At 31.9% G+C, this 394,309-nt stretch carries 339 protein-coding genes and 6 tRNA genes (1 of these 345 running past the window's edge); 151 read left to right on the top strand and 194 right to left on the bottom strand.

The window, feature by feature from the left end; translation table 11 throughout:
* The 8 genes from FHK87_RS15685 to FHK87_RS15650 form a co-directional block, all read left to right on the top strand.
* The coding region (locus FHK87_RS15685; RefSeq protein ID WP_140594698.1) for a DUF7507 domain-containing protein at positions 1-1,257 on the top strand (1,257 nt) is incomplete at its 5' end.
* 52 nt (positions 1,258-1,309) lie between these two features.
* On the top strand, positions 1,310-2,260 hold the full coding sequence (locus tag FHK87_RS15680) for a PorP/SprF family type IX secretion system membrane protein (RefSeq protein WP_140594697.1): 951 nt from the start codon (positions 1,310-1,312) through the stop codon (positions 2,258-2,260).
* A gap of 24 nt (positions 2,261-2,284) precedes the next feature.
* On the top strand, positions 2,285-4,246 hold the full coding sequence (locus FHK87_RS15675; protein WP_140594696.1) for an OmpA family protein: 1,962 nt from the start codon (positions 2,285-2,287) through the stop codon (positions 4,244-4,246).
* Between the two features lie 136 nt (positions 4,247-4,382).
* Positions 4,383-4,904 (top strand): isopentenyl-diphosphate Delta-isomerase, encoded by a 522-nt coding sequence (gene idi, locus FHK87_RS15670; RefSeq protein ID WP_140594695.1) that lies wholly within the window; start codon positions 4,383-4,385, stop codon positions 4,902-4,904.
* Positions 4,901-5,311: a 6-pyruvoyl trahydropterin synthase family protein gene (locus FHK87_RS15665; protein ID WP_140594694.1), complete on the top strand. Its 411-nt coding sequence runs from the start codon at positions 4,901-4,903 to the stop codon at positions 5,309-5,311. Before idi ends, FHK87_RS15665 begins: the two co-directional genes overlap by 4 nt.
* Positions 5,312-5,313: 2 nt before the next feature.
* On the top strand, positions 5,314-5,775 hold the full coding sequence (locus FHK87_RS15660; RefSeq protein WP_140594693.1) for a peroxiredoxin: 462 nt from the start codon (positions 5,314-5,316) through the stop codon (positions 5,773-5,775).
* Between the two features lie 62 nt (positions 5,776-5,837).
* Entirely contained in the window at positions 5,838-6,104 is a 267-nt protein-coding gene (locus tag FHK87_RS15655) for a hypothetical protein (RefSeq protein WP_140594692.1), read from the top strand.
* Positions 6,105-6,161: 57 nt separating this feature from the next.
* Positions 6,162-6,235: transfer RNA gene (locus FHK87_RS15650), tRNA-Thr, on the top strand.
* 148 nt (positions 6,236-6,383) lie between these two features.
* Here FHK87_RS15650 and FHK87_RS15645 read toward each other — a convergent pair.
* From FHK87_RS15645 to FHK87_RS15620, 6 genes are all read right to left on the bottom strand, one after another.
* Positions 6,384-6,599: a hypothetical protein gene (locus FHK87_RS15645; RefSeq protein ID WP_140594691.1), complete on the bottom strand. Its 216-nt coding sequence runs from the start codon at positions 6,597-6,599 to the stop codon at positions 6,384-6,386.
* 110 nt (positions 6,600-6,709) lie between these two features.
* A complete protein-coding gene (locus tag FHK87_RS15640) occupies positions 6,710-7,456 on the bottom strand; it encodes a DUF4369 domain-containing protein (RefSeq protein WP_140594690.1) in 747 nt (248 codons plus the stop codon).
* A 112-nt stretch (positions 7,457-7,568) separates the two neighbouring features.
* A complete protein-coding gene (locus FHK87_RS15635) occupies positions 7,569-8,876 on the bottom strand; it encodes a DUF819 family protein (protein ID WP_140594689.1) in 1,308 nt (435 codons plus the stop codon).
* Between the two features lie 44 nt (positions 8,877-8,920).
* Positions 8,921-10,816, bottom strand: a complete 1,896-nt coding sequence (locus FHK87_RS15630; protein ID WP_140594688.1) for a M61 family metallopeptidase — start codon at positions 10,814-10,816, stop codon at positions 8,921-8,923.
* Positions 10,817-10,821: 5 nt separating this feature from the next.
* Entirely contained in the window at positions 10,822-11,628 is an 807-nt protein-coding gene (locus FHK87_RS15625) for a Cof-type HAD-IIB family hydrolase (protein ID WP_140594687.1), read from the bottom strand.
* 44 nt (positions 11,629-11,672) lie between these two features.
* Positions 11,673-12,686, bottom strand: coding sequence for an alpha/beta hydrolase (locus tag FHK87_RS15620; RefSeq protein WP_140594686.1), 1,014 nt, complete (start codon positions 12,684-12,686; stop codon positions 11,673-11,675).
* Positions 12,687-12,857: 171 nt separating this feature from the next.
* Here FHK87_RS15620 and FHK87_RS15615 point away from each other — a divergent pair, with 171 nt between their 5' ends.
* Positions 12,858-13,640, top strand: a complete 783-nt coding sequence (locus FHK87_RS15615) for a S1/P1 nuclease (RefSeq protein ID WP_140594685.1) — start codon at positions 12,858-12,860, stop codon at positions 13,638-13,640.
* 11 nt (positions 13,641-13,651) lie between these two features.
* Here the strand turns inward: FHK87_RS15615 and FHK87_RS15610 are convergent, their stop codons facing one another.
* The 8 genes from FHK87_RS15610 to htpG form a co-directional block, all read right to left on the bottom strand.
* Positions 13,652-14,515 carry an AraC family transcriptional regulator gene (locus FHK87_RS15610; RefSeq protein WP_226294278.1) on the bottom strand — a complete coding sequence of 288 codons (864 nt, stop codon included), beginning with the start codon at positions 14,513-14,515 and terminating at the stop codon, positions 13,652-13,654.
* 265 nt (positions 14,516-14,780) lie between these two features.
* A complete protein-coding gene (locus FHK87_RS15605; RefSeq protein ID WP_140594683.1) occupies positions 14,781-15,392 on the bottom strand; it encodes an alpha-ketoglutarate-dependent dioxygenase AlkB family protein in 612 nt (203 codons plus the stop codon).
* A gap of 18 nt (positions 15,393-15,410) precedes the next feature.
* The gene (locus FHK87_RS15600) at positions 15,411-15,758 is read right to left on the bottom strand and encodes a DoxX family protein (RefSeq protein ID WP_140594682.1); all 348 of its coding nucleotides are present in this window, start codon (positions 15,756-15,758) and stop codon (positions 15,411-15,413) included.
* On the bottom strand, positions 15,758-16,219 hold the full coding sequence (locus FHK87_RS15595; RefSeq protein WP_226294277.1) for a hypothetical protein: 462 nt from the start codon (positions 16,217-16,219) through the stop codon (positions 15,758-15,760). Before FHK87_RS15595 ends, FHK87_RS15600 begins: the two co-directional genes overlap by 1 nt.
* Positions 16,220-16,319: 100 nt before the next feature.
* The gene (locus tag FHK87_RS15590) at positions 16,320-17,174 is read right to left on the bottom strand and encodes a DUF6503 family protein (RefSeq protein ID WP_226294276.1); all 855 of its coding nucleotides are present in this window, start codon (positions 17,172-17,174) and stop codon (positions 16,320-16,322) included.
* Between the two features lie 98 nt (positions 17,175-17,272).
* Positions 17,273-20,473: a glycosyltransferase family 117 protein gene (locus tag FHK87_RS15585; protein WP_140594681.1), complete on the bottom strand. Its 3,201-nt coding sequence runs from the start codon at positions 20,471-20,473 to the stop codon at positions 17,273-17,275.
* Positions 20,474-20,644: 171 nt separating this feature from the next.
* Entirely contained in the window at positions 20,645-21,643 is a 999-nt protein-coding gene (locus FHK87_RS26580; protein ID WP_140594680.1) for a response regulator transcription factor, read from the bottom strand.
* A 129-nt stretch (positions 21,644-21,772) separates the two neighbouring features.
* Positions 21,773-23,659: a molecular chaperone HtpG gene (gene htpG, locus FHK87_RS15575; protein ID WP_140594679.1), complete on the bottom strand. Its 1,887-nt coding sequence runs from the start codon at positions 23,657-23,659 to the stop codon at positions 21,773-21,775.
* A 244-nt stretch (positions 23,660-23,903) separates the two neighbouring features.
* Here htpG and FHK87_RS15570 point away from each other — a divergent pair, with 244 nt between their 5' ends.
* Both FHK87_RS15570 and FHK87_RS15565 read left to right on the top strand, forming a co-directional pair.
* A complete protein-coding gene (locus FHK87_RS15570; protein WP_140594678.1) occupies positions 23,904-24,563 on the top strand; it encodes a TetR family transcriptional regulator C-terminal domain-containing protein in 660 nt (219 codons plus the stop codon).
* Positions 24,564-24,588: 25 nt separating this feature from the next.
* The gene (locus tag FHK87_RS15565; protein ID WP_140594677.1) at positions 24,589-25,896 is read left to right on the top strand and encodes an ABC1 kinase family protein; all 1,308 of its coding nucleotides are present in this window, start codon (positions 24,589-24,591) and stop codon (positions 25,894-25,896) included.
* Between the two features lie 187 nt (positions 25,897-26,083).
* On the opposite strand, the gene FHK87_RS15560 is transcribed toward FHK87_RS15565, so the two are convergent.
* The gene (locus FHK87_RS15560) at positions 26,084-27,154 is read right to left on the bottom strand and encodes a hypothetical protein (RefSeq protein ID WP_140594676.1); all 1,071 of its coding nucleotides are present in this window, start codon (positions 27,152-27,154) and stop codon (positions 26,084-26,086) included.
* Between the two features lie 520 nt (positions 27,155-27,674).
* Here FHK87_RS15560 and FHK87_RS15555 point away from each other — a divergent pair.
* On the top strand, positions 27,675-28,682 hold the full coding sequence (locus FHK87_RS15555; RefSeq protein WP_140594675.1) for a 3-oxoacyl-ACP synthase III family protein: 1,008 nt from the start codon (positions 27,675-27,677) through the stop codon (positions 28,680-28,682).
* A gap of 344 nt (positions 28,683-29,026) precedes the next feature.
* Here FHK87_RS15555 and FHK87_RS15550 read toward each other — a convergent pair whose 3' ends face one another.
* The 10 genes from FHK87_RS15550 to FHK87_RS15505 all read right to left on the bottom strand — a co-directional run bounded on the left by FHK87_RS15550 (position 29,027) and on the right by FHK87_RS15505 (position 42,853).
* Positions 29,027-29,620 carry a hypothetical protein gene (locus FHK87_RS15550; RefSeq protein WP_226294275.1) on the bottom strand — a complete coding sequence of 198 codons (594 nt, stop codon included), beginning with the start codon at positions 29,618-29,620 and terminating at the stop codon, positions 29,027-29,029.
* Entirely contained in the window at positions 29,592-31,253 is a 1,662-nt protein-coding gene (locus tag FHK87_RS15545; protein WP_140594673.1) for a glycoside hydrolase family 19 protein, read from the bottom strand. The genes FHK87_RS15550 and FHK87_RS15545 overlap by 29 nt, the downstream gene beginning before the upstream one ends.
* Positions 31,254-31,268: 15 nt before the next feature.
* Positions 31,269-31,757: a hypothetical protein gene (locus FHK87_RS15540; RefSeq protein ID WP_140594672.1), complete on the bottom strand. Its 489-nt coding sequence runs from the start codon at positions 31,755-31,757 to the stop codon at positions 31,269-31,271.
* 6 nt (positions 31,758-31,763) lie between these two features.
* On the bottom strand, positions 31,764-33,026 hold the full coding sequence (locus FHK87_RS15535; protein WP_140594671.1) for a DUF3289 family protein: 1,263 nt from the start codon (positions 33,024-33,026) through the stop codon (positions 31,764-31,766).
* A gap of 32 nt (positions 33,027-33,058) precedes the next feature.
* Positions 33,059-34,846: a type VI secretion system Vgr family protein gene (locus FHK87_RS15530; protein ID WP_140594670.1), complete on the bottom strand. Its 1,788-nt coding sequence runs from the start codon at positions 34,844-34,846 to the stop codon at positions 33,059-33,061.
* 428 nt (positions 34,847-35,274) lie between these two features.
* Complete coding sequence (locus FHK87_RS15525; protein ID WP_140594669.1) at positions 35,275-38,571, bottom strand: toxin VasX; 3,297 nt, start codon at positions 38,569-38,571, stop codon at positions 35,275-35,277.
* A gap of 24 nt (positions 38,572-38,595) precedes the next feature.
* Positions 38,596-39,252, bottom strand: coding sequence for a hypothetical protein (locus tag FHK87_RS15520; RefSeq protein ID WP_140594668.1), 657 nt, complete (start codon positions 39,250-39,252; stop codon positions 38,596-38,598).
* A gap of 2 nt (positions 39,253-39,254) precedes the next feature.
* Entirely contained in the window at positions 39,255-40,256 is a 1,002-nt protein-coding gene (locus FHK87_RS15515) for a PAAR-like protein (protein WP_140594667.1), read from the bottom strand.
* A gap of 2 nt (positions 40,257-40,258) precedes the next feature.
* Entirely contained in the window at positions 40,259-41,050 is a 792-nt protein-coding gene (locus FHK87_RS15510; protein ID WP_140594666.1) for a hypothetical protein, read from the bottom strand.
* Between the two features lie 15 nt (positions 41,051-41,065).
* Complete coding sequence (locus FHK87_RS15505; RefSeq protein WP_140594665.1) at positions 41,066-42,853, bottom strand: type VI secretion system Vgr family protein; 1,788 nt, start codon at positions 42,851-42,853, stop codon at positions 41,066-41,068.
* A gap of 485 nt (positions 42,854-43,338) precedes the next feature.
* Here FHK87_RS15505 and FHK87_RS15500 point away from each other — a divergent pair, with 485 nt between their 5' ends.
* On the top strand, positions 43,339-43,701 hold the full coding sequence (locus tag FHK87_RS15500; protein WP_140594664.1) for a CoA-binding protein: 363 nt from the start codon (positions 43,339-43,341) through the stop codon (positions 43,699-43,701).
* On the opposite strand, the gene FHK87_RS15495 is transcribed toward FHK87_RS15500, so the two are convergent.
* Positions 43,678-45,135, bottom strand: a complete 1,458-nt coding sequence (locus FHK87_RS15495) for a sodium:solute symporter (RefSeq protein ID WP_140594663.1) — start codon at positions 45,133-45,135, stop codon at positions 43,678-43,680. The genes FHK87_RS15500 and FHK87_RS15495 overlap by 24 nt on opposite strands.
* Positions 45,136-45,258: 123 nt before the next feature.
* Positions 45,259-45,945: an ABC transporter ATP-binding protein gene (locus FHK87_RS15490; RefSeq protein WP_140594662.1), complete on the bottom strand. Its 687-nt coding sequence runs from the start codon at positions 45,943-45,945 to the stop codon at positions 45,259-45,261.
* A gap of 293 nt (positions 45,946-46,238) precedes the next feature.
* On the opposite strand from FHK87_RS15490, the gene FHK87_RS15485 reads away from it, so the two are divergent.
* The 3 genes from FHK87_RS15485 (at position 46,239) to FHK87_RS15475 (ending at position 48,682) form a co-directional block, all read left to right on the top strand.
* Positions 46,239-46,757 carry a hypothetical protein gene (locus tag FHK87_RS15485; RefSeq protein WP_140594661.1) on the top strand — a complete coding sequence of 173 codons (519 nt, stop codon included), beginning with the start codon at positions 46,239-46,241 and terminating at the stop codon, positions 46,755-46,757.
* 285 nt (positions 46,758-47,042) lie between these two features.
* Positions 47,043-47,639 (top strand): PAS domain-containing protein, encoded by a 597-nt coding sequence (locus FHK87_RS15480; protein WP_140594660.1) that lies wholly within the window; start codon positions 47,043-47,045, stop codon positions 47,637-47,639.
* 446 nt (positions 47,640-48,085) lie between these two features.
* Positions 48,086-48,682, top strand: a complete 597-nt coding sequence (locus FHK87_RS15475; protein ID WP_140594659.1) for a PAS domain-containing protein — start codon at positions 48,086-48,088, stop codon at positions 48,680-48,682.
* Between the two features lie 61 nt (positions 48,683-48,743).
* On the opposite strand, the gene FHK87_RS26295 is transcribed toward FHK87_RS15475, so the two are convergent.
* The 3 genes from FHK87_RS26295 to lnt all read right to left on the bottom strand — a co-directional run bounded on the left by FHK87_RS26295 (position 48,744) and on the right by lnt (position 52,971).
* Entirely contained in the window at positions 48,744-49,325 is a 582-nt protein-coding gene (locus tag FHK87_RS26295) for a hypothetical protein (RefSeq protein ID WP_226294274.1), read from the bottom strand.
* A 37-nt stretch (positions 49,326-49,362) separates the two neighbouring features.
* The gene (locus FHK87_RS15465) at positions 49,363-51,231 is read right to left on the bottom strand and encodes an ABC-F family ATP-binding cassette domain-containing protein (protein ID WP_140594658.1); all 1,869 of its coding nucleotides are present in this window, start codon (positions 51,229-51,231) and stop codon (positions 49,363-49,365) included.
* Between the two features lie 159 nt (positions 51,232-51,390).
* Positions 51,391-52,971 carry an apolipoprotein N-acyltransferase gene (gene lnt, locus FHK87_RS15460; protein ID WP_140594657.1) on the bottom strand — a complete coding sequence of 527 codons (1,581 nt, stop codon included), beginning with the start codon at positions 52,969-52,971 and terminating at the stop codon, positions 51,391-51,393.
* Positions 52,972-53,128: 157 nt separating this feature from the next.
* Here lnt and FHK87_RS15455 point away from each other — a divergent pair, with 157 nt between their 5' ends.
* The gene (locus FHK87_RS15455) at positions 53,129-53,884 is read left to right on the top strand and encodes a CDP-alcohol phosphatidyltransferase family protein (protein ID WP_140594656.1); all 756 of its coding nucleotides are present in this window, start codon (positions 53,129-53,131) and stop codon (positions 53,882-53,884) included.
* 59 nt (positions 53,885-53,943) lie between these two features.
* Here the strand turns inward: FHK87_RS15455 and lptB are convergent, their stop codons facing one another.
* The 4 genes from lptB to FHK87_RS15435 all read right to left on the bottom strand — a co-directional run bounded on the left by lptB (position 53,944) and on the right by FHK87_RS15435 (position 56,921).
* On the bottom strand, positions 53,944-54,687 hold the full coding sequence (gene lptB / locus FHK87_RS15450; RefSeq protein ID WP_140594655.1) for an LPS export ABC transporter ATP-binding protein: 744 nt from the start codon (positions 54,685-54,687) through the stop codon (positions 53,944-53,946).
* A 76-nt stretch (positions 54,688-54,763) separates the two neighbouring features.
* On the bottom strand, positions 54,764-55,123 hold the full coding sequence (locus tag FHK87_RS15445; RefSeq protein WP_140594654.1) for a carboxymuconolactone decarboxylase family protein: 360 nt from the start codon (positions 55,121-55,123) through the stop codon (positions 54,764-54,766).
* Positions 55,120-55,956, bottom strand: coding sequence for a twin-arginine translocase subunit TatC (gene tatC, locus FHK87_RS15440; protein ID WP_140594653.1), 837 nt, complete (start codon positions 55,954-55,956; stop codon positions 55,120-55,122). The genes FHK87_RS15445 and tatC overlap by 4 nt, the downstream gene beginning before the upstream one ends.
* The gene (locus FHK87_RS15435; protein WP_140594652.1) at positions 55,956-56,921 is read right to left on the bottom strand and encodes a KpsF/GutQ family sugar-phosphate isomerase; all 966 of its coding nucleotides are present in this window, start codon (positions 56,919-56,921) and stop codon (positions 55,956-55,958) included. The genes tatC and FHK87_RS15435 overlap by 1 nt, the downstream gene beginning before the upstream one ends.
* Before the next feature lie 237 nt (positions 56,922-57,158).
* Between FHK87_RS15435 and FHK87_RS15430 the strand changes: the two genes are divergently transcribed.
* Entirely contained in the window at positions 57,159-59,363 is a 2,205-nt protein-coding gene (locus FHK87_RS15430; protein ID WP_140594651.1) for a RecQ family ATP-dependent DNA helicase, read from the top strand.
* Positions 59,364-59,430: 67 nt separating this feature from the next.
* Here FHK87_RS15430 and FHK87_RS26290 read toward each other — a convergent pair whose 3' ends face one another.
* Positions 59,431-59,595 (bottom strand): hypothetical protein, encoded by a 165-nt coding sequence (locus tag FHK87_RS26290; RefSeq protein ID WP_226294273.1) that lies wholly within the window; start codon positions 59,593-59,595, stop codon positions 59,431-59,433.
* A 95-nt stretch (positions 59,596-59,690) separates the two neighbouring features.
* Between FHK87_RS26290 and FHK87_RS15425 the strand changes: the two genes are divergently transcribed.
* The 3 genes from FHK87_RS15425 to FHK87_RS15415 all read left to right on the top strand — a co-directional run bounded on the left by FHK87_RS15425 (position 59,691) and on the right by FHK87_RS15415 (position 62,288).
* Entirely contained in the window at positions 59,691-60,623 is a 933-nt protein-coding gene (locus FHK87_RS15425) for a peptidylprolyl isomerase (protein ID WP_140594650.1), read from the top strand.
* Positions 60,624-60,923: 300 nt separating this feature from the next.
* Positions 60,924-61,718 carry a hypothetical protein gene (locus FHK87_RS15420; RefSeq protein WP_140594649.1) on the top strand — a complete coding sequence of 265 codons (795 nt, stop codon included), beginning with the start codon at positions 60,924-60,926 and terminating at the stop codon, positions 61,716-61,718.
* 48 nt (positions 61,719-61,766) lie between these two features.
* Positions 61,767-62,288: a YfiT family bacillithiol transferase gene (locus FHK87_RS15415; protein ID WP_140594648.1), complete on the top strand. Its 522-nt coding sequence runs from the start codon at positions 61,767-61,769 to the stop codon at positions 62,286-62,288.
* On the opposite strand, the gene FHK87_RS15410 is transcribed toward FHK87_RS15415, so the two are convergent.
* Both FHK87_RS15410 and FHK87_RS15405 read right to left on the bottom strand, forming a co-directional pair.
* Positions 62,281-62,808, bottom strand: coding sequence for a GNAT family N-acetyltransferase (locus tag FHK87_RS15410; protein ID WP_226294272.1), 528 nt, complete (start codon positions 62,806-62,808; stop codon positions 62,281-62,283). The genes FHK87_RS15415 and FHK87_RS15410 overlap by 8 nt on opposite strands.
* Positions 62,809-62,813: 5 nt before the next feature.
* Positions 62,814-63,371 carry a thioredoxin family protein gene (locus FHK87_RS15405; protein WP_140594646.1) on the bottom strand — a complete coding sequence of 186 codons (558 nt, stop codon included), beginning with the start codon at positions 63,369-63,371 and terminating at the stop codon, positions 62,814-62,816.
* 109 nt (positions 63,372-63,480) lie between these two features.
* On the opposite strand from FHK87_RS15405, the gene FHK87_RS15400 reads away from it, so the two are divergent.
* Both FHK87_RS15400 and FHK87_RS15395 read left to right on the top strand, forming a co-directional pair.
* Positions 63,481-63,945 (top strand): Mpo1 family 2-hydroxy fatty acid dioxygenase, encoded by a 465-nt coding sequence (locus FHK87_RS15400; protein ID WP_140594645.1) that lies wholly within the window; start codon positions 63,481-63,483, stop codon positions 63,943-63,945.
* 1 nt (position 63,946) lies between these two features.
* Positions 63,947-64,813: an alpha/beta fold hydrolase gene (locus FHK87_RS15395; RefSeq protein ID WP_140594644.1), complete on the top strand. Its 867-nt coding sequence runs from the start codon at positions 63,947-63,949 to the stop codon at positions 64,811-64,813.
* Positions 64,814-64,826: 13 nt separating this feature from the next.
* On the opposite strand, the gene FHK87_RS15390 is transcribed toward FHK87_RS15395, so the two are convergent.
* The 3 genes from FHK87_RS15390 to FHK87_RS15380 form a co-directional block, all read right to left on the bottom strand.
* Entirely contained in the window at positions 64,827-67,340 is a 2,514-nt protein-coding gene (locus FHK87_RS15390) for a M14 metallopeptidase family protein (protein ID WP_140594643.1), read from the bottom strand.
* 162 nt (positions 67,341-67,502) lie between these two features.
* Complete coding sequence (locus FHK87_RS15385; RefSeq protein WP_140594642.1) at positions 67,503-67,895, bottom strand: PUR family DNA/RNA-binding protein; 393 nt, start codon at positions 67,893-67,895, stop codon at positions 67,503-67,505.
* A 78-nt stretch (positions 67,896-67,973) separates the two neighbouring features.
* Positions 67,974-69,731 (bottom strand): ABC transporter ATP-binding protein, encoded by a 1,758-nt coding sequence (locus FHK87_RS15380; RefSeq protein WP_140594641.1) that lies wholly within the window; start codon positions 69,729-69,731, stop codon positions 67,974-67,976.
* Between the two features lie 138 nt (positions 69,732-69,869).
* On the opposite strand from FHK87_RS15380, the gene FHK87_RS15375 reads away from it, so the two are divergent.
* The 4 genes from FHK87_RS15375 to yajC all read left to right on the top strand — a co-directional run bounded on the left by FHK87_RS15375 (position 69,870) and on the right by yajC (position 72,837).
* Complete coding sequence (locus FHK87_RS15375) at positions 69,870-70,973, top strand: Leu/Phe/Val dehydrogenase (protein WP_140594640.1); 1,104 nt, start codon at positions 69,870-69,872, stop codon at positions 70,971-70,973.
* 88 nt (positions 70,974-71,061) lie between these two features.
* Positions 71,062-72,006 (top strand): transcription antitermination factor NusB, encoded by a 945-nt coding sequence (gene nusB / locus FHK87_RS15370; protein ID WP_140594639.1) that lies wholly within the window; start codon positions 71,062-71,064, stop codon positions 72,004-72,006.
* Positions 72,007-72,057: 51 nt separating this feature from the next.
* Positions 72,058-72,537, top strand: a complete 480-nt coding sequence (locus FHK87_RS15365) for a DUF1573 domain-containing protein (RefSeq protein ID WP_140594638.1) — start codon at positions 72,058-72,060, stop codon at positions 72,535-72,537.
* A 6-nt stretch (positions 72,538-72,543) separates the two neighbouring features.
* Positions 72,544-72,837, top strand: coding sequence for a preprotein translocase subunit YajC (gene yajC, locus FHK87_RS15360; RefSeq protein ID WP_140594637.1), 294 nt, complete (start codon positions 72,544-72,546; stop codon positions 72,835-72,837).
* A gap of 74 nt (positions 72,838-72,911) precedes the next feature.
* On the opposite strand, the gene pepT is transcribed toward yajC, so the two are convergent.
* Positions 72,912-74,153: a peptidase T gene (gene pepT, locus FHK87_RS15355; protein WP_140594636.1), complete on the bottom strand. Its 1,242-nt coding sequence runs from the start codon at positions 74,151-74,153 to the stop codon at positions 72,912-72,914.
* Positions 74,154-74,309: 156 nt separating this feature from the next.
* On the opposite strand from pepT, the gene FHK87_RS15350 reads away from it, so the two are divergent.
* The 9 genes from FHK87_RS15350 to FHK87_RS15310 all read left to right on the top strand — a co-directional run bounded on the left by FHK87_RS15350 (position 74,310) and on the right by FHK87_RS15310 (position 83,904).
* On the top strand, positions 74,310-77,213 hold the full coding sequence (locus FHK87_RS15350; protein ID WP_140594635.1) for a TonB-dependent receptor: 2,904 nt from the start codon (positions 74,310-74,312) through the stop codon (positions 77,211-77,213).
* Positions 77,214-77,388: 175 nt separating this feature from the next.
* Positions 77,389-78,411 carry a quinone-dependent dihydroorotate dehydrogenase gene (locus FHK87_RS15345; protein ID WP_140594634.1) on the top strand — a complete coding sequence of 341 codons (1,023 nt, stop codon included), beginning with the start codon at positions 77,389-77,391 and terminating at the stop codon, positions 78,409-78,411.
* 769 nt (positions 78,412-79,180) lie between these two features.
* Positions 79,181-79,579, top strand: a complete 399-nt coding sequence (gene tssD, locus FHK87_RS15340; protein ID WP_140594633.1) for a type VI secretion system tube protein TssD — start codon at positions 79,181-79,183, stop codon at positions 79,577-79,579.
* A gap of 5 nt (positions 79,580-79,584) precedes the next feature.
* Positions 79,585-80,508 (top strand): hypothetical protein, encoded by a 924-nt coding sequence (locus tag FHK87_RS15335; RefSeq protein WP_140594632.1) that lies wholly within the window; start codon positions 79,585-79,587, stop codon positions 80,506-80,508.
* Positions 80,498-81,163, top strand: a complete 666-nt coding sequence (locus FHK87_RS15330; protein WP_140594631.1) for a hypothetical protein — start codon at positions 80,498-80,500, stop codon at positions 81,161-81,163. Before FHK87_RS15335 ends, FHK87_RS15330 begins: the two co-directional genes overlap by 11 nt.
* Before the next feature lie 67 nt (positions 81,164-81,230).
* Positions 81,231-81,857: a hypothetical protein gene (locus FHK87_RS15325; RefSeq protein WP_140594630.1), complete on the top strand. Its 627-nt coding sequence runs from the start codon at positions 81,231-81,233 to the stop codon at positions 81,855-81,857.
* Between the two features lie 76 nt (positions 81,858-81,933).
* Positions 81,934-82,632, top strand: coding sequence for a hypothetical protein (locus FHK87_RS15320; RefSeq protein ID WP_140594629.1), 699 nt, complete (start codon positions 81,934-81,936; stop codon positions 82,630-82,632).
* 33 nt (positions 82,633-82,665) lie between these two features.
* Positions 82,666-83,217 carry a hypothetical protein gene (locus FHK87_RS15315; protein ID WP_140594628.1) on the top strand — a complete coding sequence of 184 codons (552 nt, stop codon included), beginning with the start codon at positions 82,666-82,668 and terminating at the stop codon, positions 83,215-83,217.
* A 60-nt stretch (positions 83,218-83,277) separates the two neighbouring features.
* Positions 83,278-83,904 (top strand): LysE family translocator, encoded by a 627-nt coding sequence (locus tag FHK87_RS15310; protein WP_140594712.1) that lies wholly within the window; start codon positions 83,278-83,280, stop codon positions 83,902-83,904.
* Between the two features lie 91 nt (positions 83,905-83,995).
* Here FHK87_RS15310 and FHK87_RS15305 read toward each other — a convergent pair whose 3' ends face one another.
* The 6 genes from FHK87_RS15305 to FHK87_RS15280 all read right to left on the bottom strand — a co-directional run bounded on the left by FHK87_RS15305 (position 83,996) and on the right by FHK87_RS15280 (position 91,413).
* Positions 83,996-84,589 (bottom strand): collagen-like protein, encoded by a 594-nt coding sequence (locus tag FHK87_RS15305; RefSeq protein WP_140594627.1) that lies wholly within the window; start codon positions 84,587-84,589, stop codon positions 83,996-83,998.
* 19 nt (positions 84,590-84,608) lie between these two features.
* Positions 84,609-85,292, bottom strand: coding sequence for a TapB family protein (locus FHK87_RS15300; protein WP_140594626.1), 684 nt, complete (start codon positions 85,290-85,292; stop codon positions 84,609-84,611).
* Positions 85,293-85,342: 50 nt separating this feature from the next.
* Positions 85,343-86,602 (bottom strand): hypothetical protein, encoded by a 1,260-nt coding sequence (locus FHK87_RS15295; protein WP_140594625.1) that lies wholly within the window; start codon positions 86,600-86,602, stop codon positions 85,343-85,345.
* A gap of 9 nt (positions 86,603-86,611) precedes the next feature.
* The gene (locus tag FHK87_RS15290; protein ID WP_140594624.1) at positions 86,612-87,862 is read right to left on the bottom strand and encodes an OmpA family protein; all 1,251 of its coding nucleotides are present in this window, start codon (positions 87,860-87,862) and stop codon (positions 86,612-86,614) included.
* A 31-nt stretch (positions 87,863-87,893) separates the two neighbouring features.
* Positions 87,894-88,247: a hypothetical protein gene (locus tag FHK87_RS15285; protein WP_140594623.1), complete on the bottom strand. Its 354-nt coding sequence runs from the start codon at positions 88,245-88,247 to the stop codon at positions 87,894-87,896.
* Positions 88,248-88,605: 358 nt separating this feature from the next.
* Entirely contained in the window at positions 88,606-91,413 is a 2,808-nt protein-coding gene (locus FHK87_RS15280) for a response regulator (RefSeq protein ID WP_140594622.1), read from the bottom strand.
* Between the two features lie 245 nt (positions 91,414-91,658).
* Here FHK87_RS15280 and FHK87_RS15275 point away from each other — a divergent pair, with 245 nt between their 5' ends.
* The 23 genes from FHK87_RS15275 (at position 91,659) to FHK87_RS15160 (ending at position 119,249) form a co-directional block, all read left to right on the top strand.
* Positions 91,659-92,525 carry a hydroxymethylglutaryl-CoA lyase gene (locus FHK87_RS15275; protein ID WP_140594621.1) on the top strand — a complete coding sequence of 289 codons (867 nt, stop codon included), beginning with the start codon at positions 91,659-91,661 and terminating at the stop codon, positions 92,523-92,525.
* A 139-nt stretch (positions 92,526-92,664) separates the two neighbouring features.
* Positions 92,665-93,990 (top strand): DUF4856 domain-containing protein, encoded by a 1,326-nt coding sequence (locus tag FHK87_RS15270; protein ID WP_140594620.1) that lies wholly within the window; start codon positions 92,665-92,667, stop codon positions 93,988-93,990.
* 116 nt (positions 93,991-94,106) lie between these two features.
* The gene (locus tag FHK87_RS15265; protein WP_140594619.1) at positions 94,107-95,258 is read left to right on the top strand and encodes an imelysin family protein; all 1,152 of its coding nucleotides are present in this window, start codon (positions 94,107-94,109) and stop codon (positions 95,256-95,258) included.
* A complete protein-coding gene (locus FHK87_RS15260; protein ID WP_140594618.1) occupies positions 95,248-96,612 on the top strand; it encodes an HTTM domain-containing protein in 1,365 nt (454 codons plus the stop codon). The genes FHK87_RS15265 and FHK87_RS15260 overlap by 11 nt, the downstream gene beginning before the upstream one ends.
* Before the next feature lie 19 nt (positions 96,613-96,631).
* Positions 96,632-99,100, top strand: coding sequence for a TonB-dependent receptor (locus FHK87_RS15255; RefSeq protein ID WP_317133549.1), 2,469 nt, complete (start codon positions 96,632-96,634; stop codon positions 99,098-99,100).
* 97 nt (positions 99,101-99,197) lie between these two features.
* Positions 99,198-99,710 (top strand): PAS domain-containing protein, encoded by a 513-nt coding sequence (locus FHK87_RS15250; RefSeq protein ID WP_226294271.1) that lies wholly within the window; start codon positions 99,198-99,200, stop codon positions 99,708-99,710.
* 194 nt (positions 99,711-99,904) lie between these two features.
* Positions 99,905-100,405 (top strand): ferritin, encoded by a 501-nt coding sequence (locus FHK87_RS15245; RefSeq protein ID WP_140594616.1) that lies wholly within the window; start codon positions 99,905-99,907, stop codon positions 100,403-100,405.
* Positions 100,406-100,803: 398 nt separating this feature from the next.
* On the top strand, positions 100,804-101,244 hold the full coding sequence (locus FHK87_RS15235; protein ID WP_140594615.1) for a thioredoxin family protein: 441 nt from the start codon (positions 100,804-100,806) through the stop codon (positions 101,242-101,244).
* A gap of 1 nt (position 101,245) precedes the next feature.
* Positions 101,246-102,232 (top strand): FAD:protein FMN transferase, encoded by a 987-nt coding sequence (locus FHK87_RS15230; RefSeq protein WP_140594614.1) that lies wholly within the window; start codon positions 101,246-101,248, stop codon positions 102,230-102,232.
* A 9-nt stretch (positions 102,233-102,241) separates the two neighbouring features.
* A complete protein-coding gene (locus FHK87_RS15225; protein ID WP_140594613.1) occupies positions 102,242-102,454 on the top strand; it encodes a DUF4266 domain-containing protein in 213 nt (70 codons plus the stop codon).
* 46 nt (positions 102,455-102,500) lie between these two features.
* On the top strand, positions 102,501-103,748 hold the full coding sequence (locus FHK87_RS15220) for a DUF3570 domain-containing protein (RefSeq protein WP_140594612.1): 1,248 nt from the start codon (positions 102,501-102,503) through the stop codon (positions 103,746-103,748).
* Positions 103,749-104,032: 284 nt separating this feature from the next.
* Positions 104,033-104,200 (top strand): Lacal_2735 family protein, encoded by a 168-nt coding sequence (locus FHK87_RS15215; RefSeq protein ID WP_140594609.1) that lies wholly within the window; start codon positions 104,033-104,035, stop codon positions 104,198-104,200.
* Between the two features lie 274 nt (positions 104,201-104,474).
* Entirely contained in the window at positions 104,475-104,819 is a 345-nt protein-coding gene (locus tag FHK87_RS15210) for a YciI family protein (RefSeq protein WP_140594607.1), read from the top strand.
* A 12-nt stretch (positions 104,820-104,831) separates the two neighbouring features.
* Positions 104,832-106,109 (top strand): RNA polymerase sigma factor, encoded by a 1,278-nt coding sequence (locus tag FHK87_RS15205; protein ID WP_140594604.1) that lies wholly within the window; start codon positions 104,832-104,834, stop codon positions 106,107-106,109.
* Between the two features lie 184 nt (positions 106,110-106,293).
* The gene (locus tag FHK87_RS15200; protein WP_140594601.1) at positions 106,294-108,678 is read left to right on the top strand and encodes a DUF2339 domain-containing protein; all 2,385 of its coding nucleotides are present in this window, start codon (positions 106,294-106,296) and stop codon (positions 108,676-108,678) included.
* Complete coding sequence (locus tag FHK87_RS15195; RefSeq protein ID WP_140594598.1) at positions 108,662-109,891, top strand: DUF3999 family protein; 1,230 nt, start codon at positions 108,662-108,664, stop codon at positions 109,889-109,891. Before FHK87_RS15200 ends, FHK87_RS15195 begins: the two co-directional genes overlap by 17 nt.
* Before the next feature lie 190 nt (positions 109,892-110,081).
* The gene (locus FHK87_RS15190; protein WP_226294270.1) at positions 110,082-111,038 is read left to right on the top strand and encodes a Na/Pi cotransporter family protein; all 957 of its coding nucleotides are present in this window, start codon (positions 110,082-110,084) and stop codon (positions 111,036-111,038) included.
* A 216-nt stretch (positions 111,039-111,254) separates the two neighbouring features.
* Positions 111,255-112,076: a class I SAM-dependent methyltransferase gene (locus FHK87_RS15185; protein WP_140594593.1), complete on the top strand. Its 822-nt coding sequence runs from the start codon at positions 111,255-111,257 to the stop codon at positions 112,074-112,076.
* A gap of 222 nt (positions 112,077-112,298) precedes the next feature.
* Positions 112,299-113,948 carry a tetratricopeptide repeat protein gene (locus FHK87_RS15180; RefSeq protein WP_140594590.1) on the top strand — a complete coding sequence of 550 codons (1,650 nt, stop codon included), beginning with the start codon at positions 112,299-112,301 and terminating at the stop codon, positions 113,946-113,948.
* Positions 113,949-114,503: 555 nt separating this feature from the next.
* Complete coding sequence (locus tag FHK87_RS15175) at positions 114,504-115,583, top strand: hypothetical protein (RefSeq protein WP_226294269.1); 1,080 nt, start codon at positions 114,504-114,506, stop codon at positions 115,581-115,583.
* Positions 115,584-115,642: 59 nt separating this feature from the next.
* Positions 115,643-117,289, top strand: a complete 1,647-nt coding sequence (locus tag FHK87_RS15170) for a hypothetical protein (RefSeq protein ID WP_140594585.1) — start codon at positions 115,643-115,645, stop codon at positions 117,287-117,289.
* 47 nt (positions 117,290-117,336) lie between these two features.
* Positions 117,337-118,749, top strand: coding sequence for a leucine-rich repeat domain-containing protein (locus tag FHK87_RS15165; RefSeq protein ID WP_140594582.1), 1,413 nt, complete (start codon positions 117,337-117,339; stop codon positions 118,747-118,749).
* Positions 118,750-118,871: 122 nt separating this feature from the next.
* Entirely contained in the window at positions 118,872-119,249 is a 378-nt protein-coding gene (locus FHK87_RS15160; protein WP_140594580.1) for a VOC family protein, read from the top strand.
* A 184-nt stretch (positions 119,250-119,433) separates the two neighbouring features.
* Here FHK87_RS15160 and FHK87_RS15155 read toward each other — a convergent pair whose 3' ends face one another.
* Both FHK87_RS15155 and FHK87_RS15150 read right to left on the bottom strand, forming a co-directional pair.
* Positions 119,434-120,510: an acyloxyacyl hydrolase gene (locus FHK87_RS15155; RefSeq protein WP_140594577.1), complete on the bottom strand. Its 1,077-nt coding sequence runs from the start codon at positions 120,508-120,510 to the stop codon at positions 119,434-119,436.
* A gap of 342 nt (positions 120,511-120,852) precedes the next feature.
* Positions 120,853-121,188, bottom strand: coding sequence for a hypothetical protein (locus FHK87_RS15150; RefSeq protein WP_140594574.1), 336 nt, complete (start codon positions 121,186-121,188; stop codon positions 120,853-120,855).
* A 402-nt stretch (positions 121,189-121,590) separates the two neighbouring features.
* Between FHK87_RS15150 and guaB the strand changes: the two genes are divergently transcribed.
* Positions 121,591-123,066, top strand: a complete 1,476-nt coding sequence (gene guaB / locus FHK87_RS15145; RefSeq protein WP_140594572.1) for an IMP dehydrogenase — start codon at positions 121,591-121,593, stop codon at positions 123,064-123,066.
* A gap of 86 nt (positions 123,067-123,152) precedes the next feature.
* Here the strand turns inward: guaB and FHK87_RS15140 are convergent, their stop codons facing one another.
* From FHK87_RS15140 to FHK87_RS15130, 3 genes are all read right to left on the bottom strand, one after another.
* Positions 123,153-123,671, bottom strand: coding sequence for an OmpH family outer membrane protein (locus tag FHK87_RS15140; RefSeq protein WP_140594570.1), 519 nt, complete (start codon positions 123,669-123,671; stop codon positions 123,153-123,155).
* An 84-nt stretch (positions 123,672-123,755) separates the two neighbouring features.
* A complete protein-coding gene (locus FHK87_RS15135; RefSeq protein ID WP_140594568.1) occupies positions 123,756-123,995 on the bottom strand; it encodes a hypothetical protein in 240 nt (79 codons plus the stop codon).
* Positions 123,996-124,059: 64 nt separating this feature from the next.
* Complete coding sequence (locus tag FHK87_RS15130) at positions 124,060-124,512, bottom strand: SRPBCC family protein (RefSeq protein WP_140594565.1); 453 nt, start codon at positions 124,510-124,512, stop codon at positions 124,060-124,062.
* A 158-nt stretch (positions 124,513-124,670) separates the two neighbouring features.
* On the opposite strand from FHK87_RS15130, the gene FHK87_RS15125 reads away from it, so the two are divergent.
* The 11 genes from FHK87_RS15125 (at position 124,671) to FHK87_RS15075 (ending at position 139,810) form a co-directional block, all read left to right on the top strand.
* Positions 124,671-126,635: a peptidylprolyl isomerase gene (locus FHK87_RS15125; RefSeq protein WP_140594563.1), complete on the top strand. Its 1,965-nt coding sequence runs from the start codon at positions 124,671-124,673 to the stop codon at positions 126,633-126,635.
* The gene (locus FHK87_RS15120; protein WP_140594561.1) at positions 126,636-127,484 is read left to right on the top strand and encodes a peptidyl-prolyl cis-trans isomerase; all 849 of its coding nucleotides are present in this window, start codon (positions 126,636-126,638) and stop codon (positions 127,482-127,484) included.
* Positions 127,477-129,039, top strand: coding sequence for a peptidylprolyl isomerase (locus FHK87_RS15115; RefSeq protein WP_226294268.1), 1,563 nt, complete (start codon positions 127,477-127,479; stop codon positions 129,037-129,039). Before FHK87_RS15120 ends, FHK87_RS15115 begins: the two co-directional genes overlap by 8 nt.
* A 1-nt stretch (position 129,040) precedes the next feature.
* Complete coding sequence (locus tag FHK87_RS15110; protein ID WP_140594557.1) at positions 129,041-129,997, top strand: AAA family ATPase; 957 nt, start codon at positions 129,041-129,043, stop codon at positions 129,995-129,997.
* Positions 129,998-130,131: 134 nt separating this feature from the next.
* A complete protein-coding gene (locus FHK87_RS15105) occupies positions 130,132-130,539 on the top strand; it encodes a hypothetical protein (protein WP_140594555.1) in 408 nt (135 codons plus the stop codon).
* A gap of 608 nt (positions 130,540-131,147) precedes the next feature.
* Positions 131,148-133,925 (top strand): bifunctional aconitate hydratase 2/2-methylisocitrate dehydratase, encoded by a 2,778-nt coding sequence (locus FHK87_RS15100; protein ID WP_140594553.1) that lies wholly within the window; start codon positions 131,148-131,150, stop codon positions 133,923-133,925.
* Positions 133,926-134,135: 210 nt separating this feature from the next.
* Positions 134,136-136,406, top strand: coding sequence for an aconitate hydratase (locus FHK87_RS15095; protein WP_140594549.1), 2,271 nt, complete (start codon positions 134,136-134,138; stop codon positions 136,404-136,406).
* Between the two features lie 127 nt (positions 136,407-136,533).
* Positions 136,534-137,202 (top strand): Crp/Fnr family transcriptional regulator, encoded by a 669-nt coding sequence (locus FHK87_RS15090; RefSeq protein WP_140594547.1) that lies wholly within the window; start codon positions 136,534-136,536, stop codon positions 137,200-137,202.
* A gap of 75 nt (positions 137,203-137,277) precedes the next feature.
* Positions 137,278-138,363, top strand: coding sequence for a hypothetical protein (locus FHK87_RS15085; RefSeq protein WP_140594545.1), 1,086 nt, complete (start codon positions 137,278-137,280; stop codon positions 138,361-138,363).
* A 257-nt stretch (positions 138,364-138,620) separates the two neighbouring features.
* Positions 138,621-139,094 carry a TlpA family protein disulfide reductase gene (locus FHK87_RS15080; protein ID WP_226294267.1) on the top strand — a complete coding sequence of 158 codons (474 nt, stop codon included), beginning with the start codon at positions 138,621-138,623 and terminating at the stop codon, positions 139,092-139,094.
* Between the two features lie 14 nt (positions 139,095-139,108).
* Positions 139,109-139,810, top strand: coding sequence for a DUF3291 domain-containing protein (locus FHK87_RS15075; protein ID WP_140594540.1), 702 nt, complete (start codon positions 139,109-139,111; stop codon positions 139,808-139,810).
* Between the two features lie 31 nt (positions 139,811-139,841).
* Here FHK87_RS15075 and FHK87_RS15070 read toward each other — a convergent pair whose 3' ends face one another.
* From FHK87_RS15070 to FHK87_RS15055, 4 genes are read right to left on the bottom strand one after another with little or no spacing between them, the layout of a single operon-like run.
* Positions 139,842-140,291 carry a sterol desaturase family protein gene (locus tag FHK87_RS15070; RefSeq protein WP_140594538.1) on the bottom strand — a complete coding sequence of 150 codons (450 nt, stop codon included), beginning with the start codon at positions 140,289-140,291 and terminating at the stop codon, positions 139,842-139,844.
* 33 nt (positions 140,292-140,324) lie between these two features.
* Positions 140,325-141,164, bottom strand: coding sequence for a phytoene/squalene synthase family protein (locus tag FHK87_RS15065; RefSeq protein WP_140594535.1), 840 nt, complete (start codon positions 141,162-141,164; stop codon positions 140,325-140,327).
* Between the two features lie 30 nt (positions 141,165-141,194).
* A complete protein-coding gene (locus FHK87_RS15060) occupies positions 141,195-142,688 on the bottom strand; it encodes a phytoene desaturase family protein (protein WP_140594533.1) in 1,494 nt (497 codons plus the stop codon).
* A gap of 11 nt (positions 142,689-142,699) precedes the next feature.
* The gene (locus tag FHK87_RS15055) at positions 142,700-143,596 is read right to left on the bottom strand and encodes a MerR family transcriptional regulator (protein ID WP_140594530.1); all 897 of its coding nucleotides are present in this window, start codon (positions 143,594-143,596) and stop codon (positions 142,700-142,702) included.
* 515 nt (positions 143,597-144,111) lie between these two features.
* Here FHK87_RS15055 and FHK87_RS26285 point away from each other — a divergent pair.
* From FHK87_RS26285 to FHK87_RS15045, 3 genes are read left to right on the top strand one after another with little or no spacing between them, the layout of a single operon-like run.
* Positions 144,112-144,261: a hypothetical protein gene (locus tag FHK87_RS26285; protein WP_226294266.1), complete on the top strand. Its 150-nt coding sequence runs from the start codon at positions 144,112-144,114 to the stop codon at positions 144,259-144,261.
* A complete protein-coding gene (locus tag FHK87_RS15050; protein WP_226294265.1) occupies positions 144,227-144,712 on the top strand; it encodes a hypothetical protein in 486 nt (161 codons plus the stop codon). Before FHK87_RS26285 ends, FHK87_RS15050 begins: the two co-directional genes overlap by 35 nt.
* Positions 144,684-144,983: a hypothetical protein gene (locus FHK87_RS15045; protein ID WP_140594525.1), complete on the top strand. Its 300-nt coding sequence runs from the start codon at positions 144,684-144,686 to the stop codon at positions 144,981-144,983. Before FHK87_RS15050 ends, FHK87_RS15045 begins: the two co-directional genes overlap by 29 nt.
* 270 nt (positions 144,984-145,253) lie before the next feature.
* Here the strand turns inward: FHK87_RS15045 and FHK87_RS15040 are convergent.
* The 3 genes from FHK87_RS15040 to FHK87_RS15030 all read right to left on the bottom strand — a co-directional run bounded on the left by FHK87_RS15040 (position 145,254) and on the right by FHK87_RS15030 (position 145,579).
* Positions 145,254-145,337 (bottom strand) — tRNA-Leu (locus FHK87_RS15040).
* A gap of 60 nt (positions 145,338-145,397) precedes the next feature.
* A tRNA-Lys gene (locus tag FHK87_RS15035) sits at positions 145,398-145,470 on the bottom strand.
* A 36-nt stretch (positions 145,471-145,506) separates the two neighbouring features.
* Positions 145,507-145,579: transfer RNA gene (locus FHK87_RS15030), tRNA-Lys, on the bottom strand.
* A 132-nt stretch (positions 145,580-145,711) separates the two neighbouring features.
* On the opposite strand from FHK87_RS15030, the gene FHK87_RS15025 reads away from it, so the two are divergent.
* Positions 145,712-146,230, top strand: a complete 519-nt coding sequence (locus tag FHK87_RS15025; RefSeq protein WP_140594522.1) for a shikimate kinase — start codon at positions 145,712-145,714, stop codon at positions 146,228-146,230.
* On the opposite strand, the gene FHK87_RS15020 is transcribed toward FHK87_RS15025, so the two are convergent.
* Positions 146,222-146,722 (bottom strand): phosphoribosyltransferase family protein, encoded by a 501-nt coding sequence (locus FHK87_RS15020; RefSeq protein WP_140594519.1) that lies wholly within the window; start codon positions 146,720-146,722, stop codon positions 146,222-146,224. The genes FHK87_RS15025 and FHK87_RS15020 overlap by 9 nt on opposite strands.
* A gap of 101 nt (positions 146,723-146,823) precedes the next feature.
* Positions 146,824-147,213 (bottom strand): RNA-binding S4 domain-containing protein, encoded by a 390-nt coding sequence (locus FHK87_RS15015; protein ID WP_140594516.1) that lies wholly within the window; start codon positions 147,211-147,213, stop codon positions 146,824-146,826.
* A 92-nt stretch (positions 147,214-147,305) separates the two neighbouring features.
* On the opposite strand from FHK87_RS15015, the gene FHK87_RS15010 reads away from it, so the two are divergent.
* Complete coding sequence (locus FHK87_RS15010; protein ID WP_140594514.1) at positions 147,306-148,262, top strand: FKBP-type peptidyl-prolyl cis-trans isomerase; 957 nt, start codon at positions 147,306-147,308, stop codon at positions 148,260-148,262.
* Positions 148,263-148,304: 42 nt separating this feature from the next.
* Here FHK87_RS15010 and FHK87_RS15005 read toward each other — a convergent pair whose 3' ends face one another.
* The 3 genes from FHK87_RS15005 to FHK87_RS14995 all read right to left on the bottom strand — a co-directional run bounded on the left by FHK87_RS15005 (position 148,305) and on the right by FHK87_RS14995 (position 150,879).
* Positions 148,305-148,892, bottom strand: a complete 588-nt coding sequence (locus FHK87_RS15005; protein WP_140594511.1) for a porin family protein — start codon at positions 148,890-148,892, stop codon at positions 148,305-148,307.
* Positions 148,893-149,059: 167 nt separating this feature from the next.
* A complete protein-coding gene (locus FHK87_RS15000; protein ID WP_140594508.1) occupies positions 149,060-150,013 on the bottom strand; it encodes a transketolase family protein in 954 nt (317 codons plus the stop codon).
* A 20-nt stretch (positions 150,014-150,033) separates the two neighbouring features.
* Positions 150,034-150,879, bottom strand: coding sequence for a transketolase (locus tag FHK87_RS14995; protein WP_140594506.1), 846 nt, complete (start codon positions 150,877-150,879; stop codon positions 150,034-150,036).
* 242 nt (positions 150,880-151,121) lie between these two features.
* On the opposite strand from FHK87_RS14995, the gene tgt reads away from it, so the two are divergent.
* From tgt to FHK87_RS14950, 9 genes are all read left to right on the top strand, one after another.
* Complete coding sequence (gene tgt, locus FHK87_RS14990) at positions 151,122-152,252, top strand: tRNA guanosine(34) transglycosylase Tgt (RefSeq protein WP_140594504.1); 1,131 nt, start codon at positions 151,122-151,124, stop codon at positions 152,250-152,252.
* 80 nt (positions 152,253-152,332) lie between these two features.
* Positions 152,333-153,403, top strand: coding sequence for an LptF/LptG family permease (locus FHK87_RS14985; protein ID WP_140594502.1), 1,071 nt, complete (start codon positions 152,333-152,335; stop codon positions 153,401-153,403).
* Positions 153,390-154,322, top strand: coding sequence for a DMT family transporter (locus FHK87_RS14980; RefSeq protein ID WP_140594500.1), 933 nt, complete (start codon positions 153,390-153,392; stop codon positions 154,320-154,322). The genes FHK87_RS14985 and FHK87_RS14980 overlap by 14 nt, the downstream gene beginning before the upstream one ends.
* A gap of 51 nt (positions 154,323-154,373) precedes the next feature.
* Positions 154,374-155,327 carry an acetyl-CoA carboxylase carboxyltransferase subunit alpha gene (locus FHK87_RS14975; RefSeq protein WP_140594498.1) on the top strand — a complete coding sequence of 318 codons (954 nt, stop codon included), beginning with the start codon at positions 154,374-154,376 and terminating at the stop codon, positions 155,325-155,327.
* 168 nt (positions 155,328-155,495) lie between these two features.
* The gene (gene dnaB / locus FHK87_RS14970) at positions 155,496-157,037 is read left to right on the top strand and encodes a replicative DNA helicase (protein WP_140594496.1); all 1,542 of its coding nucleotides are present in this window, start codon (positions 155,496-155,498) and stop codon (positions 157,035-157,037) included.
* Positions 157,038-157,212: 175 nt separating this feature from the next.
* Positions 157,213-158,397, top strand: coding sequence for an asparagine synthetase B (locus FHK87_RS14965; protein WP_140594709.1), 1,185 nt, complete (start codon positions 157,213-157,215; stop codon positions 158,395-158,397).
* 88 nt (positions 158,398-158,485) lie between these two features.
* Positions 158,486-159,481 carry a DKNYY domain-containing protein gene (locus FHK87_RS14960; RefSeq protein WP_140594494.1) on the top strand — a complete coding sequence of 332 codons (996 nt, stop codon included), beginning with the start codon at positions 158,486-158,488 and terminating at the stop codon, positions 159,479-159,481.
* 75 nt (positions 159,482-159,556) lie between these two features.
* Positions 159,557-160,369, top strand: coding sequence for a DUF6503 family protein (locus FHK87_RS14955; RefSeq protein ID WP_140594491.1), 813 nt, complete (start codon positions 159,557-159,559; stop codon positions 160,367-160,369).
* Positions 160,370-160,623: 254 nt separating this feature from the next.
* On the top strand, positions 160,624-161,748 hold the full coding sequence (locus FHK87_RS14950; RefSeq protein ID WP_140594489.1) for a pyridoxal-phosphate-dependent aminotransferase family protein: 1,125 nt from the start codon (positions 160,624-160,626) through the stop codon (positions 161,746-161,748).
* A gap of 109 nt (positions 161,749-161,857) precedes the next feature.
* Here FHK87_RS14950 and FHK87_RS14945 read toward each other — a convergent pair whose 3' ends face one another.
* From FHK87_RS14945 to FHK87_RS14935, 3 genes are all read right to left on the bottom strand, one after another.
* Positions 161,858-162,271 (bottom strand): hypothetical protein, encoded by a 414-nt coding sequence (locus FHK87_RS14945; RefSeq protein ID WP_140594486.1) that lies wholly within the window; start codon positions 162,269-162,271, stop codon positions 161,858-161,860.
* Positions 162,272-162,371: 100 nt separating this feature from the next.
* Positions 162,372-163,667, bottom strand: coding sequence for an amidohydrolase family protein (locus FHK87_RS14940; protein ID WP_140594483.1), 1,296 nt, complete (start codon positions 163,665-163,667; stop codon positions 162,372-162,374).
* Positions 163,668-163,712: 45 nt separating this feature from the next.
* Positions 163,713-166,697, bottom strand: coding sequence for an amidohydrolase family protein (locus FHK87_RS14935; protein WP_140594481.1), 2,985 nt, complete (start codon positions 166,695-166,697; stop codon positions 163,713-163,715).
* Between the two features lie 151 nt (positions 166,698-166,848).
* Between FHK87_RS14935 and FHK87_RS14930 the strand changes: the two genes are divergently transcribed.
* Positions 166,849-167,544 (top strand): hypothetical protein, encoded by a 696-nt coding sequence (locus FHK87_RS14930; protein WP_140594478.1) that lies wholly within the window; start codon positions 166,849-166,851, stop codon positions 167,542-167,544.
* Between the two features lie 180 nt (positions 167,545-167,724).
* Entirely contained in the window at positions 167,725-168,399 is a 675-nt protein-coding gene (locus FHK87_RS14925; protein WP_140594475.1) for a hypothetical protein, read from the top strand.
* A gap of 99 nt (positions 168,400-168,498) precedes the next feature.
* Here the strand turns inward: FHK87_RS14925 and FHK87_RS14920 are convergent, their stop codons facing one another.
* Both FHK87_RS14920 and FHK87_RS14915 read right to left on the bottom strand, forming a co-directional pair.
* Positions 168,499-169,020: a DUF6985 domain-containing protein gene (locus FHK87_RS14920; protein WP_140594472.1), complete on the bottom strand. Its 522-nt coding sequence runs from the start codon at positions 169,018-169,020 to the stop codon at positions 168,499-168,501.
* A gap of 340 nt (positions 169,021-169,360) precedes the next feature.
* Positions 169,361-170,821, bottom strand: a complete 1,461-nt coding sequence (locus FHK87_RS14915; RefSeq protein WP_140594470.1) for an aminoacyl-histidine dipeptidase — start codon at positions 170,819-170,821, stop codon at positions 169,361-169,363.
* 249 nt (positions 170,822-171,070) lie between these two features.
* On the opposite strand from FHK87_RS14915, the gene FHK87_RS14910 reads away from it, so the two are divergent.
* Positions 171,071-172,147: a DUF3810 domain-containing protein gene (locus FHK87_RS14910; protein WP_140594467.1), complete on the top strand. Its 1,077-nt coding sequence runs from the start codon at positions 171,071-171,073 to the stop codon at positions 172,145-172,147.
* A gap of 119 nt (positions 172,148-172,266) precedes the next feature.
* Here the strand turns inward: FHK87_RS14910 and FHK87_RS14905 are convergent, their stop codons facing one another.
* The 3 genes from FHK87_RS14905 to FHK87_RS14895 are packed head-to-tail and all read right to left on the bottom strand — an operon-like array spanning position 172,267 to position 174,980.
* Positions 172,267-173,403 (bottom strand): peptidylprolyl isomerase, encoded by a 1,137-nt coding sequence (locus FHK87_RS14905; protein ID WP_140594464.1) that lies wholly within the window; start codon positions 173,401-173,403, stop codon positions 172,267-172,269.
* A 12-nt stretch (positions 173,404-173,415) separates the two neighbouring features.
* The gene (gldI, locus tag FHK87_RS14900) at positions 173,416-173,967 is read right to left on the bottom strand and encodes a gliding motility-associated peptidyl-prolyl isomerase GldI (RefSeq protein WP_140594462.1); all 552 of its coding nucleotides are present in this window, start codon (positions 173,965-173,967) and stop codon (positions 173,416-173,418) included.
* Positions 173,964-174,980: a DHH family phosphoesterase gene (locus tag FHK87_RS14895; protein ID WP_140594459.1), complete on the bottom strand. Its 1,017-nt coding sequence runs from the start codon at positions 174,978-174,980 to the stop codon at positions 173,964-173,966. The genes gldI and FHK87_RS14895 overlap by 4 nt, the downstream gene beginning before the upstream one ends.
* 153 nt (positions 174,981-175,133) lie before the next feature.
* On the opposite strand from FHK87_RS14895, the gene FHK87_RS14890 reads away from it, so the two are divergent.
* The 5 genes from FHK87_RS14890 to FHK87_RS14870 all read left to right on the top strand — a co-directional run bounded on the left by FHK87_RS14890 (position 175,134) and on the right by FHK87_RS14870 (position 178,935).
* Positions 175,134-176,150 (top strand): alkaline phosphatase D family protein, encoded by a 1,017-nt coding sequence (locus FHK87_RS14890; protein WP_140594456.1) that lies wholly within the window; start codon positions 175,134-175,136, stop codon positions 176,148-176,150.
* A gap of 150 nt (positions 176,151-176,300) precedes the next feature.
* Entirely contained in the window at positions 176,301-176,720 is a 420-nt protein-coding gene (locus FHK87_RS14885) for a nucleoside-diphosphate kinase (RefSeq protein WP_140594454.1), read from the top strand.
* 167 nt (positions 176,721-176,887) lie between these two features.
* Positions 176,888-177,721, top strand: a complete 834-nt coding sequence (locus tag FHK87_RS14880) for a hypothetical protein (protein ID WP_140594452.1) — start codon at positions 176,888-176,890, stop codon at positions 177,719-177,721.
* A 13-nt stretch (positions 177,722-177,734) separates the two neighbouring features.
* A complete protein-coding gene (locus FHK87_RS14875; RefSeq protein ID WP_140594450.1) occupies positions 177,735-178,244 on the top strand; it encodes a hypothetical protein in 510 nt (169 codons plus the stop codon).
* A 25-nt stretch (positions 178,245-178,269) separates the two neighbouring features.
* Complete coding sequence (locus tag FHK87_RS14870) at positions 178,270-178,935, top strand: hypothetical protein (protein ID WP_140594448.1); 666 nt, start codon at positions 178,270-178,272, stop codon at positions 178,933-178,935.
* 28 nt (positions 178,936-178,963) lie between these two features.
* Here the strand turns inward: FHK87_RS14870 and FHK87_RS14865 are convergent, their stop codons facing one another.
* From FHK87_RS14865 to FHK87_RS14855, 3 genes are all read right to left on the bottom strand, one after another.
* Positions 178,964-181,444: a TonB-dependent receptor domain-containing protein gene (locus FHK87_RS14865; protein ID WP_226294264.1), complete on the bottom strand. Its 2,481-nt coding sequence runs from the start codon at positions 181,442-181,444 to the stop codon at positions 178,964-178,966.
* 76 nt (positions 181,445-181,520) lie between these two features.
* Positions 181,521-182,432, bottom strand: a complete 912-nt coding sequence (locus tag FHK87_RS14860) for a FecR family protein (protein WP_140594443.1) — start codon at positions 182,430-182,432, stop codon at positions 181,521-181,523.
* 93 nt (positions 182,433-182,525) lie between these two features.
* Complete coding sequence (locus FHK87_RS14855) at positions 182,526-183,047, bottom strand: RNA polymerase sigma factor (RefSeq protein ID WP_140594441.1); 522 nt, start codon at positions 183,045-183,047, stop codon at positions 182,526-182,528.
* 174 nt (positions 183,048-183,221) lie between these two features.
* Between FHK87_RS14855 and FHK87_RS14850 the strand changes: the two genes are divergently transcribed.
* From FHK87_RS14850 to FHK87_RS14835, 4 genes are all read left to right on the top strand, one after another.
* Positions 183,222-184,412 carry a hypothetical protein gene (locus FHK87_RS14850; protein WP_140594439.1) on the top strand — a complete coding sequence of 397 codons (1,191 nt, stop codon included), beginning with the start codon at positions 183,222-183,224 and terminating at the stop codon, positions 184,410-184,412.
* 250 nt (positions 184,413-184,662) lie between these two features.
* Positions 184,663-186,138: a hypothetical protein gene (locus FHK87_RS14845; protein ID WP_140594436.1), complete on the top strand. Its 1,476-nt coding sequence runs from the start codon at positions 184,663-184,665 to the stop codon at positions 186,136-186,138.
* Between the two features lie 254 nt (positions 186,139-186,392).
* A complete protein-coding gene (locus FHK87_RS14840) occupies positions 186,393-187,814 on the top strand; it encodes a PKD domain-containing protein (protein ID WP_140594434.1) in 1,422 nt (473 codons plus the stop codon).
* Between the two features lie 135 nt (positions 187,815-187,949).
* Complete coding sequence (locus FHK87_RS14835; protein WP_140594431.1) at positions 187,950-188,342, top strand: acyl-CoA thioesterase; 393 nt, start codon at positions 187,950-187,952, stop codon at positions 188,340-188,342.
* Here the strand turns inward: FHK87_RS14835 and FHK87_RS14830 are convergent.
* From FHK87_RS14830 to recF, 3 genes are read right to left on the bottom strand one after another with little or no spacing between them, the layout of a single operon-like run.
* Positions 188,328-188,624, bottom strand: a complete 297-nt coding sequence (locus FHK87_RS14830; RefSeq protein ID WP_140594429.1) for a DUF721 domain-containing protein — start codon at positions 188,622-188,624, stop codon at positions 188,328-188,330. The two genes, FHK87_RS14835 and FHK87_RS14830, sit on opposite strands and share 15 nt — an antisense overlap.
* A complete protein-coding gene (locus FHK87_RS14825) occupies positions 188,624-189,046 on the bottom strand; it encodes a hypothetical protein (protein WP_140594427.1) in 423 nt (140 codons plus the stop codon). Before FHK87_RS14825 ends, FHK87_RS14830 begins: the two co-directional genes overlap by 1 nt.
* A gap of 46 nt (positions 189,047-189,092) precedes the next feature.
* Complete coding sequence (recF, locus tag FHK87_RS14820; RefSeq protein ID WP_140594425.1) at positions 189,093-190,181, bottom strand: DNA replication/repair protein RecF; 1,089 nt, start codon at positions 190,179-190,181, stop codon at positions 189,093-189,095.
* Positions 190,182-190,317: 136 nt separating this feature from the next.
* Here recF and FHK87_RS14815 point away from each other — a divergent pair, with 136 nt between their 5' ends.
* The 7 genes from FHK87_RS14815 to FHK87_RS14785 all read left to right on the top strand — a co-directional run bounded on the left by FHK87_RS14815 (position 190,318) and on the right by FHK87_RS14785 (position 196,617).
* A complete protein-coding gene (locus tag FHK87_RS14815) occupies positions 190,318-191,088 on the top strand; it encodes a tetratricopeptide repeat protein (protein ID WP_140594423.1) in 771 nt (256 codons plus the stop codon).
* Between the two features lie 54 nt (positions 191,089-191,142).
* Complete coding sequence (ribH, locus tag FHK87_RS14810; protein ID WP_140594421.1) at positions 191,143-191,646, top strand: 6,7-dimethyl-8-ribityllumazine synthase; 504 nt, start codon at positions 191,143-191,145, stop codon at positions 191,644-191,646.
* Positions 191,647-191,776: 130 nt separating this feature from the next.
* On the top strand, positions 191,777-192,070 hold the full coding sequence (locus FHK87_RS14805) for a hypothetical protein (RefSeq protein ID WP_226294263.1): 294 nt from the start codon (positions 191,777-191,779) through the stop codon (positions 192,068-192,070).
* Positions 192,071-193,948, top strand: coding sequence for a DNA mismatch repair endonuclease MutL (gene mutL / locus FHK87_RS14800; RefSeq protein ID WP_140594417.1), 1,878 nt, complete (start codon positions 192,071-192,073; stop codon positions 193,946-193,948).
* Between the two features lie 7 nt (positions 193,949-193,955).
* Positions 193,956-194,708, top strand: a complete 753-nt coding sequence (locus FHK87_RS14795) for a rhomboid family intramembrane serine protease (RefSeq protein ID WP_140594415.1) — start codon at positions 193,956-193,958, stop codon at positions 194,706-194,708.
* A gap of 2 nt (positions 194,709-194,710) precedes the next feature.
* On the top strand, positions 194,711-195,592 hold the full coding sequence (locus FHK87_RS14790) for a rhomboid family protein (protein ID WP_140594413.1): 882 nt from the start codon (positions 194,711-194,713) through the stop codon (positions 195,590-195,592).
* Positions 195,593-195,603: 11 nt separating this feature from the next.
* Entirely contained in the window at positions 195,604-196,617 is a 1,014-nt protein-coding gene (locus FHK87_RS14785; RefSeq protein WP_226294262.1) for an endonuclease/exonuclease/phosphatase family protein, read from the top strand.
* Between the two features lie 234 nt (positions 196,618-196,851).
* Here FHK87_RS14785 and FHK87_RS14780 read toward each other — a convergent pair whose 3' ends face one another.
* The 32 genes from FHK87_RS14780 to FHK87_RS14625 all read right to left on the bottom strand — a co-directional run bounded on the left by FHK87_RS14780 (position 196,852) and on the right by FHK87_RS14625 (position 231,616).
* Positions 196,852-197,622: a M949_RS01915 family surface polysaccharide biosynthesis protein gene (locus tag FHK87_RS14780; RefSeq protein WP_140594411.1), complete on the bottom strand. Its 771-nt coding sequence runs from the start codon at positions 197,620-197,622 to the stop codon at positions 196,852-196,854.
* 78 nt (positions 197,623-197,700) lie between these two features.
* Positions 197,701-198,009, bottom strand: coding sequence for a DUF6122 family protein (locus FHK87_RS14775; RefSeq protein ID WP_140594409.1), 309 nt, complete (start codon positions 198,007-198,009; stop codon positions 197,701-197,703).
* Positions 198,006-198,632, bottom strand: a complete 627-nt coding sequence (locus FHK87_RS14770) for a WbqC family protein (RefSeq protein WP_140594407.1) — start codon at positions 198,630-198,632, stop codon at positions 198,006-198,008. The genes FHK87_RS14775 and FHK87_RS14770 overlap by 4 nt, the downstream gene beginning before the upstream one ends.
* Positions 198,633-198,674: 42 nt before the next feature.
* On the bottom strand, positions 198,675-200,249 hold the full coding sequence (lepB, locus tag FHK87_RS14765) for a signal peptidase I (RefSeq protein WP_140594405.1): 1,575 nt from the start codon (positions 200,247-200,249) through the stop codon (positions 198,675-198,677).
* A 50-nt stretch (positions 200,250-200,299) separates the two neighbouring features.
* Complete coding sequence (gene dapB, locus FHK87_RS14760; RefSeq protein ID WP_140594403.1) at positions 200,300-200,998, bottom strand: 4-hydroxy-tetrahydrodipicolinate reductase; 699 nt, start codon at positions 200,996-200,998, stop codon at positions 200,300-200,302.
* A gap of 43 nt (positions 200,999-201,041) precedes the next feature.
* On the bottom strand, positions 201,042-201,671 hold the full coding sequence (locus FHK87_RS14755; RefSeq protein ID WP_226294261.1) for a DUF5683 domain-containing protein: 630 nt from the start codon (positions 201,669-201,671) through the stop codon (positions 201,042-201,044).
* On the bottom strand, positions 201,661-202,566 hold the full coding sequence (locus tag FHK87_RS14750) for a ParB/RepB/Spo0J family partition protein (RefSeq protein ID WP_140594400.1): 906 nt from the start codon (positions 202,564-202,566) through the stop codon (positions 201,661-201,663). Before FHK87_RS14750 ends, FHK87_RS14755 begins: the two co-directional genes overlap by 11 nt.
* Positions 202,567-202,572: 6 nt before the next feature.
* The gene (locus FHK87_RS14745; protein ID WP_140594398.1) at positions 202,573-203,337 is read right to left on the bottom strand and encodes a ParA family protein; all 765 of its coding nucleotides are present in this window, start codon (positions 203,335-203,337) and stop codon (positions 202,573-202,575) included.
* A 158-nt stretch (positions 203,338-203,495) separates the two neighbouring features.
* Positions 203,496-204,377, bottom strand: coding sequence for an SDR family oxidoreductase (locus FHK87_RS14740; RefSeq protein WP_140594396.1), 882 nt, complete (start codon positions 204,375-204,377; stop codon positions 203,496-203,498).
* A 119-nt stretch (positions 204,378-204,496) separates the two neighbouring features.
* Positions 204,497-206,623, bottom strand: coding sequence for a methylmalonyl-CoA mutase (scpA, locus tag FHK87_RS14735; protein ID WP_140594394.1), 2,127 nt, complete (start codon positions 206,621-206,623; stop codon positions 204,497-204,499).
* A 118-nt stretch (positions 206,624-206,741) separates the two neighbouring features.
* The gene (locus tag FHK87_RS14730; protein WP_140594392.1) at positions 206,742-207,371 is read right to left on the bottom strand and encodes a hypothetical protein; all 630 of its coding nucleotides are present in this window, start codon (positions 207,369-207,371) and stop codon (positions 206,742-206,744) included.
* Positions 207,372-207,449: 78 nt separating this feature from the next.
* Positions 207,450-208,820 carry a methylmalonyl-CoA mutase subunit beta gene (locus tag FHK87_RS14725; RefSeq protein WP_140594389.1) on the bottom strand — a complete coding sequence of 457 codons (1,371 nt, stop codon included), beginning with the start codon at positions 208,818-208,820 and terminating at the stop codon, positions 207,450-207,452.
* Positions 208,813-209,091 carry an FtsB family cell division protein gene (locus FHK87_RS14720; RefSeq protein ID WP_226294260.1) on the bottom strand — a complete coding sequence of 93 codons (279 nt, stop codon included), beginning with the start codon at positions 209,089-209,091 and terminating at the stop codon, positions 208,813-208,815. Before FHK87_RS14720 ends, FHK87_RS14725 begins: the two co-directional genes overlap by 8 nt.
* 116 nt (positions 209,092-209,207) lie before the next feature.
* The gene (udk, locus tag FHK87_RS14715) at positions 209,208-209,816 is read right to left on the bottom strand and encodes a uridine kinase (protein WP_140594387.1); all 609 of its coding nucleotides are present in this window, start codon (positions 209,814-209,816) and stop codon (positions 209,208-209,210) included.
* A 65-nt stretch (positions 209,817-209,881) separates the two neighbouring features.
* A complete protein-coding gene (locus FHK87_RS14710) occupies positions 209,882-210,640 on the bottom strand; it encodes a DJ-1/PfpI family protein (protein WP_140594385.1) in 759 nt (252 codons plus the stop codon).
* Positions 210,641-210,680: 40 nt separating this feature from the next.
* Positions 210,681-211,454, bottom strand: coding sequence for a subclass B1 metallo-beta-lactamase (bla, locus tag FHK87_RS14705; RefSeq protein ID WP_140594383.1), 774 nt, complete (start codon positions 211,452-211,454; stop codon positions 210,681-210,683).
* 113 nt (positions 211,455-211,567) lie between these two features.
* On the bottom strand, positions 211,568-212,467 hold the full coding sequence (locus FHK87_RS14700) for an ATP-grasp domain-containing protein (RefSeq protein WP_226294259.1): 900 nt from the start codon (positions 212,465-212,467) through the stop codon (positions 211,568-211,570).
* Complete coding sequence (locus tag FHK87_RS14695; RefSeq protein ID WP_140594381.1) at positions 212,464-212,937, bottom strand: hypothetical protein; 474 nt, start codon at positions 212,935-212,937, stop codon at positions 212,464-212,466. Before FHK87_RS14695 ends, FHK87_RS14700 begins: the two co-directional genes overlap by 4 nt.
* Positions 212,938-213,024: 87 nt before the next feature.
* A complete protein-coding gene (locus FHK87_RS14690) occupies positions 213,025-213,540 on the bottom strand; it encodes a GNAT family N-acetyltransferase (RefSeq protein WP_140594379.1) in 516 nt (171 codons plus the stop codon).
* 439 nt (positions 213,541-213,979) lie between these two features.
* Positions 213,980-215,062 carry an anhydro-N-acetylmuramic acid kinase gene (locus tag FHK87_RS14685; RefSeq protein ID WP_317133548.1) on the bottom strand — a complete coding sequence of 361 codons (1,083 nt, stop codon included), beginning with the start codon at positions 215,060-215,062 and terminating at the stop codon, positions 213,980-213,982.
* 55 nt (positions 215,063-215,117) lie between these two features.
* Entirely contained in the window at positions 215,118-216,677 is a 1,560-nt protein-coding gene (locus tag FHK87_RS14680; RefSeq protein WP_226294258.1) for a glycoside hydrolase family 3 protein, read from the bottom strand.
* A 5-nt stretch (positions 216,678-216,682) separates the two neighbouring features.
* Positions 216,683-217,960 (bottom strand): MFS transporter, encoded by a 1,278-nt coding sequence (locus tag FHK87_RS14675; protein ID WP_140594375.1) that lies wholly within the window; start codon positions 217,958-217,960, stop codon positions 216,683-216,685.
* 379 nt (positions 217,961-218,339) lie between these two features.
* Positions 218,340-219,113, bottom strand: a complete 774-nt coding sequence (locus tag FHK87_RS14670; RefSeq protein WP_140594372.1) for a hypothetical protein — start codon at positions 219,111-219,113, stop codon at positions 218,340-218,342.
* A 53-nt stretch (positions 219,114-219,166) separates the two neighbouring features.
* Positions 219,167-220,729: a glycoside hydrolase family 10 protein gene (locus FHK87_RS14665; protein WP_140594369.1), complete on the bottom strand. Its 1,563-nt coding sequence runs from the start codon at positions 220,727-220,729 to the stop codon at positions 219,167-219,169.
* 507 nt (positions 220,730-221,236) lie between these two features.
* Positions 221,237-221,986 (bottom strand): hypothetical protein, encoded by a 750-nt coding sequence (locus FHK87_RS14660; RefSeq protein WP_140594366.1) that lies wholly within the window; start codon positions 221,984-221,986, stop codon positions 221,237-221,239.
* Between the two features lie 135 nt (positions 221,987-222,121).
* Positions 222,122-222,586, bottom strand: coding sequence for a c-type cytochrome (locus FHK87_RS14655; protein WP_140594364.1), 465 nt, complete (start codon positions 222,584-222,586; stop codon positions 222,122-222,124).
* A 12-nt stretch (positions 222,587-222,598) separates the two neighbouring features.
* Positions 222,599-223,714: a PQQ-dependent sugar dehydrogenase gene (locus FHK87_RS14650; RefSeq protein ID WP_140594361.1), complete on the bottom strand. Its 1,116-nt coding sequence runs from the start codon at positions 223,712-223,714 to the stop codon at positions 222,599-222,601.
* 39 nt (positions 223,715-223,753) lie between these two features.
* Positions 223,754-226,030, bottom strand: coding sequence for a TonB-dependent receptor domain-containing protein (locus FHK87_RS14645; RefSeq protein ID WP_140594359.1), 2,277 nt, complete (start codon positions 226,028-226,030; stop codon positions 223,754-223,756).
* A 90-nt stretch (positions 226,031-226,120) separates the two neighbouring features.
* On the bottom strand, positions 226,121-227,227 hold the full coding sequence (locus FHK87_RS14640; protein ID WP_140594358.1) for a hypothetical protein: 1,107 nt from the start codon (positions 227,225-227,227) through the stop codon (positions 226,121-226,123).
* A 249-nt stretch (positions 227,228-227,476) separates the two neighbouring features.
* Entirely contained in the window at positions 227,477-228,631 is a 1,155-nt protein-coding gene (locus FHK87_RS14635; protein WP_140594357.1) for a hypothetical protein, read from the bottom strand.
* Positions 228,632-228,776: 145 nt separating this feature from the next.
* The gene (locus tag FHK87_RS14630; RefSeq protein WP_140594356.1) at positions 228,777-230,693 is read right to left on the bottom strand and encodes an alkaline phosphatase family protein; all 1,917 of its coding nucleotides are present in this window, start codon (positions 230,691-230,693) and stop codon (positions 228,777-228,779) included.
* Positions 230,694-230,758: 65 nt separating this feature from the next.
* The gene (locus FHK87_RS14625; protein ID WP_140594355.1) at positions 230,759-231,616 is read right to left on the bottom strand and encodes a helix-turn-helix domain-containing protein; all 858 of its coding nucleotides are present in this window, start codon (positions 231,614-231,616) and stop codon (positions 230,759-230,761) included.
* 394 nt (positions 231,617-232,010) lie between these two features.
* Here FHK87_RS14625 and FHK87_RS14620 point away from each other — a divergent pair, with 394 nt between their 5' ends.
* The 11 genes from FHK87_RS14620 to FHK87_RS14570 all read left to right on the top strand — a co-directional run bounded on the left by FHK87_RS14620 (position 232,011) and on the right by FHK87_RS14570 (position 260,695).
* A complete protein-coding gene (locus tag FHK87_RS14620; RefSeq protein WP_140594354.1) occupies positions 232,011-234,326 on the top strand; it encodes a patatin-like phospholipase family protein in 2,316 nt (771 codons plus the stop codon).
* A gap of 54 nt (positions 234,327-234,380) precedes the next feature.
* Positions 234,381-235,313, top strand: coding sequence for a hypothetical protein (locus FHK87_RS26280; protein ID WP_226294257.1), 933 nt, complete (start codon positions 234,381-234,383; stop codon positions 235,311-235,313).
* Between the two features lie 210 nt (positions 235,314-235,523).
* On the top strand, positions 235,524-235,955 hold the full coding sequence (locus FHK87_RS14610) for a DMP19 family protein (protein WP_140594353.1): 432 nt from the start codon (positions 235,524-235,526) through the stop codon (positions 235,953-235,955).
* A 32-nt stretch (positions 235,956-235,987) separates the two neighbouring features.
* Positions 235,988-236,734, top strand: a complete 747-nt coding sequence (locus FHK87_RS14605; protein ID WP_140594352.1) for a hypothetical protein — start codon at positions 235,988-235,990, stop codon at positions 236,732-236,734.
* A gap of 683 nt (positions 236,735-237,417) precedes the next feature.
* Positions 237,418-239,880, top strand: a complete 2,463-nt coding sequence (locus FHK87_RS14600; RefSeq protein WP_226294256.1) for a hypothetical protein — start codon at positions 237,418-237,420, stop codon at positions 239,878-239,880.
* A gap of 3 nt (positions 239,881-239,883) precedes the next feature.
* Complete coding sequence (locus tag FHK87_RS14595; RefSeq protein WP_140594349.1) at positions 239,884-246,315, top strand: fibronectin type III domain-containing protein; 6,432 nt, start codon at positions 239,884-239,886, stop codon at positions 246,313-246,315.
* 3 nt (positions 246,316-246,318) lie between these two features.
* Positions 246,319-247,488, top strand: a complete 1,170-nt coding sequence (locus FHK87_RS14590) for a hypothetical protein (RefSeq protein WP_140594348.1) — start codon at positions 246,319-246,321, stop codon at positions 247,486-247,488.
* A gap of 293 nt (positions 247,489-247,781) precedes the next feature.
* Positions 247,782-252,392: a hypothetical protein gene (locus FHK87_RS14585; RefSeq protein ID WP_140594347.1), complete on the top strand. Its 4,611-nt coding sequence runs from the start codon at positions 247,782-247,784 to the stop codon at positions 252,390-252,392.
* On the top strand, positions 252,385-254,478 hold the full coding sequence (locus tag FHK87_RS14580; protein ID WP_140594346.1) for a fibronectin type III domain-containing protein: 2,094 nt from the start codon (positions 252,385-252,387) through the stop codon (positions 254,476-254,478). The genes FHK87_RS14585 and FHK87_RS14580 overlap by 8 nt, the downstream gene beginning before the upstream one ends.
* 11 nt (positions 254,479-254,489) lie before the next feature.
* Positions 254,490-255,398 carry a hypothetical protein gene (locus FHK87_RS14575; RefSeq protein ID WP_140594345.1) on the top strand — a complete coding sequence of 303 codons (909 nt, stop codon included), beginning with the start codon at positions 254,490-254,492 and terminating at the stop codon, positions 255,396-255,398.
* Positions 255,399-255,547: 149 nt separating this feature from the next.
* Entirely contained in the window at positions 255,548-260,695 is a 5,148-nt protein-coding gene (locus tag FHK87_RS14570) for a T9SS type A sorting domain-containing protein (protein WP_140594344.1), read from the top strand.
* A gap of 389 nt (positions 260,696-261,084) precedes the next feature.
* On the opposite strand, the gene FHK87_RS14565 is transcribed toward FHK87_RS14570, so the two are convergent.
* Positions 261,085-261,159, bottom strand: a tRNA-Pro gene (locus FHK87_RS14565).
* 108 nt (positions 261,160-261,267) lie between these two features.
* On the opposite strand from FHK87_RS14565, the gene FHK87_RS26590 reads away from it, so the two are divergent.
* The 10 genes from FHK87_RS26590 to FHK87_RS14515 all read left to right on the top strand — a co-directional run bounded on the left by FHK87_RS26590 (position 261,268) and on the right by FHK87_RS14515 (position 275,807).
* A complete protein-coding gene (locus tag FHK87_RS26590; RefSeq protein ID WP_140594343.1) occupies positions 261,268-261,726 on the top strand; it encodes a methyltransferase family protein in 459 nt (152 codons plus the stop codon).
* Positions 261,727-261,885: 159 nt separating this feature from the next.
* Positions 261,886-263,187 carry a cytochrome ubiquinol oxidase subunit I gene (locus FHK87_RS14555; RefSeq protein ID WP_140594703.1) on the top strand — a complete coding sequence of 434 codons (1,302 nt, stop codon included), beginning with the start codon at positions 261,886-261,888 and terminating at the stop codon, positions 263,185-263,187.
* Between the two features lie 3 nt (positions 263,188-263,190).
* The gene (locus FHK87_RS14550) at positions 263,191-264,228 is read left to right on the top strand and encodes a cytochrome d ubiquinol oxidase subunit II (RefSeq protein WP_140594342.1); all 1,038 of its coding nucleotides are present in this window, start codon (positions 263,191-263,193) and stop codon (positions 264,226-264,228) included.
* Positions 264,229-264,262: 34 nt separating this feature from the next.
* A tRNA-Pro gene (locus FHK87_RS14545) sits at positions 264,263-264,337 on the top strand.
* A 502-nt stretch (positions 264,338-264,839) separates the two neighbouring features.
* A complete protein-coding gene (locus FHK87_RS14540; protein ID WP_140594341.1) occupies positions 264,840-266,690 on the top strand; it encodes a T9SS type A sorting domain-containing protein in 1,851 nt (616 codons plus the stop codon).
* Between the two features lie 610 nt (positions 266,691-267,300).
* Positions 267,301-268,470, top strand: coding sequence for a hypothetical protein (locus FHK87_RS14535; RefSeq protein ID WP_140594340.1), 1,170 nt, complete (start codon positions 267,301-267,303; stop codon positions 268,468-268,470).
* A 320-nt stretch (positions 268,471-268,790) separates the two neighbouring features.
* The gene (locus tag FHK87_RS14530; RefSeq protein WP_140594339.1) at positions 268,791-270,158 is read left to right on the top strand and encodes a BspA family leucine-rich repeat surface protein; all 1,368 of its coding nucleotides are present in this window, start codon (positions 268,791-268,793) and stop codon (positions 270,156-270,158) included.
* A gap of 269 nt (positions 270,159-270,427) precedes the next feature.
* A complete protein-coding gene (locus tag FHK87_RS14525) occupies positions 270,428-272,017 on the top strand; it encodes a BspA family leucine-rich repeat surface protein (protein ID WP_226294255.1) in 1,590 nt (529 codons plus the stop codon).
* A 268-nt stretch (positions 272,018-272,285) separates the two neighbouring features.
* Positions 272,286-273,737 (top strand): BspA family leucine-rich repeat surface protein, encoded by a 1,452-nt coding sequence (locus FHK87_RS14520; RefSeq protein ID WP_226294254.1) that lies wholly within the window; start codon positions 272,286-272,288, stop codon positions 273,735-273,737.
* Positions 273,738-273,992: 255 nt separating this feature from the next.
* Positions 273,993-275,807 (top strand): BspA family leucine-rich repeat surface protein, encoded by a 1,815-nt coding sequence (locus tag FHK87_RS14515; protein WP_140594336.1) that lies wholly within the window; start codon positions 273,993-273,995, stop codon positions 275,805-275,807.
* Between the two features lie 129 nt (positions 275,808-275,936).
* Here the strand turns inward: FHK87_RS14515 and FHK87_RS14510 are convergent, their stop codons facing one another.
* The 3 genes from FHK87_RS14510 to FHK87_RS14500 form a co-directional block, all read right to left on the bottom strand.
* Positions 275,937-276,185, bottom strand: coding sequence for a hypothetical protein (locus tag FHK87_RS14510; RefSeq protein ID WP_140594335.1), 249 nt, complete (start codon positions 276,183-276,185; stop codon positions 275,937-275,939).
* A gap of 186 nt (positions 276,186-276,371) precedes the next feature.
* A complete protein-coding gene (locus FHK87_RS14505; RefSeq protein ID WP_140594334.1) occupies positions 276,372-277,421 on the bottom strand; it encodes an NAD(P)-dependent alcohol dehydrogenase in 1,050 nt (349 codons plus the stop codon).
* 279 nt (positions 277,422-277,700) lie between these two features.
* The gene (locus FHK87_RS14500) at positions 277,701-278,912 is read right to left on the bottom strand and encodes a hypothetical protein (protein ID WP_140594304.1); all 1,212 of its coding nucleotides are present in this window, start codon (positions 278,910-278,912) and stop codon (positions 277,701-277,703) included.
* A 445-nt stretch (positions 278,913-279,357) separates the two neighbouring features.
* Here FHK87_RS14500 and FHK87_RS14495 point away from each other — a divergent pair, with 445 nt between their 5' ends.
* From FHK87_RS14495 to FHK87_RS14460, 8 genes are all read left to right on the top strand, one after another.
* Positions 279,358-279,600: a hypothetical protein gene (locus FHK87_RS14495; RefSeq protein ID WP_140594301.1), complete on the top strand. Its 243-nt coding sequence runs from the start codon at positions 279,358-279,360 to the stop codon at positions 279,598-279,600.
* A 4-nt stretch (positions 279,601-279,604) separates the two neighbouring features.
* Positions 279,605-281,932 carry a molybdopterin-dependent oxidoreductase gene (locus FHK87_RS14490; RefSeq protein WP_140594299.1) on the top strand — a complete coding sequence of 776 codons (2,328 nt, stop codon included), beginning with the start codon at positions 279,605-279,607 and terminating at the stop codon, positions 281,930-281,932.
* A 3-nt stretch (positions 281,933-281,935) separates the two neighbouring features.
* Entirely contained in the window at positions 281,936-282,640 is a 705-nt protein-coding gene (locus FHK87_RS14485; protein ID WP_140594297.1) for a nitrate reductase cytochrome c-type subunit, read from the top strand.
* Positions 282,630-283,259, top strand: coding sequence for a cytochrome c3 family protein (locus FHK87_RS14480; protein ID WP_140594295.1), 630 nt, complete (start codon positions 282,630-282,632; stop codon positions 283,257-283,259). The genes FHK87_RS14485 and FHK87_RS14480 overlap by 11 nt, the downstream gene beginning before the upstream one ends.
* 12 nt (positions 283,260-283,271) lie before the next feature.
* Entirely contained in the window at positions 283,272-284,372 is a 1,101-nt protein-coding gene (locus FHK87_RS14475) for a 4Fe-4S dicluster domain-containing protein (RefSeq protein WP_140594293.1), read from the top strand.
* Positions 284,373-284,387: 15 nt separating this feature from the next.
* Positions 284,388-285,605 (top strand): sulfate reduction electron transfer complex DsrMKJOP subunit DsrP, encoded by a 1,218-nt coding sequence (gene dsrP, locus FHK87_RS14470; RefSeq protein WP_140594291.1) that lies wholly within the window; start codon positions 284,388-284,390, stop codon positions 285,603-285,605.
* Positions 285,606-285,752: 147 nt separating this feature from the next.
* Entirely contained in the window at positions 285,753-288,338 is a 2,586-nt protein-coding gene (locus FHK87_RS14465; RefSeq protein WP_226294253.1) for a cation-translocating P-type ATPase, read from the top strand.
* A gap of 232 nt (positions 288,339-288,570) precedes the next feature.
* The gene (locus FHK87_RS14460) at positions 288,571-288,963 is read left to right on the top strand and encodes a GNAT family N-acetyltransferase (RefSeq protein WP_140594289.1); all 393 of its coding nucleotides are present in this window, start codon (positions 288,571-288,573) and stop codon (positions 288,961-288,963) included.
* Between the two features lie 46 nt (positions 288,964-289,009).
* On the opposite strand, the gene FHK87_RS14455 is transcribed toward FHK87_RS14460, so the two are convergent.
* From FHK87_RS14455 to FHK87_RS14400, 12 genes are all read right to left on the bottom strand, one after another.
* On the bottom strand, positions 289,010-290,653 hold the full coding sequence (locus FHK87_RS14455; protein WP_140594287.1) for an SLC13 family permease: 1,644 nt from the start codon (positions 290,651-290,653) through the stop codon (positions 289,010-289,012).
* A 148-nt stretch (positions 290,654-290,801) separates the two neighbouring features.
* Positions 290,802-291,623, bottom strand: a complete 822-nt coding sequence (locus FHK87_RS14450) for an OmpA family protein (protein ID WP_140594285.1) — start codon at positions 291,621-291,623, stop codon at positions 290,802-290,804.
* Positions 291,624-291,709: 86 nt separating this feature from the next.
* Positions 291,710-292,150: a hypothetical protein gene (locus FHK87_RS14445; protein WP_140594282.1), complete on the bottom strand. Its 441-nt coding sequence runs from the start codon at positions 292,148-292,150 to the stop codon at positions 291,710-291,712.
* A gap of 166 nt (positions 292,151-292,316) precedes the next feature.
* Entirely contained in the window at positions 292,317-293,237 is a 921-nt protein-coding gene (locus FHK87_RS14440) for a DJ-1/PfpI family protein (protein WP_140594280.1), read from the bottom strand.
* Positions 293,234-293,974, bottom strand: a complete 741-nt coding sequence (locus FHK87_RS14435; RefSeq protein ID WP_140594278.1) for a PepSY domain-containing protein — start codon at positions 293,972-293,974, stop codon at positions 293,234-293,236. Before FHK87_RS14435 ends, FHK87_RS14440 begins: the two co-directional genes overlap by 4 nt.
* An 18-nt stretch (positions 293,975-293,992) precedes the next feature.
* On the bottom strand, positions 293,993-296,410 hold the full coding sequence (locus tag FHK87_RS26545) for a TonB-dependent receptor (RefSeq protein WP_140594275.1): 2,418 nt from the start codon (positions 296,408-296,410) through the stop codon (positions 293,993-293,995).
* Positions 296,411-296,428: 18 nt separating this feature from the next.
* The gene (locus FHK87_RS14425; protein ID WP_140594273.1) at positions 296,429-297,688 is read right to left on the bottom strand and encodes a PepSY-associated TM helix domain-containing protein; all 1,260 of its coding nucleotides are present in this window, start codon (positions 297,686-297,688) and stop codon (positions 296,429-296,431) included.
* Between the two features lie 51 nt (positions 297,689-297,739).
* On the bottom strand, positions 297,740-300,079 hold the full coding sequence (locus tag FHK87_RS14420; protein WP_140594270.1) for a TonB-dependent receptor domain-containing protein: 2,340 nt from the start codon (positions 300,077-300,079) through the stop codon (positions 297,740-297,742).
* 160 nt (positions 300,080-300,239) lie between these two features.
* On the bottom strand, positions 300,240-301,262 hold the full coding sequence (locus tag FHK87_RS14415) for a transporter (protein ID WP_140594268.1): 1,023 nt from the start codon (positions 301,260-301,262) through the stop codon (positions 300,240-300,242).
* Positions 301,263-301,550: 288 nt separating this feature from the next.
* A complete protein-coding gene (locus FHK87_RS14410; RefSeq protein WP_140594265.1) occupies positions 301,551-301,937 on the bottom strand; it encodes a hypothetical protein in 387 nt (128 codons plus the stop codon).
* A gap of 112 nt (positions 301,938-302,049) precedes the next feature.
* Complete coding sequence (locus FHK87_RS14405; protein ID WP_140594264.1) at positions 302,050-304,323, bottom strand: TonB-dependent receptor domain-containing protein; 2,274 nt, start codon at positions 304,321-304,323, stop codon at positions 302,050-302,052.
* Between the two features lie 162 nt (positions 304,324-304,485).
* A complete protein-coding gene (locus FHK87_RS14400; protein ID WP_140594261.1) occupies positions 304,486-304,863 on the bottom strand; it encodes a hypothetical protein in 378 nt (125 codons plus the stop codon).
* Between the two features lie 203 nt (positions 304,864-305,066).
* Here FHK87_RS14400 and FHK87_RS14395 point away from each other — a divergent pair, with 203 nt between their 5' ends.
* Entirely contained in the window at positions 305,067-305,783 is a 717-nt protein-coding gene (locus FHK87_RS14395) for a TlpA family protein disulfide reductase (RefSeq protein ID WP_140594259.1), read from the top strand.
* A gap of 56 nt (positions 305,784-305,839) precedes the next feature.
* Here the strand turns inward: FHK87_RS14395 and FHK87_RS14390 are convergent, their stop codons facing one another.
* Together FHK87_RS14390 and FHK87_RS14385 are read right to left on the bottom strand one after the other, a co-directional pair.
* Positions 305,840-306,613, bottom strand: coding sequence for an anti-sigma factor (locus tag FHK87_RS14390; protein WP_140594256.1), 774 nt, complete (start codon positions 306,611-306,613; stop codon positions 305,840-305,842).
* Positions 306,606-307,166: an RNA polymerase sigma factor gene (locus FHK87_RS14385; RefSeq protein ID WP_140594254.1), complete on the bottom strand. Its 561-nt coding sequence runs from the start codon at positions 307,164-307,166 to the stop codon at positions 306,606-306,608. The genes FHK87_RS14390 and FHK87_RS14385 overlap by 8 nt, the downstream gene beginning before the upstream one ends.
* Before the next feature lie 121 nt (positions 307,167-307,287).
* Here FHK87_RS14385 and FHK87_RS14380 point away from each other — a divergent pair, with 121 nt between their 5' ends.
* Positions 307,288-307,809, top strand: coding sequence for a fasciclin domain-containing protein (locus FHK87_RS14380; RefSeq protein ID WP_140594252.1), 522 nt, complete (start codon positions 307,288-307,290; stop codon positions 307,807-307,809).
* 120 nt (positions 307,810-307,929) lie between these two features.
* On the opposite strand, the gene FHK87_RS14375 is transcribed toward FHK87_RS14380, so the two are convergent.
* Positions 307,930-308,547: a trimeric intracellular cation channel family protein gene (locus FHK87_RS14375; RefSeq protein WP_140594250.1), complete on the bottom strand. Its 618-nt coding sequence runs from the start codon at positions 308,545-308,547 to the stop codon at positions 307,930-307,932.
* Positions 308,548-308,718: 171 nt separating this feature from the next.
* On the opposite strand from FHK87_RS14375, the gene trxB reads away from it, so the two are divergent.
* On the top strand, positions 308,719-309,687 hold the full coding sequence (gene trxB, locus FHK87_RS14370; protein ID WP_140594247.1) for a thioredoxin-disulfide reductase: 969 nt from the start codon (positions 308,719-308,721) through the stop codon (positions 309,685-309,687).
* 67 nt (positions 309,688-309,754) lie between these two features.
* Here trxB and FHK87_RS14365 read toward each other — a convergent pair whose 3' ends face one another.
* The 5 genes from FHK87_RS14365 to FHK87_RS14345 form a co-directional block, all read right to left on the bottom strand.
* Positions 309,755-310,615 carry a GIN domain-containing protein gene (locus FHK87_RS14365; protein WP_140594245.1) on the bottom strand — a complete coding sequence of 287 codons (861 nt, stop codon included), beginning with the start codon at positions 310,613-310,615 and terminating at the stop codon, positions 309,755-309,757.
* A gap of 222 nt (positions 310,616-310,837) precedes the next feature.
* A complete protein-coding gene (locus FHK87_RS14360) occupies positions 310,838-311,563 on the bottom strand; it encodes a head GIN domain-containing protein (RefSeq protein WP_140594243.1) in 726 nt (241 codons plus the stop codon).
* 91 nt (positions 311,564-311,654) lie between these two features.
* Positions 311,655-313,397: a PspC domain-containing protein gene (locus tag FHK87_RS14355; protein ID WP_140594241.1), complete on the bottom strand. Its 1,743-nt coding sequence runs from the start codon at positions 313,395-313,397 to the stop codon at positions 311,655-311,657.
* A gap of 1 nt (position 313,398) precedes the next feature.
* Positions 313,399-313,734 carry a PadR family transcriptional regulator gene (locus FHK87_RS14350; protein ID WP_140594239.1) on the bottom strand — a complete coding sequence of 112 codons (336 nt, stop codon included), beginning with the start codon at positions 313,732-313,734 and terminating at the stop codon, positions 313,399-313,401.
* A 151-nt stretch (positions 313,735-313,885) separates the two neighbouring features.
* The gene (locus FHK87_RS14345; RefSeq protein WP_140594237.1) at positions 313,886-314,338 is read right to left on the bottom strand and encodes a DUF4870 domain-containing protein; all 453 of its coding nucleotides are present in this window, start codon (positions 314,336-314,338) and stop codon (positions 313,886-313,888) included.
* Between the two features lie 157 nt (positions 314,339-314,495).
* Between FHK87_RS14345 and FHK87_RS14340 the strand changes: the two genes are divergently transcribed.
* From FHK87_RS14340 to FHK87_RS14330, 3 genes are all read left to right on the top strand, one after another.
* Positions 314,496-314,954, top strand: a complete 459-nt coding sequence (locus FHK87_RS14340) for a DUF4442 domain-containing protein (protein WP_140594235.1) — start codon at positions 314,496-314,498, stop codon at positions 314,952-314,954.
* Positions 314,955-315,040: 86 nt separating this feature from the next.
* Positions 315,041-315,841 (top strand): TIGR00266 family protein, encoded by an 801-nt coding sequence (locus FHK87_RS14335; protein WP_140594233.1) that lies wholly within the window; start codon positions 315,041-315,043, stop codon positions 315,839-315,841.
* A gap of 133 nt (positions 315,842-315,974) precedes the next feature.
* Positions 315,975-316,172, top strand: a complete 198-nt coding sequence (locus tag FHK87_RS14330; protein WP_140594231.1) for a hypothetical protein — start codon at positions 315,975-315,977, stop codon at positions 316,170-316,172.
* Between the two features lie 14 nt (positions 316,173-316,186).
* Here the strand turns inward: FHK87_RS14330 and FHK87_RS14325 are convergent, their stop codons facing one another.
* The 12 genes from FHK87_RS14325 to FHK87_RS14270 all read right to left on the bottom strand — a co-directional run bounded on the left by FHK87_RS14325 (position 316,187) and on the right by FHK87_RS14270 (position 326,553).
* Complete coding sequence (locus tag FHK87_RS14325; RefSeq protein ID WP_140594229.1) at positions 316,187-317,137, bottom strand: LysR family transcriptional regulator; 951 nt, start codon at positions 317,135-317,137, stop codon at positions 316,187-316,189.
* Positions 317,138-317,294: 157 nt separating this feature from the next.
* On the bottom strand, positions 317,295-317,717 hold the full coding sequence (locus tag FHK87_RS14320) for a DUF2141 domain-containing protein (protein WP_140594227.1): 423 nt from the start codon (positions 317,715-317,717) through the stop codon (positions 317,295-317,297).
* Positions 317,718-317,868: 151 nt separating this feature from the next.
* Positions 317,869-319,023: a hypothetical protein gene (locus FHK87_RS14315; protein ID WP_140594225.1), complete on the bottom strand. Its 1,155-nt coding sequence runs from the start codon at positions 319,021-319,023 to the stop codon at positions 317,869-317,871.
* A gap of 24 nt (positions 319,024-319,047) precedes the next feature.
* Positions 319,048-319,668, bottom strand: a complete 621-nt coding sequence (locus tag FHK87_RS14310) for a DUF6714 family protein (protein WP_140594223.1) — start codon at positions 319,666-319,668, stop codon at positions 319,048-319,050.
* A gap of 14 nt (positions 319,669-319,682) precedes the next feature.
* Positions 319,683-320,366, bottom strand: a complete 684-nt coding sequence (locus FHK87_RS14305) for a YiiX family permuted papain-like enzyme (RefSeq protein ID WP_140594221.1) — start codon at positions 320,364-320,366, stop codon at positions 319,683-319,685.
* 36 nt (positions 320,367-320,402) lie between these two features.
* Complete coding sequence (locus FHK87_RS14300; RefSeq protein WP_140594218.1) at positions 320,403-321,128, bottom strand: hypothetical protein; 726 nt, start codon at positions 321,126-321,128, stop codon at positions 320,403-320,405.
* 27 nt (positions 321,129-321,155) lie between these two features.
* Positions 321,156-323,048 (bottom strand): DUF4153 domain-containing protein, encoded by a 1,893-nt coding sequence (locus FHK87_RS14295; protein WP_140594216.1) that lies wholly within the window; start codon positions 323,046-323,048, stop codon positions 321,156-321,158.
* A 196-nt stretch (positions 323,049-323,244) separates the two neighbouring features.
* Positions 323,245-324,036 (bottom strand): hypothetical protein, encoded by a 792-nt coding sequence (locus FHK87_RS14290; protein WP_140594214.1) that lies wholly within the window; start codon positions 324,034-324,036, stop codon positions 323,245-323,247.
* A gap of 143 nt (positions 324,037-324,179) precedes the next feature.
* Positions 324,180-324,692, bottom strand: coding sequence for a hypothetical protein (locus FHK87_RS14285; RefSeq protein ID WP_140594211.1), 513 nt, complete (start codon positions 324,690-324,692; stop codon positions 324,180-324,182).
* Between the two features lie 198 nt (positions 324,693-324,890).
* Positions 324,891-325,583, bottom strand: a complete 693-nt coding sequence (locus FHK87_RS14280) for a hypothetical protein (protein ID WP_140594209.1) — start codon at positions 325,581-325,583, stop codon at positions 324,891-324,893.
* 122 nt (positions 325,584-325,705) lie between these two features.
* Entirely contained in the window at positions 325,706-326,104 is a 399-nt protein-coding gene (locus tag FHK87_RS14275) for a hypothetical protein (RefSeq protein WP_140594207.1), read from the bottom strand.
* 104 nt (positions 326,105-326,208) lie between these two features.
* Positions 326,209-326,553: a winged helix-turn-helix transcriptional regulator gene (locus FHK87_RS14270; protein ID WP_140594204.1), complete on the bottom strand. Its 345-nt coding sequence runs from the start codon at positions 326,551-326,553 to the stop codon at positions 326,209-326,211.
* A 101-nt stretch (positions 326,554-326,654) separates the two neighbouring features.
* Between FHK87_RS14270 and FHK87_RS14265 the strand changes: the two genes are divergently transcribed.
* Positions 326,655-327,392: an SDR family oxidoreductase gene (locus tag FHK87_RS14265; RefSeq protein ID WP_140594202.1), complete on the top strand. Its 738-nt coding sequence runs from the start codon at positions 326,655-326,657 to the stop codon at positions 327,390-327,392.
* Between the two features lie 96 nt (positions 327,393-327,488).
* Here FHK87_RS14265 and FHK87_RS14260 read toward each other — a convergent pair whose 3' ends face one another.
* The 20 genes from FHK87_RS14260 to FHK87_RS14165 all read right to left on the bottom strand — a co-directional run bounded on the left by FHK87_RS14260 (position 327,489) and on the right by FHK87_RS14165 (position 344,860).
* Positions 327,489-328,406, bottom strand: a complete 918-nt coding sequence (locus FHK87_RS14260) for a helix-turn-helix domain-containing protein (RefSeq protein ID WP_140594199.1) — start codon at positions 328,404-328,406, stop codon at positions 327,489-327,491.
* Between the two features lie 33 nt (positions 328,407-328,439).
* The gene (locus tag FHK87_RS14255) at positions 328,440-329,198 is read right to left on the bottom strand and encodes an SDR family NAD(P)-dependent oxidoreductase (RefSeq protein WP_140594197.1); all 759 of its coding nucleotides are present in this window, start codon (positions 329,196-329,198) and stop codon (positions 328,440-328,442) included.
* Between the two features lie 128 nt (positions 329,199-329,326).
* Positions 329,327-330,157, bottom strand: a complete 831-nt coding sequence (locus FHK87_RS14250) for a helix-turn-helix domain-containing protein (RefSeq protein WP_140594194.1) — start codon at positions 330,155-330,157, stop codon at positions 329,327-329,329.
* The gene (locus FHK87_RS14245; RefSeq protein WP_140594192.1) at positions 330,157-330,435 is read right to left on the bottom strand and encodes a putative quinol monooxygenase; all 279 of its coding nucleotides are present in this window, start codon (positions 330,433-330,435) and stop codon (positions 330,157-330,159) included. Before FHK87_RS14245 ends, FHK87_RS14250 begins: the two co-directional genes overlap by 1 nt.
* A gap of 122 nt (positions 330,436-330,557) precedes the next feature.
* Positions 330,558-330,857 (bottom strand): hypothetical protein, encoded by a 300-nt coding sequence (locus tag FHK87_RS14240; RefSeq protein ID WP_140594190.1) that lies wholly within the window; start codon positions 330,855-330,857, stop codon positions 330,558-330,560.
* A gap of 103 nt (positions 330,858-330,960) precedes the next feature.
* A complete protein-coding gene (locus FHK87_RS14235; RefSeq protein ID WP_140594187.1) occupies positions 330,961-331,431 on the bottom strand; it encodes a Crp/Fnr family transcriptional regulator in 471 nt (156 codons plus the stop codon).
* 183 nt (positions 331,432-331,614) lie between these two features.
* Entirely contained in the window at positions 331,615-332,148 is a 534-nt protein-coding gene (locus tag FHK87_RS14230; protein ID WP_140594185.1) for a YdeI/OmpD-associated family protein, read from the bottom strand.
* 222 nt (positions 332,149-332,370) lie between these two features.
* Positions 332,371-333,246, bottom strand: a complete 876-nt coding sequence (locus tag FHK87_RS14225; RefSeq protein ID WP_140594183.1) for a VOC family protein — start codon at positions 333,244-333,246, stop codon at positions 332,371-332,373.
* A 29-nt stretch (positions 333,247-333,275) separates the two neighbouring features.
* Complete coding sequence (locus tag FHK87_RS14220; protein WP_140594181.1) at positions 333,276-334,151, bottom strand: Cif family virulence factor; 876 nt, start codon at positions 334,149-334,151, stop codon at positions 333,276-333,278.
* A gap of 41 nt (positions 334,152-334,192) precedes the next feature.
* Complete coding sequence (locus FHK87_RS14215; RefSeq protein WP_226294252.1) at positions 334,193-334,489, bottom strand: putative quinol monooxygenase; 297 nt, start codon at positions 334,487-334,489, stop codon at positions 334,193-334,195.
* A gap of 88 nt (positions 334,490-334,577) precedes the next feature.
* Complete coding sequence (locus FHK87_RS14210) at positions 334,578-335,192, bottom strand: Crp/Fnr family transcriptional regulator (RefSeq protein ID WP_140594178.1); 615 nt, start codon at positions 335,190-335,192, stop codon at positions 334,578-334,580.
* A gap of 403 nt (positions 335,193-335,595) precedes the next feature.
* Positions 335,596-335,916, bottom strand: a complete 321-nt coding sequence (locus tag FHK87_RS14205) for a hypothetical protein (RefSeq protein WP_140594176.1) — start codon at positions 335,914-335,916, stop codon at positions 335,596-335,598.
* Positions 335,917-336,312: 396 nt separating this feature from the next.
* A complete protein-coding gene (locus FHK87_RS14200) occupies positions 336,313-337,026 on the bottom strand; it encodes a DUF6503 family protein (protein ID WP_140594174.1) in 714 nt (237 codons plus the stop codon).
* 76 nt (positions 337,027-337,102) lie between these two features.
* Positions 337,103-338,527 (bottom strand): hypothetical protein, encoded by a 1,425-nt coding sequence (locus FHK87_RS14195; protein WP_226294251.1) that lies wholly within the window; start codon positions 338,525-338,527, stop codon positions 337,103-337,105.
* Between the two features lie 130 nt (positions 338,528-338,657).
* On the bottom strand, positions 338,658-339,989 hold the full coding sequence (locus tag FHK87_RS14190; protein WP_140594701.1) for a DUF58 domain-containing protein: 1,332 nt from the start codon (positions 339,987-339,989) through the stop codon (positions 338,658-338,660).
* A 5-nt stretch (positions 339,990-339,994) separates the two neighbouring features.
* Entirely contained in the window at positions 339,995-341,038 is a 1,044-nt protein-coding gene (locus FHK87_RS14185; RefSeq protein WP_140594172.1) for an AAA family ATPase, read from the bottom strand.
* Entirely contained in the window at positions 341,038-342,270 is a 1,233-nt protein-coding gene (locus FHK87_RS14180; protein ID WP_140594170.1) for a DUF4350 domain-containing protein, read from the bottom strand. The genes FHK87_RS14185 and FHK87_RS14180 overlap by 1 nt, the downstream gene beginning before the upstream one ends.
* 4 nt (positions 342,271-342,274) lie before the next feature.
* Positions 342,275-343,027, bottom strand: a complete 753-nt coding sequence (locus FHK87_RS14175; protein WP_140594168.1) for a DUF4129 domain-containing protein — start codon at positions 343,025-343,027, stop codon at positions 342,275-342,277.
* Positions 343,028-343,029: 2 nt separating this feature from the next.
* Complete coding sequence (locus FHK87_RS14170; protein ID WP_140594166.1) at positions 343,030-343,905, bottom strand: hypothetical protein; 876 nt, start codon at positions 343,903-343,905, stop codon at positions 343,030-343,032.
* Complete coding sequence (locus FHK87_RS14165) at positions 343,895-344,860, bottom strand: stage II sporulation protein M (RefSeq protein WP_140594164.1); 966 nt, start codon at positions 344,858-344,860, stop codon at positions 343,895-343,897. Before FHK87_RS14165 ends, FHK87_RS14170 begins: the two co-directional genes overlap by 11 nt.
* 36 nt (positions 344,861-344,896) lie before the next feature.
* On the opposite strand from FHK87_RS14165, the gene FHK87_RS14160 reads away from it, so the two are divergent.
* A complete protein-coding gene (locus tag FHK87_RS14160; RefSeq protein ID WP_140594162.1) occupies positions 344,897-345,613 on the top strand; it encodes an RDD family protein in 717 nt (238 codons plus the stop codon).
* A gap of 30 nt (positions 345,614-345,643) precedes the next feature.
* Here FHK87_RS14160 and FHK87_RS14155 read toward each other — a convergent pair whose 3' ends face one another.
* Positions 345,644-346,396 (bottom strand): peptidylprolyl isomerase, encoded by a 753-nt coding sequence (locus FHK87_RS14155; RefSeq protein WP_140594160.1) that lies wholly within the window; start codon positions 346,394-346,396, stop codon positions 345,644-345,646.
* Here FHK87_RS14155 and FHK87_RS14150 point away from each other — a divergent pair.
* On the top strand, positions 346,390-347,034 hold the full coding sequence (locus FHK87_RS14150) for an NUDIX hydrolase (RefSeq protein ID WP_140594158.1): 645 nt from the start codon (positions 346,390-346,392) through the stop codon (positions 347,032-347,034). The genes FHK87_RS14155 and FHK87_RS14150 overlap by 7 nt on opposite strands.
* 167 nt (positions 347,035-347,201) lie before the next feature.
* Positions 347,202-348,005 (top strand): lysophospholipid acyltransferase family protein, encoded by an 804-nt coding sequence (locus FHK87_RS14145; RefSeq protein ID WP_140594156.1) that lies wholly within the window; start codon positions 347,202-347,204, stop codon positions 348,003-348,005.
* Positions 348,006-348,024: 19 nt separating this feature from the next.
* On the opposite strand, the gene FHK87_RS14140 is transcribed toward FHK87_RS14145, so the two are convergent.
* The 9 genes from FHK87_RS14140 to FHK87_RS14100 all read right to left on the bottom strand — a co-directional run bounded on the left by FHK87_RS14140 (position 348,025) and on the right by FHK87_RS14100 (position 356,341).
* Entirely contained in the window at positions 348,025-348,783 is a 759-nt protein-coding gene (locus tag FHK87_RS14140; RefSeq protein WP_140594154.1) for a LytR/AlgR family response regulator transcription factor, read from the bottom strand.
* 142 nt (positions 348,784-348,925) lie between these two features.
* Positions 348,926-349,234: a 2TM domain-containing protein gene (locus FHK87_RS14135; RefSeq protein ID WP_140594152.1), complete on the bottom strand. Its 309-nt coding sequence runs from the start codon at positions 349,232-349,234 to the stop codon at positions 348,926-348,928.
* Between the two features lie 24 nt (positions 349,235-349,258).
* A complete protein-coding gene (locus FHK87_RS14130) occupies positions 349,259-349,564 on the bottom strand; it encodes a 2TM domain-containing protein (protein ID WP_226294250.1) in 306 nt (101 codons plus the stop codon).
* Between the two features lie 15 nt (positions 349,565-349,579).
* The gene (locus FHK87_RS14125) at positions 349,580-349,921 is read right to left on the bottom strand and encodes a 2TM domain-containing protein (protein ID WP_140594149.1); all 342 of its coding nucleotides are present in this window, start codon (positions 349,919-349,921) and stop codon (positions 349,580-349,582) included.
* Positions 349,893-351,254, bottom strand: coding sequence for a 2TM domain-containing protein (locus FHK87_RS14120; protein ID WP_140594146.1), 1,362 nt, complete (start codon positions 351,252-351,254; stop codon positions 349,893-349,895). The genes FHK87_RS14125 and FHK87_RS14120 overlap by 29 nt, the downstream gene beginning before the upstream one ends.
* Entirely contained in the window at positions 351,255-351,878 is a 624-nt protein-coding gene (locus FHK87_RS14115) for a hypothetical protein (RefSeq protein WP_140594144.1), read from the bottom strand.
* Between the two features lie 106 nt (positions 351,879-351,984).
* On the bottom strand, positions 351,985-352,404 hold the full coding sequence (locus tag FHK87_RS14110) for a DUF2141 domain-containing protein (RefSeq protein ID WP_140594142.1): 420 nt from the start codon (positions 352,402-352,404) through the stop codon (positions 351,985-351,987).
* A gap of 17 nt (positions 352,405-352,421) precedes the next feature.
* Positions 352,422-354,575: a TonB-dependent receptor gene (locus FHK87_RS14105; protein WP_140594139.1), complete on the bottom strand. Its 2,154-nt coding sequence runs from the start codon at positions 354,573-354,575 to the stop codon at positions 352,422-352,424.
* Between the two features lie 470 nt (positions 354,576-355,045).
* Positions 355,046-356,341, bottom strand: a complete 1,296-nt coding sequence (locus FHK87_RS14100) for an NAD(P)/FAD-dependent oxidoreductase (protein ID WP_140594137.1) — start codon at positions 356,339-356,341, stop codon at positions 355,046-355,048.
* Positions 356,342-356,567: 226 nt separating this feature from the next.
* Between FHK87_RS14100 and FHK87_RS14095 the strand changes: the two genes are divergently transcribed.
* Positions 356,568-357,062 carry an RNA polymerase sigma factor gene (locus tag FHK87_RS14095; protein WP_140594135.1) on the top strand — a complete coding sequence of 165 codons (495 nt, stop codon included), beginning with the start codon at positions 356,568-356,570 and terminating at the stop codon, positions 357,060-357,062.
* A gap of 3 nt (positions 357,063-357,065) precedes the next feature.
* Complete coding sequence (locus tag FHK87_RS14090) at positions 357,066-357,692, top strand: hypothetical protein (protein ID WP_140594133.1); 627 nt, start codon at positions 357,066-357,068, stop codon at positions 357,690-357,692.
* A gap of 10 nt (positions 357,693-357,702) precedes the next feature.
* Here FHK87_RS14090 and FHK87_RS14085 read toward each other — a convergent pair whose 3' ends face one another.
* Positions 357,703-358,890, bottom strand: coding sequence for an LETM1-related biofilm-associated protein (locus tag FHK87_RS14085; protein ID WP_140594130.1), 1,188 nt, complete (start codon positions 358,888-358,890; stop codon positions 357,703-357,705).
* A 209-nt stretch (positions 358,891-359,099) separates the two neighbouring features.
* Here FHK87_RS14085 and FHK87_RS14080 point away from each other — a divergent pair, with 209 nt between their 5' ends.
* Positions 359,100-359,582 (top strand): hypothetical protein, encoded by a 483-nt coding sequence (locus FHK87_RS14080; protein WP_140594128.1) that lies wholly within the window; start codon positions 359,100-359,102, stop codon positions 359,580-359,582.
* 64 nt (positions 359,583-359,646) lie between these two features.
* Here FHK87_RS14080 and FHK87_RS14075 read toward each other — a convergent pair whose 3' ends face one another.
* From FHK87_RS14075 to FHK87_RS14065, 3 genes are all read right to left on the bottom strand, one after another.
* Positions 359,647-360,171 carry a superoxide dismutase family protein gene (locus FHK87_RS14075; RefSeq protein WP_140594126.1) on the bottom strand — a complete coding sequence of 175 codons (525 nt, stop codon included), beginning with the start codon at positions 360,169-360,171 and terminating at the stop codon, positions 359,647-359,649.
* A 124-nt stretch (positions 360,172-360,295) separates the two neighbouring features.
* Positions 360,296-361,045: a superoxide dismutase gene (locus FHK87_RS14070; RefSeq protein WP_317133547.1), complete on the bottom strand. Its 750-nt coding sequence runs from the start codon at positions 361,043-361,045 to the stop codon at positions 360,296-360,298.
* Between the two features lie 112 nt (positions 361,046-361,157).
* Entirely contained in the window at positions 361,158-361,640 is a 483-nt protein-coding gene (locus tag FHK87_RS14065; protein ID WP_140594123.1) for a YdeI/OmpD-associated family protein, read from the bottom strand.
* A 407-nt stretch (positions 361,641-362,047) separates the two neighbouring features.
* Between FHK87_RS14065 and FHK87_RS14060 the strand changes: the two genes are divergently transcribed.
* Positions 362,048-365,281, top strand: coding sequence for a M36 family metallopeptidase (locus tag FHK87_RS14060; RefSeq protein WP_140594121.1), 3,234 nt, complete (start codon positions 362,048-362,050; stop codon positions 365,279-365,281).
* Between the two features lie 792 nt (positions 365,282-366,073).
* Here the strand turns inward: FHK87_RS14060 and FHK87_RS14055 are convergent.
* Positions 366,074-366,964: a DoxX-like family protein gene (locus tag FHK87_RS14055; protein WP_140594119.1), complete on the bottom strand. Its 891-nt coding sequence runs from the start codon at positions 366,962-366,964 to the stop codon at positions 366,074-366,076.
* Positions 366,965-367,130: 166 nt separating this feature from the next.
* On the opposite strand from FHK87_RS14055, the gene FHK87_RS14050 reads away from it, so the two are divergent.
* From FHK87_RS14050 to FHK87_RS14035, 4 genes are all read left to right on the top strand, one after another.
* Positions 367,131-369,521 carry an Ig-like domain-containing protein gene (locus tag FHK87_RS14050; RefSeq protein WP_140594116.1) on the top strand — a complete coding sequence of 797 codons (2,391 nt, stop codon included), beginning with the start codon at positions 367,131-367,133 and terminating at the stop codon, positions 369,519-369,521.
* 249 nt (positions 369,522-369,770) lie between these two features.
* A complete protein-coding gene (locus tag FHK87_RS14045) occupies positions 369,771-372,041 on the top strand; it encodes a purple acid phosphatase family protein (protein ID WP_140594114.1) in 2,271 nt (756 codons plus the stop codon).
* Positions 372,042-372,224: 183 nt separating this feature from the next.
* A complete protein-coding gene (locus FHK87_RS14040) occupies positions 372,225-372,641 on the top strand; it encodes a hypothetical protein (protein WP_140594111.1) in 417 nt (138 codons plus the stop codon).
* Positions 372,642-372,713: 72 nt separating this feature from the next.
* On the top strand, positions 372,714-373,112 hold the full coding sequence (locus tag FHK87_RS14035) for a hypothetical protein (RefSeq protein WP_140594109.1): 399 nt from the start codon (positions 372,714-372,716) through the stop codon (positions 373,110-373,112).
* Between the two features lie 202 nt (positions 373,113-373,314).
* Here the strand turns inward: FHK87_RS14035 and FHK87_RS14030 are convergent, their stop codons facing one another.
* The 13 genes from FHK87_RS14030 to FHK87_RS13970 all read right to left on the bottom strand — a co-directional run.
* Positions 373,315-374,529: a bifunctional alpha/beta hydrolase/OsmC family protein gene (locus FHK87_RS14030; RefSeq protein WP_140594107.1), complete on the bottom strand. Its 1,215-nt coding sequence runs from the start codon at positions 374,527-374,529 to the stop codon at positions 373,315-373,317.
* A gap of 130 nt (positions 374,530-374,659) precedes the next feature.
* On the bottom strand, positions 374,660-375,088 hold the full coding sequence (locus tag FHK87_RS14025; protein ID WP_140594104.1) for a hypothetical protein: 429 nt from the start codon (positions 375,086-375,088) through the stop codon (positions 374,660-374,662).
* A 208-nt stretch (positions 375,089-375,296) separates the two neighbouring features.
* Entirely contained in the window at positions 375,297-376,319 is a 1,023-nt protein-coding gene (locus FHK87_RS14020) for a hypothetical protein (RefSeq protein WP_140594102.1), read from the bottom strand.
* A gap of 228 nt (positions 376,320-376,547) precedes the next feature.
* On the bottom strand, positions 376,548-377,213 hold the full coding sequence (locus FHK87_RS14015) for a hypothetical protein (protein ID WP_226294249.1): 666 nt from the start codon (positions 377,211-377,213) through the stop codon (positions 376,548-376,550).
* 32 nt (positions 377,214-377,245) lie between these two features.
* Positions 377,246-377,458 (bottom strand): hypothetical protein, encoded by a 213-nt coding sequence (locus FHK87_RS14010; RefSeq protein ID WP_140594097.1) that lies wholly within the window; start codon positions 377,456-377,458, stop codon positions 377,246-377,248.
* Positions 377,459-378,176: 718 nt separating this feature from the next.
* Complete coding sequence (locus FHK87_RS14005) at positions 378,177-379,460, bottom strand: KamA family radical SAM protein (protein ID WP_140594094.1); 1,284 nt, start codon at positions 379,458-379,460, stop codon at positions 378,177-378,179.
* 15 nt (positions 379,461-379,475) lie between these two features.
* On the bottom strand, positions 379,476-381,746 hold the full coding sequence (locus FHK87_RS14000; RefSeq protein WP_140594092.1) for a TOMM precursor leader peptide-binding protein: 2,271 nt from the start codon (positions 381,744-381,746) through the stop codon (positions 379,476-379,478).
* Positions 381,747-381,855: 109 nt separating this feature from the next.
* On the bottom strand, positions 381,856-382,443 hold the full coding sequence (locus FHK87_RS13995) for a hypothetical protein (RefSeq protein WP_140594090.1): 588 nt from the start codon (positions 382,441-382,443) through the stop codon (positions 381,856-381,858).
* A 116-nt stretch (positions 382,444-382,559) separates the two neighbouring features.
* Positions 382,560-383,513 carry a hypothetical protein gene (locus tag FHK87_RS13990; RefSeq protein ID WP_140594087.1) on the bottom strand — a complete coding sequence of 318 codons (954 nt, stop codon included), beginning with the start codon at positions 383,511-383,513 and terminating at the stop codon, positions 382,560-382,562.
* A 51-nt stretch (positions 383,514-383,564) separates the two neighbouring features.
* Positions 383,565-387,644: a TOMM system kinase/cyclase fusion protein gene (locus FHK87_RS13985; protein ID WP_226294248.1), complete on the bottom strand. Its 4,080-nt coding sequence runs from the start codon at positions 387,642-387,644 to the stop codon at positions 383,565-383,567.
* A gap of 53 nt (positions 387,645-387,697) precedes the next feature.
* Complete coding sequence (locus FHK87_RS13980) at positions 387,698-388,654, bottom strand: FHA domain-containing protein (RefSeq protein WP_140594083.1); 957 nt, start codon at positions 388,652-388,654, stop codon at positions 387,698-387,700.
* A 770-nt stretch (positions 388,655-389,424) separates the two neighbouring features.
* Positions 389,425-391,374, bottom strand: a complete 1,950-nt coding sequence (locus tag FHK87_RS13975) for a S9 family peptidase (RefSeq protein WP_140594081.1) — start codon at positions 391,372-391,374, stop codon at positions 389,425-389,427.
* A protein-coding gene (locus tag FHK87_RS13970) for a WD40/YVTN/BNR-like repeat-containing protein (protein WP_140594078.1) crosses the window boundary here: on the bottom strand, positions 391,371-394,309 show its 3' portion. It continues 280 nt past the right edge of the window; 2,939 of the gene's 3,219 nt are visible here — the last part of the coding sequence; its start codon lies beyond the right edge, outside the window; its stop codon occupies positions 391,371-391,373. Before FHK87_RS13970 ends, FHK87_RS13975 begins: the two co-directional genes overlap by 4 nt.

Genomic DNA, 394,309 nt, shown 5'->3' with positions numbered 1-394,309 from the left:
ATTCCCAATGGCTCAGACACAGGTACAGTAGCAGTTGATGCAGCTACTGATGGTTTGATAGAAGGAGATGAGACGGCTATTGCAAGTTTAGGCACCTTACCAAGTGGTGTTGTTGCAGGAACCAGTACGAGTGATACCGTTACAATTATAGATGAATCAATTCCAAGATTACGTCTTACCAAAACGGCTTCTACTGATGGCTTTTTTGCTGGCGATGTTATTACATATACTTTTACAGTTCTTAATACAGGTAATACGGTAATAAATAATATAGTTATAGATGACCCATTAACAGAAAGTACTAATTTAAGTATATCACCGTCTTCTTTAAATCCAGGAGAAGAGGGAACAGCGACTGCAACTTATCAAATAACACAAGAAGATATTAATATTGGAGAAGTGATGAATAGTGCAACCGTTATTGGTCAAGATCCAAGTGGAAATGATGTGATTGATATTTCTGATAGTGGAGATGAAACTATAGATGAAGATGGAGATGGAGATGCTACAAATGATCCTACTATAACAAATATAGAACAAACCCCTAACTTGGCATTGACAAAAGTAGGTGAATATGTAGACACTAATAATGACGGAGTATTAAATGCGGGAGATCAGATAAGATATATATTTACTGTCGAAAATACTGGTAACGTTGATATTACCAATATTATTCTTACAGATCCATTAGCAGGAATACAGGTTAATGGTGGCCCTATAGATCTATCAGCTGGAGAAACAAATAGTAATAGTTTTACAGCCATTTATGAGTTAACCGAAGAAGATGTGCTTTTAGGAAGTGTTTCTAATCAGGCAAGTGTAAATGGTCAAGATCCAAATGGGAATGATGTGATTGATCTTTCAGATGACCCAAATAATGATACAGATACTGATATTGATAATGATGGAGATTTTGAAGATGAGACAATCACAACTTTAGATACAGATGAAGAAATTATAATATACACTGGACTTACTCCTAATGGAGATGGTATAAATGATCAATTTAGAATAGTTGGATTGAATAATTTTCCTAACAATACTTTGGAAATATTTAATAGATGGGGTGTTAAAGTATTTGAAGAAGATGGTTATGAACAATCAGGATCAAGGTATTTTGAAGGAAGAAGTAATGGAAGAGCAACTATAAATGAGAAAAATGAATTGCCGGTTGGAACATACTATTACATATTAAAGTATGAAAACGCCAATGGAATTAGTAAATCTAAAGCAGGTTACTTGTATATAAATAGATAGATTTAATGAGAATGTTATATATTTGTTAATCCCCAAATCGAATAAAATACTTATGAATAAACTATTAGTAATATGGATATTAGTGGTATGTAGTTTTACAGTTACTATTAAAGCCCAGCAAGACGCTCAATATACCCAATATATGTATAACACCATAAGTGTAAATCCTGCATATGCAGGTAGTAGAGGAGTGTTGAGTATAATGGGACTTCATCGAAGTCAATGGGTTGGATTAGATGGCGCTCCCAGAACACAGACCCTAACGATTAATACTCCTATTGGAGATAAAGAAAAAGTAGGATTAGGTTTATCTATTGTAAATGATGAAATTGGTCCAACTGACGAGACGTTTTTTGGTGTTGACTTTTCTTATACAATACGTACTTCAGATACGCATAAGTTGAGTTTTGGATTAAAAGCAGGAGGTCATTTATTAAATGTTGATTTCCAACGATTATCTGAATTTACTGAAGGAGATCCATTATTTGAAAATAACATTGATAACAGATTTAGTCCTCAAGTGGGTATTGGTGTATATTACCATACCGATCGCTATTATCTTGGTCTAAGTGCTCCTAATTTATTAGAGACAAATCACTTTGATGAGAGTTCTACTCAGGATAGTGATGCAGTAAGTTTTTTAGCCGAAGAACGGATAAATTATTACTTAATAGCAGGTTATGTATTTGATATTAATCCTGATTTAAAATTCAAACCCGCATTACTTACAAAAGCAGTATCTGGAGCACCCTTACAGGTAGATGTATCTGCAAATTTTTTACTCTATAATCGATTAACTCTTGGTGCAGCCTACAGATGGAGTGCTGCAGTAAGTGGTATGGTAGGGTTTCAGGTGTCTGATGCTATGATGATTGGATTTGCATACGATAGAGAGACTACCCAATTGGGGCAAACACAATTTAATGATGGTAGTTATGAAGTAATGTTACGTTTTGAACTCTTCAAGAAATACAAACGAATGTTAACACCACGTTTCTTTTAATTTAGTTTAAAAATGATTCTCGATATGGTCATAAATTTACAAAAGTCATTATTGACTTTGATATTATTATCCATAATAGGTAATTCTGTTTTTTCGCAAGAAAACAAACTGAAAAGAGCCAATGAACAATATGATAAATATCAATATATTGATGCTCAAAAAACCTATTTACAGATTATAAAAAAAGGTTATAAAGATGCTGATATTCTAAAAAACTTAGGAAATAGCTACTATTTTAACAGCCAATTTGAAGAGGCTAAAAAGTGGTACAAAGAATTATTAGAATCCTATAGCAGTGAGGTTGAACCAGAATATTATTTTAGATATGCTCAAACTTTAAAATCAGCAAAAGAATATGAAGAAGCTGATGTGTATATGCAAAAATTCACAGAATTAACCTCTAATGATGAACGCGTAAAATTATTTCAAAATGAACCAGATTATCTCAAGCGAATTGATTTTCAGTCCGGGAGATATGAAATAGAAAACTCCTCTATAAATTCTTCGTTTTCTGATTTTGGAACAGCTTTTTTTGGAAGGTTTGTCGTGTTTGCTTCCTCAAGGGATACTTTGATTTTTAGTAAGAATATCCATCAATGGAACAATGAGTCATTTTTAGACCTCTATCGAGCTGAATATAACCCAGTAAATGGCGAATTAGCAGAAATCGAGAAGTTTAGTAATACTTTGAACACTAAGTTCCATGAATCTACTCCTGTTTTCACAAAAGATGGTAAAACTGTTTATTTTACTAGAAATAACTATACCGAAAGAAGGTTTGGAAAAGACAAAAAAGGAACAAATAAATTAAAGATATATCGATCTTATAAAAATACGCAAGGGGATTGGACAACACCACAAAGCCTTTCTTTTAACAGTGATGAATATTCTACAGCGCACCCTGCCTTGAGTATAGATGAAAAAACGCTTTATTTTACGTCTGATATGCCCGGAGGAAAAGGACAATCAGACTTGTACGAAATAAGCATCAATACAGATGGTAGTTTTGGCGAACCTCAAAATCTGGGAAGTAGAATTAATACAGAAGGAAAAGAGACCTTTCCTTTTATAAGTGATGATAATGACCTATATTTTTCATCGAATGGGCATAATGGTTTAGGAGGTTTGGATGTATATGTTACTCGTTTAAGTCCTCAAACAAAAGAAGAGAAACTTGTCGTAAATGTTGGTAAGCCAGTTAATAGCCCAAAAGATGACTTTGCATTTATAGTAGATGTAGCATCAAAAAGAGGATACTTTTCGTCTAATAGAGAAAATGGAGTTGGTAGTGATGATATCTATTCTTTTTTACAGTTAGAAGATCTGAAAAGTTTTTGTGAGATTACAATTGCTGGGGTAGTTACCGATAAAGATACTAACGAAATATTATCTGGAGCAAAAGTTTCTGTTTATGATAGTAGCAATAATCTAATCAAAAGTATTGTCGTAGGAGAAGATGGAACCTATTCTCAAATCGTAAAATGCGGATCTAAATATTTTGTAAGGGCAGAAAAAGAAGAGTATGTTACCTCAGAAAAATTAGTTAATACTCCTGAAGAAACACAGACATTAGATACGCCTTTGATGTTAGAAAAGAAAATAAAATCTGCTGATATTGGAGACGATTTAGCTAAAATTCTTTCCTTGAAAACAATTTATTTTGATTTTGATGGGGATTATATACGTGAAGATGCAGCTATTGAATTGGCAAAAGTAATAGAAGTAATGAATCAATATCCTGAGATGAAGATAGAGGTACGTTCTCATACAGATAGTCATGGAGATGATAACTATAACCTTGATTTATCAGAAAGGCGAGCTAAATCTACGGTTGCCTATATGATCAAAAATGGTATAGCAGAAGATAGACTTGTAGGAAAAGGTTTTGGTGAAACCCAACCTGTAAATGATTGCAGCAATGGTTCTAATTGCAAAAAAGAAGAATATCAGCTTAATAGAAGAAGTGAATTTATTATTATTAAGTAAAAAATATAGACAATGATTAAAAAAGCTATCTAATTTTAGATAGCTTTTTTAATATAATATACCTTGCTAATTCATAAAAACTAGAATTATGAATTAGTACTTTGATTTTGTAATTTTGAGGTAATCAAAAAAAGAAATGAAAGAAGAAGAAAAAGTTATTTTAGTTAATGAGAATGATGAACAAATAGGAGTGATGCCAAAATTAGAAGCCCATCAAAAAGCAGTACTGCATAGGGCTTTTTCTGTATTTATCTTTAATGATAAAAAAGAGTTGATGCTTCAACAACGGGCTTATCATAAATATCATTCTCCAGGTTTGTGGACAAATACATGTTGCAGTCATCAAAGAGAAGGGGAAAGTAATATTGAAGCAGGAGAACGACGGTTACAAGAAGAAATGGGATTTGTGACCTCTCTACAGGATAGTATATCGTTTATTTACAAAGCTCCTTTTGATAATGGTCTTACAGAACATGAGTATGATCATGTTCTAATAGGAGAATATAACGAAGAACCATTAATTAATCCTGATGAAGTAGCAAATTGGAAATGGATGTCTGTCGAAAAAGTTAAGAATGATATCCAGAAATATCCAGAAATATATACAGAATGGTTTAAAATCATTTTTGATAAATTTTATTCACACATATCCATATGAGAATTAAAGCCTGTAGAAAAGCTCATTTTAATGCAGCACATCGACTATATCGTAAAGATTGGAGTGATGAAAAAAACTTTGAAGTATTTGGCAAATGTAATAATCCAAATTTTCATGGACATAATTATGATTTGACCGTAGCAGTATCGGGAGAAATAGACCCTGAAACTGGATATTTGATAGACCTTAAAATTTTAAAAGATCATATTAAAACAGAGGTCGAAGACTATATGGATCATAAAAATTTGAATGAAGAAGTTGAAGAGTTTAAAGAATTAAACCCAACGGCAGAAAATATTGCGGTTGTTATTTGGAATAGATTACGTAAAAAACTAGATTCTAAATATGATTTAGAAGTAACTCTTTACGAAACTCCTCGTAATTTTGTAATTTATAGCGGCGAATAAGAATGAGTTTAGAAATTGGAGATAAAGTACCTGAGTTTACTGCAGAAAGTGATGAAGGGAATATTTTTAAGAGTCATGAAATCATAGGAAAGAAACCTGTGGTTATATACTTTTATCCTAAAAATTTTACACCAGGATGTACAAAAGAAGCATGTGATTTTAGAGATAGTTATGTAGATTTTCAATCCCTTGGAGCAGAAGTCGTAGGAGTTAGTTCGGATTCGATAGCATCTCATACAAAATTCAAATCCAGATATAAACTACCTTTTGTTTTTTTATCTGATAAGAAAAATAAACTTAGAAAACTTTTTGGAGTTAAATCCGAATTATTAGGACTTTTACCAGGTAGAGAAACTTATGTAATAGATAAAAAAGGAGTTGTAAGATTAAAATTTAATAGTATTAATGCATCCAAGCATTTAACTAAAGCATTGAAAAAAATAAAAGATATTGCAGAAGAGTGATTTTGATTGATGAATAAATAAAGCATCTTTCGGAATTAAATTTAACATAAAACAAAAATGATATGGCAAATAAAAGAGATCTTAAGAAAGAAATAAATTATGTTTTTGGAGATATAATAGAAGAAGTATATATCTGGGAGCTTAATAACCCAGGAAAAGATACTAAGCCTGGAGAAGCTATTATTGATGAAGCAATTTCATCTTTTGATGTTCTTATCTCTAGAGCTAATGAGCGACAGGTTGAAAATTCATCAAAACATTTTAAAACAATAAGAGAAGATTTGAAGAAGACAGCTGAGTCTTTGGTAGAAAAAGTAAATGCATTGTAATTTTTTTAAAAAAGTATTTGCAAATTCGGTTATAGAATTTATATTTGCAACCGCTTTGCCGATATAGCTCAGCTGGCTAGAGCAGCTGATTTGTAATCAGCAGGTCGTGGGTTCGAGTCCCTCTATCGGCTCTAAAAAGTCTTGAATATTTTATATTCAAGACTTTTTTTATAATTACAATTGTGTATCAAAACAATATGTGTAAATAACAAAAGAAATTGATTCAATATTGAGAGAATATTGAATATTAAAAATCTTCTGTAAATTTATTTTTTGAGTTTAAATACAACAGTTACTTGCAGGGTGAAAAGAACAGCCTGGTATGAATGTTCCTCCACAACTAGGATTATTTTGTGCTAAAGAACTTGTAGTACAGCATTGTAAAGCAGGATCACAGCATCTTCTAAGGATCGGTCTTAGACCACCACTTATTTTATTTTGTTCTAGTTTTTTTAAACGTTGAACACCCTCTAGGTTTAAGATTTTTTTTAACATGACTTAAAAGTTTTAAGATTAGACTCTTAAGTTAAATAAAATTATGATCAAACTTATACGGGGAAACATCAAAATTTTGAGGGTAAGTGCCTGATGTTAAGTGATAAAGGTTATGGTTGTGGGTTGTTTTCTTGCTCTTTAACTTTTAAAGTGTTTTCTTTTTCTTTGCGCTCTTCTATATGTTTAATTAATTGTTGCCCATAAGTAGATTTTTTTACTCTTGGAGACAGAGATTTAGCAACGGTATCTAATAATTTGATATTAGCATCAAAAACCTCGTGAAGAGTGATGTAAGGCGCTACTTCTAATTTTCTATTATTTATAGCAAAGTTTATTGTATATAGGTATTTTTGACGTAAAAGTTTTTGATAAGCCTTATCGTTTTCCATTAACTTTTCTTCATCTTTTTGCTTACTAGCTTCAAAATCTTCTTTAATGATTCTTAAATTTCTATCATTAAATCGTTTAAGCATTTTTTTGTATTCTTGATATTTTGTTTGGTTTTTTCCTCCCGTAATCCTTAAGTCTCTATCAAAATCTAGCACACTTGTGTTTATAGTTATTTCACCAGGTTCTGCAAAAAAATCAATTTGATCATTAAATTGTTTACCGTCTTTTTTGTTTAAATATAAATATAGTATCTCTGGTTCAGAGACTTCTGTAGTAAACACAAAATCTGAATTACCATTTACGACTAAAGAGTCAAGATTGATCAATAACGTATCCTTAATTTTTTGTAGGTACAAAGTTCCTTTTTTAAGTCCTTTAATATTACCAGTAATTGTAACATTACCTTTTTTTGGAGAGCTACAATTTATAAGAAAAAAACATGTCAGTATAATTGAAAAATACTTCATAGGATAATAAAAATTTGCTGTGTACAAATATGCAAGTTTTATTTTGAATTTGACTAACGTTTCAAGAGTAAGCGTCTGACATTTTTTGCAAAGATTTACTTGATTAAAAGTATTATGTTGTTCCTGAGGCTATTTGCATCATAATTGTACATAAAATAGCTCCATAAGTTCCTACAACATATCCAAGAACGGCCAAAAGAACCCCTACTGTTGCTAAAGAAGGGTGAAATGCAGCAGCTACTACCGGAGCAGATGCAGCCCCTCCGATATTTGCTTTACTTCCTACTGCAAGAAAAAAGTAAGGTGCTTTGATAAGCTTGGCTACTATGATTAGTAATAATGCATGGATTGACATCCAGACTAATCCAATAGTGATTAATCCCGGATTATCAAAAACAAGTCCTAGATCCATTTTCATACCAATTGTAGCCACAAGAATATAAATAAAAATGCTTCCTATTTTACTGGCGCCAGCGCCTTCATATTTTTTTGCTTTTGTATAGGACAACAAAATCCCAATTGCAGTCGCAATAGTAATCATCCAGAAAAATTTGGAGGTAAAAGAAGAAAGCGCGGAACTTTTATCATTAAAAATATCAAATGTAGTAGACAAAAAGTTAGATACCCCTTCTGATCCCCAATGTGAAATTCCTACAGTAACAAATGCTATTGATAACATCATCATATAATCTGTAAGAGATGGGTTTCTGTTTATACTATCGGCGTAGGCAGAGACTTTATTTTTTAATGTTTCTATTGCACTATTATCAGCTTTCAACCATTGATCAATACGATCTTTTTTTCCGATTCCTAATAATAAAATAGCCATCCAAATATTGGCGACTACAATATCTACAAGAACCATTCCTCCATATTTTTCAGAATTATATTGATAGATTTCTAGCATCGCTGCTTGATTTGCTCCTCCACCGATCCAACTACCAGCCAAAGTAGAAAGTCCTCTCCAGATAGCATCAAACCCAGAGCCTCCTACTGTTTCAGGAGAAACTAATGAAATTAATAAGACGGCTATTGGCCCCCCGATAACTACTCCCAGAGTACCTGTTAAAAACATGATTAATGCTTTTGGTCCTAAGTTAAAAATTGCTTTAAGATCAATGCTTAATGTCATTAATACTAGTGAAGCCGGAAGCAAATATCTACTTGCTATATAATATACATTAGAAGATTTTTCTACTAAAATTCCTTCGGCATTCATTTCTTTCCATTCGTATGAGATGATACCAAGAGAATTAAAAATAGCTGGTAGTAGATAACATAAAAGAACTGCCGGAACGTATTTATAAAATGTTTTCCAAAACCCTTTATTTATCGAAGAGGTATAGAATACTACTCCTAAGCAAAGTAATAATATACCAAAAACTACAGTGTCACTTGTGAAAAAAGGAGTGGTTTCCATTACAATATATTTTTAAAATTATAGCATGATCATCAAAAAAAAATCTAGTCATTGACCCATTTTTTAAATAACATCTTTTGTGTTTCTGATGCTTTCGGATTTTGTTTTAGAATCGTTTTTTTTATCGTAGGTTCGATAACATTGGTACTCAGTTTGAGTATGTTGTTGTTTCGTTTTACAGTAAAAGTAACTTTATCTCCGATTTTCCATTTATTAGAATCTCCAAATAAGTCATATATGTTTTTGATCGTATATGATTTATTGTTGATGCTAATTAGTACATCATTATTTAAAACCCCCAAGTTATTTAAAAAAGTATTAAACGGGGTTGTTGAACTAAAAATAACTTCATTAGAGATTTCAGAGCCTTTCACAAAAGGTTCTTGCTCAAAAATAAAATAAGAAGAAGGGATATTTTTACTACTATAATCTACTCCTACTTTTTCTAGATAGAATGCATAATCAATAGGGGTATTATTGATTACATGCTGTTTTAAAAAATCACTTATCTCTGGATAAGAAGCTTTTTCGATAACTTCAATAAGTTCTTTGTCTTCAAAAGGTTTATTCGGACCAAATTGTGTCGACAATTCTTTAATCAAATCAAGAATACCAAAAATACCATTGCTCTGCTCTCTCATTATAATATCTAAGCACATAGCAATAAGCGCACCCTTCTCATAAACATTTCTGTAATTTTTATGATATGGTTCTTGCAAAATATTTTTACTCATATGTGAAAAAGCCATAGTATCATCAAAAGATTTTGAAGTACTTATTTTTGTGTAAATTCTATCAAAAAAATCTTCTTTGCTGATTATGCCTTGATCGATTTGAAATAGTAATGAAAAATACTCTGTTGTTCCTTCATATAACCATAAATGCTCCGACATTTTAGGATGATTATAATCAAAGTTGTGAATTTCTTTTGAGTGCAATGCTAATGGCGTAACGATATGAAAGAATTCATGAGATACTACATCTGTTAATGTTTCATTAAGTTTTTTATGTGACAAAGATTCAGGAAGCACTACGAGTGTAGAGGTATTGTGTTCTAATGCTCCAAAACCCTTTGCATCATTGTTTTTTGCAGAAGACAGGTACAACAAGATGCTATATTTTTGTGTGGTATTGATATTACCAAGAAAGTTTTTTTGTGCTCGTATTACATATTCTAAGTCTTTGGCTATGTTTGCAGCTTTGTGAAACTTACTTTTTGAATATACACTTAGCATTATTTCTATATCATTTACTTTGAAGATAGCCTGATCCGGTTCAGAATACATTATTGGATAATCTATCATATCTGCATATCTATTGAAAGCAAAATAGTCTGTACTACTGTTATTGTTCTCATTTGTAGCATTGAGAAAGCTTTTTGTTTTAGAAGTTGATGCTTCAAGATGAGCTGGATGTTTGATAAATATATTGTATTTATTTTCTTTCATATGCTCAAAATACCCAACAAAAGCATACAGGTTTAAAATAAAGTTTTTATCCTTTAATATGTTTGTTCCTGTTGGTGAGAATACAGTGTGTTTATCTTCTTCATCAAAAGTATCATTAACCCAATATGTGATACTCTTTAATTCATTAGCATTACTGATTTTCCATTGGTTTTTTCCATATTTTTTTACTTGTAGAGATTCACCATTTTCAGTATAAGCCTTAAAATCTTCTATAAATTGACCGTAGTTGTTATTTTGATATGTACCTGGGACAATTTTAGGTAAAAAATAGTTAATTGTATCTTCTAGAAGGTCATTTACCTTTATCTCTATCTTTACTTTGTCATTTACAACATTGATCAGATCAATAGAAGCGATTATAGGTAGCGTATTAACTTTAGGAATATCTTGAGAAGGTTTACAAGATATTACAACATTAATAAATATTAACGCAAAAATGATATGGTAGACTGTTTTAGATACTTTGTGCACTTAATCTATTTTATATTCGTTTTAAGGTATTCTGCAACGCCATTTTCTTTCCCTGATAAGGTAATTATATCTGCTGCTTGTAGAGTTTCTGGCTTAGCATTTGCGACTGCTACTCCTGTTCCTACTGCTTTTAGCATTTCTATATCATTATAATTATCTCCAAAAGCAATTGCATCTTGCATAGAAATTTTAAAATGATTGGTTAGTAGAATATCTATTGCTGTTGATTTAGATATATTTTTATGTGCTATTTCGATATAAGTAGGTTTTGAGCGATAGAGATGTAATACCTCTTTGAAATGGTCTTGTAGAAAAGTATATGCTTGATCAATATAATTTTCTTCTCCCATACACATAATCTTGTGAGCTCCTATATTATTTTTTTTCCAGAGTTTAATTACTTTATCAGTTGATTTTACTGTAGGATTGACCTTGGTATTTTGTGCTTCTCGATTTGCCCAAAAGTCTATCTGAGGCACATACCAATCATCATTGTGATATAAACTGATATGAAATTTTTGATCTTTATTAAATTGATTTAATTCTTTTATAATATCGGGAGATATAAAGGTAGAGTGTATTGGTTCTTGATTTACAAGAATTAATCCTCCATTGTAACAGATAAGAGGTTGTTTTTTGATGTCTAATTCTTCTTGAAGGTGTGTCATTGCGCTTGGCATTCTTGATGAAACCAACACAACAGGTATTTTATCCTTGATTCGTTTAATTTCAAAAATTGTAGACTCAGAAAGTTCTCTTTCTGAATTTAATAATGTTCCATCTATATCTGAAAATATAATGCGGTGTTGCATTAGTTATTATGTATTTGGAGTATTATAATTAATTGTTTTAATATCTATTGATTCACAAATTTAACGATACTAGTGATAACCTCAGGCATTATTTTTCTATGAGGTTCATTATAAGATTTGTGATTTTCTAACCGCCCTCCTTTAATTTCTTTGAGAATATGATTCATATTAGGTACTAATAAAGATTCTGCTTGTGGTGCAGCTTCCGTTAATTGTTCTGCTTGAAAAAGTTCAACTTGAATATCTTTTTCTCCATGTATGATGAGAATAGGCATACTGAGCTTTGCGATTTCTTCAGTCGGATTATATTTTATCCATGATTTCATAAAAGGTTGTAGGTTGTATCTAAATATTGATTCTAGAGCAGGGTCATAACTTACAGCTCTCCCTTTTTCTTTTAGTTCTTTAAAAGCTACAAACGCACTTTTATCTAGTCCCGGAGCTTGTTTCGCAATCTGTTCTATAATAACTTGGTCAATTGGCATTGCGTTTCCGGCAATAGAGATAAAACCATTGGCTTTTTCTTTTGCAGCGATCATGCCTACCAACGACCCTTGACCATGGCCGGCAACAAAAATCTTTTTATAGTTTTTGTTCCTACTAAAATATTCAATTATTGATTCTGCATCTTCTATAAAGTGGTCTAGCGAGATTTCATGCTCTTTAATACCAAACTTATCCATTGTAAAAAGCCTCTTGTTGTAACGATATGTTGCAATACCCGACCTTGCTAATTCATGAGCCAGTTTTTTGAATGTATCATTCTTAGACATATGATCGTTACCATCTTTATTGATGGCTCCTGCATCCATAATAAAAATAATTAATGGAACGTTGACATCAGAATATGGCGTAACCAATGAGCCTTCTATATATTTATTAACCTTAACAATTGCAGAGTTGAATTCTTTTTCTTGTGCATTACTGCAAATACTTAGAGAGAGGGTAAAAAATAACATACAAAATGATATGTATTTTTTGTGACTACTATAAAAGTTCTGCAACGAATTGGATACCATTTTTAGATATAGATAGAATACAAAAAAGATATTCTTCATAGTTGTAAGGGTTTGTTCAAAATTACGCTTAAGAAACGATAAACTTAATCGTATGTTTCATGAGAATAATCATTAAATATTACTGAAAAATAAATATCCGTTTGTTTACAAGTATATTATTTAACGAATCACTAACATACCCTTTTTTATCTTTGCTACAAAATATAAATAATGAAACTTAAATTTTATTGGTTACTTGTTTTTGTAATATTTTCTTTATCAGGGTTTTCTTCAGAAGAAGATTGGGGACAAACAGGACATAGAGCTACAGGTGAAATAGCAGAACAGTATCTTACAAAAAAGGCAAAACGTAAAATTGCAGCGCTTTTAAATGGAAAAAGCTTGGCATTGGTTTCTACTTTTGCTGATGAAATCAAAAGCGACAAACAATATAAAAAGTATAGTCCTTGGCATTATGTTAATTTTTCTTTTGGAAAAAAGTATGGAGAAGAAGCTCCAAGTGAATATGGAGACCTTGTTAAAGGAATTGAAAAATGTATTGCTGTACTCAAGGACGAAAACTCTTCAAAGTCTGATCAAGAGTTTTATTTGAAAATGTTGATACATTTTATAGGAGATTTACATCAACCTCTTCATGTAGGTAGGGCAGAAGATAAGGGAGGAAACGACATACAGGTAAGATGGTTTGATCAAGGATCTAATTTGCATAGAGTTTGGGATAGCAACATGATCAATTCCTATGGAATGACGTATACAGAATTATCTAAAAATGCTTCTGTTTTATCCAAAGATAAAATCGAAAAAATTAAGTCTGGTACTGTTTTGGAGTGGGTGCATGAATCACAAGATCTTGCTAAAGAAGTGTATCAATCAGCTAAAGTGGGGGAAAAGCTGAGTTATCGATACATGTATGTTTATTTTCCTATTTTGAGAACGCAATTGCAAAAAGGGGGGATACGTCTTGCAAAAGTGCTTAATGATGTTTTTAAGTAAACAAAATACTTTTAACTGCTTAAGGTAACTTCTTTTCTATACTGTTTGGGAGACATAGAAAAATGTTTTTTAAAGGTTTTAGTTAGATGACTCTCATCGGTATATCCCATTTGATAAGCAATTTCAGCAATAGTGAACTCCGTATGTTGTAAGCGATATTCTACAAGCTTCATTTTGTACTTTGTAACATATTGGTGAATGGATTCTCCTGTTTTTCTTTTAAAATAGGTACTGATAGAACTTTGTGACATATTAAAAGTATCTGCCAAGTAACTAATTTTTGTTAATTCATTATCATAAACATTTTGTCTTATATGACTCAAAATTAAATCTATCTTAGAATTACCTACAGCAGGAACACTCTTTTGATTCGAGTTATATTTCTCAGAAATATTTCTTACGATTATACTCAAGATTGTACTTATCGCATTCGAAATAATTTCCTGATAATAGATTTTTTCATTTTTAAATTCCTCTAGAACAAGATTATGAATATCCCATATAATGTTTCTATCTTCTTTGTGAGTGATTACATCACCAGGAATAATATTGGGATGATGTAATAATTGTTCTATTCTTTGTAACCAGTATTTTCTATCGGGTAAATTCACTTTGCCAGAAAATAAGAGTTCTGTAAACTTAAAATAAGTAAATTTTGAATGTTGCTTAATCTCAAAATGATGAGTGTCTTCAGGAGCTAATAAAAAGATGTTACCTTCTTTATAAGAAAACTTAATATCATTTATAGTATGATAACCATTTCCTTTTTCGACAAAAATAATCTCAAAATAATTGTGGTTATGAGGTTTGGCTTCCCATTCATCAACAGAGTACTGATGTACAACAAAAGTTTCATGCAGAGTATAACGATTCATTAACATTTCTTTTAATATTTTAAAATTACAAAAATAAAATCAAAACACACGAATTCTTTTACTTATGTGTATTAATTATAAATAAATTTAAATAATTGAATTACAATTATTTAAGTCATTTTTATAGATTTAATTATTGTTTTTTACAAGTATTAAAATAATATATTTTTTTGATTTTTATTAGACAGGTTTTAACAAAAGGTTTTGATTTGTAAGTATATTTTTATTTTGTGTAAGTTAATTACTAAAATCTATTCTTATTAGATTATTTAATTATCCTAAAAGTGAGATTGATTCTTGGTTGTATTATCTTTTTAGTTTTGGGTATTTGGTGTAACCAGCATTCTTGTGTTTTCCCTTGCATGATTAGTAAACTACCATGTTTTAATTTTAATTTTTGTTTTGCGGTCTTATGGATCCTGTGTTTAAAATGAAACCATCTTTCTTCTCCAAAACTAACCGAGGCGATTACCGGATTATTCCCTAATTCTTTTTCATTATCAGCATGCCATCCATTACTATCCATTCCATCGCGATATAGGTTTAAAAGACACGTTGTGAATTTTACGTTGCTTACTACTTCGACTCGTTCTTTTATCCATTGTAATTCTTTGGTAAAAGGATTGGGTGTCATCGTAATATTTGAATACGTATACGGGTTACTATTGTTAGCGTAGAGTGAAGTAAGTCTTGGTTGTTGATATGTTTTTCCAAAGATGGTGATATCATCTTGTTGCCAATTAATAGTTTTTAATAAAGTCTTGAAGAGGTTTGTTGAAGTTGTAGGATCAAAAAAAGTTGGGTAATATATTACATCAGCGTCTACCATATCCAATTGTACAGAGTCGTTCTGATCACTAAACAAATCTAAATTCATTACATTTATTATTTAAAATCAAAGGTAAAGATATGCCCAATAGATCAAACCAAACTGAAGAAATAGTCTAAAAATTAGTACCCCTTTTGGGAGTTTTAAACTTGCTTTTTTATTCATCAACATGTGTATGTGTACAGGGAAAAATAAGATGAGCATGATAATAATCGCAGTTATAGCTAAGTATCTGGTTTGATCAAAAAAGATACCAATTCCTGCGGCCATTTCAGCTATACCACTTAAATACACTAAAATTTTATGATGGGGTATATAAAGAGGCATTACTCTCATAAATGCTTTTGGCTTGATCAAATGAAAAATACCTGCAATGATAAAAATAAAGGATAAGAGATATAGATGCCAATTCATTAAATTCCAGTAGTTTTTTCTTTACCCATACTGCTAATGGCGAAGCTTTTTTTTCTAGTCATGTTTTTAATAAAATGGACATTTCTAAAGCGCAATGCGCTCCAATTATCATTAATTGAAATTTGTCTAACAGCCTCTAGGTTATAATCTCCCAAAACACCCCAACCATGATCTCTGGTAATATGTGAATTATATTGTTTTGAAGTCTTTTTGGGATAGGCAAACCATAAAATAGCATCACCTACTAATTTTGGATAAATGGTTTCGATGCGATTTTCGATTTGTTTTTTTTCGGTAACAAAAACAATTGCAAAATCCACTTCAGAAACCTGAATTAAAGATTCTTTGACCGTGATCCCTTTTAAACAATCAATTTCATCACAGAAATCTTCTGGTTCATTTAGGATAAGAATTTCATCAAGTGTGGGGGGTAACTGTAGTTTTTTGAATAGAGGAGTCATGAGAATCAATTTTAGATAAAGCCTTGCGATTACATTAAATATACAAAAATACCGCTATAGTTAGCGGTATTATATTGTTAAGATTTATGTTTTTACCAATCTAAAGTTTTATTTCTTTTACATCTTCTGGGATTTCAAAGATAGAAGATTCTTCCTCTATAAAAGTAATATTAGAGATTGTAGCCTCTCCAAGTTTGTCGGTCATTCCTTTTTCGTTTGTCCACCCATAAAATTCCCATTTTGTAGCAAAAGGAATGTTTTCTACATTTTTGAATTCTTTATACTCAATGGCATGTGGGTCTTCTTCTGCCTTTTTGGAGCTATCTTGACCATAAGTGACAATATACGCTGCTGCTTTTAACATATTATCTTTTGTATCAGAGTAGATAACATACCAATCATCAGGAGCATCTCCCGTACCCTGATCAAAAGTGAGTCTTGCTGTTTGATGATCTACTTCATTAAGAGGTCTCATTTCTTCAAGCTCCCATTTTGTTCCGGGGTCATTTAATTTATATGGTAAACCAAAAAAATATGTCCAGGTAAACATATCAAATCGTGCGCCTTTTTCGCTTGCATCACTTGGGGTTAATAGTACTTTTTCTCCATCAAAGATCAGTTTGCTATTGTCTTTTTTATCAATTCTTATTTTACTAGAATTTGTAAGCATTGTGATTGTTGCGTCAAGACGTTGTTTACCTCCAAAAGTAAGGTCAATATCAAATTGAACAGCTTTATGTTTTAAAAATTCTTCTTTTTTATGAGCATCTTCTATTGTTTTGACATGTACCTCTGTTATAGACATAGCTTCGCCTCCAATTCCACCATCTGGTTCTACAGGAATAGCTTCTTTATTTTCTGTGATGACTTCTGTAGTCTTGTCTTCTTCTTTTTTATTCTTAGCACAACTGAATGTGACAACTGTAATAAGCAAAAGTGTTATTTTCTTCATCATAATGTGTGAGTTTTAAGACGCTAAAAGTAATAAAAGCACTAGTCGATAAAATATCATTTAAGAAAACTGTAACAAAACATTACTACAAGCTAAGGCAATTAATTACCATCATCAGTAGTATATAATCTGCTAAACATTTTTGCATATTGATTAAACTCATGGATTTTGATTTCTTTGAGGTTGTGATCATTTTCAGAAATAAGAATATCAATCATACTTCTATAATATTCAATGTTGGTTACGATTTCTTCAGCATATTCGTATTGATCAACTAATGATAAAGAACCGTAGTATGTGAGCTGTTCTTGATACTTTTTTACAACATCATTCCATATTTGTCTTGCTTTTTCTTTTTCATCAATTTGATAATATCCAACAATGAAGGATCTCAAGAGGGTGTAATAACCAAAATACTCTACAGGCATGTTTTTCATCCCCAGATCTAAAATTTCTCTGGCTTGATCATCTTTGTTTTCTTTGATTAATACTTCTACAAGTCTGCCAAGACTACTTCGATAGCTAATAGCGTTTCGTCGTGTTTGCGGATCGTGATAAATTTTTGGATTTCCATTATTGCCCCATTCCCAATTAGTAATGATGTTGTATGTTCTTTCGGTGTCTATTCTACCCATTTCATATGGGTTATTGGGGTTTGTTTTTGTTTTAATAGGTACTAATTTGTAGACCAGTCCATCTAATTGCAAATATTCTTTTAACCATGCATAATCACCATCATCATAACTACCACCACTAAAATAAATTGGTCTTTCCCAATCTGTGTTTGCAATGATATCTAGCATCATCAATCTATGTTTAAATAAATAATCATCTTTTATATAGAGATCTAAATAAGGTTCTATTTTATCTTCATCTTTTAAGGCAACGATTCCATTTTGTACTACTTTTTCTTTATTTACAGGTATTCTGACATGTTTTGTAGGAAATGTATTTACTGTTTTACCATTTTGTAATTCTCCTTTAGTTTTAGGGTGATCTGAAGCTACCCATTTTAGCCAGTTTGCTATGAGCATGCTATCTTTTGTAATAGGTTTATGAAAAATTACATCGTTATTGCCATACTGATAGAATTTGTGAGGAAATTGTATAGGAATTGGTTTACTTTCATATGCTGCTACTTTCATTTGATCAGTATACCAACCTGTTGATAAATACCCGGATATAATGGTTCTAACATCAGTTCTATATTTTTCTATTTCTTGCGCATACCAGATCGCAAATGTATCGTTGTCTCCTACTGTAAATAGTATTCCATTTTCTTGACAAGATGATAAATACATTTTTGCCATGGATTTGGCAGTATATCGATCCGATCGATCATGATCATCCCAGTTTTGAAATGCTAATATTGTTGGTACAGTCGTACAGCATAAAATGGTAGTAATATAACCAATGTTCGGAGTCATTACTTTTTTAAGAAAATAAAAGATTGCCGATACTCCAAATCCTATCCATATCGAAAATGCATAGAATGATCCCACTAGCGCATAATCTCTTTCTCTAACTTCAAAAGGCTTTTCATTCAAGTATATTTTTAGTGCCAGACCTGTAAAAAAGAAAAATACCAAGACGACCCAAAAACTTTTTTTGTCTTTTTTACATTGAAATACCAATCCAAGTATTCCTAAAAGTAGAGGCAAAAAGTAGTAGGTATTTCTAGCTTTATTATTTTTTACATCACTGGAAAGGTTTTTTTGCGAGCCTAAATGCGCTTCGTCAATAAAAGATATTCCGCTTAGCCAATTACCATGTAATCGATCAAGATTACCTTGTATATCGTTTTGTCTACCTACAAAATTCCACATAAAGTACCTCCAATACATATAATTTATCTGATATTGAAATAGAAAGGTAATGTTGTCTAAGAATAATGGTTTTTTGATGTCTAAATAACGACCATAGGTTTTTAAAAATGCATCATATGCTTCATTGTCCACTCTGCCATTAGCATATTCTCTTTTAAATCGAATGATAGCATCGTATAATTCTTGTTCTTCTAAAAATTTTGGTTTGATACTGAATTCTATAGGGTTTATAAAACTCATATAATTAGTAATATGTTCTGTACTCCACATCCTGGGAAGAATAGCTTTGTGTAAGTTATCAAGATTTTGTCGGGTATTTTTCCAGTCATTCACAATGATATATTTTCCTGATGTTTCATCTTTTTCATATTTAGGAATATCGTCTATATAGGGTTTGTTTTCGTCTAGCCCAGAATATGTTTCTGTAAATTGAGGACCGTAGAGTAGTGGTAGTTTTGGATAGTGTTCCAGATTATAATATGCTAATAATTCTCTTGCATTATTAGGGTTGCCCTCATTGATTACTGTACCTGCATTTGCTCTAATCGGTAACATGATCCAACTTGAAAACCCAATTAAAATAAAAAGTTTGCAAAGTAGTATCGTATTAATGGTGTAATATTGTTTTTTTCTCGTGTATTTTAAAGTTTTGTAAAAAATAAGGGCAAGTACAATACCAGCGATTATAGTTCCTGAATTAAAAGGAAGTCCGAATGTGTTGACAAAAAATATTTCAGAGAAACTAAAAAACTTTAAAGTGTAGGGAACAAGTAGTTTAAAAATGAAACCTAATACAAAAACAGCAATACAATTTGCAACTATAAAATTAGTAATGGTAATTTTTTTATAATTTTTGAAATAGTATAATAAGCCTATAGCTGGTATTGCCAGTAATGCCATAAAATGTACTCCAAATGATAATCCAATGACAAAAGAAATCAAGATTAGCCATCGGTTACCTCTTGGCTGATGCATATCTCTTTGCCATAATAGACCCAAGTAGAGTAGGAGAGCTAGTAGACAAGTTGCCATTGCATATACTTCTGCCTCTACAGCATTAAACCAAAAACTATCTGTAAAAGCAAAACTTAATGAACCAACGATACCACTAGCAAAAATGATGATCGACTCTTGTTTGGTATATAATGTGTATTGTTTTGTTTTTTGAACCAATAAGACAATTGACCAGTATAAAAATAATATTGTGAATGCACTTGCTATCCCCGAGGTGATATTCAAAGTAATGGCAATTTGTTCTTTGTTTGTTGTAAATATTGAAGCAAAAGCACCGATCATCTGAAATAAAGGAGCTCCCGGAGGGTGGCCAATTTGTAATTTTGATGAAGTAGAAATATATTCTCCTACATCCCAAAAACTATTTGTGGGTTCTACCGTTAATATATATACTGATAATGCTATAGTAAAAACTACCCAACCCAGTAAACGATTCCACGTTTTAAAACTCAATGTGATCATATACGCCTTTCACTAATTTTGTGTAAGGGTCAAATAAATGACAAAACAGAGAAAATGCTTTATTTACGATATATGAATAAGGTGCTAGTACCGGTATGATTTTTTGATATACAGGTAAATAGAAAAAATAAAGGTAAGTTAGAATGACTGAAGTGGAGTATCGTAATTTTTTTAAATTTCAAATTTATTCATCAGTTCTTTTCTGTTGGCGATATTGAGTTTACTATAAATATTGGTGATATGTGTTTTTACGGTACTTACGCTTATGAATAATTCATTTGCAATTTCTTTATTGCTTTTTCCGGATAAGATAAGTGTTTTGATAGCCTTTTCTTGTTTACTCAAAAGTACTGGCTTATTAATCTTAGATTTCTTTTTAAATCGAATTAAAATCAATACAAGAATACAAATAACGATAGCTGCAAAAATATTAATCCAGATACTTGTTTTATATTTTTGATCTGTGATGTTTTTTGTTATATAAGCAAGCTTATTTTCGAGATATAGATATGTAGCAGGATCTAAATCACTGGATTTTAATTCGATTAACAAATTGAGGTAATAATCAGGATTTGATTTTACATCTTTTTCTAAAAGATTTTGTTCGTCTAGCTTTTTAATTCCTATAAGTTTTACCAAAAGTATTTGCAGCGAATCTTTTACATAGCCTCTAGTTTCTAAAAGGTATTTTTTAGTATCAAAATCAGAAGTTAAGTTTTCGTATCGGGCTTCAAATTTTTTAAGTTTTTGCAATTCGTTGTTTGCAATATTATTGCTGGCGTGGGTACCAAATATTTCTGTATCACTTTTTGCAAAATGTATTGTATCTTTTTTTGAAAGTATAAATAACTTGAATGCTTTTACGGTGTGAGAAAGTTCTTTTCTTTTTGCTACAGCTATTGGATTGATATGTAATTTATAAATATAATTTTTTGAATCAAACAGTTCTTGACCAAATGTAAAAAATCCTTTTTCATTTATAGTAGAGGTGCCAATAGGAATACTATCGTAGGTTTTATTGTCATTGTAGAGTTTAATTTTGGTCAAGTAAACCTTTTGTTCCCAGTTTTCTGATGTGTCAAGATTAACGTAACCGGTAACAGCATGTTGACTAAATAATGAAACATTAGAGATCCATAAAAGTATAAAAGAGAGTATACAATTTTTCATTACTTCTACTTTAGATTATTTTAGATCAAAATTTATTATCTAGATAATTTCAAATATAAAATAAAAATACCGCTTCAACGATGTGTCAAAGCGGTATCATGCAAAATTCTTTTTGTAATTGAATTTTTTTTATTTGATCATTTCAAAGCTTCGCTTTATAAAATCTGTCAACTCTTCTCCTTTTAATAGGTTCTGAGATAGTTTAGCCAAATCAAGAGATTGTTTGATCAGCCTTTCTTTTTTCTTGTCAGTTTTTGTATTTGCGATTTGTCCGATAAGTTCATGATTCACATTTACAACAAGATTGAACATCTCTGGCATATTACCCATCCCAAACATACCACCGCCACCTGTTTGTTGCATCTCTTTCATACGACGCATAAACTCTGGTTGAGTAATCATAAATGGAGAAGCATTACTGTCCATAGCTTCTAATTGGATTGTATATGTAGTAGTAGGAATGACCTTTTCTAAATCTGTTTTAAGGCTTTCTTTTTCTTCATCAGATAATTTTGAAATGGTTTCCTCATCTTTTTTAATCAAATTATCAATATGATCTGCATCAACTCTTACAAAGCTTATTTTTTCTTTGCTTGTTTCTAGTTTTTGAATTAAGTGCGAAACAATAGGAGAATCTAGTAAAAGTACCTCGTATCCTTTTTCTTTGGCAGCAGTTATATAAGCATGTTGTTCATCTTTATTAGATGCATATAAAATGATAAGTTTATCATCTTTGTCGGTTTGCTTGTCTTTTATCTTTTCTTGTAATTCTTCAAAAGTCAAGAAACTGTCATCTACGGTAGGATATAAAGTAAATTTGTCTGCTTTTTCAAAAAACTTTTCTTCCGAAAGCATTCCATACTCGATAACAATCTTAATATCATTCCATTTTTGTTCAAAATCTTCTCTGTTGTTTTTGAACATAGAATTCAGTTTATCAGCAACTTTTCTGGTAATGTAGCTTGATATTTTTTTTACATTACCGTCTGCTTGTAGATAAGAACGAGAAACATTAAGTGGGATATCAGGAGAATCGATTACTCCTCTTAGCATCGTTAAAAATTCTGGAACAATACCCTCTACATTATCAGTAACAAATACTTGATTTTGGTAGAGTTGTATTCTATCTTTTTGTAGGTTTAAATCTTGTCCTAATTTAGGAAAGTATAAAATACCAGTAAGATTAAAAGGATAATCTACATTGAGATGAATGTTGAACAATGGTTCTTCAAATTGCATTGGATAAAGCTCTCTGTAAAAACTCTTGTAATCTTCATCTTTTAGATCAGCAGGTTGCTTTGTCCATGCTGGATTAGGATTGTTGATAATGTTATCTACTTCTTGAGTAGGAGCAGGGTCTTCTTCTTTTGCATCTTCTGGCTTAGGTAACGTCTCTGTCTTAGTACCAAATTTGATCGGTACCGGCATGAACTTATTATACTTTACCAATAATTCCTGAATTCTATTTTTTTCAAGAAATTCGGTATCCTCTTCTCCTATGTGAAGGATAATTTCGGTTCCTCTTTCTGTTTTGTCATGAGCATCAATACTATATGTTGGTGATCCATCACAAATCCAGTGAGCAGCGGGTTCATCTTTGTAAGATTTGGTAATGATCTCAACTTTGTCTGCTACCATAAAAGCAGAATAAAAACCAAGACCAAAGTGACCAATGATCCCAGTATCTTTTGCGCTGTCTTTATATTTTTCTAAAAACTCTTCAGCACCAGAAAAAGCAACTTGATTGATATACTTTTCTACCTCGTCGGCAGTCATTCCGATACCTTGATCTATAATATGTAACTGCTTTTTTTCTTCGTCTATCTTAATTTCGATAATTGGGCTGCCATATTCTATTTTGGCTTCACCAATACTTGTTAGGTGCTTTAGTTTTAGAGTAGCGTCTGTAGCATTAGAAATTAATTCTCGTAAAAAAATCTCATGATCAGAATACAAGAACTTTTTAATTAATGGAAAAATATTTTCTACAGATACATTGATATTTCCAGTAGCCATTTTATTTATGATTTTTATTTAATAATTAAAAATTGTGTTGTCAAAAAAAATACCATGTAAAGAATGTATGACAAACTGGCACATGCTCATTTTTATATTTAGGTGTAAGGAATCAAAAGATCTAGAGACTAAATTGACGAGTTTTGATTTCATTTTTAATGAAACAACTTTAACATATTTTTTGTTTAGCTTTTCTGTTTGAACGTTAAACAATTTGTATATTTACACAGTAAATAAATATAAAATGGCCTCTCCAAAAAGCAAGCAAATAATAGATAGCAATTACATCATAGCAAAATATATGGACTATGTTTTGGACCATGATGGTTTTCCAAAATCAGTATATAAATTTTGTAAAGACATCAAAATTAAAGAGTCGGATTTTTATAATTTTTTTGGAAGCTTAGAAGCAATCGACAAAGGAATATGGAGCGCATTTTATAATAATGCTATAGACGTAATGTCTAAAAATAAAGAATATGATGATTTTTCTAGCAGAGAAAAAATGCTAACGTTCTTTTATACTTTTTTTGAACTACTAACTCTTAATCGTAGTTATGTATTATTTACTCTTAATAGACATAAAATGCCGATGGAAAATATGAAGCAATTAAGAGGTTTAAGAAAACATATTAAGGATTTTGCTACCGAATTGATCGAAACCGATAACGACGAAAAGATGTTCAAAGTGACAAAGAATCCAGTGGCAATATATTCTGAAGGAGCTTGGTTTCAGTTCCTGTTTTTACTTAAATTTTGGAAAGATGATGAATCTGCCGGATTTGAAAAAACAGATGTAGCCATAGAAAAATCTGTCAACACTATTTTTGATGTATTTGATAATACTCCTCTCAATAATGTGTTGGATTTTGGGAAATTTCTTTGGAAAGAAAAAGTAATGTAATAGTTAAAATAGTTGGATTTACAATATGAAAACAATAGATAAAATACCTATCACAAAAATTGGTCGTACTGCGGAGCTTGTAAAGACCGGAGTAAAAGTTGGAGGTAATTATCTTAAATATTACAGTAAAAAAGCTGTTAATCCTGGATTAACAAAAGATGAACTTAATGAAGATAATGCGGCGGATATCTATGATGGATTAAAGAATTTGAAAGGAAGCGCACTCAAGGTTGCTCAAATGCTTTCTATGGAAAAAAATATTCTTCCAAATGCTTATGTAGAGAAGTTTTCATTATCACAATTTAGCGTTCCCCCGCTATCTGCACCATTAGTAAGAAAAACATTCAAAAAATATCATGGTAAATACCCAGAAGACCTTTATGATACATTTGCAACTCAATCTGTAAACGCTGCGAGTATCGGTCAGGTACACAAAGCATATAAAGATGGGAAAAAACTTGCTGTGAAAATTCAATATCCTGGAGTTGCAAATAGCATAAGTTCTGATTTGGCGATGGTAAAACCCATCGCCATCAGAATGTTTAATTTAAAAGGTAAAGATTCTGAAAAGTATTTTAAAGAACTAGAAGGTAAGCTATTAGAAGAGACAGATTACATTTTAGAAGTTAAACAAAGTAAGGAAATAACAAGTTCTTGTTCAAAAATTCCAAATCTTAGATTTCCAAAATATTACGAATCATTATCCAGTAAACGTATTATTACAATGGATTGGATGGATGGTTTACATCTTAGTGAATTCGCAAAAGAGAATACAGATCAAGAAAAAGCTGATATAGTAGGGCAAGCGCTATGGGATTTTTATATGTATCAGATGCATATTTTGAAAGCAGTGCATGCAGATCCACATCCGGGAAATTTTTTAGTTGATGCAGACAATAATCTTATCGCTATTGATTTTGGATGTGTTAAGAAAGTTCCGATAGAGTTTTACACCCCTTATTTTGAATTGGCAGACAAGAAAAATATAGATGATCCAGAGTTTTTTACTCAAAAAATGTTTGAGTTAGAAATCCTGAGAGATGATGACTCACCAGAAGAGTTAAAGTTCTTTTCCGAATTGTTTCATGAGATGCTTAGTCTATTTACAAAACCTTTTAATGCCGAAGAATTTAACTTTGCAGACGAAGAATTTTGGGGAGGGATTACGGATTTAAGCGAAAAATATTCTAAAGACACAGAAATTAGAAAGATGAATGGGAATAGAGGAAGTAAACATTTTCTTTATATCAATCGTACTTTCTTTGGTTTATATAATTTGTTACATGATCTAAAAGCAACAATTCGTGTAAGAAATTTTGAAAAGTACCTTTAGGTCAGTCGCTCGACTGACTTGGTTTGTTTATTTATTGGTTAGGTTGTTAGAAAGATGTGCTGTGGTTGGCGCATCTTTCGCTTTTATACTAAGTTACTAAATTAAAAATAAAGTTTAAAAAATTAAGAATGTAGCTTTTCTGCTTGCTACATTCTTATTAAGTAAAATTTAGTGGATTTTTATTTGTTTAACACGCTATAAGTGTTGTTTTCGGAATCTCTTTAAGAAAAGTCAAAATTTTCTCAGACATAAGATCATCTTTGGTAAACACATTGTGCTCAGATTTTTCTCTAACTTCATTAACAAGAAGTGGACTAGCCGTGAATAGACCAGATACGCCTATCAGATTATGGTGTAGTTTTGATAGCATATCCGCCCCGGATATTGCGCTCATACTATCTGTTGCAGAAAATAAAATACCATAAATACCCTTCATGAAGCCGTTATCATGAATGAGGGCATGTGTTTCTCTTTGTAAAAGGCCATCTGCTATTTCTACAATAATATAATCAGGATTGATCATTTTTACATCTTTAAGAAGCGTTTGATACAGATCTAGTAATTCACTTGTATCGCACATATATGTAGAAGGAAAACCATAATTTGAAAAATCAATAGATATTTTGGCACCATGGTCCTTCACAAATGATCTGTCTTTAGAATATACAGTACCGGTTAATTTTATATAAGCTACTTTTTTTCGTGCCCTTGATAAGCCTTTGGCGATAAAGCCTGCAGAAGAAGTTTTACCACTATCCATACTTGTTCCTAATGAAAGAATCACTTTTGTATTTTCATTTTCTTGAATAGGATTAAAAGTTTCTAATCCAGGATAAATTTCTTTAGTATTGATTATAGATTCATTTTTGTCTACTACATATCCTACAAGAGAAAGTATTGTTGGGCCTACTTTCAGTAAACGTGCATTCATCGATTTTACAACTCCTATAGCGCCTCCCTGACCTAATATATGATACTCTTTTTGTAGGGTAGTTGGTATATACCCTTCAATTTGTCCTGTTGCATATCTGTTGCCAAAGGCCGCCATAATATAATCACCAGGAAGTATATATCGATTTGTTTCATTATCGCATTGTACACGAGTATGTTTACCGATTTCTTTCACCTTAAATATTGCTACATCTCCCGGTCTGGGAATGTGTGTTTTTTTCAATCTTCTGTTGATCAGATTACTGTTTACATCTTTACAAATAATTGTTCTCTTTATGTTATTTTGGTTAAATTTTTGTGTTTTCATAATCCTTAAATTTCAAATAGGTTTGTATTTAAATTTTATAACAATAGTTTTCTGTTTTGTTGATCAATAATTACGTAATTATAAGAATCTGGTTCTTTAAGTTTATAACAGAGTTTTTATTCCTATGTTAATTTGTTTTATAAACAGGTAATCATGAAACTACCCTACCAAAGAATTTGTTAAAAAAGATTTTTTTTGAATTGATGAGTGTTAATGTTTTGTTTTTGTAGTAGTTAAGTGGATTTATTTTTTTTGAAAAAAATATTTGTAATCAAAAAAAATAATCAAATTCTTATCGATATTAATACTGATTAGTGATGTAATCATTTTATTTGATACGTGTATGTAATAAGTAGATGTTATTTTATGAAAAGTAAAGCATGACTATCTTTCTGTTATAAAAACTACTATGCATGCATATAATATAAGTGCAGTTTGCTTTATCAAGATGTCAAGAATACATATATTGAACGCCAGTTTTTTAAATAATCGTTAATTTAACGAAATACGTAATAATTATATGTATACTTCAAAAATATCAGGTTTAGGATATTATGTTCCTGAAAATATTGTTACCAATGATGATCTTTCTAAAATGATGGATACCAACGATGAGTGGATTCAAGAAAGAACAGGAATAAAAGAAAGACGTCATATCAAAAAAGGAGATGGCAATTCCACTTCTGTAATGGGAGTAAAAGCTGCAAAAATTGCTTTAGAAAGAGCAAAACTTACTAAAAATGATATCGATTTAATCATTTTTGCAACTTTAAGTCCGGATATGTATTTTCCAGGAGGAGGAGTTAGGGTTCAGGATATGATGGATATGAGTACAATTCCTGCACTAGATGTACGCAATCAATGTAGTGGTTTTGTATACTCTCTATCTGTTGCTGATCAGTTTATAAAAACCGGAATGTATAAGAATATTCTAGTTATAGGTAGTGAGAATCATAGCGGCGGATTAGATATGACAACCAGAGGTAGGGCTGTATCTGTTATTTTTGGAGATGGAGCAGGAGCGGCAGTGATTTCAAGAAGCGAATCAAAGGATAGAGGTATTTTGTCAACACATTTGCATAGTGAAGGAGCTCATGCCAAAGAACTATCCTTAGAAGGACCAAGCACAGAGCATTGGGTGCCAGAATTAATAGAAGAAAATCCAAAAGAAAATATACCATATTTCCCTTACATGAATGGACAATTTGTTTTTAAAAATGCTGTGGTTCGATTTTCTGAGGTAATTAATGAAGGCCTACAAGCAAATAATTTATCTGCTACAGATATAGACATGCTCATTCCGCATCAAGCTAATCTAAGAATATCTCAATTTGTACAGAAACAATTTAAACTACAAGATGATAAAGTGTATAACAATATCCAAAAATATGGGAATACTACTGCGGCATCAATTCCTATTGCATTAACAGAAGCTTGGGAAGAAGGAAAAATTAAAGAAGGAGATCTTGTTGTTTTAGCAGCATTTGGTAGTGGATTTACCTGGGGTAGTGCTATAATAAGATGGTAATGTTAATAATTTAGTTATTAAATATAAAAACGCGAAATCGATAGATTTCGCGTTCTTTTTTTCTTAGAAACTCGGTTACTAATTTTTTAAAGGCTAATTCAAATAAATCATAACCATGATTACATTATATTAAACGTTATAAATTCCCAACTGTTACAAAAAATGAGTTTTTTTTGCAATTATTTAACGTTAACGTGATTTTAGACCCTTAATAATTGCATTTTGTGAATGTTTATGATTAAGAATCAGTTTTTTATAAAGAATTTAAAAATGTATTTAGACTCATAAAATAACATTCAAATATTGTAGAAATTCAGCAAAATTATAGATAATTGTTCCATTGATTATTTATTATTCAAGAGCATATATAGTGAATCAAGATTGATTTTTTTTAGTGGAATTTGACCAAAATCTTTTTGGTCAAAGACTTTTGGTTTGATAATACTATCTGGATTGTTCTTTGCTGTTTTCGTATACACTATTTTATTCAAAAAAATTGAAGGAGTAGAAGTATTAATTTTTAAAGTTGTTGCTTCATTAATTATAAATTTTGAAGAACAAATTTGTTGTTCTAAAACGATGTCCATATCCTTGCTAAAAATTTTCATAAACCCTTCTGAAAAACAATTACCGGTTTCGTCTTGAAGCCTAATGATTTGATTATTTGAAAAAGATATTCCTGATTTTGGATGATGAATAGAAAGTTTCTTATTCTTTAAAATTGCTACGTAACCATTTTTAAGTTGGATAGAATCGGATTTATGTTGAGAGAAGTCATTTGGATTTACAGTAGCAGATTGATCAGATACATTCGTAGACGTATTAGATTTTAAGTTATAAATAGGTTTACAGGCACTTAGTACAATATACAAAATGATGAGTATGCTCATACTATAATATCTGATGATATTAACTTGCATCTGTTGTTCCACAATCATTAATAAAAACTTGTTTTGTTGTTGTAAAATGATTTCTTCTGGAAGCGTAACTGTCTGTATTAAGATTGATAACAGCAGTGATAGCGTTTACATGACTATCTTCATCTCCTTGATTAGCAAGGGCAACTAGTCCGTTATGTACCCAGTACGCCATTGCAGAAATCATAGCAATTCTTACATCACTAGACACAGCTACAGGATCAGCTACGATATCAATTCCTGATTCAGGATATAATGATTGTATGATTTGATTCACATCGTTATAATTGCTACGTCCAGTAAGTTGAATAAAGCCTCTACCCCTGTAATTCCATCCATCACCGCTTGCAACGTTTCCATTTCCTATTCTGTTCGCATAGGCCCGATTTGCTATGGCTTCTTGATTTGCAGATTGCCCGGGTGCTCTACCATATAATCTAGCTTCAGCGGGATTTCTCTTAAAATATGAAAATTTTTCAAGTAGTCTTGCAACTGAGTAATTCATATTCTCTGCAGTATCTTCTACATCAACATTATTACCTACTTCTTGCTTTACTTGAGCAAAGAAATGTGCTTTATTTAAACAGGTATTCATAGAAAACTTTTCGAAAGCTTCATTAAAAGCATTTTTCATTGCAGTTAAATCAGAATCGGAAGTAGCCGTAAATATAGTGCTAAGTTGTTCTAGAGTTATTTCAGCCGAACAACAATCTGTTAATTTAAAGAATTTATAATCTGGTTTTAAAAATTCTTCTTGAAAAGTACGTTGTCCAGAAACTGTAACATCCAAATAAAGTTCAGCATAATTTTTTATGATTTCTAATCCATCATCTTGCGGTTGACCGTTCTCTGCTTGGATATTGGCTTCTTGCTGCCCTAAGTTGTCAGGTCTTTGTCTGGGTCTTATACTAGTTTCTACAGCTCCACCTTCTTCTTGTTGAGGTAGTGTTAGCGCTTCTTTCCAATCTTCAAAAGTATCATCATCTCCCGGGTGAAATTTGATTTTTACAGCAGCAGTACCATTATTTTCAAAAACAGCAGTTAATTCTCTTGTTGTAGATGGGTTTGTATCTTCTTCATTTTGATATATTTGAACTTGTAAAGAATCATTTGCTTCTGTAAGTTTAGGTTCTTTTTCTTTTATTAAAATAGTACCTTCTGTTCCTTCCGGGAAAAAACCATAAACTACAATATATGCATCTTTACCAATCACACCAGAATTAATTCTTTCAAACTGATTTCTTTCTTCTAGTTTTCTGGTTTGTATGTCGATAGTAGACTGTGCGGCATATGTTCCATTCGGCATTGCTTGTAAAACATCTTCCACAGTAAGATATTGATTATTTTGTTCAAGCGATTCTTGTGAATTGCTTATTATGATTCCGGCGATGCGATTACGATTTTCGTCAGTTATTGTATTTGGATTATTAAAAGAATACGTATAAGTACCCCCTAATTCGTCAGTTTCAACAGTTTCGATCTTCTTTTCTGCAAAATAGGCGTCTATCAATGTTTCTTCAACTTCATTGGTGGCTATTGTATTTTGCTCGGCATTATTCAAAAAATTTTCGCTGCCCCAACGATTTAAGATTCTATCATTTCGTTGTCTTAGTAACTCTTCTATAGATCCTGGGTTTGTTGTTTCCTCACTCATGTAACTGATTAGATTTTAAGGTTTGCAATAGTCATAAATCACAATTTCTTGATAAGGATTCTGTATACGTAAAATCCATTTTTTCTCAATATTATCCCTATTACATTGGATCATTTCATAAGATCCAATATAATCTTGATCATAGTCTCCTAAATCGTGTTGAGCTTGATAAAAATCCTTTTCTGTACCGATGAACTCGCTGGTTTTACTGGTTTTTTTGTAAAAGTTGATATTACATTCATCAAAATTTTTACCAATTCTGTTTTCATCAACAATGCTATCGGCATATTTTTTTAGTATACTGACTAATTCTTTTTGATCACTAGAAGGGTTGTCAACCAAGAGATATCTAATAAATCCTTTTTTATCTTCATTATTTGACGTAGCAACGATTCCTGAAAAATCCATGTTTTCTAAAGGAATTATTATGTTTTGTTTTTTTTGCGAACAACTATTTGAAATTATAAATACAAATAATACTATTACCAAATTTATTTTCATCATTTTTTTTTATGCTCTATCCATATCGTTCAAAAAAGAAGGGGCATATGCAAAGAACTCTTTTTCAAAAGTCATTTTGGTTAAAAATGGTTTATAACCTCTAATATGTTGTAGTACGAACCATGCTCTAAAACCTGCTCCATAAGAATAAAACTTTTCCATATCTGGAAGGTCTAATCCAAAATGATCCCAATAGATGACTTCATATTTAATATCATATCCATCTTTTTTTTTGGTATACTCTACAATGCTTACTTCGTAACTCCAAACGTCATTAACGGCTATTGTAGTGCCTCTCAATAAATTATTGTCTTCTCCTCTTGCAAAAGAAGGAGAGGCTCCAGGTCTTCTTTGCCATCTGATAGCTGTATTCTCTGCCGCAGAGATATCTCCTCCAGAACTTTGAATTCTTTGTGTAATCGTTCGTTCTATAGATTCACAAAAACGTTTTGTAGCAGAGCTTTCTATTGCTGCTTGGTTTAATGCATCATTTTCATAAATACCACCTTGATTACTTTGAAACCTATCGATCATTAAACCAATATTTGTGTCTAATTCTCCTAAAGAAAGTGCAGAAGCCATTATTCTAAAATCAGCAAAAAGAGTAAAATCAGGATTTAGGTATCGAGTCATTCTAAAGAGTACAGGCCTTGTAGCTGTAATTTCTTGTGTAGTATATACAGCTTTTTCTGTTTCTTGGTCTCCGTTAGCAAATTTTAGATGAGTTGATTCATTAAAACCATTCTGTTCATATTGCTGTTTGTAACTTTCAATCTCTTGTTCAGAGTATATTGAACTGCTGATCACTCCATTACCATATGCCATATCATTTGCAATTGCAGTTCCATCCTCATTGAGTCCGGGGACTCTATATCGTTCTACATAAAAAGGAACTTCAATATCCTTGATTTCAGGTACTGGTAAATCTGTTGGAGTCTCAGTCTGAGCTGTATTTGTCACAGATATGTCTACTCCTCCTGTAGAACATTGTATGGTAGAGTCCTCTAATAACGCTGTTTGGCCGTCAATAGTTACTGAGTCTGCGGTCTTTGACCACTGTGTTGGAGAAATTACGCTTGCACATGGAGGAGGGTTTTTTCTCCATTTTTTGCAAACCCCGTCAAAAACAAGGTTAGATTTTGCATTATCGCCATCTGTAGCCCAATTAATATCTTGTAACTCTATCTGAGTAGAACTAACTACTAATTTTCCACTAGATGAGCATAAAGGACATTTAAGTTGAGCACCATTAATCACAAATTGTCCTGCCATGATTTATGTTTTTTTGAAAAAAAAGTTACTTATTATCCTTTGCTGATTTTTACATTACCACCACCTTGTAATACTGCTACTGCCCCACAGGCAATTTTCATATTGGTTTTGCTTAAGATTTGAGCGTCTCCACTATTTTGAGTAAATCGAGTACCAACGTTAGTAGTCATTTGATCTTCTACCGTATTAGAGTGATTAAGAGACGAACTCTCAAAATTCATCCCTGTAAACATTTTGGTATTTTGCCCTATATTAAAAGTAGCATCTTGCTCTACATTCATCTCAAAGTTTTTAGCATTGAGAGTCATTTTTTCTAGTGCAGTAATGGTAATGTTGTTATTGGCTGTATCAATATGTATCGTATTTGCATTTTGATCAATGATTGTGATGAACTCTTTACCATCGGCATCATTAAGTTCTATAGTATGCCCGCTACGAGTTCTTATGGCTTTTACATCATTATTTTTGGTATTCCATCCTGCGGATTTTGCGTTTCCGTTGTATAATGTTCCCATTACAAAAGGTCTTTCAGCATTACCGCCTTCAAATCCTATGAGTACTTCTTCTCCAATTTCTGGGATAAAATGAAATCCTTTTTCTCCTCCTGAGTGTGGTGTTAATACCCTTAACCATGGGGTAAACTCCCCTAAAGGCTTTTGCCAGTAGAACTGTACTTTTATTCTACTTAATCCCTCTGGGTCGGCATTATCAGTGACTATCGCTACCTGATGATCACTTTTTGGATGTAAACGTATGTTTGTTTTTGGCGACGCATCTTGTGCTATAGATACTCCCTCAAAGGTATTACTGTATTTTCCGTTTTCTGTTGTTTCGTGTTTTATTTTAGTGATTCTAAAGGTATAGTCTCCGGGACCATTTTGTATTTTGACTACTTTTCCTAAACTTACTCCCGGATTATCACTTTTTCCACTCATAATCACCTGATTGATTTCTTCAGATTTTTTTTGTTGTTCTACAAGTGTATCAAGTCGTTGTTTAATTTGTGGATCATTGTAGGTATTTATAAATACATTAGTTTTGTGAGGGTATATTTCTTCACTTTTTTTAGAAGCAAATCCGTTATAGCTGTTCATTCCTGTGTTTACAGCTTGTGTTGCTAATTCATGTTGTTGATCATTGAGATAATCGTTAGTAAAGAAGGCATAGCTATTGGATCTTGGATTGATATTTCTTGAGAATTCCTGAAGATCCTGCCCATAGTTCAAGAGTACTTGCTCATTATCTTTGGGTTTTCCAAATACAAGATCTTCTCCATCATAATAGAACCATTCACCATATTGTTTTGCCAGACGGCTAGCATATTGAAAGCTGCTTTCTCCATTTTGCACACTGTAATGAAGTGTATCAGAGAACCCGGGGTTGATTACTGTATTTAATTTTGACCTATCGTATAGTTGAAAAGTATTATCAATAATAGTCGCTAAGCCGGCATCACTATAGGATGCAAAATGAGGTCCGTCATCAGTGATGATAGAAGAGCTTTTTGCTTTGATGATAATAAGATCAGAGTGTTGGTACAAAAATCCATTGGTACTTTTTACTTCTGTTACCACTCCTTTGAACTTAAGTTCTTTATATGCTTTAAAGGTATTTAATGAGGTTATTTTAAGGACTAAGATTTGTCCGAGGTAATCCTTACTTTCATCATCAGATGTGCTGGTTATATTCTCCAGAACATCTTTTCTACATACTAACTCCAGATCATGATGTTGATCTATTTCTTGTTCTAGTGATATACTTTTAAAAGCTAATATAGGAACCCCTCCTATAAATAGTTGAATCTTTGATTGAAGTGCCATGTTAGGTTTAGAGTTTTGTGAGTTATGTGAAAAACATCAACTGTAAAAATATACATAGATCGTTACGAATACAACCCTGTTTTCAGGGGTATTTGCATGATTTTTAGAAATTGATACAAAAGAATAATCGTATTTAAAAAAATATCTACTTCTGATGAATATTACTTAAAAGAGCTATGTAATTCATTTTTGATGAAAAAATAAGCAGGAAATGGCGGCTTCAATACAATATGCTAATTACGGTTGTCTGATTTTTGGAGACTTGATTTTTTGTTGAAAATGATATGCCGGAAAATCCGGGACGTTATTTCATAATGAAAATAACGTCCCGGATTTTCCGGCACAAAAACTGCACGCTTAGAATTATTCTAAATAATGGTATTGGTGATTTTATATAGTATTGGTATAAAAAATAAAACTACTTTTCTCTAATTACGCCACAATTTATCATTATAAATAGTAGAAAGTGTAGCTATTTTTACCTCAGTAGCTCCAAATCGACCAAGAACTGGCAAAGGCATGTCTTCAAGATTACCTTGTCTATCCATTCTATATATATCTGATAATATAGATGCAGAAGTATATATGTATTTTTCCTGACCTGCATCAGATTCATATAATGCCGGAAAATAATTTCCTCCACCTAAGTCTAACCTAAATACAAAAAGTATACGATGATCTCCTACTGGGTTACTCGTTAATTGATCATGAGGTATTCTAAACCGTATTGCAGCATTAGTTCTGGTATTATTTTCTGGATCAGGTTCTATCACTATATCTCCAATTTGTTGTGGTTGAATTTCATAAATCACATCTCTTCCCATACCGCCCGATGCATAGAATACCCTATAATCCAATTGCTCTTTTGCTAATAAGAAATTACCAACAGTCAGTGTTGCGGTAAATTCTGTATGAAGACTTACTCGTTGTGATAGAAAACCTGATTCTCTATCAAATTGAAACCTACTGTTTCTATTTCCACTTGCTGCTAATTGAATATTATAAAAGACAACCATATTGGTCAGAATAGCTAATTCGTCTTTAAAACTATTTATATGGCGCATATCCATATCACCAAAAACAGAAAAAGTATTGTTTAAATTAGAAAGTACTGTTCTAGAGGCAAAGAAATCTCTATTGTACTCACATGTTGTTCTTCCATTCAAAGGAAAACTTATATTATCGCTAAAAGAAAAGTTTTTGAAGAAAGCTTCGAGGTGTGAATCTGTTAACCAAGTTGCTAACATATATAATCCAATAGCGATCGCTCCGGCAATCCATCCAATAGGACCTAATAATGCGGTGGATCCAAAAACAGCTGTTGCAATAGCGGCTCCGGTAGTTGTTGTCGCAGTCAGGCCTGCTATGGTAGCGATAGAAAATGCTGCGGCAGCACCTGCATAAGCCAATGCAGCATCACTGTCTCTACTTTGTCCTCGTCTGTGGGCACTCCAGCCACACATAATTACAGTGACTCCAGAGCCGGCAAGACCGATATAGCGAGTTGCAGCACTTAAAGAAGAGCTACCTGCCAAAGATGAGCTTACAGATTGAGTATAAGCAAGACTTGCAGCTGTAAAATCAGCAGCAGTTCCGGCAAAAGATACATATCCAAACAGGTCTTGATTTTGCGGTTCTGAAAGACCATTAAACGCATTAGCAATGTTAAAAGCTTGTAGTAGAGCCAAAGATCCTGTAAATGCCGAACTCCCTTGTATGTTGCTTGCGGTTTCAGCTCTTGGACTTTGTACTGTAACTTCTCGGCTTTCGGTAGTTATAATTGGTATTCTGGCTAACGTTCCTCTACTGTTTGTTCCTAAAATATCAATTTGAGATCCTTGTTGTCTGAATCTTGTAATAAAATTAGAAGGATTAGTTCTTGCTCTATAGGTGTGAGAAGTAAGTCTTGAAGTATCGAGTTGAGCATTACTTCTAGCTAAAACTTCTTGAAAATTACTGGTTCTAAAGTCGATTACAGGTGTACTCTGACCACCAGGCGTTAATGTCTTTATTTTTACTCCTGTAAACCTAGCTTCAAGGTGAGTAAAAACTGTTTCTTGTGTCATAATTTGTATAACACTCCTTTCTGCGTATGTCTCTATAGAAGAATTAATATATCCTGCTATTTTATTGGTAAAATCTATCCAGTAACTGTCACTCGGTGATTGGCTTTGATCTATTTCTATGTCTTCTTTAAATACATCATAAACAGGAATATCACTTTCTTTTAATAGAAAGTCAACAACACATTGGCTATGAAGTAGATGTTGTTGATCTTCTATTTCTAATTCAGCATTATTTTCTAGATCCATTGATCTATCGATATCTCTAGGGTTAATAGCAAGTACTCTACAAGGCTGCATACAAGCTAGTTTCCCTTCAAGAATATTGTACGGTGTTCCTCCTTTATGATGTATATAGGCTTCTTCGTAATATTGATGTTTAATAAATACACAAAGATCATTCTGTAGATTTCTTATGAGTCTTCTGTTTGTTTTACGCGTTGTAAATCCTAATACATTTTCTAATTTTTGACGGTCTATTCCTTCAATTCCATCATCCCTATATCTAATCCCATGTCTTGATATTTGCCTATCACTTTGAGACCTTCTTGTTCGCGGTACTCCGCCATCATACATCTCTATCATTTCTTCATCATTATAGACAAGCTTGTATGTCATTTGAGCTAAAGAAAACATTGCCACTCTATCTTGTTCAATACTTGTGTAAGTATCTGGAGCTTCTCCATTGATCATTGCTCGAGCTACAACATCAGCATCTCTACCCGACCGGGCACATTCTATATATGCTCTATGCTCTATAATTTCTTTACAGATAGCTTTGGTGATGTCAAGAGCACAACCAATAGGATCGGGGAGTGTAACAAACATATCTTTCCATATAGGAGGATTTTCACTTTCTCCTAAATTAGCATCGTGTTTCTGGACTGCCTCTAAAGTATTTTCCATCCAATCTTTTGAAGCTTTTTGATCTTCTGTGAATGTAGCTCTTATTTCTTGATATGTTTTTACATGCTCTTGATTGCTTGTACCTCCTCTCTCAAAACCACTGCAATCGATAAATACCATACCTTTTTGTCTTTTTTCATCAGCAGATGCAGTTCGCATTTTTTCATGATACTTAGCCGGCCACTGTACATTAGAAAAGCCTATCCATAATTTTTGCCCTTCCTTAAAATGTTTGTTCACTTCCATTTCTCCAGAAGGTTCTCTAATGTCCAGTAATTCTCCTGTTTCTTTTCGTTGTTCTTCTTCATAAACGGGTTCATAAACAGTAGCAGCCCTACCATCTATATGTATTTTATATTCATAAAAAAGATCCTTATCGTCTTCATCAAATAAGTATAAGTATCCCGAATTTAAAGCTGTAGGTGCTACATAAAAATGTTTGATTTCGTTAGAATCTGGGTCAGGTTCTGCTTCTGGATCAGGATCAGTGGTTGTAATTGTAGGAGCATTTTCTAAAACTATGATTTCTGCTTCTTCATCTTCTGCTGATTGCGGAACGATAAGATGTTCTTCTTTTCTATGCTTAGCAAATAAACCGTATCGTAAAAAATATAATCTTATTTTATTCTCAAAATTGATACATAATTCTTCATTTTCATTCACACAAAATGTGGTCATATTAGCGCCTTCTGTATGATCTGCCGGTGTATCTGCTCCTGTAGTTTCTTGTTGAGTTGGTGCTGTATCTGTAGCCATTGATAATTTTATTTTTGTGCTTTATTAGTTTTCAAAGTGATATGTGAATATCAAATCTTTTGCATTTACTTCTTTTTGAGTTACATTATTCAAAAAGATTGCTTTTGATGTACTGCTTAATTGAATGGATGTATTTCTTTTTTCTGTGATTTCTAAAAAGGGGATTATACTTTGTGATTCTTTATAACTATTAAGTGCTACAAAATCTAAAAAGTCAAGTTCTTTAAATTTTTCTCCATCATATAAATAGACATAAGCACCCCAACTTTCTTCGGCACCAACTTCTGCAAGTATGACTATGTTTTTTCCTTTTTTAGATTTGTAAAAATTTAGATTTAAACGCCAGCTATCCTCTTGGCCTTTGGATTGATATAATAGATTATACTCTTGGTCAACGGCATATAACCTAACCCCATCATTATGTATTTTTGATATTCCTGTTATAAGCGTTAGTGTGTTTATTTGAACAACTTTTTCTACAATAAGACTATCTCCTCCAGTATAAGATATACTATTTCTCGGTTCAAATTTATTATAAGTAATTGAGTCATCTATTTGATTCTCATTGACCTTTTGACTTTTAGAAAATGCTAATGTATGATCTAATGTGTTTTTACTATTGTTACAAGCAACAATAAAAGATAGGAATAAAATAAAAATGCTATTATAAATGGTTTTCATGTCTATGCTCTATGTGCTCGTTGTGCAATGAGTTCCTGATGTGCTCTGTTGGCATCTTCAGCCAACTTATGATTTACAAAAAATGCAGGATTTATTTTATTAGCTAAACCTCTTGATCTTGCCATATTAGCGATTTCAAAATGTAAATGAGGTGCTCTTGTACCACTAGCATTACCAGATACGCCTGATAACCCAATAACATCACCTGATTTTACAATATCACCCGCATTTACACTTGCTTCTTGAAGATGTGCATATCTCAAGAAAATGTTACCATCATAATTAAACGCACTGCCTTGTTCTATTTCGTCGGGGCCATATGTTAAAGCGTATTGATTTCTAGCGTTTTTAAGATCGTCAATGCTATCTATTTTTATAACCACGACCAATCCAAACCCCGGACCGGTATAAATTTGATCAACTACACCATCTAGGCAGGCATAAAGTTCTGTACCAGCTTCTGCAAATATATCTAATCCAGTGTGGTTACGTACTGAGCCATTACTTCTTCTTCTTACGCCTCCAAATGTACTTCCTTTAGGACGATAATTTCCACTAAATGTGAATAGTGTAATTTCAGGATCTTGTACAGGATCTGTCCATTCACTTGTTTTTACTTCTTCTTGCGTTTCTTCTTCTTCTTGTATATCGGGTAAATCTGTCGGAATATCAATTTGTGCAGTATTAGTAATTGTGATTGTTTTACCTCCTGTTGCACATTTGATGGTTGATGAGTCTAAAAGTGCTAATTTACCATCAACGGCTACACTATCTGCTGTGCGTTTCCATTTTGTGGGAGAAATTACACTGGCACATGGAGGAGGGTTTTTTTTCCATTTTTTACAAACTCCGCTAAAAACCAAATTGGATTTGCTCTTATCCGCATCAGTCGCCCACTGTGTATCTTGCATTTCAACTTCTGCATGTGATACTACTAGTTTACCACTGCTAGAACATAATGGGCATTTTAATGTAGCACCATTGATTACAAATTGTCCTGGCATAATTAAGATTTTTTGATAATACTAAAATTACTATTGTATACTTTTCGGCCGTAATTTTCATTTATAGAAATTGCAGCACTTTCGATCCATGAATTTTTTTGCTGTAAAAAAGTAAAAGATTCTTCAGCATTTATATATTCTTCTTTTTTGGGGTGCTGAGCACTGAGGTTTAGTTTTACCTGACCTGTATCTTCTACAGATGTTAAAGATATTTTCTGATCAACAACAATTTTACCATATCTAGTTTGTAATTGTTGAGGTAATATGATACTTTTTTCTGAAGAGTATTGTTGATATAATGGTTTTAATAAAAGTCCAAAATGTGTATATGAAGCTATTTCTTCTATAATTTTGGATTCATCGGCTAATGTTTCGTCTGTTTTTTGAACAAATCGCTCTACATACTCTCCTTTATATCTTTCCGCTATATAGCTTTTTATTTCCTTCCATTTTTCTTGTAGTTCCTCGATATTGTCTATGCTTTTAATTTCTCCTTGATGAGAAATGCTAATTCTTATTCTATTATATATTGAAGCAACTTTTTTTAAGATGTCTCGCATGGCAAGAGAACCTTCTGAAAACTTAAAATATGAATGTGATACATATATATGCAAATATCTCATATATGGAGTTTCCTCTTTAGAAGTTATCTCAACAATGACTTCTTTTTTACAATTACATGTTATGCTTTTTGAGTAATTAACAGGATAAAAACTATCTAATGTATATGTTTCAACTCCATTTTTAGGAAGTTCTAATCCTGCTTCTTCTATATTGAATTTATATCGTATCATGATGTTTTTATATTGTTATCCTTTGCTGATTTTTACATTACCGCCTCCTTGAAAAGAAGCTGTAGCGCCACAAGCAATTTTCATGTTTTGTCTACTTTGTATCTCTGCATTTCCGCTATTTTGAACTAACTCTCCACCTACCGAAGTAGTCATATTATCTTCTACTGTGTTGGTATGACTACGAGAAGAGGCTTCATAGCTCATCCCCGTTTTTATTTTGGTATTTTGCCCTATATTAAAAGTAGCATCTTGCTCTACATTCATCTCAAAATTTTTAGCATTGAGAGTCATTTTTTCTAGTGCTGTAATGGTAATGTTGTTATTGGCTGTGTCAATATGTATTGTATTTGCATTTTGGTCAATGATTGTGATGAACTCTTTACCATCGGCATCATTAAGTTCTATAGTATGCCCGCTACGAGTTCTTATGGCTTTGACATCATTATTTTTGGTATTCCATCCTGCGGATTTTGCGTTTCCGTTGTATAATGTTCCCATTACAAAAGGTCTTTCAGCATTACCGCCTTCAAATCCTATGAGTACTTCTTCTCCAATTTCCGGGATAAAATGAAATCCTTTTTCTCCTCCTGAGTGTGGTGTTAATACCCTTAACCATGGGGTGAACTCCCCTAAAGGTTTTTGCCAGTAGAACTGTACTTTTATTCTACTTAATCCCTCTGGGTCGGCATTATCAGTGACTATTGCTACCTGATGATCACTTTTTGGATGTAAACGTATGTTTGTTTTTGGCGACGCATCTTGTGCTATAGATACTCCCTCAAAGGTATTACTGTATTTTCCGTTTTCTGTTGTTTCGTGTTTTATTTTGGTGATTCTAAAGGTATAGTCTCCTGGACCATTTTGTATTTTGACTACTTTTCCTAAACTTACTCCCGGATTATCACTTTTTCCACTCATAATCACCTGATTGATTTCTTCAGATTTTTTCTGTTGTTCTACAAGTGTATCAAGTCGTTGTTTAATTTGTGGATCATTGTAGGTGTTTATAAATACATTAGTTTTGTGAGGGTATATTTCTTCACTTTTTTTAGAAGCAAATCCGTTATAGCTGTTCATTCCTGTGTTTACAGCCTGTGTTGCTAATTCATGTTGTTGATCATTGAGATAATCGTTAGTAAAGAAGGCATAGCTATTGGATCTTGGATTGATATTTCTTGAGAATTCCTGAAGATCCTGCCCATAGTTCAAGAGTACTTGCTCATTATCTTTGGGTTTTCCAAATACAAGATCTTCTCCATCATAATAGAACCATTCACCATATTGTTTTGCCAGACGACTAGCATATTGAAAGCTACTTTCTCCATTTTGCACACTGTAATGAAGTGTATCAGAGAACCCGGGGTTGATTACTGTATTTAATTTTGATCTATCGTATAGCTGAAAAGTATTATCAATGATATTCGCTAAGCTGGCATCACTATAGGATGCAAAATGAGGTCCGTCATCAGTGATAATAGAACAGCTTTTTGCTTTGATCACAATCAGATCAGAGTGTTGGTACAAAAATCCATTGGTACTTTTTACTTCTGTTACCACTCCTTTGAACTTAAGTTCTTTATATGCTTTAAAGGTATTTAATGAGGTTATTTTAAGGACTAAGATTTGTCCGAGATAATCTTTACTTTCATCATCGGATGTGCTGGTTATATTTTCCAGGACATCTTTTCTACATACTAACTCCAGATCATGATGTTGATCTATTTCTTGTTCTAGTGATATACTTTTAAAAGCTAATATAGGAACCCCTCCTATAAATAGTTGAATCTTTGATTGAAGTGCCATGCTAGATTTTAAATTTTATAAGTTGCGTGAAAAACATTTATTGTAAAAGTATAAATAGACAGATATGGATACAACCCTGTTTTCAGGGATATTAGTATTGACTATTGATAAAAAAGTTTTTTGTGGATTATTATTAATTGTGTGAGTTGGCTAACTGCAAGCTGTGAGAATTAGGTAGAAGGCTTGATTATGTATGGTATTAATGGTATAAAATAAAAACCGTCTCTACTTGTAGAGACGGTTTTCTATAATAACCAAATAGTAACACTAACCATCAACTATGAATAAAATCTGATTATTATTTCGTAACTAACTAACTAAATTTATGAAAAACCTTAACTTTATACTTAAAGAGACGTGAAGGCTAGAAATACGTTACAAATTATGAGATGTTTTAACATTTTTAGAGATGTTTTTAACGTTTATATTCTCGTATTGGCAAAATGTAAACAGTAATGGCTTTATTCTTTAAATTAATCTAAAAAATGAAAAAGAGAACCTTGATATTAGGAGCTTCTTTAAAAAAAGAAAGGTATTCGAATCTAGCTATTCAAAGCTTGGTGAAGCATAATCATGAAGTAGTTGCAGTCGGTTTAAAAACAGGCTCTGTAGCAGGAGTACCTATTCAAACTTCGATAGAGGGAATTAAAGATATAGATACGATAAGCTTATATCTACACCCTAGTAAACAAGAATCTTATTATAATTTTATTATCGAATTAAGCCCTAGACGACTTATTTTTAATCCAGGTACAGAAAACAATGCAGTATATGCGATGTTTGAAAAAAATGGAATACAGGTAGAGGAGGCGTGCACACTAGTACTACTTTCGACGAATCAATATTAGCCCAATAAAAGTCATCAATCCATTAAAAGGTAATAATTCATATCCTATTTGATAACCTCCGAGTAATTTTGGAGGAATATTAGCAATAACTATAGTAATAAGCAAAGAACATAATGCTACTATCCAACTGTATTTGTCATGTATTTTGTATTTTGTAAAGATACCAAATGCATACAATCCTAATAATGGTCCATAAGTGTATGTTGCTACAGTAAGTAAATTACTAATTACATTTTCATTAAGTACATATTTAAATATGATAATCACAACAATTAATACCAAACTCATCAGAATATGAGTTATTTTTCGAGTCTTAATTTGATCATCTTTATCTTTTTTCTCTATTGCTAAAAAATCAACGCAAAATGAAGTTGTAAGAGAGGTTAAAGCACTATCAGCACTACTATATGCCGCAGCAATTAAACCTAAAAGGAAGAAAATGGTTAACATAATACCTAACCCTCCAGTTATAGCAATTTCTGGAAATAATAAATCGGTTTTTACCTTACCATCTACAACAGGGATAGCGATATCAAATCTCTCTGCATAAATAAATAATAAAGCTCCTAGTGTTAGAAACACAAAATTGACTACAATAAGAATAGTACTAAATGAAATCATGTTTTTTTGTGCATCTTTCAAATTACGACAAGTCAGGTTTTTTTGCATCATGTCTTGATCTAATCCCGTCATACAAATTGTGATGAACATTCCTCCGATAAAAGATTTGAAAAAATGATTCTTTACAAGAAAGCTGTCAAAAACAAATATGTCATTATATTTTTTTAGATCTTCTGCATGCAAAAAATCAGAAAAAGACCAATCGATACTATTGTTAATATAATAAATAGCAACTGCGACGGCTAAAAGCATAAATAAGGTTTGTAAGGTATCTGTCCAAACGATAGTTTTGATTCCTCCTTTGAAAGTGTATACCCAAATTAAAACTATAGAAAGAATTACAGTAATTTCAAAAGGCACATTCCACTCATCAAAAACATATTTTTGTAATACAATAGCTACCAGATATAATCTAAAAGCAGCACCAAGTACTCTGGATATAAAAAAGAAAAAAGCACCAGTTTTATAACTTACGATACCAAATCGTTGTTCTAGAAACTGATAAATTGATGTGACATTTAATTTATAATAAATTGGCATTAATACAAATGCAACTATAAAATACCCTGCAAAAAAACCTAATACGACCTGCATGTAACTAAATTGAGAGCCTTCTACCCATCCTGGGACAGATATAAAGGTAACACCGCTTAGAGATGCTCCAATCATACCAAAAGCTACGATATACCAAGGGGATTGTTTATTCGCTCTAAAAAAAGCATCATTTTCTGCATTTTTACCCGTGAAATAAGAGATTAATAGAAGTATTCCAAAGTAGCAAGCGATTAGGAGTAAAATATGAATGGGCTGCATGAATTTTGATTATAATAAGTCACCAAAATACAAAATTAGACTTAACTATAATACTTTGTATTTATTGCAATTTTCTGATTTAAGATATCTGTTGATAAGGTATCAGGACAATAGTGAGTAATTTTATTTGTTTCTTACATCGCTTTCTATCATGCCATCTCTTAAACGAATCACTCTATGTGCATGATCTGCAACTTCTTCTTCGTGAGTAACTAGAATTACAGTATTTCCTGCAGCATGAATTTCATCGAATAATTGCATAATCTCTAAAGAAGTTTTAGAATCTAAATTCCCTGTGGGTTCATCTGCTAATATTATAGAGGGTTTATTTACTAGTGCTCTTCCAACTGCAACACGCTGCCTTTGTCCTCCTGATAATTGATTAGGTTTATGATCCATACGATCAGAAAGACCGACATCTGTTAATACCTCTTCTGCTCTTACAACTCTATCTTTTTTGGAGATACCTGCGTATACCATAGGTAAAGCTACATTATCCAAAGCGGTAGTTCTAGGTAAAAGATTAAATGTTTGGAATACAAAACCAATTTCCTTATTTCTAATATCCGCCAATTCATTATCAGTCATTTTACTTACATCGTTACCATTAAGGATATAACTACCAGAAGTAGGAGTGTCAAGACAACCCAAAAGATTCATTAATGTAGATTTTCCTGAGCCCGAAGGTCCCATGATTGCTACATACTCTCCACGTGCAATATCAAGATCAATCCCTTTTAAAACATAAACAGTCTCTTGACCTAATTGAAAGTTTCTAATGATTCCTCTGATTTCTATAACATTTTGCATAAAGTATTCTTCAAAGAGGGTTAAGATACAATTTTAGATTGATGTGATTTTGATCCCAACCGTATAATTAGTTAAAACACTATAAGCAATATGACGCCTTAGAGGCATTGTTGTTACAGTATATGCTTAGATAAAATATTATAATGTTAAAAATTTTTAGAGGAAGATGTTTTTTATACAAAAGTTTAACAATGAGATCTTCTGTGTAGCAAAGGGTCATGATTTTTGTCATTTTTTGACATATGATGTAGGGGTATTTTTACCTAAAGCATTTAAAACACAAAAATCTTATTATGAATATACGAGCTAATTTGGCTGATGATGCAGTCATAAAAGAAGCAGACATTGTTGCAACAGAAGAAAGAGAAAAAACAAATGATTTTATTAAAAGAGATCATTATAATACAGACGAAGTTATCAATAGTAATATTGCTACTTGTGATTTGAGTATTCCTAAAGTAATTTTACGACATATCTGGGTAAAATTATGTAGCGGAAAATCAATACGAACTTTACTAAAAGACAACACAGATACAGGTGTGAATCATTGGACAGTTACAGAAATTAAACCAAAATTTGATAACTCAGGAAAAATTATTGCTTTTTCAAGAAAAAGTGAAATTTCATCAAATGAAAAACACCTTGTTTTAAAAGAATTTTTTAGAAAGCTCATATCTATAGAAAAATCTATGGGAATAGAGGTTTCTGAAAAATATATGACCGATTTTTTAAGTAAAAAGCACAAAACACTTGACGAATATGTCGAAGATTGTCTAGCCGATACCTACGAAAACAAATTATTACTCAATTAATTTTAAACGAGTTTAATTGAGTAGTAGAAAGTATTCTAATCTGTTTATTTATGAAACCCATAAAAAGTAATTTCCTTTCATATTTATATTATGAAGGGAAATTACTTTTTAAACGTTCTTTTGTTGATGGCTTCCCTTATTTTTTTATATATATTTGATTATGAGTTGTTTGATAAGGTTTTTGTGCTATAAATAACTTAGTAATACTATGACTTTTGTCATTTTTTGATAGTCAATTTGCATTTAGTTTTGTCTCAAATCTTGAATAACCAAATTAACTATGATATGAAAGTACTAAAACGACCTGAACCTATTGATGTAGAAATTGTCTTAGATCCTAAAGAGACAATCATGAGTAAAACAGATCCAAAAGGAATTATAGAGTATGCCAATGATTACTTTATGCAAATATGTGGATATGAAGAACATGAATTAATAGGACAGCCACACAATGTGATTCGGCATCCAGACATGCCAAAAGTTATTTTTAAGTGGTTATGGCAAAGGTTACAAGCCAAAGAAAATATTCATGCATTAGTAAAGAATCTCGCAAAAGATGGTAGATATTATTGGGTAATTACCGATTTTGAAGTAAAAGTAGATGAGGTAGGAGATATCGTTTCTCTTTTTGCAAGAAGAAAAGCACCCCCAAGAGAGACTATAGAAAAAGTAAGTTCTTTGTATAAAAAACTCTTATCTATTGAAGAGTCTAGAGGTGTTGAAGTCTCTGAAAAGTATTTAGTCGGGTTTTTAGAAGAAAAAGGAATGACTTATGATGAATTTATAGAAGATATATGCTTATCTGAAGAAAAGAAACCTGTCGACTTAAAAGAACTACAGTACCATAAGAGAAAAGGATTATTTGTAAGACTATTCAGATAGTATCAATTCTATTTGATATAAAATTATACTTAGAATTTAATTTTTTTGATTTTAAACCATACAAGCCTAAAGATTTTTTACATGATAAACTTTGGGCTTTGTTTTAATCCGCATTGTTGAGTTTAATTCTCTGAAACTTGCCTTAAAATCTAGTATTGTATAATGGTTAGGTACCTTTGAGTTTGCATCAAGTTAGTTTACTTCTTTTGTGAAATAATGATAGAATAAATTTTTTGAATGCTCTGGATTTTCAAAGATTATACATTATGAAACCCAACTAATAATAGATAGATTATTACCCAAATTTATTATGAAATTAATTATAAATAGAATTGATGATTGTTATTAAGTATTTGAAGATAAGTTAGAGATAAAGGATTGATTAAACTTTGTTTCATAGTTACGGTTAAAATTAGTTTCACATTAATTATTAATAATACACAAATATGAAAATACTAAAACGCCCCGAGCCTATCAATGTAGAAATTGCCTTGGATGACAAGAAGATGATTATGAGTAAAGCAAACCCAAAAGGAATCATTGAGTATGCTAATGATTATTTTATAGAAATTTGCGGATATGAAGAACACGAATTGATTGGTCAACCTCATAATGCAGTACGTCATCCTGATATGCCAAAAGTTATTTTTAAATTATTGTGGGAACATCTCAACGCAAAGAAAAATATACACGCGATAATAAAAAACTTAGCAAAAGATGGTAGGTATTATTGGGTAATTACAGATTTTGATGTAAAAACTGATGATACAGGAGAAATAGTTTCTTTTGTAGCGAGGAGAAAAGCACCACCAAGAGAGACAATTGAGAAAATAGACCATTTGTATAAAAAAATACTTTCTGTAGAGCAAGCTAGCGGTATCGAGGTAGCAGAAAAATATCTTTTTGGTTTTCTCGAAGAAAAAAATATGACTTATGACCAATATATAGAAGAAATATGCCTGGCTGGAGAAAAGAGCACGTATGATCCTAAAGATTTACAATATCACAAACGTAAATCTGTATTTTCAAGAATGTTTAGATAAGTAGTTTTGTTTATAGATAGGGATGAAGCTTGGAAATAGTAATACTATTTTCGAGCTTTTTTTATATTCTGATGTTAAAATGCTCTTTTACTTGTTCTTTTCTAAAAAATACAAATCCTAATAGATAGCTATCGATAGTAACTTTTACTTCAGGAGTTTCTTTTACCTTTTCCCAAAAAAAATTATGTTCTTCACTTTTATGAGGTTTATTTATAATGATGATACTATCATTATGCATAGTGCTAAGCAGAGGCTTTAAAACATTTTTTTTAGGATATGTTTCATCTAGATCCAAATAAATGAGGTCATAAGAATTTTTTTCTTCAATTTGACTATCTATTTTTAATGAATCATTTCCAGAAGTAAATATAGTTTTGATCTCTTCAAATCGGTCAGAAACGATAAGAATTTTTTTAATCTTTAGATATGGGATGATACGATTTAAAAGCTTTGTAACTTTAAGATTGAAAGGAAGTATTTGATGAAATTCTCTATAAAAAGGAATAATGTCAGAATAAGATAACTTCTTTTTGGTATCGTAAAAGCATTTTGTAACTAATCCATACACAAAAGGAGAGTGTACCCCATGTTGATTTGTAGATGCAAAGAGAAATTTACAATACTCTTTAATTAGGAATAACATTAGTAATCTTATTTTGGTACTTTGATTATATGACGAATTAACTTTCCATTTTTTCAGAAAGCTCGAACCAGCGCATTTCGCATTCTTCTATTTCTTGAATGATTTTTTCTAGCTTTTTAGATTCTTCATTGATCTTATCTCCTTCAAGTACACCTTCATTAAATAAATTCTCTATTTCTTTCCTTTTGAGTTCTAATTTTTTGAGGTCTCTTTCAATTCTATTAAATTCTTTTTGTTCATTATATGATAAGGCTGCCTTATTATCTTTTTTCCAATCATTTTTTGCTTTTGGTTCAGAAGATTCATTTGTTTTTTGATCAGGCGCTTTGCTACTATCATAAATTCTATAATCAGTATAATTACCAGGAAAGTCCTGTATAATCCCTTGCCCTTTGAATACAAATAAATGATCTACAATTTTATCCATAAAATACCTATCGTGAGAAACGACAATAAGACATCCCGGAAAATCAAGTAAAAAGTTTTCTAAAACATTGAGTGTAACAATATCTAGATCATTGGTAGGCTCATCAAGGATTAAAAAATTGGGATTTTGAATTAGTACGGTACATAGGTAGAGTCTTTTTCTTTCGCCACCACTTAATTTTTCAACAAAATCATATTGTTTTTTGCGATCAAATAAAAAACGTTCTAATAATTGCTGTGCAGAGATTTGTCTTCCTTTTTTTAGAGGAATATAATCTCCAAATTCTCTTATGACATCGATTACTTTTTGACCTTGCTTAATATTGATTCCACTTTGCGTATAGTATCCGAACTTTATGGTATCTCCAATTATGATTTTACCTTGATCGGGCAGTAAGGCTCCGGTAATCATATTTAGAAATGTTGATTTTCCGGTACCATTTTTACCAATAATCCCGACACGTTCTCCTTTTTTGAATACATAATCAAATTGATCCAGAAGTTTTAGGTCTCCAAAACTTTTGGATACTTTATGAATTTCGAGGATTTTACTCCCCATACGTTCCATATTGATTTCTAGTTGTACTTGATGATCATTACGACGTTTGTGTGCTCTTTCTTTGATCTCATAAAAATCATCTATCCTTGATTTAGATTTTGTAGTACGTGCTTTAGGCTGTCTACGCATCCAATCTAACTCTTTTTTGTAGAGTTGTTTTGCTTTATCGGTAGCGATTTGCTCATTGGCAATTCGAGCTTCTTTATTATCCAAATAATAAGCGTAGTTACCTTTGTAACTATACAATTGACCTGCTTCTAATTCTACAATTTCATTACAAACATTCTCAAGAAAATAGCGATCATGAGTAACCATAAAAAGAGTGAAGTTTTCTTTTGCAAAATACTCTTCTAACCATTCTATCATTTCTAAATCCAAATGGTTTGTCGGCTCATCCAGATATAATAAATCGGGTTTGCTAAGCAATATATTAGCCAAAGCTAATCGTTTTTTTTGCCCACCTGATAATTCACTAACTTTTTTCTGTAAGTCTTCTAATTTAAGCTTGAATAAAATCTGTTTATATTGTGTTTCAAAATCCCACGCACTTAAAGCATCCATTTTTTCAAATGCCTTTTGATACATTTCGGCATCATCGGGATTTAGTAATGCTTTTTCATAAATATTTATGGCTTGTAAAATCTCATTATCGGATGCAAAGATAGTTTGCTCTATCGTTAAGTTTGGATCGAGATTTGGTTCTTGTGGTAAGAATGAAACCTTCAGGTTTTTGCGATAGACAACTTGTCCGCTATCCGGTTCTTCATCACCTGCAATAATATTGAGTAAAGATGTTTTTCCTGTTCCGTTTTTGGCGATAAATCCTATTTTTTGCCCTTGATTGATCCCAAAAGAGATATCATTAAATAAAATGCGTTCTCCAAACGCTTTGGCAATATGTTCTACTGATACGTAATTCACAATAATAAATAAAGCTGTAAAGGTACAAAGTTGAAGACTAACAAAACAATAAAGTTGTTACGAGTATCTTATGATGTTTTAGAAAATATTGTTCCTAATTATTTTAATTCTATGCATTCTTTTGATAAATGAGTTAAGATAGCATGTAGTGCTTATAGATTAAACTTTTTTCTTTCTTCGCGTTACAGAAAATAAAAAGATGAATACTGTGAGAAAAATAGCAATTCTGGCCAAGTAGTTTCCTGCTCTTACATAAACAGTAACTTTATCATTTGTAGTAAGTGTTCCTTTTAATGCCCCTTGCTTTTCATAACCCAACTGATCTATAATTTGACCCTTTTGATTAATAATAGCAGAGATTCCTGTATTTGCACTTCTTGCAATACTTCTTCTTGTTTCAATTGCTCTTAGTTTTGCATAGTATAAGTGCTGTCGATGCCCCTGTGTATTGCCCCACCACGCATCATTTGTTATAATAGCCAAAAAATCCGCTTTATTTCTTATATAACCAGTTGCAAACTCACCATAAATACTTTCATAACAAATCAGTGGACCTACACCAATACTATCTTTTGTAAAGAACACTTCTCTATCGTCTTGCGTTGTTTTTTTTGCTACCGTTCCACCCAGATCAATCATTGCATCACCTAATAGAGGTTTAAGAACACTTTGATAAGGAAAATTTTCTACGCCAACAACTAATTTGCTTTTGTGATATAGCTCTGTAGTGCCATTGGGTCTTACAAAAAATGCAGAATTATAATCATCAAAATAAATACCTTCTTTATAGATGTTGGTTTGTTTTCGTATCTTATCTTTAGTATTAAAAACATCGATCATAGAGATACCTGACAAAAAATGAGCATTTGGATATTCGTGTAGTATTCGAGATGCAGAACGTTTTGCGATAGAAGTTTCAAACTTTTTAAGTCTATTATTATCGGCAAAAACAGTTTCAGGTGCAATAATAAAGTTTGTATTTGAGGTAATAGCAGTTTTTGTAAGTGAATCCAATAATTTACTAACCCTAGAATCGGTTGTGTTGTATTTTTCAGTGTAAGGATTTATGTTTGGTTGTAAAAGAACTACTTCTATAGATTTTCCTTTTTCTTCGTAAGTACTAAGAATAATTAATGAAATAAGAATTGGTACTATAATAATAAGACCGTTGCGAATTGCTGCTCGGTATAGAATAGTTTTGTCTTTGTGTTGTTTGAAAAGGAGTATACTTTTGAAAATACTAATATTGGTGATCCATACCCAAAGTGTTCCTCCAAAAGTTCCGGTATACTCATACCATTGTATCCATGAAGTAAACCCTGCAAATCCGTTACCAAGATTAAGCCAAGGCCAGGAAAGCTCCCATTGCAGATGAAAATACTCAAAACTCATCCAAATGCAGATTAAAAATATGCTACTAATAGTAAAAGTGGTCCTTTTGGCTACTACATGATATAGCAAGAAAACTAATGTCATCAATAAACTATTGATGATTTCGGCAAACCACATTCCAAAAGCGGTAGAATTATAAATCCACCATGTAGCTATCATATTCCATATAAAAAATGTAACATACGAGAATCCAAAAACTTTTAATGCACTGCGTTTTACTTTTCTGAGATTATATTCTAAAAGGAGGAGAGGAATAAACCCAAAAAATAAAAATAAAGGAAAGCCATAAGTAGGCCAACTTACAGCAAGTAATACTCCGGATAGGATAGCAAACAATATGTTTTTCATATTTTAAAATACACTTGGTATAATGACGAAAATAAGCTTATTTAATTACAATTAGTATAATTGATTACTTCTTTTTTGTTAAGCTTCGATTCTTCTGTTTTAATTCAATAGGAATAGACCAAAATAGTTTCCTATTTTTGCTGAAATCTAAAATTATATGTGGATCAAAAAACAAATTCCTAATATTATTACATTACTTAATTTGTTTAGCGGATGTCTGGCAGTAGTTTTTGCTGTAGAAGGTTTTCTCGTAGTGGCAGCGTTTTTTGTAATATTAGGCATAGGGTTTGACTTTTTTGATGGTCTTGCCGCCAGAGTTCTCAAGGTTCAAAGTGAGTTAGGAGTACAGTTGGATTCTCTTGCAGATATGGTCACTAGCGGATTAGTACCAGGTATCATTATGTATCAGTTATTATCGCGAGTATTCGGAAAACCTTTTTATGTGCTTCCAAACACTTGGGATTCTGAGCAAATTTTTGCAAGTTTTGATTGGTCTTATATTTCTTTAGTAGGATTCTTGATTACTTTGGCCTCTGCTTACCGATTAGCTAAATTTAATATAGATACTCGACAAACCACCTCATTTATAGGTCTGCCAACACCTGCTAATACTTTGATGATTATAAGTTTGCCCTTAATTTTGAGTTTTCAACATGAGCTATGGATCAGCACTTTATTACTCAACAAATGGTTTTTGCTCGGGATAACTTTATTAAGCTGTTATTTATTGAATGCAGAAATTCCCTTATTTGGTCTAAAATTTAAGAATTGGGGATTTGCAGATAATAAAATCAGATACATTTTTTTACTGCTTTCTGTAATTTTGATTGTAATTCTTAAGTTCTTAGCCATTCCTTTGATTATACTATTATATATAGTATTGTCAGTATTTTTCAAAGAAAAACAAGCTTAAGGGATGGGTATACAAATGTTTTGTTTGTTTTTCAGTAGGACAAATAATGCTAATATTTTTTAATTAAAATCAAGCTTTTTCTTTCTAAGCTCAAAGTTTTGTCCTAAATATACTTTTCTCACCATTTCATCTTCTGCTAATTCTTCGGGTATTCCTGCTTTTAGAATACTTCCTTCAAACATGAGGTAAGTTCTGTCTGTTATAGCAAGTGTTTCTTGAACATTATGATCGGTGATAAGAATACCAATATTTTTGTTTTTAAGTTGTGCTACGATACGTTGAATATCTTCTACCGCAACCGGATCAACTCCTGCAAATGGTTCATCCAGTAAGATAAAATTAGGGTCTGTGGCAAGGGCCCGGGCAATTTCAGTACGTCTACGTTCCCCACCACTAAGAAGATCTCCACGGTTTTTTCTGATATGACCAAGTCCAAACTCTTCAATCAACGCTTCCATCTTATGGAGCTGTTCTTTTTTAGAAAGCTTGGTAAGTTGTAAAACACTCAAAATATTATCTTCGATACTTAATTTTCTAAATACAGAAGCCTCTTGTGCAAGATAACCAATACCATTTTGTGCACGTTTGTACATAGGATATTTGGTGATATCGATATTTTCAAGTGTTATTTTTCCACTGTTCGGTTTTACTAAACCTACAATCATATAAAACGAAGTTGTTTTACCTGCCCCATTTGGTCCTAAAAGCCCAACGATTTCTCCTTGGTTTACTTCCAGAGAGATTCCTTTTACTACTTTTCTGCCTTTGTAAGACTTTATTAAATTATCGGCTTTTAACTTCATATTAAAAATGACTGTTTTAAGAAAAAAATGTTGCTAAAAGTAAAGAAGTTATATAAAACCTCAAAACTTAAGATGATTATGCTTTAGAAGTATCTGCTTTTTCTAAAGCATCCCAAAATTCATAAGCACGTCTCAGATGTGGAATTACAATTGTACCACCAACTAATGTTGCTATACTAAGTGCTTCTACCACTTCTTCTTTGGTTAACCCTTCTTTGTAACAGGTTTCCAGATGATAACGCACACAATCATCACAGCGTAGTACTGCAGATGCCACTAGACCAAGTAATTCTTTAGTCTTTACATTTAAGGCGCCTTCCATATAAGCGTTGGTGTCTAGATTAAAAATTCTTTTTATGATTTTATTGTTATCTTCTAGAATACGAGAATTCATTTTTTCTCTGTATGCATTAAATTCTTCTACTATAGTACTCATACAGCTTTTTGTTTTTGTAATTTTTTTTCTTTTCTAATTACGGCTTTAGAAATCACAATACTGATTTCATAAAGGATCAATACTGGTATTGCTACAATTACTTGACTGGCAATATCAGGTGGGGTAATAATAGCAGACAAGATCAATACTATTACTAAAGCAAATTTTCTATATTTTTTGAGAAATTCTGGAGTTACCAATCCAACTTTTGTCAGGAAAAACATAATGACCGGAAGCTCAAAAATAAGCCCGCATGCAATGACAGAAGCTCTTACAAGTGCTATGTAACTATCAATATCAAATTCATTAATAACTTGCTCACTTACCTGATATCCTCCTAAAAAGTTGATTGAAAGAGGTGTAATCACATAGTACCCAAATAATACACCCAGAAAAAATAGAAATGAACAGATAATGATAAACCCTTTAGAATATTTTCGTTCATTGTCGTACATAGCTGGGGCGATAAACTTCCAAAATTCATATAATACAAAAGGAAATGCAATAATAAATCCAGCGGTAATAGATGTCCAAATGTGTACAGAGAATTGTCCTGCAACTTTCCTACTTTGTACACTAAAAGGTAATTCCTGGAAACATAGACTTTCATCCAGCCCCATAAGTTTGGATAGATTACATAATCCTTTATAGGTTGGGAAATCAGGCTTTTTTGGTCCAAAAATTATAATGTCAAAAATAAATTCTTTGGCTATAAAAGCTATAATTCCTGCTATTAACACGGCGAGTGTTGCTCTTATCAAATGCCACCTTAACTCTTCTAGGTGATCTAGAAAAGACATAGATTGTGGGTCTTTTTTTGTCATGCTTGCCATTATAAAATACCTTCTCTCATTAGATCGTGGATATGTAAAATTCCTGCATATTGCCCATTCTCTTCTGCCAATAATTGTGTAATAGAATTTTCCTCTAATCGTTCTAAAGCATCTACAGCCATAGCATCGTTATTAATACTTTTTGGATTTGGAGACATAATATCTTTTGCAGTTAATCCTTCAAAAGAAGTATTTGTTGTTAGCATTCTTCGTAAATCCCCGTCTGTAATAATTCCTTGAATTACCCCTTTGTCTGTGACCGCAGTAGCTCCAAGTCTTTTTTCTGTCATTTCTACAATAATTTGCCTCACATTAGATTCTAGAGCTACTTCAGGTTTTTCATTTTTAGATGTAATATCACTGACACGTAGATATAACTTTTTGCCTAAAGCTCCCCCTGGATGATATTTTGCAAAGTCTCTGCTAGAAAAACCTTGTAAATGCAATAAACAAACTGCAAGCGCATCTCCCATAACTAATTGGGCAGTGGTACTCGTAGTGGGTGCAAGATTATTTGGACATGCTTCTTTTTCTACATAAGCATGCAATATATAATCAGCTTCTTTTCCTAAAAAAGAATCTCTATTGGCAGTGATACCGATAAGAGGATTTTTAAAACTTTTAATTAAAGGAACAAGAACTTTTATTTCGGGAGTATTTCCACTTTTAGAAATACAGATCACTATGTCATCTTCTAGGATATTTCCTAAATCTCCATGAATAGCATCTGCAGCATGCATAAAAACTGCCGGAGTACCAGTAGAATTCATTGTGGCTACAATTTTGGTAGCAATAATTGCACTTTTACCAATACCAGTGATAATAACTCGCCCTTTGGACTTATGAATCGTCTCTACAGCATTAGAAAATTCTTCGTCAATAAGTTCTTCTAAATAAGAAATCGCACGTGCTTCTTCGGCGATTGTCTTCTTAGCATATTCAATTATAGTGTGTTGGGTATTCAAAATTTATGAAATTTGCGTGTTATCAATCAAAGATTTTATTATCTTTAATTTACGCAAAGGTATGTAATACCATATTAATTTTAAATAGTGCAAAAAAAAAGCGTAATAATTTATGCTTTTTTTATCTTTGGCTTACAAATTGAAACTGAGAACATCCACAAAATCTGAAGTTTGGGGTAACAGATTTTTTGTGATTGTAATTTTTAATTTAATTGGTATATAAAGTTTAAAAATTTAATGAGTTTTAACGAAACTGACTTGCAAAGTGCTTTGAAAAAGTATTTTGGCTTTAGTCAATTTAGAGGACTACAGGAAAGCGTTATAAAAAGTATTCTTGATAAACAAAATACTTTTGTGATAATGCCTACAGGTGGAGGAAAATCCTTATGCTACCAACTTCCTGCATTAATGTGTGATGGAACTGCAATAGTAGTATCCCCACTAATTGCATTAATGAAAAATCAAGTGGATGCTATACGAAGTGTATCATCTATAGAAGGTATAGCCCATGTGCTTAATTCATCTTTGAATAAATCTGAAATAAAAAGGGTAAAAGATGATATTACTAATGGTGTTACTAAGCTACTGTATGTAGCCCCAGAATCACTTACCAAAGAAGAGTATGTAGATTTTTTAAAATCTCAAAAAATATCCTTCTTAGCGGTAGACGAAGCGCATTGTATTAGTGAGTGGGGACACGATTTTCGACCTGAGTATCGTAACTTACGTAACATTATCAAAAGAATAGGCGAGGATATTCCTATTATTGGTCTTACTGCGACTGCAACTCCAAAAGTACAAGAAGATATTCTTAAAAATTTGGGTATGAGCAATGCCAAAACATTCAAGGCATCTTTTAATCGCCCCAATTTATTCTATGAAATCCGCCCAAAAACCAAAAATGTAGATGCCGATATTATACGTTTTGTAAAACAGAATAGTGGAAAAAGTGGTATTGTATATTGTTTAAGTAGAAAACGTGTAGAAGAGTTAGCTCAAACATTAGAGGTTAATGGAGTAAGAGCAGTTCCATATCATGCAGGTCTAGACGCAAAAACAAGGGCAAAACATCAGGATATGTTTCTAATGGAAGATGCAGATGTTGTCGTTGCTACTATTGCATTTGGGATGGGGATCGATAAACCGGATGTGAGGTTTGTAATCCATCATGACATTCCTAAAAGTATAGAAAGCTATTATCAAGAAACGGGTCGTGCAGGGCGCGATGGAGGAGAAGGCCATTGCTTGGCGTACTATGCTTATAAAGATATAGAAAAATTAGAAAAATTTATGAGTGGCAAACCTATTGCAGAACAAGAGATAGGACATGCCCTCTTACAAGAGATTGTTGCTTTTGCAGAAACATCTATATCAAGACGTAAATTTATTCTTCATTATTTTGGAGAAGAATTTGATGAGGTTAATGGAGAAGGAGCTGATATGGATGATAATGTCAGAAATCCAAAGAAAAAGCATGAGGCTAAAGATGAGGTGCGACTTTTATTAGAAGTTGTAAACAAAACAGGAGAGATATACAAAGCCAAAGAATTGGTAAACACACTTACGGGAAAAAGTAATGCCTTGATAATATCGCACAAAACACATGAGCAGTCATTTTTTGGAAGCGGTAAAGAAAATAACGAGAAATATTGGATGGCGCTAGTGCGTCAAATTTTAGTTTCAGGATTATTACGTAAGGATATCGAAACATATGGAATTATAAAACTTACCGATGAAGGGAAAAGCTTTATTAAATCACCAAAAAGTTTTATGATGACTGAAGATCACGTCTATAATGAGACAAATGATGATACAATTGTGACTTCGGCTAAATCTTCAGGAAAAGGTACAGGTGATGATAAATTAGTTCTTATGCTAAAGGACTTAAGAAAATCTGTAGCCAAAAAATTAGGAGTACCTCCTTTTGTTGTGTTTCAAGACCCTTCTATAGATGACATGGCTTTAAAATATCCTGTTTCTATAGAAGAATTAGGAAATGTTCATGGAGTAGGAGAAGGAAAAGCAAAAAAATACGGGAAAGAATTTGTAGGCCTCATCGCCAAATATGTTGAAGAAAATGATATTATTCGTCCCGATGATTTTGTTGTTAAAAGTACTGGTGCAAATAGTGGACTAAAATTATATATAATACAAAATGTAGATAGAAAACTTCCACTAGACGATATCGCTGCCGCAAAAGGAATGGATATGCCAGAATTTATTAAGGAAATGGAAGCTATCGTATATAGTGGTACAAAACTTAATATAGCCTATTGGATCGATGAAATTCTTGATGAAGATCAACAAGAAGAAATTCATGAATATTTTTTAGAAGCCGAAAATGATAAAATAGATATGGCTATAGAAGAATTTGATGGAGACTATGATGACGAAGAGTTACGCCTATATCGTATCAAATTTATTAGTGAAGTAGCAAACTAAAGAAGTATAAATTTTGAGAGATAAAACAATAAAGAGGGTGAATTCACCCTCTTTATTGTTTTATCTGTTATTTTGGCGGTACCCCGAGATTATCTCCATGATCTTGTAAAGTAATAATAGAGTCTGTTGATTTTTTTAAATTATCGGCAGGAATACCTTGACTATTGGCATGGTTACCTCCATGAATAATTTTTAGATTCTTAATTTGAAAATATTTAAAATTTTCTAACATAACTTTTTGTTTAAGATTGTAAATAAAGATAATAAACCATTAACAATTGATTATCTTTGCACCTGTAAAATTAAAAGCTAAAAACACAAATTGTTATGCAAGACGGATTATATGCAAAATTTAATACATCAAAAGGTAGCATCCTTATTGATTTAGAATATAAAAAAACACCGGGAACAGTAGGTAATTTTGTAGGACTTGCTGAAGGAAATTTAGAAAATCAGGTAATACCACAAGGAAAACCTTATTATAACGGACTTAAGTTTCATAGAGTAATAGCGGATTTTATGATTCAAGGAGGAGACCCTCAAGGAACAGGAGCTGGTGGACCAGGATATCAATTTGATGATGAAATACACCCCGATTTAAAACACGATGGGCCAGGAGTTCTATCAATGGCAAATGCAGGTCCAGGAACCAATGGGAGCCAGTTTTTTATTACACATGTAGAAACACCTTGGCTAGATGGTAAACATACTGTATTTGGAAAAGTTGTAGAAGGACAAAGTATTGTTGATACAATTGAACAAGGAGATGAGATCGAGTCTGTTGAAATTCAAAGAGTAGGAGGGGACGCAGAACAGTTTAATGCAGTAGAGGCATTTAGATCATTTAATGGAGCAAAAGCAGAAAGAGAAGCTGCTGCAAAAAAAGAAGCTGAAGCATTATTAGAAGAACTTGCTGCCGGATTTGATAAAACAGAGAGCGGATTAAGATACAAATTGATTCAGAATGGAGATGGAGTTCAAGCCGAAAAAGGAAAAATTGTATCTGTACACTATAAAGGAAGTTTACCTGATGGTACAGTGTTTGACTCTTCTTATAAAAGAAATCAGCCGATCGACTTTTCTTTAGGAATGGGACAAGTTATCTCAGGATGGGACGAAGGTATTGCTTTATTAAAAGTAGGCGATAAAGCTAGATTTGTAATTCCTCCACATCTTGGTTATGGTCAAAATGGAGCAGGCGGAGTGATTCCACCAAATGCGACGCTTATTTTTGATGTAGAACTAGTCCAGGTAAAATAAAGTATTTAAATTGTACATAATTTAAAAAATCCCTGCTCACTAGCAGGGATTTTTTTGATACCATATTATTAATTTGTTAAGTTTTTAACAAGTTTTTTATCTTAGTTCATAACTTTTCTATACTGTAAATTAAGCTAATTCCTTGATAATGTATTGTTTTTAAATTTATTTTTTAAATATAAAAATCTTATTTTTTTAATTTTTGTATTTGTTTTAACGTAATATTTTATATTTTGTTAGGCTAAAATGATAAGCTTTTTAAGTTTATTATTATTTTTTAATTGCTATACCCCCAAAAATATGAAAAAAGGATTGGTTGCTCTTTTTATTCTATGCAATACCTACATCTCAAAATGTCAGGATAAAAAAGATGTCCTAATGAATATTAATGATCAAATAGAGATCATTGATAGCTACATTGAATTTGAAACGTTTTTTCTGGACCCAGAAGAGTTTCTGGATAAGATGCCCGATCACGGTGCAGAACTTAATGGATATTACGAACACGAAAGACTCAAGAAGATTATAAGAAAAGTAGGCACAAGAACAGCAGATGTTTTAACTGCTTTCTATTTCTGGAATGATCAACTTATTTATGTCAATTATCAATATCGACCTTATATCCAAACAAAAGACGATAGTGGACAAATAGTTTTAGATTATTCTAATGCTTACACAAAGTATGAATCAAAACATTATTTTAATAATGGAGATGAGATAGAAAGACAAGAAATAGGAGAGTCTTCTGAAGATTTAATTTTGGATAAAGGTATTGTTAAATATGCAAGAAAAATGAAGGCATTACTTGACAATAAATTTTACAATAAAGATACCTACGAAACACTTCAAGGTAAGTGGATGTTTATTCAAAATACAACAGATTATGTTATTTTTGAAGGTACTATACGTTTTAATTTTTATAATGGAAAGTTTGCTAATCGATTGAAAACTAGGATAGAAGACAATGTTTTAGAATGCTTTTTTCCAATGGATAATCGTATTTACAGATATAAAATAGAAGATATCAACAACAATTTATTAACATTGGTAGACCTTTCTTCTAAAGAAGAATTCGTTTATGCTAAAGTTGAATAGAAATTGTCTATTCAATTTAAATAATAATAATTCGTATTTACATAAATTATGGATGCAAAATATCCAATAGGAAAGTTTGAATGTCCAATAAATATTACTCAAGATCATATTCAAAAATGGATTCTTGATATTGAAGAATTACCATCAAAAATAATAAATTTAGTTTCAGGATTTACAGAGGAACAATTAGAAACTTCTTACAGAGAAAATGGTTGGACAGCAAGGCAATTGATTCATCATATTCATGATAGCCACCATCATGGTTATATACGATTTAAGTGGGCTATGACAGAAAATAACCCAGTTATAAAGGCATATAATGAGGTTTTATGGGCAGAATTATTTGATGCCAAACAAGCACCGATTGAATTATCTTTGGATATGATTAAAGCGCTACATGCTAAATGGGTATATTTTTTGAAAGGATTATCTCCAGATGATTTACAAAAAACATTTATTCATCCAGAAGGTGATGTAACACTTTCTTTGGCAGAGGATATTGGTATATACTCATGGCATGGTAATCACCATTTGGCGCACCTTAAGATAATTTCAAAAGATATTAAATAACAAGAATCATTCTTTGCATTTCTCTATAGTTATCTTTCAACTTAGGGTAATCAAGATTATAATGTTCGATAGTTTTGAATCCGACTTTTTGATAGAAATGTAACGCAGGACTAGTTGTCATAACATCTAACCAAATTATTTTTTTATGTAAGGATATAGCGTAGTCTTTGGTAAATTCTATTGCTTTTTTACCAATACCCAATCCTGTAGATGCTTTTAATAAGTATATTTTTTCTAACTGTAAAGCATCTGTTTTAGAGTAATTTGAAACACTTTTATGATTTCTTATTTTTAAGATCCCCAAAATTTGATTTGAATTTTGAACTAAAAAATATACTATATTATCATTTTTGAAATCTTCTTCAATCGCTTTTGAAGTAAAACTTAAATTTATATAGTAGCTGGGATCATTATTTTGCCATATGTGAGCGTAATGTTCAGGATAAAATTGTTTGCTTACGTTTACTAGATGAATGATATCTTTTTTGTCACAACTTTTGAAGTTTATGTCAAAACCCATATGAATCAATTTTTCCATTTTATATTACATCCAATACTTGGTTTTTGTTGATCAGATACTTTAGTATTTCTAAGCACAGCATCTAGCGCCTGACGTAGATCCCGACCACTTACAGGTATGCCATTGCCAGGTCTGGAGTCGTCTAGTTGTCCTCTATAAATTAATTGTAAATCTGCATCAAAGAGGTAGAAATCAGGTGTGCACGCTGCATCATATGCTTTGGCAACTTCTTGTGTTTCATCAAAAAGATACGAAAAAGTATATTTATTATCCTCTGCAGATTTAACCATTTTTTCGGGGCTGTCTTGAGGGTATTTTTCAATATCGTTACTACTGATGGCTATAAAACTAAAACCTTGTGTTCGATAGTCATTAGCTATTCTTACAATTTCTTCATTAACATGTATTACAAAAGGACAATGATTACAAATAAACATAATGATTGTTCCTTTTTCTCCTTTAGCATCTTGTAAATTAACTTTTTCGTTTGTTGTTACATCATTCAAAACAAAATTGGGAGCTGTTGTTCCGAGGGGTAACATATTTGAAGGAGTACGTGCCATGTTGTTTATGTTTTTAGAATAATTGAAATTATAATTTTCCGTAAAAATAAGTTTTAAAAAAGTATCTTAGTTATAATTAAACTCAACTTTATCAAAAAACACTTTAAAAATGAAATCTTTGGACTCTTGGTTTACAGAGTATGCTGTAAGCCATCAAAATAAAACTAATATAGCTATTCACTTTGTATGTGTACCAGCAATATTTTTCTCGATCGTTGGATTGTTAATGAGCATTCCTAATACTATTTTAGCGTCGCTTATACCAGGAGTATATCCTCTTGTTGAAAATTGGGCTTTTGTAGTTTTAATATTTGTATTGCTCTTTTATATTAGACTTTCAGTCAAAATGGCATTACAAATTTTAATTTTTTCTTCTGTTTGCATTGTTGTAAATTACTATATCGGTCAATATGCTTCGCTATGGATGGTATCTGTCGGTATATTTGTTGCAGCTTGGTTAGGACAGTTTTATGGGCATAAGATTGAGGGAAAAAAACCATCTTTTTTAAAAGACCTTCAATTTTTGCTGATAGGGCCTGCCTGGGTGATTCAAAAAATGTTCGGTAAGAAATAATATGATACTACAGGATTGGAAAAATTCAGGAAGCTATTTCCGTTATCAAAATCAATATAAAATTTTCTATAAAGAAGAAGGAAAAGGGGAACCTTTATTACTTGTTCATGGGTTTCCGACATCATCGTGGGATTGGTGTAAGGTGTGGGAGACGCTAAAAGAAAAACATAAAGTATATTGTCTGGATATGATTGGCTATGGCTTTTCTGCAAAGCCAACAAACTTCTTATATAGCATTTCTGCTCAAGTTGACTTATGGGAAGCTTTTTTAAAAGAAAAGAAGCTTACATCTTTTCATATTCTTGCTCATGACTATGGGGATACGGTAGTACAAGAAATGCTAGCAAGGTTAAAAGAGAATCCGACATACGAGTTTACGATCAAATCTGTTTGTTTTTTGAATGGAGGGATGTTTCCTGAAACGAATTTTCCAACACTTACCCAAAAATTATTATTAACTCCTTTTGGGGAAATGATCAAACATTTTATGGGCAGAAAGACATTAGCTAAGAATTTTAAAAAAATATTTGGAAAAGAAACACAACCTAGTGAATTAGAAATTGATGAATTTTGGGAAGTTGTAAATTACAATTCGGGTAAAAATATAATTCCTAAATTGATTAAATACCTTAAGGAAAGAGATACATATAAAATTAGATGGAGAGAAGCAATACAGTATACTGATATGCCAAAGCGACTAATTAATGGTGGTTTCGATCCTATTTCGGGTAAGCATATGGCAGAGTTTTATAAAAAGGTAGTTCCAAATGCGGATGTAGTAATACTACATAAAATAGGACATTACCCTCAAGTTGAAGCGCCTGATGAAGTATTGTCCCATTATGATTCTTTTAGAAAAAGTTTATAGTTTATGTCTACTATTACATTTCATTACTAAAAAAAATAGCATTCATCAATAATTTGTTGGTTCCGTACCAAAATGCCCTAAAATTGGTATTATCTGTAAAGAGAATGACATTACCTTTTTTCATGGCATTATGGCGAAAAGGTACTGTATTTGATAGCGAGTCTAAATTTTTCTTACTGATATAACCACTTAATAAAGGATCTTTTGTGTATTGTATAGGATTATTATAGCTCTTTTCATCAGGTTTTATAAAAATTTTAGTATTTCTGAATAAAGCAATTTTATCATTTTTATATCCAAAATTTATTGGGTGCGATCGATCAATTTTGGCTTCAAAAATTGCACCTCCGATAACCTGAGCACCAAAAAAATCTCTTTTTTGATCAAAAGAAATAGCATTCGCTTCAATTTTTGGAATAGCAAATTCCATCGACATGAGTTGATGGTTTTTAAATAAGTTTGCGATATTTCTATATCCTATGATAGTTCCTCCATTTTCTACCCAATTTTTAAGTTTTTCTACTTCTTTTTTTTCAAAGTAATGTCTACTTGTGTTTGGTAATATGATGTGGGAGTAATATGATAGATCAACTTTATTAAAATCCTCAGTCGTAATTTTTGTAATAGGAATATCATATCTTTGATCCATTAGGTGCCAAACTTCGCCAGCATCATAAGGGGTAATGCCCGATCCTGTAAATAGTGCTATTTTTGGTAATGATAAAGTTCTGAACTGATTACTACCTAAATCGATTCCCTCCGTAAGTCCTGTAGAAACTCCTGTGATATTAATATGATTTTCAGAAGCGATATTTTGTAATACTGCATGTAATTCTTGAGCGTTCAACATCTGATTTTGAACAGGAATTAGAATGGTTCCATAATCATATTTATTATTTTGTAAAGAAAAAGGCTTCATGCCTACTTTTGCTCTTATTCCTTTAGAGAGAATTTGATGCATTGCTTTGGGACTGTAATATTCATGCCATTGCATGAGATATGCGTAGTTACTTTGGTTTATGGATGCGACTTCATGATGAGAAAGAGTAGATACTTCATTTCCTAAATAATTAAGAGATGCGTTTGTAACATAGTCAAGGTTAAAAGCCAAAGGAAATGTCCATGCAGAAATATCATAAAATAAACTGTCTTTAAATGTCGTTCTTTTTTCAAAAATAGCCTTAAGTAATCTTTTTTGCTTTTGTTCTTTTGGTACAATATAACTATATCCTTTTTTGAATACCTTATTTTGAATCGTTACATCTTGTTTGATTTCATGTATCTTGATTTGATGTCTTTTTAAAATTTCTGCCAGATGATAGGTAGAAGCAGCATCTTTTTCATTTCCAAATAAGTAAGCATCTTTTGTAGCTTCTTTTCTGGCATTGCTATAAAAGTCTTTTTTGTATTTTAAAAGTTCTTTTTTTAATGCATTTGCTGCTTCAAGAGTTGATAACGCGGTTGTAAATTGGTTTCTTATTGTAAAAGGAAAAGTGAGAATACCATTGTCTGTTTGTTGTGCGTGACCGCGAGAGCTTCCTTGTTCAAATAATATACCGATACCGCCATTTATATCAGGAAATGTAGAGCCTTTTCCATAATAGAAATCATCAAAATTTTCTTCTGTATAATATAAGGAACCAAGTTTGTCTAATGCCTTTACATGATATTTTGCAATTTCTTTTGTTAATTTCTGATTTAGTGTAGGGGTTAAAGGGTGTGTTCTAGATTGTACTCCAGGTTGAAAAAAGAAAGAACTATTAGAGCCCATTTCATGATGATCTGTTAGTACATTTGGATACCATTGATGAAATGTTTTGATGCGTGCTCTTGATTCTGGTAATTGAACAGGAAGCCAATCTCTATTCATGTCGAACCAATAATGATTTGTTCTTCCGCCTGGCCATACTTCACTATATTCTCGATCTTGTGGGTCAGTCGTTATATTTTTGTTTTTATTGGTATTTGCCCAATAAGCAAATCTTTGTAATCCATCAGGATTAAAAGAAGGATCAAAAAGTATAACAACGTTATTTAGTAATTCTTCTATCTCAGATCCTTGAGCAGCAGCAAGATGATAAGCAGCTACAAGGGATGCATTAGACCCACTAGGTTCATTACCATGTATAGAAAAACCTTGATATACAACTACCGGTAGATTATCCGTGTCTACTGCATCAGAATTGTTTTGTGTAAGCTGAATGTGCTTTTGTTGTATTTCTTTAAGGTTTTTATGATTCTTTTCTGAAGTTATAGTTAGCAAAAGAATAGGTCGATCTTCAAATGTTTTTCCTCTGTTTTCAATAGTGATTCTAGGAGAAGCCTTAGCAAGAACTCTCATGTATTCTACTAGTTTGTCATGGGTAACATGCCATTTGCCAGGAGTAAAACCTAATATACTCTCAGGTGTGGGGATTTGAGGGTCATAAGTTGTATTTTGCGGAAGATAATAAGATAATGATACATCATCTTGTGAAAAAGAAATAAGATGAATCCATATAAAGACAATAGTAAAAATATATTTCATTGTAAGCGATTTTCTAAAAAAGTAAGAGTGTTGGAAATTAAAATAATTAGTATTGATGTAAGGTGATTTTTAGATGATTGTATTTTTAAAAAAAGTTTAATATAAAAAAAACCGCCTTATAGGATAAGACGGTTTAGATAAATTTAACTATCGTATAATATTTTATATGTCATCAAAACTCACATCCGTAAAACTTTCTGTAGAAGCTGTAACTTCTTCTTTCAGATGTTCTTCAGTTCCATTTTTTTCATATGATTTTTGATAATCTCTTTGGTGTCTTTCGCTTATAACTTCTTCACCTTTTTCTTCAACGATAAATGATGTCATTTCATTTAAAATTTCAGTGAAACCGGCAAAATCCTCTTTGTAGAGATAAATTTTGTGTTTCTTGTAGTGAAAAGAGCCATCATCATTAGTAAACTTTTTACTTTCAGTTATTGTTAAATAATAGTCTCCAGCTTTTGTAGCTCTTACGTCAAAAAAATAAGTTCTTCTCCCTGCTCTTAAAACTTTTGAGAAAATTTCTTCTTTATCCATCATTTCATGATCACTCATAATCCGTATATATTAATTAATTACTATGTTATGATAGATTCAAAAATCTAAAAAAATTGTTAATCGCACAAAAAAAACTTAAATTTCTTTTTCGCTAAGTTGTTTTAAATATAAATTTTTATAGTAACCTTCTGCGTTTATTAGTTGATTATGAGTACCTTGCTGCGTTATTTCACCGCCTTCTAATACTATGATTTTATCTGCGTTTTTTACTGTAGATACCCTATGACTTACAATAAAAGTGGTCTTATTTTCTGAAATTTTGTTAAGATTACCAATAATTTCTTCTTCTGTTTCAGTATCAACAGCAGACAAACAATCATCAAAAAGTAATATTGCAGGGTCTTTGATAATAGCTCGCGCAATAGAAATTCTTTGTTTTTGCCCTCCAGAAAGAGTGATTCCTCTCTCTCCCAAAATAGTATCGTACCCTTTTGAGAAGCCTATTATATTTTTATGAACAACCGAGTATTTTGCTGCTTTATATACTTCTTCGTCCGTAGCGTCGTTGTTCCCAAATTTTATATTGTTTTTAATACTATCACTAAACAAAAAAGCATCTTGTGGAACATATCCGATTACTTTTCTTAGATTTTCAAGATTAATATTTTTTAACGGTATGTTGTCAATTTTTATTTCTCCCGAAGAAGTATCATATAACCTACCTATGAGATCAAGAATAGTAGATTTTCCAGAACCTGTTTTTCCTAAAATACCTATAGTTTCTCCATTCTTGATTTCAAAACTTATGTTTTTTAATGCAGTTATATTAGTGTCATCATAAGTGAAAGTTACATTTTCAAAACTAATATTTCCATTGATCTTGGTATTTTCTGTAACAGTATTTGTGATTTCAGGTTCTTGACTTAAAAACTCATTAATTCTAACCTGTGAGGCTTCTGCCTGTTGTACTATAGAACTAACCCAACCTACTGTAGCTACGGGCCAAGTAAGCATGTTTACAAAAATGATAAATTCTACAATTATCCCCAGTTCTTCTATAGTTCCATTGATAAATTGTTTACCTCCAATATATACTACTAATATATTACTACACCCTATGAGTAAAACCATAAGAGGAAAAAATAAGGCTTGCACTTTTGCAAGGTCAAGATTTTTGTCTTTGCTGACATTGGATAACTCTGTAAAATTTTCTTGGGTTTGAGGTTCTGTGCCATAAGCTTTGATCACAGTTATGCCACTAAAAGATTCTTGGGTAAAAGTAGTTAATTTAGATAAAAATTCTTGAACTATCGTACTTCGTTTATGTATAGCAACGCTTAATTTATAAATGGATATAGATAATATAGGAAGAGGCGCTACAGTATACAAGGTAAGTTCTGGTGCTATAGAAATCATATACCCAATAACTACCACAAATAATGTAATGGTATTAACACTATACATAAATGCGGGGCCAACGTACATTCTTACTTTTGACACATCCTCACTAATACGATTCATTAAGTCACCGGTACGATTTTTCTTATAAAAATTAAGAGAGAGTCTTTCATAATGCTGAAATACTTCATTTTTTAAATCAAATTCAATATATCTCGACACGACAATAAAAGTTTGTCTCATTAAGAAAGTGAAAAAAGCAGAAATAAGTACAGATCCAAAAATAAATAAGATATTCATGATAAGACCACTTTTTACAGCTTCTATATCTGTAATTTCATTATTGATATATTGCTCTACAACATCTACAGAATCTCCTACAAAAGTTGGTACCAGTGTAGTAAATATTCTGGCTACAATAGTGATTATGAGTCCTATGATAAGTCGAAATTTATATTTTAAAAAATATTTGTTTAGGTGGCGTAATGCACGCATAAATGAGAGGAATTTTTAAAGTTTTTATTAGTGAATTCGTAAAATTTAGCGATAGTAACTTTATTTTTGATAAAAAAATGCTATTTTAGCGAATCTATTTTAAATATAATTCAATATAATACTTTAATTTTTGTAATTATGATAACAGAAGTGTTTACTGCAAATCAATTAAAAAAAGAAGCTCCCGTATTTGGTCAACTCTCATTCAATGATCATGAACAAGTTGTTTTCTGTCAAGACAAAGATACAGGTTTGAAGGCAATAATTGGTGTGCATAACACAATTTTAGGACCTGCTTTAGGAGGAACTAGAATGTATGACTATAATACAGAATGGGATGCATTGAACGATGTATTAAGATTATCAAGAGGTATGACTTATAAATCAGCTATTACCGGTCTCGACTTAGGTGGAGGTAAAGCAGTTATTATAGGAGACCCCAAAAAAATAAAAACCCCAGAGCTAATGAAACGTTTTGGTAAGTTTGTACATACTCTTGGAGGGAAATATTATACAGCTGAAGATGTAGGGATGGAAACCTCTGATATGGATACAGTAAGAGAAGTTACACCATATGTTACAGGTATTTCTGAATCAAAAGGAGGAGCAGGAAATCCTTCACCTGTTACAGCGTATGGAGTATATATGGGAATGAAAGCTTCTGCCAAATTTTCTTACGGAAGTGATGAGTTGAAAGGAAAGAGAATACTTGTACAAGGTATTGGTCATGTGGGTGAAGAGCTAGTAAGACTAACAGCAGAAGAAGGTGCAGAAGTTATTATTAGTGATATTAATCAAGAACGACTAGAAGAAGTAAGTTCAAAATATGGAGCTCATATTTACAAAGGAGATGATATTTATTCTGAAACTGCGGATATCTATGCACCATGTGCACTTGGAGCAACCATAAATGATGATACAATTAATAAACTAAAGGTAAAAGTTATTGCAGGAGCAGCAAATAATCAATTAGCAAACGAAAGCACTCACGGTGTATTGTTACAAGAAAAAGGAATTGTATATGCTCCTGATTTCTTAATTAATGCAGGAGGTATTATCAATGTATTTGCAGAGATTGCAGGATACGACAGAAATGAAATCAAAACTAAAACAGAAAATATCTATAATACTACATTAGATATTCTTAATAAAGCTAAGGCAACAAACATCACTACGAATGCTGCAGCTCTAAGTATAGCAGAAGAAAGAATTTTAGCTAGAAAAAAAGAGAATTTAAAGTAGGTAGATTAAAAATAATAGTATTTTTGCAGGGCGAAAAGTAAATAATAACTTTCGCCCTTTTTTAATGTATAGTTCTTTGTAATTTTCTATGTTAACCAGAAGACATATTCGAGTAAAAGTAATGCAGTCTCTCTATGCGATGGGGCAGGCACAAAGTGATAATCTTGATAAAGAAGAAAAATTTCTTTTTTATAGTATAGATCAGATGTATGATTTATTTCTTATAAATCTCCAACTTCTGGTAGAAATTAGAAAACTTGCCGATGATTTTCTAAGTAAAAGCCAAAAGAAGTATCTAGCAACATCAGAAGAAAAAAATCCTAACACAAAATTTGTTAATAATCAGTTATTATTGTTATTACAAAACAATACTCAATTAAAAACTGATATCGAAAGAAAAAAATTAAATTGTTGGGAACTAGATGATGAGTATGTCAAGATTCTATGGGAGGATATCCGAAATAGTGAATTGTATTCGGATTATATGAGTACAACTATGACATCTTTCAAAGAAGATAAAGATTTCATATTGGATATTTATAAAGAAATTATAGCTCCAAATGATAAATTGTATGAATATATAGAGGACAAAAAATTGACTTGGATTGATGATTTGCCCTTAGTAAATACATCTATCATCAAAATGTTGCGTAAGACAAAATCTTCTCATAACGAGCATATGTCTTTACCAAAACTATATAAAGACATTGATGATAAAAATTTTACCAAAGATATATTTCGAAAAACAGTACTTAATAGTACCGAGTTTACCAAAGAGATAGATAATAAAACTCCTAATTGGGATAAAGATCGAATTGCAGAATTAGATAAAGCCATCATAAAAATGGCGATTTGTGAGTTTGTAAAGTTTCCATCCATACCGGTAAAAGTAACAATTAACGAATATTTAGAAATAGCAAAAGAGTATAGTACTCCTAAAAGCAGTATTTTTATTAATGGTATTTTGGATAAAATATCTAAAGAATACACAGAAAATGGTAAATTGCATAAAGTAGGCCGTGGGCTTATGTAATATTAGAAAAAATAGTATTTTTAACCCTCAAATTAATTAAAAACCCAAGTAATGAAAAAAGGAATCTTGATTTTAGCTGGAGTTTTTGCCATGACATTTGTATCATGCAAAGATAAAGCGGCAGAAAAAGTTAACGAAGAAAATGTAGAAATAGCAGCAGATCGTGATGCTAAAAGTACAGACTTTCCTGTAATGCAATTTTCAGAAACCGAGCATGATTTTGGTAATATCAACGAAGGTGATGTTGTAGAACATAAATTTGCATTTACCAACACAGGAAAAGCTCCTCTAGTAATTGTAAGCGCAAAAGGAAGTTGTGGTTGTACAGTACCAGAATGGCCAAAACAACCTATCGCTCCAGGTGCAACCGGAGAAATGTTAGTAAAATTTAACTCTAGCGGAAAGCCAAATCAGCAAATAAAGCAAGTTACAATTACTGCTAATACTGAAGCTGGTAAAGAAATTATCAAAATCAAAGCAATGGTAACTCCAAAAGCTAAACCTGCAAGCGGAACACCAGTAAGCGAATAATATAATATGGATCAAATTCAACAATTTCTCCCTTTTATACTAATATTTGTAGTGATGTATTTTTTTATGATACGTCCGCAAATGCAAAAAGCTAAAAAGGAGAAAAAATTTACTGAAGACTTAAAAAAAGGAGATCGAGTTGTAACAAAAAGCGGTCTTCATGGAAAAATCTTTGATTTCAGTGAAAAAAATAATGCTGTTATTATAGAAACAGGAGCTGGTAAACTTACATACGATAAGTCGGCAATTTCTCTAGAGATGAGCCAAAAATTGAATCAACCTGCTACTACAAAAAAGTAATACAGCTAGACATAAAAATAAAAAAGAGGAGTTCTCAGAATTCCTCTTTTTTATTTAGATAAATGTTTTTTTTCTTAGGCTTTGTACTTTGTAGTAAGTTCGGCAATTTTTACAATTACTTCTACTGCTTTTATCATACTCTCAACTGGGACGTACTCATATCTGCCATGAAAATTATGTCCTCCAGCAAAAATATTAGGGCTAGGAAGCCCCATAAAACTTAATTGCGACCCATCAGTACCACCACGTATAGGTTTTATAAGAGGTTTAATATCTAAAGATTTCATAGCTTCTTCTGCAATATCAACAATATGCATCACAGGCTCTATTTTTTCTCTCATATTATAATATTGATCTTTGATATCAATTGTAATTACTTCTTTACCATATTGAGAATTGATATCATTTGCTAATTTGATCATGACTTCTTTTCTGGCTTCAAAATGCTCTCTGTCATGATCCCTGATGATATATTGTAATTCTGTTTTTTCTACATCACCATTCATATTGTGTAAATGGAAAAAACCTTCACGATCACTAGTGTGCTCAGGAGTTTCCATTCTTGGGAGCGAATTGATAAAATCTTGTGCGATATACATACTATTCACTAGTTTGCCTTTAGCATATCCGGGATGTACAATTTTTCCTTTAATGACCACATTTGCGCCTGCTGCATTAAAATTTTCGTATTCTAATTCTCCGATTTGACTTCCATCCATTGTGTATGCCCAATCAGCTCCAAATTTGGATACATCAAACTTATGAGCACCACGACCAATCTCTTCGTCGGGTGTGAATCCAACACGAATTTTACCATGTTTTATTTCCGGATGTTGTACCAGATATTCCATAGCGGTAACAATTTCTGTGATCCCGGCTTTATCATCTGCGCCCAGCAATGTAGTGCCATCTGTAGTGATTAGTGTCTGTCCTTTATATTGTCTTAAGTCTTGAAAATCATCAGGAGATAAAATAATACTCTCTTTTTCATTTAATAGAATATCTTTTCCATCATATTCTTCAATAATTTGAGGTTTTACATTTGCTCCTGTAAAATCAGGACTTGTATCAAAATGAGAAATAAATCCTATTGTAGGAACATCTTCATTTATATTAGCCGGCAAAGTAGCCATGATATAAGCATTCTCATCTATGCTTACATCTTCTAATCCAATACTTTTTAATTCTTCAACGAGTGCATTGGCAAGATCCCATTGTTTTGCAGTACTCGGGGTGGTTTCACTCTTGGGATCACTTTCGGTATCGATAGTCACATAACTTACGAATCTATCTGTAATATGTTTTTTTGAAATCATCACTTTGTGTAAAATTCAATTATTTTGGTTAATACTTTAAGTTTGTTTAAGCTTTAAGTATTAATAGTGTTAATTATATTAAAAATAAGTTAATGTATTGATTGTTTTCAATTACATTTAAAATTAACAAATCATTTATTAATCAAAAATATAATTATGTTTAGACATTACATCATTGTAGTATTGTTTTCTTTGGGGTTAGTACTACAATCTTTTGCACAAGAAATTAACGGAACAGTTTTAGATGACCAAGCACAACCTTTGCCAGGGGTTTCTGTTGTGGTCAAAGGTACGAGTACTGGAACGATTACAGATTTTGATGGTAAATATAGAATTCAAGCAAGTACTGATCAAGTGTTAGTGTTTTCTTATGTAGGGTTTGAAACAAAAGAGATGGCAGTTTCAGGTTCGGTTGTAGATGTTACACTTCAACCGGGAGTTTCGCTTGATGAAATCGTTTTGGTTGGTACGAGAAACCTAAATCGTACAGTTGTAGATAATCCTGTTCCTATAGATGTATTAGATATCAAAGAACTGGCAAATGCTTCTCCGCAGGTTAATCTTAATCAACTATTAAACTTTGTAGCACCATCTTTTTCGTCAAATACTCAAACCATTTCCGATGGTACAGATCATATTGATCCAGCTTCGCTAAGAGGTTTGGGACCAGATCAGGTTTTAGTCTTGATCAATGGAAAGAGACGCCATACTACATCACTTATTAATGTAAACGGTACTTTTGGTCGAGGTAGTGTAGGTACAGACCTTAATGCTATTCCCGCAGCAGCGATACAAAGAATTGAAGTATTAAGAGATGGTGCCGCAGCACAATATGGATCAGATGCAATAGCCGGAGTCATAAATATTGTTCTTAATAAAAGTGTAAACGAACTTAATGTTTCTATTACCGGAGGGGCTAATTTTTCTAGAAATGCAGAAAGCCAAACCGGTGGCGTTGACGGTGAAACGATCAATGTAGCAGCAAGCTATGGATTACCTCTTGGGGATAAAGGAGGGTTCATTAATTTTAGTGGCGATTTTGATTATAGGGATTTTTATAGCAGAATGAGAGAATGGGAAGGGGATATTTTTAATGCTTATAATGCTATAGAGTTTGAAGCTTCTAGAGCAGGAGCAGATTTATTTGCATTAGAAACGAGCTTATCAGATATTCAGAATTTTGCTTCTTCTGTAGATCATTTTTCTACACAGTTACAATCTGATATACAAGGAGCGACATCTCTAGAAGAACTGCAAACTATTTTGAATGTTGATGTTACCGATGCAGAACTTGCAGCAAGAGGGCAGCAACGTAGCGATTACAACATGAGAGTAGGGCAGTCAGAATTGAGAGGAGGGCGATTATTTGCAAACTTTTCTTTACCGTTGGATGATGAAGGTACAGAACTGTACTCTTTTGCCGGGATTAGTTCTAGAAGAGGTAATTCTGCAGGTTTTTATAGATTGCCCAATCAAAGTAGAACCTTTACTCCGGCATATCTTAATGGATTTTTACCAGAAATCAACTCAAAGATTACAGATCGATCCATTGCCATAGGAATCAAAGGGAAAATAGGAGATTGGGATGTTGATTTTAGTAATACCTACGGTAAAAATAGTTTTCTGTATACCATATCCAATACCTCAAATGCTTCTCTTTTGAATGCGACACCGACTACTTTTGATGCAGGAGGTTTTTCTTTTTTACAGAATACAACTAACCTCGATATTACAAAGTATTACGAGGATGTACTAGCGGGGTTTAATGTAGCTTTTGGAGCAGAACACCGTTTAGAAAATTATGAGATTATTGCAGGAGAAGAAGAATCGTATACACAATATGATGTAGCAGGATTACCTATTATAAGTGCTACTCAGACGGCTCCAACAGACTTTTTTGGACGATCACGACCGGGAGCATCACAGGTTTTTCCTGGATTTAGCCCGGCAAACGAATTGTCAAGAGATCGTACTAGTGTTGCAGGATACCTTGATCTCGAAGCTGATATTACCGAGAAATTCTTAGTAAGTTTTGCCACTCGTTTTGAAGACTATAGCGATTTTGGATCTACTTTAAATTTTAAATTAGCTACACGATATAAGTTGACAGATAATATAAACCTTAGAGCTGCTGCTAATACAGGTTTTAGAGCTCCATCATTACATCAATTAAATTTTAATTCGACATCTACTATTTTTGATAATGAAGGGAATCCACAAGAGGTAGGAACGTTTGCAAATGATAGCAGGGCGGCTAATTTATTGGGAATTCCACAATTAAAAGAAGAGACTTCTCGTAGTATTAGTTTGGGAGCAACTGCAAAAATCCCGGATCTTAATCTATCAGTTACTGTAGATGGGTATTTTGTAGCAATAGATGATAGAGTCGTATTTACGGGACAATTTCAAGGACCGGGAACAGGAACAGAGTTAGATAACCTACTTGCACAAGCCAATGCGACCAGAGCCGCTTTCTTTGCCAATGCTATTGATACAGAATCCAAAGGGTTAGATATTGTGATTACCCACAAAACACCAATAGGATCTGCGATGGAATTAAAATCTGATCTTGCAGCTACTTTTTCTCAAACCAGAAAAGTAGGAGATATAAAAGCTTCAGAAGTTTTAGAAAATGCCGGATTGGTCGAAACCTATTTTCCTGAAGATAGTAGAGTGTATCTAGAAGAAGCCGTGCCAAGAACCAAAATTAACTTGTCTAACAATTTGGTAGCAAACAAGTTTAATGTATTTCTTAGAAATGTATATTTTGGCGAGGTTACAGAAGCCACAGATATTGTAGAGAGACAACAAGTATTTGAGGCAAAAGTAGTAACAGATCTTTCTTTTGGATATAAGGTGTCAGAAAACTTTACAGTTACAGTAGGGGCCAATAATCTATTAGATATCTATCCTGATAGAGCAGATCAAGACCTTGAACCAGGTGTAGACGGAAATCAAAATAACAGAAGTAGTGGTAGGTTTGATTGGTCTAGAAGAGCACAGCAATTTGGTATCGGCGGACGGTTTTTGTTTGCAAGAGTAAACTTTGTATTGAAATAGAACAGTAAGATAATTTAGTGTAAATAATACCACACTTTTGCGTTACTCGTAAAGGTATTAAGATATAAAAAGATCCCGAAACTGAGTTTGGGATCTTTTTGTTTTTATATTCTTGACAAAATCACTTCTCATTTCATAGCTAAACTTATATTTTTGCGCAAGCAAATCCATAGACATGTATAAACTTCTGTTGAGACCCATATTATTTTTATTTGATCCGGAAAGTGTACATCATTTTACATTCAAAATGGTTCGTATTCTTTCTAAAATTCCTTTATTTCCTTCGATTTTCAGAAGTATATACCAAGTTAACGATCCAAGATTAGAACGTACTGTTTTTGGGCTTACTTTTAAAAATCCGGTAGGTCTTGCAGCAGGGTTTGATAAAGATGCAAAACTGTTTAATGAGTTGTCAAATTTTGGTTTTGGTTTTGTAGAAATAGGAACACTTACTCCCAAAGCGCAACCCGGTAACCCTAAGCAAAGGCTATTCAGGCTCAAAAAAGATAGTGCTATTATCAACCGAATGGGGTTTAATAATGGAGGAGTAACAGAAGCTGTACAACGATTAAAAAAGAATAAGGGGGTTTTGATCGGGGGGAATATCGGCAAGAATAAAGTCACACCTAACGAAAATGCAGTAGAGGATTATAAGATATGTTTTGATGCGCTTTTTGATCATGTAGATTATTTCGTAGTCAATGTAAGTTCGCCAAATACCCCTAACCTAAGAGCTTTGCAGGATAAAGAACCTTTAACAGAATTGCTTAATACATTACAATCTAAAAATAAAGAAAAACAGAATCCAAAGCCTGTTTTGCTTAAGATAGCTCCGGATTTGAGTAATGATCAACTATTAGATATTATTGATATTGTAAAAGATACCAAAATAGCAGGTGTGATCGCTACCAATACTACAATTTCTAGAGAAAATCTTAATTCTAATCCCGAAGTGACCAAAGAAAATGGAGGGTTGAGTGGTAAACCTCTAACTAATCGTGCTACAGAAGTGATTCGGTTTCTATCAGAAAAAAGTAACAAAGCTTTTCCGATTATAGGAGTTGGAGGGATACATAGTGCGCAGGATGCTCTAGAAAAGATAGAAGCAGGAGCCAGTTTGGTTCAATTGTATACCGGTTTTATTTATGAAGGTCCAAAGTTGATCAAAGACATCAACAAATCTTTATTGCGCAATTAATATTGTTTTTTTAACAATTGTTTTGAGGATAAATCATCAGAAATTACATGATTTAGCTCAAATCAAAATGACGTGATTTGATTCAATTTTACATGATTTGACTCACTTTATGTTGAAGTACTTCATTTTACAGAAAGGCAATTCACTATAACATCAAATAATACATTTTTCATATAAAGACAGTATTGGGATAATGCAGTTTACTACATTTTGTGTGTAAACAATCAAAAATATACGTTAAAAATTACCAATGTTACGGTGATACCACAAAATTTATCAGTTTGTAGAAAAAAACCTAACCAGAATGTCATCTAGTTAAAGAATATTACTAGTTTTATCTCACTATAACACAAAAACTCAATATTTATGAAAAGGACGAGGCAGTCTGAAGCGGATCGTTTAGAAGGTACACATACAGCATTAATCAACTACACCTTAATCAAGGTAGAAAACCTTATATAAGGCTGCTAAAGATGCTCGTAAATTATACGAAAAAGAGAATGCAGAGTCACAGCAAGCTACTCGTGATAAAAACGAAGCCTTTGACGATCTTAAGGACTGGGTGCGTAATTTTAAGAAAATTGCAAAAGTAGCGCTCAAAAAACACCCCGAATTACTAGAAGCGCTGGGCTTTTTTGTAAGAAGCTAACCCATTCCCAAACATAACGATTCAAGTAAACACTAAAGCATATTCATATTATTATATGCCTAATCGTCTATTGATGTATAACATGTAATGATTCTTTAAACCTTAATTTTTTTTAAAACCATGTCATTTTTATCAAAACTCGAAATAGACGGCCATACTTTTATATTAGACAGATGTACCTCTGCAATAGATCAAAACAGTGATTATAATGGTAGACCTAACTCTGCACCAATAGCTGGCAAGTTTACTATCGCTCTTCGATATGAAAAAAAAGCAGACTTGTTTGCAGAATGGGCAGTATCTTCTACACTGACCAAAAATGGTAAAATTATATTCTATAATAATGATAGTATGTCTACACTACAATCGATGGAGTTCAAAGATGCATACTGTTTGCACTATGCACAGGATTATGATGGCAATAGTAACAAACCCATGACAATACAAATGGTCATCAGTGCCAAAGATATTAAGGTAGGTGTCGTAGAATACAATAACAATTGGCCAACAAAACAATAGATCCTATGAGTGTACTGTTTTTACGACTAAAGATGGTCAATAATTTTTTGGATGATCGGTTCGAGGGATTGATCCGTAAGGTGTTTGACGATGCGGTCCAAAATGAGTCGATGGATTTGATACACGAGCGTATCGAGAGTGCCTTTGAGCAGTATAAAACCGAACTGGTGATTACTATTGAAACGTGTTTTAGCGGAGTGTTTTTGAGCCGGTATGATATTGCAGAACATATTGATAGGTATTTTAAAAACCATCTTGAATATGGTATCAAAGCCTATTTTAAACAAACAGATTTGCCGTTTGATTGGTTGTATGATAAAGAAAAAGAAACCTATGTCTGGCATGAAGACGTTACCTCTGCCAATGATCCTGATTTGCCTTCGGATCATGAGTATGTAGGCAAAAGCATGAAAGATATTAAAGCGCACTTTGATGCTAATACCAGTTGGCTAGATAAAGTTAGAGATTTTGTAGGATCGGGTGGGAGTAGAATACGTACTGATATCGGAAGCTATATAGGTGCAAAATTAAAACCTAAGATCGAGAATGCGATTTTGAGCCAGAGGGATGCTTACCATGCAAGATATTATGAGAAAACTAGAAGTACTGATCATTTTTATCCTAAAAGTTTTCATATTGCTTCAGTCGAAAGGAGTACTAGTAGATTTGGTGCAGGAATAGGGAATTATTTTTTTGATACGATTATTGTAATTAATAACATATCGATTCCAATAAGAGGTACTTATGTAGCAAGAAATGAATCTAATTCTATGGTTAACTCTCTTGATTTTATGGGGAATTATGCTACTGCTACAGGGTCTTCATATACTAATGCAATTCATTTTGAAGGTGAAAATACTGTTCTTATTGTAGAAGTAATTTCAGCAGAACACTATCGTTTAATTAATAATTTTATTTATGACAAATAAGTGTTTCATTATCAGTTTGTTTGCTTTTTTTGTCTTAAGTTGTAAGAATAAAAATAAAGAACAACAGGTTGTAAAAGACATTGATTTTACGATTACGGATTATTCTACAACCTTTCACCCTATTGAAACGAAGGATGATTTCAATGACTATTTAAAATTTATCACTCAGAGGTATAATTATGGACAGCAGGATAATGATGATTTTTTATTGACTGTGGACGATAATCTGATTATTACTATAAAAGAAAAAGAAACAAAATGGTATCAAAAACGGATTGAAACTACATTAGACCTAAAGAAAGCTACTTATCCTCTTCCTTGTGAATATTTATATGATATGAAGTTATTCAAAGATTATAAAAATATTGGTACAGATTCAATTTTTAAAGAAGAGATCAGAGAATACACAAAACACAAATTATATACATTTGGCTTTAGCGTATTTGATAAAGGATTTAAAATTCAAAAATCATCAATGAAAATAGCAGTTTTAAGGTATAGAGATCAAAAAGTTTCAATTTTGTGTAAGAGGTTTATACCAACAGATATAGAAAAAAAAATATTAACATCTGTAAAAGATTCTATTCAAAGATTTATGACTTCAAAAAATAGAAACTTTGACTATGCATTGATACCTGTAGAGATTAGAATGTAAATTTCATAACAAATTTGAAGTAATGAGAGTTTATATTAGGTTTAAGTCGTTATTGATAATTTATATAATGTTTTTTCTTTCTTGTAAAGACAATAAAAATAGTGAGTTACTTCAGACAGATTATCTTTGGCAATTGCAATCATATTACAAAAACTATGATAAAATTAATTCTAAAGAAACATTTGAAGATTTTTTAAAATATCTAAATAGTAACAGGCAGAATCATTTTAATGTCACAAATTCAGAAAATTTTATTGTAGAATATCACAACAATGAACTGGTTATATCTGCAAAAGATCAAAATGCCTTCAAAAAAATTGAAACAAAAATAAATTTAAACGCAGATGTTCCATTTCCTAATAAGTGTGATTATGTCAATGAGGTTCGTATTTTTAGAAATTACAAAAGATTACCAAAGGACAATTTGACTAATGAAGCAGAAAATCATTTAAAAAATAATGTAGATTCAACAAAGGTTGCTATTTATTTTAATCCTTCAAACAAAGAAAACTCAATAAAAAAAGTAATCTTGTTTAAATATAGAGAGGGTAAGGCATCTATAGTATGCAAAAAGAACATAGCAAAAAATGATCATACTTTAGTTGAAAAAATCCATACCCACTTGGAAGAATTCATAATCTCAAAAAATAGAAACTTTGATTATGCATTGATTCCTGTAGAAATTATTAATTAACTGACCTATATAAATTTGGAAATCGAAATAGTATAAAAATATAAACAACTCAAACCCTTGGATGAAAAACTAAATTATGAACCTTCTAAGTATATTAAATATTAATAAACTTTTTGAAATATTCTTTTTGACTTTCTTTTTGGTTTCATGCGATAGAAATGCAAAACCAATAACAGAACAAATACGATGTGATTCTGATACAAATTTAGAATTGGTAGCAAATCAATTTGGTTTACATCTTTCAAAAAGTGAAGGGTTTTTAACTATTGTAGAAAGAAATGATAGGTTAAACATTGAGGCTCGCAATGACAAATATTCTTATCCTGAAAAGAATACAAAATTATCATATACTTTTGATAAAAACGCTTTTCTAGTTGATGATGAGATTCAAAATTTATTGAATTTAGAAACAATAGTGATGACAAAATTAGAAGAACATTTAACTGCTCAAGGTTTTACTTCTTTACAAGAAATCGATATTCAAAAGTATAGAAAAGAAAAAACCAAACTCATATTTGAGATTCTCCAATATTCTGAAAATGATGTAGAGATCAGCGAAAATCAGTTGTATTCTATTGTTCTTCTACTAAGAGGACTTGATTGTAGTATTAATAATGTTAGAGAGAGTGTATCTGAAATAGTTCTAGACAAAAAATATAAAGATATTAATGAAGAAAATAAAAAATTGATTGATAATATAGTACCAAAGCTGTATTATGTTTTTTACTTTAAAAAATATAAAAATGTTGCTCCTCAATCAAATACTACAAACTAAACGTACTCATTACAAAACAACACTCATATTATATTGAAAATAATTAAACCTAATTTTACGATCAGTACGATTGGCAAGTTTCGATTTTATAGTGGGATATTTGTAGGGATTGGATATGGTATAATTTTTAATACTTTACTCAGACTTGTTTTAAAACTCTGTAATCTGGGAGATATAATAACTGATATCTCTTGGTCAAGCACTTTAAACTTTAAAACATCAACCTATAACCTTACTTTAATCGGATGTGCTTCTTTGGCATTTTCTTTCTGTTTTACTACTTATATGTGGTTGAGTAAGCCGTTTGCAAGTCATAGAAGAAAAACCCTAAAATTAAGAATGGGTCAGGTCAATCCAATTTGGATATTGTTTGGTGTATTGCTATTCCTGCTGAGAATGTTTTGGTTTTTTACCGGTGTAGCACTTACTATTGAAAAGGATTACACATACTTAGGATTTATGATTCCAATTTTTATCTATTTGTTTTGTTGGAATGTTATCTCAGACATTTACAAATCCAAAAAAGCATTTTTGATTTCATTACCAATTTGTATCATTATTGCAGGTATATTAAGCAGTATTTAGAACTAAAAAATCATTAAGTTTATACCTAATTAAGATAGGTAAATAAGAAGTTTTTTGGATATCAATTACGAGATTTTATACACATTTGTGATCGCTACATCAATATTAGCGTTCTCTCCGGGGCCGGATAATATATTTGTACTGATGCAAAGTGTTGTGAATGGTAAAAAGTATGGGTTGGCTGTTGTAGCAGGTTTGATGTCGGGTTGTTTAGTACATACAACTTTAGTAGCTTTTGGTATTTCGGTTATTATTAAGCAAAGCGAAATACTTTTTTTTGCAATTAAATTATTTGGTGCGTTGTATTTATTCTTTTTAGCGTACAAAGTATTTGTAAATACAGCAGAGATTCAATTTACAGAAAATGATACTCCCAAAAGAAGTTTGTGGTCATTGTTCAGGCAAGGTTTTGTGATGAACGTGCTTAACCCTAAAGTATCTATATTCTTTCTGGCATTCTTTCCCGGGTTTTTGTTTAGTAAAGCAATGAGTAGCGTACGGCAGTTTTATGTACTTGGTTTTCTCTTTATTCTTGTATCTTTTATAGCATTTGGTTTGATTGCTATTCTGGCAGGATCTATTTCAGAGTATCTAAAGAAAAAATCAAAGATAGGTGTTGTATTAAAATGGCTACAGATAGTTGTTTTTATCGGAATTGGGATTTTTATTCTTTTTGCTAAAAAATAAATACTAATAGTAAAAACCAAGATGTTTATCTTGGTTTTTTGGTTATGGGGGAGCAATAGCAGTGCAAGATAAGTTGCACTAGATACACTATTTAAAACGTATTTTCTTGACTTAAGTAGTTCATTGTGGCTTTATAATTAGTAATATCGACTCCATCAGATTTTAGTTTAGACACGATATCGTGTTTACTGCTTTTGTTCGTAGCTTCTATAATGATCAATCGGAGTTCTTCTAGTTCTCCTTCAGAAACGTTGAATGCGCTATTTGAATTCACTTCATAAAAATCTATTTCGTATGATTGAGGTGTTATAAATACTCTAATGTCAATATTTGATGAAGTTAAAAATATATTATTGTTTGGAATTGGAAATGAGGGATTAACTGATCCTGTTGCTTTTAGATACCCTAAAATGACATCATTATTAATTACATCTTGAGTTAACTCAGGCACCGATTGTGAATGAAATAAACCTGAAAATATAGAAAGGTCATAGGTAAAAGACCTAACATTGGCATTACCATCTTGACCGTCTGAACCGTTTGTACCGTTACTTCCTACAATACCTTGTTCTCCTTGTGGACCTGCAGGTCCAATAGCACCATCTTCGCCATCTGAGCAGCAAAAGGTAAATATGGTAATAAGAGCTACAAAAATGTACTTCAATTTTACTTTTCTTGTTTTCATGATGTGTGTGTTTTGAATGTTAATTGATTTGATGTAAAATACTTCTGGTAACAAGTCTTCCATTTGGTTTTCGTGTTTCTTCTTTGACCATTCCGACTCCTTCAGAAATCCATTGTGTAGATTGAAAAGTCTTTCTAATTCCCATCGTTACAGTATTTGTATATGTGATTACATAACAATCAAAAGTCCCTGCAGGTGTAGTAATTTCTTCTTTTGCGATCACTTTTCTATCAGACATAGCGATTGTAGTATTAATATTCATGATGCCTCCATTTACTGACATATGTACAGAAGCGTTAGGGAGTTCTTGATTGATGTCTAAATCATTGGGTATAGAGATGTCATCTCCTGTAATGCTATATTGCATACCATCATATTGACCAAGGATACCCGGTGCGATAAAAGATTCTGGATCGAGACGTGTCGTATTGCCAGAGCAACGCGCTTTGAATGACGAAGAAATAATGTGGTCATTATTACGACCATCAGTTAAATCCATATCAATCGTAATGATATTTTGATCGCCACTATTTTCTATTTCTTTAACCTTGTATTTTGCAATGATTTCTAGACGTTCTCTTTTATCATATTGGTGGATGGTTAATTTTTGACCTTCGCGAGTAGCATAAAATTTGCTACAGTTATCCTGGGCATATACTGATGTTAGCATCAGCAATGCAAGTAGTATTAGACTATTTTTCATCGGTTTATAGTATAGGTGTAATGTGTATAAAAAGTTTTTTTCTCTCGAAGTTATCGGTTAAAATAGATTGAAAAGATCTCATTGCTTTGATCAAAAATACCATCGGTTCTATCGATCAAATTTTTGATATAATCTTCGTAATCACTGCCGTTTGCTAAATCAATTAAGTCGACAGAATGAGAATCGAATTTTGAAGTGTCCTCAAAATAGTTTTCAAAACCAGAAAGACTTTCAGGAAGTTGAGGTACAATAAAAGTCTTATCTTCATTATTTGGAATTGTAATGAACCATTCTAAATCTTTACCATCTTCTATCTTTATTTCGGTATATATATTGCTGAAAAGATAATCTCCCGATGGCTGTAATTGTAAATTCTCTGAGGTTGAAGTATAATTAAAATCCCAATCAGGTCTTGTAATAGATATATTATCAGGAACAGTACTTGATCGTGATGTTTTACTATGATTTGAGTTTGGGTACTCTCCATCATAGCTAACAATATACTCATCAAAACCTGTTGTAATTTGTAAGCGTTCAGAAAAACTACCTCTTAGATTTACTTTATAATTATTTTCATAGACACCAAGTACCCTAACGGATGAAAAATCGGCTTCATCATCTACAGTTATTGGCGTGCTCGAAGCCATTGTAAAATCGTCGAGCGTTACTATCACATCATCTGTTTCTTTATAATTTTCTAACCATTTGTAGGCGAAGGTTGTAGGCGTTGTACTCGTTCTATACTCTATTTTTAAAAAAAGTTTGGAGGCAGAGGCTTCTTTGTTGTACGCAAATGTTCTTGTTATTGTTCCTGTTGATGGATCGATATCATTAGTACTTTCAGAAATACCTCTTAATCCGTTAATGAAAAAACTATTCATTTGTATATCAGACGTTAAAGATAGAGTAACCTTCAATGTACCATTTGAAGTAAAACTTCGATCAGTAGCTGTACCCTCACTACCTACAGATACATTTTTGATTGTAGAAAGGCTTTTGTAACGATCTGTTTCTAGTAGTGTAGTTAACATAAAACTATTTGAAGCATACCCCTTTGCTGTTAAGGTATAGACTCCAGGAATTTTATTGGTTTCTATACTAGCTAATAATTCCCCTTCTGCATTGTTGGCAAAAATCATATTAGGCAAACTATTAACATTGAGATTGGAATAATCAAATGTTGCTAGTACAATTTCTTGATCTGGATCAACAATGGGATTTGTAGCATCATCATCATTAGAACAAGACAACAACAGTCCTATTGATGCGTAAAATAATAATATATACTTGATTTGTATTGACGTTTTCATGTGCTTAGTTTAAAGTTTGATAAATTCTACTCTTCGGTTTTTTGCTTTTCCTTGTGGAGAACTATTATCAGCAATAGGGCTAGTTTCTCCTTTGCCTTCTGTTATGATTCGGCTAAAACGAATGTCATGTTGTTCGACTAACATCATTTTTACTGCTTTGGCTCTTTGTTCGGATAATGTTTTATTTTTTTCAACACTACCATCTGCATCTGTGTGTCCTATGATTTTTATATTCACATCCGGAACTTCTTTTAAAGCTGTAGCAACTTCTTTGATAATATTTTCAGCTCCTCCAATGATATCAGCAGATCCTGTTTTAAAAAGAATAGCATTGGTAGATAATCTTCCTTCTGTAATAAGTTTGCTTCTATTGTCTGTGCCACTTTTAGCAATTTTGAAATTAGAAATGTATACTTCATCCTTATCAATGGCATCTCTGAGCCCCTTGGTATGTATTTTAAAAACAGTTGCTTTTTGAGGTACTAACCTAGGTACATCTACTATTTTATTTTCGTTCATCCAAACCCGCATACGGGTTTTGTTGACTGCAATGGCAATATGTGATTTTCCATTTATCTGTGAACGATAATCTTTACCTATCTCATTACGGATTTGACGTTGCCCATCTACTACTTTTTCAACAACTCCTCGAGACTCTATAAATTGGCAAGGTGAAAGTTCAACAACACACCAGTTTTTAGGAGTTTGAAAACTTGTATTTTCTTCCAAAAGAAGTTTGATCCAGGCTTGAGAGCTCGTTTTTTTGTCTAAACCTTGTGTAAGAAGGTCAAACTCGATAGTGTAGTTCTCTGGTAATGTTTCTTTGACAGATGGGATATATTTGGAATTACCTCCTAAACGAAACCATTTCTCATTATTAATAATTACAATTTCGCCAGAACCATTCGTATCCCATTTGGCAGGAAAATCTCCTTGCGCATCTTTTGTAAAGTTGTCTTGAAAAATAATAATAGTGCCAGTTGCAAAATCCGGTGCACGGTTAATATTGTACTCTCCTGAACCTATAATAGGAGTATTGTCTTTTGTCTTTTTTTTGCCTTTCTTCTTTTTTCTTTTTTTGTTAAAAATTCCATCAAGACCTCTATTTGTTTTGTCTTCTGTCTCTCGTTCAACACGTCTTTCGACTGTTCGTTTTGCTGCATCTTCAACTCTTTTACCGAGTCTTTCTAACAATTGAGCATTACTTGTTGTAATCCAAAATAGAGAGATAAGAATACACAATGTTTTTGTAGTTTTCATCTTTGATATTTTTGTTTCCCCTTAATTATTTTTAATGATCTCGTTGTGCTTCTAATATTTTTTTCTCAATAGCTTTACCCAATGAGTCCTTTTGCTTTTGTGTTAATTCTCTAGCTTGCAGGTAATACATATTTTTATATTCTAATTTTTGATTAGCTGGCAGGTCCGTTTTTTCTAATAATTCCAAAAAATTGATCGTTGATCCATTAGGTTTTCCATCTAGGTTCTCTCCTAATAGACTTGACAATACATTTGTTTGCATGTCTAAAAGATTTTCTTTTTGTGTATGATGCTTTTCTGTTTTTGTAGTATTTGTTTTTTGAGCATTTGCCAATTGTATGGTAAAAATGATCATACCTATAAATAAGATTTGTGTTGTTTTCATATTACTATTTTTTAAATGTTACCTCTTTGATTACCTTGTTTTTATGCATAATTTTCAAAATATATGTTCCAGTTTCCAGATGGTTGATATTTAGATAAATAATATGATTTGGGATATGGTTGATATGGCCTTTATAGTTCTTGGTTTTTTTGTTCATACACATAAGACCAAATTGATATACAGTGTTTATCATTGTAATGTGATGGTAAAAGTAGATGAAGTAAAAACAGAGTGTTATACGGTATGTAACAAAGATTATTAATTATGTAACATCTCTTAAATAGGGTGGTTTACCCCTATATTTTAGAGGTGTTTTTTGAATGTATGTTACCAAAAATCAAGTATGACAAAATAGAAGTTAGCTTTCTTTTGTAGCATACTCAGTTGGAGTACAATGATATGTCTCTTTAAAACATTTGGTAAAGTATGAGTGGTTATTAAAACCAACAGCATACCCTACTTGTGAAATGTTGGTATCTGAATTTTTAAGAAGTTGTGCAGCTAATTTGAGGCGTTGTGATCGTACGAATTCTGAAGTTGTTAACCCTGTTAATGCTTTTATTTTTCTATGTAATTGCATACGGCTCATACCTATTATTCTACTAAATTCTTCTACGCTAAAAGATGATTCTATAAGATATTCGTCTAGTACTTTTTGTACTTTATTTAGAAAGTTTTCGTCTGTTGGAGTAATAGCAATATCCTTTGGGGTTAATACTATTTCTTGACTATATCTAGATTGTAGCTTTTGCCTGATTGCTATAAGATTGGCAACTTTTGTAGTTAGTATTTTTTGGTTGAATGGTTTTGTAATATAATCGTCGACCCCTATTTGTAATCCTGATAGTTCATTTTCTTCACCTGCTTTGGCAGTTAATAAAATGATAGGGATATGACTTGTGCGTTCATCATTTTTTAGCTCATTTGTGAGTTCGATGCCATCTTTTTTGGGCATCATAATATCAGAAATAATAATGTCGGGGATATGTTGTAAGGCTAATTTAAATCCTTCTACACCATCTTTTGCACTTATAACGATGTAATTATTTTTGAAGTTCTCTTGTAGAAGATGATTTAAATCTTCATTATCTTCTACTATTAATAGAATGGGAAGTTCTTTGTTTGTGTTATCTGTGTCAGATGTGTTTGTTTTAAAATTAGAATTTTTATGGCTTGTTTGATAAAGAGATGTATCATCAATATTATTTTCTACTATAGTAGCATTTTTGATTAGATTTTTGTCTAATGAAATTGATAGATTAAAACTTGTCCATTCATTTAATTTACTATCTACAGTTATATTTCCTTCATGTAGCTTAACAAGTTCATTTACTAATGCTAACCCAATACCAGAACCGGTTTGCTCACTATGTGCTTGATAAAATCGTTTGAAAACTAATGCAAGCTGTTCTTTGGTCAAACCATTTCCTGTATTTTTTATTTCAATAAAAAGTGTACTCTCTTTAATATTGGCATTAAATATAATAGACCCATTTTCAGGAGTATACTTAATAGCATTAGAAATCAAGTTACTTACAATTTTATACAATGCGTCAGGGTCGAACCAGCCTTCTTCATCATGATGGTTAAGGTAATTAAGAAAATTAATGTTTTTTATACTTGAGGCATATTCAAAATCTTTGATAATGGCATTAATCTTTTGTATAGGGTGTAATTTTTGCAGAGATAAAGTCAAACTACCTGCTTCAATCTTTGAAATATCTAATATTTGATTTACGAGTTCAGAAATTCTATTGCTGTTGTTTAAGATAAGTTCAAAGTCTGACCGGTCTTTATCAGTAAGATTTTTGTCTTCTAATTTATTTTGTATAGGACTAGATATTAATGTTAGAGGAGTTCTAAGTTCATGCGATATATTTGAAAAAAAATGAGACTTAGCCTTGTCTAGTTGTATAAGTTCTTGTTTACGCTTTCGTTCATTTTCAAGATCGTATTTGTTCTTAATTCTATTTTGATTATTCAGTTTGTTGTTATACGATACAATTCCCGAGAAAATTAAAATTTCGATAAAAACTGTATTCAAAAAATATAACCCATTACCCGTAATTATCGCTGCAAGATTACCAATAATAAGAACAAAACTACTGATAAGAATAATTCTTGAAATCAGTTCTTTCCTAACTATAAATAAATAGATGAAAAAGAGTAATGCAACACTACCAAAATATACTCTAAAGGCAAAGAAAATATCAATATGATAATCAAAATGTGGATAAAATATTGATATGATCAAGTCAAAAACAGCATAAAAAATGATACTTAATAAAAAGTAGTTAGCAATTTTATAAAGTCTATTATGGAATGTCTTAAATTCTAAAATTCCATAAATAAAATAAAAATAAAAAAAAGAAGCTCCAATGACATTAAGGTTTCTTATATAAAAGGCTAGCATTGGGTGTATGCTATTTAATAAAGAAAAAATAAGAGGAGTACTTGGTGCAAAAATTCCTGCAACAAAAAATAGATAAATACTATAATTTAGAAAGTTTTTATCCTTGGTAATGAAAAAACTAACAATAAATAGTAAACAGGCAACGAATATTGCACTCGAATAAAATTCTAGATAATTTACTATTGATTGTTCTCTAACAATATCACCAACAACACTTTTATGATCTGTGATTAGCACCCCAAACGAGTTTCTTACACTTAATTTACCTGCATTAGAAATTGGCTTTTTGTTAAAATAAAAAGGTTTAGAAAAATCAATAATATCTGTACGTAAATTTAAAGATGAAGCTTGTTCAATATCATATGTGATGTTTCCTTTTTTTACATATGTACCAGTTTCATATTTTTTATAACCTATATTTTTGAGAGGAATGTAAAAATCAGAAGCATCACTGATAACAGTAAAGAAATATATTATTTTAGAATCTGTTTTAAGATCTATTTTAAACTTATACCAATAAAAAGCATTAGGTTTCGAGTTTTTAAGCTCTGTAATATCAATCTGATCAAATGATTGTAACGTTATTTGTTTAAAATCAAGTTGCTTAGAAAAGTCTTTATATAAGAGAACTCCTGATAAAGGGCTATAGATACTATCTTTTACAGAAAGTTCTACAGAAAGGGGAGTATTATTTTGTTGAGCAGTAGATGTTATATGAATAATTACAAAAAATAGAAGAAGTATATTTCTCATGTTTTTGATTTGACTTTTAAAGATAACAATTATAAATAAATCAAATACTTAGCAATATGATATATGTAACCAATAATGTTACATATACATCAATGAAAGCATCTAGAGCCATTATTTTTGATGAATTACTAATTGTCGTCCCAGGATACCCAAATAGATTTCGGTACATTTTAATGATCTAAATTCTGAAAAATAATCATATTTTTATAGTCTTAATTAAATATCTTTTAATTTGCGACTATAAAATGACTGAAAATGTAAAAATTATTGAATGTCCACGTGATGCAATGCAAGGCATAAAAGATTTTATTCCTACCGAAAGAAAAGTTCAATATATTCAATCATTATTACGTTGTGGTTTTGATACTTTAGATTTTGGGAGTTTTGTCTCTCCCAAAGCAATCCCACAAATGATAGATACTGCAGAGGTATTATCTCGGCTCGATCTTTCAAATACTCAAAGTAAACTATTGGCAATCATAGCAAATGTAAGAGGGGCTAATGATGCTTCTCAACATGAAGCTATTGATTATTTGGGATATCCGTTCTCGATTTCAGAGAATTTTCAAATGCGTAATACACACAAAACAATAGCAGAGTCCGTAAATGTGCTACAAGAGATACTTAATATAGCAGAAAAAACAGGTAAAAAGGTGGTGGCTTACCTATCTATGGGTTTTGGAAACCCTTATGGAGACCCATGGAATGTTGAGATTGTTGGGGATTGGACAGAAAAACTTAATACAATGGGAGTAAAAATATTATCATTGTCAGATACCGTAGGTACTTCTTCTCCCGAAACTATAAACTATTTGTTTTCTAATCTAATTCCTAAGTATCCTGATATAGAGTTTGGAGCACATTTACATACTACGCCAACCGCATGGTTTGAAAAAGTTGATGCAGCTTATAAATCCGGTTGTAGGAGATTTGATGGCGCTATACAAGGATTTGGAGGATGTCCTATGGCAAAAGATGAACTTACGGGTAATATGCCTACAGAACGTATGGTATCTTATTTTACAACTGTTCAGGCAGAAACAAATATCAAAACATTAAGCTTTGAATCTTCTTATAATGAAGCTTCCAAAATTTTTGATCATTACCATTAGAAAATATATTTTAAGTATAAATTAACATTTTTATTTAATTTTATTTAGATTTATTACAAATAAAGTTTGCAAAAACTATTTTGATAGATATATTTGCACTCGATAAAATAATTGATAATAAGTCTAAATAAAAAAAGCTATGAAAATCAATAAGTTGTTTAACTTAGTGTGCGTATCGGGAGCACTTATCTTAGCGTCATGTTCAAGTGATGATGATAACGAACAAGGAGGGCCAGTAGATTCAGTCTTAAATATCCCTACTCTAGAACAAGTCATTACTGATAATGATTTTACTAGAGCCGATAATGGAGATTACAATAATGATTTTATAAATAATTATTCTACTTTATTTACAAGAGAAGGCAATTCTACGGTAAGTTTTAGTGGGCAAACTACACGTTTAAAACAAGCTGTAGAAATAGGAGGGAATTTAAAATCTCAAGTTGATGTTGCAGCTATTCGATTAAAATTTGAAGGTCAAGATGGAGAAAGTGCTGGATTTACTGATACTAGTCTAAATGGAACTACAAAGATTGTAAGATCAAAAACGTCTTCTTCAATTGCGTTATTTGCTGGGTCTAATGGTTCTGGTCAGGGTCAGACAAATGTAAATGCTATTGATGCTTATATTACTGGTCATCAAAATGTATTAGAAAATTGGATGACAGCTGCCGCTTCTGGTCAAGCAGGTGTTTTTGAAGATACAGGAGATGATGTTGATAGATATGTAGATGCAAAAGGTCGTGAATTAGATCAATTATTTACTAAGTCTTTAGCTGGTGCTTTAGCTTATGATCAAGCGGTAAATCATTATTTAAATCGTTTAGATAATGAAAATGGTGATACTTCTAACGGTGACTACCGTGCGTTAAATGATGCGGGTACTGTAGCTGAAGGAAAAAACTATACTACAATGGAGCATCACTGGGATGAGGCTTTTGGATATATTTATGGTAACACTTCTAGTCAGAATTTAATCTATAAGTACATTGATAATGTAGATGGTCTATCTAAGTTTTCAGGTACTGAAAGAGAAATCTTTGCAGCTTTCGTAGCAGGAAGAATTGCGATCGCAGAGAAAGACTATACTGTGAGAGATACTCAAGTAGGGATTTTACGTGAAAAATTAGGGTTAATTATTGCTGTTAGAGCAGTACATTATTTAAGTGCTGGAGCAAAAATTATTGAAGCTGCTGAAGCTGCAAGTGGTGCAACAGGTAAAAGAGAAAATGCTTTCCATGACCTTTGTGAAGGGTATGGTTTTGTAAATAGTTTACGCTATGTAGTGAATGCTAATGGAGATAGATACTTTACAGATGCAGACGTAGATGGTTTCTTAACTACTTTAGATTCAGGTAGTGGTCTATGGGATGTTACTACTACAGAATTGAGAGACATGGCAGATGCAATTGCAGCAGAAGGAGTTGGAGGATTGTCTTGGACACTTGATGACGTAAATCCATAAGAATACTCAAAATAGGTATAAAAATGTTTTGTACGTATAATTGATATATTTGCAACAGGGATAACTATAGATGTTATCCCTTTGCTTATTTTTATTAAAAATATACAAAAATTGTTATGAAAAAAATAGTATATATAATATTACCCATCTTCACTCTTTTCTACTTTGTTTCTTGTTCATCTAGTGATGATTCATCAGATGAAGGAGGAAACGGAGGAGAAGATGGTGATAGTTTTGATAGGGTTAGCTTGACTACAAGCTGGGTTAATAATTTATTAATGCCTGCTACTAATGATTTAAAGAGTAAACTAGAAACATTAAATAGTTCTGTTACATCATTTGCAGATGCACCTGATGCGACGAAGTTGGCTGCGGTTAGAACAGACTTATTTGAAGCTTATAAAGTATGGCAACATGTAGAAATGTTTTTCTATGGATCAGGATATTCATTAGATATGAATAGTTACCCTACTGATGTTACTAAAATAACGGAGAATATAGATAGTACTACTCCTGTAGATTTAAATAGAACGGTATTAAATCCAACCCAGGGATTACCAGCTATGGATTATTTGATAAATGGTTTAGCGTCTACAGATAATGATATTATTACAAGATATGGAGAAGCTAAGTATCAAAACTATTTGAAGTTATTGTCAGAAAGAATGGTTACGATAACAACTACAGCTTTGAATGATTTTGAAGCTGTTAAAGATACTAATATCAATAGTGTAGATAACACAATTAGTTCTTACTTCAGTATACAAGTAAATGACTTTGTACAATACACTGAAAAATCTTTTAGAGAGGCAAAAATTGCCACACCTTCTGGTACAAGAAATAGAGATATTTTCCCAACAATCTCTGTATCAGCAAGTCCTGATTTTGTCGAGTCATTATATAGTCCTGAAAACTCTAAGATTTTATATCTAGAAGCGTATGATGCTATACAAGATTTTTACTATGGAAGAAGTTATACAGATAATAATAATACTGTAGGGTTACAAGAATATCTGCAAGCCTTAGGAACTACGATAATGATTAATGGTGATGATATCCTTTTAAATGATTATATCATTAGTTTATTTGGTAATATTGATACTGCTAATGATAATATAACAGATAATTTTTATGAACAAACACAAGACTTTAACTCTAATTTTGATGCAGTATTTGATGCTATCCAAGAGTTTGTAGTTGCTGTTAAATCAAATGCTGTTAACGCATTTAATCTTACAATTGACTTTGTAGATAGCGATGGGGATTAAACAAGCGGTTAATGCATATCTAAATAAAACATCGAGAGCGGCTACACTAGCCGCTTTTCGTATTTTATTTGGAGTATTAATGTTTATTAGTCTTATTAGGTTTTTATCTAAAGGTTGGGTGCAAAAGTTTTACATCGAACCAAATTTCCATTTTAAATATTATGGATTTTCATGGGTAGTTACCTGGGGGGAATATACCTATATTCTATTTTTTATTGCAATTACTTCATGTATTGGAATTATTCTTGGATATAAGTATAGACTTTCTATGATTTTGTTTTTCTTATCATTCACGTATATAGAATTAATAGATAAAACAACCTATTTAAATCACTATTACTTCATTAGCATTTTAAGTTTTTTATTATGCTTTTTACCGCTTAATGTAACTTTTTCTTTAGATGCACATTATAAAAATAGATCTTATAAAAATGTACCTAAATGGACTGTAGATGCAATTAAAATTTTAATAGGAATCGTTTATTTTTATGCAGGTTTAGCTAAATTAAATTCAGATTGGTTATTCCGAGCTCAACCTTTGAAAGTTTGGCTTTCTTCTAAAACTGATTTTCCGATTATAGGAAAATTTATGAATGATACTTGGTTTCATTATTTGATGAGCTGGAGCGGAGCTATTTATGATCTTACTATTCCTTTTCTATTGTTAATTCGTAAGACAAGACCTTTTGCTTTTGTTCTGGTTGTGATTTTTCATGTATTTACAAGAATACTTTTTCCTATAGGAATGTTTCCCTATGTTATGATTTGTGCAACGCTCATCTTTTTTAGTGCAGAATTACATGAGAGATTCTTGCGTGTACTAAGAAATATATTAAAGCTTAAATCAAGAGTTAATGATATAAGAGACGTATATTTGCCGAAAATTTACGGGAAAATAGTTATAGTTATCTTTTTATTTTTGAGTATCCAACTAGTATTACCATTTCGCTATGCATTGTATCCGGACGAATTATTTTGGACAGAAGAAGGATATCGATTTTCATGGCGAGTTATGTTAATAGAAAAGGCCGGGTATACTACATTTAGAATTGTAAAATATGACACTGGGGATAGTTTTGCTGTGAACAACAAACATTTTTTAAATGCTTTTCAAAACAAACAAATGTCTACTCAGCCTGATTTTATTGTTGAGTTTGCACATTTTTTGGGCGATCATTATAAAAAAGAATTAAAAACTGAAAATATTGGAGTTTTTGTAGAAGGATATATTTCTTTAAATGGAAGAATAAGTAAACCCTACATAGACCCAAGAGTTGATTTATTAAAAGTTAAAGATGGATTCCAGCATAAAACATGGATCCTACCATTTGAAGATGAAATTAAAGGGTTATAGTTTATTTATATTTTTCTTAGTGTCAATATCTGTATATGCTGTACAAAGTACTGGCGTAAATGTGGTAGATGCAGATACCAAGAAGCCTATTCAAGGGGTACAAGTGTACACAAAATCAGGAAGTTTAGTCGGACAAACAGATAGTACAGGTAGTTTAAGCTTATCAACGTTAAGTACAGGTTCTAATCATTCTTTGGTATTTTTTGAATACTCTTATAAAACTTATGAAATAGATATTAACCTAAACGATAATCTTAATTTTATTATTGAGATGGAGCCTCTTAGCAACGTTCTGTCCGAAGTAGTTTTAAATTATAAGAAAAAACAAGTTTTCGGATTACGAACACTAAAACCGGTAGAAGGGACACATATTTATGCAGGTAAAAAATCTGAAGTAGTACTATTAGATCAAGATTTAACGAACAAGGCAACCAATAATGCTCGTCAGATATATGCAAAAGTAGCTGGTTTAAATATTTATGACAGTAATGATGGAGGTTTGCAGCTTAATATTGGAGGACGTGGATTAGATCCAAACAGATCAGCAAATTTTAATACACGTCAGAATGATTATGATATTAGTGCTGATGTTTTAGGATATCCAGAAAGTTATTATACTCCGCCAGCCGAAGGTTTAGAGCAGATTCAGGTAATAAGAGGGGCTGCATCTCTGCAATATGGAACTCAGTTTGGAGGTCTGGTAAATTTTGTAACAAAGAAACCAAACCCCGATAAACCTTTAGAAATACTTTCTAGAAGTACGATCGGAAGTTTTGATTTATTTACAAATTTTACGAGCATAAGTGGGACATCTAATAAATTGAGCTATTACGGATATTTCAATTATAAAGAAGGGGATAGTTTTAGGCCCAACTCTGTTTTTGACTCAAAAAACGCATATGTACATATTGGCTATGAATTCAATGAAAAAACTAAAATTGAAGCTGAAGTAACACACTTAGATTATTTAGTACAACAAGCAGGTGGATTATCTGATGTTCAATTTTTACAAGATTCAAGGCAAAGTAATAGAACCAGAAACTGGTTTGAGGTAAATTGGAATTTGTTTAATTTAAAATTAAACCACAAATTTTCTGATAATGTGAATGGGACTTTAAGTGTTTTTGCACTGGACGCCTCAAGAAAAGCGATTGGTTTTAGAGGGATTGAATCCATAGTTACTGGTGATGGAAATATAGATATTATTGAAGAACCAGATGTATTTGGTCCTGATGAAACAGATGAATCAGGAAATTTTGATTTTGAAAGAGATTTACTAATAGGGAAATTTAAAAATTTTGGTGCAGAAGCTAGAGTGATCACAAAATATACCATTAAAAATAACCCATCAGTATTACTTTTAGGAGCTAAATTTTATAAAGCAGATAATACATCCCAACAAGGGCCGGGTAGTAGAGGAACAGATGCTGATTTTAGCTTTAGAACAGAAGAGTTTCCTTTTTATCCCAACCAAAATAATTTTAAATATCCAAACTTAAACCTCGCTCTATTTGGTGAAAATATCTTTAATATCACAGATCATTTTTCGGTAACACCAGGATTTAGATTCGAATATATAAGAACAGAATCTGAAGGAGAATTTTTGAATAGACCAAGTATACAAGGGAGCAACCCTACACTGATTTTTACTCCAGATGATCAAGTTAGAGAACGCAATTTGTTATTATTGGGAATAGGTGTAAGCTATAAACCAACATCGTACTTTGAATCATATTTTAACTTCTCTCAAAATTATCGATCCGTTACATTTTCAGATATTAGAACAGTAAGTCCTTCCTTTGCAGTGGATCCAGATATAGAAGACGAAACAGGGTATACGATAGATTTAGGTGTAAGAGGAACTTTCAAGAAAATGGTTTCTTATGATGTAAATGTATTTTCATTGTTATATGACAATAGACTAGGTCAGGCTTTTAGAAATGATCCTCCATTCAGAGCGCAATGGGTTAGAGGTAATATAGGAAAAGCTAGAATCATAGGTTTAGAGTCATTAATACAGTGGAGCCTTAAGGAAACATTTTTTAGAGGAAATGATAATTTAAAGTTAGATGTGTTTTCTAATCTTGCATTAACAACTTCTGAATATACAAGTAGTATAGCAACAAGCGTTAGTGGTAATAAAGTAGAGTTTATACCAGAAGTGAATCTAAAAACGGGTATTTCATTTGGGTATAAGAATTTTTTGACTTCTTTACAGTATACATATATATCAGAACAATTTACCGATGCGACAAACTCTGAATATAATCCAGAAAATGAAGATAGAGTTGATGGCGCCATTCCTTCTTATGATATATTAGATATATCAGCGTCTTATACTTTTTCAAAAAATATAAAGCTTGAAGCAGGAATCAATAATGTGTTAGATAATAGTTATTTTACTAGAAGAGCAACAGGGTATCCTGGCCCCGGAATAATTCCTTCTGCTCCTATAAATTGGTATACAACACTACAATTTAAGTTCTAACTACTAGAAAAATTAACCTTTGTTTACCCAGAGAATTAACTTTTGTTCAATGTGGGGTCTAATATTTATTATATATTTTTGTTAAAATTGTTGTTTTATGATAGAGTTTTTAAGATATGATAATATGATGGCAGAATATTATAATAATATGTCTGCTTGTTCAGTACCACTGTTGTCTTGGGAATTCTATGCAGAATACCTTGCAGCTTTAGATACGTTCAAAGATGACTTAGGTGTTCTCAAAAAGTTAACAAAAAACTGGAATTTCTCAAGAAATTATCATGAAGAGTTTATAGATAAGCAATCCGTAATAGTAATTACAAATCCTAATCTAAAAATTGTTTATGCTTCCAAAAACATTGAGAAACTAAACGGATATACTCCTAAAGAGGTCATTGGTAATTCTCCAAAGATGTTTCAAGGTAGAGATACTTGCTCAAAAACTTCTGCAAAAGTTAGAACTGCAATAGATAATGAGGCACCTTTTGAAATTTCTATTTTGAATTATCGTAAAGACGATACACCTTACTACTGCCTTATCAAAGGTTTTCCTGTTCATGATAAAAGAGGAAAACTTGTAAATTATATTGCTTTTGAGAAAGCTGCATAATGTAATCTATTCTTCTTATATTACTATAACTTCTAATTATAAGACATGTCTTTATTAAACTTGTGTGATATTTTATTGTTTAGTAATATCAAATCATTAACTAGTTTAAATATAAATTAGACAAATACGCTAGCACTTTTATATATACCATAATAAATTGTTTATTTTAGTTTTATCAATAAAAAAGTTAAGAAATGATAAAAGAAATAGAACAGCTTTTGAATGAGCAGGTAAAATATGAGTCTCAAGCTTCATCTCAGTATTTATCTATGGCGATCTGGTCAGATGTAAGAGGATATAATGGTGTCGCAGAATTTTTTTATGCGCAGTCAGAAGAAGAGAGAACACATATGACAAAACTTGTCAAATTTATAAATGAAAGAAACGGTACGGCTATTATGCCAGCTATAGAAAAGCCAAGAGATGACTTTAAGTCTCTGATGGAGCTTTTTGAAGTATTTCTAGAAAGTGAAGAATTTGTAACGGCAAAGATCAATAATATTATTTTTGAATGTCTACAGTTCAAAGATTACAATGTTCATAATTTTATGCAATGGTATGTAGCCGAACAATTAGAAGAAGAAGCAACGGCCAGAACTTTATTAGATAAATTAAAAATTATAGGTGATGATAAATCTGGTCATTACTTATTTGATAGAGATATTAACTCATTTCAAACAGAAGAAGAAAAATAGTCAACATCAAACTGTTGATATAAAGCAAAAAGATTCCTTGACAGGAATCTTTTTTTATGTACATTTGCACTTATTTAGATTAATTAAAAATTAAAATAATACAAGTGTCAGATATTCCATCTTTATATTCTCCTTGTGCTGCAGTGAATTGTGAAGCAAGCTGCAGTAACAAAAAAAAGAAATGTTGTAAGAAATACAAAAAGAAAGGTAAGACAAATTGTAAGAGATGTCCAAAGATGTAATCTTTCAAAACTATATTTTTGTATATAACTTTGTTTTTGAATTCAAATTTTAAAATATTACGAATTCTCAAATAAAAGATATTATTGATACTCTCTACAAAATAGTTGTTCATTAATCATTTGTTAGTCAAATTTCTATTGTTTAGATTTGAACATATGAGAACTATTATTTTAATACTTTCTTTTTCTTTTTTTGGAATCTACTTTCTTTCTGCTCAAGAATGGCTCACCGATTTCGAAAAAGCAAAACAAATAGCCACAAATAAAAATCATTCTATTCTTCTGGTATTTTCAGGGTCAGATTGGTGTGCTCCCTGTATAAAATTAGAAAAGCAAGTCTTAGAAACCTCAGAGTTTAAAAAAGATGCTCATGAGAATTATGTACTAGTCAGAGCTGATTTTCCTAGAAAGAAAAAGAATCAATTATCTCAAAAATTGCAAGCACAAAATAAAAAACTTGCAGAAACATATAATAGGAGTGGAGGGTTTCCATTGGTTGTGGTTATTGACCAATTCGGAAAAAAACTTGGCGAGGTTGGATACATAAAAAGTAGTCCGAAAGAATATTTAGAGATGTTAGACAATATGATCAAGTAATATGATACGAATCTACATTATATTATTTTCTCTTCTGTTTACAGTTTATACGGGTTATTCTCAAGAAATATATAAACGAACTCTCAAATTGATGGGAAGCCGATTTGAGATTACTGTCGTAGCAAAAGAGCAAGTCATTGCAAAACAATATATCGATGTTGCCATACAGGAAATCAAAAGAATTGAAGCTTTGATTTCTTCATGGGATACCCAATCACAAACAACTCGTATTAACCAAAATGCAGGTATACAACCTGTCAAGGTTGATCAAGAGCTTTTTGACTTAATAAAACGTGCAATATCTATTTCTAAACTTACAGATGGAGCTTTTGATATTAGCTATGCGTCAATGGATAAGATTTGGAAATTTGATGGAAGCATGAAAAAAATGCCTTCTAAGGAAAAAATCAATCAATCTGTAGCAAAAGTAGGCTATCAAAATATTGTTTTAAATCAACAAGAGTTAACTGTTTTTCTATCAAAGAAAGGAATGAAAATAGGTTTTGGAGCAATAGGAAAAGGATATGCTGCTGATAAAGCTAAAGAACTTCTTATCAGTAAAGGAGTAAAAGCCGGGATTATAAATGCATCTGGCGATATGAGTACTTGGGGAAAACAGCCCGATGGGAGCGATTGGAAAGTAGCAATTACAAATCCCTTAAACAAGGATCATGCATTTGCAATGTTACCTGTAGTGGATAAAGCTGTTGTTACTTCTGGGAATTATGAAAAATATGTAACTTTTGATCAAAAAAGATATACTCATATCATTGATCCTAGAACAGGCTATCCTTCAACAGGAATTGTTAGTGCTACAATATTTGCTCCAAAAGCTGAACTGGCAGATGCACTGGCCACATCTGTTTTTGTGATGGGTATAGAGACAGGAATCAATAGAGTAAATCAATTGAATACTATAGAGTGCATTATCATTGATCAAGATGGAAAGATTCACACTTCAGAGAATATCCAAATTGATAGTAAATAATTGAAAAAAATGAAAAAAATAATATTGACATGTTCTTTAGTTACACTTTTGTTACACTCCTGTGTAGCTGTAAAAGAATATGAAAAAGTTCAAATTAATGATCCTGATATGGAGCTGGTATTAAAAAAAATAGATCGTTTCGAAACTAATTTTCAAGCATATCGAGAAGCTGCTTCGGGAGCTAATGGAGGTAAAACAGGAGGCGGTTGCGGATGTAATTGATTGATTTGTAATTCTCTTTGATATTAACATAAAAAACCAAACCCTTTTGAAAACCCTCATTTTAATAGTTACGCTATTCTTTAGTATAGTAATAATAGCACAACAAGAACAACCCGACAATACCAAAACATATAAAAAAAGAGTTTTAGAATCTACAGAAGTAGATTTTTTAATGAGTTATTATACTCAAGAAGGGGATAATGCTGCTGTAACGGGAGGAATTGGAACAGAAGAGCTTACAGATGTTACTCCTACAATTGTTGTTGCCATTCCTTTGAATGATGATGATGTATTGACAATTGATGGTAGTGTTTCTGCTTATACCTCTGCATCTTCAAGTAACGTGGATCCTTTTGATGGTAATGCCCCAGCTGATCCTTTTGTGGCATCATCGGGAGCATCGCGAAATGATGTGTTAGTCACATTCTTGGCCAACTATAGTCATAGTAGCGATGATCGCAATACTATTTGGTCTGTAAATGGATCTGTTGCTAATGAGTATGATTATTTTTCTTTAGGATTTGGAGGAAGCTATACAAGATTATTTAATGAAAAAAACACTGAAGTAAGTATCAAAGCTAATGTTTTTCTGGATGAATGGAATGCGATCTATCCAACAGAATTAAGAGATTTTTCTACTTTTATAAAATTTGATGATGAGTCTCGAAACTCATACTCTCTGGGATTAGGGTTTTCGCAGATATTATCCAAGAAACTACAAGGTTCATTATCCTTAGATCTAGTACACCAAGAAGGTTTACTGTCTACACCATTTCAAAGAGTTCAATTTGCAGATATTGCAGATGTCGTAGTCGATCAATTTACATTTGGAGATGATATAGAAAGACTACCAGATACTAGGTTTAAGATTGCTTTGGGTGGTAGGTTACATTATTACATTAATGAAGTGATTGCCTTACGTACTTTTTACAGATATTATACAGATGATTGGGGAGTTAATTCTCATACGGCGAGTATTGAGATTCCTATAAAGATTACAGACCAATTTACGATTTATCCCAGTTATCGATTTTATACACAAACAGCTGCAGATTATTTTAATGAATTTAATCAACATCTGTCAACACAACGGTTTTACACTTCAGATTATGACCTTTCAGATTTTGATGCTAATCAATATGGATTTGGTATAGGATACACTGATATTTTTACAAAATTTCATCTTTGGAAGTTTGGTTTAAAAAATATAGATTTTAGAGTTAGACACTACGAACGTAATTCGGGACTTAGATCAATATTACTTTCAGGAGGGCTTAGCTTTGTTATAGAGTAATATCGAAATTTTAAAATACATGTCTTTTGATATTAATCATTTAATGTAATAGAATTTTTATTCTAAATAAAAAAGGAGCATACTTAATGCATACTCCCTTTTGCCTTTGTTGTGTAGGAAAGTTTAGGTATTTAGATAGTATAACGCATCAGTTTACAGATACCCTACCTCATTTTTTATTTTTTTTAAGATTATTATCTTTTTTCTATTTATGGTTAATGTAAAAAATAGCTTACCTTAGAAATGCTAAAAAGAAAAATATAAATCCTTTAAAAATTGCTGTGATGTTTGGATTATTTAAAAAGAAATCAAAAAAAGAAGTGCTTACCCAGAAATATCAAAAACTTATGGAAGAATCATACAGGCTTTCACATACCAATCGAAAAGCAAGTGATGATAAATTGGCTCAGGCTGAAGAAATCATGAAAGAAATAGAAAAACTAGATTCATAATTATAATCAGTACATTTTAAACCATTATAATACCTCGAAAGTAGCTTTTGCTTTCGAGTTTTTTATGTTACAACTTATTTTGAAATTAATTGTTCTTTCTAAATAAATACAATAGATATCTCCAAAATTAACTACTACAATAATATTTTTTTATAATTTCTTGTCCAAATATCAAATAGTAGTTCGTTTTAATATTGTAAGAAGATATTTCTATTGATTAATAATTTGTAATCTAATAGTTTATCCAAAGTAATAACCATAAAAAACAAATCAAATGAAAGAATTTATGTTTCTTTTTAGAGGAGGAGATGAGATCTGGGATACTAAAACCTCAGAAGAACAACAAGATCACATGCAACACTGGCAGCAGTGGATTGGTAGTATTGCAGAACAAGACAAATTTATTAGTGGAGAACGACTATACTCAGAAGGAATTACGGTTTTGGAAGGAGGAAAAACAACAGATCGTCCACTAACAGAAGGAAAAGAACTTGTAGGTGGATTTTTAAGAGTTAAAGCTGATTCTATGGAAGAAGCAGTTGAAATGGCAAAAGGCTGTCCCGGATTTGAATGGGATAATCACGCTGTAGAAGTACGAGAAGTATGGCCAGAAAACTAAACCCGTTTTCTTTTGAATAGCAGCAATCAAATACAAAGTATTATCAATGATCTCTCCCGACAAGAGTCGGGAAAGATGGTTGCTGTATTGACCAAAATATTTGGAACAGATCATATAGAAATGGCAGAAGATGTGGTTCAGGATGCCTTTGTGAAAGCGCTAGAATACTGGAGAAAACAAGGCGTTCCTGATTATCCAAAAGCATGGCTATATCGTACCGCCAAAAATAGAGCTATAGATATCATAAGAAAGAATAAGCATGACAACATTATTGATTTTTCTGACCCTAAAAAACAACTGTTAACATCAAATTATACACTACAAACCACGATGGATTCTTTTTGGGAAGATAAACATATAAAAGACGATTTCTTGGGGATGATGTATGCCTGCTGTCATCCTGATATATCTCCCGAAAATCAAATTACGTTTATCTTAAAAATATTATGTGGTTTTAGTACCAAAGAGATCGCAAGATCATTTATAACTACAGAGGATACCATATCAAAACGGTTATATAGAACCAAAGAATATTTTAGGAAACATAAAATACATCCCAAAATTCCGAGTGCAGATAAAATTAGTAATCGTACTGAAACGGTGTTAGGCGCAATTTATTTACTATTTAATGAAGGATATAGTGCAACACATTCAAATCAATTGATACGCAAAGACTTGATACAACAAGCAATGATACTTTGCAAATCTTTGCTGTCATCAGAACAGACTAGGCTTCCATCGGTATATGCACTTATGTCATTAATGTGTTTTCAAGCCGCTAGAGTTGATAGCAGGCTTACACAAGAAGGAGAATTGATACTACTGCCCAAACAGGATCGCACTATTTGGAATAAAATTTTGATCAAATCCGGAGAGAAGTACCTTAATGAAGGTGCGTTTGGGAAATCGCTTAGTACATATCATTTAGAAGCAGCTATAGCATATCATCATTGTACTGCAAAGAGTTATAAAAATACAGATTGGACAGCTATTTTAAAATACTATGATATGCTACTGAATATAAAAAATGACCCTATAGTGTTTTTGAATAGGTGTCTTGTGATTTTAGAATTAAAAGGACCGAAAGCAGCTTTAAAACTTATCAAAAGTGTTCCCTTAGACAAAATATTAGAAAAATACTATCTCTATTATGCAGCCTTGGGAGAGATATATCAACGATTAGGATATAATACCAAAGCAGTTTCTAATTATGAAAAAGCAGTACAATTAACGTATTCCAAGCAAGAAATACAGTTTTTGAAATCTAAAATTGCTTCGGTTTTAAATTAATTTACGATATACTTAGCGAAGCTATTTTTCATTTTGATTTTAAAAAAACCAGCTGTTTACTTTCGACAATATTACATTTCTCATAAAATATGTTTACCTTTTCAGAATGATATTACATATCGTAGTTTCGTTTTGTGATAATATCAATTATAAGCTAAACAATCAATTGGGATAATATTTTACTATGGGAGACCGGCAGGAACAGATACTTCGGCTGATTGAAAAACTAGAAGTTTTATCAAAAAAACAAGAAAGTTTTTCGATAGAAATACAAAATCTTAAAGAAGAAATATTTCAACTTAAAAAAATTACAGATCATCAAGAGATAGTGCAGGAAGAAGAAAAACTTGAGACTAAACCTGTTGAAGAAGTTAAGCCGATACCTAAACCAATTTCGCAAAAGGAAGAACCTGTTACTGTTGAACCAGCGACTGAAAAACAAATCTCAACGGCTACACCTTCTCAATCTAAGACTTCAAAAGTAAGACCACCAAAAAGAAAGTCAAATCTTGAAAAATTTATTGGAGAGAACTTAATTAGTAAAATAGGGGTAATCATTATCATTATTGGAGTCGCAATTGGTGCTAAGTATAGTATAGAAAATGATCTTATAAGTCCGCTAACAAGAATAATTCTTGGATATGTAACAGGAATAGCACTTTTGATCATCGGTATGCGATTAAAGAAAAAATATAAAAATTTTAGTGCGGTCTTAGTGAGTGGAGCTATGACGATCATGTATTTTATTACTTTTCTAGCGTATAATCTTTATGAACTTATACCACAAACATTCACATTTGTGTTGATGGTTGTATTTACTGCGTTTACCGTACTAGCAGCCATAAATTATAATAAGCAAGTGATAGCGCATATTGGTTTGGTTGGAGCGTATGCAGTACCCTTTTTACTTAGTGATGGTTCTGGTAGAGTAGAAATATTGTTTGGCTATATGGCTATAATAAATATTGGGATTCTAGCTATTGCCGTTACCAAATATTGGAAATCTCTTTATTTCTCATCATTTATTTTAACCTGGATTATTTTTCTCTCTTGGTTTGGAGTTGATTATGATCAAGAAAAACATTTTGCACTTAGTCTCATATTTGTTTCGGTTTTCTTCTTTATTTTTTACTTAGTCTTTTTAGTTTATAAGCTTAGAAAAAAAGAAACATTTGGTACACTCGATGTTATTTTACAATTGTCTAATTCATTTATATTTTATGGCCTTGGTTTTGGTATTTTAAGTGATCATGAGATAGGAAAAGAATTATTAGGATTATTTACACTTATTAATGCAATTATTCATTTTACAGTAAGCACAATTGTATATAAGCTAAAATTAGCAGATCGTAACCTCTTCTATTTTGCCGCAGGTATGGTTTTGGTATTTATCACGATCGCATTTCCTGTTCAATTAGATGGCAATTGGGTTACGTTATTATGGGCAGGAGAAGGAGCTTTGTTATTTTGGATAGGACGTAGTAAAAAAGTAAGGATTTATGAAGTGCTGTCTTATCCTCTTTGGGCTTTAGCATTTTTTAGTCTTACACACGATTGGTATATGGGATATTATAGATATGTAGCTTCTACACCAGAAACAAGACTTATCCCTGTTTTTAATATTTATATGTTAACTTCTGTATTATCTATAGTAGCTTTTGGAGTGACATACTATATTAATCGTAAGTTTAAAGATCGCTTCCCTTGGCCAAAGCAGATGTGGTTTCATACTTTGCTTACAATTTCACTAGGTATTTTAGTTACGGGTACTACATATATTGCTTTTTGGTTAGAAATTGATAATTACTGGGATCAAGTACGTATTGATATAAGAGAAATGTATTCGGGGACAGACTATGATTATTATCGTTATACCAGCAGTGCAAATAATTCTGCCGGGATTTGGTTGATCAATTATACATTATTATTTATGAGTATCTTTTCTTTTGTTAATATAAAGAAGATAAAAAATGATATTCTTGCTTATGTTACTTTTGGATTATTATTACTATCTGTATTTTCATTTTTAACAACAGGACTTTATCTTCTAAGTGAATTACGCGAAACCTATCTATTGCCTTCCAATCCCGAGGGAACCGTAAGTTTTATGTCTAATATAGGTATACGTTACATTTCATTTGGTTTTATGGCCTTGATATTATACACATTTTATGTATATACAAGACAAAGCTTTTTAGGAAGGACTTTCAAAATATTTTTTAGTATTACTTTGCATTTTACTTTGTTGTGGATATTAAGTAGTGAATTGATTCATTGGTTAGATTTCTCAGGATATACAGAAACATATAAACTGGGGTTAAGTATTTTATGGGGTGTATATTGTCTATTTCTTATTATTTTGGGGATTTGGAAAAAGAAAAAATATCTTCGTATCCTTGCCATAGTATGGTTTAGTATCACATTATTAAAATTATTCTTTTACGATATTTCACATCTTAATACGATCTCCAAGACCATTGTATTTTTATCTTTGGGGGTTCTATTATTGGTTATTTCGTTTCTATACAACAAATACAAACACGTTATCTCAGATGAAAAAGATAGTTAATCTCTTATTTATATTGGTATACATTAGTACGTATGCACAATTAGATCAATACCAGTATAAAAGTAAGTTAACTGGTATACAAGATACCTGGCATTCGATTACTTTACCTAATCAAGTGTTTGGTAAAGTTCAATCTAATCTTTCAGATATTAGAGTATTTGGAATTACAGAAAAGAATGATACAATAGAGGCTCCATATATTCTAAAGGTGAACTCAGAAAAAATATCTAGAAATACAGTTTCATTTTCTATTCTGAATACAGTTCATAATGCAAAAGGAACATATGTAACCTTAAAAGTACCTAACAAAGATGTTGTAAATCAAATAGAACTAGCGTTTAAGGAACCTAATTTTGATTGGCTTGTTACTTTAGAAGGAAGTGAAAATAAAAATGATTGGTTTACTATCACAGAAGATTATCGTATTTTATCTATACAAAATGAGTATACCAATTATGAATTTACTACTTTAAAATTTCCGGAAGCCCAATATAGTTACTTTAGAATTTGGATTAAAAATACTCAAAAAGCAAAGTTGCATAGAGCAGAGATACTACAATATGTGGTTAAGACTGCAGACTATCTCGATTATAAAATTTCGAATACTAATATTCATAATGATAAAGAAAATAAAAAGACAGTTATTGATCTTTCATTACAAGAATCATTATCGGCTAGTACAATTAAAGTTAATGTAAAGAGTGACTTTGATTATTACCGTCCAACAACTATTTCTTATGTATCTGATAGTACAAAAAATAAAGAAGGAAACTGGATATACAAGTATAGGACTCTTACATCAGGTACCCTTAATTCAATAGAAGATAATACCTTCACATTTAGCAATACAATTGTAAAAAAACTTAAAATTGTTATTAGTAATTATGATAATCAGCCTTTAGAAATCAAAGATGTTGAGGTTAAGGGGTATACGCATCAACTCATGACACGTTTTACCGAACCTGCAACATATTATCTGGCCTACGGTAACCAAAAAGCAAGAAGACCTTCGTATGATCTTAATTATGTTTCTTCAAAAATTCCTGAAACCATGACTGCTATTTCTACAGGAGATGAAGAATTAATTTATGAGCAAGAAGATCATCAAGTTGAACCTTTATTTGCAAATAAAATGTGGTTGTGGGCTGTAATGTTAGTTATCATTCTCTTATTAGGTGGCTTTACGCTTTCAATGATGAAGAAAAAAGGATAAAGGCATTCTCTAAAGACAAATGAAGGTAAATTTTGTTACCAAAATAGGTTATGTAAACATTAAAAAAAGATAATATAAAGATATCATAATGATAACTTTATAACACTATCTGCTACAGTTTTTATTCATTAATTTTAGATTGTACATAATAATTATGTGAAACCTTTTCTATTGAATGATGATTGAAACGATGAGCGAAGTTATACCTTTATTAATAGGAGGTGTTGTCTTATTTCTTTATGCGATCACTCAGCTCTCTGCAGTGATGAATGATATCTTTACCGAAAAAGCCAAAGATGTTATCACAAAATATACCTCTACTATTTTTTCAACGATTTTGATAGGAACAATTTTAACAATCCTATTAGACTCATCGTCTGCAGTTATAATCCTTGTCATTGTTTTCATAAATGCAAAAACCTTAAGCTTCAGGCAAGCGATAGGTATCATAATGGGAGCCAATATAGGAACAACGATTTCTAGTCAAATTATTGCTATGGATGTTGGTAAATACGCTGTTATTCCATTGATAATTGGATTGCTTTTTGAAGTTTTTATTAAAAACAAAAAATGGAAGAAGTATGGTAATGTACTCTTGTATTTTGGAATGTTATTTTTTGGATTATTCATAATAGAAACATCTGTACTACCGATGAAGGATAGTAAACTATTTTCAGAATGGATTGTGAAAATAGAAGAAAACTATATTCAAGGTGCATTAATCGGTGGGTTGATAACACTCATAATTCAATCATCGAGTGGTACAGTAGGGATGGCTATTGTTTTAGGTAAGCAACAAGTATTGTCTACCGCCGCAGGAATTGCAATTATGCTAGGGGCAGAGTTAGGGACTTGTTCAGATACGCTGCTTGCTACTATAAAAGGGAGTCGCCAAGCTTTGAAAGCAGGTGTTTTTCATTTACTATTTAATTTTTTTACCATAATTATAGGTCTATTACTCTTCGTACCGTTTGTACGATTGGTACAATTTATTTCTAAGCATCAGGATATAGGAAGCCAGATTGCAAATGCACATGTATTATTTAATGTTTTGGGAGTATTATTATTTATTCCTATTGTTGGTGTGATGGAAAAACTACTCAATATTATATTACCGGATAGAGAGCTTAATTTGGCTAAAGCTTAAAATTATAAATAGAATATTCGATATTATATATTACACACTATTCGAATAATTTTATTTTGATTATTTCGAGAATATATTTCAAATGATTTTATAATTAAATTTTAATTCCTGATTATTTTTGATGGATATTTGTTGTTTATAATTTAATTGGACATATGATTTTGTACTTTTTAAGAAACAAATCAGAGTATAAAGTAAAGCGTAGGAAACAGTAGAATGGCTAAAAAAAAACTAGTTAGTCCGGATATAGAAGCTTTTTATGATAAAGCTTCAGAAGAACAAAGATTAGAAAGTGGAATGGGAATTTTTGAATTTGAGAGAATCAAATCTTTAATTCAAAAGTACACACCTGATACTCCCGCAAAAGTTGTTGATGTAGGTGGGGGTACGGGCAAATATTCAGAATGGCTTGCTCAACAGGGGCACGATGTATTCATGATAGAACCAGTTCATAAACATATTCGTATCGCAGAAAAGAGGTCTAATAAGCTTAAAAACAAGTTTAAAGTCATTTTAGGAGAAGCAAAATCACTAGAAATATCTTCTGATTTTGCTGATATTGTTATTCTACATGGTCCATTATATCATTTGCAAAAATCCGAAGATAGGCATCTTGCTATTCAAGAAGCAAAGCGAGTAACAAAACCGGGTGGAATTATTCTTGGGTTTGCTATAAATTATACGGCATCTACATTTGTAGGTTTATTACAAGGGTTGCTTCATAAAAAATCTTTTTTTACAATGTGTAAAGAAGAATTAACAACAGGTATACATAATCCTCCACAAGATTTCCCATGGTTATTAGCAGAAGGATATTATCATAAACCAGAAGAGTTGAAACAAGAATTTATAGACCAAGATTTAAACTATATAAATACATATGCTATAGAAGGTATTGGTTGGTTGGATCAAAATTATTTTACCAATATGTTTGATCCAAAAAAGAAAGTAATGCTAGATGAACTTACTACTATTACAGAAAATGATCCTAATTTATTAGCAATGAGCCCACATATGATGATTGCAGTAAAAAAGTAATAAATACGATATAAGATTACGTATCTAATTTGAATATCGTACGAGGTGTATTCTGTATGATCGAAAACATGTAAAACCTAGTTTTTTGATCACTGTTTTCAGTGAAAATACGTTCTCCAAAGCAAGATTCCTGGTCTAATTATTAAGTTTAGTTCTAAAAAGAATATATTTGATTTGACTTAATTTAAGTAAAGAATTTTATTATTTAGAAGTTTGATCAAAATGCAAAAAACACCCTGTTTTATCTTTATAATTTGTTTTTGGGTTACTACAATTTTTGCTCAGGATCAAAAAACGATTGATCTTTCTTTGTATGATAAAGAGGTTGTTTCTGTAGAAGATAGTATTGCAAAATACAAAAGGTTATCTCGTGAAGCATACAGGAGTGGAAACCTAAAAGCATTTAAAAATTATACAGATATTGTTTTGACTATAGCTATTGCAAATGGTCAAGAAGAAACAAGGATTCGTGCGCTTGTAAATGTAGCGATCTATTATCAACAGACAGATCAATATGAACAGTCTCTAGATACATATCTTCAAGCAGAAAAACGTGCAGAAATTTTACCAAAAGATTCGTATATTAAAATACTTATCAAAGTTAATTTAGGAAATTTATACATAGCTATTGGCGACTATGAAAAAGCTATTTTAACTATGAATACGGTTATTGAGTTAGCTAAAAATCAAGAAGGTCCAGAACAATTTTATAATGTTGCGTATAGTATAATAGGAAATGCATATTTACATCAAAAAAAGTATCAAAAAGCATTACATTATATGAAACTGTCGAAAGATTTGGCTATTAAGAGAAGTCATAGTAGTCATTTAATCCGATCTATGATCAATATATCCGATTGCTACATAAAGTTAGAACGCTATGAAGATGCTATTCTCAATAGTAAAGAAACCTTAGAACTGATTAGGGAAAAAGAATCTATAGAAAGTAAAGCTCTAGCACAATTAACGATAGGAGCTGGTTATATAGGGCTAAAAAGATACCAGGAAGCACTAGAACCCTTGTTGGAGGCAAAAGATATTGGTGTAAAAGGTAATTTTCTGAAAATACAAATGGATGCGCATTACTATTTGGCTCAAGTATATGAAGCATTAGATGATTTGGATAATTCGTTAAAGGAGCATAAAGCCTATACCAAAGTTAGGGAACAATATCTTAAAACCTTGTCTAAAGCGCAACGACTAGAGTTAGAAAAAGAATCACTAGTCAAATCCGAAATCATCTCTAAGCAAAAAGAATCTTTAGTGTTTTTGAGTAAAGAAAAACAAGTATTCATTTTTATAGGAGTTGTATTGGTAATACTTTTAATGGTGTCTTCAATTGTATATTCGAATAAACGCCGAAAAATGGCTGCAACATCTGTACAGTTACATGATGATAAATTATTACTCGAGAATGAAAATGAAGTACTAAAAGATAAATTGAATGCGTTGGCGGTAGAAATTCAGCAACAAGCTGATGCAAAAGAAACCAGTGCAAAGCGTATCAAAAAGTCCTCAATTCCAGAAGAAACGCAACAACACTACATGGAGCGTATCCTTGATTATATGGAAAAAGAAAAGCCTTTTTTAGATCATGAGATCAAACAAACCGATATTGCAAGTAATTTGGGGATTAGTGTACATCTTTTTTCAGAAATTTTGAATGTTTGTTTTCAAAAGAATTTCAATAATTTTATTAATCTTTATCGCATAGATACTGCGAAATCACTGATTAAAAACCCTAAATATAAGCACTATAAAATTCTAGAAATTGGTTACGAAGCCGGTTTTCCCAGCAAAACATCATTTAATAGAGTCTTCAAAAACCTTGTAGGACAAACTCCTTCAGAATTTCAAAAAAAGCATTGCTAGCATAGCATACTTATACGCCCCATTTTATAATCTGACACCATATCCTGAGTATTTCTTTCTATTTTTCGAATAAGTAGTAATTAACTTGTTATAATTGAAAGATTTAAATTGATGAAAATACAAAAGGTTTTCCTATATGTATATTTTGCATCTTCATTACTTTTTTTAGGGGTGTTAATTTTTACATTCGAGTATTATGATCAAGAGTTGAATAGCCCAAATAGTATTATAGAGGTACTGCTCATAGGGATAGCATTTCTAATTTGTATGATTTTCTCAATCAGCTTGGGCTCAATTATTTTTTTACCCCATAATTCTAATGCATCTCGATTTATAATAGCTGTTTTATTATCAATTTTTACTGCCTATGTTGTATTAGGTTCAACAGTTTTGCCAGCAATTAGTTTTTGGTAAAAAGATGATGTATTGTACTGTACTGAAGACTTCACCTTTATTATATGTGCCAAGTTATAAATTGGTACTCTTTTTTATTAGTGCTCACCTATTTTTGAAGACAATTAAAAAACACCATATAATAAAACCCAAAATGATACTATGAAAAAAATGTGTATTAGATTTTTTTTGATTACTATAGTACTATCTTATTTTTCGTGCAGTCCAGAGGATGGTAACAACGGTATGGATGGAACAGATGGTACAGATGGTACAGATGTAGATGGTATAACAACTCTTATTATAAGTGGAGACATTACAGATGAAGAAGTCTCACAAATAATAACTGAGGATCTAGGAACAAATACCCGTGAGATTATAGTTGCGAATACCGTTAATTTGACTTCTTTAGATTTATCCCAGATTTCTACAGTTCCCAAAATAGAAATTAGTAACAACATAAAATTAGAAAATCTTGTCTTAACAAATCTAGAATCAATATCAGAAGAAATTATTATTGATAACAATGATCTGTTAACTACCATTAATTTAGAGAATTTAAGTACTGCAAAAACATTGGACATTAGAGATAATAAAGTGCTAAATTCTATTAATTTGTCCAGACTTGGTGAAGTAGAAAGAGTCGCTGTTTCTAGAAATGAAACATTAGAAAATTTAAGCTTTCCAATGTTAGAAAATGTTACTAGTACGTTCTTTGTTGGTAATCATAATGCCCTTGTTGAAATAGATGCTGCAAATTTAGAATCTGTTGGTTCTTTGAGTATTCAACGAAATATAAGATTGGCAAGTATTGATTTTCCTAGCTTGATCAACACGTCAAATATCAGAATTGCGGATAATGATATGATTCAGCGTATTTCTTTTGCAAATTTAGAACGTGTAGGAGTTGATACCGCCAATAGTATTGCAATTAGTGAAGATCTTTTGGAAGAATTGAATTTTTCTAAGCTCACTTCATTTTCTTCTATGAATATTGATTCTACCGTATTATTAACATCCGTTACACTTTCTTCGATTCAAGATTTTGATAGATTGTTTTTAGACAGCCGCCCGGGTAAGCTCTCTACAGCTGTGATTGATCAAGTACTTTCTGATTTAGTAAATGCAACGCCTGCTATAACAGGGAGCGAAATTTCTCTTAGCGGCACTGCATCCGCACAAGCTTTGACCGATGCAGAAACATTGAGAACCAGTGGAAACACTGTAACCATAACAGATTAGGTTACTATGCCACAGTAGATTATACCCAAATATTTTTTAAAAAACATAGAAATTTAATTATGAAACATATATTCTTTAAATTTTTTCTGATCCTGATATCAACAATGATCTTTTCGTGTGGAGAAGATGGTAATGATGGTATCGATGGAGTAAATGGTACAGATGGAGAAATAAATAGTACAGGATTAGGACGTATTGTGCTCTCTGGTGATATTACAGATGAAGAAGCTGCTATGATCATATCAGAACAAGGAGGTACTAATACGCATACTATTATAGTCGATAATACTACAAATTTAACCTCTTTAGAATTTCCCCAAATTTCAAATTTGGTAAAAATAGATATAACGCGAAATCAAAGGTTAAGACAAGTATCTTTCCCTGATTTGCAAGCTACGTATGATGATGTAGATATTGATTTTAATGATGCGTTAGAAAGTATTAGTATGCCTAATTTAACTAACGCTTTTGGAAGTTCTAGAATTACTTCAAACGATATCTTAAATACCATTGATTGTGTCAATCTTGAAAAGGTAGAGGATTTTACAATTTCAAATAATCCTTTATTAGAGCGTCTGTTATTTCCAAATTTAGTAGAAGCTATTGATAGATTATCCATTACTTCTCTTGATAATCTAATTGAGTTGAATATAAATAGTTTAGAAGTTGTAAAAGAAATACAAATAAGAAGTCATCCAAACTTGTTAGCACTTAATTTTCCTGTATTAAACGAGGTTGATGAGATGCAAATATCAAGTAATCCTCTTATGGAAAGTTTAGATTTTCCTCAGCTAACCAACAGCAGTATAGAAAACTTTACCGATGATGCCTCGATTTCAATAACAAATAATACAAACCTTAGATCGGTTAATTTAGGTGTTTTAAGTAAATCAGGAGATGTTCAATTAAGAAATAATGAAAACCTTACCTCGATTAATCTTGCTGCTTTAGAAAATTCTTATTTCGTTGGTATCGATAATAATGCTTTACTCGATAATATAACACTACCAAAACTTGTAGATAGTAGAGGGATAGGTGTTTCTGGAAATCCTATGTTATCTGCAGCGAGTTTTCCCGTATTAGAAAAATCTAGAGGAATTAGGGTATCCGATAATCAAGTGCTAACAAGTATACAATTTGAAGTTTTAGAAGAGAACGAAGGCTCTTTTACTATGAGTAATAATCAAGCATTACGCAATGCTTCTTTTCCTAATTTGAGAATAACAAGAAGTATTTTTATAATTACGGATAACATCATGCTAGAATCTTTTTCGTTTCCTGTATTAACCTTTATTGGCAATGAACAAGATGGTACTACTTTTAGAATTCGAGATAATAATATGGTTAGTAGTATTTCATTTCCTAACCTAGCAACTGTTACTATTGATCGTATGGATATTAGAGGCGATGCAATAGCGAGTGTTGATTTTTCAAAACTGACTACTTTTTCGGTATTAGATATTCAATCTACGGTATTACTAAATTCAGTGATGCTATCCTCTGTTCAAGATTTTACAGAAATAGATTTATTTAGCTCTGGTAGACTTTCAGAATCTGCTATAGATGGTATATTGTCTAGATTGGTAAGTATAACTCCTGCAATAACTAGAAAAGAAATTTCCTTACGAGGATCAATTTCAACCCAAGCGCAAGCTAATATACAAACGCTAAGAGATAATAACAATACTGTAAATATTTCTAACTAAACCGTTCAACAGAATAGTACAAAAATCAAAAATTAAATCATGTAACTATGAAATATAGATTTCTAAGAATTTTCTTAACAATAGTAGCAATAACTGCTTTTTCATGTAGTGATGGAGAAGATGGAGAAGATGGTATGGATGGAGTAAACGGACTTAATTCGGGACAAGAGTTCTTGGTGATTTCTGGAGATGTTACAGACGAAGAGGCTGTTGAAATCATCGAAGAAACGTATGGTAAAAATACCAGCTCTATCTTGATTATAAATACAACAAATTTAACAACCTTAGTGCTGCCGGAAATAGAGACATTGGTCAGGCTAGAGATAAAAAATAACCAAAATTTACAAAATCTTGAAATCCCTTCTTTAAAAGGGGTTACAGACGAAGTCAATATCAGCAATAATGCAGCCTTAACCTCGGTTAATATCGAGAATTTGATAGGTTTAGAAGAGTTAACTGTTGAAAATAATATCTTATTGACTTCTGTAAATATGAGTAAACTAACCGTAGCAGAAGACATCAATATTGAACAAAACCCATTAATACAAAATATAGAGTTACCATCACTTAAGATTGTAAACGATCGTCTAATAATAGAAAAAATAGAAAGTTTATCAACGTTGAATTTAAACAACTTAGAGACAATAGATAGATTATCTATTGAAGATAATGAGCAGTTAACTAGTATCAATGTGCAAAACCTAACTGTTGCTAATAATATAAGAATTGGCAATGTAGGTCTAGAAAGTTTTGAAGCTCCTGAGTTGATAGAAAGCGAGAATGATATTGCTTTTGGCTCTAATTCTAATTTAACGACAGTATTATTACCAAAACTAACTACGGTAGGTGAGATTCGTTTTACTCGTAATGAACTTTTGAGTACTATAAATATTAGTGAGTTAGCATCAATACGAGAGAGGATTTCTTTATCGGATAATACAAACTTAGAAACAGTTTCTTTTCCTAATGTATCAAGTATGACTAATGTGAATATTCGAATAAATGATAATAATAGCTTAACATCAATATCCTTTCCTTCATTAGTTTCTATTACAAAAGAAAATAGAAGTGTAATTATCATAATTGAAGATAATGATATGTTGACTAGTGTAGATTTTTCAAATCTAGAAAGTTTCGATGCCAATTCTTTTTCTATAGATGCTGATGCTTTGGATACAGTAAATTTTGATAGCCTTACTACCTTTTCTATTCTTCGTGTTGTTTCTAGTTCGACCCTAAGCGCTACAAAACTTTCATCAATTCAGGATTTTGATCAATTATCATTAGAAACCATTTCTACGGCGGATATGGATCTTTTGTTGGCTCAATTAGTAAGAATTACACCTGCGATTACGGGTAAGAATGTTAGATTAAGAGGAGCAGCTTCTGCACAAGCACTTACAGATGCACAAACGTTGAGAGATAATGGAAACTTAGTTACTATTTCTAATCCTCGATGATAATTGTAAATATCTGATAATCATTTTGTATTCATTTAGGTTTACTTTAAAGGTTTTAATGATTAGAACTTAAATAATTAAAATATCTTTATGTTTAATAATAATAAACATAATAAACAAAGATGTCTAATCCTGTAGTGTATTTTGAGATACCTGTCAAAGATATTGATAGAGCAATACAATTTTATCATACTGTATTTGGTTTTGTATTTGAAAAAGAAGTAATAGATACTTATGAGATGGCTTTATTTCCTTTTGATGATAAAAAATCTGGCATAACAGGAGCATTGGCAAAGGGAGAAGTATACAAACCAACTCAAAATGGGGTTATTATTTATTTTAAAACAGAAGATATTATCAAAACATTAGACAAAGTACAACAAAACGGGGGAGAGATTTTATATCCAAAAACCTCTAATGGTGAGCTTGGTTTTGTAGCAGAGTTTATGGATAGCGAAGGAAATAGAATTGCGTTACATCAATCAGTGAGAGATAATTAATATCACAATATCATTTTGTATACTATTTAGAGATTAAAAATATTGTATAAAATATAGAATACTAGATACATGGTATTTGTAGAAAAAGTATCTTTGGTCGCTGGTTATAATTATTTTTAATATAACTTACGTAAACACTTTTGCAAACGGGGTATGTGCATAACAAACCCCGTTTTTGTTTGTGTTATTTTAGAATATAAATCAGACGTCCATCCATATGGTCAGCTCTGCGACCGTAGGCAATAAGCGATGCACCAATTGTCCAACGTTTATGGATACGATACCAAAACGAATATCGTTGATACATCCAATTACTCTGTATATTTTTAGGTCGAGTGAGATAGAAACCAAATTGTTGTAAAAAGTAAAAATCTCCAATAGAAAAATGATGTCCGGCAGTAATTGCAGAAGAAAATGAAGAATCATTCAGATTTTGACGTTCTATCTGTTTACGATCAGACCAATCATACCATAATTCTGTACCTAGATTAAAACCGTTAATCCCAGATAATGGTTTTAACGTACCAGCTGATATACCAATGAGAAGGTGATTGGAAGCTTCGGCTTCTCGATCAGAAGATCTAAGACTGGCAAAAGTACCCAAGTAGTACCCCCATGATTTGCTGTATTGTTTTAAACTGTCAGGTTTTTGCTGTAATGGAGAATAATCTATAATCCTATCTATTCCTAAAGATAAAGTGGGAAAATTCATTCCTTTGTTTGGCTGTTTTTGCCCTCCATTAGAAATATGATTATAATTTGCAGATAGATTAATAGCATATTTGTTATTAATATGATAATTAAGGTTTAATGACAATGATAAGTAAAAACTAAGATTAGTGCTAAAGAGTACATTGTCGGGATTTGTTTCCTCATCAAAAATTGTGTCTAGATATGATACTCCTACTGTTCCTCTTAGTGATAATTTGAGAGGTCCCTTATAAGTAAAATAGGGTTCTACAAAATAATTAAGATTGTAAGAGTTACCCAGAACATCTGGATTATTAAAGTTGAAATATGCAAAAGAAAAACCGCTTCGACCATAACAAAAACAAGTTTTCCAGGCTTTGTCACTTGTTCGTAGTTTACTCATCTCTATTTGAAAACCAAAAGGATTAGTTTTTGAAATGGGTTCTAAGTCTGGTGTATGAGCAATAATAAAACCATAGTGCGATTTTATACCATAGAATTTGGCGTCAGTCTGCGTATACGATACTTGACAAAGCAAAAACATTGTGAGAAAACCTATAGCTTTTATCATATTACTAAAGATACATTACTCTACAACACATTAAAAATTAACAGGATATAAAATTTTTATAAATTATTTAGGAGTAAAAATACTTTAGATGTCTATTTGTGTAATCTCATTGTTGAGCTTGATAGTATACTAGGTTTTTTATCGAAAAAAAGATGAAGATTCTAAGAAGAGACCTGAAAAAACATTAAGATGACGATTTAGTATATTTCCACTGTTACCGGATTGTGAACCAATTACATTCTTCACAATTTGTATTTTTTTAAACTCTCTTTTCCGGTTGGCTCATATACTAAATGAGAGTAGTATCATATTAGATAGTTTTTTCAGGTCTGTTTATCAATGTCAGGCAGCAAGCTCCCCATTGCTTGCTGCACCTCTACCTGTTACTAAAGCCCCCCATTTTGAACAGGTATTAAACTTAAGGTGAACTAAGTTCTCATTTCTAAGGATTTCAAGGATAGATTGTAATTCAGTTTCATGAAAATAAATGCTTAATGTGTCATCATTATATTTTCTGTTTTGAGGTAGTGTCTGATGCTCTTTTATAATACCAAGGTGTCCTAGATATTTTTGCTGCTCGTCATATAGATATACAAACCCTATTTGATAACCTCCTCCACCAGAGTAATTACTTACAATTTGTAAACTATAACTTGATATTTTGTGTGATATGATCATTATAAGCCTTTTTTGTGTGATGATTTGTTTACTTGTTGCCAAAAGTAGCGTATATATAAACATAGCGGTAGAGGGAAAAACACTGAATTTGATGGGGGATTCTCCCCCTTTTAGAAATGTTTACTATTTATAAAATGAACTTTTGAAACATATATACCTCATTTTTAACCCTTATTTGATGATTGAGATATAAATGTTTGAAGGGCTGCTTCAAAACTTCAAAAATATGTAGTTGTTTATGTTTCTTGAGTTTGTCTTAAAGTAGTTTACTAAAAAGCGAATCAAAAAAGCCAATTATTGATTTGATAGCGTATACATATTTTTAAGAATAAAATAAAAGGATATGAAAACGTTATTCTTCAAAAAAAACGTACATTTGCATGCAATTAAATTTTAATTGCAATGACAGCACACGACTCCAAAATTGTAGGAGAAGGCCTAACATATGATGATGTCCTTTTAGTTCCTGCACTTTCCGAAATACTTCCAAGAGAGGTAAGTATAACCACAAAATTCACAAAAAATATAACACTTAATGTACCAATTGTATCAGCTGCAATGGATACAGTAACAGAAAGCCGCATGGCTATCGCTATGGCTCAAGAAGGAGGAATAGGAGTATTACATAAAAATATGACTATAGAGGAGCAGGCAGTAAAAGTACGTAAGGTTAAACGTGCAGAAAGTGGTATGATCATAGATCCTGTAACATTACCAAAAGATGCTAAAGTTATTGATGCCAAAAATAATATGCGAGAGCATAGTATTGGTGGGATTCCTATTGTGGATAATGAGCATAAACTGATAGGTATTGTTACGAATAGAGACCTTCGCTTCGAAAAAAATGATCAAAGACCTATTTCTGAGGTAATGACAAGTGAAAATCTTGTAACCGTAGGAGAGGGAACATCATTACAGCAAGCTGAAGTTATTTTGCAGGATAACAAGATTGAGAAGTTACCTGTTGTTAATGCTGACAATACCCTTGTAGGGCTAATTACTTTTAGAGATATTACAAAACTCACCCTAAAACCTATGGCAAACAAAGATAAACTAGGGAGATTGAGGGTAGCCGCTGCAATAGGAGTAACAGGAGATGCAGTTGATCGTGCGGATGCTTTGGTAAAAGCAGGAGTAGATGCTGTAGTGATTGATACGGCCCATGGTCATACAAAAGGAGTAGTAACTGTGCTTAAAGAAGTTAAATCAAAATTTCCTGATCTAGATGTAGTAGTAGGTAATATTGCTACTGCAGAAGCAGCAAAATATCTTGTAGAAGCTGGTGCAGATGCCGTAAAAGTAGGAATAGGCCCCGGATCTATTTGTACTACACGAGTAGTGGCAGGAGTTGGATTTCCTCAGTTTTCTGCTGTCTTAGAAGTTGCAAATGCTATAAAAGGTTCTGGAGTACCCGTTATAGCAGATGGAGGAATAAGATATACAGGGGATATTCCTAAAGCTATTGCTGCAGGAGCAGATACTGTCATGTTAGGATCACTATTGGCAGGAACCAAAGAGTCTCCTGGAGAAACCGTAATTTATGAAGGAAGAAAATACAAAACGTATAGAGGTATGGGATCTGTAGAAGCGATGAAAAAAGGTTCTAAAGACAGATATTTTCAAGATGTAGAAGATGATATCAAAAAATTAGTTCCAGAAGGTATAGTAGGTAGAGTAGCTTACAAAGGAGATTTACTAGAAAGTATCCATCAATTTGTTGGAGGACTGCGTGCAGGAATGGGATATTGTGGAGCAAAAGATATAGAAACACTTCAAAATGAAGGGCGTTTTGTGAAAATTACTGCTAGTGGTATACATGAGAGCCATCCACATGATGTTACGATTACTAAAGAGGCTCCTAATTACAGTCGTAGATAAAAAAATATATGATAATGATTCTGAAAACGAAAAAATGCATCTCTTTGGGATGCATTTTTTTGTATTAATTTATGTAAGATGTACAATTATTTTTTAGGAGCTTCATCCTTGATCCCCAATTTGTTCATCACAGTTTTAGTCAAATCATATTTTGGATCTACATAAGCCAAACCACTAGAGGTTATTGTAAAAACTTGTGTATATTTTTCAGCTTTTGCAATTTCTTCTAAAGCACCTCCTATTTTCTTATATAGCGGTTGTAATAATTTGTTTTGCTCTATTTGTACAAGCTGTGCTCCATTCTGGCGAAATTTTGCAATATCATTTTCTAATTTGATGATTTCTTCTTGTTTGGTCTTTTTCATAGCATCTGTAAATGAAGCTACTTTATCTTGATAATCTTTTACTTTTACTTGATAATCATCTACTTTGGTTTTTAACTCTCCTTCTAGTTTTGTGTTATAAGCTTTCAAATCTTCTTGAACCTTTGTAAGTTCAGGCATTTTAGAAAGTATATATTCAGTATCGATAGTACCAGTCTTAGATTGAGCGTTTACTTGTAGACTAACAATTGATACTAAGACTAAAAACAATATTTTTTTCATCAGAATTTTATTTATTGATTTTTAAATTTTTGCAAATATATAAGGTCTATCTCAATATATATGCCAGTTATTATATTTTTTGTTTTATTCTTGATATAGTTGCCCTCGATGGGGTCTAAGAGCATCTCTTACAGGTTTCATTTCGGATTCAGTAACCACCATAAAGGCAATACTGTGCATATTATCTACATCTTGATGACCGGTCTTATTCAATAACAATTGCTCTGATTTAATGTATTCTTTCAAGTGTGTTTCATGATGCTGTGCAATTTTACTTGCATCAGGTCCTCTAAAATCCCAAATAAGTTTTATGTTTTTTTCCAAAAAAATAAGTTTTTACGTTAAATAATGTTTAATGATAATTTGTAAAATTTTAATGAGCATATTTTTAATTGCTCAATACGCTTTTACCTTCCTCGACAAATAATTTGAAATCTTTCATATACGCATAAGATTGTTTTCTAAAAGCACCATACATAAAAAAACTAATAATTTTCATGAATCCACTAAACTTAAATTCATTTTTAGAAATCCATTTAGTCTCATTGTTGGATAATTGTTCGAAGTAATTTTCCTGTATGTTGTATACATTTTTAGAGTCAAAAGTAAAATGAAATATTTCTGGGGGATCTACGAGTGTGATAGTCTCTATCATTTCTATTTCTCTTTTTCCAATTTTGTAAACGAGTTTAGAAGTAGCGCCAGTACTTTTTTTTGTACCGCTTAGATGTTCTCTATAGATCAGACCTTTTTGCCAATGTTTGAGATTATCTTCATCATTGAACTTTTCAATGACTTGATTTATAGGGAGTTTTATTTTTATATTCAGGGTGTATTCCATGTTGGGGGACGTGTTTATGCGATGTTGTTTGGTGTGCACAATATACATAGATCACAAAAAAATTAAAAGTCTATACTATAAGGAATGTTTGCTTCGTTAGAAAAGAAGGTTGTAAAACGTTTTAATATTATTATTTTTGTCTGATTTAGGTATTTATCATGAAAACTACACAAAAAAAATCACTACTTCTATGTCTGGGGCTCTTTCTTTTTACTTTGGTTAAAGCCCAACAATCAAAGGATATCCTCTTTACTATAGATAATACCCCTGTCTATATTTCTGAGTTCAAAAAAGTATATCTTAAAAATATTGATCTTGTCAAAGATGAGTCACAAAAAAATGTTGACGAATATTTGAATCTTTTTATTGACTATAAGTTAAAACTAAAAGAAGCAAAACAACTTGGTCTGGATACAAAAGATACTTATCTAAAAGAATTAGAAGGGTATAGAAAACAATTAGCTAAAGCATACCTTACGGATACAGAAACGTCAGATGCGCTTGTAAAAGAAGCTTATGAAAGATCTCTAGAAAGATTAAATGCAAGTCATATTCTGATTATGGTAAAACCGAATGCTTCTGCAGAAGATACGCTCAAAGCTTTTAATAAAATACAAGAGGCCAAATCTAAGATAGATAGCGGTGCTCCTTTTTCAGAAATTGCAAAAATCTATAGTGAAGATCCATCAGTAAAAAAAAATAATGGAGATTTAGGTTGGTTTTCTGTTTTTAGAATGGTTTATCCATTTGAAGAAGCTGCTTATAATACAGAAGTAGGTAATGTTTCTACACCTTTTAGAACTCAATATGGTTATCATATCGTAAAGGTTAATAAAAGAGAAAAAAAATTGGGAGAAGTTACTGCAGCACATATTATGGTTGCCGTTAATCAAAACAGAACTTCAGAACAAGCACAGCAAAGAATTAATGAAATCAATCAACAATTAAAACAAGGTGTCGCTTTTGCTTCATTAGCAAAACAATATAGTGATGACCCAAGTACTGCGGTCGAAGGAGGAAAACTAAGAAAATTTGGACAGGGAGCATTAAATTCTGAAAAATTTGAACAAACAGCTTTTGGTTTACAAGAAGAAAATCAAATTTCTGAACCTATCAAAACTCGATATGGGTGGCATATTATTCAATTATTAGAAAAACATCTGCCAAAATCTTTTGAAGAAGCAAAGCTTCAGATCGTAGAAAAAGTAAAAAGAGATAGCAGATCAAAATTAGTTACAGATTCTTTCCTCAATTCGTTAAGAGAAAAATATTCGATCAAAGAAAATAAAGAAGCTATTGCACATTTTAATGATGTGATGACTCCAATGTTCAAAAAAGAAGAATGGAATTTTACAAAAACTAAAAATGATAATAAGCTGATTTTTCAAATTAATAATAAAACATACTCATATAAGGATTTTAGTGATTTTATATTCAGAAACCAAGGTAAATCAAAGATGTACAAAGACGTTTCGCTATTTACTCACGAGACATATAAACAATTTGAATCCTCTTCTCTGCTTAAATATTATGAAGAACACTTAGAGGAAGATAATGAAGAGTTTGCGAGTGTTATTAATGAGTATAGAGACGGACTTTTATTATTTGACCTTATGGAATCCAAAATTTGGAATATTTCTAAGACGGATTCATTAGGACTGAAAAAATTCTACGAAGATCAAAAAGATAAATATGTACAGAATGAAGTATATAAAATTCTTAAAGCATCTTCTACAAAAGAAAATGTGATTACTGAAGTACAGAAGTTACTAAAAGAACAAAAATCTATTGAAGAGATTAAAAAACAAATAAATAAAAATGATGCGGTTCTAGTTCTTTTTTCTGAAGAAGAACTGATAAAAGGAGAGGATAATTTACCCAAAGATTTTTCTGGCGAAAAAGGAAAATTTATGATTACCGAAAGCGATAATTTTACAACTCTTATGGTTGTAAAAGATATTTTACCTTCTCGACTCAAAACTTTTGAAGAAACTAAAGGAGAAGTTATAAACGATTTTCAGAAAAATATAGAAAGTCAGTGGCTAGATCATCTAAGAAGTAAATATTCTGTAAGAATTAATAAAAAGACCTTGAAAAAGGCAAAAAAAGAATTATCTATCTAGATGAATTATTATAAAATACTAGTATTATCATTATTTATATGGTCTTGTCAAAACTTTAATAACACTCAACAAAGAGAAATTGTTGCCAGAGTAAACGACGCGTATTTATATAAAGATGACTTAGAAAAGATTATACCAAAAAATACTGCAAAGAATGATAGTGTTAACTTGGCAAAGAATTATATTAACACTTGGGCAACGCGACAACTCTTTATAGATCAGGCAAAAAGAAATTTATCTGAAGCAGAACTTCAAGAATTTGATGATCTTATAGAGAGTTATCAAAATACGCTATATATCAATGCATATAAAAATGCAGTAGTCAAAAAGTCTATTGACTTAGAAATCACCGATCAAGATATCAAATCTTTTTATGATAAAAATTTAGAAAATTTTAATCTTAATGAGGAGATACTAAAATTACGTTACTTACATTTGCCACCTGATTACGGAGATATTGTTGCAACGCAAACGAGATTAAATCGTTTTAATGAAGAAGATAAACAAGAATTGGAAAGTAGAAAGCTAGAATACTTACAATATTCAACAAATGATTCTACTTGGATTAAGTTTGACGAAATCCTAAATAAAATTTCAATTCTGAAAAAACAAAAAAAGTCAGATATTCTGAAAAAAGGGAATTATATACAACTCAGGGATTCTACGGGTGTTTATATGGTAAAGATAAAAGATGTTTTAAATAGAAATCAAATCGCACCTTTAACATATGTAACACCAACAATTAGACAAATAATTTTGAATAAAAGAAAACTAGAGTTGGTTAAGAAAATTGAAAAAGATATTACGAAAGATGCAGTTGAGAACAAACAATTTGAAGTTTATGAATAAGACTACTACACTTTTTGCTATGCTGATTAGCATAAGTGCACAATTTTATGCTCAAGAAATTACAGAGCAAGATTCAACAATTACAAAACAGGATACGGTAAGTGTAAAAAACACTCTTGTTATTCAAGATACTCTTACAGTTAAAGAGTCTTTAGCAGTAGGAGATACATTAACCAATGGGAATTCTATTGTTGCTACTGGATTAAGTGTAAATGATAGTTTAGCAATAAAAAAAGAAGCAGATACTATCAAACCGGTTTTTCAAAAAATGAAAATAGATGGAGTTGCTGCTGTTATTGGAGAAAATGTAATTCTTGATAGTGATATAGATATACAATATCAACAGTTAATCAGCGAAGGGGTTTCTTCGGCAGATGTGAGTAGATGTGAACTTGCCGGTAGTCTTTTTGAAAATAAATTATACGCTCATCATGCTGTACAAGATAGTATAGTAGTTAGAGATGCAGAAATCAATTCAATGGTTGATCAACAACTTAGCTATATGACCAATGAATTAGGAACTGTAGAAAAAGTATTGAGACTATACAAAAAAGATAACCTTGATGAATTCAAAAAAGAACTTTTTGAAATTAATAAATCAAATAGGTTATCAGAACAAATGAGAAGTAAGATTATCGAAGACATAGAAATTACTCCAGAAGAAGTAAGAGAATTTTTTGATGATATTCCCAAAGATGACAGACCACTTTTTGGAACAGAAGTAGAATTGGCACAGATTGTAATAGAACCCAAAGTACCTGAAGAAGAAGAGCAAAAAGTAATAGATAGATTAAATCAATTTAGAGAAGATATCGTAGAGAAGGGAAGTAGTTTTGCTACCAAAGCAGTATTATATTCACAAGATCCCGGGTCTAAATCTACTGGGGGTAAATATACAATGAATCGAAAAACTAATTTTGCCAAAGAATTTAAAGATGTCGCTTTTAGTCTGGGAGAGCAAGAAGTTAGTGAACCGTTTAAAACAGATTTTGGATGGCACCTTCTTAAAGTAGATAAAATTAGAGGAGAAGAAATAGATGTAAGACATATATTGCTTGTACCTGATGTAACAAGAAAAAGTGTTGACGAAGCAAAAAGACGTATTGATTCAATCAGAACTAGTATTGTTTCTAAATCTATTGATTTCACAGAAGCTGCAAGAAAATTTAGTGATGAAAAAGAGACAAAAGAAGATGGAGGACAATTAATTAATCCAACAACTGGCGATACTCATTTTGAACTTACCAAAATAGACCCTATATTGTATGACCAAGTGTCTAAACTAAAAACTAATGAAGTTTCATTAGTAATACCAGATCAAGACCGACAAGGTCGTAAAAAATTTAAATTGATCACAGTTCTTAATCGATATGATGAACACATTGCAGATTATTCTAAAGACTATCTTAAGATACAAGAGTTAGCCCTTAGAAAAAAGCAGATAGATGCAATCCGCAAATGGCAGAATGAAAAAATAACAGATACGTATATTAAAATAAATGGAGATTACAGAGATTGTGAGTATAGTGGCAATTGGTTAAAAAAAGAAAAATAATATGTCCGACGACGTAGCAGCTATCAAACAGCTCGTAAAAAAACATTCAGAACTTAAAAAAGAAATTGCAAAAGTAATTATAGGGCAAGAAAAAGTTGTAGATCAAATATTGATTTCTATTTTTTCAGGAGGACATGCACTACTTATTGGAGTTCCTGGTTTGGCAAAAACCCTAATGGTTAATACAATTTCAAAAGCTCTGGGACTAGACTTCAAAAGAATTCAATTTACTCCTGATCTTATGCCAAGTGATATCTTAGGGAGTGAAATTTTAGATGAAAGTCGAAATTTTAAGTTTATAAAAGGACCTGTTTTTTCTAATATTATACTTGCAGACGAGATTAACCGTACTCCACCAAAAACACAAGCTGCACTTTTAGAAGCAATGCAAGAGCGAGCTGTAACTGTAGCTGGCCATCATTATAAGTTAGATTTACCTTATTTTGTTTTAGCTACTCAAAATCCTATAGAACAAGAAGGGACATATCCTCTACCAGAAGCTCAATTAGATAGATTTATGTTCGCTATTGAGCTAAAATACCCTAGTTTTGATGAAGAAATAGAAGTGGTAAAAAGCACAACTAGTGATGTGCATCAAACCATTAACCCACTTTTTACTGCACAAGAAATTATTGATTTTCAGCATTTGATTAGAAGGATTCCTGTAGCCGATAATGTTATCGAGTATGCTGTAGGTCTCGTTTCAAAAACTCGCCCAAATCAAGATACAGCAACAGATTTGGTTAAAAACTATATTGATTGGGGAGCTGGTCCTAGAGCTTCACAAAATCTTATTCTGGCAGCAAAAGCAAATGCGGCAGTAAAAGGTAAGTACTCTCCCGATATAGAAGATGTACAAGCTGTAGCAACAGGTATTCTACGACATAGAATGATTAAGAATTACAAAGCCGAAGCCGAAGGAATAAGCATTGAACAAATCATTAACGATTTGTTTTAGTATATCGAATTCATTTAACTCCTATAGAACCTAATTCTTGTCTTCACTTTTCTTATTTGTTATTGTAAATTAAACTTTTACCCTAGTTTTTTAGTCTAAAGGGTATATTGTTTAATTATTTAAATAAAAAAAGTATGAAAAATATCATTTTTATCTTATCGTTATTCTTAGGAGGGATAACTTTATTTGCCCAGCAACCCCAAAATCATAACGATCATAAAACACTAAGAAAAGAGTTTTATAAAAGTTTATCAGAAGATCAAAAACAATTACTTGAAGCTAAAAAACAGATCAAAAAAGATTTAAGACAAACTATGAAAGCTTCATTTACAGAAGAACAACTTTCAATTTTGGATAATGATACTCTTTCTAGAAAAGAAAAAAGGAAAGCAATGAGCTCTTTGTTGACCGAAGAACAAAAAAAGATGAGAGAAACCAATAAAGAAACATTAAAAAAGGAAGAAGATAAATTCATTAGTTCTTTAACTGTCGATCAACGTGAACAATATAAGAGTTTGAGAAAAAGAAAACCTAGAAAATAAATGGCTATTTATATTTAGTTTTAAAAATGAGACCTAAGAAGTCTCATTTTTTTGTTTTTTAATGATTTTCTATCATTTTAAAGAGAGTAACTATAACGTTTTCGTAATTCTATTTTTTGACACTATATTTTATTTAAGGTTTTTTTATCGATTTGATAGTTTATGGAGGTTAAAATTATGGAATGTAATATTTAGACACCTTTATTTTTTTAAAAATGCAAAAAGAGGTGATCGTAAGTATTCATTCAAGAAAATCCTTTAAAATTCGTATTTTCGCAAGACTTTCAATACTTGAAAATTATTAAAAAACGGTATTTGATATCAATATGATAAAAATGTGTCTGTTTAAGTAGTAAAATGACAAACATTACTAACAAGATGATAAAAATACCTCTTTATATTCATAGCGAAAGTTTAATGTTCATACTTTACTAAGTTAAAACCTATAAAGTATGTTCAATGTAAGGACTATATTGATTTTGCTACAGATCTTATAGTTTTTTAAAAAGCAATAACATAAATTAAAGTTATTGTGCATTTTATGCAAATAGGAATAAAATATGTGCTATAAACACATTTAACATTGAAAGAATTCTATTAAATATTATATGAACACTTATAGCGATTATCTCAAGGAGATTGAAGAAAGACAATCTCAAGGATTACATCCCAAACCAATTGATGGAGCTGATTTGTTAAGCGAAGTAATTTTGCAAATCAAAGATATAGATAATATACATCGAGAAGACTCTCTTAACTTTTTTATTTATAATACTTTACCAGGTACAACAAGTGCTGCTGGTGTGAAAGCCAAGTTTTTAAAAGAAATTATTCTTGGTGAATCTATTGTCGAGGAGATTTCACCTGCTTTTGCATTTGAGCAATTATCTCATATGAAAGGAGGGCCTTCAGTAGAAGTATTGCTAGATTTGGCTTTAGGAGATGATACAAGTGTTTCTCAAGAAGCAGCTAAAGTTTTAAAAACTCAAGTTTTTCTTTATGAAGCAGATACAGAACGATTAGAAAAAGCAATGAAATCTGGAAATGCCATTGCTAAAGAAATCATTGAAAGTTATGCTCAAGCAGAATTCTTTACCAAGTTACCAGAGATTGATGAAGAAATTAAAGTAGTGACGTATATTGCTGGTGTTGGAGATATTTCTACAGATTTATTATCTCCAGGAGCTGATGCTCACTCCAGATCAGATCGTGAATTACACGGACAATCCATTTTTGAGCATAATAAAGATATGCAAAAAGAAGTGTTAGCTTTAAAAGAGCAGCACCCTGACAAGCGTATTATGCTTATTGCAGAAAAAGGAACTATGGGAGTAGGTTCTTCTCGTATGTCTGGTGTGAATAATGTGGCTTTATGGACGGGTATCTCTTCAAGCCCTTATGTACCTTTTATCAATATAGCTCCTGTAATAGCAGGAACAAACGGAATCGCTCCAATTTTCTTAACTACAGTTGGAGTAACTGGAGGTATCGGGATTGATCTAAAGAACTGGGTAAAACAAAAAGATGAAAGCGGAAACACCATTGTTGATGAAGAAGGTGATCCAATATTAAAAGAAGTATATTCTGTTAAAACAGGTACAGTACTTACGATTAATACAAAAGAAAAAAAGTTATATAATGGAGATCAGGAATTGAAAGATATTTCTACAGCATTAACTCCTCAAAAAATGGAGTTCATAAAAGCAGGAGGTTCTTATGCTGTAGTTTTTGGTAAAAAATTACAAACTTTCGCCTGTAAAGTTTTAGGAATTGATGTTCCTCAAATATATGCCCCTTCAAAAGAAATTTCTATAGAAGGGCAAGGCTTAACTGCCGTTGAAAAGATATTTAATAGAAATGCTGTAGGCACTACGCCAGGAGTAACCTTACATGCAGGATCAAATACTCGTGTAGAAGTAAATATTGTAGGATCTCAGGATACTACAGGTTTAATGACTTCTCAAGAGTTAGAAATGATGGCAGCCACTATCATTTCTCCAATTGTAGATGCCGGCTATCAATCAGGGTGTCATACAGCTTCTGTTTGGGATGATAAGTCAAAAGCAAATATCCCGAGATTAATGAAGTTTATGAATGACTTCGGATTAATTACAGGTCGTGATCCTAAAGGAGTGTATCACGCAATGACAGATGTAATTCATAAAGTCTTAAATGATATTGCCGTTGATGATTGGGATGTTATTATTGGAGGCGATTCACATACACGTATGGCAAAAGGTGTAGCATTTGGAGCAGATTCAGGTACTGTAGCATTAGCTTTAGCTACGGGTGAAGCTACAATGCCAATTCCGGAATCTGTAAAAGTAACCTTTAAAGGAAATATGGTTCCTTATATGGACTTCCGTGATGTAGTACATGCAACACAGCAACAAATGTTAGATCAATTTGAAGGTGAAAATGTGTTCCAAGGACGAATTATCGAAGTGCATATCGGAACTTTGACCTCTGATCAAGCCTTTACTTTTACAGATTGGACCGCAGAAATGAAAGCTAAAGCTTCTATCTGTATCTCAGAAGATGAAACCTTAATTGAATCTTTAGAAATTTCAAGAGAACGTATCCAAATCATGATTGATAAGGGAATGGATAATGAGAAGCAAGTATTACAAGGTTTAGTAGATAAAGCCAATAATCGTATTGCAGAGCTTCAATCAGGTTCAAGGCCTGCATTAAAGCCAGATGCTGATGCTAAATATTATGCAGAAGTAGTTATCGATTTAGACAAGGTGGTTGAGCCAATGATTGCTGACCCTGATGTAAATAATGAAGATGTTTCTAAGCGTTATACGCATGATAATATCCAGCCATTATCTTTCTATGGAGGAACTAAAAAAGTAGATTTAGGATTTGTAGGATCTTGTATGATCCATAAAGGAGATATGAAGATTTTAGCTCAGATGCTAAAGAATATTGAAGCCCAACAAGGTAAAGTAGTATTTAATGCTCCTCTAGTAGTTGCTCCTCCAACATATAATATCGTTGATGAATTAAAAGCCGAGGGAGATTGGGAAGTATTAGCCAAATACTCTGGATTTGTATTTGATGATGAAGCCCCCAAAGGAGCTGCACGTACAAAATATGAAAACGTTTTATATTTAGAGCGCCCAGGATGTAATCTTTGTATGGGTAATCAAGAAAAAGCAGAACCAGGAGATACTGTAATGGCTACTTCGACACGTTTATTTCAAGGACGTGTGGTAAGGGATTCAGATGAGAAAAAGGGAGAGTCTTTACTATCTTCAACTCCAGTGGTTGTTTTGTCTTCAATTTTAGGAAGAACTCCTACTTTAGAAGAATATCAAGCCGCTGTAGACGGTATTGTTTTGACGAAGTTTAAGCCATCACAAAAAGAGCTAGTAGTTTAATTAAAAATTACTGTCTTAAATATAAAATAAAGCTCAAGTGAAAACTTGAGCTTTTTCTATTTTATATAAGTTATATTTCTCATTTAAATTTAAAAATACTATCAATTTTTTGCTTATTTATAATCAGTATAATCAATAGTATTCAAGGTGTTTTCAATTTGTTTTTTTGCTAAATTCGTGAAGATAACATAAACACAAAATAATTATTCTATGGCATTTGATATCAAAATGATAAAAAAGGTCTACAGCCAGCTTGCTGATCGCGTTAATGCAGCTAGAGAAGCTACTGGTAAACCTTTAACACTAGCAGAGAAGATTTTGTATTCACATCTTTGGGAAGGAAAAGTAGATAAAGTATATGAAAGAGGAAGTGACTATGTTGATTTTGCACCTGATCGAGTAGCCTGTCAGGACGCAACAGCACAGATGGCGTTATTGCAATTTATGCATGCAGGTAAGCCAAAAGTAGCAGTGCCTACTACTGTTCATTGCGATCATTTGATCCAGGCAAAAGTAGGAGCAGATGCAGATTTAAAAAGAGCTAATGAGACGAGTAATGAAGTTTTTGATTTCTTAGAATCTGTATCAAATAAATATGGGATAGGATTTTGGAAACCCGGTGCGGGTATCATTCACCAAGTAGTTTTAGAAAACTATGCATTTCCCGGTGGAATGATGATTGGTACTGATTCTCATACAGTAAACGCAGGCGGTTTGGGTATGGTTGCTATTGGAGTTGGTGGTGCTGATGCAGTAGATGTAATGGCGGGGATGCCTTGGGAGCTCAAATTTCCTAAACTGATAGGTGTAAAACTAACAGGTAAATTATCTGGATGGACTGCGCCAAAGGATGTTATTCTAAAAGTAGCAGATATCCTTACTGTAAAAGGTGGTACAGGAGCTATTATAGAATACTTTGGAGAAGGAGCTATCTCAATGTCTTGTACAGGAAAAGGTACAATTTGTAATATGGGAGCAGAAGTAGGAGCAACAACATCTACTTTTGGATACGACGAATCAATGGATCGTTATCTGAGATCTACAGGTAGAGCAGATGTAGCAGATGCTGCAAATGAGGTAAAAGAACACCTTACAGGAGATATAGAAGTCTATGAAAATCCAGAACAATATTTTGATCAGGTAATTGAGATTAACTTATCAGAATTAGAACCACACCTCAATGGACCCTTTACACCGGATTTAGCGACTCCAATTTCTAAAATGAGTGAAGCAGCCAAAGAAAATGATTGGCCGATAAATGTAGAAGTTGGTTTAATAGGGTCTTGTACAAATTCTTCTTATGAAGATATCTCGAGAGCAGCATCACTGGCAAAACAAGTAGCCGACAAAAATCTAAAGACAAAATCTAAATTTACAATCACTCCCGGTTCTGAACAAGTGCGTTATACTATAGAACGAGATGGGTTTATCAATACTTTTGATAAGATAGGTGCTACTGTATTTGCGAACGCTTGTGGACCCTGTATAGGGATGTGGGATCGATATGGTGATAAAGCTGCAGATGGTCCAAGAAATACAATTGTACATTCTTTTAATAGAAACTTTGCAAAAAGAGCAGATGGAAACCCTAACACACTTGCATTTGTAGGGTCTCCAGAATTAGTAACTGCTATTGCAATAGCAGGGCGATTAGATTTCAATCCTGTAACAGATACTTTGATTAATGAAAACGGAGAAGAAGTAAAACTTGACGAACCAAGAGGATATGAGCTTCCTCCAGAAGGTTTTGCAGTAGAAGATGCGGGTTACATTCAACCTTTAGAAGATGGTAGTGGTGTAGAAGTAAAGGTGAGTCCAACATCAGAAAGACTCCAGCTTTTAGAACCTTTTGAACCATGGGATGGTAAAAACATAACAGGAGCAAAGTTATTGTTAAAAGCTTTTGGTAAATGTACAACAGATCATATATCTATGGCAGGTCCTTGGTTACGTTACAGAGGACATCTCGATAATATTTCTAATAATTGTTTTATTGGAGCAGTAAATGCTTTTAATAAGAAAACTAATTTTGTTAAAAGTCAACTTTCTAGTGAATATGCAGGAGTTCCAGATACGCAAAGAGCATACAAGGCCGAAGGAATCCCTACAATCGTAGTAGGAGATCATAATTATGGAGAAGGATCTTCTAGAGAACATGCTGCTATGGAGCCTCGCCATCTAGGGGTAAGAGCAGTAATTGTAAAATCCTTTGCACGTATTCATGAAACTAACCTTAAAAAACAAGGGATGTTAGGGTTAACTTTTGCAAACGAAAACGATTATGACCTGATACAAGAAGATGATACATTTAACTTCCTAGATTTAGATCAATTTGCACCTGGAAAACAATTGACTTTAGAAATCGTTCATTCAGATAATTCTAAAGACACAATTATGTTAAATCATACATATAATGATTCGCAAATAGAATGGTTTAAAGAAGGTTCTGCTTTGAATTTGATCAAAAAGCAAAACGCATAAGAATAAGATATTTTTTATTATTTTCTAAATACTCTCGTGTATTATTTTACTCGAGAGTATTTTTTTGTAAGTAAGTTTGATGTTTGACGACTATAGTAAACAACTAGCATCTTAAAACACAGTCATCATGAGCGCTATCTGGTTTTTTGAGGACTCAAACCTTTTTAATATACTGTGTCCTCATAAATTTAGGGAATATAAAAAAAATCACGATTTTGATGGGTATAAAAAAAATGATTATATCTATTTTGAAGATGATTTTGCCAATAAAGTATATCTTATAGAAAAAGGAAAAGTAAAAATTGGCTATTATGCAGAAGATGGAGAAGAAGTTGTAAAAGCAATTCTTACTCGAGGAGAAATTTTTGGAGAAAAAGCAATTTTAGGAGAAGATAAAAGAACAGAGTTTGCACAATCTATAGATAATTCAACTTCAATATGCCCGGTAGCAGTAGATACTATGCATTGTTTGATGAGAGATAACCAATCGTTTAGTTTACGAATCTATAAGTTTATAGGAATGCGCTTTAAACGTTTAGAAAGAAGATTGCAATTATTGTTATTTAAAGATACCAAAACTAGATTGTTAGAATTTTTGAATGAGCTCCAAGAAGATTATGGTCATTGCTGTCCGGATACAGGTGATATGGTTATAGAACATCCCTACACTCAAAAAGATATTGCAAATCTCATAGGAACATCAAGACCTACCTTAAATATTATATTAAATGAGCTAAAAGAATCTAACATATTGGATTTCAATAGAAAAGAAATCCGTTTAAAAATTGTTGTGTAATGTTAGCTACCTAACATTTTATGATGTTATATGTATATATTTTTATACTTATAATAATCATAAAAAATTAATACAATGTTTAAGAGAATAATATTAGGGTGTCTTGCAATAAGCTTTTTTGCAGTTTCTTGTAGCGATGACGACGATAATAATACTCCTGTAGTCGAGGCAGGAACTATTTCTGGAGGACCATTTGAGTTTGATGTAGATGGAGAGCCAGATTTTGTAACAGGTATAACATTAGATTCTTCTACTTCGGTAGGTACTAATCGTACTTGGGTAATTACAGATGAAGCTGGGAATATTTTGGGTAGACCCGGAACATTAGAAATGGTTGAAGGTGTTAACTTTGATGATGCAGGTGCGGGAACGTGTTTTATCTGGTATGCAAGATTTGAAGATGATTCTAATATCACTACTGCAGAAACAGTAGATGAAATTACTGGAACTTTTGATTTGTCTAACTCTATTGAGGTAGTTCGTAATCAAGTGGTTAATGCAGGGGCGATTTCTGGTGGACCATTTAGTTTTGATGTAGATGGTGAAGTTGATAATGTATCAGGAATAACTTTGGATGCTACAAATGCTTTTGGTTCAAATAGTACATGGGTAATCACAGATGACGCAGGAAATATTCTAGGAAGACCAGGAACATTAGAAATGGTTGAGGGTGTTGATTTTGATGAAGCAGGAGTTGGAGTATGTTTTATTTGGTATGCAAGATTTGAAGATGATTCTAATATCACTACAGCAGCTACCGTAGATGAAATTACAGGAACCTTTGACTTATCAAATAGTATAGAAGTAGTACGTAATCAGGTTACTAATGCAGGAAAAATTTCTGGTGGACCATTTAGTTTTGATGTAGATGGAATGGAAGATAATGTTTCAGGAATAACATTGGATGCTACTAATGCATTTGGTACAAATAGTACTTGGGTGATTACAGATGAAGCAGGAAATATACTAGGACGACCAGGAACATTAGAAATGGTTGAAAATGTTGATTTTGATGATGCAGGAGTTGGTGTATGCTTTATTTGGTATGCAAGATTCGAAGATGATTCTAATATCACTATGGCGGCAACTGTAGATGCAATTACAGGGACTTATGATTTGTCTAACTCAATAAGAGTAGATCGTAATGCTGTTGTAAGATAAGATAAAGAAATCCTTTTCAATGTAATTTAAATAGAATAACAATGTTTTTTCTTTATTAAATAAAAAGATAGTTCGTTGTTTATTTGTTAGTTTTTAAAGCGCAATCGTAGATTGCGCTTTATTAATTCATAGATTTGTGTAATAAAGTTCACATTTCAAAATAAAATATTTATAAAATGAAGCTTAATAAGAAAAATATTTCTAACTCGATTTTTGTTATCATATTGATTTTGTTTTTTATTCCAAATACAAGGGGAATGATGCAAATATTTTTGACAAGAATTTTTTCTTTTAGTCCTGGGGTGGTAGAAGTTGATGATAGAACTCAAGTAAAATCTTATGATTGGAAATTACATGGTGTGAATACAGAGTCAATTAATTTTAACGAAGCAAAAAATAAAGTAATATTAGTTAATTATTGGGCAACTTGGTGCCCACCATGTATTGCAGAAATGCCTTCTTTACAAGAATTATATAATGATTATAAAGATGATGTGGTTTTTTTGTTTGTAACTACAGATGATGACCCTGAACTTAACAAATTCATGAAAAATAAAAATTATAATTATCCTATATATAGATCACTTTCTGAAGCTCCTAAACCATTTGATGGTACATCTTTACCTACTACATATTTGATTGACAAAAACGGGACTATAGTTATAGATAAAATCGGGGCAGCCGACTGGAATAGTAATAAGGTTAGAAAAACGATAGATGACTTGCTCTAATACAATATAGATTTATGAGTGAAGTTGTAACGTTGACTTTTTTTAAATACGAAACATTATCAAATAAAATATGGGCCTTTTTGATGATGCAATTTATGCATAAGAGATTAAAAAAAATTGAAGGACAATCTTTGTATAAATTATTAGGAAGCGGAAAAAATGGTTTTAGTCCTTTGCCAGATTGGGGAGTTTATGCGCTGCTTCAGGTATGGAAAAATGAAGAAGCCGCAAATACATTTTTTACTACATCAACGATTATAAAATCATATAAAGAAAAGAGTTGTGAGATTTGGTCTGTTTTTTTAAAAACAATTTCTACAAAAGGAACATGGTCAGGAGTTAATCCCTTTAAGCGAAATTTAAATATAGAGCGTACAAACTCATTTATCGCAGTAATTACCAGAGCAACTATAAAGACTAAAATGTTGTATAAGTTTTGGAAATACGTTCCAATTTCTCAACACCCTCTTTCAAATTGCAAAGGATTACTATTTACAAAGGGAATAGGTGAGGTACCATTTAAAAATATGGCAACATTTAGTATTTGGGAAAATAAAGAGGCTTTGATCTCTTTTGCTTATAAAACAAAAGAGCATAATGAGGCAATCAAAAAGACAAAGAAATTAGATTGGTATAAGGAAGAAATGTTTTGTAGATTCCAGCCTTATAAGTCAATTGGCACTTGGAATAATAAAAATCCCTTGTTCGAATTATAAAGCATAATGATTTTTCTTGTTGATTAATGAGTTATCTTTTAAAGTATTTGAAAGGAACAACTAGCATTCCAAAACATTCACCTTTTTCTTTATGAATATTTTTGTGATGCATTTTATGTGCTCTTCTAACGCCTTTTGCATACCAATTGTTTGCATTTCTCAAAAATTTAAAACGTTGATGTATAAAAATATCATGAACAATAAAATATGCGATACCATATGCTAAAATCCCAAAACCTATTGGCTTACCGATCCAAAAGGTAATAGGGTTGTGAGACATTATAAAAGACATGCTTACAATAGCGTAAAAAATAAAAAACAGATCGTTTCGCTCCCACCAACTATTGTGATCTTTGTGATGATGATCTTTGTGTAATGACCATAAGAAACCATGCATCACATATTTATGAGTAAACCAAGCCATAAATTCCATCACAGAAAAAGTCGCTATAAATATGAGTATTTGAATTAAAATTTTCACGAGCTATATTTTTGTTGCGTTATAAAAATACAATTAAATTAAATTTAATCTATAATCAACATAAGATTTAGCTAATAATCCAAGCTTTTGATAATTTGGAACTCTTATACGAGTATTTTTAATTTCTAATGACGGTGTTTTCTTTAGCTTGTTCAGTAGTTTTTTGTAATATATAAAGGCTGTATATACTCCAAATTTTGCTTCTACCGGTAATTTTAGAATTCCATCTAATCCTTTTTCAAAATCTTCTTCGATTTCTTCTATTATCTTTAATTTTGACTCTTCATCGAGTTGATTGAGATTAGTATTTGGAAAATATGTTCTTTCTAAATCTTCAAAATCAGCTTTTAAATCACGCAAAAAATTTACCTTTTGAAAAGCAGAGCCTAGATGCATTGCACTTTGTTTCAAATCATCATACTTTTTCTTATCTCCTTTTACAAAAACCTTTAGACACATTAAACCTACAACATCTGCCGAACCGTATATATATTCTTTGTATTCCTGATCGGTCAAATATTTTGTTTTATGTAAATCTAATCTCATACTTTTCATGAATGCTTCATACAATTCTGCATCTATTTTGTATTGGTGAACTGTCTGTTGAAAAGCATTGAGGATTGGGTTAAGGCTTATTTTTTGATCGATAGCCTTATACATTTCAATTTCAAAATCATTGAATAAGACTTCTTTGTCATAATCATGAAATGTATCTACAATTTCGTCTGCAAATCTAACAAAGCCGTATATATTATAAATATCCTGTCTTATCGAATCAGAAAGCATTTTTGATGCTAATGAAAATGATGTACTATATGAATTTGTAACAATCTTGCTACAATTATAAGACACGGTATCGAAAATAGATTTCATAGGGATAGAAATTTAAGATGAATTGTATTGTTATGTTGTAATGAGTTTGAGTTCTTTTGCGTTTTTATATTGAGCTTCTATAAGTCCTGCGACTAATTTTCCTGAAATTAATGATGGTGGGACTCCCGGTCCGGGAACTGTAAGTTGCCCTGTGAAAAATAAATGATCAACTTTTTTACTTTTTAGTTTAGGTCTTAAAAAAGCAGTTTGTAATAGCGTATTTGCCATTCCATAAGCATTGCCTTTGTAAGAATTATATTCTTTAATAAAATCCTTAACACAAAATGATTCTTTAAAAATAATACTGTCTTTAACTTTTTGATCTGTCAAAGATTCAAAACGATGTATTATTTTATCAAAATATAGTTCTCTTAGCTCTTCGGTGTCTTCAATACCGGGAGCTAACGGAATTAAGAAAAAACCATTTTCTTTACCTTCTGGTGCAGATCCCGGATCTGTGAGCGAAGTAAAATTAGCATAAAATAAAGGCTCATCAGGCCATTTTGGTTGATCATAAATGTCTTTTGCATGTTTATCAAAATCAGTGTCAAAAAACAGATTGTGATGATTTATATTTTTTAATTTTTTGTCAAAGCCTACATAAAATAATAAAGATGAAGGCGCAAATGTTTTTTGAGACCAGTATTTTTCTGAGTATTGTCTATATTGAGAATCAAGCAATGATTCTCCATGATGATAATCTGCTCCACATAAAACAATATCAGATAGAATAGTCTCAGAGTTTACAATCAATCCTTTTGATTGACCATTTTCGACAATAATTTTTTCAACATTAGAGTTTGTATGAATATTGACTCCCAGGGATTTTGCTAGTTTTTCCATACCAAGAATAACTTGATACATTCCACCTTTTGGATGCCATGTTCCTAAACCAAAATCAGCATAATTCATAAAACTGTAAAATGCAGGAGTATCGCTAGGTTTTGCTCCCAAGAAAAGTACAGGAAATTCAAGTATCTGAATCAGTTTTTCGTTTTTGAACTCGCTTCGAATCTCTTTAGATATGGTACTAAAAAATTGCCCCACTCTTTTAATAGTTTCTTTTGTAATGAGCTCAAGAGGAGATACTCCAGGTCTATATACAAGGTTTTTGATTGCTATATCGTAATTATTCTTAGCAGTATCTATAAATTTTTTAAGTTTTAGAGAACTACCTTTTTCTTCTTGCTCGAATGCGGCATAAATTTTTTCTAATGAATCCTCAATAGAGATCGTTTCTTTATCTTTAAAAAAGACCTTATAAGCAGGGTTTAATTTATCTAAAGTATAGAAGTCTGAAGCGCTTACGCCAAAATCTCCAAAGAAGCTTTCGAATACATCAGGCATCCAATACCATGATGGACCAATATCGAATGTAAAACCATCTCTTTTGAGCTGTCTAGCTCTACCACCAATTGTTGGATTTTTTTCATATATGGTTACATCATGTCCCAGTTGAGCGAGGTAGCATGATGCTGATAGTGATGAAAACCCAGAACCAATTATTGAGATTTTTTTGTGCATATACGGTTATATTAAAGTTCTACAAGAAGAGCGTCTAATGAATCAAAATAGCGATGATTATCTGCTGTATTTTTAGATATATGCATGATTTGCTTGCCTAGCATCCAAAATTCACTAATTCTATCATTACATACTATTCTATTAAAGTCTTCTATATATTTTTCGATATTATCTTTTTCAGGTTTTATTGTAAAATAGGATACAAAAATGGTGTTTTCATGAAAAGTCAATGTATTGGGTAAACTATCTAAAGGAATACTAGGACCAAGGTATATGGCTTTATATCCATGTAACAATATTTCATAATTGATATAGAGTAACCCTAATTCATGAATCTCATTATCCGGCAAAAAGAGAATAAAAGCTTTATCTGATTTTGTCGGCTTTGTGTATTGCAATTTCTCTATGTTGAGTAAAAGCTTTTGTTTGATTAAATTAGTTATAAAATGCTCGTGAGAAGGACTGATAGTATCAGTTTGCCATAGTAATCCTATTTCTTTGAGTAATGGAATGAAAACATCTATAAATATTTGTCTAAAATTTCTAGTGCTCTCTAGTTGCTCATAAGTCCCTAAAAATAATTCTAGATCATAATTGAGCATTGCTATTTTCAAAGAGTTTATGGCTTGATTTTTTGTACTATTGTCAGATACAATACTTCTTACATATTCATTGATTTCATTCTCGTTGAGCTTAGAGATCCTAGATATTTTATATCCACTATTGACCAAATAAGTAACATTAAGCAATTTTTGTAAATTTTTTAAATTATAAGTTCTTATATTAGTCTCTGTACGGTCGGGAGTAAGTAAATTGTATCTTTTTTCCCATATTCTAATAGTATGAGCCTTTACACCGCAAAGGTTTTCTAGATCTTTAATACTAAATATTTGTTTAATGTTGTTCATCTTTTATTTAAAAAAGTTAAACAAAACTAGTTAAAAGAATTCATATTTTTTTTCATTATTTGTTAAAATAGTAAACTTTACTGTTAAAAAAATGAGATAACGTTGTCTTATTCTTCTGGTTTTTAGAGTTAAAGTTTATATGTTTTTTATTTTTCTCAAGTCGAAGTTTGTATAAATAACTAGTGTTTTTTTTATATTTTGATGACATGTAATAATAGATTGAACATCAAAATAAGATTTAATAAGTATGATGCAACTAATACATTTTACAAGTCAAATAAGTGATTTTTAGAATGCACTTATGGTGTTTAATCTATTTTTTTAGTAGACTTTACATAAAGAGAAGTTTTATTTTTTTTATTTCTGATTTTCAGGGATTTATTGCTAATAATGTGTGATGATTTATTTTTGAAATGTTAAATTTTGTAAAGATTACCTGTTTTATGTCATCGTTTAAACAATTTTTTTTTATTAGCTTTCATAATAATTAATTATAACCTTAAACTTTTTAATTTATGAAAACTAAAGCATTAATAATTTGTTTTGTGACAGCAATGATCTTTTCTTTATCTTCGTGTACTAACGATTCAATCGACGAAGAGACACAACTTATTGAAAACCTCAACAAAATTGAAAAAGACGAATTCAAAGAGCAAGATACCTAGAGAGATGTTGGTAGCATTGGGGATTATTGTACTCTCAATGCTACCATTTTTACATGATATTATAACCGAAAGAGGAGAAGGTGTTAGATCATGGATTCCCGTTATTGGTATACAAGATATATTGACGGATAAAGACGGTGGAATCATGGGGTTTTCAACTTATAGGATTTTTTTGTATCAATTTTTCCAAAATCTGCTTATATTTATATCCCTCATTGGTTGGTATATAGCAGCCAAGGGTAAAAGATATCGTTTTGTATTATGGGTGCCAATGCTACAAGCTGGGTATACATTATTGATTCAGATATTAAATGCGCGAACAACAGTTTATAGTAAGCCCGATGTTCGTTTTATCATAACTATAGTGATAAGTATTATTATAGTTTTAAATTACTTTAGAAACCGAAGAAAGAAACTTAACAATGAACAAAACCAACAAAACTCCTTTTAGTTTTATCAGGAAAGGATTTGACCAACTTAAAAAATGGAATGATACTTTTAATGACATCATAGATGATATTAACAATGATAACTTCAAAAAAGTTGATTGGAATGATGTCCTAACAAAATATAAAGAGCTTGGCGCTGGTGATATCGAAGAATTTTCTGCAAATTATTCTTTTGGATATCATCTCAAAAATAATATAGATGATGATATGAGCAAAGAGGCTCTAAATTATCGTATTATTGATTTTTTGAATGCTAAGACTAATAAGAAATAATTTTTCTATAGGTATTCATTATTTTCCATTAAATCCAAATTTTTTGGATATATAGTATCATGATTTGTTATTCTTTGGTTTTATTTCTTTTAATCTAATTTAAATTCTTTTCTGCAAAGCGATTATGTAGTCTTTAACGCGATGATCATAAGAAATTTGTAGAAGCTAACTATATTTCAAATTCAGGCTTTATGCGCAATTAAGATAATTATTCTTGAAGTTGAAAATAAAAAAAGAGATGTGTTTCATACAAACACATCTCTTTTTTTGTGCCCAGGATGGGAGTCGAACCCATACGCCCTAATGGACACATGGCCCTCAACCATGCCTGTCTACCAATTCCAGCACCTGGGCAGTTTTGAGTAAATTGATACTCTAAAACAAAAAAAGTACTGTTATAATGCAGTACTTTTGTGACTTGGCTGGGGCTCGAACCCAGGACCCTCTCCTTAAAAGGGAGATGCTCTACCAACTGAGCTACCAAGTCTAAATTATTTATATTTTGTATAAGAACTTTTTGTTGTGACTTGGCTGGGGCTCGAACCCAGGACCCTCTCCTTAAAAGGGAGATGCTCTACCAACTGAGCTACCAAGTCGTCATTCTTTTTTGTTGAATGCGGGTGCAAATATAGTATCTATTATTTATTTTTCAAGAAGAAATTGATATAAATTTGTTTTTTATTTAAAATAATATGAATTTTTAATAACATCTGTTGATTTATAATAATATGAATATAGTTTTAATTGGATATATGGGTAGTGGAAAGTCTTTGATAGGTAGCGCGTTAGCTTCGATTCTTGAGTTTGACTACATAGATTTGGATGATTATATCGAGAATCAGGAAAAAAAAACAATTTCTGAAATTTTTGATGATAAAGGCGAAATTTATTTTAGAAAACAAGAACATACTTATCTAAAAGATGTCTTGCAAAAGAATGATACCGTTATTTCTTTAGGCGGAGGAACACCATGTTTTGCTGGAAATATGGATTTGATTATTGAAGCAGAAAAAGTAAAAAGTATTTATCTACAGACTTCTTTGGAAGAACTTACTCATAGATTATTAAGTGAAAGAAGTAAAAGACCATTGATAGCACATCTCACTAATGAAGATGATCTCAAAGATTTCATACGAAAACATTTGTTTGAAAGATCTTTCTATTACAATCAATCAGATATCAAAGTACAAACGGATCAGAAAACTGTAGAAACAATCGTGACAGAGATACGGTCAAAATTATTTTAAAACTGCATTATCTTTTTCTCCGAATGTAACAACAACGTGCTCATGTAAAGAAGTTGAAAGCGAAATTCCTTTAAAATCTGCTTTAATTGGGTATTTCTTATGATTTCTATTAACTAGTACAGCTGTTTTTACTCTTTTTAAAGGCACGTTCAAAAAATAGTTTACACCGTAGATTAATGCAGTTCCAGAATTAAGCACGTCATCAGCGATGATCAATGCTTTGTTTGTATAATCAGTGATGTCTAGTGATGTTTTTACAGTATTTTGAGGAGATTTTTTGTCCATACTAATTTTACATAATGTTACTTTTATCTCAGAAATCTCCTCTACGATTGATTTTAATCTCTCTGCAAATATATACCCATTTTCTGCAACTCCAGCGATGATAATTTCATCTTCTTCAACATTGGTCTCGTATATTTGATAAGCAATTCGTTTTATTTTATGTTGTATTTGCTCGTGGGTAAGTATTATATTCTGATCTGGATACATGTTCTTATGTTGTTGCTTTATTTGTAATTGATAGATGATTTGTTATATGTTATAAGTTTCAAATATTAAAAAGAATTGTGTGATATTATAATTTCTAGAGTTTATTCCTCGCTATCATCAGAAGCTCCTTCAATAAACCAATCATCGATTTCTCTTCTATCTTTTTTTGTAGGTCTTCCAGTACCTTTTTTCCTATAATAATCTTTAGAATACTTTAAAAGGTCTAATTTTTGCAACGCTTCTTTTGGAGTGATGTCTTTACGATAGATATCAACAAGTTTTGCGCCAATACGATTATCAGGTGTATCTAGTACCATGAGTTCATAATTTATTTGATTTTTACGTACTGTAATTTTATCAGATGCATACACCTCTCTAGAAGGTTTAATAAGTTCTCCATTTACACGAACTTTACCTTCTTTACAAGCTTTTGTTGCAATACTTCTGGTTTTAAAGTAACGAATACACCATAAATATTTGTCGACTCTCATAAAAACTGATTTGAGATAGGTTATTATATTTAAAAATATGTCAAACAAAAGTACAAGAAAATCGTATCTTGCGCCCTAAAAAAATAATTTAGATGAATGTAATTAAATATATTTCTACTGTTGTTGTACTTATATTAGCACTAAGTGCTTGTAATAATGATGATGATGCTCCTAATTTGGTTCCGCCTAATGATAGAGGAGAACAACAAGTTACAGATGATGCTTTATTACAAAAATATTTAGAAACACATTTCTATACCGTAGAAGAAGTAGATCTTAATGGTGATGATATACCAGATTATGAAATTGCAGTTTTAGATACTATAGCAGGAGAAAATAGTGATAAAGAAGCTTTGATAAATTCTAGTCTTTTGACAACTAAAAAAATTACTAGAAATGATGTAGAATACAATTTGTATGTTTTAAATATTAATGGAGGAGAAGGAGAGTATCAACCAACATTTGCAGATTCTACTTTAGTTACCTATAGAGGACAACTATTGGAGACAGATAACAGAAATGATTTATTTGATAGTGCTGTTACACCTATATGGTTTGATCAAATAAGTGTTATAGAAGGATGGAGAGAGGCTGTAGTAGATTTCAAAGGTGCTTTAAAAGAAAATATTACGGTTAATGCAGATGGTACAATATCTGCTACAGGATTTGGACATCTTATTGTTTTTATGCCTTCAGGTTTAGGGTATTTTGATGTGCCACAAACAGGTATTCCTGCATATTCTCCAATAATATTTAATATGCAATTGTATAGCGTTAATCAATCTGATCATGATAGAGATGGTATTCCTTCTTACTTAGAAGATGTCGATGGAGATCGATTAATGTTTGATAATACAGACGAGGATAATAATCCTAATTTTAGAGATTTAGATGATGATGGAGATGGGGTCTTGACAAGTGAAGAAATCACAGTAAATGATGCGAATGGAGATGGAATCATCACAGAAGATGAAATTACATTTTATGATGATGATAATGATGGGGTATTTAATCATTTAGATAATGATAGTAGAGAAATAAAAAATTAGAAAGAAAAAAGCTCTAGTAAATTACTAGAGCTTTTTTCTTTTTTAGAAGTCTACACCCAAACTTAATATAAATTGATTGGGTCTTGAATCTACTCGTATATCTTCGTCTATAGATTCGGCTCTATTTTTGCTAAGCCCCCTTTCATATCGGATATCTGCATTTATACGTCCTAACTGTAATCCTGCTCCAAATTGAAGCCCGACTGTAAAATCATTCTTTACATCCCGTAACCGTACATCATCAAGGTCATTTTCTACGATATATTGCAAAGCAGGACCCCCAAAGACATGAACAGGCCCAATGAGATTGACACCAAGTAGGATAGGAAGATCTAATTTTTTTACATTGTAATCTAGATCCTGACCATTAACCTCGTATGTGCTATTATTTACTGTATATTGTAATTCTGGTTTTAGATAAAGGTTATCTGTAAGTTTTCCTCTTAAAAATAATCCTACATGATATCCCACTCTGTCGTCTGCAGATATTCTAGATACATCGGCAATTTCAATCTCGCCATTATCTCCATAATTTAATCCGGCTTTTACACCAAGAGCTAACTTTTTTTCTTGTTGAGCTAATAAAATGCTAGAACTAAATAACACTAATAAAACAAATACATTTTTCATTGTAATTAATTTACTTTTTTAAAAATTAATAAAATTAGAGTGATTTTGGTCTTTAGGCTAGTGTATAAAGAAAACGGATAAAATTGTATTTTATTCTATTTGTAAGAAAGTAAAAGCCCTTTTGAAGTATGTTCAAAAGGGCTTTTATAGTTATTGTAGAATTGATTTTACTTTCTTGTCAATACTTTTTGAGCGGCTTTGGTTATAGCGGCAGCATTTAATCCGTATTTTTCCATAAGCTGTTCTGGAGTCCCACTTTCTCCAAAGATATCATTTGTAGCAATAAATTCTTGTGGAGCAGGATTGTTCTTAACTAATACTCTAGAAACGCTTTCTCCTAATCCTCCAAGAATATTGTGTTCTTCGGCAGTTACGACGCAACCAGTCTTTTTTACAGAATTTAATATTGTTTCTTCGTCCAATGGTTTAATTGTGTGAATATTTATAACTTCTGCACTTACACCATTTTCATTTAATTTTTCTGCTGCTATCAAAGCTTCCCAGACCAGATGCCCTGTTGCAATGATAGTGACATCTGTACCTTCTTGAAGCATAGTTGCTTTTCCAATTTCAAATTCTTGATCTTCTGGAGTAAAATTAGCTACTTTAGGTCTTCCAAATCTTAAGTATACGGGGCCTTCATGATTTGCTATTGCAATTGTAGCAGCTTTAGTTTGATTATAATCACAAGTATTGATTACCGTCATTCCCGGCAGCATTTTCATTAGACCAATATCTTCTAAGATTTGATGAGTAGCTCCATCTTCACCAAGTGTTAATCCGGCGTGAGATGCACAAATTTTTACATTTTTACCGCTATACGCAATAGATTGGCGTATTTGGTCATAAACTCTTCCTGTCGAAAAGTTTGCAAATGTTCCGGTAAAAGGGATTTTTCCACCAATGGTGAGCCCGGCAGCAATTCCCATCATATTTGCCTCTGCGATTCCAATCTGAAAGAATCTTTCTGGGTGATTTGCCTTAAAAGCATCCATTTTTAACGAACCTATCAAGTCAGCACATAATGCAACAACATTATCATTTGTCTTCCCTAATTCTTCTAAGCCAGCACCAAAACCAGAACGTGTATCTTTTTTTCCTGTATCTATATATTTTTTCATTTCTTTTTTAGTTTGGTAGATTAATAATCTCCTAATGTTTCTGGATTTTGTGCTAATCCTATTTCTAATTGTTCGTCATTTGGAGCTTTACCATGCCATGCATGTGTATGCATCATAAAATCAACACCATTACCCATTACTGTATGCATAAGAACACAAATTGGCTTACCATTTCCTGTTCGATTTTTTGCTTCGCGAAGTCCTTCAATAACAGCAGACATAGAGTTCCCTTCTTTAATCTCCATAACATCCCAACCAAAAGCTTCAAATTTTGCTTTTAAATCTCCTAAAGGAAGTACGTCATCCGTAGAACCATCGATTTGTTGCCCGTTGTAGTCTATAGTAGCAATTAAATTATCTACCTTATTTCCGGCTGCATACATAACAGCTTCCCATATTTGACCTTCTTGTAATTCTCCATCACCATGTAGACTATATACAAGATGTGGATCATCGTTTAGTTTTTTTGCTAGTGCAGCCCCTATAGCTACAGACATCCCTTGTCCCAAAGAGCCTGAGGCGATTCGAATACCAGGTAGGCCTTCATGAGTAGTAGGATGACCTTGTAATCTACTGTCGATTAGCCTAAACGTATTTAATTCTTCTACAGGAAAGTATCCACTACGGGCTAGTACACTGTAGTAGACTGGTGAAATATGACCGTTAGACAAGAAAAAAATGTCTTCGTCAATTCCATCCATATCAAAATCACTTTTTCGTTCAAGTATTTCTTGAAATAAGGCAACAAAAAACTCTGTACATCCCAAAGAACCTCCTGGGTGTCCTGAGTTTACTTTATGCACTTGACGTAAAATATCTCTACGCACTTGTGTTGCAAAATCTTCTAATTGTGTTGTTTTTGGCATTATGCTACTGATTTCTTGATAATAAAGCCGCAAAAATAAAGGTTTTACAACCTGCTTCAAAATCTATTGATAGCTTTTAATTAAAAAATCAATGTTAATAACAAAATAATAGGGAGTCATTGTGTTGTTTTAAATACGTTGTCGTTTAAAGTGTTGTTTTTTAATAAATTAAATAAAAAGATTTTCAATCTATATTCAACTTAAATATGTTGGCTATCTTTGCCCTCTATTAAATAAGAAGGATGAAATTTGATCTTTTAGGTAAAGATGCATTAAGTAAGGCTAGAGTAGGTAATATAACTACAGATCACGGTGTTATAGAAACTCCTATTTTTATGCCTGTAGGAACAGTTGCTACAGTAAAAGGAGTACATCAACGAGAGCTTAAGAATGATATTAACCCCGACATTATTTTGGGAAACACATATCATTTGTATTTAAGACCTCAAACTTCAATTCTCGAAAAAGCAGGAGGATTGCATAAGTTTATGAATTGGGATAGAAATATTTTGACTGATAGCGGTGGGTATCAGGTATATTCACTTTCTGCAAATCGTAAAATAAAAGAAGAAGGAGTAAAATTTAAATCACATATTGATGGTTCTTATCATGTGTTTACTCCAGAAAATGTAATGGAAATTCAACGCACAATTGGTGCCGATATTATCATGGCATTTGATGAGTGCACACCTTATCCATGTGATTATAATTATGCTAAGCGTAGTATGCATATGACACACAGATGGTTGGATCGTTGTATGCAACATTTAAATAAAATTCCTGTTAAGTATGGATATGATCAGGCATTTTTTCCGATAGTACAAGGGAGTACCTATAAAGACTTGAGAATTCAATCTGCGGAGTATATTGCTAATGCAGGTGCGGTTGGTAATGCTATAGGGGGATTGTCTGTAGGTGAACCTGCAGAAGAAATGTATGCGATGACCGAAGTAGTTACCGATATTTTGCCAGAAGATAAACCAAGATATTTAATGGGAGTAGGTACCCCTATTAACATTTTAGAGAATATTGCTTTAGGAGTTGATATGTTTGATTGCGTTATGCCCACTAGAAATGGACGTAATGGAATGTTATTTACTGCTCATGGTACAATTAATATAAAAAATAAGAAGTGGGAAGATGATTTTTCTCCAATAGACGAGATGGGAATCACTTATGTTGATACAGAGTATACCAAAGCATATCTAAGACACCTTTTTTCTGTAAATGAAATGCTAGGTAGACAAATAGCAACAATTCATAACCTTGGTTTTTACCTTTGGTTAGTTAGAGAAGCAAGAAAACATATATTAGCAGGGGATTTTTATTCTTGGAAAAATATGATGGTGAAGCAAATGGATAAAAGGTTGTAATACATAAAAATTGTTGGTTCAAATAATTAATTTTTTAAAAAGTAAAAACTGTTTACAAGTAAGGCAGTAAAAATTAGCAAATGAAAATACTCGATTGGTATATACTGAAACGATATTTAGGAACATTTTTTACAATGATACTACTCTTTATTCCTATAGGAATCATAGTAGACCTTTCTGAAAAGATCGATAATATGCTTGAGCATAAAGTTCCGGTTGAAGCTGTAATAGGGTATTATCTTGATTTTACAGTCTATTTTGCTAATCTATTATTTCCTCTTTTTGTTTTTTTGTCTGTAATTTGGTTTACATCAAAACTAGCCAACAAAACTGAAATTATTGCTTTTTTGAGTTCCGGAGTCTCTTTTTGGAGATTTCTTAGACCCTATATGATTGGTGCTGTTATTATTTGTATAGGTGCATTGGCTATGGGATTATTCTTAGCTCCAAAAGCGAGTCAGGGGTTTAATGAATTTAAATATACATATCTCAAAAAAAATAAAAAGGTACAAGAAACTAAAAACGTATACAGGCAATTAAATGATAGCATGTATTTATATGCTAATAATTTTAAGCCTTTAGAAAAATCAGCAACCAATTTTACAATAGAATATTTTAAAGAAAATAAATTAACAACGAAAATCTCTGCAAGAAGAATATTATTTAAAGACAGTATTTACGAATTAAAAAATTATGTAAAACGTACTGTTTTAGAAGATAAAGATATTATAGAAAAAGCGGTTAAAAAAGATACAGTACTACCATTTAATATTGACGAATTTACACCTGTGACTTATGTTGCAGAAACACTTAATTATACAGAATTAAGTAAATTTATAGAAAAAGAGAGTAAAAGAGGTTCTTCTGATATTAATAGGTATAAAGTTGTAGCATACAAAAGATGGAGTATTCCTATATCTGCTTTTATTCTTACTGTTATCGGTGTTGCTGTTTCTTCTATGAAAAGACGTGGTGGTATGGGGGTTAATCTAGCTGTAGGAATATCACTAGCTTTTATTTTTATTTTCTTTGATAAAGTATTGGGAACACTTGCGAATCAGTCAGATTTTCCTCCAATAGTAGCAGTTTGGTTCCCTAATGTATCTTTTGGTATTTTGGCTATTTATTTATTGTATAATGCAAAACGTTGAGTTAAGAAATTACCTTCACCTACATTTTATTGTATTCATTTGGGGATTTACAGCGATCTTAGGAGAGTTGATTACTATTGATGCATTGCCATTAGTATGGTACAGAATGCTACTAGCGTCTGGATTTATCTTTTTGTATATTTTTTTCAAAAAAATACCCTTAAAAGTTTCAAAAAAATCATTTCTGATTCTATTATCTGCCGGAGTGGTCATTGCATTACATTGGATCACTTTTTTTGCTGCGATAAAAGTGTCTAATGTATCTATAACACTGGCAATGCTTTCTACAGGAGCTTTTTTCACATCAATTCTAGAGCCTGTTTTCTACAAAAGAAAATTGATTTGGTACGAAGTGTTTTTTGGGGTGCTTGTAATATTAGGGCTTTATATTATATTTAAAGTAGAAGGAGACTATTTTCTAGGAATTATATATGCACTTTGTTCTGCGTTTTTATCATCTGTTTTTTCAGTGATTAATGGCAAACTTGCAAAACAAAATGATTCATCAATGATTTCTTTTTATGAATTACTTTGTGGAGTAGGAGTAATAACTATATACTTACTTGTAAGAACTTTTATAGGAACTACTATAGAAGGATTTAGTTGGTCATTTTTTCAGCTTTCAACTTCAGATTGGCTATATTTATTAGTACTGGCATCTGTTTGTACAGCTTATGCTTTTATAGGTTCTGTGCAGGTTATGAAATACCTAAGTCCTTATACTGTGATGCTTACAATCAATTTAGAACCTGTTTATGGAATACTATTGGCATATATGATTTTTGGAGAGGAAGAAAAAATGAGTCCTCAATTTTATTATGGTGCAATTATTATTTTAAGCACTGTAATCCTCAATGGAATTATTAAAAATGCTAAAAAACGAAAAAGAGGATCAACTTTGCACAACATTACGAAGTAAAGTTTTTATATTTGTCAGCTAACCTTAGTTAATATAAATTAAATTCTTGATATGGAATATCTAGATTTTGAACTCCCCATTAAAGAACTAAAAGAACAGTTCGAAAAGGCATGTGCCATAGGCGAAGAAAGTGAAGTTGATGTTACGGATACATGCAAACAAATCGAAAAAAAGTTACAAGAAACTAAAAAAGAGATATACAAAAATCTAACTCCTTGGCAAAGAGTTCAGTTATCTAGGCATCCTTCTAGGCCGTATACTTTAGACTACATCAATGCAATTTGTGGAGACTCGTTTTTAGAGTTGCATGGTGATAGAACAGTAAAAGATGACAAAGCTATGATTGGTGGATTAGGAAAAATAGGAAACCAAAGTTTTATGTTTATCGGTCAACAAAAAGGATATAATACTAAAACTAGACAATATCGAAATTTTGGGATGGCTAATCCAGAAGGATATCGTAAAGCTTTGCGCTTAATGAAAAGTGCAGAAAAGTTTAATCTTCCCGTAGTTACTTTTGTAGATACCCCCGGAGCTTATCCTGGACTAGAAGCAGAAGAAAGAGGACAAGGAGAGGCTATTGCCAGAAATATACTAGAAATGACTCGTTTGAAGGTGCCTATTATAGTTATTATAATTGGAGAAGGAGCCAGTGGCGGAGCATTAGGTATAGGAGTAGGAGATAAGGTGTTAATGCTAGAAAATGCATGGTATTCTGTAATTTCTCCAGAAAACTGTTCTTCAATACTTTGGAGAAGCTGGGAACAAAAAGAACAGGCAGCAGAAGCATTAAAATTAACTGCTAAAGATAGTGTGAAGCTCAAGGTTGTAGATTCTATTATCAGAGAACCTCTTGGAGGAGCACATAGTGATAGAGAAACCACTTTTGAAACAGTAAGAGATACAATTTTGTCTTCTTATGAAGAATTAAAAAACTTATCACCAGAACAATTGGTGGGAAAAAGAATGGACAAATATGCGAGCATGGGAGTCTTCAAAGACTAACCCCTAAAAAATCACTTATTACATAAATCTGAGGTGTCGAGCTTCAGATTTTTTTATGGTTATCAACAATAAAATTTACTTATTAACAGTCTTTTTGTTAAAGACTGGTGAACATTCGTATCTTTATATTTAGGTGCATCTGTTTACAATTTTTTTACATTCGCAGATATGGAAAAAGTACAGCAAACTCAGCAGATTAATTACGGTCGGGGGAACGTAATACCGCTGGAGAAAGGAAAAATACCTCCTCAAGCAGTTGATTTAGAAGAAGTTGTGCTTGGGGCGATGATGATTGATAAAAAAGGAGTAGATGAAATTATTGATATTCTTAATCCTGATGTTTTTTATAGAGAATCACATCAATATATTTTTGAAGCGATCTATAAGCTCTTTGAAAACTCTGAACCTATTGACTTATTAACGGTTTCGAGCCAACTTAAAAAAGATGCTAAGTTAGAAGCAGCAGGTGGAGATTATTATTTAATACAACTTACTCAAAAAGTAGCGTCTTCAGCTCATATAGAGTTTCATGCGCGTATTATTCTTCAAAAATACATACAAAGGAGTTTGATTAAAATATCAAATGAAATTATTGAAGAGTCCTACGATGAAACTACAGATGTTTTTGACCTGCTCGATATGGCAGAATCAAAATTATATGAAGTTACGCAAGGAAATATTAAACGTTCTACAGAGACAGCTCAAAGTTTAGTAATTCAAGCAAAGAAAAAAATCCAGGAGATTTCAAACAAAGAAGGTTTAAGTGGAATCCCATCTGGCTTTGATAAGTTAGATAAGCTTACTTCGGGTTGGCAGCCAAGTGATTTAATCATCGTGGCTGCCCGCCCAGGTATGGGTAAAACAGCACTTACACTTTCTATGGCTAGGAATATGGCAGTAGGTCAAAATATTCCTGTAGCATTTTTCTCATTGGAGATGTCTTCGGTACAGCTGATTACACGATTAATATCTTCAGAAACTGGATTGTCTTCAGAAAAACTACGTACTGGAAAACTAGAAAAACATGAATGGGAGCAGCTAAATGTAAAGGTAAAAGACCTAGAAAAAGCTCCTCTTTTTATTGATGATACGCCTTCTCTATCTATTTTTGACCTTAGAGCAAAAGCGCGTAGATTATCTTCTCAGCACGGTATACGAATGATTGTTATTGATTATTTGCAGTTGATGACAGCTGGGGGAACAGGTAAAAATGGTAACAGGGAACAAGAGATTTCTACTATTTCTCGTAACTTAAAAGCATTAGCAAAAGAGTTAGACGTGCCTGTAATAGCACTATCTCAGTTATCACGTGCAGTAGAAACACGTGGAGGAAGTAAAAGGCCTCTGTTAAGTGACCTTAGGGAATCTGGAGCGATAGAGCAGGATGCAGATATTGTGGCCTTTATTTACCGTCCTGAATATTATAAAATTGAAGAATGGGATGATGAAGAAAGATCACCTACTCAGGGGCAAGGAGAGTTTATTGTTGCCAAACACCGTAATGGAGGTTTAGAAAATATTAGGTTAAAATTTATTGGACACTTAGGTAAATTTGATAACTTAGATGATTTCAGTACTCCTTTCGAATTTCATTCTAAAATGAATGAAGGAGAAGAAGAACCATTCAATACTAGTCATTTACCTAGTGCGGATGAAGCTTTTGGGAGTAGTATGAACGATTCTGGAGGTGATGATGAAGTACCTTTTTAATCAACATCTTTAAATGATTAACCCCAAAATGTTGATATAGTTTTGTAGAGACTATGTTTATGTTTTTTAAACTAGAAGTTGAATGAATGCGGTAAAAAATTATATAAAATACCTAGTAAGTGTTGGGATTGTATTGTTTACCTTACAATCTTATGCGTCATATGTGCTTATACCTATGGATGCAGAAGAGCAACAAAATCATTTGAAAGCATATGGGATTACATATTGGACACTTAGCAAAAATCTAAAAGTAAAGTGGTTACTCAATTATAGAGGAGGTTCTTTTTTATTACCGGATTCAGAAGAAATTCGTAAAGAATGTAAAATTAGAGGAGTTTCTTATGAGATATTAAGCAATTCTAAAACCGAAAATATTCTCAATGAGATTAACAGCCCTTCTCAAAATATGGAGGCAGTAGTCTTAGAAAAAGCACCTAAGATTGCCGTGTATTCTCCCAAAGGGAACCAACCATGGGATGATGCGGTAACAATGGTATTAACTTTTGCAGAAATTCCTTATGAGGTTATTTATGATAAAGAAGTTTTAGAAGATAACCTCATCTTATACGATTGGCTCCATCTGCATCATGAAGATTTTACAGGACAGTATGGAAAATTCTATGCTTCCTATAGAGCTGCACCCTGGTATATTAGAGAGAAAGCTGCAGCAGAAAAGCAAGCACTAGAATTAGGATATGATAAAGTTTCAGAACAAAAATTAGCAGTAGCGTTAAAAATAAGAGACTATGTTGTAGGTGGTGGTTTTATGTTTGCCATGTGTAGCGCGACAGATAGTTTTGAAATTGCTTTAGCCGCAGAAGGTGTTGATATTTGCGAACCAATGTTTGATGGTGATCCTAGTGACCCGGGATATCAATCTAAAATTGATTACAATAAAACATTTGCTTTTACCAATTTTACTTTAGAAAGAAGCCCAATGGTATATGAATTTTCATCGATCGATATGACAAGATTACGTCGTATTTCTAAAACAACAGATTATTTTACTTTGATGGATTTTTCTGCAAAATGGGACCCTGTGCCAACAATGCTTTGCCAAAATCATACAGCATTAGTAAAAGGATTTATGGGACAAACTACAGCTTATAATCCAAATGAGTTAAAAGCAAATGTGCTAGTTTTAGGAGAAAATAAAACCAATGGCGAAGCCAGATATATTCATGGTATAAAAGGAAAAGGTTTTTTTACATTTTATGGTGGACATGATCCAGAAGACTATACGCATAGAGTTGGCGATCCAAAAACAGAGCTAGAATTACACCCTAATTCGCCTGGGTACCGCTTGATTCTAAATAATGTACTCTTTCCAGCTGCAAAAAAGAAAAAACAAAAAACATAAGGAGCATACATTCTATTTCACTGTTTATAGGGGTCATCTATTTTGCATTTTCTATAACTTTGTTTTTAAATAGAGTAAAAACAAAATTATGGTCAAGAAAGTACTAATGGTTTTAGCAGCTATTTTTATAATTATAAGTTCACTCATTGTTTACGGGGTATATAGATTTTTTAATCCCTTTGGTGATCTAGTAAATGAAGAACTATCAGATTCCTATTTTTATTCAAGAGATAAAGAACATATTATTTATAGTCCAATGGGTAACTGGTTTGAACTGGGTAAACATGAAATGGAAGTTGATATGAATTCTTTTCAGGTTCTTGGAAATAACTATGCAAAGGATAATGACCATGCCTATTTTAATCATAAAATTATAAATTTTGAAGTAGATGTTTCATCTTTTAATGTAGAAGCAGGACGTGTACCCAAAGATAAAAATCATGTCTATGTTTTGACTGATTATTATTCAAATGATACAAAAAATGCATTTAGAATATTAGAAAATGCTGATCCTAGTACATATAGACAGCTCAGTTACGATTTCGCAAAAGATAAAAATTTTATTTTTAGAAATGATACGATTATGAAGGATGTAGATTATCAATCCTTTGAAGTTATAAATGATCAATTCTGTAAAGATAGTAATGGGGTGTATCATTATAAATATCAAAAACCATTATTTAAAATAGAAGGAGTAAATCTTTCAGAAGTAAAAGAGTTAAATTCTTCTTCTTTGTACGATGATAAATATATTTATCTATATGTATATCGTAGAAATTTTGAAGATGTAAATAAAATTGTCAGTATTCCATATAAAGATATTGAAAAAGTTAAGTTCTTTGATGGATATACGATGATGAGAGTAGAGGACAAAATTTATTTCGAAGGAATGATCCTAGAAGCAGCAGATGCATCATCATTTGAAGAAGTTGCGTATGGATATACAAAGGATGCAAAACATGTTTTTTTTCTGGGAAAAATTGTAGAAGGAGCAGATCCAAAAACATTTAGATATGATGATTATAAATATATCTTTCTAGATAAAAATAATAAGTATGAATCAGGTAAAATTGTAAAAAAATAAAAAATAATGGTATTTGATGTAAGGTTAGGTAAGCAATACGACTACACTTGCTAAAATTAACTCATTAGTATAATCATGAAAAAACTAACCTTATTAGCACTTTTGGCTACGGTAATTTTCGCTTGTAAACAAGAGGTCAAAACAGAACAAGAACCTGTAATAGAAGAATCAAAAAAAGAAGAAATTGTAAAGGATAGATCAGCTGATTTTCCTGAGGATATAGCAGCTATTTTTAAAGCGCATGGAGGAATCCAAGCTTTTGATGCAATGAATACTTTAGTTTTTGAATTAGAAAAAACTGACGGAAACGAAAAACATACTACAGATCTTAAAACTCGTCATGCTCGAATTGAAACTAATGTATTTGTATTAGGTTTTGATGGAGAAGAAGCCTGGTTAGAACAAGAAGATTCGACTGCTTTCAAAGGAAATCCTCGTTTTTATCATAATCTTATGTTTTATTTTTATGCAATGCCTTTCGTTTTGGGAGACGAAGGAATTAGCTATGAAAAAGTAGATGATCTTAAAATAGGCGATATATCTTACCCTGGTTATAAAATCTCGTATAATGACGGAGTAGGAGACTCACCAGAAGACAATTATTTCCTATATTATGATGCAACTACCAAAAAAATGAAATTTTTAGGATATACAGTTACATTTTTTAGTAAAGAAGCCAGTGATAAAATTAGCTTAATAGAATACTCTGATTGGAATGATGTAAATGGATTATTACTTCCTAAGACAATTAAATGGAGAGCGTACGAAAATGGTGAAGTAGGTGATGTAAAAAGTGAAAGAAGTTTTGTAAACGCAGAAGCAAATACTGAAAAAGTATCTCCTTCAATTTTCAAAAAAACTTCAACACAAGAAAGTAGTACGTTATAAAAATTAGATGAATTTTTTAGAAAAAGGGTAAGTCAAATTTGATTTACCCTTTTTGCTTTAATTTTTTTTTTCATAAAAATCAAAACTGTTTTTTTATAAAATGATAATTTTTGAAGTATCATAGACTGATGTTTTATAAGATCATCAGATTTTAGAATTATTTATGATAACCATATAAAATTTAAAAGAGATAAAGATTTAAAATTCTATAATTTTACGAAAACGATATAGTTATTGAGTTAATAAAAAATATAATGTATACAGAACTAAACACAAGTAACAGAATTTTGATGGGGCCAGGTCCGTCAGATGCGCATCCAAGAGTATTAAAAGCAATGTCTACACCCTTAATAGGTCATTTAGATCCAGAATTTGTATCGATCATGGATGAGGTTAAATCAATGGTTCAAAAAACTTTTTTAACTCAAAATCATCTCACATTTGTAGTTTCTGCTCCGGGAAGCGCAGGTATGGAAACCTGTTTGGTTAACCTTTTAGAACCTGGAGATGAAATAATTATTGGTGTAAATGGTGTTTTTGGAGGTCGTATGACTGATATAGCAGAACGCTGTGGAGCAAAAGTTCATAAAATAGAAAAACAATGGGGAGACATCATTACAGTAGAAGATGTAAAAAAAGTACTTAATATTTGTCCAAAACCTAAGTTATTAGCATTAGTACATGCAGAAACCTCTACCGGAGCATTACAGCCTATTAAAGAAATAAGTGACTTGGTGCATAATGCAGGTGGAATGTTGATGGTAGATGCAGTAACATCATATTGCGGTGTAGAACTTAGAGTAGATGATTGGGATATAGATGCGATCTACACTGGAACTCAAAAATGCTTAAGTGCCCCTCCCGGATTATCTCCGGTAAGTTTTTCGGATAGAGCAGTACAAGCTCTAGAAAATAGAAAAACTAAAGTTCAGAGCTGGTTCCTTGATTTGAGTTTAGTAAAAAATTATTGGGGCGGATCTAAACGGGCGTATCACCATACAGCTCCTGTATCTTCTGTATTTGCACTTAGAGAATCTTTAAGAATAGTATTAGAAGAAGGGTTAGAAAGCCGTTGGGAGAGACATAATGCTGTACATCAAGTACTGAAAGCTAAATTAGAAAAATTAGGTTTCAAATATTTAGTAGAAGAACAGCATCGTTTACCTAATCTTAATTCTGTCTTTTTACCAAATGGTAATGACGAGGCTTTGATTCGTAATAAACTATTAAAAGATTATAATATTGAAGTAGGAGGAGGATTAGGTGATTTTGCAGGAAAGATATGGAGAATTGGTATTATGGGCGAAAGCTGTACTCTTAATCATGTAAATATGCTGATCAGTGCTCTTGAAGATATGAATGAGTTTAAAGGAGTGTAGTGATATTAGCTTTAAGTTACATTTGTTTTTGATATCAAATACCATGAATATATATGATATGGCTAATTGTTTTTAATTAGCCTATTGTACTTTTAGATTGCGAATACTTTTAAAAATTACTTAAAATGTCAAGTATTTGAATAGCTTGAATCGTATTACCAATTATTATTTCGGTTGTTGAAAATTGATATCCATTATTACTAAGATTTGAACCTAATAGTATCGAATTTGTGGGGTATAAGCAAAATGGATCTATATTAAAACCAATAGAAACATTAGATGTAATCTGTTGTTGTAATATGGATGGGAAGTAACTTCTTTGATATCCATAGATATTTACTGCATTGTTACCAAAAATATATTTTGTGTTGTTAGGTATTTTGATAGTACTCAAGTTAAAATGACTTTTAGTCAGAGATATATTGCTCTTAAAATTTCCAAAACCGAGATAACTTTTTGTGTTTTGTGCCGTTGCAATGGAAAAAATAAAAAAGGCAAAGACATAAATAATTATAGTTTTCATGAAGTATTTCTTTTTACTATAACACATAATATTGAAAATACCCTACAAAAAATTTAAGCTTTATTAATTTATTTGTTATGTAGAGATAGTGTACAATAATTTATTGCTTGTATTTATTAACATATCGTTTCCAAAGTTTTGTTTGATGTGTTTCTAAGCTTATTTCTCGTCCTTGTATAAATGCTTTTTCTAATTGATTTGTACGCATATCCAGAGCATCTCCTTTACTAATAAATAAGGTAGCGTCTTTGCCAACTTCTAGTGTCCCGGTAAAACTATCAATGCCCAAAATTTTAGCACTATTTCCTGTAATAAGTTGTAACGCTTTTTCTTTATCTAATCCATGTGCAGCAACAGTTCCTGCTTGAAAAGGTAGATTTCTAGCATTTGCCCGTTCCATTTGCCCACTATTTTGAAGTGCTACTAGTACTCCGGCATCCATTAGTATTTTAGGATTTTTATATGAAATATCATAGTCTTCATCTTCTAGTTGAGGTGTAGAATGTGTTCTGGTAGCTAACACAGCAATATTATTTTTTTTCAATTGCTCTTTTACTTTATAAGCTTCCCAGCCTTCAACAATTACAATTTTTTTTAATTCATATTCTTTTGCAAAAGAAATAACGTCTAAAATTTCTTTTTCGGTTCTTGCATTAATAAATAATGTTTGAGAGCCGTCAAAAATACCTTTCATAGCTAAAAAGGGTAAATTTTTAATGTCTGATGCATTAGATTTTAATGAAGCCTTAGACTGTTTGATAAAATCTTTTAATTCTAAAACTTGTTTGTTATATTCTTTATTTGCTTTAAAACCGGGTTCTTCTCCAAGCCACCAACGTCCTCTAGTAAATATATTGGGCCAGTTCATATGTATTCCATCATCAATTTTGATAATAGCATCTTCCCAATTCCATGCGTCTAATTGTACTATAGATGATGTACCAGAGATTTTACCACCTCTAGGAGTAACTTGTGCAATCAATACGCCATTAGGGCGCATACTTTCAACAATTTTACTTTCTGCATTATAAGCAATGATACTTCGGATATGAGGATTATAAGTTCCAATTTCAGAATCATCGTCAGATGCTCTCACTGCACCTATCTCTACTAATCCTAATGTAGAATTTGGAGCAATAAAACCAGGGTAAATATGTTTGCCTTCTGCTTGTACTATTTTACCTTTTGTAGCTGTATTATTGTTATTTTCAATAGTGGTGATCTTACCATTTTCAAAAATAATGATACTATTTTCTATAGTTTTTCCATTACCAATATGCGCAGTGGCTCCAATTATTGTAATGGGATCACTTTGTATCTTTGCAGGAGTTTGCTGAGCATTACTATTATTAAGAAAGAAAATAGAAATAATTATGAAGTTGATTATTTTTTTCATTGATATTTTGCTTTTGAATTTTATGAATTGTAAAAACTTTAGAACTTAGTGTATAGTTTCTAAAGTTTCACATTCAAAATGTTGATGTTCTTTCTTTTTTGCAGGTTGTGTTTTAAGTCCTTTATTTTTTGCTTTGATCATCATAGATGAAAGTTTGCTTTTTTCTTCTTTAATTTTTCTACGTAAAACTTTATCTTTTTCTAAATCAAAGTAAATAGCCCCTTCTATTATAGTTTTTTCTGCTTTTGCATAAATAGAAAGTGGATGATCTGTCCATAATACGATATCAGCATCCTTTCCTATTTTGATACTACCCACTCTATCATCAATATGTAATAATTTGGCTGGGTTTAGTGTTACAAATTTTAAAGCATCTTCTTCATTTACACCTCCGTATTTTACGGATTTCGCAGCTTCTTGATTTAACCTTCGAGACATTTCGGCATCATCACTATTAATAGCGGTCAATACCCCTTGATTGTGCATAATAGCTGCATTATAAGGTATAGCGTCGTTTACTTCAAATTTGTAAGCCCACCAATCTGAAAATGTAGAGCCTCCTACGCCATGTGCAGCCATTTTATCAGCTACTTTATATCCTTCAAGAATATGAGTGAAAGTATTAACTTTAAAATTAAATTTTTCAGCTACTTTCATCAGCATATTAATTTCACTTTGTACGTAAGAATGGCAACTGATAAAGCGTTCTCCATTTATAATCTCTGAAATAGTCTGTAATTCGATATCTTCTCTAAAGGGTTTACCACTATTTTTGAGCCTTTCATATTCTTTAGCCCTATGAAAATAATCCATAAATAATTGTTCGACTCCCATTCTTGATTGTGGGAAACGACTAAAACTTTGCCAATTACTTTGTTTTACATTTTCTCCTAAAGCGAATTTGATGAATTTGGGTGAGTTTTTATAAATGAGATTATCTGCGTTTTCACCCCATTTTAATTTAATGATGGCAGATTGACCTCCAATAGGATTTGCAGAGCCATGAAGGATTTGTATTGAGGTTACTCCACCAGCTAGGTTTCGATATATATTTATGTCTTCTGGATTTACAACATCTTCGATGGTAACTTCTGCAGAAGAGTTATGACCAGCTTCATTAATAGCAGCAGCTGCAATATGCGAATGCTCATCGATGATTCCCGGAGTTATATGTTTGCCTGTAGCATCTATTATTTTTGCATTGCCAGATGATAGATTTTTTCCGATAGAAACGATTTTACCACTTTTGATAAGTACATCTGTTTCTTTTAAGATTCCTTCTTTTTCATTCGTCCATACTGTAGCATTCTTGAATAAAATAGTTTCTGAAGCAGGAAGTGCTGAATGGCCATATGCCATATTAGGATATGTTACAGGAAATACTTCTGGTTTTTGTTGACTTTTTTTCTCTTCTTTTTTGTTTGTAACAGGTGGCTCTTCTTTCTTTTTTATGATAAGATTAGTTTCTGTGCCGTTGGGGAGAACAACTTTTCCGTTCCAGAGGTTTGTTTTTTTGTTTATAGATGCTATTAAACGAGTGTAGTTTGTTTTGGTAGTATCTGGTTGTGTAAATGTAACGGAGACCCAATCATTTTTATAACTAATTTTGGTTCCTAGTTTTTTACCTTCAGTAGTAATTTCGGCCTTTGGTGTAGATGGTTTTCCTGTAATTGACATATTGTATTTCTTATTAGAAATCATAAATTCATATTTCCCATTAATAGGAACTACATTCATATTGTTGATTACATTTTTATGTCCTTGTACCCAATTTTCGTATACGATATTCTCCTTAGAGAATAACTCTTCTTTGGTAATTAAAAAATTAGCGTATGCTCCTTTTTTGAGACTTCCCAAAAGATCACTTTTTCCTAAAATTTCTGCTGGGATTGTTGTTAGAGAAGCCAAAGCTGTTTTATGATCTAATCCATATTCTATAGCTTTTAAAATATTTGGTTGAAGATTACTAATTTTGTCTAGTTTGTGAGTAGTAAAAGAAAATACAACTCCTTTTTTTGCTAATACTGATGGGTTTGAAGGAGCTTGATTCCATTGGCGCATATCAGCCAAGCTTACCAAATTTGCTGAAAAGGGATCAGAAACGTCGTAGGCATCAGGAAAATTCAGTGGGATAATATATTTGGCATTTGTAGCGATTACATTATCGATTCTAGAATACTCGTTACCCCCGCCAAGAAGTACATAATTGATATTAAATTCATCTCCAATCTTGTCAGCTCTGAATCCATTTTCTTTACTACCGGCTTCAAAAATTTGTGGAAGGTTCTTGTTTCTTATGATAGCTTCCAGTGATAGATCTTTGGTTTTAGAATTTTCTTTTTCGTACCAGGTTGCATCATGGTACATTTGTCTTAATAGAGCCATAGCTCCCATTAGTGAAGTAGGGTAGAGTTGTTTACTTTTATTACTTTTAGTAAAAGAAAAAAAATGAGAAGACCTGTCACTCAGTAGTCTTTCTCCAACAGTTCCTTTATTATTTAAAGCAACAAGTAAACCGGTACCTCTAGCAATACCATCCGGCATATGTGTGTTTAAAACTCCAAATCCCTGTTTTATATATTCGTCAGCTTGCTTTTTATCATATTTAAAATGAGTAAGTGTATTGGTTTCCGGTCTAATATGATCGTTCCAATAATACCCTTCTCTAGAAGATCCATATTGAGGATTCCCTCTGAAGGGACTGGTTTTACTTTTTTTTGGTGGTTGAACTCCAAAGCTTGTATATAAATCTATAAATGAAGCATAAATATGTTTTTCTTCAAGATCAGTGATGATGCTATTTTTTGGAATTGCAATAGAAGAGGAACCAACGTCAACAATTTTACCTTGTCGAATAATAAGAATACCGTTGGTAATGATATTATTTGGTGTAGTATGGATTGTCGCATTTGTAAATACGGTATAATTTGTATTACTTGTCTTTACGCCATCATTCTTTGGAAAATAATCTTGAGCATTAGAATTTAAAATTCCGTATATCACGAGAAGTGATAGTAGAAGTTTTTTCATAAGGATTAGATAAGTTGATTTGTGTATTTTTCTTTTAAAGATAAATTATAGGATAAAAGTTTATTGTTAATTAGGATATTTTTAACGATAGATATGTTAGTTTATTTATAGAATTGCTTTTTTAGCATCAATCATTAAATAAATACCAATTATGAAGAAAATACTATTTTTTTTGAGCATTTGCTCAGTTTTTAGTTTAACAATCAATGCGCAAGGTTTTGGATCGGCTTCTTCAAGAGGTCCCGGAGAAATCGATGGGTTTGATCCGTCTGCTGGAGGAATAGGAGTAATCGTTACAGAATCTTCTGTCGAAAACATAAAGGGTCATAAATATTATGAAGATAATAAAGAAATGGCTTCGGTTTATGTTAATGGAGATATGAAAGTAAAATGTATGGTGAGATATAATGCAGTGGATGATGAAGTTGAAACTACAGATAACGATAAGACTTATAAAATGTTTAAAAGAGACAATATAGAAATTGTTTTAGATAAAAAAGGATATAGGTATAAAGTATTTGAAGAAGAAAACCAGAAAAAATATTATATTTTGTTTAACAAAGGTAAAGTCTCTCTAGCACTTAGACCAAAAAAGAAGATAAAATTAGGTGTTAAGGCAGCAACTAATTATGAAAAAGATAAACCTTCTAGGTATGTTTTACAAAATGATTATTTTATTCTTACAGAGGAAGATAAGTTTATCCCTGTTAAATTTAAAAAGAAAGAAATTTTAGCAGCTTTAAGTAGTAAGAAAGATGAAGTTGAAAATTTTGTTTCATCAAAAAAGCTTCGTTTTAAGAAAAAAGAAGATTTGATTAAAATCATTGATCACTACAATTCATTATAATTTTATGAATACAGTCAACCATTTTTTACTAGTAAAAAATGGTTGACTGTATTTTTTTAATTTTATTTTAGTTAAGCGATAACAACTTATAAATCAACCCATTAATAATCATCTGTAATTTGTTAAATATTTCATAAGAAAAATCGTTCCTTTGTCGGACAAAATTTTAAATTATAAGGAATGAAAAAAATGTTTTTAGCACTTTTATTAATACAAACTTTTCTGTCTATTGGACAATCAAAAAATGATTTAATTGTTGAAGATGAAGAAACGTCAAACCTGAGTGCTTATGGAACCAGAGTAGTTGTTAAAAAACCTTCTAAGAATATTATCCAAGGTCATGAATACTTTGAAAATGAAAATAAATTAGCCTCTGTATTTGTAAATAAACAAAAATCGCGTAGAGCTTTTGTTCGATATAATGCTTTAAATGACCAAATCGAAGTAACCGAAGTATTTAATGTTTTAAAAAGAGACAATATAGAAATTGTTTTGGATGAAGGATATGCTTATAAAGTATTAGATTTTGAAGGAACTAAGCAGTTTTTTGTTTTTTTAAAAGAGGGGAAAACTTCTTTGGTTATGAAAGTTGAAAAAAAGATAAAACAAGGTAGAGAGGCGATTGGAGGTTATCAAAAGACAACAAAAGATAAATATGTAGAAAAGCATAGTTATTTTATATTGAATGAAGAAGGAGAGCTACTTAAAATGAGATTAAAAGAAAAAGATATACTAAGGGTTTTAGGAGACAGAAAAAGTGAGATTGAAAAGTATATTTCATCAAAAAAACTTAACTGTAAAAAAGAAAAAGATGTTGTAAAGATCGTTAATTATTACAATACTTTGACGAATTGAAAAGAACAGATAGTATCTCAAGAGCTATTTAAATTAAAATATCGAGGGTCTAAACTCTCGATATTTTTTTGACATTAAAAATATACATAGTTGCCTTTTTTATAAGTATTCATACTTACCAATGTAAGGCATGCTATCTTCAAATTCAATTGGTTTTCCATTTTTTAGAATGATAGTACAACCATGCTCATCTTCCCAATCGGGATAAAATAAAATCTCTACATATCTATTTTTATAATGATCATGATCTCTATCTATATATACTGACTCGATATTGGATTTATCAAAAGCAGTATCTGGATTAAAAATATGAAAGCCCCTTTGGTTAGCTTCTAGATATGTTTCTATTCCTTTGGGAACAATATGCCCGTATTGAATTGTATTAAAACATAATCTACAATGACTATATAGTAATTCCTTTAATTTTATAGCGCCTTCTTCAGATAGAGCTAAAAAATCATTACAACATGCTACCATTTTGTCAGTAATGATTTTTCTTTTACTATTTGATCTAAATATGACTTCTATTTCTTTTCCAAAATAATTTGAATATATATGCAGCGTTGCGGTATCACAATCATCCCAAACGCAATTTTGTTGTATTTCTTCTTTTGTGATCATTTGATGATTTGTTTTTCTTGTGTTTCGTAAAATTACATGTTGATAACAAATCATAAAACCCCATTTTCAGGGATTTTTGAAGTCACGTAGGTATTTTCTATATAAGTTTTACCTTGTTTGTATCAATTTTACTTTCTAGCCAGTTTTTACGATATTCATCTGATGTAAAGATCAATTAAGTTATTAAGAGGTCGTTTTTGTGTTTCAAAATAAAAGTAGTGATCATATGGGTAACGTTACGTTTAGTAATGTTATATGGATAACTAGTTTACATCGTAAAATAAAAAAGCTACAGTATATCATAAATACTGTAGCTTTTACTATTTTAAAAAATATTTGATTAACGTTTTGGGATTTCTTTTAAAATTTCTTGTACAAATGTCCAGTATTTTTGAACCGATGATATACTAGCACGTTCATCAGGAGAATGCGCTCCTAGAATTGTTGGACCAAAAGATATCATATCCATATCAGGATAGTTTTGACCTAGAATACCACACTCTAATCCTGCATGACAAGCGGCTACATGTGCTTTTTCTCCATTAAGTTTTTCATACAATTGATCTAATACTTTCAATATAGGAGAATCCATGTTTGGTGCCCATCCGGGATACTCTCCACTTGTTGTAACTTCACATCCAATAAGTTCAAAAGTAGCCCTTAGTTTATTAACCAAGTCTTGTTTTGAAGATTCTACACTACTACGAGTAAGGCATTCTATTACAATCTTTTTGTTTGCTATTGATATTTTGGCAATGTTATTAGAGGTTTCTACAAGGTCAGGGATAGATGCACTCATAGTATATACACCATTATGTGCTGCATATAGAGATTTTATTACTCCTTCCTGTACTCCAAGTTCCATCAATTTCTCTGGTACCTCAATGGCATCTAATGTAATTGTTAAATCAGGATCAATTATTGATAGTTCTTTTTTGATCGTAGTGCCCAACTCTTTGATTTCGAATTCAAAAGCTTCTGCATGTATTGTGTCTACAACAACAGTTGCAAAACTTTCTCTTGGAATAGCATTTCTTAAACTTCCTCCTTTTAATTCATGTATTTGTAATCCAAAGTTTTCAAAACTATCAAACAATAGTCTGGTCATAATTTTATTGGCATTTCCTAAACCTTTATGAATATCCATTCCAGAATGTCCTCCATTCAACCCTTTTACAGAAATCGTATATCCTGATTTTCCTTCTGGTGTTGCTTCTTCTTTATATGATCTTTGAGCTGTAATATCAACCCCTCCTGCGCAACCAACTCCTATTTCGTCATCCTCTTCTGTATCTAAATTTAATAGAATCTCTCCTTGTAGCCACTCACCTTTTAGCTCTAACGCTCCAGTCATCCCTGTTTCTTCGTCTATTGTAAATAATGCTTCTATTGCAGGATGAGCAATAGTATCGGATTCTAATATTGCCATAATTGTTGCTACTCCTAGACCATTATCTGCTCCTAACGTTGTTCCTTTTGCTTTTACCCAATCTCCATCAACAAACATATCAATACCCTGAGTATCAAAATCAAAAATAGTATCAGCATTTTTTTGATGTACCATGTCTAGGTGAGATTGCATGACAACTGTTTTGCGATCTTCCATGCCAGAGGTAGCCGGTTTTTTTATCAAAACATTTCCTATATGATCTACTTCGGTTGTTAATCCCAAAGATGCTCCAAAATCTTTTATAAAAGCAATAACACGTTCTTCTTTTTTTGAGGGTCTTGGCACTGCATTAAGGTCTGCAAATTTATTCCAAAGTCTCTTTGGTTCTAACGCTCTAATTTCTGAATTCATAATCAAATATTGTGTTTTTATACTTGCGAAATTCTAAATTTTAAATGCCAAATCCCAAATATTAATCTAAAATTATTCATTTTGGAGAAATTAAAGTCAATGTGTGTTTCTGATATTCTATATGTTGCAAAAGTAGAATTAAGATCTTTTTTTAATTATTTATTTCTGAGAGAACAAATAAATTCTTTTCTTTAGCGTATTACATTTAGATTTGGTATTATAATTTATTCTGAATTTAGTTATTACTTGATGCAATCCAAAACAAAACTATTTCTCACAGTTCTTTTACCAATACAGATAATTGGTATTCAAATTCTTTCACTTTTTCCGAATCTTATTGAAAAAGTTTATAGCAATGGTATCTATACTTACACATCCAAAATTTTACGTTATGCCTTTGGTTGGATACCGTTTTCTTTTGGTGATATTTTGTATTTGGTTTTGATTATAATGCTACTTCGTTTTATATTCAGAAGTATTTTTAAAAGAAAAAATACCTGGAAAGTAGTACTTCTTGATGTAGGTGCTACTATATCTGTAATCTATGCTAGTTTTCACATATTTTGGGGAATTAATTATTACAGATTACCATTACATGAAATTTTGGGGATAAAGGATGAATACACAGAAGAAGAACTAATACATGTATCTCAAAAATTAATTGTTCAGGCAAATATTCTGCATCAAAAGTTAGAACCTATTGATTCTTTACCGATAGAAATTCCATACTCAAAAACAGAAGTGTTTGATAAAACGATACCTGCTTACAAACAATCGAGTGAAATTCTACCTTTTCTTTCTTATCATCCAAAAAGTATCAAAAAATCTTTGCTTAGTTTACCTCTTACCTATATGGGATTTAGTGGATATTTGAACCCAATAACCAACGAATCTCAAGTCAATAGTTTAATACTTAATTATAAAGCCCCGACAACAAGTTGTCATGAACAGGCTCATCAATTAGGGTTTGCAAAAGAAAATGAGGCTAATTTTATAGCAGCTCTTGTTACAATGAATTATGATGATCTTTATTTTAAATATAGTGGGACAACATTTGCTCTAAAATTTTGTCTGAATGATCTTTATGTTAGAAATGAAGAAAAAGCAATTTGTCTGATAGAAGAATTAAGACCGGGGATTAGAGAAAATTACAAAAAAGTAAATGAATTTTGGGATTCTTATGAAAACCCGATAGAGCCTATTTTTAAAAGTACTTATGATAGTTATCTTAAAGCAAATAACCAACCTGATGGTATTGAAACCTATAGCTATGTAGTTGCTTTGTTAGTGAATTATTATAAAACACTATCTCTAAAAAGTGTTTAAGTAAAAAATAAGATATATCACTATTATATTTTTTAATTATTAAGGCTATTGAAATACAAATAAAAAAAGAGCTATAGATTTTATAGCTCTTTTTTGTGTATTTTAAAATTCTATTTCTTTTATTTTGCTTCCTCAGCTTTTTGAATACTTACCAGTTCTATTTCAAAAATAAGATCACTATTAGGAGGGATAGGTCCGCCACCTCTTTCACCATAACCAAGATGAGAAGGGATAAATATCACAGCTTTGTCTCCAACTTTCATTTGCTGAACCCCTTCTTTAAAACCAGGTATCATTTGTGCGTCTGGTGAATATGGCATTGGGATTGGAGCATATCCTTGAGGTACACTGGCTCTTCGCTCATCATATATGCCAAATTCTTTAGCTTTTTCTGAAAGATTAGTATCAAAAATTTTTCCATCTGTAAAAAAACCAGCATAATTTATAGTAACCATATCTGTAGCTTTTGGTTTTTCTCCATCACCTTCATTGATAAAAGCAATCTCTAAACCACTATCTAATTTTTTTGCAGATGTTTTGATTTCATTGAATTTTGCAGCAACTGCGTCATTCCTTTCTTTTTCTATTCTTTCTTGTTCAGCTTTTTCTTCTTCAATCACTTTTAGTTTATCATTAAAAGTAGTCTCTGCATCAAAAGATTTTGCATCAGAACCTTTTCTAATAATATTTACTTCAAGCATTTTTATTTCCTGCTTAGGTTTATCTCCTGGAGCTGTTTCTACTACACCTATACTATCTATGATATCTTGTCCTACTACAATTTCACCAAAAACAGTATGTTTTCCATTTAACCATGGGGTTTCTTTTAATGTAATAAAAAATTGGCTTCCATTTGTATCTGGACCAGAATTAGCCATTGATAAAATACCTTTAGATTTATGAGTAAGTGTATCTACTATTTCATCAGGAAATTTATATCCAGGATCTCCGGTACCGGTACCTAATGGATCACCTGTTTGGATCATAAAGTCTTTTATCACTCTATGAAAAACAATACCATTATAATATTTTTTCCCTTTATAAGTACTATCTACTTTTGTATTGGTACCTTCTGCCAGTGCAACAAAATTAGCGACTGTCATAGGTGTTTCTTTGTGATATAATTTTGCAACTGCTGTACCTTTATTGGTAATAATCTCTGCATAGACCCCTTCTTTTAGATCAGGATATTTTTCTTCGCAGCTACTCAATGTGATAGTAATAATTGCTAAAAGCAATAGATTTAATCGTTTCATTTTTGATGTTAATTAATTTTTTGTTGTTGATTCTTTTGTAATTGTATTTAATGTTACTTCTGTTATTAACGGAATATTTGTACCAATCTTGTGGTCATCTCCATAATATCCATAAGCTTGATAGGAAGGGAAGAAAAAAGTTACCTTTTCACCTTCTTTCATAAGTTTTAACCCTTCTCTAAGACCTAAAAAAAGTTCTTCTTTGTCTATTCTATATGTGATAGTATCAAGTTCTTGTTCACTATAGATGGTATTGTTTTTAAGATCTTTTACATTATAATTAAAAGTAACAATGTCTCCAAATTTAGGGGTAGTAGTTGAGATAGAATCCTTTAGGGTATAGAAATACCAAAATCCTGTTTCTGATGTAATATACTGGTGTGCGGTATCCTCTTCAATAATTTTTTGTATCAGAGCTTCTTCTTTGGAAGCTAGTTTTTTATTACGGTCAATAGACTCACTAATAAAAGAACCTGATGAAATACTTAGAGGTCGTCTTGCTTCTTGAGGTTTGCAAGAAACAAATAGAAGTGTAAGTAGGATGGCGTTAAGAGCTAATCTCATGGATTAAGGACATTTTTATATGATGGTAAGATACTAATAAATTTCTCAACGGTATGAGTTAATGAGAGATTACTTTTTCCTCCTGCCGCATTATGATGTCCTCCTCCTTCAAAATGTTCCCTAGAAAATTCATTTACAGAAAAATCACCTTTTGATCGTAAAGAGATTTTGATAATCTCTTCAGCTTTATTTTCAATAAAAATAGCGGCAAATTTAATTCCTAAAATAGACAACCCCATGTTAACAAAACCTTCTGTATCTCCCTTTTGAAAATTATGAGTATCTAATTCTTTTTGAGTTAAAGTAATATATGCAGTCTTATATTCTGGTAACACTATTAAGTTATTAAGAGCAACACCTCTTAATTGTATTCTGGATAAAGTATTTGTATCGTAAATACGCTCATGGATACTGGTGTTGTCAGCCCCCCGGTCTATTAAGTCTGCGATAACTTTATGAGTTGTACTTGTTGTTGATCTAAATCTGAAAGAACCCGTATCTGTCATTATACCAATATAAATACTTGTAGCTATTTCAGGAGTGATATTGTCAAGGTCGCCCATTTTTTCTATAAAATGATAGATCATTTGGCAAGTAGAACTCATTGCTGTATCACTATACATATAAGTTGCATAATTGTCTGGTTGTTGATGATGATCAATCATGATGTAAGTAGCCTTGGTAGTAGCAAGAACCTGTTCCATGTTTCCACTTCGAGATAAATGATTAAAATCCAAAGTAAAAATAATATCCGAATCGTTAATTTTTGAAAGAGCAGCTTCTTGATTAAGATCATATTTAAGAATATGATCTTCTCCTGGAATCCATTTTAAAAAATCTGGATAATCATTAGGAGTGATAACTGTTACATTATGTTTGAAATTATTTAGGTAGTGATATAAAGCTAAACTTGAACCAATTGCGTCTCCATCGGGATTTTTATGACAAACAATTACAATATTTTTTGGCGTTGCCAATACCTTTTTTATTTGATCAACTTCTGTAGTATTCATAAGGCAGCGAAGATACAATAAAGCCAAATAAACCACAAGATATAGCATATCTCCTTTCATTATATACATAATCGAGTAAGAAGCATGTCAAATTTAATACTATCATAATGTAAGATCACTTACTTTTATGGCTCAATTGTAATTATATTAATAATGATGAGGTATTTTATTTCTTTTGTTTTAATCAATTTGAGTTTATTTAGTTTCTCTCAAAAAAAATCATATGATTTTACGTTAACTTTTGGAAGTTGCAGTAAACAAAATATCCCGCAACCATTATGGAAAGATATTATGGGTACTAATCCAGATGTATTTGTTTGGGGAGGCGATATTATTTATGCAGATTCTGACGACATGACAAAAATTGAGCAAGACTACACAATTCAAAAAAATAAACCTGAATATCAAGAACTATTAAATTCTGTTCCTGTAATTGGTACTTGGGACGATCATGATTATGGTAAAAATGATGCAGGAAAAGAGTGGAGTAAAAAAGAAGAAAGTCAGCAATTATTTCTTGATTTTTTTGATGTTCCCAAAGATAGTCCAAGACGTAAACAGTCTGGAGTATACGCTTCCAGAATCTTTAAAACCAAAAAAGGGAGTATAAAAATTATAACACTAGACACAAGATACTTTAGATCACCTCTGAAAAATAGTACATCTCCCGATCGCAGATATGAGCCTTATCAAAATGGAGAAGGAACAGTACTAGGAGAAGAACAATGGCAATGGTTTGAAAAAGAATTAGAAGCTAATTATTCTGATTTTATTGTAATTGTAAGTAGCATACAGTTTTTGTCATCAGAACATGGCTTTGAAACATGGGGTAACTTTCCTCATGAAGTTCAAAAATTAAAGAAAATGTTGATAGACAAAAAGGTAAGGAATGCAATTGTATTGAGTGGTGATCGTCATATCTCAGAATTTTCAACCACACAAATTAAAGGATTAAAATACCCTCTAATCGATTTTACATCAAGTGGATTAACTCATTCTTATAGCGATTATAAAGGAGAATCAAACAAGTATAGAGTTGGTAATGTAGTATCTGTACCAAGTTTTGGAGTACTGTATTTTGATTTTGATTCTAATACGGTCACAATGCAGATGAAAGGTCAAAAAAATATTGTATTACAAGAACTTGAAAAACAATACCCAAAAGATTAATTATTTCAAAATACTTTCGAATAATATTCTTGTTTTTGATGCTTTTATATATACTTTTGCACAAAATTTTTAAAAAATCAGGAATCATCTGATAGATATTAAATATACTTTTTAAGTTTTACTTAGAAGTAAAAACAACAATGATTAACTATGGCAACAAACAGAACTTTTACAATGCTTAAACCCGATGCGGTAAGAAAAGGATACATTGGGGCAATTCTTGAACAAATTACAGCTTCTGGATTTAGAATTGTAGCAATGAAACTAACTCAACTTACAACTGATGATGCAAAGGCTTTTTATGCTGTTCATAAAGAACGTCCATTCTATGGAGAACTTGTAGAGTACATGACTAGCGGACCTATAGTGGCTGCAATTTTAGAAAAAGAAAATGCGGTTGAGGATTTTAGAACTCTTATTGGAGCTACAAACCCAGAAGAAGCTGCAGAAGGAACAATACGTAAAAAATACGCAACTTCTATTAGTGAGAATGCAGTACATGGTAGTGATAGCGATGAAAATGCTGCTATCGAAGGAGCTTTCCATTTTTCAGGTAGAGAGCAGTTCTAGTATTTTTATCTAAAACAAATATCTAAAAAACCATCTTCGACCGAAGATGGTTTTTTTTGTTATTGATGATTTTCTCACGAATCCCTGAAAACAGTGTTGTTTGGTTCTATAAGTACATCTATTTTTACCCTGTTTATAAGTTAGAGTATACAACTATTTATTTTTGAATGAATTTTATTATTTCAATATCTCTTTGTTTTCTATTTATTACTACCACTTTTGCTCAAAAAAGTAATAGTATATTTTTAGATATATATGCTACAGAAATCGAATGGAGTGATAAAAGTTACGATACTCTAAAAATATCAGAAAAAACAAAAATTTTACAATCTCTAGCGCATAGAGAATATGTAGATAAGTCATTTGCGGATGGCCTGAAAATTCAAAAAATAGATTTGAATTTTGACGGTAAATTAGATGTCTTATGTAGAATAAAAAATACTCATGATCCTGTTAATCTAGCATTAGATGTTTTGATGAATATAAATGATGTATATGTGAATGAAGAATCTTTTGTGGGAATAATTACATCTATTGAGCAATCAGAGAAGAGAACTAATCTTAGAATCAAAAGATTTCCTTGTTGTTGTATGCATAATGGTGCTGTTACAGAATTAAAATTCAAACGTGGTCATGATTCTATACTAAAGCGTAGTACAATGTTTTGGCATACAGATTTTGAAATACCCGAAAAAGAGAATCTTTCAGAAATACAGATCAAAACAACTCTCCAAATTACTCAGATTAGAACGTATTGTGAAGTTAATGATAGCAAAATCAAAGATGATTGTACCGACGATATTTTTGAAGGTAATGTAATTGGTGCTATAAAAAAGAACGCAAAATATAAACAACTTAGTCATAAAACAGATCAAAAAGGAAATCAATGGGAGTTAATTGAAGTGTTATCTCCAAGTTCTTTTATATATCAAAAAAATAGTGTTCAACCTTATTCAGAACGTATTATAGGTTGGATTAAGAAAAATATTAAAAACGAATAGCAAATATCATAGCATGACAAAAAGAGATTTTTTTAGAATAATAATAAAATTATTTGGGTTATATTTTTTGATAGGTTCAATTTCTAATATATTTTCTTATGTTAGTATGTATCAGTATGAAAATATAATTGATATTATCTCTTTATTACCCACATTTGTACTCATTGCATTATTATTTTTGATATTCTTTATTCTTGTGCTGAAGTCAGATTCTATTATTAATCTCTTAAATCTGGACAAAGGCTATGATAATGATAAAATTGTGATAACAAACTTCAGTGATTCGATGATTATTAAAATTGCCTTGATTTTAATAGGATCATATTTAATTATTGATACTCTTCCAGGTTTTTTAACACAATGTTTCTATTTTTTTAAAGGTAGGGTTGGAGCTTCTACTATTAGTGTAGAAGTAAATTTTCCTAGCCTGATAGGTTTGGGGATACGAATTTTAATCGGATATCTTTTAGTTAGTAATTACAAAAGCCTAGGAAAGTTGTTGACAAAAGACAAAAAGAACTAATCCACTAAATTTTATATAGCTTTTTATGAAAGGAATATTATTAAGTATATCCATAGGAACTCTATGTTTTATATTTTACAAAAATGGATCAAATACAAATCAAATTAAAACTACTTTTCAAGAGGAGAAAAAGGAACAAAATCTCTCTTTTAATTATGATACTTATGTAGAAGTTTATAGATATAATGAGACTTACAAGGATAGTAGTTTACTATCCAAAATATGGCGATTAGAAGATTCTATAATAAAAAAAGAAGGAGATTTTCAATATAAAATTCCTTTACAGAGCCATTTTGTAACTAATAACATTATAAAAGCAGCAAATGGAAAAAAAGAGCTTGAAATGTTTGATGAATCTATTTGTGAAACAAGAGATACAGGTGTATGGAACAAATATTTGATAAGTTATAATAAAAAGAGCGAACCTATTGCGATCAAACACTATAAAACCTCATGCAATAAGGCTTCAGAGTCAGTAAAAAAACCAGACCAATCAGAATATTTTTTAGGAGAAGAAATCGAATTTTTGCATGAATATAATCGAATGACTCAATATACATATGATGATACAGGTAAGTTTTTAGAAAAAATTATAAAAAAATACGATACAAAACATCAACTTATTTCAGAAGAATATGAGGCTCAGAAAACACATAGGTTTAAAATATTTTATACCTATAAGAGTAACTAAAGTGTATATTTAATTAATATGAAAATAATTACCAAAATACTCTAAAACTCACATTTGGAGTAAATCCAAGAGAAAATATATCAGAATTGATAAAGCGATTATTGAGAGAGTTAGTTGTTCTTATTTCTTTGTTGAGAATATTTTTTCTGTCATATACATTTACCAAAGAAAGACCAAGACGATAGTTAGTGTTATGATTTCTATTAAATTTGAAATCATAAATTGCAGAAAAATCTAATCGATGATATACAGGTAAGTTGTTACTATTAATTTCACCAAAATCCAGAATAATTATCGAGCCACTTTCATCTACTCCCGCTACATTAGTAAAAGCTTTTCCTGTATGCCACATCCAACCTAATGAAAATTGAAAGTTTTTCAATTTATAGAAATGTGACCATTTTATGGTATGTTCTATGTTCCAGTTACCGGGAAAAGATTCACTATTATTAATATCTTCAAAAGTATTTTGAGTATTAATATACGAATAGCTTACCCATGTTTTATAATTATTGAATTTCTTTTTAAGAAAAACATCTACACCATATACACTACTTTCACCAATATTAAAGGTATTGTTTATAGGGTTGATAAAACCAGAAGTAAGTGTGGTGATGTCGTTGATTTGCTTATAGTACCCATCGACATCAAAATTCCATGTTTTTTTCTTAAAACTGCTTCCAAAAGTCACTTGATGACTAGTAATGACAGGAAATCGATCCTCATCTGCAAGTGTCCATACTTGATTTTCTAGTGATAAGTCACTTACTACAGACTCTCGAATTTGACTTAATGCCTGACTCCTTAGCTCTGCAGTAGTATGAATAGTCCAGTTCTTAGTTAAATATTTTTCTAAATGAATTCTAGGCTCAAAATATGAACTATTTAATTCTGAATAATGATTGAATCGAAAACCTAGAGCAAAATAAAAATTCTTAGGATCCTTATAAGTATATTCAGTATATACAGCATGGGTGTTTAATAAACGATCATCCTGATCCAAAATTAACTGATACGTTGGTGTAGTGGTTGAAAAAGAATACTCTATTGTATTATTCGAGAATTGATACCCTCCCGAAAGTTGATGTTTGTCTGATAGTTTAAAATTCAAATGATATTTGGCTCCAATATCTTGTATTCGATTATTTTTACTTTCAACCTCTATCAACTCATCAACATTTTTTGTATTGAACTTATAATTGAGTAGATACTTTGTATAGTATCCACTTACTTGCTGAGAGGTTTTATCACTATATTGATGTTCCCATTGTATATTGTATCCTTCATTTTCAGTAATGAGCTCATCAGTAAAAGATAGAATACTGTTATCTCTACCAAAATCCAGATCATTTTTACTATAGATTGTGTTGATTTCTATATTGTCTTTGGTAGAGGGCTTGATGATAAGATTAGTATTATAATCGGTATAATAAAAGTTATTTTTGGATTCTTGTAATGATAATTCATCTGTGATTTTTGTATTTTGAAATACGCGATCAGAAAACTTTTTATAAGTAAAAGTTTCTAGAACATCTGTAAAAGAACGTCTACCGGATACTTGTAGTGAAACTTTATTATCAATGAGGGGTATTTGTGCTACAATATCTGCATTTATCATATTAAAACCTGCTCCTCCCGAGAAACGTTTGGGGATTTCTTTGTTTGATTGAATATCTACTACACCTGCAATACGATCACCATACTTCGCACTTACCCCACTTTTAGAAAAATTAACTTCTTTGGCAACATAAGGATTAAAAGCAGAAAGCATACCGAACATATGCCCTTGTTGATATGTTTTAATACCATTCCATAATACTAAATTTTGTGCAGGAGTACTTCCTCGTATAAATAGTCCGCTAGCAGTTTCAAAAGGATTATTAACACCAGGTGTAAGCTGTATACTTTGTAAAATATCCGGTTCAACTTGCCCGGGAAGAATATCTACTTCACTTAGATCAATATTGATTTTATTTTTATCCAGAGTAATTCCTTTAGCAATGTATTCTTGAATAAGAACTTCGTCTAGAACCTCTTCTGTAGTATTGATCAATGAAACTTTTAGACAGTTGTCATTCAAAAAATCTGATGCATTAAGTACTTTTTGCCTAAAACCTGGAGCACTTATCAAAATAACAGAATTATATGGTACAGTATTATTTTCAAAATAACCATTTTCATCTGTAATCGTATTCGTTCTTTTTGATTTAAAAAATATTCTGATGTCTTTTACCGGTTTTTGCTCTTCATCATAGATGTAACCACAAACCTTTATGTCATCTTTGCTTGTAAACTTACTTATGGTTACAAAATTTTTACCGGTGATAGTAAAATGTAATTTTGTTTTACGTTCTAATATTTCGATGATTTTTTCTAAAGAAGTTGAAGGAGCTATTGTAGCCGTAATTCTTTTATCAGCTATTAAAGAATCTATGTATGAGAATTTGATATTGTATTGATTTTCAATAATTTCAATGGCTTTGGGCAAGGACTCATTAGAGAATATCATTTTTTTTGTTTCCTCTTGAGAAGAAACAGTTAGGCAACATAAAAAAAACAATACACATAAAATTCTCGTCATTATATCACTTTTCTAATACTACGGTCTTGCCGTTGGGTAGTATGCGATATTTCATGCCTAAGGTACTAAAAACAGTATTAAGAGCGATTTCTTTATTGTTATTAGGAAAAGTACCTGTGTAGATAATGGTAAGATTTATATCTTTTGTATTGATCTCTAGTTGATATTGCTCTTCAAGTTCTTTAATCACATAGGCCAAAGGAACACTTCTAAAAGAACTGGTATTGTCTAACCAAGAAGGTTTACCGCTTGCAGAGTTCCAGTTTTCTGAACCGATAGAAACAATGTTTCTAAATCCTTTTCCTGCTGTCAAAATCTCATTAGTACTTTGATTTGTAACACTTACCTTTCCTTCATAGCAAACAACTTCAAAAAAATCGTCTTGTGATTGTACATTAAATTGAGTTCCTAATACTTTTATTTCTCCATTTTTGGTGTTTACAGTAAAAGTGCTACCTTTTGTAACTTTAAAATAAGCTTCACCAGTCAACTGTACAGATCTGTTTTCTTTCCAATCATTTTTGTCAAAAGTAGCTGTAGATTTTGCATTAAGGATCATCTCAGAACCATCGGGTAATGTCACAGCAAGTTGTTCTCCATACCCACTTGAATAAAAAGTGTCTTTATTAAATAAAAAGATTCCAAGAATAATAGCTATAGAAGCCGCTACTCCTATATATGGCCACAAATTAACTACTTTTTTGGGCTTATGTTGAACTGTATTTCTTTTGGATTTTATAGAAGCAAGCTTGCTATCAGTATCATATTCTTTTACCTGTAAAGCATCTGTACCTCTCATTATTTTTTCGTAATAATGATACTCTGGATGAGATTTAAACTCATCAAGTTCTTGCTCTGTGAGTTCTCCATTCATCCATCTGGATAAAAATATGTCATCTTTCTGATCGTCTAACATAATCGTAGTTCTATATAATTGAACGTTTTATTTATAAATAACCCTACCCTCTTTAATACTTTATTTGATTTTTTATCAAATAGTTAGCTGTTTTCAAATATTTCCAATTTTTTTTCTTAATGCTAATAATGCCTTATGCATCAATTTTTCTATAGCTTTTACAGATACTCCGGACATCTCGGCAATTTCTCGATACGTTTTTTTATCGATTCTACTCAATAAAAAAACTTCTCTTTGTCGTTCGGGAAGACTTGCAATAGCATTTTTTAGCGTTTCCATATATTCTTTTTCAAGAGCTATGAACTCAGGAGATTCATTCGTGATATCCTGCTTACGTTGCGATATGTAATTTTGATATTTGAATTTTACCTTTTCATGTCTTGTAGCGCTGATTCCTAAATTGGTAGCGATTGTATAGATGTAACTTTTGGCTTTTTCAATAGGTACATTGGCACAATTATCCCAAAGTTTTATAAATGCTTCTTGAACAAAATCTTCTGCTTGTTCCAAATCACCAAATTTATAGTACATATAGTTTCGTAGGAGTTTTGCGTGTTTCTTAAAAAAAACATCAAAAACAGTATCGTTACATATAGAATTTTTGTCTTCAGGCATTTATGGTACTGGAATTTATTTTTCAAATCTATATTTTTTTCTTGGGAAGAAAAATAGAATCACAAAAAAATAAAAATAGAGGTAGGGTATTACAAGAGTAACTCGTTTTATCAATGTTATAACACAAAAATCGCGAATTGAACTTAAATCTTTAATTAAAACACAACTTGAAAAATGAAAAATCATAAATTTTTATGGATCTATCTTTTAGCTTTGGTGATAGGGGTTACTTCTTGTGAAGGAGATCTTACAGAAGAAGAACAAGAACAAGGACAAACTAGCTGTCCGGAATTATCTTTTAAACAAGATGGTAAAACATTAATAGCAGATTTTGAAGGTATCGAAAATCTGGAGACATACGAATGGTATGTAGACGATCAGCTGGTAGAGACCGAAACTACAAGCAATGATAATCAAAGAGATAATACCCTGGATTTAAAAGATTATAATCCGGGAACTTATAAGGTTTGTATAAAAACAGAAACACCAGATTGTCCAAATGGAACAGAATTTTGTAAAGAAATCACTATAAGTGAAACAGAAGGTGAATCTTGTCCTACTCTCAAATATACTAGAGAAGGAGATAATTTGATAGCTGATTTTGAAGGTATCGATACAATCAAATTTTATGCATGGCAAATTACAGGAGGTCCGCTGGGTAATGAAACTATTATAGAAAATGAAGGTGCTGATTTTGAGGGGGATGATAAATACTCACTTGCGAATTTGCAATCAGGTACATACACCATTTGTTTAATTTCAGAAAGTCCGACATGCACGCAGGCAGAACCATTTTGTAAAGAAATAGAGGTTAGAAATAATACTAATCCTTTATGTCCAAAATTAAGCTTTATTACCGAAGGAAGCCTTTTATTTGCAAATTTCCCTGGGATCAATAGTTTGGATTCTTACGAATGGAGAGTAGATGGTCAGGTTGTAGAAACAGAAAGCCTACAAAATCAGGATCGTGATAATTCTTTAGACCTTAGCTCTTATCAACCAGGAACGTATAGTGTTTGTTTATTTGCCGAAACACCAGATTGTCCAAATGGAATTGAGTATTGTGCAGATGTAATCATTCCTGAGCCAGTACAAGTAGATTGTTCTGTTTTTGATGTTATTTATGCCTCATTTGGTACTAATGAATATGTAGGTGTAAAAGTTACAAGCCTTGGTATAGATCGTAACTCTGTGGTTTGGAAAATAAATGGTAATCAAGTAAATCATACTTCTTTTACAGGTAATATTTTGATACTAAAGGATCACCTTACACAAGCTGGTAGATATGAAATATGTTATAAAGGTGAAACCAGTTCATGTGGTACTGTAGAAAAATGTATTAACATAGACTTTCAAAATCTATAGATATAGCATCGTTTAAAGTTTCTCTATATTTTTACAGAATGAGATCGTGTGCAAATTGTATACGGTCTCATTTTTTTATTAAATCTTTTGAAGACGAACTGCAATATTAAAAAGTTAACAAAACATTTAAGATATTTTTTAGAAACAAAGGGGTAGGGGCTTTCTTACTATACTCGTTTCATTAATATAAGCACACCATTGTGTCTTTGAGAAAATATATAAACTAAACAACTTTTAAATTTTCTAAACAATGAAAAAACTTAACCTTTTATTTTTGTTCATGTTGCTTTCACTAGGATTTATTTCTTGCGAGGGTGAAGTATTTGAAAACTGTCCTACCGTAGAATTTACAGTAGAAAAAAGAAATGATTTGGGAAGTTATCAATTTACTTCTAGTGTAAATACAGACGATACAGTATACTCATGGTATATAAATGATGTATTGATTGATAATGCAAGACAAAACGTTTTTGAATATAATTTTTTATCAGGGCAAAGTCAAGAATTGTCTGGAGCAGGTGAGTATGAAGTTTGTTTGAAAGTACAAACCTCTGATTGCGAAAACGGAAGCGAGTTGTATTGTGAAACAATAACAGTAACAGAACCAGATTCAAATTGTCCTCAAGTATTTTTTACGATGGAAGCTGAGCCGGGAACTCAAATTGGATATGGTTTTATGGCCAAATTTGAAACGTTAGAAACAGTAACTAGCTTTGCATGGACAGTTAATAATGAAGAAGTAGAGCTATCAAATAATTCACAAGAGAATGATAGATATTTTTATCGTGAATTTACACCGGGAGAATCATATACAGTTTGTTTGACAGTTGTTACTCCGGATTGTCAAGAAGGAGCATCATATTGCAAAGAATTTGTTGCAGGAGATCAGATGAATGATGGCTGTTCTGAGTTGACAATAGCATATGAAAAGTTGCCAAATAGCGATCATAGATATGCGTTTACTGCAGAAGATAATACTAATCAAGCTACAGAATATAGATGGTTTTTGAATGGAAATTTATTATTAACTCCAAATCAAACTCAATTTATAGACAATCTAATAGAGTACGAATTACAATCAGGGACTTACGAAATATGTGCTATCGGAATTTCAGAAGCTTGTCCGGAGGGTAGTGAGAAATTCTGTAAGACGATTACAATTGAGGGATGCCCTCAATTAGCTTTTGATTATCAAAAAACAAATGGGAATTATACATATAACTTTTATCCTGCTGTTTCTGATACTAATATTATGGATCATGTTGTAGTAGAATGGTTTGTAAATCAACAATATGTAGGGAACTCTTCTGACCTTACAGGAGATACACCATTTTTATATCAATTTGATCAAGCAGGTACTTATGAAGTATGTATAGCTATAGAAACCCCTGATTGTCCTAATGGCACAAGGGTTTGTAAAACCATTAATGTAGAAGAAAATAATACTTGTAGAACCCCTGTTTTTGATTATTACCCAACACAAAATGTTTCTAATAGTTATCAATTTTCTGTTAGGATGGATGAGAATTTTGTAAGACAAGAATATAGATGGTTTTTAGAGGGACAACCTTTACTGACTCCTAATGGAAGCCCATATACAGATAATCTTATCGAATATCAGCTACAACCCGGTACTTATTCTGTATGTGTAGTAGCTACATCGGCACAATGCCCCAATGGTCAAGAATTTTGTAAAACGATTACAGTACCCAGTACTGATCAATAATATATACAATAATTAAGTTTGTTAGGTTAGATTAATTAGGTTAATTCTCCGAAAGCGTAACGTACTTTCGGAGAATTTTTTATGTAAATATATTTCTTTATTAAATGAATAAAACTTGTAACAGATCTAAAAATATAGAGGTTTATATTTAGCTTTTCATAAACTTTGAAAAGAAGTTATTGGTCTTAAGATTAAAAAAGGTAGGGTGATTTTACTTTCATTCGTTATATTTATAAACAGACAAAGCACTAATCTTGAGAAAAATTTTAAAGCATATAAGTTTTATAGTATTGATAACTAGTTTTGTAGTATCATGCGTAGATGATGAAAATGTTGATTTTCCTGATACCTCTCAAACGGTCATAGTACCTAGTTCGGGCATTGTATCACTTCTCAATACATTAAAATCCAGAATCGCTAACATACCAGAAGAAGAACAATGTTTTAGATTTCAATATCCAATTATTTTAGGGTACAACAATGATTCGAATATAACGATCGATAATTATTCTGGGTTACAAAGCGTTTTATCAGGCCAAAGTGAAAACTTTAATGTGACTGGTATACAGTTTCCGATACAAGTGTTGATCAAAGCAACAGGTCAAAGTACTTCAATTCAAAACGAAAATTCTTTACTGAATCTTTTGAATGATTGTAATTATACAACGGTTAGAGAAGAATTTGATAGACTCTTTAGACAATGTTTTATATTTGATTATCCTATTGCTATTTTAGATAACAATCAGACAGAAGTTTTGTTGAATACTGAGCAAGAGTTTGATGAGTTTTATGCGAATCAAGCTGCAAGTTATCAACCGGATTTTCAATTTCCTATCGATGTATTGGTTGGTCCTAATGCAGAAAGCACTACGATTAATACGTATTTTGATTTTTATGAAATTGCTGATAATTGTGTAGGATGCCCACAAACCGAAATTGCAGTAACTACAGTTAATCCAAATACATTTACTTTTAGTACAGATTTTGAAGTTAAGCCAGAATATCAAATAACATGGATTATTGATAACGTACCTTTTGATTTTGGTCAACTAGGAAATTCATTTACAAGAGTATTTGCTCCTGGAGCACATTCGGTATGTATTATGATTATATCTCCTGATTGCCCTTTAGGTATAGAGATTTGTGAAGAAGTTACGGCAGAGACAGATTGCCCTGCATTATCATTTGAACAAAATAGCCTGGAACCTTTATTGTATGAGTTTACTGCAAATCTAGAAAGTATAGGACAAACAAGCTTTCAATGGACCGTAGATGGAATATTTGCTCAAGAAGGAGGAGGGACATTTCAGTTTACTTTTCTAGGGCCAGGTACCTATGAAGTGTGTATAGAAACAGATTTTACAGAATTTTGCCCAGAAGGAACATCATTTTGTAGGTCTGTTATTATAGAAGAGAACTGCCCTGATCTAGACTTTACTTCAGAACCAGAATCCGGTACTCTATATTCGCTTATACCATCTATAAGAGGACTTCAAAATGATGTAAACCTTATTTGGACTGTTGATGATATTTTTATAGATAATCAAATAAGTTCTAATACTGTGACTCATGATTTTATGGCTCCTGGTACGTATAATGTTTGTGTAAGAATTCAAGATATTCTTTCTTTATGTCCAGATGGTGTAGAAATATGCAGGCAGGTCGTTGTGCCCTAAATTTTAGATAAAAAATCTATACTATTTTTTATAATATGAGAATACAGATTGCTTGATTTTACAAACTACGTAAATCTTCATCGATGTATAGAAATTACCTGTTGTTTTTGGTATTTTTGATTCAAAAGTAATCATATGAGATATCATACCAGAAAGATTGTAAAACCAGAAGATTTAAACCCCAACGAAACATTATTTGGAGGTAGACTATTAGAGTGGATTGATGAAGAAGCAGCCCTGTATGCCGTAATACAATTAGAAAATAAGCGAGTAGTTACCAAATATATGTCTGAAATCAATTTTGTGAGTTCGGCAGTACAAGGTGATATTGTGGAAATAGGAATGGATGTTGTAAAATTTGGAAATAGCTCATTAATTCTAAAATGCGAAGTACGAAATAAGCTCACACGCAAAACAATTATCAAAGTAGAGAATATTACTATGGTCAATCTAAATGCAGAGGGCAGACCATCTCCACATGGCAAAACAAAAATAGAATATGTAAAAGATAGATTATCTCAAAATTAATTTTTTGATCAAAGGCTTTTCTAAAGCTTCATTAAGGTTATCAATTATCTTTTGTTTTCCATAGCTTAATTCTTCTCTTAAGACAGAAGAAGTAAGTTGTACATATAAAGTATCGCGTTCTAATTTGATCTGATGTGTATATTTTGTAATGGCGGGGCCCATAATTTCTTCCCAAACAGAGCGCACTTCTACTTTATCCAATCCTTTTTGTAGATTGTGATCCGTAACAAAATCCTTTAAAACATCACTAATGCTCTGGTGCTCCTGATTGCGTTTTGCCATTATAATTCTATTTTTTTATAGGGTCTGTAAAAGTAAACATTTCCACTTTCATTTTTGATAGTGATATTGGATTCTCCCGCAGAAATAATTGTTTCTTTCCAATTCGAAAGATCATTGTTATAAAATAGTCGTAAACTGTCGTTTTCAACTTTTATTTTAAATACAGTATTATCATTTGTAACAATAAAGTTACCGTTTAATTGAGGTTGCACTTTTTTTCGAATCCCGATAGAATCATTAACTTCAAAGAAATCAATGGTTTGGTTGAAGGAATATTTTTTTTCGGTTCCATTAGGAAAAACAACCCGGTCAATTTCCCAATACCCCTCTATATATTGTACATATTCTTGTGGATTTGTGCTTTTTGAACAAGAAAAAAACATTACAATCACAATTAGTATATAAGTAGATTTTGTTTTCATATGTTTAATCTATTTATCTAAAATCGATACTATTTTTATATATAAATTATTCTTCTCCTAATTTTATAATCTTAAAAGATTGAGAGATTTTTTTTACTACATTTTCTGTTCGATCTGCATGGGTATCGCTTAAAAAGAGTTGCCCAAAATTTTGATCATCTACCAATTTTATAATATGTTCAACACGTTTTTCGTCGAGTTTGTCAAAAATATCATCAAGTAATAATATAGGATTTACTTTACTCTGTTTTTTAATAAAATCAAATTGAGCAAGTTTTAGTGCAATTAAAAAAGATTTCTGTTGTCCTTGACTTCCAAACTTTTTGATAGGATATCCTTCAATATCAAAAGACAAATCATCTTTATGCACTCCAACGCTTGTATATTGTAACATCCTGTCCTTGTCTAGATTTTGATCCAACAATGTCAAAAGATCAGTCTGCGCCAGTTTGCTTTGATAGGTTAGATGTACCTTTTCTGAACCAGAACTAATCGCTTGGTATCGCTCTATAAAAATAGGGATAAAGGTTTCTAAAAACGTTTTTCTTTTATTAAAAATAAAAGAACCATATTCGTGTAACTGTTGATTGTATACAGCAATGGTTGTGGGATCAAATGTATTATTAGCTGCAAAGTATTTTAATAAAGAGTTACGTTGCGAAACGGTTTTGGTATATTTTAAGAGCGTTGCAAGGTAATTAGAATCACTTTGAGAGATAACTCCGTCTATAAATTTACGTCTGGTGTCACTCCCCTCGGTAATGAGGTCTCTATCAGCAGGAGAGATAATAACAAGAGGTAAAAAACCAATGTGCTCACTAAAAGTGTCATACGCTTTTCCATTGCGTTTAATAACTTTTTTTTGCCCCTTTTTTGCACTAATGATTACTTTTTCTTCACGGTTTTCTTTGGTATAAATCCCATCGATCACAAAAAAATCTGCATTGTGTCTTATATTTTGACTTGTTATTGGATTAAAATAACTTTTGCCAAAAGATAAATGATAAATAGCGTCTAGGATGTTGGTTTTGCCTATACCATTGTTTCCAACAAAGCAGTTTATTTTGCTATCAAAATCAAAATTAATAGATTCAAAATTTTTATAATTGACTAAAGAAAGGGATTTTAATATCATAAAACGTTGATCATCAATGATTCATGTGTTTTACAGAAATCGTAAATTACATGTGCAAATTATTGAAAAATATCAAATATTTTCTCTTTTAATTATGAATAAAAATTTTATTTTTGCCGTTCATTAAAGAAAATTTATGGCAACTTATAAGAAAAGAGGTTACAAACCCAAAAATAAAGTCGAAGAAGTTGAACAAGTTGAAGAAAGCTCAACTACAGCAGAGGTATTTAACACTTTAGATGAAGGAGCTTCTAAAACAGAAGAATGGGTTGCAGCCAATCAAAAATATATTCTTGGTACAGTAGCAGTCATTGCTATAGCAATATTAGGATATTGGGCTTATGGAAAATATATCCAAGAGCCAAAAGAGCAAGAAGCTGCAAATGAGATGTTTGTTGCGCAAGAATATTTTAATCAAGCTGTTAATGGTAATGCAGCAGTTCAAGATTCTCTTTATACACTCGCTTTAAATGGAGGAGAAGGTAAGTATGGCTTTTTAGAGATCATCGATAATTATGGGAGCACTAATGCTGCTAATCTTGCAAATTATTATGCGGGGTTCTCTTATCTTAATATGAGTAAATACAAAGAGGCTATAAATTATCTCGAATCCTTTAAAAGTGATGATGAGATGTTAGGACCATTGGCATTAGGAGGTATTGGAGATGCTTTTTCTCAGTTAGATCAGCCAGATGAAGCTTTATCATATTATGAGAAAGCTGCAAAAGCAAAAGATAACGGGTTTACAACACCAAAGTTTTTATTAAAAGCGGCAATAGTAGCGATATCTATCGATAAACCAGATGTGGCAATCCCTTATTTAGAAAGAATTAAAGAAGAGTTTCCAAAAAGTGTAGAATTTAATCAGGTAGATGTACACTTAGGTAGAGCACAAGCAATGAAATAAAGTCTAGTATTTTTAGTATCTAAAAGTTAAGACAATAAACAAACTGTAATCCACATGGCTACAGAAAATAAAAATTTATCACAATACGATAAAACAACAATCCCAAATGCGAAAGATCTTCGATTTGGGATTGTTGTTTCTGAATGGAATGAAAATATAACACAAGGACTTTTTCAAGGTGCTTTTGATGCATTAATTGATTGCGGAGCAATCAAAGAAAATATCGTTCGGTGGAATGTTCCCGGTAGTTTTGAACTTATATATGGTTGTAAGAAAATGCAAGAATCATTTGATATGCTTGATGTTATTATAGCTATTGGTAGTGTTATTCAAGGAGAAACCAAGCATTTTGATTTTGTATGTGAAGGAGTAACACAAGGAATAAAAGATCTTAATATTAATAGTGATATTCCTGTAATTTTTTGTGTATTAACAGATAATACGTTGCAACAGTCTATAGATCGGTCAGGAGGGAAACACGGTAATAAAGGAACCGAAGCAGCAATAGCAGCGATAAAAATGGCGCAATTGCGCAAAGATGCAAAGTTTTATAAATAATAACTTTTGTTCTGATTTAAAAAATGGTATAATCCTTGTGTTTAAAGGTTTGTTGTTATTGTAATGCTAAAAGCTTTAGAATACAAGGCAATTTAAGTATATTTGGATAATATTAAGACAAAAGTTTATTGTGAAGTTAAGCATTCCAAAAAGAAGGAAGAACAGAAGATTCAACTACACACCTAGGTATTATAAAGGTAAGAGTGATGGTAACATCTATGATTTTGAAAATAGGATTACCAAATATCGCGATACTACCAATGATATCGATTTTGGTTCGCATTGGGCGCAAGCTCGAGAATCGAGCCGTAATCGAGGGAACCGTGAAATTAATAGACGAGTTATTTATATTGCCTTAATTTTAATCTTTGTCTTTTTATATATAATTGATTTTGATTTATCCATATTTACTGCACGACGATAGATGTCTGATATCATTCAACTATTACCAGATCACGTAGCCAATCAGATTGCTGCTGGCGAGGTGGTTCAAAGACCAGCTTCGGTAGTCAAAGAATTGCTTGAAAATGCAATAGACGCCAAAGCATCCCATATTAAACTTATTGTAAAAGAAGCCGGAAAAACACTTATCCAAGTTATAGACAATGGTATTGGTATGAGCGTTACAGATGCCCGATTAAGTTTTGAGAGGCATGCTACTTCAAAAATAAAAGCAGCAGAAGATCTTTTTCAACTTCAAACCAAAGGATTTAGAGGAGAAGCATTAGCTTCTATAGCGGCAATAGCTCATGTAGAACTCAAGACCAGGCAAGAAAATGATGAAGTAGGAACAGAAATAAAAATCGAAGGTAGCGAGGTGATCTCTCAAGAGGCTTGCGCTACTCCGGTAGGAACTTCGATAAGCGCCAAAAATTTGTTTTACAATATTCCTGCAAGACGAAATTTTTTGAAATCTAATGCCGTAGAACTTAGGCATATTATAGATGAGTTTCATCGTGTTGCTATGGCACATCCTTCTATACGATTTGATATGTATCATAATGGTAGCGAGACTTTTAATTTACCTTCTTCAAACCATAGACAACGTATTGTGAATATTTTTGGAGGAAAAACAAATGAGAAACTTGTACCCATTACAGAAGAAACTGATTTAGTTCAAATAAGCGGATATGTAGGCAAACCTGAATATGCAAAACGAACCAGAGGAGAGCAATTCTTTTTTGTAAACAATAGGTTTATTAAAAGCTCGTATTTAAATCATGCGGTAAATTCTGCTTTTGAAGGATTATTAAAAGAGAAAGCGCATCCTAGCTATTTTATATATCTAGAAGTAGATCCTCAAACAATTGATATTAATATACATCCAACAAAAACTGAAATTAAATTTGAAGATGAGCATGCGCTATATGCTATTTTACGATCATCTATCAAACACAGTTTAGGGCAGTTTAATATCGCTCCTGTTTTAGATTTTAATAGAGACGCTTCTATGGATACTCCTTATGAGTATAAAGGTAAAGAAGCGCAGACACCCAATATAGAAGTCGATAGAAATTTTAATCCTTTTAAAGAAGAGACTGAGACAAAACCATCTTTTCAAAAAAGTTATACATCATCTTTTAAGAAAGATACAGGTGGTAGTTGGGAAAACTTATATGTGGATTTAGATAAAGATACTGATGCTGTATCTTCGGTTTCAAGAGATAGTAATTTTTCTTCTGTAGAGTTTGAAAGTGATGAGGTAACAGGTGACTTATTTGAGACTGAAGAAAAAAAGATAGGTCATCACACTACATATCAGCTTAAGAAAAAATATATTGTTACGACTATTAAGAGTGGAATGGTAATCGTAAATCAACATCGCGCACACCAAAGAATCTTGTACGAAGAATTGTTGCGTAATATTACAATGGCAAGTGCAGTAAGTCAACAATTGTTGTTCCCACTTAAAGTATCATTTTCTAAAAAAGAGTTTGCTCTATTAGAAGCAGTAAAAGAACAATTAGAGAATACGGGTTTTGTGTTTGGAGAGCAGTCTGTAGGAGAGATTGAAATCAAAGCGATACCCTCTGTAACTTCGGAGAAAGAAGTAGGGACATTATTAGAAAAGTTAGTGAGTGATCTTGAGAATGAAGTACCGGAAACTGGGTTTTCTCAAACAGATGCTTTGGCAAAATCAATAGCAAAGAGTATTGCGATACGTACAGGAGTAGAATTGGCTCCAGAACAACAGCAATATATGGTAAACAGCTTATTTGCATGCACAGAGCCTGCGATTACACCTGATAATAAGCCTACATTCATCACGTTAACAGTAGAAGAAATAGATAAGAAATTTTAAGAAATACATGGGGAGAATTACAGATACAGTAAAAGTCTTATTAATTATAAATGTAATCTTTTATATAGGATCTTTGACCTTAGGAGATACCGCGTTTGAATTATTTGCATTATGGTTTCCAAAAAATGAAGTGTTTCAATTTTGGCAATTGATTACCCATATGTTTATGCATGGAAGCACAGGGCATATCTTTTTTAATATGTTTGCTTTATTTATGTTTGGGAGTCATTTAGAAAGCTCAATAGGGCAAAAGAAATTTCTTTTCATATATTTCTTTTCAGGATTAGGTGCTGCTGGATTTCAGATTCTATTTACATATTTTCAATTTAGCCCTGGATATCAAGCATATCTAGAAGCAGGACTAACACCTGATGAAATAACGGGTTTCATAAAAGAAGCTATAGCTAGAAATCAATTTAGAATTGACCCCAATATTCCCGAAGAAGTAACTGCAAAAATGATCAGGTCTTATTTTACTCCAATGGTAGGAGCATCTGGTGCTATTTTTGGAGTTTTGGCAGCTTTTGCGGTACTTTATCCTAATTTACCTTTATATATTATCTTTATTCCTATTCCTATCAAGGCAAAATATCTAATTGGAGGATATTTTTTGATAGACTTGTATTCAGGAATAACAGGTCAGGCTCTTTTAGGTCCTTCAAATGTTGCACATTGGGCTCATATAGGTGGAGCTGTTATTGGTTTTATTACAATGTGGTACTGGAAAAAGAATTCGTTTAATCAACACCGTTGGGATTAACTATGACAACTAATAATCTTGCATATCAGTTTAAGACAGCTAATATTATTATTAGATTAATTGTTATCAATACAGTAATATTTTTGTTAGCTACGTTAGGAGCTTGGATTTTTAAAACAAGTCCCGGTACTCTTATGCAATGGTTTGTGTTACCGGTAGATCCGGGTTCATTAGTAGTGCAAGTCTGGTGGAGTGTTCTTACTTATAGTTTTTTACATTTTGATTTTTGGCATATCTTCTGGAATATGCTAATTCTCTATTGGTTTGGACAATACGTACTCAATTTGTTTACAGAAAAAAGATTTCTTACCATTTATTTACTAGGTGCTATTTGTGGAGGATTATTATTTGTGCTTGCTTATAACGTTTTTCCTGTGTTGAATAATTCTTTAGCTTATTTAATAGGAGCTTCAGCCGCAGTTCGAGCGATTATGATCTTTATTGCTGCTTATACCCCAAATACAGAAGTACGTATTATCTTTTTTAATGTAAAATTATGGCAGATAGGCCTTTTTGTAGTGCTTTCGGATTTGATACAAATTCCAACTTCAGATAATGTAGGAGGATTAATAGCGCATATGGGCGGTGCTATTTTTGGATATGTTTATGCTGCTCAGCTTAAAAAAGGTAATGATATTGGTGTTTGGTTTGAGAAAATAATAGATAGTTTTGCAGATGTATTTAAGCCGAGAAAAAAGAAACCTTTAAAAACAGTGCATAGATCCAAAACATATACAAGAACTTCAAAGACAACAACCGCTTCATCGCATAAAACGCCTACACAAAAAGAAATAGATGCTATATTGGACAAGATCAGTAAGAGCGGCTATGATAGTTTGACAAAAGAAGAAAAGGACTTTTTATTTAAAGCCGGTAAGGAGTAAGTATGAGAAAAATGATTAATAAAATCATCTTTGTGGTCAATTCGATTGCAGCCACGGCGTTGCTTTTGTCATATTTATTGCCTTATGTATCTCCAAAAATGTTTTCTTTATTATCGGTTTTAAGTTTGGCAGTACCCATTCTTATAGTTGTTAATGTACTATTTCTATTGTATTGGATTATACTTCTTAATAAGAAAGGATTATTATCTTTTATAGTTCTTATGCTTGGAATTTCTCATGTTTCTTCATTGTATAAACTTGGAGGGACTTCTACACCCGAAGAAGACTTAGAGTATGATTTTTCTATTATGAGCTATAATGTTCATAGCTTTAATAGATTTGCTTGGATTGATTCTGAAACGATACCTCAAGATATTTCAAGACTTGTAAAGGAAGAAAAACCAGATATTTTTTGTGCACAGGAGTTTTATAATAATCCAGACATTGATTTTAGTCAATACAAATATAAATATGAAAACTTTAAAAATGACAATGGAGAATTAGCCTTAGTTATTTTTTCTAAATTTCCAATTGTAAATAAAGGTTCTTTAGAATTAAAGAAAACAAATAATAATATTATATTTTCTGATATAGCTACACAAAACGATACTATTAGAGTTTATAATATACACTTACAATCTCATAAAATAAGTTCACAAACTAATGCTTTGGCAAAAGCAGATTCTCAAAAACTGTTAAAAAGAATTAGAATTTCTTTTGAAAAACAGCAAGAGCAGACCGAAATGTTAATTGAGCATATGAAAACTTCTCCATACAAAAATATAATTATGGGGGATTTTAATAATACTGCGTATTCGTATGTGTATAAGCAAATAAAATCTAATGGTTTTCAAGACGCTTTTAAGAAAGCGGGTAGTGGATTTGGTAAAACCTTTAAATTCGAGCTTTTTCCTGTTAGAATTGATTTTATATTAGTTCCTAACGATTATGAAGTTGTGTCCTTTAAAAGTTTTGATGAAGAATTTTCTGATCATTATCCTATATTTTCAAGGATTAAGTTTTAATTTTTACTGCTTCAAAAAATATAATACAATAGTAATTATAAACAACGATTTGATACATAATCTTTTAGAGGCATTTCTCTCTTTTTTACTAGAAAATATATCTCTTAGGTTATGAATTCTAAATGTTTAGATTATTACCTCATTTTTTTGAAGATTAAAAGTATCGAATCAGATATAAATATTTTTGATTATAACTATAGTATAAAGACTATCAAGAATACTGATTTTGAAATATTAATTATTTTCTAAACGAGCAGCTTTGTTGTTTATGTTTTTCTCCCAATCTTCAGCAAAAACCGCATGACCATTTTTTGCCATCAGTTTCATTTTTTCTATTACGGTTTCTTGTATTTGTTTTGGGAAATTATAGAACTTTTTATTAATTTTTGTAATTCTTCCATCAGGAATTTCACTGTTCTGATGTTTAATGGTTGCTCTACTTTTTTTATAATAAACTATTATTTTTACTCTATTATCTTCATAAATACTATGTGTAGTGGTACCATAGACAATTATAGGATCTATTTCACCATCACTATCAAGATCTGACAATTGCGAGTATTGATTCCAAAAACCAATTGAAGTTTCCCATTCTTGATCCATTTCATCTTTGATTGTTGATCTTTTCTTAAATTGATTTTTTTCCACTCTTAAGTTTAATGCATATATATTATCGTATAAAGTGTCTTTTTCTTCGTTTACAACTTTTTTATGATCAGTTAGTAGCAAATAATATTCACCTGATTTGTCTTTGTAATTATATGCTTGATATAGTTGATTAGAAATACCTAATTGAATTTGTCTTCGATTAGAGAAAATAGCATTCATCTCTTTTTTAGAAAGTTTTTTTGCCAATGTTGTGTCCATGGGTATGGCAGCGTGTTTTTGTATAGGTAACACTTCAATTTTTTCAGTTTGAGTTTTAGGATCTTCTTTTGATTCTTTAGTTTGTTTTCCGCAAGAAAAAAATGTTATTAAAACGATAAAAAGTAGAAATCTATTCATAAGTAAACAGGGTTAAAAAAGAAATATTTATAACTAGTTTTATACTAAATGTAAAGAATATTTTCTAAATAAGCGTATTTACATCATCCAACAATCTAATAGATCTGTGCCGATATGCCATAGTAGTGCCAACCCAAAAATCCGAGTTTTATTAAAAAATAACATTATGGTGTACCCTGTTATTGCATAATAACTATGCAATGGGTGAAACCCTACACTACATCTATTTGGGTCAAAAATAGGGTCTGCGAGAATATGATCAACATCAATAAAGATTGCAAAAATAAAAATAAGATATGCTACTTTCCATCGTTTACGAAAAAAAAGTAATGCAATAAATAAAGGGACAACAAAATGAAAACCGTAGTGTATTAATGGTTGAATCATGAGAAAATATCTTGATTCTCTAAATAGGTTAATGCGTTTGTGCCTTCATTAAAGAGTAAATCTAATATTGATAAGTTTGATAAAAAACCGTGTTTGCTTTCAAAAACCTGAATATAAGGTTCTAAATTATACTTGTGTTCTTTTTTTGCATTAATAAGATATCGTAAATCAGAATATGTTTGGGTTGTGTCTATGTATGACTCTGTTTTTGAAAAAGAAATATCCAACTGTAAACAATCTAGAATCACCTGGGTACATTCATAATTAAAATCTAAAAGAAAGTTTCTCTTTTTTTCAAATAAATGAACAAATTCATCTTCATAATATTCAAAAAAAGGAGAGGTTCTATAGGCAGTTTCTAGAGATTTCCAATGTAAATTCTGCCAGAGAAAATCATTTTCTATGCGTACATCTTTATATAATTGTCTGCCTTCTTTTCCTGTATGTTTGATAGGAATACTTAGTAGTAACTTCCCGTTTGCTCCATAGATATAAGTACGATTTCTATAGGTTTGTTTTTGATAATTATCCTCATTTTCAAAAATTATATCATTGGATTGTGATATAGTAACATATTGCGCTATCGAACCAAAGTACATAGGATGGAGTAGGGAAGTCTTCAAAATACTGTTAACTGATTTTACGGTAACAATTCTTTATAGATATTATGACTGATTAGCCTTTTTTCTTTTACGATATTTACTGTAAATAAACCAGCCAGCTAATAATACTAGAAAATATTTAAAATAAGATACAGGTTTACCGGTTCCGCCAACAGTGGTAAACATACGGTCCCATCTTATTTTATTGAAAATTCCTTTGGCATTAGTATCCCAACTAAACCATACAAAAACAGGTTTACCTACGATATGATTTGCCGGTACATATCCCCAAACTCTACTGTCTTCACTATTGTGACGATTATCACCCATCATCCAATAATAATCTTGTTTAAAAGTGTAATTGTCTATTGGATTTCCATTTAGTAATATTTGATTTCCATTTACAGATAATTTATTGTCTATTCCCATCTCAGAACCTTCATAAACTTCTATAATTCTTCTATAAAGAGAGAAACTTTTAAGATCCATTTTTACGGTCTTTCCGGCTTCAGGGATATAAATAGGACCAAATTGATCAGAGTTCCAGTTTACTTTGCCGTTGTTAGGAAATATTCCCGGGTCTTTAGCATCTTTTGGAGCAATGTTTCTTTCTATGCTAGCTACATTTGGGTGGTTTTTAAATTTATTTGCAGCCTCCTCTGTCATTCCTGCTGCTCTGAATTGAGCATTATTATACATAAACTCATCAGGTTTGATCAGATATCTTTCATATAGATTTTGAGGTGAAAAATTATTTCCTTTTGTGTTCCCTATATAAGAAAATTGAACTTGTGCACGATCTGGTAATTCTGTTCTTTTTCCATTGATATGTACATAACCATCAATAATAGATAAAGAGTCTCCGGGAACGCCTACACATCGTTTTACATAATTTGATTTTTTATCGATTGGTTTGTAGTAGCTTAATTTTGACTGATCTCTAAAATAACGAACAGTATCTATTGGCCAACTAAATACAACAATATCATTACGTTTAATGTCTTGAAATCCTGGTATTCTAAAATATGGATATTGTGGACTGCTTGTATATGATTTAGTTCTAACCAATGGAATTGTATCATGAACCATAGGAAAAGAAACTGCTGTCATTGGGGTACGTGCTCCATAATGAAATTTACTTACAAACAAGAAATCTCCAACTAATAATGTTCTTTCTAAAGAGCCGGTAGGAATCGTATAAGGTTGCATAAAGTAAGTATGCACGATAGTAGCAGCGACGACTGCAAATAGTATTGAGCTCACCCATTCTCCTGCAGAAGTTTTTGGTTTTAAGTCCCTGTCTTTTATATGCTCAACATCAAGCATATAATTCACATAGAAAATATAGAAACCAAGAGTTAAAATAACGAGAACAGTATCTGTAGTACTATTTTTACCAAAACTTCTTATTGTTTCTACCCAAATTACGGGTAACATAATTACATTAATAACAGGTATAAAAAGTAAAATAACCCACCACCATGGGCGATTGATAATCTTCATTAAAACCACAGCATTATAAACGGGTATAATTGCCTCCCATGCTTTTCGATTAGCTTTACTATAAAGTTTCCATGTGCCTAAGAAGTGAATTGCTTGTACTACGAGGAAAAAAATAAACCATTCTGCTAGTGTCATCTTAAAATATTTTTAGTATAAGTACTTTATAATTGTAAAGTGTTACATTTTTATAGTCCTAAAACATCTTTCATACTATAAACTCCGTTTTTATTTTGTAGCCATTCTGCTGCTACGACTGCTCCCAGAGCAAATCCATCTCTATTATGGGCAGTATGTTTTATTTCGATATCGTCTACAATAGAAGAATAGGTAACGGTATGTGTTCCGGGAACATTTTCAATTCTTTTTGCAGCTATAGGTATAGCATATTTGTCTCCTTGATCAAGTTTCCAAGAAGTTTTAGAAGTGTGATCTATAATATCTTCAGCAAGAGTAATTGCAGTTCCACTGGGAGCATCTAATTTTTCTGTATGATGAATTTCTTCCATACTAGGTTCATAGCCTTCTACAGGACTCATCATTTTGGCTAGTTTTTTATTGAGTTCAAAGAATAAATTGACTCCAAGACTAAAATTTGAAGCATAGATAAAAGCTCCATTTTTTTCCTTACATAATGACACCATTTCATCATATTGAGCTAACCAACCGGTTGTTCCCGATACAATAGGCACTCCTGCGGTAATACATTTGGTAATATTTTGCACTGCTGCAGAAGGGATACTAAAATCGATAGCTACATCGGCTTCAGCTATGTCATAATTATGATCTTCTTTGTCAACTTTTAATACAATGGTGTGATTTCTTTCTATTGCTATTTTTTCAATGGTTTTACCCATCTTTCCATATCCCAGTAATGCAATTTTCATATTTGATCTGTGTGTTTGATGCTCTTAAAGAATTGTTTACTATTCAAAAACTATAATTAATTGAGAATCCGTAGTTTGGACTGGCATCAAATTCGTTAATATTTATTTTTGGTTTAAAAGAAAGATCATCAGTGATATTATATTGTTGTAAATGCGCAGTTACATTGGCATCAACTATATTCAAAAGATATAATCCAACTGTGATTAGAATTGAAAGTTCTTGATCTCTCCTATATCTATCTTGTAAAGATAAAAGAGTTTCTGTTGCAATTTGATCAAATTCTGGATCATTAATACCAGCCAATCTACGTTTGTATGCATCTCTAAATCGATTAAGTTGGTCATTGTTCCAAACATAAGAATAGATTCCTGTTCCAATAGCAGCATATACAATTGGTATTTTCCAATACTTTTTGGTATATGCCTGACCTAAGCCCGGTAAAATTGCAGAATAAAATGCAGCTCTTGCAGGAGCAAGAGGTTCATAGGGTACTACTTCTCTCTCTTTCTTTTCTCTCTTTTTTCTTCTTTTCTTTTTCTTCTTTTTAACTTCAACTTCTTCTGTAGTTACCTTCAATTCCTCACTTTCTTCTATCTCTTCAGCTTCTTGACAAAAAGCATGTTGAACAGAAAAAAGTACAAAAAAAATGATATAAAAGGATTTAATCTTCACTGATGAGTTTCTTTATACGTTTAAAATCTTCTTCTGAAGAAAAGGGAATAATTAATTTTCCACTTCCCTTACCAGAAACTTTTACATCAATTTTTGCGCCAAAAAAATCTGAAAATTCCTTGACTCCTTTTGCAATATTTTTTGGGAGTTGAGTTTTGGGAGTTGTTGTCTTTGTAGAAGCTTCATCTTTATTTTTTAAAGACTTTACTAGTTGTTCTGTATCTCTTACAGAAAGAGAACTACTAATTACTTTTTCATAAACATCAAGTTGTTCCTTTTGATCATCAATGTTAATCAAAGCTCTACCATGTCCCATTGAAATAAACCCATCACGCATTCCGGTCTGTATAATTGGATCTAGTTTTAATAATCGTAGATAGTTGGCAATTGTAGATCTTTTTTTTCCTACACGATCACTTAATTGTTCTTGAGTAAGATTAATCTCATCAATAAGACGTTGGTATGATAGTGCAATTTCGATTGGGTCTAAGTCTTGACGTTGAATATTTTCTACAAGAGCCATTGTTAAAGACTCTTGATCATTAGCGATACGAATATATGCAGGAATTGATTTAAGACCTGCTAGTTTAGAAGCTCTAAAACGTCGTTCACCACTTACTAATTGATAATTATTAAAATCTAATTTGCGAACAGTAATAGGTTGTATTACCCCAACTTCTTTTATAGAAGTAGCAAGTTCTCGTAAAGTTTCGTCATTAAAACTTGTACGAGGTTGAAAAGGGTTTACATCAATACTTTCAAGATCTAATTCTATAATATTGCCTACAACCTTATCAGCATTTTTATCTTCTACAGATTTGATATCATTTTCAGGGTCTTTTAATAACGCAGATAACCCTCTTCCCAATGCTTGTTTTTTTGTTGCCTTCGCCATGTATCCTTAACTATTTTTCTTTATAATTTCGTGTGCCAAGCTTAAATAATTACTTGCACCTTTACTTGAAGCGTCATAATTTATAATGCTCTCACCATAGCTAGGAGCCTCACTAAGACGTATATTTCTTTGAATTATGGTTTTAAAAACCATCTCGTTAAAATGCTTCTGTACTTCTTCTACAACTTGATTAGACAATCTAAGTCTGGAGTCATACATAGTAAGCAATAAACCTTCTATGTCTAAACTTGTATTATGAACTTTTTGTACACTTTTGATAGTGTTTAATAACTTTCCTAAACCTTCTAATGCAAAATACTCACATTGTATTGGGATCATAACAGAATCTGCAGCTGTTAATGCATTTAAAGTCAATAATCCTAGTGAAGGGGCGCAATCGATAAGTATATAATCATATTCTGACTTTATACTTTCTATTGCTTTTTTCATCATATATTCACGTTGATCTTTGTCAACTAATTCTATTTCTATAGCAACCAGATCTATATGTGCAGGAATAATATGCACATTGGGAGAGCTAGTTTCTAAAATTGCTTCTTCTGGTTTTATGGTATGTTCTAGAATCTGATACGTTCCTTTTTCGATACTCTCTACATCTAATCCTAAACCAGATGTTGCATTGGCTTGCGGATCTGCATCGATAAGTAATACTTTTTTCTCTAAAACACCTAGAGAAGCTGCTAAATTTACTGAAGTAGTAGTTTTACCTACTCCTCCTTTTTGATTGGCAATTGCTATAATTTTACCCATATGGGGAGATTTGGATTAACAGGGATAAAAATACAACTTATTATATATTATAAAAACGAAAAATATTAACACTCTTTAATGTTTTGCTAAAAAGCTCTGCAATTAAAGAGTGTTTAGTTTTTTTATGTTTATAACTTTCTTTATATAAGTTTATTATATTATTTATTTTTCTTAGCTCGTATCATAGCCTCTAGCTGATCCCACATTTCTTCCGGCACTTGTTCTAAGAGATTAAATTGTCCTGCTCCTTTAATCCACTCTCCACCATCTATTGTGATTACTTCACCATTAACATATGCTGAAAAATCTGATACTAGATAGGCTGCTAGGTTAGCAAGCTCTTGGTGTTCACCTGTTCGGCTTAATGGCACTCGTTTTGAGAAATCTAGTTTTTCAGCTAAATCTCCTGGTACTAATCTATCCCATGCGCCTTTTGTAGGAAATGGTCCTGGTGCAATAGCATTGAATCTCATCCCATACTTTGCCCATTCTACTGCCAGAGACCTTGTCATTGCAAGTACTCCTGCTTTTGCAGTTGCACTTGGTACTACATAGGCAGAACCTGTCCAAGCGTAGGTAGTAACGATATTAAGTACAGTTGTGTTTTTATATTGAGTATCGATCCAATGTTTTCCAAATGCCAGAGTACAGTTCTTAGTCCCTTTAAGTACGATATCAATTATGGTATCAAAAGCATTTGCAGATAATCGTTCTGTTGGAGAAATAAAATTACCGGCAGCATTGTTTAAAAGTACATCTACTGTTCCAAAAGCTTCGATCACCTGATTTTTCATTTCTTCAACCTGATCGTAGTGTCTTACATCACATTGCAAAGGTAAACAAGTACTACCAGTTTCATCTTCAAGCTCTTTAGCGGTATTTTTTAACTTTTCTAAGTTACGAGAAGTAATTGCTACTTTTGCGCCTAACTCAAGAAAATAGCGTGTCATTGATTTTCCTAGTCCGCTACCTCCACCGGTAACAACAATATTTTTTCCTTTTAATGCTCCTTCACGAAGCATCTTATCAGTATATTTCATAAAATTAATTGCTTTTCAAATGTTTGCTAAAATACTATTATTTATAATGCTTACCGTTTTTACTTGGTAATAATTAAAGAGATTTCTTAAAAATTAAATAAGTATTATATTTTATTTATTTACTCGAATGTAGAAATAAGAATATCCAGTATTGTAATGGCAGCATCGCTGATTTTGGTCCCTGGGCCAAAGATAGCAACAGCACCGGATTCGAATAAATGCTCATAATCATCAGGAGGGATTACACCACCTACAATAACCATAATATCTTCTCTATTATACTTTTTTAATTCTGCTACAATCTGTGGCACAAGGGTTTTGTGTCCTCCTGCTAGTGAGGAAACCCCGACAATGTGTACATCATTTTCTACTGCTTGTTTTGCAGCTTCTATAGGTGTTTGGAACAAAGGACCGATATCTACATCAAATCCAACATCGGCATAACTAGTCGCTACTACTTTTGCACCTCTATCATGACCATCTTGCCCCATTTTGGCAATCATTATTCTTGGTCTTCGTCCTTCTAAATCTGCAAATTGATTAGCTAACTCTCTCGCTTTATTAAAGGATTGATCGTCTTTTATTTCTTTTGCATACACCCCTGTAAATGATTTTATTTCTGCTTTATATCTACCAAATTCTTTTTCTAAAGCATCACTAATTTCTCCTAAAGTAGCTCTTAATCTCGCCGCTTCTACAGCTAGATGTAATAGATTTTGATCATTCTTTGCTGCAGTAGTTAAGTTTTGTAAGGCTTTTTCTACTGCATTATTGTCTCTATTAGCTTTTACGTTTTTGAGCGCTTCTATCTGTTGATTTCTTACCGCTTGATTATCTACTTTTAGAGTAGCAATGGCTTCTTCTTCTTCAAGTTTGAACTTGTTTACACCAATAATTACGTCTTGCTCACTATCTATTCTTGCTTGTTTTCTCGCAGCAGCTTCTTCAATTCGCATTTTGGGTATCCCGGCTTCTATAGCTTTGGTCATTCCTCCAAGCTCTTCTACTTCCTCAATTAGTTTCCAGGCTTTTTGAGCAATATCATTGGTTAAAGATTCTACATAATAACTTCCTGCCCAGGGATCTACTGTTCTTGTGATCTGTGTTTCTTCTTGTAAATATATTTGTGTATTTCTTGCAATCCTTGCCGAAAAGTCTGTAGGCAAGGCAATTGCTTCATCTAATGCGTTGGTATGTAGGCTTTGTGTACCTCCAAATGCTGCGGCACTAGCTTCAATACATGTACGAGCTACATTATTAAATGGGTCTTGTGCGGTAAGACTCCATCCACTGGTTTGGCAGTGCGTTCTTAGCATTAATGATTTTGGATTTTTAGGATCAAATCGCTTGATTAATTTTGCCCATAACATTCTGGCAGCACGCATTTTTGCGATTTCCATGAAGTGGTTCATACCAATTGCCCAGAAAAAAGAGAGTCTTGGTGCAAAAGTATCAACGTCCATTCCTGCTTCAATTCCTTTTCTTACATATTCTAACCCATCTGCAAGTGTGTATGCTAACTCGATATCACAAGTTGCGCCTGCTTCCTGCATATGATAGCCAGAAATACTAATAGGATTAAATTTGGGCATATTTTGTGAGCAGTATTCAAATATATCTCCTATAATTCTCATAGAAGGGGTAGGAGGGTAGACATAGGTATTACGAACCATAAATTCCTTTAAAATATCATTTTGTATGGTTCCTGATAATAGTTTTTTGTCTACGCCTTGTTCTTCTGCGGCAATAATATAAAAAGCCATGATAGGTAAAACGGCTCCATTCATCGTCATTGATACAGACATTTTATCAAGTGGAATCTGATCAAATAAGATTTTCATATCTTCAACAGTATCAATAGCCACTCCAGCCATACCAACATCTCCAAATACGCGTTCGTGATCACTATCATAACCTCTATGTGTTGCTAGATCAAATGCTACAGATAATCCTTTTTGTCCTGCAGCAAGATTTCTTCGATAAAAAGCATTGCTTTCTTCTGCTGTAGAAAAACCTGCATATTGACGTATTGTCCAAGGTCTTCTTACATACATTGTAGAGTATGGACCTCTTAAATAAGGAGGAATTCCTGCCGAAAAATTTAAATGTTCTAAATGTTCTATATCAGAAATATCATAATTTGACTTAATGTCAATTCCTTCTGAGGTTGTATGTTTAGAAACTACTCTTTGTTTATTATGGGTAGTGCTTGTAAGCTTTAAATGCTGTATGTTTTTTCTAGTCATTATTCAAAAGCCTCGTTTTGAGGTTGTCTAATTTAATAAGACTATAAAATTAAGGTTTTATAGATAATTTTTATCAAAAAAAATGGTAAAGAGCCTTTTTTTTGAGAAACTCGTAAAATTATTTAAATGCTTTTTCGATAACCATTAATATTGAATAATAAATATCGAAAGCTATAAAGTTTTTTACCTGTAGTGTAGAGAACTCTTTATCAGTAAGGTAATAGATTTTTTGAGATATTAAAGATGTGCTAACATTACCATCGTTTTCGAGATTATTGATGATGTCTTTAAAGTCTTCACTACTACTTGTGTTTTTGAGGCATTGTATAAAACCTCCTCTGTAGTTGAAAATGAGAACTTCTTTTTCATCTTTTTTTATTGAAGGATCTGTATAAGACTTTTTTACAATATCCTGACTTTCGTATTCACTTAGTTTTATCCAGAGAGACTTTTTATCACTAGCTATTTGTTTAAATTTTCTGGTTAACTGTATTGAATTGTCTGAAGGTAATTTTCTTAGATCAAGTGATAAACTTGCTACCTCTGCCAAGAACGTACGATACGTTTTGGTAGAATCATTACCAAAATTGTAGTATTTAAAAAGATCTTTTTCAAAAGAATTAAAGGCTTTGTTTATGATACCGGTATCATCTATAGTAAGACAACTATTACCTGATTGCGAATAGTTTACTTTAAAAAATAGCAGTAATATACTAGCTATAATTCTAGATCTAATCTTTAGGGGCATTGATTTAGATTTAGTAGAGTTAATGTATAAGCTAAAAATTTATTATTAAGTTATAAAGTTAGCAATAAATTACGAATATTAACGTTTTATTAATATTTTTTTCTCTATTTCCTCGCTTAATCTTCTCTTTAATATGGGTTCAAGCAATGTTTTTCTACTCTTTTTTTGGGGAAATACAGTTTTTTGCAGCTCAGGGAAATGCTCGTTTGGATTTTGATATACGTTAGAACCTGTTAAAATAATTTTACCCTCATCAAACAACTCTTGTTCTTTTTCTGCACTTTCTTTTATTTTTTTCTGAATTGTACCTGCTTTCAGTTGTGCTAGAAATCCACCTCCTTCTTCTATATTTTTAAAAAGTGATAATGCTTTTTCTGCGATTTGAGAAGTTATATGTTCTATATAATAAGTTCCAGAAGCGGGGTTGTCTACAATATCAAAATAACTTTCATTTTTAAGTAATAAAAGTTGATTTAAAGAAATTCTTGTGCCAAATTCATTTTCATGATGGTATATATCATCATAAGGTACATTTTGAATTAGATCTGCTCCTCCCAAAACGGCACTCATACACTCTGTAGTAGTTCTTAGCATATTTACATTATAGTCTAAAATAGTTTTGTTTCTATGAGACGGATATGCCAGGATATAACAATCAGAAAACATTGTATACTCTGAGGCTAGCGTATGCCATAGTAGTCTTAGTGCTCTCAATTTTGCTATTTCAAAGAAATAATTGCTTCCTACCGCAACTTTAAACAATATCATTTTGTTTTTATCAGAAGAATCACCTTTATCAAAATGATTCAGATATTCATTGGCATGTGCTAATCCATAAGCAAGTTGTTGCACAATATTAGCACCAGAATTCTGATAGAGACTTATATCTACACTTATAGCAGTTTTTAAACTATTGTTTTGATTGATTTCTGATACAACTTCAAAATCATTTTTAAGGTTTGTATACCAGTTACCCGTTGCAGCAAGATGATTAATAATATCGCAAACCAGATAAATACTTAAGTTTTTAGCTTCAGCTATTTGATTGATTTTTGAACAATAAGGAGCGGATAAAAATTGTGTTTCTATAAGGATAGTTATCGATTTAGGAATCTCGTTTAAAAGTTCTTCAGGATCAATTTCTGTATTGTCTATAATAAGATGAACACTTTCGGCTCCTTTTTTGATTGCTGCTACTATGTTTTGATTTCCAGAAGAAGCATTATCTATATCTATTTTTATAGAGTTGAGCCATGATGAAGGATGTTCGACATTATTTTGTATTTCTTCTATATCTTCTTTATGATAAAAGGGCTTAATATCAATTCCTTCTAGTGATTTATAAATTAAAGTTTCGTTGTAATCTGCACCTTTTAGATCAACTTGTATTTTTTGTTTCCATTGTTGCGCAGAAACTTCATCAAAACTATCAAATAAAGGTTTAGTCATTGTTTTTGTTTTTGGTCACACTATCTTCATATTCAATGATATAAATTTCCTCATTATCTCGCTTCATAAAATATTCTTCTCGTGCAAATTTTTCTAATTCACCACTATCTTTTAGTGTTTTAATATTTTTCTGATCTTTTACAATTTCTTTGATATAGTACTCTTTATTCTCTTCTAGTTCTTGGATTTCTTGATCGAGTTCTCGATGAATTAACCATGAATTGGTATCCAAAAATAGCATCCAGATTACAAAAAGCAGTATAATAAGCACATATTTATTTAAAAATATAGCAAATATCGGGATTAGTGCCGGTTTGTTTTTTAATTTATTAAAATAATCCTTTAGCTTCAATTTGATTGATAATGATATTTGTAAAGGTACAAAAGTTAATTCAAGCGTTCTTTGACAATAGTGCGTACAATATCGATAGCGACATTATTATAATTATTGTTAGGAATGATCAGATCAGCATATTCTTTGGTTGGATCAATGAATTGCTGATGCATAGGTTTTAAAGTGGTTTGGTATCGATCTAATACTTCATTGAGATCACGACCTCGTTCTGCAATATCTCTTTTTAACCTGCGTATTAAACGTTCATCACTGTCGGCATGTACATAAATTTTAATATCAAACATTTCCCTGATTTTGGGATTGGTTAAAATTAAAATTCCTTCTACAATAATTACTTTGCTTGGTTTGGTAGAAATGGTTTCTCCTGTTCGATTATGTTCTACAAATGAATATACAGGTTGCTCTATGGTTTTTCCTTGTTTTAATTCTGTAAGATGATTACATAGTAATTCAAAATCTATGGATTGTGGATGATCAAAGTTGATTTGTACTCGCTCCTCATACGTCAAATGACTTGTATCTTTATAATAAGAGTCTTGTGAGATTACACAAACTTCATTTTCTGGTAATTCGTTTACAATTTGATTTACAACTGTGGTTTTACCGCAACCTGTTCCTCCTGCTATACCTATAATGAGCATTTTGTTTTTTTGGCAAATGTAAAGATTGTTTTTGAGTTTTTGAAGCTGTTATTTTGTGAAATAAATTAATTTTTTCGTGTATATTTCATGTTATTTGGAGCAACAGGCCATTTAGATTTTTCTTTAAAATCGTATTGTAGTGCCCTAGAAATCATTTGTTTTATGTGATCTCCGCTGTGTATACCAACAATATGTAATGCTGCATCTATACCTGAAGTTATCCCGGAAGAAGTTATAAATTTTCCTTCATCAACAAACCTCACATTCTTTAGTAACATGATTTTTGAATACTTTTTTGAAAAATCATCTGCAACAAAGTAATGAGTAGTTGCTTTCTTATGATCTAATGCTTTTGTTTCAGCAAGTAAATATGATCCCGTGCAAATCGATATGGTTTTGGTGTCTTTTTGATTATTCCAATGTGTTATAAATTTGGTATAAATATTATTGTCGACTAAATTATTTATAACAGGCATACTTGCGCCCGGAATTACCAAGTAATCAGCATCTGGCATGTTATCGATGGTGTAATCTGGTTTTATTTTAATGATTTTGTTTTCTGTAGAAATTATTGATGTATCTAATGCTACAGTAAAAATTTCATAATTGCCTTTTGTAAGCTTTTTTGCTTTTGAAAAAACTTCTATTGGACCTGCAACATCTTGAAGCACTATGTCTTGATAAACAAGTACCGCAATTTTGTTTACTTTATTAATATTATTATCCAATTCAATTATTGAATCCATCATTTTTTTATGATTATTTTCTTGAGCAATACTTACTGTAGCTAGTAATAAAAAGAAAATAAGAAGTTTGATCTTCATGATTATTGATCTTTAGTTTTTATTAATATCAGATCTATGTTTATTTAAATAATGCTATTGTATAATCAAATAATTCTGACCCGCCGGATTTTCCGTGTCCAGGGATCACAATAGTTGTTTCTTGATATTTTGACTTAACTTTTTGTACTGTTTTTGACCATTCATTAACATTTGCATCTCCCAAATACCCTTTTCCAGCGCCGTTGGTTTTGATTAAACATCCGCCAAATATGATATTATCTTTAGGAAAAACACCAATAATATTGTCTGTTGTATGGCCTTCTCCAAAATATTCTGCATATACTTTTTGATCTCCAATAGCAATTTTAAGTTTTTTATTAAATGTTTTTATAGATTTAGGTAGCTCTTGTTCTTTATTGTTTAATAATTCTACCGTTTTTTTTTCAACATAAGATTGAATATTGTGTTTTTCGAATTCTTCTATTCCTCCGATGCAATCATTATGAAAATGAGTAGGGATTAGCGCTTTTATTTGTGCTTTTGAGTCATTAATCACGAATTGTATTAATTCTAATGAGCTTTGATTGTCGGTTGGCGTATCAAAAATAATGGCTTCGGCTTGATGAATAACAAGCATTCCATTACAAGGGACTTTTCCAAAATCATCAGTATTCAAAAAAGAGACATGTTGATATACATGATCAGATAGCTTTTTGATTATTAGATTTTTTGTTCGATAAACAATAGCACTATCTTTTACTTTTGGCTTATGAGTATGATTATGTGTTTGTGATGATATTGTAGAAGGGGATAGTACTAGTCCTAAAAACAAAGGAATCAAATATTTGATCATGAATTTTACTTTTAAAAAAGACTTTTTGAATTTTGCCTCCTTTTTATTGCTTCTTCTTAATTTGAAAATGATAGCAAACGATTTTTATATTCTAAAAGAATTTATTTCAACTGCTACGATTGATTTAAAGTATTTCTTATGCTTTCATAAAATTTACTCTTATCAGCATTATCGGGTAAGCCTGCTACTTGACCGTCTCCAAGTTCTATAATAATCCACTCTCCGTTTTTCTTTTGTGCAATATCCATTGTAAAAAAAATACTTTGAATACTTTGGGCTATTTCAATAAAACTATCAAGTTTTAGAATGGTTTCTTCATATTCTCCTTCATCCCAATAATTAAAAGTTGCTATTACCTTTTTGTTAGCGAAAAATACACGATATTCTTTAGTTAAAGGCATTTTACTCTTTGAATGTTCTGTTAAAAATTCAAGTTCTTCAAATTCACGAAATACCAACCCTTCATTTAGTGAATCCCCTCTTAATTCAATAAACTTGTCTACTACAGCTTTTACTTTATCATGATCAGAAGCATTTGGAATAAAACAGGCATCTTCCCAATTGTGTTTTTCAGATTTTACAAAATCCTTGACGATTATTGGTTTTTTACCAAATTCGATGGCTAATTGAAATATGTTCTCATCGTTGAGCTGAGTTGTCCAATTTGACTTTGGAGTTTTAGATTTTATTATATCATAAGAAGAGGGTAGATAGTGACAATGTTTGTATTCTGTAGGATTGTTAATCAGTTTAATATTCTTTTTTAAAAGGCCGTCATAAAGATTTTGATATTGTATTGGGGTTAGCATCCATCCTCTATAAATACCAAGCTCTCTGGTCTCTGCTGCTTTTACATACTTCAAAGCTGTTGCTACATTTTCATCGATCAATGCTTCAAAACTGATTAATGAGAAATGAAAACCTTCAGCAATGGCAGATTGCTTTTCTTCTTCATAATCAGGTTCTATAGTTTTGTGATCAAACACACTATCACAATATATAATTCGTATCATTGGTTTTGGTTTTTGATCCATTGATCAAGCATATTTATGAATAATTCTCGATCAGGATGACCTCCAAAGATAGAAAATCCTCTATCAAAAATTTCAACTTCAAAATCTCGTTGTAGTACATACACATCATTCAGGCTTTGAGAAATATACATGAAACTTATAAAAAAGATCATAAATCCAATCCAAAATACTTTAGCTACTGTATTCGAGATGTTGATTTTTTGGTTTTTAGATAAAAAGTATGTGATGAGTAAGCAGATAGTAAAATAACAAATAAAATTTAAGAACATTTCTGTGACGAAATATTGTGTTGAGAGTGAAGTATGAAACCCTCTGCATTTATGAATAAAAGGAAATCCAAAGAGAAATTCGTCTGTACCGTCTATGACAGCACCATACTGCCACATAGAGACGATATTAAATAAAAGTATCGTTAGAGGAAGTGTAATTTTGAAAATCAATTTTTTCATTTCCGATTTAGAATACATTTTAGTGTTGAATATACTAAAAATATGAGGAGTGAAAAGTGATACGTAGTAGTTGCTTTTCCCAGTAGTTTATAATGTAAGGCACATTCGGTTCATACCTCTTAATTCTTCTTTAAAATGAGTTACTTCTAATCTGGTTTTGCTGTGAAATTGAAACCCTAATTTCTCATAAAAAGCAATTGCATTTGTATTTGTGTCGATCACACAGAGAAAAAAAGCTTTCTTACCCTTATGTTTTATTTTGGTTATGATTTTATTCATTACTGTCTTTCCTATCCCCATTCCACTGTATTTTGGCAAAATGTATATTTTTTCTAACTCACAATTGTCTAAATCTGATAATTTGTTGGATGAGGTGTAGTTAATTTTTAAAAACCCAATGTTTTCATCATTCTTGGTAATAAAATAGTATTCGACATTATCGTTTTTTAATTCAGAATGTAATCGTTGAGTGCCAAACTCATGTTCCAGATATAATTCTAAACCATTTTTGGTCCAATGATCAGCAAATACTTGAGAATATGCTTTTGTACAGATCTCCTGTAATTCAGAAATATTATTAATAGTCGCTCTTAGTAATTTCATTAAGTATTATTTATGTGTAGATATATTCATAATCTAAAAGTTTAACTATATTATTGTAATTAATTTTCATTTCTAGTTTTACTCATTTAGATATAAATATAATTTTTTCTCACATTTTTATGATGATGATTTTTAAACGATATAAAATCTTAAAATAAAAGAGGGGATTCTTAAATCAACAAACTTCATTCTTGAATCGATGAAATGCATTCTTACTTTATCGATCCTTATTCTTAGATCGACGAAGTGTATTTTCAGGTTATCGAACTTTGTTTTTGAGCCATCGAGGTGTATTCTTGGGTCAACGATCTCTGTTTCTGTATTGTTGAAGTGTATTCTTGCTTCATCGTTCCTTATTTTTAAATCGACGAAGTGTATTCTTAGATCATCTAACTTTGCTTTTAGAATACTGAGGTGTATGTTTTTTATATAGCTCTAACTAAGCAGGGTAATACACTACACCCGAGGAAGAATCTTTTTGGGCTCCTGTAACCGATTGCAAGCAATTAGTTTCATTTATTTCTTTTAACACGCCCATAAAGGCAAAAACCATAGCTTCTTTAAAATCTATGATATCATCATCGGGGACTATTATTTTGGCTTTTTGTTGTAGTTTATGTTGTAATACTTCTATCAAGAATGTATTTTTTGCACCTCCGCCGGTTGCTAGAATTGTACTTTGTTGTGATCTTGTTTTGGTAATTACAGTACTGATTTGCTCGGTGATATGATGAATGGCAGTGTGTAAAAGGTTTTCTACCGAATCTTCAGAATTTTCAATAATAGGAATCACTTGATCCAAAAACCACTCATACCCCAGCGATTTTGGATAGGGTAGTGTATAATATGACAAACGATTTAATTGCATTACTATTTCTTGATTCAGACTCCCTGAACGTGCTATTTTTCCACCTTCGTCATAATTGAGATCAATTTTTGCGCAGATATAGTTAAGTAACATATTTACAGGAGCGATATCATAAGCGATTCGTTCTCCTTCGGCATCAAAAGAAATATTACTGATACCTCCCAGATTAAGGCAAAAATCGTAACTACCAAATAGTAATTTGTCTCCAATAGGAACTAGTGGCGCACCTTGTCCACCTAAAGCCACATCGTTGGTTCTAAAATCACAGATCACTTTTTGCTGGCAAGTATTTGCCAAATGTTGCCCTGATCCGATTTGATATGTCAGTCCAATCTGTGGTTGATGATATACCGTATGCCCATGACTGGCTATAAAATCTACCGAGATATGATGTCGAGCGATAAATGTTTTAACTTGTTGCCCTAACCAAATACCATACTCATTGTGAAAAGCTAATAATGAAACAGCATCGAGATCAACAGTATGTTTTAGTTTTGTTTTGAATATTTCGTTGTATTCAATACTTTCTTTTTTGAGTATAGTAAAGTTCCATGAATTGTGTTCTTTGTAAAAATGACAATACGCAATGTCTAACCCATCTAAAGAAGTACCGGACATAAGTCCTATCACGTTATATTCTTGTATATCTTTCATATCATATTCTTATTAAGAGAGGTCAGATTTTATATTTTAAAGCTTTTAATCATTATCATAAGGTAACAGGTAGGCTTCCAACGGCTTTAAAACCACCTAAAAAATGTTGAGTAGCGATGTGTTGAAATGATAAAAAATCCTGATACATAAGGATGATATTATTTATATGTTGATGTTGGAACACTTGCGTAGCATACGGATTACCAAATATATATATCAGTACATTCTTTTTTTGACTTAATCTTTCTATTGTATCTATGTCTTCTGAATTTATACCGAAGCTATCTTTAGGTTTTATAGCGGGTGGAAACAGAGCTATGAGCACTTGATTTGCAGAAACTTCTACCTCAGAATTAATAGTTTTGAAGGTTACATGTTTTGAGATTTCATCAAAAAAATGACATTGTTTTCTGTTTCCGATCATTATAGCATCAAAGGGTGCTAATAGGAAGTTTTTAAAACTGTTTTCATCATATTTATACGCGGTTAAGGCAGCTTTTGCAATATCTAGATTGAGTGATTCAGCTTTTTGCGAATCTATTTTTGATGGCAAAGCAGCTTTTGTAAACGCCTTCTTTTTTAATTCAGAAACTCGCTTGTAACTTTTTTCTATCTGTGCATCTGATGCATTTTTTTCTATAGTGCGAATTCCTTCTTCTACATGTTCTGAAAAGCATAGAATATCATTACCGGCATAAAATGCTTGCCATTCCAGATGTCCTTTTTGAGGATATAATTTAGAAACACTATGCATATTGAGCGCATCAGAAATAACAACACCTTTATATCCTAGTTCTTCACGCAAAATATCTTTTATAATTGTTGAAGATAATGTAGCCGGAATATTTTTTCCTTCTGTTAAAGCAGGAATTGCCAAATGACCGATCATAATACTATCAATATCATGTGCAATCGCTGTACGAAAAGGATATAATTCCTGCTGATCGATATCTTCTCTTGATTTTGAGAGTACAGGTAATCCAAGATGCGAGTCTACAAGTGTGTCCCCATGCCCGGGAAAATGCTTAAAACACCCTAAAACTCCTGAATCTTTTAAACCTTTGTAATAAGAAATAGCACAGCTGACGACATGTTCTTTATCCTCTCCAAAAGAGCGATAACCAATTACAGGATTATTAGGATTTGTATTGGTATCGGCAACCGGAGCTAAATTGAAATGAATACCAATAGAAGCAAGATCTTGCCCAATATATTGTCCTACTTTGTAGATAAGCTCTTCTTGATGTTTGGGTAATGCTCCCAGTGTAATGGCATATGGATATTGAGGGGTGTTTTCTACTCGCATCGCCAATCCCCATTCTGCATCGATACTCATTAATAATGGAGTAGTTGCAATGCTTTGATAGTGTTGAATCAACTCAGAAAGGCGATGTAAACTATCTTTGTTAATGATTACTTTTTGTTTTCCTTCAAAATTAGTAGCAGCACTGGCTCTGCTGTGAAAAAAAGTGAGTCCTCCGATATAATGATTTGTAATTAATTCTTCTACCTTCTTTATTTCTTGATCAGAATCATTAATAAAAGCAGCCGGAAAAAATAACTGCCCTATCTTTTCAGTTTTAGAAATATTGTGTGTTTCCTTATCCCAAGCCATATTGATCATTCTTCGTTTTTATCTTTTTTACCATATGTATCGGGGTATTTAATGAATCGTGCCAAGATAATTACCGGTATCGATGCAATTGCCACCCAGATAAAAAAGCCTGTATATCCTAATTGTTCTTGTATAAAACCACTCAGCATCCCAGGTAACATCATTCCTAAGGCCATAAATCCTGTTGCAATGGCATAGTGTGCTGTTTTAGAAACTCCCTCTGCAATATAGATTAAAAACATTAGGTACGCGGCAAATCCAAAGCCGTAACCAAATTGTTCAATAACTACTACAATGGTTGCCAATACTACCGAAGAAGGTTGTAAAAAAGCCAATACCGCATATAATATATTTGGTAGGTTGAGCGCTAAAATCATCGGGAGCATCCATTTTTTTAATCCATGCATAGAAATCACAATTCCTCCTAGAATACCACCAATAGTTAACGCTATAATCCCAAAAGTACCATAAATAGCTCCTACTTTTGTTGTTGATAAAGCCAAACCTCCTGCCTCTGGTGTGTCTAATAAAAAAGGAGAAGCCATTTTTACTAATTGAGATTCTCCTAGTCTGTATACTAGTATAAAGGCTAAAGCAAAAGCAATATTTTTCTTTTTGAAAAAGGTAATAAAGACATCAATAAATCGTAGTGTATTTTTATCTTTTTCTTCAGTCGGGTGCTCTATTTTTGGAGTAGTAAAAAAATTGAATATGGTTAAGACCAACATAAACATTGCAGTAATTGTCATTGTATAGGACCATGCTTTTTGATTATCACCATAAGATTCTTCTAAAAAACCGGCCAAAACCACAATTAGCCCTTGTCCTGTTATCATGGCTAGTCTGTAAAATGTACTGCGAACCCCTAAAAAGAAAGATTGTTTTTTTTCTGATAAACTAATCAGATAATATCCATCTGAAGCAATATCATTGGTAGCCGAAGCAAAAGCTGCAATCCAAAAAAGGGCAATACTAAGAACAAAAAAATGATGAGTAGGTAGTGTGATACCAACTCCCAAAAATGTTAGTGCAATCAGAAATTGCATCGCCAAAAACCATTTACGCTTTGTACTTTTTATATCTACAAAAGGACTCCATAATGGTTTTATGACCCAAGGAAGATATAACCAACTTGTATACAATCCAATATCGGCATTACTGATCCCGAGTCTTTTGTACATAATAACAGATACTGTAATAATTACTACATACGGTAAACCTTCTGTAAAATATAATGAAGGTACCCACGCCCAGGCGTTTTTGTCTTTTTTTGGTGAGGTCATGAATTATTTTTAAGCTTTGACAGGCTGTTATTTTATTTTTAGAAGTGGTTTAAACTTTTTTCAATTTGCTAAAAAAATGTTTTTTTGCACCCACATTTTGTAATTTTTGATTTCCGTAGCGCTGCTATGCAATTAAAAAATTACTTCATTTGGTCACAAAACTGCTATTTTTCACTTAAATCAAAAAAGTTTAAACCACTTCAGAGTTTATGCAATATAACAACTAACCCCTAGTTTCAAAAATACATAAGTGATGTTATTTTCTATACCGTTTTGACTAAAAAATCGTTTCATTTATTTAAGTATTTCACTTTTAAATATGCTTAAACATTTAAATTTTTGATTGGTCTTGTTGAAGCAAAAATTATATACAATGTTTTTAGGTGTTGTTGTACTTAGTTTTTGGTATAGCATATTCACTTATTCTGCTTTCTATCATTTTAGAGTCTTGCTCTCTTTCTTTTGGTATCAAGAGGTTAAAGTATTGGTAGTTATGTCCCTTTCCACCTAGTCTTTTAATTTCAAATTCAAGGCATTTCATATTTATAAACACTTTGGATGTACATCTTGTTAACCATCCATCCTGATTATTATAGGATACTATATAGCTTTTGTTTATAAGAATTCCTGATGTGGTTATTTTGGCTTCAAGTTTTTCAGAATCAAATAATTTAGACTTGAATTCTATTAAAGATTTTCTTAGCACTATAGAAATAAAAGTGAATATTGAAAAGAACAAAAAAGATAATAAGATAAATAACTCATAATTTTCTTTGTAAATGAAAATCATAAAAAATGTTATTATAGGAATTAAAATACACGATGTTATCGTATAATTTTTGATTCTTTTTTGATAATACTTTTTTGCGAAATTGTACCATTCTTTTTCTTCATAGTGAAATAACTCGATTAACCTTGAGTCATCATTTAGGTACACTATTAAATCATTTTTGAAAGATTTATTGGTTTTTGTAACATATTTCAATGAGTAAGTGAATAATAATATTCCTGATGGTATTAAGAATAAGCTAATCAGGTACTCATTATTTTCGTTAAATGAAATGAGTAAAATTGAGATCAATATTAGAAATAGAGAAACAGGAATAAGTAATACTATTAGTATAGATTTTATCTTCCAAAAAGGATTTTTCATAATTAAGTACGACTGTTTTCTATATTGATACAGAAAATAAGTGATGAGATGTATTACCAATCTCGTTTTTTTGAGTTCAATTTATTTTTAAATATACAAATCTCGCTTTCTCTGCGATAAAAATCTAAATAAGATACAGCTATTAATCTTTTGTGATCTAAAAAATGAATAGGTATAGTTATATTAAAATAATCAGTATCAGAAGTTATCGGAAATACACCTATAATATTTTTTGGGTCTTTAATCATTTGGCGTTGTCGTTTGTTTTCTACATTATACAGAACAGCCCATTGTACAGACATAGTATCTCTTTTTTTTAATCTGAAGTGTACAGTATCATCAATAACTCGTTTGGATATTATCTCAGGAGTATCGTCAAATGTATCTAATGTATCTAGCGTATTAGATGAAGGGGGGAGGATTGGAGTATTATAAACATTTTGTACTAGTTCATTAATAATGCTATCATGCTTATTTAATAACGAATTTGCACTAAAAAATATGTTACCCGATATATTTTGAGTAGCTCTGGATAATGCTATCTGATTAGGTAATTCTTCTTTTTTATACCATGCGGTATCACTATTATTTTTGACTTTATACGCACCGTTACCAATGTAAAGGTTAGTGTTTATCACATTTTTATCCCACCAATCAATTAATCTTCTGTAAGATGCCAGATGAAAATCCATACTCCAATATAATTGTGGAGCAAGATAATCGATCCAACCGTTTTTCATCCATTTTAAAGGATCAGCATATAAGTCATCATAAGTAGTTTGCCCCGCTTCTGTGTCTGATCCCAAAGGATCTATAGATGCATTACGCCAAACTCCAAAAGGACTAATGCCAAAGTGAACCCACGGTTTACGTTTTTTAATACTCTCATGTGTTTTTCGTATCAAATCGTTGATGTTTTCTCGCCTCCAATCTTCTAAGGATTGCCCTGGTTCTGCATGATTTACAAAAACATCGGCATCTTTAAACACTTCTCCTTCGGTTTTGTAAGGGTAGAAATAATCATCAAAATGTATGGCGTCGATATCATAATTTTCGACAACTTCTGTAATAATGTTTACAAGATGATCTTGCACTTCAGGAATACCCGGATTATAGTAGTATTTTTTTCCATAAGGGATCATCCAATCCTGATGTGTAAAAAAATCATGTTGTGGGCTTAATATATCTGTGTTCAAATCAAAAGTAGCTCGATAAGGGTTAAGCCATGCGTGGAACTCAAACCCTCTATTATGAGCCTCTTGTATCATCCACGCCATAGGATCGTAATCAAGTTCGGGGGCTTTGCCTTCTTGACCTGTCAAAAAACGCGACCAGGGTGCTAACTTTGATGGATAAAAAGCATCTCCGGCGGTTCTTACCTGAACAATTACGGCATTAAAATTCAGTTTTTTATAAAAATCCAGTATAGCAATAAAATCTTCTTGTTGTTTTTCTACAGGATCATTTGGGCTGGTAGGCCAATCAATATTACTTACAGTAGCAATCCAAACAGCTCTGAATTCTCTTTTGTGAATAGGTTCTGCGCCTTTGATCAAATTTCCACAAAAACAGCTTATGATGATTAGTAGTGAATACAGTAATTTTGATTGCCTCATTATTTTTTTAAGATTTGCCCCAGCTCAAATATAAACAAGTGTTTGCATACTTAACGATAGATTGATTATTTGATTATAGAAGATGATACGAATATGTTGCTTTTAATACTAAATACTGTAAAGTATTGGATATACGAAAGCGCATAAAAGTATTTGTTGGAAACTCAAAGAACAAACGTCTTTTTATTTGTAAAGTGTTTATAATGAAAGAGTAAGTGATGCGTTTTTTTAAATATCCTTTAGATGTTTATGTTTTTGAAGAGCATTATAATAATGAAAAGAATTTTATGTTTGAAAAAAGAAGAACTAAAACTTTTTTCTTTTTTTAGTATTCACTTTATAATATCTTTTTGCTTTTACTCTATTGTATAGTAGCATAATTAAGGCAAAAAGCGCAAGTATTGCATACCCTTTGGGGCTGAATATGTAATCAATTATTTCTAGCATATTAATATTTACAATAAAAGTCGATGACAATATTAGAAACTTACAGTTTTGTTTTTCTAATTAAATCTTGTCAAGATAATCAAGTTCGAGGTCTTTTATATCTAATTCGGGAACGGATTTTTTGTAGTAGAAATCTATGATTTGATCTTCAAGATACCTTTCAATTTTATTAATTTGATTTTCTTCAAACATTCTAAAAACATTTACAGCTTCTTTTTTCTTAAATTCAAGAATGAGGCTGTCAGGGTTTTCGATGATCTCATAGCTTTTATATTTATCAAATTTATCTTTCATCCACCGGTGACTCAATAATTTCATTTGATTGTTGTACACTTCTTTCTTTAGGGTATCGATTTTTTGTATTTGATCAGGTTCTTCTTTTTGAGTTCGACTTAATAATACTTTGGCTTGGGTAAATTCTCTTTCAAATTTGAAATCAATACGACGCATGTCTCTTTTTAATTTTTTTACAACTTGATATAATGCGTTGTCATATATTTCTACAAATTCTTCATAGCTATACAATGCATCCAGAAAACGAATTGCATTTTTTTTATATACTTTAGGAATAGGTTGCTCTTTTGCTTTTTTGAATAGATTGTTAAGTTGTATTTGTATTTCTTCGGGAATCCCTGCAAATTTGGGTTGGTTTTTTATAGCTCTTAATTGCGCGGTGATGTCTAATCTAGTTCCTTTGAACTTTTGAGATTTGTATTTGAATCGGTATTTATTGGGAGAAACATAATCACTACTTTGTGCATTGATGTGAAATGCAATACAAAGTGTAGCCCAAAATACCAGAAATCTCATCTGTAGATTATTATTATTCTATTATAACGTCAGATGTAATTTATATTATTACCCAAAGACTATTATAATTTTCTTTTAAGATAAAGCAAAAAAGTAGCTTATAAAAATGTATGAGGAATGGTGGATGTTCTAAGTTTATTTCTTAATAGCGTTTACTTCTTCTACAGTTACCATTTGTTTTTGTGTATTTCCCCAGCTGTTCATGACATAATTTAAGACATCAGCAATTTCTTCATCTTCTAGTCCTAAAGGCATCATTGCTCCATTGTATGTTTTGCCATTCACTTCGATAGCACCCCTTAATCCATATTTTACAGCATAAATGCTTTCTTTTCGTTTAGTACTCAACCAATCTGATCCAGCAAGTGGTGGAAATGTATTGGGTGTTGCTTTTCCGTCCGGGAGATGACATTGCATGCAAAAATCCATATATACTTCTCTACCACGAGCAATACTTTCTTTTAATTCTGAGTTTTGAGAACTATATACTATATAGTCATTATTATTGGTTTGAGATTTACTTTGTTGTGTCCATGCAAATATGAGAACCACAAAGGTGAGACTTATTATAGTTACTGCTTTTCTCAAATATAATTTCATATGCTAATACTCTTAATTTGGAATTATTTTTACAATGCCTTTATTTTCTATAGCTACATAAATATATCCATCCGGCCCTTGTCTTACATTTCTTACCCTACCCATACCATCTACTAATTTTTTTCGGCTGGTGACTTTGTTATTATTAATCTCTAGTAGTTCTAAATATTGAAACTTTAGAGAGCCGACAAGCAGATTGTTTTTCCAATTGGGGTATATATCACTGGTAATAAAATCCATTCCACTTGGAGCAATCGATGGTAGCCAATAATACAATGGTTGTTCCATTCCTTCTTTTGCAGTGATATCGGTTATTGATGTACCGCTATAATTTCTACCGTATGTGATAACAGGCCAGCCATAGTTTGCACCTTTTTTGATAGGGTTGATTTCATCACCACCTTTTGGACCATGCTCATGAACCCAAATTGTACCATTGGGATGAATTGCCATACCCTGCGGATTGCGATGACCGTAAGAAAATACAGCCTTTTTTGCACTTTCTTTATTTATAAAAGGATTGTCTTTGGGAATGCTACCATCATCATGTAGGCGATATATTTTTCCTCCATCTTTGGTAATATCTTGAGGGTTCACATCTCTATTGCCTCGATCCCCGATACAGAAATATAAGTACCCATCCTGATCAAATTCTATTCTGGAACCAAAATGGTGCCCTTTGGTAGTATTAGGTAGACCTTTGTATAGTTTTTCTATATTGGTAAGTTGATTATTTTTTAATTTGGCTCTTATTAAGGCAGTGTTTCCTCCTTTTTCTGTTCCTTCTTTTGAAGAGTAGGTAATGTATAACCATCCATTTTCTTCATATTTGGGATGTAGTTCAATATCTAACAAACCTCCTTGATTACGATTGTATACCTCAGGCACATTAGTGATTTGATTTTTTGTTCCATTTTTGAAATGAATCAATTCACCACTTTTTTCTGTAATCAACATGCTGCCATCTGGTAACCAGGTCATCCCCCAAGGGATAAAGAGATCAGGTACAACTGTTTCTACGGTGTAATTTTTTGGGTCTTCTTCTAATGGGATGTCGTTTTTTTTCTCTTGAGCACAAGACAGTAGTGTAAGAAACAAGAAAAAAAACAAAAAAAATGAATTCTTCATAAGATCGATTTGCTTTTGAAAAATACAAAGAATTTTTGTTTATAGCCTATAATTTATGTTAATCCCTCCATACATATTAAATGGTAATCCAGGATAAAAATATCTTGGAGCGTTACCGCCAAATCCTCTTGCATTGATTTGTAATTGAGATGCATATTTTGTGTCCAGGATATTATTTGCACCTAAAAACAAATCGTAGGTAAGATGTGAGCCAATATTTGATTTAAACCCAATTTTTCCATGAATTAACTCATAATGATCACTAAAAACAGTATTAGCATCATTAGCAGGAATAGTACTCACTGTTTGAAGATTTAAATTTCCATAAAATCCCTTTTGACTGATAAGGTCAATACCAGTGTTAAAAACATGAGAGGGAGCACCTGTAAGGTCATTTCCTGAAAAGTCATCGTCAAGATCTACAAAATCTTTAAATGTATAGTCATATAAAGAGATATTACCCCAAAAGCGTAATTGCCATGTGTCTGATGTAATAATATTGTAGTATGCTTCTGCTTCAATACCATTGTGTTCGGTTTTACCCGCATTAATGGCAAAGAAATTATCCTCTGTTGTTCTTCTTGTTACTAAAAGATCTCGTACTTGTAATGAATACACAGATAGAGAACCATATAGTTTGTTATTAAATAGCTTATACCTCGTACCTACTTCATAATTCCATCCGATTTCGGGTTTAAGATCAGGATTAAAAATTCCATCAGGCAATAGTGTTTCTGATGCTGTTGGAGTAGAAAAACCGTGTGAAATATTTCCAAATAGAGTAAAAGTTGAGTTTAAGGTATAATTAACTCCAATTTTTGGAGATACAATAGGATCAAAGTCAAAAGTACCGGAACTGTCGTTTTGATCAGTCAAAAATCTGTCTTTGATATCAAAAAATGTTTGATTGAGATTGACTCCAATGTTTAATTTTAGTTTTTGATTGATCTCATAATTGGCTTCGGCAAAGAGATTGTAGTAACTTCTATCTTCATCAAGATCAGAGATTCTGCTTCCTTGCACACTTCCTGTTTCGGGAGGGAAGTCTTCGAATAGATTTTCGAAAGTTTGAGCATTATAAGTGTCCAAAAACAATTCTCCTCCGGCTGTCCAGTTGATTTTTTGCTGTGCAATGGTGAACGTACCAAGTATCCTACTTCTGATCCCAAATGTATATGAATCTTCTTCTAATATATTAAAAGGCCTAGGCTCATAATTTTGTTTTACAGATCCAAATATACTAGTGTGTTGTGATAGTGAAGGGGAGTAATCATGCTTCCAGGTAAGCCCTAAAATGGCAAAGTCTACATCTTCAAAAGCTTGTGAACGTCCCCAGGTGAATGCAGCTTGCCTGGGATTGTCATCAAAATCTTCTTGATTAAGAGAACTAGGGATTTCTGCTTTTAGATTCACATAGCTGCCTAATACAGTGAGATTATCTTTTTTACCCAAAGAAATTTTAGATGCTATAGAAATCGTATTTCGATCATAATTGTTATTGTCACGATAACCATCATTTTGGTTGTTACTATATACGATGTTTATGTTAGATGATTCTGTTGCTAATGCTGCTTGAACAAGAAATCTTTTTAATCCATAACTACCAAATGTAGAAGATACTGAAGCGTATTGCTCTTGAGGTTTTGTAAATTCTGGATGAAATAGTATAGTACCCCCTAATCCTACACCGTAACTGCTTGATGATGGACCTTTATGAATTTCTATAGTAGACAATGCACCTAATTCTAAATCCTCTATAGCCGATTCGCCATTACCATCTGTAAGTGGAATATCACCAAAATACGCTCTAATATTGGCTGTACCAAAAAGGTTTCGAGCACCAATTCCTCTAATTGTAATTCGATTTGTGTTTAGGGTTGCATTTTGCATAAACACTCCGGGAACTCTATTCAAAATGGGATGTAGCTCAATAGGGTTACTGCGATTGATATTATCGGTATCTAATACTGTAACAGCATCTGTTGCATATTTTTGCTGATTTGGGATAGAAAAACTATTAATTGTAACTTCTTCAAGATTTGTAGTGGTTTTCTGTAAAAGAATTGTGATTTCTTCTTTGTCAACCTGAATATTTATTTGTTTATATCCTTCTTTGTAGATTTCAATACTACCAGCAGCTATTGAGAATTCTCCTCTGGGATTCGTAAAAACTATAGTATTTGTTTCTGTATTTGTAATTTGTACATTAAGTAAAGGAGTATTATTTGATGCATCAAGTATGATTCCTTTAACCTTAGATTGCGAATACCCCCAAAGATTTGAGAAGAGTACTAAAAAGATAAATATGTGTTTCACGTTTTTTTATTCAAATATCGTGAAGTATATACATAAGAAAGTATAAAAATCATGATTATGTCAACGTTTTATAATGAAAATGACTGCTTATTACTCTTTAGGGTACCATATTTTATTTATATCAAATTCTTCTAGGACTTGATCGCCAAAGAAAGGAATCAAATGATAGAGATTTTCATTATTATGCATGGTTGCTATAGATTGATAATTTGGAGTTTTTATAAGATGATCATAATCTCCTATTTTTATACAAACATAATATTCATTCACATTTTCTAGTCCTAGATGTATAACACAATCATATATTTTGTTGAGTATATCTCTGCGAGATTGCGTAGTTGCTATGATATTTGAACTATCTGAAATATCGACCATGACAAGAAGTTTATGATCAACATTTTTGGTGTTTAGATCTACATAATATTTGATGGTTTCTGTCACAATATCTTTACTGTCGGATTGATCAAAACATTGTTTTAATATTTGAGCCGTAGCAGCAATAGTGGTAGTATTTTGATTAGTAAAATTGTAATACTTAGCATTTAAAAGTTGTTGTTGAGCTTTATTTTTTAAAATATCAGAAGAATTAATCAAATATTTCAATACCGATTCGTATTGATAACTCATATCTAATAGTGTTTGATCTATTTTCCTTAAGTATTGAAAATATAAATAGTACCTCTTATCATATTCTGCAATACTATCTTTTTTTTGGTTAGTATTAATAATAGTATGATGAATTTTTAAAAGCTCCTGTGCGTAATTTTTTACATTATTCTGATTTTGGTAAAGATGAATTAATTCTTTTATTTCATAGCTTGTTGAATAATTCTCGATGATCTTAGTGTTATAAAACTTCCAATTTTCGTTTTTAAAATTATTCAAAGTATTAATGACATGATTTCTTCCACTGGATTCAAACTGTTTTATAGTATATCTTTTATAGTCAGAAGTGTCTCGCTCTTTGTTAAGTGTTAGCTTTGCATACAGATTATTCCAAACAGGTGCAATGTTTTTTAAATTATAATAATTATTTCCCAACTCTTCAATAAGATTGGTTTTTGCATGCAACAACTCTTGTTCTTTTTGTTTTTTGGATGAAAAATGATGTATTACCCAAATACCACCAATCACTACAACAATGATGAAGTTAAAAATGACTAAAATGTTAGATATTTTTTCTGATAGAATTTTCATATATATTTTAGTTAGACCAGTGAGTATATCTGTATTTTTTTAAATAAGATTCGTCTCATTGATGAATTAACCTTATTTTTTTTAGATATAATACTGTTTGTTGTTCATGATGCAGATAAAAGAATTAATAATCTAGTTACTAATAGCACTAAGATTATTATAGAATGCTTTTTATTAAAATATCATAGAAGTGTAAATAAGATATGAAAATTATGAACTTACTAATGTTCAATAATGAAATACTTTTTGTTACTCTTTCGGATACCAAATGTTATCAACAAAAAATTCTTCTATTACCTGATTCCTATAAAAATATTGTAATTGAAATGTGTAGGTTTCATTGTTTTTTGTTTTTTCAATGATTTCTATATCAGGTGTTTTTATAATATAATCATAGTCGTCAAGTTGAATAGAAATATAATATGCGGCAACGTCTTGCAATTTCAAATCTTTTAAACAAGTATTTACATTGTCTACTAATTCTGTTCTTGATTGTTTGGATATTTTATGGGTACTATCTTGTTTTTTTAGTAATACTAACAGTTGATCATCTTTTTGTTTTGTATAATATTTAAAGTTATTCATATTGATACCGTTATTTTTCTTTTGTGCCATACATTTTTGTAAAGCTATAGATATTGTGTCGACGGCATTTTCTTTCTGTGTCTCAAGCTTATAATACTCTTTTTCTAATAAAATGTTTCGATATCTATTACGGAGTTCGCTAGAAGTTCTGATGAGATGATTAAGGTTGTCTGCATATTGATGTTTTAACAGATTATAGATGCTTTTATCGACTTTGTTTAGATAATAGTAAAACTTCTTATATTCAAAGTTATATTGAATATTGGTATTATCTGTATAGATTTTACTATTACTAAATGCGAGTATATCATGAGAAGCTTTATTCAACTCTTCTAAATCGTACATTAATTGCTCTTGCAGTATATATGTTTTTGTAATCATATGAGATTTTTCTTGCCTCCATTGCATCAGATCTTCTGTGTCTTGATATTTACCAAGGTCTGATATTTTATATTTATAAGTTTCCCATTTATGAGATTCAATTTTGTCAATTTCATGATTAAAATGAAATAATTGTTGGTGTACTATCAAAAAATCTTTTGGTTCTATTTCTTTATGTTGTACAGTATCCCTATCTCTTTTAAGGCTAAGTTCAGCATAGAAACGATTCCATTTGGGAACAATAGATTTTAATATTCTATAATTTGTATCTACCTCTTCAATAAGCTTAAGTCTTATCTCATATAATTCTCGTTTTTGTTCTGCTTCTTTACTATAATCAGTTAAGTATTTATTGATTTCTAAACCTCCAATTAATAGTATCATTATACAACTTGCAACGACTAATAATTTGAATAGGAATTTTAATATGCTCTTCATTTGAAAATTGGATTTAAAGTAGATTCGTCATGTAAAAATAACCATATACAAATCTATCTTATATCCCTGTTTACAGTGAAAATGATTAGGTTTACTTCATTAGTTACTAATATTTTAAAGTTATAATAGCATAAAGATTCTATATTTAGAATACACTTTTTCCTTTTGCTTTGTCTGGAGGTATTATTTCTAATAAATCTGCTATTGTAGGAACAATGTCTAAACTATGTATTTGTCCTACATTTTTGTTTTTTATATTTGGACCGATAGCATAAAAAATTGAATTCATTTCTCTTTGATTACCGGGATTACCATGTACTCCAAGTCCTGTTTCGTTCATAAACCCTGAGGCTAAAAAATGCTGTGTTTCTATATCAAGGTGTGCATAAGCATCTTGATTGAATGAATTAGGAACTATACCAGGAACCTTTGGTCTTATTTTAGAAGAAATCGACCATCCAGTTCTTGCACTTATAAAAACATCTCCTGCACGACTATTGTCATCCAGATGTAAATGATCTAACTCAGATGATTTTAGTACAATAGGAAAAATAGATACACCTGTTTTTTTGTCTTTTAGATTTTTGAATATTTTGACAATCTTATCTACATATTGTGTAAACTCTTCTTTTGAAACTACCCCTTGCCCTTGTCTATCTTTTAAGTTGATGTAGATATGAGCTGCCGGACCGGTACTATAAGCTCTTGCTTCTATATTTTTTCCTTGTACTGTAATACCTGCTTCTTCTAAAACATTATTTGCGAGTACAATAGAATGTATAGGAGCAACGCCATGATCAGAAACGATTAAAAAATTAGTGTCTTTTGGAGCATTTTGTATTAATTCTAAAAGCAACGTATCTATAGTTTTATACGCCCATTCTACATACTGGTCATATCGTTTTTTTCGTGCTCCGTTTTCAAGGTCATAATCAAGTTGTCTTTTATCTTTTAGTAAAAAACGATGTTGTACATCATCAATAAGTGTAAAATATCCAGAAAGCAGATCCCAGTTGTCTTGATGTAAGTTTGCTAAAATTAGTTTTTGATAAAACAGAGCAAGTCTTTCGGCCTGATCAAGCCACATTTTTTCTGTAATAAGTCCTTCACTTAATTTTATGTTATCTTGTTCGCAAGGCCATATACCAACTTCAGTTTCCATTCTTGTTTTAAATTCTTCTGGACCTGAAGGGTTGTATCCAATAGCGCCAAGGTATACATTTGCGGTAGCTGATTTATGGTCAAAATCTGCTAGGTAAGACCAACTTGATACTTTTTGGTTCTGAACATCAAACTGAATTTCTGACCATGTATTAGGTTTAAGCTCTCCTAAGTATCCATTAGAGATGTCTTTGTCAAAATCAAGTAATATCGCATCATAATTTTCAATATCATCAAAAGAAGTATCTACAGCAAAGCAATTTACTGTCAACTCTTTTCCGGAAATTAGTTTATACCCTAAAAAATTAGCGGGTTTTAAAGATTTGACATGCTCATATTTTTTAGTCTTAAAATTGCCTTCTGGTATTGGTGCTAATTTTGATACCGAAGACCTTGCTATTCTTTTACCATATCCCAGAGTGTAAGTGCCTTGTCGATTTGTATTTTTATTATCTTGACCAACAGTATTTATATTGATTACTTTTTTTCCTTGTCTTGTGGCTGCTTTCCATATGGTTTCTGCTTTGATTGGGGCAATAAAACCAGATGTAGCTCTAGGGCTTTTGATGGTATCACCTTGTAAGAGGATGTTATTGCCAACTATACCATGCTTGTTTGGATGTGTTCCTGTAAATAAAGAAATATGAGAGACTGCTGTTGCACTAATCCCAACAGGAATCATTCGCTCTGCATAAGCTCCTTTTGTTTTCATTTGAGCAAAAGCCCCATCTTTTGGCAGCACTTTGCGACGAAGAAGATCATCTAGAATCCAATCTGCAGCCCCATCTACCGAAATAAGAATTACCTTAGGAGACTTTGATTCTTGAGCAATTATTACATGTGTATGTAGAAGAGATATTGCTATAAAAACACATTTAACTAGTATCGCCTTTTTGATCATTTCTATTTTTTTGATACAAAGGTTGGCCAAAAAAAAGGTTGATAGGCTATCTATTTATGTAAAATTTATATCCTTTTGCGATTTTGCCTAAAATGTAAAGGACTAATTTCTTCATGTTTTTGAAAAAACCTTGATAAATTATTAGGTTCACTAAAATGCAATTCTGATGCTATTTCTGAAATCGTCTTATCTGTATATAGAAGCTCTGTTTTGATTTCTTGAAGCAATCGATGTTGAATTAGTTTTTTGGGAGTCAGGTTATAATGTCTTTGAATAATTTTATTTAATCTATTGCGCTCTACCTTAAGCAAATTTGCATATTCTTCTACTTGATGAACTTGTCTAATATTTTTTTCGAGAGCGTCCTTGAATATATATGCGATATTATCACCTGAGGGAATGGTGTAAAGTTTATAGAATTCACTATATAACCTATTTAATTTAGTCAAAACAAAATATAGCAAAGCTCTTATGATATGTTGACTATCATTACGAAAATCATTGATCTCAGCAATTATATTTTTTAAAACATCTTCTATAGCAGTAAATTCTTTTTCGTGAATTTGAAAAAATTGAGGACTGGTAGCATTATAGAAAAAGTTTAATTTGAATACGAATAGTTTGTCAAGGAAAAAATTTGCCAAAAAATCATCTTTAAAAACCAAATGATACCCTTGTGGTTGGTTGATATTATTGGTTTTCTTTTGATATGGAGAATTACATATAATTGTATAGGGTAGAAGAGAAGCACCAAAATCTTTTACACTTATGTTTCCAGAGCTTTGTTTTAAAAAGATTACTTCAAAAAAATCTGTGACATGAACCTCTGATTCAAAATAATTAGAAGGACGCTTATCAAGAGTATGTAAGTCCATATCAAGTTCAAAACCATACTTTTGTTTATCGAATTTAAATTCTCGCATTTACTAGCATTGATTTTATGGTCTTAGTGAATCAATTATCGAAGCATCGTTTGATACTTTGTACAAAACTAATCAAAATATCAATGGTTATAATTAAATACGAGATCAACAAAATGAACTGTAATATCGTATCATATATTGAGATTAATTATAATTTTCATGCTCTGGATATACGTTTTATATAGTATTTGTAGTTTCTTAATTGCTAAATGGTATTTTTGGTGCGCAAATCATGATAAATCCAATTAGTTTATAAAAAAGTAACCTTATCATAAACCAAAATAAAGAGTATACTGTTTTATTTCCTTATTTTTTCCTGAGAAAAGATAAACGTAAATGTATAATATTCTAAAAAAATCAAGGGCTTCATAATTAAAATGATAATCTCAGTACAATGAAAAGATCACTTTTAGTAGTTATTACTCTCATATTCTTTCCTTTACATTTTTTCTCTCAGGATACCAAACCCAAGGTTGCTTTAGTTCTTAGTGGAGGAGGAGCAAAAGGGCTAGCTCATATACCAACATTACAAGCATTAGATTCTCTAGGCATTGTACCGGATTTGGTTGTTGGTAACAGTATGGGAAGTATTATAGGAGGATTGTATGCAATGGGTTATTCTGGTGATAGTATTGCTAGTATTGCAAAAAATGCAAAATGGGATAAATTAATAGGAGGTGGAGTAGAGTTAAGAAGTGTAGGGGTAGAGGAAAAAACAGAGTTTGGACGTTATTTTATGACACTCAGTTTGGTAGACAAAAAATTAAAGTCAGATCCATTTTTATTAGGGGATCAGAATCTGAGAGACTTTCTTGCATTAACGACTTTTCCTGTTTATGATATTGATGATTTTGATAACCTGCCAATACCATTCAGAGCTGTAGCAACAGATATTGTAAATGGAAAAGAAGTAGTATTAGACAAGGGGACTTTGGCGGATGCTATGAGAGCAAGTATGTCTATTCCTGTGGTCTTTTCGCCTGTGCCATATGAGAACACACTTTTAATCGATGGTGGAATATTGAATAATTTTCCTACGGATGTTGCCAAAAAACTGGGAGCAGATATTATTATAGGGAGCAATGTAGGAGGAGGAATGAAAACTAAAGAAAAATTAGAAAACATCTCAGCATTACTTTTTCAAGCCGGAATGCTGAATAGTAATTTGAAGAATAAAGAACATAAAAAACTATGTGATATTTTGTTGGATCATAGTGTAAATCTATCTTACTCTACAGAGGACTTTATAAAAGGAAATGAAATCTATGAAGAAGGTAAAATTGCTGTAGCTCAAAACATAGATCAATTGACAACTTTATCAAAAAAAATCAACAAATTTAAACAAAGGAAACACCAGTTACCTGTTGAAGAGACTGAGATTATCATTGATACGCTAAATTATAAAAATGTAAGCAAAGCTAATCTGGCATTGGCAAGGGCTAGGACAAATATTTTACCAAATAAAAAATATAATAAACAAGATTTGTTTGATGGAATTGATAGAGCGATGGGAACTAATATTTTTAGCAGAATAACATATAGCCCTTTTATATACAAAGAAAAACAAGGACTGCAGTTGAATATGTTTGAAAAACCAAAACATCAATTTAGTGGAGCGTTACATTACGATAGTTACAGGGATATAGGATTGATTGTTAATTATACGGGTAGAAATATCATAGGCAATGCATCACGGTCATTAATCACTTTGGATATAGCAGATCAACCTAGAATCCGGATACAACATCAAAAAAACTTTGGACCTCGTAGAAACTGGTGGTTGAGGTCTGAGGTATTTGGACAACGATTCAAACAAAAGGTTTTTATCAATGGAGAAAATGCAGATAATCTTCGTTATAATGATCTGGTTTTTGAAAATCAATTAAATAGAGATTTAAATTCTTTAAGAAGTTATTTTGGATTTGGTATAACATATCATAATACCTATATCAAACCAGAAATAAAACCGGAAATTAATGATAACATTTTTAGTTTAGACAAGTATAACTTTGAAAATATTAACCTTAATGCGCATTTTTCGTATAATAGTTTGAATGAAGTATTTTTTGCAACCAAAGGAAGCGCTCTAAGAGCAAGTTTTAGTAGATCTGTGACCAATAATATAGATGTTGATTTTTTTGATGAAGCTCAAGAAGATTTAAAAGGGTCTACAAATGGTTTTTCTAAAGCAGGGCTTACTTACGAAAAAAGATTTTCGATTCATCCAAGAAAAACAATGATCATAGGATTTACCACTCATTTGATTTTTGAAGATGAAGAAAGTACAGGAGATATTTCTTTTACAGATTTTGGAATAAGCGAAAAAAACATAATTGGCGGGAGTGTTGTAGAACCTAGAAACGAAAGTCATGTTTTTCCAGGATTAGATAGAGGTGAGTTAATTGTTAATCAGTTTACAAGATTAAACCTGGGACTTCAATTACAATTAGTCAATAACATTTATATTACCCCTCATGTAGATGCTGGTACAGTTGGGTTCGAAGACTTTGATGAGTATATAGAAAATATATTTTCTGCAAAGGGAGAATGGCAAGACTCATTAGAAACTAGTTTTTTGTGGTCTACCGGAGTTACATTTTCTTATAAATCTATTTTAGGACCTTTAAATTTTGATATATCAACGATTAGTGGCACAAACAAGGTAAGATATTTTATAGGACTTGGATTTCCTCTAAGTCCTTCAAACTAAAACGAAACAATACATTAAATTGATTTTTATTTTTTGAACTCAAAACTTGAAAATATGAAACAGTACAGAAGAATATATACACTACTATTTACAATAGCGTTTTTACTATCATGTAATCAAAAGAAAAATAATAATGATCCTTTACCAACAGATGAAGAGAATAATATAACTACAATCGAAAATACCGAGATAAATGATGCAAAAGAAAAGGTAGAAGATGCTGTAGAAAATGTTGAAACAGAAATAAACGAAATAAAACCAGATCATTACATTTGTTTCAAGGGAGATAAAAATCCTGATATGGTTATCTGGGTTAGTTTTGGTGGTAATAAGGGTAAAGCATTACAAGTTAAATATAAAGGGCAACAAGAAGCAATTGATTTAGAATTTGTACGTGAATCATTAGTAAGTAATGGAGCACACCCGACCATCGATTATTATTACAATGAGATATATAATGGTAAGGTCAATGGAGTTTATAAACACACGCATTCCGGAGCGTGGGATTATATAGAATATACTAGAAATAAAGATGGTAAGAAATTTACATTTACAATAGATCACGAATCTGATCCATACGGAAAAACACCTTGCTTTGATCACAATAATAATGCATCAGCTGTTTCAAATTTATCTCTAAAAGTATTCGAGGGGTTTCCTATAGAAATAGATGGCTGTTCGACGTATTTTTCATTAAATCGAGGAGATTTTAAAAAATCAAAGTTTATATATGTTGATGATATTGATGCAAAAGCTGCTATACATATTAATGACGAATTGGTAGTATTTCAAAAATTGAATGAACAAAGGGTTACAAGAGATAGTATGGTAAAGGTGTTACAAAATGATAAGTATAGAATTCAGATCAAAACGGCAAAAATTAGCCAAACGGATGAAACTGTTCAGCATAAAGGAACTATAGAAATTGAAGACTTAAAAAACGCCTCGCGTCTTATTCAAGATATTATCGGAGAATTTGGATGTTGATGATTATTGATTTGGATATTTGCTAAAACCTTATGATATAAGTAAAAGAAAAATACTAATACACATTACAAGTATTAAACTATAACTTTTCTTTATATAGTTTAAAATGATTTTTTTGCGAATATAGATTGAAAAGCTACGCATATATATTAGACATACTTCCTATAGTATCAAAGTATTATATTTGAATTAGATAAATATACAGTAGGAATGAGTATCTCGGATTTAGATCAAAAATGGTTTGATTTTACAGGTCAATATGTCGATAAGTTAAATCAAAATAATGGAGACTGGTCTCAGTTAACCAAAGAGGAACAAGAATTAGCTGCTCTTTGGCGCTTAGAAATGGATGTACATAATGGAGGTTTTCTTCAATTTTTTACCAATTGGGGTATCGATTGCTATGAACATGCTATCAGATGTCTCAAAAAGATAGGAGCCAAAAAGTCTCTCGATATTATTCGTTCATCTTTTACTGTAATAGATAAATACAAAGAAGACAAAAGGTTAAAAGCCTATTTTGATCTGTACAAACTTATATCAGAAGACGATCATACTCAATTAGACCTTCTGGATAATCAATATTGGGAACTCCCCGATAATATACAAGAACTCACATTTAGGGTATATCAAGTTCGATAAAATCATATTTGTAATGAACATCTTAAAATGTTATGGAAGGTATAGACTACAATAAACGTTATAATGAGATTTCAAAAGAATTTCGAAATACTAATGCTTCAAAAGAAAGTGTAGAAAAACTCTATGATTTATTGTACGAATTAAAAAAGATAGAAAGGAGTCACTCAGAAAACATGATACTATGCTTTATATATAAATTATTAGGATATCACCAATCTGCATATAAGATTTTTGCGAATACTGCTGATATGAATAATAAAAAAAATAAGGCAAAATTATTAGTGATGAAAGATAAAGCGACCTCTCATAAAGATACTTTTATCATTCAAGATATTCGAAAATTTCAAAAAAAGCAACCACAAGCTAAAATCTCCTTACAAGACTTTGTTCCAATAGATAATGATGAAAATGATTTTACATTAACCAATAAGAGTCTGGTGGTCTTTAACAAAAAAATTAATAATAAAAGAATAGAATTTCATCTTGGGAATCATGAATTAGAAAATTATATAGATGATATCATCAAAAAATTAGAGTGGTTATCAGATTGCAAAGAAGAATTGATTTGTTATTACAATAGGCACCTTGCACAATATACCAACAAACAAGCTAACGAGAATTGGTATCATACGCTAGAGGTTTTAAGCTTGAAAGTTACTATAGGTGAATCTGGAAACATTTTTGCAGACATTTCTTGTGGTGAAGATTATATGTTGGACCATATACTAGATGTAGAAACCAATGAAAGAGAGATTTATGACATGCGATTTGACGGCTAAAAAATTATAGAATTGAATTGTATTTGCCTTTTTCTACGTTTCATATTGAATTACTATCCCAAAGTATTGTTGCTAAACTTCATATAAACTAGCTTCTTAGTCTTTGAACTAAGCAGTATAGATTTTTAAGTCTGTTTTTAAATTAATACAACTCAAAAAGCAAACCTTGCTAATGACTCGTAATGATGTAGATTTTACTCATCACTTGTCGAAAATTAATGATTACAATTTTAGTATAAAACCTCAAGATTCTGTAATAATACTGATAATTATTTTGCGATAGCTAAAATTAAGAACCTTAGCTACATTAGTTTAAAAAAGCTCTCCTTTCAATATTCCTTAATTCTTTCATGATTACACTTTGGTAATAGTAATACCACTAAAAATCGGGGGGATTTCCTGTTTTTTATAAAGTAGTTTTGGTTCGTGAAATAATAGTAATCACATTGATTATTAACTGACTTAATATACTGTTTTGACAAGATCAAAAATAGCGTTGCTGATATATCGAAAACAAATAAGAATTAGTGTTGGCTATTGCTATACTATGTATTGGTATTTAGGTTTTACATCAAGTATAGTGGGTTTACAACCTTTTAATTAAAATGTTTTAATCTTTGAGTGACTTATTGAAAAAGTATTGTTTGATTACACTTTATTACGTGTTGCGAAAGTATTGTTTATTGGTTTCAAGAACATTCTGGATTACTTTTTTTTTATGTTTTTCTACCGCATTATTTAGTCAGGATTTAAGTCAAATAGGAAAAGCTAAATTATTTAAATTAACAGGAGGAGTGGCAGGTAATGCAATTTTTTACGAAGGACAATCCAATAGAGAACCGTTTACTTATTTTTTAACGGGTAATGTTAATTTGAATATAAGTGGAATCTATAATATTCCTTTTTCATTTTCATATTCGAATCAAAAATTTCAAAATACTAATCCTTTTTCTTTTAATCGATTAAGTATTCATCCATCTTATAAATGGGTAACCACTCATATAGGAGATGTGAGTATGACTTTTTCACCATATACGCTTAGCGGACATCAGTTTACAGGAGTAGGAGTTGATCTTACTCCAGGAAGTCGTTTTAAAATGAGTGCTATGTATGGTCGATTGCTAAAAGAATCTGAATTTAATCCTGATGATCCACAATCAGAACCTGCATACAAAAGAATAGGCTATGGTATTAAGGCAAACTATGAATTTGAAAAATTTTCTATTGGTGCTATCTTTTTTAAAGCTTCAGATGATAAAAGCTCTCTAGATAATGCTGTGCCTGTAGAGCTAGAATTACAACCAAAAGAGAACGCAGTAATAAGTTTGGAAACTAAGGTAAAACTTTTTGATAAAGGTGAAATTAATGTAGAAGTAGCCTCTTCAACGATAACTGAAGATACTGATGCAGAAGGAGAAGCAGATAGCGCATCAATTTTGTCTGCATTAATTAAAAATAATGCTACAACGCAGCAGTATAAAGCTTTTAATGCTAGTTTTTCTTATCCTGTAGGACAAGGGATTGTAGGTGTAGGCTACGAATATATCGATCCTGATTATAAAACGTTGGGAGCTTATTTTTTTAATAATGATCTTGAAAATATTACACTTAATGCCACTCAAAATATATTTGAGAATAAATTGAATATTGCTTTTAATGCAGGTTTACAAAGAGATGATCTTGACAATACAAAGAGTACTCAATTACAACGTGTAGTAAGTGCTATTAATCTTACCTATAATGCTTCAGAAAAATTAAGCTTATCAGGAGGATATTCCAATTTTCAGTCATTTACAAATATTAAAAACCAATTTGATTTTATTAATGAAGTTTCTCAGATAGATAATTTAGACACGTTAGATTTTCAGCAGATTTCGCGGAATGCTAATCTTAATGCAAATTATATTTTAAAAGATACAGAAACAAAAAAGCGCAACCTTAGCGTAGCACTTTCTTTTCAGAATGCAGTAAACAAACAAGGAGGACAAACTGTAGAAAATGGAGATTCTAATTTTTACAATGGTAGTGCTTCTTATACAATGGGTTACCCTATTCTAAATCTTAATGTTTCTACAGCTATTAACATAAGCTATAGTACTATCGGTACAGATACAGGTCTCACATATGGACCTATTTTGTCTGCTAACAAACAATTCTTAGACAAAAAAATACGCACAACAGGTTCTATAAGTTATAATCAAACCAATAATAATGGTACAAAGCAGGGAGATGTAACTAATATAAGATTAGGAAGTACATATACCTATCTTAAAAAACACAATTTTAATCTCAACGTATTATCTCAATTTAGAAACTCAACGACCTCTAGTAATGATTTCACAATTACTTTTGGCTACAATTATATTCTTGATAAGTTCAATCCCAGATTTAAACTTCCCAAAAGAGAAAAGAAACATAAAACCAGAGAATCAAAGAGTGACGAAATTATACAATTTAGATATAGAGATTCTTTGTATCGAGGAACAAGAGGCGAGATTAATATACAATTAGCAAATCTTCAAAACCATTCACATTTTGACCATATTCCAGAGTATAAAAAAGGAGAACTCAGCATGCTACGTCAGATAGTAGCCGACGAAAAAAATAAAAACGAATACAAGGATAAAGCCTTTATTTTTCTTAAGGAATTATATAGCTATGAAGACTTTCTTAAAAACTATAATCAGTTAATATTCGAGACATTGATTGAGTTACGTAAGGATATGAGACGCCTGGATTATGCTTTTGAAAAAGCCTTTGTAAAAGCTAAAATAGCAGTAGATAATCATAGTTTACATAAAAAAACAAAAGAAGAGCGTAAAAAAACTTCTGAAGCATTGCAAAAAAGATATAAAGAATTAGAACAAAATTCTGATACGGCTTTGGCAAGATTAATAGGACACCGTTGGACACTTCCAATTATTGAGAAATATAATTCGATTACAAAAGTAGAAAATCCGGATAAGTTCCTCGCAGAGCTTATGGAACAGGAAAAAGAAAATATATTCCGTATGAAAGATAAAGATGAAGAAGATCAAAAAATTGAACTGTATATCATTACACAGATTATTGATTTCTACCTTAAAAAATCGCTTAACTATACCGATCCAGATAAATTTAATTTGAAATATATAGAAAAGAACTAACCTATGAAAAAATTAGTACTTGCACTATTTATACTCTTTTGTAGCAGTGGTAAAACTTTAGCTCAGCAGTTTCCTATAACGATACTCCCACAAGTTAACCCTCCTGTACCTGTAAATTTTTATAATTATGCCGATGGGACCACATTAAATAGTCCGCTTAGGGTACAATTACTACTTAGAGACATTACGATCAATGACGAACAAATACGATTAAAAGTTTCTTTTGATGGAAATGGAATAGCTTTTGAAAGTAGAGATATAGTGATTGGGGCAGCTCCATTATTTATTAGCGGAGGTGAACCGTTATCATTAACAAATGTAGAATTAGCTCCTTATTTTGAATTTCAAAACTTACAAGGGATTAATCCTAATATTTATGGTAGAACCATTCCAGAAGGTAGCTACCAATTTTGTTTTGAAGTTTTTGATTTTTCAACAGGAAATCGCTTGTCTTCAAAAACTTGTGTTAGTACTTATATTTTTAAAAATGAACCTCCAATATTAAATCTTCCACTTAATGGTTATAATATCGAGCCAAAAGAAGTAGAAAATATTGTTTTTCAGTGGACACCAAGACATATTAATGTAAGCAATGTTGAATATGAGTTGAGTATTGTAGAAATTTGGGATGATACTGTTGATCCTCAAACAGCTTTTTTATCATTGCCTCCTGTTTTTGAAACAACAACACGATCAACATCATTTGTATATGGTCCAACTCAACCATTATTACTGCCAGAAAAGCGTTATGCCTGGAGAGTAAGAGCAAAAGCATTAAAAGGAGCAGAAGAAATAGGACTCTTTAGAAATCAAGGTAATAGCCAAATATTTTGGTTCTCGAGAACCTCTCCATGTAACGTTCCTATTAATGTATATGCAGAGCCTAAAGGAATTTCTAAAATTAATGTTTTTTGGGAAGAAGATCCTTCTGTGTATACCGAATATACTATTGCGTATAGAGAGGCTAATAAACCTAATGCACAATGGTTTACTATGCGCACCAATAGTGGATGGGCTACTATTTGGGATTTAAAACCGGGAACAACATATGAATATAAAGTAAAAGGTAAATGTAAGTATCAATATGGAGATTTTTCTGAAACTCAAGAAATCACAACAGCCACCGCTCAAGATGAGACCGCTAATTATAACTGTGGCATTGTTCCGGATGCAGTTGCGATAACTAATAGAGAACCAAATCCCAATCTTAAGATCGGAGATCGTGTCACAGCAGGTGATTTTGTTATGACAATTACCGAATTAGAGAGTAATAATAATGGTAGAATAACAGGAAGAGGATATGTGAAAATACCTTATTTTAAGTTTGCTCGATTCGGAGTAAAATTTAATGATGTTTTAATTAATACAAGCAATCAGCTGGCAGAAGGAGAGATCATTACCCTATATGACCCTGCCTTTGGAGAAGGTGAAAACATGACTGTAGATGTTGATCTTGATGTTGTAGAAATGATAACCGGAGATCAAGGAGAGTTATCAAGTGGCGAGGTAGATTTTGTAATTGCAGATATAAAGCCTGATGAAAATAATGCATGGATAATAACAGGCACCAATGGAGAACAAGTTGTAGTTCCAGGAGGACAAGATGTAGTGATTCGAGATGAATCAGGAACTGCCTGGACTGTTGGAGAAGATGGAACAATAAGTCAAGAACAAATTGCAGAAGGAGGAGCTGTTACAGAAGATACTACTAGCGGGTTGATTAATGATGAAGTCTCTCAAATATCTGCTACAGGTGTGCGGATAGATTTTGAAAAATCAGGATTTTATGCCTTTGATAAAATACCAGATAATGTTAAAGAACAGCTGGGAGCAAAATATAAATCACTTGCTATGGCTAATGGAGAAGTTTATCAAATACCCTACAAAGTCATATCAGATATAAGAGGAGAAGATAAAATAAAAGCCAAAGCTACATTTTATGACGATAATATTACTACCAAAGATATTGTGTTTAAAACCAAAGAAGGAATTGAGATTCCTGCAGAATGGAGTGATAATACAGCAACATTATCGCTAAAGAGAAAATCAGATTATCTTATAGAAGAGATTTTAGCAACGGTAAAACCTAAAAAACCAAAGGAAAAACATACTATAGCAGGAGCATTTAATTTAGTACATCTAGGGAAACCAGAAATGTATGCTATTAATTTAGTGATTGTACCTGTTAATAATGCAACTGTTAATTCTAGAATACAGGAACAGATTAATACTATTTATAATAAAGTAGGAGTAAATTTTAAAACCATAATAGGAGACCGATTACATATTCCGGAAAGTGTATGGGATATTGATCAAGATGATCAGGTTATTAATGCAGGGGACAGTGGGATATTAAATTATTACTCAAAAGAAGAAAAAGCAATAAACGAATACTTCAAAATACAAACAAATTATAACAAACAAACGTATTATCTATTTGTAACAGACCTAAAATCATTTAATAGTGATACTGCAAGAGAAATAGATGGCTTTATGCCGCTTAAAGGACAATTCGGGTTTGTCTTTCAAAAATCTAAAGAACAATCTACAACTATAGCACACGAATTAGGGCATGGAGTCTTTGGCTTAGAACATCCATTTGTAGAATATAAAATCCCTGAAAAATCTACAGACTTTTTGATGGATTATAATGGAGGTACAGTCTTTAATCATATGGATTGGAAAAAGATTCATGCCCCCGGATTTAAACTGTATTGGTTTCAAGATGATAATGAAGGAGAATTTTATAGAACAGATGGATTGCCTGTAACATCAATTTTTAAACTTCTAAGATGTGAATATCATAAAGATAATCCTACGGTAAGTTTTGAGCTTTCTGAGAAATTAAAAGAATTAGGAAAACCAATTAAAACTGATGGATATAATGTAATACGTTATCGTAATGGTAAATTGATAGTGCCTGACCACGATGAGTTCAAAACTGTTACTATTAATACTATTATTAGGTATAAAGATAATCCCAAGACACTGATACCATCTTCAGGAGTTACCATCAGATCAATCGGAGATGGTTATTTTGAATACAATCTGGGAGACATCATAGTTGCAACGAATGAATTATCATTATCTAAATTATTTAATTCAAATCCAAAAGAAGAATTCAAAGCGTACATAACATCCGAAGGAAAATATTCAAATCCTCAAACGAAAACAGATTATGTTTATAAATTCCTTTCAGACAATGATTTGTCTAATGATGATATCAATTTTTTATTGAATTTATCAGACTGTGAACTTGAAACACTTAATCATGAATCAAGATTTAAGATTTTAAGCTTATTATCTCAAAAATGGACTTTATTCGAAAAACGAGAAAATCTAGTTTTGGATATTTTAAGAACAACTTCAAAATATTCGTTGAGTAATACTCAAGAAAATTCGTATGATCTATTGCTTACAAACTTCCAAAATGATTCTGATGTATATAAAATAATTTTCGAAAGAACTGGAGGAGATAATAAAGAACACCTTTTAGATGAACTATTTACGATTTGGTCAGGAAGTACTTTCTATGAAACATATCATTCTGATGACTCAGGAAACTATAATGTAAATGTTAGAAATTCAGAGTTTTATAGAGAGTTTAAAAAAGAAATAGAGCGATTTATTTATAATACAAATACTTCTGAATGTTTAAGTGATCTTAGAAATTTGAATACAATTGACCTAAGAAATTGCTTAAAGAATGCTACATCCAATGATATCTTGAGCATAACACTTGAAGATCGAAAATTTATCATAGAAAAATTGTTGAGTTTTTCACCTAGTTCTCAAGGGAAAGGATTTAAAATAACGCAAGAATGTCTAATAAGGTTAATAAGTTTGATTCCCGAAGAGGTTGATAAAGATGATTTTATAAATTATTTGACAGAAACAAAAATAACAGTTTCAATGCCTTCTACGTCTATTGATGCTCCAAATGTCAATAACACAAGTGATTATAAAATAATAACTGCCTTATTTAATAATGTATCTGATGCTAGCCTTATAACATCTGGGGATTTTCGTTTAGAACTCATAAAAGCATTTTCAAAATTAAAATTGAGATCAGAGAGCTTTAAAATCAAAATGAACAGGATTTCAGAGCATATCCAGAATTTTGATATGGATGGATTAAAAGAAGATGGTCTGGTAATGTATGAATATGATTATCAAAATATTTTGAAACGATTATATACCGACCTTCCATTTACAGAAAATAACGGATATGTAAGTCTAGAGACAAAATTAGTTGATAATAATGGTAATACTACGCCCAAAATTTCAATTACTCAATTTTCTAAAGTCGGACTTGGGAGCAAAGAAATTTTGATCAACGAAAAAAAATATGATCCTTTTGATATTATTCTTTTTGTAAACACCTCAAAATTACCATTACTTTCAGATTTTTCTAAACCTGATGCATCCGGAAAAAATGTAGCGGCTCCTGCTCCAGCTATTCTAGCACATTATGCAGCAAGTGTTGGCGAAGAGCAAACACAATCAGATATAATTCAAACAACAATAGATGTAGGAACCTTATTTATTCCCGGAGGGCAATTGAGTGCCTTGGGTAAAGCGTTTTATTATGCAGACAAAATCAGTTCTTTGACAAGTATAGCAGGAACTTTCAATAGAGAAAAAAACCCGGAACTATCTAGCCTTCTTAACAAGATTAGTTTAGCTACAGGTCTTGTAAGTATGGCGGATTTGGCTATATCTGGTACCAAGCTTGTTTCTAAGACTCCGGATGATGTGACAAAGGATCTTGTTGATCACGCAGAGAAATTAATGGACATTATTAAAAATCAACCTGACGAAATAATTCAAGTTTTATCTTCTGAAAAGGGCGTTAAAGGTATAAGAGAGCTAACAAGAGTTTTGGAAAATGAGAAAGAAGCTTTGGGTAGTGCTATCTCATCAAGTGATGCTATTAAAGTTGATGAAGCAGTATCAGCTTTAAAGAGGTTTAAAGCATCTTCAAATTCTAATAAAAAACTTAGCGAAGAAATTGAATATATATATGATGATCCTGATGGTTTGTACTTGGATTTAAGTTTAGGAGAAATTCATATTGAAGTCCAAAAATTAATAAAACAATCTGAGCTTCCTGAAATAATAAAAGCAGAGTTTGCAAAAGTTGATGATTTTAAAATGCTAAGAAGTTTGATTGATGGTCATTCTGAGACTCTTTTTGATATGATAAATTCATCCAATATAGGGTTAGTAGATTATACGATGTTCTTAATTAAAGGTCGTAAAGAGGAACGTTTTGATTATAAAACATATAAATACTTAGTAGCTGAAGCAGAAAAAGTATTTGAGTTAGCTCCTGTAGAAGTAACTCAAAGAGCTAATAATGGTGGATACAGAGGTGCATTTTTTGATGGCGAAGTAAACGGAAATTCTGCAGTTTTTAAATATGATAGAAATCATACAATAAACGCTATGGACGAAATGGAAAAAATCTTAAAGGATTTAGAGAGGTATGGAGGTCCTGAGTTCTATGGTCGCTATAGAGTACAATTAGAAGATGGGTCATGGCGAGAGGTTATTGGGATGGAAAAAATTACTGGATATAATATTAAGGAAATAGAAAGAAGAGTGTTAAATGAGGAAAATTTAGATCCAGATAATATAGGGTTTACTCAAGTTGCTCCTATGTATCTTAAAGCTATAGATGATATCGAAAATCAATTACTAAAAGATGGTAATAGGCTAATAGAAGATATTAATCTAGGTGATTTTATTCTAACTAATGATCCTAATAGACCTATTGTAATGTTAGATATGTTATTAGAACCAGGTACAAGTTTACATCAAGGACTAGTAACCAGTGGGACAAATAGACCTATTCGTGAAATCATCGAAGAGCTTATTGAGAAGACTAAAAGTGTTTCGGTACCAAGAAATAGTAACAGAAAATACCAATTCGAAAATGAAGGATATGTATATAAATCTACAGTAGAAATTGAAGAAGATGGAGCAAAGCTAATTACTCACTATCTCAAAAAAGAAGGAGAGAAAGATCGTGAAATTGGTGTGTCTTCAATTTCTAAAGATGGTTTGTTATATGACTATGTAGTATCATTGCCAGACAAATTGAAAAGAAAAGAAGTTTCAAAAGCTGTAATGCATCGTTTATTAAAAGAAGATATTAACAAAATATCTAGTGAATATCCTAATAGTGAATATCTTCCTGATAATTACAATGCGTTTATGAATACTTATAGTCCCGATAAAAAAAATGAAGTAGAGGCTGTTCTTGCTACTCCAGAAGGAAAGGTATTAGGCAAAGAATGGATTCCTACTGAAATAAGAATCAGTAAAAAAGAAATACTTCTATCATGGGTTAGAAAAACAGGAAATTCAATGGAATTAAGAATGAGTCGACTTAAACAAAGAATTAAAAAAGCTAGACCAAATTGTAAATAAGATATGAGATTTAAAAATAGTATAACAATATTGATTTTTACATTATTTATTTCTCTTGTAGGAGTACAAAATGTAAATGCTCAAGTAGAAGAAAAATGCCTTATTGATGTATGCGTTGATGAAATAAGAAAATATGATTCTAATGAAATGTTTGATTTGTTTGAATCCAAAGGTGAAAAAGTATTTGATGCTTGGCAAGTATTATATCGAGCAGATCCTGACATAAATAGGATGAAAGTCTCTTTACTCGAAGAAATTGAGGAGTATTTGAGTTTTACAGGAAAAAGTGTTGATGATGTTGTAGAAGAGATAAAAAATGTTGAACTAGGTTATGAAGCTTGGAAACTAAAAAATATAAATAACCCCCAATCAACTACGATTCTTTCTGTTGACGAATTATTAGCTAGTGTAAATTATTCAACATCAAAAAAGAAATCTTTAGAAAGAGATTTAGCTTTGTCTAATGAACTAACGGAAAAATTAAGTAATAATCCAGACATGTTAGAGGCATGGAACTTATTTTATGACATTAATGTAAGTGATAAACTAAGAACAGATGTAAGTAACCTATGGGCTATGACAGCTTACATTAAAAATATTGAGAAGCAAAATTTTTCATTTTCCGTAGAATCTTTTAATCGGTTCGTAAAGGATAAAATTGATAAAGATGCCTATGTAGAGTCAATACTTTTTCCAACAAAAAAATATGGAGGTATAAAAATACGAGAAGAGTTGTTAAGTGAGGTGCCACTTGTAACAGCCAAAGTAAGTAGTCCTCAATATTCAGGAGCGTCAAAGTTTGGAGCATATGAGATACGAATACAAAACGAGAGAATTGAATACTTGACTGTTGATGATAATTCAAAAAGCGTATGGAAACCGCTTAATGGAGAACAATTGGATGATGTAAATTTTGTATTCACAAATGATGGAAGACTTAAAATAGGACACGGTCATTATAATTTGTCCGGAGAATCAAGAACGGTTATTTCTGCTGGTAAACTAGTTATAAAAAATGGTAAAGTGACCGAAGTTTCAAATTTTAGTGGTCATTATCAACCTTCTATCGATAATTTGAACAAAATATCAGAGGTATTTAAAGAACTAAAAGTAGCTGATGAAAATTTTAGAGTATTTGAAAGACCTTACTCGAGAAAAACAGAATCAGATTAAAAAAATCAATATCTATCTTAAATATAACATAAGTGCTTTTGATAGTCAATACAATTAGTCTGCACTCAATAAAAAATCTCTTTTTAAAGGGGTTTTTTTATTGAAATACGCTTTTAAAATCTAAACTTTTTATACCTATCAAAATATATTTAATAGATAAAAATTACTAAAAACAGTGGTTTTTTTGAATCTGATAATAAATAAACTTGCATCGTATTTGGTGGGTGAAAGTAAAATATCTGAATAGCTTTTCACACGATACATTTTATAGCCTTTAACAATACTTTTTGGTCATGAATAAATTAATTCAGGTTTTATTGTTTTTCTTTTGTTTGTCTACAACTTTTCTTTCTGCAAGAAATGTCAATGATTTGGTAGACAGAAAAACCGAATCAGTAAAAGATAGTTTACAAAATAATAAGATTAATTATAATGAAAGTACTATTTCTTCAAAACCAGTTAAGACTTTTCGAAAATTTAAATCATTAGAAAAATTTAATGTTCCTATATCTGTAAAAAATACAGTTAAATTAAACATCAAAGATGGATTTCAATTTAATACTGTCGATTCTTTACAAAATAAAAAATGGTTAGACATGGCTAATAATGTCTTTTCTACGGTAGATAAGACACAAAATTATGTAGACCTACTTTCTGATAGTAGTCTGGGAGAATTACCTGTAGCCATTCGCCCAACTGAAATTAGTAATGTAAAATATACCGTAGGCATTGCAAAGGCGGTCTTTAAATCAGAATACACAGAACTTACAGCTTTTCTTAAGATAGAAACGGCGAGAGGGGTATTGATACTAGGCGGTTCTGATATAAAACTTTCGCACGAGGGAGGTATTATCGGAGAAGCCAAACTTAACTTAATCTCTCAATTTTCGTTTAATATTAATAATGGTAAAGCTGTTGTGGTGCTTAATGGTAGTTTTGAGCAACCTGCCACATATGCCTTAATTGATTGTTCCGGATTTAAAGAATTAAAAATAGATGCAGATTTAAAATTCTCTAATGGATTATTGTATCCTGTAGACGAAAATGGAAAAGAAAAACTTGGATATGTAGAGGGTAATTTTAAAACAGTAGTTAGTGATTGGAATGATATCGTAGTCAATATTTCACTTCCCGAATTTGGAATTAAGGGGATAAAGGGAACAACATTCAAGTTTAATACAGCCATATTCGATTTTAGTGATTTACGTAATGATGCTGCGATGCCACAAGATTACTTATCTAATCACTATAATGAAGCCCCGGAACTATGGAGAGGAGTATATATAAATACATTAGACGTGGTGCTTCCGAAGGCATTTAGAAAAAATAATAGTGATAAACGTATTTCTTTTGGAGCGTCAAATTTAATCTTAGATGGAAAAGGAGTCACAGGAAAATTTGAAGGAAAAAATATACTTACTATAGATGAGGGTTCAGCATCAAAATGGCAATTTTCTTTAGACCGTTTTCTATTAGAAATAGAAACTAATAGTCTTAAAGCTGGAGAATTTGAAGGTGAATTTCTTCTTCCTGTTTCAAAAGAAGACCGATTAAAATATGCTGCAATTATTCAGCCTGATGAGTATAGTTTTAGAGTCACAAATACAAATGAAATCAATTTTGATGTATGGAGTGCCAAAGTTACTTTGACCAAAGATTCATATATAGAAATGAAAGTAAAAGAGGATGAGTTTAGACCTAAAGCAAATCTTAATGGATCTTTTGATATTAAATCGGGACTCAAAAAATCATCATCTGAAGATAATACGGTAAATTTTAGAGGGATTGTTTTTGAAAATATGCTTTTGCAAACAGAATCTCCTAAGTTTTCTGTTGATTATTTTGGATATAAAGGAAATATGAGTCTTGCCAACTTTCCTGTTACCGTAAATGAAATAGGGCTAAGAACTCCATCTGGAGACCGTCTAGAATTAGTATTTGATTTTAATGTCAATTTAACTTCAGAAAGTGATGGTGGTAATGGTGGAGGAGCAAAATTAGCGATCAAAGCACAATTAGAAGATAAAGACGGAAGAGACAAATGGCGATATGATGGGATTCGTTTGGAACGCTTATTTGTTAAGATGGAAGTTTCTGGTATGGAACTCAAGGGAGCCATATTTATTTTTGAAGATGATCCAACATATGGAACCGGTTTTGCAGGAGCAGTTGGTGCCAAATTTAGTGTAGGGATGAGTTTAGAAGTAGAAGCCAAAGCTTTATTTGGTCGAAAAGAAGATTTTAGATATTGGTTTGCAGATGCACAAGTGACACTCCCTCAGGGTATTCCTATTTTCACAGCCTTTTCTATTAATTCATTTGGCGGAGGATTTTACAACCATATGAAAATGGCAGGAATGGCGCGCGAAAAAGATGCTGCATTTAATCATATAGGTGCTTCAACCTCTGGGGTGATATATGAACCATACAAAGAAAATGGATTCGGATTGAAAGCAACAGTCGGGCTTATCACAACAGGGTCAGAACAGTTATTTCATGGTTCACTAGAATTCGGGATATCATTTTTGAAATCTGGTGGTCTACAAGAAATTTATTTCAAAGGAGAAGGAGAGATGATTAGTAGTTTACCTGGAGATTTTTATGAAAAACTACAGGACAAACTAGGGGTAATTTCTAAAGGGAACAATCCTATATTACCTGCTTACAAACCTGAAGGAGCAATGGCAGCAAATGTTTTTATCAAGTTTGATTTTGTGAATGATGTATTTCATGCCACATCAGAATTGTATATCAATTTTGGAATTCTTAAAGGCGTTGGGCCCAATGGTAGAGCCGGTTGGTTAGATTTTTATGTAGGGCCGGATGATTGGCATTTATTAATAGGAACTCCAGACGATCCTGTAGGAGTAGTAATGGATATCGGTATCCTGAAAGAAAGAAACGAAAGTTATTTTATGGTAGGAAGTGATATTCCTGGTAATCCTCCTTTACCTCCAGAAATTGTTGCAAATATTCTAGGTATTGATGTATCAAAATTAGACTATTCTAGAGATTTGAACATGCTAGAAGCTGGAAAAGGATTAGCATTTGGTTCTAGATGGAGTATGTCTACGGGGGATTTGCGTTTTCTCATATTTTTTGCACGATTTGATGCTGGATTAGGTTTTGATATTATGCTAAAAGATTATGGTGAGGCACGTTGTAAAGGTTCATCAGAGCAAATAGGATTAAGTGGTTGGTATGCAAATGGTCAGGCTTATGGCTATTTTCAGGGGCATGTGGGGCTCAAGTTCAAAATATTCGGTAAAAGAAAGAAAATAACCATATTCAGAGGTGCTGCAGCTGCATTAATGCAAGCAAGATTACCTAATCCTGTTTGGGTTAGAGGATATATTGGCGGTAAATACCATGTATTGGGAGGCTTAATCAAAGGAAAATTTAGATTTAAAATAGAATTAGGTGAAAAATGTGAAATTATAGATGGTAGTCCTTTGGATGGGATTGTAGTTATAGGAGATATGACACCAAAAGAAGGAACAGGAGAAGTTGATGTATTTGCAGCTCCACAAGTAGCTTTCAATATGCAAATCAATAAAGTATTTGAGATTCCTGATGATACGGGAGACAACAGATACCGAATTTTAATGGATAAGTTTGAAGTAACCAAAGACGGAGAACTTATAGAAGGAGAAATAAAATGGAATCGATACAATAGTTTGGCAACTTTTTATTCTCATGAGATTTTACCCCCAAAATCACAACTCAAAGCTTATATACAAGTTCATTTTGAAGAATATGTAAATGGTGTATGGGAAGTTATAAAAGATAATGGTACTGTATCAACAGAGACAAAGGAAGTCAACTTTACAACAGGAACAGCACCCAAAAAAATCCCACCACATAATATAGAATTTATGTACCCTGTAATAGGGCAACAAAATTTCTTTATTAAAGAATATGATATGGGGTATGTCACTTTAAAAAGAGGTCAAAAATACCTTTTTGATCAAGTGCCTAATTTTAAAAAGACAACTACAATACTATCAAAAACAGGCACAGTATTACTAAAAGATTTTAATTACAATAGTGCCAAAAAGCAAATTACGTTTAAGTTGCCTGAAGATATAAGTACTCTAACAGAGTATGAAATTCAATATAAACTTGTACCTCCAGAAAATGATGATTTTGACCATGTGATTAATGAAAAATATACTTCTCAAAATCTAGAAAGTGAAGGGAATGAGATAGAAATTAAATCTAATACATTAGATCAAATAGCAATTAAAGGAGAAGAGCGAGAATTATTGAAATTTAATTTCAGAACAAGTCAGTACAAGACATTTGATAAGAAAATGAGTGCTGTCAAAAAAACAGATGATTTGTTCGATCACTTTCCCTATCCTTATGGAGTAGCACTAACTTCACGGATTAATCCTATAGAACCTTTTGATATAGCAGAACTACAAGGAACCCTCCAGACAGGAAATAAACCACTGATTGTAGCTAGAGCTATATTAGATGATAGTTATTATAAAAAAGAGATTTATCCTTTATTATATGAAGAGTATCCTCTTGCCGGTAGATTTTCTGTGAAAAGAAATATAGATGAGGTCAGTATACCACCAGTAGAAGGTGTTGAACCACTATCTTGGTATTTAACCAGTATAGAAAATAGGGTGTCAATACAAAAGTTTAATGATTTTATACCTTATCGATACAATGTCACTTTATATTACTTACAGGATTATGAAGACCTTAGATATCAACTAATTACTTCCGATCTCCCCTGGGAACATATGACTCAATATAGTGATCTTATAGTAAAGCCTTTTCCTACTATGAAGAAAGGAAATTATAAAACCAAACTCCAATATGTCTTACCAGGGCAAGTTAAGAACGGAGGAAGTGACATTAGAAAGTATTATAACCCACTTTATGAATAAGTATTTTAAATATAGTATCCTTATTATAGTACTATTAGTATCTATAAGAATATCTAGTCAAGAACCTATCGGAAACGAAGAACCTGAGGTAAAAGTGATAGGAACAGTTACGAAAGAAGCAATTAAGTTACGATGGGCTGTTAATACTCCTTTAGCCTGGAAATATGCAATCCAATATGGATATATCGTTGAGCGTAAGACAATAGCTATAGATGGAGAACTTTTAAAAATACCCGTAACCAAAAAACTAACAGTAACGCCTATTCTTCCTAAGCCTTTGCCTGAATGGGAAAATTTTGTAGACAAAAGTGATCAGGCAGCAGTAGCAGCACAAGCTATGTATGGTGATGATTTTAATATAGAATTTGAAGAAGGAGGTAATGGTTTTTTAAATATTGTTAATCAAGCCAAAGTATTAGAGCAACGCTTTTCTTTTGCTTTGTTTGCAGCAGATCAGGATTATGAAATTGCCAAATTTTCTGGATTAGCCTTTATAGATTCAGATGTGAAACCTAATGAACAATATTTATATCAAGTATATAGTGCGATACCAAAAGAAAGAATGAAGGTCAACCCTGGAGGAGTATATTTAGGATTAAAAGATTATAAACCACTCCCGGAACCTTTAGAGTTTATTGGGATTTTCAAAGATAAAAGTGTATTACTGAGTTGGAACTATAAACTCTTACAAAGAGAATATAATAGTTATATCATAGAACGAGCAGATGCCAATAATAATTTCAAACCTCTTAACGATATACCACTTGTTAATTTTAATGGAAAAGAAAAAAAATCTTCGGATCGTATGTTCTTTATTGATAGTTTGTCTCAAAATGATAAAGAATATAAGTATCGTATCAAAGGAATTTCTCCTTTTGGAGAAATAGGGCCTCCTTCCAAAGTGATTGCAGGACAAGGAAAAGCTCCATTAGTATATAATCCTGCAATCACCGAAGCCAAATTAAAACCAAATAACAACAGCACAGTGATTACTTGGGAGTTTCCTCAAAAAGGTTTAGAAACGCTGGCGTATTTTGAACTTAATCGTTCTGATGAAGTAAATGGAAATTATACTACAATCCAATCAAATATTTCAAAATCTGTACGAAGTATTACAGTCAATGAACTTAAAGCTATCAATTATTTTACAATTACCGCAGTAGGCGTTGATGGTACAAAAAGAGTATCCTTTCCCCAAATGGTACAACCTGTCGATGATATTCCTCCTTCTACCCCCCTAGACATAAGTGGAGTTATTGATTCGACGGGAATTGTACAACTTCGTTGGAAAATGAATACTGAGAAAGACTTCTTGGGCTACAGGGTATTCAAAGCAAATTTTGACAATGAAGAGTTCACACAAATTACTTTTCGTCCAATACCACAAAATGAAATTATAGATACAGTAAATGTAAAAACGCTTAATAATAAGGTTTATTACAAAATTCAAGCATTTGATAAGCGATATAACCCTTCTGGATTTTCGAAAATATTGATGCTAAAAAAACCAGATGTTATTCCACCAACAAAACCCGTTTTTAAATCTTTTAAAGCAGATAATGGAATCATAACATTACATTGGATTCCGAGTAGTAGTATAGATGCATCAAAAACACTTGTTTATCGTAAAGAAACAGGAAATGATACTCCTTGGGAATTGATAGTAGAAAAAAGCCTTCCAGAAAACACATATGATGATATGACTGCAAATCTTGCGATAACATACTTATACACTTTGGTTACTGTAGATGAGTCAGGTTTAGAATCAGAACCCGTAACTCCTCTCGTTATTCGATTACCTGATAATACACCAAAACACGAAATTGATAAATTTTCAGAACTGGTTAATAGAGAAGAAAAGAAAATTTTTTTGAATTGGAAATATGATGCAGGTAATGTGGTCGAATATCTATTGTACAGAGCAGAAGAAGAAAAACAACCAACACTATATAAAGTGTTTAAGGGTAAAGAGTACACTTTTATAGATCAGAATTTAAGAGTTAATACCAGATACACTTATATGTTACAAGCAGTATTTGAAACCGGAGCTAAATCTCCGCTAAAAAAAATTGAAGTAGAATATTAGAGATAGACGCTATGAAAAAAATATTACTTATACTAGTATTAATAGTATTGAATGTGTTCAATACAAGTGCGCAAGACCGAGAATATTTGATTTCGATAGAAGGTTTTATAGGACAAGGTCCTCGTCTTTGTGGCGGATATCACGGATTACAATCTATACGATTATTTTTTGCTGACGGAAGCTCTAGGTATATTTTTGGTTCGAGTGCAGAATTAGAGCATTCTAATCAAAACTTTGAAGCTCAATATGTTTTTAATGAAAGCAATAGAGTAACCAGAGTAGAATTCCGTAGTGTACCTAGAACAAGCGGTTTTAGAGGATGCCGTAATAACCCTACTCAAGATATAATAAGTATTGATATTCCTTCTATTGATTGTTATAATAGAAGATTCTTACAAACGCAAATATTTCCTAGTCATAATAGAGGTTCTGCATTGATAAATATTCTCCCAAAACCTGAACTTCAATTTGAAGATAGTGATATTTCTACAAGCTCAGTATATAGCGGATGTACCGATAGTGGTATAGGAATTATAGCGACTTCAGGTTTTGCATCACCTAATTCAGCTTACAAGTGGGAGTTTTTAGATAATATAAACCTAGATAGAATTACTAATCAGACATGGGTTTTTATAAATAGAAGGTTGAATGAAGCAATGAGAACTCTTACACAATGTGAAGAAATGAATGTTTGTCCACAACCTCGACGAGTTTTAGAAGAGCGTGTAAGAGAACTAGAAAATTTATTAGCAAGTACACCACGAACAGTAGAGATATCAGTTTGGAGACCAATAGAAAATAAAGAAGGTCAGAGCCAAGTAAATCTTTTACCTTCAGATTTATACCCAACAGATCGATCTGCTCAACAGGCAGTATTAAATCAAAATGTCCAAATTATTTTAGATCAGTATCAGTTATAGACGATAGTGTTTTAGATATTCTTACGATTCAATTTCTATCACCACCACCTCGATTAGATGGGCTTCCGGTTATTACTCAACCCGTATGTTTTGACTCTAGTGCAGAAATCACATTGTTTTTTGATCGTAACTTACGATCAGATGAAAACTTGTACCTTAATTTACAAGAACTAAGAGAAGGAGAGTATCAATCTGTAGGAAATAATATTTTATCAGGAAGTACAAGCCCATTTGAACGTGTGGGTAGAAGATGGCGATATAGGTATAATAGAGATCGTAATCGAATTGGTAACGGGAGATACAGAATAGAAATAGGAGGGTACGATCAAAGTACAAATTCTCCAACATGTTTGATAGTTCCTATACCGGGAGGCTTTCCTATCACGCTACCGGATCCTGTAGATTTTACAGTAGAGAAGAATAACGATCAACTGTGTCATGGTACTAATACAGGAAGTATAGAAATTACTGATGTTTCAGGAGGTTCGGGAACATATTCTTACAGTTTAGATAATGGAAATAGTTGGAGTACCACTTTTCAAAGAAGAGATCTTCCTTTATCAATAAATAGTTTATCACCAAACAGATATCAGGTTCAAGTAAGAGATAGTAATAATTGTCTGGCCCGAGAAAGTGATAATATACGAGTAAAAACCATATCGATTTCCATTGATAGGGCGATACAGGTAGCGCATACTGTCGGCAGTATAAGTCTTCCTTCATCAAATACCGGGGTAGATGGTATAATAAATATAGAAAGTATTAGAGGAGGTGTTCCATTTACAGATAGATTGATACCATATTATCGTTATCAAGTACTTATAGATGGAGAAGAAAGCAATATACAAACATATACAGATGTAGCCACAAATAATGGATATCAAATATCAAGACTTCCTGTAGGATCACATATTGTTAGGTATACAGACGCAAATAATTGTATTACGGATGTTGCTTTGCCAGAAATAGTAAATCCCGTTGCGATAACAGATGTAACAATTACAGAGCAAATAGCTTGTTTTGGAGGTGTCGCAAGAGTGGAAGTTACAGCAACAGGAGGTGCTTCGGGTACTTATGATTATGCACTTTGGAACGGAACACCTATTCTTGAAAGTGATTGGCAAAGCAGCCGTATATTTTTATTGAATGCCAGTAGAGTGTCAGGATATCGTTTTGTAGCTAGAGATAGAATAGTAACCAATTTTATTTCAAGTGAATCTACTCCTGCATTAACTATTGATCAACCTACTCAGATAAGAATTAGAACTCTGGCAATTGATCATAATACAGTTTTCAATGGGAGTGAAGGTGCAATTTCAATTGGTGTTGATGGAGGCAATTCAACTCGTTATACCATAAATTGGGAAAGAAACGGAGAATTAATATCCAATACAGGTATAGCTATTTCAAATCTTTTGGCAGGAAGATACGTTGCTATTGTTTTGGATGGAAGTAATTGTGAGATGCGATCAGATGAGATAATAGTTAATCAACCAGATGAATTGCTTGTCTCTGTAGTAGTTGCAACGCCAATTGCTTGTTATGGTGGCGTGGGAACACTCTCTGCCGAAGTAACGGGAGGACTACCTATTGGTGGTAGGTACCAATACCAATGGTTTAGAGATGATATACAAATTGATAGTGAAACATCAAGTACACTTAGTGATGTAATACAAGGTAATTATAGTGTAAGGGTAGCAGATAGGTTTACATCTAATACGGCAAGTGTAACTTTTACTCAGCCAGATGTTTTGAATTTATCAATAGTAAGAGGTGATAATATATCTTGTTACAATCAAAATAATGGTAGAATTATTCTTGATCCTCAAGGAGGAACAAGGCCATATTCATTTTCAATAGATGACCGACGAACGTATATTTCTGAAGCCGACCTTACCGATTTTACATTAGAAAATTTAGCATCAGGAGATTATGAAGTATGGTTGAGAGATGCAAATGATTGTGAGATAACTACTCCACAATCTATAACGCTTATTCAACCTGAAGAAATTGTAATAAATCCTGTTGCAGTATCTCCTGCAACTACAATTGGAGGAACTAATGGTAGTTTTGTTATAGAAGTAACCGGGGGCACAGGAGAATATCGTTATTCATGGACAAAAGATGATGATGATACTTTTACTAGAACAACAAAAGATATTGATAATTTATCAGTTGGAGCTTATACAGTAGTTATTACAGATGCCAATGATTGTAGCCAAAATAGAACTTTTCAAGTTGTAGAACCAGATCCAATGGTAGTGAATATTGAAATTGTTCATCCTATCTTGTGTTATGGGGATAGTTTGGGAAGGCTTCAAGCAATAGTTATGGGTGGTTTTCCTATAGAATCTACCCCTTCTGATTTTGAATATCGTTGGTATCGTATAGAAGATGCTACATCAACTTTAATAGATATAGATATATCTCAAGATAGCATAGATAATCTTCCGTCAGGACAATATAGAGTAGTAACTACAGATATAACAGGAGTTAGTAGTGAAGCGACAATCGAACTAGGTGAACCAGATGATTTAGTAGTTACACTTTCAAGTTCTCCTACTCAAATTCTTTGCAATGGAGAAGATACAGGAGCAATTGATATTACTGTGGTAGGAGGTCCTGTTGATGAAGATACGGGAGCATATCTTCCATATAGATTTCGTTGGACAAAAGTAGAGGATCCAGATTTTCTGGCAACAACAGAAGATCTAGAAAATATAACCGCAGGAACTTACGAAGTTGTTGTTATCGATGATAATTCGTGTACAACAACTCTTGGTAGCCCCGTTGTCATAGAGCAACCAGACGCTGGTTTAGAGATATATGAGGTGAATCCAGTTAATTTAACAGGATTTAAAACCGGAAATGGAAGTATATCTGTTGAAGTTAGAGGAGGCACAATACCATACACATATTCTTGGATAAATTCAGAAGATGTTACATACTCAGCTTCTACACAAGATATCGAAGATCTTTCGATTGGAATATATACTTTAGAAGTGAAAGATGCTAATAATTGTGTAACGGCTATTACACAAGAAATAACAGAACCAAATCAGCTTATCGTCGAAATCATTCCAATCTCAGAAGAAGAAGGTATACAATGTTTTGGCGAAGAAACACAGACTCCTTTAACCACAACAACAAGAGGAGGTATTGGTTCTTACACCTATGAGTGGTTTGAACAAGAAAATCCTACCGAAGTAATTTTTACAACTCCTACAACAACTAGAGTCAGAGCCGGTGTATATAGAGTTGTAGTTACAGATGAAAATGGTAACACAGATGACTATGTTTATGAGGTAACAGAACCAGAAGAACTCTCTATCACAGAAAGTGTAAATAATTTGATGTGTAGAGGAGAAGCTAATGGGAATATAGATATTATGGTATCCGGAGGAGTAGAACCGTATTCTTATAGATGGAGCAATGGAGCAATTACAGAAGATATATCTTCTTTAAGAGCAGGAAACTATGCTGTAGTAGTAACAGATGCAAATCATTGTCAGCTCCAAAGAGAGATAACAATAACTCAACCACCAGCATTATTTGTTGATGGACCAATAGAAAGAGTATTACCATCTTCTGACAGTACAAGAGATGGGAGTATTACAGTTACTATTGGTGGTGGATCACTCCCTTATACCTACGCATGGAGAAACCTTAGCGGTGAATTACAATCTTCAACTACAAATGTGCTTAATAATGTTGGAAATGAGGTATACTCTTTGACTATTACAGATGATAATGGATGTGTTTTGCTAATAGATAATGTGGATCTATTCGAGACTCCGGTTTTACAAGTTGATATACAGGAGGTAAATGTAATTTCTTGTTTTGGAAGTTCTTCGGGGAGTTTAAGTGCTATTGTAGAAGGGGGACAACCCTTTAGTGGAACAAAACAGTATAACTATCAATGGTTTGATGCAGATGATAATACTTTGATAGGTTTGGATCAATTTTTACTAGAAGACATTCCGGGAGGAAATTACTATGTAATGGTTTCTGATGCTTTGGGAACAGAAATTACTAGTGATGTATTTGTATTGACACAACCAGATGTTTTACGTTTAAGTTTTGAAGCAGATTATGTAAATTGTGGAGATGGAGATGACTGGGCAATAACGCCCCAAATAAGTGGAGGAACGGCACCATTTACGTATCAATGGAATGATGGTAGTACGACAGAAGGTTTAGAAAATGTAACTGCGGGGACATACAGTGTTGAGGTTACAGATATCAGAGGATGTAGTGTGATGGAACAGATTACAATCGATATACCAGACCCATTAACGATTACAGAATCACTAACGCTCCCAACATGCTATAATGGATGCGATGGAATAATAGATATAACAATTCAGGGAGGAGTAGCTCCTTACACATATCAATGGAGTAATAGTGCTACCCAAGAAGATTTAACAGGAGTATGTGCAGGGACCTATACTGTTATTGTGACAGATGCGAAAGGATGTCAAACAAGAAGAGATATTACTCTAGGAAACCCAGACGAGCTAATAATAGATCTTGGAGAAGATGTTACTTTATGTTTTGAGCAAACTATTGTATTAAATGCAACAATAAATGATCCTAATGCTAGATATCAGTGGACATCAACAAATGGATTGACAAGTAATCAACCTGCTATAGAAGTTAGTGAAGCAGGAATTTATGATGTTTTGATTATAGATAGCAAAGGTTGTGAAGCGTCTGATAGTATTTTTGTTGATACTACCTCCGAAGTCATTTCAGCAAATTTTATAGCTTCAACCCAAGTGTTTGCAGGAGAAAGGTTTGTAATAGTTGATAATAGTGATCCATTACCAGATGCCATAAATTGGATATTCCCTGATGAGGCGGAAGTGATTTATGAAGATGATAATTATGCTGAGCTTACTTTTGAAGCACCAGGAGAGTATGAGATCATATTACAGACTCAAAAAGGATTATGTACAAAAGAGACTGCAAAGACTGTTATTGTTGTAGAAAAAGAAATTGAAGGAGAAGAGGGAGAAGAAATTAATAGTAACATCCAAAATACTATTGATTATTTAGTATATCCAAACCCTACACCGACAGGAAGATTTACTGTAAATGTAAATTTATCAAAACCACAACCAATCAACTTAAAAGTGTTTAATATGATTAATAATACTGTAATAGATTCTAGAAGAGGAGAAGGAAATGGAGAGTACATTTTTGAGTATGACATGTCTATTTTACAATCGGGAGTATATTTTTTATTATTGGAAACATCCTCTGCAAGTCAAGTCAGAAAAATTCTTATCCAATAGTTGAAGTAACCACAATTTATTCATGAAGATATTTTAAAGTAGTTTATGTATATGAAAATCATTGAAACAATGAAGAAATGATTTTATAGTAAATCATCTAAGTCAGAAGCTGTTCGATTGCAAATTCTATTTAAGCTGATAAATATCTATTTTATATTTCTTGTTGATATAAAATCTCAGTATTACTAAATCATTCTTTTGTGCAACCTAACATATAGTCGATGATATAGTTGCTTTTTATTGATTTTGACTGACCATAAATTTTTTGAATAGATGTATATCTTTCGTATTAATCTTTTGGTACCAATCTAAATATACAATAAACTGCCGACAACATGAGATATAAAAAAAGCCGTTTGTAGTCATTAGAAAACAAACGGCTTATTTTGTCGGGGTGGCAGGATTCGAACCTGCGACCTCCGCGTCCCAAACGCGGCGCGATAACCGGGCTACGCTACACCCCGATTAAAAGGTTATCTTTTTAAGGGTTGCAAATATATATAATTCATTTTATTATGTGATAAAAAAGAGGAATAAAATTCTCTTTTTTGATTTTTATATACCTTTATAATATGAAATTAATAAATAACAAGGGTAAAGTATATGTATTACTTCAGTTTATTTTATTCATAGTTTATATTATTCCTGTAAATGATTTCACCATTTTTTGTTATCCAAGACTTAATCAATTATATATAATAACATTGTCATTTGGTTTTATTATTGTAATTGGGGCAATAATACAATTGAGAAATCAACTTACGCCTTTTCCCGAACCAAATCAAAAAGGAAAATTGATACAAAATAAATTTTATAAAATATCTAGACATCCAATTTATACAGGTATTTTGCTAATAATCTATTCATATGCTATATATACATGTTCTTTATATAAAATTTTAATATCTATAGCATTAACGATTTTGTTTTATTATAAGAGTATATATGAAGAAAAGCTCCTTGCAAATATGTATTCTGAGTACTCAGAATATAAAAAGAAAGTAGGTCGTTTTTTTCCTAAGTTTTTTTAGTAATAATTCATTGTAAATCCCTTTATAAAATCAGCTTTGTACCGTATCTTTATACAGTAAAAAATAATCCTGGGGAATTTCGTTTTTTTTATAGAATTGTAACGTAAGTTACTGACATTATCAAGTTAGTAAAATACCTTTATAACAAAAAAGAGTATGATAGAAAACATAGATGCAGCAAGGCTTCAAATGGCATTTACATTAATTTTTCATATTGTATTTGCGTGTATAGGCATGGTGATGCCCTTTTTTATGGTCGTATCCCATTATAAATGGCTAAAAACACGAGAGCAAGTTTATTTGACTTTAACTAAATCGTGGCAAAAAGGTGTCGCGATTTTTTTTGTTACAGGAGCAGTGTCCGGAACTGCACTTTCTTTTGAGTTAGGATTACTGTGGCCAGAATTTATGAAACATGCAGGCCCGATAATAGGAATGCCTTTTTCTCTCGAAGGAGCTGCCTTTTTTGTAGAGGCAGTTGCATTAGGGTTTTATTTATATGGTTGGAATAAATTACCTGAGAAATTTCATTGGTTTACAGGAGTTATTATAGGGATATCAGGAGTAATGTCTGGTATATTAGTTGTCGCAGCAAATGGATGGATGAATGCCCCAAGTGGTTTTGATTATATAAATGGTGAATTCTTAAATGTTGATCCTGTACAGGCGATGTTAAATCCGGCATGGTTTACTCAGGCATTACACATGACATTAGCAGCTTTTACTGCAACGGGTTTTGCTGTAGCAGGTATTCATGCATATCAAGTATATCGTAAACGAAAAATAGAGTTACATACCAAAGCATTTAAAATAGCAATTACATTTGGTGCTATAGCCGCTATCTTACAACCGATAAGTGGTGATCTCTCAGCCAAAGATATAGCAAAAAGGCAGCCTGTTAAATTAGCGGCTATGGAAGCACATTATGACACTGAAAAAGGAGCACCTTTATTTATTGGAGGAATTGTAAATAACGAAACTAAAGAAGTTAAGTATAAGATAGAATTTCCGGGAATGTTATCATTTTTGGCATTTTCAGATTTTGATGCTGAAGTTAAAGGCTTAAACGATTTTCCCGAAGATGAACAACCCAATGTACCTATGGTCCATTATGCTTTTCAAACTATGGTGGGTATTGGTACACTATTATTAGCAGTAGGAGTTTTGTATTTTATCTCGCTTAAACGAAAAAGGTGGTTGTCTAATAATAAGTTTTGGCTATTATTTGTATTAATGGCACCACTCGGATTTATTGCTCTAGAAGCAGGTTGGATCGTTACAGAAGTAGGAAGACAACCATGGATCATTCATAAAATCATGAGAACTAAAGATGCAGTTACTCCTATGCCTGGAATTGTTTTCAGTTTTTATACTTATATAGCAGTATATACGGTACTATCTATAGCAGTAACTTGGCTTATGCTAAGACAAATTAAAGTATTAAACCAATCTAATATATAGACTATGTTGTATGTCGTATTATTCTTTTTAATTTTTTCACTGTACCTGTATGTGGTTTTGGGTGGAGCAGATTATGGAGCAGGAATTGTTGAATTGTTTTCTTCTGAAGAAAATCAAAAGATAACAAAAAAGACTGTTTATAGAGTCATGGGGCCTGTGTGGGAAGCAAATCATATATGGATTATAATCCTGATTGTGATTTTATGGATTGCTTTTCCGGTGTACTATAACATAATGGTAGTACATCTACACATACCTATTACAATAGTATTGCTAGGAGTAACGTTACGAGGTGTCGCATTTGTATTTAGACATTATGATGCGGTGATTGATAATACCCAAAAATTGTATGATAGTATGTTCAAAATCTCAAGTTTGATTACTCCAATTTTTTTAGGTATTGTATTCGGGGGCCTGATTAGTGGTAAAATTCATATTACAGAAGATATAAGTACACTATCTTTTTATGAAGCCTTTATACTTCCTTGGTTTAATACCTTTAGTATTATGGTAGGGCTGTTTTTTGCAGCATTATGTGCATTTTTGTCTTCTGTATTACTTATTGGAGAATCTAAGGAGGGTAAGAAAAATATTTATGTTAGAAAAGCTGCTATTGCCACAATTGTAGTGTTTGTTATCGGTTTAATTACTTTTAGTTATGGATATCTATCAGGTATCGTCTTTGTAAAAGATTTTTTGAAAAGCCCATATGCGATGATTTGTGTGGCTGTATCTGCCTTATTATTGCTACCCTTATGGAAAAAAATAACTCAAGGAGATATTATCTGGAGTAGGTTTTTCGCAGGGTTACAGGTGTTTTTGATTCTTTTGGCTGCTCTAGTATCTCACTTCCCAGATGTTATTATTACTCAAGAAGGGAGTATAAGCCTTGTAGAAAATATTGCCCCCGAGAGTGTTATAAATGTTTTAGGGATATCTTTAATCATAGGAGGAACAGTAATTCTTCCTGGATTATTTCATCTGCTCAAATCGTTTAAAATGATAAAAATCCTAGAACAAAATAATAATCCTTTAATTTAATCACAAGATTATTATATTTGCACTCTGATTTTTTCGGGTAGTAGCTTAGTCCGGTTAAAGTGCTGGTCTGGGGGACCAGAGATCGGAGGTTCGAATCCTCTCTACCCGACTTTTTAATATATCAAATAGTGATAAAAACCTGATAATTATATGATTATCGGGTTTTTTGTTTTGGATTAATCATTTCATTTGAATTGATATTGTAAAATAAGTTACCTACTTGGTTATCTTGTTTTAAGAGGTTAAAAATGGTAACCGAACTTCTTTGATTTAACTTTCGTTCAATAATGTTTAATTTAAAAAAATGAAAGTATGCAGACTGTTCATATTTTAATGTTATACAAGTAATAAACAAGTGGAGTTCTTCAATTACTTATATAAGAAAACAAATTAAATAGTTATATCAATCAATTTATTAGAGAGCGGTAAATTAAATATGTATTCAAGTATTATTGGAATATAACGGTACAAAAACAACAGAAGTATGTAGCCAAATTGAAGTTAATAATTTTAAGTCAATCTAGAAATCTGCTAGATTTGTGAACATACATATAAAATAAAGCATATATATCCCTTATTTTATTGTCAGCTAACATTTATAACAAATAATTATGAAGAAAACTTTACTATTAGGAATATCTATTTGTTTAAGTATTATTAGCCAAGCTGCTACCATAACAGTTACTAATACAAATAACGGAGGAGCAGGATCACTAAGGCAAGCATTGTTAGATGCTAATAATGGTGACATAATTAACTTCTCTGTAACAGGAGTAATTATGGTGAGTAACTCATTAAATATTTCTAAAAATGTTACAATTCAAGGACCGGGAGCAGATGTACTTGCAATTGATGGTAATAATACCACCACTATTTTTCGTGATTTTTTAAATACGATAAATACAGTAGAAATATCAGGTCTTGAAATTAGAAATGGCTCGAGCTCAGCATATGGTGCCGGAATTAGGGGGTTAGGAATCAATTTAAAACTAAAATATTGTAACATTCATTCTCATACCCTTTCAGCAGGATACGGGGCGGCTATAAGTATTTGGCGTATCGGTTCGTCATTAACTATTGAGAATTCTGCGCTGCACAACAATACCGTATCTGGTTTTGCTGCGGGTATATATATTCAAGATGGTGGCGACCTAAATATCTCAAACTCTACACTCTACAATAACAAGGGGAATGCCGGTGGACAAGCAATATTGGCTCAAGGTTCAGATATTTCATTTACCAATGTAACGATTGCAGGGCATAACACAGGGACTTCGGCCATTATTATTGAAGACTATGAAGATTTTTCAACTTCAACAATTGTCAAAGAAGGTTCCTTGACAATTGTTAATAGTATCATTGATAATCCCATCGTGAACATTTCGTCATTTGGCGCAAGTGGACCATTGATTTCGCGTGGTTACAATATATCAAATGATAGGTCAACGCGAAGGATTCTGAGAAGTATTAATGATTTAAATGAAACTAGTTCCTTGCTAGATCCATTAGGAATACAAAACAACGGAGGCACGGTGCCTACTATTGGTTTGCAATGTGATAGTCCGGCAATAGATAGAGGAAGCCTTGTTTTGCCCCTAGATCAAATCGGATCGATTAGATATGGTTCGGGACCTGATATAGGAGCTTACGAAAGTAACAATATCCCTGTCGGTATAGATACCATAACAGAGTGTAATGCCTACACTTGGATTGATGGAAAAACTTATACCGAAAGCAATAATTCTGCCATGTTCACAATTATCGGAGGAGCTGCAAACGGTTGTGACTCTATTGCTTCTTTAAACCTTACCATCAACACCGCTCCTGCACTACGAATAGATACCATAACAGAGTGTAACTCCTATACCTGGATCGACGGAAATACCTATACCGAAAGCAATAATTCCGCCACATTCAAAGTTCCTGAAGGAGCTGCGAACGGTTGTGACTCTATTGTTTCTTTGGATCTTATTATCAACAAAATTTCTGACTTAACAACTTCAGTCTCTGGAACCACAATAACTTCAAACAACAATTCTGCATCTTACCAATGGATTGATTGTGATAATGATAATGCTATTATTATTGGAGAAACAGGTAAGTCATATACACCATCAACAACAGGTAATTATGCTGTAACATTAACTGAGAATGGATGTGTGGAGACTACAGCTTGTGTTACTGTCGAAGTTCTAAGTGTTGTAGATGAAGAAAATGACTTTGGAGACAAACTTTTAGTGTATCCTAATCCCACCAAAGGGAAGTTCTTTGTAAACCTTGGAGATGAATATGAAACATCACAAATTTCAATTACAGACATAAGCGGAAAAATTCTTTATTCAGAAACAACGAATAATCAATCACAGATTTTGAATCTTTCATTAGAAGAATCAGCCGGAGTTTATTTTGTATCGATTAGAGCAGGGGATAAAAAAGCTAAGATTCGATTAATAAAAAAATAAAAATACAGACAACAACCATATATGTGATCATAACAGTTAAAGGATCAATCCAATAATTGTTGTACAACATCTAGATAAACCTTATGAGTACTATGAGATGTTTGTTAAATCTCTTGTTGCATATATTTGTTATAGTTTTATACTATTGATAATATAAGTTATTGATGATACTTAAAACCCAAAAATAAGAAATAGAGATTTCTTCTCGTATATAGCCATAGTTTTGAAATATATCTTTTGCTTACGGAATCTTATTTACAATAGGGTATTAGATTCATGGGTAATATACTGATACTACTATCATAACTCTTAGTGTTGGATTCTTATTACTAATTTTATTAAAAGATATTGGAAAAACTCTTGTTTCATAATTTATAAAAAGTAAACTCCAATGAATATAGGCTCATTCTCAACGAATTTGATTTCATGATCTAATTCGCGACAGATAGGAAGTACTTTTGGTAAAAATTCAAAATAATAGTAAAAAAAGCTCTCAATTCACTTGTTTTACTATTGATAGTACTATTAACAAGAACAAGTATTCAGATCGTTAACAAAATTGATTAGTAACAAAAAGATAGACCAATCGTCTTGTAATAAAAACACACACATGAAACAATTATGTACACTTTTTACTTTGATATTGATGCTATCTGATATTTATGCTCAGTCGACCTTACCAGAGATAATAAAAAACAATACTTCAACTTTTTACTATCAAGATCATAATTTTAGTGGTAAAGGATGGGAAGAGATGATAACCCAAATAAAAGAACACAATTCAGTTTTGATAGGTGAAGATCATTTTTTTAATGAAATACCATTATTTGTATCAAAAATAACATCAGAGATAAAATTTGATAATTTTTTCTGCGAGTTAGACCCTTATACAGCAAAGATAATTGAGCAAAAAATCAATCATTTACCCGAAGAACAATCCTCCCAATATTTGAAAGAGTTTAGTAATACTTTTTCTTTCTATGCTTTATCTACAGAATTTAATCTGCTTAAAAACTTGGTTTTAGAAAAAACAAACATAATCGGGACAGATCAAATTGCATTAACTGCAGATAGGTTAATGGCATCAAAGTTACTCGAAATAACTAAGAATAATGGTGCAAAACAAATATATTCAGACATTATGAAGAATTCTGAGAAACATTACGATCTGTTTACAAATGGAAAGGGGAATCCATATTTTTTTACAGATGAGTTTGAACAAAATTTAGAAAAACTTAGTAATCTTAAGTTAAGTTCAGAAGAAAGACTAATACTGAAAGATTTAGCCTTGTCACGAAAAATATATACCTCTCAAGACCATTCTCTAAGAATTCAGTTAATGAAAAACAACATTTTAAATACTATTGACTTGTTAAAGAATAAGAAAAATTTATTCAAATATGGGGCAATCCATATGAACAAAGCCGAAAGTATATTAGGTGGATACGATATTGGGAACCTAATTTCAAATATAGAGGATGCTAATTTTCAATCATCTTTACATATTATGATCATAGGTAAAGAGGGTATGCAAGGGGTTCCTTTTAAAGGGATGGAAACACAAAAAGTAAATCCTAATAGTAAGGACTTAAAACATTTTGGTTGTTTTTTTGATAGTATAGAAGGGGATGATTGGCATGTGTTCAATACAAAGGAAATAGTAAAGGAAATACAGGTTAATAAAATTAAGATTGAAGATGAAATCTTATTAAAAACAGTAAAAGGTTTTGACTATTTGATTGTAATCCCAAAAGTTAGTGCAGCTACATTTATAAACTAACGGTTGCTAACATTTGCTATTAGTAATAGCTTAGGGCTGTAGCCTTTTTCAGATATTTTTGCACACTCTTTATTTGGATCATATTATTTTATTGGTTGGCTGGGTTTATCTGATATAGTACTCATACTAATTAGCTTTGTATTTGCGTGTATAAAATTATTAGGAATAGGATATAAACATACAACACAATATTTTTGACAAATAAAACTCCAACGAATATAGGTTCATTCTCAACGAATCTAAGTTCATGATCTCATTAGCGACATATAGGAAATACTTTTGGTGAAAATTCAAAATAATAGTTTAAAAAGTATTTGAACATGAAATCAATTTTTACCCTTAGTATTACACTAGTGATGACATTATTATTTGTTTCCTGTAGTAATGATGATGATACAATACAGTATTTACTTAGTTTAGAAAATTTGCCTGTAAGTATAGACGAAAATCCACAAACCAATACTGTCATTGGTAATTTTACAGTGACTCAAGAAAATCTTACCGGTGATTTAAGTTTTGAAATTATAGAACAATCTGTAGCAGGAGCTGTTACTATTGATGCCCAAGGACAGTTATTGGTCGCTGATGCTATGGCATTTAATTTTGAAGTGAATCCAAGTATAACCGTTACAGTACGGGTACGTTCGGGAGGACTTACTGATACAGCTACCTTTACGATTACAATCAATGATATTACAGAGTTGAATCCATCATTGAGTATAGAAGATTTTACTGCAACGCTAGATGAAAACCCTGAAACGGATTTTGTGATCGGTACTATTACAATAAATCAGGCTGATTTGACAGATGCTGTACGTTTTGAAATTACATCACAATCAGTAATGGGAGCAGTGAAGGTTAATACACAAGGACAATTATTGGTAGCCGATGCTACAGCATTTGATTTTGAGACGAATCCGAGTATTACCGGAGAGGTTAGTGTTACCTCTGGTAGTCTTACGGATACAGCTGCTTTTAGCATGAATGTTACAGATGTAAATGAGTTTCCTGCAGGAGCTTTTGTAACCAAATGGGAACTTACCCCTAGTAACCTTACCATACAGCTTCCTATTTTTAATGCAAGTCTTGGAATAGATGCAGATTATGATTTTCAAGTAGATTGGGGAGACGGTACGATACGAGAAGTTACTTCTTTTGATGACCCTGATGCTACTCATACCTATGCTACCCCGGGAGTCAAGACCATAATCATTACAGGTACTTTAGAAGGATTTAATTTTACATTGAATCAAGATTCAAGAGCCTTTATTATTGATGTTGCGCAATGGGGAAATATGTTGTTGGGTAATTTTGTGGGGCATTTTTCAGGATGTATAAATCTGAGAGGTTTTACGGCAAAAGATACACCGGATTTAAGTAAAATAACATCATTTGCTTTTATGTTTTCCTCTGCAACTTCTTTTAATGGAGATATATCGAATTGGGATGTTTCTAATGTAAGGGATATGGCTGCAGCTTTTAGAGATGCTACTTCTTTTAATCAGGATATATCAGGTTGGGATGTTTCCAACGTAGTAAGTATGCAAGCAATGTTCAGTGGAGCAAGTTCATTTAATCAAGATTTATCTAACTGGCCTACTGACAACGTTACTATATGTGATAGGTTTAACGAAGGGACTTCAGCATTAACACCAGAGAATCTGCCAACTAGAGGAACATGTTTTTAATTTGAGAAGAGTTTATAAACAAAAATAAGTTTGAGGGAGCGTATCGCGTAGATAGTAATGATAACATTAATACTAGAATACGATGAGATCGATATCGGGAATAGGTCAAAAAGACTTGTTCCCGATATATGTTTTGGTAGCACAACAAATAAAATACCTAACGAATATAAATTCACTTACGACGAATCTGGGTTCATAGTCTCATTAGCTACAGATAGGAAATACTTTTGATAAAAATTCAAAATAATAGTATAAAAAGTATGTTAAACATGAAATCCATTTTTACCCTTAGTATTACACTAGTCATGACATTGTTATTTATTTCTTGTGATAATGATGATGATACAATACAGTATTTACTTAGTTTAGAAAATTTGCCTGTAAGTATAGACGAAAATCCACAAACCAATACTGTCATTGGTACTTTTACAGTGACTCAAGAAAATCTTACTGGTGATTTAAGTTTTGAAATTATAGAACAATCGGTAGCAGATGCTGTTACTATTGATGCCCAAGGACAGTTATTGGTCGCTGATGTTATGGCATTTAATTTTGAAGTGAATCCAACCATAATAGGAACAGTACGTGTACGTTCAGGAGGACTTACTGATACAGCTACTTTTACGATTACAATCAATGATATTACAGAATTGAATCCATCATTGAGTATAGAAGATTTTACTGCAACGCTAGATGAAAACCCTGAAACGGATTTTGTGATCGGTACTATTACAATAAATCAGGCTGACTTAACTGATGCTGTACGTTTTGAAATTACAACACAGTCGGTAATGGGAGCAGTAAAAGTTAATGATCAAGGACAATTATTGGTTGCCGATGCTGCAGCATTTGATTTTGAGACCAACCCAATGCTTACTGGAGAGGTTAGTGTTACTTCAGGTACTCTTACCGATACAGCTACCTTTAGTATAAGTCTTACTGATGTAAATGAGTTTCCTGTTGGTGCCTTTGTAACTAAGTGGGAGCTAACATCTAGCAACCTTACTATACAGCTCCCTTTATATTCATCTCAACCTTCGGCAGTTACAGAATATGATTTTCAAGTAGATTGGGGAGACGGTACGATACGAGAAGTTACTTCTTTTGATGATCCTGATGCTTCACATACGTATGCTACTCCTGGGATAAAAACTGTAATTATTACAGGTACTTTCCGAGGTATTAGTTTTTCTAGAGTACCTGATTCAAAAGATTTAATTATCGATGTAGCACAATGGGGAACTATGAAGATGGGAGATTTTGGCGGACATTTTATGAGATGTACCAATTTAATAGGGTTTACAGCAACAGATGTCCCAGATTTAAGTGATACAAGATCATTGTTTTTATCATTTTTTGAAGCAACTTCTTTTAATGGAGATGTTTCTAAATGGGATGTTTCTAATATAACAAACATGGGTTCAACATTTCGTGATGCACATACGTTTAATCAGGATCTTTCAGGCTGGGATGTTTCTAATGTTACTATTATGGCGGCGATGTTAGAATCAACTTCTTTTAATGGAGATGTTTCAAGTTGGGATGTTTCTAAAGTAGAGACTATGAGTGCTTTATTCCGTTTTGTAAGTGCGTTTAACTCAGATATATCAGGCTGGGATGTTTCTAATGTAAAAATTATGGGTGCGATGTTTGATGGTGTAACTTCTTTTAATCAAGATCTTTCAAGTTGGGACGTTTCTAATGTAACGAATATGGAAATAATGTTCAACAATGCCAGTTCTTTTAATCAAAATCTTTCGGGTTGGGCAACCGACAAAGTTGTTAGGTGCACCAGCTTTAATGGAGGCACTTCAGCCTTAACACCAGAGAATCTACCCACTAGAGGAACATGTTTTTAATTTGAGAAGAGTTTATAAACAAAAATAAGTTTAAGGAAGCGTATCGTGTAGATAGTAATTGTAACATAATGCTAGAATACGATGAGAGTGATATCGGGAATAGGTCAAAAAGGCTTGTTCCCGATATATATATTGGTAGTATTACAAATAAAAGAAACAACGAATATAAATCCACTCACAACGAATCTGAGTTCATGATCTCACCAGCAACCAATAACAAATACTTTTGATAAAAATTCAAAATAATAGTATAAAAAGTATGTTAAACATGAAATCTATTTTTACCCTTAGTATTACACTGGTGATGACATTGTTATTTATTTCTTGTAATAATGATGATGATACCCTGCAAAATTTACTTAGTTTAGAAAACTTGTCTGTAAGTATAGACGAAAATTCACAGGCTAATACTGTAATCGGTACTTTTACAGTGACTCAAGAAAATCTTACCGGCGATTTAAGTTTTGAAATTATAGAACAATCTGTAGCAGGTGCTGTTACTATTGATGCCCAAGGACAATTATTAGTAGCTGATGTTATGGCATTTAATTTTGAAGTGAATCCAACTATAACAGGAGCAGTACGTGTACGTTCGGGAGGACTTACGGATACGGCTACCTTTACGATCACCATCAATGATCTTACAGAGTTGAATCCATCATTAAGCATAGAAGATTTTATCGCAACTTTGGAAGAGAATCCTGAAGCAGATTTTATAATTGGTACTGTTACAGTAAATCAAACCGATTTGACTGATGCCATAAGCTTTGCAATTACATCACAATCAGTAATGGGCGCAGTGAAAATTAATGAACAAGGACAATTATTGGTTGCCGATGCTACGACATTTGATTTTGAGACCAACCCAACGATTACGGGAGAGATTAGTATTATTTCTGGTACTCTTACCGATACGGCAACATTTAGTATCAGTCTTAATGACGTAAATGAAATTCCTGCTGATGCCTTTGTAACCGAGTGGGAACTTACTGCGGGTAACCTTACCATACGTCTTCCTATTCATGAAGCCAGACCACTAAATCAAATCATTACTGAGTATGATTTTCAGGTAGATTGGGGAGATGGTACCGTACAACAAGTAACTTCTTTTGACGATCCTGATGCCATACACACGTATGCCTCTCCCGGTAAAAAAACCGTGATCATCACCGGTACGTTACGAGGATTTAGTTTTTTTGAAGGTTCCGGCGTTTCAAGCTCACTACTCACTAATGTTTCTCAATGGGGTACTGTTTTATTAGGAAATAGTCTTGGGCATTTCATTAATTGTACCAACCTTACAGGCTTTACGGCAACAGATATACCAGATGTAAGTGAAATTGGAAGTTTTGAGCGTATGTTTAATAATGCTTCTTCTTTTACCGGTGGTATTTCAAATTGGGATGTTTCAAATGTAGAAGTGATGACTAATATGTTTGCTGGTGCTACCGAATTTAATGAAGATATTTCGGGTTGGAATGTTTCTAAAGTAATCGCTACAATTTCGATGTTTGCCAATGCCATATCTTTTAACCAAGATATTTCGGGTTGGGATGTTTCAAGCTTACTATTTGTCGATGGAATGTTCTTCAATGCGAGTTCTTTTAATCAAGACCTTTCGGGTTGGGCAACCGATAATGTTTTCTCTTGTGATGAATTTAATGGAGGTACTTCAGCTTTAACTTCTGCTAATCTACCGACCAGAGGGCCTTGTTTGTAATGCATATAAACTTATATATAGTTGGAATCATATTAGGGATAAGGAGTTTTGCTTATCCCTGATATGTTTTTATGGCGTAATACTTCCCAAAACAGTGTACAAAAAAGAAATACGCTTCTTACTTTTTTAAAAGCTAAATACGAATATGAACCCATTTATTACGAATCTAGGTTCACGATCTCACCAGCTACAGATAACAAATACTTTTGATAAAAATAAAAAACTCAAAATAATAGTAAAAAAAGTAATTGGAATATGAAATCAATTTTTACCCTTAGTATTACAGCATTGGTAGCTTTGTTGTTTTTTTCTTGTGATAATGATGATGATACAATACAGTATTTACTTAGTTTAGAAAATTTGTCTGTTAACATAGATGAGAATCCTCAGCCAAATACTATGATCAGCGACTTTACAGTAACCCAAGAAAACCTTACCGGGGATTTACGTTTTGAAATTATAGAACAATCAGTTGAAGGAGCGGTATCTATAAATAATCAAGGACAGTTATTGGTTGCCGATGTTATGGCGTTTAATTTCGAAGTAAATCCAACCATAACAGGAGTAGTACGTGTACGTTCAGGAGGACTTACTGATACAGCTACCTTTGCGATTACGATCAATGATGTTCTAGAGTTGAACCCATCATTGAGTATAGAAGATTTTACTGCAACCTTAGATGAAAACCCCGAAGCTGATATTGTAATTGGTAGTGTTATAGTAACCCAAGCAAATTTAACTGATGCTGTCCGTTTTGAAATTACCTCACAAACGATAACAGGAGCAGTAAAAATTAATGAACGAGGTGAATTACTAGTTGCTGAAGTAGCGGCATTTGATTTTGAGATGAATCCAACGATTACCGGAGAGGTTAGTGTTACCTCTGGTAATGTTACAGATACAGCTACTTTTAAGATAAGCCTTACTGATGTAGATGAGACACCTCCTTCTTTTATTACAAAATGGGATGTTACAGTTCTCAATCTTACTGTGCACTTGCCTATTTATTCATCCTCTCCCGATGATCGTACTGAATATGATTTTGAGGTAGACTGGGGGGATGGTACTGTACAACAAGTTACTTCTTTTGATGATCCTGATGCGATTCATACTTATGCCGCTCCGGGAGTCAAAACGGTAACCATAACAGGAACCTTGCAAGGTTTTAACTTCTTTAAAACAAGAACATCGAGTACTCTTTTTGTCGATGTTGCACAATGGGGTAATGTTTTATTAGGTAATGGTACTCTTCATTTTATAAGATGTGCAAATCTAAGAGGTTTTTCTGCTACAGATGCACCGGATTTGAGTACAACACCTTCATGTTATGGTATGTTTGCTGGTTTGATTTTTTTTAATAGCGATCTTTCGAATTGGGATGTTTCGAATGTAACTAATATGAATCAGATGTTCACATCAACATTTAGATTTGATAGTGATCTTTCAAATTGGGATGTTTCTAATGTGAAGGATATGGCATTTATGTTTACAGCATCAGGTTCATTTAATCAAGATCTTTCAAATTGGGATGTTTCTAGTGTAGAAAATATGAGGGGTATGTTTATGTCTGCAAGTTCCTTTAATCAGGACCTCTCTAATTGGGATGTTTCGAATGTGAAAGATATGTCAAATATGTTTAATCAGGCGCTTGCATTTAATCATGATCTCTCTAATTGGGATATCTCAAATGTAAAAGATATGTCAAGTATGTTTGATCAAGCAAGTATGTTTAATCAAAATCTTTCAAATTGGGATGTTTCAGGAGTAGGAAATATGTCAAGTATGTTTCGTTTGGCAACGTCTTTTAATCAAGATCTTTCTGGTTGGGATGTTTCAAATGTTGGAGGGATGAGAGGTATGTTCCTTGGAGCAGCTATTTTTAATCAGGATATTTCAAATTGGGACGTTTCAAATGTAAGAAATATGTCGTTAATGTTTTTTGATGCAAGTTCTTTTAATCAAGATCTTTCTGGTTGGGTAACCCGTAATGTTTTGACTTGTGGTGAGTTTAATGGGGGGACTTCTGCTTTAGTAGCAGAACATGTACCGACTACGGGACTTTGTTTTTAGTTGGTTTAAAGTATTGAAAATGTAACGTTAGTGAGTGAGTTTATAAGAGATTAGGGTTAGTATCAAATAAAGAAAATATGGTAATTAGCAAACTATGAAAGGTGCTAACATCGTACTTTTGATTTTGAATCAATTAACCCTTATTTCTTGTAGAAATCTCTTTATTTCATATTCTATTACTTTGATCCGCAATCGTAATTCAATATATATATTGGTTTCTGACGCGTTAGAAGGATCAGGAGTGCTCAAGTGATGTAATATAGAGGATGCTTTACCGATTCTTCTCTGTATGGAATATAAAGCTTTTAGATCAGTTTTATCCATTGACTTAAAATCGTCTTCTAATATATAGATCATTTCAACAAGCAGCCTGTCCATCAGTTTTAGTAATATTTGCTAAGTTCTGTAATTTGAGCAAACAAAAGTTATGGGTTTCCGTAATTTTAATAAAAAATAATAGACTTTGAGTACATGTTATTATTTTTTTAAGATAGTATCAGAAAATGATAAAACCGCTTATAGCGGTTTTATTATACTAATGAATTGATATATTTTAGGACTTGATTAGTTACGTAGTGATTCCATATCAATAACAAAACGATATTTTACATCAGCTTTTGTAATTCTTTCGTAAGCCTCATTTATATTATTGATATCAATAAGTTCTATGTCACTTACAATGTTGTGTTCTCCACAAAAATCTAGCATTTCCTGAGTTTCTTTAATTCCACCTATCAGAGATCCTGCAATACGTTTTCTTCCAATGATAAGATTAGCTCCATGCATGGGTTCTAATGGTTCCAGAGCGCCAACCATAACCATAGTGGCATCAATTTTTAACAAAGACATATAAGGGTTTACATCATGTTTTACTGGAACTGTGTTTAGTAAAAAATCAAAAGACCCTTTATGCTGTTCCATTTCTGTTGTGTTTTTAGAAATTAATACTTCGTGTGCTCCCAGAAGTTGAGCATCTTTGGCTTTGCCGGGAGAAGTAGTAATCATCACAACATGTGCTCCCATGGCTCTTGCAAATTTGATCCCCATATGACCTAATCCACCTAGTCCAATAACCCCTATTTTGTCTCCTTTTTTTATGTTCCAATGTTTTAGGGGAGAATATGTTGTAATCCCTGCACATAATAACGGAGCAACTGCTTTTTGATCAAGGTTTTTAGGAACACGCAATACAAAATGGCGATCTACAGTAATTTCTTCAGAATACCCACCAAAAGTATGTCCGCCTGAGTGCACGTCGGGACTATTATACGTCAAGGTCATTCCTTTTTCACAAAATTGTTCTAAATGATTTTGGCAAGCGCTACATTCTTTACAAGAATCTACCATGCAACCAACTCCTACTAAGTCTCCTATATTAATATCCGATACTTCATTTCCTACTTGTAAAACTGTACCTATAATCTCATGACCAGGTACAGATGGATAAAGCGTATTATCCCAATCATTTCGGGCAGTATGTATATCACTATGGCAAATACCGCAATATGTAATTTTTATTTTCACATCATTAGGTTCGACATCCCTGCGTGTTATTTGCATTTCTGCTAAATTATCGTCCTTATGTTGAGTGCCGTAAGCTTTTACTGTATTCATTTGCATTAATTTTTACGGCAAAAATATTATTTTATCATATGTTGATCGAATTCAAATACAGTTTTACATTAAGATTAACAAGAGGATTGCAACCCTTGTTTACGTAAAAGTATTAAAACAAGATAGTTAAATGAGGTGACTTTATTTTTTATTTGTCAATCAAAAAAATGTATAATGAATCTGTTAATTATCATATAAAAAACTCATAATACATTTAATTTAAAATACAATATTCAACTTTTGAAACAGGTTTTTAAGAATTAAAATTTATAATACGAATTAAAATAGATCAACTGCCAAATACAAACTGGATGATTTGAGGTCAGATTCTAGAACAATATTACTATCAGAAATATCTTTACCTGTGTATTTTCGATATCCTACTTTAAAACGACCATAACCAAGTCCTCCTCCATAAAAGAAATCTGTAGAAGTTTCTTTGATTTCGTCTATAGTTGGCTCAGGTAATGATTTTGTATCCAGGTCATAATCAATGGCAATCCCCCCTTCTAAAAATAATTCAAATTTAGAACTCAAATAGATATGAAATCTAGGGGCAAATGCAATATTAATACCTTTATAATCTAATTCCAGTTCATTTTCCAAAGTAGAGGTATCCTCACTTTTGATAGAAAAAGCATTATAAGTAGTTTCTAGAAAAAAACTTAAATCTACTTTAGAAAAAGGAATAAATGTTTCTATATAAATACCGTATCTGGGAGCATAAGTTTTTTGATAAGTAATTTCATCTGTATTCCCTTCGATAGGAGAAGAGTGAGAAAAATCAATGTGGTTTATGCCTCCTACAATACCAACATGAGTTTGATTTACTTTTTTACGAATGGTATATTCCATATAATTGCCTTTACAAACATTATATCGCTTGAAGTATTTTTTTAAATCCTTTTGTGTGTATTCTATTTCAGAAAGATCATCCTTTCCACAGTTTAATATTTGGATAAGTTGATTTCGATACTCGGTATTCTTATGAGCAATTATTTTTTTTCCCGGGTCTTTTGTTTCATCGGGGGTATAAAAAACTTTGTAGACAAGCAATTCAGGATACACAGCATCTTTATCTGTATAGAAAAATCTATTTACTCCATTTTTTGAATATTGATACAACGATGTTTTACTTTCTAGAATAACTCTAAGAAATAATTTTTGAAGCTTTAGATCAGGTTTTTCTAGTTTTGTTGCCCTCCCTAGGTTGTCTCCTTTTAGATCAATTTCTAAGATATATCTTTTATATAGATACTCTTTACCAACAGCAAATTCTTTAATATCTTCAATGTTTTCTTTTTTGGGAGTAGAAGAGATGTTTTTTTTCCATTCAAATTCGGTAGGATTATCTTTCCAAGATAGTTTTTTGATTAGACATTCTTTACGATTTCCATCGTTATCGATAAAATATCCAGTTTCATATATGCTCTGCGCACTTATTGTAAAAATAGAGAAAATTCCTAGTAAAGAAGATAAAAATGATTTCATGTAATAATGTGAGTTTTGATCGGGTCTATTTAGTTCTTAATTAAGTGTTAACGGTTTTACAGTAGATTACGTATGCTTTATTTGTATTTATGAATATTTTTTTTCTTTTTTAGCTATTTCATGCCTTATTTTAATGAAAATAGAATCAACTCGTCTGCGATTTGTTTTTGATTAAAATCTTCTTGACCTTATTGTTTTATAGGGAGATACATATCGTTTTTCTAGTCGTAAAATATTTTATTATAAGGTTTTGGTATCACTTTTTACCAAATATAATTGGTCTATTTAGAAAGGATAAAAATAGCTTAAACATGATTTTTATCACTCTTTTTCGATAATAAAAAAAACATATTTGTTAAGCAATAACATCTTTTTAATCATCATTATCGCCGAAACTGAGTGATAATGATCCTGTAGCCTTATTGATCACAAAAACGACCATATTATGCCAATAAAAAGTTATTTAGCACATCCTTATGAAGGTAAAAAAGAAACATTAATCAAAGCACTTACTGTAATTGATCAATGCGAGATATTACCAGCAGAAAACGAAAACCTTATTGTTTTGGTTACAGAAACTGAAACAGAAAAAGAAGAAGAAATGCTAAAAGAAAAATTGGATGCTATAAAAAGTTTAAAACTTTTGGCAATGGTTTCAGGATTTAATACACCTCAAAAAAACAACTAGCCATATGTACAATTCCTTATCAAATAGAAGAAGTTTTATCAAAAAAATGGCGATGCTTTCTGCAATGACAGCAGCAGCATCCATGTTTCCTGGAATATTATTTGCCGCAGAGCAAGAAGCGGGGATTCCTGCTAATGCTAATTTAGATTGGAAAAAAGGCCCGTGTAGATTTTGTGGTGTAGGTTGTGGGATTTTAGTAGGTACCGAAAATGGAAAAGCTGTAGCGATAAAAGGTGATCCGAATTGTGAAGTAAACAAGGGATTACTATGTGTAAAAGGCTATCATCAAATCATGTGTATACAAGCCAAAGACAGGTTAACACACGCTCTGGTCAAAAAAAATGGAGCATATGTAAAAACCCCTCTTAATGAGGCATTAGATATAGTAGCCGATAAGATGAAAGAAACGATATCAAAACATGGTAAAGATGCCGTAGCCATGTATACCTCGGGACAGTCTACCATACCAGAAGGATATGTAGCTTCAAAATTGATGAAAGGAGCTATCGGAACCAATAATCTAGATTGTAATGCACGTTTATGCATGGCGAGTGCAGTTGCAGGGTTTTTGACCACCTTTGGAGCAGACGAACCTATGGGATGTTATGAAGATATAGATCATGCAGATTATTTTGTGACATGGGGTAATAATATGGCAGAAATGCACCCTGTATTATTTTCAAGAATGTTGGAACAAAAAAGTAGGAGAGGTGCAAAAATTATAGATTTTGCTACAAGAACTTCACGTTCGAGTATTGCATCTACTCGGTCTATTTTATTTGAACCCCAAACCGATCTTGCTGTAGCAAATGCTATCTGTTATGAAATTATCAAAAATGGTTGGGTAAATACTTCTTTTGTAGAAAAACATTGCAGTTTTAACAAAGGACTTACAAACATGGGCTATGGCCTTGAAGACAATTATAAATTTAAAGACAAACCCGAAAAAATTGATTTTGAAGCTTATAAAGCATTTTTAAAAGATTATTCACCAGAAAAAGTTGCTAAATATTCTAAAGTATCGGTAAAAGACATCAAATATTTGGCCTCAATTTATGGTGACCCCAACAAAAAAGTTGTTTCCTATTGGTGTATGGGAATGAATCAGCATACCAGAGGAACTTGGATGAATAATCTTGTTTATAATATTCACTTGCTAACAGGCAAAATCTCTCAGCCGGGGAATGGTCCTTTTTCTCTTACAGGTCAACCTTCTGCTTGTGGTACTGCTAGAGAAGTAGGAACATTTACTCACAAACTTCCTAAAGGGGTTGTAATGAATGAAAAACACCGACGCTTAGCGGCAAAAATATGGAAAGTACCTTATGAACGTATTCCTTCAAAACCTACTTATCATACAACAGAGATGTTCAGGGCTGTAGATAGAGGTGATATCAAATTTATATGGACACAAGTGACGAATCCACTAGTATCTCTTCCTAAAACAAGCCGTTATAGACCGGGTATGAAAAAAGATTCTTGTTTTGTAGTGGTATCTGATGTATTCCCTACGCCTACATCAGATGTAGCAGACGTAATACTACCTGCATCCTGGCATATCGAAAAAAGTGGATTGTATGGTAACTCAGAACGTAGAACCCAGCATTGGGATCAAATGATAGATGGGCCGGGAGATACGACTCCCGATGCATGGATGACCATAGAAGTGGCAAAACGAATGGGCTTCAGGGATTTATTTCCGTATACCAGAGAAAACCATGTAGAAGAAATTTATAATGAATATAAACAGTTTCATGAAGGTAAAAAACATGGAATGGCTCCGTTAGAAGTTCTTAAAAAAGAATCTGGAGTGATTTGGCCTTATGTTGATGGAAAATCTACACAGTGGCGATTTAATGCAAAGTATGATCCTGCATGTTCTAATGGAGAAGATTTTCATTTTTACGGAAAACCTGATGGTCGAGCAGTTATTTGGCAACGACCATATGAGCCTGCACCCGAAGTTCCGGATCAGGAATATCCATTCTGGCTCAATACAGGTAGAGTGGTAGAGCATTGGCATACAGGGTCGATGACACGTAGAATACCAGTACTACATCAATCAATGCCGGCAGCATATATCGAATTTCATCCGGAGGATGCAAAAGCACTGGGAATTAGAGATGGCGAAAACGTAAAAATAACCTCAAGACGAGGATATTGTATCATGCCGGCATCCATAGACAAAAGAGGATTACCAACCAAAGGACAGGTTTTTGCACCTTTCTTTGACGAAAATATGTTGATCAATGATGTAACGTTAGATGCATTTTGTCCGATATCAAAAGAACCTGACTTCAAAAAATGTGCTGTCAAAGTCGAAAAAGCATAAACTATGAGAAAAAGACTCGGAATTATATCATTTTTTGTAATGCTTTTTATCGCTTTTATCACTATTTGGAACTTTAGTTATCAAAAAGGACTAGAAGAAGGATACATTACAATAATAGAACCTCCTTCAAATTCTTATATCCCATCAGAAAGTGGAGTTTTTAAACGATCAGAACATGCATTTGATTATACAAAAATGCCTGTTGATGAGCAGCATCAAAGAACATTAGAAACGTACTATAATAATAGAGCATATCCGGGAGCTCCTCCGAGTATTCCGCATCCTGTAAAAAAAGAACTTACGATGGGAGGTAACGTTTGTTTGCAGTGCCATCAGAATGGTGGATTTGTAGAAAAATTTAATGCATATGCTCCGGTCACTCCACATCCGGAAATGGTAAATTGCAGGCAATGTCATGTGACTCAAAATGTACAATCAATTTTTAAAGAGATAGCATTTTATAAAGCAAAACCTCCAAGTGTTGGTAGTGGTGCTAATAATGCCTTACCGGGAAGCCCACCAATGATGCCTCATCAACTTCAAATGAGAGAAAATTGCTTGTCTTGTCATGCGGGACCGGCTGCACCCAAAGAAATAAGAGTTACACACCCCGAAAGGATCAATTGTAGACAATGTCATTTACCAACAATAACAGAAACAGCAGAGTTTGGTGTTTTTGTAAGACAATCTGAGGATCATGAAGAATAACTTAATATTTATATCACTATTATTTTGTGTTTGTATATCCTGCAAGAAAAATAATGCAGAATATCATAGCATTACCGATAAAATTCATGATAAGAGTAAAAATTATCATGAGACTTCTATATCCTCAGAAGCATATCTGCAAGAGTTAGAGCTTATTAAAATTACAGAAGGTGAGCATACTTTTTTAATTCCTGAAAGAAAAAAACAAATAAAGTCTTTTGCCTGTACCGAATGTCACTCAAAACCATTGAGCGAGATGCAAGGAAGTAGTGATAGTAAAAAAGCACACTGGGATATTAAACTGATGCATGCAGATACAGGTGTAATGAACTGTACAACTTGTCATAATGGTAATGATATGGATCATTTGACAACGATTACAGGTAATAAAGTTGATTTTAATAACAGTTATACCCTCTGTGCACAATGTCATACCTCTCAATTTGAAGATTGGAAAGGTGGTGCGCATGGTAAAAAAGTAGAAGGATGGGCGCCTCCAAGAGCTTCAATGACATGTGTAAACTGTCATAATCCACACAATCCTAGCTTTAAAACCAGATGGCCATCAAGATTTAATACGCAAAAAGTTAAAGAACGAAACGAAGAATTAGTACACTAATACTACCACGATATGAGTAATAATAGTAAAAAATGGTTTTCTTTAAATTTGAGTAATACCAAAACACAGGTACATAATACTTCTTGTAAATGTGGTAAATCCCTTGGCAAATGTGGTGATCATAGTGAAGAAAATCAAGGTAATGATAAAGTTGATACAGAAGACCATAAAGATGGTTTTGATCAGGTTTTTGAGGTACAAATGAATAGGCGTACAGCTTTTAAAAAACTAACCGCAAGCTTGTTGATAGGAGCAGGAGCTGTTACAACTTCTTGTAGTGTTATTTCAGATGATAAGTCTAAAGAAAAAGCTCAAATCGATTGGGAAGAACAGTTTAAAGGTAACTATAAGTTAATGACTGATGAAGAGAAGAAAAATACTGTAGATCGATTAGTAAGGTCATATCAACTCAGAACAGGAAAAACAATCAATATGACGTCAGAAAATGCAGAAGAGAATGTACTTTTTGGGTATGCTTTTAACATTTCAAAATGTAATGGGTATATGGATTGTGTTAATGCTTGTGTAGAAGAGAATAATCAAGATCGTAATTCTCAAATGCAGTACATACGGATACACGAAATGGAAGAGGGAAAAGGCTTCAAGTTTGACGAGGCAGATGATAATTATTACCACGAAGTTCCTGCAGAAGGACATTTTTACATGGGTACACAATGTTTTCACTGTGATAATCCACCATGCGTAGATGTTTGCCCGGTGCAAGCGACATGGCAAGAAGAAGATGGTATTGTAGTTATAGATTATGATTGGTGTGTAGGGTGTAGGTATTGCATGGCTGCATGTCCATATGATGGAAGAAGATTTAATTGGAGTACACCCGAAGTTCCTGAGGATGAGGTGAACAAAAATCAACACTATTTGGGTAACCGAATGCGCAAAAAAGGAGTTATGGAGAAATGTACATTTTGTGTACAACGTTCTAGAAAAGGAAAAAATCCTGCTTGTGTAGATGCTTGCCCTACAGGAGCTCGAATATTTGGAAATTTATTAGATCCAAATAGCACAATACGTTGGGTTTTGGAAAACAAAAAGGTATTTAGACTAAAAGAAGACCTAGGCACAGAACCTAAGTTCTGGTATTTTATGGATTAATAAAAGTGTACCTAAATGGAAAAAATTAAAATATTAAAAGGTTTAGTAATAGATAGTTTGAACATTACAACACAAGGAACTAAAAAATACCATTTATGGATGGGCTTTTTGACCTTTATTATGCTCATAGGAATGTATTGTTATGCACAACAAATAGAATATGGACTCAGCGTAACAGGGATGACAGATCGTGTGAGTTGGGGATTGTATATTTCTAATTTTACATTTTTGGTTGGTGTTGCCGCTGCTGCAGTCATGCTGGTAATGCCTACGTATGTTCTAAAAGATATTGATTTTAAACAAGCAGTTCTGATAGGAGAAGGGCTAGCGGTTGCAGCATTATTGATGTGCCTTGCCTTTGTGATAGCAGATATGGGAGGCCCTTCGGTATTGTGGCACATGATCCCGGGTATTGGTGTATTTAATTTTCCAAATTCTATGCTGACTTGGGATGTAATCGTGCTCAATGGCTATCTTTTTATTAATATTACCATTCCTTTTTATATCCTCTTTATGCGGTATCAGGGTAAAGTACCTAACCCAAAAATATATGTTCCGGGAGCGATTATTTCTGTATTTTGGGCAGTAGGGATTCACTTGGTAACTGCATTTTTATATCAAGGATTACAAGCACGCCCCTTTTGGAATAATGCCTTGTTAGGACCTCGATTTTTAGCATCTGCTTTTGCAGCAGGTCCAGCCTTAATTATTTTGGTTTTGGCAATTATTAGAAATTTTACTGCGTTCAGCATAGAAGATAAAACCATTAAGAAGATAGCAATGATCGTTACTGTAGCAGCACAGATTAATTTAATCATGCTGTTTTCTGAGGTTTTTAAAGAATTTTATGCTCCAACCCATCATAGTGAGAGCGCGTATTATCTGTTTTTTGGGTTACATGGTAAAGATGCTTTGTTACCTTGGATTTGGACGGCCATACCGCTCAATATTTTAGCAACCATATTGTTGACTTTTGGCAAACTCAGAAATAATTTTAAAGTACTTTATTTTTGCTGTTTCATATTATTTATAGCCATTTGGATAGAAAAAGGTTTTGGACTTATAGTACCGGGTTTTATTCCAGGACCTTATGGTAAAATTGCAGAATATACACCTACCGGAATAGAAATTGGAGTTACTCTGGGAATATGGGCAATGGGAGCTTTTATATTTACGATTCTAGCCAAAACCGCAATTAATATTGAGACCGGAAGACTGAGATTCAAAAAATAAATCCATATACCTATTCATGAGAAAAAGCTAAATACTCATCTTTTTTAGATGATAATATAAGCTTATGAGATTTATCATAGTATTTATAGCAATCAGAAAGTAGTTTTATGGTGTAATTAAGATATTTTCTAAGTTAACACCATATTCATGATGAATTGGCATTTATTATCTCTCCCCCAGATTATTGATCAATTAGAGACTTCTACAGAAGGACTTGATGCTACGATTGCACAACAACGTCTTCACAAAGAAGGTAAAAACGAAATTGCAGATACCAAGAAAAAAACAATATGGCAAATGCTGTTACATCAAGTAACAGATTTCATGATTCTTATTCTCATTGCTGCAGCTATCATTTCAGGTTTTTTAGGAGAAGTCATAGATACTATTATTATTTTGGTTATTATCGTCCTCAATGCAATAGTAGGTTTTATACAAGAATATAGAGCAGAAAAAGCAATGGAGGCTTTAAAAGGAATGGTCGCTAATACCTCTCGTGTATTACGTAATAATAAATGGTCAGACATACCTGCCAGCGATCTTGTTCCCGGAGATGTGATCAATCTGGAAGCAGGTAATATAATACCGGCAGATGTAAGGTTTTTTGAAAGCCACCAAGTAAAAGTAGATGAATCTTCGCTTACGGGAGAATCTCTAAATGTTGATAAGAATATAGAAGAATTACCAGAAGCAGAGTATGCATTGGGTGATCGTTCTAATATGGGATACAAGGGTACGTTTTTTACCAATGGTAGAGCAATGGCATATGTAGTAGAAACCGGAATGAGTACAGAACTGGGGCGTATTGCAAAAATGATTCAAACAGAAGAAACAGCAACCCCGCTACAGAAACGACTCACAAGTTTTGGTAAACGACTTTCTGTTATCATTTTAATTCTTTGTATTGTAATCTTTGGTATTGGTCTTATAAGAGGTGAGAGTATTATAGAGATGTTAATTCTTTCGATTTCTCTTGCTGTAGCTGCGATACCAGAAGCGCTTCCTGCTTTGGTAACGATAACATTAGCTTTTGGAGCTAAAAAGTTAGTTAAGAATAAGGCATTGATCCGTAAACTCCCTGCAGTAGAAACACTTGGCTCTGTAACTTATATATGTTCTGACAAAACCGGAACACTTACGATTAATAAAATGGAGGTGCAAGAGGTATTTGAAGTACCAATGATAGACAATGTACCTTTTCAATTTAAAAATAATATACTCTTAAGTGCTATGGCACTTAATAATGATGTTTCAAAAGATAAAAATGGTAATTGGATAGGTGATTCTACAGAAGTTGCTCTTGTAAAATACGCTTATGATCATGATATAAAGAGAAGTATTCTCGAAAAAGAATTGCCACGAATTGCAGAATTACCATTTGATTCAACCAGAAAATGTATGACGACGTTTCACCAAACAAATAATGGTATTCTTGTCATTACAAAAGGAGCAGTTGATACCTTATTTCAAAAGTTAACAGTTGCGCAACGTACATCGATTGATGATTTTGAAAGTAAAGTAAATGCAATGGCAGAAAAAGGGTATCGTGTATTGGGGTACGCTATTAAAACTATCCCTTTTCTACCCGATTATCTTGATGCCGATGAAATAGAAAACGAACTTACTTTGGTAGGTTTTGCGGGTATGATTGATCCTCCCAGAGAAGAAGCAAAACAAGCAGTAAAAGAATGTAAAGAAGCTGGGATTATCCCTGTTATGATTACAGGAGACCATAAGCTTACTGCCAAAGCTATTGCAAAGCAATTGGGTATTGTAACTTCTGAAGCAGATTTGGCAATGAATGGTACAGAACTGAATCAACTTACTGATGATGATTTTGAAAAAGTTGTAGAAAAAGTCCGTGTATATGCAAGAGTCAATCCAGAGCAAAAACTGAAAATTGTTAGTGCTTTACAAGAAAAAAATCAGTTTGTCGCGATGACAGGAGATGGAGTCAATGATGCTCCGGCACTTAAAAACGCTGATATAGGAGTTGCCATGGGGATTAATGGTACAGAAGTATCCAAAGAAGCCTCACATATGATTCTTCTAGATGACAACTTTGCAACAATAGTTGTTGCAGTAAGACATGGGCGTAAAATATTTGATAATATCCTGAAGTTTATCAAATATATCATGACTAGTAATTCTGGAGAGATCTGGGCAATTCTTTTAGCTCCATTTTTAGGATTACCCATACCTCTGATGGCAATTCATATTTTATGGATTAACTTGGTGACTGATGGATTACCGGGACTTGCACTAGCATCAGAACCGGCAGAACCCAATATCATGAGGCGATCTCCAAGAGACCCAAAGCAAAATATATTTACACTAGGTATGTCGTTACATATTCTTTGGGTAGGATTATTTATGGGATTGGTTACTCTAGGGATGCAAGCCTGGGCTATCGATCAGGATAAAGCTAGTTGGCAAACAATGGTATTTACAGTCTTGTGTTTTAGTCAAATGGGTAATGTTATGTCTATTCGATCTGAAAAAGAATCTGTTTTTAAGATTGGATTATTTTCAAATAAACCTTTGATTGGTGCATTGCTTATTACTTTTGTACTACAATTGATTATTATATATGTTCCTTTCTTCAATACAGTTTTTAGAACTCAACCACTTACGATTATTGAATTATTAATCACAATTGCAGTATCTAGTCTTGTATTTTGGGGAGTAGAATTAGAAAAGTTTATTAAAAGGAGAATTACAAAAAAATCATGACACAAGGCTGAAAGAAATATTGTAAGATTCTTTTTTTAAAAGGTAAAAGATCATGTTTACCTTCTAATACTTCTGTTTAGTTGTCCTTTTGAAATCCTCCTGTATGTAGTAATAGTAATTCTTTCATTTGTTGTATTTTTTTATAAAATTGTAGAATAAATTTATTCTTGTTAAGAGCTTACTTTTTGATGAGTCATTTATTTAACACTCATGAAAGTATAAATAGTATAAAATGAAATACACAATATCAACTACAACACTTCCCAATCCCTCTGCGCTACAATATTTGTTTTCTCAAACTACTTGGGCAAAAAATAGAAATGAAGATGATATAAAACAACTTCTGAGTCAAACAAAAGTATATGTTGTGATTAAAGATAAACAACAATTAATAGGATTTGGTAGAGCCATTTCTGATGGAATCTATAGAGCAATGTTAGATGATATTGTTGTAGATCAAGAATATCAAAAACAAGGCTTAGGAAAACTAATAGTAACAGAACTGTTGGATCAACTTAAGGATGTAGAAACTATTTTTCTAAACACCAAACCAGAATTAGAAGGTTTTTATAACAAGTATAATTTTACTATATCAAAAGCATTGACTATGAGTTTAAAGAAATAAAATTATGATCGTATATTTTTGAATTTTTAATCTTTGAAAAGTTGAGCTATTTGAACAATTCAGGAAAAGTATTGATATCAATTTGCCAAACCAATGGTAATATAAAATAGATAAAAATTGTAGCAAGTACAATAGAAATAATATTCATCCAAAACCCTGCTTTCATCATTTTAGGTATCGTTAATAGTCCGGAACCAAACACAACAGCATTAGGTGGTGTTGCCACAGGCAACATAAAAGCACATGAAGCAGCTACTGTACCAGCAATCATCAATAAATAAGGATGTATGTCAATAGAAAATGCCAATGCAGCTAATACCGGCATTAACATGGCTGCTGTAGCGACATTAGATGTGATCTCAGTCAAAAAGTTAACTACGGTAATGATAGCAAGTATTAGAAGTATGATAGGAAAAGCTTCAAATAGAGAGAGTTGACTCCCGATCCATTTTGCTAAGCCCGAAACTTTGAATCCCTCAGCCAATGCAAGCCCTCCACCAAATAATAGTAAAATCCCCCACGGAATCTTTTCTGCTGTTTTCCAGTCTATGATTCCTAATTTTCCCTTGTTTTTTGCTAAAGATGAAAATAAAATAGTAACTCCTATAATCGAAAGACTGACTATTGCTGTATGTATGAAATTGGGTACAGGTTTTTCTGAAAATACTAAAAAGAAGCTTACCGCCTTTAGTATTATTAGAAAAACAACAATACATGCTACCACTATTTTTGTTCCGGAGAAAAACGTAGTTTTCTGTTTCGTAGCAGGAATCAAAAATAAACTTAGTGCACCGGCAATAGCAATGATGGTATCATTGATACCCGGAATTATCTTTTTTAAAATAAGAGAACTACTCATCCAGCATAATGCAACAATAAGAAATACAATAAAAACAGATCTTTCTTGGTAAGATATTTTACCAAGTTGTTTTATTTGTTCTTGTATTGCTTTTTTTCCTCCGGGGATTCCTTCTACTGTTACCGGGAATACAATTTTAGTTAGATATAACCAACCAATAGCAAGCATAACGAGAGAAAAGGGGAGCCCAAGCATCATCCAATCTGTAAAAGAAATAGTCTCTTTGTATAATTCTTCTACGATACCCACAAAAATAACATTGGTAGGTGTTCCTATAATAGTTGCTATTCCTCCAATAGAGCATCCATACGCTATAGCCAGCATGAGTGATCGTCCCATTTTCTTTTTGATCTCTTCTTCGGTATTGATTTGAGATATAACAGCCAAACCGATCGGCATCATCATTACAGCAGTTGCAGTATTAGAAATCCACATGCTGAGAAAGGCTGTTGCAATCATAAAACCTAGAATGACTTTGTTCCAATTGCTACCTATTTGATGTATAATGGTGAGTGCAATACGTTTATGTAAGTTTGTTTTTTCTATTGCAACTGCCAGAATGAATCCACCGAGGAATAGAAAAATCATTTGATTGGCAAATGCTCCCGAGGTAGCTTTGATAGACATTACACCTGTAATAGGGAAGAGTACCAATGGCAATAATGCAGTAGCCGAAATAGGAATAGCTTCTGTAATCCACCAAAAAGCAATCCAGACTGCAATTGCTAAAGTCGAAGTACCTTCTTTTGACAATCCATCGGCATGAAAAAAAAACGAAATCAACAAAAATAGAATTGGCCCCATAACAAGCCCTATTGATTTTGCACGCATAATGATATATGATTAATAATTTATATATCGGTTTTACAAGTATTACAAAAGATGTGAAGTTAATAGAAATATTTGGATTTTTGTAATGATATAAAATAAGAAAGCCGATCAAACTGATCGGCTTTCTATGTTAGAATATTAGTATCTTTTAGCTTTTTGATGCATTCTTCATGTTTTCTTTTACCAACCCGTAGAATTCATCAAACTTTGGATTTACGATAATTCTTGTTGCAGTTTCAATACTTTCTGATCCATACTCACTTTTGCCAACTACTTCCATTTTTTTAGGATCAACCTTAAAATCTTTCTGAAGCATTCTTACCACAGCAGAAGCCTGTCTAGAACTTAAATCCCAGTTATCTTTAATGCTTTTGTCTTTAAAACTTAAAGCATTACTATTACCCTCGACTATGATTTTGGTTTCAGGTTTTTTGTTAACGGCTGCTGCAATTTTACCTAAAATACCTTTTGCTTTTGCATCGACAGTAGTGCTTTTATCACTTCCAAATAAAGTAGCATTAGCAATGCTCACGACTACCATACCATTTTGAACTCCAATTTTGGCATCATTACCCAAAGCTTGTTTAAAAATTGTTAAAGATGCTAATCTAAGAGAATCACTTTTACCGATAGCATCATTTATAGTTTTTAATTGTCTATCTTTTTCTTGAAGACTTTCTAGAGATTTTTCTAAATTTTGAGCTTTCTTTTTAGAAAGTTCTGTAAAGCTACCCATATTACTTAATAAAGAGGCATTAGTCTCTTTTAAGTCTTTTACTTGAGCTTCCATAGTCTCAACTCTAGTAATGGTCGCTCTTTCCTTTTTCTTGGCGTCGTTAAGCTCTCCTTTGGTTGTTTTTAATTCTTTTCTTAATTTATCAATTTCATCAAGAAGATCTTTCTTTTTCTGACTATGAACAGCAGTAATAGTCATCAATAACACAGAGGCAAATACAATTATTTTTTTCATTGGTTTATAATATGATTTGTTGCAGCTGCTAAAATAAAACTTTTTTGTCAATAACAAAGTAATCAATAGGATAGTGATACTGATTACTATTCAGTTTTTCCTAATATTTTTTTGGCTTCTGCAATGCTAGAATTGATCTGATTTTTGAGTTTATTTACCTTTACTTCCTCTTCCTTTAGAAGTTTCATTTGAGTAGCTAATTTTTCTGTATCTACCTTTGTTTCTTCTTCTTCATGAGGAAAAGTTTCACTAAAATCACTCATCCATGTCATCATAAAATCATAAGAATCTTTTAATTTTTGTTGTGCCTGTGCATATTCTTGTCCCTGAGCAGTTGTATCTATTTTGGGTTTTAATTCTTTGATCAAAGAACTGATTTCTCCCATTTTTGGCATGACTTCATCATGTACATCAATTACTTTTTGCATCAAAGCATCAAATTCTTGTTCTTCTTTAGAAAGTTGATTACATGATAAGGTTGCAATAGCTGCGAATACGAATATAAATGTTCTAAAAAGAGTTTTCATTTTTTTTGAGTTTTAAAATTGGATAAAGATATTATTTTTCTATATGTTGTTTAAGTTTTGCTTCTTTATAATATTTTGCTAATTGTTCCATTTTGTAAGCTTGAAGAATAATTAACAATACACAAATGGTAATGATTGATATAAAAATATAAGTTAACATACTTTTTTAATTTTTTGAGGAGTTATTTTTTTCTTCTTTAATGGTAGGTTCTAAGCTGAGGTCATACATCTTTTCTGTCATATATGTGATTACAGGATCTGTTTTATCAGGATGTCCTCCCTCAAAAGGAGGAGCAGGATCATATTCAAGATTTAATGCTGTAAAAGAGGCATAATTTCTACCCATAACATGATCGATCAAAGCAAGACTCATATCAATACCAGCAGATACTCCTGCACTGGTCCAGTATTTACCATCGTTGGTAAAACGTTTTTTTTGGAATATAGCTCCATATTGTGCTAGTTTTTCTTCGGCTTTGTACCAATTAGTAGTTGCTTTTTTACCTTCTAGTACTCCTGTAGCTCCCAGAATCCATGCTCCTGTGCATACACTCATAGTATATTTGCTGTTTTGATCAATTTTTTTGATCCAGTCTAATAATTCTTTGTCTTTTGTTGCTTTATACGTTTCTGTAACGCCTCCCGGTATTAAAAGAATATCTAATTGATCAATATCATGGATACTATAATCTACTTGAGTTTTTACATTATCACTACTGGTTATTATTCCTTTTTTTCTTCCGATCAACATTTTTTTTGTAGGCCACATATGGCTAAGAACAGACATTGGTCCCATTGCATCTAGCATATAATAACCGTCGTATATCAATATTCCTATTGTTTTAATAGTGTCTCTAGGCGGTTCATGCATTAACATCATAAGCTTATCATGAGACATGGTATCAAGCTCTTTGGTTGTGTAAGCAGTACCATTTGGTTTTGAAATATACCCTTGTTTCGTTACAGCTTTTTCCTCCTTTTCTGTAGTCGTTGGTTGTTTCTCTGTTGTGTTTTTTGTATTGGTATTCGTTTGTTTACAGGCTATAACGATTATGAATAACCCTATTATGCCAATTAATTTTTTCATGATTTTCGTCTTTTACGATTTAATGTTTTTGAAGTGAGTAGATACAGCATAAAACCTGATAAAATGGTAAAAATCCCAAATAAAGAGAAAGCTCTAAGTAGTGTATTGTTAAAATCATCTCTTTCTTTGTAATCCATTGTATGCAACATCCATAAAAAGTCAAATATGCGCCATTGATTATTTCTAAATGTTTGTACATTTCCGTAATCAGCAGATACATACACGGTTGTATTAGCAGGTTGATCAAAAGAAATGGCATATGCCGGGAGTGGCCTCCCTCTATATTCATGATGATTTCCTGTTGAGGTCAGATATTCTACCTTTAGAATTTTAGCGTCTACATTAAGCTTATTTGTTGCTACTTTGATCGCTTCATCTTTTTGTAATGGTCTTTTGATATTCCCATTACTCGCATCAATAAGCAAGGTTCTCTTTTTGTTATTGGATAAAAAATGTAAACGATAAATGGGTTGTTCCAAAATTTTGGTAACTTCTAACGTTAGTAAACTGTCATCTTTTTTAAGATGTTTATGCAGGAACGCTTTGGGAGAAATATAATCAATCGTTTGTGAAAGCGTAGGGGGCTGTTTTTTTAAGTGATCACCTCTTATTTCATCAATATTTGTCCAGCTAAAATATAATCCGCCAATGGTCCATAGTAAAAACTGAATCCCTAAAATTACTCCCAGATATCGATGCCATTTTCGAGTTAATCTTACTAATCTTCTCTTTTGCATAACGTAATTGATATTTTTTTAAAATTTGATACTAAAAGAAGTCCCATATGTCATAGGGATTCCGGTTCTCACATTGCGACCAAAACTGGTATCAGCATTACCATATGAGAGATATACTTCGTCTGCTAGATTTTGTCCCCAAAAGGCAACTGAATATTTTCCAAAATCAAAAGTAGCTTTGGCGTTGAGAAGGCTATAGTTCGGTTGTTCTAAAGTGTTTTGAATATCAGTATAATATTTTCCGATATTTCTAAACTCTCCTCTTAAAGTTGCATTTGTTTTTTTGTGAATCGGAATCGTATATTGAGCTCCTAAAAATAGGGTATGACTTGGGGTATTAGACAAGTCATTGCCACTAATATCTTCTCTGTTTTCTTCGATGATTACAGGATCAAAAGAAACGACACGGTCTCTATTGAGTATAAAATCTTTATATTCTGTATTTGTGAGTCCAAAACTAGCATCAATTTGAAGCCTTTTGATAGGAATAGCAGAAGCTTCAATTTCAATTCCCATTGATGTAGCATCACCAACATTTTCTCGGGCAAACGTTCCTAAAGCTATTTGATTAAAAAATTGAAGGTCGGTCCAATCTATATAAAATATGGCTGCTCCTATACGTAGTTTGTTTTCTAACGTATTGATTTTGTATCCTATCTCATAATTATTTGAGTATTCTGGATCAAAAGTTTCATTCACTCCTTCTGGTAATCGCTGAGCATTAATTCCCCCTGCTCTAAACCCACGATTATAACTGATATATAGATTTGAATGCTCAGTTGGAGCAAATGAAAGAGCAAGTTTTGGTGATAGCGCATCATATGTGCCGTCTAATGTGATAGGACCTTGATTCTCAGTTGTAATTCCATTGCTAAACAAACGATCACCAAATCCATTAAAAGTGCTTTCTCTTTTTTCATAATCATAACGTAGTCCAGCAGTTATCGTAAACTGATTGGTAATTTTGTAACTCATTTCTCCAAAAAACGCTATTCCATGATTATTTCCTTTATTGGTAAATATAGTGCTCGTATCAGGAGAAAGTCCAAATACTGTTGAAACCTCGTTTGTAGAAGGCTGTAATGCAATGTTAGTAGAGGGTTCATATGCTACTTGTGTAAAACCATACGCCCCAGCAGTATACTGCAAAGGTGAATCATTTGTAGAATTAACTCTAATCTCTTGACTCCAAACTTCTTGATTCGGAAGCTTTTCTCCAAAACTACTTTCTGTAAAAGAATGGTAAAAAGCCCCATCACTAAAATCTACATTTTCAAATGAAAGTCCAATGTTTTGATATGTCGAGATAGAAGTAAGTGCTAGAGTAGGAGCATTATATTTTACTACAAATGAAGTATTGATAATATTACGTTTATGACTAGCCAATCTACTTAGATAGATTTTGTCGGGCTGCTCGAATGCAATTTGATCATTAGGTTGCGATACAAAAAAACCTGAAGCATTTGACCAATCTCTTTGTGCTTTTATATTTAATGTTGCATTTAGTCGTTCTGTTGCAAGCCATTTTAAAAAAAGATTTCCATACAAGTTTCTTTCATCTCCAATGGTCTCTCCATCCAAAGAAGTATTTGGGACTAATGCCAGAGAAGCATCATTTCGCCAATATCCATCTCTATCTTGAAATATCCCCGAAAAGCCAAAAAATAATTTATTTTTTATGATTGGAGTTTTGAGCCCAACACTATGACGATTTAAATTTAAATTACCAAAACCCAATTCTGCATACCCAGAAGTTGTATTGGTTGGTTTTTTAGTAGTAATATTTACGACACCACCCATTGCGTTTCGTCCAAATAATGTTCCTTGTGGTCCGCGAAGCACTTCTATCCTTTCGATGTCGGTAAGTACAAAACCATTGGCAAGGATATCTAGATTGTTAACATCATCAATATATGTCGCTACTGCGGGATTTTCACTAAATACTTGTACTCCTCGTATGGATTGTACCTGTTGAAATCCAACACCAAGTTCTTGATATAGATAATTAGGGATAATGGCTGTAAGCCCTGATAAGTCCCAAGTTCTTGTAGCTTTTACTTTTTTTGAATCAATAGAAGTAACTGCTATAGCAGTATTGACTAATGTTTCTTCTCTTTTTTGAGCGGATACAATGACTTCATCTAGTTTTTCAGTGCTTTGTTGAAGTACGATGGTAATGGTATCTGTATCTGGTTTTATTATTTTTGTTGCATATCCTAAGGCAGAAACTTCAATAATTGTATTCTTGTTCGTCTTTTGCAGTGTAAACTTACCTTGCTGATCGGATGTTGTTATTACCGAAGAATTGAGTACTCTTATTGTAGCATATGCAATACTGTTTTCTTTTGAATCAATAATGTGTCCACTAATTTTAGTTTGTGTATATCCTAATATCGTGAACCAGAAAAGAACAATACATACAAAGTTATTCTTCATGTCTTTCTAAAGTTTTTGTTATACAGAAAAAGCAACTTTTCTTTTCTTTCTCATCTTTTTTATAAGTTCTATCAAAAGTAAAATCAATACACTGGCTCCAAATAATGGAAATACAACAGCTAGAATCCCTATAATGGTTACTATACCATATCCAATATTGAATGTATGAGGAACTTTAGGCACGCCCCATGATCCTTTACGCTTACGGATAAGAAAAGAGACTAATGCAGCCGTACTCATAATGGTTAATAATATTGCTATACATAACATCAAAATCCAATTCCACGTTCCGAATTCTCCTTGATGAAACGCCATCACCCACATTCTGCCTCGCATTAATATCCCTACATCTTGCCAATTATTTTTTAATAGCATCTTGCCTGTGTATTGATCAAAATGAATTTTTTGCTGAGTGTCTAAGTCTGAAGGGTTTGTATTTGATACACTGAATACTCCTTTTGGCCCTTTTGGAAAATGAATTTTGACACTACCTGGTAATTGCAATGCTTTTGCTTTTGCAACCATTTGATCTAGCGATATGGGTTTGGTATCCGAGTTTGATTGTAATCCTATACCTTGCCATGTATTTGGAAATCCTGTATTGGTAATTTTTTGAACCGTTTTAAAATTTGATCCAAATACATCTGTCCAAGGAAAACCTCCTGCCAAAACCAAAATCAACATACCAGAAATCCAAAACCCTGTGATGGCATGTATATCTCTATAAAAAGTTCTTTTTCCTTCTTTTATTCTAGGAATAAAGAAACCTTTTAGATTCCAACCACGAGAAGGCCACCATACATAAAGTCCGGTTAGAATCAAGACAACCATCCAACTTGCAATGAGCTCGACAATTTTTGTTCCAAATGTCCCCATTAACAGTTCACCATGTAGTTTTCTAATCTTATACATGTCTGTATTGCGAGTAACGATTTCTCCGGATACTTTTCCGGTATAAGGATCAATATATACACTACTTTTACCACTAAAACGACCAGAAACAAACTCCGTGGCTTGATTTTTTCGGTCAGAAATAATCATGGCATTAGGTTTTTTTATAGCAGCTTTATTAGCAATTTCCCATTGTTGCTGTAATGGTATTGTATTTTCTTGAATTGTAACTTCTTTTATTGCCTTTTGTGTTGACGCTTCATAGTCTGTTTTAAAAAGGTAAATACCTCCTGTAATCGACAATAGTAAAATAAATGGTAAGGAAATAAGCCCGGCAATAAAATGCCATTTCCATAACCATTTATTTAGTTTTTCATTTTTTTTCATCTGCTAAAAATTAAAGCTCACAGGCCAAAAAAGACCTGCGAGTCTTGATGATTAAAAATTATATCTCACTCCAAGATGAAAAGCTCTTGGATTACCGATCGTAAAACTGTTCTGATTTCTGAATCTATTATATGAAGCTCTTGCTGCATATAGCTCATCAAAAATGTTAAGAGCATGTCCCCAAACTTCAAAACCTTTGTAGCGAATCGTAGCTCTAAGATTGAATATATTATGGCCATCGTATGTTTCTGTGCCAAATGTGCCATCTTCATTTTCTACTTGTCCCTCAAAACTAGTATTGTACTCTCCGACAAGTTCATGTTCTGCTGTTATGCTAAAACCAAAATCATTATTTAAATCTTTTCTATACGTAATTAGAGAAGTTCCTAATAGGCTAGGGGCAGTTTCTCTATCAGTATCAGAAAAATCAACACCGCGATCAAAGAATTCTACATATCTGTGCTTGGCATAACTTCCGTTGTGTGTGATAGATAATTCTTTTATAGGAAACCATGTGATACCATATTCTATACCATACGATCTTGTTTTTCCAGCGTTGGTATTAAAGAAGTTATCATCATCATCTCTCAATGTGATCAATGTATTATTGCCTTCTAATAGATATATGGCGCCATCTAGCTTTAGTTTTGAAGCTAGATTAAAATATCCTCCGATTTCGTAATTATTATATCTACTCGGTTTTATACCTCTTAATTCATTTCTATTTCGGTAGAGAGTAGAAACCTGTGGAGGTGTAAATCCTTGAGAATAATTTGCGTATACACCGGATGTAGGATTGAAATTATAATTTACACCCAGTTTTGGTGTGAGGTTATTAAAGTTATCTACAGAATCATCTACACCAACAACTCCATCAGAGAGATTGTTATAGTCATATTCAAAACCATCGTATCGTAATGCAGCAGTAACTTTTAAAGCATTTATAGGAGAGATTTCATATTGAAAAAATCCTGCGTAGTTGAATATATCTGCATTATAATTTAAGATAAAATCTCCTGCATTGATACTAAAGTCAATATTTCTACTGGTTTCTGGATCTACTGTAACATTAGTAGTCTCAGCAACATATTCTTGAGGAGAATAATCTGCAGTACTTCCAATAATCAAGGAAGAATTGGCAAAATCAAAGTTTATTTTGTGTTGAATTAAACCAACAAAGCTTTTGAATTGATTAGAATTGACCTCGCCAGAACCAAACCCTGTTAGTTGTCTATCATCTCCTCTAAATTGTCGTATTCTGTAAGAGGGGTTTTGATCCATTCGATTATCGCGAAAGATGACATTGAATGATGTTTTGTTACGATCATTCCAAAATTTGTCTAATGTTGTTCTCGCTCTAAAAGCTATGGCTTCTCGTTCTGTAAAGGTCTGATCACTCTCATAATTACTACTGTTGTAATCTTCTTCTGTTAGAGAACCCGTCATATCAGATCTGTAATCTACAATATCAAATACTGTCGTCCATCGAGTTGAAGGATTGATGTCATATACCGTTTTAAAAGTTATAGCAACTTTTTCATAGTCGCTATGTTGTACTGGACCATCTTCTCTTTGTACATATTGTGAACCTATATAAAACCCAAATTTGTCACTGGTTTTGTCTGATACCTCAAACTCATATCGGGTTAATCCTATATCATTAACCTGAAAACCAAGACTACCACTTAGTTCTTCAGTAGGATTTTTTGTGATAAAGTTAAAACTTCCTCCAATGGCTTCACTACCATATATACTTGATGCAGGTCCTTTTAAGACTTCAACTCTACCAAAAGAAAGATCATTCATTTCTAGTAGAGTGTTGTGATTAAAAACAGAAGTAGGCCTAATTTGTAATCCATCTTCTAGATATAGAAATAATGCTCTTGTAGAAATAGGAGAACGTACAGCCATAAAATGTTGCTCGTTACTTGCAGCTCTTGATGTCGACATAAAGACACCCGGTACCTGATTCACTAATTGATCAATTCCAAAAGCTTTTGTTTCAGCAATATTTTGAGCTCCTATAGTAGCTATAGAACCTGGAACTTCAGACCGTTTTTGAATTTCTCTACTGGCAGAAGTAACTAATACTTCATCTAGTGTTACATTATCGGTAGTTAATCGAATTGTATTAAACGAACTTGTTAAGTTTATGATTCTGGTAGTATACCCAAGAAAACTTACTGTTACTTCTTTGGTGTCTTGCAATTCTATCTTAAAGACACCATCAATATCACTCATTACTCCATTTGAAGGAGTATTACTATCAAGAATAGTTGCTCCCGGTAAAGGGTTATTTGAGTTGTCTGTTATTTTTCCTTCGTACAATTGTTGTGCATAATTTTGTACTCCTAAGCACAAGAGTATCACTGAGACTATTATATGTTTCATTATTATGTTTTGGTATAAAAGCTGTGAATTTTTTACATTTTCTAGGATGTATGTACTCGATGAGATGGATTGTTGGTGATCATACTATATTCAAATAGCACATATATCTGATGTGTATTTTATACTACACAGCCAATAGGTGTTCTTTATTTTTGTTTTTTTATAATGCGTATTGCAACCCTATTGTTAATGTTTCTTTATTTCTAAGCTGCACGCCATTCATATTCTGAAATAATGGTAGCGCTGCTTCAAAACCGAGTCTCACATTCTTGAAGCTTCCTTTAAAAGCATAAAGATTAAAACCAAGACCTGCGTTTGCATATGTCATTCCCGAATTAGCCGTATCTGCGGTGATGACCATCATTGGACTTAAAACAGGATTTGCACCTTCTATTTTATCAATAGCACCAACTTCTATACGACCTGAAAAACTAAGCCAATCTGAAGCTTTTATTGCTAACCAGTTGTTAAGGCTATATCTATTACCCATTCGATAATCATTATCGTTTTCACCAAGACGTAATGTAGTTCTCGCTTGAGTTCCAAAGGAAAGAACATTCCATTGTTTTAAATATGTTAGAGCAAGTTCTGCATCCCAGGTACCGCTTCCGATTTGCATTGGATAAGGTAGTATTACTTCATTAGGAGCAGAAGCAGGTGTTACATCTTCTTCATCAATACTACCAGTAGGAATTGAAAGTCCAACCTGAGCATGTAATTGTTGCTTATTTTTATTGAAGAATTTATACATAGCTGCTAGTTTTGTATCTCCAAAACCAGAAGATTCTGTCGTAAAAGTTCCTCCCATTGCAGTAATATGATCCATCTCGCTGGATAAGTAATTTACCATTGCCATCAGCGTAATTTTATCACTAGGTGCATACATCATACCTAGCATGTGCATCTGCATCGGCATTTTGGTTGGAGTGACCATATATACATCATTAGGGCGAAGGGCGTTTGAAAAAGGCACATTGTCACTACCACGGTTCAAATCTTCCATGTTCATATACATGTATCGATATGAAAACATAATTTCGCCTTTGCCATGTGTATGATCGCCCATTACTGATATAGGAGCATGCCCATCAGGACGTGATCCCGACCATTTATTTTCTGTATTTTCTTGAGCGGATATAAGTGATGTTGCTCCAAAAAAAAGAGCATAAATATATTTTTTCATTTATTAATATGGTATTGTTAGGTAAATTCTGAAAGGAATTGATATTCTTATAGAAGATATTTGATCTCTTTTATAATCAAATATATATATCTTAAAGAGATAGCAGGATATCTTATTATACAATAGCTGTATAATAATGACCAGAAGTATCAATTACATACAAAACATACCAAATCTTCTAATCAATTAGAATTAAGATTTTTTAAGTTTTATATACGATTAGTAAGCACAATTGTTTAATTGCTTAATCTATATGATATGTAAGGGACTATTTATCAAAATAGTTAATTAGGATAGTATGTTTTCTGGTGGATGATCAATGTCTTTGGAAATTGAATTAAGATAAAAATATTTTATTTTCCAGTTATGAACTTGTGCCAGCTTAATCAAGCTATTATTTTCTATTGTAATAGCATTATCTTGAAAAAAAAGTGGGATAAAAGCTTCTGTAATGACAATTGTATTCGAATTTTTCTTAGAAGGCTGTGTATTTGCCTTCATTTGGCTCATCAAATAACATTTACCATTACATTTTAATCTTGGGCGTTCCTTGTTTACACAATATTTTTCTACAATAGTATTAATATTGAGTTGGTAGTACATTACTGTACTGATTTCTATTACGGGTCGTACCGCAAAAGATAAAAATAAAATTATGGAGAATATAATTCTCATAAATGTTCCCAAAATTTTTGCAAAAATAAGAATTATAATACTAACTGTAATCTTAGAACTATAAAATCTATTGTATTTAGCTTTATATTATACATTGTTTTATGTTTTGTTTCTATAGAAAATCTAGATTCACTGATACAATTATATTTCTACCCGGAGCAAAAATCCTTTGCGTCTGATCACTTCTAAATGCTCTGTTCAGATGTTCAAAATAAGCTTCATCTAGTAGATTCTGGGCAATAACAGAGGCACTAATTGTAGGGTTAATTCGATATTTAATCGACATATCCAATGTGGTAAAAGCAGGGGTTTCTACTTCTGCGAATTCATTAGAGATACGTGTTTGCTTAAGCACATGTCTAAGCATAATTTCTGGATGTAGTTTGTTATTCATAAGATTTCCTTTTATGGTATATCTCATGTCCAAAGGAGGGATTTCTGGTAGGGCTTCATCTCTTTCTTTGTCTTCACCATACGTATATGCGACACTAAATTGATGCAGTAATTCTGGTAAAAACTGTTGTTGCCAATTTAATTCAAAACCAGATAATAATGCATTGTCAATATTGATGTATCTTCTTACTCCCGGACTATTTGGAAGTCTTGGTGTCAGTGATTCGTCTACCAAAGAAGAAATAAAATCATCTACATACGATGCATAAACATTTAATGTAAGTGCCGTATTTTTGGTTTTATAATCAAACGTGAGGTCCATTTGATTATTGATTTCTGGATCGAGATCAGGGTTTCCTAACATTTCAAAACGATCTAGTCCTACAGGAAAGAAATTAATATATCGTTCTGTGATGCTACCACTGCGTTGTGCACGAGCTAGCCATAATCCCATAGAAAAGCTATTTCCTAATTTCTTTACTACTCCAAGACTAATGCTTGGATTGATCTGTGTCGTATTGGTATCATTGAATACTGTACTAAATTCATTTTGTGGCTCGTCGATAGAAGCATCGTTAACATTTATTCTACCAGATGCTATAATTTTCCACTGCTTGTATTTCCATTGTGATTCAGCAAAAAATCCAGTTTTTATAATGCTACTATTTTGCCATGCGTTGTCAAAAAAGATATTTCCTGTATTGGGGCCTGCTATGAACTCTCGTTTTCTTGTGCCTTCTGCTTTATCAATACGAATATCGGCTCCGATGTATATTTTTGATGTGTTAGAAAAATTCCAGATACCTTCTGTACGTGCTCCATATGTATATGTTTTGGCTTCGGTAGATGCATTGACCATTCTTGAGTTTTGATTTCTTCTTTCATTACCCATTAGATGATCTACAAAAGTTCCATATGCTGTTGTTTTCCAGAGGTGTAGATTTTTATTTTCAATATTGATTTTATGTGTTACATTAAACAGCCATGTATCATCTTCAAGAAGGTCCATTGGTAAAGCCGGAAAATCTACATTGCGAGCTACATTTCTTGTTGCAGATATTTTTATTTCTTGTCGATCTGTTATTAATACTCCAAAATCAACTCCAAAACTACCTCGATTAAAGCCAGAGGGAATGTCGATATTATTTCCATCTTCATAATCATTTCCTTCTGACCAAGACCCAAAAAAGGTCGTGCTGTATTTTTTGTGACTAAAGCCTAATACGCCTTCATTACGAGAGATATCACCATTACTTTCAAAACCGCTGGATACTCTTGCATATGTAGAAAAATCTTCAGATGTGTTGAGAGGAGAAGAGATAAAATTAATAGTTCCTCCTATAACCGATCCGTACCTAAGCGAATATGGACCTTTGAGAATTTCTACACGGTCTACCATATTTACTGGGATTTGGCTTGTGGGAGTATCCATACGATTTGGGCATGCAGCTTTTGCAGACTGTACTCCATTGATCACTACATTGAGTTGATCGTATTTGAAACCTCTAATCACAGGATCAAATCCGTAATTTCCGCTTTTTCTTATACTGCTTATTGCAGGAATATTATTTAGTAAAGCGCCTCCATCATGTTCCATTTTATCTTGATATTGTAAAGAAAGTAGTTCTTTGTCATTTTGTTTAGAACGTAATGCTATAATGGTTGCAGGTTGGAGCTCCGTCGTGTTTTTGGTCAGATAAAGTTTTCCATCTTTAAGAGTTTTTATGATGAATTCAGAATCAATTTTTTGCGTTCCGTACGAAAGATGGGATATCTTCATAACAGTATTTTCTTGAAAACGAAAAGTGATTTCTCCGTTCTTATTTGAGATCCCAGACTGCTCACCATATATAAACGTGACTTGAGAAATTGGTAAGTTTGATTCGTTATCTATGATTTTGAATGTTTTTTTTAGCTGAGCATTCAACGTATACGTTGATAGTAATACAATAAATACAAAAAAGTATTTATTATTTTTTAAATAGATTTTCATTGTTTTGAGAAATAGTTTAATTATTGGTAATTAGAAAGATATCTATACCAATACATTAAGTAAATAGATAAAGTCTATACATATTAGATATGCCACTATCTAGATATTAATCTATTAGAAGCAATTTTTAATCATATATGAACAATTAATTTTCTGAAGTAACTACACTATTTTGGGTGGGTGATCAATAGGAATTTCTATTTCTAAATATTTTGAATGTGGTGATTTCCAATTGTGTTTAACTTCCGAATCATAAAATATCTTTTCTATCATAATTTGATACTCTTGAAAATAGAGAGGAATGAAAACTTCTGATATCACATGAGTACTTGTTTTTTTTTGCGAAGATGGAGTTGAGGTTTTCATCTTATTCATCAAGTAACACTTTCCATTACATTTTAACCTTGGTCGCTTTTTATTAACACAATATTTGTCTACTATAGTCTTGATATTGAGTTGATAATATGTAATAAGACTTAGTTCTATTGTAGGTCTTATTGCAAAGGATATAAAAAGTAATATTGAGAAAAAGATTCTCATCTAAAAAATAGTTTCAAACAAATACTGCTGGTATATAGATATTATACTTATTCGTTTTATAGGTTGACAAGTTTATCACACAATTTTTACTTTTTATATGATAAATATCATTTTTTTTGAAGTATTTATATAATACGATATGCTGTCACAATATAATTTTTGTGCCGTTTTTATAATACTATTCATTCATAAATCATATCATAATGAAACCATTGTATGTATTATTAGTAGTTGCTTCTTTTTTTACAGTTTCACAAGTTAAATCACAATTACCAGATGCTCCAAAAGATGCCGCTTTTATTAATGAGAATACGATTATCAAAGATGAGTCTGGAAAACGAATCGAGATGAAAACATTTATGGAATTAATGAGTACCAACGATTGGACTGTTGATCCAAAAATGACTACTGACGGAAAAGTAGACTATATACAATTGCGTAGACTTACTCCAGAAGAGAAAGAGAAACAACTTTCTGATATAATGTCATTAATGGGAGAATCTAAGATGATAGGTACAAAAGTTCCCAATTTTGAAATGAAAGATATTGATGGTAATATCATATCTTCTAATACGATAAAGGATAAAGTAGTGGTATTAAATTTTTGGTTTATTGCCTGTAAACCTTGTGTAAAGGAAATTCCTGAATTAAACGAAGTTTATGAACAGTATAAAAATAACAAAGATATCATCTTTGTATCCGTTACGTTTGATCCAAAAGAGAAAGTAATTCCTTTTATTGAAAAACATGACTTTAAATATCCTACTGTTGCTGGGGATAGAAATGTCGTAGACAAATTTACTAATGGTTTCCCTACTAATATTATTATAGATAAAGAAGGAAAGTATGTCGATTATATTGTAGGTGGTTTTCCAGACATAGGTAAACGTATAGAATCATCTATAGAAAAAGCGCTGTAGTATTCATTAAAAAAGTCAATTAATTTGGAGGTGTATCATAAGTAAGCTGTTATTAGCTACAACAATACATTTGCGATTAACTTTTCTACCGTAGGATGATCACTACCTCCTTTGGGTTCTATAGTAATATTAATGGATGTAGCATTGTCAATATACTTCATAGCGATCATTTTATTGTCAGAAGAAATAATTCCCATATTAATCATTTCTCCATCAACATCTGCCCACATTTGGTATGTTTGATCATCATCTATTTTTGTAAGACTTTTTGGATTTAAAATTACAGTTTTTTCTTCGTGATTTACGTACGTAATTGCTCTAGAAGAAGGAGAAATCTGATTTCCTTTTAGTATTAATTTAACTGTGTTAGGATTATTTATTGCATTATACCATTTATTAGTTTCGTTTAGATTCTTCTCTAGTGTTACAATACGTTCATTAAGATTTTGAGTTTCTTTTTCTATAATAGTCATACTATTTTTTGAGTCCTGCCATTGCGTATATAACCAACCTGAACTAATCATAAAAAATATAGATATACTTGCAGCTACTGCCAAAAGTACAGAAGATGTATTACTTTTTTGTATAGGAATAACCTGTTTATCAGTTCTATCTATTTTATTTAGTAATCTAGTTTTAACAGTATCAGGAGGAGTAATTGCATTTTCAAAAGCTATTTTTTCAAAATTTCTTTCGATGTCATTATAATATTCACGCAATTCATTGTCTTCTATCAATATTTTTTCGATCTCTAATTGTTGATCTTTTGATAGTTCTCCCAATAGATATTGTTCAAGTATTCCTGTATGTTTTATAGAATTTCTATCCATACATTGTTATTTCTATAATAATCCACAATATAATAAACTCTTTTTGGTAGGTTTCTCTCAATTTTTTTAAGGCTTGTCTTATGTAAGACTTAAAAGTGCCTAAAGGAACATCCATTTCTTCGTGCGCTTCTCTATGTGTAAGCCCATTAAAATAAACAAGTTCTATTGCCTTTTGATGATGAGGGTCTAATTTTTTTAAAGAACCATTTAACTGTAACACATCTGTTTCAGCGTCAAGGGCTGTTTTATTATTATATACACTTAAATCCTGATTTTGGATGAGCGTATTTGGATTTCTCATTGCATTGAGTGCCATATTTTTTGCAATTCTATACGACCAGGTAAAAAACTTGCCTTTTTTGGGATCATAAGTAGTAGACTTTTGCCAGATTTTTAAAAATGTTTCTTGTAAAAGATCTTGTGCAATAGTCTCATTTTTACAAATACGTAGAATAATACCATACAAAGCACCAGAGTATTTATCATACAATTCTGATAATGCTGTACTATCCTGTTTTTGTAATCTTTTTATAAGCCCTAAATCATCTTGCATACATCGTGAGATTATTCAAATTTAAGAAAAAAATAAACCTACCTCATCCAAAAGAAACAATCTTGTGTATATAGATGTAAAAGCGCGCACAAAAAAGTTTAAAATTTAAAAATTTAAAATCATGAAAAAATTAATTTTTATTGCCTCAACTCTTTTCTTATTTCTTTTATCACAAGCAATATCTGCACAAAAAGCGAACAAAGATATTGTGGATGTAGCTGCATCCGTAGATGATTTTTCTACTTTGGTAACTGCAGTAAAAGCTGCTGATCTGGTAAAAGCGCTGAAAGGAGATGGACCCTTTACTGTTTTTGCTCCTACTAATGATGCTTTTGCTAAAATAGATGCAAAAACATTAAATTCTTTGCTAGAACCTGCTAATAAGGAGAAACTATCAAGGATACTTACGTATCATGTAATTAGTGGAAAACTTTCTGCAAAAGATGTTGCAGGAGCTCTAAAAAAAGGGAATGGAAAAGTAGAATTAACTACTCTTAATGGTTCCAAAGTTGAAGCATTACAAAAGGATGGTAAGATTTGGTTAAAAGATCAAAATGGGAACTATAGTGAGATTGTAAAAACTGATGTAATGGCTAGTAATGGTGTAATTCATGTAATTAGTGATGTGGTTATGCCAAAATAGTTTTGATTTAGTTATCTATAAAAAAGTGCTATACAATAGCACTTTTTTTGTTTTTTTAGTGAATACAGTTACCAAGATTTAAGTTATAAAATATTGATTTTGATAAGATCTAATCTGTTATTACCTACTTTTTTTGAGTGTAAATATTGGTAATGATACTTTGTATCGAACAACTACTAGTCTGATCAGAATGATCAACAATGTAGTGATGATATAAATGTATTCGGGATTAATCATAAAAGAATACAATACCATAAAACAAATACCTCCAGCAATAGAAGCTGTTGCATATATTTCTTTTCTAAAAATTACAGGAATTTCATTACATAAAATATCACGTATTACACCACCAAAACAGCCTGTCATTGCTCCTAATGCGATAGAGATTATTGGTTGAAGCCCTGCATTGATACCTGTTTCGACTCCTATAATTGTAAAAATACCTAGCCCTATAGTATCAAACAAGAATAGCGATTTTTTGAGATAATCCAACTTGTCTCTAAACATGATAGACAAGATGGTAATACTACCGATCAAATATATGTTTGTGGTATTCTGCATCCAGGAAACGGGAGTATTACCGACTAGTACATCTCTCATTGTCCCGCCCCCTATGGCAGTAACAAAAGCAATAATAAAGATACCAAAAAGATCTAACTTACGGTTCATGGCACTCAATGCACCGGATATCGCAAATGCTGTAGTTCCTAAAATATCTAAGACATCAAAAAAAGTCATGTAGGTATTTTTATTTTTTTTGTAAATGTAATAGTATTACTAGATTGAATATAATTTTAGCTCTAAAAATAGTATAGTATGAATTTATGATTTGATAACAATTCTTAATAACTTTAATGTAAGGTTTATGATCAAATTGCTACTTTTACACTATATAAAACGATAAAGAATATGTCTGATACTATAGAAAGAATAAAATGCCTTATTGTAGGTTCTGGTCCAGCAGGATATACTGCTGCTATATACGCTTCTAGAGCTGATCTTAAACCTGTTATGTATACAGGTATGGAACCCGGAGGGCAGTTAACAACAACAACAGAAGTTGATAATTTCCCGGGATATCCAGAAGGAATAGATGGACCAACAATGATGGTGCAGTTGCAACAGCAAGCAGAACGATTTGGTACAGAAGTACGTATTGGTATGGTTACCGCAGTAAAGTTTAGTACAGAAGCAGGAGGAATTCATAAAGTTACTGTTGATAACGCTAAAGAAATAGAAGCAGAAACCGTAATCATTTCTACAGGTGCTACAGCAAAATATTTAGGATTACCAAGTGAGCAAAGATTAAGAGGTGGTGGAGTTTCAGCGTGTGCTGTTTGTGATGGATTCTTTTACAAAGGACAAGACGTTGCCATAGTAGGAGCGGGGGATACTGCAGCCGAAGAAGCTACATATTTAGCTAATATTTGTTCTAGTGTAACAATGCTGGTTCGTAAAGATTATATGAGAGCTTCAAAAGCGATGCAACATAGAGTAAACAATACTCCAAATCTGACTGTAAAATATAATACCGAAGTTGACGAGGTACTAGGAGATCAAGTAGTAGAAGGTTTACGAATGGTTAATAATCAAACAGGTGAAAAAGAAGATATTTCTATCACAGGATTGTTTATAGCAATAGGGCATAAACCTAATACTGAAATTTTCAAAGGTCAGATTACTATGGATGAGACCGGATATATTATTACTGAAGGAAAATCTACAAAAACAAATATACCTGGGGTTTTTGCTTCGGGAGATGTTCAGGATAAAGAATATAGACAGGCTATTACAGCAGCCGGAACAGGATGTATGGCAGCATTAGATGCAGAACGTTACTTAGCTACTATAGAGACTAGTGAAGAAATTTCTGCTTAGCTTGAAAAAGAGAAATATGTATTATTGTAAAAATCCCGCTACAGCGGGATTTTTCTATTTTGATAAATCAATTAAATCTTAATTTACTGGGCGTATAATCGATATTTTTCTTGTACAAAGTAGCCTCATTGGCAAAACCATCTATACTGATTTTTGGATCTCCTAGAATATAAATTTCTGCTTTATCTTTTGCATCTATGCTTACATCTACACTAACATGAATAAAACAATCACTATTTGCTTCAGAAACTATAGACATTTTATTACTTATTAATTTATCACCGTAAAAATCGGTATCATTATCAGCTCTAACCAATGTTGATTTTACCTCACCTTCAAGTTTGGCAGATGCTTTTTGATATAAATCTACATTAAGACTATCGGAAGAGACGATTCCTTTTAATTCAGAATTATCATTAATCTGATAAATAGCTTCGACTGCAGTTACATGAAGTTCTCCTGATGCTTTTCCATTACTTGAATACCTCACTTTACCAGCGTCTATCGTAAAAAAGACTTCTGCATTATCATTAATTTCAACGTGTAAATTTGCAGAATTAATGGGAGACAATGATTTAGCATTTACCTTATCATAGATAGTAATTTTTTTCAGTTCTGAAGCATATGCAATATCCAAATTTAAGGCTTTTGCTCTTCTTAAATCTTTACTCGACTTAATAGTAAGTATACTATCCTGTACTTCTGCGATAATCATTTCTTGTAGGTTACTATCTGCTTCAATTTTTAATTCAGGATCACTACTTTCATCCAAGGTGATTTCAAAATTGTCATATATTTCTATAGAGTGAAATGCATCTACATCTAACTGCTCTGTGCTTACAATTTTGTTCCCTTTTACTTTTTCTTTTTGTGCATATAAACTTCCTAAAGATAGCGATATGAATACGACTAACAATGATGTTTTCATTTGTGTGATGTGTTTAGTATAGTTTTTAAAACTTTATTTTTTGTATTTAATTATATAACGATTATTTCAATCAGAAAAAAATCAAACTAAATTAACGATACTTTACAAACTAATATATTAAAAGATTGTTACAAATTGCAGTAACCAAAAGCTATACCAAAAAAATAGCCCTTGTAATACAAAGACTATTTTTCTGATTGGCGTATTGTTGAAAAGGTGATTCTAATTTTTTCTTACATCTCCTCCAGAATTATCACTGGCTGTAACCTTTTGTGGGTTTCCATAATAAATTACATCAGCACCACTAGTGGCTTTGCCAGTAAATTCTTTTTTTGCATAAATTTTGATAGAAGCACCGCTAGTTGCCTTAGCTTCAGATACCATACTCAATAAATCTTTTGCTCTAATGTCTGCACCACTAGTTGCTTTTGCACTATGATTGTTCACTTTTCCCGAGAGGTCGACCATAGCTCCACTAGTTACAGAGGTTGATACATTTTTGGCGTTCAAATCTAGCTTTATATCAGCTCCACTAGTTGCACTAAGGTCTAACTCTTTCTGTGAAACGACATTTTGTGAGGAGATACTCGCTCCGCTGTTTACATGTATTTTATCAAGATTCTGATAAGAAACAATTACATTTTTTTCGTCTGCACGATATATATTTTCATCAGAAGTAACATAAAGGGTGTTTTCTTTTACATATACTTCTATATGATCATGAAGATTTTTGTTGGCTTCTACGATAACTTTTTTATCATTACTCTCTAAGAGAATAACATCCAGACCTCTACTTGCTTTGATAGCTGTAAAGTTTTCATTGATATTCTTTTCTTTTCTTACTACTTCTCCTTCTCCTTTTAACCCATTGATATTAAAGTTAAGATTACAAGAGCAACATAATGCTGATAGAAAAAGTGTTACTAAAACTTTGGCTAGTGAAATCATAATTGTTCGTTTTAATTGTATTTGATTGTTGATGTTTAATGTAAATAGTCTTTTTATTTTGTTATTTAAAGTGACTATGATGTTTTATGGATTAATTATCGGTTTCGATTTTTATTCCATTCTCGTCTATTTTTACGTTTACAGGCTCATTATTAAGTTCTACTCCGTCTTCGTCAATTTTTAATTTAAAATTTTCATCTTCGGTATCGATATTAATTTTCAGACTATCTTCATCTTCTTCATATTCCCAATCGTTTTCTTCGGGACAGTTATCACATTCAAATTCTCCATTATTAAGTTTTAGATAATGTTCTTCTTTATTATCAATTGTGATATAGTCATCATACTCCCATGAATTATTGAATCTCGATGTATTTTTATCAGCAAATATGGTTATCCCATCTGGTAATGTAAGAATTACTTTTACTTCTTGGTCTCTGTATTTTGAACTATAGTCTGTAATAGCATGACCATCTAGTAACAATGTTTTCCCGTCGATTTTGTAACTATAATTTAATTCTGATGCTCTTTCTTGAGCTTCTTCATAAGACTTGCCTTCTGCCTTTTTTTCTATCATTATTTTAGCAACAGTGTCTATTTTTGATGCTTTGATTAGGAGTTCGATATCTTGTATTACAATTACACGATTACCATTTTCATCTCTTTTGATCTTATAATCATTACGACGATTAGGATATTTTGAGAATCTATTATTACCAACCATTTTTATTGCTAACGTATCTTTTGCAGTAATAGGTAATATTGTTTGTTCGGTTGTTATTTCTGCGTCATACGCTTGTAATGTTGCTTGTCTAATCCCTAATATTACTAATCCTATTATTGAAATAAACCATACTCCCAGCAATCCTAATTTTACAGGAGTACCTATTGACTTAAGGTTTTTGAATAATATTTTGAGACCTACAATGAATAAGAAAAAGAACGGAATCCCTACTGCAAAAAATGATAATAACGATATAAGCCATAGTGGTACATCAGGAGTATTACCTACTTCTATATGTTCTACCCATGGAGTATCCATAAATCCAAAAGTACCTAGGGTGAAAAGACCTACAAAAAGACCGATTAAACTAGCTCCTGATATGATTAATAGTAATACACCTATAAATTTTGTTATTACCTTCAAAATAAATAATAGTACATCCCCTAATCCTTCAAAAAATGTAGTAGACGTATTTTTTACCTTGCTTGAGTATTTCTGATAGTCTACATTCTTTACTGAGTCGGCTACATTATCAAACCCTTCTTTTATCTTTTTTTCGATATTACTTATGTTTACAGCTTCACCTCTCATAGCCAAAAAATCGGCTGTAGTTTTTGCTTCTGGTACAAAAATCCAAAATGCAATATAGATAAGAATAAATGCTCCACTGGAGAAAATTGTAAGAAGAATCCATGCTAATCTTATCCAGATCGTGTCTATCCCAAGGTAATGACCTAGCCCTGAGCTTACACCACCTACATAAGAATTGGTCGTGTCTCTAAATAATTGTTTTGAAGTCTTTCTGCCTTGATTTGTTCCTCTTGGTTCATCTTCAAAAATTTCTTCATCTAGTCTGTAATCTTCTGGTTGCCCCATGATGGCAATTACTTCATCTACTTCTTTAATACCGATTACCTGACGTTCATTTTGTATTTTTTCGCTAAATAATTCTGCAATACGAGCTTCTATATCAGCAATAATCTCATCTCTACCTTGTGAATCGGTAAAAGAGCGTCTTATAGCTTCGAGATAGCGTTGCAGTTTTAAATAAGCGTTTTCATCTATATGAAAAAATATGCCTGCAAGATTTATATTAACTGTTTTATTCATTTTACTTCTTTTTTTGTTTGGTAACCAGATTTACAGCATGCTGCAATTCGTTCCAGGTGGTATTTAGTTCTTTTAGGAAGAGCTTTCCTGTTTCTGTGAGTCCATAATATTTTCGTGGCGGCCCAGAAGATGATTCTTCCCATCTATAGCTTAGTAATCCTGCATTTTTTAATCGGGTTAACAAAGGATAGATTGTACCTTCTACCACTAGCATCTTTGCATCTTTTAGGGTTTCTAAAATTTCTGCTACATAAGCGTCATCGTCCTTTAAGATAGAAAGTATGCAATATTCCAGAACACCTTTGCGCATTTGCGCTTTCGTGTTTTCGATCTTCATAAAAACTAATTTTTAAAAGTTAAACTGTTCATTTTTTGATTGATAATTGATGATTACTGATAATTCGATTTTTGATTGATGATGATTGATATTGATTGATATTGATTGATGATTTTAAAAATACTCTGATCAGTTATGTACCGTATTTTTGTTATTTGATAAATGTAATATTCAAAGGGTATTTATAATATTCTCCTTTATTTGCTTTTAAAGAAGCTGTGATAATAAACATGATTTCTAAAAAGAAACCGATTAAAGCAACAACTCCTACAAATGAAGCTCCTATCAAAGTGCCAAATCCTACAGGATTAGAAATATTGATATTAATATTATCGAATTGAAAAAGATTAAAAAAAGATGTATCTCCGAAAATATTGAAAACAAAGAAAGGAAAGGAAAACACTCCTAGTATAATGGAGTATAATAAAACACTTAATTGAAAATTAATGGCTTCTTTTCCATGAGTATTAATAAAATCTGATTTTTCCTTATTTGTAGTCCATAATAATATCGGAATTATATAATTTCCAAAGGGAATAAAATACTTAGAAAATACTCCTAAGTGTATAAAGGTTGCTATGTTTTTGTGATTAGTATTTGACATCTTTTCAAAGTATATAATAGTTTCTTATGCAAATATATATCTAAAAAAAGGTATTATGCAAAACATAGTACCATAAATTAACATAAATTTAAGGTTTTAAATCCTTTTTCTCAACTTTTCTTTTACCTATATTGTAACCTTTTAAAACCAGAATAATATGAATATCACTCCGGGAAAATTAAATACATTTTTAATGTTTAAACTACCCTCTGCTTGGTTCTGCGGGGTTAGAGTTAAGAGTATTGATCAAAATACTTGTATTGTTAGTGTTAAGCATCGTTGGATCAATCAAAATCCTTTTAAATCTATGTTTTGGGCTGTTCAAGGTATGGCAGCAGAATTAACTACAGGAGCTCTGGTTACTGGATATATCAGAGAAAGTGGAAAGAAAATATCCATGTTAGTAGCAAATAACAATGCTACTTTTACAAAAAAGGCTACAGGTAGAATAACTTTTGTTTGTAATGATGGCCATTTGGTTAAAGAGGCAATTAAAAAATCAATAGAAACAGGAGAAGGACAAACAGTTTGGATGAAATCTGTTGGTACAAATAAGGATGGAGTAGAGGTATCTACATTTAATTTTGAATGGACAATCAAAGTGAAAAGTAAATAAGAAACGCTATCATCTGTAACATTTTGTTAAGAGTATTTACTAATAGTGTTGAATTATTTATTAATCCATAAAATAAAACATTAAAAATGACAGCACACGAAATAGATTACGAAATTATAGGAGAAGAGATGCAGTATGTCGAAATAGAACTTGACCCACAAGAAGGCGTTATTGCAGAAGCAGGAAGCTTTATGATGATGGAAGATGGCATTAAGATGGACACTATTTTTGGAGATGGTTCTCAGAATGACAAAGGTATTATGGGTAAAATCTTTGGAGCAGGAAAACGATTGTTGACTGGAGAGAGTTTATTTATGACAGCTTTTTATAATGAAGTAGTTGGGAAAAAGAAAGTAAGTTTTGCTTCACCCTATCCGGGTAAAATTATTCCTCTAGACCTAACTATGTATGGAGGTAAGTTTGTTTGTCAGAAAGATGCATTTTTATGTGCTGCCAAAGGAGTATCTGTTGGAATAGAATTTTCTAGAAAACTAGGAAGAGGATTATTTGGAGGAGAAGGATTTATCATGCAAAAACTAGAAGGAGACGGTATGGCATTTGTGCATGCAGGAGGTACAACTTCTAGAAAAGAACTACGACCCGGTGAAAAATTAAAAGTAGATACTGGTTGTATTATTGGTTTTTCTAAAGGAGTACATTATGATATAGAGTTTGTTGGTGGAATCAAGAATACTATTTTTGGAGGAGAAGGGTTGTTTTTTGCAACTTTAACTGGACCCGGTGTTGTATATATACAGTCATTACCTTTTAGTAGACTTGCTAATAGAGTGTTAAGCCTGGCTACAAATGCAGGAGGAAAGAGTCGTGGAGAAGGCAGTATTCTGGGCGGTTTAGGAAATCTTTTAGATGGCGATAACAATTTTTAGCATGTTAAAAGCAAGTCAAAAAGCAGCTTTTTAGTTTTATTTTACCTATATTAGCTTAAACAACTTTTAACAAAGTAAGATTTTTCTTACATATATTTGTTTAAACCTAATCTAATTTAATTCTAATTAATTTATGGCTAGAGCAATGTTTGATTACACCAAAACTGTACTTAAAAAAGTAAGTTTTGATGTTAATCTTTTTACAAAGGAAGTTTTAAAAGCACTAAACAGATTACTTCCACATGAGATTGAAGAATTAAAAATTTGGATTCAATCCTTAACAAGAAAAAAACCAGAATTACAATCTTGTTTAATTTATTTAGAAAAATAAAAAAAAGCGACTATTTAGTCGCTTTTTACTTTTGCAAGTGGGCTTATAATTTGCACATTTTGAAATGTAATAGCTCCTTTTACTACACCAGATATCGTAGAATGAAGTGCCTCTATAATTTGCATTTTTAGTTCACTCTTATTAAAAATAAGGCTTACTTCTCTTGCCGGAGACGGATCATTAAAATAGTGTAAGTTATCTTTTTCGGTAGTTTTTATATCTAATGTATGTAGATATGGCAGTAATGTCATGCCTAACCCTTCATTAGCTAATTTTACAAGCGTTTCAAAACTTCCGCTTTCTAATTGAAAATGATCTTCATCATAACTTTTCTTGGTCTTACATATATTTATGATTCCATCTGTAAAACAATGACCATCTTCAAGCAAAAGCATATCGTCGATATCAAGATCAGAAATATCGATCCTTTTCTTCTGATTGAGTCTATGTGATGATGGTATGTATCCAACAAAGGGTTCGTAGTATAGTGCCCGTTCTTTTATATTTTCATTTTCTAGAGGAGTTGCAGCAATTGCGGCATCCAGATGCCCATCTAGAAGCCTCTCTATAATTGCCTCAGTATTGAGTTCTTCAATTTTTAATTTGACTTTTGGATACTTTTTTATAAAATTATTTAAGAACATAGGCAGTAGGGTAGGCATAATCGTTGGTATAACACCAAGTTTAAATTCTCCTCCTATAAATCCTTTTTGTTGATCAACAATATCTTGTATTCGTTCACTCTCATTAACAATATTACGCGCTTGTTGTACAAGTTTTGAACCTACTTCTGTTAATTCAATGGGTTTCTTACTACGATCAAATATTAATATGTCTAATTCTTCTTCCAGCTTTTGTATTTGCATACTTAAGGTAGGTTGTGTTACAAAAGTTTTTTCTGCTGCTTTTGTAAAGTTCTTATGTTCTGCTACAGCTAAAACATATTTTAGTTGTGTTATGGTCATATTTTGTAATTTGTTTGTTAAACAAAAATATAAAAGCTATTGGTAAAAACTATTAAAAATGATATAAAAATTTATTTTATCTATTTAATTTATTAAAAAAAGAGATCATAGTAATCCTGTGATCTCTTTTTTGATTGATGAATGAATGTTTAGATTTTTATAATCTAATTTCTATATTAAGATTTTCTGATTTGACTTCAAATTTTGCATCATCCCATATAGGAGGACCATAACTCATATTATTATTAGATACGCCATAATCTTCTTTTGGCATCCCATTTTGGTCAAAATCCATTTTTTTATTATCATTAGCATCGTGATAACAAGATATACCATAAGTGCCTGCGGGCACATTTGAAAATGTTACTGTAGCAACTCCGTCTATGATTTTACTTTTTTCAGATTGGATAGGCTCTGATTTCATAAAAGTATTTTCATCAAAAAGGCCAAAATAGACCTCTCCATTAGAACTTGTTACATTGGGTACTGTAACAGTAATCGTTGTTTTTTCAATATTTTTTTGTGCATAACCAAAAAGGTTCGAGATCAATAGCAGAGCAAATAATATTAGCGTTTTCATAAGAATAAGGTTTTTATATTCATTTATTTTTGATGTATCAAATGTCTATAAACCTAATACAGTATAGAAAAACTAATGACTGAATTGTTGATATTAAAAGATGAATTGTTAGATTATTCTTATTTATGATATTATATCCTTATTGGGATTGCTATAAATCATTATAATTATTGAAAAGATTTAAATAAAAATATGCCATTTCTTTTGAAAATATAGAGTCATAATTATAATTGCTCCCTGTGAAGAATAAAATATCGTTATTATTAATTACTTGTCTATTCATCACTATATATTCTGTTTGTTTTGAATATTCATCTTTTTTCTTGAGTATGATTGCATCGTCATTTATGAATTCGACTTGCATGGTATTAATTCTAGATAGTAAAAAGCCAATTTGCTCAAAAAGCTCAGTGTTGCCCGAAAAAGAAAAATTAGTAATATTCTTATTTGTTAATTTACTGATCTCTTGCCATAGTTTTGTTCCTTCGTTTCCTAATTTTATTGTAGAAATTAAGGCTTGATTACCATCAGTTCTAGGAGTAAATACAGCGTCTTTACCTATAGAATCTAGAGAAGTATTGAATTTTGTAAAAATCTTTTTATAAACCTTTGATTCTAATTGAGATAGTGAGTTCTTGTATGTATTCCAGTCATGTAAATCTTTAGGAGTGTATTCTTTGAATATATTTTTAGCTAGTCTTAGTTGCGAGATTGCTAGATCTATTAATTCTTCTTCTGAAGCTTCAAAACCTACAGTATGATTTTCTTTAAAAAATATAGCAAATGACTTTTTATCTCTGAGATATTTGAATGACAAGACAGCTATTACATTTCGAGAAGTTTTACAAATGATGCTTTCATCATCAGCATAATATATTTTTTTGTAAAATTCTTTGTTTGAATGTTTAAATTTTTGAGTAGTTACAGCATTTGAATCTAGTGTATTTACAAGATGTATATTTCCTTCAAAGCTTGAAAAACCTTTGTAGGGGATATTGTTTTTTAAACTATAGTGGCTATAATTCAAAGAATCGCTATCAATCATTAAGTCACATAATTGCCATGAAAATTTATAAATACCCCCACCAAAATCAAGTGAATATTGAAAAGGAAGTATGATCGTATCCTTATCTGTTTTGATATGTTTACTAATGACTGATGTATCTAATTGATTGGCGATTTGTGTAGCATCTAATGTGATATCTTTTGTAGTAGTATCTGTTTTTAATTCAGAATCAGTTTCTGACTTATTTTTACAACTTAATATCGTACAAAATAATATTGCTATGGTAAATAGTCTCATCATATTAATGAATCAAGTTTTGAGTATTTATAACGTATTGTGTTCTAATCTAGAATTCCAATATTCGATTCCCTCTTGTATTTCGATATAATTAGTATCGTATTTTATAGTAGAAGCATCTGCACCTAATTGTTCAACATAGTATTCTTGATAATAACTTTCTATTTCAAATAATCGATACTCTAAGAATTTAATAATGCATTCGATTTGATTTTTATTTAATAATGAAAATCGTTCTTGATGATATGCTCTCATACGTTTTGCATTTTTGCTAGTATCATTAAGATATTTTAGATTAGATAATAGATGAAATTCTATATCTGGTGCATTATGAAATAGATTAAAGTCTTGTTCGGCAAGTCTATCCTCTTCTTCTTCAAAATAATCTAATGCAAATAACAATAAGATTGGTAAGTGAAAAAGCATGCCTTGTGTATCAAAAAAAGATAATGAACTGTTACATTTATAAAGATCTACAACAGATATATTACTCCAATCTTCTTTTTCGTCTCTATTTCTTAGTTTTTTACATTCTTCGATTGTTAATCTATCGTCAAGACCTTGAGCTTCCCAAAGCCCAATCCCGTTTCTGAGTTTTATGCCTTTGAAATCTGACTTTATTTTTGAAATCAATTTGTCTCTCTCCATTTTTTATGCAATCACTAATTATATTCTTCAACGGTTATTAATTTTGAAGAATTAAACATAGCTGCCGGAGAAATTACTTTTTCATCAGAAGGAATTTTGTTTCCATATCGTTCTTTTAATTTTTGCTGAACGATAGGATGGGAGGTATCAAATTCTGATAATTTTTGTAATTGGCCGATTTCTATACCTAAAGCTTCTTTATAAATTTTCCATACAAGTTCAGAACAGTATATTTTATCATCAGACCATTCAAAATAGAGGTCATAATCTTTGCCTTTGTATAGTTCTCCAATTTCTTTCATTTTTTTTAATGTAGCTGGAGTCAATTTTTTCTCTACATTTTTTAATCGTTTGATCACATAATGGTCATCTTTACCTCTTTGTATCCATTCTTGTAAGGGAGTAGTTTTTACAGGTTGAATGGCTTCATAAACATAAAATGTTCCTTTATTTTTATAAATGATTCCCATGTGACTGTACTTTGAATGTGTGGCTAGTTGTATAGCTTTACTTTGGTTAGAGATTGATGTCTGAAAAATAATATCTCCATCTTTAATTTTTGTGTTTAATTGCTCATTTTTAAACTCTACAAAGCTATCTTTTGTTGCTTTATCATTACAATCATGGCCAAATCCTATTGTAAGAACAACAAAGCTTAGAGTTATACAGATAAACGCAATCAGAAATATTTTTTTCATTTGTATTATGTATGATAAGTAGGTATTTGTAATAATTTAAAATATGACTACTTGATTTGTTTTGGGGTCGAAAGTGATATCTACAGGATCAGATGTAAGTGGCATAAATAAGAACTTCATTTTTACATCAATTGTATGAAATGAGAAATTCATCTGAGGTTCTTTTTGATTTTCTTTCTGTAAACAAATACCTTCTGTACAATTTTGATCATTTGAGCAATATTCAATTTCGCGGAAAGAAATATTGTAAATATTAGGACTCATTGCACTTCTACACTTTGTATAAAGAGTATTGTCTTTTTTTGTAGAAACAATAATTCCTGATTCTCCTAATGTACCCAGATATGTTTTTGAAGGTGCTTTAGATTTTAACCTGTAATTAATTTTTCCGATGATAAAACTATTTGTCGACTCGTCTTTGATATTAAAAGCTCCGCAACATTCATTGTAGTAGAATTTATATTTTTTTGCTTCTGCTATATTACAGATAATAGTGTCGAATTTCTTTCTTCTATATCCTTTATATAAAATAGTATCTAATGTATTTGGATTTACTTTTACTTTAATTTTTCCGGAGCCATAATTCATTTTTTGACCATTTATATACCACTCTTGATTTGAAATATATTCTGGTAAATTAGTTTTTTTATTCTTATAAAATCTACGAAACCTTGTCGTATCGGTACTAAATTCTGCGTATTCTTGAGCAGTTAAACCATTAGAAAAAAATGCAAAAAATATGATTATAAAAGTGACTTTCATTTTTTAATAATAATAGTGTACAGATAATTACTTACTTTTTATAAGTATAAAACCATTCGCAGCACGTACTTGGATTTTATTTTTTACTTCTTGAAGGTTAATAGTGTTTAGCATTAATTTAACTTCTAATCCTTTTAATTTTTTTGTTGTTGACAATTTATCGCTATCAATATTATTTTTGTATTTCGTACCATACTCTTTACTTAATTGAGTAGCCAAAGTATTTAATGCAAATGATATTGTATCACTTTCAGAGTAAAAAATAATCTCATTATGTTGCTTAGAGTCTTTAAATGATAACGTATACAATTTGTTATCAATGTTAAACTCTTTTTTTTGCGTTATATAATAATCGCTAAAATTTATTAAATAATCATAGTTACTGATCCGTACGAAGTTGTTTTCATTAGAATAATGTTTAGATGAATATGTAAAATAATTTGATCTATTGGTTTGAGAATTATATTTCTGTCTATATTCAAGTCCCATGGTTTCCATATAAATTCTTGCATCATCTGTCGAACTATTTTTTACCATTGATACTTTTATCAAAGAATCCATATTTTGTGTAAACAAATGATCAATACCCGAAAACCCATGATAATCATCTAGATAATCTACAATAGATTTTACTTCATTATGTATAGAATCCTTTAGCAATTGATCATTGGTCGACGATTTTTCTGAGTGTAAATAAGAAAGACTATCTAGATTCCAAAAGACTTCATTATTGATCTTGTTGTTTGCTATAATAGAGTGTGTTTCTAGTATGTGATGTAATCGGTTGATTTGACTTTTTTGACTTATCGAAAACATACCCCAAGGACCAAATAAAACCAATGTGAGCAGGGTGGCTAATGATATTGGAATAAATTTGATATTAGCTTTCCCGAAAATGAAATAAATAGATATTAAAGATAACCAAACTCCTAGAAAAATTAGTAAGTAACGATTAATGGTTATCCCATAATCACCAATTCTAAATGCAATAGCAATAAAAAAGAGAATGATCAAAGGGATAATTATAAAATAATAACCACTTGTAAACTTTTTGATCCACGTATTACCTTTTAAATTTCCGTAAGGATGTATCAATAACAACGTTAGTATTCCCAAGATTGCAACACAAGAAATCAGATAAGAAACAAGACCTTTTGGCCAATCCCAGTTGATCAATATTTTTGAACCATAAGCGTATAGAATAATGAGATACAATATCAATAGTGGTAGTAGCACATACTGTGCAAAAATTCTTAAACCATTGGGATAATCTTTTTCATCTTCTAGAGCTTCAAGGTTTTTGGGAATCCCTGATACAAAAAACCAGGTATTAAAAAAGCCTATAATGATTATAAAAATCTCAAAATATAATTCTTCATGAATAGAAATATTAAATAATAATCTAAGAGCAGATAATGCTAGAATTAAGCCGATATACAAGAATCCTGAGTATAATACAGCCGATGATATTCTAAGAAATAATATTTTATTGTAATTCCAGAACCCATTTTGTTCTTTATTTTTAAGATATGGAATAAATGATACCAGTAAGTGAGCAACAATATTAAATATAGCATATCGTATATAAGGAGTTGTAGTAACCAGTGTATTTTTAGAACTGGGAAAAGAAAAATAAAGCGCAATCAAAAGTATCAATACGACCACTTGACTAATTACCCTTAACTTAGTGTTGTATTTTTGCTTTTCACTAAAAACAGAAGCACAAAAGAATAAAGGGATTCCTATAGAGGTTACCAAAAGGATATGAATAAAAGGAAGAAGGTTATCTTTATCTTCATTTACTTCTATAAGATATATTCCAATGATTACAGATAATAAAGATGATAAAATCGTTAATGGAAATCTTAAAAAAGAGTCTTTAGATGTTTTTATGAGATAGTCTATAGAAGGTAACTTCATTATTCTTTTTTGTATTTATGAATCAGTAATATATTCTTTTACTAATATTGATAAAAAATCTCGTAACTAGCCTTATTGTCATCTAATATTAGATGATATAAAGGTAAAGCATTTTTTTTCGTAAATACATGAAAAACTAGCTCATTACTTTAGATACTAGCTCATTACCAGACAAGTTTTATAAAAAAAATAGATTTTATTTCCCGAATAGTCTTTTCCAAAATCCTTTTTTTCTTTCTTTTTTATCAGGTTCGATGTTGGTTATTCTATATTCGGCATTAGAAGCTATTTCTCCTTCTGGAAGATTTTCTTTTCTTTCAATTTCTGCTATTTGTTCCATAGCAGCATTTTGATAAAGTATTGCTCCCTCTGGATCACAGTTAAATAAATTTGAGTAGCAAGACGATTTATTTAAGTCCATAGGATTAGGTTCTATTACTTCTGTAGCTTCTAAAATCCCTAAGTTATGATCTTTTGCAAAAGCTAATGCTTTTAAGAAAATAGTAATTCTATTATGAGAAAATAAAGTATCCAATTCTTCTCTTATTTCAGGATTATTTTTATAATCATTAATTAATTCAACTACCTTATGATTAGGGATATAAACGCCAGAACAGTAATTTTCAATAATTTGATTTGTTACATTTTGAGTGAGTTTTTCGTTGGGTACTATTTCGCTCCATTTTTTAAAATATTTCTGAAGAGATAAGTTTTCTGAAAAAGAAAGAGCAGCCCCACGAGTATAGAAAAATTTTTGAAAAAAACCTTGTACCACAGCGATGTAGTATCCATGACTTTTGTCGAATATATCATCATTTTTAGTTTCTGATCCTACATTTATGGTCTCTTTATATTTTTCTTTATAAAAATCTTCAATCTTGTATTTGATTGATAATTCATCGATTAAATTTGGATCATGTAATACATCAAAATACCACGTATTTATTTGTTCTTCTGATATTGGATGATAGCTAATATCCCAACCCATATTTTCAATTTTTGTTTATCAATAAATATATCTAATTCTTTTCTTTTTGAATCATAAAATTATTTAAAACAATCTATTGTTTAATACTCAAGATGAAAATATTGAAGAAGTAGTTTTAAAAACAAAACATCTCCTGATTTGTATTATAATTTAAATATATTTTCATCTTTAAAAGGACAAGCATCTATTTTTTCTAGATTTTGAGACCAGGTTACACTTGTGATCTTCCATGTATCGTTTACCAAGATCAAAGACCAATATTCTGTTCCCCAGTTTTGAACTTTGCTATTGACATTAAAACTATAGTCAAATGATATGGTTGCAAATTCATTTCGAACATCTATTTTTACATCATAAAACTTTTCTTCACTCCCTTCTTTCAGGGTATTAAAGAAGCTCTTGTAATCGCTGGCTTTAAATGTGAAATCAGGTTTTTGTTTTAGAACCATTTTTTTGGTATTTCCTGTAACAATTGCTGCCCAGGTAATCGAATCATGCAAAAATAAGTCAGAGAATTTTTCAAAATCACTGTGATCAATTATAGCTACTCTAAATGATTCAACTATTTTTTCTAAATCGGTATGAGAATTTTCAGTGTTTTGTGCAGTTAGAAGAGAAGTAACCAAAAAGCTAAAAAATAATAATTTGAATTTCATAAGGAATATTTTGTTATAAAAATGTTTAATACAATTCCGACGATTGTATATGAACATTGTTACATACTATCATGAGATAGCTCCTTATAATTTTATGGATTTTGATAGTCTTATTTGAATGGATGTTACTTTTAACTATTTTACTTAAAAGTAGTTAGGCTTTTTGTTTGTTGTGAAGAATTTTGTATTTAGTTATAATTATTTTTCCTTAATAAATTCTAGAAGTTCTTTTTGAATATCAGATATCCAATCGTTTTTGACCTTTAAATCCATCCCTCTATGCAAAGGAGTGTAATCATCATAATTATAATGATGTAATATATTTTTTATAGGTATGAAATAGTTTTGTTTGAGCTCTTCTACCGTTTTTTCAGAAGGAAACCATCCCAGAAGATATAAAATCATGAAAGCGGTCCAGTCATATATATTAGCTTTATCTTTTTGGAGATTTGATTTCTCAATGATGAGAAGACCAAAATCAAGAGGTGCTATTTCGTTGCTTTTTTCATTGGGAAAGAGTGTATAAAAATCAGAATTGTAATCAACATATATTTTGTTTGACTTTTTATCCCAATACGCTACGCTTTCATTATCATCAGACCATTTTTCGTTTGGGACTTTATTAATCCATTCAAAGTTTTTAGCATTTAATTGGTCAAAAAAATCTTTATGTTCTTTGTACAAAGGAAAATCCTGAACATTATACGTTTGCACATAATTGACGTTGAGTAGAATATCTATAACTCTAAAATTCGTAAAACTACAATCAAAAGAATTTTGGATAGTATAAGCGTTCCAGATTAAATTTCTTTTCTCGTGATCAGGCTCATTACTTCTATCAATAACTCTAACTGTATTTTCGATTAGAGCTTCAATTTCATACATTGACATGCTGTTACTATTTTAGTATGTAAGAAACTAAAGTACTAATAAAATTTATTTTTACTCAAGTAGTTATAGTATTTTGAATGTAAAATATCAAAAAAAGAATAATGATTGATCAGCGCTTAGTTTTACTGTATTTTTTTAAAATTATCTTCAAAATCTTTAATCCATTTACCATTTTCAAGTCTTTCTCCATATTCTTGGAAATTTCCTTCTGAAGTTAAATGAAAAATAAACTTTCGGTTTTTACTGGGCCATACTATTAATTTTCCATCTTTATATTCAGCTTCATATTTACCGGCACCGCTTTTGTAGTAAGGATTGTAATAGTATTTTTTATCTTTATCATTATAATAGATAACGGTATGAAGTTGTAGCAATTCAGACCGTAAATCAATAGTAATGACATTTTTATCCAAGATGTAATTTATTTTTTCAAAAGCAGGTACTTGTTTTGCGATAGTGTCATTTTTGTATGTTGTCGAAATACCAACCCATTCTCCAATCATAAAATTTAATTTTTCCATATTCTCTTGTTGAGAAGATTTTTGACCTGTTATTAAATTAAAGGTGAAAAACATCATTATTAGACAATAAAAAATGCTGTTGGTTCTTATAGGGATAGTATATTTCATCGTAGATTCTGGTTACTCCAATTCATTATTATAGTAAGAATTTCTTTTAGGGATTTTCCTTTTTCTGTTAGTCTATATTCGACCTTAGGAGGAATTACAGGATAAGATTTTCTATCAATCAGATTTAATTTTTCTAGATCTTTTAACTGTTGAGATAACATTTTCTGGCTAATCCCATCGATGGCTTTATCTAATTCATTGAAGCGCATTACCTCATTTGATAATAGCAACCATATAATAACAGGTTTCCATTTTCCTCCAATTTGTTCCATAAATATTGTTATAGGACATTCTTTGGCTTGTTGATATTTTTTTTCAACTATTTTTTCTTCTGTTTTCATGCAAAAGTAGATTTTTCCAACCTGTTGGTTCGTTAGTTACTTCAAAGTAAGTACTTGACAAAGTTATAGTTATTTGTCAGATTTGCCTAAAAAAACAGATAATGGATCACAAAATAATCGTAATTACAGGAGGAACTACAGGAATTGGTTTTGCCTGTGCAGCATATCTTTCAAATTTAGATTACCAGGTTGTTATCACAGGAAGAAGTAAAGAAAACCTTGAAAAAGCAATTACAAAATTAGGAAATAACTCAGTTGGAGTGTTATCTGATACATCTTCGCTTACAGATATTGATGATTTAGTACAGAAAGTAAAAAATCAGTTCGGTAAAATTGATGGAGTGTTCATTAATGCTGGTATTTTTAAAGCATCGAGCTTTGAAAACACAACAGAAGCAATATTTGATGAGACCATGAATATTAATTTTAAGGGGGCTTTTTTTACGATTCAAAAATTCATTCCTATTTTGAAAAACCCATCTAGTATTGTACTCAATACTTCAATTGTAGTTTTTAAAGCTTTTGCCAATTCGAGTATTTATACTGCAAGCAAGGCGGCCTTAGAAAGTTTATCAAAAGTTTTGAATATAGAATTAGCAGAAAAAGGTATCAGAGTTAATATTGTAAGTCCCGGTGTAACAGAAACGCCTATTCAAAAAAAATCAGGGATGAGCGATGAAACTATTGATAACTTATTAGAACATTTTTCAAAAACGTCACCAATTGGAAGGATTGTTCAACCAACTGATATTGCCCCAATTGTAGCGTTTTTATTATCTGATGGTTCGCAAGTGTTGAGAAACGAAAAAATCATTGTGGACGGAGGTACGACACTTTAATTTTATTTAATTTGAAAAGCTTTGATCGTTTTATAGTAAAGAGATCATTATACAGGATTTATTGATATAATGATCTCTAATACGGGTATTTTTCTACTAATTAAAAGATTTTCTAAATGCTAAAGGAGATACCTGTGTTTTACTTTTAAATAATTTAGTAAAAGAAGAAGGCCTTTCAAACCCCAGACTATATGCAATTTCACTTATCGGAAGCTGTGTTATAGAGAGCTGTTCTTTAGCTTTTTCAATTAATTTATTATGGATGTGTTGTTGCGTACTCATTCCTGTTAGAGAGGTTAGCATACTACTCAAATAATTAGGAGAAAGATTCAATTGTGATGCTATATGTTCAACACTTGGAAGCCCAATTTCAATTAAATTATCTTCTTTAAAATGTGATATAAGGATCGTTTCTAATTTTTCTAAAATATGATGATTAGATTTGTTTCTAGTTATAAATTGTCGTTCGTAAAAACGTTCTGCATAATTGAGCAATAGCTCTAATTGAGAAACGATAATTTTTTGACTAAACTTATCTGTATTTGAAAGATACTCTCGTTCAATATTTTTCAAAATTCCGACCATCATTTGTTCTTCTCTTTCCGAAAGAAAAAGAGATTCTCGAATAGAATATCCAAAAAACTCATAAGACTTAATAGACTTTGCTAATGCTGTATTCCAAAGAAAATCAGGATGAACAAAAAGTAACCAACCAGAGGGATCTTTGGATCCGATATTTGGATTTTTTCCGATACTCATCACTTGATTAGGAGCGATAAAAGTCATTAACCCTTCGTCGAAATCATATTCTTGTTGACCGTAAAAAAATTTATACGGAACATTACGTTTTAGGCCAATTGAATAATATTCTTGCACTAATTTTGATCCTTTTATATCTTCGGGATACCTCACTTTGCTATAGTCTACCAAGCTTATTAGCGGGTGCGAAGGTGCAGAAAGATTTGCAAAATTATGATAGTCACTTATTTTTGAAAGCCGATAGAGTTGATCCATATTTGTAAAGGTATGAAAACGATTTATAGTTTATTATATTAACATGCCTCCCGAAACTTCGATACGCTGTCCATTTACCCAACCTGCTCGATCAGAACACAAAAAAGCGACTACACCACCGATATCTTCTGGGTCACCTACTTTTCCTAAAGCGGTTATGTTTGAAATTATCGCTCGTTTTTCTTCATTGTCACGATTAGCGCCTCCACCAAAATCTGTTGCAATAGCGCCGGGAGCGACTACATTAGCAGTAATTTTTCGTTCACCCAATTCTTTAGCCAAATATCGTGTAAACACCTCTACACCGCCTTTCATCATTGCATACACCGAAGAACCTGGAAAACTAAACCGAGATAAACCACTCGAAATATTAACAATACTACCACCAGTATTGATAAACGGTAATGCTGCCTGAGTTAAAAAATAAACACTTTTTAGATGTATATTCATCATCTCATCAAATTGTTCTTCAGTTGTGTTTTTAATTAAGTTAGATACACCAGTTCCTGCATTATTGATTAAAAAATCTATATTTGGACTACTATACTCTTGTAGTAAATAATGAGTTGCCTGGGCTATAAAATCTTTTGCTGTAGATGTTTTTGAAGCATCATATTGAAATGCTTTTGCTTTTCCTCCTAATGCTTCAATTTGAGTAATAACCTCATTTGCTTTTGCCTCATTGTTATGATAAGAAAATACAATATGTATACCCTCTTTGGCTAAATTTAATGCCATGTCTCTACCCAGTCCACGACTAGCTCCTGTAATTACGATTATTTTTTGACTCATTTCTATTGTTTTTTTTAATTACAATACAAAGTTGAATCAATTTTGTTATTGATTTTTTTCCAAATCTTTGTTTGGATTGCCTATATCTATGATTTGCAAATTTTAATAACTCAAATAACTATATTTTCTTAATTATTATTGATCACTGGTTTGTTATTGATAGAAACGTGGTAGAAATGACTATCAAAGTTTTCTTGATTAAAATACTTCATAGGAGTCTTTTTTGTGAGTGACCTAAATTCTTTGATAAAATGACTTTGATCAAAATAACCATTATCCAAAATAGTATGTAAGTAATTTGGGTTTTTATCAAGAAGTATTTGTTTGATAACATTCTGAAATCTTGTTATTTTTTGGAACCCCTTTGCAGTTATGCCAAATTGAGATTTAAAACCTCTTTCAAACTGACGAAGACTAAGACGAGAATTTTCAGCCAATTTATGTATAGAATTGTTCTCAAAATTATAATACAGTTCATCTATGATCGCATCCCATTTATCATTTTTCTTGTCGTGATATTCATTAAATATTTCAACCAAAAACAATTCTAATTCATCAATTATAGCTTCGGTTTTAGTGGTGTTTTGTAATCTTGCTAATAATTTTTCTCCTTTATTTTTCCATAAATAAATAATAGAAACATACTTATTATTTAATTCTGTAAATGGAGTAGAAGTAAAATGTCTGAATGCGCCGCTTTTAAATCGTACAGATATAAAAGATATGTTCTTTATTTTATCAAAAGAAAAGATCTCTCTTGGGCAAACGGTATGTGCTTTTGGTAAACTATTACCATTTACCGATAAAGTTTTGTCTAAGTAATACAATAGTTCTAATCCCGTACCGGGAAGCACAACAGGAAGTTTAAAGTATTCATTTTCTGATTTTTCAAAAATATAAAACCGATCGATATACTTAGAAAGAAAAGTCTTTGGTTGATATGATATATTTTTTGTCATTAAAATACCTCAATTACGGGTTCTCTGTTGAGTAATGGCATCACAGATTTGATAAAAGAGTTAAAATGTTCAGAAGAGTTATGATATTCGACGGCTTTTTCATTTTCATATTTTTCATAAACAAAAAACTCATTTTCTTTTTCTATAGCATTATATAATGCATAGATCAAACATCCACTTTCTGCATTACTTTTAATCACCATTTCTTTTGCCAACGTCAAAAATTCTTCTACGCTATTTTGTTTTACGTCTATTTGTGCTAAAACTGTTTTTTTCATATTTATCTATTTTATTTATGCAACAAATATGAAAAGTAGTTCATTCTTATGATTGTAAAAAGACGACATTAATGATTTAAATCCTAACTGAAGCGTTAGATTTTTTTATTTTTAGATACTAATTATTCGGCCCTTTGTAATGGTTCTAATACATCTATTGTTATTGTTTCTAATTGAATTAATTCTAATAGCTTTTTTAAGGATGCTTTATCAGCCATTCTTTCATTTGAAAGATGAGCATTTTGCACAGAATCCCAATAATAAACATCGATCCAATATTCGTCTTTATCTTTGTACAATACTTGATCGATAAAACCTTCAATATTTTTCAAATCAGGGACCATTGCATCAACCATTTCTATCATTTGACTATCAGAAACATTTGGTTTTGCTTTCCATTTTACAATTTCTAAAATATTCATTTTCTACATTTTTAATTATACTCTATGCTATTTTTTGAGTTTATAAAACTAAAGAACATGAATTTCAAATGCATTAATCTATATTAAGACTTTGGATATATTTCTAAATTGTTTTTCGTTTTTGTTTACCTTTTACTTTACTTAAAGCTTCTGGAGTAATACCAAGATAAGAAGCAATCATACGTTGAGATACTCGTTGAGTAATATTTGGGTATGTATCTATAAAATGCTTATAACGTTCAATTGCTGTAGCACTCATCATCATCATAATCCTTTGTTGTAGCGTATTAAGTCTGTTTAATATTTTTTGTAAATCTATTTCATCTTCTTTACCTTTTTCAATTACCATTATTTCAGAGTCTTCGAGTGCATCAATATACAATTCGCATGATTTATTAGGAGGAGTACTATCTGTCATAATCCAATCTTCAGGGGCGAACATAAAAATATGTTCTTTTCCTTTTTGATCAATAGCATAACTACGAAGTAATCCTGACTTTACAAGATAAATCTTTGTGTTGATCTGACCGGTTTTTTGTAGTAGTTGCCCTTTCTTAATTCTAGTTTTGCTCAATTTGTTAGTAGTTATAAAAGTAATTTTGATGATAGGTTACCTTTTAATTTTTGTTAAATGTACATAATTTCAATATGCTAAAGGGATCAAACGATGTTTAATAGTAAGTTAGGATATAGGCTTTTAAAAAATTATAATTTTGAAGAATAAAGCAAATAATTTTATAAATAGTAGAATTTTTTTTTATTGATTTGATTTATCAAATAATCTCTGATTCTTCACGAGTCGATCCATCATTTTAAGAATTCGATTCGCTTTTGTTTCTTCTGTTTTAGCACTATATATCCAATCCAAATATGATTTTTGTTCTCCTTCAGAAAAACTTAAAAATGTCTTATAAACTTTTTTGGGCTCGTTTTCAAAACAAAGGATTATTTCTTCTGGGATTTCTAGCGGAGAGTCATCAGGATAGATGATGATATGAACATAATCACCTGCTTGTTTTTTGATTTTTTTTCTTATTTCTGATTTGACAGGCAAAAATAGCTGACCATTTTTTGTGGGCATCAATTTATAATGTTTTAATGCATAGTTATCGATGCTTCCTTTTACTTTAACCCATCCAAAAGGTGTTTTTTTATTCCTTATCACTTGAGGTATAATGGTATAGGTCCAGCCTCCTTTTCCTGGAGATTTCTGAAGCAAATACATCGCATCGACCAAAGGTTTTTCGGTTTTGTAATCTGAGTCGTTTTGTAAGTAATCTGAATACGTCATGCTTTGTGTTGTAATTCTTGAATTGTAAAAATAATATATAGAGGTGACAAGGGGGTGTCAGGGGTATTTTGTCTCTGTATACATTATTTTTTATTCAATAATCAAGATCTAGATACTATAAAGCGCGCCTCAAAATTTTGAAGATATTTACTTATCAATAATCCGTAGACATGCCAGTGAGTATTTGATTTTTGGAGTATGTGTAAGGCTATGTACTTTTAATTATTGATCACTTACTATAATATCCAGACCATCAATTGATGAAAAATGGATTTGATTTTTGGTTTCAGATCCGTCTTGATGGTCGCTAAATGAAATATTGCTTTGTTGCAATTTGTTTTTAATGACTGAAACATCACCTACAAATGTCAAAGATGCAAACCCTAATGGATTACTATGTAATGCAAACGTATGATCGTGTTCGCTACCCCAGTAGTATTGAATTTCGATAAATAGATGATTTTGTTGATACATCCATTCTCTGTTTTCAATAGCGTCTATATCTTGTGATGGGGGAGTTAATTCTTTGTTTCCAAGAAAATAAAGTGTAAATCCACGCCCTCGTTCTACTTGCATTCTTACGAGCAGTTTCATATCAAAAAGATCTTCATAAAATCGAACACTTTTTACAGGGTCTTTTGTTCTTATTGTTAGCAATCCCATGGTAGGATTTTCTAACAATGGAAAGTTTTCTTTTGGAGCTGTCTGTATTGTATTTTGTTTAAATGTTTTTTGTATAAATTCTATTTGGTGATGTTCTGTGTCTTGAGTATGAGACAAATATCCAACATCTCCAAATTGATAAGGTTCTCCTATAGGAATATTATGTTCTTTAATTTTGTGGTAAACTCGTTGTATATCATATACAAACAAGCTGTATTTCCAATAATTATCATCCGCCTTTTGTAAATAGGGATTGGTGTTTTCTTCTTTTTCTAGGAATAGCTCCAAAGTATAGTTTTGATTTTCAAAGTATAAAATATACAAAACACCTTTGGGGAGATCAAAGGTGTTTTGTAATTGCATCCCTAATACTTTTGTATAAAATTCTATAGTTGTTGGATTATTTATTTTTAATCTAAAGCTCTTTAATTTCATTTTTGTAGTATTTAGTTCGTTCTTTTTAATTAGTATTTTTTTAATACTTTAAATTCGTCATAACTCAAACGCCATGTTCCATTTTTATTTTCCCATTTTTCTTGATAAATTTTACCCTCTCCGATATTCATAGACCAGTTTGAAGACAATGTAGCACTATTATTGGTAATCATCTTGAATGTTGGGTTATTATATGTAAGGTTTTTTGCACCATCTGCTATAAGTTTTGTCCAAAAGCTCTCAATTTCTTCTTTACCATTGATCGATGCAAAAGGTACGGCATTCATAGTAGCGTTATCAAAATAACCTTCACCACAGATATTACCCTTGCCTGTATTAAAACCATTAGTCCATTCTATAGAAGCTTTAATAACTTCTTCTAATTGATTATGACTTACAGGAGTAGTATTGTTACGCTTTTTTGGTGTTTTAAACTGCTCCAAAACTTCGAAATTATCATAAGTAAGTACCCATTTACCATTTAATTTTTCCCATTTTTCTTGGTAAATAACACCTCGTCCTACATTCATACTCCAATTGGCAGATAAAAACGCAGTAGTCTCATTCACAACCTCGATACTGAGTTCTGTGTAAACCAGATCAGTCGCTCCTTTTTTAATAAAGGGAGTCCAAAAATTGTCTATTTCTTTGATTCCCTTTTTAATCCCAAAAGGCATTGCACTCATTACAGCTGTTTGTACATATCCTTGCGCAACCTCTTTGGTGTTTCCTTGATTAAAATTTGCAATCCATTCTTTGCTTGCCGCAATTACATCTAACGCAACCTTATGGTGGGCAGTGGGTTCTTGGTCTGTATAGCGCTGCTGTGATGTTTGGGCTGTCACATACATTGATGATGATAAAAATAGAGCGACGATTATCGGTATTAATTTTTTAGTAAACATTTCTTTATTTTTTTGATTATTAATTTTTTTTGAATTTGATATTAAGCTGTAGTAATGAGCTCAAAAATCTGAATATCAGGATCTGTTGTTAACATACTCCCGAGTGTATTGAAGTCTCCGGTTTGCTTTCTCCAGTCTAAGTATTTTTGAAAGTGAGTATCGGATTCCCAATATTCTATTAAAACTATTTTATCAGGGTTTTGCTCTGATCTAGATACTTGGGCTCCTGTACAACCATCAAAATCTCTTGTATCCTGAAGTATTTTTTCAAAAAATACTTTGATGTTTTCTATGTGATTTTCTTGAGCAGAAAGCTCGAATTTTACCATAATTTCCATAATCATTTTCTTTTAATAATTAATTATGGTACAAAGAAACTATGGTTTGTCACGTAAAACCTGTGACTTTTGGCACAAGAGGGTTAATTTATTTTAAAAGCTGAATTTCTTTTTGCCCAAGACGAAGTTGTTTATTGGCTTCTAGTTTTTTGAGTAGTCGTGAGATCACCTCTCTTGTAGTGCCTAGTTCTTTTGCCAATTCTTGATGAGATTTGTATACAATATCTTGCTCTGCTTTAGACACTAAATAATCAAATAAACGATCTTTTAAGGGTTGAAATGCCAGATTCGAGTATTCATGAATTAGATGATGATAACTTTCTCTAAATGTATTTATCGTAAAGATGTTCCATGATTTGTATTTGAAATTCCAATCATGAACAAACCTCACAGGGATATTTAATAATATGCATTTTTCTTCTACTATCGCATTTACAGTACTCTTACAATCTTCAAAACAAGCAGATAGAGATAGGGTGCAGGTTTCCATCGTATTCAAATAATAAATAAGGATTTCGCGCTCATCACTCTCTTGATATACTCTAACTTTTCCTTCGAGAACGATTTTTAGAACCTTGATATAATTATTGTTTTTAATAATAAATTCACCTCTATCATGTTCTGTTATCGTTGCATTTTTACGAATTTCTTCTTGAAGCTCAGGTTCTGTGATTCGAAGTTGATGTAGAAATTTGTCTATCATTTATAATCTGTTGATCGAGTAAATATAATATTAAATATATTAAAACGAATCATGATAAGTGTATTGTAAATGATAGATTATTACTCGTTTGCTGTGATGTGTTGCAGTAGTAAGTATTAAGCAATATGAAGTATAAAATTAGAAATATAAAGTATAAATAAAAAAGTTTCCTTAAGTATTGTTCCTAATGCCTGAGTGGAGAAAAGTACTTTCAACGATTCGTTAGCTACTTTTATGTTTTAGTATGCTAAGTACTAGAGAGTTTATCTTTACTACAATACTTCTGTTGAGCAACTAAGAAAAGATATTGGGATTAGTACTCATCACGTTTTTAGAATTTCAAAGATTTGAAATTCTAAAAACGAAAAAAGTAGAAATTTTTAAAATAAGTGAACCGGTTTTATTAACCTTTTAGGTTCATTGAGTTTATAACTTCTTGTGTTATATCTTTTCCACCTGATAAATTTGAAGCTAATGCTCCAATACTATAGATGGGCCCCCAAGGGATTCCCCACCAACCAAAAAAGAAGGTGATCAATGTAAATCCGATACTATGTTTTACTGTAGACTCGTCTGCACGGATAAAATAAACATCACTCCCTCTTCTAAAAGTCATTAAGATAATAGAGAAACAATATTGGAATACAACAAATTTTCCTCCATTACTTAGTTCTCTATTAATGTCATCCATAGAAAGTCCTTCAATGTTTTTTATTTGAGCCATATTTTATTTTTTAGTTTTTGTACTCACAATACTTTTATTCCATCATAACAAAGTATAGTATACAATCTTTTATGTTTTCGCACTAAATATAATGTTTTGTACTTTTTTTAACCAGAATTTTGTAATAAATTAATAAGAATACTGGGTTTTGTGTTTTTGAGATTTTGGTCTAAAATTTTGATTTATATGCGTTTAAACTTAAATGATAATGCCTAAAAGCTTTAGGAATATCCTCACTTGTAGTTTTTCTTGAGATATGAGACGCTTGGCTCGTTTGGCAATATAGTGTGCAACTTTCAGACCCTGTATTTCTAGTTTTATACCAATTATTACTTAATATTTTCAATTTAGTACTGTGGATTGCTAGAAATAACTGTAGATTATCTTTACTTTTCGCTATAATGCCTTGATAATAAGGTCTGATCCCGAGTAGGTGTTGTCTTTTAGTTCACGCCAATGTCTTATTCTTGGGATTTTTACTTCATTAATCGTAATGAGGTCCTCAAAATATATTCGTTCTCCTTTTTCCGGATCATCGGGAAAAAAGATTTCAATACCCTTTACCATCATATCAGATTTTGAGACATATACTCGCCAATGTTTTGAGATCATTGGTTCTTTGAGCTCGAATTCTATTTTGTAGCAAAGTTCTTTGTTAAATGTACTTTCTGATATGGGGCTAATGTTCTTATAAGTATTTGCCAGAGACATTGGCAACCCATACATCAGTCGATAAAATTTTTGATATCCTATATTTCTAGAGGGGTCTAGCCTGTATTTTTTGATCAATATCGTATCGGTTTCAATTTTTCCATCGAGAAGCACTGTACTTTTTCCATCTGGTTCTATGATATGTTCTGAGAGGTGTTGATCTCTATTTCTTGATAGCTTAAAGTATTGATTAGCATTATCCAATGTTACAATAGAATATCGATAGGGATTAGAAATCCTGGGTTCCTGGATATGTATGTTTATTTTTGTTGTGTTCCAGTTATTAGAGGGATCGTGTTTTTTTATCGTTTGCTCTAGAATATGTTGTCCATCGATTTCCTTTTGATATGTATACCCCATTACAAAAAGCGCACAAACAATTACATAGATGATTTTCATAAGATGTTAATTTTATTTGATAGTTGAGATTAAATATGTTAGAGGCTTGCCCTAAAATTTTAAGAATATAGGTATACTAGCCGGGATCCTCACTGCCGTATTTTAATCGTTCTATCAATTGATCTTTATTGTAATATATCTTTATATAATCCGATTCTCCTGCTCCTACGATAAAAACGATATTTTTTTCTTCATCTTCATAGTCATGTATTTCAAATCTATCCCAGTTTTTTAGGTATTCTCTCAAGTTAAATTCATAAATAAAGCTACTGGGATCTCTTTTGTCACATGCCCAGCCTTCGCCATCATTTTTTACCGAAAGTGAAATACTAGAATCAATTTGGTTTTTAGACAAGTTTTCAATTTTGCCATCAGTAGAACCATCACATCTGTTGTCTTCGTGATAAATAAGTGTCCATTGATCTGCAAAATGAGTTGCTAACTTTTTTCCGTTGGCAAGATCGGATACAAATTTTTCTTCTTTTGTAAGCTGCTCTACGGTATCAAGTTTATTTTTTAGATTAAAAATCGAATCGGTACGCATCCAGTATACTTCTCCTTTGGTCACGCCTGCCCATCCTTTTTTTTGAGAACCATAATATCTTCTTGAAAAGAAAAAATAGTTTTCGTCTGGTGATACATAAGGACAAAAATAAACCCAATCTTTTTCATAGGGCATTTTTATCAAGATAGGTTCTTGCCATTTGTCATTTTTTTTGAATGAAATCTGAAATCCTTTATTACTACTGGCAATCAAATACTTTTCATCAGGACTTATATAGGTACTGCTTGCATTTTTTTCAGAATTAAGACTAATGCCTACCGGTGTTTCAAATTTGCCATTACCTAAATATTGTGAACGGTACGTATCTCTGCCACCAGCACCACCAGGACGGTTTGATTGAAAATAAAGACTTTGATCACCCACAACAATAGGATAAGATTCAAAATACTTAGTTGATACAGGAGATGCTACCTTAGATGCCTGTTGCCATTTCCCATCAACTTTTTTACTTACATACACATCTGGTGGAATTCTATAAAGCGCCGACAATTCTAAAGTATTAGAATAGTTTTTGGGATCAACCCCTAGAAAATACATGGTCTTGCCATCTTGTGTAATTGTAGGGTCACAGGCTATTGTGATTGTTATATCATCCGGGTACATTTGAATGGGCTTTATAGGTGTCCATGTACCATTAATAAGTTCTGAATGATGTATAATAAAACTGCCATCTACAATCCTAGAGAAGAACATTTCTGTAAAAGAAGCATTAAATACCACATTGAGCTCTACAGCGTTTGTATTAACGATCGAAGGTGCAAATAGTTCTGGTACGTTTGATGGAGGTTTTTGATCAAAATAAGGAAAGTCGTTGGATTTACAACTTTGTAATATGCTTGCGCATACTATAAACAATACAAAATGTTTATTTTTTTTATGTATTAAAGCAGTAAAGTGTATAACTGACGAAAAAATCAAATTGAATATTATTTTCATACCTCTTTTTATGTTATTGAATTTTGATAGGTATTTAAGGTAATATGTGACAATGATATAAACGTACAATTATCTTTTTATTTGTAAATAACGATTTACAAATATTTGTGATATTTTTAGTTTTCTGAGGTTAAAGAAGCCCTCTGGCTTTGATTTCGAGATATTTGTTGATGGTGTTTACAGTAAGATTTTCTGGTGTGGTGAGCACCGTTTGTATACCATATTTTTGAAGCTCTTTTACCATTACTTTTTTGTCATAGGCAAACTGCTGTGCAATAGTTTTATCGTATATTCCTTCCAGATTTTCTGCGGGTTCAGAAATCAAAGTGTCAAGTTCGGTATTCTTAAAAAAGATTACAACTAATAAGTGTTTTTTGGCTATCGCTTGTAGATAGGGCAGTTGTCTCTTTAATGAAGAAATATGCTCAAAATTGGTGTACAGGAGTAATAAACTTCTATGGTTAATCTGTCGTTTGATATGAGAATATAGTAATCCGAAATCAGCATCAAGAAATTGAGTTTTTACATTATATAATGCCTCAGAAATGGTATTGATGTATGTTTTTTTTCGGCTAGACGGCAAAAAATCATTTACTGTATTAGAGAACGATAACATGCCTACTTTGTCATGTTTTTTTAAAGCAATATTAGAAAATGCTAAAGTACTATTAATAGCATAATCCAGAAGACTTAGTTCTTTAAAGGGCATTTTCATCACTCTACTGGCATCGATAACAGAGTAAATAGGTTGCGATTTTTCGTCTTGAAATTGATTAACCATCAAAGTGCCATGCTTTGCGGTAGATTTCCAGTTGATCGTTCTCACATCATCGCCTCTTACATATTCTTTTATCTGTTCAAACTCCATAGTGTGACCGATACGCCTGATTTTTTTCAAACCGATTTGAGAAAGCTTATTATCAATAGCCAAAAAATCATATTTTTTCATTTGTATAAATGAAGGATAGACTTTGACCATAGCAGATTTATCAAAACTATATCTACGTTTGGCAAGTCCTAGTCTTGTCATGGCATATATATAGAGATTGCCAAACACATATTCACCTCGTTGCACAGGGCGTAATGCATATTCAAAATCAAAAATTGATCTTGATGGAATGCTCCCTGCTTTTAAGAAATCACGTTTTTGAAACTGCACTGGGATCTCATCAATGACCTCTATAAAGGTTTTGAATTGATAATTGCTTTTAATTCTTACCGGTATAGTGTTAAAGTCACTATTAGAGAACTTTTCAGGAAGAATCCTATAAGCGTCAATTCCTTTTGCAGTATTATATAATACAATAATATCAAATAGTAATGCAATTGTTAATCCCAAGGTTATCAACCAGGCAATAGGATAGATTGCATTGAACCAATACGATATAAAGAAAAGTACCGATAGAATAGCGAGAATATAAAATATTCTTGAGTTGAGGTATAATGATTTGAAAAATGTAATCAAAATTAGCGTGGTATTTCTACAGATTGTAAAATCATTTCTATTACGTTTTCGGTGGTCATACCTTCCATTTCTCGTTCTGGTGAGAGAATGATACGATGTCTTAATACTGGGAAAAGTGATTTTTTGATATCCTCGGGGGTCACAAAATCTCTACCATATATAGCGGCAAATGCTTTTGAAGCATTCATTATAGCAATAGAAGCTCTTGGAGAACCACCCAAATACAAATGAGGATGCGTTCTTGTTTTGGTAACAATCTCTGCGATATATGCAATGATCTTTTCTTCGATAATTACATTTTGTGTTTTCTCTTTATACTCCAATAATTGATCCGGAGTTAATATAGAATCAATTATTTCTAAAGGCTTAAGTGCTTTTCTTTCGTGATGGGTTTTCAAGATATTTACTTCATCTTCAAAAGAAGGGTAGTCTACTTTAATTTTGAATAAAAAACGGTCTAATTGCGCTTCAGGAAGTGCATAAGTACCTTCTTGTTCTACAGGATTTTGAGTAGCGAGTACCATAAAAGGGGCTTCCATTGGATAGCGTACACCATCTATAGTTACTTGTCTCTCTTCCATAACTTCAAACAAAGCTGCTTGAGTTTTTGCAGGAGCACGATTGATCTCGTCTATGAGCACCATATTAGAAAATATAGGACCTTTTTTAAATTCGAAATCACTTGTTTTCATGTTAAGAACAGATGTTCCTAATACGTCACTAGGCATCAAATCCGGTGTAAATTGAATCCTGTTAAAATCTGTTTTTAGCGTCTTGGCAAAAAGTTTTGCAGTAACAGTTTTAGCAATGCCGGGTACACCTTCTATCAACACATGGCCATTAGATAATAAGGAAACAATCAAGAGTTCTATAAATTCTTGTTGACCTACAATTACTTTTGCAAGTTCTTGTTTTAGTTTTTCTACAGCTTGCTGTAAGTCGCTAAGGTCAATTCTATTTTCAAAGTTTAAATTTTGTTCTGAAGAAGGAGTATTTTGCTGATCTTTTTCAGAAGACAGATTGTTTTTATGTTCTTCGTTTTCCATTATAGTACTTTAATATCTTTTTTTGATTGGTTTTTAAATGTAGTAATCAATGTATAAAGATGTGTTAACTCGTCTTTGTTAATGCTACTTTTTTGATGAATGGTATCAAAATATCGAAACAATGTTTTTGTATCTTCTATACTATTGTTACTTCGTGCTGCAATATTCCTTATCACCTTGTCATCGATATGATCAAAGGATATTCTTAAGGTATTGCGGATATATTCTAGAAATAGTAAATTTTGTTTTGTGGCTATTTCTTTATGTTTTTCTTTTTGATAATACATACCGCTAATCGTCTTTGTAAACGAAAGGGTTTGATTTTTTAAGGGTTCTACAATAGGAATACTTCTTTGTTTTCTTTTTCCTTCAAAAATGACAAATAGTACAGTACCGATAAGAATAAAATAATATGCCCATTTGAGATAGCGATTATTCAATAATAGAAAAAGGGGAGAGGTGTAAAATGTTTTTCCTGATTTGTAATATCGATCCCACAAAATTTTTTCTGTTGGGTTGATATAGGCTAGTAGATTTTGAGTGTAGGTATAATGGTTGTCCTTGAGCATGAAATAATTACCAAAAGCTTCAGGAAAGGTATGTAATAGGATTTTGCCATTTCCAAAAGCAGTTTCTAAGTAATTTATATTGGCTTCCTTAATTTGTAAAGTATCTTGATATAATTGTATCGTACCAAGAACAGTCATGTTTGCAGTATCTATTTCACTAAAATAAAGGTTATCTACATTTCTATCATATAAGAAAGGAGTTTCAGATTTTAAAGTGTTATTGGTAAGTTCTACCAAGGGTTTTGTATTGATATCATCTAGCGATACTAATCGATCTGTGTCTATATTGAGTGTATCTAGTAGGGCAGACTCTATATTTTTTGCAGATACAAATAGGGTATTTCCTTTCTCTACCCAAGTTAAAATTTTATCAAGCTCACTTTTGTCAAATCCTATCGAGCCATTTATAAACATGTATGTACCATTGATAGTATCATTATCTGACAAAAATTCATAAGGAGGTTGATTAATATCTTTTAGGTCATATTCATCAAAAGCTTCTTTAATGAGGTTGTATGCGACATATGTACCCAAAGGTATTTTGTCTGCTTTAGAATAACTCGGAAACCAGTTAATGGGCTCCGGTTCTACAGCTTCGAGATAAGTGAGAAGCCCTACGATTCCTATAATTGCAAAAATGAATATTTTTAGAGTTTTAGACATGCAATTAATTTTGAATAGTTTGGTTTATAGACTGAAACTGTTTTTCTGCAAAAAGGTAAGACTCTTTATCTAATTCAAAGCTACCATACCAGATAAAGTCGTATACTCGAGTAATATTTTTAAATTGATGTTGTAATGAATTATCTTTTAGTTCTTTGATGTAGTCGGTATTTGTCTTTTGTGCTTCCCATTCAATCATCTTATGATCAGATAGTTTCTTTAAAATAAATAAATAATAATACCTGATGGCTAATCTATAGTTATTTTCTTTCAGCGCTTTGTCGATCAATTGTTGAATGTCCTGATTTTTAATAATGTCTTCATCTTCTGTGAGTTGTATTTGAGGAGGGTCTTGCTTCTCAAATAACATATCTTTTGGGTTTACCTTCATAAACAACCACCCTAATAAGAATAAAACTGCTACGATAAGAACATAAGGAAGAATAGTAAAAACTACCTCCCAAAAACCAGAAACTTTTTTTATTCCAAACACCCAGGAAATAAATTTTTTCCAGATTTGCGATAACCAAAATTTAAATCGAGTCCATATATTGTCAGGTTCTTGTTGTTCTCTATAATCAAAATCTTTTTGAGATCGAAACTCTTTTATTGTATTCTCATCAAAGGGATTACTTTGTCTTTTGTCACTGATATCATATCTAAGTTCTTTGGTACTAGCATTAGCTATAGTATCCTGACTGTTTGCATGTAAGGAAAATAGAATCAAAAATATAAAATACCTAAAAATATGCTTCACCTTTATTCTTTATTACCAAGAGAATCGATTTGCTCTAGCGTTCCTGTAGCATGTTTTCTCTCATTGAGATTAAAATATATAAAGACTGTAGCGACAGCGGTAATGATATATAACACAAATTGTGCAGCCGAAGAGAAAGTATTTAATGCTATGTATACCCAATCAAATACATCTGATGGGTTTGTAAGTGACCCTTCTGATGCAGCCGTAAAAGTTTTTACAAAAGTGTAAATAAAAGCAGGAATAGAAAATACAAAACCAATTAACCCAACAACGATAGCCAAAATAAAAAGGGTTGCAAATGTCATCCACCATTCGTTTTTGATTAAATTAAAACTTTGGCTGATAGATTCTGTAATGCTGTAAGGAGTAAAAACGTAGATAGAGAATACAACACTCATCGGTACATAAAGATAAATGACCGGAATTACACACAATACAAAACCGCCAAAATAAATTAAAAACACTAATAGGCTCAATAAGATAATAGAACCAGTATCATTTTTTATGGCTTGAAAGACAGTATCATTATTTACAGATCCATTACTCTCGATATATTCTCTTATATAATGTGATACCGACCCAAACATAAGCCCGCTTGTAACAGATCCTATTACAATCAATAAACAGAATGAAATGAAAAAATTACCAATATTTGATACATCACCATTATTTATAGCAAACGGATCCATTACAGTAGAAGATGAATAGGTATAATATGCAAAAGCTGCTAATAAAAGAATAAAAGGAATACCTACAGTTTTTATAAGAACAGAAAGCAAAGGTTTTCCGTTGGCTCTCAAAAATGCAAATGTGTCTGTAAGGATTTCGCCTAATTCTCTTTTCTTCTTAAATTCTATATATTTTTTAGTATTCATTTTTAAGTTTGTTATTTAGTTGTATTGGGTAAATTATATAGTAAAATATAATTAAAGCTAATGACCCCGAAATAATTAAAATCGCTAGCCAATCAGGCATTTCTGTATGTCGTGTAACGAATCCTTCTAGAAAACCGGCAATGATAAAAAATGGAATTGTGCTTACGATGATTTTTAGCCCTGCTTTAGTACCTCTTACAAAAGAAGTAAGGCGAGTGTACGTTTTAGGAAATAGAATAGAATTACCAACAACCAAGCCTGCACAACCTGCTATGATAATTGCAGAGATTTCTATAGTTCCATGTATCCATATAGTACGTGCACTTTCCCAAAGTAATCCTTTGTCATAAAAAAAGTACTGAAAAGAGCCTAGCATAATAAAATTGCGCATAAGCATATAAACGGTACCAATACCAAACATAATGCCCAGTATGAAACAGTTGAGTGCTACTCGTATATTATTGATGGTAATTCCCAGAAACATATTTGTCTCTTCCATTTTTTTGTAGACCGCCATTGGATCGTCTTTAGATATGTTTTCTAAAGTCATATTTACATAACCATCGCCAAGTATTGATCTTACAAAAGCTCCATCTGTAGCAGAAGAGTATGCACCTATAGCTGTAAATAATACTGCAATGAGAAAAGAAATGAGTAATTCTTTTTGATACTCATAAAATGCCAGAGGAAATTCTCGAACCCAAAACGAGATTAGCCTTCCTTTTTTCTCTTTTTTGGTTTTATAAATTTTTTGATGAGCGTTTGACGCTAATCCATTTAAGTAATTAAGTGTTTGACTATTGGGATAGAAAGTCTGAGCATAGCTAAGATGATCAGTAATCTCTATGTATAAACTTGAAAGTTCATCCGGGCTTATTTCTGCATTATTCACCAGAACACTTTCAAATTTTAACCATTTATCTTTATTTTGCTTTACAAAAGCAGCCTCACGCATGTATCAATAATTAAGAGGTTCAAAGAAACATAATTAATGGATAATTTTCAAATAGAAACAGCTCAAAATGTTAGTATAGAACAAAATGCTGCTGATATTTCAGATCGTATTGTTGCTTATCTTATAGATGTTTTGATCATCATTGCATATTTTTTAGTCATAGTACTGATTGTTACCGTACTTGATTTAGATCCGGGTAATCTGTGGGCATTTATACTAATTCTAACATTGCCTCCCTTTCTATATTTTTTATTATGGGAGACATTTTGGGACGGTAAAACTCCTGGTAAAGCCGTTATGAAAATAAAAGTGGCAAAACTAGATGGTTCTAAACCTGCTTTTTCGAATTATTTGATAAGATGGTTATTACGATTATTAGATATCACCCTAGCAACAGGAGGAATTGCTGTTGTTGCTATTCTATTTAATGGAAAAGGACAACGTCTGGGAGATATGGCTGCAGGAACAACAGTGATCAGTGAACGTCAACGTACCAGATTTCATCAAACAATTTTGGTAGATATTCCTGATGATTATGTAGCAGTGTATCCACAAGTAACAGTATTTAGTGATGAAGAAATGCGAAAAATCAAATCAATTTATAACGATGCAAGAAGACATGCAGATCATAGCGTTGTTTTAAAGCTTTCAGAAAAAGTAAGCTCCTTGATGGATGTAACACCACAAGAAAAACCATTAAAATTTATAAAACAAGTGATATCAGATTACAATTACTATACACAAAAATTATAGCTAAGTATTATTACTAATAATACCTATTGATTATTTAATCACTTCTGCTTTTATAAAAATATTTTCTTTTGGCCACTCACTGCCGTCAACAGGTACATTAGAGATTTTATCAGCTACGCTCATACCTTTAACTACTTTACCAAAAATAGTATGTTCTCCATCAAGATGGGGAGCACCATTTTTGGAAACTACAATAAAGAATTCGTAAGGTGTAGATCGATTAGAAGGGTTATCAACCCATTGTTTTGATAAAGCAACTGCTCCACGAACATGTTTTAGTTTTTTTATGGGCTCTTGTGGTACGGTATACTCTCCGATTTCAAACCTTCTGTTAGCCATTTGCTGTCGATCGCTATTTCCTCCTTGAATAACAAAATTTTTAGCCACTCTGTAAAAGAAAGTTTCATCAAAATACTTTTGTTTGACCAGATAAATAAAGTTAGCTCTATGGATAGGAGTTTCTTTGTATAATTTGATATGTATATCTCCATATCGAGTACCAATTTTTACAAGAGTTTCAGGGTTTTCTTTACCGTATTGCTCCATAAAAGCTCTCAGGTTTTCATTAGTAAGTTTAAAAGGTTCGTCTTTAGAAGATGTTGTGTTTTTTTGACTGTCTTGTTGTTTTGTATGATCTAGTTTTGTTGTCGTCGTATCTTTTGTATTATTTTTTGTGGTATTTATCTTTTGATCCGGCTTATTTTTTTTAGAATGTGTATCTTCACAACTACAGAATATGATAATACTTATGCAAAAGCACAAAACTGATTTGGTTAATGACATTTGAAACATTTAAAAATTTAATTCCAAAAATACAGAAAATGTCAGTACCGGGAGAATCATCACATTTTATTATGGCTCCCGAGATTCGTAAAAAAGAATTACGTACATTTAAGATAGAAGAAAAAAATCCTAGACATGCTGCTGTAATGATGCTTTTTTTTCCTAAAAGCGGTATCACGCATTTTGCCCTAATTCTTCGACCGGAATATGAAGGAGTGCATTCTGGGCAGATAGCCCTGCCTGGAGGGAAAAATGAAATGTATGACCTTGATTATAGAGAAACTGCATTACGAGAAACTTATGAAGAGATAGGGGTTCCCCCTAAAATGATTTCTGTAATCAAAGATATGACAAAGGTGTATATTCCACCTTCTAATTTTTGGGTTCATCCGTTTTTAGGATATGCTATGACAAAGCCCGAATTTGTTGCGCAGCAATCTGAGGTTGCTAAAATTATTGAGGTATCTTTAGATGCATTATTAGATGAATCTAATGTTTCTTCAAAAATATTAACGACTTCTTATGCAAAAGATATTGAGGTACCTTCTTTTAAATTAAATGGTTATACGGTTTGGGGAGCAACAGCAATGATGTTGAGTGAACTTAAAATGTTTTTAAAACTAGCAAGAGAACTATGATTTTGTATATTTGGCAGCCTTATTCTCTGAAATTTTCACAAGAATTTATCTAAGAATTTGTCTGTTATTTAAGCAAATGTTGTTAATTTTCGTTGATAATCAAAATGTTACATTTTGGTACTCGTAAACTGCCAACAGTATAGAAGATATTTAATTAAAATTTATTTATGGGATTATTTAAAAAAAATCCTTTTGGTCATATATTATTTTTAAAAAAATGGCTTATTAGAATCATGGGAGCCATAACGCATAGGCGTTATAGAGGTTTTAATGAGTTACAGATAGAAGGAAGTGAAGTATTCAAAGATCTTCCTGATAACAATGTTCTTTTTGTATCTAATCATCAAACCTATTTTGCAGATGTCGTAGCAATGTTTCATGTTTTTAATGCAAGTCTGAGCGGTCGGGTAGATTCAATTAAAAATATTGGTTATTTGTGGAATCCAAAACTAAATCTATACTACGTTGCTGCAAAAGAAACGATGCGAGCAGGGTTGCTAGCACGTATTTTGGCATATGCAGGAGCGATTACTGTAGAAAGAACTTGGAGAGAAAAAGGTAAAGATATCAACCGACAGGTAAAAATGAGTGATATTACCAACATTAGAAGAGCATTAGATGATGGTTGGGTGATCACGTTTCCACAAGGAACTACCAAGCCGTTTAAACCTATTAGAAAAGGAACTGCACATATTATTAGACAATATAAACCGATTGTTATTCCTATTGTAATTGATGGCTTTAGAAGGTCATTTGATAAAAAAGGAATCCGAATTAAGAAAAGGGGTATCTTACAATCTATGGTGATCAAAGAACCTCTTGATATAAATTATGATACTGATTCTATAGATGACATCGTTAGTAAACTAGAATATGCCATAGAACAACATCCTTCATTTCTTAAAGTGATTCCACAAGAAGAGCTTGATGCAGAAGAAGAACTTAATAAACAAAGAAAATGGGAATACTAAAAAAATAGCTATCTGATTTTTATTTCTCTAACCATTCTTTAAAATCCTTTACACGCTCTCTGGCTACAATTACGTCTAACTCGTCAAAGGTATTGAGTTTGATTTGAAGTCTTGAGTTCGTATAGGATATGATATCTTTAATCGCATTGATGTTTACAAAGAATTTTCGGTTAATTCTAAAAAATTGTTGAGGATCAAGTTCACTGTCTAGTGATTCTAATGTAATATCTATAAGATAATTTCGATGTTCGGTAGTGTGTAAATATGTACCTTTATTTTCTGAATAGAAACATTCTATATCTTCTACATTAAAAATTTTGAGATGTTGCCCGACTTTGGTTGTAAATCTTTTTTTGTAGACCCGATCCATTGGGTTGATTAATAATTTTTTGATGTCTTCAAAGTCTACTTGTAATTGTTCTTTTTGAGGTAGATTTTCTTTGTATTTTAGAACTGCTGTCTCTAGTTCTTCATCATCGATAGGTTTTAATAAATAATCAATACTATTTAGTTTAAAAGCTTTTAATGCATATTCATCATAAGCTGTGGTAAATATGATTGCACTTTTTACGGTAACAGCATCAAAAATTTCAAAAGACAGCCCGTCGCTTAATTGTATATCAAGAAAAATAAGATCAGGATGCTCATTAGCATGAAACCATTCTATAGATTCTTGTACAGAATGTAGCATGGTGTGTACCGGGATGTCTAGATCTTGTAACATTCTTCCGAGACGTCTGGCAGCCGGTTTTTCGTCTTCTATAATTATAGTAGTCATAGTTATTTTTAAGGTTTATTATATTAGAGGTTAATAGGGTAGTGGTATTCTATATTTAGGTTGTTTTGATATTATAAAATAGTAAGAAATATTCAATAATTGAGATTGAAATGTCTCGTAAGATCGCTATAAAGAGACTAGCTTATTCCCACATTTGCCGTTGTCGACCTTCTTCCTCTTCCATATACTTTCTTATTTTTCTTTCTTCCCAATCTTTGTTAAACATAGGATTTACTTTGAAAGCTTTTATGGCATGAAAAACAATACCGATTCCCCAACCAAATGCAGCCCATAAAAACCAGGCATATGACCATTGATTTAAATAATAGTTAAAAGCAGCCAATACGCCTATAATTACTATATATGAAAAAAGATTGTTATAAAACTTTTTTAATTCTTCGACACGGTTTTTGGCACGCTCGTATCGTTTTTGTTCTTCTAGATTTCTCATTGTTTTTAATACTTTAATGGTTAATTAAAAATTATCTCTATCCATGAGCTCTTTAATTTTTCTTTCTTCCCATTTTCTACTGAATATCTTATATTTTCCAAAAACTGAGAACCCATGAAAAAATAATCCTATCCCCCACAATGTTGGAGTGATATATAAGTGCCAGCTTCCTAAGTTTTTTAGACCATCATCTATAATATCTGCATTGGTAATGAGTAGGATAATATTGATCACAATATATACGGTTAAATGTGTATAAAATCCTTTTTCATTTTCTACTCTTTTTTTGGCTTTTTCATATCGGTGTTGTTGTTCAAGATCTCTCATCATTAATATTTTAAAAAGTTAAAAATCATCTTGATCTATCAATTCTTTAATTTTTCTTTTTTCCCATTCTTTACTGTAGACTGTATTTTTGAGCCATTTGATGTTTCTTCTAAAAGTCCATAAACCATGTCCTATAAGTCCTATCCCCCATAAGAACGGTCTAAGGGTATTGATCCAGAATGTGATGTTAGAAAGAGATTGGTCAAATGCAATCTTATAAAAAATAAAACTGACAATATTGATTGCTATATATACCCCAACGTGTACATAGAAAGCTTTTTCTTCTTTTAGTCTTTTTCTAGCGTTGATATATGCCTTTTGTTGATCAAAACTATTCATCATAAGTAGTTTTAGACTCATTCATGTACTGTTTGATTTTTTTCTTTTCCCAGTCTTTTCCAAAGATAGGGTGTCTATCAAATGCTTCTGCATAATGAAAAATTAATCCAATTCCCCATCCTGCAATAGGAAACAACACCCAAGGAAATCTGTAACCAGTCGTATAGTAGTTTATAAAAGCTAAAAAAGGAATAACGATACAGTAAGAGATAAGGTTGCCATAAAATTCTTTGATCTTTTTTACCTGCTCTTGAGCGCGTTCATATTTTAGGCGTTTAGCCATTTCTATACTTTCTATATTTTGCGATACTTGCATATCTGTAAATTTTATTTTTTTTGTTAATATGGGCAGCTTTGCAATAAAAGCTTTTTCTGTTTTATATACAGAGAATTTTCTCTTGGTTAGCAAAGCATACCGTTGTTGAACATTGCCTAACCCAACACCACTACTTTGTTTTATGACTTTTTTGGGTTGTAAATTATTTTCGACAATCAGAAAACCATCATCCTCATAAATTTTAATATGCAATGGTCTTTCGGGCATCACTACATTGTGTTTTACAGTGTTTTCTAAAAGTAATTGTAATGATAATGGCACTACTTTGGCTTCGGGATTTGTTGCACTATCCGGGATATCAAATTTGATACTATCTTCAAACCGTAATTTTACCAATGTCATATATGTACGTGCAAATTTGAGTTCTTCATCTACAGTGACTAATTCTTTATTTTTTTGCTCTAAGACATATCGATACACTTTTGATAAAGAAGTTGTAAACTTTTGTGCCATTCTCGGGTTCTCTTCTATCAGCGATGTCAACACATTTAAACTATTGAATAGAAAATGAGGGTCTAACTGATTTTTGAGAGCAGCAAACTTTGCAGAGGCTGTATCTGCTATTATTTTTTGTTCTTTTATTTGTCGATTCTGTAACTCTTTGTAAAAATAAAATGCATGTAAAAAAAGAGATACAATTAGTGTGATCACAAAACCTGCATAATAATAACTTAGTTTTTCATTTTGTATGTATTTTTCAATAGATTGATTATATACGACCACAGACAAAATGAACCGAATGATAACGATGGTAAACATTGTGATTACCATAGAGCCTATAGCTCCAAGCCATAATCGTTTTTTTGGTTGTTTCTCCCATGTATATCTATTATTCAAAAACTCAAAGAAATACCCATTTACAACAGTGAGTGAGAAAGCAAACAAAAAGTGAATAACAGTATTTTCGATTTCTTCTTTAATTGAGATCGGGTCTCCAATGTTGAGTAATAGATTTACAGCCTCGATGCAAATCGTTATTATAATACTTACTTTTAATATTTTTCTGATGTCTTTCATTTATTCTTTACATGTTGCCTGTACCTGGCTAATTCTGTCTTTTCCCCATTTTGGATAAAAAGGAGTATCATGTTTATCATTTTCAAAGTACAATATAGCTTTTTCTATCTCAGGACAAAAGGCTTTTGGGTCTTTGCCCCAGTATTTTGCTCCACCCATTTGCCATTCTGCATGATATAAAGTAGCTCTAGGGTTTTTGGGTTCTATAGCTTTTGCTTTTTGATAGAGTTCTTCTACTTTGGCAGATAGTGTGGGTCCATATACAGCAGGATCATGAGCAACATACGAGGTATTTAGCATAGCTTCCAACACTAGTATCTCTGCATTGTTTTTAGAAAGTGTTTTGGCTTCGTTAAGATATTCCTGAGCTTTCTTTAGCTTAGGCTCTACAGCGTCGATTCCTTTTATTCTAAAACTGGTTATAATATGTACTTGTGCTGCATAATAATAAGGGAGCCAGTTTTCTTTTTCAGCTTTTGCGATACGTTCAAAAAGATTGATGGATTCGTCAGTCTTTTGTTCGCCCCACAGTGCAAAAGCTTTGGTCATTCCTTTTTCGTATGCGGTTTGCGAATTTACAAGCATACTGATCAATAATGTTGCGGTGTATATGATTGTTTTCATAGGTAATATTGTTTTTGATTTATGGTGTAAATATCTTTAAGAATGAGAGTATTATAAAGTATAAACTACCGAACTGTAATTTTTGTAGGATGAAGTGTAAACTCTTTTAAAGATTAATGGTTTGATGTACTTCTTGATTGTCTAAATTGAATTTAGCATCTTTCCATAATGGTGGACCAAATTTTCTTTTGGCATTATTACTCGTGTTATAAGGTTCTTGCGGAATACGCCAAAAGGTATCGAGTTGATTGTCGTTGTCTACATCATGATAGAGAGAGATGGCATATTCTCCTTTGGGAATATCTTTAAAAATCACTTCTACGCTGCCTTTTTTTGCTTTAGTTCGTATTGTTTTGTAGGTGTTTTTCAAGAATGTAGCTTTGGTGTTGTATAACCCAACCTGTATTGCCCCTTGATCTGTTTTTATATTGTCAATCGTAACTTTTATCGTCTGTTGATCCTGAGCAGAAATAGCATTAAAAACTGTACTGAATGTAATTGTTAAAGCAAGAAGAATACGTTTCATAAGAATATAGTTTTAGATTACAGATTATTTAATTGGTTGTCTTTTTTGTTCTCACTAATGGTCCAGAAGAAACCAAGGATAATGAACTGATCTGCATTAGGACGTATCGCTCTTCTGGAAAAATTACCGTTGATATCAGGAGTATTGCTGTATTGGTAGTTGAATACGTTATTCACATCCAATATATTGGACACAGATAAGTATAGAATCTTTTGTTGGCTTATCAGATACGCCCAACTTACATCCAAAGAATTGAAGTGTCTTGTTTTTCTATTCTGAAAAACAGCTTGATTTGGATCATTATAAGGTCTTCCTGAAGCAAAATTATAGGTTGCACTAATCTGAGATTTCAAACTATTAACCCAATATTTTGTTACGAGTGAAAGGTTGTGTTTTGCGGCAAAATTTGGTGTTGCTTTGGTAGGGTAGTTTCTAAAATCACGCTCAGTGTCCAGAAAAGAATAACTTAACCAATATTCAAGGTTTTTGATAGATCGATTGTCTCTCCAAAAAATATCTACTCCTCTAGCATAACCACTACCATTATTGTTATATATACTATTGAACTCTGGTTGTTCTGTATCAAACTTTACCAGTTCGTCATATGTTTTGTAATATCCTTCTGCTCTGAAAGTTCTTTTGTTTTTTTGATATAAATAGTTCAAAATAAAGTGTGATGATTTTTCAGGTTCCAGAGTTTGATCAAATTTGATGACATCTTGTTGAGGCGTTTGATAAAAATCTCCGTATGCAAATGATATTTGAGAATGTCCTGAGGTTTTATACGCTAGAGATGCTCTGGGAGAAACTCGGGTTGTTTCTAATAATGTATTGCGTACTCCTCTTACACCAATTTGCATAGCTAGTTTTTTACTAAAAAATACATTGGCTTCAGTGAAAACTGCTGTGCTATTATTGTCATAAGAGCTTCTGAAGGTATTAAAATCCGGACTGTTTACCTTTTCTGTAAAGGCGTTAAAGAATTGTTCTGCACCAAAATTTAGTTTGAAACGGTTACTGAATCTCTTTTTGAGTTTCATTTTGAGGTGAACACTATTCGTTTCATTATCAACATTATTATTAATCACTTTGATGTCATTATCATCGTTTGCAAAACTAGCACCGGTAGTGATGCTCCAATCATTCCCCAACGTTCCTTTATACGAAGTATTTAGATAAAGGTTTCTGTTTTTTAGGCTAAAGTTGATCCCTTCAGGGATATTGATATCCTCTTGAATGAGATCAAAATTGGCATAATTTAATCCACCATATACTTTTAATAGTCCATTATTGAATTGATGACGATATACGGTTTCGCCTGCTATAGATTCATAAGGTTTAAGCCATTGTACTCTTTGATCGATGATATCTTGATAAGGTTCTAGGTTCACATAAAAAGCATTAACACTCAAAGAATTTTTTTCCCATTTTTGAGTATTTCCACCTCCAATACCAACGTTGATAAATTGCAGTTCTGTTTTTTCTTGATCTGGTTCGTCGATAGTATTTAATAATAATACACTAGACAATGCATCACCATACTCAGCAGAATATCCTCCTGTAGAAAAGTTAGTACCTTTAAATAAGAATGATGAAAAACGCCCACGTGTCGGTATATTATTGGTTGTAGCTGTAAAAGGTTGAAATACTCTTTGACCATCAATGAAAACATTAGTTTCACTAGCGTCACCACCTCTTACAAAGAGACGTCCATCTTCAGCTACATTAGAGGTTCCTGGTAGAGTTTGCAATGCTCCTATATAATCTCCGGCAGCACCGGCCGTAGTTACAATATCCAAAGGAGAAAGCACAGAGGCCTTGCTGTTATCTCCTGCCGAAAATGTACCGGCATTGAGGATTACACTACCCAGAGAGTTTACATCTTCTTTGAGTGTAATTTTTAAGGTTTTCATTTTTGAAATATCTGCTTGTAGCGTGTAAGTTTCAAAAGATAAAAAAGAGATAAGTAGGGTTTGTACGCCATCTTCTTCAGAAGTGAAAGAAAAATTTCCTTTGTCGTCTGTAGATCCTCCATCATATGTACCATCAAGATATACATTGGCTCCGGGGATTGGATTACCTGAGGGATCAGTTACCGTTCCACTTATGGTGTTTTGTGCGTATATGGATATGGATAAGGATAAAAAAATAATGGTTAGTAAACGTTTCATTGATGTATTATTTGATAATTGATACATCAAAAGTCTACTAACTACCCATAAAATAGAATTGATTGTTACCGAACTGTAGAAAAATAAGGATGGATTGAAAAAAAGAATAATAACCGGTCAATTACCCCATGAGTATGTGAGTTTTTGAGTGTCTAGTGTTGAGTATAGAGTAGTGATTGTTGAGAATGTATGAACTTCGTACTTCAACAATATAAAAGTGATCCACTTATATTAGGGACGTACATACTTTGTACTTTTAATCTCGTACTTCAAAAATCTAAACTCAACAGTTTGCAATCTAATTTCGTACTTCTGACCTTGTATATGAGATTCTGAATCAAGTCCAGAACGACGAAGCGATTTTACTCAGTACTCTATACTTACTACTTTGTACTTCTAAACCCCGTACTTTTTATTAAAAATCAAAAATTGAGCTACTAATCATTAGTAGACTTATAAATAAAATATTATTAAACCCTCTCCACAGATTTTGCATCACTTTTAAAGGGTCTGACAATTAACCTTGCCGCTTTATCGTAATTAATATAGTTATACGTCCAGTTAAAAAAGGTTACAAAACGATTACGAAAACCAACAAGAAACCATAAGTGAATAAACATCCAAATAAACCAGGCAAAAAAGCCACCAAATTTTAGTTTGCCAATATCCACAACCGCTTTATTGCGACCTATAGTTGCCATAGAACCTTTATCAAAATATTTAAAAGGAAGCATTGCTTTTCCTTTTAGGTGTCGCTTCATGTTTTTTGCCAGATGTCTACCTTGTTGTATTGCAGGCTGTGCCACCATAGGATGGCCATTAGGATATTCTTTTGTTTTCATTATAGCAATATCACCGATAGCAAATATATTGGTGTATCCTTCTATTTGATTACACTCATTTACATAATATCGATTGCCTCTACTCATTATGGCTTCTGCTTTGATCCCTTCTACCGGGGCTCCTGTTACACCGGCAGACCATATAAATGTTGCAGTTTTGAGTGATAAATCTGTATTTGTAGTTACAATATTATTTTCATATTGCTTTACTTGAGTATTTGTATGAATATGCACCCCCATTTTTTTTAGAAACTTCGATGCTTTTTCAGAAGCGTGTTCACTCATAGGAGGTAATACTCGAGGGGCTCCTTCTATCAAATGGATTTCCATATCATCAAAATCCATATCGGGATAGTCTTTTGGCAGTACATTAAGTTTTAATTCTGCAATCCCTCCAGCTAATTCTACTCCTGTAGGTCCTGCTCCGGCAAGAACAAATCGTAACAATTCTTTTCTTTCTTCTGGATCATCAGTTATAACAGCTTGCTCAAGGTTTTCTAACATCAAACTACGTAAGTTAAGTGCTTGCGGAAGGTTTTTCATTCGCATAGCATTGGTCGCTATAGTAGTATTGCCAAAAAAGTTGGTTTTGGCACCTGTTGCAATAACAAGGTAATCATAAGAAATATCTCCGATATTGGTATATACTCTTTTTTGATCAGGATCAATAGATTCTACTTCTGCCATTCTAAAAAAAGTATTTTTTCCTCTTTTTACGATCTTTCGTAGCGGATATGCTATAGAATCCGGTTCTAATGATGATGTTGAAACTTGATAAAGAAGAGGTTGAAAAGTATGATAGTTGTGCCTGTCTAAAAGAACTAATTGGATATTTTCTTTAATCATACTTCTTGCCATAGCAACTCCTGCAAAACCGCCACCAATAACAACTAATCTTGGTAAATTAGTAAAAGGGATATTCATTATGAAAAAAATTGTTTTACAAAGGTAACTTCTTATGATGTAAAACACTACCTAAATTGATGTTTTTTCCCTCTTATTTAAAAAGAAAAATGATGAAAGATAAGATGCCTCCTGAATTCTAAAAATATGATTTTTAACGTTTTGTATGCCTGATAAATAAAAAGATGGTTTTCGATTGTAACAAAGTCACTTTTTTAAATACATATTAATTAAGTAATTTACCAGAGTGAACAAAGAATTAGAACATAGTTTTGTAACCCACCTTGAGCAGAATCAGAATATTGTGCACAAAATTTGTAGGATATATACCAGTGATCCCGACTCACATAATGATTTGTTTCAGGAAATAACCATTCAGCTATGGAAAGCATATCCAAATTTTAGAGGAGATGCAAAATTTAGTACATGGATGTATAGAGTATCATTAAATACTGCTATAACGCTTTATAGAAGATCTAAGAAAGCTATAAAAACTGCGGATATAGAATCTTTTAGTTTTAAAATAAAAGCAGAAGAGTATGATGATCAAGTTGAACAACAACTTAAATCAATGTATAAAGCCATTAAACAATTGAATGATATAGAAAAAGCATTAGTTTTTTTATATCTAGAAGATAAATCATATAAAGATATTGCCGATACTATGGGGATTAGTGAGGTTAATGCTAGAGTAAAAATGAATAGAGTGAAAACGAAGTTGAAAAAAATTTTAAATCCGTAACCCATGGACGAATTAGAACTATTAAAGCAAGATTGGAAAAAGCAGGAAGAAGCGCTACCCAAGTTGACATATACAGATATTTATAAAATGAAACTTAAAAAATCGTCTTCATTGGTAAGATGGATTTTTGTAATTAGTATTTTAGAATTCTTTTTATGGGCATCTTTGGATACTATTTTCAAATTCAGCGGTATGCAAACTGAATTCGAAAGTAAAAACTTGGAAAACGTATTTACCGGGATTTCAATATTTTCATATTTGATCTTATTATATTTTATTATAAGATTTTATATGAATTATAAAAAAATAAGATCAACAGATTCTACAAAAGTTTTGATGAAAAATATTATTAGAACCAGGAGAACAGTAAAACAATATATTTGGGTGAATATTAGTCAGATATGTATTACTATGTTTGCTGCAACGATCTATATTTATTTCTTTACAGATGAGTTTTCTAATGGTACGACAGCTCAAGCAGCTCCTGTTTGGTTGTTTATAGTAGTTACAGTATTGATTATATCTGTATTTGCAGGTTTCTTTGCTTTGTTTTATAGAGTTATATATGGTATTCTTACTCGTAGATTAAAAGAAAACTACAAAGAATTAGAACATTTAGAAGAAGTGTAATACATCATATTCATTCTCTGTTTTCATTAAAAGCAGAGGGGAGTAACTGAGGAATAAATTTGATTAGTAATGGTAGCAATAAGCTTCCTCCAGGAAGTATAAAGATTGCAAGAGATGGCACCGTTTTACAAACATCCAATAATTGTTTTTTTACTTTTTTCTTTTCTTCTCGTGTAAGATCTCTAATCGTAGATTGTCCTAATAAAATCATCAGCTCTTTACTTTGAGAAATTTCTTTAATCAATCGTTTTTTATTTCGTAAAATCAGAATACTTACAGTTCTTGCAGTTTGTTGGTAAAAATGCAAAGCTGGATTTGAGTATTTAAAAAAAGTGATGTCGTCTTTGTGTTCTTGTACAAATTGTTGCACCAGATCAATGGATTCTTTTGTAACCCAATTTGGTAATTCTAATTCTGCCCCCAAAGCAGACATAAAACTTTGTTCTCCAGTATCTAAATCTTGATCATTCCATACAGCAAGACTTGTAAGGTCCAAAATATATTTTTTTTCGATATCATCTTTATAACCTTCTAATTCTATATGGTCAAAACTGGCTTTGTCTTCTGATAGTATAGTTGTGTATCGTACAGAAGAAGCAAACAATTTTACGACTAATTTGTCGTACTCATCCTTTTCTTTTTTAGAATTTAAAGCAAGAAACACGGTATTTGTAAGTGTTTCTTCTAACTTAGCCGCATATTCTAATGGATTTTCGTTATTAAGTAAATAAAACTTGTATGCAAGTACATCTGCATATAGTAGAGCGTTGGTTAATAAGTGGCTAAAGTTCTTTTTAAAAATAGATTCATTCGTCTGTACTCTCGTGTGTATTATTTTTTCTAGTTTTTCACTATTGTTAGTGTTTAATAGGTTTGGGAAAGAGAAAAATGATTTTTTTGTATCCAAAAGCCCATAAAAAGTAAGTAAAGAGGAGATGCAATCTTCTTTGTGAATTGTTTTTGTAGTTTCTGTATATGTGATTACCAATGCTTTGAATAAGTTGACTTTTGTTTTTTCTTCTTCAGAATACACAATATCAGCGTCGCTTACTACAATACTTTCTAATGAATTGCCATAAATAAAACCGGCTTTCCTTAAGTCAGCATATATTGTATTTGATGATAATTCTAGTATAGTCGGATCAGTTTCCAAATCTCTGAGAAATTTGTCTATCCAACCAGAAGTTGAAGGGTTCATTGGTTAATGATTTATTACAAAGTTAATTTTATTTTGATAATAATCTATGTTTATCATGTTGAAGAAGAAATAGACTACTCGTATTTTTTTGATTTTTTTATTAAATAATTAAGGAGTCTGATATAAAATTTAATGTAAATTTCAGAAGATAAGAAAAGGTGTTCTTATTGATTTTGAATAGTATAATCTCAATTCTCAAGAAAATACAAATGAAACATTATATTTCTTTTTTATGGGTAATACTTTTGATATCCTGCAATCAAAACCTTAGCAACCAAACACAATATCAACAACTAGAAGATAAGTTGACACCCAAAATAATAGTAGAAAAAAATCTTACCAACAAACAAGTAGAACATATAAAAAACATACATATAACTTTTTCAGAAGTATATCCTATATCTTTTGAAGAGATGCATGATAATTTTCTAAAAGATCAGAATCCTGACAAAGAAATAGAAGTATGGCTCGCAATGGTAGAATCGTATCAGAAATTTTCTGTCAAAAATAAGGGAGAACATAATATAGAAAAGCGTAGAGAAGCTTTTGGGTTGATCATGACAAGATCCATGATGTCTGAAAATGAAGTACTAAAAGATTATGAGATTAAATTACTCAATAAAAAAGAAGTGGATGAAATTTTTAAAACTTACAAACTAGATAAACATCCTGTAAAAATAGAAACACATTAAAATCGTAAACAAAAAAGTCTTAGTAAATTAAACTTCACCAAGACTTTTTTGAGATAAAACATTACTATTGAATGATACCTGCACAACTTATTCTGTCACTTACATTATTGGATTGTGCAGAAGAATCTTCTACTTTTTGATGTACAATAATTGCTTTACCTATAATGTCTTTTTTAGAATCTTTACACCCCATACACCAATCATTTGTTGCAAATGTTAACATTGCGTTGCCTTGAGCATCAGCTTTTAGGTTTTTGATGTGATATCCTTCTTTAGCTCCCCATTTACCCTCTAGATCATTAGAGGAACTCAAATGTTCTCCGTTAGATTTTTCATGAATATAAATAGCATGTTGCCCCTGACTTAATCCAGATAATTCAACGATCATATTAACCATGCCTTCATCTTCAATAAAAGTAATTTTACCGGTAGCATTACTATTACCTTTGGGTTCTAACGGAACTTCTAACTCAATAACATCACTCTCTTTTGCTTGTTTTTTTGCACTGTCAATGTCTTCTTTTTTGTCATTTTTACAAGCATATAGTGTGGTAATTAAGACTAGTACTATCAATTTTATGGCATTCATACTTTTTGCTTGAAATTATTATTGCAACAAATTTAAGCATTTTGGTATGATTCTTATATAATAGTGTTTTGCATGAGGTTTATCTAAGTCTAGAACACTATCAGAATCATAAAATTTTGATGTGTTATAATAACTTACCTTCTACTTTTTCCCAATTGATAATGTTCATGATATTATTAAGATAATCTCCTCTTTTGTTTTGATATTTTAAATAATATGCATGTTCCCATACATCAATACCTAAAATAGGATGTCCTTGCTTTTCTGCAACGGTCATCAGAGGGTTATCTTGATTAGGAGTAGAAGTAATAAATAATTTTTTGTCTGCATCCTGACATAACCAAGCCCAACCAGATCCAAATCTTTTCTTTCCAGCATCGGCCAATTCATTTTTGAAAGCATCCATAGAATTAAAATTTTGGTCGATTAGGCTCTTAAAATTTTCAGACATTGAACCACCAGGGGTCAAAATGTCCCAAAATAATGAATGATTAAAATGACCACCACCGTTGTTTCTAACTCCTTCAGGAAGATTATCATTTTTTAGGATTTCGTCAATACTTTTTCCTTGAATAGGATTCTCGGCTAAAGCTTTGTTCAACTTATTCACATAACCCTGATGATGTTTAGAATAATGAATTTCCATCGTCATTGCATCAACAGTATCAGTAAAAGCATCATATGCATAATTCAGTTTAGGTAAAGTGAATGTTGCTACAGTAGGTGTTGTAATATCTGTGTTTTCTTCTTCGGCATTAGGCTCTTCATCTTTCTTTTTGTTTGTAGAAGTACAAGCAGATAAAATTATCGAAGGAGCAGTAGCTAATCCAGTTGAAGCAATCATCGTAGTTTTTAGGAATTTACGTTTGTCCATTATTAAGATTTTTGTGATTCTCTAAAATACATATTCTTCCTAAAAACTTCAAAATTAAAGTTGTTTTTATTTTGAAGAAAGGAAATGACAAATTACTATATCTATTAATAGCCTAAAACTTCTTGATGAGTTCTCTTTGATCGCGTATTCCTCGTTTTAAATTTTCGATGATGATTAAAGCTTTATCTATACGAGTCTGTGAATTTTTAATTTTTAATATATGATAGATCAAACCTCTTTTTTTTCCATCAGTCAAAGACTCAAAAAGAGAAGCTCCGTCAAAATCACTTTGTAAGACAGCTTCAAATTCTTCTGGCATTTCTACACCGTATTTTGAAGTGTCTTTTGATAATGTAATCTCTAATCCATCATTAACAAGAACATTTAGTTTTTTCTGTTTTTCTTTACTAAAGAGAATATAATATTTGTTTTTGGATTTCTGTAAAGCTGCATGAAACTCCATTGATTTCTCCTTACATGTAATCTTTACAACTATTCGTTTGTATTTTTTGTTTATAAAGTAATTTGCAATATCAATAGGGATGTCAATACTATTTTGAGTATTAAAATATGTTGCAAAAAACTGATCTTTCATATTATATATTTAAATTAAAGAAAATACAATATAAAGATAGTGATAAGAATATTTTGTTTAATTTTTAGAAAGTATAGTTAGTCAAAATGACCATTTTTAACTTCAAAATTGGTTTTTTTTGAAAAAAAAATTAGGACAGAGTCGATGCTTTTCCAGTAATTCAAAAAAGGTATTCTTATTTTTTTGATAAAACAGTTTTTTCAGAATTAAAATATCTTTTGGTTGTCATCCTAGTATCTATACTAGTTTAAGCAACCACATCTGTAATTTCTAGTGTAATAATTTTACTTTTAATTATTTTTCATAATAAATGTTAATTTTTGATAATTTAATATAAGATTATAGTTAAATGTTAATTACAGTTAAATAATATTTAATTTTATAAGACAAACTCAAAACTTATCTTTATGAAAAAAATGTACTCGTTTGTCGTATTGCTACTTCTTCTAGGACAAACTATTTCTGCACAAGACTCTAGTGCATTAATCCGAAATTATTTTGACAATGTCGAAGAAAATGCTAATGCAAAAGCATCTTCTGATGGTGACTTTTCTAAGTGGAAAATTACAGATGAGGTTCCTTCGCTAAAAGCAGGAATTAAGCATGTATATGTGCAACAATATCACGGTGATATCCCTATCATTGATGGTACTTATAAGTTTACCGTAAAAAACAATAAAATTACTTATGAAATTGACCAATTTGTAAAAAATACAAAGTCAAAAATTGTTTCTGCAAAATCATCTTCTACAGAAGCAATGGCAATCAATGCTGTTGCTAGAGCACACGGACTAGCAGCACCAGGCAAATTATCTAAAATAGTTGGTAAATCTTCTGCTGGGACTACTATTTCTAAGTATGATAATTCCGGGATCGCTATGAAAGGACATCCTATAGAAGTTTCAAAAGTATATAAATTGCATAATGATGAACTTAAACTTTGTTGGAATGTAAGTCTTTATGAAAAAAGCGGTAATAATTGGTGGAATAGTTATGTTGATGCCTCTAATGGAAAAATCATTTACGAAGAAAACTGGGTTGTAAAATGTAGTTTTGGTGATGCACATCATCACAATCACGATCATGGATCGGTATTGTTTGATCATAAAAAAGAAGTTACTGCTGCCACTGCTACTGCATTTGCACCAGATTCTTACAATGTATATGCTTTGCCGGTAGAAAGTCCAAACCATGGTAATCGTTCAATAGTTACAAACCCTGCAAATACAGTTGCTTCGCCTTTTGGTTGGCATGACACCAATGGAGCTTCTGGAGCAGAGTTTACAATAACCAGAGGTAATAATGTTTGGGCTCAGGATGATAGAAATGGTAACAATGGAACAGGTTTTTCTCCAGATGGTGGAGCAACTCTTGATTTTGATTTTCCAATCAATCTTAACCTAAGTCCTGATCAATACTTATCTGCCGCTATCACTAATTTGTTCTACTGGAACAATATTATGCATGATATATGGTATCAATATGGGTTTGACGAAGCGAGTGGAAACTTTCAAGAAAATAACTATGGTAATGGTGGTATAGGTAGTGACTCTGTAAATGCAGATGCACAAGATGGTAGTAGAACTAATAATGCTACTTTCTCGACACCACCAGATGGTTCGAATCCAAGAATGTCGATGTTCTTATTTACGAATCCTACAAGAGATGGTGATCTAGATAATGTTATCATTGCACACGAATATGGACACGGGATTTCTACTAGATTAGTTGGAGGTCCTTCGGCAAACAGACTTGGTGGTTCTGAGCAGATGGGTGAAGGTTGGTCTGATTGGTTCGGACTTGTACTCACAATGAAACCTGGTGATGTAGGAACAACTGGAAGAGGTGTAGGAACATATGCTATTGGAGAACCGACTACAGGAGGAGGAATCCGTCCCACACCGTATTCTACTGATAGATCAATTAATAATACTGATTATGCAGATATTGGTGGTTTAAGAGTACCTCATGGCGTTGGGTATGGTTTTGCTACTATTCTATGGGATATGACATGGCTTTTGATTGATCAAGAAGGTTTTGATCCTGATGTTTATAATGGAACCGGTGGTAATAATATAGCAATGGCCTTAGTTATTGAAGGATTAAAAAATACCGCTAATAATCCTGGATTTGTTTCTGGTCGAGATGGTATTTTGCAAGCAGATCAAGATTTGTATAATGGTCAATATAGATGTTTAATCTGGAAAGCTTTTGCAGAACGAGGAGTAGGAGAAGGAGCTAATGAAAATAATAATGGAGGAACTAACTCTAATAATGATCAAGTTGTTTCATTTGTAAACCCTTGCGATGGTGGAGGGCCTGGTCCGGGAACTTGTTCTGGTGATGTAGCATCATTTCCATTTACAGAAAGCTTTGAAACAAATTTTGGAGAATGGGCTCAAGAGACTGCTGATGATTTAAACTGGACTAGAAATTCTGGTGGAACACCTTCAAACGGTACGGGACCTTCTAGTGCTTTTGATGGATCTACTTATGTTTATGTAGAAGCTTCAGGTAATGGAACAGGTTTTCCTAATAAAAGAGCAATTCTTAATTCACCTTGTTTGAACTTTTCTTCTCTAACATCGCCTAGTCTCGCATTTAGATATCACATGATAGGAAGCGCTATAGAAAGTTTAACGGTAGAGGCACGAACAGATAATACTGGTAGTTGGACTAGTGTTTTCTCTAGAAACGGAGCACAAGGAACAGACTGGAATGCAGCAAATATAGACTTATCTGCATATGCAGGAGAAACGAGTGTACAACTAAGGTTTAATGTATTAACAGGAGATGGTTCACAAGGATGGCAAAGTGATATTGCTATCGATGCTGTAAGCATACAAAATGGAACAGGTAATCCTGACCCGGTATGTGATTCAATTGATTTCAATAATTTTCAGATCAATTCTTTCTCTAATCAAGATTCTGCCGGAAACTTTACAATCCAAAATACAGGAACTACATTATCATTACAAAACAATACCTGGAAATCTATAGCATTTAATTATACCGTAACTACTAATACTGTTATCGAATTTGATTTTAGTAGTACATCACAAGGAGAAATTCATGGTATTGGATTTGAGACAGACAATACATTGACAGCTACACAATACTTCAAAGTTCATGGTACTCAAAACTACGGAGTAACGAATTTTGATGATTATACGTCTGGATCAAAAAAATATGTTATCCCGGTAGGAACTTTTTATACAGGAGCCATGAATCAATTAGTATTTATAAATGACAATGATGCAGGTAGTGGTAACACATCGGTATTCTCTAATGTCAAAATATATGAAGGTTCTTGCGGAGGATCACTGTTACCAACAGCCTTAACTTCTTTTGGTGATGTAGAAGCAATTATGGGAGATGAAGATGAAGGAGTTTTATCTTTTGTAAAACTTACTCCTAACCCTACAAGAGATAGTTTTGTTCTTAATATTGGCAAGAACGTAAATAAAAAGGCAACAGCAACTATTTATACAATATTAGGAAGAAAAAAATCTCAAATTAAACTGAATTCAGGAGTCAATACTTTTTCTGCAAAAGATTTAGCATTAGGAACAGGGATGTATTTGATACGAATAGAAGTTGAAGGTGAAAAGACAAAAACGCAAAAGCTGATCATTCAATAAAAGGAATGATGAACATTTCTATGATTATATAATAGGAAAAGACCGTTTTTTAACGGTCTTTTCTTTTGTGTCAATTTTTATATTATGATGAATGAGGTTTTTTGATAGTATTGAAAGCATACAGTAAATAGTTGATACCTCTATCTTATGCTGATTTCCATCACAAGTACAAGCAATTTATACTATTTATTGACTGTATTATTAAATTCTCTGTGATTGATAGAACGTGTCTTCTCATATTCATTTCTAAAACTTCATACCCAATACCTAAACTCTTAATGCTTTGCGTCTTTTTTACCTTCTGTTGGGTCTTTTTCACGAAAATTTCTACTTGATGAGTAGAAATTTTAACTCAAGATGTTGAAATTTCAATCTTGCAGGTTAAAATTTTAAAGGTAAGGGTTAAAATTTGTGTCATTGTTCTTAAAATTTCAACCTTTAAAGTTAAACGCTTCGTCTTTTTTACTCATAATTTGGTCTTTGAGGTTAAACGTTTGGTCACGAGAGTTAAAATTTTAAAGACACTCCTTAAAATTTTAATGTCTTTTGTTAAATATTTGACTTTAAGGGTTTAATTTTTAGCATTAAATTCATAAAGCTTATGTCGTGCTAAATTTGAATTAATATTTTGTCACTCAAAATTTTGAGTCTAAAAGTTAGAAATACAAAATACAGAGTATTCACAAAATATAAATTTTAATCATTTGTATTATACCAAAGTTGCACACGAATTTTATGTATGACTCACAAGATTGATGTGTTGCATATCATCAAAATAGTTAAAAGCAATTATTATGAAAGGTTTTTAGATAACACTGTATTTTCGCTTGTCATAAACTTTTCAGAAGTACTATTTTTTAATAACCAGATTGCTAACAAAGGAACAAAACCATGTGGTAATCTATAGATGACTTCATGCAAGTTTTGATGAATAGATTCTAATGGAAAATCAATATAAAAATTAGCAACAATTCTGGCTAGAGCTGTTAGGGTTCCCCATACGACAGCATACCAAAGTGCGTAAATATTCACTCTCGGGACAAACAATAAAACTGCTAGTATAAAATCCAAAATTCCTGCTATGTATAGAAAAACAATAGCTATATCTTCAGAACATCCAAAAATTTGTATTACCATGTCTACAAATCTTCCGGGAACCGGATAAAATCCAAATGCATAGAGCCCATGTGAGAAAAATGTTACAGCTATGATAATTTTGAGCGTAAGTATAAATTTTTCTTTTTGATATCGATTAGAAAATATAAAAAGTAACATAAATGGAAGACCGAATTGTATGCTATGCTCAAAAAATTGTGCTGCATGATAAAACTTTTCTTTGGCTAGCAGAATAGCTAAAAGTACCAACGAGATTCCTCCTAATGCGACTGGAAAACGTAACCATTTTTTATTTTTATCATTAATAAGTAATGCGCATAATCCTGCAAATGTATATAGTACTCCATTTGTTCTAATGATATTCTGGATCACCTTGTCTGTAGTACTACTGGTTACATACTCTTGCCAAGATATATTGAATATTCCTTCGATTACAGGTTGTAATAGTGCTTCGTCCCAAAAAAATGATCGATATGGGGCATCCCAAAATAAATGTTGCCAAGCTCTTCCAATAAAAATTAGAAAAACAGAAGCTTTGAGTAAAAATATGGTTTTAGAGTTTTTCATAACTTCAATGTTACTATATTAATGTTAAGGGGATCTAAATTAAGTGTTATGTTTTCTGCAAAATTATGTTATCAGATTTAATTCTAGATTAAAAATGAGATAGATGTATTCTTCTGCCTATCAATAATTTAAATTTGTGATTAACTAACCTAATCATTACACAACCATGAAAAAATACTATCTATGTATTGCATTTGCAATTCTTCTCATATTGCAAGTTAACGCTTCTAATGACAAATACCGATTGACTTTGCGAGATAATCCTGCTACTACTATTGTTATTGGCTGGAATCAGATTTCGGGAAATAACCCCATAGTACATTATGGGCCTGTAGATCAAGGGACTGATTATGATCAATATGTTTACTCTGCAGCACCAAGTAGGATTGTATCTTATAGGGGAATGAATAATCATTTTGTACGTTTATCGAGATTGAAACCGGATACGGCATATTACTTTGTTATTAAGGATAGCGAAGGCGTAAGCAAACGTTTTTGGTTCAAAACAGCTCCCCTAGAAGAAAGTAGGTTTTCTTTTATAGCAGGAGGAGATTCTAGAAACAATAGAGTCCCACGACAAAATGCAAATTTATTAGTATCCAAGTTAAAACCTCATGCAGTTCTTTTTGGAGGTGATATGACAGATAATGATACAGATAGCCAATGGAGAGCATGGTTTGATGATTGGCAATTGACCACAGCTTTAGATGGAAGAATGTTTCCTATTATTGCGGCTAGAGGTAATCATGAGAAGAGTAATAGTACGATCGTAAATTTGTTTGATATCCCTTCTTCTCATGCGCATTATGCTATAACATTTGGGAGAGATATGGTACGTACATATACACTGAACTCTCTTGATGCTATTTTAGGTAGGCAAACTGATTGGTTAAAAAATGATCTTGCTAATAGTCGCGAGGTGACCTGGAAAATAGCACAATACCATTTTCCTATTCGTCCACATGTATCATCAAAAGGAGAAAATCTTTTAGAATATGCAGGTTGGGCAAAAACATTTTATGATGAAGGAGTGAAACTAGTAGTAGAGTGCGATGCGCACACAGTAAAAAGCACCTGGCCGGTGCGCCCTTCTACAGGATCAGGCAGCGAAGAAGGTTTTGTAAGAGATGATAATGGTACTGTATATGTAGGAGAAGGTTGCTGGGGAGCTCCTTTGCGAGATAATAATGATATAAAAGGCTGGACTAGAGACTCAGGTAAATTCAACCAATTCAAATGGATTTTTGTAGATAGAGCCAAAATGGAAACCCGTACGATTAAAGTTGATAATGCAGCAGAAGTAGGAGAAGTTGCAAACGATAATGTTTTTGAGATACCTGATCGTCTTGATATATGGAATCCCTCTAATGGCAGCGTGATCAAAATCATTAATAAAGATTTGAAAGCTCCAGAAGTCTCTTTTGTAAATCCCAAAGAAGGTCAGCAACTCTATAGTGGGGGAGCTAGTACAATAACTGTAGAAGCTACAGATGCAGACGGAGAGATATCCAGAGTAGAATTTTATTTAGATGGGGACCTTATCCATACAGATGTTTTAGAGCCTTATAGTACATTAAGAAGTTTACCGGATGGAGTACATAAAATTAAAGCTGTTGCATACGATAACCATGAGTTATGCAGTGAAGCAGAAATAACCGTGAATGTAGGTCAGTTTTCAGGTAGTTTAACAATTCCTGTAGCTCATGGTTATGATGATGTAGAAGAAAATGCAATAGGTCAATTATATGTAGATAGTAGTGATCTAGAACTGGTCTATGACTCTGTTAATCTCATCAGCTTTCAAAAAATCGGAATTCGTTTTCAGGATATTAAAATCCCCAGAGGTGCTTTAATAACAGGGGCTTACATCCAGTTTACTGCAGATGAAAGTACGCATAAAAGGACAGAATTAGAATTCTCATTACACAGTAGTGATAATTCAGAGCAATTTACAGATAAAAATAATGCTTCAAAAAGAGATGTAGTGTCCTATAAAATTCGATGGAAACCTGAACCTTGGACAGCAGGACAAAGTGGAGCTTTACAAAAAACTCCAGATCTCAAAGGAATGGTACAACAAGTTGTTGATAGAGCCGGCTGGCGTCCTGGGAATAGTATGAGTTTTATCATCAGGGGAAAAGGAAGAAGCAGTTGGAGAACCAAATATAAACGTGTTGCGAGTGCCTATGAGAGTGGAGCAGAAAAAGCAGCAAAACTTATTGTAAATTATACATTTGGAGGTGTAAGGAGTAAAGAAACTCAAGAAGTTGAGACAGTAGCAGTCAAAGTGATAAAAGATGATCAATTAGAAGGTATAAAAGTATATCCTAACCCATTCGAACAAGAACTACAAGTTTTGATACCTAATGCAGAAGTAGAAGAAGTAACCGTTGAGATCTATGATACAGCAGGTAATTTGGTTTTTTCAAAAGTTACTTCGGTAGAAGCAAATAATCTTAGTATTAGACCAGAGATTTTAGATAAAGGAATGTATATTATCCATGTGATAGATGCCAAAGGTTTTTCACTAGTTACTAAACGAGTACTTAAAAAATAAGCTAGTTAAAAACATTTCTAAAAAAATGCAAAATAATATCAATTGATAAGATAACGAGTAAGAAGAGTATTGTAAATTATATCTTCTTACTCTTTTTATTTTATAAACGCTCATATTTTTCTTAAGTTTAATATAGAATTATTAAAAAGTAAATTATTAGTGATTAAAACTATAGAAATCTACTTTTTAATACTTTTATACATTTATTTTTAAAACCTAATTTAACTAACACAATCAAACTCAATCACAATGAAAAAACTCTATTATGTTCTTATTTTACTTATTGGGATACAGACATATGCTTCTAATGATAAGTATAGGCTTACACTTAGAGGTAATCCTGCTACTTCAATAGTAATTGGTTGGAATCAAATTTCTGGAAGTAGTCCTACAGTGTATTATGGGACAACAGATCATGGAACCAATTACAATAACTATTCAAACTCTAAGACTGTAGACCGAAGCGTAAGTTATAAAGGAATGAATAATAATTTTGCCCGTCTTATAGGTCTTCGCCCCAATACAGCTTATTATTTTGTTATTAGAGATAGTCAGGGGACAAGTAGCCGTTTTTGGTTTAAAACAGCTCCTGCAGATAGAAGTAGGTTATCTTTTATTGCCGGTGGAGACTCTCGTAATAATCGTACCCCAAGAAGAAATGCAAATAGTCTTGTAGCAAAATTAAAACCTCATGCTGTATTTTTTGGAGGGGATATGACTAATGGAGATAGTAGTTCTGAATGGAGAACATGGTTTGATGATTGGCAATTAACAATTGCTCGTGATGGAAGAATGTTTCCCATCGTAGCAACTCGAGGAAATCATGAAGATAGTAATAATAGTATTTATAATTTATTTGATGTCCCTTCTTCGGGTGTATATTATGCCATTACTTTTGGAGATAACCTAATAAGAGCGTATACCTTAAATACAGAATCATCTATCTCAGGTAATCAAACCAACTGGTTACGAAGTGATCTTGGTAGTAACAATAATGTTACATGGAAAATGGCACAATATCATAAACCTATGCGACCTCATGTATCATCAAAACGAGAGGGGAACAGTCAATATAGTAATTGGGCACGCCTTTTTTATGATTATGGTGTAAAATTGGTAGTAGAATGTGATTCACATACCGTGAAAACAACATGGCCGGTACGCCCTTCTACAGGATCAGGTAGTGACGAAGGGTTTATAAGAGACAATACCAATGGTACTGTATATGTCGGAGAAGGTTGTTGGGGAGCCCCTTTACGATCTAATAATGATAGTAAAAACTGGACTCGTAATTCTTCAAGATTTAATCAGTTTAAATGGATTTTTGTAGACGAAAATAAAATCGAAACCCGAACTGTACGTGTAGATAATGCATCTAGTGTTGGCGAAGTTTCTAATAATAATGTATTTCAAGCTCCTGCAAATATTGATATCTGGAGACCATCTAATGGAAGTGTGGTGACGATTAATAAGAGTACAACAGTAGATCCTGATCCTGATAATGGAACAGTAGAAGTAGCAATTAGTACTGGCAATGACGATGTAGAAGAAGATAAAAACGGAAGATTATATACAGATAGTAGCGATCTTGAATTAGTGTATGACAGTAGTAATAATTCAAGTTTTCAAGTAGTAGGATTGCGTTTTCAAGGAGTAAGGCTACCTAAAAACGCAACAATTACCAGTGCATATCTTCAATTTTCTGCAGACGAAAGCAATAGTACTAGTACAGAATTAGAAATTGCATTGCATAATTCATCTAATTCTCCTTCTTTCTCCTCTTCGAATAATGTTTCGAATAGAACAGCCTTTTCTTCTAAAGTAACCTGGAGACCAAGTTCGTGGTCAAGTAACCAACAAGGTAATGCACAGAGATCTCCAGAACTAAAGACTATGATACAAAGCCTTGTCAACAAAAGTGGATGGGTGGCAGGTAATAGCCTGAGTTTTATGATAAGAGGTAAAGGAAACAGTTTAACCAATAGATCGGCAAAACGAGTTGCAGATTCTTTTGAAGGAGGAAACCCAACGCAATTAATAATAAGATATTCAACAAGTAATAATCCACCAAATGATATCTGTGCAGGAATTTCAGAATGGAGAAGCGGTGTGAGTTATCCTATTGGTGCAAAAGTAACCTATCAAGGAAATCTTTTTGAACGTATTTCTGGTGATTGGAAACTTTTAGGTGCTTGCGGAAGCAGTTCCTTTAAGAATAATAATCAAAATGACATTAATTATCCTTTAGTTCAAGGTAAAATAGATAAAAGATTTTCAATCTTTCCTAATCCATTTACTAACGAAATAAGGATTTCTGCACCATCTGTAAAATTTGGTAAAACATATATCGTTACTATATATACGATAGATGGTAAAATAGTTCATGAAGAAGATATCACAAATTTAGATCAAAAAATGATGAAAATATATCCTAAAATGAGTAAATCAGAGATGTATTTACTTACCATAAGTGATATGACCGGCAAAACATTAGAAACCAAAAAGGTATTTAAAAACTAAACAAATCATTATTCATCTGTATTTATAATATTCTAGGCGTGTACCTCTAAAAGAGTCGTTAATTTTATTAAGAATTAATGGCTCTTTTTGTTATAGTGTGTTAAATGATATTTTCGTAATTATCAGATAAATGGTATTCTCAAAATTATGTTCAATTTTGATGATAATCTTAAAACTATAATTATGAATACTCTTAAAACAATAGCTTTTTTAGCAATAAGTATCTTCTTTGTTATTGCTTGCGAAACGAATACAACTACTTCTGAGTTAGATGAAATTTCTTTAAGTTCAACATCAGAAAATGCAAAGCATGCTAATACATTTGATGTACGTATCGAATTAGTTGATAGAAATGGTAACCCTGTAGGGCCAAATGGGCTAAGAGGTTATTTTGCGATAGATCAAGAGACAGGAGAAACGTTTTATCCTTTTCGTAGTGAAGATCATAATGTATTCAAAGGGTTACCTCAAGCTACTTATCGTTTTGATGCTCACGATGGTTATTTTGATGGAGCTTCATCGCAAATTGTTACACTTCAACAAAATATGGTGGCATCGGATGGTTTTATTGTGGTGACACTACAATATTGGTCTGAGTAACATTCTTTTCATATTTACTTATTGAAGTCATCTTGACTTCATCATTATCTATTTTTATAAAACTTAATTATTATGAATTATTTAAAAAACATATTTATTTTTCTTTTAGTAACTGGTATCTTTTTCTCTTGTGATAATGATAATGAAACATTAGAAGAATCGTCAATAACAAAAAATCAATTAGTATATAATGTCCGTTTTGGATCATTGAATGCTACACCAAGTAATGACCCCGGAGGAATACAAGGGTATTATGCAACAAACCAAAATACAGGAAAAACCTATTATTCTGAGCGTGTTGGTGAGTACGCTTATGACAATAAAATAGAAAATTTACCAGCTGGAACTTACGAGTTTGGTGCGATAGAAGGATATTGGGAAGGTGCATCATCAGAGGTAATAACATTACGCCAAGATCTTGTAGGAGAAGATGGTTTTGTATATATACAATTACAATATTGGTCAGAATAAATAATGTAAATACAATTGAAAAAGACCGTCTATATTTTGTAGACGGTCTTTTTTTGTGCCCATAATTTTAAATTTGGAATACTTACTATATCCGTACATTGAGAAAACTAAAAGCTTATGATTCTCTTGTCTTATGTGGCAAAAGAATTATAAGTCTGATCTTATCTAAGATATATTGGATTTAAATGATTAAACTTTTTAATCATTCTATCAACATGGTAATTACTTGCGTTTCGCTATGCAATGTTCTATGCACAGGACATTTATCAGCTATTTGAAGCATCCTTTTTCTTTGTTTCTCATCTAGATTTCCTTCTAGCTTAATTTTTCTTTCAAAGGTGTCAATTTTAGCAGAAGGATCTTCGCAATTGTCACAATCTTCTTTATGTCTTTTATCATAATTAGTATGTACTTCGATATTTTGAAGATCCCAACCTTTTCGTTCTGCATACATTTTTACAGTGATTGCGGTACAAGAAGCTAAACCGGCGGATAAATATTCATAAGGAGTAGGACCAAAATTATTCCCTCCAAGGTCTTCAGGTTCATCAGCGACCATAAAATGATCTCCTAATTTCATATTAGTTGTATATCCTTTGATATTATCAAGGCTGGCAACCACATCGGATTTACTTCTTAGTTTTGGTTCTTCAGGAACGTTTACATATCTAGAAGACCATTCTGCAATAACTTTACCGGCATAGATAGAGTCTTCTTTTTTCATCAATAAATGATCAGCTCCATCTAGGGTAATAAAACTTTTGGGATGTTTTGCAGAAATGTAAATTTCTTCTGCGTTTTTGATGCCTACAGTGGTATCTTGTGGTGAGTGCATTACTAATAGTGCTTTACCTAAGTTTTTGGCAACTTCTGGTAGAGATTTAGTTTCTAAATCGTCTAAAAATTGTTTTTTGATTGTAAAATCTCGCCCGCTTAGATTTATAATAGCTTGTCCGCTTGCTTCAATTTCATCAATACCACTTTTTAATAAATGTTTTACATGTTTTGGATTAGATGGTGCACCAATAGTGGCAACAGCTTTGATACTATCTATTTCTGAAGCTGCGAATATAGAAGCAGCACCGCCTAATGAATGTCCGATTAATAATGTAGGAGCATCATACTGCTCGGTCAAAAAATTTGCTGCTGCAATTAAATCTTCAACATTACCAGAGAAATTTGTGTCTTCAAAATCCCCTTCACTTTCGCCAAGACCTGTAAAATCAAAACGGAGAACTCCAAACCCTTGAGAAGTTAACCCTCGACTAATATTTCTTACAGCTCCTAGATTTTTGTTACATGTAAAACAATGTGCAAAAAGAGCAAAGTTATGCGGATGTTGATTAGCAGGAAGTTCTAGACGACCTGATAATACTTGACCTTGCGTATTTGTAAAAGTAACCTTTGATACACTCATAAATAAATAGTTTTAATAAAAGTCGAATTTTTTAAGCTAAAGTGACTTTTAGTACAAGTTAAATATGTGTTAAAGAGGATTAATAACTACCATACGTTTTTGTTGCAAACTTTATTTTTTGAAACATACTTTACGTTACAAATGTTTTGAATTCAGAAATATAACGTATTGGTATACTAATGCTTTCTAAAGGGAGTAAAGGAAGTTTTTGATTATTGTTTACGTTAGGAAAAAATGTAATAGAGAATACAATTTCGGCTTGATCCTGTATGAGTGTATTATCTTTAAACCAGTCTATAATACTTTTATTGAGGGTAATAATAGATTTTCCTGTCCCTTTTATATCGTTTTCAGAAAAAAGAGTTGGAGCAATCAGAACAATTGGTTTGTTTATAATCTCTGAGGAATTTTGATATGCATATGTTACTAATATTTTTAATCTTGTTGGGGTTATTTTGTGTTCTGCAGTAAGCATTACATCTGATAATAATTTTTTGAGATAATCGACGAGTTTATCTTTTCCTTTTGATAACTGGGGGATAGTGATCGTTTCGGCCACGCTTATATTAATAGGGGATTAATGTTATTTTTATTGATTTAGAATATATCTTTCAAAAAGATTTTTGATAAGATAAAAATGATACACATGCTTGTAAAAGCGATATACCACCAAAATTGAATTATTGACGAAATATGTTTTATTTTTTTGTTTGATATAGATCTATGCAATTCTGTTGTTATTAATTGTTGTACTTTCTTAGTTTTTGTCATGCCCATTTTATAGTATATAATTCTGTAATATTTTTACTTCTTGTTTCTAGTCCTCCTGTAGTTTTTGTATTTGAAATTGAGGTTTTAGAAATAACAGGAAGGGGAGTAGAAGTACCTGGTGCTAGAGTACCATTTGTATCAAAACTCAACTCATGATCGTGTTTTTTGAATTCATCTTCTTCTACAGTCCCTACATGATCGCCTTTTATAGTACTTTTTCCTAATGCAGATCGATTGGCTGCGTCAGGGTCTATTTTGGCTCCATTATCCCAAACTCTAGAGAAATAACCTCTCATATCAGGTAGCAAAGACCTATCATTTTCTCCTTTTCCAAATCTTCCATTCAAAAAAGAGCTTAATCGGGTATAAGAAGTAGATAACTCCTGGCTTTCTTGACATAATGATAATTCTTCTGCTGGTGGAATTTCTGTAGAGATATATTGTTTGCGTTCTCCTATAAAACCTTCTACCATACAGGGCAGTGTATCCAAAGCTACTTTGCCAATATTGGCAAATACTTTATGAATGTAAATAGTAGCATCTTTTGTATTACTTTCTATAGCAATTTCGAGTTTTGTGGCTTCATCACTGATGTAAATATCAATACTGATTTCTTCTGTTTCATTACTGTCAAAAACAATAGTTTTAGTGCTTTTTGATACTCCATCACTTATAGAAAAAGTAACTTCAAAACCTGGAGTAATATGATTTTGTATGATAGCACTCGCAGAGATCTGTTGGTTGATAAGCAGGTCTTTCCATCTAGGGAATTCATGAATCATTTGACTGAGTGTCATTAATGAATCGTCTTTACTTTTTTTAATAAGACATGCATTCATATTAGCATCGAATCCAATTTCTCCATCATTACCCTGATCATTATAAATCCAACCATCCGGATGTTGAAATTCTAAAGGTGAGTCACCGGTTTTATTACTATAATACAAGAAGTTATAGTTATAGACTAAATTTCTTTGCTGAATGGTAAACAACAAATCATACGTTGATAAATGGTCCATAAAAGATTGATTTTAAAAAAAGATATGGTAAGATTAGAATAATAAGATGCTCTATTTGTATTGTTATGATGATGTTCTGGTAGCATTTTGTATTGATTTGTGTGATTATTAGATTATTGTGTATGTCGATGTTTGTGATTGAAAAATTAAATATGAGGTGAGTGTATTTTTAGCTTCACTCACCTCATAATAAAAAACACTTACTTCATCGTCATCATAAAGTTGTAATTACTGTTTTTTCCATTCTTGATTTTCATAGATATATGATGCTTCGTTAGTATTTGTAAGGTCGATTTCTACCTCACGAGATCTTGAAGTACTGAACATGGTACTAGTCTCGATATTTTGCTCAAACCATACCAATATTTTTTCTACAGGTTTCAATTCAGTTTTTCCTGAAACTACTGCATCTTCAGCTACATAAATAGGCGTACTTATAGTTTCTCCGTTGATTCCTGTTGATAATTGGTTTACTCCCGGGTGGATAGAACCATAATCATTATTCAATGTAAATAGTGTTTTTGGCCCTGCTGTGATAGGATCTTCAAGGATTCCTGCAGAGTTCAACGTACTAGTTTCTCCTAATTGGATTTGTTGTACATTGGTAGATACTTCTACTCTAATATCGCTTTCAAAAATATTTGATCCAAATAATTCATAAACAGGTACCCACGAGAATTTATTATTGAATAAATAATTGTCATAAGATTGCCATACTACAGTATAAGCTTTGTCTGCTACTTTTTTTGCAAAACAAAGTTTATAGTTTGCAGCTTTTAGGTCTTCAAGGTCTTTTAAAGCTATATTAATGGTCACTTTTTTTTGAACATCTTGCATGAAATTTTGATATTCTAATGCAACTTCTTCTGGTTTTAATAAAGTTTCTGTGCTCATGATTGTTGTTTTAATGCTTTTGGTTTTTAGAGTTATCTTTTGAATCCTGCTGTATTGCCATATTTTGCAGTACAAATCATCCCATCATAAGGACCTCCCACAGGTCCTATTTGGTATTCGGAATCTACAAGTATCCTATCCGGGTGATCAATATTTGTAACTTCAACTTCTGGTGCATTAAAGTTATTGGTTACCCCTGTTGCTAGTACATGTGTTCCTGCTTCATTTTTGATTTCTACATTCATCTTTTAAAAAGGTTTTTTGAGTATGAATGGTCTTATTAACTTATATAAGGGTATTCGTTACAACCTTATAAAACTTTATAAAAAGAATACCTTTAGATATAAAGTTAATTATTGGTCTCTTCATGATTTTGGCCAAAATCAAATATCAAATTAGGGTATATTTAGATAAATTGGCGCCAGATTGATGATCCAAATGTCTCCAGATTTGACAGTATTAAATGTACGATGCATTACTAAAAAAAAATATTTCATCCTATTTCATCATAGTATCTCTTACAGGTCAAAATATTCAATAAAAAAGGTTTAGCTTGTGATGAGCTAAACCTTAAACGATAGGAATATTGTGATTTTAATTTACCCCCGTATTTATCATTATTTTCCTACCTACTTAATCCATAAAATGTAATTTTTTTAATATTATAACTATGTTTTTTAGATTATGAAGTAAAATTACAAAGTTGCATACTTTTAAAATATTTCATTCTATTTCACTATGTGTTGTGTGGGTTGTAAAGTGTTTATTTACAATAAGTAAGGGTTGTGTAAGTTGCTTTTTCTGTTTTTTATTAGCGATGCACTAAGATTTTATATCAGCATTATTAGAGTACAATCTGTTGTGTATAGAAAAGCTATATAAAAGTAAAATGACATTAAACTGTATTTGCTAGTTTTATAGTTTTAGCTTTTTGTAATGTATAATAAGGTGAGATTTATATCACTAAGCATTCAATACAGCTTCATTTTTATTGCTAAATAATGCCATAAGATCTCCGGCATCTTTTGTAGTTTCATGATATGGGATTAACTTGATTGTACCTTCACCAATAGTATTAGGAGGTGCTTGTAGTGATTTTAATACAAAGAATTTTTGATCTCCAATTGTTGTAACTCCGTCAAGTAATGTTCTATGTAAATCATTCATAAATACAGGACCTCTTACAGTTCTGGCAAGTCCTGTTGTCTGTTTTTGGGCTGTCTGAAATATTTCTAATGCTTTTGCTAGAGGTATCCTAAAACAGGATTCTAGATTATGATCTGCTTCTATAAACATATAATATGGTATCATACCTAATGCAATTTGAGCATTCCACATAGTACTCCAAGCCTCAGGAGTGTCATTAATACCTTCTACAATGGGACCTTGGCATCGTATGATGGTACCAGTTTGTCTAATACGTTGTATTGCTTCTTTTACAACATCGTTTTCTAATTCCCTAGGATGTGTAAAATGAGCACAAAAATTAAGATGTTTACCTTTGGATTGAATGTATTTGAATAGCTCTAATAAGTTATCCGCATCTTTATCTGTTGTAAATCGATATGGCCACCAAGCCAATGATTTTGAACTGATTCGGATTACTTTTATACTATCGATTTCTAAAACCGGATCTATATATTTTTGTAATGTTTCTGCCTTGAGTACCAAAGGATCAGCTCCTGTAAATAAGACATCTGTTACTTTGGGATGTGCTTTTAAAAAAGCAATGGGTTCGTTTGGATCAGAATATGAGGAGTTTTGTTGAGCTTCTTTGTTATTAAACATGATCCATCTAAAGCAATATGAACAATATGAATGACAGGTTTTGACCATCGGATCAGGAAATAGACTGACTATTGTTTCAAAATTACTATATAACCCACGAACTCTTTTTCCGTTTATCTTAGGGATGCTGGTTTCGCTATGTTTTACTTCCGGATACATTTTTTTCTTAACCTTTTCTATAAAAGGCATTAATGTCTTTTGATCTAACCCACTTTGATATAGTAAAGAAAGTGCATGAAAATCTGTGGGAAGCAGCATATCTTTTCTAGGAAAAATTAATTTATAAATAGGATCATTGGGAACATCTTGCCAATTAATTAAGTGTTCTAAAACATAATTATTTACCTTGAAATGAAAGACGCTTGATAGAATATCAAATACATTCTTTTCTTCTAGAGGAAGTTGTTGGTAATATTTTGTTTTTTTGAATGAAATGTTATTGTAGGATATAAACTTCATGATTGATTGTTTGTGCTATATAAATATGCTTAGAGGGTTTAATTGTTCTTCTGTATATGGCTTTTTGAGTTTTCCCATTTGTACAGGAACATCGTATAATCTTCCGGGAGCAGTTCTTCTCCAAAAATGCCTTAGTCCGGGCACGATCACTTTGGCTACCGGTAATTGTACATCGGGTTGTGTCAAATCGATAACTAGAGTATCCAACCCTTGTTGCGCTGCTGTTTTGATACAAAATTGTACGCTATCATAAATAGTAGGTTGGCATAATTGGGGGTAATCTGTTTGTATATTTTTTAACGATTTGCTTTCTGGTACCAAGTAAGGGTTGTTGTCTAAAGTAGCAGTATCAAGCCAGTCTATAAACACCTGATCTTTGGTTAAATAACCGCCTTTTTCATTTATAGTGACAGGTAAGAGCTGATTAAGTTCTATTACGGCTCTTTCTAAAGCGATATTTGCATCTACATGAGCACCAAAAGCGTATAATACGTTGTCTTTTTTGTTTGGGTCTAAATTATGACTTAAGGCCACAAAAACCGGAATATTGAGATCTGTTGAAATATCTAATACATATAAACTTCTACCAATACTTTTGTAATATGAGATCATTTGATCTATATATGGGTTTTGAGAAGTATTTAAATCTACTCCCTCATATTGTATACGATTATACCACCAGATTGCAGCAGCGTCACGTTCTACTAATTCTAAAAAACCTTGCAAAATTGCTTCTTCTATAGTATTTCCTGCAGCGCATCCGTTTGAATCGGGGTAGGCATACAATCTTTTTTCGTCTTCTGCGGGATATTGTGCATAACAGTAACATGAAGGCAAATATTTAAACTCTTGTTGAGTGAGGTTGTATACAGGAGTCCAATTCATGATTTTTTCAGTATCAAAAGAAATAGGAACCAAAGAGTAAAATTTAGTACTTTTTGCATTGATCTGATCTCTGTTTTGATATTGGGTATCACTGTATAGCATGCAAGTATTGGGATGAATAGCTTTTTCTAAATCTTGATAAGAAGCAGTAACTATATAGGTTTCTTCATGATACATAATGCTATACCGTTCTATAGCTTCGCATAGCGCACCTGTTTGCGCTTGTATTGCAGTTTTGCCTTTACCACCATTTGCACTTCTGAGGTGAAGGTTTAACCAAAATAAAGATGAACTTTGCAATGCGAGGTTTTTGCCCGATCCAAAGTTGTAGATAGGTACATTTTTGAATGGGTGATATGCTTTAAGGTAAGGGACAATACCTGTTATATCGCTTACGTGATGTTTGTAACGCTCAAGGGTTTCTTCTGGTGATATTGTTCTATACCCTCCCGGGTGATCTGTGATGATTTGTTGAGGTTGTAGTTGGATAGGTGAAGGATGTTGTTTTACTATTAGAGTATCTCCACAAGCTTTACATTGTGGACGTTTCACTACTGTATGTTGTGTTCGCTCCCCTGTATTTGTATGTATAGCGATTAATTGATTATATAATGTTTTACTATCATCGTGATATAGCCATGCGACGATTTCCGAAATCAAAATACTAGATGCCATTTGTTGTGCTAGAGGATGACTTACTAGAGGGCGGCTAATATTTTGATCTGTTTTTGCTAATGCCTGATATAGCTTGTTTTCTTGATCATGAAGCAGTAAGCGATGTTGTAGGCATTTCCAACAAGCGGTATCTTCTTTTTTGGGTAACATGAGGGGACCAATATATGGAGTTGTCCCATTGATTTTGACAAGGATCCAAGGGGTTGCATCGTCAATCATTTTTCGGTTAATATGCTCTAAATCCGGATGTAGGTAATCTGTAGTAAGTACAATCGTGATATAAGGATCATTAGAATTTTGTAATCCTGTATCACTTAATAGTTTTGTAAGGGATTGTAATTCGTTTGTGTTGATATCACCTACAGTTTGTATTGCGAATGTTTTATCGGTAAATATATTTGCCAATGTTGTCACATCATATCCCAGTTCTTGCCAATAAGCACTTTGTTCTTTTGTGAATAAGGATTTTTGTTGGGTGATGTATCCTTCTGCTTCTAATTGATGCAGTGTAATCAGAACTTCACTTAGATTATGACTATAATATTGATACTGCTCAAGGATTTCATCTTTTGTAATTTTAGAAGTACTGATCACGTCCAAAAGTTGAATTGCTAACGGAGATTGTAATACAACACTATCGCGTTCTGATGATATAATAGTGAATTGATCCGTTGCATTAATTTTGGTATATTTTTCTTTGATTCTATAATACGTGTTAGTCTGCATTACATTATAGAGCTTTTACAGGAGTTTATAAATCATTGTAATTTTAATCAATATCGTTTAATATGTTTTAAGATTAAACGATATTGATTAAGTATTTTAAATTGTCGAATTAACATGATGTAAGAATTATCTCTGCATTTTCTTTATTATCAGAGCAATAAACCTTGGTTAGCATATCTTTATTAGGAATGAAACAAGGCATAATAAGAATAGCATCATAATTTTTGAGATCATTTGTATCAAATGGCAATACTACTTTTAGTTCGTCACTTTCTGATAAAAGTTCTCTGCTTAGTGTTTTGATACCATTTTGGCCATGAGAAAATACTTTTACGAATAGAGGTGATTCTTTTATGGTAATGGTTTCGTGTTCTATTCCCTTTTTTGTGAAATATATTGTAGGCCAAGAAGTTTCATAGTCTAGAATGACTTTGGTATTGGTTGGGAGCTTCATTCCACAACCTGTCCATGGAATTCCATTTTCTTCCCAGATGTATTCATTGGTTTTTGATTTTCCATCGGTTAAAAAAGCTACAGTTTTTGCGGGGTCTTGAAATGTGTTCAATAAATCTTCATTTTTAAAACATCTAAGACTGAGCTCAAAGTATTTTTCGCAGATATGATAAATTTGCTGCTGGTTTTTTTCTAGATCAGTGAGTGCTTTTTGTTGATCTGGATTTAGAGTTGCTGTTTCCATGATATTATAGTTTTAAGAGTTTTAAAAGATATTTTTTTGAGTAAAAAATCACAAAGGCTTACTACTTATTAATAAACCTTCGTGATTAATAATATATACAAAAATTATTTTAAGTATCACGAAGTTGAAAGAATCAATTCTTCCGTGTCAGAGCCTTTAAATGATACTTTAACCAGCATATCAGCATTTGGAATTATATATGGCATTTGAACTACTACATCACATTTTTGTAAAGCTTCCAGAACTTGCATGTTTATTGATTGATAATCATCTTGCAAGTTAGTATTCTCGTTTAACCTATTAGCATATTCTTTTTTAGAAATAGATACTTTATGGGTTTTAACTGATAGGATTTCATCTTCTAATATTGCTCCTACAAAATCGTTTCTATGCTCATCATTAATAACCTTTAAGAAACCTTTATCTGCAATGTAATTGACATGCCAAGAATTTTCTTCTATGAAAATTTCGTCTTTAGATTCTCTCTTCTTTATATAAACAGAAGGATAAGTTTTGTTAAAGTTTAAAACAATTTCAGATCTTTTTGGTATTGCCATTTCGCAGCCTTGCCAAAAATGAATGTGATCTATATTATTTGTGTCTTTAACAAGATTTTGAACTATTTCAATAAGATCAGCAGCATTTTTTTCATTATCTGCATAATTTTCTAAAGGATATATTTTTAACTCATTATTTACTTGACAAAATAAACATCCTGTATCTATTAGCATTGCTCTTCTGGACTCATTGGAGTTTAAAAATACTTCATTATACTCTTTATAAATCCCCATAAGCGTGCTCATTTCATTATATTTAGAAATAATTCGTAGTATTTTAAACTTATTTTTGATAAAATCCTCGTTATGGGCTTTGTCTTTTTTTTGATTCTTTTCTAAATCATCAAGTCTTTCAACTATATTGTCATATGTTTTAATTCTTTTATTAAGCAAAGTATGCTCACTAAAAATATTTTTGATTTTGTTTTTCAGGTTTTGAAGCCTTTCTTTAGCTAGTGGGTCTTGGAGAGGGTCTAAGATGTTGATTGAACTTTTTTCTAATTCTTGTTCCATAATTTTAATGTTTAAATTAAGCTTTTGTTATGAATAGTTAATTTTGATTGGTTACATTCTTAATATCTTGTCGACTCTCATTTTTAATTTAGTATTGGTAATTTCAATTATTTTATTAGAGAGTGTTTTTAATTCTTTTTTTGTTTTTTCAGGTATCTTTTTCTTTTCTTTTAAAATTATTTCTGAATAAAATACTAATGCTTCTAGTTGAAACCATGTCGCATTTATTTTTTGAGCATCTTTTATTGCCTCTTTTAATAAAAGTTCTATTTTTTTGTTTAAAGTTTTATATTTTGCATAATAAGATTCTGCGAGTACCCTTTTTACAAGAGATAGAGTCCAAAATTCATTATCTTCTATACTTCTTTTAAGAGAATTTTCAAGTAATTCAATAGCTTTTTCAAACTTGTTTTTTATTAGATATGTTTGCGCTAAGGAAGGCTCATACCAAGACAGAGCGTAGTATTGTAAATTAGAAATAGTACTTTCTACATATTCTTCTGCGTAATTAATATTTTCGTAACTCCATTCACCAATCATTTTCAGATGAGTTGTCACCCAATTTTTTCCTGATTCGTCATTATGCAATAAATTATGCTTTTCAACAATATTTCTCACGAGTTCTTTATCATCTAAAAAATACGCGTATAATGCATAAAATAGGTAAGCTAAAGTAATTGAAACGGGATGGTTGATTTCTTCGGACCATTTTATGCCTTCTACAGCATATTTTTCTGCTTTTTGGACTTCTCCTTTAAATAAATAAATACTAGACAAGAAGAAATAGGAAGAGCTCTTAGGTTCCATATTATAATCGAAACCTATTGCAACATCAGTTTGCGCATTATAAATATCAAAAACTCTAAGACATAGCTTTTCTGCCTTTTCTAACTCTCCATCAGCATGAAATGCTTGAGCTATTAATGGTAAAACACCTACCTCTATATCTCTGTTAGGATATTTTTTAAGTTTTGATAAAATACTATTTGCTATTTCTGCGGCTTTTTTGCGTTTTGAATGAAAATGATAATTTAGAAATAATCCCCATTCAATTCTATGTGTAATTTCAGTTAGTACCTTATTTGAGATATTGTTTTCGTCTAGATAAGCTATGTTAATCAATTCTTCATTCCTTTTATTGATTTGGATTACTTCTTTACATCCATAACCACCGATAGCCATTTGTGCAGGAAGTACTAAATCATTCAAGATAAGTTCAGACTCAATTTTATTACTATTATTCTCGACACCATCGATCCATTTTTTTATTAATGCGTATAATTTAAGAGCTTCTTCGTTTGCAGAATTTTTGATATGTTTTTGTACAGCTTGTATCCCAAATTGTGTAGCTGTTTCATATTTTTGAGCCTCCGCGAGATGATTAGCAAGTTCGATGGGTCTCTCATTAACGATTTCAGGAAAATTGCTTTTGATTGTTTCTGCAATATTAGCATGTACTTCTCTACATAATGATGAGGTCATACTCTCATAAGCGGCATCACGAATCAAGGCATGACGAAATACATAGATTTCATTTTCTATTCTACGTTGTTTATAGATTAGGTTGGCTTCAATTAAAGTATGAATATGACTTTGGATCGTATTATCATCATATGGAGATGCCGTTAGGAGCATTTTATGAGTAAATTCTCGACCTATCGCTGCAGCAACTTGCGCAGTCTCTTTAGCATGACCTACTTTGCTTATTCTAGAATTTAATAATCCTTTTAAAGTTATAGGGATTGACTCATCATCTAGATTTTGTTTGAGTACGTAAATGTTATCTTGTAAGTAAATATCTTTTTGCTCTAGTAACATCTGAGTAAGACTCTCGATAAATAAAGGAATACCATCCGCACGATTCATAATATACGCTGTAACTTCATCACTAATCTGTTCATGCTTCAAAATATCAGCGATAAGCGTTTTTGTATATGATGTGTTAAGTGTTTCTAATGATATTAAAGCAAATTGTTTGGCATTCCATTCAGGTTTGAAATTAGGTCTTGCAGTGGCTACTATCGTATATTTTTTTTGATCTGAAGCTTCTATGAGTTGAGAGAAAAACTCTAAGCTTGTAGGATCTATCCAATGCAAATCTTCTATAACCAACATAAATTTTTTTGCTGATTCTATACTAAGAAGATACTTTTTTAAAGTTTCAAAAAGAACTTCTTTCTGTTCAGAAGGAGTTATTGTGGTAATTTTATATGTACCTTCTAAAGGTATTGATAGCCAGGAACATAAAATGGGAACAGATTTTTGAAGATCACAATCTGCTTTTTGAAATACTTTTTCTAATCTCGATACTTGAGAACCATCATGTAAACTGTCAATATCTTTCTTTAAGATTTCGAAAATAGGATATAGTGCATTGTTTTGGTGTTCAGAGAGACATCTACATTCACAAACATGGTATCCAGAAGTGATGACTTCTTTTTTAATTTCGTAGATGAGTTTAGATTTTCCGATTCCGGCTTGACCTTGTACTAGAATGGTTTTATTATCCTTATTAGAATTCCAGATATCAAGAATTTGTTGCTTTTCTACACCTCTACCTATCATTTTTTGATTAGCACTTTTAGGGCTAAGGTTTGATAAAGCTTCTGTAGAACGTTCACCGATGAGTAGATAGGTATCAATAGTATTTCCTATAGAGGATGAGGTAGCCATATCTAGTTTTTCAAACTCTAGATATGGGTCTAACAACTCTTTGGTCGTTTGCGAAACGATAATATGCCAAGGTTGTATACTATGTAATAAATTGAATGCAGTATTTGTAATTAATCCTTCTGGAGCGCTATTTTGTTTTATAAGTGCAGTACCCGAATTGATTGCTATCCTAAGATCTATCTTGAGATTATATTTTTCATACAATTCTTGATTTCGAGTTTGTGTTTGCCCAATTAATTCTAGAGCTGTCCTTCCGGCTCTTCTGGCATCATTATCATTAAGTTTAGGATAACCAAAATACATCACAACAGTATCTGCAACAATAGGAGGGATGTATGCACCATATTTGATACCTATATCTTTGCATAATACCAATTGACTGGATTGTGTAGTTTCTAAAGTTTCGATATCTAAAGATGGTGTTTCTTCAGAAACTGCTATGTTTAGCTTTGCGCATAATACAGTAATTTGTCGTTTTTCACTATGAGTGCTTCTCCATGCAAATTGATTGACTTGTGTTGCATCATCACTAATAGGAAAACTGTTATGATGTGTAGGTTTGATTTTACCTACAATGGTCTTAAAGTTAACCTTATTATATTCCTGAAAAAGCTCTGAAGCACTTTTTACTCTTCTATCAGGGTCTTTGTCTAAAACACTTCGCAACACTTTTGCTATAGGATGATCTATAAGTGGAATAGGTATCGGAATATCAACAAGATTAAGCTGTTGCTGGAAAATCTCTGCTATATTCGTGCCTTGCATAACAGGTTGCCCTGTTAAACATTCTAAAAATATCAATCCCCATGCATAGAGATCAGATTTTATTGTAGGAGCTTCACCTCTTAACTGTTCGGGAGAGCTATATGCAGGAGTACCAATGATATCTTGAGTAAGAGTTAAATCTTGATAGTTTTTAGTTTTATAATCATTTGTAAAGGCTCCCATACCAAAATCTAGTATTTTTATATAAGGTTTTGTCTGGGTTTGCGTAACCATAATATTATGTGGCTTGAGATCTCTATGAAGAATCCCATTATCATGAGCATGTACTAATGCGTAAAGTACTTGCTCCATGAGTGCTCCTGTTTTTTCTGCTGATAATCCATTATGTTGATGGATTACGTCTTTTAGAGTTGTTCCCGAAATGTATTCAAAAACAGCATATGGTTCTTGAGATGCTGTATACCCTTTATCCAGGAGTTTTACAATATGAGGATGATTAATTTGTGCGCAGAGTTGTGTCTCTCTTTCGAATCGTGCAACTTGGAGTTTTCTGTTTTTTTCATCACTATATGCTTTAAATTTGAGCATTTTTATAGCAACGATTTGTCCTGTGCTAATTTGTTCGGCTTTGTAAACGATTCCATATCCCCCCTCTCCAATTTGTTCTATTAAATTATATTTTTTAGGGTCAATATCAGGTTTAAGAGCATTTTCAGACGAAAGGTGTTTCACGCTTATTTGGATGTTAGGTTTTTAATTTTTGTAATTTCGAAGTTAGTTGTGGATTAATATACCTGAAGGACTTCACCAATAGATTCTTCTTCTTTTAATATTTGAAAATACGGATGAGCAAATCGTATTTCACCATAACGTCTTTCTATAATATTAGAAAAGAGATATCCATAAGGTTTGGTTTCGAGTATTAATTTTCTAATGCGATAAATTCTCAAATTCAAATAATAAGTATCAATATCTCTACCAAATTCTTTGCTTACGTCTTTTAAAAGATCATCGATAGCAATCCATCCCTGATCATAAATAACATGACCATTATTTACATCTTCTAACCTTTTTCTAGCTAGGGCCAATAAAATATAATTGTGTACTCTTTCTCCTAAATCAAATTCTTGATTTTGAGTTATAATTTTAATTCTGATATGTTCTTCATCAGAACTTAACGTAAACTTAAAAAATGCATTGTTTACCACATTTCCTAAATCTAACGTGTCTTCTAATACTCTATTCTCTATGTAGATATACTCTTTAGCATCTATAGTATATGTTTTACCATGCTTTAATGTGTCTATATTCGTTTTGGTTTCTATTTTCCAAATATTACTATCAGGATATAGAAGGGTTTCCGGCATTTCTTCATTAGGAAAGGCAAGACATGTAATAAGTTCGATTACAGTATCAGTATTGTCTATTGGTCTAAGATAACTCGATGGAGGAGAGGTACTAACGACTTCCCATTGGGTACTTTGATGCTCTCCAAATTGAATCTTGAAACCATCAGAGAGTTTTGAAGTGGCATTATTAATGAGTTCTCCATTTACTAAAGTTCCATTTCTACTATGATCTTGCAAATACCAATCATTAGCTTTCCAACTTATCAAAGCATGTGATTGTGATATATCTTGTTCAGAAAGATGAGTATTCACAAGGTTTTGATTTCTACCAAAAATATGTTGGGTATTGAGGTAGACGATTTTTCCTGTTAAGTTGTTCTTTATAATTCCCATTTTTTTACTATCACGTGAAATTATTATATCACATAAATCTTACTGTAAACCGGAATCGTTTTTATTTATCTTTTATTTCATAAAAAATCTAAGGTTATATTTTATGAATTTTTTTGTAGGAAAAAAAGTACTATAGCAAATTAGTTTACTACCATATAAAATGGTTTTAAAAATTTTATCATTTAAAATGAATTCAATAAATAAAATCTAGTTTAGCCTACCTCAACGATAATAAAAATACAATCCTAGATACTACGTTTTATGTCAATATCATACACATTAAAACCTAAAAATATATCAATTAGCTACTTTGATCGTTACAGAATTACAAATGATAATACATGTTTTTTTGGGGGTAGAAAAAGTGTATTATATTTTACTTTTTTTCTGTTTTTAGATTCTTCGTTCCTTCCAAATATATAAAAACATTATTTCATTTTTACATTAAAAGTTAACTCAAATCGCTGAAAAATAGTTAATTGAGTTTTAGCCGTAAAGATTTTGAGTTAAAACAGTAATGGAAAAGTAAAGTTTTATAGAAATATAAATTTGTGCTGCACATAGAAGAAATTTCTAAGGTTTTTGTCAGCTACTTTTGAGATGAATTCGAGAAGATAAAAGGGTAAAATATTTTTGAAATTTTATGAGATAACCCCCTACATATTTTCATCTTAATGATTAGCAAAATATTTAACATTAATAGGATATAATTATTAAGTTTATTATACCCTACTAATGTCTATTGCTATTTTAAATCTTATGAACAAAGCCTATGATCCTGTATCACTAGTTTTAGTTTTGACATCATTTGTGGCCTTGTTTTTCTCTCCTTTAAGATGAGCGTCTAAAAATTTTAAAATTTGCCCATATGCTTTGATTTGATTTTCTTTTTTTACAAATCCGTGACCTTCATCTTCAAACAAAACATATTCAACAGGGACGCCATTTTTTCTTACACCTTCTACAATTTCATCAGATTCAATTTTAAGCACTCTGGGGTCTTTTGCTCCCTGTAATACTATCAAAGGTTTTTTTACATTTTCAGTATGGAATAATGGAGATATTTTCTTTAATCTAATCGAATCTTCTGTATTGGGATCTCCCATTTCTTTGTATAAAGCATCTTTGAATGACTCCCACCATGGTGGAATACTTTTTAAGGTTCTCATCCAGTTTGTCACTCCAAATATATTTACTCCCACTTCAAATTCATCAGGGGCATAAGTAAGTGCTGCCATAGTCATATATCCTCCGTAGGATCCTCCGATGATTCCTATTTTGTTTGGATCTATTTCATTTTGAGTACTTAGCCAGTCTTTACCGGAAATGCAATCTTTGAGGTCTTTGTCTCCATGGTTTTGGTCATCCATTTTATAAAAAGTTTTTCCATAACCGCTACTCCCTCTATTGTTTACAGCCAAAATTGCATATCCATGATTTATCAAGTACTGGATGGTAGAATTATATCTTTGTGTTGATTGACCTCCCGGTCCACCATGGACCCATACTAATGCCGGAACTTTATTTTTTTCGCTAGCCTGTTTTGGCAGGTAGTAAATTGCAGGAATTTCTAAGCTATCAAAAGATGAAAAACGAATTACCTGGGCAGCTACCAAATTATTTTCATCAATATCTTTATTTAGAACATCTGTGAGTTTAAAATATTCTTTGGTATTTAAATCATATGTATAAGAATTTGAAGGAGCATTAGAACTACCGACATTTAATATCGCCATAGATTCATCCCAAGAAAATTGAATACGATTAACATCTTTATTTTCTATTGAAGGAAATTCTATTGGGGCATTTTCTTTTATATTTAAAGCATCTACTGTAGTTTTTGCATCTTCATTTGCATAATTGACTTGATATTTTCCATTTCTGGTGAAATAGAAATAGTTAATATCCCATTTCTTTTCGAGTATTTTTTCTTTTGTCTTATCTGATAAGTTATATTTTACAACATAACTAAATTCAGCATTCTCGTCTGTTGTATAATAAAATGAAGTACCATCTGGTGAGAAATCTTGAAATGAATTGTTACTCAAACCATCATTGATTTTGATTTGTTCTTTTGTTTCAGTGTTCAACAAAAAAAGATCAGAATCATTTGTATTTATTGATTTTTCTAAAATAATAAACTTTTTATCCTCAGACATTCCTGATAAGTCCATTCCTTCTTTATTCTCATATATGACTTTGGATTCAAAATTAGAGATATCCATTTCATAATGGTCCATGTACTTTGGGTCGCGCTCATTGCTTCCGTAGAAAAAACTTTTACCATCTTTTGCCCATCTTCTAAAAAGCGCTCTCACATTTTTTTCTGGAGTTAAACGCTTAATCCCTGAACTATCTTTTACAAAAAGCTTAAAAATCTCATCTCCATTTCCGTCCATTCTGAAAAGGATTCTATCATCTTCGGGAAAGTAAGATATACCATACACAGAAGCACTGTCTGATTGTGTTACTGGAGTAAATTCGCCTCCTTTTGAAGGAACGGTATACATATTATAGATACCCGATCGATTACTTGTCATTAACACCTTTGATTTATCCGAAGAAAAACCATTTGCAAAAGCATTTTCAATATCCATAAATTGTTCGATTGAGTATTGCTCAATGTCAATTGCCTTTGCTGTATCTGTATCTACTTTCTTATCTTGTTTACAGGAGTAAAAAAGTAATATTCCTAGACTAATTATTAAAAATTTTCTCATTTGCTGTTTTCTAAATTAAATTCTTTTGTCTCTTTAAAGGATGATATTTTAGAAGCTTCTATAACTTTTCTGTAAGATGGCCATTCTTCTCCAAAAAATACATTGGTTTTTTGTAATGCTTTTTGAAGCTCATCTTTTGCATGTTTGATGAGTGTTTTTTCTGTAGATGTCAAACCATTTTGTCTACTACCGCTATACCAGCTAGCCCAGTCTATACGTTGCATTACATTAATTTCGGGATTACGAGTGATCCCTTGTCTTTTATCTTCTTTTCCGATATATAAGGCAACAATGCTGTCGATTTTTTTCGATATTTCTTTAGATTGTTTGATTTGCTCTTTAAATTTCTTTTTGTCTAATTTTTTTAGTTTTTCCTGAAAATCAGAGGCTATGTCTTTGCTTTCGACTAGTTGTTTTACAGCATCTGCAGCAGTTTGACTAAGTTTTTCTAATTCTTTTGAAGCGGTATATACTTCTGCAATATTCTGTTGTGATACTTGTAGTCTAGGATCACTTTCAACATTTATCATCGTTTCAGACTTTTGATCGCCATACTCCATTACAAGTTTATACTTTCCAGGTTTTACTGCAGTACCTCCGTTTTCAGTCTCCTGTTTTGTGATTTTTCTTGCAGGCCTGTCTGCTCCTTTTTCATCTAAAGCCCATACTATTTTATGAAAGCCTGTTGAGTCAGGTGTTTTTTGTTTAAGCGTTCTAATTAATTCATTTTGATTATACACTTTAAGATAAATTGAATCCCATTTTACAGTAGCTTCTTCTTTTTCATCATTATCTTCTTCTTCTTCAGGTTTTTCTTTTTCGGTGTCTTTTTTCTTTTCGATTGCTTTTATATAATAGGAGATTAAAGCACCTTGTTTTCTATTTTCTGCATTGTATAAAGCATCTCCACCAAAACGGCTTCCTGTAGGCTGTTGATATGCTGCCTGATATGCTGTTGGTGGTTGAAATAATTGTAGTTTTTGATTTAAAATTGTTTTATCCTTTGCTAATGCTCTTAATGGTTTGATATCGTCTAATACCCAAGCAGCTCTTCCAAAAGTTCCAATGATCAAGTCATGTTCTCTTGGATGAATCACTAAATCTTTTACCGAAACAGTAGGGAATCCTTTTGTCCATTTTGTCCAACTATTTCCTGCATCTAGAGAAACATATAAACCATCGTCAGTACCAAGAAATAGAAGATTTTTTTCGATAGGGTCTTCAACAATACTCAAAGTATAGCTTTTTACATCATTTTGATCAACAATGCGCTGCCAGGTTTTTCCATAGTCTTTTGTTCTGTATGCATAAGGTGTATAGTTAAACCTACGATAATCATTTGCTACCAGAAGGGCTTCACCTTTGTTTTTGTTTGAAGCTTTAATTTGCGTAATCCAACTTCCTTTGGGTAGTCCTTTGATATTATTAGAAATATCAACCCAGTTTGTTCCTCCATTTTGTGTAATATGTATTCTACCATCATCGGTTCCTACCCACATCATATCTTTTTCTAATGGCGATGGTTCTATCACAAGTATTGTACAATGGTTTTCTGCACCTGTAGCATCCATAGTAAGTCCACCACTTTCTGATTGTTTCAGTTTTTCAGGGTCATTAGTTGTTAGATCAGGAGAGATCACTGTCCATGTTAGTCCTTTGTCAGTACTTTTATGTACAAATTGGCTTCCGAAATATAGCGTACTATTATTATTAGGATCTATATTAATGGCCGCATTCCAATTAAAGCGTAATTTTACTTTTGGATCAGGATGAGTGGGTCTTACGATATAATTATTTCCGGTGATCCAATCATATCTTACTACGAATCCTTGTTGACTCATTGACCACCCATATTGAGAATTATCTCTATCGGGGATTACATCAAAACCATCTCCAAAAGATATTTCTTGCCAATATGAATTTCGTATTCCTTGATATTTCCATACGTATGCAGGTCCTCTCCAGCTTCCATTATCTTGCATACCTCCATATACATTATAAGGAAACTCATTATCTATATTAATATGATAGAATTGTGCTACTGGTAAATTACCAATAAAACGCCAGTTTTTACCACCATCTCGGGTGATATTAAGTCCACCATCATTACCATCAATCATAAAATTACCATCATTTGGATGTATCCACCAAGCATGATGATCTGGATGAACACCATTATCAACACCATAAGCAGGCATAAGCTGGGAGAAGTTTTTACCACCATCTTCTGAGACATTTACATATGTGAAGACAGAATACACTCTATTTTCATTTTGTGGATCAACAAAAATATCTGAATAATAAAAAGGACGATTACCGATATCATTCTTATTATTGACCATTTTCCAAGTGAATCCACCATCTGTAGATTTATATAATGCATTCTTTTTTGATTCGATAAGTGCATAGACGATATTAGGTTTATTATGGGCGATTGCAAGACCTATTCTACCTAAATCACCTTTTGGTAATCCATCAAGATCAGTACGTTTCTTCCAATTTTCACCTCCATCATGAGTGATGTAAAGTCCAGAACCTTTTCCTCCAGATTTAAAAAACCAGGGGTCTCTTTTATGTTCCCAAAGTGCAGCAATTAATTTATTAGGATTTTTTGGATCTATCACCAAATCTGCTGCTCCTGTTTTGTTATTACTAAACAAGATTTTGCTCCATGTTATTCCTCCATCGGTGGTTTTAAAGATTCCTCTTTCTGGATGTTCTCCCCAAGGAGAACCTATGGCAGCTACATAAACGATATTAGGATTTGTGGGATCAATAATAACTCTGTGAATGTGACGTGTTTTTTCGAGCCCCATTAACGTCCAGTTTTTCCCTCCATCAAGTGATTTATAAATACCATATCCACCATTTAAACTATTCCTGGGGTTACCTTCTCCTGTTCCAACCCAAATAACAGAAGGGTTAGATTGTTGTA

The sequence above is a fragment of the Aquimarina algicola genome, assembly GCF_006443095.1.
In the GTDB taxonomy this organism is placed as follows: Bacteria; Bacteroidota; Bacteroidia; order Flavobacteriales; family Flavobacteriaceae; genus Aquimarina; species Aquimarina algicola.
This window is presented reverse-complemented; position numbering and strand designations above follow the sequence as displayed.

What these genes read in the sequence shown, in the direction of transcription:
- FHK87_RS14995 (WP_140594506.1), bottom strand. Translation starts at nt 150,879, where the DNA reads ATGCCAAAAACAACACAATTAGAAGATTTTGCAACACAAGTGCGTAGA.
- FHK87_RS15260 (WP_140594618.1), top strand. Translation starts at nt 95,248, where the DNA reads ATGGGGATTAAACAAGCGGTTAATGCATATCTAAATAAAACATCGAGA.
- FHK87_RS15230 (WP_140594614.1), top strand. Translation starts at nt 101,246, where the DNA reads ATGATACGAATCTACATTATATTATTTTCTCTTCTGTTTACAGTTTAT.
- FHK87_RS15100 (WP_140594553.1), top strand. Translation starts at nt 131,148, where the DNA reads ATGAACACTTATAGCGATTATCTCAAGGAGATTGAAGAAAGACAATCT.
- FHK87_RS14165 (WP_140594164.1), bottom strand. Translation starts at nt 344,860, where the DNA reads ATGCGTGAGGCTGCTTTTGTAAAGCAAAATAAAGATAAATGGTTAAAA.
- FHK87_RS14260 (WP_140594199.1), bottom strand. Translation starts at nt 328,406, where the DNA reads ATGGATCAACTCTATCGGCTTTCAAAAATAAGTGACTATCATAATTTT.
- FHK87_RS14220 (WP_140594181.1), bottom strand. Translation starts at nt 334,151, where the DNA reads ATGTTTACTAAAAAATTAATACCGATAATCGTCGCTCTATTTTTATCA.
- FHK87_RS14585 (WP_140594347.1), top strand. Translation starts at nt 247,782, where the DNA reads ATGAATAAATTAATTCAGGTTTTATTGTTTTTCTTTTGTTTGTCTACA.
- FHK87_RS14830 (WP_140594429.1), bottom strand. Translation starts at nt 188,624, where the DNA reads ATGGCAAAACGCAATCAGGAGCACCAGAGCATTAGTGATGTTTTAAAG.
- FHK87_RS14730 (WP_140594392.1), bottom strand. Translation starts at nt 207,371, where the DNA reads ATGCCCCTAAAGATTAGATCTAGAATTATAGCTAGTATATTACTGCTA.
- FHK87_RS15250 (WP_226294271.1), top strand. Translation starts at nt 99,198, where the DNA reads ATGATAGAGTTTTTAAGATATGATAATATGATGGCAGAATATTATAAT.
- FHK87_RS14420 (WP_140594270.1), bottom strand. Translation starts at nt 300,079, where the DNA reads ATGAAACATATAATAGTCTCAGTGATACTCTTGTGCTTAGGAGTACAA.
- FHK87_RS14640 (WP_140594358.1), bottom strand. Translation starts at nt 227,227, where the DNA reads ATGAAAATTCTATCAGAAAAAATATCTAACATTTTAGTCATTTTTAAC.
- FHK87_RS14825 (WP_140594427.1), bottom strand. Translation starts at nt 189,046, where the DNA reads ATGAAAACAAAATCTACTTATATACTAATTGTGATTGTAATGTTTTTT.
- tgt (WP_140594504.1), top strand. Translation starts at nt 151,122, where the DNA reads ATGAAATTTGATCTTTTAGGTAAAGATGCATTAAGTAAGGCTAGAGTA.
- FHK87_RS15635 (WP_140594689.1), bottom strand. Translation starts at nt 8,876, where the DNA reads ATGGAAACCACTCCTTTTTTCACAAGTGACACTGTAGTTTTTGGTATA.
- FHK87_RS15675 (WP_140594696.1), top strand. Translation starts at nt 2,285, where the DNA reads ATGGTCATAAATTTACAAAAGTCATTATTGACTTTGATATTATTATCC.
- FHK87_RS15680 (WP_140594697.1), top strand. Translation starts at nt 1,310, where the DNA reads ATGAATAAACTATTAGTAATATGGATATTAGTGGTATGTAGTTTTACA.
- FHK87_RS15640 (WP_140594690.1), bottom strand. Translation starts at nt 7,456, where the DNA reads ATGAAGTATTTTTCAATTATACTGACATGTTTTTTTCTTATAAATTGT.
- FHK87_RS14790 (WP_140594413.1), top strand. Translation starts at nt 194,711, where the DNA reads ATGACAACTAATAATCTTGCATATCAGTTTAAGACAGCTAATATTATT.
- FHK87_RS15305 (WP_140594627.1), bottom strand. Translation starts at nt 84,589, where the DNA reads ATGAAAACAAGAAAAGTAAAATTGAAGTACATTTTTGTAGCTCTTATT.
- FHK87_RS15125 (WP_140594563.1), top strand. Translation starts at nt 124,671, where the DNA reads ATGAAAACTACACAAAAAAAATCACTACTTCTATGTCTGGGGCTCTTT.
- FHK87_RS13980 (WP_140594083.1), bottom strand. Translation starts at nt 388,654, where the DNA reads ATGGGAATTATAAAGAACAACTTAACAGGAAAAATCGTCTACCTCAAT.
- FHK87_RS14060 (WP_140594121.1), top strand. Translation starts at nt 362,048, where the DNA reads ATGAAAAAAATGTACTCGTTTGTCGTATTGCTACTTCTTCTAGGACAA.
- FHK87_RS15585 (WP_140594681.1), bottom strand. Translation starts at nt 20,473, where the DNA reads ATGATCACATTGAGTTTTAAAACGTGGAATCGTTTACTGGGTTGGGTA.
- FHK87_RS14535 (WP_140594340.1), top strand. Translation starts at nt 267,301, where the DNA reads ATGAAACAATTATGTACACTTTTTACTTTGATATTGATGCTATCTGAT.
- FHK87_RS14205 (WP_140594176.1), bottom strand. Translation starts at nt 335,916, where the DNA reads ATGGCTCAAATAAAAAACATTGAAGGACTTTCTATGGATGACATTAAT.
- yajC (WP_140594637.1), top strand. Translation starts at nt 72,544, where the DNA reads ATGGATCAAATTCAACAATTTCTCCCTTTTATACTAATATTTGTAGTG.
- FHK87_RS15185 (WP_140594593.1), top strand. Translation starts at nt 111,255, where the DNA reads ATGGCTAAAAAAAAACTAGTTAGTCCGGATATAGAAGCTTTTTATGAT.
- FHK87_RS15140 (WP_140594570.1), bottom strand. Translation starts at nt 123,671, where the DNA reads ATGAAAAAAATATTGTTTTTAGTCTTAGTATCAATTGTTAGTCTACAA.
- FHK87_RS14930 (WP_140594478.1), top strand. Translation starts at nt 166,849, where the DNA reads ATGAAGAAAATACTATTTTTTTTGAGCATTTGCTCAGTTTTTAGTTTA.
- dsrP (WP_140594291.1), top strand. Translation starts at nt 284,388, where the DNA reads ATGGAAAAAATTAAAATATTAAAAGGTTTAGTAATAGATAGTTTGAAC.
- FHK87_RS15325 (WP_140594630.1), top strand. Translation starts at nt 81,231, where the DNA reads ATGTTTTTTCTTTCTTGTAAAGACAATAAAAATAGTGAGTTACTTCAG.
- FHK87_RS14320 (WP_140594227.1), bottom strand. Translation starts at nt 317,717, where the DNA reads ATGAAAACGCTAATATTATTTGCTCTGCTATTGATCTCGAACCTTTTT.
- FHK87_RS14690 (WP_140594379.1), bottom strand. Translation starts at nt 213,540, where the DNA reads ATGAAATTACTAAGAGCGACTATTAATAATATTTCTGAATTACAGGAG.
- FHK87_RS15455 (WP_140594656.1), top strand. Translation starts at nt 53,129, where the DNA reads ATGTGGATCAAAAAACAAATTCCTAATATTATTACATTACTTAATTTG.
- FHK87_RS15505 (WP_140594665.1), bottom strand. Translation starts at nt 42,853, where the DNA reads ATGGCACTTCAATCAAAGATTCAACTATTTATAGGAGGGGTTCCTATA.
- FHK87_RS15335 (WP_140594632.1), top strand. Translation starts at nt 79,585, where the DNA reads ATGAGTGTACTGTTTTTACGACTAAAGATGGTCAATAATTTTTTGGAT.
- FHK87_RS15345 (WP_140594634.1), top strand. Translation starts at nt 77,389, where the DNA reads ATGTATAAACTTCTGTTGAGACCCATATTATTTTTATTTGATCCGGAA.
- udk (WP_140594387.1), bottom strand. Translation starts at nt 209,816, where the DNA reads ATGCTCATTATAGGTATAGCAGGAGGAACAGGTTGCGGTAAAACCACA.
- FHK87_RS14625 (WP_140594355.1), bottom strand. Translation starts at nt 231,616, where the DNA reads ATGCGAGAATTTAAATTCGATAAACAAAAGTATGGTTTTGAACTTGAT.
- FHK87_RS15510 (WP_140594666.1), bottom strand. Translation starts at nt 41,050, where the DNA reads ATGATACGATATAAATTCAATATAGAAGAAGCAGGATTAGAACTTCCT.
- FHK87_RS14845 (WP_140594436.1), top strand. Translation starts at nt 184,663, where the DNA reads ATGAAAAAACTTAACCTTTTATTTTTGTTCATGTTGCTTTCACTAGGA.
- FHK87_RS14015 (WP_226294249.1), bottom strand. Translation starts at nt 377,213, where the DNA reads ATGAGCACAGAAACTTTATTAAAACCAGAAGAAGTTGCATTAGAATAT.
- FHK87_RS15090 (WP_140594547.1), top strand. Translation starts at nt 136,534, where the DNA reads ATGAGCGCTATCTGGTTTTTTGAGGACTCAAACCTTTTTAATATACTG.
- FHK87_RS15165 (WP_140594582.1), top strand. Translation starts at nt 117,337, where the DNA reads ATGAAATATAGATTTCTAAGAATTTTCTTAACAATAGTAGCAATAACT.
- trxB (WP_140594247.1), top strand. Translation starts at nt 308,719, where the DNA reads ATGTCTGATACTATAGAAAGAATAAAATGCCTTATTGTAGGTTCTGGT.
- FHK87_RS14285 (WP_140594211.1), bottom strand. Translation starts at nt 324,692, where the DNA reads ATGAAATTCAAATTATTATTTTTTAGCTTTTTGGTTACTTCTCTTCTA.
- FHK87_RS14350 (WP_140594239.1), bottom strand. Translation starts at nt 313,734, where the DNA reads ATGAAGATCGAAAACACGAAAGCGCAAATGCGCAAAGGTGTTCTGGAA.
- FHK87_RS14445 (WP_140594282.1), bottom strand. Translation starts at nt 292,150, where the DNA reads ATGAAAACTCTTTTTAGAACATTTATATTCGTATTCGCAGCTATTGCA.
- FHK87_RS14485 (WP_140594297.1), top strand. Translation starts at nt 281,936, where the DNA reads ATGAGAAAAAGACTCGGAATTATATCATTTTTTGTAATGCTTTTTATC.
- FHK87_RS15160 (WP_140594580.1), top strand. Translation starts at nt 118,872, where the DNA reads ATGTCTAATCCTGTAGTGTATTTTGAGATACCTGTCAAAGATATTGAT.
- FHK87_RS14460 (WP_140594289.1), top strand. Translation starts at nt 288,571, where the DNA reads ATGAAATACACAATATCAACTACAACACTTCCCAATCCCTCTGCGCTA.
- FHK87_RS15235 (WP_140594615.1), top strand. Translation starts at nt 100,804, where the DNA reads ATGAGAACTATTATTTTAATACTTTCTTTTTCTTTTTTTGGAATCTAC.
- FHK87_RS14960 (WP_140594494.1), top strand. Translation starts at nt 158,486, where the DNA reads ATGGTCAAGAAAGTACTAATGGTTTTAGCAGCTATTTTTATAATTATA.
- FHK87_RS14330 (WP_140594231.1), top strand. Translation starts at nt 315,975, where the DNA reads ATGGCTAGAGCAATGTTTGATTACACCAAAACTGTACTTAAAAAAGTA.
- FHK87_RS14140 (WP_140594154.1), bottom strand. Translation starts at nt 348,783, where the DNA reads ATGACTACTATAATTATAGAAGACGAAAAACCGGCTGCCAGACGTCTC.
- FHK87_RS15150 (WP_140594574.1), bottom strand. Translation starts at nt 121,188, where the DNA reads ATGATCATATCACACAAAATATCAAGTTATAGTTTACAAATTGTAAGT.
- FHK87_RS15210 (WP_140594607.1), top strand. Translation starts at nt 104,475, where the DNA reads ATGAAAGAATTTATGTTTCTTTTTAGAGGAGGAGATGAGATCTGGGAT.
- FHK87_RS14360 (WP_140594243.1), bottom strand. Translation starts at nt 311,563, where the DNA reads ATGATTTCACTAGCCAAAGTTTTAGTAACACTTTTTCTATCAGCATTA.
- FHK87_RS14940 (WP_140594483.1), bottom strand. Translation starts at nt 163,667, where the DNA reads ATGAAAAAAATAATCAACTTCATAATTATTTCTATTTTCTTTCTTAAT.
- FHK87_RS15475 (WP_140594659.1), top strand. Translation starts at nt 48,086, where the DNA reads ATGAAAATACTAAAACGCCCCGAGCCTATCAATGTAGAAATTGCCTTG.
- FHK87_RS14435 (WP_140594278.1), bottom strand. Translation starts at nt 293,974, where the DNA reads ATGCAAAAGAGAAGATTAGTAAGATTAACTCGAAAATGGCATCGATAT.
- FHK87_RS15115 (WP_226294268.1), top strand. Translation starts at nt 127,477, where the DNA reads ATGAATAAGACTACTACACTTTTTGCTATGCTGATTAGCATAAGTGCA.
- FHK87_RS14275 (WP_140594207.1), bottom strand. Translation starts at nt 326,104, where the DNA reads ATGGAAAAATTAAATTTTATGATTGGAGAATGGGTTGGTATTTCGACA.
- mutL (WP_140594417.1), top strand. Translation starts at nt 192,071, where the DNA reads ATGTCTGATATCATTCAACTATTACCAGATCACGTAGCCAATCAGATT.
- FHK87_RS15605 (WP_140594683.1), bottom strand. Translation starts at nt 15,392, where the DNA reads ATGAATTTAGATTTGTTTAGTGATCAGAACGACTCTGTACAATTGGAT.
- FHK87_RS14035 (WP_140594109.1), top strand. Translation starts at nt 372,714, where the DNA reads ATGAATTATTTAAAAAACATATTTATTTTTCTTTTAGTAACTGGTATC.
- FHK87_RS14040 (WP_140594111.1), top strand. Translation starts at nt 372,225, where the DNA reads ATGAATACTCTTAAAACAATAGCTTTTTTAGCAATAAGTATCTTCTTT.
- FHK87_RS14905 (WP_140594464.1), bottom strand. Translation starts at nt 173,403, where the DNA reads ATGAAACGATTAAATCTATTGCTTTTAGCAATTATTACTATCACATTG.
- FHK87_RS14935 (WP_140594481.1), bottom strand. Translation starts at nt 166,697, where the DNA reads ATGAAAAAACTTCTACTATCACTTCTCGTGATATACGGAATTTTAAAT.
- FHK87_RS15555 (WP_140594675.1), top strand. Translation starts at nt 27,675, where the DNA reads ATGTATACTTCAAAAATATCAGGTTTAGGATATTATGTTCCTGAAAAT.
- FHK87_RS26290 (WP_226294273.1), bottom strand. Translation starts at nt 59,595, where the DNA reads ATGTTAGAAAATTTTAAATATTTTCAAATTAAGAATCTAAAAATTATT.
- FHK87_RS14390 (WP_140594256.1), bottom strand. Translation starts at nt 306,613, where the DNA reads ATGGATAGAAATTCTATAAAACATACAGGAATACTTGAACAATATCTA.
- FHK87_RS14610 (WP_140594353.1), top strand. Translation starts at nt 235,524, where the DNA reads ATGAGTATCTCGGATTTAGATCAAAAATGGTTTGATTTTACAGGTCAA.
- FHK87_RS15425 (WP_140594650.1), top strand. Translation starts at nt 59,691, where the DNA reads ATGCAAGACGGATTATATGCAAAATTTAATACATCAAAAGGTAGCATC.
- FHK87_RS15245 (WP_140594616.1), top strand. Translation starts at nt 99,905, where the DNA reads ATGATAAAAGAAATAGAACAGCTTTTGAATGAGCAGGTAAAATATGAG.
- FHK87_RS15285 (WP_140594623.1), bottom strand. Translation starts at nt 88,247, where the DNA reads ATGAAAACAACACAAATCTTATTTATAGGTATGATCATTTTTACCATA.
- FHK87_RS15075 (WP_140594540.1), top strand. Translation starts at nt 139,109, where the DNA reads ATGAGTGAAGTTGTAACGTTGACTTTTTTTAAATACGAAACATTATCA.
- FHK87_RS15180 (WP_140594590.1), top strand. Translation starts at nt 112,299, where the DNA reads ATGCAAAAAACACCCTGTTTTATCTTTATAATTTGTTTTTGGGTTACT.
- FHK87_RS14605 (WP_140594352.1), top strand. Translation starts at nt 235,988, where the DNA reads ATGGAAGGTATAGACTACAATAAACGTTATAATGAGATTTCAAAAGAA.
- FHK87_RS14520 (WP_226294254.1), top strand. Translation starts at nt 272,286, where the DNA reads ATGAAATCTATTTTTACCCTTAGTATTACACTGGTGATGACATTGTTA.
- FHK87_RS14985 (WP_140594502.1), top strand. Translation starts at nt 152,333, where the DNA reads ATGAAAATACTCGATTGGTATATACTGAAACGATATTTAGGAACATTT.
- FHK87_RS15645 (WP_140594691.1), bottom strand. Translation starts at nt 6,599, where the DNA reads ATGTTAAAAAAAATCTTAAACCTAGAGGGTGTTCAACGTTTAAAAAAA.
- FHK87_RS14650 (WP_140594361.1), bottom strand. Translation starts at nt 223,714, where the DNA reads ATGAAGAATTCATTTTTTTTGTTTTTTTTCTTGTTTCTTACACTACTG.
- FHK87_RS14065 (WP_140594123.1), bottom strand. Translation starts at nt 361,640, where the DNA reads ATGAAAGATCAGTTTTTTGCAACATATTTTAATACTCAAAATAGTATT.
- FHK87_RS14665 (WP_140594369.1), bottom strand. Translation starts at nt 220,729, where the DNA reads ATGAGGCAATCAAAATTACTGTATTCACTACTAATCATCATAAGCTGT.
- FHK87_RS15490 (WP_140594662.1), bottom strand. Translation starts at nt 45,945, where the DNA reads ATGCAAAATGTTATAGAAATCAGAGGAATCATTAGAAACTTTCAATTA.
- dapB (WP_140594403.1), bottom strand. Translation starts at nt 200,998, where the DNA reads ATGAAAATTGCATTACTGGGATATGGAAAGATGGGTAAAACCATTGAA.
- FHK87_RS14655 (WP_140594364.1), bottom strand. Translation starts at nt 222,586, where the DNA reads ATGAAATTATATTTGAGAAAAGCAGTAACTATAATAAGTCTCACCTTT.
- FHK87_RS14280 (WP_140594209.1), bottom strand. Translation starts at nt 325,583, where the DNA reads ATGTCAATGTATGAAATTGAAGCTCTAATCGAAAATACAGTTAGAGTT.
- FHK87_RS15380 (WP_140594641.1), bottom strand. Translation starts at nt 69,731, where the DNA reads ATGCGTGCATTACGCCACCTAAACAAATATTTTTTAAAATATAAATTT.
- FHK87_RS14155 (WP_140594160.1), bottom strand. Translation starts at nt 346,396, where the DNA reads ATGTCATTAACCAAATCAGTTTTGTGCTTTTGCATAAGTATTATCATA.
- FHK87_RS14210 (WP_140594178.1), bottom strand. Translation starts at nt 335,192, where the DNA reads ATGATAGACAAATTTCTACATCAACTTCGAATCACAGAACCTGAGCTT.
- FHK87_RS14965 (WP_140594709.1), top strand. Translation starts at nt 157,213, where the DNA reads ATGGATGCAGAAGAGCAACAAAATCATTTGAAAGCATATGGGATTACA.
- FHK87_RS15320 (WP_140594629.1), top strand. Translation starts at nt 81,934, where the DNA reads ATGAACCTTCTAAGTATATTAAATATTAATAAACTTTTTGAAATATTC.
- FHK87_RS14255 (WP_140594197.1), bottom strand. Translation starts at nt 329,198, where the DNA reads ATGAGTCAAAAAATAATCGTAATTACAGGAGCTAGTCGTGGACTGGGT.
- FHK87_RS15565 (WP_140594677.1), top strand. Translation starts at nt 24,589, where the DNA reads ATGAAAACAATAGATAAAATACCTATCACAAAAATTGGTCGTACTGCG.
- FHK87_RS15200 (WP_140594601.1), top strand. Translation starts at nt 106,294, where the DNA reads ATGGGAGACCGGCAGGAACAGATACTTCGGCTGATTGAAAAACTAGAA.
- FHK87_RS14945 (WP_140594486.1), bottom strand. Translation starts at nt 162,271, where the DNA reads ATGAAAACTATAATTATTTATGTCTTTGCCTTTTTTATTTTTTCCATT.
- FHK87_RS15175 (WP_226294269.1), top strand. Translation starts at nt 114,504, where the DNA reads ATGAAAAAAATGTGTATTAGATTTTTTTTGATTACTATAGTACTATCT.
- FHK87_RS14150 (WP_140594158.1), top strand. Translation starts at nt 346,390, where the DNA reads ATGACATTTGAAACATTTAAAAATTTAATTCCAAAAATACAGAAAATG.
- FHK87_RS14300 (WP_140594218.1), bottom strand. Translation starts at nt 321,128, where the DNA reads ATGAAAGTCACTTTTATAATCATATTTTTTGCATTTTTTTCTAATGGT.
- FHK87_RS15375 (WP_140594640.1), top strand. Translation starts at nt 69,870, where the DNA reads ATGATAACAGAAGTGTTTACTGCAAATCAATTAAAAAAAGAAGCTCCC.
- lnt (WP_140594657.1), bottom strand. Translation starts at nt 52,971, where the DNA reads ATGAAAAACATATTGTTTGCTATCCTATCCGGAGTATTACTTGCTGTA.
- FHK87_RS14505 (WP_140594334.1), bottom strand. Translation starts at nt 277,421, where the DNA reads ATGAATACAGTAAAAGCTTACGGCACTCAACATAAGGACGATAATTTA.
- FHK87_RS14925 (WP_140594475.1), top strand. Translation starts at nt 167,725, where the DNA reads ATGAAAAAAATGTTTTTAGCACTTTTATTAATACAAACTTTTCTGTCT.
- FHK87_RS13990 (WP_140594087.1), bottom strand. Translation starts at nt 383,513, where the DNA reads ATGGAACAAGAATTAGAAAAAAGTTCAATCAACATCTTAGACCCTCTC.
- FHK87_RS15390 (WP_140594643.1), bottom strand. Translation starts at nt 67,340, where the DNA reads ATGAAATATATTTTTACTATTGTCTTTATATGGATTCATCTTATTTCT.
- FHK87_RS15190 (WP_226294270.1), top strand. Translation starts at nt 110,082, where the DNA reads ATGAGCGAAGTTATACCTTTATTAATAGGAGGTGTTGTCTTATTTCTT.
- FHK87_RS14170 (WP_140594166.1), bottom strand. Translation starts at nt 343,905, where the DNA reads ATGAATACTAAAAAATATATAGAATTTAAGAAGAAAAGAGAATTAGGC.
- FHK87_RS15130 (WP_140594565.1), bottom strand. Translation starts at nt 124,512, where the DNA reads ATGGAATACACCCTGAATATAAAAATAAAACTCCCTATAAATCAAGTC.
- dnaB (WP_140594496.1), top strand. Translation starts at nt 155,496, where the DNA reads ATGGAAAAAGTACAGCAAACTCAGCAGATTAATTACGGTCGGGGGAAC.
- FHK87_RS14400 (WP_140594261.1), bottom strand. Translation starts at nt 304,863, where the DNA reads ATGAGAATCTTTTTCTCAATATTACTTTTTATATCCTTTGCAATAAGA.
- FHK87_RS14680 (WP_226294258.1), bottom strand. Translation starts at nt 216,677, where the DNA reads ATGGCTTGGGATAAGGAAACACACAATATTTCTAAAACTGAAAAGATA.
- FHK87_RS15065 (WP_140594535.1), bottom strand. Translation starts at nt 141,164, where the DNA reads ATGAAATCTATTTTCGATACCGTGTCTTATAATTGTAGCAAGATTGTT.
- FHK87_RS14595 (WP_140594349.1), top strand. Translation starts at nt 239,884, where the DNA reads ATGAAAAAATTAGTACTTGCACTATTTATACTCTTTTGTAGCAGTGGT.
- FHK87_RS14135 (WP_140594152.1), bottom strand. Translation starts at nt 349,234, where the DNA reads ATGAGAAATCTAGAAGAACAAAAACGATACGAGCGTGCCAAAAACCGT.
- FHK87_RS14000 (WP_140594092.1), bottom strand. Translation starts at nt 381,746, where the DNA reads ATGCAGACTAACACGTATTATAGAATCAAAGAAAAATATACCAAAATT.
- FHK87_RS14120 (WP_140594146.1), bottom strand. Translation starts at nt 351,254, where the DNA reads ATGAAAGACATCAGAAAAATATTAAAAGTAAGTATTATAATAACGATT.
- FHK87_RS14385 (WP_140594254.1), bottom strand. Translation starts at nt 307,166, where the DNA reads ATGCAAGATGATTTAGGGCTTATAAAAAGATTACAAAAACAGGATAGT.
- FHK87_RS14020 (WP_140594102.1), bottom strand. Translation starts at nt 376,319, where the DNA reads ATGGACCATTTATCAACGTATGATTTGTTGTTTACCATTCAGCAAAGA.
- FHK87_RS14010 (WP_140594097.1), bottom strand. Translation starts at nt 377,458, where the DNA reads ATGAATGTAGAAATCAAAAATGAAGCAGGAACACATGTACTAGCAACA.
- FHK87_RS14425 (WP_140594273.1), bottom strand. Translation starts at nt 297,688, where the DNA reads ATGAAAAAAAATGAAAAACTAAATAAATGGTTATGGAAATGGCATTTT.
- tatC (WP_140594653.1), bottom strand. Translation starts at nt 55,956, where the DNA reads ATGGCAAGCATGACAAAAAAAGACCCACAATCTATGTCTTTTCTAGAT.
- FHK87_RS15095 (WP_140594549.1), top strand. Translation starts at nt 134,136, where the DNA reads ATGGCATTTGATATCAAAATGATAAAAAAGGTCTACAGCCAGCTTGCT.
- FHK87_RS15275 (WP_140594621.1), top strand. Translation starts at nt 91,659, where the DNA reads ATGACTGAAAATGTAAAAATTATTGAATGTCCACGTGATGCAATGCAA.
- FHK87_RS15405 (WP_140594646.1), bottom strand. Translation starts at nt 63,371, where the DNA reads ATGGCACGTACTCCTTCAAATATGTTACCCCTCGGAACAACAGCTCCC.
- FHK87_RS14115 (WP_140594144.1), bottom strand. Translation starts at nt 351,878, where the DNA reads ATGAAAACAATCATATACACCGCAACATTATTGATCAGTATGCTTGTA.
- FHK87_RS15045 (WP_140594525.1), top strand. Translation starts at nt 144,684, where the DNA reads ATGAACAAAACCAACAAAACTCCTTTTAGTTTTATCAGGAAAGGATTT.
- FHK87_RS14775 (WP_140594409.1), bottom strand. Translation starts at nt 198,009, where the DNA reads ATGATTCAACCATTAATACACTACGGTTTTCATTTTGTTGTCCCTTTA.
- FHK87_RS14500 (WP_140594304.1), bottom strand. Translation starts at nt 278,912, where the DNA reads ATGAAATCATTTTTATCTTCTTTACTAGGAATTTTCTCTATTTTTACA.
- FHK87_RS14340 (WP_140594235.1), top strand. Translation starts at nt 314,496, where the DNA reads ATGAATATCACTCCGGGAAAATTAAATACATTTTTAATGTTTAAACTA.
- tssD (WP_140594633.1), top strand. Translation starts at nt 79,181, where the DNA reads ATGTCATTTTTATCAAAACTCGAAATAGACGGCCATACTTTTATATTA.
- FHK87_RS14080 (WP_140594128.1), top strand. Translation starts at nt 359,100, where the DNA reads ATGAAACATTATATTTCTTTTTTATGGGTAATACTTTTGATATCCTGC.
- FHK87_RS14250 (WP_140594194.1), bottom strand. Translation starts at nt 330,157, where the DNA reads ATGACAAAAAATATATCATATCAACCAAAGACTTTTCTTTCTAAGTAT.
- FHK87_RS14910 (WP_140594467.1), top strand. Translation starts at nt 171,071, where the DNA reads ATGCAATCCAAAACAAAACTATTTCTCACAGTTCTTTTACCAATACAG.
- FHK87_RS14305 (WP_140594221.1), bottom strand. Translation starts at nt 320,366, where the DNA reads ATGAAAAAAATATTTCTGATTGCGTTTATCTGTATAACTCTAAGCTTT.
- FHK87_RS14700 (WP_226294259.1), bottom strand. Translation starts at nt 212,467, where the DNA reads ATGATACGAATTATATATTGTGATAGTGTGTTTGATCACAAAACTATA.
- FHK87_RS15295 (WP_140594625.1), bottom strand. Translation starts at nt 86,602, where the DNA reads ATGAAAACGTCAATACAAATCAAGTATATATTATTATTTTACGCATCA.
- FHK87_RS15530 (WP_140594670.1), bottom strand. Translation starts at nt 34,846, where the DNA reads ATGGCACTTCAATCAAAGATTCAACTATTTATAGGAGGGGTTCCTATA.
- FHK87_RS14780 (WP_140594411.1), bottom strand. Translation starts at nt 197,622, where the DNA reads ATGAATAGATTTCTACTTTTTATCGTTTTAATAACATTTTTTTCTTGC.
- FHK87_RS15600 (WP_140594682.1), bottom strand. Translation starts at nt 15,758, where the DNA reads ATGAATTGGCATCTATATCTCTTATCCTTTATTTTTATCATTGCAGGT.
- FHK87_RS15515 (WP_140594667.1), bottom strand. Translation starts at nt 40,256, where the DNA reads ATGCCAGGACAATTTGTAATCAATGGTGCTACATTAAAATGCCCATTA.
- FHK87_RS14850 (WP_140594439.1), top strand. Translation starts at nt 183,222, where the DNA reads ATGAAAAATCATAAATTTTTATGGATCTATCTTTTAGCTTTGGTGATA.
- FHK87_RS15120 (WP_140594561.1), top strand. Translation starts at nt 126,636, where the DNA reads ATGAATTATTATAAAATACTAGTATTATCATTATTTATATGGTCTTGT.
- FHK87_RS14525 (WP_226294255.1), top strand. Translation starts at nt 270,428, where the DNA reads ATGAAATCCATTTTTACCCTTAGTATTACACTAGTCATGACATTGTTA.
- FHK87_RS14530 (WP_140594339.1), top strand. Translation starts at nt 268,791, where the DNA reads ATGAAATCAATTTTTACCCTTAGTATTACACTAGTGATGACATTATTA.
- FHK87_RS15000 (WP_140594508.1), bottom strand. Translation starts at nt 150,013, where the DNA reads ATGAAAAAATATATAGATACAGGAAAAAAAGATACACGTTCTGGTTTT.
- FHK87_RS14950 (WP_140594489.1), top strand. Translation starts at nt 160,624, where the DNA reads ATGTATACAGAACTAAACACAAGTAACAGAATTTTGATGGGGCCAGGT.
- FHK87_RS14750 (WP_140594400.1), bottom strand. Translation starts at nt 202,566, where the DNA reads ATGGCGAAGGCAACAAAAAAACAAGCATTGGGAAGAGGGTTATCTGCG.
- FHK87_RS14380 (WP_140594252.1), top strand. Translation starts at nt 307,288, where the DNA reads ATGAAAAAATTAATTTTTATTGCCTCAACTCTTTTCTTATTTCTTTTA.
- FHK87_RS15060 (WP_140594533.1), bottom strand. Translation starts at nt 142,688, where the DNA reads ATGCACAAAAAAATCTCAATAATTGGTTCTGGGTTTTCATCACTATCA.
- FHK87_RS14100 (WP_140594137.1), bottom strand. Translation starts at nt 356,341, where the DNA reads ATGAATATCCCTTTTACTAATTTACCAAGATTAGTTGTTATTGGTGGC.
- FHK87_RS26545 (WP_140594275.1), bottom strand. Translation starts at nt 296,410, where the DNA reads ATGAAGAATAACTTTGTATGTATTGTTCTTTTCTGGTTCACGATATTA.
- FHK87_RS15080 (WP_226294267.1), top strand. Translation starts at nt 138,621, where the DNA reads ATGATGCAAATATTTTTGACAAGAATTTTTTCTTTTAGTCCTGGGGTG.
- FHK87_RS14125 (WP_140594149.1), bottom strand. Translation starts at nt 349,921, where the DNA reads ATGAGTCTAAAACTACTTATGATGAATAGTTTTGATCAACAAAAGGCA.
- FHK87_RS15155 (WP_140594577.1), bottom strand. Translation starts at nt 120,510, where the DNA reads ATGATAAAAGCTATAGGTTTTCTCACAATGTTTTTGCTTTGTCAAGTA.
- FHK87_RS14885 (WP_140594454.1), top strand. Translation starts at nt 176,301, where the DNA reads ATGGCAACAAACAGAACTTTTACAATGCTTAAACCCGATGCGGTAAGA.
- FHK87_RS14225 (WP_140594183.1), bottom strand. Translation starts at nt 333,246, where the DNA reads ATGAAATTAAAGAGCTTTAGATTAAAAATAAATAATCCAACAACTATA.
- FHK87_RS14590 (WP_140594348.1), top strand. Translation starts at nt 246,319, where the DNA reads ATGAGATTTAAAAATAGTATAACAATATTGATTTTTACATTATTTATT.
- lptB (WP_140594655.1), bottom strand. Translation starts at nt 54,687, where the DNA reads ATGAAGTTAAAAGCCGATAATTTAATAAAGTCTTACAAAGGCAGAAAA.
- FHK87_RS14865 (WP_226294264.1), bottom strand. Translation starts at nt 181,444, where the DNA reads ATGATATTCTCTAATGAGTCCTTGCCCAAAGCCATTGAAATTATTGAA.
- FHK87_RS15350 (WP_140594635.1), top strand. Translation starts at nt 74,310, where the DNA reads ATGTTTAGACATTACATCATTGTAGTATTGTTTTCTTTGGGGTTAGTA.
- FHK87_RS15225 (WP_140594613.1), top strand. Translation starts at nt 102,242, where the DNA reads ATGAAAAAAATAATATTGACATGTTCTTTAGTTACACTTTTGTTACAC.
- FHK87_RS13975 (WP_140594081.1), bottom strand. Translation starts at nt 391,374, where the DNA reads ATGAGAAAATTTTTAATAATTAGTCTAGGAATATTACTTTTTTACTCC.
- FHK87_RS15270 (WP_140594620.1), top strand. Translation starts at nt 92,665, where the DNA reads ATGAAAATCAATAAGTTGTTTAACTTAGTGTGCGTATCGGGAGCACTT.
- FHK87_RS14345 (WP_140594237.1), bottom strand. Translation starts at nt 314,338, where the DNA reads ATGTCAAATACTAATCACAAAAACATAGCAACCTTTATACACTTAGGA.
- FHK87_RS15300 (WP_140594626.1), bottom strand. Translation starts at nt 85,292, where the DNA reads ATGAAAAATAGTCTAATACTACTTGCATTGCTGATGCTAACATCAGTA.
- FHK87_RS15395 (WP_140594644.1), top strand. Translation starts at nt 63,947, where the DNA reads ATGATACTACAGGATTGGAAAAATTCAGGAAGCTATTTCCGTTATCAA.
- FHK87_RS14365 (WP_140594245.1), bottom strand. Translation starts at nt 310,615, where the DNA reads ATGAAAACATCATTGTTAGTCGTATTCATATCGCTATCTTTAGGAAGT.
- FHK87_RS15265 (WP_140594619.1), top strand. Translation starts at nt 94,107, where the DNA reads ATGAAAAAAATAGTATATATAATATTACCCATCTTCACTCTTTTCTAC.
- FHK87_RS14075 (WP_140594126.1), bottom strand. Translation starts at nt 360,171, where the DNA reads ATGAATGCCATAAAATTGATAGTACTAGTCTTAATTACCACACTATAT.
- gldI (WP_140594462.1), bottom strand. Translation starts at nt 173,967, where the DNA reads ATGAGATTAGCTCTTAACGCCATCCTACTTACACTTCTATTTGTTTCT.
- FHK87_RS15500 (WP_140594664.1), top strand. Translation starts at nt 43,339, where the DNA reads ATGAAAAAGAGAACCTTGATATTAGGAGCTTCTTTAAAAAAAGAAAGG.
- FHK87_RS15485 (WP_140594661.1), top strand. Translation starts at nt 46,239, where the DNA reads ATGAATATACGAGCTAATTTGGCTGATGATGCAGTCATAAAAGAAGCA.
- FHK87_RS14495 (WP_140594301.1), top strand. Translation starts at nt 279,358, where the DNA reads ATGCCAATAAAAAGTTATTTAGCACATCCTTATGAAGGTAAAAAAGAA.
- FHK87_RS14920 (WP_140594472.1), bottom strand. Translation starts at nt 169,020, where the DNA reads ATGATCACAAAAGAAGAAATACAACAAAATTGCGTTTGGGATGATTGT.
- FHK87_RS14685 (WP_317133548.1), bottom strand. Translation starts at nt 215,062, where the DNA reads ATGAAAGATATACAAGAATATAACGTGATAGGACTTATGTCCGGTACT.
- FHK87_RS15085 (WP_140594545.1), top strand. Translation starts at nt 137,278, where the DNA reads ATGTTTAAGAGAATAATATTAGGGTGTCTTGCAATAAGCTTTTTTGCA.
- FHK87_RS14180 (WP_140594170.1), bottom strand. Translation starts at nt 342,270, where the DNA reads ATGTCTAAAACTCTAAAAATATTCATTTTTGCAATTATAGGAATCGTA.
- FHK87_RS26285 (WP_226294266.1), top strand. Translation starts at nt 144,112, where the DNA reads ATGAAAACTAAAGCATTAATAATTTGTTTTGTGACAGCAATGATCTTT.
- FHK87_RS14980 (WP_140594500.1), top strand. Translation starts at nt 153,390, where the DNA reads ATGCAAAACGTTGAGTTAAGAAATTACCTTCACCTACATTTTATTGTA.
- FHK87_RS14325 (WP_140594229.1), bottom strand. Translation starts at nt 317,137, where the DNA reads ATGACCATAACACAACTAAAATATGTTTTAGCTGTAGCAGAACATAAG.
- FHK87_RS14580 (WP_140594346.1), top strand. Translation starts at nt 252,385, where the DNA reads ATGAATAAGTATTTTAAATATAGTATCCTTATTATAGTACTATTAGTA.
- FHK87_RS14465 (WP_226294253.1), top strand. Translation starts at nt 285,753, where the DNA reads ATGATGAATTGGCATTTATTATCTCTCCCCCAGATTATTGATCAATTA.
- FHK87_RS15215 (WP_140594609.1), top strand. Translation starts at nt 104,033, where the DNA reads ATGTTTGGATTATTTAAAAAGAAATCAAAAAAAGAAGTGCTTACCCAG.
- FHK87_RS14405 (WP_140594264.1), bottom strand. Translation starts at nt 304,323, where the DNA reads ATGAAAATCTATTTAAAAAATAATAAATACTTTTTTGTATTTATTGTA.
- FHK87_RS15055 (WP_140594530.1), bottom strand. Translation starts at nt 143,596, where the DNA reads ATGAACAACATTAAACAAATATTTAGTATTAAAGATCTAGAAAACCTT.
- FHK87_RS14055 (WP_140594119.1), bottom strand. Translation starts at nt 366,964, where the DNA reads ATGAAAAACTCTAAAACCATATTTTTACTCAAAGCTTCTGTTTTTCTA.
- FHK87_RS14410 (WP_140594265.1), bottom strand. Translation starts at nt 301,937, where the DNA reads ATGAGAATTATATTCTCCATAATTTTATTTTTATCTTTTGCGGTACGA.
- FHK87_RS14070 (WP_317133547.1), bottom strand. Translation starts at nt 361,045, where the DNA reads ATGGACAAACGTAAATTCCTAAAAACTACGATGATTGCTTCAACTGGA.
- bla (WP_140594383.1), bottom strand. Translation starts at nt 211,454, where the DNA reads ATGATCAAATATTTGATTCCTTTGTTTTTAGGACTAGTACTATCCCCT.
- FHK87_RS14725 (WP_140594389.1), bottom strand. Translation starts at nt 208,820, where the DNA reads ATGACTAAACCTTTATTTGATAGTTTTGATGAAGTTTCTGCGCAACAA.
- idi (WP_140594695.1), top strand. Translation starts at nt 4,383, where the DNA reads ATGAAAGAAGAAGAAAAAGTTATTTTAGTTAATGAGAATGATGAACAA.
- FHK87_RS14050 (WP_140594116.1), top strand. Translation starts at nt 367,131, where the DNA reads ATGAAAAAATACTATCTATGTATTGCATTTGCAATTCTTCTCATATTG.
- FHK87_RS15365 (WP_140594638.1), top strand. Translation starts at nt 72,058, where the DNA reads ATGAAAAAAGGAATCTTGATTTTAGCTGGAGTTTTTGCCATGACATTT.
- FHK87_RS15660 (WP_140594693.1), top strand. Translation starts at nt 5,314, where the DNA reads ATGAGTTTAGAAATTGGAGATAAAGTACCTGAGTTTACTGCAGAAAGT.
- FHK87_RS14160 (WP_140594162.1), top strand. Translation starts at nt 344,897, where the DNA reads ATGGATAATTTTCAAATAGAAACAGCTCAAAATGTTAGTATAGAACAA.
- FHK87_RS14620 (WP_140594354.1), top strand. Translation starts at nt 232,011, where the DNA reads ATGAAAAGATCACTTTTAGTAGTTATTACTCTCATATTCTTTCCTTTA.
- FHK87_RS15550 (WP_226294275.1), bottom strand. Translation starts at nt 29,620, where the DNA reads ATGATTGTGGAACAACAGATGCAAGTTAATATCATCAGATATTATAGT.
- FHK87_RS14005 (WP_140594094.1), bottom strand. Translation starts at nt 379,460, where the DNA reads ATGAAGTTTATATCCTACAATAACATTTCATTCAAAAAAACAAAATAT.
- FHK87_RS15545 (WP_140594673.1), bottom strand. Translation starts at nt 31,253, where the DNA reads ATGAGTGAGGAAACAACAAACCCAGGATCTATAGAAGAGTTACTAAGA.
- FHK87_RS14200 (WP_140594174.1), bottom strand. Translation starts at nt 337,026, where the DNA reads ATGAAAATCATCTATGTAATTGTTTGTGCGCTTTTTGTAATGGGGTAT.
- FHK87_RS15010 (WP_140594514.1), top strand. Translation starts at nt 147,306, where the DNA reads ATGAATGTAATTAAATATATTTCTACTGTTGTTGTACTTATATTAGCA.
- FHK87_RS14880 (WP_140594452.1), top strand. Translation starts at nt 176,888, where the DNA reads ATGAATTTTATTATTTCAATATCTCTTTGTTTTCTATTTATTACTACC.
- FHK87_RS26280 (WP_226294257.1), top strand. Translation starts at nt 234,381, where the DNA reads ATGAAACAGTACAGAAGAATATATACACTACTATTTACAATAGCGTTT.
- FHK87_RS14270 (WP_140594204.1), bottom strand. Translation starts at nt 326,553, where the DNA reads ATGAAAACAGAAGAAAAAATAGTTGAAAAAAAATATCAACAAGCCAAA.
- FHK87_RS14290 (WP_140594214.1), bottom strand. Translation starts at nt 324,036, where the DNA reads ATGGGTTGGGATATTAGCTATCATCCAATATCAGAAGAACAAATAAAT.
- ribH (WP_140594421.1), top strand. Translation starts at nt 191,143, where the DNA reads ATGGCTACAGAAAATAAAAATTTATCACAATACGATAAAACAACAATC.
- FHK87_RS14915 (WP_140594470.1), bottom strand. Translation starts at nt 170,821, where the DNA reads ATGAATTCAGAAATTAGAGCGTTAGAACCAAAGAGACTTTGGAATAAA.
- FHK87_RS14450 (WP_140594285.1), bottom strand. Translation starts at nt 291,623, where the DNA reads ATGAAAAAAATAATTGTATTTGCCTCTGTGTTATTGATGACTATTACT.
- FHK87_RS14695 (WP_140594381.1), bottom strand. Translation starts at nt 212,937, where the DNA reads ATGAAAAAATTGATTTTCAAAATTACACTTCCTCTAACGATACTTTTA.
- FHK87_RS15105 (WP_140594555.1), top strand. Translation starts at nt 130,132, where the DNA reads ATGAAAAATATCATTTTTATCTTATCGTTATTCTTAGGAGGGATAACT.
- FHK87_RS14045 (WP_140594114.1), top strand. Translation starts at nt 369,771, where the DNA reads ATGAAAAAACTCTATTATGTTCTTATTTTACTTATTGGGATACAGACA.
- FHK87_RS14090 (WP_140594133.1), top strand. Translation starts at nt 357,066, where the DNA reads ATGGACGAATTAGAACTATTAAAGCAAGATTGGAAAAAGCAGGAAGAA.
- FHK87_RS15620 (WP_140594686.1), bottom strand. Translation starts at nt 12,686, where the DNA reads ATGAAGAATATCTTTTTTGTATTCTATCTATATCTAAAAATGGTATCC.
- FHK87_RS14675 (WP_140594375.1), bottom strand. Translation starts at nt 217,960, where the DNA reads ATGACCTCACCAAAAAAAGACAAAAACGCCTGGGCGTGGGTACCTTCA.
- FHK87_RS14105 (WP_140594139.1), bottom strand. Translation starts at nt 354,575, where the DNA reads ATGAAACGTTTACTAACCATTATTTTTTTATCCTTATCCATATCCATA.
- FHK87_RS14635 (WP_140594357.1), bottom strand. Translation starts at nt 228,631, where the DNA reads ATGAAGAGCATATTAAAATTCCTATTCAAATTATTAGTCGTTGCAAGT.
- FHK87_RS15330 (WP_140594631.1), top strand. Translation starts at nt 80,498, where the DNA reads ATGACAAATAAGTGTTTCATTATCAGTTTGTTTGCTTTTTTTGTCTTA.
- FHK87_RS14550 (WP_140594342.1), top strand. Translation starts at nt 263,191, where the DNA reads ATGTTGTATGTCGTATTATTCTTTTTAATTTTTTCACTGTACCTGTAT.
- FHK87_RS14455 (WP_140594287.1), bottom strand. Translation starts at nt 290,653, where the DNA reads ATGCGTGCAAAATCAATAGGGCTTGTTATGGGGCCAATTCTATTTTTG.
- FHK87_RS15015 (WP_140594516.1), bottom strand. Translation starts at nt 147,213, where the DNA reads ATGAGAGTCGACAAATATTTATGGTGTATTCGTTACTTTAAAACCAGA.
- FHK87_RS14475 (WP_140594293.1), top strand. Translation starts at nt 283,272, where the DNA reads ATGAGTAATAATAGTAAAAAATGGTTTTCTTTAAATTTGAGTAATACC.
- FHK87_RS15540 (WP_140594672.1), bottom strand. Translation starts at nt 31,757, where the DNA reads ATGATGAAAATAAATTTGGTAATAGTATTATTTGTATTTATAATTTCA.
- FHK87_RS14835 (WP_140594431.1), top strand. Translation starts at nt 187,950, where the DNA reads ATGAGATATCATACCAGAAAGATTGTAAAACCAGAAGATTTAAACCCC.
- FHK87_RS13995 (WP_140594090.1), bottom strand. Translation starts at nt 382,443, where the DNA reads ATGGAAACAGCAACTCTAAATCCAGATCAACAAAAAGCACTCACTGAT.
- FHK87_RS14870 (WP_140594448.1), top strand. Translation starts at nt 178,270, where the DNA reads ATGAAAGGAATATTATTAAGTATATCCATAGGAACTCTATGTTTTATA.
- htpG (WP_140594679.1), bottom strand. Translation starts at nt 23,659, where the DNA reads ATGGCTACTGGAAATATCAATGTATCTGTAGAAAATATTTTTCCATTA.
- FHK87_RS15615 (WP_140594685.1), top strand. Translation starts at nt 12,858, where the DNA reads ATGAAACTTAAATTTTATTGGTTACTTGTTTTTGTAATATTTTCTTTA.
- FHK87_RS15445 (WP_140594654.1), bottom strand. Translation starts at nt 55,123, where the DNA reads ATGAGTACTATAGTAGAAGAATTTAATGCATACAGAGAAAAAATGAAT.
- FHK87_RS15110 (WP_140594557.1), top strand. Translation starts at nt 129,041, where the DNA reads ATGTCCGACGACGTAGCAGCTATCAAACAGCTCGTAAAAAAACATTCA.
- FHK87_RS14185 (WP_140594172.1), bottom strand. Translation starts at nt 341,038, where the DNA reads ATGGAAAACGAAGAACATAAAAACAATCTGTCTTCTGAAAAAGATCAG.
- FHK87_RS14540 (WP_140594341.1), top strand. Translation starts at nt 264,840, where the DNA reads ATGAAGAAAACTTTACTATTAGGAATATCTATTTGTTTAAGTATTATT.
- FHK87_RS26580 (WP_140594680.1), bottom strand. Translation starts at nt 21,643, where the DNA reads ATGAAAAATTGTATACTCTCTTTTATACTTTTATGGATCTCTAATGTT.
- FHK87_RS14515 (WP_140594336.1), top strand. Translation starts at nt 273,993, where the DNA reads ATGAAATCAATTTTTACCCTTAGTATTACAGCATTGGTAGCTTTGTTG.
- FHK87_RS14660 (WP_140594366.1), bottom strand. Translation starts at nt 221,986, where the DNA reads ATGAGATTTCTGGTATTTTGGGCTACACTTTGTATTGCATTTCACATC.
- FHK87_RS14855 (WP_140594441.1), bottom strand. Translation starts at nt 183,047, where the DNA reads ATGCCTGAAGACAAAAATTCTATATGTAACGATACTGTTTTTGATGTT.
- FHK87_RS14130 (WP_226294250.1), bottom strand. Translation starts at nt 349,564, where the DNA reads ATGATGAGAGATCTTGAACAACAACACCGATATGAAAAAGCCAAAAAA.
- FHK87_RS26590 (WP_140594343.1), top strand. Translation starts at nt 261,268, where the DNA reads ATGAAATTAATAAATAACAAGGGTAAAGTATATGTATTACTTCAGTTT.
- FHK87_RS14710 (WP_140594385.1), bottom strand. Translation starts at nt 210,640, where the DNA reads ATGAAGATCAAACTTCTTATTTTCTTTTTATTACTAGCTACAGTAAGT.
- FHK87_RS14670 (WP_140594372.1), bottom strand. Translation starts at nt 219,113, where the DNA reads ATGAAAAATCCTTTTTGGAAGATAAAATCTATACTAATAGTATTACTT.
- FHK87_RS14355 (WP_140594241.1), bottom strand. Translation starts at nt 313,397, where the DNA reads ATGAATAAAACAGTTAATATAAATCTTGCAGGCATATTTTTTCATATA.
- FHK87_RS15280 (WP_140594622.1), bottom strand. Translation starts at nt 91,413, where the DNA reads ATGAGAAATATACTTCTTCTATTTTTTGTAATTATTCATATAACATCT.
- FHK87_RS14440 (WP_140594280.1), bottom strand. Translation starts at nt 293,237, where the DNA reads ATGAAAAAATTAATTGGCATAATAGGGTTATTCATAATCGTTATAGCC.
- FHK87_RS14575 (WP_140594345.1), top strand. Translation starts at nt 254,490, where the DNA reads ATGAAAAAAATATTACTTATACTAGTATTAATAGTATTGAATGTGTTC.
- FHK87_RS14195 (WP_226294251.1), bottom strand. Translation starts at nt 338,527, where the DNA reads ATGAAAATAATATTCAATTTGATTTTTTCGTCAGTTATACACTTTACT.
- FHK87_RS14315 (WP_140594225.1), bottom strand. Translation starts at nt 319,023, where the DNA reads ATGATGAGACTATTTACCATAGCAATATTATTTTGTACGATATTAAGT.
- FHK87_RS26295 (WP_226294274.1), bottom strand. Translation starts at nt 49,325, where the DNA reads ATGTTATTCCTAATTAAAGAGTATTGTAAATTTCTCTTTGCATCTACA.
- FHK87_RS14630 (WP_140594356.1), bottom strand. Translation starts at nt 230,693, where the DNA reads ATGATCAAAAAGGCGATACTAGTTAAATGTGTTTTTATAGCAATATCT.
- FHK87_RS14740 (WP_140594396.1), bottom strand. Translation starts at nt 204,377, where the DNA reads ATGAAATATACTGATAAGATGCTTCGTGAAGGAGCATTAAAAGGAAAA.
- FHK87_RS14890 (WP_140594456.1), top strand. Translation starts at nt 175,134, where the DNA reads ATGATGAGGTATTTTATTTCTTTTGTTTTAATCAATTTGAGTTTATTT.
- FHK87_RS15290 (WP_140594624.1), bottom strand. Translation starts at nt 87,862, where the DNA reads ATGAAAACTACAAAAACATTGTGTATTCTTATCTCTCTATTTTGGATT.
- FHK87_RS15430 (WP_140594651.1), top strand. Translation starts at nt 57,159, where the DNA reads ATGAGTTTTAACGAAACTGACTTGCAAAGTGCTTTGAAAAAGTATTTT.
- FHK87_RS14310 (WP_140594223.1), bottom strand. Translation starts at nt 319,668, where the DNA reads ATGGAGAGAGACAAATTGATTTCAAAAATAAAGTCAGATTTCAAAGGC.
- FHK87_RS15410 (WP_226294272.1), bottom strand. Translation starts at nt 62,808, where the DNA reads ATGGGTTTTGACATAAACTTCAAAAGTTGTGACAAAAAAGATATCATT.
- lepB (WP_140594405.1), bottom strand. Translation starts at nt 200,249, where the DNA reads ATGACACTAGCAGAATGGTTTATTTTTTTCCTCGTAGTACAAGCAATT.
- FHK87_RS15590 (WP_226294276.1), bottom strand. Translation starts at nt 17,174, where the DNA reads ATGATGAAGAAAATAACACTTTTGCTTATTACAGTTGTCACATTCAGT.
- nusB (WP_140594639.1), top strand. Translation starts at nt 71,062, where the DNA reads ATGTTAACCAGAAGACATATTCGAGTAAAAGTAATGCAGTCTCTCTAT.
- FHK87_RS14975 (WP_140594498.1), top strand. Translation starts at nt 154,374, where the DNA reads ATGGAATATCTAGATTTTGAACTCCCCATTAAAGAACTAAAAGAACAG.
- FHK87_RS15495 (WP_140594663.1), bottom strand. Translation starts at nt 45,135, where the DNA reads ATGCAGCCCATTCATATTTTACTCCTAATCGCTTGCTACTTTGGAATA.
- FHK87_RS15415 (WP_140594648.1), top strand. Translation starts at nt 61,767, where the DNA reads ATGGATGCAAAATATCCAATAGGAAAGTTTGAATGTCCAATAAATATT.
- FHK87_RS14955 (WP_140594491.1), top strand. Translation starts at nt 159,557, where the DNA reads ATGAAAAAACTAACCTTATTAGCACTTTTGGCTACGGTAATTTTCGCT.
- recF (WP_140594425.1), bottom strand. Translation starts at nt 190,181, where the DNA reads ATGATATTAAAATCCCTTTCTTTAGTCAATTATAAAAATTTTGAATCT.
- pepT (WP_140594636.1), bottom strand. Translation starts at nt 74,153, where the DNA reads ATGATTTCAAAAAAACATATTACAGATAGATTCGTAAGTTATGTGACT.
- FHK87_RS15525 (WP_140594669.1), bottom strand. Translation starts at nt 38,571, where the DNA reads ATGGCTACAGATACAGCACCAACTCAACAAGAAACTACAGGAGCAGAT.
- FHK87_RS15400 (WP_140594645.1), top strand. Translation starts at nt 63,481, where the DNA reads ATGAAATCTTTGGACTCTTGGTTTACAGAGTATGCTGTAAGCCATCAA.
- FHK87_RS14480 (WP_140594295.1), top strand. Translation starts at nt 282,630, where the DNA reads ATGAAGAATAACTTAATATTTATATCACTATTATTTTGTGTTTGTATA.
- FHK87_RS14395 (WP_140594259.1), top strand. Translation starts at nt 305,067, where the DNA reads ATGAAACCATTGTATGTATTATTAGTAGTTGCTTCTTTTTTTACAGTT.
- FHK87_RS14265 (WP_140594202.1), top strand. Translation starts at nt 326,655, where the DNA reads ATGGATCACAAAATAATCGTAATTACAGGAGGAACTACAGGAATTGGT.
- FHK87_RS14215 (WP_226294252.1), bottom strand. Translation starts at nt 334,489, where the DNA reads ATGGAAATTATGGTAAAATTCGAGCTTTCTGCTCAAGAAAATCACATA.
- FHK87_RS15170 (WP_140594585.1), top strand. Translation starts at nt 115,643, where the DNA reads ATGAAACATATATTCTTTAAATTTTTTCTGATCCTGATATCAACAATG.
- FHK87_RS15610 (WP_226294278.1), bottom strand. Translation starts at nt 14,515, where the DNA reads ATGAATCGTTATACTCTGCATGAAACTTTTGTTGTACATCAGTACTCT.
- FHK87_RS14230 (WP_140594185.1), bottom strand. Translation starts at nt 332,148, where the DNA reads ATGACGTATTCAGATTACTTACAAAACGACTCAGATTACAAAACCGAA.
- FHK87_RS14745 (WP_140594398.1), bottom strand. Translation starts at nt 203,337, where the DNA reads ATGGGTAAAATTATAGCAATTGCCAATCAAAAAGGAGGAGTAGGTAAA.
- FHK87_RS15655 (WP_140594692.1), top strand. Translation starts at nt 5,838, where the DNA reads ATGGCAAATAAAAGAGATCTTAAGAAAGAAATAAATTATGTTTTTGGA.
- FHK87_RS14240 (WP_140594190.1), bottom strand. Translation starts at nt 330,857, where the DNA reads ATGAATATTTTAGAAATTGTAAAATGGAAAGCAAAACCAAATGTTTCT.
- FHK87_RS15025 (WP_140594522.1), top strand. Translation starts at nt 145,712, where the DNA reads ATGAATATAGTTTTAATTGGATATATGGGTAGTGGAAAGTCTTTGATA.
- FHK87_RS14335 (WP_140594233.1), top strand. Translation starts at nt 315,041, where the DNA reads ATGACAGCACACGAAATAGATTACGAAATTATAGGAGAAGAGATGCAG.
- FHK87_RS14875 (WP_140594450.1), top strand. Translation starts at nt 177,735, where the DNA reads ATGACAAAAAGAGATTTTTTTAGAATAATAATAAAATTATTTGGGTTA.
- FHK87_RS14895 (WP_140594459.1), bottom strand. Translation starts at nt 174,980, where the DNA reads ATGAATACTACAGAAGTTGATCAAATAAAAAAGGTATTGGCAACGCCA.
- FHK87_RS15520 (WP_140594668.1), bottom strand. Translation starts at nt 39,252, where the DNA reads ATGAAAACCATTTATAATAGCATTTTTATTTTATTCCTATCTTTTATT.
- FHK87_RS14085 (WP_140594130.1), bottom strand. Translation starts at nt 358,890, where the DNA reads ATGAACCCTTCAACTTCTGGTTGGATAGACAAATTTCTCAGAGATTTG.
- FHK87_RS14785 (WP_226294262.1), top strand. Translation starts at nt 195,604, where the DNA reads ATGATTAATAAAATCATCTTTGTGGTCAATTCGATTGCAGCCACGGCG.
- FHK87_RS15535 (WP_140594671.1), bottom strand. Translation starts at nt 33,026, where the DNA reads ATGGCAGGACAATTTGTGATTAATGGTGCTCAACTTAAATGTCCTTTA.
- FHK87_RS14510 (WP_140594335.1), bottom strand. Translation starts at nt 276,185, where the DNA reads ATGGACAGGCTGCTTGTTGAAATGATCTATATATTAGAAGACGATTTT.
- FHK87_RS15020 (WP_140594519.1), bottom strand. Translation starts at nt 146,722, where the DNA reads ATGTATCCAGATCAGAATATAATACTTACCCACGAGCAAATACAACAT.
- FHK87_RS14030 (WP_140594107.1), bottom strand. Translation starts at nt 374,529, where the DNA reads ATGAGTGTATCAAAGGTTACTTTTACAAATACGCAAGGTCAAGTATTA.
- FHK87_RS14490 (WP_140594299.1), top strand. Translation starts at nt 279,605, where the DNA reads ATGTACAATTCCTTATCAAATAGAAGAAGTTTTATCAAAAAAATGGCG.
- FHK87_RS15570 (WP_140594678.1), top strand. Translation starts at nt 23,904, where the DNA reads ATGGCCTCTCCAAAAAGCAAGCAAATAATAGATAGCAATTACATCATA.
- FHK87_RS15385 (WP_140594642.1), bottom strand. Translation starts at nt 67,895, where the DNA reads ATGAGTGATCATGAAATGATGGATAAAGAAGAAATTTTCTCAAAAGTT.
- FHK87_RS14415 (WP_140594268.1), bottom strand. Translation starts at nt 301,262, where the DNA reads ATGAAAAAATATATTTATGCTCTTTTTTTTGGAGCAACATCACTTATA.
- FHK87_RS14145 (WP_140594156.1), top strand. Translation starts at nt 347,202, where the DNA reads ATGGGATTATTTAAAAAAAATCCTTTTGGTCATATATTATTTTTAAAA.
- FHK87_RS14295 (WP_140594216.1), bottom strand. Translation starts at nt 323,048, where the DNA reads ATGAAGTTACCTTCTATAGACTATCTCATAAAAACATCTAAAGACTCT.
- FHK87_RS15005 (WP_140594511.1), bottom strand. Translation starts at nt 148,892, where the DNA reads ATGAAAAATGTATTTGTTTTATTAGTGTTATTTAGTTCTAGCATTTTA.
- FHK87_RS14815 (WP_140594423.1), top strand. Translation starts at nt 190,318, where the DNA reads ATGGCAACTTATAAGAAAAGAGGTTACAAACCCAAAAATAAAGTCGAA.
- FHK87_RS15595 (WP_226294277.1), bottom strand. Translation starts at nt 16,219, where the DNA reads ATGACTCCTCTATTCAAAAAACTACAGTTACCCCCCACACTTGATGAA.
- FHK87_RS14245 (WP_140594192.1), bottom strand. Translation starts at nt 330,435, where the DNA reads ATGAAAAAAACAGTTTTAGCACAAATAGACGTAAAACAAAATAGCGTA.
- FHK87_RS15560 (WP_140594676.1), bottom strand. Translation starts at nt 27,154, where the DNA reads ATGAAAACACAAAAATTTAACCAAAATAACATAAAGAGAACAATTATT.
- FHK87_RS15195 (WP_140594598.1), top strand. Translation starts at nt 108,662, where the DNA reads ATGAAAAAGATAGTTAATCTCTTATTTATATTGGTATACATTAGTACG.
- FHK87_RS15665 (WP_140594694.1), top strand. Translation starts at nt 4,901, where the DNA reads ATGAGAATTAAAGCCTGTAGAAAAGCTCATTTTAATGCAGCACATCGA.
- FHK87_RS14110 (WP_140594142.1), bottom strand. Translation starts at nt 352,404, where the DNA reads ATGAAACGTATTCTTCTTGCTTTAACAATTACATTCAGTACAGTTTTT.
- FHK87_RS14860 (WP_140594443.1), bottom strand. Translation starts at nt 182,432, where the DNA reads ATGTTAGACGATCAGAAAGATGACATATTTTTATCCAGATGGATGAAT.
- FHK87_RS15625 (WP_140594687.1), bottom strand. Translation starts at nt 11,628, where the DNA reads ATGCAACACCGCATTATATTTTCAGATATAGATGGAACATTATTAAAT.
- scpA (WP_140594394.1), bottom strand. Translation starts at nt 206,623, where the DNA reads ATGACTAGAAAAAACATACAGCATTTAAAGCTTACAAGCACTACCCAT.
- FHK87_RS14375 (WP_140594250.1), bottom strand. Translation starts at nt 308,547, where the DNA reads ATGACTTTTTTTGATGTCTTAGATATTTTAGGAACTACAGCATTTGCG.
- FHK87_RS15420 (WP_140594649.1), top strand. Translation starts at nt 60,924, where the DNA reads ATGAAAAAAGGATTGGTTGCTCTTTTTATTCTATGCAATACCTACATC.
- FHK87_RS14795 (WP_140594415.1), top strand. Translation starts at nt 193,956, where the DNA reads ATGGGGAGAATTACAGATACAGTAAAAGTCTTATTAATTATAAATGTA.
- guaB (WP_140594572.1), top strand. Translation starts at nt 121,591, where the DNA reads ATGACAGCACACGACTCCAAAATTGTAGGAGAAGGCCTAACATATGAT.
- FHK87_RS15480 (WP_140594660.1), top strand. Translation starts at nt 47,043, where the DNA reads ATGAAAGTACTAAAACGACCTGAACCTATTGATGTAGAAATTGTCTTA.